Annotated in this window: 401 protein-coding genes, 3 tRNA genes, 1 other RNA gene and 2 pseudogenes (1 of these 407 cut by a window edge); 223 read left to right on the forward strand and 184 right to left on the reverse strand. The window is 36.4% G+C overall.

Annotation, left to right across the window (positions count from 1 at the left end):
• The 3 genes in view from AB1278_RS04215 to AB1278_RS04225 are tightly spaced (at most 59 nt apart) and all read right to left on the reverse strand, a layout consistent with a single transcriptional unit that may run on beyond the window.
• Positions 1 to 187, reverse strand: partial view of a YegJ family protein gene (locus AB1278_RS04215; RefSeq protein WP_411413403.1) — the beginning only. 323 nt of this gene lie to the left of the window's left edge; only the first 187 of its 510 coding nucleotides appear in the window; it begins with the start codon at positions 185 to 187; its stop codon lies beyond the left edge, outside the window.
• A gap of 37 nt (positions 188 to 224) precedes the next feature.
• Positions 225 to 920 (reverse strand): hypothetical protein, encoded by a 696-nt coding sequence (locus AB1278_RS04220; RefSeq protein ID WP_429812632.1) that lies wholly within the window; start codon positions 918 to 920, stop codon positions 225 to 227.
• 59 nt (positions 921 to 979) lie between these two features.
• Entirely contained in the window at positions 980 to 2,155 is a 1,176-nt protein-coding gene (locus tag AB1278_RS04225; protein WP_429812635.1) for a Kelch repeat-containing protein, read from the reverse strand.
• Between the two features lie 766 nt (positions 2,156 to 2,921).
• Between AB1278_RS04225 and AB1278_RS04230 the strand changes: the two genes are divergently transcribed.
• A complete protein-coding gene (locus AB1278_RS04230) occupies positions 2,922 to 3,350 on the forward strand; it encodes a CBS domain-containing protein (RefSeq protein ID WP_227943246.1) in 429 nt (142 codons plus the stop codon).
• 159 nt (positions 3,351 to 3,509) lie between these two features.
• Here AB1278_RS04230 and AB1278_RS04235 read toward each other — a convergent pair whose 3' ends face one another.
• The 3 genes from AB1278_RS04235 to AB1278_RS04245 are packed head-to-tail and all read right to left on the reverse strand — an operon-like array spanning position 3,510 to position 4,853.
• Entirely contained in the window at positions 3,510 to 3,869 is a 360-nt protein-coding gene (locus tag AB1278_RS04235; RefSeq protein ID WP_429812638.1) for a hypothetical protein, read from the reverse strand.
• A 1-nt stretch (position 3,870) separates the two neighbouring features.
• Complete coding sequence (locus AB1278_RS04240) at positions 3,871 to 4,425, reverse strand: ADP-ribosyltransferase (protein ID WP_429812641.1); 555 nt, start codon at positions 4,423 to 4,425, stop codon at positions 3,871 to 3,873.
• Positions 4,426 to 4,445: 20 nt separating this feature from the next.
• Positions 4,446 to 4,853, reverse strand: coding sequence for a helix-turn-helix transcriptional regulator (locus tag AB1278_RS04245; RefSeq protein WP_429812644.1), 408 nt, complete (start codon positions 4,851 to 4,853; stop codon positions 4,446 to 4,448).
• A gap of 445 nt (positions 4,854 to 5,298) precedes the next feature.
• Between AB1278_RS04245 and AB1278_RS04250 the strand changes: the two genes are divergently transcribed.
• Positions 5,299 to 8,148, forward strand: coding sequence for an SIR2 family protein (locus AB1278_RS04250; protein WP_429812647.1), 2,850 nt, complete (start codon positions 5,299 to 5,301; stop codon positions 8,146 to 8,148).
• A gap of 218 nt (positions 8,149 to 8,366) precedes the next feature.
• Here AB1278_RS04250 and AB1278_RS04255 read toward each other — a convergent pair whose 3' ends face one another.
• The 7 genes from AB1278_RS04255 to AB1278_RS04285 all read right to left on the reverse strand — a co-directional run bounded on the left by AB1278_RS04255 (position 8,367) and on the right by AB1278_RS04285 (position 15,309).
• Positions 8,367 to 9,065 carry a hypothetical protein gene (locus AB1278_RS04255; protein ID WP_429812650.1) on the reverse strand — a complete coding sequence of 233 codons (699 nt, stop codon included), beginning with the start codon at positions 9,063 to 9,065 and terminating at the stop codon, positions 8,367 to 8,369.
• Positions 9,066 to 9,144: 79 nt separating this feature from the next.
• Entirely contained in the window at positions 9,145 to 10,770 is a 1,626-nt protein-coding gene (gene groL / locus AB1278_RS04260; RefSeq protein WP_062675889.1) for a chaperonin GroEL, read from the reverse strand.
• Positions 10,771 to 10,873: 103 nt separating this feature from the next.
• The gene (locus tag AB1278_RS04265; RefSeq protein WP_002976538.1) at positions 10,874 to 11,152 is read right to left on the reverse strand and encodes a co-chaperone GroES; all 279 of its coding nucleotides are present in this window, start codon (positions 11,150 to 11,152) and stop codon (positions 10,874 to 10,876) included.
• A gap of 117 nt (positions 11,153 to 11,269) precedes the next feature.
• Entirely contained in the window at positions 11,270 to 12,061 is a 792-nt protein-coding gene (locus tag AB1278_RS04270; RefSeq protein ID WP_429812654.1) for a TerC family protein, read from the reverse strand.
• Positions 12,048 to 13,259 carry a cation:dicarboxylate symporter family transporter gene (locus AB1278_RS04275; protein ID WP_429812657.1) on the reverse strand — a complete coding sequence of 404 codons (1,212 nt, stop codon included), beginning with the start codon at positions 13,257 to 13,259 and terminating at the stop codon, positions 12,048 to 12,050. The genes AB1278_RS04270 and AB1278_RS04275 overlap by 14 nt, the downstream gene beginning before the upstream one ends.
• Positions 13,260 to 13,305: 46 nt before the next feature.
• On the reverse strand, positions 13,306 to 14,592 hold the full coding sequence (locus AB1278_RS04280) for a CitMHS family transporter (RefSeq protein WP_343640730.1): 1,287 nt from the start codon (positions 14,590 to 14,592) through the stop codon (positions 13,306 to 13,308).
• Between the two features lie 24 nt (positions 14,593 to 14,616).
• Positions 14,617 to 15,309 carry a DUF2490 domain-containing protein gene (locus tag AB1278_RS04285; RefSeq protein WP_227943261.1) on the reverse strand — a complete coding sequence of 231 codons (693 nt, stop codon included), beginning with the start codon at positions 15,307 to 15,309 and terminating at the stop codon, positions 14,617 to 14,619.
• Positions 15,310 to 15,605: 296 nt separating this feature from the next.
• Between AB1278_RS04285 and AB1278_RS04290 the strand changes: the two genes are divergently transcribed.
• A complete protein-coding gene (locus AB1278_RS04290; protein ID WP_429812660.1) occupies positions 15,606 to 16,574 on the forward strand; it encodes a sensor histidine kinase in 969 nt (322 codons plus the stop codon).
• Positions 16,567 to 17,265 carry a LytR/AlgR family response regulator transcription factor gene (locus AB1278_RS04295; protein WP_343640736.1) on the forward strand — a complete coding sequence of 233 codons (699 nt, stop codon included), beginning with the start codon at positions 16,567 to 16,569 and terminating at the stop codon, positions 17,263 to 17,265. The genes AB1278_RS04290 and AB1278_RS04295 overlap by 8 nt, the downstream gene beginning before the upstream one ends.
• A gap of 55 nt (positions 17,266 to 17,320) precedes the next feature.
• Here the strand turns inward: AB1278_RS04295 and AB1278_RS04300 are convergent, their stop codons facing one another.
• The 4 genes from AB1278_RS04300 to AB1278_RS04315 form a co-directional block, all read right to left on the reverse strand.
• Entirely contained in the window at positions 17,321 to 17,455 is a 135-nt protein-coding gene (locus AB1278_RS04300) for a hypothetical protein (protein WP_262486832.1), read from the reverse strand.
• Between the two features lie 250 nt (positions 17,456 to 17,705).
• The gene (locus AB1278_RS04305) at positions 17,706 to 17,843 is read right to left on the reverse strand and encodes a hypothetical protein (protein ID WP_167348788.1); all 138 of its coding nucleotides are present in this window, start codon (positions 17,841 to 17,843) and stop codon (positions 17,706 to 17,708) included.
• 277 nt (positions 17,844 to 18,120) lie between these two features.
• Positions 18,121 to 20,508: a M1 family metallopeptidase gene (locus AB1278_RS04310; RefSeq protein ID WP_411413416.1), complete on the reverse strand. Its 2,388-nt coding sequence runs from the start codon at positions 20,506 to 20,508 to the stop codon at positions 18,121 to 18,123.
• 67 nt (positions 20,509 to 20,575) lie between these two features.
• Positions 20,576 to 21,154 (reverse strand): HupE/UreJ family protein, encoded by a 579-nt coding sequence (locus AB1278_RS04315; protein WP_227943265.1) that lies wholly within the window; start codon positions 21,152 to 21,154, stop codon positions 20,576 to 20,578.
• 151 nt (positions 21,155 to 21,305) lie between these two features.
• Here AB1278_RS04315 and AB1278_RS04320 point away from each other — a divergent pair, with 151 nt between their 5' ends.
• Positions 21,306 to 24,524 (forward strand): S8/S53 family peptidase, encoded by a 3,219-nt coding sequence (locus AB1278_RS04320; protein WP_429812664.1) that lies wholly within the window; start codon positions 21,306 to 21,308, stop codon positions 24,522 to 24,524.
• A gap of 77 nt (positions 24,525 to 24,601) precedes the next feature.
• Positions 24,602 to 25,117: a DUF6702 family protein gene (locus tag AB1278_RS04325; RefSeq protein ID WP_202841365.1), complete on the forward strand. Its 516-nt coding sequence runs from the start codon at positions 24,602 to 24,604 to the stop codon at positions 25,115 to 25,117.
• 5 nt (positions 25,118 to 25,122) lie between these two features.
• Here AB1278_RS04325 and AB1278_RS04330 read toward each other — a convergent pair whose 3' ends face one another.
• Positions 25,123 to 25,716: an ACP phosphodiesterase gene (locus tag AB1278_RS04330; RefSeq protein WP_202841363.1), complete on the reverse strand. Its 594-nt coding sequence runs from the start codon at positions 25,714 to 25,716 to the stop codon at positions 25,123 to 25,125.
• Between the two features lie 122 nt (positions 25,717 to 25,838).
• The gene (gene radA, locus AB1278_RS04335; protein ID WP_343640748.1) at positions 25,839 to 27,188 is read right to left on the reverse strand and encodes a DNA repair protein RadA; all 1,350 of its coding nucleotides are present in this window, start codon (positions 27,186 to 27,188) and stop codon (positions 25,839 to 25,841) included.
• Between the two features lie 140 nt (positions 27,189 to 27,328).
• Between radA and AB1278_RS04340 the strand changes: the two genes are divergently transcribed.
• The 3 genes from AB1278_RS04340 (at position 27,329) to yidC (ending at position 31,709) form a co-directional block, all read left to right on the forward strand.
• A complete protein-coding gene (locus tag AB1278_RS04340) occupies positions 27,329 to 27,898 on the forward strand; it encodes a YceI family protein (RefSeq protein ID WP_110008140.1) in 570 nt (189 codons plus the stop codon).
• 225 nt (positions 27,899 to 28,123) lie between these two features.
• Positions 28,124 to 29,731 carry a CTP synthase gene (locus AB1278_RS04345; protein ID WP_110008139.1) on the forward strand — a complete coding sequence of 536 codons (1,608 nt, stop codon included), beginning with the start codon at positions 28,124 to 28,126 and terminating at the stop codon, positions 29,729 to 29,731.
• Between the two features lie 178 nt (positions 29,732 to 29,909).
• Positions 29,910 to 31,709, forward strand: coding sequence for a membrane protein insertase YidC (gene yidC, locus AB1278_RS04350; RefSeq protein ID WP_227943270.1), 1,800 nt, complete (start codon positions 29,910 to 29,912; stop codon positions 31,707 to 31,709).
• 131 nt (positions 31,710 to 31,840) lie between these two features.
• Here yidC and AB1278_RS04355 read toward each other — a convergent pair whose 3' ends face one another.
• Entirely contained in the window at positions 31,841 to 32,425 is a 585-nt protein-coding gene (locus tag AB1278_RS04355) for a ribonuclease HII (RefSeq protein WP_110008137.1), read from the reverse strand.
• 489 nt (positions 32,426 to 32,914) lie between these two features.
• On the opposite strand from AB1278_RS04355, the gene AB1278_RS04360 reads away from it, so the two are divergent.
• From AB1278_RS04360 to argS, 7 genes are all read left to right on the forward strand, one after another.
• Positions 32,915 to 35,842, forward strand: a complete 2,928-nt coding sequence (locus AB1278_RS04360) for a SusC/RagA family TonB-linked outer membrane protein (protein ID WP_429812668.1) — start codon at positions 32,915 to 32,917, stop codon at positions 35,840 to 35,842.
• A 5-nt stretch (positions 35,843 to 35,847) separates the two neighbouring features.
• The gene (locus AB1278_RS04365) at positions 35,848 to 37,446 is read left to right on the forward strand and encodes a SusD/RagB family nutrient-binding outer membrane lipoprotein (RefSeq protein WP_429812671.1); all 1,599 of its coding nucleotides are present in this window, start codon (positions 35,848 to 35,850) and stop codon (positions 37,444 to 37,446) included.
• Positions 37,447 to 37,736: 290 nt separating this feature from the next.
• The gene (locus AB1278_RS04370) at positions 37,737 to 40,736 is read left to right on the forward strand and encodes a SusC/RagA family TonB-linked outer membrane protein (RefSeq protein WP_411413421.1); all 3,000 of its coding nucleotides are present in this window, start codon (positions 37,737 to 37,739) and stop codon (positions 40,734 to 40,736) included.
• 12 nt (positions 40,737 to 40,748) lie between these two features.
• A complete protein-coding gene (locus tag AB1278_RS04375; protein ID WP_429812674.1) occupies positions 40,749 to 42,173 on the forward strand; it encodes a SusD/RagB family nutrient-binding outer membrane lipoprotein in 1,425 nt (474 codons plus the stop codon).
• 365 nt (positions 42,174 to 42,538) lie between these two features.
• Complete coding sequence (locus AB1278_RS04380) at positions 42,539 to 45,457, forward strand: SusC/RagA family TonB-linked outer membrane protein (protein ID WP_343643109.1); 2,919 nt, start codon at positions 42,539 to 42,541, stop codon at positions 45,455 to 45,457.
• A 2-nt stretch (positions 45,458 to 45,459) separates the two neighbouring features.
• A complete protein-coding gene (locus AB1278_RS04385; RefSeq protein WP_343643110.1) occupies positions 45,460 to 46,824 on the forward strand; it encodes a SusD/RagB family nutrient-binding outer membrane lipoprotein in 1,365 nt (454 codons plus the stop codon).
• A 128-nt stretch (positions 46,825 to 46,952) separates the two neighbouring features.
• The gene (argS, locus tag AB1278_RS04390) at positions 46,953 to 48,713 is read left to right on the forward strand and encodes an arginine--tRNA ligase (RefSeq protein ID WP_343643111.1); all 1,761 of its coding nucleotides are present in this window, start codon (positions 46,953 to 46,955) and stop codon (positions 48,711 to 48,713) included.
• A gap of 125 nt (positions 48,714 to 48,838) precedes the next feature.
• Here argS and AB1278_RS04395 read toward each other — a convergent pair whose 3' ends face one another.
• The 5 genes from AB1278_RS04395 to ccoN form a co-directional block, all read right to left on the reverse strand.
• Positions 48,839 to 49,780: a YihY/virulence factor BrkB family protein gene (locus AB1278_RS04395; RefSeq protein ID WP_202841353.1), complete on the reverse strand. Its 942-nt coding sequence runs from the start codon at positions 49,778 to 49,780 to the stop codon at positions 48,839 to 48,841.
• A gap of 1 nt (position 49,781) precedes the next feature.
• The gene (locus AB1278_RS04400; protein WP_429812678.1) at positions 49,782 to 52,109 is read right to left on the reverse strand and encodes a BamA/TamA family outer membrane protein; all 2,328 of its coding nucleotides are present in this window, start codon (positions 52,107 to 52,109) and stop codon (positions 49,782 to 49,784) included.
• Positions 52,109 to 57,136, reverse strand: coding sequence for a translocation/assembly module TamB domain-containing protein (locus AB1278_RS04405; protein ID WP_429812681.1), 5,028 nt, complete (start codon positions 57,134 to 57,136; stop codon positions 52,109 to 52,111). The genes AB1278_RS04400 and AB1278_RS04405 overlap by 1 nt, the downstream gene beginning before the upstream one ends.
• A 290-nt stretch (positions 57,137 to 57,426) precedes the next feature.
• Positions 57,427 to 58,314 (reverse strand): cbb3-type cytochrome c oxidase N-terminal domain-containing protein, encoded by an 888-nt coding sequence (locus tag AB1278_RS04410; RefSeq protein ID WP_429812684.1) that lies wholly within the window; start codon positions 58,312 to 58,314, stop codon positions 57,427 to 57,429.
• Between the two features lie 19 nt (positions 58,315 to 58,333).
• Entirely contained in the window at positions 58,334 to 60,613 is a 2,280-nt protein-coding gene (gene ccoN / locus AB1278_RS04415; protein WP_202841345.1) for a cytochrome-c oxidase, cbb3-type subunit I, read from the reverse strand.
• 184 nt (positions 60,614 to 60,797) lie between these two features.
• On the opposite strand from ccoN, the gene AB1278_RS04420 reads away from it, so the two are divergent.
• From AB1278_RS04420 to AB1278_RS04430, 3 genes are all read left to right on the forward strand, one after another.
• Positions 60,798 to 61,091 carry a helix-turn-helix domain-containing protein gene (locus AB1278_RS04420; protein ID WP_202841343.1) on the forward strand — a complete coding sequence of 98 codons (294 nt, stop codon included), beginning with the start codon at positions 60,798 to 60,800 and terminating at the stop codon, positions 61,089 to 61,091.
• 281 nt (positions 61,092 to 61,372) lie between these two features.
• Positions 61,373 to 62,791, forward strand: coding sequence for an amino acid permease (locus AB1278_RS04425; RefSeq protein WP_110008126.1), 1,419 nt, complete (start codon positions 61,373 to 61,375; stop codon positions 62,789 to 62,791).
• 268 nt (positions 62,792 to 63,059) lie between these two features.
• Positions 63,060 to 63,692, forward strand: a complete 633-nt coding sequence (locus tag AB1278_RS04430) for an HdeD family acid-resistance protein (protein WP_202841341.1) — start codon at positions 63,060 to 63,062, stop codon at positions 63,690 to 63,692.
• A 67-nt stretch (positions 63,693 to 63,759) separates the two neighbouring features.
• Here the strand turns inward: AB1278_RS04430 and AB1278_RS04435 are convergent, their stop codons facing one another.
• The gene (locus AB1278_RS04435) at positions 63,760 to 65,181 is read right to left on the reverse strand and encodes a tetratricopeptide repeat protein (protein ID WP_343643116.1); all 1,422 of its coding nucleotides are present in this window, start codon (positions 65,179 to 65,181) and stop codon (positions 63,760 to 63,762) included.
• Positions 65,182 to 65,765: 584 nt separating this feature from the next.
• Between AB1278_RS04435 and AB1278_RS04440 the strand changes: the two genes are divergently transcribed.
• From AB1278_RS04440 to AB1278_RS04450, 3 genes are all read left to right on the forward strand, one after another.
• A complete protein-coding gene (locus tag AB1278_RS04440; protein ID WP_202841337.1) occupies positions 65,766 to 67,061 on the forward strand; it encodes a hypothetical protein in 1,296 nt (431 codons plus the stop codon).
• Between the two features lie 197 nt (positions 67,062 to 67,258).
• Positions 67,259 to 67,798: a hypothetical protein gene (locus AB1278_RS04445; RefSeq protein WP_202841336.1), complete on the forward strand. Its 540-nt coding sequence runs from the start codon at positions 67,259 to 67,261 to the stop codon at positions 67,796 to 67,798.
• Positions 67,799 to 68,052: 254 nt separating this feature from the next.
• Entirely contained in the window at positions 68,053 to 69,081 is a 1,029-nt protein-coding gene (locus AB1278_RS04450; RefSeq protein WP_429812689.1) for a hypothetical protein, read from the forward strand.
• Positions 69,082 to 69,324: 243 nt separating this feature from the next.
• On the opposite strand, the gene AB1278_RS04455 is transcribed toward AB1278_RS04450, so the two are convergent.
• Together AB1278_RS04455 and AB1278_RS04460 are read right to left on the reverse strand one after the other, a co-directional pair.
• Complete coding sequence (locus tag AB1278_RS04455) at positions 69,325 to 70,860, reverse strand: T9SS type A sorting domain-containing protein (protein WP_202841334.1); 1,536 nt, start codon at positions 70,858 to 70,860, stop codon at positions 69,325 to 69,327.
• Positions 70,861 to 70,950: 90 nt separating this feature from the next.
• A tRNA-Gln gene (locus tag AB1278_RS04460) sits at positions 70,951 to 71,021 on the reverse strand.
• Positions 71,022 to 71,121: 100 nt separating this feature from the next.
• Here AB1278_RS04460 and AB1278_RS04465 point away from each other — a divergent pair.
• From AB1278_RS04465 to AB1278_RS04485, 5 genes are all read left to right on the forward strand, one after another.
• Positions 71,122 to 72,150 carry an AMP-binding protein gene (locus AB1278_RS04465; RefSeq protein WP_429812692.1) on the forward strand — a complete coding sequence of 343 codons (1,029 nt, stop codon included), beginning with the start codon at positions 71,122 to 71,124 and terminating at the stop codon, positions 72,148 to 72,150.
• Positions 72,151 to 72,180: 30 nt separating this feature from the next.
• Positions 72,181 to 72,573: an alternative ribosome rescue aminoacyl-tRNA hydrolase ArfB gene (gene arfB, locus AB1278_RS04470; RefSeq protein WP_202841332.1), complete on the forward strand. Its 393-nt coding sequence runs from the start codon at positions 72,181 to 72,183 to the stop codon at positions 72,571 to 72,573.
• A 48-nt stretch (positions 72,574 to 72,621) separates the two neighbouring features.
• Complete coding sequence (locus AB1278_RS04475; protein ID WP_202841331.1) at positions 72,622 to 73,263, forward strand: hypothetical protein; 642 nt, start codon at positions 72,622 to 72,624, stop codon at positions 73,261 to 73,263.
• 294 nt (positions 73,264 to 73,557) lie between these two features.
• A complete protein-coding gene (locus AB1278_RS04480; RefSeq protein WP_202841330.1) occupies positions 73,558 to 73,938 on the forward strand; it encodes a GreA/GreB family elongation factor in 381 nt (126 codons plus the stop codon).
• A 438-nt stretch (positions 73,939 to 74,376) separates the two neighbouring features.
• Positions 74,377 to 75,351, forward strand: coding sequence for a deoxyhypusine synthase family protein (locus AB1278_RS04485; protein ID WP_002976594.1), 975 nt, complete (start codon positions 74,377 to 74,379; stop codon positions 75,349 to 75,351).
• A 461-nt stretch (positions 75,352 to 75,812) separates the two neighbouring features.
• Here AB1278_RS04485 and AB1278_RS04490 read toward each other — a convergent pair whose 3' ends face one another.
• The gene (locus AB1278_RS04490) at positions 75,813 to 75,959 is read right to left on the reverse strand and encodes a hypothetical protein (protein ID WP_202841328.1); all 147 of its coding nucleotides are present in this window, start codon (positions 75,957 to 75,959) and stop codon (positions 75,813 to 75,815) included.
• 88 nt (positions 75,960 to 76,047) lie between these two features.
• On the opposite strand from AB1278_RS04490, the gene AB1278_RS04495 reads away from it, so the two are divergent.
• Entirely contained in the window at positions 76,048 to 76,344 is a 297-nt protein-coding gene (locus tag AB1278_RS04495; RefSeq protein ID WP_110008117.1) for an MGMT family protein, read from the forward strand.
• Between the two features lie 284 nt (positions 76,345 to 76,628).
• Here the strand turns inward: AB1278_RS04495 and AB1278_RS04500 are convergent, their stop codons facing one another.
• Together AB1278_RS04500 and htpG are read right to left on the reverse strand one after the other, a co-directional pair.
• A complete protein-coding gene (locus tag AB1278_RS04500) occupies positions 76,629 to 77,021 on the reverse strand; it encodes a helix-turn-helix transcriptional regulator (protein ID WP_330743267.1) in 393 nt (130 codons plus the stop codon).
• Between the two features lie 291 nt (positions 77,022 to 77,312).
• Positions 77,313 to 79,205 carry a molecular chaperone HtpG gene (gene htpG / locus AB1278_RS04505; protein ID WP_429817326.1) on the reverse strand — a complete coding sequence of 631 codons (1,893 nt, stop codon included), beginning with the start codon at positions 79,203 to 79,205 and terminating at the stop codon, positions 77,313 to 77,315.
• A 152-nt stretch (positions 79,206 to 79,357) separates the two neighbouring features.
• On the opposite strand from htpG, the gene AB1278_RS04510 reads away from it, so the two are divergent.
• Together AB1278_RS04510 and AB1278_RS04515 are read left to right on the forward strand one after the other, a co-directional pair.
• Positions 79,358 to 82,252 carry an alpha/beta hydrolase family protein gene (locus tag AB1278_RS04510; protein WP_202841325.1) on the forward strand — a complete coding sequence of 965 codons (2,895 nt, stop codon included), beginning with the start codon at positions 79,358 to 79,360 and terminating at the stop codon, positions 82,250 to 82,252.
• Positions 82,253 to 82,393: 141 nt separating this feature from the next.
• On the forward strand, positions 82,394 to 83,827 hold the full coding sequence (locus AB1278_RS04515) for a hypothetical protein (RefSeq protein ID WP_343643868.1): 1,434 nt from the start codon (positions 82,394 to 82,396) through the stop codon (positions 83,825 to 83,827).
• A gap of 268 nt (positions 83,828 to 84,095) precedes the next feature.
• On the opposite strand, the gene recA is transcribed toward AB1278_RS04515, so the two are convergent.
• Positions 84,096 to 85,097, reverse strand: coding sequence for a recombinase RecA (recA, locus tag AB1278_RS04520; RefSeq protein ID WP_062676286.1), 1,002 nt, complete (start codon positions 85,095 to 85,097; stop codon positions 84,096 to 84,098).
• 470 nt (positions 85,098 to 85,567) lie between these two features.
• The gene (locus AB1278_RS04525; protein ID WP_429812698.1) at positions 85,568 to 86,758 is read right to left on the reverse strand and encodes an oxygenase MpaB family protein; all 1,191 of its coding nucleotides are present in this window, start codon (positions 86,756 to 86,758) and stop codon (positions 85,568 to 85,570) included.
• A gap of 200 nt (positions 86,759 to 86,958) precedes the next feature.
• Here AB1278_RS04525 and AB1278_RS04530 point away from each other — a divergent pair, with 200 nt between their 5' ends.
• Complete coding sequence (locus AB1278_RS04530; protein ID WP_429812701.1) at positions 86,959 to 88,368, forward strand: hypothetical protein; 1,410 nt, start codon at positions 86,959 to 86,961, stop codon at positions 88,366 to 88,368.
• Positions 88,369 to 88,489: 121 nt separating this feature from the next.
• On the opposite strand, the gene gap is transcribed toward AB1278_RS04530, so the two are convergent.
• The 4 genes from gap to AB1278_RS04550 all read right to left on the reverse strand — a co-directional run bounded on the left by gap (position 88,490) and on the right by AB1278_RS04550 (position 91,888).
• A complete protein-coding gene (gap, locus tag AB1278_RS04535) occupies positions 88,490 to 89,494 on the reverse strand; it encodes a type I glyceraldehyde-3-phosphate dehydrogenase (protein ID WP_110008110.1) in 1,005 nt (334 codons plus the stop codon).
• Positions 89,495 to 89,526: 32 nt separating this feature from the next.
• Complete coding sequence (pfkA, locus tag AB1278_RS04540; RefSeq protein ID WP_120232866.1) at positions 89,527 to 90,513, reverse strand: 6-phosphofructokinase; 987 nt, start codon at positions 90,511 to 90,513, stop codon at positions 89,527 to 89,529.
• Positions 90,514 to 90,596: 83 nt separating this feature from the next.
• Complete coding sequence (locus AB1278_RS04545; protein ID WP_429812705.1) at positions 90,597 to 91,493, reverse strand: DUF4846 domain-containing protein; 897 nt, start codon at positions 91,491 to 91,493, stop codon at positions 90,597 to 90,599.
• A 44-nt stretch (positions 91,494 to 91,537) separates the two neighbouring features.
• Positions 91,538 to 91,888 (reverse strand): winged helix-turn-helix transcriptional regulator, encoded by a 351-nt coding sequence (locus AB1278_RS04550; protein WP_411413456.1) that lies wholly within the window; start codon positions 91,886 to 91,888, stop codon positions 91,538 to 91,540.
• Between the two features lie 94 nt (positions 91,889 to 91,982).
• On the opposite strand from AB1278_RS04550, the gene AB1278_RS04555 reads away from it, so the two are divergent.
• Positions 91,983 to 92,783, forward strand: coding sequence for a DNA alkylation repair protein (locus AB1278_RS04555; protein ID WP_429812708.1), 801 nt, complete (start codon positions 91,983 to 91,985; stop codon positions 92,781 to 92,783).
• A gap of 323 nt (positions 92,784 to 93,106) precedes the next feature.
• Here AB1278_RS04555 and AB1278_RS04560 read toward each other — a convergent pair whose 3' ends face one another.
• A complete protein-coding gene (locus AB1278_RS04560) occupies positions 93,107 to 93,865 on the reverse strand; it encodes a TIGR03915 family putative DNA repair protein (RefSeq protein ID WP_429812711.1) in 759 nt (252 codons plus the stop codon).
• 171 nt (positions 93,866 to 94,036) lie between these two features.
• On the reverse strand, positions 94,037 to 95,296 hold the full coding sequence (locus AB1278_RS04565; protein ID WP_411413458.1) for a putative DNA modification/repair radical SAM protein: 1,260 nt from the start codon (positions 95,294 to 95,296) through the stop codon (positions 94,037 to 94,039).
• A gap of 156 nt (positions 95,297 to 95,452) precedes the next feature.
• Between AB1278_RS04565 and AB1278_RS04570 the strand changes: the two genes are divergently transcribed.
• The 4 genes from AB1278_RS04570 to sucC all read left to right on the forward strand — a co-directional run bounded on the left by AB1278_RS04570 (position 95,453) and on the right by sucC (position 99,823).
• A complete protein-coding gene (locus AB1278_RS04570) occupies positions 95,453 to 96,781 on the forward strand; it encodes a hydroxymethylglutaryl-CoA reductase, degradative (RefSeq protein ID WP_062676276.1) in 1,329 nt (442 codons plus the stop codon).
• Positions 96,782 to 96,947: 166 nt separating this feature from the next.
• A complete protein-coding gene (locus tag AB1278_RS04575) occupies positions 96,948 to 98,036 on the forward strand; it encodes a hypothetical protein (RefSeq protein ID WP_429812714.1) in 1,089 nt (362 codons plus the stop codon).
• Between the two features lies 1 nt (position 98,037).
• Positions 98,038 to 98,424 carry a DUF423 domain-containing protein gene (locus AB1278_RS04580; RefSeq protein ID WP_202841306.1) on the forward strand — a complete coding sequence of 129 codons (387 nt, stop codon included), beginning with the start codon at positions 98,038 to 98,040 and terminating at the stop codon, positions 98,422 to 98,424.
• Between the two features lie 208 nt (positions 98,425 to 98,632).
• On the forward strand, positions 98,633 to 99,823 hold the full coding sequence (gene sucC / locus AB1278_RS04585; RefSeq protein WP_062676270.1) for an ADP-forming succinate--CoA ligase subunit beta: 1,191 nt from the start codon (positions 98,633 to 98,635) through the stop codon (positions 99,821 to 99,823).
• A 215-nt stretch (positions 99,824 to 100,038) separates the two neighbouring features.
• On the opposite strand, the gene AB1278_RS04590 is transcribed toward sucC, so the two are convergent.
• Complete coding sequence (locus AB1278_RS04590; RefSeq protein WP_202841305.1) at positions 100,039 to 100,926, reverse strand: mechanosensitive ion channel family protein; 888 nt, start codon at positions 100,924 to 100,926, stop codon at positions 100,039 to 100,041.
• A 94-nt stretch (positions 100,927 to 101,020) separates the two neighbouring features.
• Between AB1278_RS04590 and AB1278_RS04595 the strand changes: the two genes are divergently transcribed.
• The gene (locus AB1278_RS04595) at positions 101,021 to 101,656 is read left to right on the forward strand and encodes a peroxiredoxin (protein WP_202841304.1); all 636 of its coding nucleotides are present in this window, start codon (positions 101,021 to 101,023) and stop codon (positions 101,654 to 101,656) included.
• A 98-nt stretch (positions 101,657 to 101,754) separates the two neighbouring features.
• Here the strand turns inward: AB1278_RS04595 and AB1278_RS04600 are convergent, their stop codons facing one another.
• The 3 genes from AB1278_RS04600 to AB1278_RS04610 form a co-directional block, all read right to left on the reverse strand.
• A complete protein-coding gene (locus AB1278_RS04600; protein WP_411413460.1) occupies positions 101,755 to 102,345 on the reverse strand; it encodes a hypothetical protein in 591 nt (196 codons plus the stop codon).
• A gap of 262 nt (positions 102,346 to 102,607) precedes the next feature.
• A complete protein-coding gene (locus AB1278_RS04605; protein ID WP_047435058.1) occupies positions 102,608 to 103,123 on the reverse strand; it encodes a membrane protein in 516 nt (171 codons plus the stop codon).
• A 95-nt stretch (positions 103,124 to 103,218) separates the two neighbouring features.
• Positions 103,219 to 105,504 (reverse strand): TonB-dependent siderophore receptor, encoded by a 2,286-nt coding sequence (locus AB1278_RS04610; protein ID WP_429812718.1) that lies wholly within the window; start codon positions 105,502 to 105,504, stop codon positions 103,219 to 103,221.
• Between the two features lie 183 nt (positions 105,505 to 105,687).
• Between AB1278_RS04610 and AB1278_RS04615 the strand changes: the two genes are divergently transcribed.
• On the forward strand, positions 105,688 to 106,743 hold the full coding sequence (locus tag AB1278_RS04615; protein WP_429812721.1) for a Gfo/Idh/MocA family oxidoreductase: 1,056 nt from the start codon (positions 105,688 to 105,690) through the stop codon (positions 106,741 to 106,743).
• Positions 106,744 to 106,859: 116 nt separating this feature from the next.
• Here the strand turns inward: AB1278_RS04615 and AB1278_RS04620 are convergent, their stop codons facing one another.
• Positions 106,860 to 108,752, reverse strand: a complete 1,893-nt coding sequence (locus tag AB1278_RS04620) for an ABC-F family ATP-binding cassette domain-containing protein (protein WP_110008096.1) — start codon at positions 108,750 to 108,752, stop codon at positions 106,860 to 106,862.
• Positions 108,753 to 108,966: 214 nt separating this feature from the next.
• Here AB1278_RS04620 and AB1278_RS04625 point away from each other — a divergent pair, with 214 nt between their 5' ends.
• Positions 108,967 to 109,479, forward strand: coding sequence for a 5' nucleotidase, NT5C type (locus AB1278_RS04625; RefSeq protein WP_110008314.1), 513 nt, complete (start codon positions 108,967 to 108,969; stop codon positions 109,477 to 109,479).
• Positions 109,480 to 109,620: 141 nt separating this feature from the next.
• Positions 109,621 to 110,478, forward strand: a complete 858-nt coding sequence (locus AB1278_RS04630; protein WP_429812724.1) for a carboxypeptidase-like regulatory domain-containing protein — start codon at positions 109,621 to 109,623, stop codon at positions 110,476 to 110,478.
• A 61-nt stretch (positions 110,479 to 110,539) separates the two neighbouring features.
• Here AB1278_RS04630 and AB1278_RS04635 read toward each other — a convergent pair whose 3' ends face one another.
• Entirely contained in the window at positions 110,540 to 111,403 is an 864-nt protein-coding gene (locus AB1278_RS04635; protein WP_429812727.1) for a glycoside hydrolase family 25 protein, read from the reverse strand.
• A gap of 66 nt (positions 111,404 to 111,469) precedes the next feature.
• Between AB1278_RS04635 and AB1278_RS04640 the strand changes: the two genes are divergently transcribed.
• The 5 genes from AB1278_RS04640 to deoC all read left to right on the forward strand — a co-directional run bounded on the left by AB1278_RS04640 (position 111,470) and on the right by deoC (position 115,961).
• Entirely contained in the window at positions 111,470 to 112,732 is a 1,263-nt protein-coding gene (locus tag AB1278_RS04640) for an NAD(P)/FAD-dependent oxidoreductase (RefSeq protein WP_429812729.1), read from the forward strand.
• Positions 112,729 to 113,400: a tRNA (guanosine(37)-N1)-methyltransferase TrmD gene (gene trmD / locus AB1278_RS04645; protein ID WP_110008092.1), complete on the forward strand. Its 672-nt coding sequence runs from the start codon at positions 112,729 to 112,731 to the stop codon at positions 113,398 to 113,400. The genes AB1278_RS04640 and trmD overlap by 4 nt, the downstream gene beginning before the upstream one ends.
• A gap of 379 nt (positions 113,401 to 113,779) precedes the next feature.
• Positions 113,780 to 114,715 (forward strand): endonuclease/exonuclease/phosphatase family protein, encoded by a 936-nt coding sequence (locus tag AB1278_RS04650; RefSeq protein WP_343641472.1) that lies wholly within the window; start codon positions 113,780 to 113,782, stop codon positions 114,713 to 114,715.
• Between the two features lie 27 nt (positions 114,716 to 114,742).
• A complete protein-coding gene (locus tag AB1278_RS04655) occupies positions 114,743 to 115,213 on the forward strand; it encodes an Lrp/AsnC ligand binding domain-containing protein (protein WP_002976659.1) in 471 nt (156 codons plus the stop codon).
• Positions 115,214 to 115,217: 4 nt separating this feature from the next.
• Positions 115,218 to 115,961 (forward strand): deoxyribose-phosphate aldolase, encoded by a 744-nt coding sequence (gene deoC, locus AB1278_RS04660; RefSeq protein ID WP_202841286.1) that lies wholly within the window; start codon positions 115,218 to 115,220, stop codon positions 115,959 to 115,961.
• A gap of 51 nt (positions 115,962 to 116,012) precedes the next feature.
• Here deoC and dusB read toward each other — a convergent pair whose 3' ends face one another.
• Entirely contained in the window at positions 116,013 to 117,008 is a 996-nt protein-coding gene (gene dusB, locus AB1278_RS04665) for a tRNA dihydrouridine synthase DusB (RefSeq protein ID WP_110008089.1), read from the reverse strand.
• Positions 117,009 to 117,157: 149 nt separating this feature from the next.
• Positions 117,158 to 120,385, reverse strand: coding sequence for a hypothetical protein (locus AB1278_RS04670; protein WP_202841285.1), 3,228 nt, complete (start codon positions 120,383 to 120,385; stop codon positions 117,158 to 117,160).
• Between the two features lie 153 nt (positions 120,386 to 120,538).
• On the opposite strand from AB1278_RS04670, the gene AB1278_RS04675 reads away from it, so the two are divergent.
• Positions 120,539 to 121,408: a T9SS type A sorting domain-containing protein gene (locus AB1278_RS04675; RefSeq protein ID WP_429812733.1), complete on the forward strand. Its 870-nt coding sequence runs from the start codon at positions 120,539 to 120,541 to the stop codon at positions 121,406 to 121,408.
• 154 nt (positions 121,409 to 121,562) lie between these two features.
• Entirely contained in the window at positions 121,563 to 122,372 is an 810-nt protein-coding gene (locus AB1278_RS04680) for a T9SS type A sorting domain-containing protein (RefSeq protein WP_429812736.1), read from the forward strand.
• Between the two features lie 60 nt (positions 122,373 to 122,432).
• On the opposite strand, the gene AB1278_RS04685 is transcribed toward AB1278_RS04680, so the two are convergent.
• From AB1278_RS04685 to AB1278_RS04720, 8 genes are all read right to left on the reverse strand, one after another.
• Positions 122,433 to 125,255: an aminopeptidase gene (locus AB1278_RS04685; RefSeq protein WP_429812739.1), complete on the reverse strand. Its 2,823-nt coding sequence runs from the start codon at positions 125,253 to 125,255 to the stop codon at positions 122,433 to 122,435.
• 53 nt (positions 125,256 to 125,308) lie between these two features.
• Positions 125,309 to 126,688, reverse strand: a complete 1,380-nt coding sequence (gene pyrF / locus AB1278_RS04690) for an orotidine-5'-phosphate decarboxylase (RefSeq protein WP_202841282.1) — start codon at positions 126,686 to 126,688, stop codon at positions 125,309 to 125,311.
• 121 nt (positions 126,689 to 126,809) lie between these two features.
• Positions 126,810 to 127,151 (reverse strand): YkvA family protein, encoded by a 342-nt coding sequence (locus AB1278_RS04695; RefSeq protein ID WP_110008082.1) that lies wholly within the window; start codon positions 127,149 to 127,151, stop codon positions 126,810 to 126,812.
• An 82-nt stretch (positions 127,152 to 127,233) separates the two neighbouring features.
• Complete coding sequence (locus AB1278_RS04700) at positions 127,234 to 127,773, reverse strand: TlpA family protein disulfide reductase (RefSeq protein WP_429812742.1); 540 nt, start codon at positions 127,771 to 127,773, stop codon at positions 127,234 to 127,236.
• 9 nt (positions 127,774 to 127,782) lie between these two features.
• Positions 127,783 to 128,346 carry a thioredoxin family protein gene (locus AB1278_RS04705; protein ID WP_062676249.1) on the reverse strand — a complete coding sequence of 188 codons (564 nt, stop codon included), beginning with the start codon at positions 128,344 to 128,346 and terminating at the stop codon, positions 127,783 to 127,785.
• A 17-nt stretch (positions 128,347 to 128,363) separates the two neighbouring features.
• Positions 128,364 to 129,434 (reverse strand): chorismate synthase, encoded by a 1,071-nt coding sequence (gene aroC / locus AB1278_RS04710; RefSeq protein ID WP_202841276.1) that lies wholly within the window; start codon positions 129,432 to 129,434, stop codon positions 128,364 to 128,366.
• Positions 129,435 to 129,484: 50 nt separating this feature from the next.
• On the reverse strand, positions 129,485 to 131,119 hold the full coding sequence (locus AB1278_RS04715; protein ID WP_429812745.1) for an LIC_10190 family membrane protein: 1,635 nt from the start codon (positions 131,117 to 131,119) through the stop codon (positions 129,485 to 129,487).
• A 55-nt stretch (positions 131,120 to 131,174) separates the two neighbouring features.
• Positions 131,175 to 131,723 carry a glycine zipper domain-containing protein gene (locus tag AB1278_RS04720; RefSeq protein WP_110008078.1) on the reverse strand — a complete coding sequence of 183 codons (549 nt, stop codon included), beginning with the start codon at positions 131,721 to 131,723 and terminating at the stop codon, positions 131,175 to 131,177.
• Between the two features lie 242 nt (positions 131,724 to 131,965).
• Between AB1278_RS04720 and AB1278_RS04725 the strand changes: the two genes are divergently transcribed.
• Positions 131,966 to 132,406, forward strand: coding sequence for a hypothetical protein (locus tag AB1278_RS04725; RefSeq protein WP_110008077.1), 441 nt, complete (start codon positions 131,966 to 131,968; stop codon positions 132,404 to 132,406).
• A gap of 133 nt (positions 132,407 to 132,539) precedes the next feature.
• On the opposite strand, the gene AB1278_RS04730 is transcribed toward AB1278_RS04725, so the two are convergent.
• From AB1278_RS04730 to thrA, 10 genes are all read right to left on the reverse strand, one after another.
• Entirely contained in the window at positions 132,540 to 132,662 is a 123-nt protein-coding gene (locus tag AB1278_RS04730; protein WP_262510390.1) for a hypothetical protein, read from the reverse strand.
• A 397-nt stretch (positions 132,663 to 133,059) separates the two neighbouring features.
• A complete protein-coding gene (locus tag AB1278_RS04735) occupies positions 133,060 to 133,287 on the reverse strand; it encodes a glutathione synthase (protein ID WP_137905611.1) in 228 nt (75 codons plus the stop codon).
• A 547-nt stretch (positions 133,288 to 133,834) separates the two neighbouring features.
• Entirely contained in the window at positions 133,835 to 134,278 is a 444-nt protein-coding gene (locus tag AB1278_RS04740; RefSeq protein ID WP_429812748.1) for a CPBP family intramembrane glutamic endopeptidase, read from the reverse strand.
• 90 nt (positions 134,279 to 134,368) lie between these two features.
• A tRNA-Cys gene (locus tag AB1278_RS04745) sits at positions 134,369 to 134,439 on the reverse strand.
• A 58-nt stretch (positions 134,440 to 134,497) separates the two neighbouring features.
• Positions 134,498 to 135,007: an RDD family protein gene (locus tag AB1278_RS04750; protein ID WP_343641494.1), complete on the reverse strand. Its 510-nt coding sequence runs from the start codon at positions 135,005 to 135,007 to the stop codon at positions 134,498 to 134,500.
• A gap of 42 nt (positions 135,008 to 135,049) precedes the next feature.
• Positions 135,050 to 136,414, reverse strand: coding sequence for a DUF4403 family protein (locus tag AB1278_RS04755; protein ID WP_411413472.1), 1,365 nt, complete (start codon positions 136,412 to 136,414; stop codon positions 135,050 to 135,052).
• Positions 136,415 to 136,448: 34 nt separating this feature from the next.
• Positions 136,449 to 136,817, reverse strand: coding sequence for a dihydroneopterin aldolase (folB, locus tag AB1278_RS04760; RefSeq protein ID WP_110008073.1), 369 nt, complete (start codon positions 136,815 to 136,817; stop codon positions 136,449 to 136,451).
• Between the two features lie 3 nt (positions 136,818 to 136,820).
• Positions 136,821 to 138,125 (reverse strand): threonine synthase, encoded by a 1,305-nt coding sequence (gene thrC, locus AB1278_RS04765; protein WP_343641498.1) that lies wholly within the window; start codon positions 138,123 to 138,125, stop codon positions 136,821 to 136,823.
• A 15-nt stretch (positions 138,126 to 138,140) separates the two neighbouring features.
• Complete coding sequence (locus AB1278_RS04770) at positions 138,141 to 139,067, reverse strand: homoserine kinase (RefSeq protein ID WP_429812751.1); 927 nt, start codon at positions 139,065 to 139,067, stop codon at positions 138,141 to 138,143.
• Positions 139,068 to 139,077: 10 nt separating this feature from the next.
• Positions 139,078 to 141,525 carry a bifunctional aspartate kinase/homoserine dehydrogenase I gene (gene thrA / locus AB1278_RS04775; protein ID WP_429812754.1) on the reverse strand — a complete coding sequence of 816 codons (2,448 nt, stop codon included), beginning with the start codon at positions 141,523 to 141,525 and terminating at the stop codon, positions 139,078 to 139,080.
• A gap of 335 nt (positions 141,526 to 141,860) precedes the next feature.
• On the opposite strand from thrA, the gene AB1278_RS04780 reads away from it, so the two are divergent.
• From AB1278_RS04780 to AB1278_RS04795, 4 genes are read left to right on the forward strand one after another with little or no spacing between them, the layout of a single operon-like run.
• The gene (locus tag AB1278_RS04780) at positions 141,861 to 142,055 is read left to right on the forward strand and encodes a bacteriocin-like protein (RefSeq protein ID WP_110008068.1); all 195 of its coding nucleotides are present in this window, start codon (positions 141,861 to 141,863) and stop codon (positions 142,053 to 142,055) included.
• A 46-nt stretch (positions 142,056 to 142,101) separates the two neighbouring features.
• Positions 142,102 to 142,272, forward strand: a complete 171-nt coding sequence (locus AB1278_RS04785; RefSeq protein WP_157885797.1) for a bacteriocin-like protein — start codon at positions 142,102 to 142,104, stop codon at positions 142,270 to 142,272.
• Positions 142,273 to 142,311: 39 nt separating this feature from the next.
• On the forward strand, positions 142,312 to 142,509 hold the full coding sequence (locus AB1278_RS04790) for a bacteriocin-like protein (protein ID WP_202841259.1): 198 nt from the start codon (positions 142,312 to 142,314) through the stop codon (positions 142,507 to 142,509).
• Positions 142,510 to 142,533: 24 nt separating this feature from the next.
• A complete protein-coding gene (locus AB1278_RS04795) occupies positions 142,534 to 142,743 on the forward strand; it encodes a bacteriocin-like protein (RefSeq protein ID WP_110008066.1) in 210 nt (69 codons plus the stop codon).
• Positions 142,744 to 142,799: 56 nt separating this feature from the next.
• On the opposite strand, the gene AB1278_RS04800 is transcribed toward AB1278_RS04795, so the two are convergent.
• The 4 genes from AB1278_RS04800 to AB1278_RS04815 form a co-directional block, all read right to left on the reverse strand.
• On the reverse strand, positions 142,800 to 142,961 hold the full coding sequence (locus AB1278_RS04800) for a bacteriocin-like protein (protein ID WP_157885796.1): 162 nt from the start codon (positions 142,959 to 142,961) through the stop codon (positions 142,800 to 142,802).
• Positions 142,962 to 143,012: 51 nt separating this feature from the next.
• Complete coding sequence (gene nadA / locus AB1278_RS04805) at positions 143,013 to 144,032, reverse strand: quinolinate synthase NadA (protein ID WP_002976710.1); 1,020 nt, start codon at positions 144,030 to 144,032, stop codon at positions 143,013 to 143,015.
• Between the two features lie 104 nt (positions 144,033 to 144,136).
• Positions 144,137 to 144,700 carry a guanylate kinase gene (gene gmk / locus AB1278_RS04810; protein WP_110008065.1) on the reverse strand — a complete coding sequence of 188 codons (564 nt, stop codon included), beginning with the start codon at positions 144,698 to 144,700 and terminating at the stop codon, positions 144,137 to 144,139.
• Positions 144,701 to 144,782: 82 nt separating this feature from the next.
• On the reverse strand, positions 144,783 to 145,640 hold the full coding sequence (locus AB1278_RS04815) for a YicC family protein (protein WP_082798853.1): 858 nt from the start codon (positions 145,638 to 145,640) through the stop codon (positions 144,783 to 144,785).
• Positions 145,641 to 145,931: 291 nt separating this feature from the next.
• On the opposite strand from AB1278_RS04815, the gene miaA reads away from it, so the two are divergent.
• On the forward strand, positions 145,932 to 146,852 hold the full coding sequence (miaA, locus tag AB1278_RS04820; RefSeq protein ID WP_429812758.1) for a tRNA (adenosine(37)-N6)-dimethylallyltransferase MiaA: 921 nt from the start codon (positions 145,932 to 145,934) through the stop codon (positions 146,850 to 146,852).
• 228 nt (positions 146,853 to 147,080) lie between these two features.
• On the opposite strand, the gene AB1278_RS04825 is transcribed toward miaA, so the two are convergent.
• The 4 genes from AB1278_RS04825 to AB1278_RS04840 form a co-directional block, all read right to left on the reverse strand.
• The gene (locus AB1278_RS04825; protein ID WP_062676226.1) at positions 147,081 to 148,493 is read right to left on the reverse strand and encodes an efflux transporter outer membrane subunit; all 1,413 of its coding nucleotides are present in this window, start codon (positions 148,491 to 148,493) and stop codon (positions 147,081 to 147,083) included.
• A 169-nt stretch (positions 148,494 to 148,662) separates the two neighbouring features.
• Positions 148,663 to 151,845 carry an efflux RND transporter permease subunit gene (locus tag AB1278_RS04830; protein ID WP_202841257.1) on the reverse strand — a complete coding sequence of 1,061 codons (3,183 nt, stop codon included), beginning with the start codon at positions 151,843 to 151,845 and terminating at the stop codon, positions 148,663 to 148,665.
• 40 nt (positions 151,846 to 151,885) lie between these two features.
• Positions 151,886 to 153,046 (reverse strand): efflux RND transporter periplasmic adaptor subunit, encoded by a 1,161-nt coding sequence (locus AB1278_RS04835; RefSeq protein WP_062676224.1) that lies wholly within the window; start codon positions 153,044 to 153,046, stop codon positions 151,886 to 151,888.
• A 363-nt stretch (positions 153,047 to 153,409) separates the two neighbouring features.
• A complete protein-coding gene (locus AB1278_RS04840; RefSeq protein ID WP_034694942.1) occupies positions 153,410 to 154,006 on the reverse strand; it encodes a TetR/AcrR family transcriptional regulator in 597 nt (198 codons plus the stop codon).
• Between the two features lie 309 nt (positions 154,007 to 154,315).
• Here AB1278_RS04840 and AB1278_RS04845 point away from each other — a divergent pair, with 309 nt between their 5' ends.
• Complete coding sequence (locus tag AB1278_RS04845) at positions 154,316 to 154,870, forward strand: thioredoxin family protein (protein WP_120232903.1); 555 nt, start codon at positions 154,316 to 154,318, stop codon at positions 154,868 to 154,870.
• A 544-nt stretch (positions 154,871 to 155,414) separates the two neighbouring features.
• Here the strand turns inward: AB1278_RS04845 and AB1278_RS04850 are convergent.
• Positions 155,415 to 156,320, reverse strand: coding sequence for an AraC family transcriptional regulator (locus tag AB1278_RS04850; protein ID WP_429812762.1), 906 nt, complete (start codon positions 156,318 to 156,320; stop codon positions 155,415 to 155,417).
• Positions 156,321 to 156,443: 123 nt separating this feature from the next.
• Here AB1278_RS04850 and AB1278_RS04855 point away from each other — a divergent pair, with 123 nt between their 5' ends.
• The 3 genes from AB1278_RS04855 to AB1278_RS04865 are packed head-to-tail and all read left to right on the forward strand — an operon-like array spanning position 156,444 to position 161,610.
• Positions 156,444 to 157,673, forward strand: coding sequence for an MFS transporter (locus tag AB1278_RS04855; protein WP_062676222.1), 1,230 nt, complete (start codon positions 156,444 to 156,446; stop codon positions 157,671 to 157,673).
• Positions 157,674 to 157,675: 2 nt separating this feature from the next.
• Positions 157,676 to 159,157, forward strand: a complete 1,482-nt coding sequence (locus AB1278_RS04860; protein WP_429812765.1) for a trehalase family glycosidase — start codon at positions 157,676 to 157,678, stop codon at positions 159,155 to 159,157.
• 23 nt (positions 159,158 to 159,180) lie between these two features.
• Positions 159,181 to 161,610, forward strand: coding sequence for a TonB-dependent receptor (locus AB1278_RS04865; protein WP_429812768.1), 2,430 nt, complete (start codon positions 159,181 to 159,183; stop codon positions 161,608 to 161,610).
• Between the two features lie 500 nt (positions 161,611 to 162,110).
• Here the strand turns inward: AB1278_RS04865 and AB1278_RS04870 are convergent, their stop codons facing one another.
• Positions 162,111 to 162,749, reverse strand: coding sequence for an MBL fold metallo-hydrolase (locus AB1278_RS04870; protein ID WP_343643345.1), 639 nt, complete (start codon positions 162,747 to 162,749; stop codon positions 162,111 to 162,113).
• A gap of 70 nt (positions 162,750 to 162,819) precedes the next feature.
• Between AB1278_RS04870 and AB1278_RS04875 the strand changes: the two genes are divergently transcribed.
• Together AB1278_RS04875 and AB1278_RS04880 are read left to right on the forward strand one after the other, a co-directional pair.
• Entirely contained in the window at positions 162,820 to 164,040 is a 1,221-nt protein-coding gene (locus tag AB1278_RS04875; protein ID WP_343643344.1) for a DUF5103 domain-containing protein, read from the forward strand.
• Positions 164,041 to 164,393: 353 nt separating this feature from the next.
• Positions 164,394 to 166,346: a M4 family metallopeptidase gene (locus tag AB1278_RS04880; RefSeq protein ID WP_429812771.1), complete on the forward strand. Its 1,953-nt coding sequence runs from the start codon at positions 164,394 to 164,396 to the stop codon at positions 166,344 to 166,346.
• A gap of 81 nt (positions 166,347 to 166,427) precedes the next feature.
• On the opposite strand, the gene hemH is transcribed toward AB1278_RS04880, so the two are convergent.
• The 3 genes from hemH to AB1278_RS04895 are packed head-to-tail and all read right to left on the reverse strand — an operon-like array spanning position 166,428 to position 168,894.
• Complete coding sequence (gene hemH / locus AB1278_RS04885) at positions 166,428 to 167,456, reverse strand: ferrochelatase (RefSeq protein WP_429812774.1); 1,029 nt, start codon at positions 167,454 to 167,456, stop codon at positions 166,428 to 166,430.
• A 15-nt stretch (positions 167,457 to 167,471) separates the two neighbouring features.
• Positions 167,472 to 168,005: an NADPH-dependent FMN reductase gene (locus AB1278_RS04890; protein ID WP_429812777.1), complete on the reverse strand. Its 534-nt coding sequence runs from the start codon at positions 168,003 to 168,005 to the stop codon at positions 167,472 to 167,474.
• Positions 168,006 to 168,015: 10 nt separating this feature from the next.
• On the reverse strand, positions 168,016 to 168,894 hold the full coding sequence (locus AB1278_RS04895) for a NifU family protein (protein ID WP_062676215.1): 879 nt from the start codon (positions 168,892 to 168,894) through the stop codon (positions 168,016 to 168,018).
• Positions 168,895 to 169,050: 156 nt separating this feature from the next.
• On the opposite strand from AB1278_RS04895, the gene AB1278_RS04900 reads away from it, so the two are divergent.
• Positions 169,051 to 169,587 carry a gamma carbonic anhydrase family protein gene (locus AB1278_RS04900; RefSeq protein ID WP_034694954.1) on the forward strand — a complete coding sequence of 179 codons (537 nt, stop codon included), beginning with the start codon at positions 169,051 to 169,053 and terminating at the stop codon, positions 169,585 to 169,587.
• A 267-nt stretch (positions 169,588 to 169,854) separates the two neighbouring features.
• Here AB1278_RS04900 and AB1278_RS04905 read toward each other — a convergent pair whose 3' ends face one another.
• Positions 169,855 to 170,307, reverse strand: coding sequence for a hypothetical protein (locus tag AB1278_RS04905; protein ID WP_277695490.1), 453 nt, complete (start codon positions 170,305 to 170,307; stop codon positions 169,855 to 169,857).
• 82 nt (positions 170,308 to 170,389) lie between these two features.
• Between AB1278_RS04905 and AB1278_RS04910 the strand changes: the two genes are divergently transcribed.
• Complete coding sequence (locus AB1278_RS04910) at positions 170,390 to 172,516, forward strand: helix-turn-helix domain-containing protein (protein WP_429812781.1); 2,127 nt, start codon at positions 170,390 to 170,392, stop codon at positions 172,514 to 172,516.
• Positions 172,517 to 172,552: 36 nt separating this feature from the next.
• Here AB1278_RS04910 and AB1278_RS04915 read toward each other — a convergent pair whose 3' ends face one another.
• A complete protein-coding gene (locus AB1278_RS04915) occupies positions 172,553 to 173,401 on the reverse strand; it encodes a M12 family metallopeptidase (protein WP_202841240.1) in 849 nt (282 codons plus the stop codon).
• Between the two features lie 261 nt (positions 173,402 to 173,662).
• Here AB1278_RS04915 and AB1278_RS04920 point away from each other — a divergent pair, with 261 nt between their 5' ends.
• The 3 genes from AB1278_RS04920 to AB1278_RS04930 all read left to right on the forward strand — a co-directional run bounded on the left by AB1278_RS04920 (position 173,663) and on the right by AB1278_RS04930 (position 176,541).
• Complete coding sequence (locus tag AB1278_RS04920) at positions 173,663 to 174,667, forward strand: LLM class flavin-dependent oxidoreductase (protein ID WP_062676211.1); 1,005 nt, start codon at positions 173,663 to 173,665, stop codon at positions 174,665 to 174,667.
• Between the two features lie 68 nt (positions 174,668 to 174,735).
• On the forward strand, positions 174,736 to 175,857 hold the full coding sequence (gene ribB, locus AB1278_RS04925; RefSeq protein ID WP_137905592.1) for a 3,4-dihydroxy-2-butanone-4-phosphate synthase: 1,122 nt from the start codon (positions 174,736 to 174,738) through the stop codon (positions 175,855 to 175,857).
• Between the two features lie 102 nt (positions 175,858 to 175,959).
• Positions 175,960 to 176,541 (forward strand): Crp/Fnr family transcriptional regulator, encoded by a 582-nt coding sequence (locus tag AB1278_RS04930; RefSeq protein WP_411413488.1) that lies wholly within the window; start codon positions 175,960 to 175,962, stop codon positions 176,539 to 176,541.
• Between the two features lie 80 nt (positions 176,542 to 176,621).
• On the opposite strand, the gene fmt is transcribed toward AB1278_RS04930, so the two are convergent.
• The 6 genes and pseudogenes from fmt to folK form a co-directional block, all read right to left on the reverse strand.
• Positions 176,622 to 177,569 carry a methionyl-tRNA formyltransferase gene (gene fmt, locus AB1278_RS04935; protein ID WP_202841235.1) on the reverse strand — a complete coding sequence of 316 codons (948 nt, stop codon included), beginning with the start codon at positions 177,567 to 177,569 and terminating at the stop codon, positions 176,622 to 176,624.
• A 147-nt stretch (positions 177,570 to 177,716) separates the two neighbouring features.
• A complete protein-coding gene (locus tag AB1278_RS04940; protein WP_202841233.1) occupies positions 177,717 to 179,624 on the reverse strand; it encodes a RecQ family ATP-dependent DNA helicase in 1,908 nt (635 codons plus the stop codon).
• A gap of 78 nt (positions 179,625 to 179,702) precedes the next feature.
• Positions 179,703 to 181,142, reverse strand: coding sequence for an OmpA family protein (locus AB1278_RS04945; RefSeq protein ID WP_202841231.1), 1,440 nt, complete (start codon positions 181,140 to 181,142; stop codon positions 179,703 to 179,705).
• A 209-nt stretch (positions 181,143 to 181,351) separates the two neighbouring features.
• A complete protein-coding gene (locus tag AB1278_RS04950; protein ID WP_429812786.1) occupies positions 181,352 to 182,878 on the reverse strand; it encodes an OmpA family protein in 1,527 nt (508 codons plus the stop codon).
• Between the two features lie 61 nt (positions 182,879 to 182,939).
• Positions 182,940 to 184,046 (reverse strand): annotated as a pseudogene (locus AB1278_RS04955) (OmpA family protein); the annotation flags it as partial.
• A gap of 17 nt (positions 184,047 to 184,063) precedes the next feature.
• Positions 184,064 to 184,480 (reverse strand): 2-amino-4-hydroxy-6-hydroxymethyldihydropteridine diphosphokinase, encoded by a 417-nt coding sequence (folK, locus tag AB1278_RS04960; RefSeq protein ID WP_202841227.1) that lies wholly within the window; start codon positions 184,478 to 184,480, stop codon positions 184,064 to 184,066.
• A gap of 20 nt (positions 184,481 to 184,500) precedes the next feature.
• Between folK and sppA the strand changes: the two genes are divergently transcribed.
• Positions 184,501 to 186,258 (forward strand): signal peptide peptidase SppA, encoded by a 1,758-nt coding sequence (gene sppA, locus AB1278_RS04965; RefSeq protein WP_429812789.1) that lies wholly within the window; start codon positions 184,501 to 184,503, stop codon positions 186,256 to 186,258.
• 77 nt (positions 186,259 to 186,335) lie between these two features.
• Here the strand turns inward: sppA and AB1278_RS04970 are convergent, their stop codons facing one another.
• The 7 genes from AB1278_RS04970 to rpmB all read right to left on the reverse strand — a co-directional run bounded on the left by AB1278_RS04970 (position 186,336) and on the right by rpmB (position 189,901).
• Entirely contained in the window at positions 186,336 to 186,596 is a 261-nt protein-coding gene (locus AB1278_RS04970; RefSeq protein WP_034694983.1) for a GlsB/YeaQ/YmgE family stress response membrane protein, read from the reverse strand.
• Between the two features lie 72 nt (positions 186,597 to 186,668).
• Positions 186,669 to 187,622: a signal recognition particle-docking protein FtsY gene (gene ftsY / locus AB1278_RS04975; protein WP_076595870.1), complete on the reverse strand. Its 954-nt coding sequence runs from the start codon at positions 187,620 to 187,622 to the stop codon at positions 186,669 to 186,671.
• 15 nt (positions 187,623 to 187,637) lie between these two features.
• Positions 187,638 to 188,102, reverse strand: coding sequence for a RidA family protein (locus tag AB1278_RS04980; RefSeq protein WP_202841223.1), 465 nt, complete (start codon positions 188,100 to 188,102; stop codon positions 187,638 to 187,640).
• 156 nt (positions 188,103 to 188,258) lie between these two features.
• Positions 188,259 to 189,215 carry an MBL fold metallo-hydrolase gene (locus AB1278_RS04985; protein WP_343643337.1) on the reverse strand — a complete coding sequence of 319 codons (957 nt, stop codon included), beginning with the start codon at positions 189,213 to 189,215 and terminating at the stop codon, positions 188,259 to 188,261.
• A gap of 81 nt (positions 189,216 to 189,296) precedes the next feature.
• Positions 189,297 to 189,449 carry a DUF4295 domain-containing protein gene (locus tag AB1278_RS04990; RefSeq protein WP_002976755.1) on the reverse strand — a complete coding sequence of 51 codons (153 nt, stop codon included), beginning with the start codon at positions 189,447 to 189,449 and terminating at the stop codon, positions 189,297 to 189,299.
• Positions 189,450 to 189,469: 20 nt separating this feature from the next.
• Positions 189,470 to 189,652 carry a 50S ribosomal protein L33 gene (gene rpmG, locus AB1278_RS04995; protein ID WP_002976756.1) on the reverse strand — a complete coding sequence of 61 codons (183 nt, stop codon included), beginning with the start codon at positions 189,650 to 189,652 and terminating at the stop codon, positions 189,470 to 189,472.
• Positions 189,653 to 189,658: 6 nt separating this feature from the next.
• A complete protein-coding gene (gene rpmB, locus AB1278_RS05000; protein ID WP_002976757.1) occupies positions 189,659 to 189,901 on the reverse strand; it encodes a 50S ribosomal protein L28 in 243 nt (80 codons plus the stop codon).
• A 243-nt stretch (positions 189,902 to 190,144) separates the two neighbouring features.
• Here rpmB and AB1278_RS05005 point away from each other — a divergent pair, with 243 nt between their 5' ends.
• Complete coding sequence (locus tag AB1278_RS05005) at positions 190,145 to 191,854, forward strand: T9SS type A sorting domain-containing protein (protein ID WP_429812796.1); 1,710 nt, start codon at positions 190,145 to 190,147, stop codon at positions 191,852 to 191,854.
• 62 nt (positions 191,855 to 191,916) lie between these two features.
• Here the strand turns inward: AB1278_RS05005 and AB1278_RS05010 are convergent, their stop codons facing one another.
• Entirely contained in the window at positions 191,917 to 193,134 is a 1,218-nt protein-coding gene (locus AB1278_RS05010) for a hypothetical protein (RefSeq protein WP_343641886.1), read from the reverse strand.
• A 36-nt stretch (positions 193,135 to 193,170) separates the two neighbouring features.
• On the reverse strand, positions 193,171 to 194,805 hold the full coding sequence (gene lnt / locus AB1278_RS05015) for an apolipoprotein N-acyltransferase (protein WP_202841218.1): 1,635 nt from the start codon (positions 194,803 to 194,805) through the stop codon (positions 193,171 to 193,173).
• A gap of 56 nt (positions 194,806 to 194,861) precedes the next feature.
• Here lnt and AB1278_RS05020 point away from each other — a divergent pair, with 56 nt between their 5' ends.
• Positions 194,862 to 195,275 carry a VanZ family protein gene (locus tag AB1278_RS05020; protein WP_429812799.1) on the forward strand — a complete coding sequence of 138 codons (414 nt, stop codon included), beginning with the start codon at positions 194,862 to 194,864 and terminating at the stop codon, positions 195,273 to 195,275.
• Here the strand turns inward: AB1278_RS05020 and proC are convergent.
• From proC to AB1278_RS05040, 4 genes are all read right to left on the reverse strand, one after another.
• Positions 195,265 to 196,068, reverse strand: a complete 804-nt coding sequence (gene proC, locus AB1278_RS05025; RefSeq protein ID WP_202841216.1) for a pyrroline-5-carboxylate reductase — start codon at positions 196,066 to 196,068, stop codon at positions 195,265 to 195,267. The genes AB1278_RS05020 and proC overlap by 11 nt on opposite strands.
• 357 nt (positions 196,069 to 196,425) lie before the next feature.
• Positions 196,426 to 197,439, reverse strand: a complete 1,014-nt coding sequence (gene murB / locus AB1278_RS05030) for a UDP-N-acetylmuramate dehydrogenase (RefSeq protein WP_202841215.1) — start codon at positions 197,437 to 197,439, stop codon at positions 196,426 to 196,428.
• 4 nt (positions 197,440 to 197,443) lie between these two features.
• A complete protein-coding gene (locus AB1278_RS05035) occupies positions 197,444 to 197,929 on the reverse strand; it encodes a hypothetical protein (RefSeq protein ID WP_202841214.1) in 486 nt (161 codons plus the stop codon).
• A gap of 10 nt (positions 197,930 to 197,939) precedes the next feature.
• Positions 197,940 to 199,145 (reverse strand): pyridoxal phosphate-dependent aminotransferase, encoded by a 1,206-nt coding sequence (locus AB1278_RS05040; protein ID WP_110008033.1) that lies wholly within the window; start codon positions 199,143 to 199,145, stop codon positions 197,940 to 197,942.
• A gap of 214 nt (positions 199,146 to 199,359) precedes the next feature.
• Between AB1278_RS05040 and AB1278_RS05045 the strand changes: the two genes are divergently transcribed.
• The 5 genes from AB1278_RS05045 to AB1278_RS05065 all read left to right on the forward strand — a co-directional run bounded on the left by AB1278_RS05045 (position 199,360) and on the right by AB1278_RS05065 (position 206,366).
• Positions 199,360 to 201,852 carry a GEVED domain-containing protein gene (locus tag AB1278_RS05045; protein WP_202841213.1) on the forward strand — a complete coding sequence of 831 codons (2,493 nt, stop codon included), beginning with the start codon at positions 199,360 to 199,362 and terminating at the stop codon, positions 201,850 to 201,852.
• 307 nt (positions 201,853 to 202,159) lie between these two features.
• Positions 202,160 to 203,125 carry a T9SS type A sorting domain-containing protein gene (locus AB1278_RS05050; RefSeq protein WP_429812805.1) on the forward strand — a complete coding sequence of 322 codons (966 nt, stop codon included), beginning with the start codon at positions 202,160 to 202,162 and terminating at the stop codon, positions 203,123 to 203,125.
• Between the two features lie 144 nt (positions 203,126 to 203,269).
• Positions 203,270 to 204,454 (forward strand): hypothetical protein, encoded by a 1,185-nt coding sequence (locus AB1278_RS05055; protein ID WP_429812808.1) that lies wholly within the window; start codon positions 203,270 to 203,272, stop codon positions 204,452 to 204,454.
• Positions 204,455 to 204,464: 10 nt separating this feature from the next.
• The gene (locus AB1278_RS05060) at positions 204,465 to 205,886 is read left to right on the forward strand and encodes a hypothetical protein (RefSeq protein WP_202841208.1); all 1,422 of its coding nucleotides are present in this window, start codon (positions 204,465 to 204,467) and stop codon (positions 205,884 to 205,886) included.
• A 24-nt stretch (positions 205,887 to 205,910) separates the two neighbouring features.
• Positions 205,911 to 206,366 (forward strand): DUF1801 domain-containing protein, encoded by a 456-nt coding sequence (locus tag AB1278_RS05065; RefSeq protein WP_343641868.1) that lies wholly within the window; start codon positions 205,911 to 205,913, stop codon positions 206,364 to 206,366.
• 202 nt (positions 206,367 to 206,568) lie between these two features.
• On the opposite strand, the gene AB1278_RS05070 is transcribed toward AB1278_RS05065, so the two are convergent.
• From AB1278_RS05070 to AB1278_RS05085, 4 genes are read right to left on the reverse strand one after another with little or no spacing between them, the layout of a single operon-like run.
• Positions 206,569 to 207,834 carry a TolC family protein gene (locus AB1278_RS05070; RefSeq protein ID WP_343641866.1) on the reverse strand — a complete coding sequence of 422 codons (1,266 nt, stop codon included), beginning with the start codon at positions 207,832 to 207,834 and terminating at the stop codon, positions 206,569 to 206,571.
• Positions 207,824 to 210,919: an efflux RND transporter permease subunit gene (locus AB1278_RS05075; RefSeq protein ID WP_343641864.1), complete on the reverse strand. Its 3,096-nt coding sequence runs from the start codon at positions 210,917 to 210,919 to the stop codon at positions 207,824 to 207,826. The genes AB1278_RS05070 and AB1278_RS05075 overlap by 11 nt, the downstream gene beginning before the upstream one ends.
• A 15-nt stretch (positions 210,920 to 210,934) precedes the next feature.
• Complete coding sequence (locus AB1278_RS05080) at positions 210,935 to 212,035, reverse strand: efflux RND transporter periplasmic adaptor subunit (protein WP_429812813.1); 1,101 nt, start codon at positions 212,033 to 212,035, stop codon at positions 210,935 to 210,937.
• Positions 212,036 to 212,039: 4 nt separating this feature from the next.
• Positions 212,040 to 212,522 (reverse strand): MgtC/SapB family protein, encoded by a 483-nt coding sequence (locus AB1278_RS05085; RefSeq protein WP_227942839.1) that lies wholly within the window; start codon positions 212,520 to 212,522, stop codon positions 212,040 to 212,042.
• 405 nt (positions 212,523 to 212,927) lie between these two features.
• Here AB1278_RS05085 and AB1278_RS05090 point away from each other — a divergent pair, with 405 nt between their 5' ends.
• On the forward strand, positions 212,928 to 213,779 hold the full coding sequence (locus AB1278_RS05090; protein ID WP_429812817.1) for an EamA family transporter: 852 nt from the start codon (positions 212,928 to 212,930) through the stop codon (positions 213,777 to 213,779).
• Between the two features lie 82 nt (positions 213,780 to 213,861).
• Here AB1278_RS05090 and AB1278_RS05095 read toward each other — a convergent pair whose 3' ends face one another.
• Together AB1278_RS05095 and AB1278_RS05100 are read right to left on the reverse strand one after the other, a co-directional pair.
• Positions 213,862 to 215,223: an ATP-binding protein gene (locus tag AB1278_RS05095; protein ID WP_429812820.1), complete on the reverse strand. Its 1,362-nt coding sequence runs from the start codon at positions 215,221 to 215,223 to the stop codon at positions 213,862 to 213,864.
• A 27-nt stretch (positions 215,224 to 215,250) separates the two neighbouring features.
• Positions 215,251 to 215,955: a response regulator transcription factor gene (locus AB1278_RS05100; RefSeq protein WP_429812823.1), complete on the reverse strand. Its 705-nt coding sequence runs from the start codon at positions 215,953 to 215,955 to the stop codon at positions 215,251 to 215,253.
• Positions 215,956 to 216,085: 130 nt separating this feature from the next.
• Here AB1278_RS05100 and AB1278_RS05105 point away from each other — a divergent pair, with 130 nt between their 5' ends.
• Together AB1278_RS05105 and AB1278_RS05110 are read left to right on the forward strand one after the other, a co-directional pair.
• The gene (locus AB1278_RS05105; protein WP_429812826.1) at positions 216,086 to 216,715 is read left to right on the forward strand and encodes a YiiX/YebB-like N1pC/P60 family cysteine hydrolase; all 630 of its coding nucleotides are present in this window, start codon (positions 216,086 to 216,088) and stop codon (positions 216,713 to 216,715) included.
• Between the two features lie 158 nt (positions 216,716 to 216,873).
• Positions 216,874 to 217,185: an NIL domain-containing protein gene (locus AB1278_RS05110; protein ID WP_227942834.1), complete on the forward strand. Its 312-nt coding sequence runs from the start codon at positions 216,874 to 216,876 to the stop codon at positions 217,183 to 217,185.
• Between the two features lie 384 nt (positions 217,186 to 217,569).
• Here AB1278_RS05110 and murA read toward each other — a convergent pair whose 3' ends face one another.
• The gene (gene murA, locus AB1278_RS05115) at positions 217,570 to 218,877 is read right to left on the reverse strand and encodes a UDP-N-acetylglucosamine 1-carboxyvinyltransferase (protein ID WP_110008022.1); all 1,308 of its coding nucleotides are present in this window, start codon (positions 218,875 to 218,877) and stop codon (positions 217,570 to 217,572) included.
• Positions 218,877 to 219,542: a DUF4290 domain-containing protein gene (locus AB1278_RS05120; protein WP_202841191.1), complete on the reverse strand. Its 666-nt coding sequence runs from the start codon at positions 219,540 to 219,542 to the stop codon at positions 218,877 to 218,879. Before AB1278_RS05120 ends, murA begins: the two co-directional genes overlap by 1 nt.
• Before the next feature lie 188 nt (positions 219,543 to 219,730).
• Between AB1278_RS05120 and AB1278_RS05125 the strand changes: the two genes are divergently transcribed.
• Entirely contained in the window at positions 219,731 to 221,170 is a 1,440-nt protein-coding gene (locus AB1278_RS05125) for an alpha-amylase (protein ID WP_202841189.1), read from the forward strand.
• Positions 221,171 to 221,418: 248 nt separating this feature from the next.
• On the opposite strand, the gene AB1278_RS05130 is transcribed toward AB1278_RS05125, so the two are convergent.
• Positions 221,419 to 221,829 carry a thiol-disulfide oxidoreductase DCC family protein gene (locus AB1278_RS05130; protein WP_202841187.1) on the reverse strand — a complete coding sequence of 137 codons (411 nt, stop codon included), beginning with the start codon at positions 221,827 to 221,829 and terminating at the stop codon, positions 221,419 to 221,421.
• Positions 221,830 to 221,833: 4 nt separating this feature from the next.
• Complete coding sequence (locus AB1278_RS05135) at positions 221,834 to 222,301, reverse strand: heme-binding domain-containing protein (protein WP_202841185.1); 468 nt, start codon at positions 222,299 to 222,301, stop codon at positions 221,834 to 221,836.
• 433 nt (positions 222,302 to 222,734) lie between these two features.
• Between AB1278_RS05135 and katG the strand changes: the two genes are divergently transcribed.
• The 7 genes from katG to AB1278_RS05170 all read left to right on the forward strand — a co-directional run bounded on the left by katG (position 222,735) and on the right by AB1278_RS05170 (position 236,165).
• Complete coding sequence (katG, locus tag AB1278_RS05140) at positions 222,735 to 225,011, forward strand: catalase/peroxidase HPI (protein ID WP_395974797.1); 2,277 nt, start codon at positions 222,735 to 222,737, stop codon at positions 225,009 to 225,011.
• 558 nt (positions 225,012 to 225,569) lie between these two features.
• Positions 225,570 to 227,135, forward strand: a complete 1,566-nt coding sequence (locus tag AB1278_RS05145; RefSeq protein WP_395974795.1) for a T9SS type A sorting domain-containing protein — start codon at positions 225,570 to 225,572, stop codon at positions 227,133 to 227,135.
• Between the two features lie 5 nt (positions 227,136 to 227,140).
• A complete protein-coding gene (locus AB1278_RS05150) occupies positions 227,141 to 230,359 on the forward strand; it encodes a hypothetical protein (protein ID WP_395974793.1) in 3,219 nt (1,072 codons plus the stop codon).
• Between the two features lie 5 nt (positions 230,360 to 230,364).
• Positions 230,365 to 233,952: a DUF6443 domain-containing protein gene (locus tag AB1278_RS05155; protein ID WP_395974791.1), complete on the forward strand. Its 3,588-nt coding sequence runs from the start codon at positions 230,365 to 230,367 to the stop codon at positions 233,950 to 233,952.
• A 14-nt stretch (positions 233,953 to 233,966) separates the two neighbouring features.
• Positions 233,967 to 234,512, forward strand: a complete 546-nt coding sequence (locus AB1278_RS05160) for a hypothetical protein (protein WP_395974789.1) — start codon at positions 233,967 to 233,969, stop codon at positions 234,510 to 234,512.
• A gap of 335 nt (positions 234,513 to 234,847) precedes the next feature.
• Positions 234,848 to 235,819: an RHS repeat domain-containing protein gene (locus tag AB1278_RS05165; protein ID WP_395974787.1), complete on the forward strand. Its 972-nt coding sequence runs from the start codon at positions 234,848 to 234,850 to the stop codon at positions 235,817 to 235,819.
• Position 235,820: 1 nt separating this feature from the next.
• Positions 235,821 to 236,165, forward strand: coding sequence for a hypothetical protein (locus AB1278_RS05170; protein WP_110011856.1), 345 nt, complete (start codon positions 235,821 to 235,823; stop codon positions 236,163 to 236,165).
• Positions 236,166 to 236,331: 166 nt separating this feature from the next.
• Here AB1278_RS05170 and AB1278_RS05175 read toward each other — a convergent pair whose 3' ends face one another.
• A complete protein-coding gene (locus tag AB1278_RS05175) occupies positions 236,332 to 236,700 on the reverse strand; it encodes a helix-turn-helix domain-containing protein (protein ID WP_429817328.1) in 369 nt (122 codons plus the stop codon).
• On the opposite strand from AB1278_RS05175, the gene AB1278_RS05180 reads away from it, so the two are divergent.
• The 3 genes from AB1278_RS05180 to AB1278_RS05190 are packed head-to-tail and all read left to right on the forward strand — an operon-like array spanning position 236,693 to position 238,497.
• On the forward strand, positions 236,693 to 236,938 hold the full coding sequence (locus tag AB1278_RS05180) for a hypothetical protein (RefSeq protein WP_395974785.1): 246 nt from the start codon (positions 236,693 to 236,695) through the stop codon (positions 236,936 to 236,938). The genes AB1278_RS05175 and AB1278_RS05180 overlap by 8 nt on opposite strands.
• A complete protein-coding gene (locus tag AB1278_RS05185; protein ID WP_395974783.1) occupies positions 236,931 to 237,971 on the forward strand; it encodes an RHS repeat-associated core domain-containing protein in 1,041 nt (346 codons plus the stop codon). Before AB1278_RS05180 ends, AB1278_RS05185 begins: the two co-directional genes overlap by 8 nt.
• A 4-nt stretch (positions 237,972 to 237,975) precedes the next feature.
• A complete protein-coding gene (locus AB1278_RS05190; protein ID WP_202841177.1) occupies positions 237,976 to 238,497 on the forward strand; it encodes a hypothetical protein in 522 nt (173 codons plus the stop codon).
• Between the two features lie 372 nt (positions 238,498 to 238,869).
• Here AB1278_RS05190 and AB1278_RS05195 read toward each other — a convergent pair.
• A tRNA-Gln gene (locus AB1278_RS05195) sits at positions 238,870 to 238,940 on the reverse strand.
• A 375-nt stretch (positions 238,941 to 239,315) separates the two neighbouring features.
• Between AB1278_RS05195 and der the strand changes: the two genes are divergently transcribed.
• The gene (gene der / locus AB1278_RS05200; protein ID WP_110008006.1) at positions 239,316 to 240,626 is read left to right on the forward strand and encodes a ribosome biogenesis GTPase Der; all 1,311 of its coding nucleotides are present in this window, start codon (positions 239,316 to 239,318) and stop codon (positions 240,624 to 240,626) included.
• Positions 240,627 to 240,788: 162 nt separating this feature from the next.
• The gene (gene upp, locus AB1278_RS05205) at positions 240,789 to 241,439 is read left to right on the forward strand and encodes a uracil phosphoribosyltransferase (protein WP_062676151.1); all 651 of its coding nucleotides are present in this window, start codon (positions 240,789 to 240,791) and stop codon (positions 241,437 to 241,439) included.
• Here upp and AB1278_RS05210 read toward each other — a convergent pair whose 3' ends face one another.
• From AB1278_RS05210 to AB1278_RS05220, 3 genes are all read right to left on the reverse strand, one after another.
• The gene (locus AB1278_RS05210; protein WP_137905768.1) at positions 241,440 to 242,126 is read right to left on the reverse strand and encodes an alpha/beta fold hydrolase; all 687 of its coding nucleotides are present in this window, start codon (positions 242,124 to 242,126) and stop codon (positions 241,440 to 241,442) included.
• 186 nt (positions 242,127 to 242,312) lie between these two features.
• Entirely contained in the window at positions 242,313 to 242,966 is a 654-nt protein-coding gene (locus AB1278_RS05215) for a ComF family protein (RefSeq protein ID WP_202841176.1), read from the reverse strand.
• A 313-nt stretch (positions 242,967 to 243,279) separates the two neighbouring features.
• Complete coding sequence (locus AB1278_RS05220) at positions 243,280 to 244,761, reverse strand: helix-turn-helix domain-containing protein (RefSeq protein WP_202841175.1); 1,482 nt, start codon at positions 244,759 to 244,761, stop codon at positions 243,280 to 243,282.
• A 127-nt stretch (positions 244,762 to 244,888) separates the two neighbouring features.
• Between AB1278_RS05220 and aceB the strand changes: the two genes are divergently transcribed.
• The 11 genes from aceB to AB1278_RS05275 all read left to right on the forward strand — a co-directional run bounded on the left by aceB (position 244,889) and on the right by AB1278_RS05275 (position 254,687).
• The gene (gene aceB, locus AB1278_RS05225) at positions 244,889 to 246,463 is read left to right on the forward strand and encodes a malate synthase A (protein WP_429812840.1); all 1,575 of its coding nucleotides are present in this window, start codon (positions 244,889 to 244,891) and stop codon (positions 246,461 to 246,463) included.
• 108 nt (positions 246,464 to 246,571) lie between these two features.
• Positions 246,572 to 247,852 carry an isocitrate lyase gene (gene aceA / locus AB1278_RS05230; protein WP_238349644.1) on the forward strand — a complete coding sequence of 427 codons (1,281 nt, stop codon included), beginning with the start codon at positions 246,572 to 246,574 and terminating at the stop codon, positions 247,850 to 247,852.
• A gap of 167 nt (positions 247,853 to 248,019) precedes the next feature.
• Entirely contained in the window at positions 248,020 to 248,592 is a 573-nt protein-coding gene (locus AB1278_RS05235; RefSeq protein WP_202841173.1) for an OmpH family outer membrane protein, read from the forward strand.
• 129 nt (positions 248,593 to 248,721) lie between these two features.
• A complete protein-coding gene (locus AB1278_RS05240; RefSeq protein WP_202841172.1) occupies positions 248,722 to 249,111 on the forward strand; it encodes an acyl-CoA thioesterase in 390 nt (129 codons plus the stop codon).
• Positions 249,112 to 249,340: 229 nt separating this feature from the next.
• Positions 249,341 to 249,670: a hypothetical protein gene (locus AB1278_RS05245; protein ID WP_202841171.1), complete on the forward strand. Its 330-nt coding sequence runs from the start codon at positions 249,341 to 249,343 to the stop codon at positions 249,668 to 249,670.
• Positions 249,671 to 249,758: 88 nt separating this feature from the next.
• Complete coding sequence (locus AB1278_RS05250) at positions 249,759 to 250,925, forward strand: hypothetical protein (protein ID WP_202841169.1); 1,167 nt, start codon at positions 249,759 to 249,761, stop codon at positions 250,923 to 250,925.
• Between the two features lie 32 nt (positions 250,926 to 250,957).
• Positions 250,958 to 251,350 (forward strand): hypothetical protein, encoded by a 393-nt coding sequence (locus AB1278_RS05255; RefSeq protein ID WP_202841167.1) that lies wholly within the window; start codon positions 250,958 to 250,960, stop codon positions 251,348 to 251,350.
• Between the two features lie 187 nt (positions 251,351 to 251,537).
• Positions 251,538 to 251,984, forward strand: coding sequence for a 6-pyruvoyl trahydropterin synthase family protein (locus AB1278_RS05260; protein WP_202841165.1), 447 nt, complete (start codon positions 251,538 to 251,540; stop codon positions 251,982 to 251,984).
• Between the two features lie 20 nt (positions 251,985 to 252,004).
• The gene (locus AB1278_RS05265; protein WP_202841163.1) at positions 252,005 to 252,775 is read left to right on the forward strand and encodes a UDP-2,3-diacylglucosamine diphosphatase; all 771 of its coding nucleotides are present in this window, start codon (positions 252,005 to 252,007) and stop codon (positions 252,773 to 252,775) included.
• A gap of 192 nt (positions 252,776 to 252,967) precedes the next feature.
• A complete protein-coding gene (locus tag AB1278_RS05270; protein ID WP_429812847.1) occupies positions 252,968 to 253,960 on the forward strand; it encodes an acyl transferase in 993 nt (330 codons plus the stop codon).
• A 181-nt stretch (positions 253,961 to 254,141) separates the two neighbouring features.
• Positions 254,142 to 254,687: a hypothetical protein gene (locus AB1278_RS05275; RefSeq protein WP_429812850.1), complete on the forward strand. Its 546-nt coding sequence runs from the start codon at positions 254,142 to 254,144 to the stop codon at positions 254,685 to 254,687.
• Positions 254,688 to 254,957: 270 nt separating this feature from the next.
• Here AB1278_RS05275 and aqpZ read toward each other — a convergent pair whose 3' ends face one another.
• Positions 254,958 to 255,674: an aquaporin Z gene (gene aqpZ / locus AB1278_RS05280; RefSeq protein ID WP_429817331.1), complete on the reverse strand. Its 717-nt coding sequence runs from the start codon at positions 255,672 to 255,674 to the stop codon at positions 254,958 to 254,960.
• Positions 255,675 to 255,892: 218 nt separating this feature from the next.
• On the opposite strand from aqpZ, the gene AB1278_RS05285 reads away from it, so the two are divergent.
• The 13 genes from AB1278_RS05285 to AB1278_RS05345 all read left to right on the forward strand — a co-directional run bounded on the left by AB1278_RS05285 (position 255,893) and on the right by AB1278_RS05345 (position 272,426).
• Positions 255,893 to 256,513, forward strand: coding sequence for a DUF5715 family protein (locus AB1278_RS05285; RefSeq protein WP_227943444.1), 621 nt, complete (start codon positions 255,893 to 255,895; stop codon positions 256,511 to 256,513).
• Positions 256,514 to 256,575: 62 nt separating this feature from the next.
• Positions 256,576 to 257,355, forward strand: coding sequence for a hypothetical protein (locus AB1278_RS05290; protein WP_227943443.1), 780 nt, complete (start codon positions 256,576 to 256,578; stop codon positions 257,353 to 257,355).
• 16 nt (positions 257,356 to 257,371) lie between these two features.
• On the forward strand, positions 257,372 to 257,995 hold the full coding sequence (locus AB1278_RS05295; protein WP_429812854.1) for a hypothetical protein: 624 nt from the start codon (positions 257,372 to 257,374) through the stop codon (positions 257,993 to 257,995).
• Positions 257,996 to 258,144: 149 nt separating this feature from the next.
• The gene (locus AB1278_RS05300) at positions 258,145 to 258,777 is read left to right on the forward strand and encodes a sensor histidine kinase (protein ID WP_429812857.1); all 633 of its coding nucleotides are present in this window, start codon (positions 258,145 to 258,147) and stop codon (positions 258,775 to 258,777) included.
• The gene (locus tag AB1278_RS05305) at positions 258,746 to 259,423 is read left to right on the forward strand and encodes a response regulator (RefSeq protein ID WP_429812860.1); all 678 of its coding nucleotides are present in this window, start codon (positions 258,746 to 258,748) and stop codon (positions 259,421 to 259,423) included. The genes AB1278_RS05300 and AB1278_RS05305 overlap by 32 nt, the downstream gene beginning before the upstream one ends.
• A gap of 149 nt (positions 259,424 to 259,572) precedes the next feature.
• Positions 259,573 to 260,919 carry a T6SS phospholipase effector Tle1-like catalytic domain-containing protein gene (locus tag AB1278_RS05310; RefSeq protein WP_429812862.1) on the forward strand — a complete coding sequence of 449 codons (1,347 nt, stop codon included), beginning with the start codon at positions 259,573 to 259,575 and terminating at the stop codon, positions 260,917 to 260,919.
• 200 nt (positions 260,920 to 261,119) lie between these two features.
• Positions 261,120 to 263,048 carry an ABC-F family ATP-binding cassette domain-containing protein gene (locus tag AB1278_RS05315; RefSeq protein WP_110007987.1) on the forward strand — a complete coding sequence of 643 codons (1,929 nt, stop codon included), beginning with the start codon at positions 261,120 to 261,122 and terminating at the stop codon, positions 263,046 to 263,048.
• Between the two features lie 148 nt (positions 263,049 to 263,196).
• Entirely contained in the window at positions 263,197 to 263,553 is a 357-nt protein-coding gene (locus AB1278_RS05320; protein WP_238349641.1) for a hypothetical protein, read from the forward strand.
• 257 nt (positions 263,554 to 263,810) lie between these two features.
• Positions 263,811 to 266,204 (forward strand): TonB-dependent receptor, encoded by a 2,394-nt coding sequence (locus AB1278_RS05325; RefSeq protein WP_429812866.1) that lies wholly within the window; start codon positions 263,811 to 263,813, stop codon positions 266,202 to 266,204.
• Between the two features lie 18 nt (positions 266,205 to 266,222).
• The gene (locus AB1278_RS05330; protein WP_227943435.1) at positions 266,223 to 266,810 is read left to right on the forward strand and encodes a hypothetical protein; all 588 of its coding nucleotides are present in this window, start codon (positions 266,223 to 266,225) and stop codon (positions 266,808 to 266,810) included.
• 138 nt (positions 266,811 to 266,948) lie between these two features.
• Complete coding sequence (locus AB1278_RS05335; protein ID WP_429812869.1) at positions 266,949 to 268,283, forward strand: trigger factor; 1,335 nt, start codon at positions 266,949 to 266,951, stop codon at positions 268,281 to 268,283.
• Positions 268,284 to 268,466: 183 nt separating this feature from the next.
• On the forward strand, positions 268,467 to 269,153 hold the full coding sequence (locus tag AB1278_RS05340) for a hypothetical protein (RefSeq protein ID WP_343644161.1): 687 nt from the start codon (positions 268,467 to 268,469) through the stop codon (positions 269,151 to 269,153).
• A gap of 429 nt (positions 269,154 to 269,582) precedes the next feature.
• Positions 269,583 to 272,426: a M16 family metallopeptidase gene (locus AB1278_RS05345; protein WP_429812873.1), complete on the forward strand. Its 2,844-nt coding sequence runs from the start codon at positions 269,583 to 269,585 to the stop codon at positions 272,424 to 272,426.
• Positions 272,427 to 272,503: 77 nt separating this feature from the next.
• On the opposite strand, the gene AB1278_RS05350 is transcribed toward AB1278_RS05345, so the two are convergent.
• Positions 272,504 to 273,088 carry a DUF3109 family protein gene (locus tag AB1278_RS05350; RefSeq protein WP_110007981.1) on the reverse strand — a complete coding sequence of 195 codons (585 nt, stop codon included), beginning with the start codon at positions 273,086 to 273,088 and terminating at the stop codon, positions 272,504 to 272,506.
• A gap of 6 nt (positions 273,089 to 273,094) precedes the next feature.
• The gene (locus tag AB1278_RS05355) at positions 273,095 to 274,000 is read right to left on the reverse strand and encodes a DUF6427 family protein (RefSeq protein ID WP_411413520.1); all 906 of its coding nucleotides are present in this window, start codon (positions 273,998 to 274,000) and stop codon (positions 273,095 to 273,097) included.
• Positions 274,001 to 274,042: 42 nt separating this feature from the next.
• On the opposite strand from AB1278_RS05355, the gene AB1278_RS05360 reads away from it, so the two are divergent.
• A complete protein-coding gene (locus AB1278_RS05360) occupies positions 274,043 to 274,276 on the forward strand; it encodes a DUF6341 family protein (protein ID WP_002976854.1) in 234 nt (77 codons plus the stop codon).
• An 84-nt stretch (positions 274,277 to 274,360) separates the two neighbouring features.
• Here AB1278_RS05360 and AB1278_RS05365 read toward each other — a convergent pair whose 3' ends face one another.
• The 5 genes from AB1278_RS05365 to AB1278_RS05385 all read right to left on the reverse strand — a co-directional run bounded on the left by AB1278_RS05365 (position 274,361) and on the right by AB1278_RS05385 (position 277,472).
• Entirely contained in the window at positions 274,361 to 274,798 is a 438-nt protein-coding gene (locus AB1278_RS05365; protein WP_062673831.1) for a universal stress protein, read from the reverse strand.
• Positions 274,799 to 274,857: 59 nt separating this feature from the next.
• On the reverse strand, positions 274,858 to 275,463 hold the full coding sequence (locus AB1278_RS05370; RefSeq protein ID WP_411413521.1) for a fumarylacetoacetate hydrolase family protein: 606 nt from the start codon (positions 275,461 to 275,463) through the stop codon (positions 274,858 to 274,860).
• Between the two features lie 89 nt (positions 275,464 to 275,552).
• Positions 275,553 to 275,951: a DUF2007 domain-containing protein gene (locus AB1278_RS05375; RefSeq protein WP_343644231.1), complete on the reverse strand. Its 399-nt coding sequence runs from the start codon at positions 275,949 to 275,951 to the stop codon at positions 275,553 to 275,555.
• Between the two features lie 2 nt (positions 275,952 to 275,953).
• Entirely contained in the window at positions 275,954 to 276,718 is a 765-nt protein-coding gene (locus AB1278_RS05380) for a 3'-5' exonuclease (RefSeq protein ID WP_131435691.1), read from the reverse strand.
• A 40-nt stretch (positions 276,719 to 276,758) separates the two neighbouring features.
• Positions 276,759 to 277,472, reverse strand: a complete 714-nt coding sequence (locus tag AB1278_RS05385) for a CDP-alcohol phosphatidyltransferase family protein (protein ID WP_202841138.1) — start codon at positions 277,470 to 277,472, stop codon at positions 276,759 to 276,761.
• 89 nt (positions 277,473 to 277,561) lie between these two features.
• Here AB1278_RS05385 and AB1278_RS05390 point away from each other — a divergent pair, with 89 nt between their 5' ends.
• From AB1278_RS05390 to AB1278_RS05435, 10 genes are all read left to right on the forward strand, one after another.
• Positions 277,562 to 279,490 carry an LTA synthase family protein gene (locus AB1278_RS05390; RefSeq protein WP_429812881.1) on the forward strand — a complete coding sequence of 643 codons (1,929 nt, stop codon included), beginning with the start codon at positions 277,562 to 277,564 and terminating at the stop codon, positions 279,488 to 279,490.
• Between the two features lie 206 nt (positions 279,491 to 279,696).
• Positions 279,697 to 280,116: a DUF2147 domain-containing protein gene (locus tag AB1278_RS05395; RefSeq protein ID WP_110007974.1), complete on the forward strand. Its 420-nt coding sequence runs from the start codon at positions 279,697 to 279,699 to the stop codon at positions 280,114 to 280,116.
• 54 nt (positions 280,117 to 280,170) lie between these two features.
• Entirely contained in the window at positions 280,171 to 280,320 is a 150-nt protein-coding gene (locus tag AB1278_RS05400) for a hypothetical protein (protein WP_202841134.1), read from the forward strand.
• 20 nt (positions 280,321 to 280,340) lie between these two features.
• On the forward strand, positions 280,341 to 281,321 hold the full coding sequence (locus AB1278_RS05405) for a pyruvate dehydrogenase complex E1 component subunit beta (RefSeq protein ID WP_110007971.1): 981 nt from the start codon (positions 280,341 to 280,343) through the stop codon (positions 281,319 to 281,321).
• Between the two features lie 114 nt (positions 281,322 to 281,435).
• Positions 281,436 to 283,430: a KUP/HAK/KT family potassium transporter gene (locus tag AB1278_RS05410; RefSeq protein ID WP_330747536.1), complete on the forward strand. Its 1,995-nt coding sequence runs from the start codon at positions 281,436 to 281,438 to the stop codon at positions 283,428 to 283,430.
• Positions 283,431 to 283,494: 64 nt separating this feature from the next.
• Positions 283,495 to 283,968, forward strand: a complete 474-nt coding sequence (locus tag AB1278_RS05415; RefSeq protein WP_002976876.1) for a Fur family transcriptional regulator — start codon at positions 283,495 to 283,497, stop codon at positions 283,966 to 283,968.
• Positions 283,969 to 283,971: 3 nt separating this feature from the next.
• The gene (locus tag AB1278_RS05420) at positions 283,972 to 285,711 is read left to right on the forward strand and encodes an OstA-like protein (protein ID WP_429812887.1); all 1,740 of its coding nucleotides are present in this window, start codon (positions 283,972 to 283,974) and stop codon (positions 285,709 to 285,711) included.
• Positions 285,712 to 285,807: 96 nt separating this feature from the next.
• Entirely contained in the window at positions 285,808 to 286,983 is a 1,176-nt protein-coding gene (locus AB1278_RS05425) for an aspartate aminotransferase family protein (RefSeq protein WP_202844141.1), read from the forward strand.
• Positions 286,984 to 287,171: 188 nt separating this feature from the next.
• A complete protein-coding gene (locus AB1278_RS05430; RefSeq protein WP_429812890.1) occupies positions 287,172 to 287,558 on the forward strand; it encodes an START-like domain-containing protein in 387 nt (128 codons plus the stop codon).
• Between the two features lie 78 nt (positions 287,559 to 287,636).
• Positions 287,637 to 288,452: an aminotransferase class IV gene (locus tag AB1278_RS05435; protein ID WP_343644105.1), complete on the forward strand. Its 816-nt coding sequence runs from the start codon at positions 287,637 to 287,639 to the stop codon at positions 288,450 to 288,452.
• A gap of 85 nt (positions 288,453 to 288,537) precedes the next feature.
• Here the strand turns inward: AB1278_RS05435 and AB1278_RS05440 are convergent, their stop codons facing one another.
• Entirely contained in the window at positions 288,538 to 289,122 is a 585-nt protein-coding gene (locus tag AB1278_RS05440; protein ID WP_429812893.1) for an N-acetylmuramoyl-L-alanine amidase family protein, read from the reverse strand.
• Between the two features lie 104 nt (positions 289,123 to 289,226).
• Positions 289,227 to 289,775, reverse strand: a complete 549-nt coding sequence (locus AB1278_RS05445; protein WP_110007966.1) for a YqgE/AlgH family protein — start codon at positions 289,773 to 289,775, stop codon at positions 289,227 to 289,229.
• Positions 289,776 to 289,799: 24 nt separating this feature from the next.
• Here AB1278_RS05445 and pdxH point away from each other — a divergent pair, with 24 nt between their 5' ends.
• The gene (gene pdxH / locus AB1278_RS05450) at positions 289,800 to 290,441 is read left to right on the forward strand and encodes a pyridoxamine 5'-phosphate oxidase (RefSeq protein ID WP_202841126.1); all 642 of its coding nucleotides are present in this window, start codon (positions 289,800 to 289,802) and stop codon (positions 290,439 to 290,441) included.
• A gap of 248 nt (positions 290,442 to 290,689) precedes the next feature.
• Here pdxH and AB1278_RS05455 read toward each other — a convergent pair whose 3' ends face one another.
• Positions 290,690 to 290,980 (reverse strand): HU family DNA-binding protein, encoded by a 291-nt coding sequence (locus AB1278_RS05455; protein WP_002976900.1) that lies wholly within the window; start codon positions 290,978 to 290,980, stop codon positions 290,690 to 290,692.
• A gap of 399 nt (positions 290,981 to 291,379) precedes the next feature.
• On the opposite strand from AB1278_RS05455, the gene panD reads away from it, so the two are divergent.
• The 8 genes from panD (at position 291,380) to AB1278_RS05495 (ending at position 298,795) form a co-directional block, all read left to right on the forward strand.
• The gene (gene panD / locus AB1278_RS05460) at positions 291,380 to 291,730 is read left to right on the forward strand and encodes an aspartate 1-decarboxylase (RefSeq protein WP_002976902.1); all 351 of its coding nucleotides are present in this window, start codon (positions 291,380 to 291,382) and stop codon (positions 291,728 to 291,730) included.
• A 3-nt stretch (positions 291,731 to 291,733) separates the two neighbouring features.
• Positions 291,734 to 292,762 (forward strand): lysylphosphatidylglycerol synthase transmembrane domain-containing protein, encoded by a 1,029-nt coding sequence (locus tag AB1278_RS05465; protein ID WP_429812899.1) that lies wholly within the window; start codon positions 291,734 to 291,736, stop codon positions 292,760 to 292,762.
• 170 nt (positions 292,763 to 292,932) lie between these two features.
• The gene (locus AB1278_RS05470; protein ID WP_047420681.1) at positions 292,933 to 293,508 is read left to right on the forward strand and encodes a TerD family protein; all 576 of its coding nucleotides are present in this window, start codon (positions 292,933 to 292,935) and stop codon (positions 293,506 to 293,508) included.
• A gap of 27 nt (positions 293,509 to 293,535) precedes the next feature.
• Positions 293,536 to 294,213, forward strand: coding sequence for a TerD family protein (locus tag AB1278_RS05475; protein ID WP_429812903.1), 678 nt, complete (start codon positions 293,536 to 293,538; stop codon positions 294,211 to 294,213).
• 88 nt (positions 294,214 to 294,301) lie between these two features.
• On the forward strand, positions 294,302 to 294,940 hold the full coding sequence (locus tag AB1278_RS05480; protein ID WP_429812906.1) for a vWA domain-containing protein: 639 nt from the start codon (positions 294,302 to 294,304) through the stop codon (positions 294,938 to 294,940).
• 17 nt (positions 294,941 to 294,957) lie between these two features.
• Positions 294,958 to 296,001, forward strand: coding sequence for a TerY-C metal binding domain-containing protein (locus tag AB1278_RS05485; protein WP_429812909.1), 1,044 nt, complete (start codon positions 294,958 to 294,960; stop codon positions 295,999 to 296,001).
• Positions 296,001 to 297,278, forward strand: coding sequence for a PP2C family serine/threonine-protein phosphatase (locus tag AB1278_RS05490; protein WP_202841115.1), 1,278 nt, complete (start codon positions 296,001 to 296,003; stop codon positions 297,276 to 297,278). The genes AB1278_RS05485 and AB1278_RS05490 overlap by 1 nt, the downstream gene beginning before the upstream one ends.
• Positions 297,279 to 297,283: 5 nt before the next feature.
• Complete coding sequence (locus tag AB1278_RS05495; protein WP_429812912.1) at positions 297,284 to 298,795, forward strand: helix-hairpin-helix domain-containing protein; 1,512 nt, start codon at positions 297,284 to 297,286, stop codon at positions 298,793 to 298,795.
• 170 nt (positions 298,796 to 298,965) lie between these two features.
• Here AB1278_RS05495 and AB1278_RS05500 read toward each other — a convergent pair whose 3' ends face one another.
• From AB1278_RS05500 to AB1278_RS05570, 15 genes are all read right to left on the reverse strand, one after another.
• Positions 298,966 to 299,406: a GNAT family N-acetyltransferase gene (locus tag AB1278_RS05500; protein ID WP_429812914.1), complete on the reverse strand. Its 441-nt coding sequence runs from the start codon at positions 299,404 to 299,406 to the stop codon at positions 298,966 to 298,968.
• 228 nt (positions 299,407 to 299,634) lie between these two features.
• The gene (gene tyrS, locus AB1278_RS05505) at positions 299,635 to 300,834 is read right to left on the reverse strand and encodes a tyrosine--tRNA ligase (RefSeq protein ID WP_429812917.1); all 1,200 of its coding nucleotides are present in this window, start codon (positions 300,832 to 300,834) and stop codon (positions 299,635 to 299,637) included.
• 479 nt (positions 300,835 to 301,313) lie between these two features.
• Positions 301,314 to 301,904 carry an NAD(P)H-dependent oxidoreductase gene (locus AB1278_RS05510; protein ID WP_343639619.1) on the reverse strand — a complete coding sequence of 197 codons (591 nt, stop codon included), beginning with the start codon at positions 301,902 to 301,904 and terminating at the stop codon, positions 301,314 to 301,316.
• A 75-nt stretch (positions 301,905 to 301,979) separates the two neighbouring features.
• Entirely contained in the window at positions 301,980 to 302,798 is an 819-nt protein-coding gene (locus AB1278_RS05515; protein ID WP_429812921.1) for a helix-turn-helix domain-containing protein, read from the reverse strand.
• An 11-nt stretch (positions 302,799 to 302,809) separates the two neighbouring features.
• A complete protein-coding gene (locus tag AB1278_RS05520; RefSeq protein WP_429812924.1) occupies positions 302,810 to 303,331 on the reverse strand; it encodes a GNAT family N-acetyltransferase in 522 nt (173 codons plus the stop codon).
• A 136-nt stretch (positions 303,332 to 303,467) separates the two neighbouring features.
• Positions 303,468 to 304,091: a hypothetical protein gene (locus AB1278_RS05525; RefSeq protein WP_429812927.1), complete on the reverse strand. Its 624-nt coding sequence runs from the start codon at positions 304,089 to 304,091 to the stop codon at positions 303,468 to 303,470.
• A 386-nt stretch (positions 304,092 to 304,477) separates the two neighbouring features.
• On the reverse strand, positions 304,478 to 305,209 hold the full coding sequence (locus AB1278_RS05530; protein WP_429812930.1) for a class I SAM-dependent methyltransferase: 732 nt from the start codon (positions 305,207 to 305,209) through the stop codon (positions 304,478 to 304,480).
• 192 nt (positions 305,210 to 305,401) lie between these two features.
• Positions 305,402 to 305,815, reverse strand: a complete 414-nt coding sequence (locus AB1278_RS05535; RefSeq protein WP_429812933.1) for an SRPBCC family protein — start codon at positions 305,813 to 305,815, stop codon at positions 305,402 to 305,404.
• Between the two features lie 2 nt (positions 305,816 to 305,817).
• A complete protein-coding gene (locus AB1278_RS05540) occupies positions 305,818 to 306,321 on the reverse strand; it encodes an SRPBCC family protein (RefSeq protein WP_429812936.1) in 504 nt (167 codons plus the stop codon).
• A gap of 36 nt (positions 306,322 to 306,357) precedes the next feature.
• Positions 306,358 to 306,678 (reverse strand): ArsR/SmtB family transcription factor, encoded by a 321-nt coding sequence (locus AB1278_RS05545; protein ID WP_047378845.1) that lies wholly within the window; start codon positions 306,676 to 306,678, stop codon positions 306,358 to 306,360.
• A gap of 128 nt (positions 306,679 to 306,806) precedes the next feature.
• On the reverse strand, positions 306,807 to 307,040 hold the full coding sequence (locus tag AB1278_RS05550) for a YqaE/Pmp3 family membrane protein (protein WP_429812939.1): 234 nt from the start codon (positions 307,038 to 307,040) through the stop codon (positions 306,807 to 306,809).
• Positions 307,041 to 307,069: 29 nt separating this feature from the next.
• On the reverse strand, positions 307,070 to 307,453 hold the full coding sequence (locus tag AB1278_RS05555; RefSeq protein WP_202841098.1) for a tetratricopeptide repeat protein: 384 nt from the start codon (positions 307,451 to 307,453) through the stop codon (positions 307,070 to 307,072).
• A 92-nt stretch (positions 307,454 to 307,545) separates the two neighbouring features.
• Positions 307,546 to 307,965 carry a DUF1801 domain-containing protein gene (locus tag AB1278_RS05560; RefSeq protein WP_429812942.1) on the reverse strand — a complete coding sequence of 140 codons (420 nt, stop codon included), beginning with the start codon at positions 307,963 to 307,965 and terminating at the stop codon, positions 307,546 to 307,548.
• Between the two features lie 86 nt (positions 307,966 to 308,051).
• Positions 308,052 to 308,465: a hypothetical protein gene (locus tag AB1278_RS05565; protein ID WP_429812945.1), complete on the reverse strand. Its 414-nt coding sequence runs from the start codon at positions 308,463 to 308,465 to the stop codon at positions 308,052 to 308,054.
• Positions 308,466 to 308,482: 17 nt separating this feature from the next.
• Positions 308,483 to 310,501 carry a M3 family metallopeptidase gene (locus AB1278_RS05570; RefSeq protein ID WP_429812948.1) on the reverse strand — a complete coding sequence of 673 codons (2,019 nt, stop codon included), beginning with the start codon at positions 310,499 to 310,501 and terminating at the stop codon, positions 308,483 to 308,485.
• A 213-nt stretch (positions 310,502 to 310,714) separates the two neighbouring features.
• Here AB1278_RS05570 and AB1278_RS05575 point away from each other — a divergent pair, with 213 nt between their 5' ends.
• From AB1278_RS05575 to rimM, 7 genes are all read left to right on the forward strand, one after another.
• Complete coding sequence (locus AB1278_RS05575; protein WP_411413538.1) at positions 310,715 to 311,239, forward strand: SRPBCC family protein; 525 nt, start codon at positions 310,715 to 310,717, stop codon at positions 311,237 to 311,239.
• Positions 311,240 to 311,377: 138 nt separating this feature from the next.
• Entirely contained in the window at positions 311,378 to 311,827 is a 450-nt protein-coding gene (locus tag AB1278_RS05580; protein WP_202841088.1) for a hypothetical protein, read from the forward strand.
• A gap of 108 nt (positions 311,828 to 311,935) precedes the next feature.
• Complete coding sequence (locus AB1278_RS05585; RefSeq protein ID WP_429812952.1) at positions 311,936 to 312,571, forward strand: DoxX family membrane protein; 636 nt, start codon at positions 311,936 to 311,938, stop codon at positions 312,569 to 312,571.
• Between the two features lie 44 nt (positions 312,572 to 312,615).
• Entirely contained in the window at positions 312,616 to 313,125 is a 510-nt protein-coding gene (locus tag AB1278_RS05590; protein ID WP_120232096.1) for a nitroreductase family protein, read from the forward strand.
• Positions 313,126 to 313,710 carry a hypothetical protein gene (locus AB1278_RS05595; protein WP_343639591.1) on the forward strand — a complete coding sequence of 195 codons (585 nt, stop codon included), beginning with the start codon at positions 313,126 to 313,128 and terminating at the stop codon, positions 313,708 to 313,710.
• Between the two features lie 114 nt (positions 313,711 to 313,824).
• Positions 313,825 to 314,391: a 30S ribosomal protein S16 gene (locus tag AB1278_RS05600; RefSeq protein ID WP_062673921.1), complete on the forward strand. Its 567-nt coding sequence runs from the start codon at positions 313,825 to 313,827 to the stop codon at positions 314,389 to 314,391.
• Between the two features lie 14 nt (positions 314,392 to 314,405).
• Entirely contained in the window at positions 314,406 to 314,948 is a 543-nt protein-coding gene (gene rimM / locus AB1278_RS05605; RefSeq protein ID WP_137905101.1) for a ribosome maturation factor RimM, read from the forward strand.
• Between the two features lie 77 nt (positions 314,949 to 315,025).
• Here rimM and AB1278_RS05610 read toward each other — a convergent pair whose 3' ends face one another.
• The 5 genes from AB1278_RS05610 to AB1278_RS05630 form a co-directional block, all read right to left on the reverse strand.
• Positions 315,026 to 316,678, reverse strand: coding sequence for a serine hydrolase domain-containing protein (locus AB1278_RS05610; RefSeq protein WP_429812958.1), 1,653 nt, complete (start codon positions 316,676 to 316,678; stop codon positions 315,026 to 315,028).
• Between the two features lie 96 nt (positions 316,679 to 316,774).
• Positions 316,775 to 317,689 carry a helix-turn-helix domain-containing protein gene (locus tag AB1278_RS05615; protein WP_343639585.1) on the reverse strand — a complete coding sequence of 305 codons (915 nt, stop codon included), beginning with the start codon at positions 317,687 to 317,689 and terminating at the stop codon, positions 316,775 to 316,777.
• A 166-nt stretch (positions 317,690 to 317,855) separates the two neighbouring features.
• A complete protein-coding gene (locus tag AB1278_RS05620) occupies positions 317,856 to 318,695 on the reverse strand; it encodes an SDR family NAD(P)-dependent oxidoreductase (protein ID WP_343639583.1) in 840 nt (279 codons plus the stop codon).
• 160 nt (positions 318,696 to 318,855) lie between these two features.
• Positions 318,856 to 319,662, reverse strand: a complete 807-nt coding sequence (locus AB1278_RS05625) for a helix-turn-helix transcriptional regulator (protein WP_137905098.1) — start codon at positions 319,660 to 319,662, stop codon at positions 318,856 to 318,858.
• A complete protein-coding gene (locus AB1278_RS05630; protein WP_429812962.1) occupies positions 319,659 to 320,588 on the reverse strand; it encodes a helix-turn-helix domain-containing protein in 930 nt (309 codons plus the stop codon). Before AB1278_RS05630 ends, AB1278_RS05625 begins: the two co-directional genes overlap by 4 nt.
• 298 nt (positions 320,589 to 320,886) lie before the next feature.
• Between AB1278_RS05630 and AB1278_RS05635 the strand changes: the two genes are divergently transcribed.
• From AB1278_RS05635 to rpoN, 5 genes are all read left to right on the forward strand, one after another.
• On the forward strand, positions 320,887 to 321,549 hold the full coding sequence (locus AB1278_RS05635) for a hypothetical protein (protein WP_429812965.1): 663 nt from the start codon (positions 320,887 to 320,889) through the stop codon (positions 321,547 to 321,549).
• Positions 321,550 to 321,579: 30 nt separating this feature from the next.
• Positions 321,580 to 322,209, forward strand: coding sequence for a hypothetical protein (locus tag AB1278_RS05640; protein WP_429812968.1), 630 nt, complete (start codon positions 321,580 to 321,582; stop codon positions 322,207 to 322,209).
• A 177-nt stretch (positions 322,210 to 322,386) separates the two neighbouring features.
• The gene (locus AB1278_RS05645; RefSeq protein WP_411413542.1) at positions 322,387 to 324,090 is read left to right on the forward strand and encodes a helix-turn-helix domain-containing protein; all 1,704 of its coding nucleotides are present in this window, start codon (positions 322,387 to 322,389) and stop codon (positions 324,088 to 324,090) included.
• A gap of 738 nt (positions 324,091 to 324,828) precedes the next feature.
• A complete protein-coding gene (gene asnS / locus AB1278_RS05650) occupies positions 324,829 to 326,277 on the forward strand; it encodes an asparagine--tRNA ligase (RefSeq protein ID WP_202841064.1) in 1,449 nt (482 codons plus the stop codon).
• A gap of 160 nt (positions 326,278 to 326,437) precedes the next feature.
• Positions 326,438 to 327,901 carry an RNA polymerase factor sigma-54 gene (gene rpoN / locus AB1278_RS05655; RefSeq protein ID WP_330747466.1) on the forward strand — a complete coding sequence of 488 codons (1,464 nt, stop codon included), beginning with the start codon at positions 326,438 to 326,440 and terminating at the stop codon, positions 327,899 to 327,901.
• A 49-nt stretch (positions 327,902 to 327,950) separates the two neighbouring features.
• On the opposite strand, the gene AB1278_RS05660 is transcribed toward rpoN, so the two are convergent.
• The 3 genes from AB1278_RS05660 to AB1278_RS05670 are packed head-to-tail and all read right to left on the reverse strand — an operon-like array spanning position 327,951 to position 330,793.
• Positions 327,951 to 329,576 (reverse strand): AMP-binding protein, encoded by a 1,626-nt coding sequence (locus AB1278_RS05660; protein ID WP_429812973.1) that lies wholly within the window; start codon positions 329,574 to 329,576, stop codon positions 327,951 to 327,953.
• Positions 329,577 to 329,634: 58 nt separating this feature from the next.
• Positions 329,635 to 330,309 carry a beta-carotene 15,15'-monooxygenase gene (locus tag AB1278_RS05665; protein WP_343639565.1) on the reverse strand — a complete coding sequence of 225 codons (675 nt, stop codon included), beginning with the start codon at positions 330,307 to 330,309 and terminating at the stop codon, positions 329,635 to 329,637.
• Positions 330,302 to 330,793, reverse strand: a complete 492-nt coding sequence (locus AB1278_RS05670) for an RNA polymerase sigma factor (RefSeq protein ID WP_002976998.1) — start codon at positions 330,791 to 330,793, stop codon at positions 330,302 to 330,304. Before AB1278_RS05670 ends, AB1278_RS05665 begins: the two co-directional genes overlap by 8 nt.
• Positions 330,794 to 330,981: 188 nt before the next feature.
• Here AB1278_RS05670 and rnpB point away from each other — a divergent pair.
• Positions 330,982 to 331,305: RNase P RNA component class A (rnpB, locus tag AB1278_RS05675), an RNA gene on the forward strand.
• Positions 331,306 to 331,403: 98 nt separating this feature from the next.
• Here rnpB and AB1278_RS05680 read toward each other — a convergent pair.
• Both AB1278_RS05680 and AB1278_RS05685 read right to left on the reverse strand, forming a co-directional pair.
• Positions 331,404 to 332,273, reverse strand: a complete 870-nt coding sequence (locus AB1278_RS05680; protein WP_343639563.1) for a polyphosphate kinase 2 family protein — start codon at positions 332,271 to 332,273, stop codon at positions 331,404 to 331,406.
• 244 nt (positions 332,274 to 332,517) lie between these two features.
• A complete protein-coding gene (locus AB1278_RS05685; RefSeq protein ID WP_110010053.1) occupies positions 332,518 to 332,982 on the reverse strand; it encodes a DUF1573 domain-containing protein in 465 nt (154 codons plus the stop codon).
• A gap of 128 nt (positions 332,983 to 333,110) precedes the next feature.
• Here AB1278_RS05685 and AB1278_RS05690 point away from each other — a divergent pair, with 128 nt between their 5' ends.
• From AB1278_RS05690 to AB1278_RS05710, 5 genes are all read left to right on the forward strand, one after another.
• On the forward strand, positions 333,111 to 335,726 hold the full coding sequence (locus tag AB1278_RS05690; RefSeq protein ID WP_343639560.1) for a valine--tRNA ligase: 2,616 nt from the start codon (positions 333,111 to 333,113) through the stop codon (positions 335,724 to 335,726).
• Between the two features lie 86 nt (positions 335,727 to 335,812).
• Positions 335,813 to 336,448 (forward strand): DUF4241 domain-containing protein, encoded by a 636-nt coding sequence (locus AB1278_RS05695; protein WP_343639558.1) that lies wholly within the window; start codon positions 335,813 to 335,815, stop codon positions 336,446 to 336,448.
• A 67-nt stretch (positions 336,449 to 336,515) separates the two neighbouring features.
• The gene (locus AB1278_RS05700; RefSeq protein WP_411413544.1) at positions 336,516 to 337,406 is read left to right on the forward strand and encodes a PfkB family carbohydrate kinase; all 891 of its coding nucleotides are present in this window, start codon (positions 336,516 to 336,518) and stop codon (positions 337,404 to 337,406) included.
• A 90-nt stretch (positions 337,407 to 337,496) separates the two neighbouring features.
• Entirely contained in the window at positions 337,497 to 338,342 is an 846-nt protein-coding gene (locus AB1278_RS05705; protein WP_343639554.1) for an alpha/beta hydrolase family protein, read from the forward strand.
• The gene (locus AB1278_RS05710; protein ID WP_110010048.1) at positions 338,339 to 338,983 is read left to right on the forward strand and encodes an HD domain-containing protein; all 645 of its coding nucleotides are present in this window, start codon (positions 338,339 to 338,341) and stop codon (positions 338,981 to 338,983) included. Before AB1278_RS05705 ends, AB1278_RS05710 begins: the two co-directional genes overlap by 4 nt.
• Here the strand turns inward: AB1278_RS05710 and AB1278_RS05715 are convergent.
• Positions 338,980 to 340,227 carry a hypothetical protein gene (locus tag AB1278_RS05715; protein WP_429812981.1) on the reverse strand — a complete coding sequence of 416 codons (1,248 nt, stop codon included), beginning with the start codon at positions 340,225 to 340,227 and terminating at the stop codon, positions 338,980 to 338,982. The genes AB1278_RS05710 and AB1278_RS05715 overlap by 4 nt on opposite strands.
• Positions 340,228 to 340,295: 68 nt before the next feature.
• Between AB1278_RS05715 and AB1278_RS05720 the strand changes: the two genes are divergently transcribed.
• Complete coding sequence (locus AB1278_RS05720; RefSeq protein WP_110010046.1) at positions 340,296 to 340,889, forward strand: hypothetical protein; 594 nt, start codon at positions 340,296 to 340,298, stop codon at positions 340,887 to 340,889.
• A gap of 43 nt (positions 340,890 to 340,932) precedes the next feature.
• On the opposite strand, the gene AB1278_RS05725 is transcribed toward AB1278_RS05720, so the two are convergent.
• The 5 genes from AB1278_RS05725 to AB1278_RS05745 form a co-directional block, all read right to left on the reverse strand.
• Positions 340,933 to 341,163, reverse strand: coding sequence for a hypothetical protein (locus AB1278_RS05725; RefSeq protein ID WP_137905090.1), 231 nt, complete (start codon positions 341,161 to 341,163; stop codon positions 340,933 to 340,935).
• Positions 341,164 to 341,278: 115 nt separating this feature from the next.
• Positions 341,279 to 342,169, reverse strand: a complete 891-nt coding sequence (locus AB1278_RS05730) for a DUF72 domain-containing protein (RefSeq protein ID WP_202841052.1) — start codon at positions 342,167 to 342,169, stop codon at positions 341,279 to 341,281.
• A 162-nt stretch (positions 342,170 to 342,331) separates the two neighbouring features.
• Positions 342,332 to 343,990, reverse strand: coding sequence for a ribonucleoside-diphosphate reductase subunit alpha (locus AB1278_RS05735; protein WP_062673967.1), 1,659 nt, complete (start codon positions 343,988 to 343,990; stop codon positions 342,332 to 342,334).
• A gap of 55 nt (positions 343,991 to 344,045) precedes the next feature.
• Positions 344,046 to 344,336: a hypothetical protein gene (locus AB1278_RS05740; RefSeq protein WP_202841051.1), complete on the reverse strand. Its 291-nt coding sequence runs from the start codon at positions 344,334 to 344,336 to the stop codon at positions 344,046 to 344,048.
• 108 nt (positions 344,337 to 344,444) lie between these two features.
• Positions 344,445 to 345,419: a ribonucleotide-diphosphate reductase subunit beta gene (locus AB1278_RS05745; RefSeq protein ID WP_062674779.1), complete on the reverse strand. Its 975-nt coding sequence runs from the start codon at positions 345,417 to 345,419 to the stop codon at positions 344,445 to 344,447.
• A 424-nt stretch (positions 345,420 to 345,843) separates the two neighbouring features.
• Here AB1278_RS05745 and AB1278_RS05750 point away from each other — a divergent pair, with 424 nt between their 5' ends.
• The 39 genes from AB1278_RS05750 (at position 345,844) to AB1278_RS05940 (ending at position 387,691) form a co-directional block, all read left to right on the forward strand.
• Positions 345,844 to 346,533: an ABC transporter ATP-binding protein gene (locus AB1278_RS05750; RefSeq protein ID WP_034699055.1), complete on the forward strand. Its 690-nt coding sequence runs from the start codon at positions 345,844 to 345,846 to the stop codon at positions 346,531 to 346,533.
• A gap of 91 nt (positions 346,534 to 346,624) precedes the next feature.
• Positions 346,625 to 347,854, forward strand: a complete 1,230-nt coding sequence (locus AB1278_RS05755; protein ID WP_202841049.1) for an ABC transporter permease — start codon at positions 346,625 to 346,627, stop codon at positions 347,852 to 347,854.
• Between the two features lie 71 nt (positions 347,855 to 347,925).
• Complete coding sequence (locus AB1278_RS05760; RefSeq protein WP_110010041.1) at positions 347,926 to 349,197, forward strand: ABC transporter permease; 1,272 nt, start codon at positions 347,926 to 347,928, stop codon at positions 349,195 to 349,197.
• A gap of 106 nt (positions 349,198 to 349,303) precedes the next feature.
• Positions 349,304 to 350,515: an efflux RND transporter periplasmic adaptor subunit gene (locus AB1278_RS05765; RefSeq protein ID WP_171006293.1), complete on the forward strand. Its 1,212-nt coding sequence runs from the start codon at positions 349,304 to 349,306 to the stop codon at positions 350,513 to 350,515.
• A 126-nt stretch (positions 350,516 to 350,641) separates the two neighbouring features.
• Positions 350,642 to 351,208, forward strand: a complete 567-nt coding sequence (locus AB1278_RS05770; RefSeq protein WP_202841046.1) for a hypothetical protein — start codon at positions 350,642 to 350,644, stop codon at positions 351,206 to 351,208.
• Between the two features lie 50 nt (positions 351,209 to 351,258).
• Positions 351,259 to 352,785 carry a glycosyltransferase family 39 protein gene (locus AB1278_RS05775; protein WP_411413549.1) on the forward strand — a complete coding sequence of 509 codons (1,527 nt, stop codon included), beginning with the start codon at positions 351,259 to 351,261 and terminating at the stop codon, positions 352,783 to 352,785.
• A 129-nt stretch (positions 352,786 to 352,914) separates the two neighbouring features.
• Positions 352,915 to 353,817, forward strand: coding sequence for an NAD(P)/FAD-dependent oxidoreductase (locus tag AB1278_RS05780; protein WP_411413550.1), 903 nt, complete (start codon positions 352,915 to 352,917; stop codon positions 353,815 to 353,817).
• A gap of 150 nt (positions 353,818 to 353,967) precedes the next feature.
• A complete protein-coding gene (gene glyA, locus AB1278_RS05785; protein WP_343639526.1) occupies positions 353,968 to 355,233 on the forward strand; it encodes a serine hydroxymethyltransferase in 1,266 nt (421 codons plus the stop codon).
• A gap of 57 nt (positions 355,234 to 355,290) precedes the next feature.
• Positions 355,291 to 355,749, forward strand: a complete 459-nt coding sequence (locus AB1278_RS05790) for a regulatory protein RecX (protein WP_202841043.1) — start codon at positions 355,291 to 355,293, stop codon at positions 355,747 to 355,749.
• Between the two features lie 356 nt (positions 355,750 to 356,105).
• The gene (locus tag AB1278_RS05795; RefSeq protein ID WP_202841042.1) at positions 356,106 to 358,034 is read left to right on the forward strand and encodes a polysaccharide biosynthesis protein; all 1,929 of its coding nucleotides are present in this window, start codon (positions 356,106 to 356,108) and stop codon (positions 358,032 to 358,034) included.
• Between the two features lie 40 nt (positions 358,035 to 358,074).
• The gene (locus tag AB1278_RS05800) at positions 358,075 to 358,896 is read left to right on the forward strand and encodes a polysaccharide biosynthesis/export family protein (protein WP_202841040.1); all 822 of its coding nucleotides are present in this window, start codon (positions 358,075 to 358,077) and stop codon (positions 358,894 to 358,896) included.
• A gap of 8 nt (positions 358,897 to 358,904) precedes the next feature.
• A complete protein-coding gene (locus AB1278_RS05805) occupies positions 358,905 to 361,295 on the forward strand; it encodes a GumC family protein (RefSeq protein WP_343639521.1) in 2,391 nt (796 codons plus the stop codon).
• Positions 361,295 to 362,590, forward strand: a complete 1,296-nt coding sequence (locus AB1278_RS05810) for a nucleotide sugar dehydrogenase (RefSeq protein ID WP_202841036.1) — start codon at positions 361,295 to 361,297, stop codon at positions 362,588 to 362,590. Before AB1278_RS05805 ends, AB1278_RS05810 begins: the two co-directional genes overlap by 1 nt.
• 6 nt (positions 362,591 to 362,596) lie before the next feature.
• A complete protein-coding gene (gene lhgO, locus AB1278_RS05815) occupies positions 362,597 to 363,787 on the forward strand; it encodes an L-2-hydroxyglutarate oxidase (protein WP_202841035.1) in 1,191 nt (396 codons plus the stop codon).
• A 31-nt stretch (positions 363,788 to 363,818) separates the two neighbouring features.
• Complete coding sequence (locus AB1278_RS05820) at positions 363,819 to 364,943, forward strand: DegT/DnrJ/EryC1/StrS family aminotransferase (protein WP_343639518.1); 1,125 nt, start codon at positions 363,819 to 363,821, stop codon at positions 364,941 to 364,943.
• A gap of 12 nt (positions 364,944 to 364,955) precedes the next feature.
• A complete protein-coding gene (locus AB1278_RS05825) occupies positions 364,956 to 365,528 on the forward strand; it encodes an acyltransferase (protein ID WP_202841031.1) in 573 nt (190 codons plus the stop codon).
• Between the two features lie 8 nt (positions 365,529 to 365,536).
• Positions 365,537 to 366,550, forward strand: a complete 1,014-nt coding sequence (locus AB1278_RS05830; protein WP_411413552.1) for a Gfo/Idh/MocA family protein — start codon at positions 365,537 to 365,539, stop codon at positions 366,548 to 366,550.
• A gap of 2 nt (positions 366,551 to 366,552) precedes the next feature.
• Positions 366,553 to 367,659 carry a DegT/DnrJ/EryC1/StrS family aminotransferase gene (locus AB1278_RS05835; protein ID WP_343639513.1) on the forward strand — a complete coding sequence of 369 codons (1,107 nt, stop codon included), beginning with the start codon at positions 366,553 to 366,555 and terminating at the stop codon, positions 367,657 to 367,659.
• A 32-nt stretch (positions 367,660 to 367,691) separates the two neighbouring features.
• Positions 367,692 to 368,648: an NAD-dependent epimerase/dehydratase family protein gene (locus AB1278_RS05840; protein WP_120232066.1), complete on the forward strand. Its 957-nt coding sequence runs from the start codon at positions 367,692 to 367,694 to the stop codon at positions 368,646 to 368,648.
• The gene (locus tag AB1278_RS05845) at positions 368,638 to 369,279 is read left to right on the forward strand and encodes an acetyltransferase (RefSeq protein ID WP_202841024.1); all 642 of its coding nucleotides are present in this window, start codon (positions 368,638 to 368,640) and stop codon (positions 369,277 to 369,279) included. The genes AB1278_RS05840 and AB1278_RS05845 overlap by 11 nt, the downstream gene beginning before the upstream one ends.
• 11 nt (positions 369,280 to 369,290) lie before the next feature.
• Positions 369,291 to 370,532 (forward strand): hypothetical protein, encoded by a 1,242-nt coding sequence (locus AB1278_RS05850; RefSeq protein ID WP_343639508.1) that lies wholly within the window; start codon positions 369,291 to 369,293, stop codon positions 370,530 to 370,532.
• The gene (locus AB1278_RS05855; RefSeq protein WP_343639506.1) at positions 370,525 to 371,643 is read left to right on the forward strand and encodes a glycosyltransferase family 4 protein; all 1,119 of its coding nucleotides are present in this window, start codon (positions 370,525 to 370,527) and stop codon (positions 371,641 to 371,643) included. Before AB1278_RS05850 ends, AB1278_RS05855 begins: the two co-directional genes overlap by 8 nt.
• A gap of 710 nt (positions 371,644 to 372,353) precedes the next feature.
• Positions 372,354 to 372,989, forward strand: coding sequence for a hypothetical protein (locus tag AB1278_RS05860; RefSeq protein ID WP_343639504.1), 636 nt, complete (start codon positions 372,354 to 372,356; stop codon positions 372,987 to 372,989).
• Positions 372,986 to 374,116 (forward strand): glycosyltransferase family 4 protein, encoded by a 1,131-nt coding sequence (locus tag AB1278_RS05865; protein WP_429813002.1) that lies wholly within the window; start codon positions 372,986 to 372,988, stop codon positions 374,114 to 374,116. The genes AB1278_RS05860 and AB1278_RS05865 overlap by 4 nt, the downstream gene beginning before the upstream one ends.
• Positions 374,100 to 375,134, forward strand: coding sequence for a polysaccharide biosynthesis protein (locus AB1278_RS05870; RefSeq protein ID WP_202841017.1), 1,035 nt, complete (start codon positions 374,100 to 374,102; stop codon positions 375,132 to 375,134). Before AB1278_RS05865 ends, AB1278_RS05870 begins: the two co-directional genes overlap by 17 nt.
• Before the next feature lie 3 nt (positions 375,135 to 375,137).
• Positions 375,138 to 375,560, forward strand: a complete 423-nt coding sequence (locus tag AB1278_RS05875; protein ID WP_202841016.1) for a WxcM-like domain-containing protein — start codon at positions 375,138 to 375,140, stop codon at positions 375,558 to 375,560.
• A 2-nt stretch (positions 375,561 to 375,562) separates the two neighbouring features.
• Positions 375,563 to 376,681, forward strand: a complete 1,119-nt coding sequence (locus AB1278_RS05880) for an NAD-dependent epimerase/dehydratase family protein (protein WP_202844137.1) — start codon at positions 375,563 to 375,565, stop codon at positions 376,679 to 376,681.
• A gap of 3 nt (positions 376,682 to 376,684) precedes the next feature.
• The gene (locus AB1278_RS05885) at positions 376,685 to 377,758 is read left to right on the forward strand and encodes an EpsG family protein (RefSeq protein WP_202841015.1); all 1,074 of its coding nucleotides are present in this window, start codon (positions 376,685 to 376,687) and stop codon (positions 377,756 to 377,758) included.
• 4 nt (positions 377,759 to 377,762) lie between these two features.
• Positions 377,763 to 378,899 (forward strand): non-hydrolyzing UDP-N-acetylglucosamine 2-epimerase, encoded by a 1,137-nt coding sequence (wecB, locus tag AB1278_RS05890; RefSeq protein WP_343639498.1) that lies wholly within the window; start codon positions 377,763 to 377,765, stop codon positions 378,897 to 378,899.
• Positions 378,896 to 380,101, forward strand: coding sequence for a glycosyltransferase family 4 protein (locus AB1278_RS05895; RefSeq protein WP_202841011.1), 1,206 nt, complete (start codon positions 378,896 to 378,898; stop codon positions 380,099 to 380,101). The genes wecB and AB1278_RS05895 overlap by 4 nt, the downstream gene beginning before the upstream one ends.
• A 21-nt stretch (positions 380,102 to 380,122) precedes the next feature.
• Entirely contained in the window at positions 380,123 to 380,725 is a 603-nt protein-coding gene (locus AB1278_RS05900; RefSeq protein ID WP_202841009.1) for a sugar transferase, read from the forward strand.
• 9 nt (positions 380,726 to 380,734) lie between these two features.
• A complete protein-coding gene (locus tag AB1278_RS05905) occupies positions 380,735 to 381,328 on the forward strand; it encodes an acetyltransferase (RefSeq protein ID WP_110010017.1) in 594 nt (197 codons plus the stop codon).
• 20 nt (positions 381,329 to 381,348) lie between these two features.
• Complete coding sequence (locus AB1278_RS05910; RefSeq protein WP_202841007.1) at positions 381,349 to 382,485, forward strand: DegT/DnrJ/EryC1/StrS family aminotransferase; 1,137 nt, start codon at positions 381,349 to 381,351, stop codon at positions 382,483 to 382,485.
• Positions 382,486 to 382,500: 15 nt separating this feature from the next.
• Positions 382,501 to 383,070 carry a sugar transferase gene (locus AB1278_RS05915; RefSeq protein WP_202841005.1) on the forward strand — a complete coding sequence of 190 codons (570 nt, stop codon included), beginning with the start codon at positions 382,501 to 382,503 and terminating at the stop codon, positions 383,068 to 383,070.
• 14 nt (positions 383,071 to 383,084) lie between these two features.
• Positions 383,085 to 383,630, forward strand: a complete 546-nt coding sequence (gene rfbC / locus AB1278_RS05920) for a dTDP-4-dehydrorhamnose 3,5-epimerase (protein WP_110010014.1) — start codon at positions 383,085 to 383,087, stop codon at positions 383,628 to 383,630.
• 95 nt (positions 383,631 to 383,725) lie between these two features.
• Positions 383,726 to 385,027 carry a 30S ribosomal protein S12 methylthiotransferase RimO gene (gene rimO / locus AB1278_RS05925; RefSeq protein WP_202841003.1) on the forward strand — a complete coding sequence of 434 codons (1,302 nt, stop codon included), beginning with the start codon at positions 383,726 to 383,728 and terminating at the stop codon, positions 385,025 to 385,027.
• 371 nt (positions 385,028 to 385,398) lie between these two features.
• Positions 385,399 to 386,025: a hypothetical protein gene (locus AB1278_RS05930; RefSeq protein ID WP_202841002.1), complete on the forward strand. Its 627-nt coding sequence runs from the start codon at positions 385,399 to 385,401 to the stop codon at positions 386,023 to 386,025.
• 15 nt (positions 386,026 to 386,040) lie between these two features.
• Entirely contained in the window at positions 386,041 to 386,754 is a 714-nt protein-coding gene (locus AB1278_RS05935; protein ID WP_429813013.1) for a hypothetical protein, read from the forward strand.
• A 565-nt stretch (positions 386,755 to 387,319) separates the two neighbouring features.
• Complete coding sequence (locus AB1278_RS05940) at positions 387,320 to 387,691, forward strand: septal ring lytic transglycosylase RlpA family protein (protein WP_202841000.1); 372 nt, start codon at positions 387,320 to 387,322, stop codon at positions 387,689 to 387,691.
• A gap of 65 nt (positions 387,692 to 387,756) precedes the next feature.
• Here AB1278_RS05940 and AB1278_RS05945 read toward each other — a convergent pair whose 3' ends face one another.
• From AB1278_RS05945 to AB1278_RS05960, 4 genes are all read right to left on the reverse strand, one after another.
• Entirely contained in the window at positions 387,757 to 388,521 is a 765-nt protein-coding gene (locus tag AB1278_RS05945) for an exodeoxyribonuclease III (protein WP_202840999.1), read from the reverse strand.
• Positions 388,522 to 388,609: 88 nt separating this feature from the next.
• Positions 388,610 to 388,987, reverse strand: coding sequence for an MliC family protein (locus AB1278_RS05950; protein WP_202840998.1), 378 nt, complete (start codon positions 388,985 to 388,987; stop codon positions 388,610 to 388,612).
• Between the two features lie 118 nt (positions 388,988 to 389,105).
• Positions 389,106 to 390,650, reverse strand: a complete 1,545-nt coding sequence (locus tag AB1278_RS05955; protein WP_110010007.1) for a bifunctional response regulator/alkaline phosphatase family protein — start codon at positions 390,648 to 390,650, stop codon at positions 389,106 to 389,108.
• Between the two features lie 132 nt (positions 390,651 to 390,782).
• The gene (locus AB1278_RS05960) at positions 390,783 to 392,366 is read right to left on the reverse strand and encodes a S41 family peptidase (RefSeq protein WP_429813019.1); all 1,584 of its coding nucleotides are present in this window, start codon (positions 392,364 to 392,366) and stop codon (positions 390,783 to 390,785) included.
• Positions 392,367 to 392,660: 294 nt separating this feature from the next.
• Between AB1278_RS05960 and AB1278_RS05965 the strand changes: the two genes are divergently transcribed.
• The 9 genes from AB1278_RS05965 to AB1278_RS06005 all read left to right on the forward strand — a co-directional run bounded on the left by AB1278_RS05965 (position 392,661) and on the right by AB1278_RS06005 (position 401,050).
• Complete coding sequence (locus AB1278_RS05965; protein WP_429817334.1) at positions 392,661 to 393,887, forward strand: HD domain-containing protein; 1,227 nt, start codon at positions 392,661 to 392,663, stop codon at positions 393,885 to 393,887.
• 71 nt (positions 393,888 to 393,958) lie between these two features.
• On the forward strand, positions 393,959 to 394,990 hold the full coding sequence (gene lpxD, locus AB1278_RS05970) for a UDP-3-O-(3-hydroxymyristoyl)glucosamine N-acyltransferase (RefSeq protein ID WP_343639478.1): 1,032 nt from the start codon (positions 393,959 to 393,961) through the stop codon (positions 394,988 to 394,990).
• Positions 394,983 to 396,380 (forward strand): bifunctional UDP-3-O-[3-hydroxymyristoyl] N-acetylglucosamine deacetylase/3-hydroxyacyl-ACP dehydratase, encoded by a 1,398-nt coding sequence (locus AB1278_RS05975; RefSeq protein ID WP_110010003.1) that lies wholly within the window; start codon positions 394,983 to 394,985, stop codon positions 396,378 to 396,380. The genes lpxD and AB1278_RS05975 overlap by 8 nt, the downstream gene beginning before the upstream one ends.
• The gene (lpxA, locus tag AB1278_RS05980; RefSeq protein WP_076596575.1) at positions 396,381 to 397,175 is read left to right on the forward strand and encodes an acyl-ACP--UDP-N-acetylglucosamine O-acyltransferase; all 795 of its coding nucleotides are present in this window, start codon (positions 396,381 to 396,383) and stop codon (positions 397,173 to 397,175) included. It begins immediately after the preceding gene.
• Positions 397,175 to 397,846 carry a hypothetical protein gene (locus AB1278_RS05985; protein WP_137905072.1) on the forward strand — a complete coding sequence of 224 codons (672 nt, stop codon included), beginning with the start codon at positions 397,175 to 397,177 and terminating at the stop codon, positions 397,844 to 397,846. The genes lpxA and AB1278_RS05985 overlap by 1 nt, the downstream gene beginning before the upstream one ends.
• Before the next feature lie 17 nt (positions 397,847 to 397,863).
• The gene (gene efp / locus AB1278_RS05990) at positions 397,864 to 398,430 is read left to right on the forward strand and encodes an elongation factor P (RefSeq protein ID WP_002977139.1); all 567 of its coding nucleotides are present in this window, start codon (positions 397,864 to 397,866) and stop codon (positions 398,428 to 398,430) included.
• Between the two features lie 67 nt (positions 398,431 to 398,497).
• Positions 398,498 to 399,400: a UDP-3-O-(3-hydroxymyristoyl)glucosamine N-acyltransferase gene (locus AB1278_RS05995; protein WP_202840993.1), complete on the forward strand. Its 903-nt coding sequence runs from the start codon at positions 398,498 to 398,500 to the stop codon at positions 399,398 to 399,400.
• 90 nt (positions 399,401 to 399,490) lie between these two features.
• Positions 399,491 to 400,363, forward strand: coding sequence for a succinate--CoA ligase subunit alpha (gene sucD, locus AB1278_RS06000; protein ID WP_002977143.1), 873 nt, complete (start codon positions 399,491 to 399,493; stop codon positions 400,361 to 400,363).
• A 15-nt stretch (positions 400,364 to 400,378) separates the two neighbouring features.
• The gene (locus tag AB1278_RS06005) at positions 400,379 to 401,050 is read left to right on the forward strand and encodes a porin family protein (RefSeq protein ID WP_110010001.1); all 672 of its coding nucleotides are present in this window, start codon (positions 400,379 to 400,381) and stop codon (positions 401,048 to 401,050) included.
• A 106-nt stretch (positions 401,051 to 401,156) separates the two neighbouring features.
• Here AB1278_RS06005 and AB1278_RS06010 read toward each other — a convergent pair whose 3' ends face one another.
• The 3 genes from AB1278_RS06010 to AB1278_RS06020 all read right to left on the reverse strand — a co-directional run bounded on the left by AB1278_RS06010 (position 401,157) and on the right by AB1278_RS06020 (position 403,843).
• The gene (locus AB1278_RS06010; RefSeq protein ID WP_429813028.1) at positions 401,157 to 402,467 is read right to left on the reverse strand and encodes an ABC transporter permease; all 1,311 of its coding nucleotides are present in this window, start codon (positions 402,465 to 402,467) and stop codon (positions 401,157 to 401,159) included.
• A 4-nt stretch (positions 402,468 to 402,471) separates the two neighbouring features.
• A complete protein-coding gene (locus AB1278_RS06015) occupies positions 402,472 to 403,383 on the reverse strand; it encodes an ABC transporter ATP-binding protein (protein ID WP_110009999.1) in 912 nt (303 codons plus the stop codon).
• A 109-nt stretch (positions 403,384 to 403,492) separates the two neighbouring features.
• Positions 403,493 to 403,843, reverse strand: coding sequence for a T9SS type A sorting domain-containing protein (locus tag AB1278_RS06020; RefSeq protein WP_343643214.1), 351 nt, complete (start codon positions 403,841 to 403,843; stop codon positions 403,493 to 403,495).
• 118 nt (positions 403,844 to 403,961) lie between these two features.
• On the opposite strand from AB1278_RS06020, the gene hemB reads away from it, so the two are divergent.
• Positions 403,962 to 404,951 carry a porphobilinogen synthase gene (gene hemB, locus AB1278_RS06025; protein ID WP_343643215.1) on the forward strand — a complete coding sequence of 330 codons (990 nt, stop codon included), beginning with the start codon at positions 403,962 to 403,964 and terminating at the stop codon, positions 404,949 to 404,951.
• A gap of 79 nt (positions 404,952 to 405,030) precedes the next feature.
• Here the strand turns inward: hemB and AB1278_RS06030 are convergent, their stop codons facing one another.
• On the reverse strand, positions 405,031 to 405,324 hold the full coding sequence (locus AB1278_RS06030) for a TM2 domain-containing protein (RefSeq protein WP_411413559.1): 294 nt from the start codon (positions 405,322 to 405,324) through the stop codon (positions 405,031 to 405,033).
• A gap of 152 nt (positions 405,325 to 405,476) precedes the next feature.
• Between AB1278_RS06030 and lptB the strand changes: the two are divergent.
• From lptB to AB1278_RS06045, 3 genes and pseudogenes are all read left to right on the forward strand, one after another.
• Positions 405,477 to 406,202, forward strand: a pseudogene (gene lptB, locus AB1278_RS06035) (LPS export ABC transporter ATP-binding protein); the annotation flags it as partial.
• 503 nt (positions 406,203 to 406,705) lie between these two features.
• Positions 406,706 to 408,433, forward strand: coding sequence for an ABC transporter ATP-binding protein (locus AB1278_RS06040; protein WP_395974892.1), 1,728 nt, complete (start codon positions 406,706 to 406,708; stop codon positions 408,431 to 408,433).
• Between the two features lie 62 nt (positions 408,434 to 408,495).
• The gene (locus AB1278_RS06045; protein ID WP_429813034.1) at positions 408,496 to 409,449 is read left to right on the forward strand and encodes a helix-turn-helix transcriptional regulator; all 954 of its coding nucleotides are present in this window, start codon (positions 408,496 to 408,498) and stop codon (positions 409,447 to 409,449) included.
• 158 nt (positions 409,450 to 409,607) lie between these two features.
• Here AB1278_RS06045 and AB1278_RS06050 read toward each other — a convergent pair whose 3' ends face one another.
• Positions 409,608 to 410,099 (reverse strand): DinB family protein, encoded by a 492-nt coding sequence (locus AB1278_RS06050; RefSeq protein ID WP_110009992.1) that lies wholly within the window; start codon positions 410,097 to 410,099, stop codon positions 409,608 to 409,610.
• A 173-nt stretch (positions 410,100 to 410,272) separates the two neighbouring features.
• On the opposite strand from AB1278_RS06050, the gene AB1278_RS06055 reads away from it, so the two are divergent.
• The 6 genes from AB1278_RS06055 (at position 410,273) to AB1278_RS06080 (ending at position 417,604) form a co-directional block, all read left to right on the forward strand.
• On the forward strand, positions 410,273 to 410,857 hold the full coding sequence (locus AB1278_RS06055; protein ID WP_202840980.1) for a hypothetical protein: 585 nt from the start codon (positions 410,273 to 410,275) through the stop codon (positions 410,855 to 410,857).
• A gap of 346 nt (positions 410,858 to 411,203) precedes the next feature.
• Positions 411,204 to 413,624, forward strand: a complete 2,421-nt coding sequence (locus tag AB1278_RS06060; RefSeq protein WP_429813038.1) for a TonB-dependent receptor plug domain-containing protein — start codon at positions 411,204 to 411,206, stop codon at positions 413,622 to 413,624.
• A 179-nt stretch (positions 413,625 to 413,803) separates the two neighbouring features.
• Entirely contained in the window at positions 413,804 to 414,373 is a 570-nt protein-coding gene (locus tag AB1278_RS06065) for a cob(I)yrinic acid a,c-diamide adenosyltransferase (RefSeq protein WP_041461407.1), read from the forward strand.
• On the forward strand, positions 414,363 to 415,010 hold the full coding sequence (locus AB1278_RS06070) for a thiamine diphosphokinase (RefSeq protein ID WP_411413562.1): 648 nt from the start codon (positions 414,363 to 414,365) through the stop codon (positions 415,008 to 415,010). Before AB1278_RS06065 ends, AB1278_RS06070 begins: the two co-directional genes overlap by 11 nt.
• 201 nt (positions 415,011 to 415,211) lie before the next feature.
• Complete coding sequence (locus AB1278_RS06075) at positions 415,212 to 416,087, forward strand: tyrosine-protein phosphatase (protein ID WP_429813043.1); 876 nt, start codon at positions 415,212 to 415,214, stop codon at positions 416,085 to 416,087.
• Positions 416,088 to 416,209: 122 nt separating this feature from the next.
• Complete coding sequence (locus tag AB1278_RS06080) at positions 416,210 to 417,604, forward strand: decarboxylase (RefSeq protein WP_002977177.1); 1,395 nt, start codon at positions 416,210 to 416,212, stop codon at positions 417,602 to 417,604.
• 104 nt (positions 417,605 to 417,708) lie between these two features.
• Here AB1278_RS06080 and AB1278_RS06085 read toward each other — a convergent pair whose 3' ends face one another.
• Both AB1278_RS06085 and AB1278_RS06090 read right to left on the reverse strand, forming a co-directional pair.
• Complete coding sequence (locus tag AB1278_RS06085; RefSeq protein WP_227944447.1) at positions 417,709 to 418,773, reverse strand: IS110 family transposase; 1,065 nt, start codon at positions 418,771 to 418,773, stop codon at positions 417,709 to 417,711.
• 271 nt (positions 418,774 to 419,044) lie between these two features.
• Entirely contained in the window at positions 419,045 to 419,704 is a 660-nt protein-coding gene (locus tag AB1278_RS06090; RefSeq protein WP_429813046.1) for an HAD family hydrolase, read from the reverse strand.
• 233 nt (positions 419,705 to 419,937) lie between these two features.
• Here AB1278_RS06090 and speB point away from each other — a divergent pair, with 233 nt between their 5' ends.
• The 3 genes from speB to AB1278_RS06105 all read left to right on the forward strand — a co-directional run bounded on the left by speB (position 419,938) and on the right by AB1278_RS06105 (position 422,458).
• Entirely contained in the window at positions 419,938 to 420,795 is an 858-nt protein-coding gene (gene speB / locus AB1278_RS06095; protein WP_062674087.1) for an agmatinase, read from the forward strand.
• Between the two features lie 70 nt (positions 420,796 to 420,865).
• Positions 420,866 to 421,708: a bifunctional helix-turn-helix domain-containing protein/methylated-DNA--[protein]-cysteine S-methyltransferase gene (locus AB1278_RS06100; protein ID WP_429817337.1), complete on the forward strand. Its 843-nt coding sequence runs from the start codon at positions 420,866 to 420,868 to the stop codon at positions 421,706 to 421,708.
• A gap of 141 nt (positions 421,709 to 421,849) precedes the next feature.
• Positions 421,850 to 422,458 (forward strand): alpha-ketoglutarate-dependent dioxygenase AlkB family protein, encoded by a 609-nt coding sequence (locus AB1278_RS06105; RefSeq protein WP_429817340.1) that lies wholly within the window; start codon positions 421,850 to 421,852, stop codon positions 422,456 to 422,458.
• A gap of 239 nt (positions 422,459 to 422,697) precedes the next feature.
• Here AB1278_RS06105 and AB1278_RS06110 read toward each other — a convergent pair whose 3' ends face one another.
• The 4 genes from AB1278_RS06110 to AB1278_RS06125 form a co-directional block, all read right to left on the reverse strand.
• The gene (locus AB1278_RS06110; protein WP_110009984.1) at positions 422,698 to 424,557 is read right to left on the reverse strand and encodes a CocE/NonD family hydrolase; all 1,860 of its coding nucleotides are present in this window, start codon (positions 424,555 to 424,557) and stop codon (positions 422,698 to 422,700) included.
• Positions 424,558 to 424,796: 239 nt separating this feature from the next.
• Entirely contained in the window at positions 424,797 to 427,562 is a 2,766-nt protein-coding gene (locus AB1278_RS06115; RefSeq protein ID WP_429813050.1) for an outer membrane beta-barrel protein, read from the reverse strand.
• Between the two features lie 96 nt (positions 427,563 to 427,658).
• A complete protein-coding gene (locus AB1278_RS06120) occupies positions 427,659 to 428,078 on the reverse strand; it encodes an SH3 domain-containing protein (protein WP_202838807.1) in 420 nt (139 codons plus the stop codon).
• Between the two features lie 6 nt (positions 428,079 to 428,084).
• A complete protein-coding gene (locus tag AB1278_RS06125) occupies positions 428,085 to 428,573 on the reverse strand; it encodes a BON domain-containing protein (RefSeq protein ID WP_202838808.1) in 489 nt (162 codons plus the stop codon).
• Between the two features lie 220 nt (positions 428,574 to 428,793).
• Here AB1278_RS06125 and AB1278_RS06130 point away from each other — a divergent pair, with 220 nt between their 5' ends.
• Together AB1278_RS06130 and AB1278_RS06135 are read left to right on the forward strand one after the other, a co-directional pair.
• Positions 428,794 to 430,044, forward strand: coding sequence for a dicarboxylate/amino acid:cation symporter (locus AB1278_RS06130; protein ID WP_343643224.1), 1,251 nt, complete (start codon positions 428,794 to 428,796; stop codon positions 430,042 to 430,044).
• A 6-nt stretch (positions 430,045 to 430,050) separates the two neighbouring features.
• A complete protein-coding gene (locus tag AB1278_RS06135; protein WP_202838810.1) occupies positions 430,051 to 430,773 on the forward strand; it encodes a phytanoyl-CoA dioxygenase family protein in 723 nt (240 codons plus the stop codon).
• Positions 430,774 to 430,818: 45 nt separating this feature from the next.
• Here the strand turns inward: AB1278_RS06135 and AB1278_RS06140 are convergent, their stop codons facing one another.
• The 3 genes from AB1278_RS06140 to AB1278_RS06150 all read right to left on the reverse strand — a co-directional run bounded on the left by AB1278_RS06140 (position 430,819) and on the right by AB1278_RS06150 (position 434,983).
• Positions 430,819 to 431,589, reverse strand: coding sequence for a hypothetical protein (locus AB1278_RS06140; RefSeq protein WP_202838811.1), 771 nt, complete (start codon positions 431,587 to 431,589; stop codon positions 430,819 to 430,821).
• 19 nt (positions 431,590 to 431,608) lie between these two features.
• Positions 431,609 to 434,410: a GH92 family glycosyl hydrolase gene (locus AB1278_RS06145; protein WP_429813056.1), complete on the reverse strand. Its 2,802-nt coding sequence runs from the start codon at positions 434,408 to 434,410 to the stop codon at positions 431,609 to 431,611.
• A 117-nt stretch (positions 434,411 to 434,527) separates the two neighbouring features.
• On the reverse strand, positions 434,528 to 434,983 hold the full coding sequence (locus tag AB1278_RS06150; protein ID WP_110009979.1) for a hypothetical protein: 456 nt from the start codon (positions 434,981 to 434,983) through the stop codon (positions 434,528 to 434,530).
• Positions 434,984 to 435,133: 150 nt separating this feature from the next.
• On the opposite strand from AB1278_RS06150, the gene AB1278_RS06155 reads away from it, so the two are divergent.
• Together AB1278_RS06155 and AB1278_RS06160 are read left to right on the forward strand one after the other, a co-directional pair.
• Positions 435,134 to 436,240: an Mrp/NBP35 family ATP-binding protein gene (locus tag AB1278_RS06155; protein WP_110009978.1), complete on the forward strand. Its 1,107-nt coding sequence runs from the start codon at positions 435,134 to 435,136 to the stop codon at positions 436,238 to 436,240.
• Between the two features lie 47 nt (positions 436,241 to 436,287).
• Positions 436,288 to 436,536 carry a NifU family protein gene (locus tag AB1278_RS06160; RefSeq protein ID WP_002977212.1) on the forward strand — a complete coding sequence of 83 codons (249 nt, stop codon included), beginning with the start codon at positions 436,288 to 436,290 and terminating at the stop codon, positions 436,534 to 436,536.
• 155 nt (positions 436,537 to 436,691) lie between these two features.
• Here AB1278_RS06160 and AB1278_RS06165 read toward each other — a convergent pair whose 3' ends face one another.
• The 7 genes from AB1278_RS06165 to ppk1 all read right to left on the reverse strand — a co-directional run bounded on the left by AB1278_RS06165 (position 436,692) and on the right by ppk1 (position 445,801).
• Positions 436,692 to 437,717: a hypothetical protein gene (locus AB1278_RS06165; RefSeq protein WP_137905057.1), complete on the reverse strand. Its 1,026-nt coding sequence runs from the start codon at positions 437,715 to 437,717 to the stop codon at positions 436,692 to 436,694.
• A 300-nt stretch (positions 437,718 to 438,017) separates the two neighbouring features.
• On the reverse strand, positions 438,018 to 438,410 hold the full coding sequence (locus tag AB1278_RS06170) for a DUF3060 domain-containing protein (protein WP_110009976.1): 393 nt from the start codon (positions 438,408 to 438,410) through the stop codon (positions 438,018 to 438,020).
• A gap of 177 nt (positions 438,411 to 438,587) precedes the next feature.
• Positions 438,588 to 441,626: a choice-of-anchor I family protein gene (locus AB1278_RS06175; protein WP_429813063.1), complete on the reverse strand. Its 3,039-nt coding sequence runs from the start codon at positions 441,624 to 441,626 to the stop codon at positions 438,588 to 438,590.
• 143 nt (positions 441,627 to 441,769) lie between these two features.
• Positions 441,770 to 441,919 (reverse strand): hypothetical protein, encoded by a 150-nt coding sequence (locus AB1278_RS06180; RefSeq protein ID WP_156106575.1) that lies wholly within the window; start codon positions 441,917 to 441,919, stop codon positions 441,770 to 441,772.
• Positions 441,916 to 442,569, reverse strand: a complete 654-nt coding sequence (locus AB1278_RS06185) for an NAD-dependent epimerase/dehydratase family protein (RefSeq protein ID WP_202838814.1) — start codon at positions 442,567 to 442,569, stop codon at positions 441,916 to 441,918. The genes AB1278_RS06180 and AB1278_RS06185 overlap by 4 nt, the downstream gene beginning before the upstream one ends.
• Before the next feature lie 278 nt (positions 442,570 to 442,847).
• Complete coding sequence (locus tag AB1278_RS06190) at positions 442,848 to 443,732, reverse strand: exopolyphosphatase (protein WP_202838815.1); 885 nt, start codon at positions 443,730 to 443,732, stop codon at positions 442,848 to 442,850.
• Positions 443,729 to 445,801, reverse strand: coding sequence for a polyphosphate kinase 1 (ppk1, locus tag AB1278_RS06195; protein ID WP_202838816.1), 2,073 nt, complete (start codon positions 445,799 to 445,801; stop codon positions 443,729 to 443,731). Before ppk1 ends, AB1278_RS06190 begins: the two co-directional genes overlap by 4 nt.
• A 241-nt stretch (positions 445,802 to 446,042) precedes the next feature.
• On the opposite strand from ppk1, the gene AB1278_RS06200 reads away from it, so the two are divergent.
• Together AB1278_RS06200 and dnaK are read left to right on the forward strand one after the other, a co-directional pair.
• Positions 446,043 to 446,747, forward strand: a complete 705-nt coding sequence (locus AB1278_RS06200) for a hypothetical protein (RefSeq protein ID WP_343642282.1) — start codon at positions 446,043 to 446,045, stop codon at positions 446,745 to 446,747.
• Between the two features lie 202 nt (positions 446,748 to 446,949).
• Complete coding sequence (gene dnaK, locus AB1278_RS06205) at positions 446,950 to 448,848, forward strand: molecular chaperone DnaK (protein WP_202838817.1); 1,899 nt, start codon at positions 446,950 to 446,952, stop codon at positions 448,846 to 448,848.
• Positions 448,849 to 448,962: 114 nt separating this feature from the next.
• Here dnaK and AB1278_RS06210 read toward each other — a convergent pair whose 3' ends face one another.
• Positions 448,963 to 449,325 (reverse strand): winged helix-turn-helix transcriptional regulator, encoded by a 363-nt coding sequence (locus AB1278_RS06210; protein ID WP_202838818.1) that lies wholly within the window; start codon positions 449,323 to 449,325, stop codon positions 448,963 to 448,965.
• Positions 449,326 to 449,418: 93 nt separating this feature from the next.
• Here AB1278_RS06210 and AB1278_RS06215 point away from each other — a divergent pair, with 93 nt between their 5' ends.
• On the forward strand, positions 449,419 to 449,862 hold the full coding sequence (locus AB1278_RS06215) for a DUF3291 domain-containing protein (RefSeq protein ID WP_238349589.1): 444 nt from the start codon (positions 449,419 to 449,421) through the stop codon (positions 449,860 to 449,862).
• A 78-nt stretch (positions 449,863 to 449,940) separates the two neighbouring features.
• Positions 449,941 to 451,068 carry a cytochrome-c peroxidase gene (locus AB1278_RS06220; RefSeq protein ID WP_429813071.1) on the forward strand — a complete coding sequence of 376 codons (1,128 nt, stop codon included), beginning with the start codon at positions 449,941 to 449,943 and terminating at the stop codon, positions 451,066 to 451,068.
• A gap of 147 nt (positions 451,069 to 451,215) precedes the next feature.
• Here the strand turns inward: AB1278_RS06220 and AB1278_RS06225 are convergent, their stop codons facing one another.
• Together AB1278_RS06225 and AB1278_RS06230 are read right to left on the reverse strand one after the other, a co-directional pair.
• Positions 451,216 to 453,090 (reverse strand): hypothetical protein, encoded by a 1,875-nt coding sequence (locus tag AB1278_RS06225; protein ID WP_429813074.1) that lies wholly within the window; start codon positions 453,088 to 453,090, stop codon positions 451,216 to 451,218.
• A gap of 1,158 nt (positions 453,091 to 454,248) precedes the next feature.
• A complete protein-coding gene (locus AB1278_RS06230) occupies positions 454,249 to 456,180 on the reverse strand; it encodes a hypothetical protein (protein WP_429813077.1) in 1,932 nt (643 codons plus the stop codon).
• A gap of 1,135 nt (positions 456,181 to 457,315) precedes the next feature.
• Here AB1278_RS06230 and AB1278_RS06235 point away from each other — a divergent pair.
• The 3 genes from AB1278_RS06235 to AB1278_RS06245 all read left to right on the forward strand — a co-directional run bounded on the left by AB1278_RS06235 (position 457,316) and on the right by AB1278_RS06245 (position 461,153).
• Complete coding sequence (locus AB1278_RS06235) at positions 457,316 to 458,683, forward strand: LuxR C-terminal-related transcriptional regulator (protein WP_429813080.1); 1,368 nt, start codon at positions 457,316 to 457,318, stop codon at positions 458,681 to 458,683.
• A gap of 719 nt (positions 458,684 to 459,402) precedes the next feature.
• Positions 459,403 to 460,158 (forward strand): aspartate/glutamate racemase family protein, encoded by a 756-nt coding sequence (locus tag AB1278_RS06240; protein ID WP_429813083.1) that lies wholly within the window; start codon positions 459,403 to 459,405, stop codon positions 460,156 to 460,158.
• 44 nt (positions 460,159 to 460,202) lie between these two features.
• A complete protein-coding gene (locus AB1278_RS06245) occupies positions 460,203 to 461,153 on the forward strand; it encodes a BPSS1187 family protein (RefSeq protein ID WP_429813086.1) in 951 nt (316 codons plus the stop codon).
• The last annotated feature ends 220 nt before the right edge of the window (positions 461,154 to 461,373 follow it).

Genomic DNA, 461,373 nt, shown 5'->3' on the forward strand with positions numbered 1-461,373 from the left:
TTTCTATTGCTTCTTTGAACTTATATAATGATTTTTGGGCATTTTCTATCGCAGTATTCATTTCGGTGTCTTCTCCCTGCAGAATATGAATGTCGGGCTCATTATCTCTTTTTACAACTTGATCTTTTCTTTGGCAGCTTAATACGATAAGGCTTAGAAGTAGATAGATTGGATATTTGCAGCGCATAATTTAATCTGATGATATTAATTCAAGTTTCTAATTGTCACTTATTAATCTTATAATCTTCTAATTTCTGTTTCAGTTCTTCAGAAACCAGGTTATTTTCTATCAGGTAGCGGCTCATTATTTTCAGGAAATACCTGCATTCCTTTAAGTAATCTCTATCAGGTAAAGAATGATCTTTTAAATAAGTGCTTGCTCGGTCGACAAATACTCCGGAGCCTTCAAAATCTTTGCTTATGAATAGTGTTCCAACTAAGGATATATAGGAAACAAATTCATATTCGCCATGATTTCCTTTTAAAAAGTGCGGAGGCATCTTTTTGTTCATGTCCTGAAAATAGGATATGATTCCGATGTCTTTCAGATATTTCTCCTTTTCGATAACAAACCAGTCATCTACTATTTCGCCATCAAAATCCATTTCAAGATCATAGTACCCGATGGGTTCCAGGTTTTTAAGATAGATTTCGTTTTCCACACAAAGACTTATTCTTGCCCGGATACTAGGTTCCCGGTATTGCTGTTCAATCAGATATTGGTATCCTTCAAATACAAAAGTAATTTCGTGGCGGGCAAAGCCTCCTATCAATTCTTCAGGATCTTCTGAGAGTATTTTTTGGAGCGTGTGAAATGCTTCATTTTTGAGATGAAATTTTTCAGCTCTTTCAGTGAGTAATGTCTGAAGTTCCTGAGCGTTCATAGTATGGTTATTGGTTTTCAAATCCTGTAAATCCATCAAAGCTGTTTTAATGGATTATGGTGCTAATGCAAATATCTAATAAATAGCACTTACTATCATCTTACAATTTTAATCTTCTGTAAAACCCCTTTTTCATCTTTAAAACTAAAGATATAAGTTCCGCGCTGTACTCTTGATAAGTCAATATTTCTGTTATAATAGGCAAAGCCCCTGTTGATCACTTGTCCATCTAAAGAGTAGACGGTAAATTCAAACTGATTGCTGTTATTTTTATTACTGATGATAAAACCGTCTCTGGATGCATTGGTATAGACTCTTGTTGTGGTCTCACGATCTTCATTGGCTGTATTGGAAGAAAGGGCACTTTCAGAAATATCAGCTGCTTGTGTACTTTTAATAGCTGATTTGGTTACAGACGTTGTACTTCCGCCGATGATGTATAATTTATTGTTATAAACTTCCGCTGCAGCGTGTCTTCTGGGAATCATATTGGATGACAGCTGATGGAATTTATTGGTTGTTGTATCAAAGTAAGCCAGAAAAGTCTGATTGTTATAGCCTCCCGCAATAAAAATCTTATCGCCGGATACCGCTAATGAATGTCCTGATATCCCGGCTGGCATCGTAATCTGATCGGTCCAGCGATTGGTATTGATGTCGTAGATATTGATCAGGCGGGATGAAGTACCGTTGAAACCGCCAATGACATACAATTTATCACTCACAATTTTGCCCTTTGCTTCTCTGGCGGTGGGCATATCAGGCAATGGATGCCAGGTATCTGAAGCAATATCATAATATTGGAATCTGTTGGAAAATGCAGTGGTTGCAGCGCCGTTCAGTCCGCTTCCGCCGAACACATATATTTTCCCGTTATGGATGGCAGAACCTGCATTTCCTGTATACGAACGGTTCACAGCACCCTTCGTTACTTTAAGGGTTTCAAGATCTACAATTTCAAGATGGCTGTTTCCCCAACCGTTAAAAATATACATTTTATTATTATACGTCTCCGCATTAGCAAACTTTTTGGGAGTGATAGTTGCATTGAGAACACTCCATTTGTTGTCTGTAATATTGTATTTTTCAATATAATTGGCCATACCTCCGCTTTCCTGATATCCGTTGCTCACATAGATATTATCATCTACAATGACACTGGATATAGCTCCTCTTCCTGCAGACATATTGGCGAGCGTTTTAAATTGAAGTGTTTGTGCATGGGCGAGCAGTGAGCCCAAAAATGAAAGGAATAATAATTTTGTTTTCAATGGTATGAGGTTTAGTGTGTTTGTTTTATCTGATTTTCTTTATTGAAGTCCGGATTTATTTTAGTATTGGACTTTAAGAGAATAATCATGGTTTAAAGATAGGAAAAAGTTGAAGAGAATTTTAAAATTACTTTATTCAGATAAGCATGAGGTTCTATTTCTAAAAAATGGTCGATTTCAATCACACTTTATATTTCTGCAGGTACAGTTACCCCCTTGGGTAAGGGAGTAGAGGGGGTTCATGAAGGGAGTATAGCCCCTTATCCAAGGGGGTAAAGGGACTTATGGAAGGGGGGAGAGGGGCTTTATGAAGTGGTTATAGGGGGTTGCATAAGGGGGTAAAGGCCGTTATGAAGGGGAGATACCTCCTTACCCAAGGGGCTGTAAGGACTTATGGAAGGGGCTGGAGATACTTCATGAAGTGGCTGGAGGACCTGTAATAGAGGCTGAAGGATTTATAGAAGAGGGTAGAGGTGCTTTATTTTTTACGCAAAGTCGGGAGACTTTGCGGAGCGGGATACGAAGAACCGATTGTTTTTTTTGGGGGTAAAGTCCTGAAAATTATGTATTAAATTTAAAAAAATCTTTAAAAATTTCCCAAAATGAACCCATGATATTTTACATATCATACAGAGGGGAAAATTGATAAATATCAGCTGCAATGGTATGATGAGGCAGATGTTTCTTCGCTAACTTTGAGTATGAAAAAGGGATTTAAGGTTCGTTTTTCATTGTAAATTTTCACAATAATCTAAACAAAAATGCTATGAAACAAAGAGTTCCAATTTCCCAAATTATGACTAAAGACCTGATTACACTCAATCTTACACAATCATTGTATGAGGCTGAAAATTTATTTAAAAAAAATAAAATCAGGCATATTCCGGTTGTAGAAAATCAAAAGTTATTAGGCGTATTAAGTTATAGTGATTTATTAAAAATCAGCTATGCGGATGTAGAACAATCGGATGATGCGGAAGATATTCCAGTGTCAGCAGTGGTATACGACGTATTTACTATTTCGCAGGTGATGACAAAAGCTCCTCTCACTGTAAATCCTGAGACCACCATAAAAGAAGTGGCAGAGATTTTATCCGAACATAGTTTTCATTCTGTTCCAGTGGTAGAAAATGGTGACCTAAAAGGTATTGTGACTACTACAGATATTTTAAAGTATTTATTGCAGCAGTATTAAATGAACCAGTATTCATTTTAAATGTCCACTTACACTGAGTTCCTTACATTTTCCAAATTCAGAGTAATTGGAGATTATATACGTTATAAGAAACCCGAAGTACAGACTTCGGGTTTCTTTATTTTTTTGCACAGAGTTGGAGACTTTTTTCAGTACACATTAATGTTTACTCTTATCTACTGATGACATAAACTTAGCTCCTAATCTCTCAGAAATTTCAGCATTATTATTGTTGTTTTTCTCTTTAATTAATTCCAAAAATTCATTTCTAAGATCCATTTCTGAAATCAAATTAATAGCAGCAACTTTTTCTCTTTTGTTGGTTAATAAATCTTTTGATAATAAACTTTTAAGAAAATCTATTAGGTGTAAATTGATTAACTCTTTATGGTTGATAAAATCATTGTTTTTATATTCAGATTTAATATTTCCGAACATAAAAATGTTTTCCAAATTCTCAAAAAAATCAGAGTCATTTTTGAAATTTGTATTTTTATAGTATTCTTTTATTAAATCCATTTTATACCTCTTCTAACGTTATCGTAATTTTATTTTCTGCTTCCTTAATGTCTAATACTTTAAATCTTGAACCCGATTTAAATACAATTTCTTTTTCATTTTGTCCGCTATCTATTCCAAATTTAGCGATTTTTTCAATATCTTTTCCTCTTTTTGATAAAATTATGAATACGGGGCTGTCACTGAATTGAAGTGCCAATAGTCTTGATTTACTGCAAGATAAAAAAGATTTCTCAATAATAATGCCATTGTTCTTGAATGCTGAATAATATCTTTCAAGATCTCTTTTTGGACACCGAATGGTACGGTAGCAAAGATCTTGGTAATCGGGTAATTTATCTAAGCTATAATTTAAAAAAAGTCCAAAATCATTGATATCTTGTCCATTTCTTAATCGTTCATTTAAAGAGTCATATCCTGAATCTGTGTAGTGATAAATAATGGCTTTTTCATGAATAGTTAACCCATTCTCATATCCTGCACGTTTTGATGTTGAGATTTCTCGCAATTCTGCGGACAAATTTTCGCTGACATATTTAATGAGGGCACTGTCCATATCTTAATAGGGAGCATTTTTTATTTCTGAATCAGCTGCTCCAGTCTGGCCATCATTTCATCTTTTTCTTTCAGCATTCTTTCGTACAGCGCAATTTTTTCTTCGTGCACTTTGATTAATTGATCTACAGGGTTAATTGTAGAATTATAGAAAATAGAAGCTGGTTGCTGACAGTTATCAAAAGTATTAGAAATAATATTGATAGCCTGTTCCTCATCAAAGTTCTGGAAAGCTTCCACAGGAATTTTCAATACCTCAGAAATTTTTTTCAACAAAGGATCTTCAATAGTTTCTTTCTGTTCCAAAAGCGAAATTTTCTTCTGGTTCCAGTCTTCACCAAGATCAAAAGCCAAAGCCTCCTGCTTGATGCCCAACATCTCCCGAAAACGCTTGATATTTCTCCCCTGATGTATTTTTTTGTTTTGCATATTTGTGTACGTTATAGAAACAAATATAAGTAAAAGTTGGGGGATAGGAAATGGGGAGTGGGGTATTTTATCCTGAGATAAAAGAGTTATGTTGTTGTTTGATACCGAAGCCTTTTGTTATGGTACGAACATGATGCTCGCACTAGCGGGGCGAGTGGGGTATTTTAGATGAGGTGAGGATATAAAGAATCCGAAGTGGGAGACTTCGGATTTTGGTTTATGATCTAAAAGCTTATGCCACACGATGCAATCGTGCGGTAGCGGGGAAGTCTCCTGACTATGGTTTATTTATTTTTTAAACACAAAGTCGGGAGACTTTGCGCAACGGGGTCTTTTGTTTATGGTACGAGCATGATGCTCGCACCAGCGGGAGAAATACAAAGATATATTATTTATTATAGGTAAAATCATTACTTTTGCTAAAATGTGAATAATTTTATAACTAATGATTGATGAAAATTTAAAGAAAGCTATTAGAGATAATAAGCTTGTTCTCTTTATTGGTGCAGGAGCTTCAATACCTTTGAACTGCCCATCTTGGAAAAATTTGGTTTTAGGAATTTTAGATAATTTAAATTCAGAGTTTGCTGCAATCTCATATTTAAACTTCAATAATTTAAAGGACTCTTTATCAAGTGATAAAAAAAGTCCATTAGATATTTTAAATATACTTGAAAATGATTTGCAAAATGGGACTACTTATAAAAAAAGAGCTAAGGAATATATTCATAACGTTTTAAATGAAATTAATACTAACTATCCTTTAGACTCAGATATACATAAATTAATTTGGGAACTTTCTTCAAAAATTATCACAACTAATTATGATCAAATCATAGAGAGCAATAAGCCAGAAGATCCACAAATTGATATTTTCGGAAATGAAAATCCATTCATGGCATTAAAGGCTCAAAAAAATGATTCTAAGTTTTTATATAAAATTCATGGAGACTTTAAGAATCCAGAAAAAATAATATTATTTGAAAGTGATTATAAATTAATCTATTCAAATAATAATGCAAATAATGATGCGCTTGGTGATTTTTTTAAAAATAAAACTTTTCTTTTTCTAGGATTTAGTCTATCAGATCCTTTTGTTAACAATTTATTTACTAAAATTAAAAGTTTATACGATAATTATTCTGTTGGGAATCACTTTATCTTCTCTACCTCCCATGATAATGATTTTTCTGGATTTGATGTTAAACAGATTAAAATTGATAACTGGGATGAGTCCCTGAAAGACTATTTAAAAATTTTAATAGAGGAAAAAAAAACTACAGAAATTGGACTCTTTAGAGAGTCTTTTGAGAAGGAAGAACAGATCTCAGAAGATGATGTTGATAGCTTGTTTATGCTAATTAAAAGCAAAACAGAAGAAATTAAAAAAGATCCAAGTAATAGAGCATTAGCTTCCGAAATGCATGATCTAAAATCAAAAATTGATCAATTAATTTATAAAGACCTAGATTATCTTAAAACTTTTGATAAAGAATATAAGAATAATCATATAAAAATGCTTTTTGATACAATATATGGCAGTGAGAAGTTAAATCAAGAAACAATAAATGAAATTAATAGGATAAGAACGGATTATGATAATCATCAATGGTTTGAAAGGTGCCAATTAGTAAGTGCTCTTACTTGTAGTTTATTTATATTTAATAAGGCTGACGAAAAAAAAATTTCATTATTGGTTGATTTTATAAACGATAATGAAGATAAAACATGGGAGAGAACAATTACCTATTTAGTAATGATTTTAAATCATTTAGGTAACAAATGGTTGAGATTTGATGCTCTTAAGAAAAAAATTAAATCTTTGACTTTGAATGCTCAAATACAGAATGCTTGTCAAGAAATAGTAGAATATATTCTTGTTATTGGTATTGGTAGGTATAATTTCACAGAAAAGGTTTTTGAAAATCCATATTTTAGGGATAATCCATATAATTACTTTTTACCCTTTTTTAAAGAAAATAATCCGTTGTTTGAAAATGTGTATGATAATTACAACGGAGAAAATATTGAAAGATTTATCGAAGCTTTGGATAGGTCTCCCTATCCAGACTCTTTTAAATATATAATGTGTAATACGAAATCTCCAATAGTTGACACGGAACGGGGCAATAATGATTCTCATTTTATAAAAAGACATTTTAACATTAATGGTGCTTATTTTCCTTATGCGGGATATATTCAAGAGTTTGTAAGCTTTATAAATGGCTTTCCAACATTACAAAACGAAAAACTTATTGATACACAATTGAAAATAACATCAACTCCTTTAAAAGATTATCTTTTAAGTGAAAAAGAAAAATTTCGAATTTTAGGAATTCATTTTCATAAAGATAAAAATTGGGGGCAAGCAATAGTTAATTTTGAAAAATATATTTATCTACAACCTGATGATTTAACGGTTTTAGATAATTTAGCAAATTGTTATCTAAATAATAAGAGTGAGTTGAAAGCTAAGGAAACCTCAATTCGTATTTTTGAAATGTTTCCAAAACAAAAGCATAATTTACTTCGTTTAGCAGGAATTTACTCTTCTGAAAATAATACTAAATTGGCATTAGACATGCTTGAAAATTATATTTCCTTAGATTCAAACAATTCCTTCGTACATTTCCAAAAGACTCTTGTCTTGTTAGATTTAGAAAAATATGAAGAGGCATTAAGTTCAATTCAAAAAGTTGATGATTCATTTGAAGAGAAGGCTGATTTACATGATGTTTATGGTACAATATACAGATGGTTAGGAAGATATGATGAATCTATAAAGTCATTTGATACAGCTATTTCTTTGGATAAGAAAAGAGTAATATTTTACTATCATAAAGCTGAATTGTATAATGATATGGCTGATTACGAAACAGCTATTGAATTTATTAATAAAGCCCTATCTATGGAATCTTCAGATGACTATTATTATAGTAAATTCTATATTTTATTAAATTGTAATAGAGTCGATGAGGCTTATTCTGTTTTATCTAGAATAAAGGATAGGAATGAAGAGTATTCTAATGCACTTGCAAATTATTATAGGTTGATTGGCAATTATGAAGCGGCATTAATAACGATTGATAAAATTATATCTGCTGATAAAAGATTTGTAGGTACAAAAGCAGCTATTTATGCGTCAATGGAAGATCATGATAATTTTTATAAATTTTTAGAAGAAATATTGTTTGAGGGAGTAAATCCTAAAATGTTTATGCCTGATGTGAAACATAAATACAGAAAAGAAGAAAAATTTATTGAAATTTTAGAAAAGTATAATCAAGTACTATAAATATTTTGTAATCAATTATTATATATAAACCGTTCTATCTTTATAGAGCGGTTTATATATTAATTTGCCTCGGTCGCTGACCGCTACATCATTCCTGGCATTCCACCACCCATTGGCATAGCTGGTTCAGCGCTCTTTACTTCAGTGATAACACATTCAGTAGTAAGAAGCATTCCGGAAACAGAAGCTGCGTTTTCAAGGGCAGCACTTGTTAATGCTTAGTTTGTATTTGTTTTTTCTTTTAAGGTTTGAAGTAATTTTTTGAAAAAAATTTCAATTTGGTCAATTAGTATTGAACAGAATGATTGATCTATTTCGTAGATGTAGTACTTATCATCAGACTCTATAGTCATAATATTTTCAATATGCTTGAACGTGTCATATTGTTTTTTTTCTGCAATACTATCCTGATGATTTAATACATTCCGAACAATGTATTTATTATAAATAGGAGTATAATATTTCTCTGTTTGGTTTGAGCCTTCTTCAAGAAAATTTTGCAATGTTTTCCAGTAATATGGTATATAAGGCGATTTTTTTTCAGGTAATTGAAAATTATAATCTCTATTTAATTTGTCACAGATCATTTTTAATTTATTTTCAAAAATGCTAAAAACAGCATTAATTTGATTTGCAACTTGTATCTTTCTTAATTCGGCAACAATGCTTTCTTCAATCCCATGCAAATGACTAACATATTGTTCAACTTCTTCTTCGGTTTTAAAACCACTTGTTCTACGAGTTGTTTTAATCTTTCTAAATAATTGTTCATCTAGATCATAATAGGAGTTGTTTTGTAGATCGATCATTTTTTTTAAGGCTTCAATTGAAGTGTCAATATCATATTGAATCCAAAATATTTCCGGCCATGAAGTAGGATTGTTTAGAGTAATTCCAAATTTTCTAGAGTTTTCCATAATTAATATAGTTTTAATTAAAAACCGCCCTACAAAAAGCAGGACGGTTAGTATATTAAATTGTCTTAGCGACTCGCTACTACATCATTCCTGGCATTCCACCACCCATTGGCATAGCTGGCTCTGCGCTCTTCACTTCAGTGATCACACATTCTGTTGTTAGAAGCATTCCAGAAACAGAAGCTGCGTTTTCAAGGGCAACTCTTGTTACTTTAGTTGGGTCAATAATACCTGCTTCAAGCATGTGAACATACTCGTCAGTTTTCGCGTTGTATCCGAAGTCTCCTGATCCTTCTGCTACTTTAGCAACGATTACAGAACCTTCACCACCTGCGTTGGCAACGATTTGTCTTAATGGCTCTTCGATAGCTCTCTTAACGATTTTGATCCCTGTAGTTTCGTCAGCGTTAGATCCTGAAAGATTGTCAAGTGCAGAGATGGCTCTTACCAAAGCAACACCACCACCAGCAACGATACCTTCTTCTACAGCAGCTCTTGTAGCGTGTAGGGCATCATCTACTCTGTCTTTTTTCTCTTTCATTTCTACTTCAGAAGCAGCACCTACGTAAAGTACAGCAACACCACCAGCTAACTTAGCTAATCTTTCCTGAAGTTTCTCTCTGTCGTAGTCAGAAGTTGTAGTTTCCATCTGAGCTTTGATCTGAGCTACTCTTCCTTTGATTTTCGCTTCGTCACCACCACCGTTTACAACTGTAGTGTTGTCTTTGTCGATCGTTACTTTTTCAGCAGTTCCAAGCATGTCTAAAGAGATGTTTTCCATTGTGAAACCTTGCTCTTCAGAGATCACCTGTCCACCTGTAAGGATTGCGATATCTTCTAACATTGCTTTTCTTCTGTCTCCGAATCCTGGAGCTTTTACAGCAGCAATTTTAAGAGAACCTCTTAATTTGTTTACTACCAAAGTAGCTAAAGCTTCCCCTTCAACTTCTTCAGAGATGATTAATAAAGACTTACCACCTTGTGCAATTGGCTCAAGAACCGGTAACAATTCTTTCATTGAAGAAATTTTCTTTTCTACTAAAAGGATGTATGGGTTTTCTAGTTCAGCTAACATTTTCTCAGGGTTAGTCACGAAGTAAGGTGACTGGTATCCTCTGTCGAACTGCATACCTTCTACAACGTCTACGGTTGTATCAGTACCTTTAGCTTCTTCTACAGTGATTACTCCTTCTTTACCTACTTTTCCGAACGCTTCAGCGATTAAAGAACCGATGGTATCATCGTTGTTGGCAGAGATAGAAGCAACCTGCTTGATTTTTTCTGAAGAATCTCCAACCTCCTGAGATTGAGATTTAAGGTTTTCCACAACAGCCGTTACTGCTTTGTCGATTCCTCTTTTAAGATCCATAGGGTTAGCACCAGCCGCTACGTTCTTAAGACCTTCTCTTACGATAGCTTGCGCCAATACAGTAGCGGTAGTAGTACCGTCTCCTGCGATATCGTTGGTTTTGGAAGCTACTTCTTTTACCATCTGAGCTCCCATGTTTTCTACCTTATCTTCAAGTTCGATTTCTTTTGCTACAGAAACACCGTCCTTAGTTACGTGTGGAGCACCGAAAGATTTTTCGATTACTACGTTTCTCCCTTTAGGACCTAAAGTTACTTTTACTGCATTTGCTAATGCATCAACCCCTCTTTTTAGAGCGTCTCTTGATTCAATATCGAATTTTATTTCTTTTGCCATGTTTGATTAGATATTAGATGTTAGATGTCAGATATTAGACAACTAACAAAAGTTTTTTTAATTTGATTTTTAATCTGAAATCTGATGTCTGTGATCTGAAATCTTAGCCAATAATTCCCAATAAATCAGCTTCTCTTACGATCAAATAATCTTTACCTTCCAACTTCAATTCAGAACCTGAATATTTACCATAAAGTACTTTGTCACCTACCTGAACCGTTGTAGGCTCGTCTTTTTTACCAGGACCTACTGCTACTACAGTACCTTCTTGCGGCTTTTCCTTTGCAGTGTCCGGGATAATGATTCCTGAAGCTGTTTTAGTTTCTGCTGCGATTGGCTCTACCAGAACTCTGTCTGCCAATGGTTTAAAGTTTACTGACATAATATATTTAATTTTTTTAATTATTTCTGTGTTGTAATTCTCTAAATGTATGCCATGAGACGCTGATGGCTGAAATGGCAGATTTTTATTTCCGAATGTGAAAATTTGGCAGAAAAATTATTTTTTGCGGGCCGGAAATCCCAAAAGATAACTGGTTGTTACCGGTACTACAAACAACAGAACGGTAATGGCGGAAACTAAAATTTCCATGGTATGGCTGCCTAAGAAATGAGCGAATGCCGTAGCAGGGTAGAAGTGCTCGTATAGGGACAGACTTAATTTAATTCCTAAAATAGCTATGACAATAAAAGCTGCCGTTTCCAGGAAAGGAAATACCTGCATCAAACGGACAAACCACTGCGCAATAAATCTCATGGCTAAAATTCCTATAAAAACACCCAGTGTAATTAAAAGTAAATTGTCTGAAAACGCTACGGCAGCAAAGACATTATCAATAGAAAAGGCAAGATCCATTACTTCTACAATAGCAACCGTTGCCCAGAACTGGCCCAGCAATCCAATTGAATTTTTATACAGCCAGCTGGATTCTTTGTTGGGGGTTTCCTCCGGATTTTCTTCATCATTTGTGTTTTTTATTTTTTTGACAAACCAGTCAAAGGAAATATAGATCAGGTACAATCCTCCCAGTGGTTTCAGCCACCAGACGGAAATGAGTACGGAGGCGAAAATAAGAGCCAGTCCACGAAATACATAAGCACCAAGGATTCCGTATTTCAGGGCTTTTTTTCTTTGATGTTCTGGCAGGTCCATGACGATGGTTGCCAATACGGCAGCATTGTCTACGGAGAGAAGGCTTTCGATAAGGATCAGATTGCCGATAATGGCTATCGATTTTGCAGGGGTTTCTAATATGTCATTGAAAAGGTGTGTAAAATCAGGAAACATCATTTTTTAAGGAAATAGAATTTTGATTAAGTTTTGAAATAATGGCAGCGGAAACTGAAATGCCGATGAAATTGGTCACAGATCTGGCTTCGTTCATAAAGCGGTCTACACTGTACAACAGTGCAAGATCTGTGGTGGGAATTTTTCCAAACCTGCTTAGGGTAAACATCAGCGCAAGAAAGCCTGATCCTGGTACTCCCGAAGCTGTTTTGGAAGCAATGGAAATCGTGATAAAAAGCCAGAAATAATCCATTGGCGTAAGGGAAATATTGTAAAGCTGAACCAGAAAAATACATGAAATAGAAAGATAAATACAAGCTCCTGCCAGATTAAAATTGTACCCGAGAGGAATAATAAGACGAAGGATTTTCCGGTCATAGCCTTGGGATTCCATTTTGTCAAAGATCATTGGGAAGGCCGTTTTTGAAGAGGAAGTGGCCACTACAAGAATGATTTCTTCTTTGATACTGATCAGAAAGTCCCAAAGATTAATTTTAAAGTAAGCCGTTATAACCCCTAATATCCCGAAAATAAAAAATACACTGGTAAGATACACTGTGGCCACAATTTTACTTAAAGGCAGCAAAGTATTGATTCCATATACCGAAATGCCATAAGCGATGTTACAGAAAATGACTATTGGCAGAAACAGATACACATATTTGATGAGCCTGAAAAACAAATTTCTTCCTGCGTCTAAAGCTTTAAAGATGTTATTTCTCTTCTTCGAAATACCAATGACGATTCCCGCAGATATGGATATGAAAAGAAAAAGTACATAGTTGCTGATATGCAGTGGGTTGCTGGCCGTTGTTAAAAATCTTTCCGGAAGTGCCTTGTGCGAAGAAATAATAATTCCCGTGTTGGCTCCCGGCTTTAAAAGAAGACCGGACCCGATTCCCAATACAATGCTTATGGAAGTGATGATTAAAAAATACAGAACCATCTGGATTACAATTTTAAAAGCATTTTTAGTGCTGAAAATATAGCTTACGCCATAAGTCACCGCAATGAAAATAACAGGAATGATCAACACTTCAAGAAGCATAAAAAAGTAACTGCTTACCTTTTCCAGCTGTTTACCGACTTCCGGAAAATAATAACCCGTTAATGCGCCACAGATAATAGCCGTGAAAACATACAGGGTAAGGTTTCTTAAATAGGAGTCTGTAAATGTTTTTTGCTTAACAGTTTTCATCATTCACTTTTTTATAGATAATAAGATTACGAAATTCAAAGATATAACCTTATATAATACCAAGAATCAATGCACTCAGCAACATGATGACTGATGATCCTAAGGCCCACTTTAACGTATATTTCAAATGATCTGAAAACTCCACACCCGCCAGTGATACCAACAGATAAGTGGACGGAACCAATGGACTGAGAAGGTGAGAACCCTGCCCGATAAGACTTGCTCTTCCCAATATTTCCGGTGAAATTCCCAATTGGTGACCGGTAGCAACTATAATGGGCAATATTCCAAAGTAGTAGGCATCATTGGACAGGAAAAAAGTAAACGGTATACTGAATAAGGCTGTCACAATATTCATATAACCGCCCCAGCTCTTAGGAACTATTTCTATCATACTGTTTCCCATTGCCTGCATAATACCCGATCCGTTCAGAATTCCCGTAAAAATTCCGGCTCCAAAGATCATTCCGGCCACTGATAGGGCATTTCCTGCATGTTTGGAAATGATTTTCTGCTGGTCCTTTAATTTTGGATAATTGATGATGGAAGCGATACAGAAAGCAATCATAAAGGCAATCCCTAAAGGAACAATATCAAGAATCATGACTACCAAAAGGGTAATGGTAAGAGCAAGATTGATCAGAATCAGTTTCGGGCGGCGGAGTGAAGGATCTGCTTCACCAATAATATCATTGCTGTTGTAGTTTGTAAACTTACCATGTTTTGCAATTCGTATTTTTTCTCTTCTGCCCAAAATATAGGCAACAAATATAACCCACAGAATCCCTATTGCCATAATAGGAATCATAGGCACAAATATTTCAGTGTGGCCAAGCTTCAGGGAACTCATTACCCTTGCTGTTGGTCCTCCCCAGGGAAGAATATTCATAATCTGCCCGGCAAGCATAATAATACAGGTAAGAATCAGCGGATTCATCCCTTGTTTTTTATACAACGGAAGCATAGCAGCCACGACAATTAAATAGGTGGATGAACCATCACCATCCAATGAAACCAATGCCGTAAGAACAGCAGTTCCTATGGTTGTTTTGATGGGATTGTCTCCAACTGCTTTTAAAATTATATTCACTAACGGTTCAAAAAGTCCCGTGTCTATCATTAAACTGAAATAAAGGATCGCAAAGATCAGCATAACACCGGTCAGAGCTATTTCTTTGACACCGTTTTTCATCATGTCTCCCAACTGAGGACCAAAGCCTGCAAAAAGGGCTATAGTTACCGGCACAATGACCAAAGCCGTAAGCGGGGTCATCTTTTTGTTCATGATCAGGATCATGAAGATGAAAATCATTAAAAAACCAAGAAATGTAAGCATAGTTATCTATAAATATTAATGAGGTTATTGTTGTTTCTTTTTTCTCCAGTCAAAACTGTTTCTGAAGCCTATAAATCCGTAATTGCTTGTTTTTCCGGTTTCCATCTGATTGATAAAGGCCAGTTCCAGAGCAGAATTTTTTCCCACTTTTATTCCAAGGCCTGCGGTAATACGATTGCTGTCGAAAGGTTCTGCTTTATCCATATTCATTCTTATTTCATTTTTAAGAATACCGTAGAGTTTTTCTTTTTCTCCTTTTTTGTTGAAAGGAATGCGGACAGAGATCAGATACCGGAGTCTTACCTCAAATTCATCGGGGTTGCTGAGAAAACGCTCTTCCACTCTGAGACGGTTGGAGATGGAGGTTCTGCCGATGAAATACTCCGCAGTTACCTGTTGGAAAGGTCTTTTTTCATATCGTATTTTTTTAGAATCGTCGGCATTGTAAGATTCGAGGATCAGAAACATAGCTCCTGCTGCAGGTCTTATATTTTCAGCTACTTCATAATCTACATAAGCATTTACCAGAAAAAGTCTTGTGTCATAAGCCAGATCGAAGGAACGGTACTGGGTAAGTGCAGTTAAAGTACTTTTATCGGTAAGCTTTGCCGACATCAGGTACTGAAACCACATATTGTAATTATCTTTACTCTGGCTATAAAGTCCGTTGAATAAACATAATGATAAAATAAGGGTTAATTTTATATTGATTTTCATATAATATTGGGTTAATATTGTACTTTTTCAAATATATTTATTAGAAAGAGCGGCTCTGGAATTTTTCAATCAATGACAGTTTTTCTCAACGAACTGCATTTTGAGGCAAAAAGATATTTATATTTGAGGCGTTTCAAAATAAGGTATGGACTATGTTTTTAATCATTAATTTTATTATTATATTATTGATTATCAGAATTTTATTTAGTGGTAAGATTCTGGAAAGTCTTATGAAATACCGTTGGAAATTTTTGTTGAGGTTTCAGCACATTTTTTTCCTTTTTATCTTCATTTTGATGACTTATTTCACCGAAAACTACTTCCTGGACTCAACTCAGTTGGTAATAAGCATTATTTTGAACACCATTTTCAATGTGGGAATTTACTATCTGGTGTACTATTATCTGGTTCCCCGGTTCTATTTGTCCAATAAATACCCGGAGTTTATCCTCTATGCTTTGATCCTCTTTTTAGTCTCCAGTCTTTTCAGGATTCTTTGGGAACCTGCCGTTTTTCAGATGGACTTCAGTGGTAAAGGCTACCACGTCGGGTTTTTGTATAACGTGTACATCTCACAGGGAATCATCATTCTGGTAGGCTCTTTTTTAGGAATTACCAAAGACAAATTTTTGATAGAACAGGATGTGATCAGCCTTGGAGAAGAAAAAGACCAGCTTTATCTTGATTTGCTGAAGTCTAAACTGAACCCTCATTTTTTGCTGAATACCCTTAATAATATCTATGCCAACAGTGTGACCCATTCGGAGAAGACATCGGATTCTATTTTGCAGTTGAGCAAGCTTTTGAAATATATTATTTATGACAGCGGAAAAGAAAAAGTAACCGTTTCTCAGGAATTTTCTTCCCTGAAGGCACTTGCCGCTTTGTATCAGCTTAAATATAATGATCAGCTGGATATTGTCATGGATATCGAAGATCAGGAAGAATTTGACATTGCTGAAATTCCGTCTGCAATACTCCTTACATTATTTGAAAATGCTTTAAAACATTCAGCAATAGGGGAAGATGATCACGCTTTTATAAAATTATTCTGTCATATTGAGCGCTCTGAACTGTATTTTGAAATTATAAATTCTGTCGGGAAAGATAGAACTCTTGTCGCTGAATCTGATTATCACGGGTTGGGAAATGAAGCCATTATTCATATATTGGAAAAATTTTATCCTGATCAGTATGAATTTTATTCCGGCCCGAAAGAAAATGATCAGTATAAAATTGCTTTAACAATTATTATCAATGGCTAACCTGACTATCGTAAATGTAGATGATGAATATCCTGCATTACAGCTTGTAAAACAATATTGTGATCAGCTTGAAGGAGTGGATCTGCTGGCTTCATTTCAGAAACCGGAGGAAGCGCTTGCATTTCTGAAGGCCCATAAAGCAGATCTGGTTGTTTTTGATATCAATATGCCTGGAATCAATGGAGTAGAGCTTTTGCAGCAGCTTCCTGATCCGCCGTTGTGTATTTTTCTTACCCTGGAAACAAAGTATGCCGTGAAAGCCTTTGAGCTGGATGTCGTTCATTATCTTATCAAGCCTGTGGATTTTGATACCTTTAAAAAAGCAGTCCATAAAGCAAGGGATTTTGTTCAGTTTAAAAGTTCGGCCGGCAGCCGGCAGCAGGAAGATTTTATTATGTTCAAATCCAATTATGTGATGAACAAGGTTTTCCTTAAAGATATTCTGTGGATACAGGGATTCGGTGAATATATTGTTTTGATGACGCCTTTGAAAAAATATATGATTCTGGAGAGAATGTCCAATTTTGAAGAGAAATTTCAGCATTTGGGATTTATCCGGATCCATAAGTCTTATATTGTATTGTCCGAACATATTAATTCGTATAATTCCAGTCATGTTTTTCTGAAAAATGGTAACGAACTTCCCTTGGGGAGAACCTATAAAAAGAATGTAAAAGAACATTTAAGTTAAAAAAGTAAAGCCGGAAATTTCCGGCTTTATCTTCAATTGTTATCAGGTAACGGGTTTACGGACAATACTGCCCCGGACCGATCCACAGGATACATTGTCCTTTGTAATTGTACTCACAGCAAATACGTCCTGCTGCTCCGCCATTGACTGATTTCTGAGCATCTCTGCTTAATAATTTAGCGTTTTTCATAGTTAATAATATTTTGTTTTGTATATCCCTGAACATTTAAAGTCAATCAGGATTTTGACATTTGGTGTAAAAGAAGTGAATCAAAGATACTATTTTTCCTTATAATGTGATATATTTTTGTTTATAATTTTTATAATAAAATTTTGATTATCAGTTATTAATGGTTTTTATCCGAAATCAGGAGCTTGAGAATATAAAACAGAAAAGCCGGAAAACTCCGGCTTTATTTTAATTGTTATCAGGTTACAGATTAAGGACAATTTTGTCCCGGTCCGATCCATAAAGTACATTTTCCGTTGTCGTCGCGTTCGCAGCATACGAGTCTGGCAGCAAGCCCGCCATTGATGGTTTTCTGAGCATCTCTGCTTAGTAATTTGGCATTTTTCATAAGTAATATTTTGTTTTTTTAATCCTGAGCATTTATTGTCAATCAGGTTTTTGACATTTGGTGTTATGGTGATTCAAATATAAAACTTTTTAAGTCAGGTTGTTATATTTTTTTATAGACGGAAAACAGGTGTTGGTATTTGCAGGAGTTCAATTGATTACTGAACTTTTGGATAGGCAGATTTAAGCAAAAAAAACACTACTTTATATTAAAAAAAGAATTATTCTTTTTAATACGAAGTAGTGCTGTATTTGTTAAAGTTTACAACTTCTTGGTTTTAACTTTTTCCTGCAGCCTGCATTGGATTAACCTTTCCGGTTGAGCCTCCTCTTACATTTCCGCCTTCCTGTTTTTGTTTGAAAAGCTGGAATTTAGAAGTTTCAGTACCCGCTCCGGTACTGCTCCAGAAATTATTGGTGGTATCAATATCAGCAGTTTCTCTCATGGGATCAAGCTGAATAGATTTCACTTTCTTATCAAAATAATAAGTCTTGGAAACTTTTTGTTCATTCAGCCTCCAGATCTGTGCAGCAGATTTATCATACACTTTTGAACCGTCTTCAAACGTGAACTCAAGAATGATAGGCATTACCAATCCGCCCTTGTTGACAAAATCGATCTGATATCCTGTAATATTTTTGAATTTCTCTTTATCCTTAGCATCTAAAGGAAGACCAGCTTCGGTTTTGATGCTATATTGCTTATTATTATCTACCTTTTCCTGGCCTCTGTCATATTTGTAATAGAAATCCTGAACATCCTTATCGCCGTCTACATAGAATTTAATATTCTTATCTTCTCTGTTTCTGATTTTTGAAAGATCTTCAAAATTGTTGACCAATGGTTTTTCTACCTGATATTTCACTTCAGCAGCAGCTTTAGGATTCGTCTCAAGATCAGGAACGGCTACCGTTACTTTATCAATAGCGATGTCTACAGGATCTGTACCGTAAAACCATCCTCTCCAGAACCAGTCCAGGTCTTCACCACTGGCATCTTCCATGGTACGGAATAAATCAGCAGGTTCAGGATGTTTGAAAGCCCATCTTTTGGCATACGTTTTAAAAGCTTTGTCGAAAAGCTCTCTTCCCATGATCGTTTCACGAAGAATATTCAGTCCTGTAGCAGGTTTTGAATAGGCGTTCGGCCCATACTGAACAATATTTTCAGAGTTGCTCATGATAGGCTCCAGCTGATCTTTCGGGAGTTTCATATAATCTACGATCGTCCATGCCGGTCCTCTTTTGGATGGGAATTTATTATCCCACTTTTCTTCTGTAAGGTATTCTGTAAAAGTATTCAGACCTTCGTCCATCCATGCCCATTGTCTTTCATCAGAATTGATGATCATAGGGAAGAAGTTGTGCCCAACTTCGTGGATGATAACTCCGATCATTCCGTTTTTGGTCCCTTCAGAATAGGTTCCGTCCTTTTCGGTTCTTCCGAAGTTGAAACAGATCATCGGATATTCCATTCCGTTGGCCGCTTCTACAGATTGGGCTACAGGGTATGGATAAGGAATGGTAAATTCCGAATAGGTTTTAATGGTATGAGCAACCGCTTTTGTGGAAAAATTTCTGTAAAGACCATAAGATTCCTTTGGATAAAAGCTCATTGCCATTACTTTATTATTGTTTTCAGGAATGGTTACACGCATTCCGTCCCATACAAATTTTCGGGAAGAAGTCCAGGCAAAGTCACGAACATCCTTCGCTTCAAAAACCCATGTTTTTCTTTGTTTTGAATGATTTTTTTCCGCTTTCTTGGCTTCATCCAAAGTTACAATTTCAATAGGTTCAGAAGCATTTTCAGCTTTTCTGTATCTTGACAGCTGATCAGACGTTAATACCTGGTCATAATTTTTACACTCTCCGGTTCCGCCAACAATATGATCGGAAGGAACATTCATTGAAACTTTAAAGTCTCCGAAAACTAGCGCAAATTCACCTCTTCCGGTAAACTGGTGGTTCTGCCAGCCCTGGAAATCACTATACACACACATTCTCGGATACCATTGTGCCATGGTATACAGATCGTTGCCGTCTTCAGGGAAATTTTCATAACCGCCGCGGCCGCCCATTTTGATTCTATTGGGAATATTGTAGTTCCAGTCTACTTTGAAAACGAATTTCTCACCCTTTTTCAAAACCTTGGGAAGATCAATACGCATCATAGTCTTGTTGACTGTATATTTCAAAGGACTACCTGAAACATCAGTCACTTTCTCAAGACTTACACCATACCCGTTATCCTTAACAGGAAGTTCTGTTACTTTAAGTTGCTGGTCTGTTGTTGAAGGGTGAAGAACAGATGAAGTATCATACCCGGCATTTCTAATGCTGGAATGTTCATTTTCATCAAGCTGAAGCCAGATATAATCCAGATCATCAGGCGAATTGTTGTAATAAGTTACCGTTTCTGAACCTTTCAGGTTTCTTTTATCCTCATCCAGATAAGCGGTGATGTTGTAGTCGGCCCTGTTCTGCCAGTATCCGTGACCGGGAGCTCCTGATGCCGTTCTGTAAATGTTGGGTGTTGGCAGAATAGTTCCCAGCTGCTCAAACTTGTTGCCATGATTGCTGCCAGGGTTATTCTGAATATTTTGTGCGGTGAAACCTGTATATGCAAATACAGAAAGTGAAAGTATAACAACTTTTAGTTTCATAACCGAAATGATTTTTTGATGATCAAAGATAGTAATTACCTGTTGAATTAATATGAATATTTAAATTTTAAAAAGGAATTCTTTCCAAAGTCATTTTTAGGGATAAAGCAAATACGCCTGAAGAGACAAATAAAATCCAGTCTTTTTTATTCACTTTAAAAAGATTGAGCAGAATGAAAAGGACGATCAAAATAGCAAAAACAATTACAATCTGGCCAAGCTCCAGTCCGATATTGAAGCCAAGCAGAGGTAAGGCTATACTCTGGCTTTTGGCAATCATTACTCTTGCGGTGTTGGCAAATCCCATCCCATGAACAAGGCCGAAGATCAGTGCAAGATAATAGTTGGCCCGCATCAGAGTTTGTTTCTGGTTTTTCATGATAATATTATCCAGAGAGGTCAGAACAATGGTTAAAGGAATTAAAAATTCCACCCAGTCGGAAGGAACTCTGAAAATATCCAGAATACTCAGTGCTAATGTAATGGAATGTCCAATGGTGAATGCCGTAACAAGAATCAGAATTTTTTTCCAGTCACTGTAAGAATAAACAGCAATTAAAGCCAGAACAAAAAGCTGATGATCAAGGGCATCCAGTGAAATAATGTGTTCCCATCCAAGGTTTAAATAAAAAAGAAAATCCTGCATTTTGGTTAAAAAATTTTATATTTTGAATATATTGTTAAAATATGATTGATTTTATTATTTGGTTTAATTTTTAAGCTTGATTGTTGTTAATATCTTGGCTTATTGATATGTTGAATAAAAATTGTATAATTGTATTGCTTAAAAATGAATTATGGATATTAAAAAATTATTTTCTACAAATGTAAACATTTCACCCGGAGGAGCGAAGCTTCTCAGAAATGCTGCAGCAGCGTTTTTAGGATTATATTCCTATGCATTTTACGGACAGGTACAAAAACTGGACTCCCGGTTTGATATTTTATTGAAAAATAAGGAAAATATAGCCAATGGAAGATCTGTTAGGGATTTGGAACGTCCTGATATGAAACTTGATAAGCATCTGGTAGTGACTTCAAAGGGAGCACAAACCATGTATTCATGTATTATTTATACCAAAGAACCGGAAAAACTGAAAGCAGACGGTTTTATTATTCAGAGCCAGCTGCCGGCTTTCTCCACAGCTTTGGTTACCATTGAAGATATTGAAAGACTGATGCAGCTTCCTTATGTAACCTCTGTAATGGCGCCGGAATTTGATGAGCTTCATAATGATGTGAGCAGAGCTCAGTCCGGAGCAAGCCTTTTGCAGGATGGAGTTTTCAATAACACCGCTTATAACGGAACAGGTGTTTTGGTAGGAATTTATGACAGCGGAATAGACTGGAAGCATCCTGATTTCAGAAAAGCCGATGATCAGACCAAAAGCAGAATTGTTTCCATTTGGGATCAGACATTAACTGCACAGGCGGGAGAAACTGCTCCGGTAGGGTTTTCTACTGGTGTAGAATATACCCGAGCACAGATTGAAGATGAACTGGACGGAACACCAACAGGTTTTGTTCGTGAAAATGATATTAATGGTCACGGAACCCACGTTTCAGGTACAGCAGCCGGGAATGGTGCAGCCTTTGCCGATAAAAGACATAAGGGATTCTCATCTGATGCAGATATTGTTTTTGTAAAAGGTGGCAACGGGTCTTTTCCCACAACCAATACCATTAATGCTTTAACGTATTTCAAGAACGTGGCAACGGCTCTTAATAAGCCCATTGTCGTTAATATGAGTATCGGTGGTCAGAGCAGTGCCCACGACGGAACCTCCAGCCATGAAGTAGCAGTGAATAGTTTTACCACTTCAGGAGCGGGAAGAGTTGTTGTGATTTCTGCAGGAAATGATTATGGAGCTAATCTTCACAGAAAAGTAGATATTGCAGCCGGTGCGGCACAGACCTATAACTTTACCGTAGCAAGCAACACTTCCGCAGCTTCAGTATTCTCATTCATTATGTATGCCAATGACAATACTCCCGTTACTGCAAAATTAACCACTCCGGACGGACAGCAGTATACACAGAATATCAGTACAAACACCGCTCACACTATATTGGGAGGAGGTCTTACCGCAACTATGTACAACTATTGGAGTAACGACAACAATAAAAGGTATGTGCAGTTGGTAGTGACCAGAACCTCCGGAACCACCAATGTTCAGGGAAATTATTCATTGGAAATTACCAACAACGGAACCCAGCAGATCACAGCCCACGGCTGGCTGTATAGTCAGGGAGTGCAAACCACCTTACAAAACGGGGATAATGAATATATTGTAGGATCACCGGGAAATGCTTCCAACGCCATCACGGTAGCTTCCTATATGGGAAGAGCCAGTTGGTACAGTGGAGCAAGCGGCTACTTTACACTTACTCCGCAAGAATCCATCTCTTCATTCAGTGCACAGGGACCAAGAGTAGATGGTGTCCAGAAACCGGATATTGCAGGCTCAGGACAGAACGTGATTTCTGCCCGATCAGCCGATTCTGCTCCTGGCTCAACAGATATTATTGCAGGAACCAATTATTATGTAAAAAACCAGGGAACAAGTATGTCTTCACCGGGGGTAGCAGGAGCTGTCGGCTTACTGCTTCAGGCTAATCCTTCATTAACGGCAGCCCAGGTGAAAGCACGTCTTACTTCCAATGCAAGAATGGATGGGGCAACAGGAACTGTTCCCAATATGAGATGGGGATATGGGAAATTAGATATTTACAAAGCTGTTACGGATGAATTAGGTTGTGTAAAATCTAATTTTGAAACTGTAGGATACGATGAACCTTATATTATTGCCAATACAGAATCTAATTATTACTTTGATAATATTGCCCTGGCAGTAAGATATACGCCGACATTGACAGGAAAACTGGGCGGTTTTTCATTCTTAACAGGTACTTCTCTTCCTTCGGATATTCCGGTTGATATTCAAATCAGAAAAGTGGATGCCAATGGAAACCCCGGAGATATTATTGCGACTAAAACCATTACTTCATGGCTTAATAACGTTCAAAGATTTACCTGGAATTATGTGAGCCTTTCAGATCTGAATATTCAAATGGTAACCGGAAAAGAATTTTATATTGTCGTAAACGGATTAGGAGGAAGGATTGCCATGAAAGCTGAAAATGCAGTAGTGAATAACAGATCTAAGACTTCTACAGACGGTACTACCTGGACTTCAAGAACATTTGATCTTAAAATGAGAGCCGTGGTCTACGAAAATGTTGCTGAAGTAAAGAATTTAGCAACTTCCAACCAGACGAAAGCCGGTACGGTGACAAATGGTTACAATTATTTTACAAATTCCTGCCAGCTTATCTCAAGAATAGAAAAAGAAACAGCCAGTACCGTAACAGGAAATGTAACATCCAAAGTGTGGATTGATAATGCACAGCCCAACTATGTGGCAAGAAGATATGAAATCAATTCGGATGCAAACACAACCACAGCAACCGGTAAAGTAACCTTATATTTCAAACAGAGTGATTTCGATGCCTATAATCTGAGCAATGCAGTGAAATTACCTACTTCACCTACTGATGTTGCAAATAAAGCAAATCTTCTTATTGAAAAATATACAGGAACAAGTACTACAGGTACCGTAGCTTCTTTTGGAGGAACTGCCACAATTATTACCCCGAATATTGCAGATATTATCTGGAATGATACTTACCAATATTGGGAAGTGAGCTTCCAGACGGCAGGCTTTGGCGGATATTTTGTAAAAACAGGAACAACATTGGGAACAGCAGATGTTAAAATAAATTCAGAAGTGAACATCACCCCGAATCCTGCAAAAGATTTTGTAAATGTATCGTTAGGCAGATATTCTAAAGGGACAGTAACTATTTATGATGCTTCAGGAAAATTGGTTAAAACGGTCAATGTAGATAAAAATTCCGGTAAAATTGATGTTTCAGAACTGGTAAGAGGAACGTATCTGTTTACCATTGCATTGGATGATAACACAAAAATTACGAAAAAAGTAATGAAGCAATAAATTCATCAATCCATTATAATCAAAAGCAGCGGTTGTATAACTGCTGCTTTTTTTATATTTGCTGTAAAATAAAATTCATGCCGGGTAAGTTTTTTTGGGGATTTCTTTTTTTGATGACAATTGTTTTTCAGAGCTTTGTGAGCAGTGATGCGGTTCATCCATACCATGTAGGATCTGTTGAAATTAATTATAATTCAAAATCCAGAACCTTTGAAGTAACCGGAAGATTCTTTCTTGATGACATGGAAAATGGGCTGGGGAAAAAATATGGAAGTGCTTTCCATTTTAATGACGAAAAATATAAGGCGAAACTGAATGATGCCCTGCAAAAATATTGTTCAGAATATTTCAGGTTAAAGGCTGATAACAAATTTTTAAAAGTAAATTATATTGGTTATGAAGAAGATCAGGAATCTGTAGATATCTTTCTTGAGTCAGAACCGGTGCCCGTTCCGAAAAAAGTAGAAGCTGCTGTCAGTTTTTTATATAACCTTTTTGATGATCAGATCAATATTGTTCATATCATTGTAAACGGGCAAAGAAACAGTGAAAAACTTACCTATCCCAACCGTTATCTCTATAAACAGTTTTAAGAATATCAGTTTTCCAGCTGAAGCAATGTATTGATTCCTTTGGCGTGAGCCAGCAGATCAGGAAAAAAATCATCATAACACTGTTGAAGAAGATCTTTATTTTTTAAAAAAGCTTCAAAAACAGGAATATCTTTATCCAGATATTTGGCTTTATTCAGTACATTCTGAATACTGAATTTAATTCCCCAGTCTTCACGGTAATTATAAAGCCAGTCATCCTGTTCCATTTTAACCAGCATCTTTTTAAAATTTTCAGGGAGCCACTGTTCATGGGCATTCAAAACACTGTAAACATGAAGTGAATGTGCTTTCCATTCTGCCAGGGAATTCAGGGAAAGATCTCTGGCTACAAAATGGTCCATTGAAACATCAACAAATGCACCGGCGTACAGTCTTACCAAAGGAGCAAATACTTTTTTGGCTTCGTGAATAGCAGGATGAGAATCTGTAAATGTATCAATCGCTCTGTGCAGGGTAATTCCGTCCTGAATTTCCTTCGGGAAAGAAAAACGATCTCTGTTGCGGATGAAATCTTCGAGAAATTGCCCCACGATCTGCCCGTCGGTAAAAGAAAGAAAAGAATGAGCCAGATAATTCATAATTTAAAGGTATGAATTAAATGTGGATAGTGAAAGGTGAAAAGTGAATTCGCTTCGCTTGTGAATTTTTTATCGTGATATTAATTGACCATTGACTTGCGAAGCAAAATTGACCATTCACTCTAGAACAGTCTCTCGTGAAAATCCTCAATTTTACTCACTTCTTCAATCTTGATTCCAAATTTTCTTTTCGGGATTTTATTAAGGTTGGAAACAAATATTTTTTCATAACCCAGTTTTTCTGCTTCAGTAATTCTCTGCTCAATCTGGGCTACCGGACGGATTTCACCACTCAGACCAATTTCTCCGGCAAAGCAGTAATGTTCGGAAATAGCAATATCTTCGTTGGATGAAAGAACAGAAGCGATCACCGCCAGATCCAGTGCCGGATCGTCTGTCTTTATTCCTCCGGTAATATTAAGGAAAACGTCTTTTGCCCCCAATTGAAAACCAGCTCTTTTTTCCAGTACGGCTAAAAGCATATTCAACCTTTTGGAATCAAAACCGGTGCTGCTTCTTTGAGGAGTACCATAAACGGCGGTACTTACCAGTGCCTGTATTTCAAGAAGCATAGGTCTGTTTCCTTCCAGAGTTACTGCAACGGAGTTCCCTGAAAGTTCCTCAAACTTCTTGGTAATCAATATTTCCGAAGGGTTTTTAATCTCTTTCAATCCCTGTGAGATCATTTCATAAATTCCGATTTCTGAAGTGGACCCGAAACGGTTTTTATTGGCTCTTAGTAATCTGAACAGGTGATTCCTGTCTCCATCAAAATTCAGAACAACATCCACCATGTGCTCAAGAACCTTTGGCCCGGCAATCTGTCCGTCTTTGGTGATGTGGCCTACAAGAAATACCGGAGTATTGTTTTCTTTGGCATATTTGATGATCTCATTGGAGCATTCCCGGATTTGGGATACGGTTCCCGGAGAACTTTCTATCAATTGAGACTGCAGCGTCTGGATAGAATCGATGATCATGAAATCCGGCTCCAGTTTTTTGGCCTCATGAAGGATTTTTTCCAGTGAAGTTTCAGTAAAAAGAAAACAGTTCGGATTCTGAATATCCGTAAGCCTGTCTGCTCTCATTTTGATCTGAGAAGCACTTTCTTCCCCGGAAACATAGAAGATTTTTTTCTTCATTTTTAAAGCAAGCTGAAGCAGAAGGGTAGATTTCCCGATTCCCGGTTCACCACCAATCAGGGTCACAGAACCCAAAACGATGCCGCCTCCTAAAACACGGTTCAGCTCTTCGGAAGGTGTTTTTATTCTAGGTTCTTCGCTGGTTTCTACTTCAACAATATTGATAACATGCTGTTTGGTTTTCGAAAAGGGAGGTGTTTTGTGAGAAGGTTTTTCCACAATCTCTTCCACTAATGTATTCCACTCTCCACAGTTTTTACATTGCCCCAGCCATTGAGGGTACTGGGTTCCGCAGTTTTGACAGAAATATGCTGTTTTCAGTTTTGCCATACTGCGAAGTTATAAAAAAGCATTTTTTTTTCAGAATGTAAATGGGTTTAATATAAAAAAACTAATACGTCTGTGATAGGAATATCTTTCATATCTTAGCTTTATTCAATTAAAATATATTAATGTAAAATATCATTACAATGAAAAAAGTATTTTTATCTTTCGTATTTACGCTTGTAAGTATTGTTGCTTTTGCACAGGGAAGCTGGCAGGTAGACCAGATGCATTCATCAATCAATTTTAATATCAAGCACATGGGAATCAGTTTTGTGCAGGGAAGGTTTGATAAATTTGACGGAAAAGCAGCCACTGGTGGTGCTAATCTGGATAATGCCGATTTGAGTTTTTCTATCAGTGTCCCTTCCATTAATACAGGAGTGGACATGAGAGACAGACATCTTATCAGCGAAGAGTTTTTCGATGTTGCCAAATATCCTACGATTGAATTTAAGAGTTCTTCCGTTACAAAAGATAAGAACAATAATTACATCGTAAAAGGGAAACTGACGATGAAGGGCGTGGAAAAAGAAATTACTGCTCCGGTTACGTTTGGAGGAATTACAAAAAATAAGGACGGAAAAGAGATTATGGGAATTCAGACCAAATTTACCGTGAATCGTCTGGATTATGGAATCAAATATGACCCGTCAGGAGCCGGAATCGCGAAAGATGTTGAAGTAACAGCTTACTTTGAACTGACTAAGCAATAATATTCAGAATATAAAATATAAAAAGGTTTTCCGCTCAAATGGAAAACCTTTTTTGCTGATAGGCGACAATCCTTTGGGTTGTAGCTTTGTTTCATTTGTTTAGATCAATATTAATAAAAATTTTTATCTGGTTTTATAGTTGTTTGAGGGGTGTTTTATCATTTTCAAAATGTAAAAGATTGCTTTGTATTTCTTTTTCCCCTAACTTTGCACAAACCTAATCTAATGAGTAAAAAGAATACAAAGTACATCTTTGTGACAGGAGGTGTAACTTCATCTTTGGGAAAGGGAATCGTTTCTGCTTCTCTGGGACTTCTACTAAAATCACGCGGCTTTAATGTAACGATCCAAAAATTAGATCCTTATATCAATATCGACCCAGGAACTTTGAATCCTTATGAGCACGGAGAGTGTTATGTGACTGAAGATGGTGCAGAGACGGATCTGGATTTAGGCCACTACGAGCGTTACCTTGATGCTCCTACATCCCAAAACAACAACGTTACTACAGGAAAAATCTACCAGACTGTAATTGAAAAAGAAAGAAAAGGAGACTTCCTTGGAAAAACAGTTCAGGTAATTCCTCATATTACTAACGAAATCAAACGTAGAATTAAAATCCTTTCAAAACAGAACTACGATATCATTATTACTGAGATCGGAGGAACTGTAGGGGATATCGAATCTTTACCATACATTGAAACTGTTCGCCAGTTGAAGTGGGAATTGGGAGAGAGTAATTCTATGGTGATTCACCTTACTTTACTGCCTTATCTGGCTTCAAGTGGAGAATTAAAAACAAAACCATCCCAGCATTCCGTTCGTCAGCTGATGGAAAGCGGAATTATGGCTGATGTTTTGGTGTGCAGAACAGAACATAAAATTCCTAAAGATCAGAGAGCAAAATTGGCTCAGTTCTGTAACGTTCCTTTAGATAATGTTATTGAATGTAAAGATCTTGAAACCATTTATGAAGTTCCGATGTACCTTCAGAAGCAGAACTTTGATGATGTAGTTTTGAAAGAACTGGATCTGAAAAGTGATAAAGATGCTGATCTTAAAGACTGGAAGAGTTTCCTTAAAAAATTCCAGAATCCTAAGAAAACCGTTGAAATTGCTTTGGTTGGAAAATATGTTTCCCTTCAGGATTCGTACATTTCAATTGCTGAGGCTTTCAAACATGCCGGAGCTGACCTTGAAACTGAAGTCAAAGTTAGATGGGTATACAGTGGGGATATTACGGAAGAAAATATCAAAGATACACTGAAAGGTGTGAATGGTATTCTTGTAGCTCCAGGTTTCGGAGACAGAGGAATTGAAGGAAAAGTTCTTACCGCAAAATATGCAAGAGAAAATAAAATTCCAATGTTGGGAATCTGTTTAGGAATGCAGATTATGACGATTGAATTTGCAAGAAATGTTTTAGGACATACCAAAGCAAACTCCATGGAATTTGATACCGCTACTCCTGATCCTGTAATTTCTTTGATGGAAGAACAGAAAAATGTAGTAGATAAAGGAGGAACAATGCGTCTTGGAGCATGGAAGTGCTCATTGAAAAACGGTTCTAAATTATACGATATCTACGGAAACAAAAATATCTCTGAAAGACACCGTCACCGTTATGAATTCAACAGTGATTATCTTCAGGAATTTGAAAAGAATGGTTTCCTTGCTACAGGTACTAACCCTGAAACAGGTTTGGTAGAAGCGCTTGAACTTCCTGATCACCCGTTCTATGTAGGGGTTCAGTATCACCCGGAATATAAGAGTACGGTAGCAACACCGCATCCTTTATTCAGAGCTTTCATCAAAGCTTGCGAAAAGAAATAAGGTAAAATTTTATCATAAACGTCTACATATAAACTCAGGCTGAGAATAATCAGCCTGAGTTTATTATATAGTAACAACGTAAAGCATAGAGTTTTGATAAAAAAACAGTATTTTTGTCAGCTCAAATTATGTACACCCGTACGTACATTTTAAATTTAAAATTTTAATATAAAATAAAATGCAACAAAACAACGGAATCGATAAGAAGCAAATGATTAGTTTCGCGGTTTTATGCCTTGTTCTCTTCGGTTTTATGTTCTATTTTCAGAACAAACAAACGAAAGAAGCGGAGTTGAAAGCTCAGGAGCAGAAAACGGAACAGGCAAAAAATGCCGTAAAGCAAACTCAGGCAAGCAATATCAATCCAAATGTAACTCCTAACGCCATTCAGACAGCAAGTCTTGGAAATAATGAATTGAAACTTGAATTTTCAAGCTTAGGAGGACAGGTTTCCAAAGTAGAACTTTTAAAATATAAAGCCTACAACCACAAAACAGATAATGCAGATCAGCCGCTTTATCTTATCACTAAGAATAACTCAAACTACGGTTTTCAGTTTAAAGATAAAACAGGGAAAATCGTTAATACTAAAGATTTAGTTTTCTCACCAGCTGTTAATGGAAATGCTGTAACCTTAACTGCAGATTATAATGGTGCTGTCATTCAATTCATTTACACACTATTACCAAAATATACCCTTGATTTTAAAGTAAGAACTCAGGGGCTTTCTAAAATTACTTCTGATAACAAAGCAGATTTTATCTGGGATTATAACGTAAGAAACCTTGAAAAAGGTAGAGCTCAGGAACAGTCTCACTCAGAATTTTCTTATGCCTTCAATAATTATAAAGACTATGATTATGATGGAAGAACTACCATGGAGGAAGAAAAAGAAACCCTTAACTGGATTGGTGTAAAGCAGCAGTTTTTCTCTTCAGTCATTGAAGCTAAAAACGGATTTACACAAAGTAAAGGTAATCAGGAGAATGTTGAAGAAGGAGAGTATCTGAAGAAATTCAATTACGAAGGTTTTGTTCAGATGACCGGAAGCGAGCTGAACCAGGATTTCACATGGTATTTTATGCCATTGGATTTGCCATTGCTTAAATCTTACGATAAGAATTTTGATGAAATCCTTCCGTTAGGCTGGTCATTCATCGGGGCAATGAACCGTTATTTCTTCATGTGGTTATACAGTATTATTGCTGCGTGGGGATTGTCAGCAGGTTGGGTGATTTTTGTAATGACGATCATTGTAAAGCTGATCCTGTCGCCAATTATGTATAAGCAGCACAAACTAAGTGCAATGATGAAGGTGATCCGTCCGGAAATTGACGAGGTAAATGCGAAGTTCAAGGATGCAGATCCGATGAAGAAACAGCAGGCTACGATGGAAGTGTACAGAAAAGCAGGAGTAAATCAGATGGCGGGATGTTTACCGGCATTAGTTCAGATTCCTATCTTCTATGCTTTATTCCGTTTCTTCCCGAACTTTATTGATCTTAGAGGTCAAGGGTTCTGGTTTGCCAAAGATTTGACAGCGTATGATGATTTGATCAAGCTTCCGTTTAAAGTTCCTTTCCTTGGAGACCATTTAAGTATTTTCGCTTTAGCCTGTACAGTTGTTATTTTGATCTATACTGTTATGACTTCAGGAAATATGCAGCAGCCTCAACAGGAAGGAATGCCAAACATGAAGGTATTAATGTATATCTTCCCGATTACATTCCTGTTCTTCCTTAATACTTCGGCTTCAGGTCTTTCATGGTATTATTTTGTATCGAATGCGATTAATATTCTGATTATCCTTGTTATTAAGTATTTGATCCTGGATGAAAAGAAAATCCATGCCCAGATTCAGTCTAATAAGGAAAAACCGAAAGCGGAAGGTAAATTCCAGAAGAGAATGAGAGAAATGATGGAGAAGGCTCAGGAGCAGCAAAAAGCTCAGGAACAACAAAGAAATAAAAAGAAATAAATTCTTAATAATACGTTAAAAAAGAGAAGCAATTGAACAATTGCTTCTCTTTTTTTATCTGTAATTTATTTAGAATGATTTTAAATTTTCAATCAGTGAATGAAAATTTAATAATTGAAAATCAGTTACTTTTAATCATATTTCAGTCTGAAAGACTGTCTGTGATATCGGGTCGGTCCATGTTTAATAAGCGCATCCTGATGTTTTTTAGTAGCATAGCCAAAATTGGTATCCCACCCATATTCAGGATGTTCTTCATGAAGCTGAATCATTAACTTGTCTCTATAATTTTTGGCAAGAATAGACGCTGCAGCAATCGATAATACTTTAGAATCTCCCTTGATAATACATTGATGAGGGATGTAGTTATAAGGATGAAATTTATTCCCGTCCACCAGAATAAGTTCAGGAGTTATCGTTAGTCTGTCCAGCGCACGATGCATTGCATGGATACTTGCATTGAGAATATTATGCTCATCAATAAAGGATGGAGGTAGTTCTGCGATGGCGTAGTTTTTCACATTATCTTTAATGTAGCTATCCAGTTCCATACGTGTTTTAAACGTTAGCTTTTTTGAATCATTAACCAGATTTTGTTCAAAATCATCATCCAAAATTACCGCTGCCGCTACCACCGGCCCACTTAAGCACCCTCTTCCTACTTCATCACATCCTGCTTCGATGTAAAGGTTTGACCAGTTTTTTATTAGCTCCATGAATTGTTATATACTGCAAAAATATAAAATTTTACAGGAAAGTATTTTATAGGATTTATTATTGTCATTATTTCAGTTATTATTTATTTCTATTCGGATTCTGGTAATTTAAATATATTTTTTTCACTATTTGTGGGTAATTGATTCCTTTTTCAGGGTGAAAATATCATATGCATTGCATTGTATTTTGATTTTTATAGAGTTTTTTATCTTTTATAAGTGACTTATTTTATTGTTAATCAGTTGGTTTGATGTACTTTTTGTGCATTTTTTCTATAGATAATATAAATATTTATTATTGTTAATATTTCTTAAAAAAATATAATGTCTTAATGGTTTATTTTTGTTAAATATGTGTTTTTTAACAAAAAATAGTATAATTTCATTAGTTTTTTTTATATAATGTTGAAATATTGTTATTTTTTTTGTTTTTTTCTTTGTGTTATTAAGAAAGTTTTACAAATTTGTAGCGTACAAAATTAATTTGATATGAAGAAAATAACAATGAGTCTTCTTGTTGTTGTATTATCTTCTTCCGTTGCAATTGTAAATGCTCAGCAGAAGAAAAATGATACAGCTACTCAGACAAAGGAGATTGAAGGTGTAGTGGTAACTGCACTTGGGATTAAAAGAGAAAAAAAAGCTCTTGGATATGCCTCTCAAGAAATTAAAGGGGATATTATTTCTGAAGCAGGACAAACAAATGCATTAAGTGCATTGTCTGGAAACGTTGCGGGGGTACAAGTTACTGCGCCAAGTACAATGGGTGGATCTACTAGAATTACTATGAGGGGGATTAGCTCTATTACTGGTGAAAACAGACCTCTAATTATTGTAGACGGAGTACCATTAGACAACTCAAATGTTAACAGTGAAGATACTCAGAGAGGAGCAGGGGGTAGAGACTATGGCGATGCTTCATTTGATATTAACCCAGATGATATTGAGAGTGTAACTGTATTAAAAGGAGGCCCTGCTGCTGCTCTATATGGTTCTAGAGCAGGAAATGGTGCTATCTTGTATACAACTAAGTCTGCTAAAAAGGGTAGAACTGATATTCAGCTAAATACTGGAGTGTCTTTTGAAAGTATCTATATTCGACCTAGATTACAAAATCAATATGGGGGTGGGTATTCTGATACATTGCCAACAGCAAATATAAATGGACAAACCTACAATATACAAGAATACGAAACAGATGCTTCATGGGGACCAAAATATGATCCTAATTTAATGTATCTTCCATGGTATGCATTTGATCCTGAATTTTCTAATGATTATTTGAAACCAGTTCCTTGGATAGCTCCTAAAAAGGATGTAGATTCTTTTTTTGATACTGGGGTAACTTATACTAATAACCTATCTGTATCTAAATCTTTTGGGGATACAAACGTAAGACTTTCATATACAAATACAAATATTGGTGGTATCATTCCAACGTCTAAGATTAAAAAAGATAACTTTAATATTAATGTTAATTCTAAATTATCTGATAATCTAAAGGCGGAGGCTATCTTTAATTATGTTCATACAAATGGTTTTAATCGACCTGAAGTAGGGTACGGAGACAATTCTGTAGCTCAGAAATTTTATCAGTTTGGCCAAAGAAATCTAGATTTTACTAAGCTAAAAGATTATAAGCTTTCTAACGGAGCTCAAAGAACATGGAATAGAACAGGTTGGGATAACCCTACACCATTATATTCAGACAATCCTTACTGGACTATTAATGAAAATACATCAGAAGACTCAAGACACCGTTTTTTTGGTAATGCAGGTTTAACCTATAATTTTAACAAGAACTTTTACATTGTAGGTAAGGTGTATGGAGATGTATATTCTCAAAATATCAGCTCAAGAGTTGCAGTAGGCTCACAGGCTGTTTCAGAATATACCTTACAGAAAAGAAATGTATCAGAATTTAATTATGAAGGTAGAGCTCATTATAATAATAATTTCGGAGACTTTAGTTTAAATACATTTGCAGGATTTAATATTAGAGATAACAAAATGAGTTGGTTAAACGGTACCACAGTGGGTGGATTGATTATCCCTAATTTATATAATTTAAATAATGGTAAAGAAAATTCCTTAGCAAGTAATTATTCAGAGCATTCATCTATAAAAAGTTTATTTGCTTCGGTTTCTCTAGGGTACAAAGATATGTTGTTCTTGGAAGCTACTGGAAGAAACGACTGGTTCTCTATGCTAAATAAGGATGAGTTTTATCCATCTGTAACAGGAAGTTTTGTGTTTTCTAAAGTACTTAAAGCAGACTGGCTATCGTTTGGTAAGATTAGAGCGGGTTGGTCCAGTATAGCAGCAGGAACTGCTCCTTATAGCAGACTTACTTATACAGTAATCGGACTTCCTTTTAATGGGGCTCCTCAATATTCAAATCCTAATACATCTAATGACCCTAACATTAAACCTGAGTTAAAAATTACTCAAGAAGTTGGTCTTGAAGCAAGTTTCTTCAAAAATAGATTAAGTGTTGATTTTACATATTACGAAACAAAATCCAAAGATCTTATTATTGCTCTTCCTGTTGACCCTGCTACTGGATTCTTATTTAAGAGAATTAATGCTGGAGAGATGACTAATAAAGGTATTGAGGCAATGGTGAATATCACACCTGTAAGAAACGATAATTTTTCATGGGATTTAACATGGAATTTTGCAAGAAACAGAAACAAACTGGTAAATTTATATCAGGATTTACAGAATTATGTTCTTACCAATGCACCATTTAGAGCTCAATTAACAGCACAGGTAGGCCAGGCCTATGGCACGATCTGGGGTACAGACTATGTGTACGATGCCAATGGGAATAGAGTAGTGGATGAAAATGGTTTCTATAAAGCATCTGAAATTAAATCTTTAGGATCAATTCTTCCTGATTACAATATGGGCTTTAGAAACACCCTTCGATATAAATCACTAAGCTTATCGTTCCTGATTGATATTCAGCAAGGAGGTAAATATTTTTCAACAACACATATGTGGGGAATGTACTCCGGAATGCTAGAGGAAACCGCTTTGGGCGGGAACAGAGAAGCAGGTGTGATTCTTGATGGTGTTAAAGAAGATGGAACTAGAAATGATATTCTGTTAGATGCACCTACATGGGGAGGTACTTATTATAATACGGTTGATGCACAAAATGTTTTTGACGCAAGCTATATAAAATTAAGAGATGTAACTTTAGGTTATGATCTGCCAAAATCACTTATTGGAAACGTATTTCAGGGTATTAGGATTTCAGCTTTTGCTAGAAATTTATTTGCATGGAATTTAGCTAACAAAGGAATTGATCCAGAAAACACCTCTTATGGTTCGGGTAATATCCAAGGTATGGAAGGTGGATCTTTGCCATCAACGAGAACTTACGGGTTCAATGTTAATTTTAAATTTTAATTAAAATGAAAAAAATAATTTTAATATTATCTGTTTTAGCAGTAACATTTGTTTCAAATAGTTGCGCAGATAAATTTGATGAGATAGATGTTAATCCCAATTCAACTAATAAGCCATTAAGTTACGGTATATTTAACAGTGCTAATAAAGAATTGATGGATAATACAAGAGATGAGTGGCAATCTGGAAGAATTGTATTACCTTGGGTGCAATATTCTGCTCAGCGAGCCTATACAGAGGAGGATAGATATCAATACAGATTGTCAACCGGGGTCTCCTTGTGGAGCTTTTCTTATAGAGTAGCACAAGATTATAAGCAGATTATAGATCTTAATACTGATCCAACTACAAGTGCACAGATGGCAGTGTATGGTCCAAATAAAAATCAAATTGCGGCAGCACGAGTAATGTTGTCTTATGTATTTCTTAATTTAGCAGATTCATTTGGAGATATCCCATATTGGTCTTATGGTAATAAAGATGCAGATTTTCAGGCACTAAATATAGACATGACTTTACAGCCAAAATTTGCTAGCCAACAAAAAGTATATGCGGATATCATGAAAGAGTTGAAAGAATCTGCAGAAATGATTGATGTAAACAGTGCTGTTTTTACGCAGGGTGATGTTCTTTTTGGATCTGGAGAAAAACTTAAAAAGTTTGCCAATTCTTTAAGGCTAAGAGTGGCTACAAGAGTAAAAGGCATAGTTCCTGGTGCCGATGCACATATTGCTGATGCTATTGCTTCCGGAGTAATGACGTCAAATGCTGATAATGTGGGATTAAAATATGAAAACAATCTTGTTAATCCTTCTCCATTATATGATAATTTTAGGACCAGATCAGATTTTGCTGTTTCTAAAACTTTTGTGGATCTTTTGAAAGGTAATAGTGGAAATTTTGGTTTAGATCCAAGATTATTTAAATATGCAACCAAATCAAAATTGAGTGCAGCAGAACTGGCAGATGGGACTAATAAATCACTTAAAGATAGAATTCTTGATGGTTCAATTACTGAATCTACAGATCCTAACGATTATAAAGGTATGCCATATGGAATTCCTAGTTCTTTAGCACCAAGCCAGGCTGCAAGTTCAAACTTTTTTAGCAAGAATATTTTAAAACCAGACTACACTGAAATTTTAATGGAGTATTCTGAAGTTGAATTTTTGTTAAGCGAGGCGAATGGTTGGTCACAATCTAATTACGCAAAAGGAGTGAGGGCATCTATGGAAAGATGGGGAGTAGATGCAGCAACAATAAATACTTTTGTTTCTGCCTTACCGGCAGCTTCTAAAGCAAATGTTTTAACTCAGAAATATATTTCGTTGTTTATGCAGCCATATGAAGCATGGGCAGAGTATAGAAGAACAGGATATCCAAACACACTATTGTTGCCAGGGCAGACTGGTACACTTAATGTAGCTTCTGGAGGTAGTACGACTTATACTTTCACATCTTTAATTGCAGGACTGACTGATTTGCCTACTAGATTATTTTATCCAACAACTGTACAGACATTAAACACAGCGAATTATCAGGCTGCATCTAATGCTATTGGTGGAGATAAAATGGACACTAAATTGATTTGGGATAAAAATTAAAACGTATTAACAACATTCATATTATACCGCCTTCGGGCGGTTTTTTTTATTTAATAATATCATTGTTTTGGCTGTCGAATTGTATGATGTAAATAAGTTAATTTAATTATTTATTATAATTTTTCAAAATAATAGTATTTTATTTACATATGAGGCTTATTTGATTTATATTTTTTGTTAATTATCAGTTTTTATTGTTTGTTTATGATAAATCTTTATTTTTTTTAACATTTTTATTTGAATTATTGAATATATTTGACAAATTTGTGCGGATATAAAAAATAATTGATATGAAGAAACTAACAACAAGCCTTCTTGTTTTGGTATTGACTTCCTCTATGGCAATTGTAAGTGCTCAGGAGAAGAAAGATACGATTAAAGCAAAAGAAATTGAAGGAGTGGTAGTCACTGCACTAGGTATTAAAAGAGAAAAAAAATCTTTAGGGTATGCGTCGCAGGAAATTAAAGCAAGTGCGTTGTCTGATGGAACAACAAATACCGGAAATATCGCAGCGCAATTATCAGGTAAGGTGGCCGGTCTTAATGTTACTACAAATAACAACTTTGGAGGATCTTCCAATTTGGTTATAAGAGGGGTGAAGTCGCTTGCGGGCGGAAATCCGTTAATTGTTATTGATGGATCACCTGTTAACAACACCAGTACCCGGGAAAACTCAATTGATTACGGTAATGCTCTTTCTGATATCAACCAGGAAGATATTGAATCCATAAACGTATTAAAAGGAGCAGCGGCCTCAGCCCTTTACGGTGAAAGAGGGTTAAATGGAGTAATTGTTATTACAACTAAAAATGGAAAAGGAAAAGATGATGGTTCTTGGGGTGTGACGTTTTCCTCAGCAGTACAGGTAGGATTTATTGATAAGTCTACTTTTCCTGAATATCAGACAAGATATGGTGCCGGTTATTCTCAAAAATTCGGTACACAGGCTTCTGATGGTTTGAATAATGCGAATTTTGGAGCAGATGCTTCATGGGGCCCTAAATTTGATCCTAATTTATTGGTATATCAGTGGGATTCATTTAATCCTTTATCCCCCAATTATCAAAAAGCAACTCCTTGGGTGGCCGCTAAGAATGGACCGATTAAATTTTTCGAAAATCCAGCCTCATATATTAACAGCGTAACTTTAGAAAAAGGGCAAAAAGGAAAAAATATTAGTTTTACCTATGAAAATATGATGTCCGATGGGTTAATACCTAACTCTCATCTTAATAAAAATAATTTCTCTTTAAAGATTAATTATGATCTAACGCCTAAATTGCATTCGTCTTTCTATTCAACAATAACTTTACAGGATACTAAAGGTAGGAGTATTACGGGTTATTCAAACAATATAGCTACCGGTTTCAGACAATGGTGGCAGACTAACGTAGATATTGATGCTCTGCAAAACTTATATTTTGCAAATGTAGATCCAAATGTAGCCAATGCATCCAATAACTTTGGTAATGTTACCTGGAACAGAAAGTCTGCAGCAAATGGAGCACCTGCATATTGGAACAATCCATATTTTCAGGCCTATCAGAATTATTCTTCAGACAAAAGATACAGGAATTTCACTTATGGCCTGGTAACATATGATCTGTTTGATAATATTTCTGTTACCGGAAAAGTTTCATATGACAGATCAAATCTTATAGCAGAAACTAGATTGGCAGTTGGTTCTTTGCCTCAGGCTTTTGGACAATCAAATAACACCATTGGTTCTGGATATGGAAGACGAGACATACTGCAGACAGAGACCAACTATGACTTAATGGTGAATTACAAATTTGATATCACGGATAATATTAACCTTTCCGGAGTTGTAGGAGGAAATATACGTCGAAATTATTATAATTCAGTCTATGCATCAACAGAAGGAGGACTAATTGTACCTGGGATTTATGCCCTATCCAACTCTAAAAAGGCACCACTAGCTGCAGATGAAACTGAGTATACAATACAAACTAACTCATGGTACGCAACAGCTTCCTTTGATTTTTATAAAAAATTCTATTTAGATGCAACATTCAGAATAGAAGAAACATCAACCCTTTTAAAAGGTAATAATGTTTTTAACTACCCTTCTATTACAGGATCGTTAATTATGTCCGAAATTCTAGATACTAAAAGATGGATGAATTTCTGGAAAATAAGAGCAAATTATGCTCAGGTTGGAGGATCTGCTGCTTCTTATCAATTATTTAATAATTATAGACCTGCTGGAATTTTATCTAATCAAGGAATTTATAACTCTATTTTAAATCAACCTTACCCAGGTCTGCAACCGCAAAAGGCCAATGAATTTGAAGTCGGAACTGAAGCACATTTCTTAAAAGACAGAATAACGGTTGATTTCGCCTATTATAAAACAAGAACTACTCCTCAGATACTTTCTCCACTTCCTACTTCTGCAGCTATAGGATATACAGGTAAAATATTCAACGCTGGTAGAATTGATAATAGCGGGGTTGAAGTACAGCTAGGATTGGTACCAATAAAGACAAAAGATTTTACTTGGAATATTGACGCCAACTGGTCAAAAAATCAAAATAAAGTAGTAGAATTATATCCGGGAATTAATAACTATCTATTAAATAGTTTTCAGGGTGGGGTATCTTTAAACGCCAGAGTTGGTGAAGCTTGGGGAACATTGATTGGTGCTGATTATACCTATTTAAATGGACAAAAAGTTATCGATCCTAAGACAGGAAAATATTTACAAAACCCAAATCAGGTGATAGGTAATACTACCCCGGACTGGATTGGAGGTATTAGAAATAGCTTTAGCTATAAAGGTTTCTCTTTAAGCTTTTTAATTGATATGCGTAAAGGAGGGGATATATTCTCAACAGATATGTATTATGGATTGTCATCCGGTCTGTACAAAGAAACAGCTGAAGGAGATTTTAGGGATAAACCTATTGTTTTACCTGGTGTTCTTCCTGACGGTACTCCAAATAATATTGGATTATCACCGGTTGATAATAATGGTTCTCCCGGATACAAAACCCGACCAGCAAGCGAATTTGTTTATGATGGATCTTTTATTAAGCTTAGAGAAGCAAGTATTGGGTATATGCTTCCAAAATCTTTACTGGCAGGTACCAAGATTTATGATGCCAAGATTTCAATTGTAGGTAGAAATCTGTGGATAATTCATAAAAATTTACCATATGCTGATCCTGAAGCCATGGTAGGAGGCGGGCTTAGCTCTTATGGATGGTCAATTGGTTCCATGCCTACGACAAGAGATTTGGGTATCAATGTTACATTTAAATTCTAAATTACTTTAAAAATGAAAAATATTATAAAAATAAGTTTGGTGTCTGCATGCATTGGGTTGGCTTTAAGTTCATGCCAAAGTGATTTGACTTCTCTTAACGATGACCCTAAACATCCATCAATCCTTCCGTCTGACAATTTATTAGCTACTGCCTTATATCAGTCATCTTATTATATGGATAACCCCAGTGTGAATTTTAATAATTACAGATTCTTTACACAACAATGGGCAGAAACTCAATATCCGGACGAAACTCAATATAATTTAGTAACCCGTAATCAGCCTCGTAATCATTTTAACAGAATGTATGTTTACAGTATTAATAATCTGAAACAAGCAAAGGTTAACCTGGTAAAAGAAGTAGAACCAGATGAAAATGTTAGAATCAATAAATTGGCTACTTTAGAAATTGAAGAAATATTTATTTGGGAAAATATCGTGGATACTTATGGAGATGTTCCTTATTCTGAGGCTTTCAAACCTGATGAAATATTAACCCCTAAATATGATGATGCCAAGACTATTTATCTTGACTTGATCAAAAGAATCGATGCTGTTACGGCTACTATAAAACCTGCAGCTACCGGTTATGGAGATCTGGTTTATGGAGGTAATATGACCAAATGGAAGAAATTTGCAAATTCTATTAAATTAAGATTAGGAATAAATTTAGCAGATGTTGATCCTGCATTGTCAAAAACTACCGTTGAATCTGCAATAGCCAGTGGGGTTATTTCTTCTGACGACGACGCTTACAAATTTAAATATGACGGCGGAACTTTCTCAAATCCGGTATTTGATAATTTAGTAGCATCAAATAGAAATGATTTTTTGCCTAGTGAATTAACAATCAATACTATGAGTTCTCTTTCCGATCCAAGAATGGATGTGTGGTTTACCAAAGTAGGAGGAGTATATAAAGGAGGAGTTTTTGGAGAGCTGAATGATCCATACACTAACTTCTCTCAATTAAGCTCTTATTTCAGAAGTGCTACTGCAGCATCCAACCTTTTTAGTTATGCGGAAGTAGCCTTCTTAAAAGCAGAGGCTGCTGCAAGAGGTTATTCAGCAGGAGGTACAGCAGCAGAGCTTTATGCAATTGCAGTGAATGAATCTATGAGGGAGAATGGTGTAAGCGCTACTATTGCAGATGCATATGTGCTTGCACATCCTTATAATCCGGCAAACTGGAAACAGTCTATAGGTGTACAAGCTTGGATTGCTATGTTTAACAAAGGATTTGCAAGTTGGAATTTTACCAGACGTTTAGACTATCCGATTCTTGTGAATCCTCCGAAGTCAAATTTATCTTCTGTACCCTATAGAATGCCTTATTCTGATCAGGAGTATGTGCTAAACGGAGATAATGTAAAAGCTGCGGGTACTAAAATTGGCGGAGATAAGGCTACAACAAAACTTTTCTGGGATAAAAATTAACACATATTTTATTAACATTCATATTAAATTAAACCGCCTTCGGGTGGTTTTTTATTTGTGCAAATAATGTTTTTTTAAATTTAATATCATTTAGAAATGGATTTATTTAGAAAATAAAAAACGTATTTTGTGTATTCTATGTATAAACGTCAGATTTATATGGTATTATGTCTGGATCTATGTTAATAGTATCAATCGAAATATTGATGTTATTTTTTTTATTAATTTTCTTAATTTTTATGTAATTTTTTAATTTTTTTAATTGTTTTTACTTTCTTTTATTGGTTTATTTGTTATTTTTTAATTTTTTTCTTGCTGAATTGTTAATTAAAATACAATTTTACTGGCTAAAAATTAATTTTGATATGAAGAAACTAACAATGAGTCTGCTTGTTGTAGTATTAACTTCTTCTGTTGCTATTGTAAATGCCCAGCAGAAGAAAAAAGATACTATTACACAGACAAAAGAGATTGAAGGTGTTGTGGTAACCGCACTCGGGATTAAAAAGGAGAAAAAGACAATAGGGTATGCTACATCACAAGTAAACGGAGATGATTTAAAAAAATCAGGAGAGGCAAATATTATTCAAGGCTTAGCAGGAAAAGCAGCCGGGATTCAGGTTACAGGTTCATCTGGTACTCCGGGAGCATCAAGTAAAATTCTGATCAGAGGTCAAAAGTCAATTAATCTTTCAAGTCAGCCTATTATTGTCTTAGATGGCCAGATCATTGATAACTCTGTCAATAATAATGCGGGGCAGGGCAGTAATCTGGCTGGAGTAGATGACTCAAACAGAGCTATTGATATAAACCCTGATGATATTGAGAGTGTATCAATTTTGAAAGGAGGTGCAGCAGCGGCACTATATGGAGAAAATGCCAGAAATGGTGTAATTATTTATACAAGCAAGAAAGGGAGAAAAAGAAAAGGAATTGGGATTGATTTCTCCACAGCTGTATCTTTTGATATGATTACCCGCTTGCCGAAACTTCAAAATACTTATGCCGCCGGAACTAATGGAGTTAATTATATTGCACCTGCTCAATATGGCTCTGATGGTATTCCTGTCACAGGGGGAACCAATCAAAGTTGGGGACCCTTAATTTCAAGTGTATCTGGTTTGAAGGCCTATGATAATGCTAAAAACTTTTTTGAGACTGGTACTGCACAAAATTATAACCTGGCATTTTCAGGAGGCGGGGATTATGGTAATTTCAGAGCTTCATTTGGACATATTGATCAAACCGGGATTATTCCAAATACTTCGCTTAAAAAAACAAGTTTTGGTGTAAATTCTGAATTTAAATTAACCGATAAGCTAAAAGCTGGAGCTGATGTAAAGTTCTCCAATACAAATGGGGTAAGAGCTCAGAAAGGGAGTAATATTGCTGGAGTAATGTTGTCTTTACTGAGAACACCAGCAACTTATGACCTTAGAGATTATCAGACTGTACAAGGATATAATAAAAATTATTTTGCAGCATATGACAATCCATATTATACAGTATACAATAATCCATATAAAGATGAGACAAATAGATCCATTATCAGTGGTTATTTAACATATAATTATAATAAAGCTTTGAATGTATTGTTGAGAGCGGGAGTAGATACATATACAACCCATGCTCAACAGAATTATTCATTCTCAAGTAATGGTAATTCAACAGCTGACCGAACAGGCCAGGTCGTTGTAGACATTTATACACAAAGTCAATACAATTTAGATTTGATCTTTAGTGGATTAATTAACTTTACTGATAACATTAATTTGAATTATAGTTTTGGGGGGCAGATAATTTCTAAATTTGGAAATGATCAATATACTCAAGGATCTACAATGTTGGAACCTAATCAATTCAACCTTTCTAATTTTACGACTTTTGTATCCAATAATACAGATTTTAAACAAATTAAAAGAGGGATATTGGCTTCGGCAGAATTAGGATTTTATGACCAATTTTATTTAACATTAACAGGAAGAAATGATTGGAGCAGTACACTGCCTAAACAAAATAGTTCCTATTTCTATCCTTCTTTTTCAGGATCTTGGCTGTTTAATAAGACATTAAATTTACCAAACTGGGTTAATTTAGGAAAAGTAAGAGTAGCTTATGCGAAAACTTTTGCATCTGCTAATCCTTACAATATTGTTAACACTTATGGAACTCCAACTTATTTTGATACATTTGGTCCGCAATTAACTTCTCCATATATGGGAGTTGGTGCCTATGGACTGACTACCATTGCGAAAAATCCAAATTTAAAGCCTGAGCGAAATGACGAATTTGAAGTAGGTTTAGAATTAGAATTATTTAAAAGGTTACGCTTAAATGCGAGTGCTTACAAATCAACCAACTATGACCTACTTATCCAAGCTCCAGTTGCACCGTCTTCGGGATTTCAGAATTATTTTACCAACGGTCCTACAGTTGAAAATAAAGGTATAGAAGTAGAATTAGGGTATGATATTCTTAAAAATCAAAACTTTAACTGGAGTGTAAATCTTAATTGGGCTAAAAACGTAAATAAAGTTGTTGAAATACAAGACAATTTAAATTTTTCTAGTGAAGGAGGTGATTTCTTTTCTGGAAATGTTGTTCCTGCCATCATTAAAGGTGAACCTTTGGGAGTATTTTATGGTACGGCTTGGAAAAGAGATTCGGCTGGGAACTTAATTATAGGATCTGATGGTTTACCATTAGTTTCAGCAGAATCTCAAATTATTGGAAACCCTAATCCGGACTGGTTAGGAGGAATCAGAAATAATTTCAGTTATAAAAACTTGTCTTTAAGTTTTTTACTGGATATTCGTAAAGGTGGTGATATCTGGAACGGAACATTAGCGAGATTGCATAGATTAGGAATGACCCAGACTTCTGCTGATGATAGGTCAGCAATGTATACCATACCTGGTGTTACTGAAACTGGTGCTCCTAATACGAAAGCAATTAATAACAAACTATATTATTCAAGCTTTTTAGGAGATGGATCTGGTAGTGCGAATGAACAACAGATAGAAAGAGATATAAATTGGCTTAGGCTAAGAGATGTAAGTTTATCATACAATTTTGGTAAAATGTTATCTAATACTCAAACTCTATCTTTTATAAGAGAGGCTCAGGTTACTTTTTCCGCTAGAAACTTATTTTTAATTACTAACTACAAAGGTGTAGATCCGGAAACATCAATTGCGGGTGCAAGTTCAAATACTAATGGATTTGATTATTTCAATAATCCCGGGACGAGAAGTTATACACTATCCTTTAAATTTACTTTCTAATTATGAAAAAAATAATATACATACCTATAATTATTGCTGGATTATTTCTAAATTCTTGTCAGCATGAGCTAGATACATTTAATGAAAATCCCAATAGTCCTACGCAAGTTACATCTCCTAAAACTTTATTTACAGGTGCAGCAGTAGGAACAATTAATAATTCAACAGGTAATTTGACAAGACAAATAAGTTTGTTGACTCAGCATACCAATGGTAATCTGTTTCAGTCATTAGATTATACTAATTATTTTTTAACAGAACTGGATAATGAAACAGATTGGTCTAATATTTATAAGACTGGAGTAAATCTTCATCAGATTATCACTCAGTTTGGGGATAAATATCCTTATTATTCAGGGATGGCTAAGATTTTATTAGCCTTAAATATGGGGTATGCTACTGATACATGGGGTGATGTACCTTTTTCAGAAGCGTTTCAAGGAGTCAATAATTTCTCTCCAAAGTATGATTCTCAGCAAAATGTCATTTCTCAGATTCAAAGTTATTTGGATAGTGCAATAATAGATTTATCAAAACCCGAAAATGCTAATTTAGGGTTACCGGCAGGTGATGATATCTTTTATGCAGGAAATATAGATAAATGGAAAAAATTAGCCTATGCCATTAAAGCAAGATATGCATTAAGATTAACTCAAAGAGAAGGAAGTACTGTAGCAGCTCAGAAGGCTTTAAACTACTTGCAAAACTCGTTTACTTCCAGTTCAGATAACTTGGTGGCTCGGTTTGATGGAGGAAATAATCAAAATCTTTGGTTTGCATTTAATAATCAAAGATCAGGTTATATGTCTATGGGAAAATATTTTATAGATCTTTTAAAGAATAGTAGTGATCCAAGGCTACCTCATTATGCAGGATTAGATGCATCCGGGGGATATTCTGGGTCAGCTCCAGAAGATAGCAACACAGATGCTTCTCCTTTTGGGAGTTACTTTGCAGGAAGTGCAAGTACATCGAATATAATATTTAGCTATAGTGAAATTAAATTCATAGAAGCAGAAGCACAATTCAGACTGGGAAATACTGTAGGTGCTCAAGCTGCCCTGAAAACTGCTGTAAGTGCATCTTTGATAGATGTTACTGGTACTGATAATCCTGTCTTTGCTACTACAGCTTCAGCTGCAGTAACATTACAGAATATTATTACTCAAAAATATTCTTCCCTGTTTACTACAATGGAGCCTTATAATGATTGGAGACGTACAGGCTTCCCTGTATTAACGCCTAATCAGAATAGCCAATCTAAAAAGATACCTTTGAGATTAATAACTCCTAAAGCTGAAAGAACATTAAATAATAACGCAGCAGTCGTGAGTGATGTAAGTATACCCGTTTGGTGGGATAACTAGGACCATTTAAATTTTTAAACCGCCTTCGGGCGGTTTTTTTATTTCCGTATATTTGTAACTCAGATTTTGAGCTGAAACAGACTGTAAAAATGTTTCAGCGATAAGCATTAAAAAGAGAATTTAGAAACATGAATATTAAAGATATTATAGAACAAAAACTTTCAGAGGTTATTTTAAATGTGTATCAGTTAAAAGACATCAAGCTGGAAGTTCAGGAGAATAAAACGGAATTTGAGGGTGATTTTACTATTGTTACTTTCCCGTTGGTCAAACAATTGAAAAAAAATCCTGAGAGTATCGGGGTTGAATTAGGTGAAGCGTTAACAGAACAGACGGAACTTTTCGAAAGCTTTAATGTAGTGAAAGGTTTCCTGAATGTTAAAGTGAAAAACCAGCTGTTTGTGGACAACTTCAGATCTGTAAGCAAGAATTTTTCCACTATAGAAAAGAAAAATGCTACGGTAATGGTAGAATATTCTTCACCGAATACCAACAAACCATTGCACTTAGGGCATATCAGAAATAATTTATTAGGATTCTCAGTTGCTCAGATTTTAAAAGAGGCTGGATATGATGTAATCAAAACCCAGATTATCAATGACAGAGGTATTCATATCTGTAAATCTATGCTGGCATGGGAGAAATTCGGGAACGGAGCAACTCCTGAAACAACCGATACCAAAGGAGACAAATTTGTTGGAAACTATTATGTAGAATTTGACAAAAATTATAAAAAAGAAATTGCAGAGCTTGTAGAACAAGGGGTAGGAGAAGAGCAGGCTAAAAAAGATGCTCCGGTAATGAAGGAAGCTCAGAAGATGTTGTTGGATTGGGAAAGTGGAGATGAAACAGTGAGAGCGCTTTGGGCAGAAATGAACTCATGGGTTTACAAAGGATTCAATGAAACGTATAAGAGATTAGGTGTTGATTTTGACCAGGTTCAGTATGAAAGCAATACCTATATTTTAGGAAAAGATCTTATTCAGGCAGGATTGGATAAAGGCGTTTTGTATCAGAAAGAAGACGGTTCTGTTTGGTGTGACCTTACCGATGAAGGGCTTGATCAGAAGCTGTTACTTCGTTCAGACGGTACTTCAGTCTATATGACTCAGGATCTTGGAACGGCAGTGGAGCGTTTTAAGCAAAATAATATCCAAAAATTAATCTATACTGTAGGAAACGAACAGGATTATCACTTCCAGGTTTTATTTAAGATTCTTAAAAGACTGGGGTATGAGTGGGCAAATCAGTTATTCCACCTTTCTTATGGTATGGTTGAACTTCCTGAAGGCAAAATGAAATCCCGTGAAGGAACCGTTGTAGATGCAGACGACCTGATGGCAGAAATGCATGAAACGGCAAAATTAAAAGCTATAGAACAGGGAAAACTTGAAGGTCTTTCAGAAGAAGCAAAAGTAGCTTCTTATGAAATCATTGGAATGGGAGCACTCAAATATTTCATGCTGAAAGTGGATCCTAAGAAAAAGATGTTGTTCAATCCGGCAGAAAGTATTGAATTTAATGGAAATACAGGACCGTTTATTCAATATACCTACGCTCGTACGCAGTCTTTGCTGGCAAAAGCAGATTACCAGTATAAAGAAATATCGGATGTAACTTTAAACCAGTATGAAAAAGAACTGATTATGCTTTTGACCAGTTACAAAACAATTGTTGAAAGAGCAGCAGATGCATTGAGCCCGGCCCTGATTGCCAATTATGTTTATGATCTGGCTAAATCTTATAATTCGTTCTATCAAAGTAATATTATTCTGAAACTGGAAGATGAGAATTTAAAACAATTCCGTTTAAATATATCAGATCTCACAGCAAAGACGATTAAAAAATCGTTGGAACTCTTGGGAATCGGAACCGTAAACAGAATGTAAAAATAGAAAGAAAGCCTCCTGAAATTTTTCAGGAGGCTTTCTTTCTATTTTTTATATATCAATAATCTCGCATCAGAAATATCCCGGATCTCAAAATCTCGCAACCCGAACCTCGCAACCCAAATTTACATTTTATCACTACTTTCACCCTGCATCTGTTTCAGACTATCCGCGTACAACTTAGCAGGAGTCCATCGTGCATGTTTGGAAAGAACTACTTTATATCCCTTTTTATAAGTATAAACTTTAGTAAATTCTGCGCCGAAGAATATCAGCATACAGGAATAATTGATCCACATCATAATCAGAATGACTGTTCCTGCAGCGCCAAAGGCTGAAGTAGGTTTTACCTGGTTAAAATAAAGACTTAATAAAAACTTTCCTAGGGTAAATAAAACAGTCGTCAGAAATGCTCCTTTCCATACCGGTTTCCAGCTGACTAAAACATCGGGCAGTACTTTAAACATCAAAGCAAATAACAGCATCACAAGACCAAAGCCGACGCCGAAGTTGACAAACTCTACCAGCATATACGTTTCAAAACCAAAATATTGCGTGATAATCGTATTAAAAAGGCTGATCAGAGAAGATAAAATCATGGTGATCATCAGAAGAAATCCCAGAATAAGGATCATTCCCAAAGAATTCGCCCTGTCCAGTAAAAATTTGACTAATGCCTTTTTGGGAGCAGCTTCTACTTCCCAAAGTGTATTTAATGAATGCTGAAGCTGAAAAAAAAGGGTCGTAGAACCGAAAACCAATGATCCGACCCCTACTGCCTTCATAAAAATATTTTTTTTGTCAATCAAAGCACCAGCGAGCATATCTTCAATACTTTTCGCTACATCCGGGCCCATTATACCACTGATCTGTGTGCTGATCTGCCCGCGAATGGCTTCTTCCCCAAAGAAATTTCCAAGTACCCAGATAATAATGATCAATAATCCCGGGATAGAAAAGATGGCATAATACGCAAGACTTGCTGAATCTTTTGATGCGGAAGAATTGTTCCATTCTGTAAAGGTGTCTTTCAGAACTTCCCAGAAAAATTTGGCAGTTTTAATCATATTAAAATGGATATCCGATGGCAATATTTAAAACAAGATTGTCTTTTCTCCAACTTGAGTCTCCGAAATTGATTTTATCGAAGGCCCATCTGTCTCCTTTCTGATAGTAAGGAACTCTCAGTGGCATGGCAAGATCCAGTCTTAGAATCAGGATTGAAAAATCCAGTCTCAGACCTACTCCGGCTCCCACCGCAATTTCATTTAAAAAATCTTTTGAAAACTTAGCCCCGGGTCTGATTTCATCATCGTGAAGCAGCCAGATGTTTCCGGCATCTACAAAAACGGCAGCATTTAAGAACTTATAAAGATTGGCACGGTACTCTGCATTTAATTCCAGTTTGATATCCCCGGACTGGTCAAAATAAGCCCCCGGTTCTATCGTTCTCGGATCAAAACTTCCCGGCCCTAATGTTCTTGCACGGAATGCTCTGATACTGTTGCTTCCTCCTGAGAAAAATTGTTTGGAGAAAGGGACAAATTCTGAATTTCCGTATGGATAGGCAATTCCTCCGATAAATCTCGTAGCCAGTGAAGACTTTTCACTGAACTTATGATAGAATCTGAAATCGTTTTCAATCTTTACATATTGGCTGAAAGGAATTCCAAATATTTTCTTTTCCTTATCTTTTTTTACATCAGCTCCGGTAACCAGTCCCGTAATATTTCCTGCCAGATCCAGCGTTCCTTTATAATAGACGGTATTGGTCTTTGGCAGCATGGTATTGGTATAGGTATAAGAATAGGTAGGTCCAAAAATAAGCTGCTTTGCTACAACTCTTGCCATAGCTGGATTCTTCTTTGATATTGAATCATATTCTGCGGTAACATTTGCCGGGGATACCAAAGTAATATCAATCACTTTCAGATCATGTTCTTTCCTTGCATTTTCTTTCCACATATATCCGAATGATCCGGTGAAATTATTTAGGGTATAATATTGTGTTCTGTTCTGGAATTCATATCCCAATGTGATATTCGTTCTGGGAACAAATTCACTGGAAGAATGAAAACGGAATGGTGCTACAATTCTCGGAATCGAAAGCTGTACATTTGTTCCTGCACGGAAAATATTATTGGCATTCTGGGCACCTCCCATCTGGAAATCAAAAGCTCCGTAGATGGCTGCTTTAAATTGTTCCGCACCCCTGAAGAAATTTCGATGGGTCCAGTTCAGGTTCAACTCACTACCCGCATAGTTGGCGGAATTGGTTCTTCCCAAAGCTTCCAGACGGAGTGATTGGACTTGTCTTGGAGTTAATAAATAATAGGCATCAAATTTATGGTCTAAAGAATCAGATACGATGAATTCATTTTTTACAAATTTGAATACTCCCAGACTGATCAATCGGTTCAGGGTAAGATTGTGGTTGGAACGGTTGTAAAGATCTCCTTTTTTGAAATATAAGGCCCTGTCAAAAATCTTCGGTTTGAATTTATGCTGAGGATCAATGACGTAAATGTCATCGAAGCGATATTTGGAAAGAGAATCTTTATCCATCGGGATGCTGTATTTACCATCTTTCACATCCTGGATATTGTAATTGGGAAATACAATAACATTATCAATACTGAACTGCTGCGTTGCCAAATCAGGCGTTTTATCCTTCAGTTTTACATTAAGCTCAACTTTATGATTCTTACTCACCGTACTGTCGGCCTGCACGATAATATTATCAGGATGAAAATAATAAAAACCTCTTTCCTTTAACCTGTTGTCAATTCTTTCTCTTTCTGCTTTGATGACATCCAGATCAAACGGTTTTCCGTTTTTAAGAAGAGTTTTATCCGTAAGGTTTTGAATTTCCTGATTAACCAGTGTAGAATCTTTCTGGAATTTTACACCGTCTATCAGATATCTTGAGCCAGGTCTTACTGTATAAATAACCTGAGCTTTTTTATTCTTTGAAACCGTATCATAAGTTGCTCTGGCATTAAAATATCCTTTGTTTTCAGAATAATTTTCAATGATATCTTTATTGAACTCACGATCTACATCTCCCAATAATACTGGTTTTTCACCCACTTTGTACTTAAGCCAGTAATTAAAACCTTTGTCTTTTTTAGGCTCCTTGGCTATGTTATAGAAATACAGCTTTGGGCGCAATCCCAGAAATGTAGAATTAGGCTTTGGGGTGAGGTTTGCTTCCAGTGCAGACTCAAGATCTTTTTTTTCTTTCTTGGAAATCGTATCATTTTCAATCTTTACTTTGGCTCCCGTATAGAGCATCTGGCCTTCTTTCAAAAACCTGGTGTTGCTGCACGAGATTACCGTGGATGCCATTCCGGAAACCAACAGATACTTACAATATATATGGAACTTACTATTCATTATTTAAATTCTACCACTTGGTTATTTTGATTTTTTTTCGGCTTCTTCTCTTTGGATTTCTGGAAAATCTCCCGGAATTTGTCATAATCCAATGTAATAATGAATCCAACTCCGGTTTCTATGATCTGGCCCTGAAGAGCTACCTGATATTCATCCTTACGATACGCCCGTAACATATATCTTCCATCTTTGGAAAGACTGTAATCTACAGAAACGTTACCGGCAATATTGGTCATATTTTCATTCTGGCGGGCCTGGCCTTCCAATCCGAAATTACTTCCTACCGTTACTTTCAGTCGGTCATTCAACAGTTTTTTACTAATATCGACGTTAAGATCAGTTCGGGTATTTTTTTCTCCGGTGGAATAATCTTCTGAAGAATCAAGACCAAAATTAAGATCTACTCCTTTAATCAGCCCTGCTGCAAGATTATTCAGCTGCTGGGAAAGGATTTTACTCACACTTTGTCTTGCCATGGTCTCCGCAGACATTCCGGCACCGCTTTCAAATGGATTTTCTCCGATAAAACGGTTCAGAAGCAATAAGGCAAATACCTGTTTGTTCAGCTCAGACTCCTGGGTTCTGATCTGGGCAAGCTTCTGATCAACAACATCTTTTACATTCGTAGATACAGAATTATTTTTCTCATCTGTAGTAATATCGAAAGTAAGCTGAGGTTTCAATAATTCCCCTTTCATTTTTAACAAGGCATTAAAAGGAACCCTCTGCTTAAACTGATTCATCGTTGAGGCACTCTCTCCACTGATCTGCTGCTCCACAAGGTCAATAGGCGGAGCTTCTGTTTTATATACGGCGGTAATATCCATTTGAGCCATAGTAGGTTCACCTGTCCATGTAATGGTACTGCCTTTCTGGATGTCAAATTTACGCTTCAGGAAACTTACCGAAAGATCATAGCTTCCTTTTTCCACTTCATATACACCTACCAATGTGGTTTTTCCTGACGGATCTATTCCTCCGGTTAATTCTGCTTCACCCTGAAGCTGTACAAAATCACCATTAGCTTTATCAATGATTAATGATAGTTTTGCCTCTTTGCTGACTTCAATATTAACACTTACATCCATTCCTTTGATACGGCTCTGGGCATTAAGAGAATCGGCTTTGATCGTTTTGTTTAAAACCACCTGATCCTGATCCACAAATTCTACAATACCATCTCTCTCCTGCAAAGAAGGGCTGGATTGAGGAAGAACAAAAGTGAAATCGGTGTTGTCTGCCACGCTTAACCTTCCGTCTACCTTTGGAAGATCAAGGTTCCCGCGGATATGAAGTCCGGCATCAATGGCCAGAATACCATACATGATCGCATCATTGGATTTCTCCGAATTAACTACTTTAAAATCTTTTGCATTTACATTAAGGTTAAAAGCAAAATCCCTGTATGTCTGTGTCAGAACCTGCCCGTCCACTACAAGGGCATTTCCGTCTTTATCTTTGATTTTAAATTGATCAAACTCTATTCCCTGACTGGTAAAGTCTATTTCATCACTCAGATGTCTGAAATCACTTCCCGTTTTGGCAATTTCCAATCCGGCATCATTGAATTTTACTTTTCCTGAAATATTAGGTTTGTCACTCGTTCCGGTAATCTTTAAGTTTCCTGAAAGATAACCTTCCGTATTGGTAATGGCATTCATGGAGAATCCCTGAATACTCTTCATCTGAAGCTGATTAATCGCCATATTCAGGTCGAAAGTACTGGAAGAGGTATTGTAATCTCCAAGGATTTTTACGTCATTGTTATTTCCGGAAAGGGCAATATCTGCATTTAAAACTTTCGGTGAAGCATTGTTTACTTTTACAGCAAGATTTCCGACAGGACTTCCATAGACAATCAGGTCAGAAATATTCAGATCGGAAGTGAAGGTCATATTTTTAGTAATATCCCGAAGCTGTGCTGTCCCGTTAATGGTTCCTCTAGCCAGAACTGTATCTTTTTTGATAAGTTCCGTAATGGTTTCAATCTTGAAATCTTTCAATGAAATGTTCAAAGGGCTGCCTGGGCTGCTGCTTTCAGATTGAACAGCGATTTCACTGCTGCCATTGGAAAGAATGAAATTATCCGCCAGAATTCCTTTGTTGCTGATCTGAATTTTATTGTTTTCTGCAACATTCCAATCGGTATAGTTGAGTTTCAATCCATTCGGGTTAAGAGAAACTTCTGTAATATCATTCAACGATTTTGCATTTCCTGCAATCAGGAACTGAGTGGCATCTTTCTCGTCTTTTGTAGTAACGTTGTACCGGATGGTATTGTCCGCAACATCTCCGTCAATATTGATTTTATTTAAAGAAAAACTTGAGCTTTTCAAGGCAGCAACATTCATGCTGTATTGTAATGCCTGATTTTCATTCGTTACTTTTAAAGCCCCTTTTTCAATGGTATTTTCACCATATAATAATCGTGGAATTTGTCCGTCAATTTCAATTTTCTGAGAATCTGCATCATAATTCCCGACAAGATTAATGGTTTCAAAATCTTTCAGATCCGGAACAAATTTTCTGATCAGATCGTCATTTTTAATCTTTGCAGTAAAGTTAAAATGCTGCCCCGGATCAATTTTTTGACTTTTATCCGGCTTCTGGAACTGATAATACTGATTGACAGTTTGCGTTAAAGCTCCAAAAATCTGGGTAAGCTTATATTTACCTTTCAGTTCCACATCTGCAATCTGAGAATTGAAAACAATTTGTGTGGAATCCTGTGTAGAGGACGCTTTCAGATTGACTTCCTGTACAGGATACACTTCTTTTGTATCCGAGAATGCGAAATCCTTAAGGTTGAGATATCCATTCAGATTATTCGGATCTAAACTAGTGAAATCTCCATCAATTTTTCCGGCAATGATCATCGGTTTTTCATAGAAGCCAAGTTTGTTGACATCAAGCTTAATAACTTCCCCGTTTACTTTTACCGTAGGATTTTTTTCATCATAAACTCCGGAAGCGGTCAGCTGCAAACTGGCATTCGGGTCTTTTGAATCCAAAATCACATGATAAGCTCCTTTTTTGATCTTTCCGGTAAGGTTCATGTTTTGGTAACGATATCCTTTGTAGACTGCGGAAGCAACATGGCCTTTTAAGTCGGCATTGGCATTTTTGAAATCAAAACTTTCTCCTTTGGCGGCAATTTGTGCTGTAACAGGACCAATATCTTTATTCTGAATGATTTTCCCAACCTGTATACCCTGAAGATTGGCTTTCACATCATACAATTCATGATTCTTTCTGCGCATGTCTACCTGAGCGATGATGGCAGCGTTCCCCAAAGTAGAGTAGAGGTTAAGATCTGTATTCACCACTTTCGTTGTTCCTTTTGCATTTCCTTTGATGCTGAAATGGGAAGGAAGCGAAATATTCGAAGGAATTGTATTTTTAGGGACAAGATTGAATATTGTTTTGGCATTGGATGAAAACTCTCCGATTCTCAGATCATAATATAACTGATCCGGATTCATCACATTTTTGATTTTTCCGGAGGCCATTACTCTCAGTTGATCCAAACCTGAAACTTTCAGATCCTGAATTAAAAGATCGTTAACGCTTCCTTTTACATTGGCGTTTACATTCAGGATAGCATTCGGGTATTTATTGAATGGAACCGTATTTCTCAATGTCGGAACCAGATTCAGAATATCGGAAAACCCTATTTTTGAATCTTTGATATTGGCTGAAATTTTTACGGCGCCTAAGTTTGAGCTTAGCTGGTCAATGGAATTATAGTTTAAAATAACCTCATCACGCAATAGTGTTTTTGGAGTCTGCAGATAAAGATCTTTAAGATAAGCTTCCTTTTCAGCATACACAAAATCCGTATTGAACTTCTGAATATCCAGTCCTCTGCCTTCTTTGATTTCCGCCGAATTCACTGTTCCGGCAAAGGTGTTGTTCTCCATCTTGAAACTTCTCACCTCTACGTTCATCTTTGAAAAATTAAGGTGATTGAAGTCCATTCCCTGTTTAGTGGGAGCGATAGCGGTATTGTTATAATTGACCTTCACATCATTCAGAACAAGTTTTCCTAAAAGCAGTTTCATGGCTTTATCCTGATCGGAAACTTTTGAAATTTCAGGTTCTTTGGTCTTTTTTGGGTTGGCATTCTGAGCGGGAAGATAAAGGTTGGCATTAATGTCTGCCCCCGAAAGAAATACATTCGCTACGTTGAAAGCGTTGTTTTCAATATCCAGTTTATTAACCTTTGTACTCAGTTCTTTGAAGATAACTTTTGCGAATGTCTTTGTATTTTCATCGCCGTAATCAATGTCGAAATGAGTAAGTTTTATTCCTCTTAAGCCAATATTCATAGGCTTTTTTTCATTAAGAGAATCTACTTTTTTCTCCACCTTGTTGGCAACTTCTTCTACAAGTCCCTGCTTTAACTTTAATTTTAAACCGTCGAGATTGATATCATTAACAGCATAGTTGTTTTTGTTAAGATCAAAAGTTTTAACTCTGGTATCGAATGACTTAAAATAGAGCTGAATATCATTCTTCGATTGCTGGTCGTTAAATGTTACCCCAACATCTTTTAAATTGATTTTATCAAGGGAAATAATAAAGGGTTTGGAGGGACTTTCTTCTTTATCACTGGAAGCAAAAGCATCAATGATATAATCAAAATTGAATTTGCCATCCGGTTTCCTCACTACATTGGCACGTGCTCCTTCCATTTCAACAGAAGTAATATCTGCCGTAGAATTAAGAAGCTTCAGCATATGTAAACCTACATCCAGTTTCTTCACTGCCAGAAGAGTATCTACATCCTGCCCTTTGAGATAAAGGTTCTCCATGACAAGGCTGTTCGGGAATCCTATATAGACTCTTTCCAGGCTTACGGGAGTTTTGATTTTTTTCTCAAGGTAAACAATGAGTTTGTCTTTGATGAAATTTTGAACGGCTGGAAGCTTTAAGCTTAGTATCAACAGGGTAAGAAGAACCAATATTGAAATAAAGGTTATTACAATACGCCTTAAGAGTTTTGTGGTGTTGATTTTCAGTTTCAAATGCGATGAGGTTTCTAACAAAGATAACAATACTATTTTACTTGGTCTTTGTTGTGGTACCCTTTGCGAATGCAAAAATCCTGCCTTGGCTGTCTTATTATGGAATTTTTAGTTTGTAGTTGTCAAGTGAATAGTTGAGTAAGACGAGTCAAGGCAGGGATTATTATGTTTAAAAAACGCCCCCTTTTATCATTTTTTAATGTTGAAAAGGTTAGTTAGCAAAAATGAAATTCAAATGTTAGTAGTTGTGAAGGGGGCGTGGCATGGTTTATTGATAGATAATAATAATTTTAGTTGTTTCCGTTCTCCCATTTCACTTCTTCTCCCTGAGGAGCTGCACCACCTTGTGCCGTTGTGATAGGAGCGGTTTCCTGATTGATGTGATAAATATAAGCGGCAATTTTCTCTGCATCTCTTCCGGTAATAGTTCCTTCTTTAATGAAAGGTCTCATGGTAGGATTGTTCGGAGAGCCGTTTTCAAGCATCCAGAATACATTTTTAAATAAGCTTTTTTCTTTAATATTGATCCAGTGGGTATCGGTAAGGTTCGGACCTATACCTCCTTTTCCGCCGTCTCCGTGGCAGGTCACACAATTCGTTTTAAAAAGTTCCTGTCCTTCGGCAATGTTATCAGCACTGTATTTTGCAGATTCCAGATTGATCTGTGGCGCCGTTTTCTCATACTCTTCTATGGAAGCCAGCATGGTTTTTGTTTCCTTCGTATATTCTGCATCCGGATGGGCATAATCTGTAAAAGAGAAGGCTACCAGATATATGGCACAGAAAATACATTCGAACCAGAATAAGCCAATCCACCATTTCGGAAGGGAGTTGTCAAGCTCTGTAATTCCGTCAAAACCATGGTCGATAAGAATATCTTTTTCTTCTGTAGCGCTTTGTTTTTTGAACGCAGAGTTCCATAATTTCTGGTAATAAGGAATCTTTTTTTCTTCCAGATATTGTTTTTTTTCTTCCTCGGATAATCTGTTGAAACTTTCATTTTCTACCAGGTCACCAATCGAATTCATGATCAGCAGCAGGATAATGGCAATTAGTATCAGCGCCCAGAAAAAAGGAGAAGAAAAATATCCTGAATCTCCGGCAAACATTTCAAAGGCCATGATCGTTAAACCTATCGTTGTTGCGATATATATTGAAATGGGGGTTCTCGTTTTCATTGCAGTTTAATTTTAAATATTATTCTACGCTAGCAGTCTGTACCTGTGTTGTTTTGATGTCTGTACCTAATCTCTGCAGGTAAGCAATCATGGCTACAATTTCTCTGTGTTCAAGCGGTACATAGGCAGATCCTTTTGCTGTTTTTTCTTTAGTCATCTGATCTTTTACATCCGTTGCTTCAGAATAAATTCTCTGTACAATTGCTTTGGACTGGTTGTCCGCCCATTGGCTGGCAGAATCTATCTGAGCTTTTGTATAAGGAACATCGAAGACATTTTTCATCAGTTTCATTTTATCCACCATTTGTGTTCTGTCCAGTTTATTACTGATTAACCATGGGAAACGTGGCATAATGGAACCGGCAGAAGTAATTCTTGGGTTATACATATGTTTAAAATGCCATGAATCCGGGTTTCTTCCTCCTTCTCTGTGAAGATCAGGACCTGTTCTTTTAGATCCCCATAGGAATGGTCTGTCGTATACGAATTCTCCTGCTTTGGAGTACTGTCCGTTTTTCCCTTCAAATCTTACCACTTCATCACGGAAAGGTCTGATCATTTGCGAGTGGCATGAGTTACATCCTTCACGGATATATAAGTCTCTACCTTCCAGTTCCAGTGGCGTGTATGGTTTTACAGCAGTAATTGTCGGAACACTTTGCTTCAGTGACAGTGTAGGAACAATCTCCACCAATCCACCAATTGCTACTGTAATGAAAGCTAATACAGAAAGAAGAGTAGGCGTTCTTTCCAGCCAAAGGTGTAAGCCTTCACCTTCTTTTCTTGAACTTCCGATATTGGCTAAGGCAGGAGCTTCTGCAGGAACTTCTTTCTGGAATGAACCGGCTTTGATTGTTTTAATAACATTTACAACCATCAGGATAGCTCCTGAAAGATAAAATAGTCCTCCTAAGAATCTCATTTTATAGTAAGGAATGACAGCTGTTACAGTATCCAGCCAGTTTTTCCATAATAAGGTTCCGTCCGGGTTGAACTGTTTCCACATCAATCCTTGTGTAAATCCAGAAATATACATTGGAACTGCATAGAAGATGATTCCTAAAGTTCCCAGCCAGAAGTGCCAGTTGGCCAGTTTTTTAGACCAAAGAGATGTTCTCCACATAATTGGAACCAGGTAATAAACAATTCCGAATGCCATAAAACCATTCCATCCGAGTGCACCAATGTGTACGTGTCCGATAACCCAGTCTGTATAGTGACCAATTTTATTTAATGATTTTGTAGCGAGTAAAGGTCCTTCGAAAGTAGCCATACCATAGCATGTAACCGCTACTACAAAGAATTTAAGAATCGGATTTTCTCTTACTTTATCCCAGGCTCCTCTTAAGGTAAGAAGGCCATTAAGCATTCCTCCCCATGACGGAGCAATAAGCATAATAGAGAACCCTGTTCCTACCGCCTGAGCCCATGCCGGTAAAGCTGTATATTGCAGGTGGTGAGGCCCGGCCCAAAGATATACGAAGATCAGCGACCAGAAGTGAATAATGGATAGTTTGTATGAGAATACCGGTCGCTGAGCTGCTTTTGGCATAAAATAATACATAAGACCTAATACAGGGGTGGTTAATACGAATGCAACCGCATTGTGCCCATACCACCATTGCACTAATGCATCTTTTACACCTGCATATACAGAATAAGATTTCCAGCTTGTGAAAGATAACGGAACTTCCAGGTTATTGAAGATGTGAAGCATTGCTACAGCAAGCCAGGTTGCCATATAGAACCAGATGGCTACGTACAAATGTCTTACTCTTCTTTTGGCAATAGTTCCGAACATATTGATTCCGAAAATGATCCATGAGAATGCAATTAAGATATCGATGGGCCATTCATGTTCGGCATATTCTTTAGAAGTATTGATTCCCATAAGGAACGTAATAACCACACTGACGATCATCAGCTGCCATGACCAGAAATGAATCCATGAAAGGGTGTCACTGTACATTCTGGTTTTAAGAAGCCTCTGCATACTGTAATAAGCACCGCAGAAAAAGGAATTACATACAAAAGCAAAAATTACAGCACTGGTATGAAGCATTCTGATCCTTCCGAAGCCCATGGCTCCCTGTGTATTGATCAGCCCCTGAATATTACCTGAAGCCAAGCTTTTAATAGTTGTATCATCCGTACCGAATAAAAATTCAGGCAATTCAGGATAAAAAAGCATCAATGCAGCTGTAAGCCCCAGCAGAAATCCTACAAGTCCGAATGCGATAGTCGCATAGAGGAATGCTCTGACAATATTATTGTCATAATTAAATTTTTGCGTCTCCATAAATTCCAATAGTGTTTACCGAAGTGATATTTTCTCTGAAAAAAGGCGTATTTTTAAACCTTTTCTATGTTGAAAATAAATATCATGTAACGTGTGTAATGTTTTGCCAAAGGTATTTATTAACTTTGTTAGAGGCTAATAGATAATCTTCTAAAATATACCGAAAACTACTAAAACAAAAACGATGAAAGTATGTGGACAAAATATCAGGAAAATACGTAGGAGCAAAGATCTTACGCAGGAATACATGGCCTTTGAAATGGGGATTTCCCAAAAGGCATATTCCGATATTGAGAATTCCAAGGTGAAGATCAACCTGGAGATACTGACTAAAATATCTGATATTTTAGAAATCAAGCCATCTGACATCTGCAGTATTTCGCATAAGTGCGGAAACGATGAATATGAAGATAAATACCAAAGTCTGTTGGAATACATGAAAAAGAATAATATTTCCGTTCCGAAAGAATTTTTATAAACCTTAATTGCTTAGATAATTTCTTAAGAATGATCTCTTTTCAAAAAATAGAAAGAGATCATTTTTTTTGATCTGAATGAGATGTTAAATATTAATGTTGACGGGCTAAAATAGAATCTTAACTACAATCGTTAAAACTATTTTTGTAACTGCATTCCGAACTTTATCTAGAATGATGTAAAAAGAAAATATACGGATGAGACCGAATTCTCAATTTACCCCTGAGAATGTGAATTTCTCTGAAAAGTTTTTATATATTTAGCGACCGAATAATTCATTTAATGAGCAACGAAAATAAAACAGGACAAAACGAGACTTTAGTTAGAGGATTAACAAATCGACATATACAATTAATTGCCCTTGGTGGAGCCATCGGAACAGGGTTATTTCTGGGAATCGGACCGGCAGCAGTACTGGCTGGACCGTCCGTAATTTTAGGCTATGCTTTAGCAGGTATTATTGCCTTTTTTATTATGCGTCAGCTGGGTGAAATGGTCGTTCAGGAACCCGTTTCGGGAAGTTTTAGCTACTTTGCCTACAAATATTGGGGGAATTTTCCGGGATTTGCTTCCGGATGGAACTACTGGATTCTCTATATTCTGGTGAGTATGGCAGAACTTACGGCAATCGGACATTACATCCATTTTTGGTGGCCGGAAATACCACTCTGGGTTTCCAGTTTATTCTTCTTTGTGGTAATCAATGCGCTTAATCTGGCATCCGTAAAAGTTTACGGAGAAACAGAATTTTGGTTTTCCATTATCAAAGTGGTGGCTATTATTGCGATGATTATTTTCGGAGTCTATCTTTTGATAAGTGGGACAGGAGGAGAAAAAGCGACAATTACCAATCTGTGGAATGACGGAGGTTTTTTTCCAAAAGGATTATTTAACAAAACAGAAAACGGATATTCAGGACTATTTGCAGCCATGGCAATGATCATGTTCTCATTCGGAGGACTTGAGCTTATCGGAATTACCGCGGCAGAGGCTAAAAATCCGGAGAAAACGATTCCACAGGCAACCAATCAGGTGATCTACAGAATCCTTATTTTCTATGTAGGAGCGTTGGTTATTTTATTTTCTTTAAGTCCCTGGAGAGATATTACAGAAGGATCCAGCCCGTTTGTAATGGTATTTCAAAATCTGAATGGTCTCGAATTCAGCCTTTTTGGGAAAGTGATTCAGTTCAATACATTAATAGCGAATGTTCTTAACCTGATCGTTCTGACAGCAGCGTTGTCAGTGTACAACAGCAGTGTTTACAGCAACAGCAGAATGCTTTTCGGATTGGCTCAGCAGGGAAATGCTCCGAAATTCCTGAAAAAACTGAACAAAAACTCAGTTCCCACCAATGCGATCATTATATCTTCATGCTTCGCAGGAATCTGTATTATAATCAATAAACTGGTACCGGAGAAAGCCTTTGAATATTTGATGGCTTTAGTTGTATCTACACTGATCATCAACTGGCTGATGATATGCTACACCCATTTAAAGTTCAAAAAATCAATAAATGCAGAAGGAATACATTCAAAATTCCCATCTATATTTTATCCGGTATCCAACTATATCTGTATTGCATTTTTAATTCTGATTTTAGGGTTAATGAGTATTACAGGTATGGAAATTCAGGTAATTCTGATCCCGATATGGATTGGCTTTTTGTTCGTGATGTATAAATTATATAAACCGAATTAAATAGTAAAGACATTTAAAAATATGTTTTTGGAAAGGTGAAAATTACAAGATTTTCACCTTTTTTGTTTCTGAAAATTTTTAGCGATACTTTCTAAGTGAAGGAGAAATGCAACATTCATTGAGTGAGTACTTCGTATTTTCGCTTATTTTTCATATATTAGTAAGACGTTATATTTCAAATTCAGGTGAAAATTATAATCTGTTTGTGATATCTGCGGAGAAGCCGAAAACCGTTACAAAAAAGTAGGCATGACCAAAAAACACTCTTATGGCCAATTTATTTCAAACTTTTACCAATACCGTAAAGCACTGGTACATCCCGTTAATCTTCGGAATTCTTTTCCTTATTTGTGGTTTTTATGTATTCAGTGTGCCGCTGGCAACGTATGTTACACTCTCCATCTTTTTCAGTGTTTCATTCTTATTTTCAGGAATTACAGAAATATTTTTTTCCTTACAGAACAGCAAATCCCTACAGGGTTGGGGCTGGTTTCTAGTGAGTGGATTATTAACCACTGCAATAGGAATTTATCTTATCGCAAATCCTCAGATTTCTATGGCAGTACTTCCTTTTGTCATCGGATTTACTTTGCTGTTCCGTTCATTTCAATTACTGGGTTTTGCATTTGATCTGAAAAGCATGAGGATAATGAGCTGGGGAAATGTTGCTCTTGCCAGTGTGGGGGGCATTATATTTTCCCTGCTGCTGATTTTCAATCCGGTATTTACGGGAATTTCATTAGTTACCCTTACCGGTGTTTCCTTTATTTTTATGGGAATAGCTTCCATTATGCTGGCTTTAGACTTAAGAAAAGTCAAAAAAATTCCAGGGAAAGTAAGCCAGGAATTAAGGGATAGAATCAAATCGATACAGGAAGAAATTGATGAGCTCAAAAAATAATACATATTTACATGATAAACAAAAGAAGACCTCAAATAGAGGTCTTTTTTTAATCAAGCAAAATATCTTAAAGCTCCAGAATCCACTTCTGAAGTTCAGTGTTTGAGGGTAGCTTCAGTTTTTTCTTAAGTCTGTATCTTTTTGTTTCTATTCCCCGCAAACTAATGTTTTCATATTGGCAGATTTCTTTATTCGTAAGATTTAATCTGATATATGCACTGAATTTTACATCATGCTCTGTAAGTTCGGGGGTATGGGTAATTAATTTTTCATAAAATTCAGGATACACTTCTTTAAAACGCATCAGAAACAAGGGACTTCTGTTCTCCATCAGCTGTATAATTTCATCAAATGAATCATTTACTTTCGATTTAAGAACATCCGTTTCAAGAATCTTCTTTTCAATAATTTTATCTTTTTTAAGTTCTTTTTGAATATAGATTTTTCGGATAAAATAGAATACTATTAAAAATATGACGATAATAACCAGAGCTATTGCATAAAATGTCTTTCTATCTTTTTCTTTTTCTTCTTTATTTAATTCTACCAATGTATTCACAGCAAGATTTACAGCTTCTTTTTCATTGTTGTTGAGACTGTCGTTAAGAGCTGTGTATTGCCTTAAATAGTCATTTGATTTTTCAATTTCATTGAGGGATTTGTAGACACTGGAAATGGTGTCATAAACGGTAAGTAATGCCGTTTTGTTTTTTGTTTGTTTGAAGAAATCAATGGTTTTTAAATAATATTCTAATGCTTTCTTTTGATCACCTTTTACATTATAAAGATCTCCATAACTAAATAAAGCGATCCCTTTTTCAGTTCTTCTTGCAGTACTGAAGCTGTGCATGGCCTTATTCATATAGAATTCTGCTGAATCCAGGTGTTTTTTTTTGGCTATAAAGCCATCAGCGATCCTCGTATAAGTAAGTATTCCGGGGTTAACAGCCAGCATTTTTTTCTCTATATGCTGTAAAGAATCCTGATTTTTCATCCTTACAAAATTCGCACGCTTCCAAGAATAATTATAAAACAGAATGGCTTTTCTCTGACGTTCGTCAGTGAGCTTTTTAATATAATATTCCGCTTTGTTGAATGCAGCATTAGATTGTTCTAGTAATCCCAGTTGAGTATAATTTTTACCATACTCATTATATAAATTTCCTATCAGAAGAGGAGAACTGATATTTTTAAGTTCCTTTTTAGCTTTGTCAAGATATTCCAGACTTTCTTTATATCTGCTGAAATTGCATAATATGCCGCCAATATTCGTGTATACCATAATGATTCCTTTGGTGTCACCATTCGCTTCATATTGGGTAAGAGCCTTGGTATTATATTTTAAAGCACCTTCGAAATCACCTTTACTTTTATATTCCCATGTTGTTTTTATAGGTTCAGGCTGAAAAGAATAGTCTTGAGCATCAAAAAATGCAGAGAAAGAAAAGAAAATCAGGTATAATGTTTTAATTCTAAAATTGGGGAACATATTTTTTAAAATTATTAAAACAAAAATAACTTTTTTATGAATATGTTTTAAAAAATTAAGCAATAACAAAAATTTTTACCTGGAATATTCATAAAAGATACACTTCAAAAATACTCCATTGAATATATAAAATGTTGTTTTTTAATTCATTGAGTTGTGAAGTATTTTTGAAGTAATAATCAGGGTACATAATATTGATACATTTACTACGAAAATTTTTTTCATTCTTAAGTGTTTGTGTTTTGGGCGGGGATAGTAATGTCCCTGCCTTTTAAGGATAAAGCCATTGAAGTTACAGAGCTTTATAATTTCCTTCTTTATCTCTGAATTTTGTTCATGAAGAGCTAATAATTCACTTTTTTTACTTGCTTCAAAGTTACTTCATGTTGATTGTAATTTGTTGTTTTTAAGTTAGTTGTGTTTTGACGTGTCTTTGATGTAGAATTTTTTTTATTTGCAGGCAGTAAGTTTGCATCATCTAATTCGAACGTTGGAAAATTTCAGACCGGTCATATTTTTCAGTACGATTCTAAATGCACACAAGAAAAAAAATTAACATCAAACCTTTTTTAAAACGTAAACAAATGAAAAAAATAATCATTTCATCAGGAATGCTTTTCTCAAATTTATTCTTCTCTCAGGTAGGGATAAATACTCCAAATCCTCAAGGCTCTTTTCATGTGGATGGTGGCAAAGATAATGTTTCAACAGGAGTTCCAACTACAGCTCAGCAGGCTAATGATTTTACAGTGCTCAGTAACGGAAATGTCGGAGTAGGAACAGTAAACCCTACCAATAAATTGGATATCCGCTCTACAGCCAATGGAGCTCTAAAAATTGTCGATGGAACACAGGGAAATGCCAAAGTTTTAACATCAGACGCGAATGGTGTTGCAACATGGAAGGACCTTCCTGCAAATACTAATATTTACAATTCAAACGGAACACTTACAGGATCCCGTACAGTAGCTCAGGGAACCAGTTCTTTAGCCTTTACAAGTACTGCTACCGCAGGAACCAATCACTTTTCAGTGGATGGAAGTACATTTTCGGTAGATGCAGTTACCAACAGAGTGGGTATAGGAACAACAACTCCTAAGAATATGTTGGATTTGGGAAGCGGTAACGGAAAAAAACTGGCATTATGGAACAGTGCCGCAGGAGATGATTTTTATGGATTGGGAAATGCTGCTAATGTATTACAGTTGTTTGCAGGAGCTCCGGCTGCAGGAGACCCGTTAATGACTTTGAATAAAAATGGCAGAGTAGGTATTGGTACAACGGCGCCCACAAATGTGCTGGATGTTCGTTCCTCAACGAATGGTGCATTGAAAATTGTAGATGGTACACAAGGGGCCAATAAAATATTAACTTCTGATGCCAATGGAGTGGCAACATGGCAGAGAGCTGCATCAAATGTTGCTGTAGGAACATTGGGTGGAGGGTATGATGTACCATTTTCTCAATTTTCTGATTTTAGATATACAGGTTCTTCCATTACTTTACCTCCGGGAAGATGGATGGTTACCATTTCATTATTATTAATACCGCAGGGAACAATTACAGCAAGTGACTGGATGTTTGTAAGAAGTACTTTCTCAGAAGCAAATCTTACAACCATTGGACAAACAGGCACTCAGTCAGCAGATGTCATAAGACCTACTTTAATGAGTTTTCAATTGGAAGGACCATTTAATGGTGGACAAAAATATAGTGTTGCTACGGGTACAGTACAAATTAATAATACATCCGGGACAACCAAAACGTATAGATATATTGTAGGGAATACTCAGGCTAGTGGTACTGTGACAGGGGCCGGATTGGGTAAAGTGGGAGGAGTATGGTCTGAAAATGCGATTTATGCTGTTGCAGTAAATTAATATAAAAGGATATCAGGTTCAGGATATTTTATATTTATCAGATGGTATAAAGTGCAATTAATGCCTTAAACTACTTTTTTTCAAGGTGTTTTGGGAAAAAGTAGTTTTTATTGTTTTACTATTTTTCCTGACAGATACAAAGAATATACCCGTGTACAAAACAGAATATTAGAAATATTAACAATAAGAGCTTTAGAGTGAAAAGAAACACTGGATTGTCAGATATAATACTTTGCGTTAATACCGTTGCAATGTTTGTATTTTTAGTCCCTCTGGTGGCAGCAATATTTTTTAATGCCAGCGAATTTTTGCTTTGTATTTCGATTTTTTTAATCCTTATTGAAATTGAATTTCTTATTCTCGGCTTTATTCCGATCTGGAAACTGTTGTTTATTTTAAAGAGAAATATCACGAATCAGCAGATTAAACATTCTAGTTTCTTAATCTCTCTTCCTTTTATTCTTATAGGTGTGTATATGACAGTTTGTTCTGCATCAATTTTTTACCAGGAAATAGGTGCAGTGTTCAAGGATTATAGGGCTGGAATCTTTACCTATCAGGGAGAACTCCTGATTTGGATGACGTACAACAAAGATACTAACCCTGCAGAATTTACAGCCGAAATTATTTTGAGGTGTTTTATCGCGGGTTTATGGGGACTATTATTAGAAGTTGGAATATTGATTATAACGGTAACCTCTGTTTTTATAATAAGACCCGATTTTCGAAAAAATTAAAACAATACACTATGGACTTCCCAAAATATAAAATACTACCTCTTGAGATCTGGAGTTGCTATAGCGTAGGTCTATTGTAAATTATAATTGTTGCGTTGTGAATATTATTTATATCGCAAGTTGTTTATGTTAATTTAATATTATAAATGCTTAAAAAGTGTAAATTTGGTTTTAATATATGTTTATTTGAATAAAAAGAATAAATAAATGTATTGAATTAAATACTCAAATTACACCATTTTAAATCTTAAAAAATGAAAAAAAATTTAATCTCTTTGGCAATGATATTGTTTTCTGTCATTGCGTTTTCACAGGTAGGGATAAATACATCAAACCCTCAAGGTATGCTCCATGTAGATGGGGCAAAAGACAATCCTGCAACCGGTGTTCCAACTGACGTCCAGCAAGCCAATGACTTCACAGTAACTTCTGAAGGAAATGTAGGTATCGGTAATCTAACACCATTATCGAATCTCCATATAAAAAATAGGGGAACAGCCACAGGTATTGGAGGAGGTGAAGCTACCAATACGGGATTACTGATAGAAAATCCTATTACCAATAACTCCATATTATCGATCTTAAGAACTACGGGAACTACGGGAGTGAAACAGGCAGTAATGGGTATAAATCCTAATTTCAACGGGAATAACGGGGTATTTATTATTTCCCGTATTCCTGGTGGAAGTGATTGGGCAATGGATCTAACCCTGGGTAATATAGGTGTCGCTACCAATACTCCTACCAATACCTTGGATGTAGCCGGCAGTACCAGAGTAAGAACCATGGATGTAGCTGCAGGCGCTACCCTTATTACGCCGGTATATTCAGACGCAAATGGTGTCCTGAATAAAGCTGTTGATAATATTTATGGAACGGTTATTAATAACACCGTTACCATAGCACCAGGTGCTACAAATACTTTGATTGCAGGACTTGCCAATAATGCGGTATATAAAGCTGTGGTCAATGTCAGCAATACTTGTGGGCGTATTGGTATTGCAGAGTATTACGTCACTAATAATGCTCTTAACAATTCTTTCTCTATTAAAGGAATGGATGGAAGTTTAAACACTGACACCACCGATAAAGCGCCTGCTTTTACTGAAGTAAACAGATATACAACATCAGTTGTTTGGTCAGGCATTCCAAATTGTGCTGCAGGAGGTACTAACATTGCATTTAATTATACATTAACAATGCCCACAGCCGGAACAATAGATCTTACTAACAATGGAGATGCAAGCTTACAGTATAAAGTGATCCTTACAAGACTTTTTTAGTTTTTACAGAATATAAAAGTACAGCATGCTATTATAAAAAAAGACCTCAATGAAAGGTCTTTTTTATGCGATCTGATATAATGCTTTTGTAAAAGAAGTAAATGCTTGATTTTGAGATGTATTGTCTTTCTTTAGAAGAATAGAAAACTCCCGTTAAAAGATGGGAGCTTTTATTATTAAAAATAGAGTAAAGGTCCAGAATCCACTTCCAAAATTCGTACTAAGTAAGGCAAACATCTGCTTTTATTTCTTTATTAATTTTAACGATTGTCTGTCTCTTTTTTTAGTCTCAAACTGAATAATGTAATTCCCTTTTTCTAATTTCTGAATATTGATTTGTTCATTGAATATTGAAGAACCGCTCTGAATTTTTTTCCCGGACATATCAACAATACTGTACTCAAAACTTTTATTACCCTCTTTTTTATATTGTATGGTAATATGATCCCTGGCCGGATTAGGATGAAGGGTAAAAGTATTATGATCTTTTGCAGAAATATCATCCACCCCAAGGAAACCACTGTTAAACTTTGTCAGAAAAGATTTGGAGCCATGTGTTACACTGCCGCCGGAATAAGCAAGAACAAGTGAGCCGTCATTTAAATTAAATAACTTTTTAATATAGTCAGCTCTTAGCGATGTAGTCGGAGGTGCGGCCATAAAATATTGAAAGCCCGCAGTTGATGTAGTATAATCTACAGTTCCGTTAGCATTCAGTCTTGTTACAAATAATTGTGCAATAAGATTCGGGGTACCATTATACATATTCGTTATACCTCCTGTCACTATTATTTTTGAATTGGGCAATACGGTAATCTGGCCCAATGACAATTGCTTTGCAGTGGTAAAGCTATAATCAGGTGTTCTTCCATTATTGGAAAATCCGGAAACAGAGGCGCCATCTGAAATTTGAATTTTAGATAAAAAGAAAGTCCCCCCATATATCGTATTTTTACTATGCAGTAATAAAATAGAATTATCAGTATAATTATATTCAAAATTTCTGGCAACAGAACCTTGCGTATTAGGAATAAAAACAGAACCATTAGTACCAAATGTAGAATCGTACGTGCCGTCAGGCAGTCTTCTTTCGATATAAGAATCTTCTGTGTAGGTTAATGTATTGGTTTTGGTTCCCGCCATTACCAGTTTCCCATCATTCTGAATATAAAACTTTTTGGGATAAAATGTATTAAGCAATAATTTTCCATTGGTTCCGAAATTGTTATCAATGACTCCGTTGGAATCTACTTTTACCATATAAGAACCCATGTTGGAAATAAGAAGGTAACTGTTTCCATTCTGATCTACTGCAAAATCATCTGCTGTACCGTTTTGACTTACAGATTGAGTGGTAAAACCATTGGTGCCAAAGCTGGTGTCCAGAGATCCGTCCAGGTTAATTCTGGTTAAAAACCAATCATATAAGCTGTGGGTTGGAGTAGCATTTACCCTTCCATAAATCAATATTTTATTATTATTTAAAATAATTTTTTTGATAGATTCGCTTTTATCCAATGAATTGCTGCCCATATCATAATCCTTTTCTCCGAAGGAGCTATCAAGAATTCCGCTTTGGTTTACCTTTCTTATGGTGATAGAGCCTGTGGAAGTTGCAGTAATGAATTGGCCATCCGGAAGTATCACCACATCTGATGTTTCTCTGAAATTATCATACATGCAATATCCGCCATTTCCAAAAGTAGTGTCCAAACTGAAGCTTTGCGCATTCAAAAAAATGGTGAAAATAGAAAATAATAAGAAATAGTGTTTTTTCATAGCTATAGTTTTAAATTGTTTATTCTGATTTCACTCAGAAATAAAAGATGATAATAAAAACAAAAACCATCCTTAAAAAAGGATGGTTTGTAGACTCACAGGGATTCGAACCCCAGATGACTGAACCAAAATCAGTAGTGTTACCGCTACACCATGAGTCTCTGTTTGTTTTAGTGGTGCAAATTTACAGCTTTTTTCTTTATATACAAGAACTTTTTGAATTTTTTTTTAAATTTACTGTAGAATTTATTTACGGAAAACATGCTGATAGACTTCAATAATCTCAATATTAATCAATTATCATTCTCTACAGAATTTGAAAAGAAAGTAAAAGATTTTCTGGAAGAATGGTTTTCAAAAAAAACAGGAGTAAATGTCCAGACTTCGGGTTCTACCGGAGTACCCAAAATCTTTGAAATTGAAAAAAAGAAAATGGTCAATTCAGCAGTGATGACCTGTAATTTTTTAGGATTAAAAGAAGGCGATACGGCATTACTTTGCCTGCCTGTAGAATACATTTCCGGAAAAATGATGGTTGTCCGTTCTATAGAAAGAAAATTACAATTAAAAGTTACTGATCCTTTTTTAAAGCCTCTTGAAAATCTGAATGAAGAAGTAGATTTTTGTGCCATGACGCCTCTTCAGGTAGAAAACTCACTGGAAAAGCTTCATCTGATTAAAAACCTGATCATTGGTGGTGCTGCCGTTTCAGAAAGTCTGAAAAATAAAATCCGGCATATGAACCTTAGTCCTTCAAACCGTATTTTTGAAACCTATGGAATGTCTGAGACCCTTTCTCATATCGGATTGAAACAATTAATGCCGGAACAGGAAGAGTATTTTACCGTTTTTGAAAATGTGTCCATTTCTTTAGATGACAGAGGTTGTCTGAAGATCTTTGCTCCCAATGTAAATGCTTCAGAGTTGCAAACTAATGATTTAGTTGAGATTAAGAGTAAAAAACAGTTTAAATTCCTTGGAAGAATTGATAATGTGATTAATTCCGGAGGAGCAAAAATTTTTCCTGAAGCCCTGGAAGCCCTGGTAAAAAAAGAACTCCCAAATGAGGCCATATTTGCAGGGTTGCCGGATGAAAGTTTGGGCCAGAAATTGATATTGATTATAGAAGGAAATGAATCTGATGAGGTAAAAAGGAAAGTTTCAGAAATACCATTTGAAAAAAAATTCCACAGGCCGAAAGACATTATTTTCATCAGAGAAATTCCGAGAACTCCCAACGGGAAGGTAAACAGATTGGAATTGTATAAAAATTTAACTGGAGATCTCTAGTTGATTCCGGTATCTCAAAATCTTAAAAAAATGAAAGATTTTTCAAAAGAACTCAGTTTCAAAACTTCCCGCAGCAGCGGTGCAGGAGGACAAAACGTCAATAAAGTGGAGACTGCCGTTACCGTACTTTGGAAAGTAGATGCATCAGAATTTTTTAATGAAGACGAAAAAGTATTGATTCAGCTTAAACTGAAAAACAGGATCAATGCGGACGGTTTTTTATTCCTCTCAGTTTCTGAAAGCAGAACACAACTGATGAATAAAAATAAAGCCATTGAAAAAATAATTGAAATGGTAAACAAAGCACTCATTGTTCCGAAAAAAAGAACAGCAACCAAGCCTTCAAAAGGTCAGAAACAAACAAGACTGGATAATAAGAAAAAGCTTTCAGATAAAAAAGAAAGCAGACGTTTCAGGTTTTAATAGGTTTCTCCGGTAGAAAATTTTATTTTTGCCGGAAATTTTAAAACCATGATAAAAAAAATAATCGTAGCTGGAGTGTTCTCAATCTCCATCATGTCTTTCGCTCAGAAATTTTCTATCAGACCTTCCATAGGATATGCATGGAGAACTGCAAAGACAATTCCCGGCCTTAGCAAAGAAGAAAAAGAATATGTAAAAGACCTGAAAAATGGAATGAACTTTGATATTGCAGCCCATTATGAAGTGAAAAATGGTCTAGGATTCGGAGTGAAATATTCCAACTACAGTGCATCTAGCGACGGATTTCTGCTTGGTTATGTAAATGGAATGCCAGTATCTGTTCCTGTAACGACAAAGGATCATATTACATTTTTCGGTTTCTCCGGACTTATTTCAAATAATCATCTGGATACAAGACATAAGGTATTTGCAGATGTGGCGTTGGGAGTACTATCTTATACTACAAAAACAGGATCTGTAAAAGGTACAGGAAGTACTTTCGGGGCAGAAGTTGATCTTGGATATCAATATCAGGTAAGCAAGAATTTTATGATAGGGCCAAAAGTAGGATTAAGTGGCGGAACCCTGAATAAAATGAAGTATAACGGGGTGACTTATAAATTTGATGATGATCAAAAAGAAGGTTTGCACAGAGTTTCTTTAAGTGCAGCCGCTACATTCCGTTTTTAAGCCGTATATTTGTTAGAATTAATAATAATTGATAATGACAGCAACAATTTTTTTATCTGCAGAACACCGCCGGTCAGGATTGCTGCTGTCTTTACTTTATCTTCATACAGATTCTTTTCTGAAAAGTTCCAAGGACTTCATTATCTAAGCCCTGTCAGGATCCAAGGCAGGGACTCATTTAGAACTTTATGTATTGTTTTTTGCAGTTTTCTATAGAAGAAGGCTGTTGTACGCCTGGCTTCTACATTGGATCGTCAGAGAACAACTGTATTTTAAATTAAAAAATTGAAGAAAATGTCTAATCATATTATTGTAACCACCGGAATTTATGATGCCATAAAAGATACACTGAGAAGAAAAAAAGTAAGCATCGAAGAAGAAAAAAGATTGACCGAAGAGCTCAGAAAAGCAAAACAGGTCCTGAGAAGAGATCTTCCTGCTGATATTGTCACAGTTGATAGAAAAGTAACATTAAAAGACCATACCCTTGGTTTTGAACATGAATACATTTTCGTACCCTCCACAAAACAAAAGCTTAAAAAGAACAAACACTCCATTCTGTCTGATATTGCTCTTGCAGTAGTAGGGTATAAGGTAGGAGATGTTATCAGCTGGCCTTTCAGAGACGGAGAAAGAAAAATCGAAATTCTGAAAGTGGAAACCTGGGAAGGATAAATTTCTGCTAAATATTATTTAAGTTGATTGTTAATGAAAGCGTGGCTCATTTTGGGTCGCGCTTTTTTATAAACTTTTAATGTTGGAAAACGCAAAGCCGCAAATTTTTTGACATGGCTCCTACTTTAAAGCGCAAGGATCTTCGATAAAATTTTTACTGTACAATTTATTTTTTATCACATGCTGATTTTTCGGATAATATAAAATAAAAATCTGTGCAATTTGTGCAAAAATGATGCTTTCCCTTGCTGAAAATCTTCGATTTTCTTGCGCCTTAAAATATTCATAAAGCTTTAAAATCTTTTGTACCCTTGCGTTTTCAACAACTGAGACTCTTCTATTTAACAAATGATAAAAAAAGACGCCTCTCTTATACTTTCTTCAAGTGCTTTCGCTGCATTCCGTTTTTAAGTTTTATCTTTGCAAAAATTAAAAAAAATGAGCAAACCGATAACTGAATTCATAGAAAAGTATTACCTGCACTTCAACGCAGCTGCATTGGTGGATGCTTCTAAAGGATATGTTGCACATCTTAAAGATGGCGGAAAAATGATGATTACTTTGGCGGGAGCAATGTCTACTGCTGAATTAGGGAAGATTCTTGCTGAAATGATCCGTCAGGGAAAAGTAGATTTTATCTCTTGTACAGGGGCTAACCTTGAAGAAGATTTAATGAACCTTGTAGCACACTCTCACTATGAAAGAGTTCCTCATTATAGAGATTTAACGGCTCAGGATGAGTGGGATCTTTTGGAAAGAGGTCTGAACAGAGTTACAGATACTTGTATCCCTGAAGAAGAAGCTTTCAGAAGATTACAAAAACATATCGTAGAGATCTGGAAAGACGCAGAAGCTAAAGGAGAAAGATATTTCCCTCACGAATTCATGTACAAAATGATCCTTTCAGGAGTATTGGAACAGTATTATGAAATTCCTAGAGAAAATTCCTGGATGATTGCTGCTGCAGAAGCTAACCTACCAATCGTAGTTCCGGGATGGGAAGATTCTACAATGGGTAACATCTTCGCTTCTTACTGCATCAAAGGAGAGCTTAAGCCTACTACAATGAAATCTGGAATCGAATATATGACTTACCTTGCTGACTGGTATACTAAAAACTCAGGAGGAAAAGGAGTTGGGTTCTTCCAGATTGGTGGAGGTATCGCAGGAGATTTCCCTATTTGTGTAGTACCGATGTTATATCAGGATATGGAAATGCATGACATTCCTTTCTGGTCTTATTTCTGCCAGATTTCTGACTCTACTACATCTTACGGGTCATATTCGGGAGCAGTTCCAAATGAGAAGATCACTTGGGGTAAACTGGATATCACTACACCGAAATTTATCGTTGAAAGTGATGCGACGATCTGTGCGCCATTGATGTTCTCTTATATCTTAGAAAACGCTTAAGAAAAACATCTCATCGGAGATTATAATATCAGCGCTTCAATTGATTTGAAGCGCTTTTTGTTTTAGGATGTAAAAATAGAATTGTTTTGAAAACTAAAAATAATTTGAACCATTAAGATTATTTAAGTTTTAAAGGGCATTAAGAGAAATAGCTAAAGCTATTTTATTTATCCGCATGCTTTACTTTTCATCAAAGATGAAACTAATTATTCTTCCCATCTTCATTTTTCTTAATGGCTAAAAAATAGTATAAAGTATTCCCACAGATTACACGAATTGAACAGATTTTTACGATCTGCAAAATCTGCGGGAGATAAAACTATGTCGTATGAAATTTTATCGGAGATAAAATCCTCGCGCCTTACAACACATAGTATTAAAATAATTTTGCGCCTTTGCGTTTTCCCAAAAATATACATAAACATTTGTGAAAATCTGCGCGATCTGCAGGAAAATAAAAATCAATCCAAAGAATTCACCAGCACAAAATAACGATACGCCAGAATTCCCTTTTCTATCTTAGTAAGATGATTAGGATCTTTCTTACTCAACTTCGGAAGTATTTTTTTATTAATGGCATTCAACAGCCTGAAAAATGATTTTTTCATATCTTTATCTTTTAATGAAACATCATTGAGATGAAAAGAGTTCAAAAATGATGCAAAAAGAGAACCGACTTAAAATAATCATTTTGATATGGACGAAATTTTCAAACAACAGGTATACGAAGTGGCAAGACTTATTCCCAAAGGAAGAGTATCTACTTACGGCGCCATAGCAAAAGCTGTTGGTTATCCTAATCATTCCAGACATGTAGGAAAAGCGATGGGAGGATGTCCGAAAGATGTTCCTGCACACCGCGTGATTTCAAGCTCAGGAGTATTATCTGTCCCCGAATTTCAGCCAAAGCTGGAAGCAGAAGGAATCATTGTTGAAAACCTCAGAATAAAGAATTTCAAAAAACTGTTCTGGGATCCGTTGGAGGAATTGTAAATTTCAAAGAATTCTTTTAATGCAAAGTTTCTATTTATAAACTCTAATATTTTTAAGGGAGCAAAGAAGAAATCAATTTCATTGATTCTTTCTAAGCAAACGTATCATTCATCATAAAGCTTCATCAGTGACAAAGTCGCAACTCTTCGCTTCCTGAAATAAAACATAAGGATCATCAATCCTTGGCGTTAAAAAAGCGCTCACCTCAAAAACCTCCGTAAAAAAATGTCACTCCATACATTAATATGAAGCGACATCAATATTTTTTACAGTTTCAAACCGTATTATTTTCTTCCTCTTGGGAGACCTTTCAGTTCTTCTTTCAGCCTTTCGTTTTCCTCTTTTAATAGAGCAATATAACCTTGAAGATTTTCAATAATAGCTCCCGGAATATTATCATAATTATTCTGGTTGGTAATGACTCCCGCAGAAGAAGATCTGTCATTAAATACAGGATGATCATTATTAATAACTACTGTGGCTTCATCTTCTTCATAAATGTCCTCTACCGGCACGTCGAGAAAACGGGCAAGTTTATCCCACTCATCTTTTACGATCCTTACATCACCGCTTTCTTTTCTGCTGTAATTGGATACATCCGTCGCGATAAAGTCAGCTACCTGTTGTTGGGTATAGCCTTTTTGCTTTCTGATGACGCGTAATTTTTCTTTTTGCATGACCGACATTTTATACAAAAATGGCAAAAAAGGAGAAGCTATACAATAAAAAGTAGAAAAAAGTAGGTGCTAAAGAATAAGATTAAAGATAAAATGAATCTAAACTTTAAAAACAGAAGTATTATCTGATTTAATTGTTGAAAATTTTCTTTCAGAATAATTTCTGATAAGAGAAAAGATTTAAACCTTACAGGTTTCTAAAACCTATAAAGTTTAGATGAGCTATTTACAATTTTTATACTTTTTTAAACAAAAAAAGACTGCTTCAAAATTGAAACAGTCTCTTGTAAATTACTTTTCAAGCTGCTTATAGCTTCTCTGTATAAAATCTGTCAGGTCTTTTCCTTTCAGTAAGTTTTGTGAAAGCTTGGCAAGATCAAGCGCATATTTGATTAAGCTTTCTTTTTCTTCAGTATTCTCAGTCTTTAAGATCTGACTGGAAAGCTCACTGTTGGAGTTCACCACAAGATTATACATCTCCGGGAAACCTCCCATTCCGAACATACCGCCTCCGCCTGTAGCCTGCATTTCCTTCATTCTTCTCATGAATTCAGGCTGGGTAATCGTGAACGGAGCGTCATTGCTGTCAAGATCTTCAAGCTGTACTGTAAATTTAGAATCCTTTATCGCCTCTTCTACATTCTTTTTCAAAGATTCTTTTTCGGTTTCATTCAGTTTTGAAATTACCGGTTCATCTTTTTTGATAAGGTTATTAACATGATCGGCATCTACTCTCGCAAATGAAATATTTTCTTTTGAAGTTTCCAGTTTCTGGATCACGTGTGAAATGATAGGAGAATCCAATAGCAGAACTTCATATCCTTTATCTTTTGCAGACTGGATGTAGCTGTGCTGCTCATCAGCATTGGTAGCATACAGGATAACCAGTTTGTTGTCTTTATCAGTTTGTATTGGCTTGATTTTCTCTACCAATTCATCCCACAGGAAATATTTACCGTCTGTTGTAGGATATAAAGTGAATTTGTCTGCTTTTTCAGCAAATTTTTCTTCTGTAATAATTCCATATTCGATTACAACCTTGATATCGTTCCATTTTTTCTCATAATCTTCACGGTTTTCGTTAATTAAAGAAGCCATTTTGTCGGCAACTTTTTTCGTGATATACGATGAAATTTTCTTTACAGCACCGTCTGCCTGAAGATAAGAACGGGAAACGTTCAACGGAATGTCCGGAGAATCAATTACCCCTCTTAGCAACATCAGGAAGTCAGGAACAATCCCTTTTACTTCATCCGTTACAAATACCTGGTTTTGATATAACTGAATTTTATCTTTATCAATATTCAGATTATTGCTCAATTTCGGGAAAAATAAAATTCCGGTAAGGTTGAAAGGATAATCAACATTCAGGTGGATGTTGAATAACGGTTCTTCAAACTGCATTGGGTACAGTTCATGATAGAACTTCATATAATCCTCGTTGGTCAGTTCACTTGGAGCGATGGTCCATGCCGGAACCGGATTGTTGATGATATTGTCTACCTCTTCTGTTTCAGCTACGGCATCCTCAGGAGCATCTTCCGGTAAAGGAAGTGTATGTGTTTTTGTCCCGAATTTAATCGGAACAGGCATAAATTTGTTATACTTTAATAGCAGTTCACGGATTTTTCCTTCTTCCAGAAACTCTACGGAATCTTCAGCAATATGGAGGATGATTTCCGTTCCTCTGTCTGTTTTATCAGTAGTTTCTTCAAGCGTGAATTCCGGGCTTCCGTCACAGATCCAACGTACTGCCGGCTCATCTTTATAAGATTTTGTAAGGATTTCCACCTTTTCAGCCACCATGAAAGCAGAGTAAAATCCAAGACCGAAATGTCCGATAATCCCGGAATCTTTTGCAGAATCCTTATATTTTTCCAAAAACTCTTCAGCGCCTGAAAAAGCAACCTGGTTGATATATTTTTCAACTTCTTCGCCGGTCATACCAATTCCCTGGTCGATGATGCGTAATGTTTTCTGGTCTTTATCAATTTTAACTTCAAGTTTTGGATTTCCATATTCCACTTTTGCCTCACCAATGCTTGTCAGGTGTTTTAATTTTAAAGTAGCATCCGTTGCATTGGAGATCAATTCTCTCAAGAATATTTCGTGGTCACTGTAAAGAAATTTTTTAATAAGCGGGAAAATGTTTTCCACAGATACATTAATATTTCCTTTAGTCATCATATTTTAGATTTTTAATTTAAAATTCTTTCTCAAAAAAAATACCATGCAGGAGAAAGTGACAGAATGTCATTTTTTCAAACTGAAAAGATCTTGTTATATGGATTTGTCAAAGAAATGCCTTACTTTTAAATCTTAAAATATTTTTAAAAATGAAGTTGAAATGTACAGTTTTTATGCTGCTCATCATGACCTTCTGGGTATATGGGCAGAAGAAGCCTTTAGACCATTCTGTTTACGACAGCTGGCAAAATATCGGATCAAGAAAAATCTCAAATGATGGAAAGTGGATTGCCTATTCGGTAGATGCTCAGGAAGGAAATTCTGACCTTTCTTTATATTCCGTTAAAAATAAGACAACAAAGAAGTTTGCAAGAGCGGCAAAAGTGGATTTTACCAATGATTCCAGGTTTGCTGTTTTTCAGATCCGACCGCAGTATAAAGATATAAAAGCGGTAAAAGATAAAAAACTGAAGAAAAATAAATTAACAAAAGACAGCCTTGCCATTGTTGATTTTTTTAATGATAAAACAGAGAAAATTCCGAATGTAAAATCATTTAAAATTCCCGAAAAAGCAGGTTCTTACGTTGCTTATCTTCTGGAAAATATAAAAGATAAATCTTCTGATGATGCTTCCGACAAAGAAGACGGGGAAGAAAATAAAGAGGAAGAAAAAAATGTAAAACCATTACAGCTGGTGGTGAAAAACCTTTTGGATGGAAAAAGTACAACATATGATAATGTCATACGCTACGAGTTCAGTAAAAACGGGAAGCAGCTTGTTTTTGTAACCAAGAAGCCGGATGAAAAGAAAGATAAAAAAGAAGGAAAGGATTCAACAGATGAAAAATCTTCGGATAAAAAAGATACAGACAAGTCAAAACCCAAGAAATATGCATTGCAAACTGTGCAGGTAGTTGATCTGCAAAAAGGAACCGTCAATACAATTTCTGAAATGGAGGGAGACTTTTCACAATTGTCTTTTGACGAAGAAGGAAATCAGCTGGCTTATGTAGGAACTTCTTCTGCACAGAATGATCTGGTGAAGTTGTATCAGCTATATTACTTTAATTTTAAAGGAAACAAAAAAGCAATTGTTACCAATGAGAATGCACAGATGAAGAGAAACTGGGTAATTTCCGAAAACCGGTTGCCGCTGTTCAGTAAAAATGGGAAACAGTTGTATTTCGGTGTTGCTCCGAAGCCAATTGCAAAAGATACTGCCATGATTGCAAATGATCATGCCGTTGTGGATATCTGGAATTATAAGGACGATTATCTGCAAACGGTACAGCTAAAAGAGTTGAAAAATGATCTGAAAAAATCCTACGCTGCAGTTATGCAAACGGAAAAACCGGATTTCTTCACCAATATTGACGGAGAAGATTTGGATACTTTACGACTGGTGAACGAAGGAAATGCAGAATTTGCGCTGGGAATTACCAGTATCAATAACCGGATTTCTTCACAATGGGAAGGGGCAACAAAGAAGACCTATTTTCTGATTGACAATAAAACAGGAGAGAGAACCGAAATTATTAAAAACCTCAATGGAGCAGCGGCTGTATCTCCGCTGGGAAAATTTGTTGTGATCTTTGACAGAGAAAAAGGGAAATGGCTGAGCTATAATGTGAAGACAAAACAAACCCTGCCATTGAATACAGGTCTACCTGTTTCCTTCGTTGATGAAGAATTTGATATGCCGGATTTTCCAAATTCTTACGGGATAGCATCCTGGACCGATAATGATGAATCTGTAATTATCAGAGACCGCTACGATCTTTGGGAATTTTTCCTGAACAGTGCAAAAAAGCCAAGAAATATGACCAATGGATATGGACGTAAGCATAAAATAACATTTGATACCTATGATCTGGATAAGGATATTAAAAGCTTAAACAGAAAATCAGTCATTTATTTATCCGCATTTGATAATACATCCAAGGCCAACGGAATTTTTAAAACATCTGTTCAGTCAAACGCTGATCCGGTAAAGATTCAGATGGAAAATGTATGGGGATACAGAACCCTTCAAAAAGCAAAAAAAGCTGAGGAATATATTCTGGTAAAAGAATCATACACGGATTCTCCCAATATTTTTGCAACATCAGATTTTTCAGAACAACAAAAACTGAGCAATACCAATCCTCAGCAAAATCAATATAACTGGGGAACAAACGAATTGGTAAACTGGACAACACCAAAAGGAAATACTTCTACAGGAGTGTTATACAAACCGGAAAACTTTGATCCGAATAAAAAATATCCGATGATTGTTTATTTCTACGAAAAACTGTCAGACAATTTAAACCGTTATGTTGCACCAGCTCCAACGCCTTCAAGATTAAATATTTCTTATTTTGTAAGCAACGGATATCTGGTTTTCACTCCTGATATTTCTTATACAGATGGTTTCCCGGGAGAATCTGCCATGGAATACATTAATTCCGGAGTTGAAAAGTTAAAGCAAAATGCATGGGTAGATGGTTCAAAAATAGGAATTCAGGGACAAAGCTGGGGAGGTTATCAGGTTGCTTATCTTATTGCTCATACCAATATGTATGCAGCTGCATGGAGTGGAGCACCCGTTGTCAACATGACCTCTGCCTATGGAGGAATCCGATGGACTTCAGGAATGAACAGACAGTTCCAGTATGAGAAATCACAAAGCAGATTAGGGAAAAACTTATGGGAAGCACCGGATCTTTATATTAAAAATTCACCGCTTTTTACCATTGATAAAGTACAGACTCCGGTGGTTATTATGAGTAATGATAAAGATGGAGCTGTGCCATGGTATCAGGGGATTGAAATGTTTACAGCATTACGCCGTCTTGGAAAACCGGTATGGCTTCTGAATTATAATGGTGATGACCATAACCTTATGAAACGTCAGAACAGAAAAGATATTCAAATCCGCGAACAGCAGTTTTTTGATTATTATCTTAAAGGTGCTAAAGCTCCGGTCTGGATGACAAAAGGAATCCCGGCAACCCAAAAAGGAAAGGATTGGGGATTTGAACTGACAGATGATAAACCTAATTAACAGAATTCCGGCGGAGCCAAAGGCTCCGCCGGAATTTTTCATTATAAAAGCAATAAAGAGCACACTGACACAATGGCATTTTTTTTATGATGGGTCTGTTGAGCACTTTTATTATATTTACCGCCAATTATAAATAACAGTATGGGAATCTTTGATTTTTTTAAGAAGAAAAATAACAGTCAGGAAAATGTAAGTACTCCGGTTCATGAAATGGAAATGCCGGAAGAAAAAATAGTAGAGGAAGTGGTGGAAGAAGTTGTGGAAACAATACCGGAAATCCCTTCACAGCCGGTAGAAGAACCAAAAGTAAATGAAGAATATGAAAAAATCAGGATCTATAATGATTATATCGTGTATTCTATAGCCCTTCAGCTAAGAGGTGAGTATACACCGCTTTCTGCTTTTGAAAAAGAAAATGGTGAGGTAGAGGGGTTTGCGTATATGGTTACTGAAGATGCTTATGCGCTTTCTCCACAACAGGCGATTGCACAGATGGAAGAAAAGTTTGAAAGTGAGCTTCAGGAAGGGAAGATTAAATCTTATATGATACTATATCATTCTCAGTTTGATCATAACGGTAATCACACTCCGGCTATTCAGGAAGGGGAATTTAAGGGAATTTCACTTGCTTATCACTTTGCCGGTGATGAAAAGAAGAAAACAGGATTGCCTTATATTTTCGAAAACCAAAATATTACGTATAAAGGTTTTGCAGAGTTTTCTCATGAAGAAAATAATGCGATCATGAACCATCAGTTGATTGAGGGACAAAATTATTTCCAGAATACAGTAGGGATTGCGGCTCCTGAAACCACTAATGAAGCTGGGATAATTATCAGAAAATCCAATGTTCATAATCTTGTGAATACATGGAGTGGCGTTTTTGGACATCAGAACTTTCAGACTAAAGATTACGGGCAGTATCTTAGCGCAGTTTTAATGCAGTCCACTGTTTCTGATCCGACAGGAGAGGCCAGAAATAAAACTGAATTTGAGGATGTAAGATTTAAAACCATTGTTACAGATGAATTGAGTACTATAATTCCGGAAGTAAAAACGGATTATACTCTGGATTTTGAAACCAGATCAATCAGAGAATGGGAAAATGCATTGAATTTACAGGCAATTGTAGCAGGACCTGCCAGAGATACTTTTGGTGTTTGGTTTTTTGCAACAGATTATGCTGAAAACAGAAATACCTACATGACTCAGCCTCATCTGAAGGTGAATGTCAGCGGAATTGTTTTCATCCTTGATGTTCAAACCAATACTGATTTACCGGATGGAACCAAAATGAGTGAGGATTTTACTACCTATGCACCAAGTCAGGACCTGCCTAATTATGCATGTTTCGATTTTATTGGTCAGGTAGTAGACTTTAAAGAAACAGAATTGCTTGAAGATAGAAGTGTTAAAGGATATATTTTGAAGTTGAAATTGATCACGAATGAAGAGAATGAAGATTTCTTCACCATTGATGCTTTTGTGAACAAAGAGAACATGAGAATGGAAACGCTTACAAAAGGAATGAAAGTGACCGGAGCACTTCAGCTGCAGGGTAAAATTGCTGAATAATTTTTAAAAAATATAAAATCTCAAAGAGGTTGTTCTACGGAATGACCTCTTTTTTATTTTCTGACTCTTCATTTATTTAAACGCATCGTTGATGGAGCTTTGTGGTAAATGATGCATTTGCTTAGTAAGAATCAATGAAATTGATTCAGCTCTTTGCTCCCTTAAAAATATTACAGCATACAGATGAAACCTTTGCGTTAGAAAAATCTTTACTTTAAAAACAGAAAAAGGCAATCCGAAGACTGCCTTTTCTATATTTTCTGAAAAATTATTTGTTTTTCATTTCTTCCTTAATCTTAGCTTCCAATTCTTCAGCAAGATCCGGATTATCTCTTAAAACATCTTTTACAGCATCACGTCCCTGACCCAATTTAGTCTCTTCGTAGCTGAACCATGATCCGCTTTTCTTCACAATTCCCATATCTACAGCGGTATCAAGAATTTCTCCTACTTTAGAAACACCTTCACCATACATGATGTCGAATTCTGCCTGCTTGAATGGAGGTGCTACTTTGTTTTTCACAATCTTCACTTTCACACGGCTACCGATTGCTTCATCACCTTGTTTGATAGGAGCACTTGCTTTTCTGATATCAATTCTTACAGAAGCGTAAAACTTCAGTGCATTACCTCCGGTAGTGGTTTCAGGGTTCCCGAACATGACACCGATCTTTTCTCTCAACTGGTTGATGAAAATCACGGTACATTTTGTTCTTGAAATCGTAGCGGTAAGCTTTCTTAATGCCTGAGACATTAATCTTGCATGAAGACCCATTTTGGAATCTCCCATTTCACCTTCGATTTCTGCTTTTGGAGTAAGAGCTGCCACAGAGTCAATAACAACGATATCAATAGCTCCTGAACGGATCAAATTATCTGCAATTTCTAAAGCCTGCTCACCGTTGTCCGGCTGAGAAATGATCAGGTTTTCAAGATCAATTCCTAATTTCGCAGCATACGTTCTGTCGAAAGCGTGCTCTGCATCAATGAATGCTGCAATACCACCTGCTTTTTGAGCCTCAGCAATAGCGTGAAGGGTCAACGTTGTTTTACCTGAAGATTCAGGACCATATATTTCAATGATTCTTCCTTTTGGATATCCGCCTATACCTAGGGCAATATCCAAACCTAAAGAACCGGAAGGAATTACTTCTATGGTATTGTCTATAGATTCATCACCTAAAGTCATTACCGTTCCCTTTCCATATGTTTTATCTAGCTTGTCAAGCACTAAAGCGAGTGCTTTTTTCTTATCATCAATGTTACTCATCTCTATTAAAATAATTTCTCAAAAATACATAATTTATAGATCAAAAGCTAATATTATTTGTTTCTGAAAGCTGTTTTAAGAGTTAAAAAATGATAAAATTTTATTACTGATCTCATTCATAACGAAGCAGATGCGGAATGCTGTATCTAAAGTATTTTTTTATGCTTATTACTTTATTAAGATGAGTTTTTTTTGCTGGAAATTGCAAAGGCGCCATTCTTTTAATATAGATTATGCTTTAAGGCGCAAGGATTTTATCTCCGATAAAATTGAGTAGTATATGTATTTTTTACCCCACGTGGATTTTGCAGATAACGCAGATATTAATGAAAACCTGTATCATCGTTGATTGCAAGAATTTTACTTGAAATTATATATTCCGTGCTGAAAATCTTCGATTTTCTTGCGTACTAAAAAACTTTTGCAATGTCTTGAAATTTTTGCGCCTTTGCGAGTTCCAACAATTGATTTTAATGAAAATTTGAATTTTTAGTGATGGCAAGATAATCTTCCAGTACTTTCATCTGATCTTTGTTTCCTCTTTTTATTCTGGCATTGCGGCTTATAAGGCTGTCATAAATTGTGTTGAAAAGTATTTTCGATTTTGGAAACAGATTTCTGTAAGGAACTTCCGGAATTTGTAATCTTTTACACACTTCGTCATCCAACAAAAACCAGGTACAGCAGATGTGCAGATATCTTAAATTTTTTCTCTGGAACTCAAATTTTAAAATAGGATTTTCCAATGATTCATCCAAAAGAGAATGAGCCAGAAGAACAGAATCTTTATCCGAAGGGGGCTGAACGGAAGTCCATAAATAAAAATATTCCGTTGCCTGTTTCTTATCATCAGGAAGAAGCTGTTCCGGAATTCCCAAAAGGTAACCCACGTATTTCCAAAGATGGAAAATTCCCTGTTCTTCTTCAACAGAAAAACGATTTCCCAGCTTTTTAAGACTATGAAGGAATACCAGACTAAACCCGATATACGTTGCCATCATGTCCCATGAATTGATAGGCTCTCCCCAATTTTCAGTGTTCCAGTCTTTATAATGTTTTTTAATGGAAAGCCTTGCGTAAGAATGAATCAAACGGGTTTTTATGGCAAATTCATATCCTTTTGCATGGATTTCCAATGCGTTGTACCGGGTAGCATTCACCCAAAAGTCCAATGTTTCAGAAAGCCTTTTCACAGCTCCTTTCTTCAAAGCTTCTGTAACAATTAAAGGTTTGTTGAGGTAGGCATAATCATAACCACCAATCAGACAGTAATCCCTTAATGAAATTAATGAATCAAGATTGCTTCTCATGCAGAGTTCAGCTCCGCTTTTGAGCAGGTTATAATCCAGCCAGTCCGGAACTTTTTGAGTTTGGCTGAACATTTTTTTTATACTTTCAGGAACATCATCAGTTTCTGAAACTCCATTTCTGATGTAAAGTTCAATTTCCCTGGAAGCCTCATGAAATTTTTTAGTGAAATAAATATCTTTTACCACCTCGTCACCGATCTCATCCGTATGATGAAAATAGGGAGCAAATTTTTCAAAGTTTTCAAAACTCACTTCTGCTCCGGAAAATTCTATAAGCTGCTTTCCGTTGCCATGTTCCCAAAATTTCCTGAAATGGGGAGCGTCTTTAAAACGGGGTTGTATCATGTTCATTCCTTTCCCTATAAAAATACAAGTTTTATGCTGAAATATTTTGGTGAGATTTGTCAGGAAGCGGCATCAATTAAAATTCTTTTTGATTTCGATTTTTTAAGCTTAAAAATTACCCTTTTGGGTTATTTCAGATCATAATAAGCCATTGTAGCTTTATATAAAATTAATAACTAAAGGGTTAATCTAAAAAATATATAATCATGAAAACAAAAATTGTATTACTGTTTCTGCTCGGTTGGGTGGGGATGGCTTTTGGACAAAATTGTTCGGTTTCTTCTACCGAAAAAAATGGAAATTCTCTAGAAATATTTATTAAACCGTTTAATAAGGATAATTATCCTGCTGGATTTAAATTAAAAAAAGGAAGTACTATAAAATTTGTTATTAGTAATGTTAATCCTTTAAAAGTAATAGGTAGTAATATAGAAGCTAAAGGTGAAAATTTTCAATTTGAAATTCCAAAGTCGATAAGTGATAGTTTTATAGGAAATGAAGAGAAAAGTGAAGAAAATAAGAATAAAGGAAGAAATCCTGCTTCAAGTTCTTTTAATCCTAAGGAAGATTTTATTGCTGAATATCAGGTTTTAATAGAAAAAGCATCCAATATAGAGAGAAAAGCAAATCTAAATAATATTTTGGTTGAATTACTTGGAGATAATAACTTTATAAAGAATGTTGATTCAGTTAAAGCTCTTGCAAAAAAAATATATGAAAACACATATGAAATAGATACTCCTATAGAAAAAGACATATTGGAATTACAGAAATCATATTTGGAATTGAAAAAACTTTATAAAGATGTTAATTCAAGAACCGATAATATTTCTTTGTTAGGTACAATTAGTGTTAATGGTTCTAAAGCAAAAATTAATGATGTAAAGGTAAGTTCTACTAATGTTATGTTTGAAGAAGAAATGAACTCTGCAAAAAATATTATCGATATAGTTAATGAAGAAAAGAAAAAAAATGAAATAATAAATAAAGCGTTTGTGGGGAGAAAAACATATGAAACTATAAAAAATGATGATTTCGTTACATTTACTAAGGCAACTCAATTAACAGATGATGAAATAGTGATAACTCCTGTTCTTTTAGGAAAAGATAATAAAGAGTTAGAGAAATTTGAGCCTATAAAAATTACAACATTTGGTGGAGTAAAAGTTAATTTCAGTACTGGTTATATGTTAAGTTTTATAGGAGATGATAATTATCTTTTAAAATATAGTAGTGATGGTAAAAGTAGTGGTGTTTACGAAAATGAAAAAAATAGTATTACACATGCAGTTGGAGTTTTAGCTCATGTATTTTGGGATTTTGGAAAAACGGCAATGTTTGGTATTTCATCGGGAATTAGTATTAATACGGATGCTAAACTCAATTTTTATGCTGGACCTTCTGTTGCATTTTTAGAAAAGAACAGACTTGTTTTTACAGGAGGCCTTTCTTTTGTAAATGTAAAAAAACTTAATAGAAATAATTTAGATGCTAATGATAATTTTATTAATCCTAATTATTTAGATGTTTCCTATTCTGAAATGTATAAACCAGCTATTTTCTTTGCTGTAACTTATAATTTATTTTCTAATGGCAATGACAATACAAAAAAATAAATCTCAACAAACTTTTAAACAATTGGAAAGGAAAAGTACTAAATGACAAATATAGTATTTATAAAAAAACCTTCCCATCGGGAAGGTTTTATATTACTTATTGCTTATCGCTCATTATTGATTATAAAGAAGCAGCGTGTACAAGCATATCTACTAACTTGTTAGAGTAACCCATTTCGTTGTCATACCAGGAAACAAGTTTCACGAAGTTAGGAGAAAGCATGATACCAGCATCTTTGTCGAAGATAGAAGTTCTCTTATCTCCTACGAAGTCCTGAGATACTACTGCATCTTCAGTATATCCTAGGATACCTTTCAATTCACCTTCAGAAGCAGCTTTGATAACTGAACAGATTTCTTCATAAGAAGCCGCTTTTTCAATTCTCACTGTTAAATCTACTACAGAAACGTCAACAGTTGGTACTCTGAAAGACATACCTGTTAATTTTCCGTTTAGTGAAGGGATTACTTTTCCTACTGCTTTAGCAGCACCAGTAGAAGAAGGGATGATGTTATTCAGAGCAGCTCTACCACCTCTCCAGTCTTTCATTGAAGGACCGTCAACAGTTTTCTGAGTAGCTGTTGTAGCGTGTACAGTAGTCATCAAACCTTCTACGATTCCGAAGTTATCGTGGATTACTTTAGCTAAAGGAGCTAAACAGTTTGTAGTACAAGAAGCATTTGATAAGATTTTGATATCATCAGTAAGCTCTTTGTGGTTTACCCCCATTACGAACATTGGGGTGTCATCTTTAGAAGGAGCAGAAAGGATTACTTTCTTAGCACCTGCAGCAAGGTGTTTTGCAGCGCTGTCTTTATCAAGGAATAAACCGGTAGATTCTACTACGTAATCAGCACCGATTTCATTCCATTTTAGGTTACTTGGATCTTTTTCAGCAGTTACTCTGATTTTTTTCCCGTTTACTACAAGATCATTTCCTTCTACAGAAACTTCACCTGGGAAAATACCATGTACAGAGTCATATTTTAACATGTAAGCCATGTATTCTGCATTGATTAGGTCATTGATTCCTACAACTTCAATGTTGTCTCTTTCAGTCATTGCTCTGAAAACAAGACGTCCAATTCTACCAAAACCGTTGATACCTACTTTAATTGTTGACATAATAGTTTGTTTTTATTAGATTATAAAAATAATTAGATTGCTAAAATTTCTGAAATCAGTAAAAGGTCTTTATTGATTTCATTATGTTTTTTAATGGCTTCTTCAATTGGCGTATACGTCAGATCGTTGGAACGCATTCCTGCCATTACATTGGTTTGTCCTTCCATTAATCCGGTTACGGCTCCATAGCCCAGTCGGCTTGCCAAAACTCTGTCTGCACAGCTTGGAGAACCACCTCTCTGCATATGTCCCAAAATCGCTACACGAATGTCATAATCAGGGAAGGTCTGTTTGGTTTTTTCTGCAAGTTCATACACATTGGCTAGTTTTTCACCTTCTGCAACCACCACAATGCTTGATGCCTTTCCGGTTTTTTCCGCATCCCTGAATTTCGTGAAAAGCTCATCAATACTGTCTTTTTTCTCAGGAATTAAAATATCCAAAGCTCCTGTTGCCAATCCACTGTTTAAAGCAATAAAACCAGCATCACGACCCATTACTTCCACAAAGAAAACCCTGTTGTGGGAAGTTGCCGTGTCACGGATTTTGTCAATGGCATCCATTGCCGTATTCAATGCAGTGTCGTATCCGATCGTATTATCAGTTCCGAAAATATCGTTGTCGATCGTTCCCGGGATACCGATTACTCTGATTCCGAACTCTTCATTAAAGATTTTGGCACCGGTAAATGTTCCGTCACCTCCGATACATACCAATCCGTCAATTCCCAGCTTTATACAGTTGTCGTAAGCTTTCTGACGGCCTTCTTTAGTTCTGAACTCAGCAGATCTGGCAGATTTTAGAATGGTTCCACCCTGGTTGATTATATTTTTTACGGAACGGGCTCCCATTTTCAGGAAATCATTATTGATAAGGCCGTTGTAACCTTCCCTCACTCCGTAGCATTCGATATTATAGTAATTGGCGGTTCTTACTACCGCTCTTAACGCCGCATTCATACCCGGAGAGTCACCTCCTGAAGTAAGAACTGCAATTTTTTTTACAGCACTCTCTTTCATCAAGTAAAAAATTTCGAAAACAAATTTACAAAAACAAGTTCAGATTATCGTAGTAAGTTTCCAATAGTTTTGAATATAAATTATTAAAAGCTTCTGAAGTTTGTAGGTTTAAAAAAATATCGTGCAGTTTTGGTCTCCTCAGCATGGATGTCAAGGTCATACCAGGGCGTAAAATAGGGATTAAACGGATTTGAAAGTACATGAACTGATTGCGCCGGGGTGAATCCTTCACTTAATAAGAATAATCTTTTTCCTTCCTTATTCCGGCAGACACCGGAAATAAAAACAATGTGTCCGGGACTTCCCGGTGTGATTAAAATATCTCCTGTTTTCAGATCTGAATTTTTATTGACCGGTTTTGTTTCTTTATTTAATGAAATCGTTCCTGAATAATTAAAAATGACATCCAGATAATTTCTGAAACTTTGATAAGAATCATCAAAAGACGCAGCTCTTCTGAAGTTGACAGAATTTCCGCTGACAAAAGCTCTCGTTCCGTTTTTATAATCATTCCAGCTGAAAAGATCACCGCTTGTAAAATGAAATTTAATTTCGTTAAATTTTTTTGCCTTATAAAGATATTCAGCTCTCATTCGGATGACTGCATCAGCACATTGCTGAAGATCCTTATTTCCGGTATCAATATCAAAAACCGCTTCATGAAGATGCTGGGTAGAAATAGGTGTCCCGTCATATTTTACAATCTGGCTGCCGTATGGTTTGAGTTTGAAATTCTCAATGAAATGCCCGAAAGAGCCAGGTTTTTCTTCCATCCACTCATACCCTTCCGGAGGTGAAAATCTTTGCCTGATGGTATTTTTACCTTTATTGATTTTTAAAGCATTTTCAGCAATTAAATGCTCATTTTTATCTGGTTCAGGTAATAAACGGTCTGATATTTTTTCTTTTGTACAGCCTATGTAAATGAGAATAACAATGATTCCTGTGATAACTTTTTTTATGCGTTTTAGTGAACACAAATATCATTTTTTTTCACCTATCCGCCAATATCTTATTTGAAAATTTATCGGTTCAACGACTCCTCTTTTCCAGGAATCAACAATTTACCCCAATCATTCAGCTGCCAGAGGATCTTCACAAGTTTTTCCCCAAGTTCTGTCAAGGTATATTCAACCCTTGGAGGTAGTTCATTAAAGGATTGTTTTGTTAAAATGCCATCATCTACCATTTCAGTCAGCTGCTGATTCAAAACCCTGCGGTCCACTTTTGCAATCCCGCGTAAAAACTCACTGGGACGTTTTTTGCCTTCATTAATCTGCCAGACAATGGGAATTTTCCATTTTCCACTGATAGTATTGACAGCAACTTCCAACGGACATATTTTATTTTCTTCAGCTCTTCCCTTTGTTTCCATAAAATTGACTTTTTTATCCCTATGTGGTAAAAATGTGCGGTATTGTTTTTCTCCGCCCACTTTCAGACTTTTGTAAAGGTAATCATTAAATAGTATGACAGAAAAACGAAAAGGAGCCCGCTCCATCAAAGATATTCCAGCGGATATTCTGGATCAGCTGAACAGAGGAGAAATTGAAACCGCCAATCTTACGGAATGGCTGGCTGTAGATCAAAGATTGCTGTTGGAAAATCTGCTTTTACAGAATGATCGTAAGGAATATTTGACACCCGTTTTAGAAAATGTAAACCAGCTGAAAAAGCAAACTGTCAATACCATTAATGAAGCAATTGGTGTTGGGCTTCTTAATCTGGCTTTGAAAAATAAGGATGACGAATTTCTTTTTAAATTGTCAGTTCATCCCGCAGATTTGGTACGGTGCTGGGCAGCTTATACGATTGGAAGAAACAACGATTTAAAACTCAGAGAAAAATTAGAAAAAATTCAGCCTTTCGCTTTTGACTCTCATTTTGGGGTAAGGGAAATCTGCTGGATGACAGTGCGTCCGGATATTTCCAGAAACCTGGAAGAAAGTGTATCCATATTATCAACGTGGACCATACATGACAATGAGAACGTAAGACGTTTTGCCAGTGAATCTACAAGACCGAGAGGGGTATGGTGTGAACATATCGATGCTTTAAAACAAAATCCGGGACTCGGACTGGAAATTCTGGAACCTTTACGATCAGATTCCTCCAGATATGTACAGGACAGCGTAGGCAACTGGCTGAATGATGCCAGCAAATCACAACCCGAATTTGTAGTGGAAATCTGTGATGAATGGCTTCGGGAAAGTCCGACAAAAGAAACGCAGTATATTGTAAAAAAAGCGTTACGGACCATCAGAAAGTGAGAGTTATCCACAAACTGGAAATGTTGATTTAGTTTTTGAATCTTTAGGTCACAGATTTACATGGGTTTATAATATATTTTTATATTCCTTTACTTCCTGGAACTGGCTTTATTTCCTCCATTTTTATAAGAAAATTGATGTTGAACTATTTTCAATGTTAACGGTATGTTAACTCAAAAAAGTTATCCACAATATGGGTTTTCTATTAATGTGGATTCTATCTTCCGTAAAATGAAGAGATTAAAAAATATGGGTCAAAAAATAATTTGAAATCGCAGCTTTTATCATCCAAATAAAAAGTTATCCACAATATGGAATTACGGCTACCATTTTTCAGTCAGATATTTCCAGTATCTTTTGGGAACATGCTGAATATGGAGTTTCATGTTTTTTCTTTCCACGATATTGGTTTTTGTGAAATATCGCTGCCAGAGTATCTGATAATTGTTTTCTTCATCATGAAATTTCTGCTGATAATTATGGAGATTAATTTTTTCATCAGGATAGAAAAACTCACAATCGTTCAGATCATACAGAAGTCCATAGTTTCTCCGGAGATCGTAGATCATCCATTTCTGATCCTGGTATCGGTCGTGAAAATGTTTTCTGATTAAAGGAAGAACATTGAAGTCAGGATCTATTTTGGAGAAAAAAACACCATCCTGCATTTTTTCGAATCGGACAAAAGCCGTCATTCTGTGTCTTTCCCGGTCTACTGATTTACAGATTTTTGAAATTTTTAAAACATCATTATCGGCAAAGTTTTCAAGAATATTATTTTCTGGATTCTTCACTGACTGTCTTACCGCAGATAAAATAAGGCTTTCCAGCTCCGGATCTTCCGATAAAAAAACTTTTAAAAGTTTGTAAACGCCCTGTTTTCCAATATTCTGTTCTAATTTATTCAAAACCCTTTCAGATTTATCTGTTTGGGTAATGACTTCGTGAATCTCAGCAAAAATATTTTGCTGATGAAACCTTTCCCTGCTTATAATTTCTACATCTTTATAACGATATTCGAAAACTTCAAATACTGCTGTGAAAAGACCGTCAAAACTTCCATCGTAGAGTAGGGTTGTCATGTGTTGAGTGTAAAAATTTAAAGTTTAGTTGGGGTGTCATTCTGAACGAAATAAAATGAAGTGAAGAATCTAGAGATTCTTCCATCGTCAGAATGACAATAATGCTGCTATGTTTTTGCATAATAAATTAGTGCCCATTTGTGAAAATATTGGTGTCATTTGTGTTTAAAATCAAAACAAAGTCAGCTGTTGCGAAAACTGGTTATGGAATTTGGATGAACTTCCGCCTATCAGCAGTTTCCTGAAGTTTTTATCCGTTAAGTATTTCAGGTAGGCATTCCCAGCATTAAAATCGATAAAGTATTTTGCCCGGTTGACAGCCGCTCCGAGTTTTTTCAAATGATCCATCGTTAAAATCTGAAAACGTCTTGCACTTACAATTTTCTGAGCTGTTTTAACACCAATTCCAGGAATTCTTAAAATCGTCCGGTATTCGGCAGTCTGGAGATTCACCGGAAACTGATCCAGATTCCGTAATGCCCAGCTTAATTTCGGATCCATTTCCAGGTCGAGAAAAGGAACATTCGGATCTAAAATTTCTTCCGCTTTAAAACCATAAAATCTCATCAGCCAGTCCGACTGATACAATCGGTTTTCACGAAGCATAGGAACTTCTGTGGTTAAAGAGGGTAATCTCTGGTCTTCCAGAACCGGAACATACCCGGAATAATAAACTCTTTTCAGATTAAAGTTTTTATAAAAATGATCGGCCACTTTAATGATTTGTAAATCGTTTTCATTGGTTGCTCCTACGATCATCTGTGTAGATTGTCCGGCAGGCGCAAACTTGGGTACTTTTTTCAGAATTTTCTTTTCATCCTTATATTGAATAATTCCTTTTTGGATATACCGCATTGGACTGATCATATCCTGCCTGTTTTTTTCAGGGGCCAGCAATTTTAATCCGCTTTCTGTAGGAATTTCAATATTGACGGATAAACGGTCTGCATACAACGCAGCTTCCTGCATCAGATCATCACTTGCCCCGGGAATAGATTTTAAATGAATATATCCGTTAAAATTTTCTTCCAGACGCAGCTTTTTAGCTACTCTTACAAGCCTTTCCATTGTGGTATCAGCATTTTTAAAAATTCCTGAGCTTAGAAACAAACCTTCAATATAATTCCTGCGGTAAAAATTGATGGTAAGATCTACCACTTCTTCTACTGTAAAAGCAGCTCTTTTGATATCATTGGAACTTCTGGAAACGCAGTAAGCACAATCATAAATACAGTGGTTGGTCAACAGAACTTTAAGCAGAGAAACACATCTTCCGTCTTCTGTATAGGTATGACAGATCCCGCTTGCAGAACTATCTCCCAATGCTCCTTTTTTATTTTTTCTTGTACCTCCGCTTGATGAACAGGAAACATCATATTTCGCAGCATCAGCAAGGATTTCAAGCTTTTCTTTAAGACGGTCAAAATTCATGTTTAAAATGATTTGATATGTTTTGTATCTTAATTGTAATTTAATATTGTTCAAATTTAGTTCCAAAATTGATAAAAGTCAATCTTTTTTCATAGAAGTTATCAACAAAAAAGAGTCTCAAAATCATTATATTTACGGCTCATTAAAGTTTATATCATGAATCATAAACCAATCGAAGGTTTTTCCAAGCTTCCAAAGCAGGGGAAAATTGAATGGCTCGTAAACGAATATCTTGAAGGAAACCAGGAATATCAAAATATATTAAAACAATACTGGAATGATGATGCAGATCTTCAGAAGCTTCACGAAGAATTTTCTGAAAATACCATCTCCAATTTCTATATGCCGTACGGAATTGCTCCGAACTTTTTAATCGACGGAAAACTGTTGGCGCTTCCAATGGCAGTTGAAGAAAGTTCAGTAGTAGCGGCTGCTTCCAAAGCTGCCAAATTCTGGATCGATAAAGGAGGTTTTAAAACAACGATTATCAATACTGAAAAACTGGGGCATACCCACTTTATTTTTAATGTAGAACCTCACAAATTATTACATTTCTTTAATTTCAGCCTGAAGAAAAAATTATTTGAAGCTACAGAAGATATCACGGCGAATATGAGAAAACGCGGCGGAGGTATTTTAAATATCAGCCTGGTGGATAAAACAGCAGAAATGCCGAATTACTACCAGTTGAAAGCAAGCTTTGATACTGTGGATTCAATGGGAGCGAACTTTATCAACTCATGTCTTGAGCAGTTTGGAAAAACATTGAGACAGGAAGTGGCTACCAGCGAAGATTTTACTCAGGAAGAAAAGAATTCACTACAGATTGTGATGAATATTCTTTCCAACTTTACTCCTGACTGTATCGTGAGAGCTGAGGTTTCGTGCAAAATGGAAGATTTAAAAGATGACAGTGGAATTTCTCCTGAAGAATTTGCTTCTAAATTCAAACAGGCCGTTACCATTGCAGAAATAGAACCTTACCGTGCGACTACTCATAATAAAGGAGTAATGAATGGAGTAGATGCCGTTGTAATCGCTACCGGAAATGATTTCAGAGCTACGGAAGCCTGTGCGCATGCGTATGCTGCAAGAGACGGACAATACAGATCTTTGACTCACTGTACAACAGATAACGGAATTTTCAGATTCTGGATTGATCTTCCTATTTCCGTTGGAGTTGTGGGAGGACTTACCAATCTTCACCCTCTGGTAAAATTCTCTTTAGCGCTACTGGGTAAACCTTCAGCACAGGAACTGATGAGCATCCTGGCAGTTTCAGGTCTTGCTCAGAATTTTGGAGCATTGCGCTCTTTGGTAACCACAGGAATCCAGAAAGGACATATGAAAATGCACTTATTGAATATTCTGAACCAATTGGGCGCTACTGAAGAAGAAAAACAGCACTTTGTAACGTATTTTAAAGATAAGACGGTGAGCCACCATGAGGTGATCAATGAATTTAACAGAATGAGAGGAAACTAATGCTACAGATCATTTTGCCTATCGTATTCCTTCTTTTTGGATTCTTTCTGAAGAAAACAAACAATGAAGGTTTCAGAAGTTCCAAAAAATTCGCCAATATGTTTATCATACTGGGGATTTCTACACTGGTTGCCAAGTTCATTTTAATGTACTTAAAATCAAAATAGTGAAAAAGGGTATTGTATTTTTCTTACTGATTTCCGGGTTAAGTTTTTCACAGCAGCAAAAAGTGAAAATCACTAATCTGCAGCCTAAAACTGAAGATACCGTTTTTCCGGTTGTTTCTTATCCTGAAAATCCGCGGGTCGAAAATAAAATCAATACATTTCTGCAGGTAGATCAGCTGGAATATGTTCCCGGATCTGGCGGAAACCCTTTTAAACTGGCTTCTACAGCAACCAATTCCTATTCCAACTATCTTTATTTTTATAGTTGGGATAAAATTGAAACTCCTGAAAATATCCTGAGCATTGCCATAGACGGCGAAGCTTCAGGTGCTTATCCAGAAGGGTTTTTAATCTGGAAAAATTTTGATCTGAGAACAGGAAATTTTATCAATGCTGAAGATTTATTTCAACCCAATTCAGTTAAAATGGTTGAAAGTATCATTCAGAAAAGAGTAAAGAAAAGAATTGCCGACTTTCTGGTCAAGCTGAAAGCAGAAAAAAATCCATCTGAGGAAACTGAAGATCAGATCGCTATGTATGAGGACTGTTTTACAGAACATACTTTAGAAGACATCAGATATTTTTTCGGAAAAGATAAACTGACTTTTGTTGCCGGAAGATGCTCCAACCATGCTATGAGAGCTCTGGATGACCTCGACAGTCACGAAATAAAGTTTTCCTACAAAGAACTGGAAAAATATTGGAGTCCTTATGCAAGAAATTTAATTTCCGGTTCTGAAAAAATAGGTGCCACCAGTTTTAGAAATAAGTTGTACAAAGGAAAAATAGATGGCAAATATCCTGTCACTGTTTTTATCAGCCGCTTATATAAAGGAGAAAGTGAAAATGATACAAGTTCCTTTACTGCATTGTATTGGTATGATAAAAATAAAAAACTGATCCCATGGGACGGTAAAATGAAAGGAAATCATATTTCCATTACTGAGAATGATCATTATGATGAAGCTGCGGGCAAATGGATCCCAAGAGCTTTTGTAGAAGCAGATATGAATGGAAATACAATTTCAGGAACCTGGCAGGATGATAAAACAAAAAAATATTTAACCCTAGAATTAGAAGAGTTATAAAATGAAAACAATCACATTAATTTTTGGAGCAGTTTACGGAATGGTTTCTGTAATCCTGGGTGCTTTCGGAGCACACGCTTTAAAGAAAATATTAGCTGTGGAAAGACTGGAAAGTTTTGAAACAGGAGTAAGATATCAGATGTATGCAGCTTTTTTCCTGTTGATCATCGGGTATATCTTAAAATTCGAAACATCTGCTGAAAAATGGACTTCCATTTTAATGATTGCAGGAACATTTTTATTCTCAGTAAGCATCTATTTCTTAAGTATGCAGGATTATTGGGGAATGAATCTTAAATTCTTAGGCCCTATCACTCCGCTTGGAGGTCTGATGATGATCTTGAGCTGGGGAATGCTGATCTTATATTTTGCCAAAAACAGAATTTAGGAAATAAAAATTAACAGAAGAAGACGGCTCATACGAACATTCAACCTGTTCAATCTGAGAAATTAGCGAAAGAATAAGGGAAAACAGGAAGATATGTTAAAAATCAAGTCAGCCAGACTTTAATTTTTAAGTCAATAAACTTGAACTTCCGTGTCTTTTTAGTAAATTTGTCAACCTTTAAATATTAAAATAAAATAATAAAAATAATATGAATCTTCACGAGTATCAATCAAAAGAGATTTTATCAAAGTATGGAGTAGCTATCCAACGTGGTTTCGTTGCAAACAATGTAGATGAAGCTGTAGCTGCTGCTGAAAAACTAACTGCTGAAACTGGCGCTCAAGGGTGGGTAGTAAAAGCTCAGATCCACGCAGGTGGTCGTGGTAAAGGCGGTGGTGTAAAGTTCTCTCCAAACATGGATAAGCTTAAAGAAAACGCTCAGAACATCATCGGAATGCAGTTGATTACTCCACAAACTTCTGCTGAAGGTAAAAAAGTAAATTCTGTTTTGGTTGCAGAGGATGTATATTATCCAGGTGAGTCAGAAACTAAAGAATTTTATGTTTCTATTCTATTAGACAGAGCTGAAGGTAAAAATACAATCGTATATTCTACTGAAGGTGGTATGGATATTGAGCACGTTGCTGAAGTAACTCCTCATTTGATCCACAAAGAAATCATTGATCCTGCTTTAGGTCTTCAGGGATTCCAGGCTAGAAAAATTGCTTTCAACCTAGGTCTTGAAGGAAATGCTTTCAAAGAATTTGTAAAATTCATCGGTTCTCTTTATAATGCTTACACAGGTATTGATGCATCTCTTTTCGAAATCAACCCTGTATTAAAAACTTCTGATAACAAAATTATCGCTGTAGATGCTAAAGTAACTTTAGATGACAACTCATTGTTCCGTCACAAAGACTTAGCTGAACTTAGAGATACAAGAGAAGAAGATCCAATGGATGTAGAAGCTGGTGAAGCTGGTCTTAACTTCGTAAAACTGGATGGTAACGTTGCTTGTATGGTAAACGGAGCTGGTCTTGCAATGGCAACTATGGATATCATCAAATTATCTGGTGGTAACCCTGCAAACTTCCTTGACGTAGGTGGTACTGCAGATGCTCAGAGAGTACAGACTGCTTTCGGAATCATCTTAAGAGATCCAAACGTAAAAGCTATTTTGATCAACATCTTCGGAGGTATCGTAAGATGTGACAGAGTTGCTCAGGGTGTTGTAGATGCTTACAAAGCTATGGGTAGCCTTCCTGTTCCATTGATCGTAAGATTACAGGGAACTAACGCTGTAGAAGCTAAAAAATTAATTGACGAGTCTGGTCTTCCGGTACACTCTGCAATTACTTTAGAAGAAGCTGCAAACAAAGTAAAAGAAGTTTTAGCATAAGCTGAAATTTTTAAATAAAATAGAAAACCGTTCCAATTTTGGAACGTTTTTTTTGTTGGAACGTGAAGGGCACAGTTTTGTAATAACTTCAGCGGAAATGTACTACTGTAAACCTAACAGGTTTCTAAAACCTGTTAGGTTTAAATATCTCCAATCAATCATCATAAAAAAGACCATTTCAATACTCGAAATGGTCTTTTATTTTATAAATAATTTTACTTATCCTGATGACTTTCCGGCAAGTTAGTCTCTCCACTTGTAATGCTGATGCTCGTTGGCGTTACCAGCTGAATTTTATCCGTATCAAAGCGTTCTTTAATCCCTAAATAAGCCTGGCTTCTTACCTGCGCAAGATTAGCCCCTACTTTTATCCAGAATTTTACCTGCAGATTAAATGCACCTTGCTTCAAGTCTGTAAAAATTACTTCTACGGTGTCCAGCTTATCCACATTATCAAGATTTTTAACCACATCAAGAATTCCTTTCTGAGCTTTAGTGATATCTTCATCAGCCGGAATTTCAAAGTTTAAAATTATCCTTCGCTGTGGAGAGGCTGTAATATTGTAAAACGGAGCATTGAAAACAACCTGATTAGGGATATAAGCTTTCTTTCCGTCATCAGTAAGAATTTTTGTAGTGAGAAACCCGATTTCCTGTACTGTTCCTGAGTGGGTTCCGATCGTAATATAATCTCCTACCTTGTAAGCTTTGTCAATTCCAATAAGCATTCCTGAGAAAATACTGGATACCAGGTCTTTCAGAGCAACCCCGGCAATAACCCCGGCAACTCCTAAGCTTCCGATAAACTTCCAAAGAAAGCCGCTGAAACCCATTATTTCAAGAGCAATAAAGGTTCCCATCAGCATGATCAAAAATCTGAATACACTGATTAAGGTGACTAATGAACTCTCTTTGCGACTTTTAGGAAAAAATTTATGGAATAATTTTACCGCTGCCTGGCTTAAATATTTGCTGGTAACCAGAAAAAAGGTAAATACTAAAATTCCAACAATCAGCTTGGGGGTAAGTTCAGCGAAGGTGATGTACCAATTTTCCAATACCTTGTAAACAAGATCTACATACCTGAGTCCGGTTTTCTCCATGAATAAAATTTTAATTAAAGATATAAATTTTCATCAAAAAATTTGCCAGTTCCAAAAAGTCTACTAAATTTGTAGACTATAAAGAAAGAATATTATGTCAATCAAACTAGGAGATACAGCACCCAACTTTCAGGCAGAATCATCGGTCGGCGATATCAATTTTTATAATTATCTGGGAGATTCCTGGGGAATTCTGTTTTCGCATCCTGCAGATTATACACCGGTATGCACAACGGAGTTGGGATATACCGCAAAACTTCAGTCTGAGTTTGATGCCAGAGATACAAAAGTAATTGCCCTGAGTGTAGATGGGGTAGAAGATCATCAAAACTGGGTAAAAGATATTAATGAAACTCAGAATACCAATGTAAAGTTTCCTATTATCGCAGATAAAGACAAAAAGGTTTCAGAACTGTATGATTTTATTCATCCCAATGCTTCGGCTACCGCTACAGTACGTTCTCTTCTGATTATTGATCCTTCCAAAAAAGTAAGACTGATTATTACCTATCCGGCCTCTACAGGAAGGAATTTTGACGAGATCCTCAGAGTGCTGGATTCTTTACAGCTGGTAGACAATTACCGTGTGGCTACGCCTGTGAATTGGGAAGTTGGAGAAGATGTTATTGTACCTCCAACCATTTCTACAGAAGATGCCCGGAAAATATTCCCGAAAGGGGTAACGGAAATAAAGCCCTATCTGAGATACACCCCTCAACCTAATACATGATTTATTTGATTTTTTATAGTTTAGTTTTAATTTGTACGAAAAGCGCCCCGGAAATAAATTTCGGGGCGCTTTCATTTTTTTTATAAGTATTTCAGTGATTACTTAACGTCGTTGATGATTTGTTTCGCTTTAGACGTTGGAAGATAAATCTGGAATCCTAAACCAAAAGTAATTTTGTTAGTGTATCCACCGCTTCCGAATCCTGCATTTGCATCATATTTCACTAAACCTTCCAATCCGATGTTTGGTGTGATGAAGTAAGAATAACCAGGTCCGAATCCGAAGTTAAGACCGTTAGAAGAAGAACCTCCTTTAGAGATAGACATTCCTCCAACACCTACATTACCTTCGAAGAACCATCTTCCGTGGTGTAGTAAGTTGTTTACTCCCTGCTCTCCCGGATTAAGATAGTAACGTCCTAATGCTCCTACATTATATGTAAAAGTAGTGGGTGCATCTTTAGCTCCTTTAAAGCCTAAATCTACGTATCCCCCAACTGCGATATTATCTTCGATGAAATAGGCTCCTTTAGGCTGAATTGCAAAGTTATATCCTGCTCCTTCATTTAACCCAAAATTTGCACCTACAAGGTTACCCCCTACCATCCAATTACCTTTTTGAATCTGAGCGTTGGCAGTTGCTGTTAAGCCTGCTATGGCTAATATCCCTGTTAAAATAAGTCTTTTCATAATTTATTATTTTAATAATTAAATGTTTATTATTCACGAATTATAGAAAAAACAATAAATGTGCCAGACTCTTAATTTTACGTAATTTTTCTAAACAAACGTTAAGATTTTCAACGAGATATAGTTTATTTTTTTCACCTGTCGGCTCTATATGTTATGATAATAAAGAAAATAAAATGGTTGTTTTAAGAAAAAAATGATAAAAGTAGATAATATATCATTAATTATATAAAACACTTATTTTTCTTTGCCCATTCGGAATTTAAATAAATAAAAGGATCACCGAAATGATCAGACCTGCAATTGTAAATTTGATTCCACGTTTGAATGCTTTGGTCTTGGGATTAAACATCCAGAAACTTGAGATGACGAAAAAGAAAAGAGAAACTCCGAAAAATACGCTTAGAGGAGATATAGCATCTTTCGATTGTGATTTGTGAAGCGAAACCATTTTGTCCAATACGAAAGGAAGTTCCTTTTTGGTATATTTGGCTTTTCCGGTTGCACTGTCATAAGTTCCCTGTTTAAAATAAAGAACACTTCCTTCTGTTTTTTCCACTTCAAGGCCTTTCATCTTAAGCTCTTTTTTCAGCTCTTTTTCTGAAAGATTGGCTGCGATATTCTTTTCGTATTTCTTTTCACTTTTCAGGAAATCTGTGTCTCTGTACACCAGAAGAATTCCACTTAACGAATACACAGCCATAATTCCGGCAAGGAAATATCCCAGGTAACGGTGCGTAATTCTCATGAAACTTCTTGTGTCTTTAATCTTATCCATATTTTATTTTTTTGTTTTTGTTTAAAAATTTCAAAAGTGGAAACTGCAAAAATGCAATTTCCACTTTTAGTGAAAGAATTATTATATAAAGAATTCTAGAGTCTGTATGTCAATGTGAAATAGTAATTTCTAGGCGTAATCGGATTCACTGAATAATTCTCGTGAACATTGTAATTTACGACATCAAACAGGTTGCCCACTTTCCCTTGGATAGAGAATTTTTTCCACTCGTAGCCTACTGACACGGAAACAGTCGTATAATCTTTCAGATCAAACATTCTGCTCACGTTATTTCTACTTGTGTTTGTAGATTTTGTATCATTCCATCCGGCAATTCTATCCCCGATGTAATAAATTCCAGCTCCGATTTTCAACCCTTTTACGTAGTTTGTAAATTTATAGAAAACAGAAGCATTTGCTGTTGTAGCCGGTGTTCTTACCAGTCTTTGGTTTTCAATATATCCTTTTTCAGGAGTGTCGGTATAAACCGAATTGTTATAAGAAAAACCTCCGATTATAGATAAGTTTTCTGTAGGATTTCCTGTAATGTCCAGTTCCACACCACGGCTTCTCATATTTCCTGCAAATTCTTTAAGATTGGTGTCTGTGGAATTTACCGGTGCCCCGTTTGAAGCAGAAGCAAACCAGTAGGTTTGGTAATAATTATTGTACATAATCTGGTAAGCCGTTAAGTTAACAGCTAAAGCATTGTTCCAGAAATTCTTTTTAATACCGATTTCATATTGATCAACTGTTGAAGGTTTTATACTTTGTCTAGATAAAGTATTTAATTGATTTTGAACATCTGTAACAGGCTGATTGGTATTTACCGTGCCAAATTGATCTGAAGTATACCCTGCATTTGCTGCAAAAGAATTCGTATAAGTTGCGAATACTGAAAGGTTTTCATTTGGAGCATATACCAAACCTACTTTCGGAGAAAATGCATTGTCAGACGTTGACGAATTAGCGACTTCAATTTTATCATTTAATGTAAAGCGGGTAGTCAGCGTAGGCATGTTTTCTATATAAGACCATCTTAAACCTGCAATTACTTTTAATTGTTTTGTTAAGCTGATAAAATCCTGTGCATAGATCCCGATTCTTCTTGTATTGATTCTGTTTCTCGTACTAAGAGTAGAATTGGGCATATCAATACTTCCCCACGTTGACGGATCATCTAAATACAGAAGATTTCTTGGAGCCGCAACAGTATAAGCATAAGCATCTGCCTGACCGTAATCAGCATCTGCCCCAATTAAAACTTTGTGGTTGATTTTTCCAGTATTGAACTCACCATTGATGTTTACCTGTGCTGAAGTATAATTTTGTTCGTTATAAGTTCTGCCAAAAGGTCTTTTCCATGATAATCTGTTAGGATCTACAGTGGTATCTTTGGTGTCATAGATCCATTGCACTCTTTCAGAAGAAAAATAATCTTTCGTATAGTTTTGGTAAGAAGCAATCGCATTTAGAGACCATCTTTCATTGAACTGATGATTAAAAGTTATATTCGTAGAAGCTTGCTGTACATTTTGATATTGCCAGTTAGTTCCGTAGAAAGTGTTTCTGGAAACAGTATCATTTAATCTGTAGCTTTGGTCTTTTTCCGTAATAGAACCAAGCCCGAAATCAGGAGTAAAATTAGTTTTAAGATAATCCGCTTCCACAATCAATTGTGATTTTGGGCTTAAATTGAAAAGGAATGATGGATTGAAATAATATTTCTCTGATTCTACAACATCTCTGAAACTTTCAGCATGCTCATAGGCTCCGTTTACTCTGAAAGCAATATTTTTAGATAAAGGACCATAAATATCAACTGTTGGTTTATAGGAATTCCAGCTTCCGCCGTTTAACCCGATACTTCCACCAAAATTGAACTTAGGTTTTTTTGTAATCATATTGATAACACCACCAGCTGCTGTATTTCCAAAAAGCATGGCATTGGCTCCCTTTAAAACCTCTACTCTTTCCAGACCACTTACTTCAGGGAAAACACCACTGTTTACTCTTGAACCATTTTTAAAAATATTATCATTTCCTAAAATGAAACCACGTCCACCAAAACTATCCTGAGAATTTCCTCTGGATGAAGTGATATACAATCCGTTTACGTTCTGAAGAACATCACTCAGTTGCTTTGCCTGCTGCTGCTCAATGATTTCGTGAGTAACAATAGCAATGGGCTGGGGAGTTTCCATTACCGTCAGATTTGACTTTGTTGATAATGGTCTTGCCTGGTTAGGATTTCCCGTTTTATGAAGGTTGATATCCTCAATAGTTTGAGTTCTGATAGTATCTACTTCAGTATTTTTCATCTGTGAACTTGCCGAAGCGGCGATAAACAGAAGGCCTAAAGAAAGTAATTGTCTTTTCATTTTATTTTTATGTAGAACAGTTTTAAATAAGGCGCAAATGTAAGTATTTGTTTAGAATAGATAAAAATAATTTTATGATTTAAATCATATTTTTATGAGTCGACGAGATGGATTATTTCTATAGCTCCTTTACACTAAGGGATAGAGAATTTTTTATGAATATATTTGTTAAAAAATTATAATATGCAATTGGTAAAAGCAGGGCTTTGTGCCTTTGGAATGAGTGGGAAAGTGTTCCATGCTCCCTTTTTAAAGGAGCATCCGGGATTTTTTATCTCTGCTGTGGTGGAAAGAAGCAAGGAAGAATCGAAGGTGAAATATCCTGAGGCAACGATCTATCGTTCCGTGGAAGAAATGCTTCAGCAGGCAGATGTAGAATTGGTGATCATCAATACTCCGGTTCAGACCCATTATGAGTACGCCAAAAAAGCACTGGAAGCGGGAAAAAATATTATTGTGGAAAAACCTTTTACAGTAAATGTTTCTGAAGCAGAAGAACTGGTGCAACTGGCTGAAGAAAAAGGTTTGTTTTTGAGTGTATACCAAAACCGAAGATTCGACCGTGACTTTCTGCAGGTTCAAAAAATTCTGAATGATAAGAAAATAGGGAATATTAAAGAAGTGGAAATACGTTTTGACAGATTCCGTACCACGGCCAGTGGAAAGCAGCATAAAGAAAGTCCTGATCAGCAGGGATCAGGATCACTTCATGATCTGGGAGCACATCTTGTAGATCAGGCGGTGCAGTACTTTGGGTATCCGGAAAAACTTTTTGCCGATGTATTTTCTATGAAAGGAGCCGAATTCGCTAACGATTATTTTGAAATTCTTTTATTCTATAAAGATAATCTGAGAGTAAGACTGAAATCATCTGTTTTCAGTAAAGAGGGGCATTATGCGTACACAATTCATGGAGACAGAGGAACTTTCCTGCAGGAAAGAACCGATAATCAGGAAAATGAACTGGTAGCAGGTGCCGTTCCTGAATATGGTAAAGAATGGACGCAGCCTTTGACTGCACCGGACGGAATTTTAAACTTCCTGAATGATCATTCTGAAACAGAACGAATTCTTACCTCCAGCGAAGCCGGAAACTATATGAATTATTACCAGCAGATTTATGAACACATCGTTTTTGGATATGCCTTACCATCTCCGGGAAAAGAAATTATTCAGAATATGAAAATCATTGATGCTTCTCTTGAAAGTGCAAAAGAAGAAAGAATAGTAAAATTATAAATTAGAAATGAGTTCAAAGTTCAAGGTTTAAAGTTCAAGGTTGATACCAGTCGGGATTAGAAATTTCCAACCCGTCTACAATCCAACTCTGCGACACTTTGAACTCATTCCTATTATTAAAGGAGCTCCTGAAGCTCCAGCCATCTCATTTCGTGGTTCTCCAGTTTTTCTGAAACCGTTTCCAGCTCGGAAGAAAGAGTGGCTATCTTTTCATAATCAGCTTCGTTGTTGAGCTTATCCAGAATTTTTGCACGCTGTTCCTCCAGTTCAGGCATTTCTTTTTCAATCGTCTCCAGCTCCCTTTGTTCTTTAAAAGTGAGTTTTCTTTTAGAATTGGAAGACTGGCTACTTTCTGTTGAAGAAACAATTTCTTTTACAGGCTCAGGTTTTACCACTGCATTTTTTTCTAACGCTTCTTCACGGCTTCTGGCTTCTCTGTATTCTGAGAAGTTTCCTACAAAATCCCTGATTTTCCCGTTGCCTTCAAAAGCCAGAACATGGTCTACAATTCTGTCCATGAAATACCTGTCGTGGGAAACGATAATCAAAGATCCCTGGAATTGCTGAAGGAAGTTTTCAAGAACTGTTAACGTTGGAAGGTCAAGATCATTCGTAGGCTCATCAAAAATCAGGAAGTTAGGATTCTGATACAAAATATACATCAGGTGAAGTCGTCTTTTTTCACCTCCGGAAAGTTTGGAAATAGGAGAATACTGTGTCTGATCGTCAAATAAAAATAATCTTAAGAACTGTGATGCGGATAAACTTTTACCATTCGCTAAAGGATAAAATTCTGCAATTTCTTTAATGAAATCAATCACACGTTCATCCTCTTTATAGGTAAGACCTTTTTGTGAGAAGTAACCGAAAGAAATAGTTTCTCCTGTTTCAATTTCTCCTTTATCGGCTTTTTCAAAACCTTGAATAATGTTAAGCAGGGTAGATTTTCCCGCTCCGTTCTTTCCGATGATTCCCACCTTTTCTCCACGTTGAAACTGGTAGCTGAAATCTTTTAACAGAACTTTTGGCCCAAAGCTTTTATCAATATGTTTGAGTTCAAGAATTTTATTTCCCAGACGTTTCATTTCAAAATCAAGTTCCAGTCCGTCTTTTCTGGTGTCGGTTTTGGCCACTTTTTCCGTTTCGTAGAAAGCATCAATTCTGCTTTTTGATTTTGTGGTTCTGGCTTTTGGCTGTCTTCTCATCCATTCCAGTTCCTTTCTGTAAAGGTTATTGGCTTTATCAATTGTAGCATTAAGATTCTCCTCACGAATCATCTTGTTCTCAAGATAAGTAGCATACGAACCATTGTGAACATACAGATTCTGATCCTCCATTTCCCAGATGATATCACAAACACTGTCAAGGAAATATCGGTCGTGGGTTACCAGAAGTAACGTGATTTTTGCTTTGTTCAGATAGTTTTCAAGCCATTCTACCATGTCCACATCAAGGTGGTTGGTAGGTTCGTCCATGATAAGAAGGGTATGTCTGTGCTCGGCTCTTGTTTCTGTTAAAAGTTTAGCCAGCGCGACACGTTTGATCTGTCCTCCGGAAAGGGTTCCCATTTTAGCTTCAAGATCTGTAATTTTAAGCTGGGAAAGAATCTGCTTCATTTCATTTTCCAGATCCCAGGCTTTATGAACTTCCATATCAGCCAGTGCTTTCTCAATAAAATCATTATCTGTAGAATGAAGTGAACGATGATAGTTTTTAAGCGCCAGGATAGGCTCGGAATCCAGGGTCATCATAAATTCTTCAATGCTCAGCTTAGGATCATAATCAATCTCCTGATCAAATAATACCACCTGGATATCTTTATTGATGATCGCAGTTCCGCTGTCTGCAATTTCCTTACCCATTAGTATTTTAAGAAGTGTAGATTTTCCACTTCCGTTTTTGGCAACAATCGCTATTTTATCTCCTTCATTGATGTGGAAAGAAATATTTTTAAACAAAACTTTGATGCCGTAAGATTTGGTAAGATTTTCTGCAGAAACGTAATTCATTGGGAATTAATAGTTTGATTTTAAATTTCAATTGAACCGCAAAAATACGAAAATGTAGCCTAAAACTTCCCGGAACCTCTTTTATAAAAATGAATATTTATAATTTTTTAATAAACTGTGCCCCTTATCTGAAAAAACTAATCAGTAAATTTGATCAACTACAATGAAATGTACATTGTAAAAGTAATACATAATACAAAATCTGATTGAAGTAATGAAAAAAGTTATCGTCGACATGGATGGAGTAATGGCGGATGTATATCATCAGCTGGCGCAATTTGAAAAAAGGGATACAGGAAGAGAAATTGAAATCAGTGATTTGGCTGGTAAGCCTGAAATAGAGTCTTTTCCCAACGGAAAAAAGCATGTGAATGAAGTAGGCTTTTTCAGAACCTTACCGGTAATGAAAGGAAGCCGTGAGGCCATAGAATACCTTAATAATAAATATGAACTTTATATTGTATCTGCCGGAATGGAATTTCCGAACAGTCTACGGGAAAAATATGACTGGCTGGCAGAACATTTTCCTTTTATCACATGGGAACAGATTGTTCTTTGCGGAAGTAAAAGAGTAGTGTCCGGAGATGTCATGATTGATGATTATCCTAAAAATCTGGATCACTTTTCAGGACAAAGACTGATATTTACCCAGCCTCATAATGAACTGATAGAAAATGATACCTATGAAAGAGTTCATTCCTGGGAAGAGGTTATGAATATCCTATAATTCTGAGTTTAAATTCTTGATAAAGCTATGAGGGAATTCCGGAAATTTTTTAAATAATTTTAACTAAAGGGAGAATAAATTTAATAAAATGTTGGGAAGCCGGCATATTGAAAATAGATATGTTTGCATCAAACTTTTAACATGAAAATATATTCTACTTTATTCTTCCTTGTGGCAGCCTCAGCCTTCCATGCGCAGGTTGTTTCCGGAACTATTGTTTCTAAAAACGAAAATCAGCCTATTCCTTATGTGAAAATCGGGATTGAGAAGAAATCGACAGGTACAATTTCAGATGAACAAGGAAAATTTTCAATTGATCTTTCCAATACAGATCCCCAACAGAAAATAAAAATAGAAGTCCCGGGATACAATCTTTATCAGGAAACAATACAGAATTTTAAAAAGTATGACCAGCAAAAAATATTTTTAACAGAGAAAACTAAAAATATTAAAGAGATTACAATTAAGCCTAAAAAGCTGGTAGATAAAAACTGGGGGGTCAATACCAAGACAAAAAGTGTTATTTATTCTGTTAACCCGGAATTTGACAAAAAGAGTTTTCTTGGAGAAACAGCTTTAGAATTCAACGCTAAGAAAAGATCAAAGCTTAAAAATATCAATCTGAATATAGCCAGCTATGTTTCTACCGAGCCGGTTTTAATGAGATATAGCATTTACAGTGAAAAAAATGGCTTCCCGGATAAAAATATCCTTGAAGAAGAGATTACCGTAGAGCTCACTGAAGATATGATTAAAGACGGAACGTATACACTGGATGTCAGCGACCGTAATATCTGGCTGCAGGGAAAATTTTTTATCGGCATACAGTTTTTAAAAGATTTTGACGGCAGGATTAAAATCAGCGCTGCATTGTTCAGAACGGGATTTATAAGGGAGTTTTATGGTGATTGGCAGAAAATGACCATTGCCGCACCAGCCATTAATATTGACGTGAAAATGGATAAAAACGGAAGCAATAATACGAATGAAAATGATTAATGTATGATGCATGATGTGTCTGACAAGCTGAACAATCAACAGGTCTATACACTTCCATTTTCTAATCCAGTGTCAGTCTTTTTAACGACCATGAACTGCCATTGTAGATATCAAGATCCACTTTTGCATTGATGCCGTGAACAATACCGTTTTCTGTGAACTGCCAGAACTCCCACTCGTCATCGGGAGAAGGTGAGGGAACATCGTTGTAATTGGCAAGCCATAAAGGGTAGCCTTCAAACTCGCCTTTCAGAAAATCTTTATAGTAATGGTAGTACGTGTAGATGATAGGCTTTTCACCATAGGCTTCCTCTACAATTTTACACCATACTTTCAGGTCTTCAACCAGTTTTTTGTTGGTTTTACGCTTTGGGATTTTTTCAATATCAAGAATCGGAGGAAGATCTCCGCTTTCAAGTTTCACGTTGTCTAAAAAATTATTGGCCTGGATCACGGGATCTTCATCGGCTCTGTAAAAGTGATAGGCACCACGGATAAGCTCATGCCTTTTGGCACTTTCCCAAAATTCATCAAAATGCTTGTCGGCACTCCGGTTTCCCATCGTTGCACGCATCACGACAAATTCCAGCGGAATCGTTTTATTTCCGATACTGAGACTATCCCATCTGATATCTTCCCGGTTCTGATAATGGGAAACATCAAAACCATAGGTTTTATCAAGGTTGCTAGCTAATATTCTCTGAATTCTTGCTGCCTCCTTTTCACTGTTATGAAGCTTTTTATGCTTAAATTTATTAAAGTACAATGCATAGTAATAACTGACGGACTGCTTTAAGTAAAGTCCTGTTCCTACTAGTGCCGTTATTAAAATTGCCAGTATGACCCATCGCCGGAAAAAATACTTCTTCCGTCTCGATTTATGGACTTGTTTGGCAGTTTTTTTGGTGTACTTTTTTGGTGTCATAAAGTTTTGCAAAACTAACTTTTTTCACTGCGAAATGCTAAAATAAAATCAGTAAATTTGTGTATTATGGAAACACGCGAAAAAATCATCATTATTGGAGGAGGATTTGCGGGGCTGCAGCTTGCAAAAACATTGAATAACAAGAACAAAAAGGTGATTGTTCTCGACCGGATGAACCACCATATGTTTCAGCCGCTTTTTTATCAGGTAGCCTCGGGAAGGATAGAACCTTCCAACATTTCTTTTCCCTTCAGAAAGATTTTTCAGCAATCCAGAAACACACAGTTCCGTATGACTGAGGTGAAAGAAATAGATCCTGCCAACCATAAAGTGATTACGGATGAAGCAGAATTTACTTATGATAAACTCATCATAGCAACGGGCTGTAAAACAAATTTTTTCGGGAACAAAGAACTGGAAGGAAAAGCTTTCGGGATGAAAAATACCCAGGAAGCCATCAGTATCAGGAATCATGTTCTGATGACCTTTGAAAAACTGATTATTGAAAAAAGCAGGAGCGATGACGGAAACTGGAATATTGTGATCGTTGGAAGCGGGCCTACCGGAGTAGAACTGGCTGGAGCTTTTGCTGAAATGAAAAAGGACATCCTTCCAAGAGATTACCCTTACATGAATTTCGACCATCTGAAGATTATTCTGGTAAGTTCCACAGAAAAACCCCTTGCTGTCATGAGCAGTGAAGCTCAGGAAAAATCTGAGAAATATCTGAAAGATCTTGGTGTTACTTTTTTGAGCGGGGAAGTGGTAACAGACTATGATGGTGACAAAGTACATCTCAGAAGCGGGAAAGAAATACCATCCAATAATGTGATCTGGGCCGCAGGAGTTACAGGAAATGTTGTAGGAGGTTTTCCGGAAGAAAAATTAGTGAGAAACAGATATATTGTAGATCGATATAATAAAATACAGGGTTACGATAATATTTATGCTATCGGAGATATTGCCTATATGGAAACACCGAAATATCCGCAGGGGCATCCCCAGGTAGCCAACGTAGCCATTAATCAGGCCAAAAATTTAGGTAAAAATCTTTTAAAGAAAAGTCAGGGAGAATGGAAAGAATACGAGTATGATGACAAAGGCTCATTAGCGACTATTGGGAAGCACAGAGCAGTGGTTGATCTGCCGTTTATAAAATTCCAGGGATTTCTGGCGTGGTATTTCTGGATGTTTCTCCATTTAATGCTAATTTTGAGCGTTCGTAATAAGCTGGCCATATTCTTCAACTGGATGTGGAGCTATATCAACAAAGATTCTTCTTTAAGATTAATTATTATACCTACTAAGAAAAACGGAACATTACAATGAGAATTGATATAATAAGCGTACTTCCGGAATTGATGGAAAGTCCTTTCAAAACTTCTATTTTGAAAAGAGCGATGGATAAAGGACTGGTAGAAGTACATTTTCACCATTTAAGAGACTGGGCAGTCAATAAGCACAGACAAATTGATGATGAGCCTTATGGAGGCGGAGCAGGAATGGTAATGATGGTTGAGCCGCTGGATAAATGTATTTCAGAGCTTAAATCTCAAAGAAACTATGATGAGGTGATCTACCTGACACCGGATGGAGTTACTTTGAATCAGAAAATTGCCAATTCACTTTCTATCAAAGAAAATCTGATCTTTCTCTGTGGGCACTACAAAGGAATAGACCAAAGAGTAAGAGACCTTCATATTACAAAAGAAATTTCAATTGGAGACTACGTCCTTACAGGAGGAGAACTCGCAGCCTGTGTTTTGGCAGACTCAATTATCAGATTGCTTCCCGGAGTTTTGAATGATGAGCAAAGCGCTTTAACAGATAGTTTTCAGGATGATCTTCTTTCACCACCCATCTATACAAGGCCTGAAAGTTATAAAGGTTTAGATGTTCCCAAAATCCTATTGAGCGGAAACTTCGGAAAGATTGAAGAATGGCGTCACGATGAAGCAGTAAGAATCACAAAAGAAAAACGTCCCGATTTACTGTAAACAAGAATTGCCAAACGAATATAATTCTTGCTTTCACTTTTATTCCATTTATTATAGGTAAATGGAATAATATTTGTTGTTATTTAAAAAAGCATGAAAAATATTAATGATAGCGATTTTAAATTGAAAATTTATTCCGATTATTCCGTGTTTTTTATATTGTCTCAATTTTGATTAATATATCGAAACTATCGAATGATTAAAAAATTAATTTATAATGGTTTATTTCGTTAGTATTTTTTACTATATTTGAATTGTTTTTTATTGGAAATTGATTTACAGTTTTGGAGGTAAATCACGAAAATTTGAAAAAAAATAATAAATTTACATCTTAAAGTAAAAAGAACATAATAAATTAAAAGTATAGAAATTAGTGTAGATGGAGCTGTTCTCTTTTTATAATGTTGAAAATTTATTTTTGCCCGATCCGAAACCTGTCCACAAATTAGATCCTACCCGGTCAGGATTAAGGAATTGGGATGAAAAGAGATATAGAAACAAGCTTTTTAAAATCTCGCACGTATTTCAGCTGATGAAGGAGGAGAATGATGTATTACCATTTTTAATAGGATTATCAGAAGTTTCCGGAAGGAAAGTCTTGGAAAATCTTGTGGAGATGGAACCCTTTAATTCAGAATATGGAATTGTACATTATAATTCCATGGATGAAAGAAAAGTGGATGTAGCCATGTTATATGATAAAAATAAAGTAGAGGTAATCGATTCAGAAACCATTACTTTCTTTTTTGAAATAGTAAATAAAAACACAGAAAATTACGACACAACCAGAGACGTACTTTTTTCAAAAGTCAGATATAAAGGGGAACTTATTAATGTCTTTATCGCGCATCTTCCCTCTAAACGCGAAAAAGATATCAATAAACCAAAAAGAACCTTTATATTGAATGAAGTCCGGGAACGGATTATGAAAATTGTAAATGCTGACAAAGAGCATGTTATCTTGTGTGGTGATTTTAACGAAAACCCGGATGATGAAAATTTAGTACAGATTCTCTATGACAATGACCGTGAGAAGGTTTTAATGAACCCTTTTCAACAATTGTTTTCTACAAGAAATTATTCTACTTTTCATTATAAATCTGGATTGCTGTATGATCAGATCATTATGTCAAGATCTTTACTTGATAATAAGACGCTGGCTTTTCAGGATGCCCATATTTTTAATTCTGAAAAAATCCGCAGCAGAACCAGAAATTTTGAAGGACGGCCTTTCCGAACTTATGCTGGTACGAGGTATTTAGGAGGATATAGCGATCACTTTCCGGTTTTTGTAAAATTTAAAAATTTACATTAAAAAACATAAATAATAAAAAAGTAGAAAATGAAAAATTCGAGCAACACAAGCTATCATTTAGATTCTATTGACAAAGAAATCATCTACATGTTGATGGACAATGCTAAAACTTCTTTAGCCCACATTTCAAAAAATGTCGGAATTTCCACCACTGCAGTGCATCAAAGAATCAAAAAACTCGAACATGCAGGAGTTATTGAAAATTCAATATCATTTCTTAATCCTAAGAAAATTGGATACAAAGTAATTTCCTACATTGGTGTATTTTTAGATCAGCCAAGCCATTATCCTGAGGTGGTAAAGTCTTTGCATGATATCAACGAAGTAGTGGAAGCCCACTATACGACAGGAAACTATACTATTTTTCTGAAGGTTCTTTGTAAAGACAATGATCACTTAATGCAGATCCTTAGCAAGCTTCAAAAGCTGAAGGGTGTAACCAGAACAGAAACTTTTATATCTTTGGAACAAGGTATTTACAGACAATTGAAAGTATAACGACATGAACATAGCCCAATATTTGGATTCAACTTACCTGAAAACCCCAGAACAATCAGGTATTTCCCACGAAGAAACACTTCAAAAAGATAAAGAACTTGCTCAGGAAGCAATAGATAATGGTATTTTTGCCGTGATGATTCGTCCGGATTATGTATCGGAGGTGAAGAAATATATTCAGGAAAGAAATTCAAATGTTGTAGTAGGAACTGTAATAGGTTTCCACGAAGGAACGTATTCTATTGATGAAAAGCTTGCAGAAGCTTCAAAAGCAATAGAAGAAGGAGCAGATGAACTGGATTTTGTTATTAATTATACCGCTTATCTACAGGGAAATATAGAACTGGTAAGAGAAGAATTTGTAAAATGTACCCAATTATCACTTGAGCATCATAAAATTGCAAAATGGATTATTGAAATTGCAGCCTTAACGGATGCACAAATTGCAGATCTTACCAAAAAGATTTCTACCTGGGCAGAAGAAAATTTCTCTGAAAATGAATTGTCGAAAATTTTTGTCAAATCATCAACAGGATTTTATAAAACTGCCGAAGGAAAACCTAACGGAGCAACCTTTGAAGGAATAACAATTATGCTGAGCAATGCCGGCAAACTTCCCGTAAAAGCAGCAGGAGGAGTAAGAACTCCCGAAGATGCTGAGAAAATGATCAAAATGGGAGTTAAAAGAATTGGAACTTCTTCAGCTCTGGGATTAATTAAAAACGAATCTTCATCAGAAGGATATTAATATCAGATTCTCAATATAAAAAAACCATCAGTTTTGCTGATGGTTTTTATTTTATAGCTGTGCCTGATATTCTTCATAGAACTGTTGGGTTTCTTTGATCAGGCTGTCCATTTCTTCCATAGTGAAAACTTCCAGGAATTTTTTTCTGAACTCCTTGAAATGAGGAATTCCTCTGAAATAGTTGCTGTAATGCTGTCTCATTTCAACCAGGCCTAGCCTTTCTCCTTTCCATTCAGCACTCCATTCTGCGTGCTGACGTACCGCCAGTAAACGGTCTGAAATGGTTGGCTCAGGTAAATGCTCTCCTGTTTTAAAGAAATGCTTGATCTCATTAAAAATCCATGGATATCCAATAGCAGCACGCCCGATCATAATACCGTCACAGGCATACTTTTGCTTATATTCTAATGCTTTTTCCGCAGAATCTATATCACCATTTCCAAAAATCGGGATCTCAATATTTGGATTTTGTTTAATTCTTGAAATATGTTCCCAGTCTGCTTCACCCTTATACATTTGAGCACGGGTTCTTGCATGTATCGTAAGGGCTTTAATTCCTGTTTCCTGAAGGCGTTCTGCTACTTCATCAATATTAATGCTGGTACTGTCCCATCCTAAACGGGTTTTTACAGTAACTGGAAGATGGGTAGAGCTTACAACAGCTTTTGTAAGACGTACCATAAGGTCGATATCTTTCAAAACCCCAGCACCTGCTCCCTTGCAGACAACTTTTTTTACCGGACATCCGAAATTAATGTCTACCAGATCCGGATTTACCGTTTCAACAATTCTTGCAGACATGGCCATAGCTTCTTCGTCACCACCAAAAATCTGTATCCCAACGGGTCTTTCATAATCGAAAATATCCAGCTTTTTACGACTCTTGATAGCGTCACGAATCAACCCTTCGGAAGAAATAAATTCCGAATACATTAAATCTGCACCATGCATTTTACACAAACGTCTGAACGGAGGATCACTTACGTCTTCCATCGGAGCCAGCAAAAGCGGAAATTCCGGCAGTTCTATGTTGCCTATTTTTATCATGGTGCAAATTTACAAAATTCTGAACATTCATAAATATGATATTATCTATCAGCATAAATGATTGTTTTGTTTGGAAATTGGAGGATAGAAAAAGACTTTAAATAGTGAATATAAGAGTTGATTGACTGCTCACTTCCAGTTGTCCATAGTTAGAAGCTTGCTTTTACCTGCATACTTCCGATATGAATGGTACGGTCGCCTGAATTTCTTCCTTCGTAATTAAGGTTCAGCTGGATGAATGAGTTGATAGCCTGTTGGATAAATACACTCCACACCTGGTTTTTTCCGGGTTTAAGCCCATCCAGCATCTGGTTTCCTACAATACTGAAATTGTTTCCTGTAAAATCGTTATTGATAAATGAGAAGTTTCCACGGATAGACGTTTTTCTTCGCTCCCACTGGATGGTTCCTGTAACATCAAAAGCCTTAAGAAGTTCTTCGCCATCCAATCTTTGTTTCTGACGGAAAGCAGAAGATAATTCAGCCTGAATAGCATCGGTGAATTTATACGTTGCTTTAGGCTTGGTTTCAAAATTATTCAGACGATAATCTCTTGTTTTAAATAACTGTGAAGAGTTTTGGATATCATGAACCGAGTTTTCCCAATCCACTCTGAATTCTTTATTGAACCAATATCCTATGTTCAGAAAATGAGAAGTCTGCTCACGTTCTTCATTACTGAAATTGGCATTGATGAGATTGTCATTGGTGATGAACCGGTAATTTCCGTTCCAGCCTGATTTATCGGTTGGATTAAACTGTACGGAAGCCAGAATATTCTGATTTTTAAGAATCTGGTCACTGTTCTTTTCAAAAGGATTCAGCACAAGTACCTTTTCCTTTTTGTAGAATGAGTTTTGAGAATTTAATGAAATATTGAAATTCCAACGTTTTAAAAATCCATTCTCAGAGTTGAAAACAATGGCCGGATTGACAAACAAAGCCAATTGCAATTTATTTTTATTGGAAGGAATATAGCGTACAGAATTTGTATAGACACGGATGTATTGGGCCAGATCGGAATATTCGGCAATTTCAAATTCATCCAGCTGCTGAACGCCGTCTCCGTTATAATCCGTCCATTTATAAACACCTTGTCCGTCTGTTACTTTGATGTACTGGAATTCCCTCTGGGCTTCCTGCCCGTTCCCCAGCTCATAGAAAGCCTGAAGACGCATCCCGTTTCTGAATAGCTGCTGGTTGTATAAGATGTTTCCAACAACGAAATCATTATTACGGGTTACTTCACCTTCCGCCCCTGCGTAGAAGAATTTTCGGTAATGAATTAGAGCATTTAAACTGGTTCTTTCGGTTTTGATAATCTGACTTTCAGCCATGATCCCCAGAATATTGTTCATATTCTGAAGCCTGTTATCACGTACAGAGTCGTTATCCCTCATATATACTTTTGCCAATAATTTGGTTCTTGTGCTGTCACCGATTTTCTTTTGTAAAAAGATTTCTTTCCAGCTGAAACTCGTGACATCCATAAGCTGGGTATCGTTGTACTTCTTCTCATTATGTTCCATACTTCCACCAATGGCCCAGCTTCCTTTTTTACCGGTAAACTCTGTTGAAACTCCACCACGGATGAATTTTGTATCCTGAAGAGTAGCATTGGTGCTCAGATAAGATAAGTTACCTTTAGTAAAGAATTTTCCCGTTAGCCAGCCAAAGTCAAGGTCGTTTTTAATCCCTTTGTAAGAATCCTGTTCATCCAGATAATTGATGCGGTAATTCAACGTAGACTTATTATTCCATTTATTCAGGAAACTGAAGATAAATCTGTTTTGGGTCTTTTTATTGAATTCCTGGGTAAGGTTGAAATCTCTGGAGAATTCTACATCGTTGATACGGTCAAGGATATGAAACTGTCTGTCTATATATTGATATTCAAAGCTTGGCGTTCCTTTCCATGTGTTTTTTGTAAAGCTCTTATTTCCAAAAATACGCCATGCATAGCCGATATTCTGATCAGAATCTTTTGATGAAAATAAATTGACATCATAATTACTCAAAGAAATATCTGCACCTATTTTTCCCTCATTTAAAAGGTACTCAGAGTTCAGAGAGTATACCTGGGATTTCTGAGGAGAAGGAAGTTTTCTTACCGCTCTGTAATCTCCGCCATTTGGGCCTACATATTCAAAAACACGCCCGTTGTTGGTGGTCTGTGCAATTTTATAATCTCCCTGATTAGCTCCGAAATAAGTAAAAGAAACCTGATAAAGTGTTAAACTCGAATCCGTAGAATATTCATAGAAATTACCTGCGGGACTTAGTTTGTATAAAATTTTATTGACATCATATTCGGTTACAACTCCTGAAGGGGCATACATCAGATCAGGATTATTTCCAGCATCAGCCAGAATCTGCTCATCTTCTTTAGACAGATTTAAAGAAAGAGGTGCGTTCTTATTGTCATTTTCCATGAACCAGTTGAATCCCACCTTGAATTTTTCTCTCTGATGCTCAAGCTTTCCTGTAAACAGATACCTTGAATAATTCCTGTTGGCATAGTTATAAGAAATCGTGATGAAATTCTGTTGGAAAATAGGACGGAAACTGGTAAAGGTAACTTCACCGGTGTTGTAATTGATGATATAATCCTGGTTTTCACCGCGCTTCATTAAAATTCCATCAATAAAGACCTGTTCAGAACCGGAGATCAGTGTAATAAACTGTTCACCGTTCTTACCTGTCAGACGGTAAGGTCCCTGGTTACCTTCAACCCCCTGAAAACGGATTCTGTGGAATTCACTTCGTGCAACCCCTGCAGAGATATCTAGGAATGTCTTGTTTTCCTTCCCGAATTCTGTCTGGAATTGAAGTCCCATACTTCTCCTCTGGTATTTGGCAAAATAATTTTTAGCTTCCACAAGGTCAAGATGCCCTGCTCTGAGGATAGATTTATCCTTGATATTAAGCTGCATATAGATTTTGTCAAACTCCTCCAAAGTCTGGGTATAACCATCAGCCTGAATCGGCAGGTTATGATCTGAAATACTTGCTAAAATAGTAACATCTTTGGATAACCGCCCAGATATCTGAAGATCCATGGAACTTTGTACAGACTGCCCCTGGTTGTTACCAAAAGTAATCCCACGGATAATAGATCCTTTTGAGTTAAGCTCTCCTAAAAATCTCTTTTTATCATTTTTTGCCAGTACGGCTTCATCAATAATGATCTTATTGTGCGTTCTTATAAAATCCAGAGTGTCCTTTGCAAAGATGTCCTGCTCCAGCTTTGCCGCAAGAATACTGTCCCTTTTTATGCTGTCTTCAGGCACGTTGGGATTTTTCCATGAAAATACCTGAGCATTTCCTGAAAATATGCCTACGAAGAACAAAACGAATAGAATGACAAAATTCCGCAACTTTTAAAAATAATTCGTAAAAATAATTAAAAAATGTTAACATTAAGAGGTCAACTATTATTAACAAAAACTTAACCTCTTTATTGTCCCTGAAAAAAAAATAGAATGTAGTTTTGTTAGAGAAAGAAAATTATTAACAACAAAAAATAAATCATGAAAAAACTTTATTCTCTTTTTGCAACAGTTGCACTGAGCGCAGTGGTTTTTGCGCAAACAACTTACCTTTGGGATGGTAGTTCTGTAAATCCTATTTCCGGTACCAATGCTACTATTTCAAATGTGGCTTTTGCAGCAACTCAGGGAAATAATAATGGTACTACCAATTTAATAACTGCTTCATCTGTATCTACAGGATATGCAGGAGCAAGCGGATCCAGTAATTTTGGTGCTGCTGCTTTTAAAGAACCACTTTCAACTGCAACAAGCACCTATTTTAGTGTTACTGTTACTCCTGTTGCTGGTAACAAAGTAACTTTGAATTCTCTAAATTTCGGGTCGAGAGGGACATCTACCGGTCCCGGAAAGATTACCGTATATTCAAGCATCGATAATTATGCAGCAGCGATAGGAACTGTAAACGTTAACAATAACAGTACATGGACCTTGAATAATATTATTTTTTCAGGGAGTAATTTAGTAGGTGCAGAATCAGCTCCGGTTACACTAAGAATCTATGGAAGCGACAGCCCTGGTACAGGAACTCCATCTTTGGGTACTGCCAATTGGAGAATAGATGATATTTCTTTAACGGTTACTGCATCTAACGCCACTTTAGCTGTTATCGATTCTAAAAACATAAAGTCAGGAAACTTTGTAAAGAACTCTTTTGTTAAAAATAATGAAATTGTTTTCGGATCTGATGTAAAAGATGTGAAGATTTTCAATAGCTTCGGACAGCTTGTAAAAGAAGCTTCTGTAAGACAAAATGAAACGGTAAGCGTTGCTGAATTAGCAAAAGGAAACTATATCGTTACGGGTACAGTAAACAACCAGCCGGTTTCTCAGAAAGTTCTTAAAGACTAATCCCTTTTCAATAAAAATATAAACAGCTGCTTCAATGAAGCGGCTGTTTTTGTGATTATTTCCTGATGTTTAGCTTTTTGTATCTTATATATTTCATAATTTGGTGGTATTATTTTTGATGTTTTATGATCAATCCATTTCTAAAATTAATACGATGAAAAAAATCTTTACTCTTGCTGGACTTACATTATTAACTTCTTTTTCAAATGCTCAGATTGTGATCAATGAGATCTATGGCGGGAATGCCAATTCAGGAGCTGTATTAAAGAATAATTATATCGTCCTTAAAAATATCGGAACTACTTTGGTTTCTTTGACGGGAGCAAGTATTCAATATGCTCCGGCGATAGGAGCTTTTACAGAATATCATACGCTTCCGGATTTGACATTAGGACCTGAAGAAACCTATTTGATTCAGGAATCAGCGATTGAAGGTGGTGTCGAAAATCTGCCAACACCGGATTTTATTGCAACAACAATCGTAAATTTTGATGGGACTCCCAATAAATCTTCCGGATTAAAAATTTCCAACGTATCAGGAAAAGTTGCATTAGCGGGAAATATAGTGCAGGTCACAGGACCTTCTGCATCCAATGTCCTGGATTTTGTAGGGTACGGATCCAATGCAGATCAGTTTAAAGGAGACGGGCCGGCTCCATCTCCCACTACAACCACGGCTATCAGAAGAAATTTAGCAGGAAGTAATGATAATATGGCAGACTTTTCCCTAGAAGGCAGCGTGAAGTCAGGCTTTGTACAGAATCCATTTATAAAAGACAGTAAAGTAGTGTTCGGAACTGAGGTGAAAGATGTGAAAGTTTATGATACATTCAGACAGGTCGTTAAAAAATCACCTACTAAGCTGGCCTCAACTCTTGATATTGCAGAGCTTCCAAAAGGAACTTATATTGTGACGGGAACCATTAACAATATTCCGATCTCACAGAAAATAATAAAAGATTAGTTTTAAATAAGAAAGGACAACCGATAACAGGTTGTCCTTATTTTTTTATTTTTCAGAATCTTAATACCAACCTCTTCTAGCTGCATTAATAATGGATCCGAGATTAAGAATTAAAGTGTATCTGATACGCTTCCCATAATCTTTGAATGAAGGTTCAAATCCTAAAGACGACTGTATCGGGAAATACACTTCCAGAAAATCAGGGATGATTCTTACTTTAACTCCGGTGTCCCAGATGAATTTGGCGGGAAGATCTTTGTTTTTATACACTCCCGCATCCGCATATACATGGAAGATTTTCCATACACTTGAATCCACGTTGGCAGAAGTGATCCATTGATTGACTGTTCCCGGAAGAAAAGATTTAAAACCACCATCAGCTAATATAAACTGCTGGGAAAGAAGCCCGCTGCTGGCACTTTCTCCCAAAAGCGTATAAGAGAATGAATAGTTGGAAACCCTGGAAATTCCATAGTCGAAGAGGTTATTTCTGGTGTTGTTTCTTAAGAAATATCCGGCAAATAAACGTAAGCTCAGCTTTTGTTTTGGAGCAAATTCCCATCTGTAAAAGCCTTCAGCCGTTATTTTATTGAAATCTTCCATTCCCTGGGTGCTCAGGCTGAAACTTTTTTCATGGATCATCTGGCTGTCACTATAACCATATCCGATACTCCAGAGGTTATATTTGCTGTAATCATTATTGGCGATCATCTTAGGACTCAGATCCCTTTCAAAATAATTATAGGATACGCCGAGACTTCTGCTAACGGTACTTCTCGGGTTTTTTCTGAAGTTAATAGAAGAAGATATAGAAGTCTTTCTGTAGGCAAGATCATAATCATAATGAAAATAAGAACCGGAAACCCCGAATGTAAGACTTCTGATAATGCTTTCTGCAGGCAGAATAGAATAGGAGACAGCTCCTGAACCGGTCAGTTTACCTGTTCCGGTACTATAGGTTGGAGTCACCGAATACAGGAACTTCTGGTCAAAGAAAGATTGATTTTTAAAATTGGCTCCCAGAAGAAATTTATCATACGTATTGTTGAAACGCACCCTTGGGCTGATGTAAATTTCATTGTATTCCGGGTTGGGAATATCTTTTATTAGTTTAAGTTTAATTTTTTTTGCATTGGAAAATAAACCTTTCGCATACAGGAAGTTGTCTCTGTAATTGGATTCAGGAAATATATAGCCACTGTTTAAGGTGGTTTTGTAAATATTCTCTGATGCAGGAAGCGACAGGCTGGTAGTACGTTCATTTTCCTCCGTGTCTATCCAATACGCTTTCTTTTCTCCTTCTCTGGTTTCTGTTTCCAGCTTTACAGGAATAGAAATATCTGTATTTCTTACAATTTTTATTTGCAGGGAGTCATTATCTTTTCTAATGTTTTTTAATTTAAAATCAACCCTGTTCTTTTGTTTGAAAAAGTTGGACAGATAGGCTGTTGATGTATTGTTTTCAGAAAGAGATGACAGGAATTCTTCAGGATTAATTTTTTTTCCGGAATTTTTAGAAATATAATTTTTTACAATCCCATCGAATTGTTCATATCCCATTTTGTCTGCCGAGTAGTTGAAAAGGCTTCCTGTTTCAAAGCTGCTGATGGCCATATCATTGAAATTACTCAGAACAGGGAAATGTTCATCGATTTTCTGATCAAGGTTCTGCAGCATAATATACTGATAGGAAAGTCCGTAGCGGTCCAGAAGTTTTACTTTGGAGGCGTGGAATAACTTTAATGGTTTAAGTCCAAAGATTCTGGTCTCTGGAAGTGTCCCTAGAAGTTTCGTATCAGCGTAGAATTTTTTGAGGTACTGAATTTCAAGATAAGATTTTAAACCATTTTTAAACCAATGGTCTTTTTCTTTATCTGCAATAACGCCTTCGTCAAGTATTTTCTTGGCAATGATCCCGAAATAATCCATATCGGTTTTTTCGGTCTCGGTAAACAGGCGGAATCTGAATTTCCAGAAAGTAATATCATTATTCCCGAAAAAGTCTTCTTTGGCTCTGAATTTATCTGAGATAAAAATACTTTTCGGAAGATATCCGATGCGTTCCTTTATAAATTTTAATTGTAAAGGAAGATAAAACTCCAGGTTTTGTTTTTCATCCGGTTTCAGATTATATCCAAATTTGATTTCGATTTCCTCTCCGTCAACATTGGTTTTTATGGATTGAAATGCTGTCGGAGAAATTAAAAACTCAGGATCCGAATCGAGATAGCCCTTAAATGAGTTCATCTGAACCTGAGGAAGGTTACCTTCAACAAAACTGTTCACAGGGATATCAAAATTGACGGTCCAGAAAGTATTAAAGCTTACCTGTTCCTCAATATCGTGATAATTTCTTCTGAAAATATTGTCCGGATCAAAATGATCCGGAACAATAAAGAAATATTTTAATACAGTATTCTGAACGGATGTTCCGTATCCCGTAAAAGTTTTATCGGGAAGCTGCATCCTGTATTGCAACTGTAGAGTGACGCTTTCGCCGGGTTTTAATATATTTTTCAGAGGAATAAAAAGATTTTCATCTGAGAGGGTATTGACAGGAAGGACTTCATTTTCAGAATTTTTAATGTTCAGTTCCAGAAGTTTTCCCAATTGGTCTTTTTTTGCAAAATGCAAATCATTATTCCGGTCTTCCAGTTTTCTGTAGACTAAAGAAGTTCCCCGTTTATTGTACGCGGCAACCCAATTCAGGAGTTTTACGGTCTGCAGGTCTTTCCCGGATTGATTATAATAAACAATTTCCTGGCGGACCTCAAGGTTTTTTTTGTCAGGAGACAGTTTTGTTTCAATGTATATACTGTCTGTCTGTGCAGAAACCTGTACAACTCCCCATAACAAAATAAGGCAAATGCTGATCTTTTTCAAATATTCGTGATAAAGCCCAAATATAACTTATTTTGTATATACTTTATAGCATTTTAACCTTGAATTGCTTTTTTTTCCAAAGAATTAATATAAGCATTCCATCCTTCTGTCTTATAAGTGATGGCAGATGCTTCAGGATCATTGGATTTGTAGATTCCTCTTCCTACGATGATAAAATCTGTGTGCAGTGTTTTGAAAACATGTTCCGGTGTGTTGTACTGCTGCCCTTTACCATCTCCTGAATCCGCAAGGTTTACCCCAGGAGTGAACAATAGCAGATCCTCAGGAATTTTATTCTGAGATACACCACCAATGACATTAGGATGAGATAAAGCCACTTTTAAAGCTTCCTCACGATAGCTTGCAGTTGTTAAAGCTCCTTTGGAAGACATTCCAACAATGGCTACCACTCCTACATTTTTGAAACAGTCTAATGATTCAAAACCTCCGATTACCTGAGAAGTTACGAAATCTGCCCAATCCGTAATTTTGAAAACCCCGCTTGTGAACTGAAGTTCCTGTGTATTTCCGATATCAGCAAATTTTCTGTCTTCCATCAGTAGAAACTGGTGTTTTGCAGCAATAGCTTTTAAAGGAGTAATTGTTTTTTCGTATTCAAAATCAGAAATAATATCGATATGCGTTTTTAAAGCAATAATATGCGGACCTACTTTTTCAGCAAGCTCCAACAGCTCCTGAGTTGTAGTAACATCTGCAGAGGCAATAAGGTTTGATTTTTTTGCCAAAGCTGTTTCCAGTAATTTTTTTGAAACGGAATGCTGTGTTACCTGAAGTTTTTGTTCATAAGAAGATCTTATTTCCTCTTCAAACTGAATATGGTTCCCTTGAAGGAAGTCTTGGATTCTTTTTACTTCTTCATCAGACAATTCACCAGTTTCCTGAAGAATATTGCATACTTCCGAAATGTTGAAAAGGGTGTGCACTCTGTATCCTTTGCTTTCCAATAATTGTTTTCCTCCCTGCTCTCTGTCAAGTACCACCACAATGTCTGAAACTTTAAGATCTTCCTGTTCTATTTCAGGAATAGTTTCCAGCAAAGATTTTCCTGAAGTGATCACATCCTCTACCAAAAGGCAGTTTTGCCCCTTCTGGTAAATTCCCTCAATCAGCTTCTTGGTACCGTAGCTTTTTGCTTCTTTTCTTTTAATAATTAATGGAATATAGCTTTCCAGAGACATTGCTGTAGCCATAGGAAGAGCAGCATAAGGAACTCCACAGATTAAATCAAAATTATCTAACGGAAGCATTTCCAATAAATAATTAGCAAGATTTTTTAAAATTTTAGGATCTGAAGCCAAAGGTCTCAGGTCTACATAAAAAGGACTTTCAATACCGCTTTTCAGGGTAAACCTGCCGAATTTGATGATGCCTAGTTTGTAACACTCTAAGAAGAATTCTTTTTTACTTTCCATTATTTTTTATTAGATATTGCAAATTTAAGGAATTGAAATAAGGCTTAAAAATTTATCGCCCATTTGTCAATAAAAAACCATCCCGGATTGGCCGGGATGGTGTTAAAAATATAATAAACTATTATTTTACGATTTCAGCATCAATGACTTGGGTACCGCTATATTTCTGCTGGGCTTCCCATAACAAAAATTTGTCAACCTCTTTGATGAGTTTAGGAATGGTAAGCGACAATACTGCCAGGTCATCCATGACTCCAAGAACCGGTATTACAAATTCAGGAAGCAGATCAATAGGAGAGAGTACATATAAAATTCCAAGTAAAGGAAGAATAATGTCTATGGATTTCATTGGATAAATTCCTTTTCTCCACATTTTGACCATTCTGAAAATATCAGGGATCTTTTTGATAAAGCCCTTATGATTGATGGCTTCTTTTGCAAGATTTAATTTTGAATATTTCATTTTGTGTTTGGATTAATAAATTTTTCAACGCTATAAAATTCGCAAATCCTGTACCAACAAATTATAAAATTTAGTTAAAATATTATTTGATAATATTGTCAATGAACTGATGCACAGTCTCTGTGTTCCAGTCTTTTGTAGCATCCTCTTTAATAAGGATTCTTCCGTTTTTATCCAGCAGAAAAGTGGTAGGAAATACCTTTGGAAGAATTTTCTCAGAAATAGGACTTTGAGCAATATATACCGGAACAGTATAGTTGTTTTCTTTCAAAAATTTCCTTACATCCTCTTCTTTATCATTCATGGCAATTAAAACAAAATCAACATGATCTTTTCTTGTATCGTAAAGTTTCTGAATAGAAGGCCATTCTTTTCTGCAAGGCGGGCACCATGTTCCCCAGAAGTTCAGAAAAACCCCTTTATCTTTAAAATTCTTAAGATTGGTGCTTGGTGCATTAATGCCTTTAAGTTCTATATCATAATCCTCTTCACTGATGTGAACAGCATTTTCAATAGTGGCTACCGGAAAAAAAGTATCCTTAAGGAAATTTTTTATTCCCGGTACAAATGCAACAACGCCAATGATTGCTATGATTACAATATAAATGATACTTTTTTTCATATCTATTGTTTATAGAAGGTCCAAAATTTCCTGAACAGCATCTTTTCCTCTGTTTTTGGCATAATAAATCTGCAGATCATTATAGAAAGTATCTTTTGGATAGGCTTCAGGATCGGCTTTATATTTCATCAGAAGTTCATAACCATATTTAGGACGTGGACCCCATGAATTTTTCACATTCAGGTCTTTGTCAAGGATAAGTACTTTCGGAATGGATTCTGTACCGTTCGTTAAAAATTGGTTGATTAAACTTTTATCACTGTCTCTCAGGAAAACTCTTACTTCATTGTGTCCTTCAAAAAATCTGAAAAGAGCAGGTACTGTTGCACTAGCATCTCCGCACCATGCTTCAGAAATGATTAAAATCTTTCCGTCAAAGTTTTTGGCAGCCAGTTCTTTCAGCTGATCTTCATCCGGAACGTACTTTTTTACCGTTCTGTCCATTCTCTGAAGACCCAGCTCGTAATATTGTTTATAGTCAGCCTCCTGTTGGTTGGCAGGATTTTCTAATCTTTCTTTTGCAATCTGAAGATATTCTTCAAACGAAATTCCTTTATCCCAGTAATTTTTCATTACCAAAAATATTTATGTTAAAAATTATTGATGTTTCTTGTTTTGTTAATCAAAAACAGGTCTGCCAGTACAAATGCCGCAAGACTTTCCACTACAGGAACTGCTCTTGGAACTACACAAGGATCGTGACGTCCTTTTCCTTCTACAATGACTGGATTTCCGTCTTTATCAATACTGTCCTGAGGTCTCAGAATAGTAGCTACAGGTTTGAAAGCCACACGGAAATAGATATCCATTCCGTTGGAAATTCCACCCTGAATACCTCCGGAAAGGTTAGACTTTGTGGTGAAATCCGTATTGAAGGCATCATTATGTTCTTTTCCTGTCATTTTAGCACCACAGAAACCACTTCCATATTCAAATCCTTTGCAGGCATTGATGTTCAGCATTGCTTTTGCCAGTTCAGCCTGAAGCTTTGAAAATATAGGTTCACCTATTCCTACAGGAACATTTTTAATCACACAGGTGATGGTTCCTCCGATTGTGTTTCCTTCTTTTTTGATCTCCTTGATTTTTGCAATCATCTTTTCTGCCGTCTCAGTATCCGGACAACGAACATCATTGCTCTCTGTTTGGGAGAAGTCTAAAGCCTGATAAGGCTTTTCACAGAAAATATCACCTACGGAAGAAACGTAAGCATTGATCTCAATGTTGGGTAAAAGTTGTTTGGCAAGGGCTCCTGCCACTACCCAATTCATTGTTTCTCTTGCAGAAGATTTTCCGCCACCACGATGATCCCTGAAACCAAATTTCTGGTCATAAGTAAAATCAGCATGGCTTGGACGATATGCGCCAGCAATGTGATCATAATCTTTCGATTTCTGATTTTCGTTTTCAATGATAAAACCGATGGGCGTACCTGTTGTTTTGCCATCAAAGATTCCTGAAAGAAACTTTACCGTGTCGCTTTCCTTTCTTTGTGTAACGATTGCCGACTGGCCAGGTTTTCTTCGGTTCAGTTCATACTGAACTTTATCGAGATCTACCGTTAAACCTGCCGGAAAATTATTAATGATACCGCCATAAGCCACTCCGTGACTTTCTCCAAATGTTGTAAGACTAAGAAGATTACCTAATGTGTTGAACATGATACAAAATTACCTTTTTTTCTTCAGATAATAAAGTTTCTGGATTTGTTCTATTTATCATTGTTTTTGATAGTATTGATAACCTTTTGGACTTCCTCTTTTTCTTCTGAGGTCATCTTTTTCCAGATAAATCCTTTTTTGATATCATTTTTATCCGAGAGCTGTGGAAAAATACCCGCCTTCACGTTATCGAAAAAATAAGCCGGAGTGATGGCCGGAAGCGGTGTGTCAAAACTATAAGGATAATGGTGAACCATATTAAATTTAAAATTTCCTACCTTAAATGTATGAAACTGCTGATATTCATACGTTGCAGGCTTGTATATCTGTTCTTTTTCAAATCCTCTCATGAAGTTTCCGGCTCTGAAACTTGGAAGATATCTCTGGATAAATTCCGGGAAAGATAAAATGGAAATAAAAAATACGCTTAAAATTGAGAAAACAATAACAGCTTTTTTCTGATCAAAATATTCATGGAAAATAACAAAGAATATCACGAAAAAGACATCTGTGAAAAATCTGTACTGGGCTGAAAAAGCAAGAACTAATATACTCTTTATCAATAATGAAAGACAGATCAGGGTGGTGAGCTTTTTCTTTTTTACTAAGGTAAAGACAGTGAAAATGACTAAGCTCAAAACAAAAAGAATGTTGATTTTGGATTTGATTCCTTCCAGAGAAAACCAGTTTCTGATATAATCTGCAGTTGAAAATTTCTGGATTTCCTCATACGTGTACTGCATATCATACGTTTTCATAATGGCAAATTGTGAGGAGATTTTTAAAACCTCCGGATCAGGCTTCCAGGCTACTCCTATATCGCCTATTGCTATCGGAAAAACGGGGTATCCAAATGTCCAGATATTTTTAATGAAGAAAAGCAGTAAAATGATTATTCCTGAAAAGAAGGATCTGAAATGGGTTTTAAAAATAAAAACTGAACTTAGGAATGTCAATACAGGCAGCCATATCATGGTTGGTTTTATGGCAAAAACAAATACTGAAAATGTAAAAAGGAAAGTGGAATTTCTGTTCCCTGTCATGATCTCATTTAAAATAATCAATGAAAAAATAATAACAGGAAGATCAGGGCTTGGAGACTGTGAAAACAGCAGTAATACCGGTAGGAAACATAGATGTATCCAGTTTTTCTTTTCAATACTATAAATACTGTAGATGATAAGCAGCACCGTATTGATTCTTAAGAAAGGGTCAGAGAAATTAGAGAACCCAGCCTGAAAGGTATGCCAGACAGACATTTGCCCTAAGGTGAGATCTACATTAGAAATTCCCTTTACCAGACCATATTCTGTGAGCCATTTCAACGTAGGAATATAATATCCGAAATGATCCAATATATAAGGATAAAAAGAACCTGCGAATATAATAACCAGAGAACTTACACTTAATACTTTAAAATCTTTTTTTGTAAGCTTATAGAAATTCTGATAAAGTTTGTTTTTAAAGAAAAAGAATAACCCTGAGAATATGGAAGGTATTTCTATATTGATATTCAAGGGAGTGAAAAATGAGATAACTGTCCATATCAGACTTAATCCCAGGATTCCGGATAAAATTTTCCCTGAAATTCCCTGAAACAGAACTCCCCATATATTTTCCATGATCTTTCCCCAGCCCATCAGGACAGGAATCATGAAAATGGATGAAAACAGAATCAGTATCATAAAAAAAGATTGCTTAAAAGTAAGCAATCTTTGTATTTTATCATTAAAATATTTATTAACGTGGTTGTACTCGTCCGTCTTTTCTATCCTGTGATCTACCAATAGTATATCCTGTAGCACCTCCTACAACACCACCTATGACAGCACCAAGGCCTCTGTTTTTCTTAGCCACTATCGCTCCGACAGCTGCTCCACCTACGGTACCAATAACAGTTCCTTTGGCAGCCTTACTCCATCCTTTTTTCTGTGTGGTTCCCTGTGAAGTACCACTTCCGTTATCTGCATAGCTTCCGTTGCTGCCTGAACCAGAGTTTGAGCTTCTGTCTCTATATACTGTTCGTGTTTCTCTGATCACCTGTGGTTTTGAATTATTTTCAGCAGCAGCTCTTGATTTTTTGCTTTCTGATATACTGTCTGCTTTTTTCTGGGCTTCGTACACCATTTTTTCTTTTTCAATAGCCAGTTTTTGTTTTTCTATTTCAAGTTGTCTGGCCTGAAACTCAAGTTTCTGTGCTTCCAGCGACTTTTCTGCAACACGGTCATCTTTCTTGCAGGCCGTCATTAAAAAGACGGATAAAAAACCTGCTAATACTATCTTTCTCATAATTCAAATTTTAATACAATAAAGTCAATTGACTTTTAATTTTAGTTGTATTTTCAATTATAGAGCCAAATTTTAGTTAACGAGTGTTAAAATTAATAGTTAAAAGGAAAATGATTTTGAATAATGATGAATTTTATATTGTTAATGCAGGGTTTCAGGAATATTTGTAAATTTTATTTCATTAATAGTTTTTATTAAATTCATATAAGTTGAGTATTTTTGAATACCAAATTCGTTTTAATATGAAAAAATCAATCTTTACAGTATCAGCAGTGATTACATTGCTTACTGTTGCCACATCGTTTTCCTCCAGAGAAATAGCCCAGCCCTATAAAGGTAGTTCAGGAATAACCGGTGAAACGCCAAAAACTCAGACCTATAAGATCCGGTACGGTCTTCTCTCAAAAAACGGAACCAAAATTCTTTCTGGAAATTATGATGTAGGAAGTTTTCTTGCTGAGAATATAGCTACAGGAGAAGTGTATGATACCTATTACGGTGGCGGATTTCAATCTGTTCCACAATATTATGATGGCCTTCCTGCAGGAACCTATAATTTTTCTGCTACGCAGGGCCAGGGAGGCTGGGTAGGTTATGGAACTGTCGTTGCAACGGTTTCTGATGCCCATGTAGATGCTGATGGATATGTTACAGTGTATATTCCAATCATTTGGGAGGAATAGTCTTGTGAGCAAATAAATATTTAACTAAATTTACCCGTTCCACAGATGAAGATCTTTTAGTTTACTAAATAATTTCACCCTGTTTTGGTGTTTAATTGATCTTCAGATGCAGTTTGATTCTTATAGAAAGTATTCATTCTTCTGTTCCAGTATTGTATAGTGTTTTCTGCTTAGAAAATGTAACAATATAATGACCATTTTTGAATGATTCCACAATATTCTGTTTGGATTTTTCTAAATAGATTTTTTTCATCATTTGTGTTTTTTAGGCCTCCTTGCGGAGGCCGTTTCTTTTTATGCTTTATATGACTTAGCGAATATGATAATTGTGCAAAACATGATATTTTTATGATGCATTTTCATCTAAAGAAATGCTGTTCTCCCAGTTATAAGAAAACAGAGTATTACAGATTTTAATTATTGTCTCTTTTTGAGAAATATTTGAAAGGCTCGGAAAAATCCCTACTTAAAAGAATTAAAAATTTTATGAGTATAATCATAAAATAAAAAAAAAGAGTGGTATATCTTTGACTAAGAATTAATAGATAAAATAATTTTTATCTCTGATATAAAATTTTTTTTCATCATTTGTGTTTTTTGAGGCCTCCATTTCTGGGGGCTTTTTCTATATGATGAACATGTCTGAATTGCCCTTATACATCAAATAGAATTCTACCGTCGAACGGACTGTCCCAAATGATTGATATTTTGTCATTTGATTTTCGTAACTGAGGCTGAATCATTTCATAGTTTCCATTTTCTGTCATTCTTTCCACGATAAGATCTGCCCCTTCACCTATTTCACTTATTGTATACTCCAACTGATATTCCCCATCTTTGATTTTTGTGAAATCTTCTTTATTAAAATTTTTTTGTGACATGACATTTAAATTTTACTGGGTTGGTTTATATAAAGAATAAAGTATGCCAATTTGTGACAAAAAATATTTTTATGGCCGATTAAGTTATTTTAATTTTTTTTATGTCATGAATGTAAATTTTATTTTATTAAAATGTAAATTATTTTTTTTTTAATACTTTTGCCGGACCGTTATATTTATCTGAAATTATTAGAAGTAATTATGAAGTGGTTTTTAAAGTATCAGTAAAATCGGTTTAAAATGCTGAATTGGTTAAAATGGTGCTGTAGTAAGAAATTAACTTTTTTTCTCAAAATTGTTATTCTTGGCACGATTTTTCAATATAGAAATGTAACTCATGTTTAATTTGAGTTTTCATGGTTATTAGTTTTTATCCTCGGAATTTCCGGGGATTTTTTTTTGATATGATATGACGCTGCTCATAAACCCAGGTTGATTTATCCCTTTATCTTTGAAAAAGATAATTTTTTATCCATCATTACTTTTTGCATTATTTACCAAGCTCTTCTTTGATCAGGAAGAGCTTGTTTTTTTTAATAAAGGAAAGTTACATGATAAACAAAAACCCATAAAGATTGAACAACATGTGGAAGAGTACTGTTAGAATAAAACTGTAGTGAGGAATCTGCTTGTGATAATAAATATAAAAGTTATTTAAAATAATTCCGCCAAAAAATGTCATAGTAATATAGAACCAGTTATAATAATGCATTGATGCGAAAATAATACTCATAATGATAATGCAAAATGCTTTATTATTGAGCCTTATCCATTTGCTTAAAATCAGGTAGGGGAGATACTGAAATATAAAAGTTTCAATAAAAGGGGCAACGAATACGGCAATAAAGTTTAATTCATTTTTTGAGATATTTTGAGACTTATTGTAATCGACATCAAAATGTAAATAGGTATCATTAATATAATTAAAGAAATATCCGTTTAAAACTGCTAGGACAAATGAGATCAGAAAGAAGATCATCAACTTTTTCATAATAATATTGTTGAGAAGAAAGAATGGAATTCGAAAAACGTAAAAATATAAAAACAAAAAAACCTCTAAATAACTTAGAGGTTTTTTCTGAGGTACCTAGCGGATTCGAACCGCTGTAGATGGTGTTGCAGACCACTGCCTAGCCGCTCGGCCAAAGTACCATTTTTACCATTTTTGAGGTGTGCAAATATAGTAAAATTTCTTTATGAACAAAAGTTTTTAAGCAATTTCTTTCTTTCCAAGATCCTCAATTTCGCTTTTTGCTTGAATTTCAGCCTGATAATTTTTGATGTTTATTACTCTTGTTTCACTCCATTTATCATGCCAGCCATTTTCACCTAAGAAGGAAAATGTATCAAAAGGAACAATTCTCGAAATATTGCGAACCAAATAATCATTGAAAGTAGGTTCTGTTCCATCAATACAAATGACTTTTGTTCCGGTAATATACTTGCCGATCGATCTTCCTTTGGTAAAATATTCTATCAGAAAAGTGTACATAAAGTAGATAAGAGAGGTTATCAGTATATCAAGAAACCTATTGATTTCTGACATCTTATAAATAATCTTGATCAGAAAGTCAATATTGGCTAGGTTATACAGTAAGGAAGCAGTAAAGCCCAAAGCAAGAAAAAAAACTGAGATGACAAGTCTGTCAATAAAAAAATTAGCAAATCTGGTCAGCTTTTCAGCTTTGTTTCGATCTACAACTAGTAAATATTTTCTCATGGTCGGTTGTTAGTTTTTGGTTTAGTTTTTGAGTTTAAAATTTTAGAATCCGTTCACAATCAATTTTAACGAAGCATTTGTATCAATAACGGCGGTAATTCCTGTACTGCTAAGTAGAATTTTACTGGGCTTAAGATTGAAAACTCTTCCGTTCATTTTTAATCCTTTATAATACTCTTTATTAAAAGCTTCTTCAATACTTTTCCTTGAAGTTTCCTCCAGCTCCTGAGTGGGGATACCATATTCTTCCTCAATCATTTTTACAATTTTTCCCTGGAACAGAAGGGAAGCCGTTTTCTGCAGAATATTGGTCGTTTTCAGCTTGAATTTGGTTTGTGACAAAACAATTTTCCTTTTCGTTTCGTCATATACTGGAACCCCTGAAATAATGGAAGTCCCTTTTATATAACCATCAGTCTGCGCTTCAATAACGACTCTGTCATCAACACCGTACACTCTGATGTCGGTTACTTTTACTTTAGAATCACGCACATCAAACTCCTTATTCAGGAAAGTTTTTCTTGCCATACTACTTGCCTCAGTAAAAGGAATATTAGCAGTGGTCTGCAAAATAAATCGATCTGCAACTGCCGGTGTTGTATTAAAATTGGCAACGCTGGTCACCGGTGAAGAAGCTGCAGGTTTATTTCCTGTGAAAGTTTCCGAAAAGATATCAACACCAAGAGTAGCGTTGATCTGATTTCCATAGAACTTCAAAGGAGTGATATTAACTCCCACCGGACTTACTTTCAGCCAGGTATTATATTCCTCAGAAATATTGAAGGGCTGCAGAAAAGTATTCCAGGCCATTAAGGCATATTGCTGGAAATTCAACTGTGCAGCCATTTGCTGATCAATTGTTTTACAAAATTTTTCCTGTTGTTCTTTTAAGCTTTTTTCAACAAAGGAGGTAATAGGAATCTGTATTCTTCCATAATCCAGAACAGGTTTTGTAACCCATCTGAAACCGTTCGGACGGGTGTTCGTTGTGATGGTCCAGTTATTTTTAAAAGTAACGGTGGTATTGAAAGACATTACCGTTTCGAAGGTTGTATTCTGATAGGTATAAACTCCCAATGTACCAATTCCTTTTTCTGCCCATATTTTTAAAGGAACTTCAATCAGCAGGTTCTGACTGGTTCCACCTACAAGGCGGATAGGTCTTGTTTTCCAAACTTTTACCTTGAACTGGTCATTATTATTGTCTGTATAAGAATCATCCTGATAAACGAGATCTTTCACAGAAGCATTGATCATATTGCTAAGTTCCGAAAGAGGAATGGTCACAGGCATTGTAATACTGGATTTTATCTTCGGAAAGTTATAGGCTGCCAGCTGATTATCAACGGTGGTCTGGCCAAAAACGCTGATTCCTGCTGCTAAAAATAATATTGTAACGAATTTCAATTTGAATGTTTTTTTATCAACGAAAATATGAATTTTAATTTTCCGGCTTAAAGCTTTTTTCAAGCTCAATGCTGGCGCCTTTCATTTCTCCCTGCATTGGAGGAGCTGTTTTGGTGATTTTTAATTTAATATAATCAATCTGTGGAAAGCTGTTGTGAATTTTTGTAATCATTCTCCCGGCAACATGTTCCAGTAATCTGGATTTTATTTTCATCTCACCATGAAGAATATCATTGATGTCTGCATAGCTTATTGTGTCATGCAAATCATCAGATTCTGCAGCTTTCCACAGATCGGTATGAAGTTCTACGTTCAGAATATAATAGGTACCGATGATATTTTCTTCGGGAAGTACACCGTGGTAGGCATATATTCTTACATCTTCAAGATATATTTTGCTCATTGCTTAGATTTTATGAAGCAAAAATCGTCTTAATTCTTCAAAATCTGAATTTATTTCTACAGTTTTTTTATCCTTTTCCATAAGTTCTTTCAAAGGTTCAGGAATTTCAATCTGCGTATGAATGGCTTTTTCCACCGCATCAGGGAATTTTACAGGATGTGCAGTCCCCAGAATAAATCCTTTCTGTTCAGGATTTTCTTGCAGATATTGTTCCATTGCGGCCAATGCAACAGCGCTGTGAGGCTCCAGAACATATCCGTATTTCTCATAAACTTCCGAGATAGTATTCATCGTTTGCTCATCATCAATGGAATAAGCTGAAATTTTATTTTTTACCAATTCAAACTGATTCCCAAAAAGCTCCAGAATTCGTACAAAATTACTTGGGTTTCCCACATCCATAGCATTGGATAGAGTGGTAATGGCTTTTTGTGGCTGGTAATTCTGAGTTTTAAAATAATCAGGAACTACCTGGTTGGCATTACAGGCGGCAATAAAATGGCTGACAGGCAAACCTCTGACATGAGCCAGAAGCCCGGCACAGATATTTCCGAAATTTCCGCTGGGTACACAGATTACAGGTTGTTCCTTATGCTCCTGTATCCATTGTTTTAAAGCGATTAAATAATAAATCTGCTGAGGAAGCCATCTTGCAACGTTGATAGAATTGGCAGAGGTCAAAAATAACTGACTATTGATTTCTTCATCTGAAAAAGCCTGTTTAACAAGATTCTGACAATCATCAAAACTTCCGTTGACTTCCAGCGCTGAAATATTTTCGCCTAATGCGGTCAATTGTTTTTCCTGAACCGGACTGACTCTGTTTTTAGGATACAGAATGACTACATTAATTTGCGGTACTTTATAAAATCCATGGGCTACAGCGCCTCCCGTATCTCCAGAAGTTGCCACCAGAACAGTGACTTTTTTATTCCGGTCTTTCAAAAAGTAGGAAAGGCAGCGGCTCATGAATCTGGCTCCGATATCTTTAAAAGCCAGGGTGGGACCATGAAATAATTCCAATATAGAGATTTGTTCATTGATCTTAACCAAAGGGATATCAAAACTGACTGTTTCAGTAACAATTTCCTTTAAGATTTCAGAAGGAATTTCATCACCCACAAAATCTTTCATACACTGGTACGCAATTTCTTCATTGGAATACTGATGAAGATTTTGAATAAATTCCTGATCAAATTGCGGAATGTTTTCCGGAAAAAATAATCCTTTTTCTTTTCCCTGACCTTTTATTGTTGCTTCTCTGAAATCAATTTTTTCCAGATGGTCTTTTAAATTATAATATTTCATTTCTGTTTTTTAAGGTTAATTTTCTTCAACAATCTTAATTCCTGCCGGATTTATTTTTGAGACGTATACAAAACTTTTTATATCAATTTCATCATAGACTGATTTCATCATCTGAGCAATTTTTTCTGCCGTTTCTTTTTGTTCTGACAGCATGAAAATGGAAGGTCCTGATCCGGAAATTCCTCCTCCCAAAGATCCTATCTGTAAGCTTTTTTTTTTGATTTCGTCAAACTTCGGAATCAGGATACTGCGGACAGGTTCTATGATGACGTCGTTAAGACTTCTTCCAATTAACGGGAAATCATTTTTCTCAATTCCAGCTACCAGCCCTGCGATATTTCCCCATTGCTCCACAGCGCTTTTCAAACTGATGTTTTTCTTTAAAATCTGTCTGGCATCCGAAGTTTTAACTTCTACCTGCGGATGTACTGCTGTTACAAACAAATCCGGGCTGTTCAGCGGAATAATATCAATCGGATCAGTAGATTTTACCAGTGTAATCCCACCATAGATGCATGGCGCGATATTGTCTGCATGGCGTACTCCCGAAGCCAGTTCTTCTCCAAACATGGCAAAATGAACCATTTCTTCTTTTGACAATTTGTTTCCTAATAATATATTGGCTCCGAAGGCGGCTCCGGCGGCACTTGCCGCACTGGAGCCGAGCCCGCTTCCAGGCTTTATATGTTTATGAATAATCACTTCAAAACCATTTTTCAGATTAAAATGTTCCTGAATTTTCAACAAGACGATGCCTGCAACATTTTTGGACGGTTCTTCAGGCAGCCCGAAAGAGTCTGTATGTTGTATAATAATATCAGGAGTTTCCAATAATCTGAATTCCATTTCATCATAAGGATCATGAACTGCCATTCCTAAAATATCGAATCCGCAAACCAGGTTGGCAACAGTGGCAGGTACTTTTAATTTTACTTTTTTCATATTTGTATTTTTAAATAGAACGGATAATATCTGCAAAAACTCCACTCGCTGTTACATCCGCTCCGGCACCGGCTCCTTTTACCACCAAAGGCTGTTCGGAATATCTCAGCGTTTTAAAAATGACAATATTGTCTTTGCCATACAGATGAAACAGATCGCTGTCCGGAGCAATATGCTGTAAACCTACTCTGGCTTTTCCGTCTTCAAATTCTGCTACGTATTTTAATATTTTGCCTTCGTCTTTAGCATTGTTTAATAAGTTTTTAAAATGGTCTTCATATACTGTGAGTTTCTCATAAAAGTTTTCAACGCTTCCTTCCATGCATTCTTCAGGCAGAAAACCTATATTTTCAATGTCTTCAAACTGAAGCAGATATCCTGCCTCTCTGGCCAGAATTAAAATTTTTCTTGCTACATCTGTTCCCGAAAGATCAAGCCTTGGATCCGGCTCTGTGTATCCTTCCTTCTGAGCCTGGGCTACCACTTCGGAAAAAGTCCTGTTTCCGTCATACTCATTAAATACAAAATTCAATGTTCCACTCAGTACAGCTTTAATGGATTGAATCTGGTCTCCGCTTTTAATGAGGTCGTTGATAGTTCCTATTACCGGAAGCCCTGCCCCTACATTGGTTTCAAAATAAAAACTGCAGTTGTGGTTTCTGGCGGTATTTTTTAAGGTTTTATACTTTTTAAAATCAGAAGAAGCTGCAATTTTATTACAGGCAACAATATCCACACTTCTTTTTAATAAGCTTTCATACACTTCAGGAACCTCAGGACTTGCAGTTACATCAACGAAAACAGAATTTCTAAGGTTTCTGTGGATAATTTCATCAGCAAATTCCCTGGCAGAGGCTTTTTCACCCTGCTGATTCCAGTTAAAATAATTTTCCTGTGATATTCCCTGATCTGAAAACATCATATGCCGGCTGTTGGAGATTCCTGCAATTCTCAGGTTGATCAGAAAGTTTTCTTTTAGATAATCATTTTGGTCATAAATCTGCTGGATCAGTTTTGAACCTACATTTCCTGTTCCACAGATGTAAAGATGAATTTGTTTTATTTCAGATTCGAAAAAATCTTCGTGAAGTACATTTACCGCTTTTTTACTGTCTTTTTCTGAAATCACAATACTGATATTTCTTTCCGAAGACCCTTGTGCTATGGCTCTAATATTAACTCCGTTATTTCCCAGACATCCGAACATTTTTGCACTTACACCGCTTCTGCTTTTCATACTTTCTCCAACCAGAGCTACAATAGAAAGTCCGGTCTCAATTTTCACCGCGTACACTCTTTTCAGATTAATATCATCCGCAAAAGAAGAGTTGATTGCATGCTCGGCACATAAAGCTTCTTTTTCTTCAATCGCAATAGTGATGGAATGCTCTGAAGAACCTTGTGTTATAAGGATTACATTGATCTTTTCATGGCTTAAACACTGAAATAATTTAGCTGAAATTCCGGGTATTCCTACCATTCCGCTGCCTTCCAGTGTAAGCAGGGCAATACTGTTCATATTGGAGATTCCTACTGCAATCTGTTTTTCATCTTCTGAAGATTGTAGTTGATGAGAAATCAGAGTTCCCTCTGCATCGGGATCAAAAGTATTTTTGATAAGCAGGTTTATATTTTTTACCATGACAGGCTGAATGGAAGGCGGGTAGAGCACTTTAGCCCCAAAATGTGACAGTTCCATCGCTTCATGATAAGATATTTCTGAAATAGGTTTAGCATTGGAGACCAGACGGGGATCAGCAGTCATCATTCCGCTTACATCGGTCCAGATCTGGAGTTCTTCTGCATCAATAGCCGCTGCAATAATAGATGCGGTGTAATCTGATCCGCCTCTCCCTAATGTGGTGGCGTTATTTTTCTCGTCCTTCGCTATAAAACCTGGTCCTACGATAATGGGGTTCTGATTTTCATTCAGAAAACGGGCAATATTATGATCGGTGGATTTAAAATCTACTTTTGCATGGGTAAAATTACTGTCTGTTCTGATCAGTTCTGCAGAGTTCATCCAGACGCAGTCTAATCCTTCATGTTGTAATCTTGCAGCTATAATTTTTGAGGAAAGGAATTCTCCGTAAGAAGCAATTTTATCTTTAATTCTATCTGTCAATTCACCAAGAACAGCAATTCCATTGCAGAGATCTTCGATATCGTTGAAATGTTTTTTTACAAAACTCAGCCATGAGCTTTGTTCTGTGATTGGGAAAAGTTCTTTCACCAGACTGATATGTTTTTCTTCAAGGTTCTGAACGGCCTGACTGTAATTTTCATCTTTTACAGAAGCCTGTTCTGCTGCTTTGATCAATTGATCTGTAACTCCGTGAAGAGCTGATACAATAACAACAACTTTACTTTTTAAAGATTCTCTTTTTACGATTTTTTCCATCAGTAAGATATTCTGAGAATGGGCGACTGATGTTCCGCCGAATTTTAAAACTTTCATCAATTATTTTTTTGAAGTTGGATAAAAAGAAGTGGTTACTCTTTGAAAAAAAGAGTACGGGTACCGGGAATAATATGTGAAAATCTACCCCGTTATGGGGTAATTGTTGTAGTGCCAAATGTAGAAACAGAAGATACGCCTGAAATAAGTGACTTCAGAGCAGAAATATCAGATATGTTTCTTAAAAAATTCATTGTAACGGAACAAATGTACAAATTATTTTGAAACAGACAAGTTTTTAACATAATAAAATATATTTCCTTTTTATGAGATATATTTTGGTGTAATTGATTAAAAATGTTACATTTATGATATTAACTAATAACGAAATAACTATGAAAAATTTAAAGAAATTAAACCGTTTGAATCTGAAGTCAATCAGTGGAGGAAATGTGAATAACTGTTTTGAGAATTGTCCTGCCGGCCCATACGGACCAGGCGAGCCAAGGTCATGTGCCGATTATCATGCTTTACCGGAATGCTGTAAAGGAAGAGTTCTGGTAAGCTTTGAATGCTTCGGACCTTACTGATTCAAATGATCAATTTATTGTTACAGAATACCAAAATTATTACCATATGAAAACAATTAAAAAATTATCAAGAGAAGACAAGAAGAACATCAAAGGTGGTTTCACTGATATTCAGATTGAAGCCTGTGGAGGCGAGCAGTTTGTTTGTTTCCGCGGAGGCGGGAATTGGGGATGCTGGCTGAAGCCGGGAGGAACCTGCTATGCACCAATGCTTTAGTATTGAATAGACTAAACTCAATTTAAAAATTAAAATACTATGAAAAATTCAAAAAAATTAAACAGAGAAAGCTTAAGATCTATTATCGGAGGTACAGGAGACAGCTGTGCAGTTGACCTCGATTGCGGACCAAAAGGGTGTGCAGTATGCACAGATCTTAAAGGGCGTAAAGTTTGTCTTTATCTTTTCCCTTATGATCCGTCAATTCCGGGAAGTTGTCTTATTTCAGAATCTTAAAACGTATTAAAAATTAAAACAACTATGAAAAATTTAAAGAAATTAAACAGAAAAGAACTTGAAAAATTAAATGGGGCAGCTGGTCCGTCCAGATGTGCAGGGTGTCCTCAGAATGCTACGTTCGGAGATGGTCCAGAATATCAGTATCCATGTTCTGCTTATCAGGGACTGCCTGATTATTGTAAGATGTGTGTTCTGGTAAGTATGGAATGCGTAGACGGAGGTGTTTCTTAGCACAAGACCTGTTTCAGAACAATAAAAAAGCACTGTTTTTACAGTGCTTTATTTTTTTAACAGTTATCCGGAATATACATTCCTCTGGGTACGCAGATCAATTCTCCATTGCATCCTGCTCCGCAGGTTTCATGTATTTCGCAGTTTAAGTTACATATGTTACTTCCTCCGTTTACATTTTTAAGACTTCTTCTGTCTAATTTTTTTAGATTTTTCATATTTATTATTAGTTTAAGTTTTAAATATAATAAATATTCGTGATAAAAAAATTATTTTATGCTTTTGGAAAGATCAAGCATCGCTTCAATAGGCTTTAATGCTTTTAATCTTAATTCTTCGTCGATAAGAATTTCCGGAAGTTCATATTTCATACATAGATACAATTTTTCCATTGTATTACGCTTCATATAAAAACATTCTGAACAGTTACAGCTTTCGTCGAAAACCAATGCAGGAATCAGTTCTTTGTGAGGTGCACGTTTTTTCATTTCATGAAGAATACCTTCCTCAGTAGCGATGATGAATTTCTGGCAGTCATCTTTTTCTACATAATTTAAAAGAGCAGAAGTAGAGCCGATGAAATGAGCTAATTTCAATACCGCTTCTTCGCTTTCAGGGTGTGCAATCAGTTTTGCATCCGGGTTGTCTGCCAATTGCTGGGCAATTCTTTCCATTGAAAATGCTTCGTGTACTACACAGCTTCCGTCCCAAAGGATCATATCACGACCTGTTTTCTTAGAAAGGTATCTTCCCAGGTTTTTATCCGGTGCAAAGATGATCGGTCTGTCTTTCGGAAGTGCTTCAATCACTGTTTCAGCGTTTGAACTTGTAACGATAATATCACTTTCAGCTTTAGTTTCAGCATTACAGTTGATGTAAGTAGCAATTAAAGCATTCGGGTGCTGCTCTCGCATTTTTCTCAGTCCTTCTCCTGAACATCCATCTGCCAGAGAGCATCCGGCCATGGTATCAGGAAGAACTACTTTTTTAGTTGGGTTCAGAATTTTAGCGGCTTCTGCCATGAAATGTACTCCACAGAATACAATCATGTCAGCATTGGTATCTTTAGCCTGTCTTGCCAACTGTAAAGAATCTCCAAGGAAATCTGCGATGTCCTGAATTTCTCCGGGCTGGTAATAATGGGCAAGAATAACCGCATTTTTTTCTTCTTTCAGTTTGAGAATGGCCTTCACCAATTCTTCACCCTGAGGAATAGCAATATCTTTTATATCCAGAAATCCTCTGACAGGAATTGCAGATTTAGCTTTTTCTAATGTTTCGGTACTCATATCAACCTCAATTTTTTATGATCAGAAGCTAGAGGTTAGAAATTAGAAGTTAGATTTTGAGTGTAGTATTTTACTCCCATCCTCCTTCTTCCATCTTCCAGCCATTAATTACTGATAAAACTTTTTATTAAACTTTCTATTTCTTTTTTAGCTGCATCAAGATCTTCATTAATCACGATCTTGTCAAACCCGCTGGCGTAGGTCATTTCTTCTTCTGCCTTTGCGACACGGGTTTTTATGGTTTCTGCATCATCTGTGTTTCTGGAGATCAATCTTCGTTCCAATTCTTCAATGGAAGGCGGTTCTATAAAAATAGACAACGCTTTTTCACCGAAGTATTTTTTTAATGAAATGCCTCCTTTTACATCTACATCAAAAATAACAACTTTTCCCTGATTCCAGATTTTTTCTACTTCAGATTTTAAAGTACCGTAATATTTGTCAGTATAAACTTCTTCATATTCTACAAAAGCATCTTCGGAAATTTTCTGTCTGAACTCCTCCGGTGTCAGAAAATGATAATCTACGGCATGTACTTCACTTCCTCTTGGCTGTCTTGTAGTACATGAGATTGAAAATGCCAGTTCAGGAAATGTCTCCAGTGAATGCTTTACCAATGTAGTTTTTCCGCTCCCTGATGGTGCTGAAAATATAATTACTTTATCCATTTTTTTGGGTTTCGGGTTACGGGTTTCGAGTTTGGTGATCTATTCTTAGAACAACCACGCATCTCGTACCCCGTATCTATCATTACAATACGTTTAACGTTTGTTCTTTAATTTTTTCAAGGTCGTCTTTCATCATCACCACCAGTTTCTGGATTTCTGCGTGATTGGCTTTAGAACCCAGTGTATTGATTTCTCTTCCGATTTCCTGAGAAATAAATCCCAGTTTTTTTCCGTTGAAAGACTCATTGTCCATTACTTCTTTATAATATTTCAGGTGCTGGGCAAGTCTTACCTTTTCTTCAGAAATATCAAGTTTTTCAGTGAAATAGGCCATTTCCTGATAGAAACGTGTTTCATCAACATTTTCAAATTCTTTCAAAGATTTCTGATAACGTTCTTTCACGCTTACAATTCTTTCTTCTTCAAAAGGAATCACTTCGCTAAGATATTTGTCGATATTCTGAATATTTCTGTTGAGTTCTTCGTGTAAGATACCACCCTCAGTTCTTCTGAATTCTTCGAATCTGTCTACGGCATTATTGACAATCTTAGCCAGAGCTTCCCATTCACCTTCCGTTAATTCGTCAGGTCTTGAAGTGATGGCATCAGGAAGTCTTACTGCCATTTTAAGGTATTCGAAATTGGGACCGTCAGAAGCTATGTTTTTAAGTTCGTTAATATAAGAGTCAATTAAGTTTTTATTGATTTTTACATCGTTGGACTCTTCAAGATTCTCAATATTAACGTAGCAGTCTACTTTTCCACGGATAATTCTATCGTTAAGAATTTTTCTGATTTCAAATTCTTTTTCTTTATAACGTAAAGGAATTTTAATATTTAAATCAAAGCTCTTGCTGTTCAGAGATTTAATATCAATAGTAATTTTTTTTCCTTCAAAAACATCTTCGGCTCTACCGAATCCGGTCATTGATAAAATCATAGTTTTTTATTGTTCTACAAAGATAAACAATTAAGTGTATAATGTGATACAATGAAATTCCAACGTATACAATCTGATCATTCAATTTTAAATAACCATTAAAATTTTAATGAAGATGTTAAGAATATTAAGATGAGCTTCGCTTTTAGCATAGTGCTTAAAAGAAATCTATTTGATTTTTTCTTAATTAAACTTAACAACTTAAATATTCTTAATGGTTCAAAACAATCCGTAGCTTTTTTGTGTTTAAAAATAAAAATTCAAATGAGCTCGTTTTCGTAAATTAGCGCTGTGAAAAAGAAAAATTTAATTTCTGTAGTAGGACCCACCGGAATAGGAAAGACAAGATTGGCAATTGATTTGGCGAAACATTTCAATACGGAGATTATTTCCTGTGATTCCCGCCAGTTTTTTAAAGAAATGAAAATAGGAACGGCAGCCCCTTCGGAAGAAGAACTGGCGCAGGCACCTCATCATTTTATCGGAAATCTTTCAGTGGAAGAGTATTATTCTATCGGGCAGTATGAAGAAGATGCGCTTCAAAAACTTAATGACCTTTTTGCTGCTCATGACACGGTAATTCTTGTTGGAGGAAGCATGATGTATGAAAAAGCTGTGATAGAAGGTCTCCACGATCTTCCGGAAGCCAATGTTGAAAACCAGGAGAAGCTTCAAAATATGATGGAGCAGGAGGGAATTGAAAAACTTCAGGAGATTTTAAAAGAACTGGATCCTGAATATTTCAGTGTGGTGGATATTCACAATCACCGCAGGCTGTTGAGAGCTATTGATATTATCTGGCAAACGGATAAAAAATATTCTGAACATATTTCAGTGTCTCAGAATGGAAGAGATTTTAATGTAATCAGAATCGGGATAGAAGCTCCAAGGGAAGAATTATATGACAGAATTAACCGCAGAGTGGATATCATGATGGAAAACGGACTGCTGGATGAGGTGAAAAGCCTTGAGAAATTCAAAGGATTGACGGCTTTGAATACTGTAGGTTACGCTGAACTTTTCAAGTATTTTGATGGAGAATGGGATCTTGATTTTGCGGTTTCGGAAATTAAAAAGAACAGCCGCAGGTATGCGAAACGCCAGCTGACATGGTACAGAAAAGGGGATGATATTCATTATTTACAGTTGGGATATTCTCAGGAAGACTTTGAGGCTCTGTTAAAATGGATTGCTGAGCAATTTCAGGAATAAATTAAGCACTTAGTTTGTCATTCTGACGAAGGAAGAATCTCATCGATTGTTTTTAAAGATTCTTCATTCCACTTTGTTCCATTCAGAATGACAAACCGGACGCTTTATTTATCCATACACTATGCCATTCCGTAGGAATCTAAGTTTATATTCATTGTAATAAACAGAAACAATACAAAAAATGCGGCTCTGAAAAGAACCGCACTTCAACAAATATAATTTAATTTACTACTTCCAACCGCCGCCTAAAGCTCTGTATAAATCTACAATGCTGCTTAATCTCTGTCTTTTAATGGAAGCCAGATTCAACTCTGCCTGTAGGGAATTCCCCTGTGCTGTAATCACTTCCAGGTAATTGGCTGAACCTCCTTTGTAAAGAAGTTGTGCGCTTTTAATTCCATCTTTTAGTGTAGTTGCCTGTTCTGTGGCTTTTTGTTCCTGAACTTTTAAGTTTTCATTGGAAACCAAGGCATCAGAAATTTCTCCCACAGCATTTAATACTGATTGACGGAATGCAAGAACATTTTTTTCTCTTTGAATTTTGGCTACTTCCAGATCTGTTTTCAATTGTCTTTTCTGGAAAATAGGCTGGGTAATTCCCCCTAAAACCGATCCGAATAACGAAGCCGGAATCTGGAACCAGTTGTCAAACTTGAATGAATTTACTCCACCATTAGCAGTAATTTTCAATGCCGGATACATATTCGCCTGAGCAATTCCTACCATCGCATTGGATTCTAATAAAACCAGTTCCTGCTGACGAACGTCCGGTCTTCTGCTTACCATAGCTGCCGGAAGTCCTGCCGTAATGTTTTGAGGCAGTGAAGTATCAGACATTTCAATGGTTCTGTCGACTTTATTGGGAAGTTCTCCAACCAGAATACTCAGTGCATTTTCCTGGATGGCAATATTCTGTTCCAGCTGGGCAATCAGAAGCTCTGTAGCCTGTTTCTGTGCAGCGGCCTGCTGTACTCCCAAAGAAGTATTATCACCACTTTCCCACATTTTCTGGGTCATTAAAAGGGTATTGCTGGTCAGTTCCAGGTTGGATTTTGCGATCGCCAGTTGTCTGTCAAGCATCAACAGGTTATAATACCCTTGTGCAATAGCTGCTACTACCTGAGTCTGAACTGCTTTTGAACCTTCATAGGTCTGAAGGTACTGCATTCTTGAAACTTCCTGCTGGTTTTTGATTTTTCCCCAGATATCTGCTTCCCATGAAAGATTGAAGGCTGCGTTATAATCCTCAACATGGCTCGAGCCTAAAAATAAATTTAAGCTTTGCCCGTTCATGCTGTTTTTGGATGGTCTTGAAATCTGTCCGCTTACTCCGAACCCAACATCCGGATACTGCATATATTTTGCCTGTTTCAGTTTTTCCTGTGAAGCAGCCACCTGCTTTAAGGCAATCTGAAGATCATAATTATTTTTAATTCCTTTTTCAATCAGTCCCTGTAAAATAGGATCACTGAAAAACTGTTTCCACTCCAGGTTAGCTATACTGGCTGTGTCTGCAGTGGCCGTGTACTGGAACTTTTCCGGAAGTGGAAGCTCAGGCTCCGTGTAGGCCAGTTTAGACACACACGAAACAGAGCCGATGGCCAGCACAAATGTTAGAATAATATTTTTTACTCGTTTCATAGTTTTTAAACTTTTAATTGAAGACAAAACTTAGAGAGGTTTCTGTTGATGCAAAAATTTCTTTAGTAGGAGAAAATAGTTAGTTTTTTAAACCATTAAGAACAGGCAGGTAAATAGGTAAACCTATGATCTTAAAATTTTCTCTAAGTTTTTGTCATTCATTTTTTTATTAGTGACTAGCAGCTAAAAGTTCTTCCTCCATTTGTTTTTTCAGAAGTCTTTTCTTTTTTCTGCTTGGCATTTTTTCATGCAGGTACTGGAACACTACATACATTACCGGAATGATAAAGATCCCGAAGATTACCCCTGTAAGCATTCCTCCTACGGTACTGTAACCGATAGAGTGGTTTCCTTTTGAAGAAGCACCTTGCGTCCATACCAATGGAAGCATTCCCACGATGAAGGCAAAAGAGGTCATTAAGATCGGTCTTAAACGTAATCTCGATGCCTGAAGGGCAGATTCAATCAATGTTTTACCTGCCTTTCTTCTCTGTACGGCAAATTCCACAATCAGGATGGCATTCTTCGCTAATAGTCCTACAAGCATGATCAATCCTACCTGAACGTAAATATTGTTATCAATTCCAGCTAGTCCTGTGAAGGCAAATACTCCGAAAATCCCTGTTGGAATGGTAAGAATAATCGCAAACGGAAGGATATAACTTTCATACTGAGCTGCCAGTAAGAAGTAAACGAATAGAATACTTAAGAAGAAAATAAAGGCAGTTTGTCCGCTTGTTTTAATTTCTTCACGGGTAATCCCTGTCCACTCATATCCGTATCCTCTCGGAAGTGACTGCTGGGCAACTTCTTCTACCGCTTTGATGGCATCTCCGGTACTGTATCCAGGTTTCGGGGTTCCGTTAATCGTAACAGCATTGAAAAGGTTGTTTCTTGTTACCGTTTCAGGACCGAAAGATCTTTTTAACGTTACCAGAGTTTTGGCAGGAACCATTTCTCCTGATTTATTTTTAACATAGATTCCTTCTAATGAATTAACATCCGTACGGTAAGGAATATCGGCCTGAGCCATTACTCTGTAATACTTCCCGAATCTGTTGAAATCCGATACAAAGCTACTTCCGAAATAAATCTGCATGGTCTGCATCAGTTCTGTTACAGAAACGCCCAGCTGGTTAGCTTTATCAGTATCCACATCAATAGTATACTGAGGGTTTCCTGCCGCATATGTTGTAAAGGCGAAAGCAATTTCAGGTCTTTTCATAAGCTCTCCGATAAACTGCTGTGTGGTTGTTCCCAACTGTTCAAAAGAACCATTCGTTTTGTCCTGAAGCATGAATTCAAATCCGGAAACGTTACCGAAACCTTGTACAGTAGGGAAGTTGAAGAAGAATGCGTTGGCATCTTTCACCTGGCTTACCTTACCTGTCAACGTTGCTGCAATCTGATCGGGATCTTTCATTTCACCACGCTTGTCATAATCTTTAAGCTTGATGAAACCTGCAGAATAGGGAGATGCGTTGGCATTACTGATGAAGTTCATCCCGTCCGCTACCCAAAGGTGGTTGGTTGCTTTTTCACCATTGATGATTTGATCAATTTGAGCCGTAGCTCTGTGGGTTCTTTCCAGTGAACTTCCCGGAGGAGTATTCACTGCATATAATACGAATCCCTGGTCTTCCGTAGGAATGAATCCTGACGGCGCTTTCTTGATTAAAAATACACTTGCTGCTGTGATGATAACAAGACCTCCTATCGCAACCCATTTGTTTTTAATTAAAAACTTAAGGCTATAGATGTATTTTCTGGTCATGCTGTTGAAGCTCGCATTGAAAGCATTGAAGAATCTTGCTCCAAAACCTTTTTTATGACCGTGCTCTCCATGTTCTCCCTGAGGATCATTTAAGAACATCGCACATAATGCCGGACTTAATGTCAATGCATTCACCGCTGAAATTAAAATCGCAATCGCCAATGTGAAAGCAAACTGTCTGTAGAAAACTCCTGCAGGTCCCTGCATAAATCCAACCGGAATAAACACGGCACACATTACCAATGTAATGGAAATAATAGCTCCTGAAATTTCACTCATCGAGTGCATCGTAGCATGCTCTACAGGCATTCCCGTCTGTTCCATTTTAGAATGGACGGCTTCTACCACTACAATGGCATCATCCACTACAATACCAATGGCGAGTACCAATGCAAATAAGGTAAGCATGTTGATACTGAAACCAAATAACTGCAGGAAGAAGAAGGTTCCGATAATTGCAACCGGCACGGCAATAGCAGGAATTAAGGTAGATCTGAAATCCTGAAGGAAAATAAATACTACAATAAATACCAAGATGAAAGCGATAACAAGTGTTTCCACAACCTGATGAATAGAAGCATCCAGGAAGTCTTTAGAGTTGTACATGATGATTGGCTTCACTCCTTTTGGAAGAGTGGTTTCCATTAATTTCACCTGCTTTTCAATTTCCGTAAGGATTTCGTTGGCATTGGATCCGGCTGTCTGCAGGATAGCAAATCCGGCAACCGGTTTTCCGTCTACCCTGTTGGTGGCAGTATACGTATAAGAACCGAATTCTACTCTTGCAACATCTTTTAATCTTAAGAAAGATCCATCACTGTTTGCTTTGATGGCGATGTTTTCATAGTCTTCACCCTTATTCAGTTTTCCTTTATATTTAAGGATATACTCGTAGGTTTCCTTACTTCCCTGTCCAAGACGGCCCGGAGCAGCTTCAAGGTTGTGGTCTTTAATGGCTCCCAAAACTTCCTGTGGAGAAAGATTATTAGCCGCCAGACGATCCGGTTTCAGCCAGATTCTCATGGAATAATCCCTTGTCCCGAATACCTGAGCCTGTGCTACCCCCGGAATACGCTGTATCTGTGGAATAACATTGATCTTCAGATAGTTTTGAAGGAATAATTCATCATATTGTTTTGCATCTTCACTGGTCAGTCCCATGAACATAATCATACTGTTCTGAACCTTCTGGGTTGAGATCCCGGCCTGTACCACTTCCTGAGGCAGCTGGCTCATCGCTTTCGATACACGGTTCTGTACGTTTACTGCTGCATTGTCTGCATCGGCACCCTGTTTGAAGAAAACACTCAGGGTCATGGTACCGTCGTTACTGGAGTTTGAGGTCATATAAGTCATGTTCTCAACTCCGTTTACCGCTTCCTCAATAGGAGTAGCTACCGAACGGGCTACGACCTCAGCATTGGCTCCAGGGTAGAATGCCGTTACCTGAACGCTTGGTGGAGCGATGTCCGGGAAAAGGGCAATCGGTAAATTAAAGAGAGACAAAGCTCCCAATAATAAGAGTATTATGGAGATGACCGTTGAAAGGACCGGTCTTTCTATAAATTGTTTTAACATAAGAAGTTTATTTTTTTAAGTCTTCTGTATTCGGAAAGAACTATAGAGGTTTTGCTTTTAACAAGCTGTCCGAAGAAATATTTTTCGGCTTGATGGAAGCTCCGTCTTTCAGGTTTCCAATTCCCGTGAATACAATTTTTTCTCCAGGCTTAAGCCCTTCAGAAATAAAATAATAGCTATCCGTTTTTCCTGATATTTTGATCGGTCTCCCGGTTACCTTCTGGTCTTTACCCATTACATAAACATAGGTTTTATCCTGAATTTCGAAGGTTGATTCCTGAGGAATTACGACTGCATTAGAAATCAGCTGTGGCATACGCACTCTTCCTGTATTTCCGGTTCTTAAAGTTCCGTTGGCGTTAGGGAAAACGGCACGTACACTGATAGCTCCCGTAGTTTTGTCAAACTGTCCATCTACAATGCTTAATCTTCCTTTTTCAGGGTAAGTACTGTTGTCAGCAATCACAAGATCTACCATCGGCATATTTTTCAGTTTTTCTTCTAAGCTTGCTCCCGGATATTTATTCTGGAAAGCAATGAAATCAAGTTCGCTTAAAGAGAAATACGCATAGATTTCACTGATATCAGATAGTAATGTCAATGGATTCACATCTGTTCTGGAGATCAGACTTCCTTTTTTATAAGGAATTCTTCCGATATAGCCGCTTACAGGAGCTGTAATGGTTGTAAATCCTACGTTGATTCTGGCGCTTCCTACAGAGGCTCTCGCTTGTGCAGCTGCTGCTACAGCCGCTTCATAATTGGCTTTTGCGGTTTTAAGCTGTACATCAGAAACTACTTTTGCAGCAACCAGCGGCTGAAGTCTGTCTACTTCCACTCTTGCTTTTTGAATATTGGCATTGGCCGCCTGAAGATTAGCCTGAGCCATATTCATCTGTTCGCCATAGCTTCTTGAATCTATTTTAAATAACGGTTGTCCTGCTCTTACATATGCTCCTTCTTCTACATAGATTCTGTCCAGGTATCCATCTACCTGAGATCTGATTTCTACGTTGTTTTTCCCTTCCAATGCAGTTGGGAATTCCTGATATGTAGTAGCGGGTGAAGTGATAACGGTATAAACCGGAAGTTCTGGAGCTGGAGGTGCGGCATTGGTTCCTTCTGCGGCTTTTGTGCAGCTCTGTAAAAGAATTATACTTGCTATAAGTACAATAAACCTTGTTTTTCCAGGTAATTTCATTGTTGGTTTAATTTTTTTAATGAAGTGTTAGAGGTAAGTAAAAAATGTTTTGATAAATGCTGTATTTTTTCCTAACAGTGTTAATAATTTGTTCAAAAAAAATTACAGAATTTTTAATGTCCGATGAGGTCGATTGTTTCCATAATTGAAATTTTTTTAATGTATTGAAGTGTATAATGATGGTGTAAGGTGTGTTAATTTTACTAACAGTGTTAATTTGTAAGCAAAAAATGATTACTTTTAACAGCTGAATCTTATATATTGCTTCATAAGTGATTTCATTTTTTAATCAGGAATAACAGAATAATCTATTAATTCAGTGTTAATTTTCCTAACGGTGTTAATTTTTAATTCAAAAAAAATCTATAAAGACTTAATAAAAGCCGAAACAGTTTCGTCCAAAGTCGTTTTATTCATTGTTGAAGGGATATCAGCTGTACGCATCATCATAATAGAGATCATACCGTGAACGGCAGAAAACAGAGCGTGGGACATATGACAGGCATTGTCTGGATTAGATCCGTTTTTCTTTATAATCTCATAAGTACATTCATAAATAAGTTCCTGAAATGATGAGAATTCTTTTTTCATCTGCCCTTTTCCACAACATTGCATTCCAAGACCAAACATCAGCTGGTAATATTCCTTATTTTTAAAAGCAAAGTTCCAGTACGCATCCACAATGGCAACAAGCTGCTCTTCCGGAGTATCGTGTTTCTGCTGAGCTTTTAATAATTCTATATGTAACTTATGAAAGCCATCTAAAGAAATTTCAAATAGAATAGCTTCTTTATTTTCAAAATAATCATATACAACGGGAGCACTATACTCAATAGCATCTGCTATCTTGCGCATAGAAAGCGAACCCCAGCCTTCAGTTTTCGCCAACGTAAAAGCAGCCTGCAAAATATTTGCACGGATGGATTCTTTTTCTCGTTGACGGCGTTCATGTAGACCCATGATTTTTATTTACTAACAGCGTTAGCAAAACTACAAACTTTTTAATATAACTTCCAAGGGATATTGTAAGTTTTATAGGTTTGTCTGCTTTTTAAAGAAGATTAATTAAAGGTTGGAAGCTGGAAGAATGGGTGCTGGAAGTTATTTTGAAGGTAAATAATATAATAATAGAATTTGACTATAACTATTTTTGAGGGTTAACAATCTTCATCCTCCAGATTCCAGCTTCCTTACTTAATTAAAAATGAAAATGTCTTCTTCCTAATTAACAAAAGAAATAATTATCTTTGCCGGTAAAGAAATAAGGATATGAATACTCCCTCAAATATGCTGGCATTAGGAACAAAAGCTCCGTTTTTTGAACTTCCTAACCCGTCAAAAACGAATGAACTTCAGTCTTTGGAAGAACTGAAAGGAGAAAAAGGTACTTTGGTAATCTTTATGTGCAACCACTGTCCGTTTGTTCTTCATGTGATTGATAAGATCAATGAATTATATGAAGACTACAACGAACGAGGAATTGAATTCATCGCCATCAATGCGAATGATATTGAAAAATATCCGGCAGATTCTCCGGAAAAAATGATCGAATTTCAAATTGAAAGAAGATTTGATTTCCCTTATCTGTTTGATGAAAGCCAGGCAGTAGCAAAAGCTTACGATGCAGCTTGCACACCGGATTTTTATTTCTTTGATGATAAGCTTGATCTTGTATACAGAGGTCAGATGGATGATTCAAGACCGGGAAATAATAAAGATGTTACAGGTGAGGATTTGATTATTGCTTTTGAGAATCTTTTGGCTGGAGAAGCTCAGGAAGAAATTCAGAGACCTAGCATGGGTTGCAATATTAAATGGAAATAATTGCTGGTTTATTTAGTTACTGGTTTTTACTCAATAATACAAAGCTGCTCTTTTGGAGTGGCTTTTTTGTTGCTTGCAGGGTTATTTTCTCTCGCAGATTTTGCAGATGAAGCAGATTTTTAATACACAGTAGATTTCTTCACTCACTTTGTCACTCCGTAGGAGTCTCAACACATTTTGTATTCTTTTTATTATTACTTCTGAAAAGTAAGTCTGGATTACTACGGAATGGACAAAAACAACGTTTAGTATAACCATACGAATTGTCACTCCTTAGGAGCCTCAGTATCGTATGCCTTTTTTAATAAACCTCTATAAATTTTCTATAAGTAAGTCTAGATTCCTACGGAATGGACAAAAACAACGTTTAGTATAACCATACGAATTGTCACTCCGTAGGAGTCTCGGCACAACTGATCTTTTTATTATAAGTACCTGCAAAATTTTCATAAGTAAGTATGGATTCCTACGGAATGACAAATACGAAAGCATTGTCTATTCATTCACTTTGTCACTTCATAGTAGTCTCAGCGTAGTTTTTCTACTAAAAACTTACTTTAGCTTTAGTCTCCTTTTCAGTCTTTATATCTACATTAACATTGCTATGAGAATAATTCCTGATAAATTCCGAAGGAGTCTTGCCCGTATATTTTTTGAACATCCTGTTAAAATAGGTCACATTATTAAAGCCACACTGGTAGCTGCATTCTGAAATAGATCTGTCCTGCGCCATCAGCAGACAGGCTTTATTAATTCTATAGCGGTTCACAAACTCTGTAAACGTAATCTTGGTTGCTTTTTTAAAGAAATTACAGAAAGCAGGTAAAGTTAGGTTAGCTAGTTTTGCTACTTCTTCAATATCAATTTCCTTATCGTAATGATGTTCTACATAGGTGAAGATGTTTTCAAGGCGGGTTTTATTTTTTGAAATAATGGTGTAGGGCATGATTTCCTTATTTAAAAGATCATAATCTTCACATTTTGAAAGTTCAAAAAGAATTTCAAGCAATAATAAATATCTTTTATACCCTTCAGATTCCAGCATCAGCTTCAGTTTGGGAAGCATTATTTTTTTTACTTTTTGATGAAAATGAATCCCGTATTTTGAAAGTTCCAAAAGATTTTTGATAGATCTTGCTTCCACTTCCTGCTGGGGAAACTGAAGAATTTCTTCTTTGAACTGAAGTACAATTTCTTCATGCGGATCAATAGAATTCAGACCGAATCCGGAATGGGGAATATTGGACCCGATTAATACCAGATCTCCGTTCGTATAATTACTTTTATGATAACCCACGTGACGGGTTCCATTCCCGGAAATAACACATACCAGCTCAATTTCGGGATGATAATGATACTCCCATTTGAATTCTGAAATGGGAGAATTATTATGAATGGTGCGGAATGAGCTCTTTTCATTAGGGATTACCCTTTCAAAAGTAACTTTCATCTAATTAATCATATTTATTCACTAAAAATACTAAATATATTAATATAGTTCAAATATTGATTTACTGTGTTAAATTATCGTTAACAGAAATGCTTCTATCTTAGCCAACAAGAAATCACCTGAATGAAAAATCTTAACATCAAGGCCGTTTTATTTTTAAACTATTTTGTCTTTGCCATTCTTCTGAATTCTGTAGGAACAGTCATTCTACAGGTACAGCAGAATTTTGGGATTTCAAAATCTTCGGCAAGCGTTCTGGAAGGCTTCAAAGATCTTCCAATCGCCATATGTTCTTTCATTCTGGCTTCATTTCTTCCGAAGATAGGAATCAAAAAATCAATGCTGATCGCTTTATTGCTGGTAAGCTGCATGTGTTTTGTAATGCCTTTTACCAATGACTTCTGGGTATTCAAATTATTATTCGCAACCGTAGGAGTTTCTTTTGCATTGATCAAAATATCAGTTTTTACTTCTATTGGGTTGGTAACGGAAACAGATAAAGAACATTCCAGTTTTATGGGATTTCTGGAAGGGTTTTTCATGATCGGAGTACTGGCTGGAAATGTTTTATTCAGTTTATATATAGATGATCATAATCCGAAATCTACTGAATGGCTGAATGTGTATTGGGTGCTGGGAGGACTTTCAAGTTTGTCTTTTTTATTTTTATTCTTTTCAAAACTGAACGAACAGGAAGCTAAAAGTGATAAAACAGATCTCTTGGGAGATTTAAAAAATAGTGTAAGCTTATTCAGCTATAAAAAAGTATTATGTTTTTTATTATGCGCTTTCCTTTTTGTATTGGTAGAGCAGAGCTTTCAAACGTGGACGCCCACATTTTATAAAGAGATTTTAAAAGTGCCTACCTCTATGAGTATTCAGGCGGGAGCGGTTTTAGCGGGAGCTTTTGCTTTGGGAAGATTTTTATCGGGATTCTTCTCTAAAAAATTCAGCTGGATCTATGTAGTTTCTTTCTGTGTGGTAGGTTTTGCTATCAGTTTATTGCTGGTTTTGCCCTTGACCCATAATATTCATATTGATACAAATACAAACTGGTTGAATGCTCCTTTGGTTGTGTATTTATTTCCTTTGATGGGAGGTTTGCTGGCACCAATTTATCCAAGTATTAATTCTGTGATTCTGGCATCAATCCCTAAATATCTGCACAGTGCGATGTCAGGATTGATCGTTGTTTTCTCAGCAATCGGGGGAACGATAGGTTCTATCATTACCGGTTTTGTATTTCAGGAGTTCAGCGGGCAGCGGGCATTTTACCTTTCCCTGATTCCGCTTTCATTACTGATAACTTCGGCAGTGTTCATGAATAAATTAAAAATTAATCCTAAAAAGTAACAATGAGTAATCAACTTTATATAAACGAAATTCAAAGTCTGTTTGATAATGTACAGAGATCTGAAATTTTTGAGGATCAGAAAATGATGACGGATGCAGTTCCTCTTTTTCCCATTGCAAAGATCAATGAGGATTATGAACAATCCAAAAATACGGAAGGTTTTGATCTGAAAGATTTTGTGATGACTCATTTTGACTTTTTAGGAGCAAGAGTTTCTGTTCAGAGACAAGATCAGCTTCCCATTGGTGAGCATATTGAAAAACTATGGGATGAGTTAACCCGTACAGCGTATGAAGAAAAAGGAACCCTTTTAAAATTACCAAAACCCTATATCGTTCCGGGTGGCCGTTTCAATGAGTTTTTCTATTGGGACAGCTACTTTATTATGCTTGGATTGCAGGTTTCCGGAAGAGTAGAAATGATGAAAAATATTATTGAAAACTGTTCTTATCTGATCCAAAATATAGGATTTGTTCCGAATGCAAGCAGAACTCACTTCCTGAGCAGATCGCAGCCTCCTTACTTTTCATTAATGCTGGATCTTCTTTTCGAAACGACAGGAGACAAGGAGATTTATGTGAAATACCACGAAACACTGGAGAAAGAATATGCTTTCTGGATGAATGGGGAAGAAGGACTTGAAAACGGGTCCAGTGTAAAAAGAGTGGTAAAAACAATAGATGGAGATATCCTGAACCGTTATTACGATGCAGAAAATACACCGCGGCCCGAAAGTTATCTGATCGATATTGAAGATCATGAGAAAGCTTCAGGTGATGAATTTTACAGAAATATAAGAAGCGCCTGTGAATCAGGTTGGGATTTTTCCAGCCGATGGTTTGCAGACGGAGAAAATATACAGACAATAGAAACGCTGAATCTTGCCCAGGTTGATTTGAACTGTCTTTTGTGGCATTTGGAAATGACTTTGGCGAAATCTTCAGCACTTCAGAATCTGAGTGAAAAAGAAAATTATTTTTCAGAAAGAGCAGCAAGCCGAAGACAGATGATCAATAACTATTTCTGGGATGGAAATACTAACAATTATAAAGATTATCATACTAAAAAAAACACAAAAACACCGTCTGAACATATTGCTGCTCTTTACCCTTTATTCCTTGAAATTGCAGATCAGGAGCAGGCTGAGGCAGTTGCTAAAGCTGTTGCTGAAAAGTTTCTTTACCAGGGTGGTCTTGTTACTACAACTAAAAACTCGGGTCAGCAGTGGGATCTTCCCAATGCGTGGGCTCCTTATCAATGGTTAGGATTTAAAGCAATGAAAAATTACGGCTTTGATGAGCTGGCAGAAAAAATTAAAAACAACTGGTGTTCCAATGTAGAAAGGGTCTACAAAAACACCGGAAAGCTGATGGAAAAATACAATGCATTAGACACAGAAACAATAGCAGGCGGCGGGGAATACCCCAATCAGGACGGATTCGGTTGGACCAATGGAGTGTATTTACAATTACAACAAAACTGAACTAACAATAAAAGAATATGGCTATGAAAAAAAAATCAATCTTTTTAATCGCCGCAACAGCTACGTTATATTTTAATAATGCTTATGCCCAGGAAACCACGCAGGATTCTGCAAAAGTTTCTTCCATCGATCAGATTGTCATCACAGGAAACTCAAATCCAAAGAAAAAAATAGAATCCAGTACAGCGATTTCTACGTTTAGCTCCAGAGAAATCCAGAAGCAGAACCCGATCAGTGCCGCGGCTTTACTACAGAGAGTTCCGGGATTTGCCGTGGAAACTTCAGGAGGAGAAGTAGGAAACAACCTTTTTGCAAGAGGGATTCCTTCCGCAGGAGCATATGAATTTGTACAGGTCCAGGAAGACGGTCTTCCGGTTTTTGAAGATGGAGCGCTTCAGTTTGCCAATGCAGATAACTTTTTCCGTGTAGACAATTCGGTCAACCGTATGGAAGCTTTGAGAGGAGGTTCCGGATCTATTTATGCAACGAATTCTCCAGGTGGTCTGATCAACTTTATTACCAGAGAAGGAACCAATGATTTCAGAGGTACGGCGAAACTTGAAACCAGTACCTACGGATTGATGCGTACCGATGTGAATGTAGGAGGTGCATTGGTTCAGGATAAATTGTTTTTCAATGTCGGTGGTTTTTATAGAACAGATGACGGGATCAGGAAGACGGGTTTTAAAGCCAATAACGGCGGGCAGATTAGAATGAACCTGAAATATGTTTTTGATAAAGGGTATGTAAAAGTATATTACAAAAAACTGGATGATAGAAATACATTCTTCCTTCCGATTCCTTTGGTACAAAACGGAAACAAGCTAAAAGGATTTCAAGGTTTTGATCCCAACTATGGAACATATAGCTATAGAGCCATCAGCCAGCTGAACATTCCACAGGCCGGAGGTGGGTTTTTCAACAGAAACCTTGAAGACGGGATCCATCCGAAAGTAGATGCCGTGGGTGCTGAGTTTAAATATGATCTTGGAAATAATTTCACAGTTTTAAACAAAACCAGATACACCAATATCAATATGAACTATACGGGGATTTTCCCGGCAGGAGGCCCGCAAACGGCAGCCGATTTTGCAAAGAGCAACGGAATTGCCGGAAATAACTATCAGTACTCATTGGTAGGTAGTGGAGGAGTGGTTGATCCTCAATATGTACAAAAGCTTGGCTTCTGGGCAATCGATAAGCAGATGAATAATCTTGTGAACGATTTACAGTTCAACTATAAATTTGATAAAGGAAATGTTACCGCAGGTTTTTATAAATCCAACTGGAAATCACACCAATACTGGAACTGGAGTAATATTCTGACTACAGCAACGGACAGACCTGAATTACTGAATCTGGTAGATACTTCTTTAAGTCCGTCAGATATTGGGTATTCCAAAACATATAACGGGGTTACCAATATGACATTTTTGCAGAGGGATACCCAGACTCAGGGAAGTTTGAATGATCTGTATGTAAACCTGGATTATAATATTACCGATGCCTTAAGTGTAAACGGAGGTCTTCGTTACAGCCACGATTATTACAAAGGAAATTTTGCCAATACAACAAGTGCGAATTTAAATAATTCAGGGTTAACCATTGATGGGACTCATGGTTTCAACACGACTACTGCTGATGATAATATGAGTGTATTGGGAAATAAATATACCTACTGGAACTATAATGTGGATAAAGTATCTTTTACATTAGCAGCGAATTATAAAATCAATAGAGAAAATGCAGTATACGCCCGTTTCTCCAATGGTTTCAGATCTCCGAATGAAGAAGCGTACTACAATTATTTCTCCAATCCAACTCCTGATAAACCTTTAAAATCAGTGACAACAAACCAATTGGAGGTTGGGTATAAATATTACTCGCGTACTTTTGATGTTGCAGTGATTCCGTTCTATTCTACCTTGAAGAACCTGTCATTTACGGATGTTTTCTCTGATGGAAAATCTGAAAATACCTTTGCCAATACACAAAACTATGGAGTTGAAGTGGAAGGTTTCGCCCGTTTATTCAATAATATTGTAGAAGTAACATTCAACGGAACCATTCAGAGTCCAAAATATAAAAACCTTGAGGCCGGAAGTGTTCTTGAAGGAAATGTAGTAAGAAGGATGCCTAAATTTTTCTTCAATATTTCACCGGCTGTGAATATTACCAAATCATGGAGAGCCTATGTAAGTATGAATTATTATGGAAAACGCTTCCAGGATGAGAAGAATGTACAGACTTTGCCTTCTTTCACAGAATTTGGAGCGGGAATGTCTTACCAGTTAGGAAGAATACGCTTTGCAGTGGATGGAACCAATATCTTTAACACCATCGGGATTACAGAAGGAGATCCAAGAGCAGGATCGCCCAATGGAGACGGAATCATCATGGCCAGACCTATCATGGGAGCTGCTGCCAGAGCATCCATCACATTGGATTTCTAAATTCTATTTCTTTATAACAGCAAAACCGTCAGAATTTTCTGACGGTTTTGTATTTTTTATCATAACTGTCCGATAAAAAGTCTAAATACATTGGAAATATCAATATTTATGGCATGGATTAACAGGTCGCTCCTCCGGAGCTCTAATGTTAAAACATATACGTCTATTAACAGTTAGCTCCTACTGGAGCTGGATTTGATCCCATCGGGATCAACTGTTAATAGAAAAATAATAAGATCACCGTAAAATAAAGCTCCGTAGGAGCGACCTGTTAATGAAGATTAAATTTTATTTTTTGAAACAAAAAGGTTTATCATTAAGCATTTGAGAGTATTAAGATAAGCAGCGCTTTATGCTTAAAAATCAGAATGATTCATCTTAACTATTCTTTATTACTTAAATCCTTCTTAATGATTAGCTATATGAGTATTTTTTAATAAACTTAAATCATTTCATCTCGAAGGAATCTGCATTATCTGCATGAGGTTTAAATAGATTGTTTACTTCAAAAAAGGATTATACTGTTTCTCAAAACCAATAGATGTAGGATTTCCATGTCCTGAGAAAACCTGAGTATCATTATCTAAAATAAAAAGTTTCGATTTAATACCCTCAATCAGCTGATCATAATTTCCTTTATATAAATCGGTTCTTCCGATACTGCCTTCAAAAAGAACATCACCGGAGATCATGAATTTTTGTGCTTCGTTATGATAGACAACGCTTCCCGGAGAATGTCCAGGAACGTGATATATTTTGAACTTTTCTCCATCCAGATCAAGTTCATCACCTTCCTTAATATATTCTACATCCACTTTTACCGGATTAATCTGCATTCCGAATCTCATACCACTCGCCTGAAGCATATCCAGTACTTCCTGGTCTTCCTGATGCATATGTACCGGTACCTTGAATTTGTCAAAAGCCCACTGAAGTCCCAATATATGATCAATATGAGCATGGGTTAAAAGAATTTTCTGAATCTTCAGTCCTTTTTCAGTAATAAAATTATCTATAGCCTGAGTCTCCTGAGCATTCATATTTCCCGGATCGATTAACCAGGCATTTTTATTTTCGTTATAGACGATGTAAGTATTTTCACTCGCAAAGTTGAATACGAAACCTTGAATCTGAAGCATATCTGAATATTTTTTATTCAAAAATACGATATTATTAAGAAAATGGCTATTTTTCGTTATCTTCGTCATAATGAAAACTTTGCGAATACTCTTACTTTCTTTGGGCGGACTGGTTTTTGGACAAAATATCCAAAGTATTCAGCTGTTCAACCCTCAGACCAATGATGAAACCCCTGTCATTAAAATTGGGGAACAATTGGTTTTAGGTTTTGATGATCTTACCAACGGCAGTCAGATCTACAGGTATACCTTCAAACACTATGACAGAAACTGGAATGAAGATAACCTGTTTTTTACAGAATTTGCTACCGGAAGTATGAATGCTCTTCTGGATCAGTTTCAATATTCTTTCAATACATTACAGGCTTATACCCACTATAAACTTGTTTTCCCGAATGATAAAATCCAGCTGAAAGTCTCAGGGAATTATGAACTGATTGTCTACAAAGATTCGGCAGACCAGCCTCTGTTCAAAAAGAGATTTTATCTGGTAGAAGATGTAACGTCTGTGGGGTTAAATATTTCAAGATTTGCAGATGCGAAAAATCCCAACGTTAACCAGAGGGTAGAAGTGAATGTTTCTCCGAAAGGCGGAGATATTTCTTCCAACGTCAATTCAATCACGATGAATGTGATGCAGAATAACAACCCGAATATGGTGATATCCAATCTTAAACCGAGCAGTGTTTTAGGAAATCAGGTTTTGTTCCAGCAGATGAATCTTGTTTTTCCTGGGGATAATGAGTTTTATTATTTTGATAATAAAAATATGAATATGGCCGCAGATATGGTGCGTGCTACCGAAATAAAAGATGATGTGAACCAGACGTATCTTCATCCGGTATGGGCGTTCCCTTTAAATTATCAGTATCAGCCGGATGTGAATGGAGCCTGGTACTACAGAAGGAACGATTTGGGAAGAGAGAGAGATGCTGAAAGAGAAGCTGACTATTCTTGGGTTCACTTCTATCTGGATTCGGATCCTGTGGATAAAGAGATTTACGTACTGGGAGGATTTAATAATTTTAAGCCCAGCAAGGAAAATCAAATGCAGTATGACGCATCTACCAAACAGTATGTCGCGAAAATATTCCTGAAACAAGGTTTTTATAACTACGTATTGGCAACAAAAGAAGGAAACGGTTCTCTGAACTTTGGAGAAATAAACGGTAATTTCTGGCAGACAGAAAATCTCTATCAGGCTTTTCTTTATTATGCACCATTCGGAAGAAATTATGATGGTTTGATGGGATATGGAGAATTCAGAACACCCATTGCGAATAAACGTTAAGTTATTATACTTTAAAATATACATATAAAATAGGGCTGTCTCTTAAGATAGTCCTATTTTTTTGCTCATATTGAAAAGAATTAATCACTTAGATCTTAGATTACTATTAATTTTCTATAATATAATGCACTGCATAGTGAAAAATAATAATTCACAAAAAAATGATTTTAGTTAAATTTTTTAACATAAAATTCATATTGCAGAAAAATTATATTTAAATAATTTTCTTTGTTTTAAAATCATCATTGTGTTTTATTTACTGATTTATAATATCAATTGAATTTTATTCATTGATAGTGTTGTTTTATTGTGAAAAGTTTATAAATTCGTCACCACAATCAACCATTATTAATATGAAAACGAAATTTATCTTAGTAGCAAGCGTTGCTGCATGCTCTTTTGTCTTTGGGCAAAACACACCATCAAAATTAGTTCCGGGAAAAAGTGGATTACATGCTGAATTTATGAGATTTGAAAAAAATGCACCTTCCTATCAGGGAGCCCCTGTTTTATTTGACGAAGCTTCTCAGAGACTTTCTCCGGGGCAGGCTCGTAAACTAGGGTTAGAAAAAGATGCATTAGGTTTTGAAACTCAAAGATTTCAACAGACCGTTAATGATATTCCTGTAGAATATGGAATGATGGCGGTACAGACAAAAGACGGTAAAATTGTAGGACAATCAGGAAAATGGGTTATTAAAATTCCGAAAGGTCTTGACAAAACGGCCAGCCTTGCTGAAAATACTGCTTTACAGAGCGCTTTGTCATTTGTAGGAGCAGAATCCTATAAATGGAAAAATAAAGAAGAAGAAGATTTTCTTAAAAAAGAAACCGGTGATCCCAATGCAAGCTATGCTCCAAAAGGTGAATTGGTTTATTATTCAAATCCTGATGATGACAAGCTGAATGATTTAAGGCTAGCCTATAAATTCGATATCTATGCAGAAAAACCATTAAGCAGACAATATGTTTTTGTAGATGCTAAAAATGGAAAAGTGCTGGGAGTAGATGCCATTATTCACGAAGTAAACACACCGGGAACAGCCGTTACAGGATATAGCGGAACCCGCAGCATCACTACAGACTCTTATAACGGAAGCTACAGATTAAGAGAAACAGGAAGAAACGGAGGAACTTCAGTAGAAACTTATAACCTGAAAAAAGGAACAAGCTATGCTTCTGCAGTAGACTTTACAGATACGGACAACAACTGGAATAATGTCAATACCAATAAAGATCAATATGCTACAGATGCCCATTGGGGAGCAGAAATGACAGTGGATTACTTCTATACAAAATACGGACGTAAGAGTATTGATAATAATAACTTTGCTATTAAATCCTATGTTCACTATTCTACCAACTATTTTAATGCATTTTGGGATGGTTCCAGAATGACCTATGGAGATGGTAGTTCCACTACAAACGGAGGAAAACCATTAACAGCACTTGATGTTTGCGGCCATGAAATTACGCATGGATTAACATCCAAAACAGCTAACCTTGCGTATCAAAGAGAATCAGGAGCATTAAATGAAGGCTTCTCAGATATATTTGGAAACACCATTGAACGTTGGGCAAGACCTACACAGGCAAGCTGGACACTGGGAGAAGATTTCAATTATGTAATCAGGAATATGGCTAACCCTAACGCATACAGCCAGCCGGATACCTATATGGGAACCTACTGGAAAACTACCACCACTTCAGGTTGCGTTACTCCAAGCCAGTCTAATGATTATTGTGGGGTTCATACCAATTCAGGTGTACTTAACTTCTGGTATTATCTGTTAGTAACAGGAGGTTCCGGTACGAATGACAAAGGTTTTGCTTACAATGTTTCCGCAATAGGACTTGATAAGGCTGGAGCCATTGCATACAGAACATTGACAACTTATCTGACCTCTTCTTCAACATATGCCAATGCAAGAACCTATTCTATTCAGGCAGCTACTGATTTATACGGAGCAACCAGCAATGAAGTGACTCAGGTTAAAAATGCATGGAATGCTGTAGGTGTAGGAGGTGGAACTTCTCCGGCAGGAAAAATGGCAACAGCAGATACAGCACTGTACACGATAAGCCCGAATCCTGCAACAGACAGATTTACCATCAACTTTGAAGGAAAATCAGGAAAAGGAATTGTAGAACTGGTAAGCCTTACAGGTAAAAAAGAAATTTCAGAAAAAGTTGAAATTACTGATGGGACAAATAAACTGAACATTCAGCTTCCTTCTAATATTCTTCCGGGAGTATACATTGTATTGGTCAACGGAGAAAAAGCAGGAAACCTGATTAAAAAATAACCAAATCAAATCTTTAATATATTCAATGAAAAGGCCGCAAGTTAATTCTTGTGGCCTTTTGTATATTTTTAGCAAAAAAAATTATACTAAATAGAAATCATTAAGTTTTTCTTCACAAAGTGTTTTTACCACTTCAATCCATCGGTCTTCATCATTCAGACATGGGATATAATGGAAATTTTCTCCACCACCATGCATGAACTGTTCTTTTCCTTCCACAGAAATTTCTTCCAGGGTTTCAAGACAGTCAGAAACGAAAGCCGGACATACAATGGCCAGGTTTTTGATCCCTTTTTTACCAATTGTTTCCAATGTTTCGTCGGTATATGGCTCAATCCATTTATCTTTTCCTAATCTTGACTGGAAAGAAACAATCGTTTTTTCTTTAGGTAAATTCAGTTTGTCAATAACAAGCTGCGTTGTTTTATAACATTGGTGACGGTAGCAGAACTGATGACTTGGATTATCATCTCTGGAACAACAGTCATTAAGGTTACAGGTCTTTGTAGGATCTGTTTTATAAATATGTCTTTCCGGAACACCATGGTAAGAAAACTGCAATACATCGAAATTTTCAGGAAGCTTCTCTTTAATACTTTCCGCAAGACAGTTGATATAAATATCTCTGTTATAGAAAGGCTGAATATAATTAATTTTTATACCGGGAAACTTCTTTTTTCTTACCTCTTCGGCCTTTTCAATAACCGTTTCCGTGGTGCTCATCGCATATTGAGGATATAATGGAAAAAGAACAATCTCAGTGATTCCCTGATCAACCAGTTTCTGAATTCCGGTTTCAATACTCGGCTCAGCATACCTCATTCCGATTTCCACAGGAACATCTACTACTTTCTGAAGCTTTTTCTGAATTTGTTCAGTAATAACGATCAGTGGAGAACCTTTATCGGTCCAGACTGTTTTATAGGCTTCAGCAGATTTTGCAGGTCTGGTTTTCAGAATGATTCCCTGTACAAGCAGTGCACGAAAGATCCAACGGTAATCAATCACCCTTTCATCCATCAGAAATTCATCAAGATATTCCTTTACGTCGTTTACAGCTGTTGATCTCGGTGATCCGAGGTTGACTAGTAAAATTCCTTTCTTATTCAATATTCTAAATTTTAATTATGAAACAGAGGTTCTAAAATCTGTTACTAATTTTGATACTTTGGCAAAGGTATTACTTTCCAGTAAGCCATTGCCGTCAAATTTACCTTTTATCCCTTTTATTAATGCCTGATGTTTATCATCTGTTATAGCTCCAAGAGTCTTTAAAATTAATAATAACTCTTCGTGACCTCTTTCTCCACTGGCAGAAGCGGTAATCACAGCAACAGGTTTTTCAGAAAATACCGTTGTGGAAACACACCACTCCAACAGATTTTTTACTCTTCCCGGGATACTGAAAATATATTCCGGTGTAGAAAATATCACCCCTGCTGAACGGTTAATATCCTCTCTGATCTTCAGAACTTCTTCAGGAGTATGATCATCAGTTAATGCGGTATCAAAATGCGGAAGAACAGAAAGGTCAGCATACAACTGAAAATCTGTATTTGCGTTGTCTGTTTTTTCCAGCACCTGTTCCATCAGTTTCTGATTGCTGGAATTTGCCGAAGCACTTCCAATAATCACGACAATTTTTTTTCCGGGAGGCATTTCGGCAGTTTTATCCGTTTACAGCTTCCACTCTTTCTACTAAGTCCGGAACGAATTGTTTTAAGATATTTTCAATTCCGTTTTTCAAAGTAGCAGTAGAGCTTGGGCAGCCGGAGCACGCACCCTGTAGAAGCATTTTTGCTGTTTTATTTTCCTGATCGTATTCCATCAGAGAAATTTTTCCACCATCATTTTCTACGGCAGGAGCTACATATTCATTTAAAATGTCAGAAATTTTCTGCTCATCCTCTGTATAATCTCTGTTGATAATTTTCTCAACTGGGTTTTCGTGTTTCTGAGGTTCGATTTTTGAAATTTCACCTCCGTTCTGAAGATATTCGGCAATAAGTGCACGAACAGTCATCATCACCTGGTGCCATTCTACAGAATTATCTCTCGTAACAGCTACAAAGTTGTCTGAAATGAAAACTTCCGTTGCAAAATCAAACTCTTTAAAGATAGCCTGTGCTAAAGGAACTTCTTCAGCCGCTTCTTTCGATTTTACTTCCACAAAACCATCCATCAGTAGTTTGCTCGAAACAAACTTCATTACATTTGGATTCGGAGTCATTTCAGCATAGATCTGATACATTTCTTTTTTCTTTTGAAGATAAATTCTAGGGTTAGCCAGTAATTCATCCTCAATTACATTTTTCAGACTTTCAGCGACATGTTCCCATTCTATGGTATCCTGTTTTGCTACTGCTACAAAATTAGCGGTAATGAAAACTCTTTCCACAAAAGGATAATTGAAAAGTTCCTGTGCCAGAGGAATTTCCGAAATATCTGAATTTCTGTCCAGTTCTAAAGACCCTGGGATGAGGTTGTAATCTGCTACAAATTTCATCACTTTTGGGTTTTCAGTTGGTTCTATAAGTACGGTACGCATTTTTTCGTTAAATTTGAGATACAAAAATACGCATTAGAAGTTAGAAGCTGAAAATTGAGAGTTAGATTTTTGCTATCACTGTAATTTAGAAGTTAGATATCAGAAAAGATAGTGTAATTTTCAATTGGGCACATTTTTACATTTCAAATAAATATTATGGCACTAATAAAACAGCTTTTAGGAAAAGCACCACAGATCGGAGAGAATACTTTCTTAGCAGAAACAGCAACTATTATTGGCGATGTTACAATGGGAAAAGACTGCAGTGTCTGGTATAATGCAGTGATCAGAGGTGATGTTCACTATATCAAAATGGGAGACAAGGTAAATGTTCAGGATAATGCAATGCTGCACTGTACGTATCAGAAATATCCTTTGAATATCGGGAACAATGTTTCCATAGGACATAACGCGATTGTTCATGGATGTACCATTAAAGATAATGTATTGATCGGAATGGGAGCTATTGTGATGGATGATTGTCTGGTAGAAGAAAACTCCATTGTAGGAGCAGGTTCTGTAGTGACTCAGGGAACGCACATTAAATCCGGAGAAGTCTGGGGAGGAGTTCCTGCAAGAAAAATAAAAGATATCAATGCTCAGTTACTGGAAGGAGAAGTGAACAGAATTGCAGATAACTATGTGAAATATTCATCATGGTATAAGGAAAATGTGAAGGATCATCAATTTTAGAATGTCAAGTGAATAGTGAATAATGAATAGTCAATTCGCTGTGCTTGTCAATTTTTGCGATCAGAATTCACCATTCACTTGCGAAGCAAAATTCACTTATTGACTATAAAATAGTGAAAGGTCAATGGTCAATTCGCTGTGCTTGTCAATTATTTTTGGCATCCATTTGCGAAGCAAAATTCACCATTGATCTATTTAAAAATAAATATAAAAGCTCTGTTCTGAAACAGAGCTTTTTCGATTTGATATAGAACCTTTGCTTTATTGTTAATTATTATCCGGTGTAATAAGTCTGATCTTGCCATTGACACATTTGAGTGATGTAGGTGGCTCGATCATCATACAGTCAGACGTAATATTATACTTTTCATTAAAAGCTTTCACTTTATCCGTATACTCATTCACCCTTGGTAAGAAAGTCGCTTCTATTTTCTTAGGGTAGGCAATGTATTGCTGAGGTCCACCGCAGGCTTTTGATCCCATAGGAGCAAATGCCCATTGGCTGGCATCCGTACATTTTTCTCCTGATACTTCAGATTCAATAGAAGCTTTTAATCTATCCAGCTGTGCCTGTTCATATTTCTGACTTTCCTCGTCAGCAGGTCTGTCAGCAATATCAATAGGAAGATTGGTATTGGCACTCTTTGATGTATTACACGAAACTAAAGTTAATGTAGTACACAATACTATTGCCGGGATATGAAAGAATAATTTTTTCACAATAAACTTTTTTCTTTTTAAGAATTTTCAAAACTTATGCCAAGGTAAGAAATTCAAATTCATTTCCGTATTTTTGACGAAGATGAATAATCATTTTTTTGACTTAATAGAATATACGAACAGAAGCGTTTTTTTAACCGGGAAAGCCGGAACAGGAAAGACGACATTTCTTAATGATTTTGTAAGGCGTACAAAGAAAAAGCATATTGTAGTGGCTCCCACGGGAATTGCTGCCATTAATGCTGGAGGAGTAACCATCCATTCCATGTTTGGGCTGCCGTTGAGAACCTTTCTTCCTACTACAGAAAGGATAGATACCAGTTTGGCCAATAATATTGCCGATCTGATGCCTCATTTCAAATACCGTAAAGATAAGCTGAAGCTTCTGAGAGAGGTTGAAATCATTATTATTGATGAGGTTTCAATGTTGAGGGCTGATGTTCTGGATATGATGGATTTTTCTTTGAGATTTATCAGAAGGAATAATCAGAGATTTGGAGGGGTACAGATGCTTTTTATCGGGGATTTGTTTCAGCTTCCTCCGGTGGTAAGGGATGAGCATATCCTGAAAATGTATTACAATTCACCCTTCTTTTTTGACAGCCATGCCATTAAGGAAATTCCTATTGTTACAATTGAACTGACGAAAGTATACAGACAATCTGACGAAGAGTTTCTGGAAATTCTGAATGCAATCCGTGACGGCGATGTGGATAATATAGACTTTGATCATCTCAATGAAAGGTATGATCCTGACTTTGATATGGGAAAAGAATCCTATGTATATCTGTGTTCTCACAACAAAATGGCAGATGAAATCAATCAGGAAAAACTGGCAGAAATAAAAGTTGATCCTCAGGTGTATGAAGCTAAGCTGGTAGGGGATTTTAAAGAAAATCAATTTCCGAACGAACAGTTTTTAGAACTGAAAACAGGAGCTCAGATCATGTTTATCCGAAATGATATTTCCGGTGAGAAGAAATATTTTAACGGAAAGCTGGGCGAGATCATCGGATTGGATGAAAATGAAATCCGTGTTGTACTGGATGAAAGTGAAAGAGAAATTGTTGTCAAAAGAGAAACCTGGGAACAGAAAAAATATTTTCTTGATACTGATAAAAATATCCAGGAAGAAGTGTTGGGAAGTTTCGAGCAGTTTCCTATCAAATTAGCATGGGCGGTTACGATTCATAAAAGTCAGGGATTAACGTTTGATAAAGTGATTATTGATGCAGGAAAGAGTTTTACTGCCGGTCAGGTCTATGTAGCTTTATCCCGCTGCAGAACTTTGGAAGGAATTGTTTTAAAATCAAAAATTACCCCTGAAGTTATTTTCAAGGATAACAGAATTTTGCATTTCCACACAGATACGATTGCCAATGACCATGTAGAAGCTATTTTAAATCAGGAAAAATATGATTACAGCATCAGAAAAGTATTGCGTACGTTAGATTGTACATGGTTTTTAAAGGAAGTGGAGGAGTGGAATAACCTTTCCATTGTCACCAAGAATATAGACCACGTCAAAACCAAACAGCTTTATCTTCAGTTAAAACATGAAGCAGTAAATCTTGGAAAAATCTTTGAGAAACTGGAACGTATTATTTTTCAGAAAGTCAATAGTTTTATTGAACAGAAAGAAGAATGGTCCGAGATTGAAAGCAAATCAAAAGGTGCGGTTAATTTCTTTTTTACAGAAACCAGAAATAAGATTTTCGATCCTTTGAAAGAATTTTATGCTGAAATAAAAGGAGCGAAAGGTTTAAAACAATATAATGAAGAATTTAAAAGCTGGCTGGAAGACATTGAAGAATATCTGAACAGTCTGAAAGATATTCACTTACTTGAAACTAAACTTTTAGATGAAAAGAATGATAAGGAAATCAATCTGAAAATTGCTAAAGTTCCGTCACAGGTTTTAACTTTCCAGCTGTTTGAGCAGGGAAAAACGATCGGAGAAATTGCCTTGGAAAGAGGGCTGGTGAAAGAAACCGTTATTGGGCATCTTGCCAAATTTGCCGAACAAGGCTTGCTGGATATTTCCCGAGTCATTACTTCGGATAAAATTAAGGCTTTTGAAGATGAATTCTATAAAAATCCACATGAAACATTAACCGAGTGGAAGAATGCACTGCCAAGCCATTTTGAATTTAACGAAATCAGGATTTTAATCAATCATTATAATTATAAAAAAGAAAAGAACTCATAAGAGTTCTTTTTTTATGGAGAGACGATTCTTAAAAATTTAAGGATACATCGCATTGATGGTATTGATATCTCCGGTAGTAAATCCGGTTCTGGTATAAGTAAAATTGCTGTTGTCAGCTCTGGTAATCGTAGGCAGCCCGTTTCTGGAATATGAGGTCGGCCAATACATCATCACAGAATTAATATTAAACGGGCCTATATCTGTTCCGGAATTATAGATGTTGAAATTATAAGATTGTCCATTTTGAATATTGTTCCACAGAATCTTTACATATTGATCTCTGTCTTTACGCGTATGTTCATGATAAAGTCCTACCGTATGCCCCATTTCATGAATCACTGAACCTACAGAAATGTACTGATCCAAAGAAATGGTTTGTTTTCCACCCTGATATCCGATATGAGCCCAGCCATCAGATCCTGATGAGCTTCCGAAAATAAATTCCACATAATTAGCCTGGTTGGTACGGTAGATCCACTGTGTATTCGTTTTATTATTGTACTCGCTGATGGCAGAGTTGATTTTGTTAACATTGATGGAACCCATATTGCCGGCAATAGTATAATAAATTTTACCATTCGGCCATCTTGAATAGCTTGCACCGCCTTTATTAACTTCATTACCTTCTGATAATTGTTTGTCGGTAAGAACAATATCTCCCTGGAAAAAATTCATTCCGTTTTTTCTTTCATAGGTAATTTCCTGGCCGTTCAATTGTCCTTTTTTTACATTGTCTGCGTTGAAGGCATTGGTTTGAGCTTCAGAAGTAATTTCTTCATTGTTTTTGCTACAAGACGAAAATATTGCAGCAATAAGAAAACTCATAAAGACAGTTTTTCCTGTCAACATCTGCTTATAAAACAGGCTGTTTGTTTTTTTGTTCATATTAAAATTTTTAAAAATTTGGTATACGAATATAATAAATATATCTCTTTTTGTTGAATTATTTTTGTTAAAATATGTTTTTTAATATGATTATTTAATTTTAAGATCACATAGGTAAAACGATGTAAGCAAAATTTTCATTCCAATAGTTTTTCCCTGAACTGAGCAATTGTTTTTATTAATTACAAAAAGTAACTAATGCAGTTTTTATGTTTTAAATTTGCCTTGTTTTTCAGATTAAAGAAAAATTAACATCATAACATGAAAAATTTTGAAATTTCTGTTTTAGATCTTGCCCCGGTAAAGCAAGGTAAAAGCATTCATGATACTTTTCAGGACAGCTTATCACTAGCTAATCACGCTGAAAATTTAAATTATAAAAGATTCTGGCTGGCAGAACACCACAATATGGAAAGTATTGCAAGCTCTGCAACTTCTGTTTTAATTGGTTTCATTGCCAATGGAACGAAAACAATCAGAGTAGGTTCAGGAGGAATTATGCTTCCTAACCACAGTTCTCTGATCATTGCAGAACAATTTGGTACTCTGGAATCTCTGTTTCCGGGAAGGATTGACCTTGGATTAGGAAGAGCTCCGGGAACAGATGGCTTGACAGCACAAGCGTTGGGAAGGAATCCAGCCATCATCAATGAACAGTTTCCAAGACAGATCCTCGAACTTCAAAGATATTTTTCAAAAGAAAATTCAGAGGCGATGGTTCGTGCCATTCCGGGAGAAGGATTGGATATTCCACTATATATTCTGGGGTCAAGTACAGACAGTGCATGGCTGGCTGCAGAACTAGGGCTGCCTTATGCATTTGCGGGACATTTTGCACCTGAGCAGATGGAAATGGCTTTTAAAATATACAGAGAACATTTCGAACCGTCAAAATATCTGGATAAACCTTATATCATTGCGTGTGTAAATGGGGTAGCGGCTGAAACTTCTGAGGAAGCTCATAAAATTTCCACCACTTTATTCCAGGCATTCATCAATATTGTAAGAAACGACAGAAAACCTTTTGCTCCACCGGTGGATGATATGGATGAAATCTGGTCGCCAATGGAAAAATCTATGGTTTTACAGAAACTGAGATATACTTTTATCGGAGATAAGGCTGAAGTTCAGGAAAAGCTTAAAGATTTCCAGGAAAGATTCCAGGTGGATGAACTGATGATCAATTCACATATCTACGATCATCAGAAAAGATTGAGATCTTACGAGATTTTCAGAGAGGCTGCAGACTCTTTATCCAAAGCGTAATAAACCATACATAATTAATTGGCAGATGCTTATTTTTATGAGTATCTTTGCACAAATAAAAAGTAAAAATGTCCGATATTAAATTAAATACTATTCCAGAGGCTATCGAAGACCTTAGAAATGGTAAAATAATCATAGTAGTAGATGATGAAGACAGAGAAAATGAAGGTGATTTTCTTTGCGCGGCAGAACTGACAACGCCGGAAATTATCAATTTTATGGCTCTTCACGGAAGAGGGCTGATCTGTATGCCGCTTCCTGAAAAAAGATGTGATGAACTTGGACTTGAAGTGATGGTAAGCAGAAGCAGCGATCCTAAGGAAACTGCTTTCACCGTATCAGTTGACCTTCTGGGTAACGGAACATCTACCGGAATTTCTGCAAGTGACAGAGCAAAAACAATTTTGGCACTGATGGATGAAAAATCCAAGCCTACAGACTTTATGAGACCTGGCCACATTTTCCCGCTTCGCGCAAGAAAAGGCGGGGTATTGAAAAGAGCCGGACATACTGAAGCTGCTATCGATCTCACCAATTTAGCAGGGTTGAAAGAAGGAGGAGTGATCTGCGAGATCATGAATGAAGATGGTACAATGTCCCGTCTGCCGGAACTTCACGCTTTTGCGCAAAAACACGATATGAAAATCGTTTCTATCGAAGACCTGATCCATTATCAGCTTAAAAAAGGAAATCTTGTAGAAAGACTTGAAGAGAAAAAAGTAAAAACACATTACGGTGATTTTGATTTTTATGCTTTCAGAGAAACTTCCAATGACCAGATCCACTTTGCGCTGACAAAAGGATCATGGACAGTAGATGAGCCTGTTTTGGTAAGAGTACAGTCTTCAGATTCTTATTTCGATGTATTGACAAGATTAAATAATGGGGAGAAACCCCTTTTGGAAAAAGTAACCAATATGGTTAATGAGGCTGGAAAAGGAGCTATTATTTTCATCAACAATGTTTCTAATTCTGAAAATACATTGAGAAAACTTCAGCAGTTCCTGAACTATCAGGACGGTCAGGAGCAGCATCCTACACTGGCCTACAACTACAGAGATTATGGAATCGGAACGCAGATCCTTAAGAATTTAGGAATCAACAAGTTTAAAGTAATCACTCAAAACCCTAATATCAAACCTCAGGTTGGAGGATATGATGTAGAGGTTACGGAGATGGTACAACTATAAAAAATGAATGGTCAATAGTGAATTGTTTTCACATTAATTGACTGTTTGTAATATAAAATATAAGGTTTAGGATTTTTCTAAACCTTTTTTATTTTTTAAACCATGACTGAATCTTTAAAAAAACATATCCGGGGCTATATTGAAATTTCAGATGAAAAGCTGGAGAAATACTGCAGTGCTTTCAGTTTAAGGAAAATCAAGAAAAAAGAATTCCTCTTAAAAGAAGGTGAAATTTGCGAATTTGAAGGGTTTGTCGTTAGCGGATGTTTTAAAGTTTTTCATACCCATCATAATGCAGCCGAACAGATATTGTATTTTGGAATTGAAAACTGGTGGATCTCCGATATTGATAGTTTTGTAAACCGTATTCCCTCAAAACTCAATATTCAGGCGCTTGAGGATAGTGAAATCCTTCTTATTCCCAAAAAAGACAAAGAAAAACTGTATACTGAAATGCCGGAGATTGAAAGATTAATGAGGCTTAAATTTCAAAAATCAATTATTGCACTACAGCGTAGAATTATTGATAATCTAAGCAAGCCTTCTGATGAACGTTATGTTGAGTTTTTAAAAGATTATCCACAGACAGCCAACCGTTTAACGAATATTCAGATTGCAGCATATCTGGGAGTAACTCCGGAATTTATAAGCAGAATCCGAAAGAAAATTGTCAGTAAAAGCTGATGACCGAAAAAAATAAAAAGTCCCGAAAGTTTATTGGTACATGTTTTCGGGACTTTTTCTATGTTTGATAATAGTCTATTTTAGCTTAATGTAATTCCGTCAAAGTTTCGGAAGCCATTCAGAAAATCTTTTACCATCATTCTTTTTTTACCTTCCAGTTGAAGTTCAAGAGGGTAGTAGATCCCGTCCTGAGTGTAAATTTTAAATTCATTTTTTGAAATATCCAGCGTTCCGGCTGGTTTTCCGTGATCAGAAAGTTCAAATTTACCCCCGAATATTTTTAATCCTTTTTCTTCGTTGTCAATCTTTAAAGTAGTGAAGGCTGCAGGATAAGGAGACATTCCCAGAATAAACTGATGAATAGTTTTTGAAGGCTGTTCCCAATTAATCCTCGTATCTTCCTTGAAAATTTTATAAGCATTTTTAGGATGTTCTACATGGGGCTGAGGTTTTTCTTCAATAGCATTTTCGGCAAGACCATCCAATGTCTTAACCACAAGGCCTGAGCCCATTTCCATGAGTCGGTCATGAAGGCTTCCTGCATTTTCATCCGGTAAAATTTCCATTTCCTGCTGAAGAAGAATATTTCCTTCGTCAATTTTTTCATTAATAAAGAATGTAGTTGCTCCGGTTTTTTCTTCTCCGTTGATTACAGCATAATTGATGGGTGCAGCACCTCTGTAATCAGGAAGCAGTGAAGCATGAAGATTGAAAGTTCCCATTTTAGGCATCTCAAAAAGCACTTTAGGCATCATTCTGAAGGCAACCACTACAAAAACATCAGCATCCAGTTTCCTAAGTTCTTCCAGGAATTCAGGGTTTCTCAACTTTTCTGGCTGAAAAACAGGAATATTATTTTCTTCTGCATAGATTTTTACCGGTGACTGGTGAATTTTCTGTCCGCGTCCGCTTGCCTTATCAGCTACAGTTACAACACCTACTACCTGATGGTGAGATTGGTGGATGGCCTCCAAAGAGGTTTTTGCAAACTCAGGAGTTCCTAAAAAAACGACTTTCAATGATTTCATAATGCAAAGATAAGTTTTTGATCTGAGAGTCGGAAAATATCAGGGTTTGAAGGTAGGAGAGTTTTAGAGTATGAGCTTTGAGATTTAGGCAGGTTGAGGGTCATAATATTTATCAATCATTGCTCATTGCTCATTGCATATTACTCATTACTCATGATTCAGCGCATACGTTCTGAAATTCAGCATTCTTACCTTTCCTGAATCCAAAAGAAAAATCAGATTCTCCAGTATATTTTCTTTGGAATGATAGCTGAGCTGGATAGACAGTTCTTCAATAGTAGCCGATTTTTTAGCTAATAAATTAATGATCTGCTGGGAAATATTTTTCCCAAAGATAGACTGCTTATTTTTTTCGCAGACAGAGCACTGTCCACAGTTTTTTGAATTTTTTTCACCAAAGTAAGCAAGAATTAGTTTCATTTTACAGTAGTCGTTATTTTCTACGTAAAACTTCATCTCTTCCCATTTCTGGATTTTATTCCTCTGAATATGTTCAAATAATTTCCAGTAAGCGCTGTTCACAGCTCTTTCATCACGGGGTTTGAGGAATTTAATACTGGCTAATGCTCCGTCAATATATTCAAGGTAATTCTTTTGCTGCAGCTCTTTCAGACGTTCCTTGATTAAAGGAACACTGATATTGATTTTGTTGCTGACCTGCTGTTCGCTGAACATAACTTTGTGCGTAGTAATTCCTGATATGGTACGGAAAAGGAGTTCTATGAAATGGCCATCTTTTTGTGGCAACTGGTCAATCTCATCAGCTTTAATAAAAAGTTCGAGCGAAGACAGACTTTTGTTATCATTGTAGTAAACAATTTCCTGATTGTGCAGAAAATTGAGTACATTGTTGATCTTGGCCTTCGATAGTTTTGTAAAATTCTGTATACTGAGATGATTCAGTTGAAATGTCTTTTCCGGAAGTTCAAATTCAGCTACCTGAAAAATAGAGTAGAGATAACTAACGATTTTCAAAAACTCAGCTTTGTTGGGAGTCTGGTTTTTTAAAACCTGATCAAAATTCAATAGTTCCTGTTTGTTCCAGAGCATGAAGGCAAAACTGTCTTTGCCATCTCTTCCGGCTCTTCCGATTTCCTGATAATAGTTTTCAAGGGATGCAGCGGGAGAATAATGAATGACAAAACGGACATTATCTTTGTCAATACCCATTCCAAAGGCATTGGTAGAAATAAGAACGTGATTGTCACTGTTATTCCAAAGATTCTGTCTTGCATTCTTTTCTTTGGTTGTGAGACCGGCATGAAAATAATCTACATTTTTCAGTTGATTTTTCTTTAGAAATTCTGCCAGCAGTTCAGCTTCTTTTCTTGTTCTTACGTAAACAATTCCGGAATCATTGCTGTATTTTAGAATATCAAAAACACGTTGAAATTTATCAGATACTTCATCTGTAAAGATTTTAATATTCTCTCTTTTGAAACTCTTTTGAAAAACAAAAGGATTTTTCAGTTCCAGTTTATTTTTAATTTCTTCCAGCACTTTCGGAGTTGCAGTTGCAGTCAAGGCAAGGCAGGGAATCTCCGGGTTATTATTTCTGAATCCTTTTATATTCTGGTAGCTGGGCCTGAAATCCTGTCCCCATTCTGAAATACAGTGTGCTTCATCAACGGCAATGAAGGATAGCTGTATTTCTTCCATATTTTGAATAAACTGAGTATTGGTAAGCCTTTCAGGAGAAACATAGAGCAGCTTGGTAAGTCCTTCTTTACAGCGGTCATAAATGGCTTCAGCATCATATTCATCCAATTCGGAGGAAAGATATTCTGCTTCTATACCACGCGCTTTAAGCTGATTAACCTGGTCTTTCATCAATGCCAGCAAAGGAGAAACAACAAGGCAGGTTCCTTCTTTCAGTAAGGCTGGTAATTGATAACATAAAGACTTTCCTGCTCCTGTAGGTAAGAGAACCAGGGTGTCTTTTTCATTGATTACAGCATTGATAATTTCTTCCTGAGAATCTCTGAAGTCGGTATAACCCCAGAAATACTTAAGAGTATCATATTTTAGCTTTTGAAAATCCTGCGGAGAAATCATGTTGTAAAAATAAGGAAAGAATTAGGACAAAAAAAGTCACGCAGGGCGTGACTTTCATATAATGTATCAATATGTTTATTATTTAGCTTCGAAGTATACTCTTCTGTTGGCTCTGTTTTTCCATTCAGGGCACTTCGTTGCCGGTTCACATTCAGGATATTTAAGGTCTTTTTCACCTTTTCCTATAGCCTGTAGTTTACCTGTCTGAACACCATTTTTGATCAGATAGTTCTTAACGTTGTTTGCTCTTCTTTCAGATAGTTTCTGGTTGTAAGCATCAGTACCTCTTGTATCTGTAGCTCCGATTACATTGTAAGAACCATTTGAAGAATTAATATAGTTTACTGCATTATTTAAAATTGGAGTATTTGAAGGTAAAATTCTGTCAGAATTCAAATCAAACTCAATTCCTTCCAATTTAGTTTCTGTTTCTACTACAGGTCCTGTTGTTGCTACAGGGCATCCGTTGTTTTCAACAGGTCCCGGAACAGTTACACACTTATCGTAAAGGTCAATTACACCGTCTAAGTCAGTGTCAAGCGCAACTCCGGCACCATCCACTCTTGCTCCTGCAGGAGTATCAAGCTGTCTGTCCCAATCGTCGCATACCCCGTCGTTATCAGCATCTCCTTTTTTACATACTTCAATATCCTGGTTTTTGTTAGCCAGCACATCAAGTTTATAATAGATTTCCTGAAGCGGGTCATGCCACATTAAGTGAGATTCATGTTTTCCAAGTTTAACAGAAAGACCTAAAGTAGCATTGAAGAAGTTGTCTGAAACCTGCTCTGAACGCTTGTTGATAGCGCTGTATTTATCACCTCCTCCATCAAATTCATCATCACCGGTTACCACATACATTAATCTACCTTCAATATCGATTCTTCTGTTCACTTTGAACTTCAGACCTGTACCAGCCTGCATAAACATAGAACCTAATTCGAAAGGTTTGATTTCAGTCATCAATCTCTGTCTGTTGCTTCCGTCTTTCTGATATGCTCTGTACGCAATAGTACCGATACCAGCATATCCGTGAAGTGCCCATCTGTAAGGAGAATGGTTGTCAACTCTTCTTAACAGGTTTGAGAAGTTAATATCTCCTAAGATAGAGATCGCATCATACTGAGTTCTTGCTCCTACTGCTGTTGCATCCGGTGCTGAATTTTTAGTATTGAACCATCCTTGTCTGGTTTCACCTCTGTCATACTGTAAATTGATCCCAAAAGCATGGGTAATCGCTTTATCAATACTTACATACGCTGAATATCCAAAAAGGTTTTTACCGTTACCATTTTTGATAGAGGTTAAATCCGCAGACTGAAGAAGTGGAACACCCACCCCGGCAGAAATAGACCAATCGTTAAATCTTTTAGATTGATTGGTGAATGGGGAAACATTAGCAGATCCCGAAGAAAATGTATTAGGATATTCTCCTTTTGAAACTGCCGTTGAGTCTTGTGCATACGTGGCAGAAGGAATTGCCAAAGCTAATGCAACAATTGCTAAACTTAATTTCATAGTGTTATTTTTTTAAGTTAAGTTATTTTAAATGATTTTTTACGCTAAAAAGTGATATTGTGTTAATTTTTTTCAAAACAAACGTACTGATTACTAATGTGTTTGTACAATTGTCCTGAAAATAATGATAAAGGTATGTAAAAAAATTCGTAGTAGAAAAAAAATAAACCGAAAAGAACAATTCTTTTCGGTTTATGAAGTATTTGAAATTATTTCTTCTTTTTCTTAGCGGGAGCTTTTTTGACTGTTTTTTTTACAGGAGCATTTTCATAGTCTTTCTTTTTGATAGAATCCCATTCTGAACTTTCTATAAATCTTACAGTAACTTTTCTGTCCGCCATTCTTTCAGCATCTGAAGCTGATGCAGGGATAGTAGCTTCAGCAGAACCTACTCCTCTTGATTTCAGCACATTTTCATTGATGCCTCTGTTTTCCAGAGCTCCAACTACAGCTGCTGCTCTTTCTTTAGACAATCTAAGGTTGTATGCTGCATTTCCTTTGATATCGGTATGTCCTGTTAACAGGTAATTACCTCCGTTTTCTTTGATAATTGAAGCAGCCAGATCCAGTTTCTCATTAGATTCAGGTCTGATGGTTGCTTTATTAAAGTTGAAATAAATATCTTTAAGGGTTTTCTCTACTTCTACAGCAGTTTGCTTATTATCTTTAACAACAGGACATCCGTTGTTTTCAACAGGTCCTGGAACCGTTACACACTTATCGTAAAGGTCAATTACACCGTCTAAGTCAGTGTCAAGCGCAACTCCGGCACCATCTACTCTTGCTCCTGCAGGAGTATCAAGCTGTCTGTCCCAATCGTCGCATACACCATCATTATCAGCATCTCCTTTTTTACATACTTCAATATCCTGGTTTTTGTTAGCCAGTACATCAAGTTTATAATAGATTTCCTGAAGCGGGTCATGCCACATTACGTGAGACTCGTGCTTACCTAGTTTGAAAGAAAGACCTAAAGTAGCGTTGAAGAAGTTGTCTGAAACCTGCTCAGAACGCTTGTTGATAGTGCTGTAAGCATCACCTCCACCGTCAAATTCATCATCACCGGTTACCACATACATTAATCTACCTTCAATATCGATTCTTCTGTTCACTTTGAACTTCAGACCTGTACCAGCCTGAAAGAACATAGAACCTAATTCGAAAGGTTTGATTTCTGTCATCAATCTCTGTCTGTTGCTTCCGTCTTTCTGATATGCTCTGTATGCAATAGTACCGATACCTGCATATCCGTGAAGTGCCCATCTGTAAGGAGAATGGTTGTCAACTCTTCTTAACAGGTTTGAGAAGTTGATATCTCCTAAGATAGAGATCGCGTCATACTGAGTTCTTGCCCCTACTGCTGTTGCATCCGGTGCTGCATTTTTAGTATTGAACCATCCTTGTCTGGTTTCACCTCTGTCATACTGTAAATTGATCCCAAAAGCATGGGTAATCGCTTTATCAATACTTACATACGCTGAATAGCCAAAAAGGTTTTTACCATTACCATTTTTGATAGAGGTTAAATCTGCTGACTGCAGAAGCGGAACACCTGCTCCTACTGAAACAGACCAATCATTAAATCTCTTGGATTGGTTGGTAAATGGTGTAACATTGGCAGATCCTGAGGAAAATGTATTGGGATATTTTCCATTCGAAACTGCTGTTGAGTCTTGTGCATAAGCGGCAGAAGGAATTGCCAAAGCTAATGCAACAATTGCTAAACTTAATTTCATCGTGTATTATTATTTGATTTCTTTTTGTAAAAGAATTGTAAGACTGTTTTAATTATTTAATCGGGCATCCGTTATTTTCAACAGGTCCTGGTACAGTTACGCACTTATCGTAAAGGTCAATAACTCCATCAAGATCCATATCCAAAGCAACTCCGGCTCCATCTACTCTTGCTCCTGCAGGAGTATCAAGCTGTCTGTCCCAGTCATCGCATACTCCGTCATTGTCTGCATCTCCTTTTTCGCAGACAACAAGGTCAGTACTTGCATTTTCGAGAACGCTGGTTCTGTAATAAGCTTCCTGAAGCGGATCATGCCATGCCAGATGAGATTCGTGCTTTCCTAGTTTGAAAGATACTCCTAAACTTACTGTCCAGGCGTTATCAGATCTTCTGGAATTTAACATGTTATATTTTGAACCTGGAGTGGAAGGATCATAATCATTAGGATCTGCCCATCCGCCGCCATCGAATTCATCATCACCACTGATAATGTACATGGTTCTTGCCTCAACGTCAATAAGTTTTGAAACATTGTACTTGATTCCCACACCTCCCTGATAGAAGATAGAGTTGATATCAATGTCCTGTTTAATGAATAAAGGAGTTCTTCTTGGAGAATTGCTCCATCTGAATTCGTCATTATCATGCAGTGACGTTCTGAATCCCTGAAGACCGATACCCATATATCCGTGGAAAGCCCATCTGTATGGAGAGTGGTTGTCTACTCTTCTGAATAAGTTCGAGAAGTTGATATCCCCCAATAAAGAGATGTTGTCAAACTGTGTTGTTGCAGTAGCTATTCCTGATTTTACACCTTCAGCACCAGGAAGCTGGGCTGTCTGTTTTGTTTCTCCTCTCATATACATAAGGCTTAGCCCGAATGCATGTGTGATTTGTTTGTCCACGCTTACGTAAGCATTGTATCCCCAATTAGTCTTATCCTTGCGGATAGATTTTAAATCGGAGTGTACCATAAATGCAGGACCTCCTCCAACAGAAATAGACCAGTCTCTGAAACGTCTGGATTTGTTGTCAAAGGGTTTTACATTAGCGGAACCTGAGGAGAATGTATTAGGGTACTCTGTGGAAGAGTTTACTGTTGTGCCGCTGTTCTGTGCGAAAGCTGCAATTGGCAATGACGTAGCCAATAATAATAAACCTAATTTCATACAATATGTTTTATGTTTTAAATAAAATCTTTTAATAATATCCTGGAAAAATCCCTTTCAAAAAGATGTTTTTTATGAGGGATTTCTAATCTTTCTGATTTAAAATTCAACTCATTATACTTAATGATATCAATATCAATTATCCTGTCTGTGTAACCACCGGATACTTTTGAATCATTAATTCTTCCCATCTCAACTTCTATATTCTTAATACAATCAAGCAGTTGAATGGGTGAAAGATGTGTGAATATTATTGCTGCAATATTACAAAAAATATTGGAACTGGCAAACTCTACAGGCTCAGACATTAAAAATTCGCTGGTTTGTGAAATGTAATTTCCGGCTTCACTGATTTTTTTTAATGCAAGCTCTACATTTTTTTTTTGCTCTCCTAAGTTACTTCCCAGTAACAAAACGACCTTATGCTGCGACATATTAGAAAATTGATTGATTTATGAGAAGTTTCTTCAAAAATGTTTTGGCAAATATAGTCGCAATTATCATACTTTGCGCTCTATTTTTCATCTTTTTCATCATGATGCTTGTGTTCAGTGCAATGGGGAATGATAAGTCGGTGGCGGTGAAAAAGAACTCAGTTCTTACGATTAATTTAAAGACCAGTATCATCGATAGTCCTACCGAAGAAGAGATGGGATTATTCGGGATAGGCGCCCAAAATAAAAGTATTCTTATATATGATGCATTAGAGGCTATCAACAAAGCAAAAACTGATGATAATATTAAAGGAATCAGTATAGAAGCTGATGACTTGTCTGCAGGCCTTACACAGATTGATGATCTTAGAAATGCTATTGAGGATTTCAAGAAAAGCGGAAAGTTTGTATACGCTTATGGAAACGGAGTATCACAGTCTGCTTATTATTTAGGATCTGTTGCTGATCAATATTACCTGCATCCGGCAGGAATGATCGAATTAAAAGGTCTTTCTACTGAGGTTACTTTCTTCAAAGATTTTGCAGATAAATACGGAATCGGAATCGAAGTAATCCGTCACGGTAAATTCAAGTCTGCGGTAGAACCCTTTTTAAGAAATGATATTTCTCCTGAAAATAAAGAACAGTTAAGTACTCTTTTGAATGATCTTTGGAAAAATACATCCAATAAAATGGCTGCTTCAAGAAAAATTGATACTGCTCAGTTCAGAACAATTACAGACAGCTTATACGGAATGATTCCTGAGCAGAGTTTACAGTATAAACTTGCGGATAAGCTGATCCAGAAATCCGAATATGAAGATCTTCTGAAAGCGAAGCTTAATGTAAAAGATAAAGAAAAGCTGAACAAGATTTCTTTGACAAGCTATATCAATTCTTATGCGGATGAAGATAAATCCGGTGAAAAGATCGCTGTACTTTATGCTTCGGGATCTATTAATAACGGAGATGAATACAATGATATTCATTCCGAGAAATATGTGAAGTACATCAAAAAACTTCAGGAGGATGATAAAGTGAAAGCGGTTGTGTTCAGAATCAACTCTCCGGGAGGAAGTGCCAATGCTTCAGATGAAATTTTATTTGAATTACAGCAGCTGAAAAAGAAAAAGCCACTGATCGTTTCTTTTGGAGACTATGCAGCATCAGGAGGATATTATGTAGCAATGGCTGCAGATAAAATTTATTCAGAGCCTAATACACTTACCGGTTCTATCGGAGTGTTCGGGGTGATGCCTTACTATAAAGATATTGCTGCTAAAAACGGGATTCGTGCGGATATTGTTTCTACCAATGCCAACTCTATGTATTATTCAGGATTAAACGGAGTGACCCCTTATGGAGTCAATATGATGACAAGAAGTGTGGAAGGTACCTATAAGAGATTTGTACATTTTGTAACTCAGAACAGAAAGAAAACTTTTGAGCAGATTGATAATGTAGGAGGCGGTAGAGTATGGAGTGGTGTTCGTGCCAAGCAAATTGGATTGGTGGATGAATTGGGTACTTTAGCTGATGCTGTGAAATTTGCCGCTCAGAAAGCAGGAATGAAATCTTACCACGTAGAGGCTTTCCCTAAGAGAATGACCCCGTTCGAACAAATCTTTAAAGACCTGAATGAGGAAGATGTTTCGGCAAGAATTATTAAAAATAAGATAGGGAAGTCCAACTATGAGATTTTACAGCAGATCACAAACAAAAAACTACAGTCTGAGGTGAAAATGGAAATGCCTTATCAGATCAGAATCAACAACTAACTAAATTTTATATTGTATACAAAAATCCCGGACCTGAAATTTCAGATCCGGGATTTTATTTTTTATCAGCGTTACTATCAGCTTTTCTTTGTGGCCATTCCATAAATCCAGAGAATGATTAAAGCGCCTCCGATTGAGAGAATCCAGCTTCTCGGATTCCAGAATGAAGTGACATCACCCCAGTGTAAAACGTAAACTCCTATAGCTCCTCCTACAAATGCTCCCAGAATTCCCAGGATGATAGTGATAAGCCATCCTCCTCCCTGAGTTCCAGGCATGATCATTTTAGCGATAGCACCTGCAATAAGACCGAATAAGATCCATGTAATAATTCCCATAGTTGCAAATTTTTTTATTGTTAATATTTTAAAAATGATTTGTTACTAATATAAGGGAAAACATGATATAAATCATCTTTTCTTGAAGAATGAGTCTACAAATTCCGTACCATTAAAAAGTTGTAAATCCTGCATTTTTTCGCCTACACCGATATACTTCACCGGAATCTGGAACTGATCGGAGATACCGATAACAACACCTCCTTTGGCTGTTCCGTCCAGTTTTGTTACTGCCAACGCGTTTACTTCCGTTGCTGCTGTAAATTGTTTTGCCTGTTCGAAAGCATTCTGCCCTGTAGAGCCGTCAAGCACCAATAAAATTTCATGAGGTGCATCAGGAATTACTTTCTGCATCACTCTTTTGATCTTGGAAAGCTCGTTCATCAGGTTGATCTTGTTGTGAAGTCTTCCTGCAGTATCGATGATGACAACATCTGCATTTTGAGCTACAGCACTTTGTACCGTATCAAAAGCTACAGATGCAGGATCCGATCCCATTTCCTGTTTTATAATGGGAACACCCACTCTTTCGCTCCAGATAACAAGCTGGTCAACGGCAGCCGCTCTAAAGGTATCAGCCGCTCCAAGAACTACTTTTTTACCTTCCGATTTGAACTGATGAGCCAGTTTTCCGATGGTTGTTGTTTTTCCCACTCCATTTACTCCTACTACCATAATGACATATGGTTTTTTTGAAGTGTCTATATTTCCCGTACCGGCATGTGGATTTTCAAGCAATAATCCCGAAATTTCTTCACGGAGAATTTTGTCAAGTTCGTTGACGCCTACATATTTATCTCTGGCAACACGTTCTTCAATTCTTTCAATAATTTTGATAGTGGTAGAGGCACCTACATCGGAAGCAATCAGTACTTCCTCCAGATCATCCAGAACTTCATCATCTACTTTGCTTTTACCGACTACGGCTTTCGTCATTTTTTCAAAGAATCCCTGGCTGGATTTTTCCAATCCTTTATCTAAGGTTTCCTTTTCTTCCTTTTTGAAAATATTTTTAAACCAACTCATAGTTTTAGTTTATTCTTATTTATTTTTAATCACTGCTGTGGCTTCTACTTCTATCAACACATCATCTCTGAAAAGCCTGCTCACTTCTACAAGGCTGCTTACGGGAGGATTCTGAAGATTGACATACAAATCCCTTACTTTTCTGAAATCAGGTGTTTTTTTGATGTCTGTGGTGTAGATGACCAGTTTGATAATATCTTTTCCTGTACCTTCATATTCTTTCAGGATGTTTTCAATATTTTTGAAAACCTGCTGGGTCTGCTCTTCAATCGTATTTCCCACAAGATTGCCTTCCGTGTCCAGAGGAACCTGTCCGGATAGCAAAATCATTCTGGAATTTCCGCAATCAATACTTACCGATTGAGATAATCCTTTTATGCTGAAAACTTTCGGCGAACTTTTATATTCTAAATTCATTGTTTTCTGACTGAATGAAAATAGAAAAGTTGCTGTGCAGGCCAGAACAAGTATCTTTTTCATACTTTACTGATTAATAATCTGGTGAGCAAAGATAGCAAAAAAACTACCCAAAACAGGAGTTGTTTTTTTATATGTAAACAAAGTCTTTATTATTTTTATTTCCTGATATTCAGCAGCAGGGTTTTTATTACAGTCTGATAAAGAAACTGATTGCAATTATAAGTCAAATTCGTCTCCCAGGCGTGCTATATTAAAACCTTTTTCAATAACCTGTTTACTCTGTCTGCTATCAGGATTTAAAATTTTATTGGTATGGTTAAAATGGATAAAGAAAATTCTTTTTTTATATTCAGGCGGCAGGCTTTTAAACAGTTCCATACTCTCCACTACAAAGGGGTGCGGGATATCTTCAATATTTCTGTAGCCTATTTCTTCCGAATCATAAAATGTACCGTCCAGAAATGCATAATCTACTGTTTTTATGAGATCTGTAATATGGTATTTCCACTTATTCCATTTATCTATATCCGGAATGAATAATGCCTTTTTATGAGGACCTTTAATGATGAAACCTACTGTTTCCGAATATTCATCACGGTGAGGAACCTGTATAGGAGTAACCTCTAAATGAGAGTTCACCTTTATTGGTGTTTCATTTTGCATCTCATAGGGAATAATATTATTTAAACGGACCAGCTGGGACCATGGGCCATTGTTTTCAAAGAACTCTTTTAAACGGGGCATGGTATAGACGGGGACATCCTTGGAATTCATACCTTCTTTCCCCAAAAACATAAGACCTGTATAATGTCCGATGTGGGCATGGGTAATAAAAATACCATCAGGCACGGCTTTCTTTGGATCAGCTGAATGCTCCATCAGGAATTGCAGCTGCTGAGTGAAATCCGGGGTGGCATCGAAGATATAATTTTTCTGCAGTTCGTCGTCGATGACTCCCAGAGAAGATACTTTTCTGTCGGGCTGGGGATGTTTCCAGAGATCCACACAGCATTCTTTACGGCATCCGATCTGAGGAGAGCCGGCATCCTGTACATTCCCCAGAATAATAATTTTCACATTATCTGTAGCGCTTCTTTTATTTTGAAGGGTTTGAGAATGATAGGAAGACTCTGTGAATAGTAGGACTGAAAATAAAATAAAGAATTGCTTCATAATGTGTTTTTTATGAAACGAATATAACAAAAAAACTACTCAAAAAATGAGTAGTTTTTTATATTGTAAACAAAGTACTGATTATTTTTTTAAATAACCATCTACTTCATCAGCATTCATTACTTTTTCTTCGAAAACGTAAGCTCCTGATTTAGAAGACTTAACCATTTTCACCACTTTAGTCATCTTCTTAGACTGACCGCTTTGTAGGGTTGCTACTACTTTCTTTGCCATGGTAAGTTATTATTTATAAATTACTTAATTTCTTTGTGAATGGTAGATCTCTTAAGAACAGGATTGTATTTTTTCAATTCCAATCTTTCTGTAGTGTTCTTTTTATTTTTTGTAGAAATGTATCTTGACATTCCTGGCATACCACTTTCTTTGTGCTCTGTACATTCAAGGATTACTTGAACTCTGTTTCCTTTTTTTGCCATGATTTATTAATTCTTTTTAATCAATCCGTTTCTAGTAGCTCTTTCAATAGCTTCCTCGATTCCAATCTTGTTAATCACTCTCAATCCATGAGCTGATACTTTCAGTGTAACGTGCTTATCTTGCTCCGGAAGGTAAAACTTCTTCTCTAATAAGTTAATTTCAAAACGACGCTTCGTTTTGTTATTAGCGTGAGAAACGTTGTTACCAACCATTGCACGCTTTCCTGTTATTTGGCAAATTCTTGACATATCTCGATGTTCTTATTTGTATAATATTTGAGAGTGCAAAATAACGAAGAATTTTTTAGATAGACAAATCTTTTGGAAAATATTTGCAAATAAGTGGCTGATTAATAATATTGAATTTTTAAAATAGCAGAATCCTTGGGATGCAGCAGATAATCAGTGCTGATATATTTCATACAGCCTTTTTTTCACCCGGAAAATTTAATATTCTATCTTTGTTTTTAATTAATCTAAATAAAAACAATTATGAAAAGGATTTATATTTTATGCTCTATGCTGCCTGTCAGTATCATGGCTCAGAACTTTACTGAGATTCAGACCGGCATGAATAATTTTTATTATTCTGCAGCTGATATTGCAGATATAGATAACAACGGTACGCTGGATATTGTACTTAACGGAGCAATAGATACTGATGGCGATGGAAATGTGGACAGTACGTATAATGAAGTATATCAGAACAATGGAACAACATTGTTACCGTTTGCAGGGTTGGGAGCTGATGTAACCCATCTTGGAGATATTAAATTCATTGATTATAATAATGACGGCCTAATGGATATTGTTTCTACAGGGCTCAGCTATATGGATGTTGTTAATTATAAACAATACCGATTCAAAAATACCGGGACAGGATTTATAAAAGAAGCAGAACTGCCGGGAAAAATTTACGGATCCCTGGAAGTTTTTGATTTTAATCATGACGGAAAGCCTGATTATGCTCTTAATGGAACTCAATATGCTCATGGAGGAGGCTTCGGAAACAGTCTGGATTATTATAAAAATACAGGGACTGGTTTTGATCTTACGGAAAATTGGATAGATGGAACTCAGAGTGGAAGTTTTAAAGTAGTAGACCTTAATAACGACAACCTGCTGGATCTTGTGATTATCGGATCAGACATCAACGGAGATGCGGTATCCAAAGTATATATGAACCAGGCTGGAGTTCTGACTCCTACACAGGATCTTGCGCCTGTTGCAGTGGGAAAAATAGATTTTGCAGATTTTAATGCTGATGGCTTTCAGGATATCGTGGTAATTGGGAGAGATGCCAATGATGATGCCTATTCTGCTGTTTTAATGAATGATGGTACCGGAGCATTAACTCCTCATATAATTCAAGCAGGCGATATTTCTGATGTTGCATTAAGTGTCGGAGATTTAAATAATGACGGCTATTACGACTTTATTATTTCAGGAAATGAAAATTATAATGCTGTAGTGAAAACCTATATCTATGATGTTTCCAATCATAAATTCAATGAAGGAACTCTAAATGGTATTACTGCCCTTGGAGGGCCAGGGCTGGTGCAGCTTTTTGATTTTAATAATGATCATCATCCTGACATCTTATTGGGTGGATTCGACTGGTCTGCTTCAGATCTGCCTTCACTGACTAAAGTATTTAAAAATAATGCTGCAGAAGCAAATGCCAAACCTACAGCACCAACGCAACTGAATCTGACTAAAAACGGAAACCGTTTCAATTTTACATGGAGTGGTGCTTCTGATGATAAAACTCCGATGAGTGCATTACGTTATGAGATCTCGGTAGGAACTACGCAGGGAGCTCATGATATTGCCAAATATGTGGTAACGACACCATCATGGTTCCTTGAGCTTGATCAGGCTGTTCAGAATGTATACTGGAGCGTGAAATCAATTGATGCTGCAAAAGTATATTCTGACGCTTCTGCCCAAAGTGTTTTGGGAACAGCGGAAATCAAATCTGAAAAGCAGCTTGTTATCTATCCGAACCCTGTGTCAGATAAAGTCTATATAAAAGGAGAAAAAGTTTCAGAAGTTGAAATGTATTCGATGGACGGAAGAAAACTGAATATCAGTATCAATGGAGATCAGTCTATTGATGTTGCTCATTTACCAAAAGGAATCTATGTATTAAAACTGAAGATAAAAAACGAAATAACCACCAGGAAACTTACGATTAAGTAATTGAATCAATTCTATCTTCTATCAATGAGAAAAGCCAGACGTCCAGCTGGCTTTTCTCTTTTTTATCCATTTGTCTTTTTGAGTTTCAACAAATATAAATAGAGTTTATCATTCAAATTCTGAAATACAAAAAGGAAAAATAGCGGGAAATATAACAGGAAATATCTTGGTAACGGTGCTACAGAATAAAACAATAAATAGAAAATGAAAATAACTCCGGGAAATGCAGCATCAAATGTGAATCTTAATCTTAGCTTTTGAATAATTGTGTAAATTAAAAGCAAATTAAAAACGAGTAAAATAACAGAGTACAGATACATTATGTAAACGCTTGGGAAATTATAGTTTCCTGGATAATAATTTAAAAAATTGATTCCTATTTTTTTTAAACTGTTTTTAATAAACAGTTCCGGATGCTCCGAAATGAAATTTTTGTTGAGCTGTTGCAGATATTGATCTATTTGTTTCTCATCTGTGAAATTCTGACGGAGATATTCATCGGTTAATATCATTTTTTTTGCCGGATCATACGGCAGGTTTTCACTTGAGAAAATATCATATTTTTCATTATTCCCCTTTGCGAAATTATAATTGAGAGAAGTTGAATAATGGAATACTCCTGTTTTTTCATAGTTTCTTATACACCATGGAAGATAGGTAATGAAAATAAATACAAACACAAGCAGAAGGTTGTAATATTTTATTTTTTTATATCCGATCAGCATAATTGCTGAGCTGATCATTAAAAACAGAAATTCAAACCGGAGATACAGCCCGGCTATTGAAAATATTGAAATTAATATTATATTTTTTACATTGACCTTCTGTGATAATTTCAATACCAACGCAAAGAAAATGCTGAATACAGATAGTGTAAGAGCAAATGAACTGATTTTTGTAGCGCCTAAAAGAATAGGCGGAAAAAAAATAACACCCACAAAAGCAAAGAAATACCTGTTTTTTTTTATCGCATTTTCTTCAAAAGACACAACAAGTAATAAAACCGAGAAAAATAAAATGACAGACTGCAGAACACATGAAATCATAACCCACTTTGGTGTCTTAACAATACTTTCTATTAAAAGTAAATAATAAGGATATAAAGGCGGCATATAAGCCGAAGGTTTGCCTAGGTAATAATAATCATGATAGACGGAAAAATCTTCCATGATTACCTTCCATTCAAATACAAGACTGGCATTTTTACTTAAAAAGTATACTGCAAGACAATACACCAGAAAAATGAGAGAATATCTGTATCTGAATATTTTTTCTTTCATTTTATCTCTATCTAATAAATTTACTTAATCTTCGGATTACGCTTTCTTTGTTTTCTTTTTGAACCATTCAATCAGATAGTAGAACAATAGGAATCCTAACGCAAATATGGAAAACCTTGAAAGAAGGTCTCCTGCTCTTGTATAAAATGTCATTGTATCATACAGGTTTACCTTTGCGAATAAGGCTGTCTGGTCACCATAGAAAGTATCGGCTGTTATCTCTCCTTTAGCATTGATATGCGCTGAAATTCCGCTGTTCGCTGCACGGGCGATTTCTCTTCTTGTTTCAATAGCCCTCAGTTTAGCATAAGATAAAAGCTGTTTGTGCCCTTCGGTAACGCCCCACCATGAGTCATTGGTCATAATACCTAAAAAGTTAGCTCCTTTTTTTACATAGTCTGTTACAAATTCACCATAAATACTTTCATAGCAAATGATAGGCGCTAGTTTTCCTTTGTTGTAAGGATTTGCAAAGGCAACTCGTTCTTTGTCTGTTCCCAGAGAAGCTACAGTACCTCCAAGATTCAGCATGGCATCTCCCAATAATGGTTTCAAAACATTCATATAAGGGAATATTTCAACACCTGGCACCAGTTTTCCTTTGTGATAAGCTTGTACTTTTTGGTTAGGCACCAGTTGAATGGCAGTATTATAACTGCTCACCCAAACACCGCTGTTAATCTGGTAAGCTTCTTTAGGTAAGTCGGTAGGATTATAAAAGAATCGGTGTGAAGAAATTCCTGTAGCAAAAACAGATTCCGGGTGACCGGATAAAAATCCTTTGATATTATTAAGAAGTAAACTCTTTTCAAAACCTGTTTCGGAAATAGATCCTCTTCCCGGAAGAGCGGTTTCCGGGGCGATATAATAATCAATCTTACCGGTTGAGTTTTTTTCAGCAAGCGCTAATAAATCCTGTTCTATAGTCAGGCTATCTTTGGAGTATTTTTCAGCATAAGGATCAAGATCCGGCTGAAGCATCAGAACATTAACCTGTCCGATTGGCTTTTCATCAAAATTGTTGTATCTGATTATTGAAATAATCATCGGCAGAACAATTAAAGCAGCAACAATAGCGGAGTTTTTGATCAGGTCTTTTCTCTTTCTTCCGGCTTCCCATGTTCTTACAGTATAAAAAATCAGAACATTGATGACCAGAATCCAGAAGCTTCCTCCGGTTGCTCCCAAAGTATCATACCACTGGATCAGTTTGGGATAGTCTGAAAATACATTCCCCAGGTTCAGCCACGGCCATGTCAGTTCCCATCCTAAATGAAATTTTTCAAAACTCATCCAGATGGCAATTAAAAAGCCTAATCCCCAATACGTTCCCTGAGCATTTTTGTACCAGTGATAACATTGGAATACCAGAGAATATAAAAGAGAATTGACTAATACAGGGAATAAAACAGCCATCAGTGAGTGGCTTCCATCCGGATTCTTTGAACCATACAGCCATCCTGTAGTGACTACGTTCCAGATGACAAAGCATAGGTAAGATAATCCGAAGACCACCCAGCTTTTCCTTTTATAATCAGAAAATTTTGAAATGCCATGTTCCATCATCAGAAGAGGAACAAGAGCAAAAAATATAAAAAACGGAACCCCATAAGTTGGCCATGAAACCGACAGCAGCATTGCTGAAATAAGTGTAAGTAGAACGTATTTCATTAAATTATTTTAATACACAAATTTAATGTTTTTGAAATGAATATATTAGCAGTTCGATGTTAAAGAAAATTTATACAATCATAATTGTTCCGTATACTCTGTTTCTGCTCTATCTGATGTTTTTGGGAATGGGCAGATTTCAGTATGAGGAAAATCTCATCACCGTAGAACCAGTTTTTTCTACCATCAAATTTATCCAGGGACCCAATAAAACTATAGATATAGTAACAATTGTCTTGGGTAATATTATGATGTTTATTCCTTTTGGGTTTATGGGCTGGGTAATTCCCGGACTGAAAAAGCTGAAACCCCTGATATTTGGTTTTATTTCATGTATTGTTATTGTGGAAGCGCTTCAATATTTTACCAGAATGGGAATATTTGAGGTAGATGATATCCTCCTGAATACTTTCGGGGTATATATTGGTTGGTTGCTACGCAGATTTTTGGATAGGAAACTTAATTATTAAGTTCCTTTGCACGCTTTTCAGCGTTCAGAATTCCCTGCTTCAGAATTTCTTTGAAACTGTTTTCTTCAAATGTTTTTAAAGCAGCTTCAGTAGTTCCTCCTTTGGATGCAACATCTTTAATCAGTTCCTCAAGATTTTTTTCCGAATTATTGATCAGATGATAAGCTCCCAGCATCGTCTGTTTTACAAAAAGTTTGGAAAGGTTTTCTTCAATTCCCATTTCAATGCCGGCTTTAATCATAGCATCAATAATATAATAAAAATAGGCAGGGCCGCTTCCTGAAAGGGCAGTGACACCATCCAGAAGTTCCTCATCCTCCAGATAAACCGATCTTCCTGTGCTGTTTAATAATCTTTCAATATTGATTAACTGGCTGAAAGAAATTCCGTTGGCAGCAGTATACCCTGTGATTCCCATTCCCAGAAGGGTAGGAGAGTTCGGCATTGCTCTTACCACAAGCGGATGATTTAGCAATTTTTGGATTTTTTCAATATTAATCCCTGCCATGATGGATAAGACCATCTGGTTTTCCTTGAAAGTAAATTGAATGTTGTGGGCAACCGCCTGAAAATCCTGAGGCTTTACTGCAATGATGATTAAATCAGCATCAATATCTTTTACCTCTTCGAAAGTGGAGATTTTGGATTTGGGAAATTCGTCAGCTATTTTGGAGATTTTTTCCTGGCTTCTGATAATAAGATGCAGATGTTCAGGTTTGATCAGTTCGTATTTTAAGAATGATTTCGAAAAAGAAAGCCCCATATTTCCGGCACCAAGAATAGCTATTTTCATCACAACTAGTAATTTTTAAGCTAAAATAATGATTTTCCGGAGACTAGATATGAAATGATTCTGAATTAATTTTTGTTGGGTGAGCGCAAAGGCTTAAAGATTTTGAATAATATGCCGTTTTTAAGACGCGAGAAAATCGAGATTTTCAGCAAGGGTGAGAATGAAATAAGGTTAATCTTTTTGTAGCACAAAGATCGTACAGCATTAAATGTTATCGAAGATAAAATCCTTGCGCCTTAAAATAATAACAAAGAAAAATAAAAGATCCTTGCGACTTTGCGTTCATCCAACAGTTACAGATAATAAGTAATAAAAAAAGACTGAATTCATACAAATCAGCCTTTATATATTTTTAGATTAAATAATATTCACTTCCCGTTCAAGTTCTATCCCAAACTTTTCCTTTACAGAATTAATGATCTCTGTAGAAAAATCAAAAATTTCTTTTCCTGTAGCACTCCCGGTTGCATTGATGATCACCAGAGATTGCAGTTTGTGTGAAGCTGCATTTCCGATTTGTTTTCCTTTCCATCCGCATTGTTCAATCAGCCATCCGGCAGGAACTTTTACCCCATCTCCATTCGGGTAACCCTGAATATTTTCAAATTTTTGTTTTAATGCTTCAAACTGAGCTAAAGGAATGGTTGGGTTCTTGAAAAAACTTCCGGCATTTCCAATTTCTTTAGGATCCGGTAATTTGCTTTGACGGATATTGATCACTGCTTTTGAAACATCCTGAATGGTTGGATTTTCAATGCCAAGATTTTCGAGTTCAGATTGAATTGCTCCATATTCGGTTTTGATATGGTGATCTTTTTGAGTCAGTTTAAAAGTAACTTCCAGAATAACATATCTGCCTTTTCCTTCCTGTTTGAAAATAGAATCCCTGTATCCGAACCTGCATTGTTCGAGATTGAAAGTTCTCAATTCAAGATTCTCCAGGTCCAATACATCACAGCTTACAAAAATATCTTTAATTTCTGTTCCGTAAGCTCCGATATTCTGCATCGGAGAAGTTCCAACATTTCCCGGAATTAAAGAAAGATTTTCAAGTCCTCCATAATTTTTTTGCAGGCAGTACATTACAAATTCATGCCAGTTTTCACCTGCTTTTGCGGTTACCCATACCTCATTTTCATTGATGATTTCTTCGAAAATACCTCTTAAATTAAGTCTGATAGCAAGACCATCGAAATCTTTGGTAAGAAGAATATTGCTTCCGCCTCCCAGGAACAGAAGCTGAAGATTTTGGTTTTTCGCGAAAATAAGTGCCTCTTTTAATTCATCAATAGTATTAACTTCCGTAAAATAACGGGCTTTGGCTTCAACACCAAATGTGTTGTAAGGTCGTAGTGAAAAATTTTCCTGCATGTTTTTATTGGTATTCTTTGGGGAGAATTTTGTTTAGTTGTTCTTTAAGTTGCTGTAATTGCTTGTAATGTAAAGTATCTGCATAAGCATTCACATAGATATGTGATTTTTTGGGAGTCCGGATCTGGAAGGTTTCATCTGTTCCGTCTACAGACTGTTGGCTTGGAGAACTTTTGATATGATCAAGATCTACAATATTGATTGTTGATACCAGCTTTTTCCAGGTTTCGGAATTCATAGCAGATACCCATGATTTATGGGTTTGATTGGCTGTCATCCCTTGTTCTGCAAAAACAGAATCTTTTGTGGCCTTCACAATTCTGTAGTTTCCCAGATGTCCTCCGATGTCGGATACGCTGATGAATGTAATCTCATGTGGATTTTTTTGAGAAACAGATGGCTCTGTCTTTTTGGAATCACAGGAAAAAAATGCCGACAGCAAAAGGATCGAAAACAGGATTTTCAGATGGAGTTTTTTTGTTGTCGGCATCAATATATTTTTACAGACTGAATTCTTCTCTGTACTTCTTTAAAGCTTCTTTAAGAATTTCAGCACTTCTTTTTAAATCTTCTTCTTTCAGTACGTAGGCAATTCTTACCTGTTTCTTACCTAATTCAGGATCGCTGTAGAATCCTCCTGCAGGCGCCACCATGATGGTTTCGTTATTAAGAGAATATTTTTCAAGTAGCCACTGGGCAAATTTTTCAGTATCGTCTACCGGAAGTTCTGCAACACAGTAGAAAGCTCCTCTTGGTTTAGGGCAGATCACACCAGGAATAGCGTTTAAAAGATCTACCAGTACATTTCTTCTGTGGGTATATTCTTCTCTTACTGCTCTGATGTAGGGGCCGTCGTTCTGGTGTGCTGCCGTTGCTGCAATCTGTCCTAAAAGAACCGGGCTTAATCTTGCCTGTGCAAAAAGCATCGCCGCATTACGGATCTTGTTGGAACGTGTCACCATACATCCGATTCTTACTCCACACATAGAGTAACGCTTGGATTCAGAGTCAATAATGATACAGTTTTCAGCTAATTCAGGGAAATCGAGCATTGAGATCTGCTGCTTTCCATCGTATACGTATTCTCTGTATACTTCATCAGAAATGATGACGATATCATATTTCAAAGCGATTTCTGCCAGTTTCTGAAGTTCCTCACGGGTATAAAGATATCCGGTAGGGTTACCAGGGTTACAGATGATGATCGCTCTTGTTTTTTCTGTAATTTTTTTCTCAAATTCTTCAACAGGCGGCAAAGCAAAACCAGTATCAATTGTAGAAGGTACAGCTACTACATTCACATCAAATGTGCTGGTGAACCCATTGTAGTTGGCATAGTAAGGTTCTGGGATAATGACTTCATCACCTTCATCACATAGAGTAGAGATCGCAAAGTTAAGTGCTTCAGAACCTCCGTTGGTAACAATGAAGTTATCAGGAGTAAGATCTGAGAAGCCTAATGAATGATAATATTCAGTAAGGGCCTTTCTGTATTCTATATTACCTTCAGAAAGAGCATATTCCAATACTTTTAAATCGATGTTCTTTAAAGCATTTAAAGCTGTTTCCGGAGTTTCAATATCAGGCTGTCCGATATTAAGGTGGTATACTTTTATTCCTTTTTGTTTTGCTTGTAACGCAAAAGGAACCAGTTTTCTTACCGGCGATGGCGGCATATGCAGTGCTCTGTTTGAAATATTCGGCATTGTTCAAAAAATTTGTATGACAAAAATAGGATTTAATTTCTCAATAATAAAATTAAGAATCAATAAGAAGATGTTTCATACGTTTTATGTTGTCTTTAAAATTTGATTGTTTAATATTAAATTTTCATGTATTTAAAATAAACTTTATGATTATGTTAAAAATAATATTTTCGTGTTATTATTTTTCTTAAATTTCGCCTCAAATGTGATTAAAATGGTAATAAATTTATTTTCTAGAGTAATACCTGCTATTGCTCTGTTTTCGGCCACGGCTATGATGGCTCAGAATTATCAAACCATGCCCATTTCCTCAGGCTTTACAGCTGATGTGATTGCTAATGGCATCGGTTCTTCCACAATTACTACAAACAATGACGTAGATGGAGTTTCTTATGCTTTTGTAGCTAAAGATTTTCAGTTAACCTCCACAAGTGCAGCTATTACCTATGGTATTCCTGTTGATGGGGTTATTAATTCTGTAGTGGGAACTACTCCGGGGCTGAGTTTTCAACTGGCCGGTCTGAGTGCGAACAACTCTTTAAGACTGGCTGCAATTAATGATAACGGAACCCTGGCATTTACATCACCGAAAGCTGCAACCAAATTGTACATGCTTGCTGTAAGTGGAAGTGGTACTTCTACGGTAAATGTAGTGGTGAATTTTACCGATGGCAGTTCGCAGACGTTTTCAGGTATCAGTCTTGCTGACTGGTATAATGGACCTAGTTTTGCCATCCAGGGAATAGGAAGGATTAAAAAGCCCGGGGCTACTCCCGGTGCCAGTGATGATATCCCCTCTCCTGAGGGCGGAACCAATCCAAGATTATATCAGGCTGAACTGGCAATAGATGCTGCGAACCAGGCAAAACTAATACAGAGCGTAACGGTAACCAAAGCAAGCGGTTCAGGTATACCGAATATTTTTGCTTTTTCGGCAGATGCCTATTCGGATTGTATGCCTCCTGTATTGCAGGCCGTTTCCGGAATCACAGCCAATTCTGCTTTAGTCTCATGGACAGGCAGTGCTGCCAGTTATGATGTGTACCACAGTACTTCCAGCACAATACCGGCAAGTACGGTAACACCTACTTATCAGGGAGTAACAGGAACAAGTACAACAATAGGAAGTCTTAATTCCAATACAACCTATTATTATTGGGTGAGATCCAACTGTAATACTGTAACGGGACAGAGTGTATGGTCTTTTGCAGGAACATTTAAAACGGCATGTTCTACTTTCACGGTTCCTTATACAGAAAACTTTGATACGACAAGTACAGGTTCAAGCACCAATACCAATGCTCCAAGCTGCTGGGCATACCTGGAAACTCCTTCATTTTCGGGTTATGGCTATGTATCAACCTCCAATAGTTATTCAGCACCTAATTCTTACTACATGAATAACTCGAGTGGGACTACAGGCAGTCAGATGTTGGTTGCACCTCCAGCGGTAAACCTTTCAGACGGGACCAAACGTGTAAGATTCTATGCAAAAGCCGGAGGTAGTAATTATACTTTATTGGTGGGAACACTATCGAACCCTGCGGATCCTGCATCCTTTACACAGATAGGAGCTCCTATTTCCCTTACAACTACGCATGCACAATATACAGTGAATATTCCTGCGGGTTCTGATTTGCAACTGGCATTTAAACACGGTTTAGGAGGTTCTTCACGTTCTATTTATATTGATAATATTACCGTTCAGGATATTCCTTCCTGCCTTGAGCCGACTGCAGTTGCGGTATCCAATCTTACAGTGAACTCTGCAACAATTGGCTGGACTGCTCCTCTTTCGGTTCCTTCAAATGGATACGAAGTATACTACAGTACAACGAATACTGCACCTGATGCATCTACTGTCTTGAACGCTTCCAATTCTGTAACTTCTGCTACGACTTCTGCACCATTAAGTTCATTATCTTCTGATACCAATTATTATGTATGGGTAAGATCTGTATGCAGTGCTGCTGATAAAAGTATCTGGAGTGAGGTGCTTACATTCAGAACAGGGTATTGCTTACCTTCATCTACTTCTCAGAATTCATGGCTTTCTGACTTCAGTTCTACAGGAGGACTTGTAGATATGGCTTATTCATCCGGTTCAAGTGTTGCAGGCGGATATCAGAATTTAACAACAACCAGTAACAAAATAATCAATGCTCCGGGATCCAGTACTTCCGTATCTTTTACGGCCGGTGGTCCTACATGTGGAATTGGGGTTTGGGTAGACTGGAATAATAATTTAACTTTTGAAGCTTCAGAAAGAATGTTTGTAACCAATACTTATGTTACAAGTACGTCGGGATCTATCACAGTCCCTGCAGGAACACCTCTTGGATCTTATAGAATGAGAGTGGTGACTGATTATAACAGTACAGCCCCTTCAAACCCTTGTTCTGCTATTTCAAGAGGAGAATTTATTGATTTTAACTTTGAAGTAGCTACCTCTTTATCCACTTCAGAAACAAATCTGAAGAAAAAAGATGTGAATGTATATCCTAATCCTTTTAAAGATGTGCTTCATGTTGCAGATATCAAAAATGTAAAATCTGTAACTGTTACAGATGTAGCGGGAAGAGTAGTGAAAACTATTGACAATCCAACTAATGAACTTCAGTTAGGGGAATTGAATGCCGGTTTATACTTAGTGACGATGAACTTTAAGGATGGTTCAAAATCAACGGTAAAAGCCATTAAAAAATAAAATTTTTTGAGTTAATAATTTCTGTAGGCAGCTGCATTCGTGCGGCTGCCTTTTTGTGATCAGTTTAACTTGCTTTTTTTTAATATTCCGATTTTTAAGTGATAGATTATTTCTTTATTTAGAGATTTATTGTTGAGAATAAGTAAATAATATTCATTACTTATTTTTTTTGGTGTTAATAATTTTAGTTTTTTTGCAGCTATTTTTTAGAATTTAAGTCGATATGTTATTTATTGTTTTGGGAAATAGCTTTTTAAGTATTGGTTTTTTATTTTTGGATTAGATTCAACATAAAAAACATCTCATTATGAAAAAAAAACTATTTTTAGAAAAGCTTTCATGTATTGCTTTATTTTCTACCGTTGCCATGCAGGCTCAGAATTATCAAACCATGCCGGTTTCCTCAGGCTTTACCGCTGATGTAATAGCTAATGGTATCGGATCTGCTTCTGATTCTGTTACCAATGATATTGATGGGCAAGGTTATGCTTTTGTTGCAACAGATTTTCAAGCTGTGAGTTCTGATCCGCCGCTAACTTTTGGTGTACCTGCTAATGGTATTCTCAATTCTGTAGTAGCCTCGACTCCCGGATTAAGTTATCAGTTGGGAGCTCTGAATTCCAATAATTCGCTGAGGCTGGAAAGTACCGGGGAATATGGAACACTTGAATTTGTGACTCCATCAACAGCTTTAAAATTATATATGCTTGCTACAAGCGGAAGTGGCGGCGCTATTGTAACGGCTACTGTGACATTCACCGATAATACTTCTCAGATATTTTCCAATATAAGTATTGCTGACTGGTATGGCGGAGCCAATTATGCGGTTCAGGGGCTGGGAAGGGTTGTTGTGGGTAATGATGATCTAGAACCTGATAGTTCTAATCCCAGAATATATCAGTTTGCATTGAATATTGATACGGCGAACCAATCTAAACCTGTAAAAAGTGTAACCCTGACAAAAAGCGGAGGTAATGGTATTGTGAATCTTTTTGCCTTTTCTGCAGAAAAAAATACACAACTCAGTACCGCTGAAGTAAATGGTCTTAAAAAAGGAGATATTTATCCGAATCCTTTTAAAGATGCACTTCATATTAATAATGTAAAAAATGTTAGGGCTATAACAGTTACAGATGTAGCGGGAAGAGTAGTGAAAACTGTTGACAATCCCACTGCCGAACTTCAGTTGGGGGAATTGAATGCCGGTTTATACTTGCTGACGATAGACTTTAAAGATGGTTCAAAATCAACAGTAAAAGCCTTAAAAAAATAATAATTTTTGAGTCAATAATTTCTGTAGGCAGCTGCACTCGTGCGGTTGCCTTTTTTGTGACCAGTTTTGATAATAACTGGACAAAATATTATCAGAAAATGTCCATAAAATTATTATACATTTGCACCGAAAACTATAATATCCATGAATAAATTTAAACTGCTTTTTTTAATACCATTATTTTATTCCGAATTTTCCCAGGCTCAGCGAATTGATAAAGAAATAATCAGTTTCCAGCTTTTAAAAGAGCCGGTTTTTCCTACGGAACTTTCCAACAGAAATTATACGATTACGGTAAAGTCTCCCTACAATATTACAAAAGATGATGTCATCAGAATTTCAAAAGAAGACCACCAGAAAAAGGTAGATAATTACCAGACTAATGTTGAAAATGCCAAGTATGAGCATCAGGAAAGATTAAAAGACTATGATGCTGAAGTAAAAAAACTTCAGGAAAAATACAAACTTGAATCTGCAGAATACAGCAAATTGTCAGCTGTTGAAAAAATTGCAGCAACCAATGGAGCTCCTGTACTGAGGCTTCCTTCAAGACCTATCCTTAATATTCCTCCAATGCCGGTGTACCAGCAGCCTGATCTGAGGGATGCTTTAATTGTAGATAACAAAATTCTGGCTTCTCAAATTGATGTGACTGGTTTTTCAAAAGGTGGAAATTATCTTGATATTGTCATTGAAATGGAAAGAACAAATTTTCAGGACAATCAGGGGAAAACTTTTGCCAACCAGCCTACAAAAATCACAGCGAAGCAAGGCGGTACAGTAAAGCTCGATAAAACCTACTTCTCAGATTTTGCAGAAATAGCAAGCGTTCCGACTAATGAAATTAATCTGAATGCTCAGGAAAAAAGATTCCTGCAAAGAACGATTGACCGTACAAGAAATATTATCAATGAAAATTTTGGGTATCAGACCATCAATTCTACCGTGACCTTGGCAACTGTGAAGAACAAAGGAGAGTATGATGATCTGGAGAAAGCGTATATCTATGTGACCACCAATCTGAAAAAACTTCAGGCAAAATCGGATTATGCACCGAACAAAATTGCCATGGAGAATATGCAGAAAGGAATTGATCTCTGGAAAACAGCTTTAACAAAAGTAAATTACAACGATAAGAAAGCAGTTTACAATCAGAAGATCGGAGAATACCTTTATTTTAACCTGATCAGATTGAATATTGCTTTAGGAAACTATCAGGAAGCAGAGAAATATTTAAATGAGTTACAGGAGCATTTAGTGGATATTAAACTATCCTACGATGCTAATCTTGAACTGAAAAGATTGGAAGAAAAAATTTATAATAACTAAAGAAAACGATATGATTAAACAGATTATTGCTTCGGCATTAATTACCGCTTCTGTGTACTCTTTTGCACAGTCGAAAGTAACAGAAGGAACAAAATTCACAGTGGATGCCAATCTTGAAACGGATGATAAACTGGTACTGGCAGATGACTACAATTCTTATATGTTCAGTGCTATTAATATTGACGGATTGATGAGAAATGTTTTTCCTCACAAGAAATTACTGATGAGAAAACTGGATCAGAACGGAAGTCTTGTGGATACTTATGTGAAAGATTATGCTAACAAAACGAATGGTGTTCTTCACAATTATCTGGGGTCACAACAGATTGATGATGATAAATTTATAGCATTTACGGAAGAGTATTTCGGAAAAGAAAACAGAAAAGAAGTTTTCCAGCATGTTTTCAGCAGAAAAGAAGGTACTTTTACAACAAAGAGTATTGCAAAATACAGCATCGAGTCTACCAACAAATCAGGAACTACTTATGTCCTTTTCTCAGAAAACGGGAAATATGCAGCCATCTTCAATGACAGATATGCGAATAAAAAGACAGATAATGTCAATGATGTGCTGGTAATGGATTTGAGAACACTTTCTCCGGTCTGGAACAAAGAAATAACATTGAGTAATGATTATGTTGAAAAGTCTTTGACATTAACTAACTCGGCGAAAATCGTTCTATTACGTAAAGCAACAGGCTGGAAGGAAGCTTACAAGCTGGAACTGGTTTCCAATACGGAAGATAAAGACCTTCCGTTCGATGATAAATATATTCCTGAAAAATTATATGCATTCAGTAAAAATGATAATGATTACCTGGTAACTTTTGGAAGAAAAAATGCAGCGGTTACCATTGGAGCAAGTACTTTTGGAACGGTAATGTACTATGATATGAAGTCTGGGAAAGCAGTCATCAGCAATACCAATCTGGCTGGAAGCAAAGACATGAGTGATGTGAAAGTCATCAAAACGATTGTAAAAGGGGATGAAACTTTAATGGCTGTTCAGCAGGAGACGGTGACAAGACCGATGCCTACAGCAATGAACCGTTTCCCTGATCCTGTATATTCTCTGGATGCGGGAATGCTGATCAAATTTAATAAAGAAGGTGAAGTAAAGCAATTCGTAGCAGCAGGAACTTCTACCGGAAAAAGAATTCATGTGGTTGAAGCAGGAGATAAACTTTATATTTCCGCTTTCTATCCTAAAGGAGCATTTGGTAATACAGGATTTTCTATGAAAGTTTTTGACTTCGCCAATCTGAAACCTCAGGAAGTAAGCCTCGATTATAAAGGTAGAAATTTCTTCCAGAACTACGGTTTTGCAGATGGAAATATGATTCAGTACGTTCCGAATGTCAACAAAATGATGTTCCTTCAAAAGAGCAGCAAGGAGGTTCAGATGTTCAGTGTGTACAATTTTATAAAATAATCGTATTTTAGAAAAAATTATCACATGCAGATTCAGTCGGTTTCTATAGAAGATTATATCTCAAAAATTCCTGAAGAAAGACAGGAAGCTTTTAAAAAACTATTTGATACGGTGAACGACAACCTTCCGAAAGGTTTTGAAGACGCTTCAAATTATGGGATGATAGGCTGGGTAGTTCCTTTGACAACCTATCCTGCCGGATATCATTGTGCACCCGGGACACCGTTGCCTTTTATCAACCTTGCTTCCCAGAAGAATTTTATAGCTTTGTATCATATGGGACTATATTCCATGCCGGAACTTCTGGATTGGTTCGTAGGAGAATATCCCAAATATTCGAAGAAAAAGCTGGATATGGGTAAATCCTGTGTCCGCTTCAAAAAAACAGAAGATATTCCTTTTGAACTGATTGCCGAGCTGAGTCAGAAAATGACGCCTGATGACTGGATCGGAATTTATGAATCACAGTATAAGAAATAAAAAGAGCCCTGAAATCTATTTGATTTCAGGGCTCTTTTTTATGCTGGAAGCTGGAGGACGGGAGTAGGAAGTTATATTTGTGTTTAAAAACTATCAGTTGTTATTCCTTGATGAGCAATCTGAATATTAAAAAGTTAATTAAATGATGTGTATTTATTCATCGACATCCAGAAACTTCCATCCTCCAGCTTCCCTCTTCCAGCTAAAAATGAATATCCCAGATTCCTGCTTTTCTTTCAAGCTCAATCAGAGCGGCTGCATTATCTGCAAGAGCCTCATAATAATCTTTTCGAACGCTGTTATAGGTTCTCTGGGCATTCAATACTTCAAGGATAGAGCTTTCTCCTCTTTTGTAGCTGTAAGTGATTCCTTCAAGAATACTTTTCGCCTCAGAAAGCATTCCGTTATGAAATTGTCTGAGCTGTTTCTGAGTGGCAGTGTACTGTTGATAAGCCTGCATTACCTCAGCTTTTATTTCCTGTTCGATCTGTTTATACTCAACTTCTGCCTGCGAATGGGCCATTTCTGCTATTTTCAATCCGGCATTTCTTCTGTTGGAAAATTTTAAAGGAATACTAATACCCATTTTGACAGCATTTACAGAGGGAGAAGGGGCAATTTCATTCGTTGCTTCGGTATGCCGTTCTGCTCCGGCACTAATGCCCAAATCTATGATGCGATTAGCTTTTTCAAGGCTGATCTGGCTTTTGGTTACTTCTGTATTTTGTTTCGCAGCCAATAAATCTGCTCTTTCATTTAAAGCCTGAAGAATCAGATCATCAATATTAAAATCTCGGTTGAAAGCATTAAAATCTCCGGCAATATCTCTGCCTGTAATTTTGCCATCTCCCAGAAATACAGATAAACCGGTGAGAGCCTGCTGCTCTGCACTTTCAGCCTGATATACTTCATTGAGCAAAGAAGCTGCTTCCAGCTTACTCTGTTTGGAAGTGACCCATGTTATCGTTCCCAATTGGTAGCGGATACTGTCGGATTTTGCCAATTGCTGCATGTTTTGATAAGAATCCTGCTGTACTTCAAGCAAAGCCTTGGATTTTAAAGCCTCAATATATCCTAAACTGGCATCTGCACGAAGATTCCTGAAAAAATCCTGCAATTGTATTTTGCTCAGCTCCGATTGATTTCTTGCCAGATTTACCCTGGCCTTTCTTTTACCACCCAATTCAAGTGTCCAGCCAAGTGAGGTACCATACACATAACCCATACTTTGTCTTACTCCGTTATTGGTGGTTTCCATTTCCAGCTCAGGATCAGGAAACATATTAGCGGTCTGAATAGCTGCTTCGGACATGCTTACATTGTATTTTTGAGAAGCATAGCCTAAATTTTTATTTCCTACAAGACTCAGGTATTCTTCAAAGGGTAAAAGTTCTTTTTCCTGTGCCTTCATCCCTGTAATGCTGAGCAATACGATAGATAATATGATAAAACGAACTCTAATTTTCATCTGATTCTAAATTTTGTTTTTTGTTTCGGCGTTCAGCCATAAAATAAATAGCCGGAAGCACGAATAAGGTTAAAATGGTAGAAAACATCAGCCCGTAAACAATTACTGTTGCCAGTGGGCGCTGTACATCAGAACCGATGCCTGTGGCCAGCGATGCCGGAAATAATCCGATGACAGCAACCGTCGCGGTCATCAGTACAGGTCTGAAACGGTCTTTTGCCCCTTTGATGGCAGCCTCTTTCAGTTCATATCCCTTTTTACGCAAATCATTGATATGAGAGATCATGATCACTCCATTCTGGATGGCCACTCCAAAGAGAGCGATAAATCCTACTGCAGAAGATACATTCAGAGACATTCCGCGGATATTGAGAGCCAGCATTCCCCCAAATAAAGCCAGCGGAACGATAGACATCAGTACCAAAGCCTGCCTGAAATCTCCAAAGGCACCATACAGCAGCAGAAACATAATAGCTAATGCCAGCGGAACAATAAATGCCAGCCTTGAATATGCCCTGTTTTGATTTTCAAACTGTCCGCCCCATTTGATCTGGTATTTCTCATGATCGTATTGGATATCTTTTTCAATTGTATCCTGTGCTTTTTTCAGAAAAGAAGAAAGATCGGTGCCCCTTAAATTCAGTTTTACCGTAAGATGTCGTTTATTCATTTCTCGGGTAATGGTGCTTTCTCCGGTACTTAATTTCACTTCTGCTACCTGTGATAAAGGGATTTTGGCTCCAGAAGCTGAAGTCAGCATCAGATTTCCGATTTTATCCGGAGTATCGCGGCTGTCTTCTGTGTAACGGCATGAAATATCATATACTTTATTGCCGATAAAGATCTGGGAGATGGCTTTTCCTCCCAATGCCACTTCAATAAGGTCGGCCACATCTGCTACATTCAGTCCGTACTGAGCAATTTTATCTCTGTTGGCAATAATCTGCAGTTGAGGTAGCGGTGGCTCCTGATCAATGGCAAGGTCTGCCGAACCCGGAATTGTATGTAAAGTAGACAATACATTTTCTGCAATTCGCCTGGTTTCCTTAAAATCTTCTCCATATACTTTTACCACGAGCTCACTGTGCGCTCCGGAGATTTTGTCCATAACTCCATCAATCATAGGTTGTGAAAATCCGACGGTGAATCCCGGCATGTCCTTATAATCTGCAGCAAGTTCTTTGATGAGGTCTGCTTTTGTTTTTCCCGAAGGCCATTCGCTGTAAGGTTTTATTCCGACTGATACTTCAAAGTGGGAAGCGGTCCATGGGTCGGTACCATCATCATTACGTCCTGCCTGAACCATCATATACGTAATTTCAGGATGTTTCAGCGTGCGGGCACGTAAGGTATCACTCATTTCTTTTGATTGGGCTAAAGAAATTCCGGGTGGAAGCTGTACCTGCAGCCATATAGAGCCTTCATCCAGTTCAGGTAAGAAATCTTTTCCCACATGCCAGGAGAGAATTCCGGCAGATACCAAAACAATCATAATGGGAATGAGAACTCTTTTAGGAGTCTGCATTATTTTTTCAATGCTTTTTCCATAGGCTGTACTTAATTTCTCCAGCCATTTATTGTGATAAATCTTTTGTGGTTTTCTATAGATCACATACGCTAATCCCGGGATCAGAAGTAATGCTACAGCAAGAGCTCCCAACAGAGCATATCCAACAGTAAAAGCCATAGGGGTGAATAATTTTTTTTCAACTCTTTCAAAAGCGAACAGAGGTAGATAAGCGGTAATGATGATGATCGTGGAAAAGAAAATAGGTTTTGCCACTTCAATCACTCGTTGGATAATTGTTTTTTCTTCCAGTGTGTCTTCAGAATTTTCTTCTCTTTTCTTGAGAATGGTTTCCAGCATGACGATGGCTCCGTCTACAATGATTCCAAAATCAATCGCTCCCAGTGAAAGAAGATTAGCCGGAATATTGGTGAAATGCATTAGTATAAAAGCGAATAATAAAGAAAGCGGAATGGTAATCGCTACCAGTAATGCTCCCCGCCAGCTTCCCAGAAATACAATCAGTACAATAATAACCAGTACAATTCCTTCGGTAAGGGTATGAGAAACTGTGGTAAGCGTTGTTTTTACAAGATCTGTTCTGTCCAGAAAAGGGTGGATCTTTACTCCGGGTGGAAGTGTTTCGTTATTCAGTTCTTCAATCGCTTCATGCACACCTTCCAGTACCTCGGAAGGATTTTGTCCTCTTAGCAATAGTACAATTCCTTCCACGCTTTCAGAATAATCCCGTTTTCGGTCTGTGTAGCTAAGGACTCCTTTTCTTTCAAGGTTTCCGTATTTCAGTGTTCCAACATCATTCAGGAAAACAGGAACCCCATTCTGGGTTTTCACTACAATTTTTCCCAGATCATCCAGGTCTTTTACCAAACCAATTCCGCGGATTACATACGCAAGGTTTCCACGGGGAAGCATACTTCCTCCGGCACTGACATTGTTTTTGGATATTGTTTCGGTAACTTCTGACAGGGATAAACCGTACTGTTCAAGCTTATGCGGATTCAGCTCAATCTGGAACTGGGTGGTCATTCCTCCGAAATTGGTGACATCAGCAATTCCTGAAACCTGTTTGATTCGGGGAATAATGACAAATTTCTGTAAATCTGTCAATTCCCGCAGACTGTGGCTTTTACTTTCAATAATGTAACGATACACTTCGCCGATGGGAGAGGTAAGGGGATCTAATCCGGGCTGTGCCCCATAAGGAAGCTCCACATCCGTCAGTCTTTCCTGAATACGCTGCCTTGCCCAGTAATCATCTATACCATCATCAAATACTATCGTAATAATGGAAAGCCCAAAGGTACTTTTGCTTCGCATCACATGCATTCCGGGAAGTCCGTTCAAAGATCTTTCCAAAGGAATGGTAATTTGCTGTTCTACTTCTTCGGCGGCCAGGCCCGGAACCTGCGTTACCACCTGGGAAGTGACATCGGCAATATCAGGATAGGCTTCTATGGATAATCTGGTCCAGGAATAGTATCCGAAGAATCCCAGTAAAAGGAAGAGGGCAAGCATCAGCCATCTCTTCTGTATAGAGATTGTCAATAATTTCTTCATAGTTTTTCATTTACATTATTTTGTATCAGGCATATAAATTCCGCCTTCGGTCATGATGGTTTCTCCGGGTTTTAATCCCGATATGATTCTTACAGTTTTTTCATCGGTTTCTCCCGTTGTCACAGAACGTCTGGTAAATTGGCTTTTTCCTGTTTTTATCCATACATATTGTGAACTGTCCTCCTGCATTAAGGCCGTTACAGGAATCATCACCGTCTTTTCAGGGGTTGTTGAGAAGTTTACGGTGGCGTACATTCCCGGTTTTAATTTTCTGTCCGGATTATCACATTCGATAAGAACTTTGATACTTCGGGTATCTTCATCCACCATTTCATTGATGTGATATACTTTTCCGGTAATATTTCTGTCGGGATAGGCACTTACCTTTACAGAAACCTGGTCGCCAATGTTGACAAAACGGATATCTTTTTCCTTTACATCACCGGAAATCCAGACCTTTGATAATTCTGCAATGATTACTACAGGATCTGCATCTCCCTTCAGGTATTGCCCGTTGACAATTTTGTTGGAAATAATTTCTCCGCCAATGGGAGCCCTTACAACAAGCGGACTTCCTATGCCTCCTCCTTTGCTGTTATAAACCTTCAAGGCAGAAGAGGCATTGGAAAGGGATGTTTTTTTATTTTTAAAATCAGTTTCCGCTTCGTCCAGCTCTTTCTGTACTCCGACTCCATGTTTAACGAGATCCTGCTGACGTCTGTAATTTTTTTCTGACAGCTGTACATCATTTAAAGCATCCGTATAATCTTTCTGAACTGAAAAATAATCTGATGAGAGGATTTCAAAAAGTGGATTTCCGGCAGAAACATTCTGTCCAAGCTGAATAAAAGATTTTGTAATTCTTCCGGAAAAAGGACTGGCAATTTCCGCGTAGTGATTGGGAATTGCCTGGATTGTTCCCGCTGAAATTACACCATCACTGTGTTCCTGTTTGGTTACCATCTGTGTTTTAATTTTTTTGAAAACCGGATGGGTTTCCGGAATGGTGATCTGGTTACCTTTTGTTATGATTTCCGGTTCTCTGCTTTGCTGAGGTGCATTGTCTTTACAAGAGACTGCAAAGAGAATAATACTACTTAAGATTATTTTTTTCATGATCTTAATACAATTGAGTGCTGTTGCTGATTTTTACTTTTTCTTTATTATTTTTCCTGGTACTGAACCATTTTTTGCTTCTGGCTTCTTTCTGTGAGGATAGAGTAGGCCTCAGGAATATATTGGTAGATACAATGAAGAGAACTGTGATAAAGGCTTCCAGAGGATATCCCAAAGCGCATAATGCGCCTATGGCTGCTGAACACCATAATGTGGCTGCTGTATTTAATCCTCTTACGGTGAGGCCGTCTTTCATGATAACACCGCCGCCAAGGAAACCTATTCCACTGACGATGTAAGAAGTGATTCGGCCGGCTGCATCGCCGCCAATTCTGATGGCAATCAGTACGAATGCCGCAGAACCGATACATACCAGAGTGTTGGTGCGGAGACCTGCATTTTTTTTGCGCCACTGTCTTTCGAAGCCAATACCGGCTCCCAAACAAAATGCGGTAAGGAGACGAAGGGTAAATTCGAATGTATTCATAACTTTTCCTGTTTTTGTAAGCTTTTCAGCTGTACGGGAAAAGTGAGTACAACTAAAGCTTTTAAGATTGATAATTACTGTAAGGATCTGAGTCCATATTGCTTTATTTTTTACTGTGCAAAAGTAAAACTGACTGCCCTTTTTTGCCGTTAGAAAAGCTTTAGAATGTGATTAGAAAATCATTAGAGAAAGTTCCTTCCTGTTTTTTTGATGATTCTGCAGGAAACAGTTGTTTATTATATCCTTTTAATATGTGTAAACTGTACCCATGATAAGCGATAAAATTTCAATACATTTGGAGGCTGATTTTTTGTAGGATGAATTTGACAATTTATCCTATAAAATAAGCGCTTGTTTAATCCCGGAGACTTCTTTCCATTATCTTTTGAATTATATATTGTAGAAATGAAAAAATCAAACTTAGCAATACCGGCTACGCTTTTAGCGATTATCTGTGTGCAGGGAGGAGCCTCCATTGCAAAACAGCTTTTTCCTGTAATCGGAGCTATTGGTACGGTTACTTTAAGAATTGTACTTTCTGCTGTTTTGCTTACTTTGATTAACCGTCCTAAGTTTTTACAATTTAACAGCCAGAAATGGAAATACTGTGCAATCTATGGAGTTGGATTGGCTGCAATGAATCTTATTTTCTATATGGCGATTCAAAGGATTCCGCTGGGATTGGCTGTTACTGTGGAATTTGCCGGGCCATTATTTCTCGCATTGGCATTGTCCCGTAAACTCTTGGATGTCGTGTGGGCATTACTGGCCTGTGTGGGAATTCTGTTAATTGTTCCGTGGAAAAATGATCATGTCGATTTGTTAGGACTTGGATTGGCCTTTCTGGCAGGGATGTTCTGGGCCCTGTATATTGTAATGGGTGGAAAGGTCTCCAAAATAATGGATGGAAAAGATGCGGTTACCACCGGGATGATATTTGCCAGCCTTGTCATTATTCCTTTTACCATCTGGGATGGAGCAGTTTTCAATCTTACTCCTTCTATTTTTATAAAAGGACTTGGTGTGGCTGTTCTTTCGAGTGCTTTGCCCTTTTCACTGGAAATGATGGCTCTGAAAAAGCTTCCTGCAAAGACTTTCAGTATTCTGATGAGTCTGGAACCGGCATTTGCAGGACTTTCAGGATTGGTTTTTCTTGCTGAGGAATTATCTTTTTTGCAATGGATTTCTATTGCCTGTGTAATTACAGCGAGTATAGGAACGACCGTTTTCAATAAAAAATCTCTTTCTCATGATTGATGAAATTTTTTTAACCATTAAGTAAATGAAGGTTGTAAGGAAAGTTAAGATTCAAATACATTTGAATGAAGTTTCTGATCAATTACTGGGTGATAAACTCTACCTTAAAAGTAGTTTTATTCTGTTCTGATACAACTTTGATTTTTGCATTGTGAAGGTGAATAATTTTCTCAGTGAGAAATAATCCTATTCCATGACCTTTTTCAAGTTTGGAGTTTTCGCTTCTGTAAAAAGGTTCGAAAATATGCTGTAAATCTTTTTCATGAATACTATTTCCGGTATTGGTAAAACTGATTGTAAGAATTTTTGAATCCATACTTACATCAATCTGGCAGGTATGTTCCGGAGAATATTTACAGGCATTGTCGATAAGATTGTTGAAGGCCACCTGAAGAAGATATTCATTTCCCTGAATGATTAGCTGGTGTTCTTCTATCGAATCTTCTATGTTCAGAGAAACTTTATATCCTGAATTTTCTTTGGTGATTTTGGTATAAGATTCCAAAAGAACTTCGTCAAGACGTACCTCAGAAAAACTGATCTCATTGGGATCATAGCTTGCTTTGGCGAGATCCATTAAGCTATTGGACAGTTTTACCATATTCCGGGCATCATCCAGCGCGAATTGAATGGTTTCCTGATATTCTTCCCTGGTTTTATCTTTTACAGAAGCCAGTTCCAGCTCGGTGATGATGGCTGATAAAGGCGTTCTCAGTTCGTGTGAAATATTGGATACAAAATGTTTTTGCGAATCAAAGGAATTTTCAAGCCGTTCCAGCATTCCATTGAAGTTTTCAGCAAGCTCATTAAGTTCGTCTTTTTCTTTGGTTGTTTTCAGGCGTAATTGTAATTTCCCGGCGGTTATTTTTTTTATCTGAATAACCATGTCCGTCAGCGGACTCAATGCTTTTTTAGAAAGAAATATTCCGGCCAGATAGATCAAGATCAGAATAATGAAAAACGAGATAATACTGATGGTAAGAAGATGTGTAAGATAATCATATCCGTACTGATCATAAGCTGCCGCAGTTACCGCATACGTTTTTCCTTCATACTGATACACGATTCCGATGACCTGCAGATCATTGAGAAAGAAATTAATTTTCTTTTTTTGAAATATCTGAGAAAGCATTTCCGGAGTTTCCTTTACATAATCTACTTTGGCGTCATCATGATAAACCAGCTCCTTATTACTGTCATAAATCGCTACCTGAACTTCGTTAAGCGTTCTGGTATTATTTTTATAAAGCTTGTGCATTTCCTGCTCGGGGAGTGAGCTTCGGAAAAATAAATCGGCCTTGGCAATCGCTTCATTTTGAAGTTCGCTGTAAAAAGATTGCTCTCTGGCTTCTTTGGATGAATAATAGATCGAAATGCTGTAAATACCTAAAAGCATTGCAGTGATTAAGGTGAAAAGCAGCGTTAGTCGGGTTCTTATTTTCATCCGGATATTTTTAGTTTATCTTAATGCTTACTGTACAGTGCCTGTTTCGTAGTCTTTTTTCAGAATAAATCCCATACCGGCTTTGGTATGGATCAGTTTGGTTTCAAAATCTTTATCTATTTTTTTCCGGAGATAATTGATATAGACATCAATAAAGTTGGTCCCCGTATCAAAATGGGTTTCCCACACTTTTTCCGCAATTTCACTTCTGGAAAGCACTCTTTCTGAATTTTCCATCATGAATTTTAAGAGATTAAATTCTTTCGGGGTCAATTTTATAGGCGTATGATCACGGCTCACGGTTTTTTGTTCCAGATTCATTTCAATACCTTCATATGTAAGAACAGAAATCTTTTGGTGGGGCTGTTGTGAAAATCTTTTCAGAAGTACTTTAATCCTTGCCACCAGTTCACGCATTTCAAAAGGTTTGGTGAGATAATCATCAGCTCCGGCATCAAATCCTTCCAGCTTATCATCCGTAGTTCCCAGTGCAGTAAGCATCATAACAGGAAGATTGGGTTTTAAAGCTTTGATTTCATTACAGAATTCAAGACCATCTTTTTTGGGTAATACAATATCTGTCACTACCAGATCAAAATGGGTCTGTAAAGCCAGCTTCAGACCGGTATTTCCATCATAAGCTGCAGTGACTTCAAACTCTGCTTCCTGAAATCCCTTTGTAATCAATTTTGAAAGTCTGTCGTCGTCTTCAATTAATAAAATATGGGGCATAAAATTCCTGAAGTGTTTGGGTTGGGGTGAAGAATAGATCAATATTCCCACAAATGTAATGAATTCTATTTTGTAATTTTGGTTCCGAAAATATAATCGAATGTTTGAATTTAGATTAAAAAAGAGGTCTGTGGCTGGACTTTTATACGGTCTGATGTTATTATTGGTACAGTGTAATAATAATGTTTCGGTAAGTACTATAGATCTCAAAAACGGAGACCTGCTTTTTGTAACTGCAAAAGAAACAGGGCTTTCCGGAGCGATTAATAATGTAACTCAAAAACAAAAAACAGCTTCATTTGATCATATAGGAATTCTGCAAAAAGAGGGCCTCAAAATGTTTGTTCTGCATGCTGCACCAAAAGGCGGTTCTCAGAGACAAGCTTTAAAAGACTTTATTAAAGATCAGAAAGAAGAAGGTCAGGATGTGATTGTTTACCGGTTAAAACCGGAATTTCGGAAAGCAATTCCTGAAGCGGTTAAAAAAGCGAATTCCATGCTGGGAAAACCTTACAATTTCAATTATATCCTTGATGAAAATTCCTATTATTGTTCAGATTTTGTGGAAAGAGCTTTTCGGGACGAACATATTTTCAAACTGGAGCCGATGACGTTTATTGATCCCAAAACAGGAAAAACGAATACATTCTGGGAAGAATTTTATACTAAGAAAAATCTCAAAGTCCCTGAAGGAGAGCCAGGTTGTAACCCAAACGGATTGGCTGGTTCTGATAAATTGGAAAGAATAGGGAACTATTAAAACGTACGAGAAGCTCAACAGGCTTCTTTTTTATGTTAAATTTTTAAAAATATTAGTCTACTAATTTGGTAGACTAATATTTTTTTATATTTTTGTCACAGATTTAAAAGCAAAAGTGTCATATGATCTGACAGAGTTTAACCCAAAAATGTTTAGCAATGATTACACCTAATCCCGGCCTGCAGGTTTTACAAAATAAAATTAACCTGCCTAAAAAAGAATTGTTATTGGAAATAGAGTTGAATGGCAAAATGAAATTTGAACATTTGATGAATACGATCTACAATCAATTTGGCATTTATCATAGAGTGTTATCTGCTAACGTAGAGTATGTGAACGGGTACAGTTTCGGTTCAGTACAGTTATATATTAATGTCAATTCAGAAGATTTTCAGCAGCTTGAAGTGTATCTGAATAAAAATAAACTTATCAATACGACGGTAGAATATACCTGCAGAACATATTTTTAAGTGAGATTCATATAGTTTTAATTACTCAAAGCGTCCGGTTTTACCGGGCGCTTTTTATTTTACATGAAAAGTAGATTAAAAAGATCAACCATTAACCGGGACAAAATTCCCCTCGTCCGGAGGGGTGTCAAAAATTCAAAGAATTTTTGACGGGGTGGTAAAACAAAAAACGCTCAGAATATTCTGAACGTTTTTAAATAAAATTCTTGGCTTATCCCTTTAGTTAATATTAATACTCGGGATTAATAATTAACAAAGGTTTTCTTATTGATAACCCTTCGACAAGCTCAGGGTGAAAGCCCTAATACCAACCGAAATTTTTAAGCGTTGTCAGGCTGAGCCTGTCGAAGCCATTATTTAAAGGATTAGCTCAATAAAATAATTTTAGATTCTTTCAATGTCAGCACCAATAGCTCTCAGTCTTCCATCAATATTTTCATATCCTCTGTCGATCTGCTCAATATTGTGGATAATAGATTTTCCTTCCGCAGAAAGTGCTGCAATAAGAAGGGCATTTCCGGCTCTGATATCCGGGGAAACCATTGTTGTCCCTCTTAACGGAGCTTCCTGGTTCAATCCGATTACCGTAGCTCTGTGCGGATCACATAAAATGATCTGAGCACCCATATCAATTAATTTATCCACAAAGAATAATCTGGATTCAAACATTTTCTGATGAACCAGAATACTTCCTTTGGCCTGAGTAGCCACTACTAAAATAATAGATAATAAATCAGGCGTAAATCCAGGCCATGGCGCATCCGAAATCGTAAGGATAGAACCGTCAATAAATTTCTGGATTTTATAATGCTCCTGTGCCGGAATATAGATATCATCACCGCTTTGTTCAAGCTGAATTCCCAGTTTTCTGAAGGTATTCGGAATTACCCCAAGCTGGTTCCAGTTTACATTTTTGATGGTAATTTCAGATTTTGTCATGGCTGCAAGACCAATCCATGAGCCGATCTCTACCATATCCGGAAGCATGGTGTGCTCAGTACCTCTCAGATATTCAACCCCTTCAATAGTAAGAAGGTTGGATCCGATTCCTGAGATATTGGCTCCCATTCTGTTCAGCATTTTACATAATTGCTGAAGATAAGGTTCGCAGGCAGCATTGTAGATTCTTGTTTTTCCTTTAGCCAATGCGGCTGCCATTACAATATTGGCCGTTCCGGTTACAGAAGCTTCTTCCAATAGGATGAATTTTCCTCTCAGTTCCTTAGCTTTTAAAGAATAGAAATATTCCTCTTCATCATAATTGAATTCAGCACCTAATTCAACAAGTCCCTGAAAGTGAGTATCCAATCTTCTTCTCCCGATTTTGTCACCTCCGGGAGTAGGCATATAAGCCTCTCCATAACGGGCAAGCATTGGTCCCATCAGCATAATGGATCCGCGAAGTTTGGCTCCGTCTTTTTTAAACTCGTTAGATTTAATATAATCAAAATTAACCTGATCTGCTTTGAAAGTATAATCTCCCTGTCCATTTTTGGTAATTTTTACTCCAAAATCCCCAAGAATTTCAATCAGTCGGTTCACATCATGGATATCAGGAATATTTTTGATTCTTACTTCTTCGTCTGTCAGAAGAACAGCACATAAAATTTGTAGAGCCTCATTTTTGGCTCCTTGTGGAGTTATTTCACCCTGCAGTCTTTTTCCTCCTCTTATTTGAAATGTTCCACTCATTATTTTCTGTTTTTATGATTGTTATTATGCCTTCTTTTGTTGGGCTGGTTATTATTTTTATTGTTGCTGTTGTTCCTGTTGTTGTTATTATTGTTCCTGTTGTTATTATTGCTGGTGTAATAGATTTTACTCTTTTCAAGAGAATCTATTCCGGTAAGATCCAGCCTGTTTTCAGACAGTTCTTTCAGGTGGCGGAAAATAACATCATCCGTCACATGTTCTTTATTATAGACATTATAAGACTTCTTCATATTGTTGGCAATCACCTCGATAAGGGCTTCTTTTTCATCACCTGTTTCCAGTTCGATTGCTTTTTCTATCAATTGAAGAATACTTTTTCCGTAGAACTTAAAGTCACCTTGAAGTTTTGGGTATTCCATTCTTTTAGGTTTTTCCGCCAGCTGTTCCATTGTAGGGAACGGATAAGGAGAATCTACATCCAGATCATAATTGGCAAGAATAAAAAGATGGTCCCAAAGTTTATGTTTATAATTTTCCTCGTCGCGAAGTTGCGGGTTTCTCTGACCCATAAAATCGATGATTGCCATAGCCATTTCATTCCTTTCGTCTTTGGAAGGAAGTTCTTTGCAGCGCTCAACCAACTGTTGTATAATTCTGCCATATTCCGGCATATGAAGCTGAGTTTTTTGGGTGTTGTATTCCATAGTATGCAAATATATGCATTAAAAGAAAAATTGTCTCGGGAATCTGAAAAATTTATGATTTTTTAATGAAAAAAATTGAATGCCTTTCATCTTGATTTATTAGGTGAAATGAAAATATTTCCCGTTTATTTGATTTTGTTTTTAATAAAATTGTATCTTGTTTAATAGATTGATAATTAATTACAGCGATGAAAAAAACAAACTTTTTCCTTTCACTACTGGCTTTAGCATTAATAAGCTCATGCCGTACAAGTGATGAATTAATGACAGAACCTACCAAGCAGGAAGAGGTTCATAACAAAACAGTGAATGTGACCCATCATGATGGCCGGCCTTTCAGTACAGGAAGCGGTTCAGGTTCCACACAAAGTAAATTCGTAGCCGGACCGGGTGGCGGAGTTCTTATGCAGGGCTTTTACTGGGATGTTCCGGAAGGTGGTAACTGGTGGAATACCGTTAAAGACAAAATAACAGCGTGGTCCAATGCCGGAATTGGTGCGGTATGGCTGCCGCCGGCATCAAAAGCACAGAACGGTGCATATTCTATGGGATACGATCCTACAGATTATTATGATTTTGGAAATTTTAATCAGAATGGAAGCACAGAAACCCGTTTCGGATCCAGAGCCGAACTGGAAGCATTGATTACGAAAGCGCATGCTGAAAACATGCAGGTGTATGCAGACATTGTAATCAATCACAACAGTGGCGGGCAGTCTGAAGCCAATCCTTTTACAGGAACTAATACCTGGACCAATTTTTCTGGTGTGGCTTCCGGAAAATTCCAGAGAAACTATAATGACTTTTACAAAAATGCTTACGGGAATAATGATGAAGGGGCTTTTGGTGGCTTTCCGGATTTGTGCCACGCGAATCCTCATGTGCAGGACTGGCTTTGGGGAAGAGATGATTCCGTAGCAAAATATTATAAAAATGTGATGAAATTTGATGGCTGGAGGTTTGATTACGTTAAGGGGTTCGGACCATGGGTTGTTAACACCTGGAATTCTAACGTAGGTGGATTTTCTGTCGGGGAATTATGGGATTCAAATGTCAACACATTGGAATGGTGGGCCAATAATGCCAACAGTTCCGTATTTGATTTTGCGGCCTATTATAAAATGGATGAAGCCTTTGATAATGGTAATTTAAATGCTTTGAATGATGATATGATGTGGAAAAGAAATCCATACAAAGCAGTCACCTTTGTTGCCAATCATGATACCGATATCATCTACAATAAAATGCCGGCATATGCCTATATCTTAACCCATGAAGGTTATCCTACCATTTTTTACAGAGATTATGAAGAATGGTTAAATAAGGAACGACTGAACAATCTGATCTGGATTCACAATAACAAAGCCACCGGAACAACTTCCATTCTCTACACCGATAATGATGAATATATTGCAAGACGTAACGGTTATAATGGTAATCCGGGACTTGTAGTTTACATCAATACGTCTTCAAACTGGCAGGAAAGATGGATAGAAACCAACTGGAGCAGCCAGCAGATCAAAGATTTTACAGGGAACTCAAGCTGGTACCCAACAACTCAGGGAGATAAATGGGTGAAAATCCAGTGTCCGCCGAATTCTTATTCTGTGTGGTCACTGAATTTATGAGTAATGAGCAATGGGTAATGAGTAATTATTGATAATTGATAATTGATAATTGATAATTGATTAAGCTGGTAAGAGGCTGCTCTTCAGTTTAATTTCTATTAAACATTAAACATTAAACATTAAACTAGCAAAACTATACGTCTTAGTTGTCATTCCGTAGGAATATCTATACAAAGCATTAATATTGTAGGAAATTCTTACGGAATGATCTTTTTATAAGTTAAATGAAACGGTGTAAGAATCATTAATTACACCTGAATAAATTTTTTCTTCTGATGAAGGTCCGGTAAATAACATTTCTGGTTGGCCAGTTTCATCCTGTTTCTGGAAATAAGATCATAGGCCTTGTCCCTTAAAAATGCCGGAACGATTTTTCCGATAAACGAAAGTTTATATATGCCTCCCAACAAGTTAGCTATTTCCAGTACTGCCCTTGACTTGATCAGATAAAACCGTCCGGGTTTCCACAGATACATAGTATTGAATACATTGGTTTCCAGCCCTCTTTCAGATAAAAACTGCTGTCCGAAATCAGATTGAAGAGAAGCAAACATGAACTGGTCTTTATTGTCCCGTTCCAAAATCCACTGTACCCAGAAATTGCAGACTCCGCAATCTCCGTCAAAAAATACAATATGCTTATTTTCCCAATTTTCCATGACGTTATTTATTAAATAGGATTCCCCTTTCCGTGTCTTCTTTTACTTTTTTGAAATAATGGATAAGATCTGCACGCTGCTCATCAGAAAGTTTAGCATTCTGATGGCCTAAATAATAGGATTCAAGCGGCATCTCTTTTTTTTCAACCATTTCTATACATTCCTCAAGTTTATGAAGCTGTCTTTTAGGTTCATACACTGCAAAGGTAGAAAAATTAAGATGATTCCTGCCCTCGTCAATATGATTTTTTACCCACCATGACATCGGGGAGATATTGCTGTACCATGGATACTTTGTTTCATTGGAATGACAATCATAACATGATGTTCTGATTGTATGCGCTATCTTTTCAGGAGTATTTTTAATTTTCAGAAAATCCATACCGGGAGTTGGCGGCGGATTCGTTTTATCGATAGGAAAAAATTGTATGATGATAAATACAACGAGAACGACAACAATTATTTTTTTCATAGCGGATGTTCATGTTTTATAAATATAAAGATAGTTAATTTATTTTTAGTGAAAGAAAGTTAGAAGCTGGAAGAAGGAACAGCTTCCAGAAAATGTTGTAATAGTGTATTTTTTAGCAATTAATATGTTATTTTCATGGTGACGCCAAACATCCTCCTTTCAACTTCCTTCTCCCTTTACATTCTTACGTTGAGTAATTCTAAATTGGAAGGTATACTGTTGTTTTTATTTAAGTTAATCTTAAAAATGACTAACTTAATACCACAATTCTGACCAGATATTGTGCCGTTGAAAATATTTATTTATAGTTTTTAACTATCATTGAGATAAAAATTAATAGATTGTATTTATTGAGCAAACGTTGTAGGTTTGTGATGTTCTTAGAACACAATTGGAAACTGTATTAATCAACATAAAAAATAAATAAACGACAATGGAAAAAGATTTGAATGACATCAGTAAATGCCCGTTTCACAACGGAACAATGAAGAAGAATGTAGCAGGAGGAGGAACTCAGAATTCTGACTGGTGGCCTGATCAGCTTAGAGTAGATCTTCTGCGCCAGCATTCTTCACTTTCAGATCCTATGGATAAGGATTTTGACTATGCCAAAGCATTTGAAAGCCTTGATCTGGAGGCTGTAAAAAAAGACCTTCATGCATTGATGACAGATTCTCAGGATTGGTGGCCGGCCGACTTTGGTCATTATGGCCCTCTGTTTATCCGTATGGCATGGCACAGCGCCGGAACGTATCGTGTAGGTGACGGAAGAGGTGGAGCAGGAGCTGGGCAACAGCGTTTCGCACCGTTGAACAGCTGGCCTGATAACGTAAGTCTTGATAAAGCACGAAGATTATTGTGGCCCATCAAACAAAAATATGGAAGAAACATCTCATGGGCAGACCTTCTGATCCTTACGGGGAATATCGCTCTTGAATCCATGGGCTTTAAAACATTTGGGTTTGCGGGAGGACGTGCAGATGTCTGGGAACCGGATTCCGATGTCTATTGGGGATCTGAGAAGACATGGCTTGGAGGTGATTTACGGTATGCTCACGGTTCGGAGGGAGTAGCAGAAGGACATTCGGCGGTTCTTCCTACTGATGATAATGCAGACGGAGATATTCATTCAAGAAACCTTGAAAATCCGTTGGCTGCTGTACAAATGGGGCTTATTTATGTAAACCCTGAAGGTCCGGACGGAAATCCTGACCCTATTGCTGCTGCTAAAGACATCCGTGATACTTTCGGACGTATGGCGATGAACGATGAAGAAACCGTTGCTTTGATTGCCGGAGGACATACTTTCGGTAAAACCCATGGAGCAGGTCCGGCAGATCATGTAGGAAAAGAACCTGAAGGAGCCGGAATTGAACAGCAGGGATTAGGATGGGCAAGCACGTATAAGTCTGGTAGCGGAAGAGACGCGATTTCCAGCGGACTGGAAGTAACCTGGACAGAAACTCCTACCCAATGGAGTAATTACTTCTTTAAAAATCTTTTTGAAAATGAGTGGGAATTAACAAAAAGCCCTGCAGGAGCTCACCAATGGGTAGCCAAAGACGGTGCTGAAATCATTCCTGATGCATTTGATGCTGACAAAAAACATAAACCAACCATGCTTACCACAGACCTTTCGTTAAGAATGGATCCTGTATACGAAAAAATTTCAAGACACTTCTACGAAAATCCTGATGCGTTTGCCGATGCGTTTGCCAGAGCATGGTTTAAATTAACACACAGAGATATGGGACCACGCGCCCGTTATCTGGGACCGGATGTACCGCAGGAAGAACTGATCTGGCAGGATCCTATTCCGGAAGTCAACCACGAACTGGTCGATGAAAATGATGTGGAGGCATTGAAATCAAAAGTTTTAAATTCAGGACTAAGCAATACAGAACTGATATCTACAGCCTGGGCTTCCGCTTCTACTTTCAGAGGAAGTGATAAACGTGGTGGTGCCAACGGAGCAAGAATCAGACTGGAGCCTCAAAGGAACTGGGAAGTCAACAATCCTTCTCAATTGAATAAAGTATTAAATGTTCTGGAAGGAATTCAGAAAGAATTCAACGATTCTCAAAACGGAGGTAAAAAAATATCATTGGCAGACTTAATTGTACTAGCAGGAAATGCTGCTGTTGAAGTGGCTGCCAGAAATGCGGGTCAGGACGTAAAAGTTCCTTTTGCCCCGGGAAGAATGGATGCTTCTCAGGAACAGACGGATGTAGAATCTATGGGTTACCTTGAGCCTGCTGCTGATGGATTCCGAAATTATCTGAAAAGAAAATATACGGTGTCTACAGAATCTTTACTGATTGATAAAGCACAATTATTAACCCTTACCGCTCCGGAACTAACCGTATTGGTCGGAGGAATGCGTGCTTTGGATACGAACTTTGACGGTTCAAAACATGGTGTATTCACCAGCCGTCCGGGCGTTCTTACCAATGATTTCTTTGTAAATCTTCTGGATATGGGAACTCAGTGGAAAGCAATGTCAGATGACAGAGAATTGTATATCGGAACTGATCGGAAAACCGGCCAGCCAAAATGGACCGCTACGCGTGCGGATCTTGTTTTCGGCTCCAATTCTGAATTGAGAGCCGTGGCTGAGGTATATGGAAGTGCCGATGCACAAAGCAAATTTGTAAAAGATTTTGTGGCGGCGTGGACGAAGGTGATGAATCTGGATAGGTTTGATATATAAAAAGTAATTTTTTAGATAATAGAATCGGCTGCCCGGAAGGGCAGCCGATTTTGGTTTATCAATAGTAAAAATATTAAACTATTCATAATCAGTTTTAATGTAAACGTTAATCACAATGTTTAGATGGAAAAATATTATAGAGTATTTATTCAATGGAGAATAAATTAAATTTACAAGTGGTTAAAAATTAGATATTTAACCGATATAAAAAAATCATAACAAAAAAATTGTAGTTGATCAATAACTATTTTACTTTCGTAATGGTAATCAGATATAAAAAACTTATCAGGAAATATCATTGGAGAGTATTGTTTACAAATTCAATATATTACTTTAAAGTTTTTATAAATATAATACGACAAGTTTTGTCGCCTTGCAGGTATATCTTTGCTTTATTAAAGAAAGTTAATCAATTTTATTTGGGATAAACTTTAAAAATTTTAATTTTGTAAGTATTAAAAAACATGACCATGAAACAATAATTACACCTCGATAATTTGTGTATTTCTATATACACAATACATCAATCAATATTTACTTAACATTAATAACACAAGTATGAAAAAACTCTACATGTGTGCATTGTCTTTATGCACTATTACGGACATATTTGCCCAAGAGGTACTTTGGCAGAAAGATATAAAGTCCTCAGCTCAGGATTTTTTAAGCCAGATTACTACAACAATTGACGGACAGTATCTGATCATGGGAAGCAGTATTCAGACCGATAAGCTTAGGCAGAACAGCAAGCAGAACAACGGTTACGACTTTCACCTGATTAAATTAAACCAGCAGGGAGAACAGGTTTTTGAAAAGTATTTTTCTGGAAACAATCACGACTATTTATCTTCAACGGTTACTACTCAGGACGGTGGTTTTCTGATCACAGGTTCATCATATTCAGGAAAAGGACTTGATAAAAAGGAAGATTCTAAAGGTGGCTCAGACATTTGGTTAATTAGAATCAATGAATTTGGTGATGAATTATGGCAGAAAACTTTAGGAAGCTCATCAGATGAAGAAGCAAGAGCTGTGATTCAGACTACAGATCAGGGATTCTTTGTTGCTGGAAGTGTACAAAACTCATCTAAAGGTCATGGCTCAAAAGATGTCCTGATCATTAGGTTAGATAAGGACGGAAAGATTCTGTCTGAGCAAACATTGGGGGGACGTGGACTTGATGAAGTAGAGAAGATGATCCCTACTCGTGATGGAGGAGCGCTACTTGGAATATATTCCAGAAGTTCTATAAGTGGGACAAAGAAAACAGAAAACTTTGGCGAAGGTGATTACTGGATTGTAAAGCTGGATAAAAATGGGAAAGTAGAATGGGAAAAGAATTTCGGAGGAAAAGGCGATGATCATTTGAGGACGCTGGCCTTAACTTCGACGGGTTTTATCATTGGCGGAGAATCCAGATCAGAAAGGTCAGGAAACAAAACGGTAGGATTAGAAGAAGGTACGGATCTTTGGTTGATTTCCTTGAATGAAAGAGGAGATGAACAGTGGCAGAAGTCTTACAATTTTAAAAACAGAGATATCCTGATGGGAATGAGTGTTCTACATTCAGCTGATGATAAATATTCGAAAGGAATTTTATTGGGTGGTTATACTCAGGCAGAAGGAAGAATAGAAACTGATGATGAAACCTTTTGGATGCTCTATCTTGATCCAAATGGAAATGAACAGTGGAGAAAACACGTCAAAGGAGAATCCAGAAAGAAGGAAGAAAGACTTTCGGATTTAAAGCTGAACAGAGACGGTTCTATTGTTCTGGCCGGAACCAGTGCAGAAGAGCTGGGTAAAGAAAACTGGAAGATTGTAAAACTTGGAGACAAGCAGGTTGATCAGCTGATTGAAAAATATGATATCAAGATCTATCCGAATCCTGTTTCAGATTATGCTTACGTAGAAATAGGTTTTGATCCTTCGACAGGCTCAGGACAGAGTTTTAAGGATGCAGATATTCTGTTGTATGATATGAGTGGAAGACAGCTTCAGAGTATAAAAACTAAGAACAGAGTCACTAAGATCAATACCCAGGCTTTGGTGCAGGGAGCTTATCTGGTGACGGTAAAAACGGATAACAATAAAACGGCGAATGCCAAATTAATCAAAAAATAAACACAATGAAAAAAACTTTAACATTGGCAGGGATTATTCTTTCTGCTTTGATGTATAGCCAGAGTAATACTCCACAGGATTATACTGCCAATACTAATGATGCAGGTAAGCACATTCCTAAGATATCTCCGACGAGTCCTGAATCATTTAAATTTAGCCAGTATGGAAATGTTCCTATAGGAATGTTTACAGGTGCTCCTAATATTAATATTCCCATTACAGAACTTTCAGTTGATGGGACCAATATTCCCATTTCTCTAAATTATGCTTCTAACGGTATTAATGTGGATGAGATGAATGGCTCAGTTGGATTAGGCTGGACATTTATTTCAGGTGGAGTAATCACCAGAACCATAAGGGATAAGCCTGATGAACAAAGTAATTTTGTTGGTGGAGAGGTTCCATTAATAGAAAATTTCTCTACTCAATTAACAGAATACCTAAAACTCTGTGAGAATGATGATTTTGATTCTGAACCTGATTTGTATTCTGCCAACTTTGGTGGCTATAATATGAAATTTATGATCAATAAAGCTGGTAATATCACTATGTTAGATCAGAAAGATTATCAAATTAAAAAAAATGATAATGGAAATTTATTTTCAATTATTCTGGATAATGGAGTACGATATAATTTTAATGCTGTAGAAAATGTGCTAAACAGAACCCTGAATGTTGGCGGGCATCAGATTCCTTCACAATATCCGCAGTCATGGTATCTTACCTCTGTAGTCGCAGCAAACGGCCAAACACTCACTCTTGAGTACCAGGATGTAAGCTATACCAGTACTTTATCACAATCTCAAACTATGACCTACACCACAGGACCACAACAGAAATATGGAGATATAGGATCAGGCCCAAATGGTGGAAACTCCTGCCCTATGGTAGATTATGCATTACCGCCAAATAATATCGGCCTTATTGCCGAATCAGAACAGGAGGTATCAGGAAAACAGATCAAAAAAATATATGACTCAAACAATAACTCAATTGTTTTTACCTATTCAGTACAAAATGGAGATTATTCAAAACTGACTGGGATTAAAAAATATCATAACGATCAAGTAATAGATGATGTTACTTTTAATTATCTTAATACAAGTGTTTCAAGGTTGTTTCTGAGTGAAATCCGTAATAACAAAAGCAATTCTTCATATAAATTTTCCTATAATAATCCAGAAAGTTTTCCTTCAAGATTAAGTTTTTCCAGAGATATGTGGGGATATTATAATGGTAAGAGTAATAGTACTCTTATTCCCCAAATTTTTGATAGCAGTAATACTTCTGCCCCACAATATAATGGGGCTGATCAGAGTATTGTGCCCAATCTTGGACAATATGGACTGCTAAAAACCATAACTTATCCAACAGGTGGAAATACTTTATTAAACTATGAGAACCACAAAAAGAAAGATAATGTTTTGGTTCCTGCTACGAAGGCCAATATAGGAATTTCAACATTTAATCCTTTAGGTACATACGAGACAAATAAAGAAACCATTGTAATTCCACAAAAAACAGGACTTGTTCAAATTGGATTATCAAGTTACCTCTACTCATATGGTACTTGTAAAAATAGTCCTGCTTTACAAACAGGTAAGCAAAAAGCCAGTTTAGAAGTATTTGATCAGACAGGTAACCTTTTAACTTTATTGGAGTACAGCCCACTATATAATACTTATTTTCCTCTTGGAACCTCAACTGAAGCATCATTGAACACAAATAAAAAAGTTTTCGTGAATGTTAATAAAAATCAGCCTGTTAAAATAGTTTTAACAGCATTGTTTGCTTGTGCAGATGCATATGCTTCAACAACTTACTATGATAAAGATGATGAGTATGTTTTGCAGGATGTATTGTTAGGAGGATACAGGGTTTCATCAACTGTTGAGACTCCTATTGATGGGCTTCCTATTACAAGAAAATATAACTATGTAAATGATAATGGAGAATATTCTATTCATCAGACGCGAGAGCCTTTATTTAAAGAAAACAGAACTGCCGGTTCTGTATGTGTAGGAGGAGCTTTGACATCAACTACGCCTATTATTCTAAATTATACAGCGATAACTTCATCAAATATCGGGAGATTATTTTCATTTAATCCTAATATATTTTATGACACTGTTGAAGAAAAAATAGAAGAAAAAGGTAAAACCATTCATTATTTTAGCTCAAATACAGATTATTGGGGAGATCCAATTAAGGGGAGCTCAATTATATCGGCCCCATGGACTAATTCTGGATGGGACAATGGAAAAGAAATCCTGACAGTTTATAAAGACAATGCCAACGTAATTCTTAAAAAGGTTGAATTTAATTTCTCAGAAGATACTTCAAGAACATCTTATATGGGAGCAATTACCAGACGAAAAATATTTGAACCTGTTCTGAATGACGGAAATTGGAATAATTTTGAAAATTTAGATGCGGTATACTATAAAAATATTAGCCGTTTCACTTATCTGAAATCCCAAAAAACGACGGATTATTTTAATGGTAATCCTGTTGAAACTAAGATTGAGTATTTTTATGATAATCCTTCCCACCATCAATTAAAAAAACAGAAATACACTACGGCTGACGGGGTGATTAATGCTACGGAGTATAATTATGCTCACGAAAAAGGAAATCAAAAGCTAATTAATGCCAATATGATTGGTATCCCTTTAGAAACAGAAGTAAAGAAAAACTTGAATACTGTCTCTAAAACAGAAACGAAGTATGATAACCCATTGACTTTACTTCCAAGCTCTGTTGTGTCTACCGATTTGCAAAATACCCAAACCACAGAAGTTACTTACAATCAATACGATCCCAAAGGAAATTTGCAGCAATATACCGCAAAAAATGGTCTTTCAACAGTAATCATCTGGGGTTACAACCAAACTCAGCCTATTGCCAAAATAGAAGGAGCTAAATTATCAGATATCCAGCAGTCTTTAATGGATTCCATTATTAATGCTTCCAATACAGATGCCGCTGCTGCTGCTAATAATGATGAAACTTCATTTTTGTCTGTACTGAATACCTTCAGAAACAGTCTGCCAAACTATCAGATTACCACCTATACCTATGATCCTTTAATTGGGGTAAGAAGCATCACGCCACCATCCGGAATCAGAGAAAGCTATGTTTATGATTCCGCAAACAGGCTTCAGAAAGTGATCGATGTGAATGGCAAAGTGTTGAAGGAAATGAAATACAATTATAAAAACTAAAACTGATGAGAAAATTGATACTACCAATAGGAGCTCTGCTCTTATCCAATATAACTTATGCGCAGCTTTCTACGATTTCAAGCAATGAAAACTATATCCAGTCCAAAACGTATCTGGATTATAATGGAACATCTGCTACCAAATCCTCAGAAACCGTACAGTATTTTGACGGGTTGGGAAGACCAAAACAGGTAGTGAATGTCAAAGCATCACCACTGGGACGTGATGTAGTTACTCATATTGAATATGATCCTTTCGGAAGACAGGTTAAAGGTTATTTGCCTGTTCCCCAGCTTTCTACCAGCAATGGAAACTATTATTCAGATCCATTAGGTGTTTATCCTAACACCTACGGAAATGAAAAGATCTATTCTGAAAAAGTGCTGGAAAACTCTCCTTTGGACAGGATTCTGGAGCAGAAACAGGTAGGTAATGACTGGAACGGAAAATCTGTAAAGTTCAGTTATGATACCAACGGATTTAATGAAGTCTATCAGTTTACCACAACCACAAGCTGGGTAGATGGAGCTACTAAAAGTGTACTGAGCTTATCCTCTGCCACGGTTTATGCCCCAAACCAGCTTTATAAAAACTCTGTCAAAGACGAGGATGATAATGAAACCATAGAGTTTAAAAACGGTAAAGGTCAGGTTCTATTAGTTCGAAAAGTAAAGAGTTCTGCAGAACATATCGATACCTATTATGTTTACAATGAATATGACCAGCTGGCTTTTGTTATTCCTCCTCTGGCTGTTCATAAGCCTATTACGGATGATCTTCTCAATACCTTATGCTATCAGTACCGTTATGATGGCAGGGGAAGGCTGGTGGAAAAAAAGCTTCCTGGCAAAGGCTGGGAGTATATGGTGTATGATAAAGCTGATCAGCTTATCCTGTCCCAGGATACAGTTCTTAAAGGAAAAGGACAATGGCTTTTTACTAAATATGATCAGTTTGGAAGAATCGTTTATACCGGAATCACCAATAATGCTGCCAGCAGGGCATCAATGCAAAATAGTGTCAATGCCAATACTAATTTATATGAAACCAGAACTACTACACCTGGATTTACCTTAAATGGCATACCTGTAAATTATACCAAGCTTTCGACTCCCACCAGTGTTGCCCAGGTGTTAACTGTTAATTATTATGATACCTATCCTGCCTACAGTTTTAATCCTGCATTTCCTTCGACAATTCAGGGAGAGCCGGTATTGACTGAAACTCCTACAGCTGACGGAAGAAGTACCAAAGGACTACCTGTAATGAGTTTTGTAAAGAATATTGAAGATAATAACTGGACAAAGAACTATACCTATTACGATCAGAAAGGAAGAGCTATTGGAAGTCACTCCACTAATCATCTGGGAGGATATACCCACACAGAATCCAAACTGGATTTTGCAGGTCTTGCTTTGCAAACCATTACCTCGCATTTACGAAAGGCAGGTGAAACAGGAATCACTGTAAAAGAACGCTTTGTATATGATAATGGAAACAGACTAAAGGAACATTATCACCAGGTAGATAATAATCCAGAAGAGCTATTGGCTAAAAATAGTTATAATGAACTCTCTCAATTGGTCAACAAGGAGGTAGGAAACAATCTTCAGAGTATTGATTATGCCTACAATATCAGAGGATGGATGACTGATATTAACAAAGCCCAGATGAGTCTTACGGATTTAGGAGGCAAGCTTTTTTCTTATAAAATCAAGTATACTCAGAAAGAAGGTGTTACCAATGCTGACCCTGCACTATTTTCAGGTAAAGATGTACTTCCAAGATACAACGGCAATATCGCAGAAGTAGACTGGAGATCTGTTGAAACATTGGGCGTAAATCCTTCGTTAACCCCAAAGAGATACGGTTATGCTTACGATAAACTCAACAGGCTGACGGCAGGATACTATCAGAATCCCAACAACCCATACAGCAAAGAAAATACAGAATCTCTGCAGTATGATGTAAATGGTAATATTACCGCCCTTTACAGGACTTCTGTGATGGAGAATGGAAGCAATACCGCTACGGTAATTGACAATCTTGCATATGATTATATGGGAAACCAGGCTGTTAAAATTAAAGATAACAGCGGTAATAATACAGGATATGAAGGTACCGCTGGATTACCTATCGGATATGATGTCAATGGAAATATGATTTCAATGCCCGATAAGCAAATCTTAGACATCAAATACAATCATTTGAATCTTCCTCAGGAAATGAGTATAGATTTCGGTACTGCTGGCACTGTTATCAATAACATGTATAGAGCAGATGGTACTAAGCTGGAAAAAACCTCTGTAACCAGTGTTTCAGGATATTATACCGTTACTACTACTACAGAAAAGACAGAGTATCTGGATGGTTTTCAGTATTTTAAAAGAGATGTCGTTACTTCAGGAGGAGGTGGGGAAATTGAATTGATGACAGCAAGAGCAATGGAACCTCAGGCTTTTTCATTGGAAAATACTACCGTTTCTCTCCCATCAGCCAAAACTCCGGATTTACAGTTTTTCCCTACTTCTGAAGGGTTTTATGATTATCAGAAAAATCAGTATATTTACCAATACAAGGATCACTTAGGAAATGTAAGAGTGAGCTTTGGGAAAAACAGCACAGGTGTTCTTGAAATCGTGGACAGTAATGATTATTATCCATTTGGGATGAACCATCTGAAAACCGGTAATGCTTATTTTGGACAGGATAGTTTTAAAAAGTACAAGTACAATGGCAAGGAATTACAGGAAACTGGTATGTATGATTATGAAGCAAGAATGTATATGCCGGACATTGGAAGATGGGGGGTGGTGGATCCGTTGGCGGAAACTTCCAGACGTTGGAGTACTTATGCATATGCTTACAATAATCCGATTAGGTTTATTGACCCGGATGGAATGCAGGCAGAAGATAAGATTAAGATCTTTAACAATGGTAACATAGAAAGAACAAAAGACAATAATGCTTATGATACTATTACAAACGAAGATGAGTCTAAGTCTATCCAAATCGCTCGTACCAATGTTTCTGAAACAAATCCTACAGGAGACTCACAAATAGGCGAGTTGAAGAATGAAAAGGTTTCAATTGCAGGAGTTGGACCTGATTTCGGTTATTTCCAAATAAATGATTATAATACAGCTACACAAGTTTTCGAATTTATAGCAGATAATACTTCTGTAGAATTTGGGCAGGATAAATTTGATTTTTCTGACGGATTTTCTACAAATGTAATAAGCACAAATTACAATGAGACTAAGCATGCAAGTGCTGCTGATGTTTTGGCTAATCATAATCTGACTATGGGGTCTGGTACAATGCATATAACAAAAGATGGGGTGTATTCTGAAGCTGTTCATTCCCATCCCGGATTTGAATATAATCCTTCTGGATTTAGTGAAGGAAATTGGAACAAAGGAAATCCAACATTTGGCGTAGCATATAAAGATGGTGGTGATAAGGGACGTTCAAAAAGCAATAATGCAATATCTAAGTATGTTTATAATACATGGCTAAAAAATAACGGTGCAAATGGTGGGTATGTAAAATATAATTACAATGAAGCAGTATATACAGGAAAGAAAAAATAAATCAATCTAAATCTATGAAAAAAATACTTTTAATTACTCTTGTTTTCTTTTTTACATTTAATAAAAGTGCTATTAAAAAACAAGATTTACATAATATTATCAAAGGATATATAGAATATATTTCTAAAAAACGAAAAGTTGATAATAGGAATGAAATATTAGCAGTGAGTTTTCACGACCAAACAAAAGAGAAAAGTGAATATTCAATTGATGTAGCTTTTTTCAAACCTGAATTTATGGAAGGTATTCAATATAAGAATGTTTATATATTTGAAGGTTATAAACTTATACTACCTGATAATGAGTGTAAAAGCATAGAGAAAATGTTTAAAAAAACCAAATATGAAAATTTCAATCAAAAGAAAACAATGATTAATGATGATTTTGAAAATTGGCATATTGTTTTAAACAAAAAAAATGAAATAACTTTTTTATCACCAGTTCCGATTTCGGGGTGTATGAAGTCAATTTTAATGAATAGAAAATTAAAATTCTCTGATACATACGAAGATGTTACATTTTCTAATCCTTCTGCTGATTGCTCGACGCTTACACATTAATACTCTATACAATTATAACCCCCCCCGCTGGCGCGAGCGTCTCGCTCGTGTCCAAAAGTAAAACAGAACCTCTGCAACAGTGGAGGTTTTTTTATACTATAAGCTGTTTCAGTCGATTATATACCTTCATCTAATATAATTATCTAAATTTATCACGAAAGATTACCCAGAACTCTAAGGTAACGGATTATATTTACAGAGCAGACGGAGTGAAACAAAAAAAGGTTTTCGGAACATAAACAATCGATTATCTGGACGGCTTTCAGTATACCAATTCGATATTAAAGTTTTTCCCAACGGCGGAAGGATATTTTAATGTTGAAACCGGAAAGTATGTGTATAATTATACAGACCACCTTGGAAATACAAGATTAAGCTATGCTAAAAATGGAGCAGGGACAGAGATCATTGAAGAAAGCAATTATTATCCGTTCGGATTGAAGCATGAGGGGTATAATGTATTGATGGGAAATCCTTCGTATAAGTACAAGTACAATGGGAAGGAGCTTCAGGAGTCTGGAATGTATGATTATGGCGCAAGATTCTATATGCCGGATATTGGACGATGGGGAGTAATTGACAACAAGGCTGAAAAATATTCACCGATGTCCCCATATATCTATGCAGGAAATAATCCTATTGCATTTATAGATCCTGACGGAAATGAATTAATTCTTTCATTTGCAACTGCAACTGCAAGACAATCTTATGAAAACTTAGTAAATTCTTCACTTGGGGGGAAATATGAAGCTGTTTATACTCAAATACAAGGGACAAATACATATAAAGTTACTCTTAATATGATTAATAAAGATGCTACCTTAACCAAAGAACAACAGGCTTTCTATGATAACTATAATGAGGTCATTACAGCAAAAGAAATTGTTAGTCAAGATTTAGTAGAAAATGACAAATCAGTTGTGGTTGGAAGTTTTCAAACAGGTGAGATTGATATGGCAGATGTTTTAGAATTTGATAAAGTTGGAAAAGGAGGTACAAGTAGTGCAGGAGCTATAACTCATGAGCATATTGAGCAGCTGGAAAAAGCTAAAATGGGACTCAAAAAAGGCGACATAGGAAAAACAGAAACAGATGCTGCCGGAAATACCACATATCCCGATTTTAATAAGGCTCATGCAAAAGCTTTTAAGAAAGAGGGTAAAGTAAATGGAAATGAAAGAATAGAAACTGAAGGTCCGATGAGTATCAATGTATTCCAAGAGAAAGACAAAACCAAAACTAATCAAGCTATTTGGAAAAACGATACTACTGGAGGAATAACGGTTAAAAAAACAACATTACCATAATATGAAAAATATATTTTTTATTTTAGTATTATTACTGTTGGTGAATTGTACCAACTCTGTAAAGAAAAGTAATAATGTGTATGTCGATGGAGACTGTATTGAAAATTTAGATTTCAAAAAGGAGTATTTTTCTAATATCAAGATTATTGATAGTCTAATAAATAAAAATGAAGGCAGTCAATTTAATAAATCCCTTGTATTTATTTCAAAGTATTCCCATGTTTCTTTTGAAAGTAGACTTAATTATGCTGGTCTGTATCCATCTGGAGTTTATGAGAAAGACCGAAAAGGTTGGATAGACTGGTATGAGAAAAATAAGTGTAATAATATACAGTTTAAGAAATAATATTTTAAGGCTCCCTCTCATGAAATAGGTACTGAGATAAAAGTTGTCAAAAGTATTATGGGGACTCATTATGAGGGGTGAAATTGTAAGTTATTCCCCCCGCTGCCGCGCGATTGTATCGTGTGGCAGATAATAAAAAACCCTCGCAATTTGCGAGGGTTTTGTTTTATAGAGCAGCAATATTTTTCTGCAGATAATCTTTAAAACGTTTTTTAGAGACGAAAGTTTCAATAAGTTTTAGGAGAATATTTTTTTCTTCGGTGTCGAGTTCGTTGATGAGTTTTAGTTGTTCCAGAACTGCGGTATCTTCCATAGAAACTTCGTTGGGAACATTATTTTTTTCATTGAAGAAAATAATATCATCGACAGAAATCCCGAAATGTTTAGCGACAAAAACCAACTTGTCAACAAGAATATTCTGTTGGTTGTTTTCCATTTTAGAATATCCGGTTCTATGCGTGTGCATCAAATCACCCATATCCTGCTGTGTTAAACCTTTACTCCTGTGCTGGCGCGCACGCTCGCTCGTGTCTATACCCCAGAAGGTAAAAAAAGTTTTCGGAACAGAAACAACCGATTATCTGGATGGTTTTCAGTATTTTAAAAGAGATATTGTTACTTCAGGAGGGGATCCGGGAGGAGAAATTGAATTGATGACAGCAAAAGCAATGGAACCTCAGGCTTTTTCATTGGAAAATACTACCGTTTCTATCACGTCAGCTAAAACTCTTGATTTACAGTTTTTTTCTACTTCTGAAGGATTTTATGATTAAGAAAAATCATTACATTTACCAATACAAGGATCACTTAGGAAATATAAGAGTGAGCTTTGGGAAAAACAGCACAGGTGTTTTTGAAATCGTAGACAGTAATGATTATTATCCTTTTGGAATGAACCATCTGAAAACCGGTAATGCTTATTTTGGACAGAATAGTTTCAAAAAGTATAAGTACAACGGAAAGGAGTTGCAAGAGACGGGGATGTATGATTATGGAGCGAGATTCTATATGCCGGATATTGGGAGATGGGGTGTGGTTGACCCTCTTGCTGAAACTTCAAGAAGATTTTCTCCATATAACTATGCTTTTAATAATCCGATAAGATTTATCGATCCTGATGGAATGCAGGCAGAAGATAAGATTAAGATATTTAATGATGGTACTATAGAAAGAACAAAAGACAATAATGCTTATGATACAATTACTAATGAAGATGAATCCAAGTCTATACAAATTGCAAGAATAAACGTATCAGAATCAAATCCAACAGGAGATTCGCAGATAGGAGATGCTAAGACAGAAAACATTAAAACACAAGGTCATGATGGAGAAGCAGGATCATCTAGATATACCTACTTGCAAATACAAAATTATGATGTTGCAACCCAGTTTTTTGAATTTGCTGCTAGTAATACAAAAGTCGAATTTGGACAGGATAGATTAGGTTTTTCAGATGGTTTTTCTACAAATATTATAACTACCAATCATACAGCTAATTCGAGTTCTAGTATAGCTAAGACAATTGGTTATGTTAATGTAAGTCTACCAGGGTCAAGCTCTTCTCATTTTATAAATATGGCAACTATTCAAGAAAGGGTTCACTCTCATATACCAGGTTCAGAACCTGGTCCATCAGGATTTACTTCTTTTCTTAGAAATGGAACATGGGTAAGTGAATTATCACTACCTTTAGGTGATCGTGTAAAGTATGATAATATTAAAAATTCATATCAATATACGCCTAATGTAGGCTATTTTAGATATAGTAATGAAGCATCTGTATATACAGGTAGAACAAAAAAATAAAAATATGAAAAGATTTTTCTTACTAATGTGCATTATAATTCTTTGTAGTTGTAAAAATAATTTTAACAGCCAAAAGAAAAATAACTTATATCAAAATATAGTTAAAACATATATTGAATATAGAAACTCAGAAAAGATTCTAAGTAAAGAGGAAAACATATTATTAATTGGAGCTAATACCAGTAAATATTATGAAAATAGCTATTGGGTGGATGTTACTTTTGTAAGTCCAATGTTATTGCAAGATGCAAAATACACTAAAGTCTATCAAATAGATGGTTATAAATTAGTTATAGATGAATCATCTAAAAAGTCAAATATTTTAAAAAACTCTTTTAAAGAAACTAAATATAAAAATTTCAATTTAGCAAAAGAGCTAATAGATTACAATGTAAAAAATTGGCATATTATATTTAATTCTAAAAATGAAATTATTCGCATAACATCTCCATATCAAAAATCAAAAGAAATAAAAGAATTGCTTATGAGAAAAGGAATAAAATTTTCAAAGGACTACGAAGAGTAAAATTATATAGTAAATATGAGAGACTACCTTTGAGGCAGTCTCTCTTTATAGTAAGCTGTAAGTGCTACAAATATAATAGTAAAGAGTCGCAGTGAGACAGGTGCGAAACTTCACATGGTAGATATTGGTAGGTGGGTAGTAAAAGCCCCTGCTGTCGCGAGCGTCTCGCTCGTGTCCACGAATAACAAATAGCCCCAAGTTACCGCACGAATCCTTTCGTCTGGTGAAATAATAATAACCACTGCTATTTTTGCGGTAGTTTTTTGTTTATAAACAGGTTCAAATAATGCCGGCAACCCGAGAATAAGGTTTAACGCTTAATGGGATTGTAAAAGAAAAAACAAAAAACCACCCTTGAAAAAGGATGGTTTGTAGACCCACAGGGATTCGAACCCCAGATGACTGAACCAAAATCAGTAGTGTTACCGCTACACCATGGGTCTGTTTCTATGCCGCGAAATTATAGAAATTATTTTAAATATGAAAATCTAAATTAAAGATTAATTAACATAATTAGTAAGAAGACAGCTTTATGTATTGATATCCAAAGAATTATTTTTCATTAAAATTTTTAAAAAAAGTCTTCTTCTATCCATAAACATTAGATTTGTGGATATTACTTGCTCATTTTGATGAGTAGGGTTTACATTAATTTATTCGAGGAATAATAACTTCCCGCTTCCTTCTTCCAGCTCCCATCCTTCAAAATTCAGTTAAATAATAAAACCTTATCTTTGCAAAAAATTGGGCTCCAAAAGTTGGAGTAACCCATTAATAACATATCCTGAGCAAAGCAAAAGGATTATTAAACATTTTTTATGTCAAATATTGTCGCAATCGTTGGACGTCCCAACGTAGGAAAATCCACGCTTTTTAATCGTTTATTAGAAAGAAGAGAAGCTATTGTAGATTCTACAGCTGGTGTTACAAGAGACCGTCACTACGGAAAATCAGACTGGAACGGAGTAGACTTTACCGTAATTGATACCGGAGGTTATGATGTAGGTACAGATGATATCTTCGAAGAAGAAATCCGTAAGCAGGTACAATTAGCGGTGGATGAAGCCACTTCTATTATCTTTATGATGAACGTGGAAGAAGGGCTTACTGATACAGACCACGAAATTTACAGACTTCTCAGAAGATCCAACAAACCTATTTATATTGTTATCAATAAAGTAGATTCTTCCAAGGAAGAACTTCCTGCAACAGAATTCTATCAGTTAGGAATTGATAAATATTATACACTTTCTTCTGCTACAGGTTCAGGAACAGGGGATTTGTTAGATGATATCGTTAAAGATTTCCCTACTACAGAATATAAAGATCCATTTGAAGGATTGCCTAAAATTACGATTGCAGGCCGTCCAAACGTAGGAAAGTCTACCATGACCAATGCTTTATTGGATGTCGAAAGAAATATCGTAACCGATATTGCAGGAACTACGAGAGACAGTATCCAGACTTTATATAACAAATTCGGACACGAATTTGTGTTGGTAGATACTGCAGGAATGAGAAGAAAGTCTAAGGTAAACGAAGACCTTGAATTCTACTCTGTAATGAGATCGATCCGTTCTATCGAATATTCTGACGTCGTGATCATCATGGTTGATGCTACACAAGGATGGGAATCTCAGGATATGAATATCTTCGGACTGGCTCAGAAAAACAGAAAAGGAATCGTAATCCTAGTGAATAAGTGGGATTTGATCGAGGACAAGCAGACCAATACGATGCGTGATTTTGAAAAATCAATCAAAGATAAAATCGGTCAGTTCCAGGATATTCCAATCTTATTCGTTTCAGCGTTAACGAAACAAAGAATTTTAAAAGCTGTAGAAGTAGCTATGCAGGTTTATGAAGACCGTAAGAAGAAAATTAAAACTTCAAAACTGAATGAAGTAATGCTTCCGATCTTCGAAAATACACCACCGCCGGCATTGAAAGGAAAATATATCAAAATCAAATATTGTGTTCAGCTTCCTACACCGTCACCACAGTTTGTGTTTTTCTGCAACCTTCCACAGTATGTGAAAGAACCATATAAAAGATTTACTGAAAATCAGCTGAGAAAAGAATTCGGATTTACCGGAGTTCCGATTGAAGTGTATTTCAGACAAAAATAATAGAACAAATGTTCATCGGAAATCTCCGGCAAGCGAAGCTTGCCGGAGATTTTTATATCACCCAACCAGACTTTCTCTTCCAGCCCGATCTTTCAATTCGTTTTTTAGTTGTAATTTTGCGGCAATTAATATCAATTAACTGAAATTAAAAATAAAATTTTCATGCTTACTATTTTATCGCAACACTTTTCTCTTGTCAACGAATGGATTAACGAACTTAGAAACGTTACAATCCAGCATGACCGAATGAGATTCAGAAGAAATATGGAAAGAATCGGGGAGATTGCCGCTTTTGAAATCAGTAAAGGACTGGAGTACAGAGAAGTTGAAATTCAAACTCCTTTAGATACAATAAAAAGCAGGGAAATAGCCGTGCAGCCGGTTATTACAACCATCTTAAGAGCAGGTGTTCCGTTATTCGAAGGAATCCTGAACTATTTAGACAGAGCAGACTGCGGTTTTGTGGCAGCTTACAGAAAACATGATGCCAACGATTATTTCTCAATCAAACAGGATTATCTTACGTGCCCAAGCATTGAAGGCAGACCCCTTATTGTAGCTGATCCTATGCTTGCAACTGGTGCTTCTCTTATTGAAGCCATCAAAGATTTGCTGACCAACGGAAATCCAACCCAGCTTCATATTGTTGCAGCCATTGCATCGAAACAGGGAGTTGAAACTGTTCAGAATGCATATCCTGAAGCTCATATCTGGGTAGGAGCAATTGATGAACACTTAACTTCAAAAGGGTATATCACACCAGGATTGGGAGATGCCGGAGATTTGAGCTACGGAGAAAAACTTCAGCGATAATTAAGAAAGATTCCAGAAATCTTTTATTAAGTTCAATAATAAATCAGGTCGTACTTTATCCATAGGATGCTTTGTATCCGGAAGTACGGCCAGTTTTGCATTTGGAAGGCTTCTGTAAACCCTTGAACTCTCTTCCAGCGTTACCATATTATCTTTATCACCCACCATGATTTGAACGGGAGTGGTAATCGTAGCAAAATTATTTTCCAGAGGCGGATTTTTACCTAAATCAATCATTAAATCAGCAATACCAGGAAGAAGCTGTTTCCACTTTGTTCCGTGCTGTGATTCTAAAAGCTGGGCATACTGCGGAATTTTTTCAAGAATAACATCCGGATTAAGCATCTTACTTTCTTTTAAAGCCTGTTCTTCAGTCCAGTCGAACTTTGTGCCCAGTGTTATAACAGAATTTACATTGTCAGGATTTTCCATTGCGTAGCAAAGTGCGACATAACCACCCATACTGTGCCCGAAAATAGATACGTCTGTCAGATGGTTCACTTTACAATACTCGGATAATTCCTCGACATACTTTTTAATATTGAGGCCGTCTTCAGGAAGTTTCAGGTCTCCATGTCCTGAAAAAAGAGGAGTATGAACTGTAAAATAGGATGACAGGACATTCAGGTAAGGTTTAAAAATGTCGCTGTGACCTAAAGCTCCGTGCAGTAAAATCAGATTGGGCATAGTTGTATAGTTTTCTGAAAATTAGGAAAAAGAATTGAATCGTGAAAATGGATGAGGCGGAAGTGTAAGAGTGTCTGAGAGTTTTCGGATTTAAAAATATTTTGATTATTTCTCCGTACAGAAAATCCCGAATCCCGAATCCCGAATCCCGAAACCCGCACCCCGAAACTCGCATCCGTTCCCATATCAAACATCCTCAGCCATCACCAAAACACTTACTTTATTATCTCCTGCATTTAAAATCTCCCACGCCACTGATGAAACCGTATTTCCTGTCGTGAAAACATCATCAATCAAAAGAATATGTTTTCCGGTAACAGGCTTGGTTGTGGAGAATGTATTGACAGTTTCCAGTCTGTGTTTCTTGTCTTTTAAGGCCTGTGCTTTAGAATAATGATTTCGTTTAATTAAATTATGATCAAAAGGAATGTTATAAAACGAAGATAAAGTTTCAGTAAATAAATGCAGCTGGTTATATCCCCTTTTCTTCAGTTTCTTTGGATGAAGCGGTACACTTACTAAAAGGTCAGGGAAATTATCTTTGAAATCAAGTCGTTCTGCTGTCCAATCGGCTAAGATTTTTCCTGCTTTTTCCCTGCTTCTATATTTCAGATCGTGAATAATCTGACGGCTTAAACCTTCCTTTTCAAACTGTATTAAAGCGAATGCGTTTTCAACCGGAAAAAATAAACTGCATTTTTCCTTAATCGGATTATTTTCAAAATAATTGTAATGGGTAAAGTGAATCTGACTGAAACAAAGATCACAAACCAAAAGTTCAGGATCAATGATTCTGCTGCAGTGGATGCAGCGGTTAGGAAACAATATATCTAATATCATAGTGTGTTTTTACTAAGATATGAAAATAATTGTCAATTTTTGCTTCGCAATGTCAATAGTGAATTATTATTGTTCGCGAATTTTATGAGCTAATGATTTCATTTATCAAAAGGAATTTTTTCGTTGTTGAGTGGAATGCCATAGCGGCCGAAAAGCTATTAAATAGTATAAAAAACTTTGTGAACTCCACATTTAGAAAAATAACTTACCCGTGAATTTCAACAGCAAATCTATTATTCACAAACCTGATCCAGCACCCCGAACCGTATAAAAATTCACAAGCGAAGCGCATTGATAATTCACGATTCACTTTTTAAATATCATCAAACGTCTTCCTGATCTTCTCAACAGCATTCTTCATACTCATATTAAAATGCTCCTTTTCCAGTCTTACCGGTGGAGCCTGTCTCACTTCACAGTCAGGAATACTGCAGGATTCGCATGTAACCCCTACATTAATGGTTTTTAAGGAAGGAGACTTGATAAAACCAATTTTTTTAATCGTTTGGGAATTCAGTAAAATCCCTAGGCAATAACTTCTGTTACTTCCATCTGAGAATGGATTTTTTTGTGAAGTAGAAATTACCAGATAACTTATTCCCTGATCTTTATAATGAGAAACCTGAGCATCCGTCAGGGTTTCATTTTCTTTTAAATCACCAAGATTTTTTACCGCAATCCATCTTCTGCAGTAATGCTCGTTCATTGCATTGGCATGAGGAGCCTGCTGGTGATTAAGATGAAGCTCTTTTAAAATCTGAATTTTATCCGAATTTTTCTTTTTTACCAGACATAAATAAAAAAGATCTTTAATTCCCATTTCAGCCGAGAGGATGTTGGTCAGCCGGTAATAAAATGTTTCAGGCGAGTGGGTGAAACTGCTGATAAGACTCTCAAAATTTTTAGGTTCCCATGTATTTTGCTGGAAAAATTCTGAGGTTTTTTCAATGACAGGTTCTTTTGAAATGAGCAATGCTCCTGCGAAATAAGAGGCGTAAAAGTTATTCAGAATTTCTTCAAAGCTTCCGAAATCAAGCCACGAATAGGTATTGGGACGGTTTTTTAATTCCAGTACATTGAAGCCGATTTCTTTAGCCAGAATGAATGTTTTCTGATCCTTTTCCAGTTTTTGATTCAGCAGTAATAATTTTTTTTCAGGAATGAAAAGAGAGCGGAGGTTATCCAGAGTTCCATATTTTTCAAAATCTTCAGACTGAATGGTGTAACTGAATTTTTCTGCAAGAATTGCCTCCAGGATGTCAGACTTTAGATCTTTTCCGGGCTGTAACTGATTTTCCCGGGTAAACAGATCAACCTTTTCTTCAATTTCCGGAAAATAGTTATCATATAATTCCTGAAATGACCTTAAGACGGCAAAATAAAATCTTTCCTTACCAAGATTATAATTCTGAGAAATTTCGATCAGGGCATTAATAAAAGCCGTTACTTTTTTCGGTGCATCGCTGATAATGCTGATGAGGTTGTTTTTATTAATTCCGAATAACTCCAGAGGAACTTCTTTAAAGAAATCAGACTGCAGGATTTCATTGAAAGGGGAAAGGCTTTTATCAAGTTTGGTAGAAACCAGATCGTCAAAAGTACAGCTCAGTGCTTCAGAAAGCTGAATGATTTTATCGTGCTTGGGATACTTTTTCCCGTTTTCAATTTCGTTGAGGTAAGATTTTGATAATCCTGTCTTTACAGCAAGATCCTGCAGAGACCAGTTTTTCTTTTGTCTCTGCTGTTTCAGTTTTAGCCCGAAAACTGTTTTGATAAAGTCGCTTTCTGAATTCATTACTTCAAATATAAATAATTAGATGCGATTATTCGCATAATAATTTTTAAATAAATTTAGCGAACGTTCGCTATTTGTGAAAATTTTTATTTATGTTTGTAATATCAAATCACAAAATCAATAGGTTATGGAAACAAAGACTCAATTAGAAATAAAGGCACAGAAGCGGTTTGAGGAAGTATTTACTCCCGATTTGGCAGATTTTCTGATTTCGCTTCATCAGAACTTTAATCATAAAAGACTTGAACTTTTAGAAGAAAGAAAAATTACTCAGCAAAATTTTGATAAAGGAAATCTTCCTGAGTTCTTGAAAGAAACAGCAGACATCCGGAATGGAAATTGGGTATGTGCTCCGCTTCCTGACGATATGCTGGATAGAAGAGTAGAAATTACCGGTCCTGTTGACCGCAAGATGATTATCAATGCCTTGAATTCCGGTGCTTCTACATTTATGGCCGACTTTGAAGATAGCAGCTCGCCAGTGTGGGAAAACTGTATTCAGGGACAGATTAATCTTTCTGATGCCATTAACCGGACTATTGATTTTGTGAACGAAAAAGGAAAGGCATACACCCTTAATGAAAAAACGGCTGTTTTACAGGTTCGTCCACGCGGCCTGCACCTTCCTGAAAAACATATTGAAATCAATGGAGAAAAAGCTTCCGGATCACTGACTGATTTTGGAATATATTTCTTCAGAAATGCAAAACAGCTTTTGGAAAATGGCAGCGGTCCTTACTTCTATCTTCCAAAACTGGAACATTATAAAGAAGCACGCTGGTGGAATGAAGTTTTTGTTTTTGCGCAAAACTATCTCGGAATTCCGGAGGGAACCATTAAAGCGACTGTTTTAATAGAAACGATTACCGCTTCGTTTCAGATTGATGAAATTTTATTTGAATTAAAAGAACACAGCGCAGGATTGAATTGCGGAAGATGGGATTATATTTTCTCATACATTAAAAAATTCAGAAACCTTACCGAATTTATTGTTCCGGACAGAGATCAGGTAACCATGACATCTCCCTTTATGAGTGCTTATTCAAAAAGGGTGATTGAAATCTGCCATAAAAGAAATGTACATGCAATAGGCGGAATGGCTGCCCAGATTCCTGTAAAAGATGATGACGAAGCCAATACTATTGCTTTTGAAAAAGTAAGAAATGATAAAGAAAGGGAAGTAAAAAACGGTCACGACGGAACCTGGGTAGCACATCCCGCATTGGTAGCTGTCGCAAAAGAAATTTTTGACCAGTTTATGCCTTCCCAAAATCAGATCGATAAAAAATTTGAATACCATATAACAGAAAGCCAGCTGCTGGAAATTCCCAAAGGAGAAATCACAGAAAAAGGAGTCCGTAAAAATATCAATGTAGGAATTCTTTATCTTGAAAGCTGGCTGATGGGAACCGGTGCTGCCGCTATTTATAATCTGATGGAAGATGCCGCTACTGCAGAAATTTCAAGAACACAAATCTGGCAATGGCTGAAAAATGAAGCAGTTCTGAGTGACGACAGAACATTAACCCGAAGCATGGTACTGCAGTGGGAAAAAGAAGAAATGGATCATATTGAAAAATATGTAGGTGAAACCCTATTCAAAAGCGGAAAATTCAACCTCGCCAAAGAACTTTTCAATGAATTGATTTTCTGCGAAAATTTTGAAGAATTTCTAACCCTTAAAGCATACCCTTTTATCTAATTGGAGAGTGAGAGAGTAGAAGTGTCCGAAAGTTTGAGAATTATATCTCGTACCTCCGAACCTCGTAACCCGAACCCCAAAAATCTAATCAAACAAAATCCAAATATTATGAAAACAAGACAAGAACAAATCCAGGCTATTGAGCAAGATTGGCTGACAAATCCACGTTGGCACGGTGTAAAAAGACCTTATACGGCAGAAGAAGTTCTTAAACTTCGCGGTTCTTATACCATTGAATACACTATTGCGACAGAAATGTCCAAAAAATTCTGGGATAAATTAAATACCCAGGATTATGTGGCGGGACTGGGTGCACTGACAGGTAATCAGGCGGTGCAGGAAGTGGATGCCGGCCTGGAAGCAATTTATCTTTCAGGATGGCAGGTGGCTGCAGATGCTAACCTGTCAGGGGAGATGTATCCGGATCAGTCATTGTATCCGGCCAATTCAGTGCCTTCTGTGGTAAAGAAAATTAATAATGCCTTACTAAGAGCGGATCAGGTGCAGTCTGTAAGCGGAACAGGAAATAAAGAATATCTGGTGCCTATTATTGCCGATGCAGAAGCAGGTTTTGGAGGTAATCTGAATGCTTTTGAACTGATGAAACAAATGATTGAAGCCGGAGCGGCTGCCGTACATTTTGAAGATCAGCTTTCTTCCGCTAAAAAATGTGGCCACTTGGGCGGGAAAGTATTGGTGCCTACTCAGGAAGCGGTCAATAAGTTGATAGCAGCGCGTCTGGCTGCCGATGTATTGGGCGTTCCAAGTCTTATCATTGCAAGAACGGATGCGGATGCAGCAGATTTACTGACTTCTGATATTGATGACAGAGATAAGAAATTCGTAACCGGAGAAAGAACTTCTGAAGGTTTTTACGTGGTAAGAAACGGAGTTGAGCAGGGAATCGACAGAGGACTGTCTTATGCGCCATATGCTGATCTGATCTGGATGGAAACCTCCAATCCTGACCTGGAGCAGGCCAGAAGATTTGCAGATGGAATTCATGCAAAATTCCCTGGAAAAATGCTTGCTTATAACTGTTCACCTTCATTCAACTGGGCTGCAAAACTGAGTGTGGAAGAAATGTCTACTTTCAGAGAAGAGCTGGCTAAAATGGGGTACAAATTCCAGTTTATTACCCTTGCAGGATTCCATGCTTTGAATACAGCCATGTTTGAGCTGGCACTGGCTTATAAAGAAAGAGGAATGGCAGGATATTCTGAACTTCAGGAGCGCGAATTTGCACTACAGCAGAAAGGATTCAGAGCGGTGAAGCATCAATCTTTTGTAGGAACAGGATATTTTGATGAAGTGCAGAATATTGTTACCAACGGTTCCTCAGCTACTGTAGCAATGAAAGATTCTACAGAAACAGCACAGTTCCATTAGTCATTTTTCCATATTTTTTGATGTTAAACCTTCTCTTTGAGGAGGTTTTTCTTTGTCTGAAGTTGTTTAAACCTGTTTTTTACACCATGTAATTTCAAATTAATAATTACATGATAAGTAATTGAAATTTGAGTTATATTTGGGAGCGAAAAAAAATATTATTACAAATGAATTTAATTAAGACAATTTTTATTGCGTTAGGATTAACACTTACTGCAAATATTGTACATGCTCAACAGAAGATTGGAAGTGTAAATACAGAGGACATTTTTGCAAGTTTATCTGAAGTAAAAACTATAGGAACTACTATTGATAACCTGACTAAGACCAGGCAGACTGAAATTGAGAAGCTTATCGGTGATTATCAGACTAAATTGAAAGCGGCACAGGATAAAGAAAAAACGTTAAGCGAAGCCAATAAAGAAGCTGTGACCAAAGAACTGATTGCAGCACAAACAGAATTACAGGCTTTAGGTAAGAAGATAGAGGAAACCAGAACACAGGCTGCTAAAGATATTTCTGCCAAACAAAACGAATTGTTTAGTCCTTTACAGAAGAAAGTAAAAGATGCTATTTATGCTGTAGCAAAAGAAAGAAACCTGAATTTTGTATTTGATGTAGCATCACAGGAATCTAATAACCTTCTTTACACAGACGGAAGCGAAGATATCACTGCTACTGTGAAAACCAAATTAGGGGCTACGGCAACAACTGCCAAGCCAGCCGGGAAATCTAAATAAGAATTTTCAATATACTGAATATTGTAACGGAATCAGAACGATGATTCCGTTTTTTTATGGACAAAAGTGAGTGGCTGGATGAAGAAAGTTTTATTTTAAAATGATACATTTGAGTAAACTTTCAGGAGAATGAATTTGATGTACGAAAAACAGATCAAAGTAACAGAAGAGCATATTGATCAGAACAACCATGTGAATAATGTACAATATGTACACTGGGTGGAAGAAGTGGCAGCAGAGCACTGGGATCTTCTGAAACAGCAAACAGAATATGTAAACGACGCCTGGATGCTTCTGGATCATCATATCCGATATAAAAAACAGGTTTATCTGGATGATATCATTACGGTAAGAACTTATCCTCTGACTCCCGAAGGAGCCAAACAGCCAAGAAAAGTTGAGTTCTATTGCAATGAAGAACTTGTGGTAGACTCAAGTACGCTTTGGATTCTGTTTGATCCTGAAACCAAAAAAATAAAACGTCTGGAAAACGACTGGCTGGAGAAGTTTTTTAATTAGAACAAGGTGTAGAGTAAAACAATTTTAACTTGTTAAAATGGAATTTGAGTATAAAAAGAATAAAATTGTAGGCAATTTGATATTGGGGTATTTTTATCTGTGTTTTACTGTTTTTATTTCTGGTGCCATTGTACGTAAAATGATTCTGAACTGGAATGAACTTTCATTATCAAAGATATTTTCATTTGCTGTTCCGGTTTTACTGTTTTCTTTTCTTACTTATCTCTTTTTGGGAACAGCAATAATCAGAAAAAAATATTATTTGCGAAATTTAAGGGAAGAAGCTAAAATTGATCCTTTAGAAAAGCAAATCATAGTATTGGATAAACAGAGCCAAAAAGAGAGAAAAATAGATTTTGATAAAATTAAAGCCGTTGAATTGTATTATTCATGGAATTCAAATGCCTTTTCATCAGATCTGGGATATTCTAAAATTGTAATTGAGGATAATGCTGAACCTATTTTGATTACTCAGAATAATATCAACCAATACTATATTTATAAAGCTTTTAAGAATAAAGTAACTGTAAATAAATCAAAATTTGCAAATAACTTATAAAGAAATGATTTGAGCCAGGCCTCTTGTACTGTTGGCTCTGAATTTGTAGCTTATCGGATGACAATTATCAATCAAAAACTAGATACATATGAAATTCTCTTATTCACTGACTTTACTCTTGTTAAGCATGGCGGGCTATGGCCAGGAAAATCCTTACTGGTTTACAGATGATATTAAAAAAAAGGTGGCAGACTCCACCCAAAGTCAATCCTGGAGAAGCCAGATGGCTGCAACATTTTACTCGATAAGCGGACAATATAAATCTGCATTGGAAAGTTGGGATATGACTTTTGGAAGAGTGAAAAAGCTGAGCACTGCAGATAGTTTGAAGTTTACGAAATTAATCCCCGTCAACGCAAAAGATTATATCTTAGAAAGATCCGTTAGTGAACAGATTATCATCATTAATGAAGCCCATCACAATGCCAGTCACCGAACTTTCGCATCTTCCTTACTTCAGGGATTATATGACAAAGGTTACAGATATTTGGGACTTGAAACATTAGCGGGTGACTCTGTAAACACCACAAAATTTGCTGCTCTTAACAGTGGATATTATTCCAAAGAACCGGAATTCGGAAACTTTATTTACAATGCCTTGAAAATTGGGTTCAAGCTTTTCTCATATGAAGCAGAAGGAAATAATAAACAAAGGGAAATAGGAGAGGCAAACAATATCTTCGATTTTATGCAGAAAAATAAAGAAGGCAAATATCTGATCTATTGTGGCTATCAGCATGCTTATGAAGGGGTTCATAAATCCTGGGAGAAAACAATGGCGGGGCGACTTTCCGACCTGACGGGGATCAATCCTTTTACGATTGACCAGACTCAGTTTTCAGAAAAAAGTAGCCTGAAGTATAATGAACCGCTTTTAAGATTGATAAATAATACCATCCCTGTTGTTTTGAAAGATGAAAATAAGGGAATATACAATGGAGAAGACAAGGAGTTGTATACTGATATTAAAATCATTCATCCTGTTACTAAATACATCAACGGAAGGCCGCATTGGATGTTGAGTAAAAACAGGAAGTTTTACAAAATTCCTTCTTCTAAAATTTCAAATTATCCGGCCCTGGTTTTAGCTTACAGAAAAGGTGAATTTGAAAAGGAAGGTGTTCCTGCGGATATCATTGAACTCAATACTTCCCAAGACAGTCGTTTTTTAATCCTGGATAAAGGAAATTATGATATTGTTGTAAAAGATAAAGCGTATACCATTATTAACAAGTTTGAAAAAACGATAAGATAATGTCTGAAATATCTGGGTAGAAGAACGAGGTAATGAAAAATAAGTTAAGAAAAATAACTGTCAATACTATAGAATACTTGTATTTGGTTTCTGATCAATATCACTCTGAAACTAAAACTAATACTTTGACTGTAAAAGTATTTTTAAACGGACAAAAGCAAACCCCTCTAATCATCAAATTTATGACTGTCGAGGATTATGTAATGGGGCAGCCTTTAAAATCAGGTGTGAAACTGATGAATAAAATCACAGGTTCAGAAGATGAGATAAATCTCAATAAGCCTAAATACATCAGGCAGTTAATTGTAATGGGGTTAAAAAAAGGATGGTCCGGTTTCAATTCAATGGAAATACAAAACGGACTTGATTATTTGAGAGAATTAGGCTTTCAAACCGGTCAATTAAAACCAGAATATAATGAATAATTTTTCCTGTAATGTAATAGAATAAAACGACCGCTGTTTTTACTAGGGAAACATCAAACAAACATCTCCATGAAACTTTCTATTTCAACAATATTATTTTCAGGTTTTTTCTAAAAAGAATATTTTAAAATCGTTGTAATAGAAACAGTCTTTTCTCTATTAAGCTGTTTTATCCTATCTTTGTACTATGATACGTATTACAAAAATTTTTACATTCGAAACGGCTCACGTGCTTTACAACTACGATGGGAAGTGTAAAAATATGCATGGGCACTCCTATAAACTGTTTGTAACAGTGAAAGGAAAACCGATTAATGATATTGAAAATCCTAAAAATGGAATGGTGGTAGATTTCGGAGATATCAAAAGTATCGTAAAATCTGAAATCGTAGATGTATGGGACCATGCGGTTCTTGTCAATGCGCTGTCTCCACACAAAGAACTGGGAGATGACCTTGAACAGAAAGGACATAAAGTAATCTATTGCAGCTTCCAGCCAACCTGTGAAAACATGTTGTATGCCATTGCTGCTAAAATCAAATCGAGACTTCCCGAAGGAATTTCTTTAGCCTATCTTAAACTTCATGAGACAGAAAACTCTTATGGAGAATGGGTTGCAGAAGATAATCAATAATTTTTCACAAAACTCAGAAGGTGTTAAAAACAACAATTAATTTAGAACCTGGAAAAAAAGTATATTTCGCTTCGGATCAGCATTTTGGTGCCCCTACACCAAAGGAAAGCAAGGTGCGGGAAGAGAGATTTATACGCTGGATGGATGAGATCAAGGAAGATGCGCAGGTTTTGTTTTTAATGGGTGATCTTTTTGACTTCTGGCACGAATGGAAGCATGTCATTCCCAAAGGATATGTCCGGGTGCTCGGGAAAATTGCAGAATTGAAAGACAGAGGAATTCATATTTATTTCTTTGTCGGAAATCATGATCTTTGGATGAAAGATTATCTGGAAGAAGAAATCGGGTGTACCGTATTCTATCAGAAACAATATTTTGAAATGGGAGGGAAGCAGTTTCTGCTGGCCCATGGAGATGGTTTGGGACCTGGAGATAAAGGCTATAAAAGAATGAAAAAATTATTCACAAACCCTGTGGCACAATGGTTTTTCAAATGGCTTCATCCCGATATTGCGATGAAAGTAGCATTGTATCTTTCCCAAAAAAATAAAATGATCTCAGGAGAAGAGGACAAGGCTTTTCTGGGAGAAGATAAAGAGTTTCTCATCATTTATTCCAAAGAAAAGCTGAAAACCCAGAAGATTGATTATTTTATCTATGGACACAGACATCTGCCTATGGTACTGGATCTGGAACAGAATGCAAAATATATCAACCTTGGAGACTGGATTTCCTATTTCACTTACGGGGTTTTTGAAAAAGATTTTGAACTGGAAACTTTTGAAAAATAAAGCAAAAAAAATTACCTCTAAAAAGAGGTAACTTTCGAACGGGTGGAAAACCCACTCTTGTTTTTAATCCATATTCCGGATAAGTCATTGCAATAAGTCTACCAAAATAGGTTTTATGCATTAAAAAATTATTAAAAAAATATTCTATCTCTATAATTGCCCTGCAGCCGGGGATTAAGAAACTCAAAAATTATGGAACTGAAAAATATATTCAACATACAGACTGAACAGGATTTCCTGAATGCCTCATTGAAAACATTTCGTTATCAATATGAAAATGTTGAAATATACAGGAAATTTGTTGATTTTCTGAAGGTTAGTCCCGATGAGGTAGATAGTCTGGTGAAGATTCCGTTTCTTCCTATTGAAATGTTTAAAAATCATCAGATTCTGGATAAAAATGTGGATACGGATCTTTTCTTTCAAAGTTCAGGAACCACCCAGATGAACCTTTCCAAACATTTCATCGCAGATCCGGAACTTTATGAGGAGAGTATTTATAAAAGCTTTGAACAGTTCATCGGAAAACCGGAAGATTTTATTTTTCTGGGGCTGCTTCCAAGTTATCTTGAGAGACAGAATTCATCACTCATCTATATGGTAGATTATCTGATGAAAAAATCTGCCAAGCCGGAAAACGGATATTTCCTTTATAATCATGCTGAACTCTTTGAACTATTGAACACCTTGCAGGATAAAAAAGTGATTCTTTTCGGAGTTTCTTTTGCTTTATTAGACTTTCTTGATTACTGTCATTCTGAGCAAAGCGAAGAATTCCTGAATTTCCCTGAAAATTTAATAGTGATTGAAACCGGCGGTATGAAGGGGCGGAAGGAAGAAATGACCAAGGATGAATTGCTTAAAATATTGCAGGAAGGCCTTAAAACGGAGAAAATCTATTCAGAATATTCTATGACAGAGTTACTTTCACAGGCTTACTCCCTTGGAAATAATGAATATGAGTGTCCCAACTGGATGAGAATTATGGTTCGCAATGCAGAAGATCCCTTAACGTACCAAAAAGAAGGCCGCACAGGAGCTATTAATATTATTGATCTTGCCAATACCCATTCCTGCTCATTTATTGCCACACAGGATTTAGGAAAAATAATCGGTGATAAATTTCAGGTGTTAGGAAGAATAGACCATTCAGATATCAGAGGATGTAGTTTACTGGTTAGCTGATGATTTAAACCGAAGAAAGCAATTGTTAATTGTCAATTCGCTCCACTTGTTAATTTTTGTATCATAAAATAATTTGAAACTTTTGCTGAGTGAAACGCCCTTGCGAGCCTTTAAACACTTGGCTATTAAAAACTTTGCGGGCATTGCGTTTTATTAAAAATATCTTTACCATCATAAAAAAATGATCAAAATAGAAGAACTCATACACGCCTACATCCATTCCCATTGCGATTTTGAAAAAGAAATCGTACTGACGAATTATTTTCAGGCAGATTGGGAAGCAGACATCTTAATCATAGATTCGGAAGGTGGAAGTCATGAAATTGAAATTAAACTTTCAAAAAGTGATTTTAAAAATGATTTCAAAAAATCATACCTGAATAAAGACACCGGAGAAAAATTTCTGAAACACGATAAAATTTCCTGTGGGGATTATATGTGTAATTCTTTCAGTTTTTTGCTCCCGATGGGAATGGTAGATGCTGCTTTAATTCCGGAACATTGCGGAATCATTGAATTCTATCACAATGCGGATACCTGGGATACCGAATTTTATCTGATCCGCCAGCCTAAAAAACTCCATGAAGATTCCTACTGGAGATTGAATGACAAAGATTTTTTTATCAGGAAGATGGCTTTGAATCTTCTCCAGCGTAAAATGGAAATCAAAGGAAAGCATGAGGAACTTATTTTTAAAAATCCCTTTGAAATCAAAAAACTGAAATAAAATTAAGGAGGTCTCTTATTCTAACGCAAAGACTTATTTTTAAAGTTTAAGAAAGCAAAAAAGGAATCAATTTCATTGATTTTTATTAAGCGATCGTAAAACCTATCACTTTATCAACGACGTAGTCGTAACCACTTTGCTCCCTTAAATAAAAATTCATCTTTATAAAAACTTTGTGTTTACAAAGAATTTCAAAACAATTATTCAAAATCAGAAAATAAAAAAATCCTGCCGCCTGACAGGATTTTATCATTGAATAGTATTTTAAAATTAATCTGCAATTTCAGCAGTATCTCTCTGAAGTAAGAACTTGTAGATTAAACCTCCTACAACTCCTCCCAAAATAGGGGCAACCCAGAACAGCCAAAGCTGCGACATGGCAATTCCTCCCACAAAGACTGCCTGAGAAAGTGATCTCGCTGGGTTTACAGAAGTATTTGTAATCGGGATTGAGATCAGGTGGATCAACGTAAGAGCAAGACCGATGGCAAGACCGGCAAACTTACCGTTAGCCCACTTATCCGTGGCTCCCATGATTACAATAAGGAAAAAAGCGGTTAATAAGAACTCAGCAAGAAATGCAGCTCCCATACTGAAAGCTTTTCCGTTATAAACGGCTTCACCGTAAAAGTTGGTAGCGAAATCTCCGGGTTTTGAGAATTCTACCGCTCCGGCTCCGTTAAGAATCGTATACAGGCATCCTGCTGCTACAATTGCTCCCAGACACTGTGCTACAATGTAAGGGATAAGGTCTTTTGCAGAAAATCTTCCTCCTGCTAAAAGTCCAAAAGAAACTGCCGGATTAAAATGCCCTCCTGAGATATGCCCTACAGCGTAAGCCATGGTAAGAACAGTAAGACCGAAGGCTAAAGCAACTCCTAAAAGTCCGATGCCAATATCTGGAACACCGGCTGCAAAAACAGCGCTTCCACATCCTCCGAAAACAAGCCAAAATGTGCCGAAAAATTCAGCGAAAAGTTTTTTTATCATGTTGTTTATTGTTTAAAGTATCTCAAATGTAAAATTTAAATCTTAAAGTAAAAAGATAAATCTGAAAAATATTTCAAAAAAGAGAGAACAAAAATTACAAAATCTGTAATTTGGTGTAAAGTTTGTTTGGGATTTGTTTAGAGAGTATAATAGTCGGTTTTGAAAGATATAACATAAATGTTTTATCTTTCATTTGTAATTTAAAAGGATGGTGAATGAGAAAGTTTTTTTGTGTGGTCTTTGTACCTTTTATTTATAGTTTACATTATTCGCAGGCAGCTAAAAAAGCTTTTCCCTGCTATGATCTTGCCACTGTATTGAAGGTTGAACCTACACCGCTTTATAAATCTCATCTTGATGCCTCAAAAAGTTTTGGGGTACAGCTGCTGAAAGATTCCAAAACAGTGCAGCGATACATCAATAGCGGCAAATTCCACAAAATAAAAAAATCGGGTAAAGGATATCGCGTTCAAAAACTTGATTACAGCAGGGCTTATATGGTATCAAAGGCAAAAACTACATTGGAAAAAATAGGTTCTAAGTTCAGCAAGGATACAAAAGGCGGTACCTTTACTGTTTCATCCATTACCAGAACGCTTGAAGACCAATGCAGGCTTAGAAGAGTGAATTCCAACGCCTCACTAGGGATTAGTTCACACAATTATGGCAATTCTTTTGACATTTCTTATGTAAGATTCAACAACGTTTTAAAGTACAATCCGAAAATGGAATTGGCATTGGAGAAAGTTTTAAAGTATTATGAGAAAGCCGGTAGAATATATTTCATCAAAGAGAAACAACAGAGCTGTTATCATATTACTGTGAAAAATTATTAATTAAAATCCTCTTGCGTAGCATATTTAGTTTCTATATTTTTATAGGACTAAAAACTATGCTTATGTCAACATTAAACATTGTAGACTATATGCTGCCTGTAGAAGAATGCAGGACAGCATCAAATGAGTGGAAAGCATCTCTTTCAGACTTTTCCAGGATTCAAAAGCTTATCCCTACCAACTATGTTTTTAATATTTCCAGAGAACACCTTGAATGGATGAAAGGGTTCAGTGATTATAAAGACTTCTGTGCTGCAGTAGGAATTTACAGAGACCGGTTGATTCTTATTTTTTATCCTATGAATAACGACGGGGAAAAAATAGATGTAAAAGAATATCCATACAGCTTCCTTACCGAACTTGATAAAGATCTGAGGCTGCAGGAAATACAGGAATATACTGTCATCAGAAATGCGGTTCTTTCCAGAGATCTTGAGAGTATGGAGAAGAATGCCAATATGGGATTCCCCGTTTCCAATACACCGGTTCTTGAGCAGGACAAAGCTGTAGATGCCATTGAACGCTGGAGAAACCAGGGGATGGACTGGTTTTATAAAGAGAGCAGAGAAAATGAAGGCAGCGGAATTTTCAGAAAATTCTATGTTCCTATAGCAGACCTTTGCCTTTCAGATGAAGGGCTGGCCGGTATTACCTGTTCTTTTGGTATCAGATACAATGATATCTATGGAAAAATGCTGGTAACCCTTATTTTTATCTCTTTCCGTGAAAATCTCAGGAATGCAGAACTGGGAGCAGAAGTGATTTCCAATACTTATGACTGGGCAAAGCCGTGTCCTCCTATCTGCCGTATTCCGGATGTAGATGTAGGATGCGAATTTTAAAATGATATACTGAGGAATGGCTGGACTTTATAAGGCAATTTTATTCCTGAATTATGCACTGCTTCTATCTGTTATACTGCTGGGAGCAGCAAAATACCGCATATTAAATCATAAAGAAAAGCAATATTTTCATTGTATTGCTTTTCTTTTTTTTATTGAGCTGCTGAATCTGGCGCTGCCTTATATCTTCAGACTGAATGATACCTCATTCCTCTATCCTTTATATATCGCAGGAGAATTTTTCCTTCTGACGGGCTTATTTGTCAGAAAACTGGACTGGCCAAAAGCTGTTCTGTGGATTACAGGTACATTGGCAGCGGGTTTTATGATCTCGAAATACGGATTCGATTATCCTGCCAATGCCGATATAGCGAAAGTAGTTTCCAATATCATTATCATCTGTCTTTCCGGGTTTACGCTGATCCGTGAGATTAAGAATACCTCTTTACAGAATCGTTTTCTTCTCGTAGATGCCAGTATTTTTTTCTACTATTCCGTTTCGGTATTTATTTTTATTATCCAGCATCAGATTGCCAATCTGTCGGAAAACGATTACTATACAATTCTCAGTGCCAATAATATTCTTTCGGGTATTTTGTACTGTTCATTTTTATACACTTTTATCAGATTAAAGAAGTAACTTTAAATATCAATCTGCTGATCCTTATAATTGTTACCATAACAGTTATAGTATCCTTTATTCTGTTAGCGTACAGGGCTTTTATAACCAGAATCATTAAGGAGAAAAATGTACAGCATGAGGCGGAAGTTCTCCATCAGAAGAAATTGGTGCTGGAAAACATCAAAGCCCAGGAAGAAGAAAGAAAAAGAATTGCGGTCATGATTCACGATGATATCGGAAACCGTCTCAATATCCTTTCCTTATGGTTAAATAATCTGGATACTCAGGGCGATGAGCTGATCAAAAAAAATATCTACGGCCAGATGTCTTCCCTGATTGATGCTGCCAGAAGTATTTCCCATTCATTATACCCTGTAAACCTGGAGTCGGTAGGGCTGGTTTTATATGTTGAAGAATTAATAGCCAACCTTTCCCACAAAATCAATATCTCTTTGCAGGTGATGCAGGGATATGAAAAGAAAGATCTTTTCGTGGAAGTACAGCTGTACAGAATTATTCAGGAGTTTACTACCAATGTGATCAAACATTCGGACGCAACAGATATTTGGATTTACATGAAAGATTATCCTGAAAATATGGCTGTAGTGATTTCGGATAACGGGCAGGGCTTTGAATATGAAGAAGTGAAAAAAGGAATGGGGATAAAAAATATCGAATCCCGCATCAAATCTATGAATGCCACACACAAATGGAAAAAAACATTTTCAAACAAAGGAAGTCGTTTAATCATAAAAATTCCAAAATATCATGAGTTCCCAAATCAAACTAGCACTGATTGATGATGAACAGCTGATCCTCGAAGGGGTAAAAATGCTGCTGTCCAATGAAAAAAATATATCGGTGACCCTTACCGCAGATAATGGCCCCGATTTTATCGAAGACCTCGGAAAACTTTCAAAAGATGAATTCCCTGATATTGCTCTTGTAGATGTTCAGATGAAACCGATGAACGGTTTTGAACTGGTAGAAATCCTCAAAGAGAAATTTCCCGATCTTAAAATTATTATCCTGTCATCCCATTATAAGACCTCAATTCTCGGATATATGGTCAAGCTGGGAGTATCTGCGTTTCTGCCGAAAAATTCGAATAAGAAAACCTTTATTGATGCCATTACAATGGTAGACAAAAACGGAGTTTTTTTTACGGCTGAAGATCATCAGATGCTGTTTACTTATATGAACAGTTCTGCCAAGAAAAATTCTCTTTTTGAAACAGAAGATGAATTATCCGAAAGAGAAAAAGATGTGGTAAAACTGATCTGCCAGGAACTGACTAACAACGAAATCGGAGAAAAACTCTTTATCAGCCCGAGAACTGTAGAAAGTCACAGACAGCGTATTCTCGAAAAAATCGGAGCCAGAAATACAGTAGGAATAGTCATCTATGCTATTGTCAACAATATTTACTCTCTTGAAAAAATATAAATTGATTCCGTAGAAATACGGAATTTTTTATTTGGTACTTTTCACTCTAGCGAACCTTGTTTTTCTTCTGTTATTTTGGAATGTCTCTTTAAGGGATGTCAGTTGAAAAAAACACAACAGGATCTGTAATAAAAAATTAAAGTAGAAACATGAATGGTAACAGAGTGATTTCCGTCGGGATTTTCTTTGACGGCACAGGAAATAATGGGGGCAATATTCTTTCTCCGGATAAACCGCTGAATAATAATGAAAGCTATTACGGGACTTTCAGCAATATCTATAAATTATACAGTCTGTTCGTTGGAGATGAAAAGATATATATTGAAGGAATTGGTACTGTAACAGGTCATGAAGATAATAATTTTGCTATGGCAACCTGTGCAAACCCACCCTATGGAAGTGGTTATTCATCTGATGATAAACTTCAGAAAGCCGGGGAATTTGTGCAAAAAATAACCCATGATGACACCAAAGAATACCATTTTTATGTATACGGATTCGGCCGGGGAGGTATGTTGGCAAGAACCTTCTGTAATCAGCTTCTGACTCATTATGCTGTGGGAAATTGCAGAATAAAATTTCTGGGGCTTTTTGATACGGTAGAGTCCAAACCTTTTAATACCTATAATATGAATATGTCTGTACAGATAGAGAATGCTCTGCATTTCTGTGCAGTTAATGAGGGCAGGTTTTTCTTTCCGCTTACCGGCTTATTTGAGAATTCAAAAACAATGCAGGATCAGAAATCAGAAAAAAAATCATCAGTTTGGAAAGAAGTATTCGTTCCCGGAGATCATGCCGATATTGGAGGCGGCTATCTTGAAGGACCGCAATCTGTTTATATTTCTACAGATTTCGCAAATGTTGATGATCTGCATAGCTATGTTTCAGATATCAGAAATGCAAAAACCAGTGCTGATGGAAATAAAATCTGGGATGCATTGCTCTCAGAATATAAAGTGGAAACAGTGAATGGACTTTCGCAGGCATTTGTGTGCAGGGATAAAGTATATAACGACCTCTCAAAAGTATATGGAAAACTGATGATGGATGAGACCAATATCATATTGTCAGTGTTTAGTACAGAAAATGAAGCCTATTTCGGAACAGATTATAATAAACATTCTTTTCTTAGCAGGTATTATAGTAAAATGAAAGAATATCTGAAGGATCTTTCCGGAAACAAAAAGCCAATATATGATTTCGGAAGATTTGCAGAGTATACGCATATTTCATCAAACTTCGGATTGTACAGTAATAGTTTCCGGTACAGAACCCAGCGTGAAATTAATATTGAGCTGATCAATAACGGATTAAATGTATCAAGCAGTACCTCCGTTGATGAAACAAGCCGGACAAAAAGACTTTCCGTAGAACTTCATCTGCCGGAAGACAGCTTTGTTGCAGATTTTCTTTATGGAACAAACGTTCCCAATAATGATATCTGGCTTCGCTCTATTGTAAAAACACCGGCAGCTGTTAGAGTAAATGAATAGAAGCATTCGTGAAAATACTTCTCAGTTTTAAATTTAGGTTAGGGGACATCTCATGGTGTCTCCTTTTTTGCGGTTTAATGTTTTACCTACAGAGAAAAATTGCCAAATTCTGGCCTGTTTTTTTATTTCTCGGCTATTCATTTCTTTTTCCGTATTTTTGCACCCGAAAATTCATTATTCATTACTAATTATTAATTAAGATGCTTTCGGTTCAAAGTTTAGGATTACATCATTCAGGAAATTATTTATTTCAAAATGTCAATTTCACCATTAAAAAGGATGATAAAGTGGGTCTCGTTGGTAAAAACGGAGCAGGAAAATCCACTTTATTGAAAATGCTTTCCGGAGAAATTAATTTCTACGAGGGAGAAGTTGTCACTGAAGGAAGTGTTACCATTGGTTTCCTGAAGCAGGATCTTGATTTCGTAAAAGGAAGAACGGTCTGGGCAGAAACCATGCAGGCTTTTGAACAGATCAATGCCTGGAAGAATGAGCTTGAAGAAGTGAATCACCAGATGACTGTAAGAACAGATTACGAAAGTGATTCCTATACGGATCTGATTAATAAAATGACCGAGCTGAATGACCTTTTGATGAACCATGATGCCTACAATCTTGAGGGTGACATGGAAAAAGTGTTATTCGGTTTAGGATTTAAAGCAGATGATTTCCAGAAAATCACCGATGAATTTTCCGGAGGATGGAGAATGAGAATCGAATTGGCAAAATTACTTCTTCAGAAGAACGATATCATGCTTCTCGATGAGCCTACCAACCACCTGGATATGGAATCCATCATCTGGTTGGAGAACTTCCTTAAGGATTATCCCGGAGCTATTGTTCTGGTAAGTCACGATAAACAGTTTATGACAGCGGTTTGTAACCGTACTTTTGATATCAACAATAAAAAAGTTGACGATTACAAAGCCAACTATTCCAAGTATCTGATCATGAGAGAAGACCGCCGTGAAAAACTGATTCAGGCTAAAAAGAATCAGGATGCGGAGATCAAACAAATGGAGGATAACATTAATAAGTTCCGTGCAAGTGCTACCAAAGCTTCTTTCGCGCAGTCACTTATTAAAAAATTAGATAAGATTGAACGTATTGAAGTGGATAACGAAGACGTTTCAAAATTCAATATCCGTTTCGTACAGTCTATGGTTCCGGGAAAAGTGATCTTCGAAGCGATCAATCTTGGAAAAGCCTACGGACAGAAGCAAATTTTTGATGATGTAGACTTCATCGTTCAGAGAGGAGACAGAATTGCCCTTCTGGGGCAGAACGGTCAGGGAAAAACTACGCTGGCTAAAATCCTGGCAGGAGATATCAAAGACTATTCAGGAACCTGGAATCTTGGACATAATGTCAACATTGGATATTTCGCTCAGAATCAGGAAGAGGTTTTAACACCTAATAAAACGGTTCTGGAAGAAGCTGAAGATGCAGCAACAGAAGAAACAAGACCAAGAGTAAGAGACTTATTAGGATCTTTCCTTTTCCAGGGAGATGCCGTTACTAAGAAAACAAAAGTACTTTCCGGAGGAGAGAGAAACCGTCTGGCACTTTGTAAACTGTTGCTTCGTCCTTTCAACACGCTGATCATGGACGAACCTACCAACCACCTTGATATCCAGTCTAAGGAAATTATCAAGCTGGCACTGCAGAATTTTGAAGGAACTTTAATTGTCATCTCTCACGACAGGGAATTCCTTCAGGGACTTTGTGATAAAATCTACGAATTCCGTGATGGGAAAATGAAAGAATTCCTTGGTGATATCAACGAATATCTTGAGTACAGACAGAAAGAAACCATCAGAGAGATTTCTGCAGAAAAAGCCAAACTTCATACGGAAGTAAAGGTGGAACCTAAGAAAGTAGAGGAGAAACCTGTTGTAAGCAGCAGCCAGTCTTCAAATATTGTAAGTAAAGAACAGAAAAATATTCAGAATAAAATCAAGAAAGTGGAAGAGAAAATTTCTGAGCTTGAAACAAAAGTAGAGCAGATGGAAGCATCTTTTGCCAAAGAAAATCCTTCAGATGAAACCTTAGAAGAATATAACAAAGCTAAGGAGGAGCTGGATACAGCTTTACAGGAGTGGGAATATCTTGGAACCCAACTGGATTAAACCAAAATATAAATGCTTTATCAACTAAAATGATGAAGCATTTTTTTTTGTAACAAAACCGTATTAACTTCTACCTATTGTCAACAGTTATTAAGTAATTTAATAAAAGTTTAAGGAAACAATTAAATTATTTTCATAATTTTGAACCATGATTTTTAAAGAAAGCAGAAACCTAAAGAGTTTTATCTCCAAACTGTTGTTTGGAGTGTATTTCCTTGCGCTGCTTTCTCAAAGCTTTCACCATCATGATTCTGTAGACTATTTTAAGGCTTTTCATCTTAAAAAAGCAGAGAATACAATGACGAAAGCCGTTACTAAAGAGAAAGCTGGTGACTGTCTGGCCTGCCACTTTTTGGTTACCGGACATACATTAGCTCCTGAAGAATTCAACTTTACTTTTGAGCATTACAGCCATGAAGTAAAACAAATCATCGCCATTCAGGAGAAAATCTGGTCACAGACCAAATTCACCTTCCAGCTTCGGGGGCCGCCCGCATTTGCATAATTCATAGATTCTATAGGGTTTAAAGTTCTGTACTTTAAAATTCAATGTTTAAAGTTTAAGGTTTAGAGTTGCTGGAAAAACAACTGTTAATTTGTAATTGGTATTTAAATAATGTTCAATTACTAATTTCTAGCTTCTAACCTCTAACTTCTCATCAGACATTAGACTTTTACATTGTACATTTAAAACTAGCCCTTCTCACAAATTTTAACGAAAATGTACCCTGTTGAAAAGGGTGCGCAATCAATCTATTTACAATGAAATTGATATATTGCCTGCTGCTGGTCTTTTGTGGATCAGTATTTACAAGTGCACAAAAAACTTATACTGTAGAGGGAACCGTTCAGGATTTCCATGATAAAACATGGCTGGAAAATGCAGTGATTAAAATCGGGAACTTTACAGCTAAAACCAATAAGAAAGGTCAGTTTTCTTTTGACAAAATTCCTGCAGGAAAGTATACACTCATTGCTCAACATCCTGATTGCAATGATTATACTGAAAATATAGGAGTTGATAAGGATGTTCAGCTGGTGATTACACTGGAACACCACATTAAAGATATCGAAACTGTGACCATTCATGGAAGTCATAAGAACAATGGAAGTATGGTGGTGAAAACACTTGATAAATCAACGCTTTCAAGAAATGTTACTGAGAACTTAGGAAATTTATTAACCAATATTTCTGGTGTCAATGTTCTGAAAACAGGAAATAACATAGCCAAGCCTATTATCCACGGTCTTTATGGAAGCAGGGTTTCCATCCTTAATGATGGGGTAAAGCTTGCTGAACAAGAATGGGGAGTAGAGCACGCTCCTAACGTAGATGTCAATAATTTTGAACATATTGATGTCATTAAAGGAGCATCAGCTTTGAAATATGGAGCAGGTGCTGTAGGTGGAGTTGTTGTTTTACAGCCTCAGGTTTTGCCTAAGAAAGATACTATTATGGGAAATGTTTCTCTTTCCGGGATTTCAAACGGAAGAGGCGCTGATCTTAATGTAAAACTTGCAAAAACATGGGAGAACGGATGGGCTATAAAAACCAATGGAAGTTATAAAAAACTTGGAGATCTTGAAGCTCCGGATTATGGCCTGATGAATACAGGACTTGAGAGCTCGGGATTTAATTTTGGGGTGCAGAAAATGACATTTGAAAAAGGATTTTCTTTTGATTATTATCTGACTAAAAGTACCGTCGGGATTCTTAGAAGTTCTCATGTAGGAAACTCTGCAGATCTTCGTAATGCCCTTACATCTCCGGAACCAATATATCAGAGAGATTTTAGTTATGATATCGATAATCCGCGACAGGAAATTGAACATCATATTGCTAAAGTTTCGGCTTACAAAAGGTTTGAAAATTTTGGAAAAATAACAGCTACTTACAGCTTTCAGTACAATCATAGAAAAGAATATGATATCAGGCGTACAGAAGCATTAAGTAAAAAACCTGCTTTGGACCTTGAACTGATCACCAACGATCTGAATGTAAACCACCTGATAGAAAGAGGAAACTGGAATCTTGAAACAGGAATTAGTGCAGGATATCAAAACAATTATTCCAGTACCCAGACCGAGGCGAGACGTCTTGTTCCGAACTATGACAGATACTATGCAGGAATTTATTCCGTACTGAAATATAAAATTGCACCGGAACTGGATCTTGAACTGGGAGGCAGATACGATTATGATCATTACGAAGTAACAAAATGGTTTGATCTGAGTGACTGGAATAAAAAATATGCATCAGATTATTCAGATTTTGTAGTAAGAATCAACCAAAACAGAATTCTTACCAAGCCGTCTTTAAGTTATAATAATATTTCAGTAAACGGGGGAATTGTTTACCATCCATCCGAATATTTTAACCTGAAATTCAATTACGCCAGGGTTTCAAGATCTCCGAATATCGCAGAGCTTTTTGCAGACGGACTTCACCATTCCGCAGCGATCATTGAGAGAGGGGATATGAGAATGAAAAGTGAAACCGGAAATCAGTTTAATTTAGTGGCAGACGTAAAAGCAAATGTCCTGAAAGGATTAAATATTTCTGTAAACCCGTATTTCTTTTATACTCAGAATTTCATCAATCAGATTCCTACAGGTTATCTGAATACACAATGGGGTGGAGCTTTTGTAGAGTATAGTTATCAGCAGATCAATGCAAAAATGTATGGATTGGATATCGATGCTCAGCTTAAAATTACAGATAATCTGACATACAAAGGAAGCGGTTCCTATGTGTATGGACAGGATACTACTCATGATGTGCCGCTTATTTTAATGATGCCGCCGAATTTTAACAATTCATTGGAATTCAGTAAAAAAGAATGGAAAAACTTCTATTTCACAGTGAGTAACAATACTTATCTGAAACAGAAGAGATTTCCTGTTTATAACGTTCCGATCAGATTATTTGATTCAGACGGAAATCCTTACAATGAAGAAGTGGATATTTCTACACCTCCAAACGGATATTCCCTTTGGAACCTTCAGACAGGGGTAAATCTGTCTAAAAATTTCGGAATTGATTTTTCAGTCCGAAATATATTCAACAAATCTTACAGAGATTATCTGAACAGACTACGTTTCTTTTCCAACGAAATGGGAAGAAACTTCATTTTAACTCTTAAATATCAATTTTAATTACTTAAAATCAAAAACATGAAAAATATTTTTAAAAATACAACACTTATCTTAGGACTTTTATTCTTAGCTGTTTCTTTAAGCTTAACATCGTGTAACAGAAGCGATGATGAAGCAGATGACCTTCCTCAGGAAGAATTGTCAGATGTTCTCTTAAGAGTAACGGATGAAGCTACAGGAGTTCCCGTAGTTTATGATTATCAGGTGAACAGTACCACAAACCCTAATGTTAAACTGATCAATGGCCATACTTATAATGTAGAAGTTATTTTCAAGAATGGTGATGAAGATACTACTCAGGAAATTAAGGAAGCAAAAAATGCACATTTCCTGGTGTATAACTTTCCCAATTCTGATATCACCTTAACCCGTACAGATGATGAATCTTCCAAAAGAGATGATGGAAACCGTGTTGGGTTGAAAACAAAATGGGTAGTCAATACCGCTGTAAAAAATGCTTCTGCACCTAGTCAGCTGGTTCTTACATTGTTCCATGAGCCGGTAACAGTTTCTGAAGCTTCTGCTGTAAGTGGAAACGGAGTGATTTACGGAACTCATACAGGAGGAGAAACAGACGCGGAGGCCAATTATAATATTGTTAATTAATATACCTTTAATCTTGTTTGGGCCACCGGAATTTTCCGGTGGTTTTTTATTTAACAATATTTGGCTTTATAAGTTGATTTTAAATGAGTTTTTTTCATAAAAAATTCCTATTTTTGCAACCTAAAATTTTAATCAATAATGAAGGTTACCGCACAAAACCATGATGATGTAAGTGCATTGCTTACAGTAACATTGGAAAAATCTGACTACAAAGAAAAAGTAGAGAAGCAGTTGATTAATTATGCTAAAAATGCGCAAGTTCCTGGATTCAGAAAAGGGAAAGTGCCTTTGAGTATGGTTAAAAAACAATATGAAGCAGGTATTGCATTTGAAGAAATCAACAGACAAGTTTCTGATGCTTTAAACAACTATGTTAATGAAAACAAACTAAGATTAGTTGGTCAGCCTGTTCCTCAGCCAGTAAACGAATTCGATTACAATGCTGATCAATTAGAAGTTGCTTTCGAAGTAGGATTTGAGCCTGAATTCACTATAGATTTAGCTAAATATGAAGCTCCTCACTACAAAGTAGAAGCTTCTGACAAAGAAATCGGTAAAAGCATTGAAAACATGCAGAAGCGTTTCGCAGAGCAGGTTCCTCAAGATAAAATCACTAAAGATTCTTACATTGCTTTAGAAGTTTCTCAGGTTGTGGAAGAAGATGCTGAAGGTGAGCACCACCACCACCCAAAAAACCTTACTATTACAGCTGAAAACAAAGAAGCTTTCAAGTTGGTAAAAGGGTTGAAAATGGAGGAATCTGTAAAAGTATCTAAAGAAACTCTTACAGGTGATGAAGAATTAGCTAAAGAATTAGGATTCAGCAAAGAAGAAGTTGAGCACTTACACCACAATGAAGTAGAAGTTAAAGTGAAAGATTTCTATTCATTAAACTTAGCTGAGCTGAACCAGGATCTTTTCGACAAAGTATACGGAGAAGGAAACATCAAGTCTGAAGAAGAGCTTAAAGATAAAGTAAAAACTGAATTAGACGAGTATTTCCAGCAGAATGCTGATGTTCACTTTGTGAATAAAGTATTGGAGCAGGTAACTGAGAAAGAAGAAGTAAAACTTCCTGAATCTTTCCTTGTGAAGTGGTTGTTATTCTCTAACCAGAATATCCAGTCTGAAGAACAGGCTAAAGAAATTCTTGAAGCTGAGAAAAACCAGTTGAAATATCAGATCATCGAAGGTAAATTGATGACTGAGAACGAAATCAGCCTTGACTATGCTGATGTATTGGCTCAGGCAGAACAGTTGGTGAAAAACCAATTGGCTATCTACGGAATCCACCACTTAGGGGATGAAGAAATCCAGAAATATGCTGTTGAAATGTTGAAAGACCAGGAGCAGGTAAGACAAATTTCTTCTGAAGTAGCTATGGCTAAACTGAAAGATGTGATTCTTGAAAAAGCGACTAAAAAAGAAACTAAAATTTCTCACGACGAATTTTTAGAAGAACTTAAGAAGTAATTATACTCAGATATAAATATTTGAAAACCGTCAATTCTTTGGCGGTTTTTTTGTTGTAAATCTTTTCTAAGAATTACGTCAGATGTATCCGGTAAACTAATTGGCCGGGTTTTTGTTTTCAAAGTTACTTATTTATATGTCCGCCAATATTCCTATATTTACCCTTTAAACTTTATTATAAATATGAAAAAGATCATCATTCCATTTTTCTGCGCTGTACTTTTCTCAGTACCTGCAGCAGCTCAGAAGAAAGGGGCTGTATCTGCTAAAACAGAAGCCGTACAATCAAAACTTACACCTAAAGAGGTTATTGATAATTATTTCAAAGCACTAGGTGGAAAAGATAAACTAGACGCTGTAAAATCTACCATTACTGACAATACCGTTGCCGTGCAGGGAATGGAAATCCAAATGACAACTAAGAAATTAGGAAATAAATTCAAATCTGTACAATCTTTTATGGGAAAAGAAATGGTGCAGCTTTTTGACGGTGAGAAAGGATATTTTGATCAGATGGGAACTAAAACAGATATTCCTGCTGACAAGATTGCTGACCTGATGAAAGGAAAACCAATGGATGCTTTAGCATTTGATGCATCTAATTTCAAGACAGTATCTACAGAAAAACTTGACGGAAAAGATTATAATGTTTTGTCTTCCGATAAAGGAAAATTCTATTTCGATGCCGGAACCGGACTTTTGTATAAGACGGATGCCGGTGAAGGAAAGGCAACCATTAAAAGCTATATGGCTGTAGACGGAATACAATTCCCGGCTGAAGTGGAAGCTGAGGGTGGAGGTCAGAAAATGACCATTAAAACAACAAAAGTTTTGATCAACTCCGGAGTAACGGATGCTGATTTTAAATAATAAAATACTTTTTTAAGTCATCAAAACCGGGAATTCCCGGTTTTTTTATGGTAGAAAATATGAACCAAATGCCAATAAGTTTTCTTAATATGCTATTGCAGTGTTTCAGAAATCAGGTTTAATAACTGAATTTTTTTAATCAAAATAATATGACTGTTGTGTTTTACAACGGTTTTTTGGGTTTAAAAGAAGTATATATGGATCTGTTAACCGTAATTTCAAGAAAAATGAATCAGATGAGATTATTTTTAATTAGTCTATTTTAAATAATTAATGAATGTTTTTAATTAAAAATCAATATAAGTAATATAAAAGAAACAATTTGCTTTCATTTTATAATAATTAAATTTTTTAACTTGAATTTAACCCTCTGCTAAAGCCCGGTCACTGGGAGAATTGATATTTTTGAAAGGTCAAAAAATAATGTAGATGAAAAGAATGTTATCTTCGTTTTCAGCCATCTTCCTGATGTCTGTCAATATCTATGGACAAAACATCCCTGTGGATCCGTCCGTAAGAATCGGTACTCTTTCCAATGGAATGAAGTACTATATCAAAAAAAATGTTTTACCGGAAAAAAAAGTAGAATTCCGTCTGGCAATCAATGCCGGATCTATTCTTGAAGACGAAAATCAGAGAGGACTGGCCCACTTTATGGAGCATATGAACTTCAACGGAACCAAAAATTTTCCTGACAATAAATTAGTAGACTTTTTACAATCTATCGGGGTAAAATTCGGGCAGCACCTTAATGCTTACACCGGCTTTGACGAAACCGTCTACATGCTTCCTGTCCCGTTGGATAAACCTGGAAATCTGGATGCCGGTCTGAAAGTAATGGAAGACTGGGCATTTAACGCAACACTTTCTGATGAACAGATCAATAAAGAAAGAGGAGTGGTACTGGAAGAGCTAAGATTAGGTCTCGGACCGGATAAGAGAATGATGGATAAATACCTGCCAAAGCTTTTATACCAATCTCAGTACGCAGAAAGACTTCCTATCGGTAAAAAAGAAGTGCTGGAAAACTTCAGACCTGATCTTATCCGGAAGTTCCATCAGGATTGGTACCGTCCGGATCTGATGGCAATTGTGGTAGTAGGAGATATCAATGTGGATGAAATAGAGAAAAAGATCAGGAATAACTTCAGCCAATATAAAAATCCTTCAAAACCCAGAGAAAGAAAATCATTTGATCTTCCGAATCATAAAGAAGCACTGGTTGCTATTGAGACTGATCCTGATGCTACGGCTTCAGGAGTGCAGTTCATTATCAAAGATTCTGAAGTGTACCAGCCGGATGTAACAGTGCAGCAATATGATAGAAGTATTGTTGAAGGCCTTGTAAATATTATGCTGAACAGCAGACTGGCAGAACTGGTTAATTCTCCAAATCCTCCTTTTACTTATGGTTCAGTATACCATGGAGGAACTTACGCAAGAAACAAAGAAGCATTTCAGGGTGCCGCAGCTACAAAAGACGGCGACCAGTTGAATGCGTTGAAAGTTCTTTTGGAAGAAGTGGAAAGAGCCAAAAGATTCGGATTTACCCAATCTGAACTGGACAGGGCAAAAGCCGGGATGCTTTCCTCTTATGAATGGGCTTACAACAACAAAGACAAAAACCAAAGCGGTGAACTTATCGATGGCTACGTGAACCATTTCCTGAGACAGGAGCCAATACCTGGAATTACCTGGGGATATGAACATATTAAAGAAGTTCTTCCATCCATAGCGCTGGAACAGACCAATGAAATTATCAAAAAGCGGGTAAAGAATGACAGCAGGGTCATTATTATTACAGGTCCAAAAAAGGAAGGTATTACCATGCCAAAAGAGGCGATGGTTCTGAAGACATTTGATGCTGTAAAAGTGGCTGATCTTAAACCTTATGAAGAAAAAAAGAAAACTGAAAGCTTAGTAAAACCTTTTAAATCCGAAGGGAAAATTACTAAAACAGAAGCAGACGCCAAATTAGGAACGACCACATGGACTTTGAACAACGGTGCTAAGGTTACTTTCAAGAAAACAGATTTTAAGGATGATGAGATTGTTTTTGCAGCAATAAGCCTGGGAGGACTGTCTGTCATTCCGGATGCCGATTACAATAAAACAAAATTTGCATTTGATGCTTTACTGGAAGCCGGATTAGCAGGGCTTTCAAAGACAGATCTTGCTCACTATCTTGCAGGAAAACAGGTGAGTGTAAGCTCTTATGTCGGTGGTCTTACAGAAGGTATTTCAGGAACAAGTTCGAAAAAAGATCTGAAGACTGCCATGGAACTGATCTATGCCTGCTTTACAGACTTAAATTATAACCCGGAATCATTCAACACCTATAAAACAAAGAAATCTGCCATACTGGCGAATGTGGATTCTGATCCGGAATACTATTTCTCCAGTGAATATTCCAAATTTATCAATCAGAAGAATCCAAGATTTACCGGCCTTGAACCTACCGAAAAAGACTGGGCGAATACAGATTATAAAAAAGCATATGATATTTACAAAGATAAGTTTGCCAATGCAGGTAATTTCCACTTCTATTTTGTGGGGAATATAGATGAAGGACAGCTTAAAAGTGAGATCCTGCAGTATATTGCTTCCCTTCCTGCTACCGGAAAATCGTCTACATTTAAAGATACAGGCTACAGACCAGTGAAAGGAGGATATACAAAGGTTTATAAAAAAGGAAAAGAACCGAAGAGCCTTGTCACAATTTCTTACAGCGGAGAAGCGCCTTATAATGAGAAGGAAGCTATGGCACTTTCAGCTCTTGGAGAGGTCGCTACGATTAAAGTCCTTGAAAAACTGAGAGAAGACGAAAGTGGTATTTACGGCGGAAGCGCAAGCGGAAGCTTCAGTAAAATCCCTTACAGTGCCTATGATTTTAGCATTAATTTCCCTTGTGGCCCTGAAAATGTAGATCAGCTTACAAAAAGTGCAGTAGCCGAATTACAAAAACTGATAGACATGGGCCCTGAACAAAAAGATCTCGATAAATACAAAGAAGGAGAATACAATGAATATAAAACAAGTCTTAAAGACAATGGATTCTGGTTACAGGGAATTGCTCAAAATCAATTAGACGGAAGTGATCAATATAATATTCTGAATTACCCGGATAAAGTAAAAGGACTTACGGTAAAAGACCTTCAGGATGTTGCCAGGAAATATCTGACAAAAGAAAAAAATGTAGCCATACTTATGCCTGAAGACGGTTGGGAGAATGCTAAAAAAAATGAAACCCAAAAAGGAAGTACAACGAACTAATTCATCTTTATTGATAACAAAAATAAAAACCGCGGAGAGATCTGCGGTTTTTATTATTTCATTCGAATGTGTATCGGTTAAGAACCATACTCTTTTTTCCATTCTTCAGCAGCTTCGCTCAGAACAGTATAAAATTCCTCACCATACTTTCTCGTCAGTGGAGTTTTTAAAAACTTATACACAGGAACCTGAAGTTCTTTTCCAAGCGTACAGGCATCGCTGCATACATTCCACTCATGATAATTCAATGCGGTAAATGAAGAGTATTCCGTAACACGGATTGGGTAAAGATGGCATGAAATAGGTTTCTGCCAGTCTACTGCACCATCTTCATATGCTTTCTCAATACCACATTTAGTAATACCTTTTTCATCAAAGGTTACATAGGCACACTCGCGGTTCTCCACCATTGGAGTAACATACATTCCGTCGTGTGGATCAGTAGTCCATGTTCCCTGTTCTTCAAGGGCTTTAATACCTTCCTGAGTAAGGTAAGGTTTTATTTTGTCAAAAATACTGTCCAATATTTCAAGCTCGTCTTTATCCAACGGAGCTCCCACATCTCCTTCCACACAACATGCACCTTTACATTTCGTAAGGTTGCAAACAAATTCTTCGGAAAAAATTTCCTCAGAAATCAATTTATCGTCTATCTGAATCATAATTTTCTAAAATAAATCAAAAACTGTACCCGCTTTGAAGGTCAGTAAACTAATAATAATAAGCCATACACTGGCTTCACGCATCCAGTATTTAGGTAAAAATCTCATCATTCTGCTCAGAATAATACTTGAAGGAAATGCCAGGAGCAGCAGATATTCATAGCTTTTATTCATATATAGAATGATAGTAACGAGCTGTGCTACAGAAAAGACCAGCAGGAAAGTGTATTTATATCTGCTTATCGGACTTTTCTTGTTGTAATTTTTAAAATGGTCGTACACAGCATAAATAAGCATCAGAACCACAGGAATCAGCGGAAGAAGTTCCGTGTAATCTGTTACCGGTTTCATTTTTCCAAACGGAAAATAATCGATATTCCATGAAGTGAACTGAACGAAATACATGACAGAAAAATAACTGAATGCAATCAGAACAATTCCCAGAAGGAATCTGAAAAGATTCAACCCTATTTTGGCAGAAGTGGCAATCACGTGAATGATCACAAAAACAGCCATTGGCCAGGTGGTAGGAAGAAAAATAAAGTTCAGGGCTACAATAGATCCTACCAATACATATGATTTTTTCCTGATATCTTCATCTGCACTCGTCAGAAGCAGGATAAGGAAAGAGTTGGTAAGCAGAGAAACTGCAATTCCTATATCCAGATTTCCGGGATACAGCCCGAAAATAAAAAAGGTGTATAAAAATAAGGGCAGATGGGTCTGATAATTAAGGGCAACACTGTGAAAACAAAAATATCCCAAAGCAATTCCCAGAAAAGTTATTCCGGCAACTATGGCTTCGTAAGTATTGAAATTCAGTATGTTAAATATTATGACTACTAAAAGAAGAAAACCAATATAAACAGGAATTGAAAAAATATTGCTTTCTTTTGAAAGTAATTTAAACATTTTTTATAAATTTGTACAAAGTTAATTTAAAAAAGGAAAATAATGACGTCTTTCTTTCTATTCTTAAGCAAAGTTTTCAAATGGTCTTTCGGTTTCTTTGATGCTTTCGGTAATGTTTTAAACTGGATTCTATTTATAGTTTGCTGTGTACTATTCACTTATTGGTGCTACGTACTGGTGGTTACACTAGGTGGCGATAAAGATAAAGACTATTATTCTCCAACGGAAGGTAAGCACCCTTACTACGATCCGAATATCTATAAAAAAGAAGGTTAATTAATTGGTTATATAGTAAAAAACCGATCAAACAATAGGGTTTGATCGGTTTTTTTATTACTAACGATTAAAATTTTCTTTTTCTTAGTCGTGAATCGGAAGTACCAGAACAGGAATACTTGAACTTTTCGTTATTCCTTTGGTTAAGCTTCCCACGAATACATCATAAATTCCGCTTCTGCCGTGTGATCCCATCACAATATAATCAGCATTTTTGGCTTTTGCATGTTCCAGAATAATATCTTTTGCAAGCCCCTGTTTTAAAAGGTGTTCACAATCAATATCATGGCTGATGATTCTTTGCTCAATTTTATTAAGCTGTACCAGCTCTTCTCTGATTTCGTTGGCTTCCACTTCCGGAAAATATTGAAATCCCATGTCACCAATAGCAAAGCCGATATCTGATGGTGCTACGTGGATCAGGTAAATTCTGCCGTTAAGCTGTTTTGCAAATTTTATGGCACCGTCTACCAATTGGTCTGTCTTGTCCCCAAAATCTACGGGTAATACAATATTTATCATAACCTCTAATTTTGTTACCTAAAGATAGGAAAAATTTGTCAGACTTTAATATTAAATACTTATAATATTCGGATATCAAGGATTTTTTCCTCCTGAAGATAAGCTTCCAGAATATCATTTTCTTCTACTTTGCCAACCCCTTTTGGAGTTCCTGTGAAAATAAGATCACCTACCCTTAACGTAAAATACTGAGAAGCAAAAGCTACAATATCATCAAAATTGAACATCATATCTTTCGTATTGCCATCCTGTACTTTTTCTTTATTTTTTAATAACGAAAACTGAAGGTTTTCAAGACTGAAGTTCTCTTTTTTGAAGAAACAGCTTACCACAGCAGAGCCGTCAAAACCTTTGGCAAGCTCCCATGGAAGCCCTTTTGATTTCAGTTCGCTCTGAAGATCTCTGGCTGTAAAATCGATTCCAAGACCAATTTCTTCATAATGCTTGTGCGCTGTTTCTTTCTGAATATATTTTCCTCCCTTTGAAATTTTTAATACCACTTCAAGCTCGTAGTGAATATCATTGGAGAATTCAGGGATGTAGAAATCATTTCCCTTTAGAACTGCCGTATCCGGTTTCATAAAGATAACAGGATTCTCAGGAATTTCATTTCCCAATTCTTTCGCGTGTTCACTGTAGTTTCTTCCTATGCAGATTATTTTCATAACTCTTTTTTTATATTTTTTTTAACCCCGTCATTGCGAGGGACGAAGCAATCTTTTAGATCGTTTAAAACTATTGATTCCTGAATAAATTAGTGGGTAAACTCATTCCCGCAATAATAACATTTGAATTTGTGGCTCGTCAGAAAAGAAATTCCAAAGAAACTGGTAGCACTGTCATCTCTGTAAATATGATTGGAACCACATTTCGGGCAGACAAAATCAAACTCGGGATCTTCAATGGTATGTTCTACTTCCAGCGAGTATTGTTCATTGTCTTTATAGTCCTGCAGGATCTGCCGGGCCTTTTCCATATCATCTTCAAATACCTGAAGCTGTATGCCGCCTACCGCCTGAGACAGAAGCCAATCCGACTGGATGAGCTGCTCATTCGCAATGAAACTGTTGATACCGTTTTCAGCCAATATCTGTTTGTCCCTGTTAGCTTCAAGGGCAGTTTCATAAAATTTAAAACGAATCAGATCAGACATTTTTAAAACCTGCTTGATAATTGAATTTTTGTAAAAATCTTTTTGGTATACAACGGAAAGTCAGCGTTCTGAAGCCACCCGAAATATCCTAAGTCTTTTTGGAATACCGCTTTCACGCCTTGTCCTTTATATTTTCCAAAGTTGAAAACTTCTTCCATTTTTTCATTATATCCGATAAATCCGGCAAGGTCTGCATTTTTATTATGGAATGTAAATTCACTTAACGGTGCTATTTCATTCGGAATATCATCATATTTTCCAACCTGAGCGTCAAGAACTTCAAACGTTGCCATTACATCAGCCTCTGCAGAGTGGGCATTTTCCAATGTTTTTCCACAGTAGAACTGGTAAGCTGCACCTAAATTTCTAGGTTCTTTTTTATGGAAAATAGTCTGTGCATCGACCAGTCTGAATTTACTCAGATCAAAATCCATTCCTACTCTTAAAAGCTCTTCAGCCAAAAGCGGAACATCAAACCTGTTGGAATTGAATCCTCCCAGGTCACTTCCTGAAATCATTTCCATAATTTTAGCGGCAATATCCCTGAAAGTAGGAGCATCTTTTACATCTTCATCATAGATCCCGTGGATTTCACTGCATTCTTTTGGAATCGGCATTTCAGGATTTACACGCCATGTTTTGCTCTCTCTGGAGGCATCCGGGTTTACTTTTAAAATACATATTTCAACAATTCTGTCTTTTCCGATATTGGTTCCTGTGGTTTCCAGGTCAAAAATACAAAGCGGTTTATGGAGTTTTAAATTCATGTCAATGATTAATAATTTGAAATGTGTTTTATTTTAATAATTATTTTAGCTGTCCCTGAAAAATGAGAGATACCAGCATATAATAAATAACAAGCATAGGAATTCCTACAATCTGGAATATCGAAAGAATGGCAATTCCTCCTGCCAGTAATATAATTTTTGGATAGTTATCTTTTAATTGTTTTGATTTGAATTTCATAGCCATCATCCTGATCGGGCTGATCAGAAGCCATGAAGTAAGAAGAGTAAGCAGGATTAATAGCAATTCATGATCAAATAAAAAGCTGAAATTTCCGGTTTCTTTAAAGGCATAATAAAGACCGAACAGTAAAACGGTATTGGTAGGTGTATTCAATCCTTTGAAATAATAACGCTGCTCTTCATCCAAATTAAAAATGGCAAGCCTCAGGCAGGAAAATACTGTGACAATGAGTCCCAGATACTTGATCTCAAATGGGAAATGCATTCCCAAAAGCTCAGCTCCAAAAGGTTCAAGGGCTTTATACATCGTAAGTCCTGGGATCACTCCAAAGCTTACCATATCCGCAAGCGAGTCCAACTGAAGGCCAAGATTGGAGTTTGATTTTAAAGCTCTGGCTACAAAGCCGTCAAAAAAATCGAAAACCGAAGAGAGAATAAGGCAGATTGCCGTTGTCTGATAATCTCCTAAAATTAAATGTATTGCACCTACACAGCCTGCAAATAAATTAGCCAGGGTTAAAGCATTGGCCAGATTATTCTTTATAAAATCCATAAACACAAAATTACAGTTTTTAAAAATTCTAACTCAAAATAATATGAACTAAAAAACGCATTAAAATGATTTTGATGTAAATTTGCCCCATGAAATTTTTAAAAGGATTTAGAAAACAGGAAGTTCTGGCATTGGTTTACAGGATTTTTCTGGCCTATGTTTTTTATCAGATTGCCAGACTTTTATTCTGGTATTTCAATAAAGATCTGATTAAAGTAGACTCCGTTTCAGAATATATAAAGCTGGCTTTCCATGGTACTGCTTTTGATACCACAGCCATTTTGTATGTTAATGCACTGTTTATATTGCTTAGTTTACTGCCATTGGTCATCAACACAAAGAAAACTTTCCAGAAAGTTCTTTTTTGGCTGTATTTTATTACTAACGGGATTGCTTATGCCATGAACTTCGGAGATTTTATTTACTATAAATTTTCACAGGCAAGGCTTACTTCAGCAGTATTTCAGGTAGCTGAGCACGAATCCAATGTTTCTAAGGTACTGATGATTTCTATCGGACAACATCCTTTCGTACTGATATGGTATATGATCCTGATGATCTTATGGGTTTTCCTTTATAAAAAGGTGAAAGTAGAAGAGGTGAAACCTTTGAAATTACTACCTTATTTTATTACTTCCATTATTACTTTATGTATCACAGCGGTGCTGGTTGTGGGAGGAATCAGAGGAGATTTTAAACACAGTACCAGACCGATTAATATGGTGGATGCAACCCGTTTTGTAACCAATCCTCTGCAGGGTAATATGGTGCTCAACAGTACATTCTCCTTTTTCAGGACTTTAAATACCAATAATTTCAAGGAAGTTCATTTTGTGAGCGAAAAAGATATAGAAGAGTATGTACAGCCTTATAAAGTGTACGACAGAAAAGTAGAGAACCGTCCGAATATTGTTATTTTCATCGTAGAATCTTTCGGGAGAGAATATTCCGGGGCATTTAATAAAGATAAAAATATTAAAGATTACGTTTCTTATACTCCGTTCATGGACAGTCTGGCAACCCAGAGTCTTATTTTTCCGAATACTTTTGCAAACGGCAGACAATCAATTCATGGGATGAGCAGCGTATTGGCAGGAATTCCGAGTCTTACGGATGCATTTACGGGATCACCTTATTCCAATCAGAAAATCCAGTCTATTGTTTCTGTATGTAATGACCTTGGCTATGACACTTCGTTCTATCATGGAGCGCCAAATGGTTCTATGGGATTTCTTGGTTTCGGAAATATATTAGGATTTAAGCATTATTTCGGGAAAACAGAGTATAACCACGATGAAGATTTCGACGGGATGTGGGCGGTCTGGGATGAACCTTTCCTTCAGTATTTTGCAAAAAATGTAGGAAAGAAACAGCCTTTTATGACTACTGTGTTTACGGCTTCATCACATCACCCTTTTAAAATTCCTGAAAAATACAACGGAAAATTTAAAAAGGGAAAAATAGAAATGCATGAACCGATACAGTATACGGATTATGCAATAAAGAAATATTTTGAAACAGCTAAAAAACAGCCTTGGTTCAATAATACGATCTTTGTTTTCACGGGAGATCATACCAACCAGGTCTATTATCCGGAATATGAAAAAGCGATGAACCGTTATGCTGTTCCGTTGATTTTCTATTCTCCGAATCCTGAATACCAGCTTAAAGGAGTCAGCCAGGAAATTGCACAGCAGGCAGATATATATCCTACACTGGCTGACCTTATAGGATATAACAAGCCTATCAGAAGCTGGGGAAGAAGTCTGGTGAGCGATAAGGAATATCCTTTCATTGTTGTGAATTCTGACGGAAGTATGGAGCAGTTCATGATCGGAAATTATATTTATCGTTTTGACGGAAAAGAAATAGTAGGGGTATATGATAAATCTGATCTGGGCCTTGAAAAGAATCTGGTTAATGAGGTTAAAAATCCGGAAGTAGAGCAGGGAAAGAAAACAGCAAAAGCGTGGTATCAGGATTACATGGACAGAGTGATTAACAGGAAACTGTATTAGGGCGAAATGGCAAAAAGGTAAATCTGTAAAATTGCGAAAACATCAACAGGCCGATTGAAATTTAGCTTTTTCGCATTTTAGCGATTTTACTTTTTATATCCTCTTTATGCTTTGTATAATAAAAGTTTTTGTTCGTTGAAAATTAATTTATATTTTTATCAATACGTAGATAAGAATATTGTATTAAAATTAAAACTATAAGAAATATGAAAAAAATATTGTTAACGTTCGCACTTTCTTTATGTGGTGTACTTACATTTGCACAGATAGAAGGTAAGTGGAAGACGATAGATGATGAGACAAAACAGGCAAAATCTATTGTTGAAGTGTACAAAAAATCAGACGGAAAATACTATGGGAAAGTTTCTCAGTTATTGATAAAACCAGCTGAATCAAACTGTACGGCTTGTAAAGATGACAGAAAAGGAAAACCAATTTTAGGATTGGAAATCATCAGGGGACTGAAAAAAGACGGCGATGAATTCACAGGAGGAACCATCACTGATCCTAAAACAGGAAAAACATATAAATGTACCATTACAAGAAGCGGTGATAAACTGAACGTAAGAGGTTACTTAGGATTATCTTTATTAGGAAGAACCCAGGTTTGGGAGAAAGCTAATTAATTTAAGTTTAAATAGAATTTTAGATGACATTTCAGAAATGAGATGTCATTTTTTATGAACAAAAATTCTCAGGAAGCTGGAAAATCCACAAGAACGGGACATCAGGAAGAAAAATTTATTTTAAATACAGTTAATATTATGACTTCTCATGGAAATGAAGAGCGTTTTTATGATGTGTATAATAAAAAAACACTACTTTTGTAGTCTAAATTTTTCAAGAAAATATGGCAGAATATACTTTTCGTGAGGTAATTGCACAGGCAATGAGCGAGGAAATGCGTAAAGACGAATCCATCTACCTGATGGGGGAGGAAGTTGCAGAATATAATGGTGCATATAAGGCTTCAAAAGGAATGCTGGATGAATTTGGTCCAAAAAGAATAATTGACACACCGATTGCAGAACTTGGATTTACAGGAATCTCTGTGGGAGCTGCAATGAATGGAAACAGACCCATCGTAGAATTTATGACATTCAATTTCTCATTGGTAGGAATTGATCAGATTATCAATAACGCAGCGAAAATCCGTCAGATGAGTGGCGGACAGTGGAATTGTCCAATTGTTTTCCGTGGGCCTACTGCTTCTGCAGGACAATTAGGAGCTACTCACTCTCAGGCATTTGAAAACTGGTTTGCCAACTGCCCTGGACTTAAAGTGGTGGTACCTTCTAACCCTTATGACGCAAAAGGATTGTTAAAAACAGCGATCCAGGATAATGACCCTGTTATTTTCATGGAATCTGAGCAGATGTATGGAGATAAAATGGAAATTCCTGAAGAAGAATACTACTTACCAATAGGAAAAGCAGATATCAAGAGACAAGGTACAGACGTTACTCTGGTTTCTTTCGGAAAGATCATGAAACTGGCTTTACAGGCAGCAGAAGATATGGCTAAAGAAGGAATCTCTGTAGAAGTTATCGACCTTAGAACTGTTCGTCCTCTTGACTTCGATACAATTTTAGAATCTGTAAAGAAAACAAACAGACTGGTTATTTTAGAAGAAGCCTGGCCATTCGGATCAGTATCTTCAGAAATTACTTATATGGTACAGCAAAAAGCATTTGATTATTTGGATGCTCCTATCAAGAGAATTACTACTCCTGATGCACCTGCACCTTACTCTGCAGCATTATTTGCAGAATGGTTCCCAAAACTTGAAAAAGTAAAAGAGGAGATCAAAAAAGCGATGTACGTAAAATAGTTATAGAAAAAAACTTCCGAAAGGAAGTTTTTTCATTTATTATATTCATGAAGAAAAATTCTTGACATCATAAAATTAGTATAAATTTGCGCCTTTAAAATAAATTAAGCTGATATGGCAGAAGTTACAGAAGATGGCTACCACTTCGACATAAAGAAACTTTCCTTCATAGGAGTTTTAGTGTCTCTAGGAATTGTTTTTGGAGATATTGGTACCTCTCCGCTTTACGTAATGAAAGCAATTGTGAATGCAAGATCCCAGGGGAGCAATATGCCTTTCAATGAATACATAGAAGGAGCTCTTTCATGTATTATCTGGACCCTTACCCTGCAGACCACAATCAAATATGTGATCATTGCTTTGAGAGCAGACAACAAAGGTGAAGGAGGTATTCTTGCCTTGTTTTCACTGGTAAGAAACCTTAAAAAAGGATGGCTGTACCTCATTGCAATTATTGGTGCTGCGGCACTTATTGCAGACGGAGTAATTACCCCATCACTGACGGTAATGTCAGCTATTGAAGGTCTTGAAATTTATAATCCCCATACTCCTGTTGTTCCAATCACCATCGGAATTCTGATTGCCATTTTTGTCGTACAGCAGTTCGGGACCAGCTTTATCGGAAAGTTTTTTGGCCCGGTAATGGTGGTTTGGTTCCTTGTATTAGGAGGTCTGGGAGTAATGCATTTAAGTGAAAACTTTGAGATTTTAAGATCTTTCAATCCTTATTACGCTTATAAGCTTATTGTGAACTCTCCGAGTGCCATTGTTATTTTAGGAGCTGTTTTCCTTTGTACAACCGGAGCAGAAGCATTATATTCCGATTTAGGGCACTGTGGTGCCAAAAACATCAGAGTAAGCTGGGCATTCGTTAAAATTATGCTTATTCTTAATTATCTTGGACAGGGAGCTTGGCTTTTAACCAATTATAACAAACCAGGATTTTCTGTAGTGAATCCTTTCTTTGGAATCATGGAAGAATGGATGATCATCCCGGGAGTAATTTTAGCAACAGCCGCTGCAATTATTGCCAGCCAGGCATTGATTACAGGTTCGTTCACCATATTCTCAGAAGCAATGTCTCTTAACCTTTGGCCGAATCAGAAAATTGATTACCCTTCCGGAGTAAAAGGACAGATGTATATTCCAAGAATCAACTGGGGACTTCTTATCCTGTGTATCATTGTCGTTCTGCATTTCAAAGAATCAGGAAAAATGGAAGCCGCTTATGGACTTTCCATTACCGTAACGATGTTGATGACCACCGTTTTATTAGTATTCTGGCTGCTGAAGCATAGAGTAAGCAAGGTTCTGATTCTGGTTTTCGCAATGGTTTACATGGCTATCGAATTAGGATTCTTCAGTGCCAACATCATCAAATTTATGGAAGGTGGATGGATTACCGTTGTATTGGCAGGTTCTATCGGAGTTTCTATGTATGCATGGTACAACGGAAGACTGATCAAAACAAGATTTATCCAGTTTGTGAAAATAGAAAAATATGTGTCTATCCTTAAAGACATGAAGCTGGACGAAACCATTCCGAAATATGCTACCAATCTTGCTTACCTGAGCAGGGCAAAAAGAAATGATGAAGTGGAATCCAAAATTATCTATTCCATCATCAAAAAACAGCCGAAAAGAGCAGATCATTATTTTATCCTGAGTATTGTCAATCAGGAAGATCCCTATACTTTCAGATATACTGTAGACGAGATTCTTCCGGGAACCGTCTATAAGATCAATTTCCTTTTAGGATTTAAAGTAGACCGAAGAATCAACGATTATTTCAATATGGTTCTTAAAGACTTAATGGCGGACGGAACCATTCCTTCAAGAAGCAGCCATCCATCTTTAAGAGCTCATGATATACCGCCGGATCTTAAATATGTCATCATAGATAACACCTATATCAACGATATCCTTTTAACGGTTAAACAAAAGATTACTCTTAACATTTACAACTTTGTGAAGTATATCGGAAGTGACGACTTTAAGGCCTGGGGAGTATCTTCGCACAATGTTGAAGTGGAATCTGCACCGATCACAGAATTAACAGTTTATGACAATAAGATCGAGCAGTCCGGGTATTTCCGTCACAACTCGTAGCCACCTGTATTAACCATACTATCTATTTAAATAAAATTCAATAAATTTGTAGATAATTTTTTTAATGGATACAATACAAAAAGAAAAAAATATAGCTTTGATCAAGGATGTTTTGAGAAACTACTTATTAGAAAAAGGGTTCAGAAACACACCTGAAAGATATACGATATTGGAAGAAATTTATAATATGGATCATCACTTCAATGTTGATGATCTGTATCTTCTGATGATGCAGAAGAAATATCACGTTTCCAAAGCAACGATTTACAACACGATTGAAATTTTCCTTGATGCAGGTTTAATCCGTAAGCATCAGTTCGGAGAAAAGACATTGACTTCTTCGTCTTATGAAAAGTCTTATTTTGACAAACAGCATGATCACCTGGTGATCTACAAAAAAGACTCTGATAAAGAGATTGAGGAAATTATTGAATTCTGTGACCCAAGAATCCAAGGAATCAAAGAAGCCATTGAAGAAGCATTTGGCGTAAAAATTGATTCTCATTCGCTATATTTCTATGGCACTAAGAATGACTAATTAATGAGAATAGCCCTTTTTCTGTTACTCTTTATTTCTACGCTCAACTTTGCGCAGGATAAAACTCCTGTGAAGAGAGATCCTTATCTGCAGGCTCCTTCACCCACTCAGCCTCAACAGGTGAGACCTGAAGATAAAGTAAAGATCATCCACGCAGACGAAATCAAGAAAGATCCTGAAAAATACGACGGGAATCAATATTTTACCGGTCATGTTCAGATAGAACATCAGGGATCCATTCTTACTGCAGATGAAGTAGTTCTGTATAATGAAGAAAACTTTGTAAAAGCAATAGGTAATACAAGACTTCAAAATACAGACGGCTCTGTAATCACAGCAGGAGAAATGGAATATGATGCCAATACCCAGAAAGGTGTTGCCCGAAAAAATGTGGTCCTGACGGATCCTAAACAGACCATAAAAACAGATATTCTGTATTATGACAGGCTGGCTAATCAAGCGTATTTTAATACAGGAGGAACGATCTCGGATGGCCAGAATGTTACCTATGCTAAAGTAGGAACTTATTTTCTCAATACAAGAGTAGTTGACCTTACAGGAAATGTAAAGATTGAAACCCCTCAGTATACTATAGAAGGTCCAAATATCAAGCAGAATCAAAACACAAAAATTGCCGATTTTAATGGTCCTACAACCATTACCAGCAAAACCAATCCACGAAACAGAATCTATACGGAAAGAGGAACCTATAAAATGGATTCCAAGGAGGCGTATTTAACCAAAAACTCAAGGATATTTTACAATGAAAAAATCCTTACCGGTGCTGATATGTACTACAATCAGATTTCAGGGTTTGGTAAAGCAACAGGCAATGTAACCCTGGATGATCCTAAAGAAAGAAGATACATAAAAGGAGGATACGGAGAAATTTTTGAGAAAAAAGACTCTGCAATGATGACCAAAAGTCCGTATGCTGTAAAAGTGATGGAAAAAGACTCCATTTATTTCGCTGCAGAAAAAATTATCTCTTATCAAAGACCGGACTCACTGGATATCAAAGTGAAGAAAAGCTATCTTAGAGCCTTCAAAAAAGCCCGTATTTATAAATCCAATGCACAGGGAAGAGCAGATTCCATTGCTTTCAACGAAACAGACGGAATCATGCATATGTATACCAACCCGATTCTTTGGAGCGGTGAAAAGCAGGTAACCGGAGATAAAGTAGAAGCCTACTTCAATACCAAAACGGAAGATATTGATTCCTTAAAAGTAATTGGAAATGCCTTTGCCATCAGTAAAGTAGACTCCCTGAACCTGAAAGATGAGTTCAATCAGGTGAAAGGGAAATTCATGACGGTGTACTATGAGAAAAATGCTATTAAAGAAGCAAGAGTAGTTGGAAACGCCCAATCTATCGTCTATGTTGATGATACCGATCAGGAAACCAAAAAACCGGAAAGAATAGGGATTACCTTGTCTACCTGCGGAATTATCGGAGCATTGTTTGAAGAAAGAGCATTACAGATTATTTCCTGCAGTATCGGAGCTGTTTCCGATACCTATCCGATGAGTATGATAGAGCCGTCAAAAAGAAAGTTCCCGGATTTTAACTGGAATACCAAAGACAGGATCCGGAAATGGCAGGACATCCTTGTAGACACTCCGAATAACGAAGAAATACAATATACAGCAGATAATGAGCTCTTCGATAAAGCACAGAAAGCCATAGATGATGAAAAGGCCAAAGAAGAAGCTAAAAAACCTAAACGTACCAGAAAATAACAGAAAGACCAGTAAAGTGCTGGTCTTTTTTGTGGATTAATTTTAACGTTTAATGAATCTTTTATAGCTTTGCTGAAATTTTTGGAGACAATGGAAATGCATAAAGATTTTTTTACATATCAGGCTCAAACCACAAAATTTGCTGCAGGTTTTGAAGTAGAGAAAGCAATAGGAAGCTATATTTACGGTACAGACGGAAAAAGATATCTTGACTTTGTAGCAGGAGTTTCTGCCAATACGCTGGGACATTCACATCCTAAAGTTGTGGATGCTATCAAAGAGCAGACGGATAAATACCTACACGTAATGGTGTATGGCGAATATGCACAGGAAAAGCCTGTAGCACTATGCAGATTGCTTGCTGAAGCTACTCCTGATCCCCTGGAAGTTACATACCTTGTGAATAGCGGTGCGGAAGCCATTGACGGAAGCTTAAAATTAGCCAAAAGATACACCGGAAGAGAAGAAATTGTTTCCTTTAAAAACTCTTACCATGGAAATACCCACGGCGCTTTGAGTGTTTCAGGAAATGAAACTCACAAGAGAGAATTCCGTCCTTTATTACCGATGGTTTCTTTTATTGAATTTAACAATGAAGAAGACTTCGATAAAATTACAGAAAAGACGGCTTGTGTTATCCTTGAAACCATTCAGGGAGCAGCAGGATTTTTGGTACCGGATAACGATTACCTGATCAAACTGAAGAGAAGATGTGAAGAAGTAGGAGCGCTTTTAATTTTAGACGAAATACAGCCGGGATTTGGAAGAACAGGGAAGTTATTCTCTTTCGAGCACTTTGGTATCGTTCCTGATATTCTTGTCATGGGTAAAGGAATGGGAGGCGGTGTTCCTGTAGGAGCTTTTATGAGTTCCAGAGAAATCATGGAAACGCTTTCACATTCTCCTAAATTGGGTCACATTACTACTTTTGGAGGAAACCCGTTGATTGCGGCTGCAAGTTATGCAACATTGAAAGAAGTGCTGGAAAGCGGCTTAATGAATGAAGTAGAGGAAAAAGAGAAATTGTTCAGAGAACTTTTGGTTCATCCTAAAATCAAAAATATCAACGGTAAAGGGCTGATGCTTGCCGTGAACTTAGGAACTCCTGAATACACACTGGAAGTAGCTAAAAAATGCATGGATAAAGGGCTTATTGTTTTCTGGCAGCTGTACAGAAATGAATACCTGAGAATCTCTCCGCCTCTTACATTATCTCTGGATGAAATAAGAGAAGGGTGTCAGATTATTCTCGATATACTGAATGAAAACTAAAGATAAAATCTCTCCGGAAAGGAGAGATTTTTTTATGTCTTGCATGGTAACTTTTAGCTTTAAAACTTACCATCACAGGGATTTAAATCCAGTGATAAATATCATGCAGATTCTATAAAAAAGTAATTGTTTTTTTGCGTAATAAAAAAATTAATTTATATATTGCGGGACGATAAAACAAAGATTATATGGCGAAACATAAAGTCCATTACGAATTTCCAATGCACTGTTTATCAGAGATTTTGTATGAATATCTGGCGACTGCAGAGGGATTGTCTGAATGGTTTGCGGATGAGGTAACAGAGAAAGGCGATGATTTCTTTTTTAGCTGGGGTGGAGGTCCTGTTGAGAAGGCCACTTTGATCAGATATAAGCCTGAAGGTTTCGTGCGTTTCAGATGGGAAGAAGATGAAGGAACAAAAAATTTCTTTGAAATGACTATCACAATTGATGATATTACAGAAGATCTGGCTCTAAATATTACAGACTTCTGTGAAGAAGGTGATGAAGAGGAAAATGCAATGTATTGGGAAAATCTTATCGAAAACCTTAGAATAAAACTAGGTGCGGCATAATACCGGGCTATATGAAATGATAAAACTGATGAACGATTTATCGTTCATTATTTTTTTGTAAATAAATTACATCAAAATTTGGAAAATCAATATTTTACATCAGACGAGTTACATGTAAAGAACAGAGCTTTTCTTTGGGGAGACTCAGTAAAAGTTTCTTTCTTTCTAAGAAATGGTGGATTGATCATGGACGAAGAATGCTATTTTTTTCTAATGGCTTCCATGAGAAAGATGAGACTGAATATTCCTTTGACTTACACGCTGGAGTTTTTCCAGACCCTTTTTCAAAAAGAAATTATTGAAGGCAAAGGCATAAGCAATGGAATTATCAATTTCCAGGTGTTCAGAAATAATGATGGAATGACATTGGCCAAATCTTCTGTTTCCTATTTTTACGAGGTGACGGAAATGGCTGATGTGCTTGCTGTTCATCAAAGACCTCTGGAATTGGATTTGATTAAGGAAATTAATGTTAACAACAACCTTTTGAGCAATATCCGGGTTCACTGTCCGGAAAACATTTACGGAGTGATCTATGCGCAGGAAAATGATCTTGACGATGTGATCCTTCTGAATCCAAACAAAAGAATAGCACGTACCACTGCCGGAAATCTTCTCTTTTTAGAAGGTGATGTTATCAAAGTACCAAAGCAGACGGAAGGAGCTTACATTTCTCCTTTGATGGAAAACTTTGTTACTTTTTTACATAAAAATAATCTTGCTGATATACAGGAACACGAGATTATCGCATTTGAATCTCAGAAGGCTGAAGAAATTTTAATGATTTCTGATGAGAAAGGTATGTTTTCTGTAGGTAAGATAAGAAACAAGACTTTTGAAACTTCCCGTTTCTCCGGATGGGTAGAAAGCTGGAAGAAAAGTTTTAATTCATAAAAATTGACAAACCCGGTAAACAACAAAGTTCCAGAAGTCCTTTACCGGGTTTTATTCTGAGTAAAATCAGAAATTGTTTCTTTATTTAATATTCGTTGATAATCTCAACAAATTTTTGTGCGATTTCTTTCTGCCCTTTCTCACTGGTAATATAATTCCTGTTATCAGAATTATTGATAAAACCAAGTTCTACCAATACAGCAGGTGCTTTGGTTTCTCTTAGCATATGAAGATTTTGGCGTTCTTCAATTTTACGGGCATTGAATTTCTTATAGATTTTTCCGGCTAATTCCTTTGATATGTCAGAATTCTGAACATAAACTTCAAATCCGTTATCAGATCTTTCTCTTTGAGGAGAACTGTTAACGTGAAGAGAAATGACCATTTCAGGGTTCAGCTTATTGATCTGATCTGTTCTTTCAGCAAGGGTAGGAGAACTGTCTGCATCCCTTGTTAAAATAACCTCATACTTATCCTGGCTTTCATTGATTTTCTGGATTTCCTTAGCAATGCTTAATGCAATATTTTTTTCCAGAATTTCACCATAAGCAGCCCCAAAATCATTTCCGCCATGTCCGGCATCAATGACAATGTATTTTTTGCTGATAGGAGTAAATGATAAAAACGCTGTAGAAAATATTGATAAAGCAAGTAGTGTAATACCTTTCATATCAGTGATTTTAGTTTTTCAAATAACGGAAAAACTTTCTTTAAAATTGGTTAACAGAATCTTAAAGTTTGTTAATTATTTTTAATCATATGAAAGGGATATTGTTAATTTAATGAAATATCCTCAGGGGAGTTGGCCCAGAGAAGAAATTCTCCTCCAAGATTCTGCATAATAGATTTCCAGAGTGTCTGATCATTGGGAAGCGTATAATCAAGATTATAAACATCCACTACCGTCCACATTTTTCTTTGAACTTCAGTATCCAGCTGATGAGAAGACCATCCGGAATATCCTGAAAAGATTTTGATATGGTTGATATCCAGTTCACTGCTTAAAACCGCATTAATAATACGTTCGATATCTTCTGTAAGATAGTATTCATCAGTAATATCTGTATAGATCTCTGTAACTCTTTTGCCTTTTACAATGAAAAATACCTTGTCGTTTTCTACAGGTCCTCCATCATATACCTCAATTTTAAAGTCAAAAAAATCTTTGAATTTGCTACTCATCTGGCTGTTCTTTTTATTCAATATCAAACCAAATGCACCACTTTCATTATGTTCAATAACCAATACTACCGATCTTGAAAAAATATCGCCGGAAATGTCGGGTGTCGAGATTAATATTTTACCTTTGTATGAGTGATTCATACTCAAATTTAATAAAAAATATTTATGGAAAACCTGCACGACAGAAGAAAAGTGTACGAGAAATCCCAACTTATTGAAAGTGAGATAAAACAAAATCCAATTGAACAGTTCAGAGACTGGTTTTTGGAAGCCAATGAGAGTCCGATGATCTCAGAAGCTAATGCTATGGCGGTTTCTACAGTAGAAGAAGATGGGTGCCCAAGAACAAGAATGGTACTGCTTAAAGCATATACCCATGAAGGATTTATTTTTTATACCAATTATCACAGCAAAAAAGGAAAAGCAATAGAAAACAACCATAAAGCCTGCCTGCATTTTTTCTGGCCTAATCTTGAAAGGCAGATTATCATCAAAGCTGATCTTGAAAAGGTGGCAGAAAACCTTAGCGACGGTTATTTCCATTCCAGGCCGAAAGGAAGCCAGCTCGGCGCTGTGGTCTCTCCGCAAAGCCAGGAGATTCCCAATAGAGAATTTCTGGAAGATAAATTAAAAGAGCTGGAAAAGGAGTATGAAAATACGGAAGTCCCAAGACCAGCCCACTGGGGCGGATATCTTGCAAGACCTTATGAAATTGAATTCTGGCAGGGAAGACCCAATCGTCTTCATGACAGGATTATTTATGAGCTTGAAGATCTTGACTGGAAAATCTCGAGACTGGCTCCGTAATGGGAAGTTAGAAGTTAGAAGTGGCGGTTTTCAATAGGAGATAAGGCGCTTGAAAATATAAAATTTGTAATATCAAAATAAGCGGGCTTTAGCCCGCTTATTTTTATTAGATATGATGATCGGCTTTAGCCAAAACTTAATAATTCTAAACCACTTAAAGCTTCTTAATAGTTGAATTTCCGGTCACAATTTGACATAAAAAAAGGCTGTTTCTAAGAAACAGCCCTGAATTTTTGTAATCTGAATGATTATTTTTTCTTAGCACCTGAAACTGCATTTGATAAATCAGCTCCAGCTTTGAATTTAGCAACTTTTTTAGCAGCAATTTTGATCGGTTTTTTAGTTGCAGGGTTAATACCTTGTCTAGCCGCTCTCTCAGCTACTGAGAAAGTACCAAAACCTACTAAAGAAACTTTTCCGTCTTTTTTCTTTAATGTAGTTGTAACGTTACCAATGAAAGACTCTAGAGCAGCTTTTGCTGCAACTTTAGTGATACCTGCATCTTTTGCGATTGCGTCGATTAATTCAGACTTGTTCATAATTTTTAATATTAAAGTTAGTTCGTAATTATAGCAAATATAGTACTATTTTCTAATTGTGCAATTTTTTTATTAAAACTTGTGCAATTTTTTTGCATTTCACTGAAATCAGTTAAAATATGATAATTCCACTTTTCACAGAAAATCTACGTTACAGGTTACTAAAATCATGCCAAATGCTTATGTGTATTGACTTTAGCAAAAAGTTAATATTATTTTCCGTATTTATTAAATCCTAAATTGTGTATGAAGAATTAATTTTTTTGACCATATGATTATTAAATTTATAAGTAATTTTTATATTTCTTGTGTTTTGTTAAATTAAATACCTGTGTTTGTGGGAGTTTTAAAATGATAATAAACGCCTGTTTTATTAATTTTTATTAATAAATTTGCAACATGTTAATAGAAGTTTTCAAGTCTAAGATTCATAGGGTGAGAGTAACTGCCTCTGACCTTAATTATATAGGGAGTATAACGATCGATGAAGATCTTATAGAAGCTGCCGGTCTGGTAGTGGGAGAAAGAGTCTATATCGTGAATGTGAACAACGGAGAACGTTTTGATACCTACGTGATCAAAGGGAAAAGAAAATCAGGGGAAGTATGTCTGAATGGTCCTGCAGCAAGAAAAGTACAGAAAGATGATATCATTATCATCATTGCCTATGCTCAGATGACTCCGGAAGAAGCAAAAGACTTCCAGCCAAAAATCGTTTTCCCGGATGAAAAAACAAATCTTCTTACGTAGTACATGGAGAAAATATCAAAAAGTCCGGTAAAATCAATACTTACAATAGTAATATCGCTTGCTTTTGCAGGCTTTTTTTTATGGCTTGCCTTAAGAGGTCTGGATTTTAAAGTCATTCAAAAGTCATTGGCAAAAGCTAATTATATCTGGGTATTGTTTGCTTCCGTATTTGGTCTTCTGGCGTACTGGTTCAGAGCGATACGCTGGAATCTGATGCTGGAGCCGATGGGACACAGAATTTCCAATTCCAATGCGCTTTGGTCCATCTCATTTGGTTATCTGATGAACCTTACAATTCCCAGAAGTGGCGAAGTAGCAAGGGCAACCGCTTTATATGGGGTGGAAAAAGTACCTGTAGATAAATCTTTCGGAACTATTATTCTGGAAAGGGTAGTAGATTTGATCTGTATGCTTGGTTTCTTAGGACTGACGTTATTGTTTAAATACGAAGCCATTCTGTCATTCTATAAAAACTCAGGAGTAAATATTAATCCTAATAAAATAATATTGATCCTTTCCATTCTGGTAATTGGAACAATTGTATTTTTTGTTTTTAAAAAGAAACTTTCAGGAATTCCTTTTTTAGGAAAAGTGGTTAGCTTTATTGACGGGATTTTTCAGGGGATAACTTCCATCTTTAAATTAAAAGAAAAAGGGAAATTCATTCTTTATACATTAGGAATCTGGATTTGCTATTACTTTGCTGCATATCTGGTATGTTTTGCTCTTCCTGAAACTTCAGCATTTACCTTTGCAGACGGTTTCTTTATTATTGTAGTAGGAACATTAGGAATGATTATCCCTGCCAGTGGAGGAATCGGAGCGTATAACCTTGCCATGAAGTATGGTTTTATGGCGCTGTTTATTTCAGTTGGGAAAAGTGCAGATTTTGGCGGTGAAATGGGACTTACGTACTCCTTTATTTCTTTACCGCTGCAGATTGTGATTATGCTGGTGATGGGATTAATTTCCATTCCCATGCTGGCAAAAGCAAGAAATGCTGCTGTTTCAGATAAAGAATTTGAAAATTAATTCAATACATTTTATATAATACAAGGTTCAATTTTTTAATTGGACCTTTTTATTTTGTGGCTTAAATTCTTTTAATTGAGTTGTATAAAATATTTTTTTAATGAATAAATTTGGTCAGTTCATAAATCACTTCTATCTTAATGCAAAAAATAATCATAATATAAAACACTATGGCAATTAATCTACAGAAAGGACAAAAGATCGAGATAGGATTGACGAAAATGACGATTGGATTAGGCTGGGATCCGAATGAAGGAACCGGCTACGATTTTGACCTGGATGCTTCTGCAATCATGATTGATTCTGACAGAAAATTAGTAAGCGAAGAATACTTCGTTTTTTACAATAACTTAAATTCTCCGGATGGAGCCCTTATCCATACAGGAGATGATCCGAGTGGTAAAAACAGTGATGGTGACGATGATGAAGCGATCATTATAGACCTGGATAAAGTAGATTCAAGAGTAGAAGAGATCCTTTTTGTGGTAACCATAGAAGACTTTGAAAGAAGAAGACAGAATTTCGGACAGGTAAGAAATTCCTATATCAGAGTAGTAGATAACCATTCAAACCAGGAGATTGCAAAATACGAACTGGATGAGGATTTTTCTATTGAAACCGGTGTAGAATTCGGAAGACTGTACAAAAGAAACGGAAGCTGGAAGTTTGAAGCTTCAGGAATAGGATACAGAGCAGATCTTGGCTTCTTTCTTGAAAAATACTACAAAGGGCAAATCATCAAATAAAATATCAGATACACAAAAACTATAACTATGGCAATTAATTTACAGAAAGGACAAACGATAGATTTAAGAAAGAATGACCGCGGCGAAAGCGTGTATGATCTTTCAAAAGTAACCATCGGCTTAGGATGGGACGTAAGAAAGCAGGGAGGTGGATTTTTTGGAAAACTATTCAGTAAAGAAGCAGAATACGACCTTGATGCAGTAGCATTTCTTTTAGATGGCAACGGAAAAGTAGCCAATTTGGGAAGAACGGTACAGACCAATGACGGAAGACAGATGGGGCTTTACCAGGGAGATGTGGTTTTCTTCAACTCCATGCAGCATCCAAGCGGAAATGTATGGCTTACCGGAGACAACAGAACCGGAGCAGGAGATGGAGATGATGAACAGATCATTGTAAGATTGGATCAGCTGGATCAGAGTTATCAGAAAATTGTATTCCTGGTTACTATTTATCAAGGAAGAACCAATAATCAGCACTTCGGAATGATTGAAAATGCATTTATCCGTGCTGTAGATGCTACAGGAAAAGAAATTACAAAATACAGCCTTTCCGGTGATTCAAGTATGAACGGAATGTGTGCCATGGTTTTTGCAGAAGCATACCGACACAACGGAGATTGGAAATTCCGTGCTGTGGGAGAACCACACAATACAGATAATTTTATCGATATTCTGAGACAGCAATACGCGTATTCCAACTAGATTCTCAAATTTTTATCAAATCATAATAAAAGCCGTCGGCGGAAGTCGAAGACTTCCGCCGACGGCTTCGAATTAATACTTGTCTATAATGAGCAGGAGATTATTAGCTTATTTTTTATTAGATACTTCAGGTTCCATGAACGGAGAGCCTATTCAGGCGCTGAATAATGGTTTCAACGGCCTTATCAGTATGCTCCGTGCAGATCCGCAGGCAATGGACAGCCTGCATTTGAGTGTTATTACCTTCGATAGAGAGGTTAAAAATATGATACCCTTAACAGACCTGGCGAGCTTTTATCCCATGGAAATTACCTGTCCGGATAGTGGTCCGACGCATACAGGAGCAGCCCTGGAAATGGTTTCAGAATTGATGCAGAAGGAAATTGTAAAAGAATCTGCCGATACAAAGGGAGACTGGCAGCCGCTGCTTTTTATATTTACGGATGGAAAACCTTCGGATATTCAGAAATACAGGCAGATGATCCCGGTGATCAGAGGACTGGAATTTGGTGCTATCGTAGGATGTGCAGCAGGCCCGAAAGCTGATGAAAAGTTTCTGAAGGAACTCACAGATCATGTGGTAAAGCTTGATACTACGGATGCCATTACCCTCTCTTCCTTTTTCAAATGGGTGAGTTCTTCCATTACGCAGGGAGGACAATCTCAGAATACAGGAGAAAACATCACATTACCTCCGCCACCATCGGAGCTTACTATTATTATTTAAAAAATTGTCTTTACAGCATGAGAAGACTGCCTATTTATTTTTTAGTAGACGTCTCCGAATCTATGGTAGGAGAACCTATTGAGCAGGTACAGGAAGGGATCGCCAATATCATCAGGGAATTAAAAAAAGATCCTTATTCACTTGAAACTGTCTACATTTCCGTGATTGGTTTTGCGGGAGAAGCTGAAATCATTACGCCGATGCAGGATATTATCAGTTTTTATCCGCCTAAAATTCCGGTCGGAAGTGGTACATCACTTTCCCAGGGTTTAATTAAACTAATGGATTGTATTGACAGGGATATTGTGAAAACAACGTATGAAAGAAAAGGCGACTGGAAACCTATAGTGTTTCTTTTTACAGACGGAGTGCCCACTGATGATGCGACCAAAGCCATTGAAAGATGGACTCACAAATACAACGGAAAATCTAACACTATTGCTGTTTCTATTGGAGAAAATACCAATTATAAACTTCTCGGATCTCTGGCAGACCATGTTTTACTGTTCAATAATTCTGATGAGAATTCTTACAAAGAGTTTTTCAAATGGGTAACAGATTCTATTAAAACAACCAGCCAGAGTGTCACAGAAGCCAAAAAAGAAGGAATTAATTTGTCTAAAATAGATTCCATGATTCTGGAGAAAGTAGATCCAGAAATGGAACAGAGATTCCCGGATAATAATTTTGTAGTATTGAACGGAAAATGCCAGGAAACGGAAAAGCTTTATCTGATGAAGTTTAAAAAAGCATTCGCAGAATCAAGCATACCGGGAATGGCTACAAGATATTACAGACTGGACGGAGCATATAAAATTGATGAAAAAGCCTACTACAGACTTTCTTCCAATCAGAAAACGTATCTTAAAATCAATATAGAAGAACTGGATGGAGGTACTTCATGTCCTCATTGTGCCAATCCTATTGCATTGGCCACCTGCTCTTGCGGAGGTATACACTGTCTGAGAGGAGAAGGGTACAGCAAATGTCCGTGGTGCGGAACTTCGGATTATTACGGATTTTCCGGAGGAGGATTTGATATTAACCGAACTTTGGGCTAATGATGGGCAAATTTTTCAGGAAGTCTGCCGCAGAATCCAAGTCAAAGACGATGGAACAAGCTGTTGTTTTTAAAGAAAAAGAAGAGTTCAAAGATGCTCATTGGATATTGAAAAATGCCAGTGCAAAGCAGTTCTATGAATTCACTTTCGATATGGAAGATTTCCCGAACATAAAGATTCAGAATATTGGAAACATTGAAGAAACAGGGCTTACTTTTGAAAACAATACAATCTCAGGAATCCCGGTTACCAATAATATGTATCATCTGGATATTCAGTTTTATCATATTCACGATCAGCATCAGATGGAGACTAAGAAAATACAACTTTTCGTTAACGCAGATCCCAAAGACTTATGGAAGAATATTCCAAGCGATACAAACGCAGCTTTTTATAAACCGGAAGAAGACTCATTGAAAGGTTCTTTTTCAGACAAAAAAATTGTGGTGGCTTCCAAAAGAGGACGTTCCCATGCGCATGAAGGCAAATTTCGTGAAGACGATTTTGCTGTAAATAGGCTTTCCGATGGCTGGAATATTATTGCTGTTTCAGATGGAGCGGGCTCAGCAAAAGCTGCAAGAGAAGGTTCCAGACTGGCAACAGAAACGATCAACCGGTTTTTTAACTCAAAGGAGACTTTAAACCAGATTGAAAATAACGTCAGCATGCTGTATAACGGCCAATCTTTCGTAGAAAATGAGTCAGAATCTAAACAGAATATCATCAATATCTTATCGGAAGGTGTTTTACATGTTTATCAAACACTGGAAAAAACAGCAGTGGAAAATGATTTTTCAGTAAATGATCTGCATGCAACCCTTATTTTTATTTTGCTTAAAAAGTACAGCTTCGGATATGTTGTGCTGAGTTTTGGAGTGGGAGATTGCCCGATCAATCTTATTAACACGGATTTTTCTGAAGTTAAGCTTTTAAACCGGATGGATGTGGGAGAATTTGGTGGAGGGACACGTTTCATCACCATGAAAGAAATTTTTAATGATACAATAGCTTCCCGTTTTCAGATCACCTGTGTAGAAGATTTTTCTTATCTGGTGTTGATGACAGATGGCATTTATGATCCTAAATTTACCACCGAAAACAAACTGGAAGACACAGAAAACTGGAAAGCACTTTTTGAAGACCTTGCCGGGAATAATGATGACAGGGCGAAAGTAGATTTTATCAACGATGAAAAGATTGATGAAGAACTTTTAATCTGGAGCGATTTCTGGAGCAGAGGAAATCATGATGACCGTACATTGGCAATAATCTATTAATACGAATGAAAAAGACCATTAAGGTTGTCTCTGTTCTGGATACAGCCAAATCCTATGAATACGTAGATGAAAACCCTATCCGGGGCGGGGTGAAGGATGTTTATTTTTCGCCTGATAAAGAATATGTAGTTGCTTTTTACCGGAATCCGCTGGATGAAGGACAAAAAGAAAGAATCATGAGAATTGTTTCCACTTATCTGCAAAGTTTACAGAGTGGAAATGCTTCAGAGTACTTTCTGAACGAAATATTCAGATGGCCTTATGATATTGTTGAAAGAAATAAACTAACGGGAATTGTAGTTCCTGTTTATCACCATAAATTTTATTTTGCCAAAGGTTATATCGGTTCGGATAATATCCAGGGACAGGATAAAGTGGGGAAGTGGTTTACCGCTCCCATGTTCCGGAATCAGCAGTATCCGTTGAGACTGGATCGGTCAGAATTGGGAGATTGGCTGAGCTATTTTCAGATTGCAGTCAATATCAGCAGAGGAGTGAAAAAGCTGCATCAGATGGGACTGGCACACTCCGATTTGTCTTATAACAATATTCTGGTAGATCCCGTTACAAAATCTGCCTGTATTATCGATATTGACGGTCTTGTGGTTCCCAGACTCTTTCCACCGGAAGTCATAGGAACCGCCGACTTTATTGCGCCTGAAGTTTTAAAAACCCAACATCTGAAACTTCAGGATCCGGACAGGCATTTACCCAATCAAAAAACAGACCTGCATGCTCTTGCGGTTCTCATTTATATGTATCTGCTGAGAAGGCATCCGCTGCGTGGAGGTAAAATCTGGGATCTGGATTCTGAAAAAGATGAAATTCTGTCCATGGGAGAAAAAGCAATGTTTGTAGAACATCCGCAAAATAATTCCAACCATGTGAAGTCCGATCATCTCAGAAAATGGGATGCATTCTGGGGCGACCCTCAGAAAATTCCTTATACGGTTACAGGCCCTTATATTTCAGAATTGTTCAGAAAGACATTCGTTGATGGATTACATGATCCCATCAGACGTCCCACTGCCAATGAATGGGAAACAGCTTTGTTGAAAACCGTAGATCTGATCCAACCATGTCTTAATCCGGATTGTACAGAAAAATGGTACGTCTTTGATAATACCAGCAATCCCAAATGCCCGTTTTGCGGAACACCACATCAGGGAACATTACCCGTTTTAGACTTATATTTTAAATTTGATGATGAGGTATGGAAACCGGAAAATCACAGGCTCATGGTTTATCATAATCAGTATCTTTTCAAATGGCATGTTTCCAGGAAAGTGATCCGCAACGAGAATCTGACGATGCAGGATAAAATGCCGGTAGGATATTTTACGTTCCACCAGGGAAGATGGGTATTGGTCAACCAAAGCTTATCAGGAATGAAGGATGTCACAGAACAGAAAGAAATTCCACCAGGCTCTATGGTAGAACTCACTGATGGTAAAAAAATATTGTTATCTGCAGAAGAAGGCGGAAGATTGATTTACGTAACCATGGCAAACCAGTAAAGACTAACGGGTAATCAAGGCTTGTTTGCGGAGTGTCATTCTGAATGGAATGAAATGTAATGAAGAATCTCACAGATGATCGTGGCTATTTGTGCTCATTTATTTGTGAGATTTGTGTTTAAATCAAAGGGAAACATTCAACGGCTTTAGCTAAAATTTTTAAAAAACATTTACTGTCTTTCCGTTTCCATAAAATAAGAATACTGGTCTTCCCCCACAATTCTGAACCCAAGACTTTTATAAAGATGCTGTGCTTTATTCGTTTTTAAAACACTTAATGAAACCGTTTTCCCTGCTAAAGAAGCTTCTTCTAAAATATCTGACAAGATCTTTTTTCCAAGCCCTTTGCCCTGTTGACTGGGATCAATCTGAAGCTGCAGAACCTCAATATTGGTAAATGTTCTGTCTACTTTTAACAGCCCGATGGGCTGATCATTTAAAAAAATGATATTGGCTTTTTCAAACTGATACAGAATTCTTTGCAAAGTTGTCTCCCTGTCGGTAGAAAGCCCGGAATTTTCATAATGAGGATTCATGGTTTTCATTCTGAGATCGAGAAGAAAATCAATATCAGTATCATCAGCTTGTTGATAGCGCAGGTTAAGATTCATATTCAAAAATAAGAAATTAAGCTCTTACTTGAATGCAATTTTCAGTCCTATTTCTTCTTGCATAGGTTAAAGGTTGGAAGCTGGAAGAAGGAAGCTGGAAGTTACTATTGTGCTGTAGAGAACTTCTGCATTTTTTATTGTAACTTCTGTTTTTTTAAAAATATTCCACTCAACAAACTTCAGAAGTTTTCATGTCTGCCAGAAACTTCCAGCTTCCATCTTCCAGCCTTACACCAGCTCAAAAAAGCTCCTTCTCCCGATTTTAATTTTAATTTGAGGCATCAACTCCATCTCTTCATTTGCGTTTGTTATTTTAATGGTATTGATCTGAATTCCTCCACTCTCAATCAATCTCCTGATGGCAGATTTGCTGAGATCATTTTTAAGCTGGTGGCAAAGCTCAACAATAGAAATCCTGTTGTCGATACTTTTCAGGGAATCAATTACAACAGGTTCATACACTTTCTCTTCAAAATTTTTATTCTGAAATTGGTTGATAAAGAACTGTTCTGCATTTTCCGCTGAAGCCAAATCATGGTACTGGCTGATGATATTTTTAGCGATGATTTTTTTTATATTCATTGGGTTTTCGCCTTCGTTTAACCGGGAAAAAATCGCTGTTTTTTCTTCCATCGAAAAATCGGTAGTCAGGTTGATAAACTCTTCAATCAAAGCATCAGGAATAGACATGGTTTTTCCAAACATTTCATTAGGCTCATCCGTCAGTCCGATAATATTGTTCAGGGATTTACTCATTTTTTCCTTTCCGTCAAGACCTCTCAGCAATGGCATACACATGACAATCTGAGCAGGCATTTGATGCAGCTCCTGAAGCTGTCTTCCCATCGTACAGTTGAACAGCTGGTCTGTGCCTCCCATCTCAATATCGCACTCAATTTTTACAGAATCAAAACCCTGAAGAATCGGGTAAACCAGTTCATGCATGGCAATAGGTGTATTTTCTGTAAACCTTTTATTAAAATCATTTCGGTGCATCAGCTGTGCAACGGTAACTCTTGAAAGAAGCTGGATCACCTCAGAAAAAGTAAGGGCATCCAGCCAGTCGGAATTGAAAACAATCTTTGTCTTCTGTACATCAATTACCTTTGAAAGCTGATTGATATAAGTCTGGGCATTATGCTGTACATCTTCAGCGCTTAAAGGTTTTCTTGCTTTGTTTTTTCCTGTGGGATCGCCAATCCTTGCTGTAAAACTTCCCACAACAATAATGATCTGATGTCCCAGATCCTGAAACTGTTTCAGTTTTTTTAAGACCACAGCATGCCCCAGATGAAGATCCGGAGCCGTGGGATCAAAACCCAGTTTGATGGAAAGTTTTCTGTTTTCTTTAGAGGCCAGAGCCAGTTTTTCTTCCAGACCGTTTTCAGGCAGGATGATAGCTACATTTTCTTGTAATGGATGAATCATGTTGAATAGTTTTAAAATGAAAAAGCCCGGACAGGTAATGTCCGGGCTCTATATATACGTTAGATTATTTTATTGGATTACAGATATAGAAAGTCTTCCCGAACGATAGCCCGGAGTGTAATATTCACTGAAGAATGGAAGACGTAATATACTGTTCAGATGTTTCATTGTGATGCAAATATACAGGGAATTCCTGAGGATCCAATATTTAAACCATTAAGACGCATTGCAGGGTTATAACAAGATTTGTTTTAAAAGAAAAACTTAACCATCCATCAATCTTAATGGCTTAAAATAATGGTTCAAAACAATTTTACTTGCGATTTTTGAAGCTAATTTCATGCCATAAATCCCTTAAAAATAAAATACAGGATAAAGATGTAAAAACTGTATTTTATTATTTTCTTAGTTGCCTTGCATAAAGCTTCTGATAAAGGGTAAATCATTCATTTTTCAATAAGTTTTTTTTAAGAAAAAAATTAATAGTTAAGAACATGTTCAGAGTATAAATTTTTAATCTGACCTTTCCAGATTTCCAGATTTTCGGGAGAAGCTTTATCTGCTTTATCAAAAAATAAATGCCTGATGATTTCAAGCCCTGAATAGATAAAAATGCCATTGTCAGAAGTTAGTGTCAATGCTTTATCCATTCCTGTTTTTTCATATTCTTCATGAGATTTTCCATGGGTATTGATAATCACCGTCTTTTTACCTTTCAGGAGTCCTTTCTGTATCCCCTGATCATAACGGTAGGCAAATCCATAGCTGAAAACACGGTCTATGTATCCTTTCATTATCGCAGGAAGTCCGGTCCACCAGATTGGGTAGATAAAAGTAATCTGCTCTGCCCACGAAATGTATTCCTGTTCGGTTTTTACATCATCCGAAACTTTTCCCATACGCTGTCCCTGCATATCATCCAGAGAAAGTACAGGATCAAAGTCTATGGTATAAAGATCTCTCACAACAACTTCCTCGTTACGAAACTGAAGGGTTTCAACAACTGTGTTTAAAAGATGATGATTTAAACTGTTTTCATTTGGATGCGCGTAAATGATTAAATGTCTCATTGTTTTGATTGTTAAGATTAATGAGACAAAAGTACTGCGGCGTCCTTCTCAAAAATTGTAAGAAAACGAAACGGTCTATCCGGACCTGGGATTACAGATTTCCTGCTGGAATTTTAAATATTGAGCCGGAGAAATGTTGATAAAATGCCTGAAATCATGGATGAGCTGGCTCTGGTCATAATAGCCACATTCATCAATGATCGTAAACCACCTGACAGGGCTTTGCCTTTTTGTTTCCTTTTCAATGATTTGTATAGCTTTTAAAAATCGATTGTAACGGTTAAGTTCTTTTAAAGAATAGCCAAACTGCTCTTTCTGCTTTCGCTGAATGTTTCTTTCTGTCTGCTGAGTCTGTTCTGCAATTACTTTAACGGGATTTAACAGATCATTCTCAAAACTGCTCAAAAGCTGTCCCGTAATGTCCCGATCCTGGAGATAAGGTTTACAGAATTCAAGAATGTAATCTACCTGTTTTGTGACTGAATCTAAGCTTTTAAGCTGATGCCAAAGGTCTGTAAAACAATTTTCTTCCAGTAATTCATCCGGATGTTTTACCGATTGTTCAATAGATATTTTTCCAAAAAACCTGAAGAATGCATCATCCTTAAAATTGGCAACCAAAATAGAGCACCCTGCGGGAAGTGTATATTCAAAAGCTTGCCTCACCGGCCCGAATACCATGCATGTGTCCACACTTATCATCGTTTTTTCCCGCGTAGACATTGTAGCATCTTCTCCAAAACAAAATAACAGAATTGTCTGATAAGTAGGTAAAAGCGTCTTGGTAATGGAGGATTCTGAAGTATTTTCAGCAAAATAAAAATGAGTAAATACGTTTTCAAATTCCTGAGGAACAGAAATTCTGTACTCGTTATATTCAGAATGTAATTCCATAAGCCTGAAAATTAAGCGATGAGGTATTTTATCATTGTAAAGTTGGTCAAAGGAACTCCTTTTACATAGACCGTTTTTTCCTGAACAACCTGAAAGCCTGCTTTTTCAAAAAATGGTCTGGCCGTTTTGCTTACATCTGCAGTAACCTTCGTTTCATAATTCAGCAAAACTTGTTTTTCAATCTGACGATAAAGCATGGCTGCGATACCTTGATGCTGATGATCTTTGTGTACAAAAAGCAGATCAATATAATTTCCGTGAGCAAGTGTACAAAAACCAGCGATCTTATTTTTTATGACCGCAATCAAAACATATTGATCACGGATCACTTTCATCCATCTCTCCTCATTCCCAGCCCCGGATTTCCAGGTTTCAAGCTGTTGAGTATCATAGTCTTTTTTACATACTTCATCTATGGTTGCCGTAAAAAGCTGCAACATTTCCGGAAGATCATCACTGGCTCCTTTCCTGATGATGATTTGATTATCTGATGTAAAGTTGTTCATAAAGCTTTTGCTGTTCTTTAACCTCATGTCAGAAGTTTCATAAAAAAGCAAGCAGTTCCGCATCGTAAAAGGAAACTGCCGGCTATGTTATAGTTTTTATCCTGGTTCAATACTATAAAAGACAATTATTGAATGCAGGATGTTACATAAACCGTATAATTTTCTATTCCTGTTCAAGCTTGATGATTGATCCCTTGTAAAATCTGGTCAGATCATAAAGATCGGTAAAGTAATGCTGAAGATCCGGGATAATGGCAGGATCAAAATCTTTCAAGCCACATTGGTCTTCTGCCAGAAGGTACAAAGACTGGTTATCCGGTTTCAGATATTCACAAAGGATATTATCAGAATTTTGTTTTCTGTTGATCATCTCTGTCAGAAATATTCCGAAGATCAGAAATTGATTGAAATTTTTAGCATCCACAATATAATTCATGTCCTGTTTCAGCAGTTTTTCATAATCGGAAAGGATCTGAAGGAAATTCTCGGCATGAACGGTTGTTGGAATTTCATAAAAAAGATCAATACCATTGATGAAAAGCTGTGTTTTGGTCTCTTCGTGATCTGAAGAATATACTTTGTGAAACCATTGAAAAATAAGCATAAGTTCTTCCTGAGTAAGCTCTTCAACAGAACTCTTTACTTTTTCTTTAATGGTTTCAAGGCTGTTTTTCGCTTCAGGCTGAAGAAATTTCAGAATATGTTCTTCTTCACGGCTGAGTTTATTGTACAAATTAATTTTGGCAATAGTGGGATTGGTCTTGATGAAATATAGTTCTTCCGCCATAGTTATTTACCAAATTAGATTTCAAATGGTTGTTTAAATATACAAAATATGCATCAACTGTATTAAAAAAAATAATATGCAATGAATGGTATGCTATTGTACTGTTTCATGCAGTGCAATGCTGTTACCTTCTGAGTCTTCGAACTCTGCTACAGTAAATCCCTATTTTTTATCAATTCTTTTGGGGTAAAAACAGAACCACCATGGTGAACGGCTTTCTCCAATTTTTGATCACTATTCTCTGTATGTTTTTTGTAATGATCGATATTCTTAAAGTTCCGGACGATGTTCTTCCGAATGAAAAACAGAAAATGATATTGTTTTTTTAGTATTTCTTACATCATCAGATAATAAGGGGAATGCATGCGGGAATTTCTGGTTGAAAATTATTTTTCAGCTGAAATGAGCAACATCATCGGTCTGCGGAGTTCCTCTTTCATCTCCGGAATTTCTTTCAACATCTCTTCGCCTGGTTGAGGTTCAATAACTTCTTTGATTTTAAAGCCTGCTTTTAATAATGTATTTAAATAAGAAGTTAAAGTACGGTGATATTTGATGACATTTTCTCCCAGAAAAGTAGTGTTCTTTTTTCCTTCTATAAAATAACGGTCTACCGGCCAGCAGTTTTTTTCACCATTTTTATCATATACCCAATCCTGACCACCTTCTGCAGTGAATACAGGATGTTCTACTGAAAATACAAAAGATCCGCCGGGTGTGAGCCATTTATAAATATTTTGAACAATACTATCGAAGGATTCTACATAATGTAAGGTGAGAGAACTGAGTATGATATCAAATTTTTCAGCAGGATAATCCACTTCTTCCAGAGCTATTCTTTCATATTGAATTCCAGGCAGACTATTGATTTTCACAGCTTTTGCCAGCATTCTTTCTGAAAGATCAATTCCGGTTACAGATTTTGCTCCGTGTTCTATCGCATAGCGGCAATGCCATCCGAAACCACAGCCAAGGTCAAGAACATTTTTTCCCTGAAAATCAGGCAGCATATTTTTTAAGGTGTGCCATTCTCCTGCTCCCTCTAATCCTATCTGGGAACGAAGCATTTTTTCGTATTGATCAAAAAATGAAGGATTATCGTATTTATTTTCTTTCATAGCTTCAAAAAATTGTGGTTCTAGGTTTTAAATCTTGACAAGGATTGCAGTTCTTTCTGATATTAATCTCAGATATTTCACATTTTGAAATATAAATTTACGACAATATCAGAGATGAGAGGTTTCCGATCCTTAAAAATAAAAGCTGAATGTAAAACATCCAGCTTTATACCAACTCTCAATTGAAAATTTTTAATTTGATTCCGTATATTTTTTGAAATTATCAAGAATTGCCTGCCAGCCTCCTTTCTGCATTTCTTCAGGATTCTGGCTTTCAGGATCAAAAGCTACATCTACATGGGTTTGGCCATTGTTTTCTTTAAAGTCAACATGTACCTGTCTTCCGTCCGGCATGGTATAGGTAAAGTTTTCGCCTTCTTTTATTTCATTATAAACAGCTTCAAAGTCGAAACCGAAACTTCCGTCTTTTGCTTCCATTCTTGCTGCATATTTTCCTCCGACTTTCATATCATTTGAAGCGGAAGGACATTGCCAGGAAGGATCAGCAAAGTTCCATTGGGTGATATGCTCCGGTTGGGTGTAATAATTCCATACTTTTTGTGCATCTGCATTGATGACTGCAGAAACTGTGATTTTGTGGCTCATTTTTATTGATTTAATGTTAATAATAATTCGTCGAGTTTTTCCAGTGTGGCCATCATTCCCTGTTCCATACCCATTTCGATAATGGTTTCCAGATCAGCTAAGGACTGATAGTGAACAATTGTTTCTACAAGGGTATTTTCATTTTTATCAGTGAAAGTTACTGTCCATTCTGCCTGAGGAAGATGGGTGTTGATTTCTCCTTTTTCATTACAAAAAGCATCACCTGATGTATAAGAATCTATTGGGTTTATCGTGTGGTAGCTTACCCAGCCCCAGTATTCTGTTCCATTAGGCTCTACCATTGCATAATGCCAGTGCCCGCCTTCCCGGAATTCCATTGACTTTGTTTTCGTAGTCAGCGGTTTTGGAGCAAACCAACGGTCAAGAAGTTCACTTTTTGTGTAACAGTCCCAAACCATTTGTCGGTTTGCCATAAATTCACGTCTGATCGTAAGGGTGTTCTTTTCCTTGTCTGCCAGAAAATCGAACTGAAGATGATGTTTCATAATAATATTTTTATAGTTTGGTTGTCGTATTAAACTTTATTTCTGCTGGCTTTTCAATGTTGCCAGTAAGGTATCAAGCTGCTCGAAACGGCTTTCCCAAATCTTTCTGAACTGTTCCAGCCAATGATCTATTTCTTTCATTTTATCAATTTCTAAAAAGTAATAAATTTCTCTTCCCTGGTGATTCTGGGTTACCAATTCACATTCCGTCAGAATTTTCAGATGTTTTGAAACAGCCTGTCTGGTGGTATCAAAATGCTCTGCGATGGCATTGGGTGTCATCGCCTGTACTGCAATCAGTGCAATAATAGCCCGGCGTGTGGGATCTGCTATAGCCTGAAAAATATCTCTTCTCATAAACGATGATTTTTAAATGAAACCATATGGTTGCAAATATATGTGCAACTTTTCGGTTTCGCAATTTTTTTTGATAAAAATTATAAATCAAAAACTAAGAAATAATAGATGATATCTGTTAATTGGTTTTAAAACAGGTGCTTGTAATGGGTTTGAGCAGTTTTATTTTTTATTTTCCGCATCGCTTTGATCAATCTGTCATTTCTTTTGTCAGCTCTTTCATTGTTTAAAGAAAGAACTGCCCAGATTGCCGCAGGAAGCCATCCGATAAGGGTAATTTGTAAAATCAGACAGATGATTCCGGTGAAAATTTTTCCACGGACGATAAAAGATAAAAAGGGTAGTAATATGGCCAGTAACATGATTGTAAGTTTTAATTTAAATGATTTTTTTAAAGGGATTGCGGATCAAAATGTGCTTTAAAAGTAAGAGGATCTTCCGTTTTGTCTTCAGCTTCTTCAAGATATTCAAGATACTCTTCCTGATGTTTTCCCATATAAACAAGCACAATGGAAAGATTGACAAACAGATTTTTGTCTTCAGAACCTAAATTTAATGCTGTATTTAAATATTCCAGTGCTTTTTCATTTTCTCCCATATCGGAATAAACAGCACCCATATTAATTAAAGCCGGAGTGTTTTCAGGCTCAACCAGTAAAATTTCATCCAGTTCTCTGATCAGCAGATCGTTTAAAGTATCCCAGTGATCTTCGTTTTCCCATCTTTTGGCCTGAAGTTTTTTTACGTTTTCTAATCTTTGTTTTAACGTGCTCATTATTTAAAATTACAAAATGGATACTATTCGTTTCCTGTACAAATTTAGCTTTCCTGGAAAAGATATGGTATTTTTTTACAGAAATAAAAAAGTTATTCTTTGAGTCCATCCAGTATGGCAGCTTTCAGTATTTCAATATTAATATCTTTTAAAGCTTTAAACTTAATACAATATCCTGTTACACCAGCTTTACCTATCTTTTCTCCGTATGTTTTTGAAAGGTAAGTTTTGTCACTGATATTCATAATATAAATGGAAATCCCTGTGGTATTGGCACTCATCCCAATCTGGTAAAAATCTCTGGTTTTTCCATCTGCATACTGCATGGTATATGATCCATATCCGATATTAGGATTGGAAACTGTTTTATTTTCATTGTTTTTACCATCCAGAAACCACAGCTGGCATTCCGGCATGAGTTCCACAATAATGTTGTGGAGTTCCTGCATATCATTGCGTTTCAGTTCCGGCTGACTGTTGATATAGTCCTGGATTTGTTCTTGAATGGTCATGGATCAGGAATTATTTTGAGGTTTTCGAGCGGCTAATTTAAAACAAAAAGAACAGCAAACGCTGTTCTTTTTTTGTGTTTTCTGATCTATTCAATCAGTTCTTTTATTGTTTTTTCTGTTTTCAGCAGTTCACCATCTGGAATCTGATGATGAAGATAAGTGAAAAGCAAATTGGTTACCCAGCTATTTTCAATCTGATGAATATGGTAAGAGCAGATCAAACCAAAATCATCGGAAATATAAGCGGGAAGATCTGAAGAGTCGGTGGTTTTGAAGGTGGAAATAAAAATTTCCTTCCGGATATCACTTATTTTGTCTTCTGTTTCCTCATCTAAAGATTTTTCTTCAATTGCCTGATAGGCTTTCATCCATTCATCAGAAAACTCTGCAGAATCTCTGTTGTCAAGAATTTCATCAATCTTTTCAGGAGTTATACGTTCAAAAACTGTTTTTAAAGATTGATTAAAAACAGCTTCTAACTTGTTGATTTCTTCTGTCATAATTTTCAAGGTATATCCTATCCAAATGCTCTTTTCAACAGGCTTTCCACTTTAGGCTCACTGCCTCTGAAACTTTTGTAAAGCTCCATTGGATCTTTTGTTCCGCCCGAAGAAAGCAATACTTTATATTTGGCTGCAATCTCAGGATTGAAAATTCCGTTTTCTTTGAAATACTGGAAAGCATCAGCATCCAGAACTTCCGCCCATTTGTAAGAATAATATCCTGCCGAATATCCTCCCTGGAAAATGTGAGAAAAGCTTGGGCTCATCGCTGTTTCAGAATTCGAAGGATAAAGAGTGGTTGCTTTGGTATATTTATCTTCAAACTCTTTTACACTTTCATGTTCCAGTTCTGCCACTTTAGTATGATAATTCATGTCCAGAAGTCCGAAACCTAGTTGTCTTAAAGTCTGGTAACCTTCCATGAAATTTTTGGACTGCTCGATTTTTTCAATTTTTTCGTCAGGAAGAACTTCTCCTGTTTTATAGTGTTTTGCAAAAGTTTTCAGGAACTCAGGCTCATAGCAGAAGTTTTCCAGAAACTGTGATGGAAGTTCCACAAAGTCCCATTTTACAGAAGTCCCGGAAAGAGTAGGATATTGAGTATCTGCCATCATCCCGTGAAGAGCATGCCCGAACTCGTGGAATAGAGTCGTCACTTCCTGGAAGGTCAATAAGCTAGGCGTATCTTTTGTCGGTTTGCTGAAGTTGCAGACAATTGAAATATGCGGACGGGAATTTTCGCCGTTTCGCTTATACTGGTTTTTGTAGCTGGTCATCCATGCACCGGCTCTTTTTCCTTTTCTTGGAAAATAATCAACGTATAGTAATGATTTGTAATTTCCGTTCTCTTTTACTTCATATACCTTTACATCTTCATGATATTTCGGAATATCGTTTCTTTCCTCAAAAGTCAGTCCGAAAAGTTCTCCAGCCAGTCCGAATACAGCATCCTGCACCTGGTGTAATGGAAAATAAGGTTTTAATTCTTCATCATTAAGGTCGAATTTCGCCTTACGAAGTTTTTCAGCATAGAATGCATGGTCGTAACCTTGCATTTCCTCAATTCCGTCAGCTTTTGCTAAAGATTTTAATTCTTCAATTTCTTTATCGGCATAAGGTTTTGCCTTGGTAAGAAGTTCATTTAAAAAATCGAAAACTTTCACCGGAGACTTGGCCATTCTTTCTTCAAGAACGAAATCAGCGTAGTTTTTATACCCTAAAAGTTCAGCTTTCTGTTGTTTTAAATTCAGAAGTTCTTTAATCAAATTCTGATTGTCAAATTCACCACCGTCGAAAGATTTTTTACCATTGGCCAAGGCCAGTTCTTTTCTCAGTTCACGGTTTTCAGCATAGGTCATGAACGGGATATAACTTGGATATTGTAAGGTGACCACCCAGCCGTCAAGGTTTCTTTCTTTAGCTTCTTCGGCATATTGATCCATGATGGCTTCAGGAATTCCTGCAAGATCTTCCTTATTGGTGATATGTTTAAAATAAGCATTGGTGGAAGCCAGAACATTTTGTCCGAACTGTAAAGATTTTACAGAAAGATCCATGCTGATTTTCTTTAATTTTTCTTTGTCTTCCTCATTCAGTAAAGCTCCGCTTCTTACAAAACCTTTGTAGGTCTCATTCAAAAGCATTTCCTGTTCCTCGTTGAGATTATATTTTTCCTTTTCATCATATACTTTCTTGATTTTATTGAAAAGGGCTTCGTTTTGAGAAATTTTTGAAGAATATTCCGTTAAGATCGGAGAAACCTCCTGGGCAATCTGCTGGATCTCATCGCTGGTTTCTGCAGAATTTAAGTTGAAAAAAATATTAGAAACCACATCCAGCTGTTCTCCCGAATAGGCCAAAGCTTCAATAACATTTTCGAATGTGGGAGCATCAGGATTGTTGACAATAGCATCAATTTCCGCTTCAGATTTTTGAATTAAATCTTTAAATGCAGGCAGATAATCTTCATTTTTAATACTGTCGAACGGAGCCGAATGATATGGAGTGTTAAATTTTTCTGTTAAAATATTCATTTTTTTGATCTTTTTAGATAAGGTAAATTTAATGATTCATAGGGAATCACAGCTGAAACGCTCAAAAATAATGCCTTACTGGTGTGGTATGACAAAAATACCTTATCTTTAATTAATCTTGTCATATGGAAAGAAGGAGTGATGTGGGAATATTTAATTTTGAGAACAGATTAAAAAGTCATTATTAAATAAATAACCTTAAATATAAAGACTATGAAAACACTCTTAAAAATTATCGGTATTATCATCGTACTGATTCTTATCTATGCTGTCATTGCCATGCTGGCTTTCAGTAAAGATTATCACTATGAAAAATCAATTGTCATTAATGCTCCAAAGGAAAAAGTATGGCAGCATACCAGCTCTTTACAAGCATACAATACCTGGGATCCTTTTTCTAAAGAAATCAAAAACTTTTCTGTCACTTATTCAGGTGCGGGTAACCAGCCTGGCAGCTCTTATCACTGGAAGGGTGACGGCAGTGAAGGAGAACAGTCTATCACAGAAATTATCCCGAATGAGAAACTGGGAACCCAGCTTCATTTCATACAACCTTTTGAAGGAACTGCTAAAAGTAATATCATACTGACTCCTGAGGGCAGCGGTACAAAAGTGACCTGGATGATCGATAATGAGCTGAATACCATGATGAAAATTATGAAGCCTATGATGGACAGTAATATGGATAAAATGTTTAGTCAGGGACTGGGAGATCTGAAGAGACTTGCTGAAAAATAATAGGAAGCCTTGTACAATGTACAGGGCTTTTTTATTAAATTCTTTTTACCCATCATGTTGATTGTGGAAGCGTTATTTTATGTTAAGTCATTGAAATATTATTCTAAAAATATTATCTTTATATAAAGAATAGATTGTATGGAGAAGATTGTATTTGAAAAAAGTGATATCAGAGACTTTGTGAAGACCACCATCGCAGAGAAAATTGAAAAATTGAAAAACTTTATCGAATTTACCATGGAAGCCAGCCGTGACATCAAAAAAACTCCGAAATATGACAGCATGAGAGAAGAAATGCAGGAGGAAATTTATCAGATGCAGCGGCAACTTGGCGCATTGAATGATCTTAGGAGGAATATGGCAAAGGTTCTAAATACAGCTACAGAAAGGGTACAGCTCGGTTCACTGGTGATTACCAATAAAGCCAGGTTCTACATTTCCGTGTCGCTGGGAGAGTTCTTTTTTGAGGGCGACAGATTCTACGCTATTTCTCCGGAAAGCCCCATGGCTAAAAAAATGATGGGAATGAGACCCGGAGACGAGTTTACCCTGAATAAAATCCATCAGAAGATTGTAGAGGTATTGTAAATAAGATTCTGCAGTATCATATAGTTATTCATCTTAATAAGATTAACTTCAAATTTATATTTGAAGTTTTATTTTTATTTAGTACCTTGCTATGCAAAATACTATACTATGAAATTTGAACAATTAAGAACAGGCAGAATTAATCAGTGGATCATTATTCACCTTCGTTATCTCGTAGGCTCTGCTTTTTTTCCATCAGGTTTAATAAAGCTTATGGGAGAGAGGTTTACCAGAATTTCAGCTGATAACCCAATCGGATACTTTTTTGAAGCTTTATATCAATCCGGATTGTATTGGAATTTTTTAGGACTGGCACAGGTGGCAGCCGGAATTTTACTGATGACACAGCGCTTTGCAACATTGGGAGCATTGATGTTTCTGGCTATCTTGAGTAATATCTGGGTTATTACCCTCAGCCTTTCCTTTTCGGGGACCTGGATAATCACCTCCTTAATGATGATTGCCGTACTGATATTGGTCATTTGGGATCAACATAAACTGCTTCCTGTTTTTAATTACAATAAAGCAAGTACCGTGAAGGAATATCCTGATCCCGATAACAGATGGATCATTGCCGGGGTAGTATATTCCATAAGTTTTATTGTGTTATTTATGCTGAACCCGGCAAAAGGGGAAGTCTATGAAAAATGGCTGAGTATTCTGATTGCTTTAATCATTGCAGCAACATTTATCATAAGCAATTATCAGGCGTATAAAAATCGTAAACTGGCTATACATCCTTAACATTTTAAAATGAAGATTGAATTTCATGTTGTAAATTTGCAGGTATGAGTAAAGCAACCATTTTAAAAGAAATTATAGAGGAGAGAAGAAGTATTTTCCCGAAAGATTATACAGACACAGAAATATCTCAGGAAGTTTTGGAAGAGATTGTAAATTCTGCCACGTTTGCTCCCAATCACAAACGTACTAAGCCTTGGCGTTTCAAAATATTCAAAGGAGAAGAAAAAGCACAGCTGGCAGCAGAAATGCAGGCTATCTATAAGACCGTTACTCCAGAACAACTTTTTTTAGAAAAAAAATACAACGATATCGGTTTTAAAATCAATAAAGCCAATGTTGTGGTTTCTATTGTTGTCAACTTCAGCGGAATGGTTCCTGAATGGGAAGAAATAGCAGCGACTTCAATGGCGGTTCAGAATATGTATCTTAGCTGTACAGCAAATAATATCGGGTGTTACTGGAGTTCTCCTAAAATCGTGGACGAGCTGAAAGACTCTCTGACCATTGAGGAAAACCAGAAGTGCCTTGGACTTTTCTATATGGGAACGGTGTAGATGAAGAATATTTACAGAAATTATAATGAAGAAGATCTTCATGCTGCCTATCTTCATATGACTGATCATACTGGTAAAGTCAATGATGAACTGCGGGAAGCCATCAGTCAGCAATTCAATTATGATGAATTTGTAAAAACAGCAGAATACAGGAAAGTTTTAGTCAAAGAAAAAGGGAGAATCTCATTTGAAGTACACAAAAGGGTACAAAAGGGAGAAAATATAGATGTTATCCTTGAAAATATTTCTTCAGAAATGATTAGCAGCAGCGATTTAAAGATTTTTATTCTGAATAAATTTGATCAGTTTTCAAAAGTCAAAGAAAATGATAAGATAGATGAGAAAATCATTTTTAAAAGTCTTTTAGGGCTTATCATAGCTTCTGTAACCGGGAGTCTTTTTTTTAAGGCTGTGCTTACATCTACCGGGCAGTTTTCATTTTTTCTACTGGTGCCTGCGTATATCATCAACTATTTGGTGATCTATGGGATTACAGGAAAAACAAGAGATAATTTTGTTGTTTTTATGGCAGTTTTAATTTCTGTGATTATTTCAACAGTATTCTCTTTTGCACTGATTAGTTAAAAAATAATGAATTTTATAAAACTTTTTACTTGAGGCTTTTTACTTCAAACTTTTTTACTATCTTTGCACTCTTAAATATTTAACTGGGACGAGTTCCCGTAAAATTCAAACATTATGTCAGTAAAAATCAGATTACAAAGACACGGTAAAAAAGGGAAACCTTTTTTCCACATCGTGGTTGCAGATTCTAGAGCTAGAAGAGATGGTAGATTCATCGAAAAACTAGGTACTTACAACCCAATTACTAACCCGGCAACTATCGAATTGAACGTTGATTCTGCTGTAAAGTGGTTAAACAACGGTGCTCAGCCTACTGATACTGCTAGAGCTATTTTATCTTACAAAGGTGCTCTTTACAAAAAACACTTACAAGGTGGTGTAGCTAAAGGTGCTTTTGACGAAGCTGAAGCTGAAAAAAGATTCAATGCTTGGGTAGAAGCTAAAGATGCTAAAGTACAAGGTAAAGTAGAAGGTTTAGCTACTGCTAAAGCTGATGCTAAGAAAGCTGCTTTAGAAGCTGAAGTAAAAGTAAACGAAGCTAGAGTTGCTGCTGCTGCACAAGCTGAAGCTGATGCTAAAGCTGCTGAAGAAGCTGCTAATGCACCTGCTGAAGAAGTTGTTGCTGAAGCTACAGAAGGAGAAGCTCCTGCTGCTGAAACTGAAGAAAACACTGAAGCTTAAGAACAAAACCTGTTATGCGTAAAGAAGATTGCTATTTTTTAGGAAAAATCACACGCAGACATGGACTTGCGGGTAACGTGATCCTTAAATTGGATACCGATCAACCCGAGCTTTACAATAAATTGGAATCAATATTCGTTGAAATCAACGGATTATTGGTTCCATTTTTTATTGAAAAATCATCATGGAGCAAACTGGATGCTCTGAATCTTGCATTCAAAAACTCTTCTGAAGCTATGGTAGATCAGGTGCTGGGTAAAAGTGTTTACCTTCCGCTTGCTTCACTGCCAAAACTTTCAGGAAAACAATTCTATTACCACGAAATCATCGGATTTGAAATTCTTGATCAGAATGATAGTAACTGTGGCGTAATCAGATCTGTAAACGATCAGACAGCGCAGGTGTATTTCATTACCAATCTGGATGGAAAAGAAGTGGTGATTCCTATGATCAAAGACTGGATTCTTGAGGTAGACAGAGAAGAAAGAACCATCAAAATGGAACTTCCTGAAGGTCTTATTGATGTTTTTCTGGTTCCTTCAAAGAAAGACGAATAGTTTTGCAATAAGCAATAAGCAATAAGCAATAAGCAATAAGCTATTCTTTCTCACTTTTCTACATTACTCATTACTGATTATTCATTACTCATTTTTAAGGCGGGTAAAAGATAATCCTGTACTATTTTTTCAGATTGCCGGTGTGCATAGGGCTTGTTGTAGGCTTGCGCTGTAATTACTATGACAACTGGTATCTGAGTGAAAATAATAATCTTATTTCCTCCATTTCCACTGGATTGGAAAGCTTCATAGCTTTTGTTTCCCACCTTGTAAATCTTTCGCCAGAACAGATAGCCATATCCTTCGAAATCAGGATGATCAGGAAAATAATTGGTGAAGGATTTTTTAATCCATTCCTTACTCAATATCGTTTTTCCATTCCAGTCGCCATTATTTTTATACAACTGTCCGAATTTTGCAAGATCCAGTAGTCTCATACGGAGTCCTCCCGCCAAAGAAGGCTTCTGCTGTGGTGTAAACTGCCATTTATAGCGGGTGATTCCGAGTGGCTGGAATAATGTTTTGTCTGCATAATTTTTTAAACCTTTTGGAACTGTTTTATCCAAAATATCTCCGGATAATACAACACCTGCCGTAAAATAACTCCAGTTTTTACCGGTTTTATTCCCTGTCACAGGCAGATCCAGCGTAAACTTTACCCAGTTTTCTGTCGGGTACATATTTTCTTCATTTCCCGGAGATTCAGAATCTTCATCATTTCCGTCAAATCCTGAACTCATTGTCAGTAAGCTTTTTATAGTGACATTTTCTTTTGGAGAAGAATAATTTTTAAAAAGTTTCAGATCATAAAATTCTTTCAGAGTTTGATTTTCACTTTTTAAATATCCATCCTGGATTGCAATTCCCGTTAAAGCAGAAGAAAATGATTTTCCCACAGAGCGCGTATCCTGTAATGAATCTCTTCCGGATCCGTTAAAATATTCTTCAAGGAGTAATTTTCCTTCCTTTATAACAGCTATTCCGGTGATATTTTTGAACCTGTTTTCTGCAATTTTCTTATTCAGAGTTCTGATGCTTTCCGTATTGATTCTTTCCTGTGAAATATTCCAACCGCTATTGGACTGAATAGGTTGAATGGCGATTTGCTGCTCTGTAGTGTTTTGAGCAGGAACAGTAAGATTGATTTGTCCTTCTGCAATGACTGATCCCGTTTGGATCGTAGAAGTATTGATATAAGGTCTGATTTCAATTTTTAAAATATGATTTCCTGCTGTCAGCGCATCAATTCCGTTATGAGCCATATAAAAACGCATCCATAAATACCTTCCCCAGGAATCTTCATTTTTGCTGCTGAGAAGAGGAATTCGTAAGCTGGTTTTGAATTTTTTATGGTCGGAAGTTCCCGCTCCTGTATTGAGATTTTCCTGATAAATAAGTTTTCCGTCTACATAAAATGAGAACTGATAATTTCCTTTTTTCAACAACTCATCCATAGTCCAGCCGGGTTCAAGCTGATGAAGATAATTGATCAGCGAATTATCAAAAAAAGCATGAATACCAAGATTTCCGTTTTCCTGAAATACCGCAGAAGTGAGAATATCTGAATCTTTCAGGTTGTCCAGCGGCGTATTTTGTGAAAGGAAAACAATCTTTCCACTATTTTTTTTCTGAACCGGATTCTCAATTTTTTCAGGATTGACAATATTGTTGTTTTGCCCGTGATGTAGACAAAATATAAAAATAAAGATCAATAGTAGAAATGATTTCATATCAAAGAAGTATTTAATCAAAAATAATAAACTTCTTTAGAGTGAAATAGAATGAAATTAACATTGCTATTTTATAATGATCATTTCAAAGCGGTGCTAATTGAAAAGCTTTCTGAATTCTCCTGGTGACTGATTTGTTTTTTGCTTAAAAAGTTTGCTGAAAGACTGCGGATGCTCAAAGCCCAGCTCATAAGCAATTTCACTGACAGACAAATTGGTGGTGCTTAAACGTTCTTTTGCCGCATCAATTAATTTATTCTGAATATGCTGCTGTGTATTTTGCCGGGTGTGAAGACGTAAGAGCGTTCCAAGGTAATTAGGTGAAATATTCATCTGCCCGGCAATACATTTCACTGTGGGAATTCCGTTTTCAAGGAGGTTTCCGTTTTCAAAATATTGAGAAAGAATGTCTTCAAATTTATATAACAATTCGTGACTTGATTTTTTTCTGGTGAAAAACTGCCTTTCATAAAAGCGGTCTGAATAAATCAGTAACAATTCAATCTGGGCAATAATCAGATCCTGTGTGAATTTATCAATATTGGCCATATATTCCCGTTCGATATTTTTAAATAGATCAACAAGGATTTTCTCTTCCTTATCGGAAAGGAAAAGTGCTTCTTTCACCTTATAACTAAAGAAATCGTAAGACTTTATTTTCCGGGTTAATGAAGTATTCCACAGAAAATCAGGATGAATAAGCAATAAATATCCTGTAGGTTCTGCTTCTATATCCGGATTGATTTCCAGGCTTAAATACTGTTGCGGGGAAACGAAACAGAGCACTCCGGAGTTAAAGTCGTATTGCTGCTGCCCGTAATTGAACTTTGGAGTAACATTTTTTTTCAAACCAATGGAATAAAAATTCTGGATCCATCTCAATTCTTCATTTTCTACAACATAGCGGACCTTGCTGTAATCGATCAGGCTGATCAGCGGATGCTCAGGACTCGGAAGTCCGCAGAAAGCATGAAAATCGGATATAGAATTAAAACGAACAGGTTGTTTCATATAACGAAGTTAGTTGTTTTTTCAAAATGATAACACATTGATCCAAAAAGTCTTCGGCTCCGCTAAGACTGATCTCTCTAAAGTTTTATATCGAATTCAGGAATATAAATTAAAACATTCAGTATTAGAAATGTCACCCTGAGCGGAGTCGAAGGACATGATTATATTAAATTGCAGTAGAAACAGTCAGGCTTTCCCATTTCTCAGCATCTTTCTTTAAAATATCAATTTTGTTATTCAGAAATTCCATCGTTCCTACACCCAATAATAAATGTACCGGAGGATTTTTCTCTTTACTGATCTGAATCAGGACATCCGCTGCTTTTTCAGGATCGTTAGGCTGATTTCCATTGATTTCATTAAGGTGAGCCTGTTCCGAATTTCTCGCTGCTTCATAAGCCTGGATAGGATTGGCAGGGGTTTTCACAGAATCCTTAGTTAGAAAATCGGTACGGAAATATCCCGGGTAAACCACGGTAGCATGAACTCCGAAATCTTTTACCTCTTCAGCCAGCGCTTCCGTAAATCCGGCAACCGCAAATTTTGTAGAACAGTAGATTCCCCAGCCTGGAAAATTAGCAGAATATCCTCCGACAGAAGAAATATTGAAAATGTTTCCTGACCTTTGTTTACGCAGATAAGGCATGGCGTTTCGGATCACATTTAAAGTTCCGAAAACATTCACTGCATAATTTTCTCTTGCTTCCTCATCAGTAAGTTCTTCAAGTGTTCCGATCTGGCCGTAACCTGCATTGTTGACCACTACATCAATTTGTCCGAAATGGTTTACTGTTTTTTCAATAGCAGATTTGATATCATTATTGTTTGTGATGTTTACGCTGAGCGGAAGGAAGTTTTCTGAACTTTCTCCAATGTTGGAGATCAGGGATTCAACGGTACGGCTTGTTGCAGCAACCTGAAATCCTTCTGAGAGTAATTTTTTTACCAGCTCGAATCCTAAGCCTTTTGAAGCTCCTGTCACGAACCATACTTTTTTTGTTTCCATTTTTAAATATTTTTTTGTTTAAATGATGGTACAAAGATGAAAACTTACGAAAAGGGAAATGTATCCAAATCGGGGAATGATGTATCCAAATCGTGAATGATGTTATTTAACGCGTGTCAGTCTCAATGAAATGTAATGAAGAATCTCAAACAATCAAGTTTCAATGATTTTTCAACAGATTCCTGTATTTCAAAGGAGTAATTCCGATATTTTCTTTAAAACATCGGATAAAGTGACTCTGATCTGAAAAACCGCATTCCAGAGCAATATCCGTTAAAGAAGAAGGTGAATTGAGAAGTTCCATTGATTTATTAATCTTTAATTTTCTGAGATATTCCCCCAGATTGCAATGGAAATGTTTATGAAATTCCCTACTGAGATGAACAGGATGGATGTTCAGTGTTTTGGAAAGTTCTGTAAGACTGAGATTTTCTGTAAAGCTTTCATGCAGAATTTCATTGATCCGGCCTACCCACAAAGGTTTTCTTTCTGTATTTTCCTTCTGATGAGTTAACTGGTTGAAAAGATGCAGTAATAACTGATTAATATTTAGATCAAAAGAAATATCATTGGTTTTGGTTTCTTTGAACATCTGATAAACCAATAGTTTTAAAGCAGGATTTTTGATATTAAAACTTCCTTCCACTTTATTTTTCTGAATATCAAACCGATCAAACCAGCTTTGCGAAAGCTCAATGTGAAAGCCTCTTGTGAAAATATCCGGTTTACGATTATAGTGCGGATCTTCCCAATGATGATACAATAATGTCCCTGCAGAACAGCCGTAGGTTTCTTTTCTGTTTCCTTCTGTCATGGTGCCCTGTAGAAGAAAAGTGAAATAAGCATTTTCATGATAGTGCCAGTCTACGTAAGGATGAGTATACTCCGTATCGGTGATGGTCAATCCTTCCAAATTGACCATTTGATTGGTTTCCCCGAAATATTCGCCACTACGAAGACTGTTCATGATAAATTTTGTTTTAATCTGTCGATCTGCTCATACATCTTATTAAAAAATATTTTCCTCTCTCTGTTTCCGGATTCGTTCAGTGATCTTGAGTTTTTGATCTGATGTTCAAAATAGCTCAGAGAATCTTCACACGTCATTTTATCATTGGTCATCATATATCCAAACATGCTGAAAGGCACAAAAAAGGAACACTGTTCTTTATTTTTGAATAAAATACTGTTGTTTAAAATTACTAAATCATTGACATAGATCTGAAAATTATTTTTTTCCAGTGTTTTAGTCTCCAGTTCTTCCAGTAATGTTCTTAGGTCTTCCAGAATAAGATCCACTTCATTTTTCTTTAATAATCCCATTTCATAATAGAACGAAATTTGTCTCAATACACTCATAATGGTAGTGTCATTCCATATTTCCGTTACATTTTGTTTATCATAAAGATTTTTCAGCATCTCGTTTTTTATAGAATGGTATTCCATAGTAAACTTATGGAAAGGGCTTAAGAACTTATCCTGATTCAGTAAATTCATCCATACATAAAACTTGAAACGGGATAACATTGAATCTGAAATGGTATAAAAAAACGGGATGTCTTTTGCAGAATAAAATACTTTAGAATTGTTAATGTTCTGAAAAACATTCAAAATCTTCAGAGAGTTTTCAAAATAGTTTAAAAGATCTTCTGTAGTTTTTACAGGCTGTGTTCTTTTGACAACCAATTGATTTTCCGTTCCCAGAAACTGATCCAATGAGATCTGATAGTATTTGGCGAGCTCCAGTGCTTCTTCAAAACTGAACTTGGCTTTCATAGAAGTTCTTCTGTGAGCGGCATCATAACTGATATTAAGAATGTTGGCGATCTCATCATTCAAAGATTTCTCACCGATTTTTCTTCGGATTTCCTTTAATAAAGCCTCCTGGTGCATAGTTTTGTGATTTTCACAAATGTAGTATTTTTTGTGGAAAGAGTTTTTGATTTTAGAAGGCTGGAAGCTTGAAGCTGGGAGAAGGGAAGTATCGGAGGTCGAAAGAATCAATACCAATTTAAAAGTAATTGGAATTATAATCACTATTGATCACCCAAAGTAACTTCCAGCTTTCTTCTTCCGCTTCCAACCCGCATTTTGCGATTTTCGCAAACAGGAGTTTTTTTTTAATTTTTTTTCACATTCGGAACTGGATCTTTAGCGGATAATTTTGAACTGTAATTTTAAAATAAGAGTTATGAAAACACGAATTTTATTAATAGCAGTTCTTTTATTCAGCAGTCTGGCCTATGCATCAGACAATTTAAAAGTAGATTCTTTGAAACCGAGATTGATTGCCGCTTCACCTTCAAAGAATGTCCGAAACGTCAATGGGATTTTATTCAAATATTTTGATGAAGAAGAGCATTTTAAACCTAAAAAAGTAAACGGTTTGGGAATGGGATTCAATTTTATGGGTGTTTTCCTGCCACCGTTAATGCTGTTCAATTTAAGTTTACCAAACAACGGTGATTATGTCATTGTTCCCAGAGAAAAGATGAATACAATCAACGGACTTCAGTTGTCGCTCATCAATATGGAACCTACTGTCACAAACGGACTGGAAATTAATGTATCGAGTAATATCAATACGTATGCGGTGACCAATGGAATGTCTGTTTCTCCCTTTTTTAATGTGCATCACGAGATGAAAAGTGTTTCTGTAGCGCCATTGGCCAATATCGGGCAGAAATGCAGAGGAATCCAGATCGGTTTGTATAATCAATGTAAGGATTTCCGGGGCATCCAGATTGGTGGTTGGAATGAGAACGGAAGAAGGAAGCTTCCTCTTATCAACTGGAATTTTAAGAAGCAGAAAACAAAGAAGACAGTGCAGGAGAGTCGCCAAAATAAGTTTTAACCATTACATCATCAAGCCATGAAAAATTATATGCTAATCTTATTTTTACTGATGCTGTCAATATGTGTTTTTTCACAAAATACAGTGAATGATACCTTGAAAACCCATATTGAAGAACCTTTCGATTATAAAAAATATTACGACTGTGATTTTGGAGAAGGGAATGTTTTGATTGTCATTAAAAAAGGAAAAGAATTTACAGATCTGACAGATTTAAGAAAATCAGGGAAAGGTTTTGCCATTAAAATGGAAGCCATCTACAGTATGGAATTTGAGGATGGACAAAGGTATGAATCAAGTGTGGTGAAAAGTATTACCCAGGACAGTATTTCAATCACAAATTTTTTCAATGAGAATGCTGCAAAGCTCGCAGGACAGCCCTTTAAATTAATTACCCATCCTCTGTCATCTTTGAAATATGTCCGCTTTATTGATGACAGAATGCTGTCCTTGTACAGCAGGAAAAATATTCAGAAGAATTTTGATGTCATGGTGAAGAAAATGGATAGGGCGAAAATGTGTCCTGCTGTAATTCGATTCAGAGATAGAAATAATGAAATGAAAGTCTGCCATTTCTATCTTACCTCTCAGGGCTATGATCTTCTCTATGAAGACAACGGAAGGGTATATTATATGGAAGGTAAAATAGAATGGAAATAATTTTGAGAGAGTACAGTTTTTTTAAGCTGTCTCTCTTTTGTTGATTAAATTACCATTGTTTTTAATGAAAATATGGATAAATACACGAAAAAAGCAAAAGCTGTGGTGTATCTACTGAAGAAAAATAATATTTTTGTAATATAGCCAGGATGAGTGATGAAATTAAAATATTTACTAATGTTATTGGTTATTGGGAATGTGTTTTTTCATGCACAAACCAATAATGCTGAAAAAAATATTCCCGAAAAACGGTCTTATGACAAATTGGAAAAAGAATTCTACAGCCATGTCGGGGATGTGAACAGTAAAAGCATTGCAGAAAGCTATCTTAAAAAAGCAAAATCTGAAAAAAATACGATTCAGATTGCTGAAGGATATGTTATGCTCCATTTTGGTGAAACTCTGCCCATTGCATTAAAATATCTTGACAGCTTACAACAGATCACCAGGAATTCCAAAGAAAATATATATCCGGCCAGAATTTATCTTTTAAAAGGGAATCTGTATTTCAGAAATGATAATCTTCAGGCTGCATTGAACAATTATATTTTAGGTCTGAAATATGCAAAAGAAAAAGGAAATAAAAGGCAGATTGCCATGGCACATATCAGTATTGCCTCCCTTAATAATTATATTGGTAAACACGCTGAGACAGCTAAAGTTTTAAGACATTATGCGTATGATACCGATTATATGAATGAAGATGAACAGAAATCTCTTAAGTTGAATCTGGCAGACGCCTATATAGAGATCAATAAAATGGATTCTGCTTATACATTGATACAGGAAGGCTTACTGGATTCCAGAAAAAATAAAAATCTTTACCGATATTACCAGAATCTTGGGCTGCTGGGATCTTACCATCTGCATTTGAAAAATTATCAGAAAGCAATTAACGCCTTATTGGAGTGCGAAAAATATTTCTTTACAAATACTAATGATAAAAGAGACCAGAATTACACTCTTTTATACCTGGGAAAATCCTATGCCGGACTTCAGGAAAAAGAAAAAGCAGCAGGCTTTTTCCACAGGATCGATTCTTTGGTTCTTAAAACGAATTATATTTATCCCGAGCTGAGAGATGTATATACTTACCTCATTGATCATTATAAAGAAAATAATGATATAGAAAAGCAGCTGTATTATGTGGACCGGTTTTTAAAGGTGGATCAGGTACTGTATACACAGTTCAGGTATATTTCCAGAGAGCTTCCCAGAAGATATGATACTCCGGAACTGCAGCAGGAGAAAGAGGATATTACCAATGAACTTACAAAAAGAAAAAGCCTCTTTTATATTGTGTTGAGCCTTTTGTTGATTTCGCATTTGCTGTTTATCAACGTTTATTTTAAATATAAAAAATCTGAAAAGAACTATAAAAAGATCGCTCAGGATCTTATTCAATCCGTTAATGAAAACAGGGTAGGGAGAAAAAGTGACGGGGAAATTAAAAAGGAAATTTCATCAGAACCTCTTCTCACAGAAAATACAGAAGATAAAACATCAAGAACTATTTCTGAAGATATTGCCAGGAATATTTTACATGAACTTGAGATATTTGAAAGCAAAGATCAGTTTTTGAATAAAGGAATCACGTTGGGAAGTCTGGCCAAAAAAATAAAAACAAACTCAAAATATCTGTCAGAAATTATCAATACTTACAAAGGGAAAAACTTTGCAACCTATCTCAATGATCTTCGTATTGATTATGCCATCAGCAGACTGGCCAATGACAAAAAATTCAGGTCTTATAAAATTCCTTTTATCGCCGAAGAATTAGGATATAATAATGAACAGGCTTTCACTTTAGCCTTCAAAAAAAGAACCGGAACACCACTTTCTATCTACCTGAAAGAAATTGAAAATATGTCTGTGGATTAATTTAATCGATTGATTTTCAGTTTAATATTATTTATAGATTCATGATTTTAGGTATATAAATTTATGAATCTATAAACCATTCCCTTGTATCATTATTTCACTTCCTGCATCTTTGCTTCAGGTAAAAACACAATCATTTATTTTGTATGTGCACAATACAAGATATCAGTTTCAAACTCCTGATTATTTAAAATCCAGGTCTGGAATTGTATCAGAAAAAGAATAACAAATGAGGGTAAAAACAGAAATAATAACCAGAAAATTAAATGTAAATAATGAAGTACTTGTTTAGAAATTTAGAATATAAAGTGTAGTGATTATTTAAAAATCATTAAACAGTATAAATCCGGTGAATCCGCCACAGTTTAAAAGTATAGTATAGTCTAAAAATGGATGTAAGCCCCGGTAATGACCACGAACGTATCATCTAAAAACTAATAACCATTTCAATAACTAATTCCATGAAAACTCAGAATAAAATCATATTTTATTCTTTTTAAAAGTGATCGTGTAAGTGTTCATTCCGGGTATTCCGGATTTTATTGAAGTTCAGGATAATATTGAGTGGAAATGTACCTGAAAATGCAGAAGAGTCCGAAGAAGAAAAGGTGAATTTCCTGAACTGAGAGTTTAAATACCAGTTAAATGATTTTTAAAGACAGCGCAATCATCAAGTTGCGCTGTTTTTTTGTAACTTTGCAGACATTAATTTTTATATAAAAAATTTATCATCAACAAATGAAAAAGCAAACGATCAAAGAAATCCTAAAGGATTACAAGAAAGTATTACATCATGACATTACTGTTTACGGATGGGTAAGATCCTTCCGTGCTAATCGCTTTATTGCGCTTAATGATGGTTCTACGATTAATAATTTGCAGATAGTTGTTGATTTCGAAAATTTTGATGAAGCAATCATCAAAAATATCAGTACGGCTTCTTCCCTGAAAGTGGTAGGAGAAGTGGTGGAAAGCCAGGGAGCAGGACAATCTGTGGAAATTATTGCTAAAAAGATCATTATTTTAGGAGATAACTTTACAGAAGAACTTCAGAGTACAATTCTTCAGCCTAAGAAACACAGTCTTGAGAAACTTCGTGAGCAGGCTCACTTAAGATTCAGAACAAACCTTTTCGGAGCGGTGTTCAGAGTGCGTCATGCAGTAAGTTTTGCTGTTCACTCATTCTTCAACCAGAATCAGTTTTTCTATATCAACACACCGGTAATTACAGGAGCAGATGCAGAAGGAGCAGGTGAAATGTTTGGGGTAACCAACTTTGATCTGAACAATATGCCGAAAACTGAAGAAGGTGAAATTGATTTTGCACAGGATTTCTTCGGTAAAAAAACAAACCTTACCGTTTCAGGACAGTTGGAAGGAGAAACTGCAGCTATGGGATTGGGAAGAATTTATACATTCGGACCTACTTTCCGTGCTGAAAATTCCAACACGACAAGACACCTTGCCGAGTTCTGGATGATTGAGCCGGAAGTGGCATTCAACAACCTTGAAGATAACATCGACCTTGCGGAAGATTTCTTAAAATATGTGATCCAGTATGTATTGGATAACTGCAAAGATGATCTTGAGTTCCTGGATAACCGTTTTACAGAAGAACAAAAGACAAAACCGGAAAAAGAAAGAGCAAAAGAAGGTCTTATCGAAAAACTTCAGAATGTGGTAGCGAAGCGTTTCAAGCGTGTAAGCTATACAGAAGCAATCGAAATTTTATTGAACTCTAAAGAAAATAAAAAAGGAAAATTTGTGTACCCTGTTGAAAAATGGGGAACAGACCTTCAGTCTGAGCATGAAAGATATCTTGTTGAAAAACACTTTGAAAGCCCGGTAGTATTATTTGACTATCCGAAAGAAATCAAAGCTTTCTATATGAAACTGAACGATGACAACAAAACCGTTGCTGCTATGGATGTTCTTTTCCCTGGTATCGGTGAAATCATCGGAGGATCTGAGAGAGAGGCAAGATTAGATGTCTTAAAACAGAAAATGGCAGATATGCACGTAGATGAGCATGAACTTTGGTGGTATCTTGATACCAGAAAATTCGGTTCTGTGCCGCATGCAGGCTTCGGTTTAGGATTGGAAAGATTGGTTCTTTTCGTAACAGGAATGACGAATATCAGAGACGTAATTCCTTTCCCTAGAACACCCAAAAGTGCTGAATTCTAGAACAATAAAAAAAGCCTTAATCACAAGTTAAGGCTTTTTTTATTCTTTAATAGTTTATTATATTAGGACAAGTAATGCAAAAATCATGCTAAATATGTTTTTTATCAAATAAATTTATTAAATTCGTAGAATATGTTATGTTAAAACGCCAAATAAGAATATGCTTAAACAACACTTACAACTCAAATTAGGACAGAAGCTGGCCCCTCAGCAGATTCAGTTGATGAAGCTTATTCAGCTTCATACTCTTGAATTTGAAGAGGAGTTGGAGAGGGAGTTGGAAGAAAACCCAGCTTTGGAAATTGCAAAAGAAGATTCTAAGGAAGATGACTATTCTTCCCTTGAAGACGCTTATCAGGATGAGGGTACAGACAGCATTGAGACAGATTTCGACGTCAACGAATATATCTATGACGATGAACCCAGCTATAAAACCGCATCCAGCAACTATTCTCCGGATGATGAAGAATTTGATAACGAGAGTCTTTTAACGGAAGGACAGTCCTTATATGATTATCTTACAGAACAGATTCACCTGGTGAATATCGGTGAGGAAGATCTTAAGATTGCAGAATACCTTATCGGAAATTTAGATACAGACGGATACCTGAGAAGAGAGATCAAATCAATTGTTGATGATCTTGCCTTCTCACAGGGAATCTATACCACGAAAGAAAGAGTGGAGGATATCCTTGAAAATTATGTTCAGAAACTGGATCCGCCGGGAGTAGGAGCAAGAGGTCTTCAGGAGTGTCTTTTACTGCAGATCGAAAAGAAAGTAAGCTCTGATAAAGCTGTTTCTTTGGCTGCCAATATCTTAAGACATCAGTTTGAAGCTTTAACCAATAAGCATTATAACAAGATCATTCAGAAATATGATATTGAAGAAGATGATCTGAAAGATGCGCTGGATGAAATTTCAAAATTATCTCCGAAAGTTGGAGGAAACTTTGATACCCAGACGATTACGATCAATCAGGAAATTATTCCGGATTTTGTGATTCAGGTGAAAGACGGGCAGGTAATTCCTATGCTGAACAGCAAAAATGCGCCTACTTTAAGAGTGTCTGAAGAATATAAAGATATCCTGACAACCTATTCCCATGATAAAAACTCATCGGAACACAAGCAGGCTGCTTTATTTATCAAGCAAAAACTGGATGCTGCAAAATGGTATATTGATGCGATTAATCAACGTCAGAATACCTTATTACAAACAATTACAGCGATTGTAAAGTTCCAGAAGGATTATTTCATTACAGGTGACGAAAAGTCCCTGAAACCAATGATCTTAAAAGATGTTGCTGATATTACAGGTTTTGATATCTCTACCATTTCAAGGGTGGTAAAAAGCAAGTATGCAGATACGCCTAACGGAATTGTATATCTTAAAGATCTGTTCTCCGACAGCTTAACCAATGACGATGGAGAAGAAGTTTCTACCAAGGAGATCAAAACCCATCTTCAGGAAGTGATCAGTAAAGAAAATAAAAGAAAGCCGCTTACAGATGATGCGTTGGTGGTGATCCTGAAAGAGCAGGGCTATAATATTGCCAGAAGAACGATTGCAAAATATCGTGAACAGCTCAATATTCCTGTCGCAAGATTAAGAAAAGAACTTTAAAATATAAAAAAAGCATTTCACAGTCTGAAATGCTTTTTGTTTTTTAATTTTAGCCCTGCTTTACATGTTCCAGCCCCAGCTCTCTCATTGAAATTTCCCTCATTTCCACCTTTCTTATTTTTCCGGAAATGGTCATTGGGAATTCATCTACAAATTTCCAGTATTTCGGAACTTTATAGTGGGCTATCCTTCCTTTGCAGTATTCCTGAAGTTCTTCTGCCGTGATGGTAAATCCTTTTCTCACCTTTATCCAGGCCATTACTTCTTCCCCGAATTTCTCACTCGGAACACCAATGATCTGAACATCCAGAATGTTGGTATACGTATATAAAAAGTCTTCAATTTCTTTAGGCGAAATATTTTCTCCGCCACGGATGATGAGGTCTTTTATTCTTCCAGAAATAGTAATATAACCATCTTGGTCCATTACGGCCATATCTCCGGTATGCATCCAGCGGGCATCATCTAGTACTTTCTTTGTATTTTCAGGATCATTCCAGTATTTCAGCATGACAGAATATCCTCTGGTGCAAAGTTCTCCATGCTCTCCACGTTTTAAAGTCCTTCCGTTTTCATCAATGATTTTGATCTCAAGGTGATCCTGAACGGTTCCTACAGTGCTGACCTGCTTTTCCAGCGGTGTTCCTATTAAAGTCTGAGTAGATACTGGTGAAGTTTCCGTCATCCCGTAGCAGATGCTCATTTCTTTAATATTCATAAGGCTTTCCACTTTTTTCATAATCTCCGGAGGGCATACGGAACCAGCCATAACACCGGTCCTTAAACTTGAAAAATCATAGCTGTCAAAATCTTTTACTGCCAGTTCCGCAATAAACATGGTCGGCACGCCATACAAAGAAGTGCATTTTTCGTGTGAAACAGCTTTTAAAGTAATCTCCGGATCAAAGCTGTCATTCGGAATTACCATACAGGCTCCGTGAGCTGTGCAGCACATATTTCCGATAACCATCCCAAAGCAGTGGTAAAAGGGTACCGGAATGCAGACGCGGTCTTTCTCAGTATATTTTAATCTGATCCCGATAAAATAACCGTTATTGAGAATGTTATGATGAGAAAGTGTGACCCCTTTCGGGAAACCGGTTGTTCCGGAAGTATATTGGATATTAACAGGATCGTCAAACTGTACATGTTCTTCAAAACTGTGAAGTACTTCGTCTGAAATTTCCTGGCCGTTATTCACAAAATATTCCCAGTTTTCATCAAAGAATATTTCATGCTCCAGGGTTGGACAAACTTCTTTTGCATATTCAACCATTTCTTTATAATTGCTGGTTTTAAAGCTTAAAGAAGAAAAAATAAAACGAACTTCGGACTGATTGAGTACATAGGTCAGTTCATGAGTTCTGTAAGCCGGATTGATATTCACTAAAATAGTTCCTATCCTGGCAGTGGCATACTGTAAAAGTACCCACTCATAACGGTTGGAAGACCAGATCCCGATTCTGTCACCTGCTTTTGCTCCTAAAAACAATAAAGCTTTTGCAACAGCTGTGGTCTGATTGTAAAATTCCTGATAAGTCGCTCTGTAATTCTGATGAACGCAGACAAGTGCTTCCTGATGAGGGTATTTTTCGACAGTACTTTTAAGATTGGCTCCGATGGTCTGTCCTAATAATGAAACGTCAGAAGTTCCATACACATAAGATAAGGGCATAGTTTAAGATTTGGTGGAATAAAATTAATGATTATATCCCGAACTATGCCTATGTATATTAATTTTCCTGAGAATCTATCTCTTTAAGCTGCTTCAGATTTTTATCAAGCTTTTTAATAATAGTACCATATACCAGTCTGTAATAAACCCAGATCATAGAGATTGCCAGTAGTGTGCTGACAGTAATTCCAACAATAATGATGGTGAGACTGGAGCTGGTAGGCTGTATATTCTGGGAATCTAATATATATAATATAAAAGCGATCAGCACAAAAGTGAATAGCAGCAGCAATACAATGCTGATCAGAATAAAGGCATTCACCGTTCTTTTGAACTTGATGATTCGTGTGATAAGCCCTTTCAGATTTTCCTCGATCTTTATTTTCCGGTAATTCTGATAGAATTTCAAGACGAAATAAGCTGTAATCAGCAAGCTTAAGATTTTTATAGCCAGATAGGCATGGCCGAAGTTGCTTTCTATTTCAGGAGCCTCCTGTGCACCCAATCTTGTCAGCATTTTACGAAAACTTTCCGACTCTTCTTCCTGAAAAAAGTAGAACAACCCAAATACAGAAAAGAACAGGAATTCAATAACGCTGATCCAGAAAATATACTTCACATAATTACGTGATTTTCTATTCAACATCTGAAGAATCTCCTTGTTGTCATATTTAGGCTGGACAGGTTGTTCCTGCCATGTTTTCTTAAAGCTATCTAAATCAAATTCAGGCATATTTTTCCATCTGTTCTTTAAGGGTTTTCTTTAATCTGTTCATTTTTACACGTGCATTAACTTCAGTGATTCCGAGGTTTTCTGCAATGTCCTTGTAAGGCAGATCGTCAAGATACATCATGACAATGGCTCTTTCTACATTAGGAAGAGTCTTGATTACCGTATACAAAAGTGATACCTGCTGCTGTTTTTCGTCATCATCTTCCACAAAATCTCTGTGGTTGATGTCAAGCTCATTGGTAGGAAGACTTTTGCTTTTTTTTCTAAAGAGGGTAATGGCTGTATTGAGCGCTACACGGTACATCCATGTGGAAATTTTGGAGTTTCCTTTGAAAGAATCATAACTTCTCCAGAGCTGTAACACGATTTCCTGGAAAAGATCCTCTTCATCTTCCAGAGAATTGGTATACAAACGCGATACTTTAATAATCAGTCCCTGATTATCTTTGATAAGCTGCGCAAATTCTTTTTCTCTGGAATCCATAGATATATAATGGCACGAAGATAATAATAAACTGGTAATTAGGGGAAAATTATCATGTAAAATAGTAAAAAGGTAAAAAAATGCAAGAATAGTATTGATACATCCATATCGTTTACGCAGCACTAACACCATTTAGCCATTTTACCGTTTTGCCTTTTTACCACAAAATTTGTGTACCTTTGCATCTGCGAGAAAATCGGCTTGTTGATTTCCTGTTTACAGGAGGTAGGAAAGTCCGGACACCATAGAGCAGCAAAGCGGATAACATCCGTCACCCGTGAGGGTAGGACAAGTGCAACAGAAAGCAGGTACAGTTCGGCTGTAGTGAAACCAGGTAAACTCTTTGCGGTGCAATGATAAGTATATCGGTTCTTTTCAGCAATGAAAATAGGGGCGGCTCGTCCTGAAAGCCGAGGGGTAATCAGCTCAAGTATTGCAGCAATGTAATACGTAGATAAATAACAGGCACTTCTTCGGAAGTACAGAATCCGGCTTACAGATTTTCTCGTGGTTTTTTTTAAGCTGGAAGTCATAGGCTTGAAGAATGAAGTTTCTCAAAACGTAATGATTTTAAATCTCCGTCTTCACGCTTCCATCATCCAACCCTATTTTATTCACTTTCCAATTGTCTTTTGGATTCCTGTAATTCCTGTCTGTCCTTATCGGAAAGAGTAGGATATTTGAGATTCATTTTCTCCAGGGTATCAATAATAATCTGAATAGCTGCTACTCTTGCAAACCATTTACTGTCTGCCGGGATTACATACCATGGAGCATAATCTTTTGATGTTTCATTGATGGCTTCCTCATAAGCTTCCATATATTGGCCAAACAACGCTCTTTCAGGAAGATCTCCGGCAGAGAATTTCCAGTTTTTTTCCTGTTCATCAATTCTGTCCAGAAGTCTTTGTTTCTGTTCATCCTTAGAAACATGTAAAAATATCTTCACAATAGTAGTTCCATTCTGTGAAAGGTGCTTTTCAAAATTGCGGATGCTCTCATACCTGTTTTCCCAGAATTTGCTGTCAAAATCTTTTACGGAAGACCATGTCTTTTCACTCAGATTATATTCAGGATGTACTTTACAAACCAAAACACTTTCATAATGAGAACGGTTGAAAATCCCGATCATTCCTTTCTGTGGCAGTGCAAGATAATGCCTCCATAAAAAATCATGAGAATATTCTTTCGAGCTGGGTGTTTTAAAACTGGTTACATTACATCCCTGAGGATTTACTCCTCCGAAAACATGCTCAATCATACTGTCTTTCCCTGCTGCATCCATAGCCTGTAATACCACCAGCAAGGACTGGCTTCCGTCAGCATATAATTTTTCCTGCAGCTCACGAAGTTTTTCCTTCTCCTGAATCAGCATTTGCTCTCCTTCTTCTTTAGTGAGCTTTCCATTATAAGATGTTGATGCCTTTTTTATCGAAAATTTTCCGTTTACCTTAAAGTTATCTGAGAAATCGGTGTCCATAATTTTTTTTATTTAAAGATAAAAGTAAAAAGATAAAAGTAAAGATGTTATTACAATTCAATAGGGTAGACCTTAGCCCAGCCATTTAAAAAAGACCGGAGGAGCTAAAATCTAAATCATATATATGATCAGCGTTCATACATTTACTGCCATCTATTACCTATCATCTTCCACCTAATCAAACATAAATGTAATAAAAAAACCGCCTCAATAGAGACGGTTCTTTTATTTTTTTGAGTAGAGCTTACTTTGCAGCAGTCTTTTTTGCAAGTTTTGCAGCTTTTTTCTCAGCTTTGGCAGCCTCTTTCTGCTCAGCAGGAGTCAATACTTTTGGTTCAGGAGCGTTAGCATCTACGTTACCTTTGATGTAGATTACACTTCTGTTGTTTGCAGGATCATTAGAGAAAACCTCAATCATTTTGTTGAAAGGGCCAGGGATCGCTGTATTGTATCCAACCTTGATCTTAGCAGACTTTCCAGGCATGATAGGGTCCTGGCTGAATTCAGGAGTTGTACATCCGCAAGAAGGTTTTACATTTGAAAGAATCAAAGGCTTATCCCCTGAATTCGTTACTGTAAAGAATCTTGTACCATCAGCATTAGGCTTGATAGTACCATAATCGAAAGTCGTTTTATCAAATGTAATGGTTTGTGCAGATGCCAGAGCAAATGTCCCGAATAGTGCAATTCCTGCAATTAATTTTTTCATATTCTTGAATGTTAATACGTTTGTTAGATAAATTTTGTGAAACAAAGTTAAAAATTATTTTAATTCATGCTTAAAAATTTTTTTCTTTAGACTATTTTTGCAAATTGCAAGCCAAAGAAATAGAATTTATGCAGATTTCAGAAAAGTACAATCCACAGGAAACAGAACAGAAATGGTACAATTACTGGCTGGAAAACAAATATTTCCACTCAGAACCTAACGACAAACCACCCTATACCGTGGTCATTCCTCCGCCAAACGTGACGGGAATACTACACATGGGGCATATGTTGAACAATACCCTTCAAGATGTTCTGGTCCGCCGTGCAAGAATGCGCGGGTTTAATGCTTGTTGGATTCCGGGAACAGACCATGCTTCAATTGCTACTGAAGCTAAAGTTGTTGCTAAATTGAAGTCTGAAGGAATCAATAAGTCAGATATTACCCGTGAAGAGTTTTTAGCCCACGCATGGGACTGGACTCACAAATACGGAGGAACTATCCTTGAGCAGTTGAAAAAACTGGGATGTTCATGTGACTGGGACAGAACCCGGTTCACTATGGAAGATAAACTTTCGCAGCAGGTTATCAAAAGTTTCGTAGACCTATATAATAAAGGACTCATCTACAGAGGCTATAGAATGGTGAACTGGGATCCGGAAGCGAAAACGAATATCTCTGACGAAGAAGTAATCTTTAAAGAGCAAAACGGGAAATTATATTTCCTTAAATATAAGATTGAAGGTTCAGAAGAGTTCCTTTCAGTAGCGACTACACGTCCTGAAACTATTTTTGGGGATACAGCAGTATGTATCAATCCGAATGATGAAAGATATGCACACCTGAAAGGTAAAAATGTAATCGTACCTATCGTTGACAGAGTAATCCCGATTATTGAGGATGAATATGTTGATATTGAGTTCGGAACAGGAGCTTTGAAAATTACTCCTGCACATGATATCAATGACTATGAGATAGGGCAGAAACATCAATTAAAAATGATTGATGCGCTGGATGATGACGGAAACCTTAATGAACATGGTTTACATTATGCAGGGAAAAACAGATTTGATGTAAGAAAGCAGATTGCAAAAGAACTTGAAGAAAAAGATCTTTTGCTGAAAGCTGAAGACTACGTAAATAAAGTAGGAACTTCCGAGAGAACTGGCGCGGTTATTGAACCTAAAGTTTCAGTACAATGGTTCCTAAAAATGTCTGAAATTGCTAAACCCGCTTTGGATGTAGTAATGGATGATGAGGTTAAGTTCTATCCTGAAAAGTTTAAAAATACCTACAAGCACTGGATGGAGAACATCCGTGACTGGAATATTTCCCGTCAGTTGTGGTGGGGACAGCAGATTCCTGCTTATTACTATGGAGAAGGAGAAAATGATTTCGTAGTGGCAGAAACTAAAGGTGAAGCTTTAGAACTGGCAAAACAAAAAACAGGAAATTCGGATCTGACTGCAGAAAACCTTAGACAGGACGACGATGCATTAGACACATGGTTCTCATCATGGTTATGGCCAATGTCTGTGTTTGACGGATTGCTTGATCCTGAAAACAAAGATATCAACTATTATTATCCTACTTCTGATCTGGTTACAGGTCCGGATATTATTTTCTTCTGGGTAGCCAGAATGATTATGGCCGGATTGGAATACAGAAAAGAAGTTCCGTTTAAAAATGTTTATTTTACAGGAATTGTAAGAGATAAGCAGAGAAGAAAGATGTCAAAATCTTTAGGAAACTCTCCGGACCCTCTTGAATTAATGGACAAATATGGAGCAGATGGAGTACGTGTAGGAATTCTATTGAGTTCTGCAGCTGGAAATGACCTTCTTTTTGATGAAGATTTAATGCTTCAGGGAAGAAATTTCATGACGAAAATCTGGAATGCATTCCGTCTGATCAATATGTGGAATCATGAAGATAAGCCAGCTATTGAAACCGATAATCAGGCTATTGAGTGGTTTGAAAACAAGCTTAATAAAACAATTGCTGAAATTAATGATCAATTCGAGAAATTCAGAATTTCTGATGCATTGCATTTGATCTATAAATTAATTTGGGATGATTTTTGCGGTTGGTATCTTGAAGCGATTAAACCTAACTATGGCGAAGGAATTTCTAAAGAAGTATATCATAAAACGATCTATTTCTTTGAAGAATTGATGAAGCTCCTTCATCCTTTCATGCCATTCCAGTCTGAAGAGATCTGGCAGTTGATTTCAGAAAGAAGTATTGATGATGCGCTGGTTATTGCTCAACAGAAGAATGCAGAAAGCTTTAATGAAGAAGTAATTAAAAACTTTGAAATCACAGCTGAATTGATTTCAGGAGTTAGAAACTACCGCCAGACAAAAGGAATATCACCAAGAGAAGCAGTTGAGGTTTATACCAATGCATCTGAATTTGCCAATGAAGCTGTAGTAAGAAAGCTTGCTAATGTTTCTGATATCCATTTCGGACAGAAAACTGATAAGCCGAGTTTTACCTTCCTGGTAGGAGCAACTGAAGTTTCTATTCCTTTAAGTGAAAACTTAGATTTAGGAGAGGAAAAAGCTAAAACTGAGGAAGAACTGAAATATTTGAAGGGATTCCTGGTTTCAGTAGAGAAGAAGCTTTCCAATGAAAAATTTGTTGCGAATGCAAAACCAGAAATCGTAGAAGTAGAGCGTCAAAAGCAAAAAGATGCTCAGGATAAGATTGCGATCCTTGAAGAAAAACTGAAAAGTTTATAAAGTATAGACAATAAATTTTGTCAAAATCTCAGGCTGGGTACAGATGAAAATTGTATCCAGCCTGATGGTTTAAAAGAATAAATACAATGACACATATAGAAAACATACAAAAACTATTCTCGAAAGACTTTGTAGAAAGTCCGTTACTTGAAAGTTTTGAAGTAGGAAAGATTTACCTTTCCAGCGGGAAACTGGTTGCCTGTGATCCCTTGATCACCAATGATATGCTACCTTTTACTACAGAATTTCCAAAAGGAGATTTTTCGGTAATGCTTCATAAAGAAAGAGAAAGTAACTGTGTGGCCTATGCAGAGATTATATTCAGTGATTCTGAAATTAAAGAATGGAAACTGGCAACTACAGCAGGACAGAAAATAAAAGATCTTGAAGAAGGAGAAGTGTTTGGATATCCTGTGGAAAGCGGGATGGGATGCCTGATGGATGTCGATACCCAAAACAGTCTTAACGAACTGGAACAGAGATTGTATCAGAATAAAGGAGGAGATTTTATGGGAATCTATGAAGAGTTTTTCCATGATTATTTCTTTGATGAAAACGGTGCCATAGATCAATATGCCTTTCTTAAACCGGCAAAAGAACATCCTGGAACCATCTTTGCTTTTGAAACCGGATATGGAGAAGGATTTTATGCCAGCTATATCGCTTATGATAAAGATCAACAACCCGTGAAAATAATTACTGAATTTATTGAGATAAGTTAATTTTAAATTAGTTATTTTTGAGACACAATTTTGTCAGTTATAAATTTTAAAGCTAATACAAAACACAATGAATTTCTCATCAGAACAGCCTCGTATTATTGTTGTGGGCAGCTCATCGATAGATTTGGTTCTTGAAACCGAAAAACTCCCTTTGCCTAACGAAACCGTCTTAGCTGTCAAATCAGATAGTTATTTTGGAGGCAAAGGTGCTAATCAATCAGTAGGTACAGCCAGGTTGGGAGCAAGTGTATACTTTATCGGATGCGTTGGGATGGACCCTCTTGGACAGCAGATCATGAGGAATCTGGTAAGCGAAAATGTAAATGTAGGATTTGTTCATGAAACAGATAAAGAAGCTACGGGAACTGCCTATGTGACGACTTCTCACGGAAATGCGGCAATTGTTGTAGTACCTGCAGCCAATAAATATCTCAGCAAATCGCATATAGACGAAGCAGAGAAATATTTCAACACCACCGATCTTGTGCTTGTACAGCTTGAAGTCTCCATGGATGTCGTAGAGCATACCGTTAAGAAAGCTAAGAAATACGGGAAAAAAGTAGGATTATATGCCTCACCTGCCATGAGAGTCAGTCAAGAGATCTTAGAAATGGTCGACTTTATTGTGGCTAAGAGTAATGAACTGTATGTTATTTTTGGGGAAGAAAAAAGAGAAGAAGTTCTTAAAAAATATTTCAATAAGGTATTTGTAAGGGATGACACCAATTCAACCATTTACTTTGATGGTACAGAAATGAAATATTACAGAAACGATAAAGACGAAAAAGTATATAAAATGGGAATGGGGGATGCATTTACATCAGGATTTGCCATTGCATTATGCCATGGGAATTCTATTGAAGATTGTGTGAAATTCGGGAATGAAGTTTCATCAAGGGTTTCCGGAGGTAAAGGCTCTCAGACAGGATTGCCAAGAATCTCAGATTTCTTTTCATAAAGCTATTTACGACATATCAAAAGTCTGAAACTTAACATAAAAATATAAGTAAAATGTCCACTTTTATAGTGGATTTTTTCTTTTTATACTATGGAAAAACTAATATTAACCACAGAAGACCATGTCACACTAACTGCCCATTTGTTTAAACCGGAAAGAGACCATGGAAAATTATTACTGATCAATTCGGCGACAGGGGTAAAGCAGCAGATCTATTTTTCTTTTGCCAGCTACTTTTGTGAACAGGGATTTACTGTCATTACCTACGACTATAGGGGAATTGGACTTTCCAAACCGAAAAATATGAGAGGATTCCATGGCTCAATGAGACTTTGGGGGTCAAAAGATTATAAAACGGTAACTCAATATATCAAATCAGAATTTAAAGACTATAAAAAGTACTGTTTGGGGCATTCTGTAGGTGCATTGATTCTGGGAATGAATGAGGATTCCAACATCTTTGAAGAATTTGTTTTTGTAGGAACTCAAAATGCCTTTGTAGGAAACCTTAAAGGGAGAACAAAAGTTGAAGCGTATTTAGGCTTTGGAATTGCGCAGCCTTTAACTACTTCACTGTTAGGATATTTTCCGGCGCATTGGTTTGGATTGGGAGAAAGTCTTCCAAAAAATTGTGCATATGACTGGAGAACCTTAATTTTAAACAAGAAATCAACCAACAAGCTGTTGGAAAAAATTGATGATTTTTCTAAAAATTTAACTCAGAAAGTATTTGTAATCCGGGCTGAAGATGATGTATGGTTAACGGAAAAAGGAGTATTAAGTTTATTAAATAATACCTATTCAAATCTTAAACCTACGTACAGACTGGTGGCTGCTTCAGAATCTGATAAAAAAGAAATCGGACATATTAATTTTTTTAGAAGTTACAACAGCAAACTCTGGGATATTATTTTAAATGAACTGACAGATAAATGAAAAGTACGATTGATAACACTGTAGCATTTGTAAAAGAAAAATTAGAAGGAGCAGAAGCCGGACATGATTGGTTCCACATTGAAAGGGTGTGGAAACTGGCTGCTCAGATAGCAGAAACAGAAGACTGTGACAAAGAAGTTGTAGAGTTGTCTGCCCTTCTTCATGATATTGCTGATCCTAAATTTCATAACGGAGATGAAACTATTGCTCCGAAAATATCGAGAGCATTTCTCGAAGGGCAGAATGTACCTGAAGAAACCATTCAGAAGGTTTTATTTGTGATCGAAAATATTTCGTTCAAAAACAGAGATCAGGCGCCTGTAAACCCACCCATTGAACTTCAGATTGTACAGGATGCAGACCGTATTGATGCCATAGGCGCTATTGGAATTGCCAGGACATTCAATTTTGGAGGTTTTAAAAATAACCTGATGTATCATCCGGATATGAAACCCAAACTGGGAATGTCAAAAGAAGAATATAAAAAATCTAACGGGACAACTATTAATCATTTCTATGAAAAGTTACTGCTTCTGAAAGATATGATGAATACTGAAAAAGGAAAAAAAATGGCCGAAGAAAGACATAATTATATGCTGAATTTCCTCGACCAGTTTTATAAAGAATGGAATGTAGATTAGAAAATGTTATATCCCAGAATTAAGGAAACAGATTTAAGATCTGCATGAGGAAGATCCTTATACAGAATGTTGGTACGGTTATTAAATCTTGCTTCTATACTGAATTTATTATTGTAAGTAAATCCAGCACCAAGTGAAGAACCTCTGAAACTTTGATTAGAAGCTAGGGCTATATTATCAAATACTTTTCCATCATAATCTACATCTATAGAAGATGGGGAACTTGTTTTTATGTTGAATATGTTGATGGCAGCATTAACAAATATTTTTGATTTATCATTCAAAAACATAGAATACCTTATCCCTACCGGAATATTAATAGAAGAATAACTATCCATGGTAATATTATAGAGATTGTCCTCTGTTCGGATAGTTGTTTTTTTATTAGTATATTGTGAGTACGTAGGTTCAAGAATGATAGACCACTTATTTTTGTTGAACGGTAAAACCAATTCAGCTTCTAGCCCTACTCTGAAATTCGATCTTGAAGAAAAGCCAGGGTTGTTGTAAGAATCCTCTAATTTTAACGGTGCATAAAAATTAATTCCCGGTCTGATAGCAAGATTGAATTTTGTCTGCTTTTTATTTTCTGTAAAATTCTGATCATTGATTTGATTAGTTGTTGAACCATCAGAATTTTTACTATTATAAGCCTTAAATATTTTTGTTAAACTAGACGCTGTATATTGTGTTCTGTTTACTAGTGTCTGGACATCACTGTTATCAGAAAAAATAGTTTTTAACTGATCAAGATATTGATCATTGGTAGCAACCTGGGAACTATTCCCATTAAAAAAATATTTCTTATAAATTAATGGATGGATGATCGCATCCGATTCAGAATAGAAATATCTTGTGATATGACCTTTATAAATATATAGTTTTTTATTTCCGGTAACGAGTTCTTTCAGGAATACTGAACTCTTTACAAGCTTTGGCTCTTTGGTATGGGAAAAACTGGAAATATCGTCTGATGAGTAGTCAATGTCACCATTATAAGTAACATATTTAACATCATTATATATCCCGAATTCCTTAATTGTAGTGGTTGTACCTTTATCTTCAGAAGAGTTTTCATCTGTTTTAAAAACAAAGCTGTCGGGATTGCTTACCCACCCTTTATTTTTGATCAGAACCTCTTTTTTTGTATTATTTTGGTCTATAATATACCCTTTTTCAAACTTCACTTGTGCATAAAATGAAGCTATGCTAAAGAAAATAAGGCCAGAAAGTGTTTTTTTCATGGTTATCTAAAGTTAAAATATGGGCGCAAATATAGATAAAATAGAGATAAGAAGTATCTTTGTAAAATATGACACTCATTATTTTCATAATATTTTTAGCTTCTGTTCTTTCCTTGGTTCTCTTTAAGGTTAAATCAGGAAGCGTGGCCAGATGGGCAAAGCTGTTTCGTATTGTAACGGTGGTTTTTTCAATTTCTGTTTTTACGTATTGGTTTATCAAGAAAAGTGCTGTGGCATTCGTGGATAATTCTGTGGGGCTGCAGGTGATTAATAAGCTTCCACAGGCATTAGACTTTTATTTAATCAAAGTAAATAAAACAGATCAGAACACTACTCTTGAACCTAAACATATCGGAAAAATACGCCCCGAGTACTACAGAATAGAGTACCTCAAAATGGATAAGTCTGATGAATATTGGATTGCAGGCTATCTTGGAAAGAAAAACCTTGTGTACTTTTCTCAACACTCTGTACCCAATAAAAATATCGACCAGATTGTAGAAGTGCAGAACTACATCAATCAAAGTATGAAGCTTTCTGATGCTGCCAAAAAACAGGTGGATGCTTATAATTATGAGAATACAAAGCTAGGTATCTGGATTACATTAGACTTCCTGCTCCTGTTTCTCAATCTCGTATTGCTTCTTAGAAAAAATAAATAAAAAAGGTAATGAGTTTCAAATACTCATTACCTTTTTGTTTCTATTAAGGATAATCCAGAATTTGCATAATCCGCTCTTTAAACTCTTCAGGACAGGCTTTAATCAATCTATCCTTATTTTGTTTACTGATTTCTTTGGGCTCAAGCCATTCAATCTTGTTGAAATTCAGACTGTGATTATCATATACTCTTTTTATCGTATGGTTTTCATAAAAAATATAGTCATCACCAAGCCAGTTGGTAGCAATACTAATTGTACAAATTTCCTTTTCCATGATTTATGTTTTAAAGTATAATGTCGAGTGAAATACATTATACTCTAATATATGAATTTTTTCGTTATGTAAAGGAATAAGCTACAGTCTATCTCCACATTGACTTTATATCATATTAAAAGAGGGTTCCGGTGCTTTCTGCTGCCATTTGCGGAATATGAATATCCGTTTTCCATTCCTCATTCACTTTTTTGATAAAATAAGCAGATAATAGAGGAGATGCTTTTTCAATATTCTGGTGTACAAAGAAGTAAAGGTTCTGAAGACCTTCTTTCTTCCATTTGGTAAGGTGCTTCAGCCAGTCATCCAGTCTTTCGTAGTCACTTTCTGCATTGGCTCCCACATAACGGATAAATGCGTTGGGTGTGGTAAGACGCATGTGAAGCATATCTCTTCTTCCTGCAGTATCTACAATGATATTGGTAATATTATGAGCTTCAAAGAGTTCGCATGTTGTATTAAGTATTTCTTCATCGGTAAACCATTCCGTATTTCGGAGTTCTATGGCTAACGGAACTTCTTTTGGCCATTCCTTTACAAACTTTTCCAGTCTGTCATAATCCTTAGGTTTAAAATTATCATGAAGCTGAAGGAAAGCCATTCCCAGTTTTTCATCAAAATTAATAACAGCGGAAGCAAAATGAGTCACAGGATCCGTCACATCAATCAGCCTTCTGAAATGGGAAACGGTATTTGTGATTTTAGGAAAGAATTTAAAATTTTCCGGTGTTTTTTCTTTCCAGGTTTTTACCTGATCCGGAGTGGGCATTCCATAGAAAGTAGCATTCAATTCGATAGAATTAAACTGAGTGGCATAATAGGTGAGTTCATCCTTGGTTCCTTTAGGATAGAATCCTTTGAGATCTGTTTTATTCCATTTTGCACACCCGATAGAAATATTTTCCAGGCCTTTTTTATTAAGGGCCAGTATTTCTTTCGTTCTGGGATGATCTTTAGGTAATGTGAAATCTATTTTTGATGGGTCTTCTACTTGTCCGAATTTCATATCTGTAGTTTTGGTATTAAACAATGAACACAAATATAAACCAAAAATCTCAGAGCATTCTATGATTTCTATGGAAAGTAATCAGACAGAATCAGTATTGAAAACGACAAAAGCACACCTTTCGGTATGCTTTTGTAAATATAGCGTGTTTATTACTTGGTCCTATGCCTCGCAGCTTGAACATGATACGAAGTTAACCATCATTTCTTTTGAAACAGATGAACTTCTTTGGTAGTAAAGTGTTTTAACTCCTTTTTTCCAGGCTTCAATATAAAGGTAGTTGACATCTTTTACAGGCATTGTAGAAGGAATCTGAAGATTCAGAGACTGTGCCTGATCAATATATTGCTGTCTCTGCGCTGCCTGAGAAATAATCTCCATTGGAGAAATTTCTTTGAACGTTTTGAATACTGCCTTTTCTTCAGGAGTAAGCTCGTTCAGGTGCTGTACCGATCCGTGGTTCAGCATGATTGTTCTCCATGTTTCTTCGTTATCCAGTCCTTTTTCTTTCAATAGTTGTGCAAGGTATTTATTCTTACGCATAAAGTTTCCTTTCGCAAGACCTGCTTTATAATAGTTGGAAGAGAAAGGCTCGATTCCCGGAGAAGTCTGTCCTAAGATGGCAGAACTTGAAGTGGTAGGAGCAATAGCCATTGTTGTGGTATTTCTTAATCCGTATCCCTTCAATACTTCTGGTTCTCCATAGATGTTGGCAAGTTCTCTTGAAGCCTGCTCAGCCTGCTCTTTGATATGTCTGAATGCTCTCGCATTGAACTGAGTCGCTTCAAAACTTTCAAACGGAATCATGTTTTTCTGTAAATAAGAGTGGTATCCTAAAACTCCTAATCCAAGAGCTCTGTGACGCATCGCGAAGTTTCTTGCACCCTGTAGGTAATAGTTTCCTTCAGTTTTATCAATAAATTCTGATAATACAGCATCAAGGAAGTATACTGCCAGTTTTACAGCGTCTGTATCTTTCCATTCATCATACAATTCCAGGTTCATGGAAGACAGACAGCAGATGAAAGATTCTTCCATAGTAGACGGAAGCATGATTTCAGAACAAAGGTTACTTGCATTCACGGTCATTCCCAGGTCTTTATAAACCTGAGGTTTATTTCTGTTGACGTTATCTGTAAAGAAAATATACGGAAGCCCTTTTTGCTGGCGGCTTTCCAATACTCTTGCCCAAACTTTACGTTTTTCCATATCACCATCGATCATATCCTGCATCCAGTAATCCGGTACACATACTCCGGTAAACAGGTTCTGAATCGGGCTGCCGATATCTTTAATGGATAAAAATTCTTCAATATCCCCGTGGTCAATATCTAAGTAAGCAGCAAAGGCACCTCTTCTTACTCCTCCCTGAGAAACAACATCCATAGCCGTGTCGAAAAGCTTCATGAATGAAACAGCTCCTGAAGATTTTCCGTTATCCGTTACAGCGGTTCCTCTGTTTCTCAACTCTCCAAAATATCCTGAAGTTCCACCTCCGATTTTAGTCTGCATGATAACTTCACCCATTTTGTGGGTAATTCCTTCAATGCTGTCCGGAATGTGAACGTTAAAACATGAAATAGGAAGACCTCTTTCTGTTCCCATATTAGCCCATACAGGAGAAGAGAAGCTGATCCATCCCTTCGTGATCATCTCTTTGAAAGCCGGCTGAAGTTCAGGTTTATATAACCTTTTTGCAGCGGCAGTGGTAATTCTGTCGATAGCGCCGTCTACCGTTTCACCTTTCAACAGATATCCTCTGTTCAGCATCTGCTCAGACTCTTCATTGAGCCACCATATATTTGAATTTTGCTCTTCCATAGATGTTATATTTTCGAATTCCGGAATGAGAGAATCACTCCGGAATTTTGTTTTTTTATATTATTGATTGTAAAATTTCTACTTTGTGGGAACCGTTCAGCCCGCTTTCATCTCTTAATCTCTGAAATTCTTTAAAAGACGGAACATTCAAAACCTCATGCTGAACTTCTTCATTGATGTAGTTTGAATAATGTACAAAAGTAACACCATCTTCCTTTACAAAAACCTTATATTCAAAAGTGGAAGCATCTAAATTCTTGAAGTCTACCAGAAATTTTTGGATATTGGTTTTATTGTTTGGAACAAATTCGGGGTTTACCGTATAGGTTACTATTACATTAATCATTTCTTTTGTATTTGTGCTTTACTGATGAACAACAATTTCACTTATTAATCAGAAAAGGGTAGTCCTGATACTGACCGCTTTGACGCTCGCTTCGCTCGCGCCCCAATATTAGAACAAATCGTTTGCTGTAATACTCTTATCGTGTTTTGTATAGTCAACAGGTCTTTTTGCAAAGAAATCATCTAATGAATTGGCGAAAACTTCTTCCTCGAACCATACCATTGGTCTGTATTGTTCAGGAGTAATGTTGTATTTTGTTTTCATGTTGATTTTCTTCAAGCTGTCATCCACACGGTATTTCATGAAGTTTAACAGATCTTCTTTAGAAACGTTGTCGATTTCTCCCAGTTCAAAGATCCAGCTAAGAATGTCTCCTTCTCTTGCGATAGATTCATCCACCAAAGTGTAAATGTCTTCGATATCGCTGTCTGTTAACAAGTCAGGCTGTTCCTCACGGATTTTGTTGATCAGATAAATTCCTGCGTTAGCGTGAATTTGCTCATCTACGGAAGTCCATGCAATGATATTGGAAACATTTTTCATAAACCCTTTGAATCTTGTGAAAGAAAGGATGATGGCAAACTGCGAGAAAAGAGAAACGTTTTCCACTAAAATACTGAATAATAATAAAGCGGAAACATACTCTTTAGGTGTTGCAGAGTTAGCATGTTTTAAAGCATTTCCCAGAAACTCTATTCTTCCTTTTACAGCAGGAATTTCGATAACATTAAGGAACTCATCATTATATCCTAATACCTCTAATAAACGGGAATATGCTTCAGAATGGCGGAATTCGCATTCTGCAAAAGTAGATCCTAATCCATTGAATTCCGGTTTGGGTAGGTGGTTGTATAAATTTCCCCAGAATGTCTTTACAGACACCTCGATCTGTGCAATGGCTAACAGCGCATTTTTCACAGCATGCTTCTCATGTGGTTCCAACTGCGAATGAAAATCCTGAACATCTGCAGTAAAGTCCACTTCCGAATGCACCCAGAACGATTTGTTGATGGCTTCTACAAATTGAAGAACCTCCGGGTATTCAAATGGCTTATAACTTACTCTTTTATCAAAAATTCCCATATTAAATATCTTTATAATTAAATAATTTAGATCCTTGTGGATAACGTTCCGGAAATACTTAACTTTTTGTTTATCTGGAAGTTGTGAATTAAAGTTATTCACTTCCCCAAATTCATATTTCTTGTAAAGAACTAATAGCAAAGTTCGAAAAAAAGAACTGATTTTGAAAGAGGTAAATACTAATAGGCTGACTTTTAGCCTGAAAAGTTTTCCACATTTACATGAAACTGGCTCGGATAATAGGCTGGACAGCAATCTTGAGGATAAATAGATATAAATTGGGAGTTACAGTTAAACAATATTTTGTAAAGTATTATTAATAAAGGATTAATGTATTAAACAAAAAAATATTTGAATAAATTTTTATTCTTGTAACAATTTGAAAATATCATCTACTTATTGGGTATAAAACATACATCACTTAATGTTAGTAATTCAGGATTTAAATAAGTCATACGATACAGGGAAAAGCAAGCTTCATGTTCTCAAAGGAATTAATCTGAATATTTCTGAAGGGGAGTTTGTTTCCATTATGGGAAGTTCCGGTTCCGGAAAATCTACCCTTCTTAATATTATTGGAATTCTGGATGAAAAAGATTCCGGAACCTATGAGTTGGATGGAGTTCCTATTGAACATTTATCCGAGGTAAAGGCTGCGGAATACAGAAGTAGATTCCTGGGATTTATTTTCCAGTCTTTTAACCTTATCAATTATAAAACAGCTTTGGAAAATGTTGCCCTGCCTTTGTATTATCAGAATGTACCAAGAAAAGAGCGAAATCAGAAAGCTATGGAATATCTGGAAAAAGTAGGATTGGCACAATGGGCCAACCACCTTCCAAGTGAACTTTCAGGAGGGCAGAAGCAGAGAGTAGCCATTGCAAGAGCTTTGATTACAGATCCTAAAGTAGTACTGGCAGATGAGCCAACCGGAGCATTAGACTCCAAAACCACTCATGATATTATGAAACTTCTTCAGGATATCAATAATGAAGGAAAAACAATCATCGTTGTAACCCACGAGCCTGATGTAGCTGCACAGACCAAAAGAAATGTAGTACTGAAAGATGGGATTATTGAAAGTGATGAGTTTATTAAGCAGATTGTGCTTTAGGATTTTGATAATTTGAAAATGAGATAATTTGAAAATTTAATGATTCTGTTTTTTAATCTTTAAATTTTTCAATCTTTAAATACCGATAAAAATGTTTGACCTAGATCGTTGGCAGGAAATATTCAGTTCTATCCGGAGTAATGTACTTCGGACAGTGCTTTCAGGGTTTACAGTAGCTTTGGGACTGTTTATTTTCATCGTACTTTTTGGAATTGGAACAGGTCTTCAGAATGCTTTTTCTGAAGGATTCTCAGGTGATGCCAAAAACCTGATCACCATTACTACCGGAAAAACGACATTGGCCTATAAAGGACTGCAGTCAGACCGAACCGTTACACTGAATAATGGTGACTATGATTTTCTTATTAACGCTGAGAAAAAAAATGTAGGAGCTTCCAGCCCGAGATACAATGCCAGTTTAATGGTGAAATATGGTAAAGAAAGCGGAATCTATCAGATCCATGGAGCAGAACCCGGAGAGCAGGTGATTGAGAACCGGAAAATGATAGACGGCAGATATATTTCTCCAAGAGATCTGGAAGGAAAGCAAAATGTGGCAGTCATTGGAAGAATGGTACAGCGGGATTTGATCAAGAACGGAAGTCCTGTAGGAAAAGAACTGGATATCAATGGAACTATGTTTAAAGTGGTGGGCGTATTTTCAGATGATGGTGGAGACTGGGATGAAAGACATATCACGGTGCCGATTACCACTTTGCAGCAGATGAAAAAAGGTTCCGATACGGTGAATATTGCCTATATCTCATACAGTGATAAACTGACTCCTCAGGAAGCCATTAAATACGGAGATGAACTTAAAGATAAGCTGAAATCAAGGAAAAATGTTTCTCCTGATGATGAAAACGGTGTCCGTGTCTGGAATAATGCTAAAAATATGAACGACACATTCATGTTTATGGCGGTACTTACAGCAATTGTAGGGTTTATCGGATTAGGAACATTGCTTGCCGGAATCATTGGGATCAGTAACATTATGGTGTATATCGTAAAAGAAAGAACCAAAGAAATCGGAGTACGAAAAGCTATTGGCGCAAAACCAAGCGGAATTGTAGGGCTGATTGTTCAGGAAAGTGTTGTGATTACAGTGGTGTCCGGACTTGTTGGAGTAGGAATAGGTGTTTTGACCTTAAACCTTATCGGGAACAGCCTTGAAGAGTTTTTTATTAAAAACCCAAGTGTAGGCTGGGGATCCATCATTATGGCATTCATTGCACTGATTTTCTCAGGACTGATCGCAGGATTTGTACCCGCATACAGAGCTTCCAGAATCAAACCGATTGAAGCGCTGAGAACGGAATAATATAAACAAAAGGCAAAAATGCAGATTGATGGAATTCATAACTCATAATGTATAACTCATAATTCAACAAGGTGAATATCATATTTAAAAAAGATACTTGGCAGGAAATTTATTATTCATTGAGGAATAATAAACTCCGGACATTTCTTACCATGATCGGTGTAGGATGGGGAATGTTTTTGTATGTAAGCCTTCTTGGAGCAGCAAAAGGAATGGAGAATGGTTTTGATAAATTATTTTCCGGTTTTGCCACCAATTCAATCTTCCTGTGGGCACAAAAAACATCAATTCCATATGAAGGATTTCCTAAAGGAAGAGAAGTTCATCTGAACTTAAACGATATGGAAATGCTGAAAAGAAAAGTAACAGCCATAGATTATATCTCGCCGCAAAATGCGAGAGGAAGCTTTACAGGAACTCCCGGGGAAGCAATGTCCAGAAACGGTAAGAACGGAACCTATTCGCTTACCGGAGATTATTCTGTGGGAAATAAAATTTCAGAAAAGAAACTGATCTTCGGACGTTATATCAATGATGCCGATGTTTCCGGGAATAAAAATGTAGTTGTTATTGGAGAAGAGATTTACAAAAACTTCTTTGATTCCAAGAAAAAAGAGAATCCAATAGGAAAATCAATCAATATTAAAGGGTTGTTCTTCAATGTTATCGGCGTTTTCCGGGTAAAAAAAGGAGGAGGATTTGAAAATGATCAAACGGCTTTCATTCCACTTTCCACTTATACGAAAATGTATAATGCAGGAGATCAGATAGACATGTTTGCCATTGTTAGTAAGCCGAATGCCAATGTCAATTCCGTAGAAGAAGATGTAAAACAGGTTTTAAAAAGCAAAAATAAAGTGTCCCCTGAAGATACCAATGCTTTCGGAAGTTTCAACCTTGGAAAAGAATTTAAAAAGCTCACAGGTTTCCTTACGGGAATGCAGCTGTTAACAATCATTGTAGGTACACTGACTATCCTTGCGGGAGTTATCGCGATTTCAAATATCCTTTTGATTACAGTAAAAGAAAGAACCAAAGAAATCGGGATCAGAAGAGCGTTGGGAGCAAAACCTGCGGAAGTAAGAAATCAGATTCTCCTGGAAAGTGTTGTTATTACACTCTCTTCGGGATTAATAGGTTTCATGTTTGGAATCTTTGTATTAATGATTCTCAATGCGGTTACCCAGGGGCAGGATTCATTTCCTTTCTATAATCCGACAGTGAACTACGGAAACGTATTTGCTGCGATGGCTGTCATGGTGATTCTGGGATTAATAATCGGGATGATTCCGGCACAGAGAGCCGTAAAGATCAGGCCTATTGAAGCATTAAGAACAGAGTAATTAATTTGAAAATAAAACAATTTTAAGATTTAGAAAAAGGACTATAGAGAATCAATCTTTAAATTTTAAATCTTTCAATCTATTGAATAAAAAATAAACTATACATATGAAAAAGAAATTCACCTGGAAAAAAGCCATTTATATAGTATTAGGGCTTTTATTTGCAGTGGCATTGTTCTCAGGGCTTGGCTATCTTATCAAATCAAACTCTAAAGAAGGAGAAGCTTTCCTTACCCGTAAGCCTACCGTTCAGAATATGGATGATAAAGTAATGGCAACAGGAAAAATTGTTCCCAAAGAAGAAATTGAAATCAAGCCCAACATTGCAGGGATTATAGATAAAATTTTAGTAAAAGAAGGAGATAAGGTAGAAGTAGGGCAGTTAATTGCTACCGTAAAAATTGTTCCGAGTATCTCAGAAGTAAATGCCGCTCAGCAGGAAGTTCAGAATGCACAGATCCAGATCAGTAATGCCCAGATGAATGTAGGAAACATGCAGAAGCAGTTTGATATGCAGGATAAGCTTTACAAGCAGGGAGTCGCTTCTAAGCAGGAGTATCTGAACGCTCAGCAGCAGTTGTATTCTCAGCAGCAGACTTTGAAAAATGCCCAGCAGCAGTTGAATACCGCTCAAAAAAGATTGCAGATCGCTAAAACAGGGGCAACTCCTGAACTTAAAGGACAAGGTTTGGCCACTACAGAAATCCGTTCCAAAGCATCAGGTACTGTACTTGAAGTTCCTGTAAAAGCAGGAAGCCAGGTGATTGAAGCCAATAACTTTAACGCCGGAACTACCATCTGTTCAGTGGCAGATCTGAATGTTCTGATCTTTAAAGGTGAAATTGATGAAGCGCAGGCCGGAAAGCTAAGTGAAGGTATGGATATGAACATCGTGATCGGTGCTCTTCAGAATAAAACATTCCCCGGAAAACTAACCATGATTGCTCCAAAAGGCAAGGATAATGCAGGAACTATTAAATTTCCGGTAGAAGGTAATGTAACTAATCCTAATAATGAGTATATTAGAGCTGGTTTTTCTGCCAACGGTGAAATTGTTTTAAGTTCTCAGAAAAATGCATTATTATTGGATGAGTCTTTAATTCAGTATGAAAAGAAACAAGGAAAAGATGTTCCTTTCGTGGAAGTGAAACAAAAAGACGGGAAATTCAAAAAAGTATATGTAAAACTGGGAGCAAGTGATGGGATCAATGTTCAGATTCTTCCGGGATCCAATATTACAAAAGACACCGAAATTAAAGTGTGGAATCCATCTGATAAAGACAAAGAAGAGCTTAAAGAAAAAGCGAATAAAAAATAATAAACTACACTATACACTTTTAAACTGTGAATCCCTGAGGAATTTTTTTCTCGGGGATTCTTTTTTACGTCAAAATCTTTTGCAGGTGTAAATTCCTATATTTGAATTATATAAATCCATCAAAAAATGTGTCGCTACGCCCAGAAAACTTATAAATCACATTATGTCTGTTTCAAATGCCGGAAATCATTTAAACAGCCGGATGCTTATGATATTATAAAAAGGATCGAAAAAGAAAAAGTATACCATGAACCAGGGAAGTCAGTCCGTAATGTAGGATATGCTTTTACAAAGGCAGGAACACAAGAGCTGGAAAAAATTGTTTCAGAGATTGAAAACCGGACTATAAAATGTCCTGAATGCAGCAGTATGATGGCTGATATGGGGAAAGATTTTAAAGCCCCTAAAAAAACAGCTCTCAAAGAATGGAAGATTATAGAAAGCCTTTTTAAAACAGGGAAATGCTTTCACTCATGTGGCTGTGATGGAATAGGGTATATTCCTGGAAATCCTAAAGACTATGAAACGTATCTGAATAATATATTGAAAACATATCAGGAATATTTAGCTGCCTGCCAGAAGCTTCCTATAGAAAAATGTCCTGAGAAGAATGACGAAATAAAGTATTGGTCTGACAATATCCAGAAGATAAAAACTGAAATTATTGATAACAGATTTGAAATAATATTGTAACGGAAAAGAGGTTGAAACTGTCTTATCTTTAAAATTCCAAACTATATCCCATGAAAAAAGACTATTGGATTCTGTTTCTTTTTATCGTTGCAAAGTTTGCCCTTCAATACTCTCTGATAAGCCCTGAGTATGAACTTCACCGGGATGAATACCTGCATCTTGATCAGGCGAATCATCCTGCATGGGGATATCTTTCGGTTCCGCCTGCCAATTCCTGGATAGCCTGGATCATTAAAATGTTGGGGAATTCCATATTTTGGGTTAAATTTTTTCCAGCTCTGTTTGGAACTTTGACGATTGTCCTTACATGGAAAGTTGTGGAAGAACTCAAGGGAAGCCTGTTTGCTAAAATACTGGCTTCTACAGGAATATTATTTTCAGTACTTCTTCGGGTCAATATGCTGTTCCAGCCGACATCTCTGGAGATCTTTCTCTGGCTTTTCCTTTATTACAGCCTGATCAAATATTTCAATTCCCAAGAAGTAAAGTGGCTTTACACAGGAGCCGTCATTGTCGGAATCGGATTATTAAATAAATACAATATTGCCTTTTCATTATTAGGGCTTATTCCTGCCTTATTACTGACGGAGCAAAGGAAGGTTTTTATGCAGCCTCATATATATTGGGCAGCTGTTTTGGCTTTAATTATTATTTTTCCTAATCTCCTCTGGCAGTATCAGAATCAGTTCCCGGTTGTCCATCATATGAAAGAACTTTCTGAACGGCAGCTTGTACATGTAGATAGAATGGATTTTATGAAATCCCAGATTTTATTTTTTGCCGGAGTTATTTTTGTGATTATTGCTGGCTGGGGAGCATTGCTGTTATACAAACCTTTTGAAAAATACAGGTTTTTCTTTTGGAGCTATATCATCACAATTACTGTGTTTTTGTTCTTTAAAGCAAAAGATTACTACGCGATAGGGCTCTATCCTGTTTATATTGCTTTTGGTGCTGTTTTTCTCGGAAATGTATTTGAAAAAGGCTGGAAAAGATTTTTAAAACCGGTTAGCATACTTATTCCAATACTTTTATTCCTGCCTTTGTATAATGTGGCTTTTCCAAATAAAAGTCCTGAATATATCGTATCCCACCAAAGCCAGTATAAAAAATTAGGACTGCTTCGCTGGGAAGATGGAAAAGATCATCCGCTGCCACAGGATTTTGCTGATATGCAGGGTTGGAAAGAGCTGGCTCAAAAAGTAGATAAAGAGTATTCCAGATTGTCAAAAACCGGAAATACCATGGTACTATGTGATAATTACGGACAGACCGGAGCTATTAATTATTACTCAAAAGCCGGGGTCGTGGCGGTGTCATTTAATGCAGATTATATCAATTGGATAGATGTAAGCAAAAAATATAAAAATGTAATCAGGGTTAAAGAGGCATCTGAAGCAGGAAAAGAACTTAAAGAATCCGGTTCCTTTTTCGAAGTTGCAACATTAAAAGATTCCATTACCAATCCTTACGCGAGAGAAAGAGGAACTGCAATTTTCAGTTTGCAGGGAGCGAAAGTAGATATTAACAAGAGAATTCAGGACGAAATTATCGAAGTTAAAAATGGGTGGAAATAATTTTAATAAAGTTGTAAATGACAATTTGCAGATAGGATAAAGCTAATAGATAAATATTATTGCAACTTTATTGCGTTAATTGATTTTAGGTTAACTTTGCATTTTCAATTATCAATTATCAACTAAACTATGGAAAACAAAAACTTTGATGTCATCATAACAGGAGGAAGTTATTCAGGATTATCTGCAGCAATGGCTTTAGGAAGATCTTTAAGAAATGTCCTGATTATTGATAACGGAAAACCTTGCAACAGACAAACTCCGCATTCTCATAACTTTGTCACTCACGATGGGAAAACACCATCAGAAATTGCACAGCTTGCCAGAAAAGATGTAGAAAAATACAATACAGTGCATTTTTACAACGGAACTGTAGCGAAAACAGAAAAAGCGATCGGAGGTTTTGAGGTTGAAATTTCCTCCGGTGAAAAATTTAAGGCTAAAAAACTGATTCTGGCTTCAGGCGTAAAAGATACAATGCCGGATATTCCCGGGTTTGCAGAATGCTGGGGGATTTCTGTGATACATTGCCCATACTGTCATGGTTATGAAGTGAAAAACGAGGTTACGGGAATTCTTTCCAACGGAGATATGGGCTACGAATTTTCGAAACTGATTTTTAATCTGACTAAAAATCTCACGCTGTTTACAAATGGAAAAGCAGCTTTTACCGAAGAACAGCTTGAAAAACTTAAGCAGAATAAAATCATTCTTAACGAAGATGAAATTGCAGGTATAGAACATACGAACGGCTTCATTCAAAGAATTATTTTCAAAAATGGAAAGGAAATTCCTTTACAGGCTTTGTATGCGAAAATTCCTTTTGAGCAAAATATTAATGTTGATGATCTGGGCTGTGAAATAACAGAACAGGGATTTATTAAAGTAGATATGATGCAGAAAACAAGCATTCCCGGAGTTTATGCCTGTGGAGATAATGTAACCATGATGCGCTCCGTAGCCAATGCCGTTGCACAGGGTAATTTTGCAGGAGCCATAGTGAATAAGGAACTGTCAGATGAAGAATTTTAGAGGCTTTTTAGTACAATAAAGACAATCATAATACAGGATTTATTCATAGGTCTTTTCTTTTTTTAGTGTTTAAAAATCATTTTTTCAATAGGGAAATCTCGATGAAAATTCCGTACATTTGGGGTGAAAATTTCAAAAACTAAAAGTAAAATGGATATTATTTTCGACCTGATTGAAAAGGAAAGACAAAGACAAACCCATGGTTTAGAGCTTATTGCATCAGAAAATTTTGTTTCTGAAAATGTAATGAAAGCAATGGGAAGTGTACTGACAAATAAATATGCTGAAGGATATCCCGGAAAAAGATATTACGGAGGATGTGAAGTAGTAGATGAGGTTGAAACTTTAGCGATCAACAGAGCTAAAGAACTTTTCGGAGTTGACTACGTGAATGTTCAGCCACATTCCGGTTCTCAGGCGAATGCAGCCATTTATCTTGCCGTTTTGAAACCAGGTGATAAAATCATGGGGATGGACCTTTCAATGGGAGGACACCTTACTCACGGTTCTGCGGTGAACTTCTCAGGAATTCAATATAATGTAGTTTCTTACGGAGTTCAGCAGGAAACAGGTCTTATTGATTATGACCAAATGAGAGAAGTAGCGTTGAGAGAAAAACCAAAAATGCTTATCGCAGGTTTCTCAGCGTATTCCAGAGATTTAGATTATGCTAAATTCAGAGAAGTAGCAGACGAAGTTGGGGCTACCCTTTGGGCAGATATCGCTCACCCGGCTGGTTTAGTAGCAAAAGGATTATTAAACTCACCATTCGAACACTGTCATGTTGTAACTACTACTACTCACAAAACGCTGAGAGGACCAAGAGGAGGTATGATCATGATGGGAAAAGACTTTGAAAATACATACGGTCACAAAACTCCAAAAGGAGAAATCAAAATGATGAGCCAGGTGCTGGACGGAGCTGTATTCCCGGGTATTCAGGGAGGACCTCTTGAGCACGTGATTGCTGGTAAGGCTGTAGCTTTCGGGGAAGCTTTGGATGTACAGTTCGAAAATTATGCAAAACAGGTTAAATCTAATGCTCAGGCATTATCAAAAGCAATGATCGACAGAGGTTTTGATATCGTAAGCGGTGGTACAGATAATCACCTGATGCTGGTAGATCTCAGAAATAAAGGAGTAAACGGTAAAGAAACCGAAAAAGCATTGGTACTTGCTGATATTACATGTAACAAAAATATGGTTCCATTTGATGATAAATCACCATTTACAACATCTGGTATCAGATTGGGAACTGCTGCGATTACAACAAGAGGATTGAAAGAAAACGATATGGATACTATTGCAGGATTGATTTCTGAAGTGGTAGACAATATCAAAAATGAAGAGGTTCTTGGATCTGTAAGAAAGAAAGTGAACGAATTAATGGAAGGTAAAGCTCTGTTCAATTACTAACAGACATTCCAATATCATATAAAGAATGGGCGGATTGCTCATTCTTTTTTTATTCAAATGGAAAAGAAATCGTATACCTTCGATGAAATTAAGCAGAAACTGGTTAATTACTGTGTTTACCAGGATCGCTGTCATGCCGAAGTGGAACAGAAGATGAGGGAGTTTTTGCTTATTGATGAAGCGAAAGAAGAAATTATTTTATTTCTTCTGAAAGAAAATTATCTCAACGAAGAAAGGTTTACCCGAAGCTATATCCGGGGGAAATTTTACATCAAACATTGGGGGAAAACCAAAATTAAAATCAATCTGAAACAAAAACAGATTTCTGAGAAGTTGATAAACTCATGTTTTGATGAAATTGATGATGTTGATTATGAAAAAACAATCAGAAAAATTTATGATAATTATTACACCAAACAAACAGGCTTGAAAGAATATCAAAAAAAAACCAAAACTATAAAACATTTGATGAGTAAAGGTTTTGAATATGAGAAAATAATCGATATTTTTGGCTAAATATTAATAAATTTAAAAAAAAACTTGAAGTATGACTTATAGAAAAAAAACAATCAGTTCATGGAAATATGTTGATATATAAACATTTAATAATTATTTTAAAGAAAAACAGCTGATAACAAGAATTTATACAGGTAAATATTATCTTCATAAAGAGTTTATATGGTATGATTTTTGTCTCTGGATTTAGCTGTATCGAAATGAAATTGTTAGATTTTATAAATATAACATCAAATTTATTTTTGATTTCAACATATTGAAATAAATTTATTTATTTTTGCATGATTGTATCAAAATTATCTTTGATTGGATAATCAGATATTATACCTAATTAAATATGAACACCAATACAGACAATGTACAATTCTCTTAGAAAAACAATATTTGGAGGGGATAATGTTGTCAATCTCTCAGACGTAAGATATCTTCCTAGATGGATAATTCTTGTAATAGACATTATTATTCTTGTAATATCTTTATTTCTTTCCACTTACATTATCGCAAAGATTACCAAGCAGGAATTTATATATCATGATGATAAAAGCCTGATTTTCGCTTTTATTATCCTTGTGAATGCTGCTTTTATGTATGTCTTCAAGACTTATGCCGGGATTATCCGTCACTCCACATTTATAGACTTATTTAAGCTTCTGATATCCTGTTTTTGCACAATGCTGGCTATCGGAACAATAAACATCTGCTATTTCTGGATCACAGGAAGTAAGTTTATCCTTACTCCTTATCTGATGCTTTATTTCGTAATTTCATTTATGGGATTATTTCTTTTCAGACTCTATGTGAAGGAATTTTTCCATATTGTGAGGGAATACAGAAGAAGCGCACTGAAAAAAAGAATTTTAGTATTGGGAATTGATGAGCAGTCTATTGCTATTGCACGTGCAATTCTTGATAACCCGAGTTTACCTTATCAGGTAGTAGGTTTCTTGACACAAAGAACAGATTCTAAAAGAGCGTCCCTGTTGGGAAAGCCCATTTATGAAAAAGAAAAAATAGAAGAAAATACCAAAGAAGATCTTATTATTGACGGCGTTCTTATTGTTAAAGAAATGATGGCCAGAGATGAGATGAATTCATGGGTGAATCTATTTTTAGAGAAAGATCTTAATGTCTTTAAAGCACCATCAGTACAAAAACTGAGAGACAGTGATCTGGGTGGATCTATTAGAAATCTTCAGATTGAAGATTTGTTAAATAGAAAACCTATCAAAATTCAGAACGAAAAAGTTAAAAGCAGACATTTTGATAGAACAGTATTAGTAACCGGTGGAGCAGGATCCATAGGAAGTGAGATCGTAAGACAGGTTGCTCTTTTCAATCCTTCATTGATTGTCGTTTTAGATCAGGCAGAAACTCCACTTTATGAAATTGAACTTGAAATGAGAGAAAAGTTCCCTCATATCGCTTTCAAATTTGTCTTGGGAGATGTATCCAATCATCACAGGATGGAATCTCTTTTCCAGACCTATAATTTCTCAATGGTATATCATGCGGCTGCTTATAAACATGTACCTTTAGTAGAGGAAAACCCTCATGAAGCGATCTTTGTTAATATATTAGGTTCTAAGATTGTTGCAAAACTATCCAGCAAGTATAAAGTAAACAGGTTCGTAATGGTATCTACAGATAAAGCTGTAAATCCAACCAATGTAATGGGAGCTTCAAAGCGTGCTGCTGAACTTTTTGTACAATCGCTTCAGAATGTTGAAGGTAACGTTACCAAATTTATTACAACAAGATTTGGAAATGTATTAGGATCCAACGGTTCTGTAATTCCTCATTTTAAAAAGCAGATTGAAGCCGGAGGGCCGGTAACAATTACTCATCCGGAAATTGTAAGATATTTCATGACAATTCCTGAGGCATGTGAACTGGTACTTCAGGCCGGAACAATGGGAGAAGGAGGTGAGATCTTTGTTTTTGATATGGGTGAGCCTGTAAAAATTATTGATCTTGCGAAAAGAATGATAAAGTTATCAGGATTCGAACCTAATATAGATATCAAGATCATCTATACGGGATTGAGACCGGGAGAAAAACTGTATGAAGAACTTCTGAGTGATGATGCAAAAACACTTCCTACTCATAACGACAAAATTATGATTTCTAAAGATCCTTCAATGGGATTTGAAGATATAGACAGGCTTACTAAAGAAATTACCAAGGCTTCCCTGCGAAGGGATAAAGTGGAGGTTGTAAGGATTCTTAAAACAATAGTGCCGGAATTCCGAAGCAATAATTCAATTTATGAAGCTTTGGATAAATAGGAAAAAATATAAATGTATATTTGCACAATTTAACAAGATAATGAAAGGAAAAATATTAACATTAGTATTGGTGTCCTCTTTGGTGATTTCCTGCAAAGTGAACCCCAATGCTAAGAATGATTTAAATTATATGCAGAATATAGAACAGGTCGCAATTAATGCATCTGCGAAAAATTCAGCAAACACAATCCAGGTGGGAGATCAGTTGGTTATTCTGATCACTGCAAAAGATATGGATGTTGTAAAGCCTTTTAATCAGAATTATTCTTCCTCAGAACTTATCCAGACAAATGCAATGGCCGGCGGAAATACTCCTAATCAGGGATCAACAGTAATTTCAGGACCAACTTATATTGTAGATGCAAATGGAGATATCGACTTCCCTATATTAGGTAAACTGAATACATCGGATAAAAGTCTGACCGCTTTTAAAGACGAACTTAGAGAAAAAATGACGAGATATGTTATTAACCCAACAATTAATATCAGGCTCTCAAATTTTAAAGTTACAGTACTTGGAGAAGTCAGCAGACAGGGAGACTATACTATAGCAAGCGGGCAGGCAACTATTTTAAATGCATTAGGTATGGCTGGTGACCTGACGCAATATGGGAAAAGAGAAGACATATTGGTAATCAGAACAGAAAATGGTGTTGTTTCTCATGGCCGTATTAATATTCGGGATGCCAATCTCATTAATTCTCCTTATTACAACCTGAAGCAAGGGGATGCCATTATTGTTTCCTCAAGTAATACCAAAGATGTTTTAGCAAAACAGAATCCCAATACAACTCTTTACCTTACGGCAGCTTCTATAGCTATCACAGCAATAGCAGTAGTAATAAGTTTATTTAAGAAATAAAAAAATTAATGAACACCCAACAGTCTTCAGCACCTTTAGAAGTAGAAAATAGTTCAAGGAATATTGATATTAATGAAATAGTAAAGCCCTATTTAAGAAAATGGCCGTGGTTTGCTCTGAGTGCCTTTATTGCTTTGGTAATTGGCTATATTGCATTGAAGTTTATGACTCCTGTTTACAATGTACAGACAACAGTACTTGTAAAAGATGCTAAAAACTCCTCGTCTCCCATAAATAATGATTTGGGTGTTTTACCAGACTTTTCGAATTTAGGTGGTCTGAAAACAAACAGTATTGCTAATGAAATTGAGATGCTGAAGTCAAAAAGACTAATGAAAGAAGTAGTCATTAATAAAAACCTTCAGACCGATATTTTTGCAAAGTCTAAACTTAGAAAAATTGAACTCTATAAAGATACCTCACCGATTGAAGTAAGGGTAATTAATGAAAAACCGGGGGGGATTTCTACTCCTGTTCTGCTAAAAATAGAGGGGGAAAAACTAATAGTAAGTACAGACGAACCTCAAAAAGAAATTATTACCGGTTATGGTAAGACAATAGGTCTTCCCTTTGCCAATATTATTATCACTAAAAATGATAAATATAATCCGGCTGCTTTAAAAAAAGTAAATCTGAATGATCTTGAACTTTACATTTCAACAGTAGATGCAAAAGTAGACATGCTGCAAAGCATGCTTGCGGTTAGCTTAATTAATAAGGATGCTACTGTATTAAAATTGGATATGAGCTATCCACAAATTACAAAAGCGGAAGATGTACTTAATGCTTTGGTTGTAGCATATAACAATGACGCTATTTTAGATAAGAATTCTGAATCTAAAAAGACATTGGACTTTATTGAAGACAGAATTAAAAGACTTACTGGAGAACTTGGGGATGTAGAAAGTCAAAAAGAAATATTTAAATCCAAAAATAACCTTACAGATCTTGAAACAGAAGCAAAAATAAGCCTGGAAAGTTCTGCCGCAGCAAGAGAAAAACAGCTTGATGTAGATGCGCAGCTGGAACTTACTAATGCTTTGATCAGTTTTGTAAATAAACAGGGCCAGTATCAGGCTTTACCTTCCAATGTAGGACTGAAAAACCCTGAAGCTATTGCAGGAATTGCTACTTACAACCAGCTTGTTCTTCAGAGAAACAGGTTTTTAGAGTCTGCAACTGTAGAAAACCCAACAGTGGTAGATATTACCAAACAGATCAACACAATGCGTCAATCTATTGAGCAGAGTTTGCAGAGAAACAAAACAGGTCTTGAGCTGGCAAGAAATGAATATCTTGGTGAGCAGAATAAAGTTTCAGATAAAATATCTAAACTTCCTTCTATTGAAAAAATGTTCAGAAGTATTGAAAGACAGCAGCAGATTAAGGAGAATTTATACTTGTTATTACTTCAAAAGAGAGAAGAAACAGCAATTGCTGAATCTATTACTGCACCTAAAGCAAGAATAATAGATAAAGCATACGCGTCATCAAGCCCTATTGCACCTAACAGAAAGATTGTCCTTATTTCATCATTGTTTTTGGGACTGTTAATTCCATTTTTGATTATTTATTTATCTACTATTTTCAACAATAAGGTTGTTACAAAACACGATCTTGAAAAGCTGGTACATGCACCTATTATTGCAGAACTGCCAAGTCTTGAAAAAGGAGACTCTGAGATTGTTAAAATGAATGATATTACTCCTATGGCGGAAGCATTCAGAATTCTTATTACCAATATGAATTTCATGCTTTCAAAAGAGAAAAAAGGAAAAATAGTATTTGTTACTTCAACGGTAAAAGGAGAAGGGAAAACATTCACATCTGTAAACTTGGCTTTAACATTAGCCAATCCTAAGAAAAAAGCAATTATCATAGGGTCTGATATCAGAAACCCGCAGCTTCAGAGATATAATCCTGCCAGAAAAGGACTTGCCGGGCTTACGGAGTATCTTTACAATGACGATACTAAACTTGAAGACATTATTCATGTATCATCTTTTAATCCTTATCTGGATGTAATTTATTCAGGAATGATTCCACCGAACCCGACAGAATTGCTATCTAACGGCCGTTATGAAATTCTTCTGACGGAATTGAAAGAAAAATATGAATATATTATTCTCGATACTGCACCATTGCTTCTTGTAACAGATACTTTCCTTATTGCTGAACTTTCCGATGTAACCATTTATGTTTCCAGATCTAAATACACAGAAAAGGCATTATTGGAATTTGCCAACCGAAATATTGATCAGAGAAAAATCAGAAATGTAGGATTTGTTCTTAATGATGTAAGCAGAGAAAATTTAGGATATAGTAACAAATACGGTTATGGCTATAACCAGCATACAGAACAATCTTGGTTTCAAAAAATAAAAAATAAATTTAGTTAATGGCAACAACATATAAAATAGCGGTTATAGGCCAGGGTTATGTAGGTCTTCCTTTATCTCTTGAATTTGCAGATCATTATCCTGTCTTTGGATTTGATATCAATACACAGCGTGTTGATCAGCTTAATAACGGAAAGGATATAACGCTTGAAGCTGATGTTGATAAATTAAATAACGGACTGAAAAAATACAGGGAATCTAATGGCTCTTTAGGTTATAAAGCAACAAGCCAGTTATCTGATATTGCTGAAGCTAATGTTTTCATTGTAACAGTTCCTACCCCTATTGATAAATATAATGCTCCCGATCTTAATCCATTGATTTCGGCCTCAAAAATGTTGGGAGAAATTATTAAAAAAGATGATATTGTTATTTATGAATCTACAGTTTTTCCTGGGTGTACAGAAGAAGAATGTGTGCCGGTTCTTGAAAAATATTCAGGACTTAAGTTTAATGAAGACTTTTTTGTAGGCTACTCTCCGGAAAGAATTAATCCGGGAGATAAGGTAAATACGCTTACCAGTGTTAAAAAAGTAACTTCAGGTTCTACAGAAAAGATTGCCGAAGAAGTAGATAATCTATATAAGAAAATCATTACAGCCGGAACTCATAAAGCACCTAGTATTAAAGTTGCAGAAGCTTCAAAAGCTATTGAAAATGCACAGAGAGATGTTAATATTTCTTTTGTTAACGAATTAGCATTAATCTTTGATAGGGTAGGTATCGATACGAATGATGTATTGGAAGCTGCAGGAACAAAATATAATTTCCTTAAGTATAAACCAGGATTGGTGGGAGGACACTGTATTTCCGTAGATCCTTATTATCTTGCACACAAAGCGGAACAGCTGGGATATCATCCAGATGTGATCTTATCTGGAAGACGAGTAAACGATTCTATTGCAAAGTTTGTGGCTGCTAAAGTAGTGAAGCTTCTGATTGCAAAAGGAGGAGTGATCAAAAATTCGAATGCGCTGATTTTAGGAGTTACATTCAAAGAAAACTGTCCGGATGTCAGAAATACTAAAGTTGTAGATATCTATAGAGAACTTGCTGATTTCGGAGTAAATGTTGATATTTATGATCCGTGGGCAAGCAAAGAAGAAGTAAAGCACGAATATGGAATTGATATTCTTGACGTTCTTCAGGAAGGTAAAAAGTATGATTCTTTAGTGATTGCAGTATCTCATAATGAGTTCCTGGAAATGGATCTGGATCTGCTTAAAAAAGAAAATGCAGTGGTTTTTGATACCAAAGCATGTTTAGACAGAAATCTGGTTGATGCAAGATTATAAAAGATCATGAGCTATGATATTATAATCATTGGTGCAGGTCTGGTAGGATTGGCTACAGCCTATCAGACTAAGCTGAAAAATCCTGATTCTAAGATTCTCATTTTGGAAAAAGAAAACGATGTGGCATTGCACCAATCGGGACATAACAGTGGAGTAATCCATAGCGGGATTTATTACAAACCGGGAAGCCTTAAAGCTAAAAACTGTATCGAAGGGTATAATTCCGTTATTAACTTTGCTGAGAAATACGGCATACGATATGATCTTTGCGGAAAAATAATTGTAGCTACTTCACAGGAAGAATTACCCCTTTTAGATAATATATATAAAAGAGGAGTTGAAAACGGACTTCAGGATTTAAAATATCTTTCCAGAGAAGAATTTCGCGAAATTGAACCCCACTGTGAAGGCGTAAAAGCAATTAAAGTTCCACAAACCGGAATTATCGACTATCCTGGAATCGCAAAAAAAATAAAAGAACTTTTTGAAGAATCAGGAGGTGAAGTAAGATTTAATAATGAAGTAAAAAACATTATTGATAAAGGATCTGAAATTATTGTCAGCACTAATATTTCCGAGTTTAAGACCAAAAAACTTATTTCCTGTGCAGGATTATATTCTGATAAGATAACCAAAATGACCAATGAAAAAAATGATGTGGTCATTATTCCTTTCAGGGGAGAATATTATAAAATCAAGGATGAAAAAAAATACCTGGTAAAACATCTTATTTACCCGGTACCTGACCCCAGTTTTCCATTTCTCGGTGTTCACTTTACCAGAATGATTGACGGTAATATTGAAGCCGGCCCTAATGCTGTTCTGGCCTTCAAAAAAGAAGGATACCATTTTTTCGATTTCAATTTCAATGAAACCATGCAAACCATGCTATGGCCAGGATTTAGAAAAATTGTAGCAAAATATGGTAAAACGGGAATGGGAGAAATGTACCGTTCACTTTCCAAATCTGCATTTACAAAAGCACTTCAGAAACTTCTACCGGAAATACAGGAGAATGATCTTTTATCAGGAGGTTCAGGAGTTAGAGCACAGGCTTGTGACAGAAATGGAGGATTGATTGATGATTTTGACATCGTGAAAAACGGAAATATTATTCATGTTAGAAATGCTCCTTCTCCGGCGGCTACATCTTGCCTTTCTATAGGAAATAAAATTAGTGAACTTATTATAAGTTAAAACACTTTATATCCACTCAAAAAACTAAAATATGAAAATTCAAATGGTTGACCTTAAAGGTCAGTACCTGAAAATAAAACAAGAGGTAGATATTAGTATTCAAGAATGTATTGATAATACTGCATTTATTAATGGTCCTGCTGTAAAAGAATTTCAACAGGATTTTGAAAAATATCTGGGAGTAAAACATGTGATTCCATGTGCTAACGGAACAGATGCTCTTCAGATTGCCATGATGGCCTTTAATCTGCAGCCTGGAGATGAAATAATCTGCCCTGCTTTCACCTACGTAGCGACTGCTGAAGTTATTGGTCTTTTAGGATTAAAACCTGTAATGGTAGATGTAAATGAAGATACTTTTGATATACAGCTGGAAGGTCTTGAAAAATATCTTACCCCCAATACCAAAGCGATTGTTCCTGTTCATTTATATGGCCAAAGTGCTGATATGGAACAAATTCTTAAATTTGCAGAAAAACACAACCTTTTTGTTATAGAAGATAACGCTCAGGCAATAGGCTCTGATTATACATTTTCAGATGGAACTGTAAAAAAAACGGGAACTATCGGACATATCGGATGTACTTCGTTTTTTCCATCAAAAAACCTTGGATGTTATGGCGATGGAGGTGCATTGATGACGAATGATGATGAACTGGCTTTCAAAATCAGAATGATTGCCAATCACGGTCAGGAAAAGAAATACTATCATAAAGTTTTAGGCTGTAACTCAAGATTGGATACCATTCAGGCTGCAGTATTGAAAATTAAGCTTAAACATTTGGATGAGTATTCAGCTTCCAGAAACAGAATGGCGGATTATTATGATGCCAATCTTGCTGGTATATCAGAAATTCAAACTCCTAAAAGAGCTGCGAATTCTACCCATGTATTTCATCAGTATACCCTTAGAGTGAAAAATGGAAAAAGAGATGGATTACAAAAATATCTGGCAGAAAAGAATATTCCAAGTATGATATATTATCCTTTGCCTCTTTACAAACAGGAAGCTTTTCTTCAATATGTGAAAGAAGGTTTTAGTCTTCCGGTTACAGAGAAGCTTTGCAAAGAAGTAATCTCTCTTCCTGTACATACAGAATTTGATCAGGAAGTACTGGATATTATTATTACAGAAATTAAGAATTATTTTAATTAATATAAAGCAGATATGTCGGATTTTTTTGCACACGAAACGGCCGTTATTGACGATGGATGTCAAATAGGAAACGGAACCAAAATTTGGCACTTTTCACATCTGATGACAGGTTGCATTTTGGGCGAAAAATGCAATATTGGACAGAATGTTGTCATTTCACCTAAAGTCGTTTTGGGGAAAAATGTAAAAGTTCAGAATAATGTTTCCATCTATGAAGGAGTAACATGTGATGATGACGTTTTCTTAGGTCCTTCAATGGTTTTTACCAATGTGATAAATCCCAGAAGTGCAGTAAACAGAAAAAATGAATATCTGAAGACTCATGTTGGAAAAGGTGCCTCCATCGGTGCTAATGCAACTATCGTTTGCGGGCACAATATAGGTCAGTACGCTTTTATCGGTGCAGGAGCTGTGGTTACAAAAGAAGTTCCGGATTATGCATTGGTAGTGGGAAACCCAGCCAGACAAATGGGTTGGATGAGCGAATTCGGGCATAAACTTCAGTTTGATGCAGATAATATTGCCGTTTGTGAAGAAAGTGGAGAAAAATATAAATTAGAAAATAATAAAGTTTCAAAAATTTAAATATGCAAATGAGTGAAAAAATAAAATTTGCAGTAGTGGGCTGCGGACATATTGGCAAGAGACATGCCGAGATGATCACAAGAAATTCAGAATGTGAGCTTGTAGCTCTTATAGACATAAAGGATAAAGCTGCTTTAGGAATTGAAAGCTATGATGTTCCTTTCTTTGCATCGTTAGATGAATTTTTGAAATCAGGGATAGAAGCAGATGTTATCAATATCGCTTCTCCCAACGGATTCCACTTTGAACAATCTTATAAAGCCATTGATGCCGGAAAGCATATTGTAGTGGAAAAACCAATGACTTTGAACAAGCAGGATGCGGAAAAACTTATTTTCCAGGCTTTGCACAAACACAAACAGGTTTTTGCGGTAATGCAAAACCGTTACTCTCCACCTTCTGCTTGGGTGAAAGGTATGGTAGAAAACGGAAAATTGGGTGAAATATACATGGTTCAGCTTAATTGCTACTGGAATCGTGATGACAGATATTATAAGCCGGAGTCATGGCACGGAAAGAAAAATCTGGATGGAGGAACATTATTTACACAGTTTTCTCATTTTATCGATATTATGTATTGGCTTTTCGGTGATATTACCAATATACAGGCAAAATTTGCAGATTTTAATCATCAGACTCTTACAGATTTTGAAGACTCAGGATTTATTAGTTTCGATTTCGTAAACGGTGGGATGGGAGCATTAAACTATTCTACTTCAGTATGGAATCAAAACCTTGAAAGTTCAATGACAATTATTGCAGAGAACGGTGCTATAAAAATTGGCGGCCAATATATGGATAAAGTGGAGGTATGCAATGTGAAAGATTATGTAATGCCAGAATTACCACCTACAAACCCTGGAAATGATTATGGCGCATACAAAGGCTCTGCAGCCAACCATCACTACATTATTGAAAATGTAGTAGACGTGTTAAAAGGACGAAATACTATTACAACAAATGCTTTGGAAGGGTTGAAAGTAGTAGATATTATTGAAAGGATTTATCAATTAAAAAAATAATTATGTTGTCAAATTTTGTTCCGCTGGCAAGCCCGGATATTAATGAAACAGATATTAACCGTGTTGTGGATGTTTTAAAATCAGGAATGCTGGTGCAGGGAGAGAATGTTGGTTTATTAGAAACCTTCTTCTCTGATTATTTGGGAGCAGAATATGCTTCAGCTCTGAGTAACGGAACTTCTACTTTGCACCTGGCATTAATTACATTAGGAATTGGTGCTGGTGATGAAGTCATTGTTCCTGCATTCAGTTATGTGGCTACAGCTAATGTAGTGGAACTGGTAGGCGCAAAATGTATTTTTGTAGATATTGATGAAAATACATTTAATATTGATGTCAATAAAATAAAAGAAGTTATTACTCCGAATACAAAAGCTATTATCCCTGTTCATGAGTTTGGTTTAGCCTGCGACATAGAAAGTGTAATGGATATTGCCCGCGAGCATAATCTGTATGTTATTGAAGATGCTGCATGTGCTTTGGGAGCAACTCAGAATAACAAAAAAGTAGGGACATTTGGTGATTTCGGTTCATTCTCATTACATCCACGTAAAAGTATTACCAGCGGTGAAGGAGGAATTCTGACAACGAATAATCCCGGGTATTCAGCTAAGGTAAGAATACTTAGAAATCATGGTATTGAAATGCAGGATGGCAGAATGGAATTTGTAGAAGCAGGATACAACTATAGAATGACGGACTTTCAGGCAGCACTGGCTCACAGCCAGATCCAGAGACTGGATAATATCCTTACGATGAAACAAACTTTGGCAGAGGTGTATCTATCGGAAATTAATAACCCAAAGATCACATTACCTGTAGTGCCTGAAGGAAGAAACCATACATGGCAGACTTTTCACGTCTTAATCGACGACAGTTTACAGCAAAATGAAGTGCTTGAATTTTTAAGAAGTAATAAAATTGGGGCAAACTACGGAGCTCAATGTATTCCTGCTATGAAATACTATGCAGACAAATACAATCTGGATTATAGAGAAAAGTTCCCGAATGCTTACAGGGCATATTCTAAGGGAATTGCCTTACCATTGTATGAAAAACTGACAGAAGATACAGTCTTCAAAATCTCGCAAATAGTCAACAAAATATAACGATATAACGAATCAAAAAAAATTTATTTAAAATGATAACTAACAAAACGATTTTTATCACCGGAGGTGCAGGATTTATTGCCAATACTCTGATTAAACATTACATAGAGAATAATAAAATTGTGGTGTATGATAACTTTCACAGAGATACATTAAGTTCAAGCGGGTTAGCAAATCACCAGAATTTGACGGTCATCAAAGGAGATGTTTTAGACTTAGCATTTTTAACAGAAAGCATGAAAGGTGCTGACGTTGTTGTTCACGCAGCAGGTATTGCAGGTATTGATACTGTAATCAAAGATCCGGTAAGAACAATGAGCGTAAACATGATCGGAACTGCGAATGCGTTGGAAGCAGCAAAAATAAATGGAATAAAAGACAGATTTGTAGACTTCAGTACTTCTGAAATTTTTGGTAGCCACGCTTTCAAAAGTAGAGAAGAAGACACTGCGGTTGCAGGAAGCGTAGGAGAAGCAAGATGGGTATATGCAGTAAGTAAGCTTGCCGGAGAACATTTGGCTCACGCGTATTACAAGCAGCATAAACTTCCGGTGGTTACTGTAAGACCTTTCAACGTATATGGTCCTGGACAAACCGGGGAAGGTGCTTTACAGATTTTCATCAAAAAAGCGCTTAAAAATGAAGATATCTATATCTATGGAGACGGTACGGCAATCAGAGCCTGGTGCTTTGTTGATGATTTTGTAGACTGCCTGATCAGATGTATTGAAGATCCGAAAGCTATCGGAGAAAGCTTTAACCTAGGTAACCAGAGAACGGTTATTACAACATTAGGTTTAGCTGAATCTGTATGCAGAGTACTGAAGAGCAACAGTAAAATCATCTTCAAAGATGCTCTTAGTGCTGACATTGAAATGAGAATCCCAAGTGTAGCAAAATCAAAAGAAATTTTAGGCTTTGAAGCAAAAGTAGATCTTGAAGAAGGTATTTTAAGAACAGCTGAATACTTTAAATCTATTGAAAACTAAAGAAGAAATATTAATATTTCCTTATAGCGGGACTGGTATTGAGGCATTAGACTGTCTGTCTGAAGAGCAGTGTTGTATAGGTTTTATTTCTGATAATCCTTCGATGATCGGAACGGAACAGTATGGCATTAAAATTTATAGCAGAGAGGCATTTCAGGAATTTCCTGAAGCTAAAGTCCTGGCTGTCAATGGCAGTCCTGATTCTTATAAAAAAAGAAAGCAAATAATTGATGGGCTTGAAATAGAGACTGACAGATTTACAACACTTATCCATCCTAAAGCTGTTATCGGAAGGAATGTAAAGGTAGGAAAAAACGTCCTTATTATGGCCGGAGTTGTAGCTACTGCAAACGCAGAAATAGGAAATCATATTTGTATTCTCCCTAATACTGTTGTTCATCATGATTCTAAAATCGGGGATTATACCTTGGTTGCAGCGAATAATACTATTTGTGGAGATGTCATCATCGGAGAGAACTGCTATTTGGGAGCTTCTTCAAATTTCAGAAATGGAGTAAAGATAGGCAATGGAAGTCTTATTGGTATAGGAAGCAATGTGGTTGGTAACATTGGAGATAATAAAATGGTAAAAGGTAATCCTGCAAAGGAATATTCTGAGAAATCAGACTAAATAGGAGATTTATGAAACATAAAATTAGAGCTTTCAAAAATATGCTGTTGATGTCTGCACCGGAGTATATTGCCGGATTTTCAGTTTTTGTTATCCTGATCTCTTTTTCCAAGAAAGCATCTCTAGCAGAAATTGGAGAACTTACATTTGCTAATACTGTGGGGCAGTTGGTTTCCAGTGTTTTAGCTGTTGCCTTGTTAACAACTATGCGGCGTGATTTTGTACTGAAGACAGCACTTAGGGATAAATATGCCATATCTTTATATATCATTAGAATCCTGATTTCATTATCTATATTTATTATTTCATTTGTACTATTGGAACTAAACCTTTTCAGCGAAATAGTACTGCTAATGATAGTTTCCAGAGGAATCGATTCTTTGTCTGAAACTTATTATTATACATTGCTTTCTAAGGAGGAAATTTTAAAATTTTCAATATTAAAAAGCATGCACTATATAAGCCTTATATCCTTTGTCATTCTTGGGATTTATAAGGGGTTTGATCTCCATCAGATCAGCTATATATTTTTATTCAACAGTATAATCTGGTGTTTGGTCAATTTTATTCTTCTTTTTTTTGAAAAGGGAATTGTTAAAAAAATCATATTTCTTGATACTTATCAGACTGATCTTTTTAAAAGAACATTGCCCCTGTTAATGAGCAGCACCATATACTTATTATCTGCAAGGCTGAATTTATTTATTGTAAAAAAGATATGCAGCCCAGAGGATTTTGGTCTGTTTAGTATAATTATTACTATTCTGGGGATATTTTCTATTTTTACAAGTGCAATCAGTAGTTTTTTGATTAATAAACAGGTAGAATGGTATAAAGTGTCACTTCAAAGGCTAAAAATAAATTCAATAAAACTTGCAATTCCATTATTTGCTGCAGGACTTATTATTTTATTGATTTCTTATTTTGTTTCAGACTACATCAATTATCTCTTCAAGAATTTTGATATGAACCACTTGTGGTTATTGAAACTATCTTTAATTTCAATTTTGGTTTATTTCATCCAGATACCTTACAATTACCTATTTACAGTGATGGATAAAAATAAAGTGGCCTTGTATTTTTCAGTCTTTATGATTGTTGTTGCAGCATTATTATATTATCCGTTTACGTTTTATTTTGGTCTTACGGGGTCTGTAATTGCTTTTTTAGGATATAATATACTTTGGTGTGGTAGCTTATTTGGTATTTCTATGTATATTATTAACAAACAAATTTTAAAAGGAAATGAATAACATATTGATTGTTTCTAATACACTGTGTTTTGGGGGGGCAGAAAGTTTTTCTGCACAGTTATTCGAAAATTTGGAGCAGCAGTATGATAATCTGCATTATGCTGTTTTTTCATGCAATATGGATTTACTGGAACGTTTCCCTGCTATTGATAGAAAAAAAATACATCAGTTTGATGATTCTGATAGAACCAATACTTTTAAAATGCTTTCAAAGATTTTTAAAGTAAAAAAATACCTTAAGGATCATAATATTGATACAATATACTGTAGCCAGCCTGATTCTGCACTGATTTTTTGGTTATTAAAAATTTTTAATAAAAAAATTAAAATCATATATATAACCATGCATGTATATGAAAATGCTGATGCCAAAGAAAAATTTATCTGGAAAACTAACCTGCCTAATAGAAGTACGGACATTTTTATCGGACTGAGTGAATACCTATCTTTACAGCTAAAGCAAAAAAATAAGGTAGATCCTTCGAAAGTAATAATCAACAGGCTCCCTGTAGATATTAATAAATTTAATGTTGCCGATAAAAAAGAGAGAGAGCAGTTTAATTTACCTCTAAATAAGAGGATTGTTGGAATATGTTGCAGACTCTATCCTATAAAAAGGGTTGATCTTTTTGTAGAAGCCTTCAGACATATTGAGGATGAAGATACAATAGGTGTTATCTATGGAGAAGGTCCTGAAAAAGAAAGACTACTGGGTATGATAAAAGATTTTCAATTATCGGATAAAGTCTTTTTGCGACCATTTATAGATAATGTTAATGAAGTTATTCCAATGTTTGATCTTTACTTACAAACTGTGGACGGTCCCAATTTAGGACTGGTAACACTTGAAGCTTTCAGTTCAGGAGTCCCAGTCATTATGCTTGCTGATAATGAGGAAGAAAGATTTATGATCCTTGATACCTATTGTAACGAAAATGTAGGTGGAATATCTACTACAGATCCTAAAAATATAGCTTTAAAAGTGTTGGAAATATTAAATATTTCTGAAAAGGATGGAATGCCTGCAAGATGTAGAAAACTGGCAGAAGAAAAATATTCATGGCCCGCATTTCTTTCTATCAATGAGAAAATTCTAAAACAGTTTAGATGACTTTTTTTATAATATTATATATAATATTTCTTACTCTGGTATTTTTCTTTTTTAGGAAGAATTACAGACTTTTTGGGTATGAAAAGTATGATTTTCTTTTACCCATAAATATTATATTGTTTTTTTCGGTATTGGCTACTCCCTATATGTTCTATATAGTGAAACATCCTGATATTATCTATACACCTGTTGATCCTGATAATTTAAATAACTTGCTGTTCAAGTATATTCTTTTGCATGTAGGCTGTATTATTTTTTTTATTGTAGGGACTGTATCTTTTCTGAAAAAAATGTTAAGTTCTTTGATTAGTAAGCTGGATATTATTACGGTGGGACAAAGTAAGAATTTGTTATTTTTATTAAGTATTATATTTTACTTACTTTCTGTTTATAACTTTAAATCCTTACAGCTTGACAATCTTTTTCAAATTTTTATCAATAGAAATGAAAATATAAGTAAACTGGGATATATCTATTTCACTCAACAAATTATCGGATATTATATATTATATCTCTATCTTTTAAGAGACCGGTTAAACTTGGTACAAAAGATCAACCTGGGAGTGTTTTTTATTACCTTCCTGTTATCTTCCCTGCTTACCGGCGGACGTACTCAGATATTGTACATGCTTATATTCTGTTTTATTGTTATACAAATAAAAAAGCCAGCATCTATTAAACAATTCTTTAAGCCCAAGTACATCTTATTGATGGCACTTTTCTTCGGAGTAATGTATATCATCCCAAAATTCAGAGGAACGGCAGCATGGAATAATGAAGGATTGGTATCTGTGATGACAACTAAAGATGAAAACTCTTATCAGTCTTATCAGTTGCTTTCTGATATGAGTGGACTGGATAGGTATTTATTTATCATAGATATGTTTGACAGACATGGCTTCTGGTATGGAGAAGGATATGTAGATGTAGTAAAAATTTTACTGCATCCCATTATAAGAAGCGATGTAAGTAAGCTACCAAAAGGAGATGATGGCCTTTACCTGGCAGTAATGTCAAACGAAAAACGGTTTATTGATAAACCTTACCGTGTAGATGATGATTATATGACTTCCTTTCCTGTAGGTAATTATGCAGCCTATATGAACTTTGGAATTATAGGACTGTTATTGGCTTACTTTCTTCTTGGAGGAATTGCCAATACTCTCTATCAGGGATGTAAGAAAGGACGATTTAAATATATTTATTTTTATACACTCTTTATTTCGGGATCTGTTGCCTTTTCGAATATTGGTCTCCTTAATATTATTATTAACTCTATTACCCTGGTAATTGTATTTGTTATTATCAGAATTTTTAGCCCGGGTAATATAAAACTACAAAGATGAAATTTGTTTTAATGGGAGTAAAATCCTCCCCTAAAAATATAAGTGGTCAGTCTATATGTTTTGATATGCTTTTGGACGAACTGAAAAAGCAAATGATTCCGTTCAAGTATATCACAGTAAGCGTAGATACCGACAGTAATTTTCAGAAGATACTGGAATATCTTACAGCGTGCATCAAACTGATTTACTTTTATATAACGACAATAGGTAAGTCAAAGATGATCTACATTGCAGTAGCACAGTCCAGACTGGGCTTTTGCAGAGATTTTATGTTTGTCTGGATTTCTGCATTATTCGGAAAGAAAATCGTAGCCCACCTGCATGGAGGCAATTTTAAAACATTCTATCTTGAACAGTCTCCTTTCCTTCAGAAAATAATCAAAAAAACATACGACCAATGTGACTGTATTATTGTTTTGTCCAGAGTATATACTGATCTTTTTGATTTTGTAGATAACTATAAAGAAAAAGTAAAGGTAGTTCCTAATGGAATTCCGGAATTTGATAACGACGAGTCAATAGAAAAAAAATATAATCCGACCAGACCGGTGATCCTGTATCTTTCTAATCTTATTGAGAGTAAAGGCTATCTGGATGTTTTGCATTCGTCCCTGATTCTTAAAGAAAAATATAATATTTCTCCACAAGTTTATTTCTGTGGAAACTTTTTAAGTAACTCGGATGATGTGACTTTTGACAGCGTTGAAAAAGCAAAAGATTACTTTCATAATTTTGTGAAAGAAAATAAGCTGGAAGACAATGTTGTCTATAAAGGGTTGGTTCAGGGTGAAGCCAAAGATCAGCTTTTAAAGAATGCTGACTTTTTGATTTTACCCACCAACTATAATGCAGAAGGTCAGCCTATATCTCTGATAGAAGGATTAAAGAATGGCTGTGTGCTGATTACAACCCAATACAGAGACATTCAGTATATGAATCTGGATAAAGAAACAGGTTTTTTTGTAAATTATAACGATCCTGAGGCTATTGCAGAAATGATCAGTAACGTGAATGAACAAGACTTTAAAAGAATGAGTCTGAATGCTCAGAAACATTTTAAGAACAGCTATTCTTTTATCAGTCATTATAATAATATAATAAAAATTTTCCATGAATATTCAAAATAAAGTATTACTAATTACTGGAGGAACAGGTTCTTTCGGAACAGCCGTTCTAAGAAAATTTATCAATACCGATCATTTTAAAGAAATCCGTATTTTTTCCCGTGATGAGAAGAAGCAGGATGATATGAGAAATCAATTTAAAAATGATAAACTGAAATTTTATATCGGAGATGTAAGAGATTACAGAAGTATTGAACAGGCTATGAGAGGAGTAGACTATGTTTTTCATGCTGCAGCCTTGAAGCAGGTACCTTCGTGTGAGTTTTTCCCGATGCAGGCATTAAAAACCAATGTAGAAGGAACACAGAACGTAATTGATGCAGCTGAAGCAAATCATGTTCAGAAAATGATTTGTTTGAGTACGGATAAGGCAGCTTATCCTATCAATGCTATGGGTATTTCCAAAGCAATGATGGAAAAAGTAGTAGTAGCAGCTTCCAGAAATTTGAAAAATACAACAGTTTGTCTTACGAGGTACGGAAACGTTATGGCATCCAGAGGTTCTGTGATTCCATTATTTGTTAAACAGATTAAAAACGGTGAACCTATTACTATTACAGATCCAAAGATGACGAGATTTTTAATGTCATTGGAGGAAGCTGTCGAACTTGTTTTATTTGCTTTTGAAAATGGAAATACTGGAGACCTATTTGTCAATAAAGCACCGGCAGGAACTATCGGTGATCTGGCTCAGGCTCTTAAAGAATTGTTTAAAGCAGGCAGTCCGATAAAAGTAATTGGAACAAGACATGGGGAAAAGCTTTATGAAACTCTTTGTACACGTGAAGAAATGCTGAAGGCAGAAGATATGGGAGATTTCTACAGAATTCCTGCAGATAACAGAGATCTTAATTATGATAAGTATTTTTCAGAAGGTATGAAAGACATTTCAAAAATAGAAGATTATCATTCTCATAATACGAAGCAGCAGGATGTTGAAGGAATGAAAAAACTTCTTTTGAAGCTTCCTTTGATCAGAAAAGAAGTATTAGGAGAAGATGTAATGCAATATCCGGACTAAAAAATGAATAATCCGGAAATTATTGAGGGTGGAAAATATGCTGATGAAAGAGGAAATCTGTTTTTCAATAATAATTATAATGCTTCTGCAATAAAAAGAATATATTGCATTGAGAATAGTAATATCGATTATATAAGAGGATGGGCCGGACATAAGACAGAACAACGTTGGTTTACAGCCATCCAGGGAGCTTTTATGATTAAATTGGTAAAAATTGATCACTGGGGTGAACCCTCAAAAGATCTTCAGATTCTTACTTTTGAGTTGAATGACGAAAAATTGGATGTACTTCATATGCCGGCAGGGTATGCCTCTGCAATTCAGGCAAAAGAAAAGGGATCGAAACTTTTAGTAATGGTAAATTATTCTTTAGGTGAAATTGATGATGACCATCGTTTCCCTCTGGATTATTTTGAAAATATGTAATGATGATAAAAATAGGAATAACCGGACAAAACGGTTTTGTAGGATCACATCTGTACAATACACTGGGGCTAAAGCCTGAGCGGTATAAAAGGATTGAGTTTGACAGATCTTTTTTTGATCATCCGGATCAGCTGGATGCATTTGCAAAACAATGTGATGTCATTGTACATCTTGCAGCAATGAATCGTCATCCGGATCCTGAAGTGATTTTCAGTAACAATATTGAACTCGTAAGGAAATTAATAGATTCTTTGGAACGAACAGAATCAAAGGCTCATGTTTTATTTTCATCATCTTCTCAGGAAGAAAGAGATAATCTATATGGAAAATCGAAAAAAGAAGGAAGAATGCTTTTGGCAGACTGGGCAAAAAAAGCTGGCGGAAAATTTACAGGAATGATTATTCCTAATGTTTTCGGACCTTTTGGAAAGCCAAACTATAACTCTTTCGTTGCCACCTTCTGTTACAAGCTTACACATGGTGAAACCCCTGTTATTGATAATGACGGCGAAGTGAAGCTAATCTACGTAGGAGAGCTCGTACAGGAAATCATCGGCCAGATAGAAGCGTCAGATTCCAAAGAGTTTTACGAAGTAGAGCATACTTCAGTAAATAAAGTCTCTGAAGTATTGTTAAAACTTGAAAATTATAAAAAATTATATTTTGATAATGGTGAGGTTCCACAGCTTACATCAGCTTTTGATCTGAACTTGTTTAATACTTTCCGTTGTTATTTTGATATTAAAAACCATTATCCTGTCAAATTCACACAACATACAGATCCGAGAGGAGCTTTTGTAGAGGTGATCAGACTTGGAATAGGCGGTCAGTGTTCATTCTCTACAACAGTTCCCGGAATTACGAGAGGAGACCATTTTCATACCAGAAAAATTGAAAGGTTCGCAGTAATAAAAGGAGAAGCACTTATCCAGTTGCGAAAAATTGATACTGATGAAATTTTCGATTTTTATCTGAAAGGGGATGAGCCCGCTTATGTAGATATGCCTATCTGGTATACCCATAATATTAAGAATATAGGAAATGAAGATCTTTATACCATTTTTTGGATTAACGAAGCATTCAACCCGGAAGATCCTGATACATATTTCGTAAAAGTATAATCAATGTATACACCGGTTGCTTTTTCAATTGTATTCTATCTGTTTACATCATTGCTGGTCACAGCAGTTGTGATAGATAGTTATTCAAAAAAACGGTTACTCAGTATAGATGGAAATACAGGCTATTTCTATCTTATTCCTCTGTTTTTAGTTATCCTTATTGGTTTCAGACCCGTAGGTATCACTGGTTTCACAGACTCCGAAATGTATAGGGAATTCTTTGATATAGCACGTGTAGAAGGTATTTCGCCCATGCCGAATAAGGATTTGTTTTTCGGGTATTTTATTTTGTTTACCTCTTATATTACCAATGAGAGAGGTTTTTTTATCTTATGTGGTTTAGTATCGGTAGCACTGTTGGTATTGGTATCAAAACATATTTCTAAAAAGCACTGGATATTATTTTTTATCTGTCATACAGCTTCCCTTTATTACTGGAATTATAATGTATATGGTATCAGACAGGGGATGGCATCCGTCATGTTTTTATATGGGGTTTTTATTAAAAACAAATGGTGGAAGTCTTTACTCATGTTACTAGCATTTGGATCTCATTTTTCTTTGGGACTTCCGGTATTGGTATATATCTTCTCAGGACTGATAAGCAAAGTTGATAGAAAATTCTATTGGATTTGGGGATTGGCAATTCCTGCTTCTTATTTTTTTGGAATTGAAATTGAACATACTGTTGCCAACTTAATCCCGGATGAAAGAGCACAATATTTTATAGAAAATATTGATGAGCAGGTATTCCGTTGGGATCTGATTGCCTATAGTTCGGTTATCATGGCAATTTCTTATTATTTTATATTCATTGAAAAGATAAAAGATGTCACTTATCATAGGATAGTGAATGTTTTTATTTTTACAAATACTATATTTTTATTTTTGGTAAGAGTAAATCACGCTCATAGATTTGCCTATTTATCCTGGTTTTTAGCTTCATTAATCATTTTTTATCCGTTTTTTATTAATAACGATGAAAAATTGAGAAACAAATACAGGTTGTTCTCGCAAACTTTACTCGCGTTTTTTACCTTTGTAGTTCTCCATTTTATAAGAATAACTTTTTTATAACCATATGATGAAATTAAAAGTAATGACAGTCGTGGGCACACGGCCGGAAATCATTAGATTATCAAGAGTGTTAACCGCTTTAGATACTTCTGAAGCAGTAGAACACATTGTAGTCCATACAGGACAAAATTACGACTATGAACTTAACCAGATCTTTTTCGACGATTTAGGTTTAAGAAAACCTGACCATTTCCTGGAAGCAGCAGGAAAAACAGCTGCAGAAACAATTGGAAATATTTTGGTTAAAATTGATCCGCTTCTCGAGGAAGTGAAGCCAGATGCGTTTTTAGTACTCGGAGATACAAACTCATGTTTATGTGCTATTCCTGCCAAAAAAAGACAGATTCCGATTTTCCACATGGAAGCCGGAAACAGGTGTTTTGATCAAAGAGTTCCCGAAGAAACCAACAGGAAAATTGTAGACCACATTTCAGATATCAATTTAACATACTCTGATATTGCCAGAGAATACCTTTTGCGAGAAGGACTTCCTGCTGACAGAATCATTAAGACGGGATCCCCGATGTACGAGGTTCTGAATCATTATCTTCCCAGAATTAAAAATTCCGATGTTCTTACTAGATTAAATCTTGAAGAAGGAAAGTATTTTGTAGTATCATCCCATAGAGAAGAAAATATTAATTCAGATAAAAATTTCAGAGGACTCATCAACAGCCTTAATGCAATTGCAGAAGAATATCAATATCCAATCATTTTTTCAACTCATCCCAGAACAAGAAATATGATTGATAAAATGCAGGTGCAGGTGAGATCTGAAATTCAGTTTCTAAAACCCCTTGGGTTCCATGATTACAATGCTCTTCAAATGAGAAGTTATGCTGTACTGTCGGATTCCGGTACTATTTCAGAAGAATCCTCAATCCTTAATTTCAGAGCGCTTAACATCAGAGAAGCACATGAAAGACCTGAAGCTATGGAAGAAGCTTCTGTTATGATGGTGGGATTATCTCCTGAGAGAATTTTGCAGGGATTGGTACAGCTTAAGCAGCAGCAGACAGGAGAAAATAGAAACTACAGACTTGTGGCAGATTATTCTATGCCCAATGTGTCAGAAAAAACGGTTAGAATTATTGTAAGCTATACCGATTACGTTAACAGAGTAGTCTGGAGTAAATTATGAATATAATGTTTCTTACCTTAGTGAAGATAAATACCTTAAAAGAACGTGGTATTTATCAAGATTTAATGCGGGAATTTTCCCAGCATGGGCATTACCTGTATATAGTTTCCCCTGTTGAAAGATGCGAAAATCAAAAAACTAATGTGAAAAAAGAAGGGAATACTGTTTTTCTGAATGTAAAGACACTTAATATCCAGAAAACGAACTTTATTGAAAAGGGAATTTCTACCTTAACAATCGATAAACTATTTCTGAGAGCCATCAATAAACACTTGCCAGAAGTAAAATTTGATCTGATTATTTATGCCACGCCTCCTATTACTTTTACAAACCTTATTAAATATATCAAAAAAAGAGATCAGGCTAAAACATATCTGCTCCTAAAGGATATCTTCCCCCAGAATGCTGTTGATATGCAGCTGATGTCTAAGAAAGGATTACTATACAACTACTTTAGAAATAAAGAAAAAGAATTATATTTGATTTCAGATAAAATTGGGTGTATGTCTGATGCCAATCTAAAATTTGTGATGGAGCATAATCCTTTTATTCCCAAAGAAAAACTGGAGGTAAATCCAAATGCTATTGAGCTCTTACCTATAAATAAAGAAATGAGTTACCAATATAAAGAAATTCATGCTAAGTATGGCATCCCTGAAAATAGGAAAATCTTTATTTATGGTGGGAATTTGGGAAAACCTCAGGGAATTGATTTTGTGATAGAAACCTTAAAAACTAAATCAGAAGATGACAGATTATTTTTTGTGATAGTGGGCTCAGGAACAGAATTTGGCAAAATGAGGAAGTGGTTTGATACTTTCCGCCCCAAAAATGCTTTGCTTTTGTCTGCTATTCCAAAAACTGAGTATGACCTGCTGGTACAGTCCTGTGATGTCGGGTTGATCTTTCTGCATAAAGATTTCACCATCCCGAATTATCCATCTCGTTTACTCTCATATCTTGAGTTCAGATTGCCGGTCCTTACAGCTACAGACTCTTCTACAGATATCGGAACAGATGTAGTTAAGAATAATTGTGGCATAGCCGTGCATTCGGCAAATCTTCAGGAGATGATAAAAGCAATAGATAAATTTGTAGAAATGGACAGTAATGATTTTGAAGAAATGAGAGAAAACAGCAGAAAATTCCTGGAAAGAGAATTTTTGGTACAACAATCTTATGATAAAATTATTAACGCTTAAAAATAAAGAGAAAAGAAAAAGATGTATCGTGTTTTTGTAAAAAGAGTTTTTGATTTTATATTAGCCTTAACCGGTTTGCTTATAATAAGTCCTGTGTTTATTGTTTTTTTTATTGCTTTGGCCATCGCAAATGAATGGAAACCTTTTTTCTTTCAGAAAAGACCTGGCAAAAACGGTAAAATTTTTACCATTATAAAATTCAAAACAATGAATGACAAAACAGACTCTGAAGGTAATCTATTGCCAGATGCAGAGAGACTTACGGCAGTGGGATCGTTTGTCCGTAAAACATCTATAGATGAAATTCCTCAACTGATTAATGTTTTGAAAGGAGATATGGCATTAATAGGGCCAAGACCGTTACTGGTACAATATCTGCCGCTTTATAATGATCATCAGGCAAGAAGACATGAAGTAAGACCGGGAATTACCGGCTGGGCACAGATTAACGGTAGAAATGCTATTTCTTGGGAAGAAAAGTTTAATTTAGATGTCTGGTATGTGGATCATGTATCCTTTATCCTGGATCTGAAAATAATATTTCTTACTATAAAGAAAGTTTTTATAAAAGAAGGTATTTCAGCCGATGGACACGTTACCATAGAACCATTTCAAGGAAATTAATTAATAGCTATGTATTTATTTGGAGCAAGCGGACATGGAAAGGTAATTGCAGATATTGCTGCTGCTAATGACATAAAAATTAAGGCATTTATAGATCAGGATGTCACTAAAAAGGAATGCTATGGATCTCCGGTTTTGAATAATTTACCGGATGATAAAGAAAAACTGATTATTTCAATTGGCAACAATCTGATCCGTAAGAAAATCGCAGAACAGATTAATCATAAAATTGGCACTTTAATACATCCCAAAACAATCATTTCAGGTTCTGTGAAAATAGAAGAAGGAACAGTAATCATGGGAGGCGTGGTAATTAATGCAGATACGGCCATTGGAAAACATTGTATCATCAATACCAATGCATCTGTAGATCATGATTGTGTGATTGAAGATTTTGTTCATATTTCTCCCAACTCAGCACTTGCCGGAGGAGTGGAAGTAGGTGAAGGCTCTCAGATTGGAATAGGAGCTTCTGTAATCCAGGGAATCAAAATAGGAAAATGGTGTGTAATTGGTGCCGGTGCAGTCATCATTACCGATGTTCCCGATTACTCAGTTATTGTGGGAAATCCGGGGAGAATTATCAAGAAAAATATTATATAAACAAGTTACTAATCAAAAATATGAATACTAAAATCTGGCTGTCCTCACCGCATATGGGAGGGAATGAACAAAAATACATCAACGAAGCATTTGAAGAAAACTGGGTAGCTCCGTTGGGACCTAATGTTAACGGATTTGAAGGTGATCTGGAGCAGTTTTTAGGTGGAAGTGTAAAAGTGGCTGCGCTGTCTGCAGGTACTGCAGCATTACACCTTGCTCTTATCGAATGCGGAATTGTACATGGCGATGAGGTGATCTGTCAATCCATGACTTTCTCTGCTTCAGCCAATCCAATTGCGTATTGTGGGGCAATTCCTGTTTTTGTTGATAGTGAACCGGTTACATGGAATATGTGCCCTAAAGCACTGAGAGAAGCCATCGAAGACAGAATCCAAAAAGGAACAAAACCTAAAGCAATCATTGTAGTACATCTGTATGGTATGCCGGCAAAAATGGACGAAATTACTGCCATTGCTCAGGAATTCCAGATCCCTTTGATAGAAGATGCTGCTGAAGCCCTGGGCTCAACTTATAAAGGACAGGCTTGCGGTACATTCGGCCGTTTTGGAATTTTAAGTTTTAACGGAAATAAAATTATTACCACTTCAGGAGGTGGAGCTTTGGTTTGTCATACTCAGGAAGATAAAGATAAAACCGTTTTCCTTTCTACACAGGCCAGAGATAATGCTCCCCACTATCAGCACTCACACATCGGTTTCAACTACAGAATGAGCAATATTGTAGCAGGAATAGGAAGAGGACAGATGGAAGTGCTTAAGGACAGGGTTGCTGCCCGTAGAGCAATGCACAATTTCTATGTTGACCTTTTCCGCAATATTGAAGGGGTAACTGTACTCTCAGAGTCGAATGATGATTTTTATTCCAACCACTGGTTATCTGCAGTGATTGTTGATCCGGAAATGACAGGAAAAAACAGAGAAGGTTTAAGACTTGCATTTTTAGAAGATAATATAGAATCAAGACCGCTTTGGAAACCTATGCATTTGCAGCCGGTTTTTGAAACTTCTCCTTATTATGGCGGGAATGTTTCTGAAAAACTTTTTGATAACGGATTATGCCTTCCTTCAGGCTCTAATCTGTCAGAGGATGACAAAGAAAGAATAGCAAAGGTTGTTCATTCTTACTTTGGACTTTAATATTATTTGAACTTAATGAATCAGTATAAATATTGGAAAAAAGTTTTTGATTTTGTCTTATCGGCAATATTGATCCTTTTTCTTATGCCTGTACTGATTATTTTATTTGTGATTGCAAGTCTGGATACATCTTCCAACGGAATCTTTTTTCAGACCCGGATAGGGCAGTATGGAAAGCCTTTTACCATTTTTAAGATTAAAACAATTCATGAACAGAAGAGAACATGCTCAAAAATAGGGCAGACTCTCAGAAAATTTAAGCTCGATGAATTTCCGCAATTGTTTAATATTGTAAAAGGTGATATGAGTTTTGTAGGTCCCAGGCCTGATATTGAAGGATATTACGATAAACTTGTCGGAGAAGACAGGAAAGTTCTGGAGCTGAAACCCGGGCTTACCTGTGAAGCAAGTATTAAATATAGAGACGAAGAATACCTTCTGAAAAACCAGGAAGATCCTTTAGCTTACAATGATGAAGTGTTATTTCCGAACAAAGTAAAAATGAATCTGGACTATTTTGAAAAGATGTCTTTCAAAAACGATATAAAGATCTTGTTTAAAACATTAATAACCACATTGAAATAGAGTTTTTAACTATTATGAAAATTAAAGAAACCCCGCTTAAAGACTGCTACATCATAGAGCCTACCATATTTGAAGATGAAAGAGGCTACTTCTTTGAAAAGTTTAATGAAAAAAAATTCGAAGAACTTACCGGAATGAACGGGCACTTTGTGCAGGATAATATTTCCAGATCTTCCTACGGAGTATTAAGAGGCCTGCATCTTCAGAAAGGAGAACATGCCCAGGCAAAACTGGTTTCCTGTCTTGAAGGAAGCGTTTGGGATGTGGCTGTAGATCTTAGGGAAGATTCTCCTACATTCGGAAAATGGTTCGGAATAGAACTTACTGCTGAAAACAAATTACAGCTTTATGTGCCGAGAGGTTTCGGACATGGTTTTTCTGTATTAAGTACCCATGCTGTATTTTCGTATAAATGTGATAATTTTTACAATAAAGAGTCAGAAGGCAGTGTAAAATTCAATGATCCTGATCTTAATATCGATTGGAAGGTAGATGAAAAAGATGCCATACTTTCCGAAAAAGATCAGAACGCTCCTGGATTTAAAGAAAAAAACTTTTAAAGCATATCCCTGAAAACCACTTTTATAAAGTGGTTTTTATTTTTTAATCCTAACTCTCCAATATTTTGTATCTTTGCAGACTCAAAATCAAAACGATGCGTACAAAATCTGTAGGGAAGAAGAAAATCAATGTAGTCACTCTTGGATGTTCCAAGAATGTATATGATTCTGAAGTATTAATGAGCCAGCTGAAAGCCAATGGCAAAGAAGTGGTTCACGAAGACCGTGGGGACATTGTGGTCATCAATACCTGCGGATTTATTGATAATGCCAAAGAAGAATCTATCAATACGATCCTCGATTACGTTGACGCTAAAAACAGAGGCGAGGTGGAAAAAGTATTCGTTACAGGATGTCTGTCTGAAAGATATAAACCGGATCTGATCAAAGAAATCCCGGATGTAGATCAATATTTCGGAACAAGAGATCTTCCGGTACTTTTAAAACATCTGGGAGCAGATTATAAACATGAACTGGTAGGAGAAAGATTAACAACAACTCCAAAACATTACGCATACCTTAAAATTTCTGAGGGTTGTGACCGGCCATGCTCTTTCTGCGCCATCCCTTTGATGAGAGGAGGGCATATTTCAACACCCATCGAAAAACTGGTTTTGGAAGCTCAGAAACTGGCAAAAAAAGGGACAAAAGAATTAATTCTTATTGCCCAGGATCTTACCTATTATGGGTTGGATCTGTATAAAAAAAGAGCATTAGGTGATCTTTTAAAAGAGTTGGTAAAAGTAGAAGGAGTAGAATGGATTCGTCTTCACTATGCTTTCCCAAGCGGTTTCCCTGAAGATGTTCTTGATATTATCCGCGAAGAACCTAAAATCTGTAATTATATAGATATTCCTCTTCAGCACATCAATTCAGACTTGTTGAAATCTATGAAAAGAGGAACTACGCATGAGAAAACAGATGCCCTTTTAGGAAAATTCAGAGAGAAAGTTCCTGATATGGCAATCAGAACAACGCTTATTGTTGGATATCCCGGTGAAACAGAAGAAAGATTCCAGGAACTTAAAGAATGGGTAAGAGAGCAGAAGTTTGACCGATTAGGATGTTTTACCTATTCGCATGAAGAGAATACTACAGCTTATGTTTTGGAAGATGATATTCCACAGGAAGTAAAAGAGGCAAGAGTAGAAGAAATTATGGAATTGCAGTCTCAGATTTCATGGGAAAAAAATCAGGAAAAAATCGGTAAAGTATTCAGATGTATTTTTGACCGTAAAGAAGGTAATTATTTCATCGGAAGAACTGAGTACGATTCACCGGATGTAGATAATACGGTTTTGGTTTCAGCCGAAGATACTTATATTTCTATTGGTGAATTTGCAGACGTGAAAATTACTTCTGCCGAAGAGTTTGACTTATACGGAGAGTTAGTTTAGCTAAAGGCTTACTAATCAAGTCAAAATAGTATTTCCAAAATCAAATTATTAATGAAAATTAACATAGAATTTTCTCGGTAATATATTTTTATTTTATTGATAATCATATAATTAGAGTTTTTTGTGTAATTAAGAATTTTTAATTTTCTTTTATAATGTAATTAAAATCGAAAATTATCCTTAAATTTGCGCAAGAAGCAATATTTTTAAATCATGTGCTTTCAGCAAGTTAATCATTAAATAAGCTAAAAGTCAATTGAAATAGTTATTGTATTACTTTGGCTTTGTTTTAATGTTCACAAGTTGAGATGTATCATCTCTTTTTGGAAATATTGATGAAAAAAAATGTAATTAAAAATCTTTAAAAACTTATGAAAAAATTTTTATTAACAGCAATTATGCTTGTTGGCCTTTCGGCTGTTTCTAAAGCTCAACAGGGGCGAGTGGGGATTAACACAACCACACCTGCCGCGACTTTAGATGTAGTAGCAAACACTACGGATAATGCAAGACCTGACGCCTTATTAGTCCCTCGTATGACAGCAGCCGAATTATCCGCTAAGGATGATACTAGTGGAACATATGCTGCGCCTCAAAATGGAGCCATTGTTTACATTACTTCAGGAACCGGTACAGGAGCTAGAAAAGCTAAAATTACTGGCCCTGGTTTCTATTATTTTGATAATACGGTTCCAGAATGGAAGCCTTTTGGGGGTGGTGCAGCTCCTTCAGGAATGACTGTAAGAGCACAAACAGCTTCTACAATCTCAGATGCAGACTTGAATAATGCAATCCTGGTTACTTCAAATGTTACATTTAACTTAGCTACATTAACGAAAACCAACGGTAAAACTATTACATTTATAGATGCAACCAATGGAGCCTTCTTTAGTGTATCGGGAGCTCATAGTACTGCTTCAACGACACCTCTTCAATCAGGTGGATCTTTGTCTTATATTTGTGATGGGACAAACTGGTATAGCTATAGTTCATTCTAATAACAAAACACAATTATGAAAGTATATTTAACATCAGCATTGTTTGCCATTGTTGCGGCATCAAGCACTTTTTTCGCTCAATTGAGATCAAATGGTACTGTCAGTGCTACAGTAGCTACACAATCCGTATTCTTAGATGCTTCTGCAAACGGCTTTACAACATCAACTAGTAATGGTAAAGGATTAGCATTTCCTAGAACAAATTTAACTACGTTCACTTTTGTAACACCAGTAACTAGTGCACTTAATTTCCCTACAGCATATGATGGGATGATTGTATATAACTCCACTGCTGGTACTACTCCTGCTACAGGATCAGGTATCGGAAACCAAACGGTAGGTGTAGGTTTTTACTATTTCAGCAACCCTACTCCAACACCAGCATTCTCTTCAGCTTCAGGGCAATGGTTACCATTAGGGTCTGCTCCGAAAGAAAATATTCTTACTACTGAAACTGTTACAAACAGACAAGTAAATAATGCGCAGATTTATGGTATCAAAGGAACTTTTACTGCAAATGGAACTACTACTGCAGTAACAATCCCAGCGCCAGGTGGAATTACAGCATTGTACGGAATTACTATTTATAAAGCAGGTACTAATAATGTATATTCCAGAGAATTGTATTCATATGATATATCTACTGGAGCTGCTGTTACAGGTTCTCCTAGTATGTCTGTAGTATATCCAAGCGGAACATATGACTATGTTTTAGAATATTTAAAATAGTATAATACTTAATTATATAATAAAAAACCAATGAGAAATCATTGGTTTTTTGCTTTTTTACAGAGAAGGATGTTCTTTTATTTTTTCGGGTAATACATCGTGATTGAATCACTTTTTGAACAATTGAAATCAAATATGGGCTGATGAATCAGACTTTACATTTTAACAAAATAAAAAGGTGTTAAAAATCAATTGCATAATCTCAACAGATGAAGCTAAAGAGCTTCTGAGAAAAGTTTTTTCCTAAAGTTGAATTTTAAGACTTTAAAATTTTAACAAGTAGTTTTGAAATTTTATTTTAACTTTATGATTTTTGTAAAATATTGATTATCAATATATTTTAGATTTGTTATTTTTAAATTATGCATGAATTAGTTAATTACGTTAACTTTTTAGATCTTTTTTTAACATTTTTTAACAGTGTAACTTAAAAGCCCTATTTATAGTGCTTTGCAAGGATTGTTAACTTTTTATTAGTGTTTTGTTAACTGATTTTAACATATGGAGTAGGGTTTTCTGAAGATTCCTGATACTTTTGTCCCGTCAAAACCAATAAAAGTTCAAAATGATGAAAAGATTCATTCTCGTAATCATAATGATGATTTCAACCCTAGGTGTTTACTCATTTACAAGTAATACCTTAGATGCGAAAAAAACAAGTTATGCATCGTACTACCACGATAGATTTAACGGTAGAAAAACCGCTAGCGGAGAAATCTTTGATAATTCAAAGTTTACTGCAGCAAACAGAACGCTTCCATTTGGAACAAATGTTAAGGTAACCAACCTTAAAAATGGTAAAGAGGTAATAGTGAGAATTAATGACAGAGGGCCTTACCATTCATCAAGATCTTTAGATATGTCTAAAGCTGCGTTCGATGAGATTGGAGATATCAGTCATGGTACTATTCCAGTCGAATATGAAATTGTCGATTAATTTTATGATTTAAATTAAAAAAAAGCCAGCTGATTCAGCTGGCTTTTTGTATGGATATCTGTTTTTTATACATCTAGTTCGACTAAAGCAGGACAATGGTCGGAATGTACCGCTTCCTTTAAAATGACAGCCCTGCTGAGCTTATCCTTTAAACTATAGGAAGTGAAATTATAATCCAGTCTCCAGCCTTTATTTCTTTCCCTTGAGTTTTGTCTGTAGCTCCACCATGTATAATTGTCAGGTTCATTGTTAAAGAACCTGAAACTGTCAATCAGTTCGCATTCATTGATAAAATTGGTCATCCATTCTCTTTCCATAGGAAGAAACCCTGAAACATTCTTTAAACCGACAGGATTGTGAATATCGATAGCCTCGTGGCAGATATTAAAGTCTCCGGAGATAATAAGATTAGGAATTTCTTTTTTTAAATTTTTAATATACCCAAGAAAGTCATGGCAGAACTGCATTTTAAAATCTAACCTCTCAATATTAGATGCAGAAGGAACATATACCGAAATCGCGGAAAATCCGTCAAAATCTGCACGGATGATTCTTCCTTCATTATCATAGCTTTCGATACCACAACCATACTCTACATGGTTGGGTTTTATTTTTGAGGCAATTCCGACCCCGCTGTAGCCTTTTCTTACCGCTGAGTGCCAATAACTGTGATATCCCAATTTTTCAAGGCTTTCGATGTCTATCTGATCGTTTCCGGCCTTACTCTCCTGAATACAGATGATATCCGGATCGGCAGTCTTCAGCCAGCCCAGAAAATCTTTCGTAAAAGCCGCCCTGATTCCATTAACATTGTAGGTGATTAATCTCATAAACAAAATAAATTTTTTCAAATGTAGGGAAATAAAAAAAGCCGGTTCTGAATTTCAAACCCGACTTTTATATACTGAGTAAGTGATTTTAATTTTTAAAAACTGTTTTACCGTCTTTTGTCAGTTCTATTTCCTCGCCTTTTCCTCTCAGTTCATAATGGTCATTCTTGTACCATATTCCTGATGCAGGTTTTTGTCCCTGAAGCTCAATGGTTTCATTGTTGAATACTAAAGTAGCCGTATTTTTGGTATTGTTGAAAGTCATATCCAGGGTTTTCCCGTTCTTGTCTTTCGAAGTACTTTTTACAATTTCATCCTGAGTACCTGAAACAGCTGCTGAATCAGATGGCTTGGATGCAACACTGTCTACAGAAGCGGGAGTAGAATCTGTTGTTGTCTTTTCTTTATTACATGAGGTTAAAAATAATGCTGAGAATGCTGCTGCAATAAAAATGTGTTTTTTCATAAATATATATTTAAGGTTGTCTGTTGATATGCAAAATAAGTGCCTTAAAAAAGAGGCGGAAAAAATCGCAAGATTTTTTCCGCCTTTAAACCCAAAATTAAATAAACTATGAAAAAAACTACTTGGGTTCTAAAATACTGATAGGAATAATACACTCTTCAAGTGAAATTCCACCATGCTGGTAAGTTTCTTTATAGTAATTAACAAAATGATTGTAATTTTTAGGATACGCCAGGAATATATTGTTTTTAGCAAAAATATATTTCGAACTTAAATTTCCTTTGGGCAGGAAAAGCTTTTCCGGATTGGTAATAGCCCATACGTCACTGTCATCATACGTTAAGCTTTTGCCTGTTTTATATCTGATATTCGTAGAAGTTTCTCTGTCTCCTACCACTTTACTTGGCTTTTTAACATATACAGTACCGTGATCTGTTGTGATCACCAGTTTATATCCGTTTTCTGCAGCTGCCTTAATGATCTTCAATAAAGAAGAGTTTTCAAACCAGTTGAAGGTAAGGGAACGGAAAGTCTTATCATCACGAATCAGCTGGTCTACAATATGATTGTCTGTTTTTGCATGCGACAGGATATCAATAAAGTTGTACACAATAACCAGCAGGTCATTATTTTTATGCTGGTTGAAATCGTCATAGATCTTTCTTTCAAAATCAGCGTTCAGTACTTTAAGATACTTCATAGACTTTGAACCAAGACCGATTCTCTTCATCTGATCTTCCAGGAAGTCACGCTCAAACTCATTTTTATTTCCTTCTTCGTTATCATTAAACCATTTATCAGGGAAGCGTTTTTCTATCTCAGACGGCATTAATCCTGCAAAGAAAGAATTCCTTGCATATTGTGTTGCTGTCGGAAGAATACTATAATAATAATCTTCCGATATTTTATTGTAGTATTTTGTAAATAAAGGTTCGATTACTTTCCACTGATCATACCGAAGATTATCCACCATCAGTAAAAGAACTTTCTCTTTTTCCACTTCAGGCTTCACTTTTTCCTTGAAAAGCGTGTGGCTCATCATCGGTTTGTCTGAATCTGTAAGCCAGTTTTCATAATTTTTCTCAATGAATTTGGCAAACTGAATATTGGCTTCTTCCTTCTGAGACTGCAGAAGATCGGCAAATTCATTGTCTGCTACCTTATCAAATTTGATTTCCCAGCTAAGAATCTTTTTATAATACTCAGCCCATTCCTGATACGTTCTCAAATAAGAAAGTTCCATGGAAAGGTTTCTGAATTCCTGCTGGTATTGTAAAATTGTTTTTTGTTCCACAAGATTATCCTGCTGAAGGTTTTTCTTTAAAGACAGTAATATCTGATTGGGATTTACAGGCTTTAATATATAATCGGCAATCTGGGAACCGATCGCTTCTTCCATAATGTGTTCTTCTTCGCTTTTGGTTACCATGACGATTTTTAAGGCATTATCTTTTTCCTTAATCATAGGAATTGCCTCCAGACCGGAAATACCCGGCATATTTTCATCAATTAGCGTTAAAGCAAATTTCTCTGAATCCATAAGCTCCAAAGCCTCATTGACATTGTTAACAGGGGTTACCTGATAACCTTTCTTTTCTAAAAATACGATATGAGGTTTAAGTAAATCTATTTCATCATCTATCCATAATATCTTTTCTGACATAATTTATTTTTTACATGGTTATTCTATCAAAATGTTGACCAAATCCTTTTAAAATCTCACAAATTCAAAAGATTAAAAGTTAAATATAAGTTAAATGAAAATGGCGTAGGATAATTCACATTTTCACTTCACTTAATTAGTGGTTTTTATATACTCCAAAGCCTTTTCCAGCACTTCATCTTTTCCGTTTTTTATCCCTTCAATACTTGGTTTTACCAGAATATCGGGAATGATTCCTATTCTTTGGGTTTCCCTGCCATCAGGATAATAAGCACCTAGGCCTGTAAACCGTGTATTGAGATCAGCAATTTTAAACATAATGACATCTCCGTTGGCTCCTGAAGTATTACTACCAATAATTTTAGCTTTCGGATGCTGTTTGAACATCATTGTCGTGGTTTCTGCCTGGCTTTGTGTATTCTCATCTACTAAAACGATGACATTTCCTTTATAGTATTCAGGATTTTTCCTGCCGATGACATTTTTTCTGCTGTAGAATTTGCCGGGATAGCTGGTATCAGGAAAAGTAAACTGATAATAGATTACCGGGTTGGGAAGAAGAAGAAAGCTTAAGGGTACAATCGTTTGTTTTGGATAATTCCTGAGATCAAAGATAATGGATTTTGTGGATTTTAAACTGCTGTACATCTCATCAAGATCATCCTTTTCAATCATCCCCATATTAACATATCCGGTTGTCTTTTCATCATCCATCAATTTCCACTTTTTTACAACAGGTTTCTTTTCACGAATAATATTCTTACTAAGATATGTTCTGGTTTTTATTTCTATATTTTGTCCTTCTCTTTCAATCTTTAAAGAAACAGAATCATTGCTAGTGAAAAGCAGCTTGTCTTTTATTTTGCTGACCTTGCCCCATGAATTGGAGGCAGGTACATACTTTCCCAAACTGTTGATCATCTGTGGAATAGTTTTTCCTTCAATATCATAAATAACATCTCCGGTATGCAGTGGGCCTTGATGTTCAGGCCGTGTGTCATTAACTTTTGTAATCACTAGTTTTCCTTCAGCATAAATATATTCTACAGGAACTTTTCGTTGACCATACAGATGAAGCTGAATCTCCTTTGAAGAAAGATAAGCGTGTGAATCATCCGTTTTAGCCACTAGTTCTGCTAATGTTAAGTGAAAATTTTCATCATTATCAACCAATAGAAATTTGGGAATCATTTCTGTAAGTACATCATTCCAGTTCTGATCGGTTTCATATTTATAAGGAAAGAAATATTCCACGTAATTCCAGTATCTGAATAGCTCCAGTAAACTAATGGCTGTGGAAGTGAATTGAGAACCATAGGATTTTTCATTCCTGAAATATATTTTTCTTCCCCCTTTTCCCACATAGTGATTGTCTCCAAGATTTCTGTTTTTTTCGATGTAACGAAGCTTTTGAGATACATCATCAGAGAAAATTTGTGAATTGTCCATCCAGCGTAGATCAAAATTTTTAAGGAAATACACCTTCTGATCTTTAACTGAACATTCTTTACATGGCGGAACTTCTCCCAGGCTCTCAATCCATTCAGAATAAAAATTATTGAGAGACTGCTTATCATTAATATTTTCAAGTTCATTGATTTTTTGAAAAAGCTGCTTATCCCAGTTAAGATTTCCTTTTGCCACACGGGGATGGTAATATTTTAAAAATCCCCAAATCCTGCAAAGAGATTCCAGCTTTTGGGTCTCAGTGATCATTTGTGCGGAAAAGTTCAAACTTAAAAGTAAAAAGAGGAAAAGCGGGAAGCGTCTCATTAAAGGTTGCCGTGTTTTCTCTCAAAGATAATCCTTTAATATAACAGACGCAAAAGGTTTTCAAAAAATCTCGAATTGATAATAAATAGATATTTAGGAATTTCTGAAGTTGATATGAAGATGTTTTTGATGAAAAATATTTGGTGTATAATTATGTTATCCCAAAATCTTAATAGTAATTTAATAAAAGGCTAAATTTTAAAATGCCTAACTTTGTTTACTAATACTGAAGTTTCAATGCAGAATAAGCTAAAAATCATCAACGATCCTGTTCACGGGTTTATCAAAATTCCACACGAAATTTTATTTGATATCATTGAGCATCCTTACTTTCAGAGATTGAGAAGAATCGGGCAGACCGGACTTCTGAACCTGATATTTCCCGGTGCTACCCATACAAGATTTCATCATGCTCTTGGAGCGATGCATTTGATGTTTACAGCTTTAGAAACATTGAAGCAGAAAGGAGTGAAAATTTCTGAGGAAGAAGAAAAAGGGGCGATGCTGGCCATTTTGATGCATGATATTGGTCATGGTCCGTTTTCACACGCATTGGAAAGTATGCTGATGGATGACTGGCATCATGAAAATCTTTCTTTGCTGCTGATGAATAAGCTTAATGAGGAATTTGAAGGCCAACTATCCATGGCTATTGAAATGTTTCAGGGGAAGTATCACAGAAAGTTTTTTAACCAGCTGATCTCTTCCCAACTGGATGTTGACCGTTTGGATTATCTTAAAAGAGACAGTTTTTTTACAGGTGTTTCCGAAGGAAATATTAATACTCAGAGAATTATCTCTATGATGAATGTCTGCGAAGAAGGCGAACTGGTGATTGATGCAAAAGGAATTTATTCCATTGAAAATTTCCTTACTGCCAGAATGTTTATGTATTGGCAGGTGTATTATCATAAAACTTCAGCCTTGGCAGAGTTTCTTTTGGTTAAAATTCTTGAAAGGGCAAAATATCTGATTTCCCAGGGTGTAGAACTTCCGGCAACAGACAATCTGAAATATTTTTTATACCGTGAAAAGAGCGGTGCCACAGATGAAGATATTGAAAGATTTACTCAGCTTGATGATAATGATGTAATTCAGGCCATGAAAGAATGGCAGAATTCAGAAGATTTTGTATTGTCATACTGGTGTAAATGTGTAATTCAGAGAAATTTGCCTAAAACAATTATTTCATCACATCCGTTTGATGAGAAAATAATTGATGAAAAAATAAAAAAGAGCAATGAATTTTTCGGAATCGATAATGGTAACGAATTGGTTCATGAAATTAAAAGAAAATTATTGCCTTATCACGCAGAGAAACAGCCAATCTATTTACTGCATAAAAACGGAAAAAGAACCAGGCTGCATGAGTCGGAAGATCAGCTTTTATCAGGATTAATCGTAAATAAGACGACCCGCTATATCCTTATGTTTCCAAGAGATATCTCCAGACTGGACTCTTAAAGAATATTAAAATTTACGATCTGAAACTAAAACATGTTTGCAAATTATAGAATTTCTTATCTTTGCAGAATATGGAATTTACAGCTTCGCAAATTGCAAGTTTTATTGACGGAAAAATAATAGGTGACGAGAATGCACTTATTACGGGAGTTTCACCAATTGAAAATGGGGAATCGGGACATCTTTCTTTTATAGCACAAGATCGGTTTTCTCATTTTTTGGATAGCTCAAAATGCTCTGTTATCATCGTTTCGGAAAAACTTCTGGAGAAAAATCATTATAACCCTACCTTAATCGTTGTAAAAGATGCCTATCTTTCTTTTCAGATTCTGATGAATTTATATCAGGAAATGCAGGGAAGAAAAGAAGGTATTGAGAACGGTTCATCTATTCATGATACCGCTATCATAGGAGATAAAGCGTATATCGGGGCATTTACTTATGTTTCCGAGAAAGCTAAGATCGGGGAAGGATCACAGATCTATCCACATGTATATATAGGGAAAGGAGTGAAAATTGGTAAAAACTGTAAGATAGACAGTGGTGCCAGAATTTACGACTACTGTATTATTGGAGATAACTGTGTGATTCATTCCAACACGGTAATCGGAGGAGACGGTTTTGGTTTCCAGCCAACGGCTGAAGGCTTCAAGAAAATTCCGCAGCTTGGAAATGTAATCATTGAAGACGATGTAGAAATTGGTTCAAACTGTAGTATCGACAGAGCTACAATAGGCTCTACAATAATAGGAAAAGGAACTAAGATTGATAACCTGATTCAGATTGCCCACAACGTGAAAATTGGTCAGAACAACGTAATTGCTGCACAGGCAGGAATTGCAGGTTCCACTACTATCGGAGACTGGAATCAGATTGGTGGCCAGGTAGGTGTCGTAGGACATATCAAAATAGGAAACCAGGTGAAAATTCAGGCTCAGAGTGGCGTGAATTCCAGTGTTAATGACAGAGAAACTTTGTACGGTTCACCAGCAATCAGTTACAATGACTATTTAAGGAGTTATGTTCATTTCAGGAACTTGCCTGGAATTGTAAATAGAATAAATAATCTTGAGAATAACTCAAAAGATAATACTAATGAGTGATATGCAAAAAACACTTCAGCAAGAGGTAACTCTTTCTGGAATTGGCCTTCATACTGGTAAAGAAGTAAAACTTACCATTAAACCTGCTAAAGAAAATACAGGTTTTGTATTTGTAAGAACAGACTTGGAGGGACATCCTCAGGTAGAAGCTGATGTAAATTATGTGGTAGCAACCGAAAGAGGAACTACATTAGAAAAATTAGGGGTAAAAATTACCACTTGCGAACATCTTCTGGCAGCCCTTGTTGGCTGTGATATTGATAACGCAATTTTAGAAATGGATGCCTCTGAACCACCAATTTTGGATGGATCCTCAAAATACTTTGTGGAAGCTATCGAAAGTGTGGGAGTAGCAGAACAAGCCATTGCAAGAGAATATCTTGTTGTAAAAGAGGTTCTTACCTACAGTGATCCGGCTACTGGTTCGGAAATCACAATCATTCCTTCGGATACTTACGAGGTAACTACTATGGTAGATTTTGGGACTAAAGTATTAGGTACTCAGAATGCTACTCTTAAAAATATTTCAGAATTTAAAGACGAAATCTCATCAGCAAGAACATTCAGCTTCCTGCATGAATTGGAAATGCTTTTAGATCATGGTTTGATCAAAGGTGGAGATATTTCCAATGCCATTGTATATGTAGATAAAGATCTTACTCCTGAAACTACAGAAAAATTAAAGAAAGCCTTTGGGAAAGATAATGTATCGATAAGACCCAACGGTATTCTTGACAATCTTAACTTAAACTATCCTAACGAAGCGGCGAGACACAAATTACTGGATGTAATCGGTGACCTTGCTTTGGCAGGAGTAAAAATAAAAGGTAAAGTTATTGCTAACAAACCGGGACACTTTGTGAATACTCAGTTTGCGAAAAAACTAAACCGCCAGTGGAAATTGCAGAAAAAGAAAAACGTTCCGGATTTTGACCTGACAAAAGAACCAGTATTCGATATCAACGGAATTATGAAGCTTATGCCTCACAGACCTCCGTTCTTATTGATCGATAAAGTTCTTGAACTTTCAGACTCTCACGTAGTAGGTTTGAAAAACGTAACCATGAACGAACCTTTCTTCGTGGGACACTTCCCTAAAGAACCTGTAATGCCTGGAGTTCTTCAGGTAGAAGCATTGGCACAGACAGGAGGAATTCTTGTATTGGCCAGCGTTCCGGATCCTGAAAACTATTCTACTTATTTCATCAAAATTGATAAGGTGAAATTCAAGAGAAAAGTAATTCCGGGAGATACACTTATATTCAAAATTGAATTGATAGAGCCTATCAGAAGAGGAATTGTTCATATGCAGGGGTATGGATATGTAGGAGACACTGTAGCAGTAGAAGCAGAGCTTATGGCTCAAGTTGCAAAAAATAAAGTTGATTAAATGATTCATCAATTAGCAGCCGTAGATAAACGTGCGAAAATCAGCAAAAATGTAATCGTAGAACCTTTCACTACCATTGCAGGGGATGTAGAAATTGGAGAAGGAACATGGATTGGTCCTAATGTAACCATTATGGATGGCGCAAGAATAGGAAAAAACTGTAGGATTTTTCCGGGTACTGTAATCTCTGCAATTCCTCAGGACCTGAAATTTGATGGTGAAGATACCCAGGTAATTATCGGTGATGATACAACAATCAGAGAGTGTGTTACCGTAAACAGAGGGACAAAGGCTTTGGGATATACTAAAATAGGAGCGAACTGCCTTATTATGGCTACTTCGCATATTGCCCATGATTGTGTTATCGGAGATCACGTTATCATTGTAAACGGTTGTGGTATTGCAGGACATGTGGAGATTGGAGATTATACTGTAATGGGAGGTTTATCAGCAGTTCACCAATTCGGTAAAATCGGAAAACATGTCATGATTTCCGGAGGTACTCTGGTAAGAAAAGATATTCCGCCTTACGTAAAAGTTGCAAGAGAGCCTATGTCTTATGCCGGTATCAATTCTGTGGGTTTAAGAAGAAGAGGATTTACCAATGAGAAAATCTTTGAAATCCAGAAAATCTACAGAGCCATCTTCCAGATGAAGATGAACGTTTCACAGGCTATTTCCCATATTGAAAAAGAAATGCTTCCAACGGCTGAGAGAGATGAGATCTTACAGTTTATTCAAAACTCACCAAGAGGTATCGTAAAAGGATACGGAACCGGTAAAGAGAGTAACTGATGAAAAAATTGTCTTTCCTTTTTGTACTGGCGATTTCCCATTTTTATCTGTCCCAGAACCAGAGAATAACAGGTATGGAGTTCTATTACGGCTTCTCGGACTATAAAAAAGACAGCCTTGCTAAGCCCAGTGTTTATGCAGAAGTAAAAAGTCAGAATGAAGATTACATCAAAATATCTCCATTCAGATATACAGATACGGATAAAAAAGCAAAGAAGGAGAATAGAGCATGGCTGATGAAATATCAGGATAATCTGTATTTTAGTATGACCTATGCAGCGTATATCTATTCTTTTGATACATTTGCAAGAGTCAATGTAATTGGGAAGAAATATTTTCTGGTCTATCTTGATGAAGTAAAAGATAAAAAAGCAATTTCATACAATAATCCTTATGGAGGAGGTTTGCTGGGAGGTGCTTTAAATGCAGGGCTGACTCCTAAGTTTGCATGGAAGGATAAAAAAGGAAATTCTTACAAGGTTCTTTTGATTGATATTGAAAAATCAAATAATACCTCTGATAAAAGAGATGTCAGCTTCGGATTGGTAGTAGATACAAAACTTATTGTGAAGCTCACAGATAATGATCCTGAAGTCATTTCAAAACTAAAGACCAATCAGTATTACTTAGAGGATATAATTGATTTGGTGAACAAAGAGAATAATAAATAAAAGAATATAATATATTAATGGCAACAAGTAACGATATCAGAAAAGGGCTATGCATCGAATATAGCAATGATATTTATAAAGTAATCGAGTTCCTTCACGTAAAACCGGGAAAAGGACCTGCTTTCGTAAGAACAAAATTAAAGTCAGTGACGAACGGTAAAGTAATTGATAATACTTTCTCTGCAGGACACAAAATTGATGAAGTAAAAGTAATCACCAGAAAATTCCAGTATCTGTATGATGATGAGAACGGATTCCACTTCATGAACAATGATGATTTCTCTCAGTTATACATCAACAAAGAAATGATTGAGAACTCTCAGTTTATGAAAGCGGGTGAAGAAGTGACTATCATTTTGAAAGAAGCTGATGAAACTCCACTTTCTGCTGAACTTCCACAATCCGTATACCTTGATGTTATCGAAGCTGATCCGGGTGTAAAAGGAAATACAGCAACCAATGCTCTTAAAAACGCAATCGTTGAAACAGGAGCAAGAGTAATGGTTCCTTTGTTCATTGAACCGGGAGACAGAATTAAAGTAAGCACTGAAGACGGCAGCTACTTAGAAAGAGTAAAAGAATAAATAAAATTTACATAAATTCGGTTTGCATCAGCACTCCGAATTTTGTTTTATAAGAAAATCTATTGTTATGAGATTCCATTCTCCGCAAAAGCTTAAAACCATTGCAGATTTAATAGGTTCAGCATTTGTAGGGCCTGAAGATTTCGAAGTATTGGGGACCAATGAAATTCACATGGTAAAACCAGGTGATATTGTTTTTGTGAATCACCCTAAATATTACGACAAGGCATTAAACTCTGCAGCTACTATTATTTTAATTGATAAAGAAGTAGATTGCCCGGAAGGCAAAGCACTTTTGGTTTCTGATGATCCTTTCAGAGACTTTAATAAAATCAATACCCATTTTACCAGAATCTATAATTTCACGGAAGAACTACACGATGTTGAAATAGGAGAGGGAACAAAAATCCATTCTTCGGCAGTAATCGGGAACAACGTGAAAATCGGGAAAAATACCTTAATCTTTCCTAATGTTGTCATTGGTGATCGTACGGAAATCGGAGATAACGTAATTATTCAGTCCAACACCGTTTTAGGAGGTGATGCATTTTATTACAGAAAATTAAACGGAAATTTTGACCGTCTGATTTCTGTTGGAAATGTTGTTATTGAAAACAATGTGGAGATTGGAAACGGCTGTACCATTGACAGAGGAGTTACAGACTCTACCATCATTGGGGAAGGCTCCGTTTTGGATAACCAGATTCAGATCGGACATGATACCATTATCGGAAAAAAATGTCTGATTGCTTCTCAGGTTGGAATTGCAGGATGTTGTATCATCGGTGATGAAGTGACATTATGGGGACAGGTAGGAATCGCTTCCGGAAACAAAATTGAGTCGGGATCTGTACTTTTGGGAAAAACCGGCGTCAACAGAGATCTTGAAAAAGGAACCTATATCGGGATGTTTGCAGAAGATTTTAAAACTTATCTGAAAAAAGAAGTAAAACTGAGAAATCTCAAATAAACAATTCCAAAGGTTTTATCCAAAATCAAAGAAATTTGAGTAAATTTGTGAGCATTAATAAAATAATAAATAAATTAAAACAACAATAAAATGTCAATTTTAGTAAACAAAGATTCTAAAGTAATTGTACAAGGATTTACAGGGAACGAAGGAACTTTCCACGCTGGTCAGATGATTGAATACGGAACAAACGTAGTAGGTGGTGTTACTCCGGGAAAAGGAGGTAGCGAGCACTTAGGAAAGCCGGTATTTAATACAGTAGCTGACGCTGTTGAAAAAGCAGGAGCAAACGTAAGTATCATTTTCGTACCACCGGCATTCGCAGCAGACGCTATCATGGAAGCTGCTGAAGCAGGAATCAAAGTAATTGTATGTATTACTGAAGGTATTCCTGTAGCTGATATGGTAAAAGTAAAATCTTACATCGCTGACAGAGACTGCAGATTAATCGGACCAAACTGCCCTGGAATCATTACTTCTGAAGAAGCTAAAATTGGTATTATGCCAGGTTTCGTTTTCAAAAAAGGAAAAGTAGGTATCGTTTCAAAATCAGGAACGCTTACTTATGAAGCTGCTGACCAGGTAGTAAGAGCAGGTTACGGTATCTCTACTGCAATCGGTATCGGAGGTGACCCAATCATCGGAACAACTACAAGAGAAGCATTAGAGCTATTCATCAACGATCCTGAAACTGAAGCTGTTGTAATGATCGGTGAAATCGGTGGAGGTCTTGAAGCTGAAGCTGCAAGATGGTACAAAGCTAGCGGATCTACTAAACCGGTTGTAGGTTTCATCGCAGGACAGACTGCTCCAAAAGGAAGAACAATGGGACACGCAGGTGCTATCGTAGGTGGTGCTGAAGATACAGCTCAGGCTAAAATGGAAATCATGAGAGAAAACGGTATCAACGTTGTTGATTCTCCTGCTGATATTGGTGCTACTGTAGCTAAGATTCTAGGATAATATAAAACCCAGCATATGAAAAAACTTTTATTAGCCTCAGCTTTAATGTTTTCTGCTTTATCATTTGCACAAGTGCAGTGGAAAAGCACAAGATTTGGAGTGACAGGAGGTTTAAACTACTCCAGAGTATCTAACGCCCATAATCCTTCAGGCCCAAGATATACTTTCCAGGCTGGAGCTTTGGCATTGATTCCCGTAGGAAAGGCAAACCAATTCTTTATTCAACCTGAAGTTCTGTACTATGGTGCAGGAGAAACAGGAAAAGATAAAGATGCTAAAGGGGTAAGTGGTTATGACGCATTATATGCTAATAACTACCTGAGTGTGCCTCTTTATTTCAAAGGATATTTTTCTGAAGCAGAATCAGAATTCTTTGGATTGATAGGACCTAGATTTAACTTCTTGCTGAGCCAGAACGTTAAAGACGCTCCAGTAAGCAGACCTTATTATGATCCCGATGTTACTGATCCTAACCAGCCGGCAGGCGTAAACGGTAAGGCCAACAGTTTTAACTGGGGACTTGGTCTGGGCGTAGGATATAGCTACAAAAGACAACTTGAAGTAGCGGTAAAATATGACTTAGGTCTAAGCGATACTTATCCTGGTCTTGCTAAAGAAACCAAAGGTACTGATAAGAAAAAATCAGAACAGGTAATTGCACTTACTTTAAGCTATATATTCAAATAGAATATTTCAGAATATAAAAAATCCCGGAAACGCAGCTTCCGGGATTTTTTTTTTTTTATCTGTTGGCAAATCAATCAGCGTTTTCAGCTTTTCCGTTATTTAGCCATTACCCTTTAATCCACTTCCAAAGCTCTTTTAACGTAGCTTTATTTCCATACATTAAAATTCCTACACGATAGATTTTTCCGGCAAGGAAGATCATGAAAATAGTAGTTACCAGCAATAATGTAATAGACAATGCAATCTGCCATGCAGGAACTCCAAACGGAATTCGGGCAATCATAGCAACCGGTGAAGTAAACGGGATGATGGATAGCCAGAAGCCTAAAGGACCTTCCGGATTGTTCATCAATGTGAAGCTTCCATACATTCCTAATGTCAGCGGTAAAATAGCAAATAAAGTAAACTGCTGGGTTTCTGTTTCGTTATCCACTGCAGAACCAATAGCTGCATAAATAGAACTATAGAAGATATACCCTAAAAGGAAAAATACGATGAATACAAAGATGATGAGCGGGAAGTTCAACTCCAGTAAACTGTGAGAAATCTGGGTAGCAAGCTGTCCCATATCCAGTTTACTTGCCATCTCCTCATTTCCCCCCGGAATATTCTTTTGAAGAGGAGAGAACCCTGTATTGAGTACCAATGCACCAATAACAGACATGGTAATCCAGATCAGAAACTGGGTCAGTGCAACCATGGTTACTCCCAGAATTTTACCCATCATCAGTTCAAAAGGTTTTACAGAAGAAATAATGATCTCCACAACACGGTTATTTTTTTCTTCAAGTACACTTCTCATCACCCTTACTCCGTAAATAATGATGAACATAAAAGTAACATACATCAGTACCATGCTCAATCCGGATTTCACCCCGAAAACAAGATCCGAGTCCTCTTTATTATTATCCGTAACGTTGATGGTTTTTAAGGTAAAGTTTTTATCAAGATCATTTAATTGAGTTTCCTGAATACCCAGCTGCTTGATCTTTTCTTTTCGGACAACATTGCTGATATCAGATACAATTCTCTGTTTTGTGTCAAACCCGATTTTACTGTTGATAATCAGTCTGGTTTCCTTTTCAAGCTCATCAAAATTCTGGTTTTTCAGCTGCGGAAGAATCAGGATGCCATCGAGAGATTCATTCCCTTTTAGATTGTTAATCTTGGACTTTTCATCCGCTGCAGAAACAAAAACATAGCTTAATTTATCATTTGATTGAAGCTGATTGGTAAACAAGCCGCTCTTGTCAACCACTTCTATGATACTATGTGATTCATTCGCCTTAAACATTAGCCCTACCACTGCTCCGAAAGCAATAATCAGGACAGGGGCAAGCAGAGTCAATATGATGAAAGACTTTTTCTTAACCTGGGTAAGAAACTCTCTCTTGGTAATTAAAAAAATATTATTCATAAAATTAAGAATGGTTACTTACAGCATTAATAAACACTTCATTCATACTTGGTATTCTTTCGTCGAATGATCTCACTTTACCTACCTGTACAAGATCAAGAAGAACATTATTCTGGCTCTCCTCATTTTTCAGGTCAAAAGAAACAAGATTGTTTTCATTGGATAAATTGAAGATCTCATATTTGTTTCTGAAATTTTCAAACTGATCATTGCTTACTTCAGAAAGCGTAATCCCAAAAATATTTTTCTTGAATTTTTCCCTTACGTCAAAAACCCTTCCGTCAATAATCTTCTTTGAATTGTTGATCAACGCAACATAATCACACATTTCCTCCACACTTTCCATTCTGTGGGTAGAAAGAATGATGGTCGTTCCGTTATTTTTAAGATCAATGATCTGATCTTTGATTAAATTGGCATTCACAGGATCGAAACCTGAAAAAGGTTCATCAAGAATCAATAAATGGGGCCTGTGAAGAACAGTAACTACAAACTGGATTTTTTGAGCCATTCCTTTGGAAAGTTCGGAAAGCTTTTTCTTCCACCATTGGTCGATGTTTAGTTTTTCAAACCATTTTTTGGCTTCGTTCAGAGCATCACTTTTGCTCATTCCCTTCAGTTCCCCGAAATAGAGAATCTGGTCACCAACCGTCATGTTTTTGTACAGTCCTCTTTCTTCAGGCATATAGCCAATATCTTTAATATGACCTGGATTAAGCTTTTGGCCATTGATATGGATTTCTCCAGAGTCTGCCTGAGTAATTTGGTTAATGATGCGGATAAAAGAAGTTTTTCCGGCTCCGTTGGGACCTAAAAGGCCATAAATACTGCCTTTCGGGACATGGATGCTGAAATCATCCAGGGCGACCTTTTTTCCGGCATTATAGGTCTTTTTAATATGTTCAGCTTTTAGCATTAAATCGTTTCTTTTTACTATTAGTATGAAAAAGTCCCGAAAGTTACGGAAATATTAAAACAGAATTAATGTAAAAAGAAAAAATCCTGATGATTATCAGGATTTTAATTTATTGTTTCACGATTTGAGTAACTTTCTGTGTGTTGTCACTTAAAATATATCGGATCATATATTTTCCGGGCTTCAATTTTTCAATATTAATCTCTCCGGAATTCATATTTACCGTATAACTAGCGACCTGCATACCCAAAATTGAATAAAAAGTCACGCTTTTGATTCTTAAAGAAGAATCTTTTGCCTTAATAATAAGGAAATCCTTTGCAGGATTTGGATAGGCAAGCAATACACCGTCATCCGCCTTTTGAGTGGTGGAACCCGGCTCTCTAAGCTGAGCTTTGAAATTGTTGGAAAATCCAACAAAAGTGCCTACAAATAGAAATAAAAGTAAAAGTTTTTTCATCAAATTTATAATTTCTCGAATATATATAACAAATGTAATACATTCTGCAATTTCGTACAATAGTTTTTTGCAGAACTTATATTAAATTTGTAGAAACTTATTCAAAAAGTATTCCAAAATGATACATTCAAGAAATAGAAGACTTAGAGTTAATGAATCTATCAGAGGTTTGGTAAGAGAAAATGTGCTTACAACTGATGATTTTGTAATGCCGATCTTCGTAATGGAGGGCGAAAACAAGCAGGAGGCAATCCCGTCTATGCCGGGAATTTTCAGGCGCAGTATAGATTTAACAGTGAAGGAATGTAAGGAATTATTTTCTTTGGGGGTAAAAGCTGTCAATTTGTACATGAAAGTGTCAGAACATCTGAAAGACAATACAGGAAAAGAAGCCTGGAACAAAGACGGATTGATGCAGAACACCATCAAAGCCATCAAAGATGCCGTTCCGGGAATGATTGTAATGCCGGATGTAGCTTTAGATCCTTATTCAATCTACGGACACGATGGAATTATTGAAAACGGAAAAGTTGTAAATGATGCTACCAATGATGCACTGGCAAGAATGTCGGTATCTCATGCAGAAGCAGGAGCTGATCTTGTAGCACCAAGTGATATGATGGATGGCAGAGTAATGGTCATTCGTGAAGCTTTGGAAGAAAGCGGATTTACAGATGTAGGAATTGTAAGTTATGCTGCCAAATATGCAAGTTCTTTCTACGGCCCTTTCAGAAGTGCTTTAGACAGTGCTCCGAAAGATGATATGGAAATTCCGAAAGATAAAAAAACATATCAGATGGATTTCCACAACTCACGCGAAGCCCTGAATGAGGTATTTAAAGATATAGATGAAGGAGCTGATGTAATTATGATTAAACCAGGACTTCCGTACCTGGATATCGTTTCCAAAGTACGTGAAGCCATCGATCTTCCGATTGCAGTATACAATGTAAGTGGAGAATATGCCATGGTAAAAGCAGCGGCTCAAAACGGCTGGCTGGATAACGACAAAACAATCATTGAAAGTTTGACTTGTTTTAAAAGAGCTGGTGCAGATATGATCTTTACTTATTTTGCAAAAGAAGCAGCTATTCTTTTAAATAAATAATGATTAAATTCATTCCAATAAAAAAGAGACTACTCAATCGGTAGTCTCTTTTTATTTCTAATGAGGTGATGATAATTTTTTACAACCATCCTTTTTTTCCATAGACATACGTATCATCGAATTGTTTATCGCTCATAAAAAGATATAAAATACCTTCGATAAAAGGAATAACAGAGGCAGCACCAAAAGTAACGATATTCAGAAGCAGCTGAATAATTCCCTCCTTCGTATATCCAAGATAAAATTTATTTAAAGCCAGCCATCCCACAAGAATTCCCAATATAGCGGCAGGGATTTTCTTTTCTGAACGGTAAGGAACATTGCTTTGCTGGTTGTGCACATTTTCTGTTTTTGTATACCCGTAGTTTTCCATTTCTTACTATTTATAATTGATTGATGTTTTACGATAAGTAGATTAAAGTAGTGAAAAGTTACAATAGGTTGTAAATGAACAAGTTTAGATTTAACGTAAACAAGTTTAGATTAACCTATAAGTGAAGTTTATATTTTTGATATATTTGCCCTATGATTTTACGAGGAGAAAACTTAATCAAGGAATACGGTCCTAAAAAAGTTGTAAAAGGCGTTTCTGTACAGGTTCAACAGGGAGAAATTGTTGGTTTGCTGGGTCCGAACGGGGCAGGAAAAACCACATCGTTTTATATGATTGTAGGGTTGGTTAAGCCTACTTCAGGAAAAATTTTTCTGGATAAGCAGGAGATTACTACCGATGCCATGTACCGAAGAGCCCAGAAGGGAATCGGATATCTGGCTCAGGAAGCTTCGGTTTTCAGAAAACTGTCTGTAGAGGAAAATATCATGGGCGTATTACAGCTGACCAAACTTTCAAAACGTGAGCAGCAGATCAAATGTGATGAACTGATTGAAGAGTTTTCTTTACAGCACGTTCGTAAAAACAGAGGTGATCTTCTTTCCGGGGGAGAAAGACGTAGAACCGAGATTGCACGCTGTCTTGCCACAAGCCCGAACTTCATTCTTCTGGATGAGCCTTTCGCAGGGGTAGACCCGATTGCCGTAGAAGATATTCAGAAAATTGTAAGAAGTCTTGTTGATAAAAATATCGGAATTCTGATTACCGACCACAACGTACAGCAAACCCTGGCGATTACCAATAAAACCTATATTATGTTTGAAGGAAAGATCCTTAAAGAAGGACTTCCGGAAGATCTTGCCAATGATCCGCAGGTAAGAGAAGCCTATCTGGGTGAAAACTTCGTGTATCAGAGTATTTTAGATAAGCCTAAAAAGAAGAAATACGCTTACAATATCTGGGCTGGTAATTTTGATTCAAAATCACAGCTGCAAGGATTTGTGAATGAAAATTTCAGTCAGTTTGATGATCTTAGATTGTTACATGGCTTTGAAGAAGTCAGCTTTGCAACCTTAGCGAACTCTGAAATTGAACATATTTTTAATGATGTAGTGGATAAAAATGCCAACAACTCATTTGTTTTGCAGAAAAAAGAAATCAATTCCCAATATTCTCTGGAACAGGCAGAAGCAGAGTCTAAAGAAGCCAGCAGAAAAGAGCTGCACTACCTTACAACTTATGTATTTGAAGGATAAAATATAAGCATTCACTTGCTGAACATGATAATAAAACGTACCTTTTTCTCTTGAAAGCGGTACGTTTTTCATTTAAAATGATTTCTATGGCTAAACCTTTTAACAGAACTGTCACCTTATTCGGAATCTATAAACAGCTTGTCCCGTTCATCAGACCTTACAGACCTATGATTTACGGAACCTTGTTTCTTACTTTTCTGGGTGCTCTGGCAGCACAGGTGAACCCGATTGTTCTGAAATACACGGTGGATGAAGTCACTAAACTTACGCATCTTCCGCATCCGATGTCGGAGGGAATTCATATTCTCATTATTATTTCCATTATTTTACTGGGGAAAGAATTGTTGAACATCTTTATCAACTTCGGACAGAAATTTTATGGCGAAAAAATTAGGATCAATGTGAGCTCAGTGCTGGCACAATCAGCCATTGATAAGATTTTAACCTATAGAGTTGCTTATTTTAATGATGAAAACCATGAATCCGGAAAATTACAGATCAGAATAGACCGCGGAATAGAAAGTCTTACCAGATTGGTTCAGAACTTTTTTATTGATATCCTGCCTCTTTTTTCCAATGCCATTATTGCCCTCATCATTATGTATATGCAGAATGTGTATGTGGGACTGGTTTCTACGATTATTGTACCGATCTATTTCTACATCAGCTCCCTGCAGGCCAAAAAACTGGGCGGAGTGAGGCGTCAGCTTAGGAATCAGAGAGAAAAAAAGACCTCCGGACTTTTGAACCTGATCAATTCTATTATGGTCATTAAAAGTTTTGTCCGGGAAAAATTTGAAGGGAAAAAACAATATGACCTTCAGATGGAGCTGATGGAAAGCCAGATGATCACAAGAAGAACCAATTTTATTTATGATGGTTTAAAAACTTTTATTGAGCAGTTCGGTGTTGTTTTGATCATTCTTTTAACCGTTTATCTTGTGCTTGACCAGCAAATGACCATTGGAGCAATTATGCTTCATATTATGCTTTTCAACAATGTTTCGGCACCGATCCGGCAGCTTCACAGGATTTATGATGATATGAACGATGCCATGATCTATGCCGAAGGATATTTCGATATTTTAAATGCAGATAGTGAGACAGAATCAAACGGTACTTTTGTAGAAAAAGAAATCAAAGGAACTTTTGAATTGAAAAATGTTGATTTTACTTACCCTAACGGTACGAAAGCTTTACACAATGTTTCCATGAAAATTGAAAACGGAAAAACGACTGCTTTGGTAGGATTGAGCGGTGCAGGAAAGTCAACGGTTATCAATCTTTTGTGTAAATTCTATCTTCCGGATTCCGGGGAGATTCTTTTGGATGGAGTCAACCTTAATGAATATGAAAATACTTTCCTGAGAAGTGATCTGGGGCTGGTACTTCAGAAAAATCATATCTTTCAGGGAAGCATAGAAGATAATATCCGCTACGGAGATATGAATGCCGGTTTTGAAAAAATTCAGGAGGCTGCAAAAAAAGCTTATCTGCACGATCAGATCATGGATCTTCCTGAAAAATATCAGCATGATGCTACTCAGCTTTCAGGAGGACAGCAGCAGAGAATTGCCATTGCCAGACTGTTCCTTAAAAATCCACCGATTATTTTTCTGGATGAACCAACAGCCAGCCTTGATGCCATTGCTACAGAACAGATCAAGAATTCTCTGGATGCCATTAAAGAAGGACGAACGGTGATCATCATTTCCCATTCTCTTTCACAGATTCTGGATTCAGATACGATTTATGTGATGAAAAAAGGTAGAGTTGTTGAAAATGGAACTCATGATGAATTATACAATAAAGAAGGAACATACCGTGAGATTTTTGATGCCTCAGCCCGCAGTCTTAATCTCGATAAACTGGTGAATACTTTTAAAGAAAATTAAAGTCAAAAAGCCATCTCATTTATAAGTCATACCTCAAAAAAGAATTTTAGCTTTGTTCCATCATGAACGATCACTATTTAAAAAAGCTCGATAGGGTAACGGCTATCCTTACCCAGTTGCAGTCGAAACCTGTTGTACGCGCTCAGGATCTGGCTGAAAAGTTTGATGTAAGTATCAGAACTATTTACCGTGATGTAAAAACCCTGGAAAATGCGGGTATTCCTATTGTTGGAGAAGCGGGAAACGGCTATTCTTTAATGGAAGGCTATAAGCTTCCTCCGATTATGTTTACCAAAGAAGAAGTGTTAAGTTTCATTACTGCTGAAAAACTGATGCAGAAATTTTCCCACCAAAGCCTGGGAAATCACTATCAGGCAGCTATGGAAAAAGTGCGTTCGGTACTGAAATATTCTGATAAAAATCTGATTAAAAATATCGAGAAGCAAATAGATGTTTTCAGTTTTCATACAGATTCCGGAGATTCTCTTAAAAACGTAATTCCTATTATTCTCGAAAGTATTGCGGAGAAAACCCAGCTCAATATCAGGTATAAAACCGTAGATGAAAGAGTAAACAACAGAACGATTGAAACAGTCGGGATGTTTTTCGAATTTAATTTCTGGTATATCATGGCCTACTGTACCTTGAGAAAAGATTTCAGGCAGTTTCGTATCGACAGAATTCTGGAAATCTCAAAAACACAGAATCCGTTTTTACAGGAATACGGACAAGTGAATGATTACCGTAAAAAAGCAAACGGAAATAAGGTTAAAGCCAAACTGCTGGTTGATAAAAAGATCATGAATCATCTTGTAAATTCTAAAAAATATTACGGATTGATAGAAGAAGTAGAAACCGAACAAGGGATGGAACTCACCTTTGAAACAGAATGGATCAGTGATGGATTTCCCCGCTGGCTCATTACTTTTGCAGATTATGCTACCGTTCTGGAGCCGGAAAGTCTTCGTGTCCGTTTGAATGAACTGCTTGTAAAAATGGTTGAAAGACATCAATAATAAAACCCCAACAAGACTGTTGAGGTTTAAAGACTTAATTGAGGCAATAAATGAAATGGTTTAAGGAAAAGGCAAAATTGCAAATAAGAAAATTTGTTGTGTCGCAAAAAAGATATAAGTTTTGTTTACCCTTTCTGCAATCTTACCTTCCCATTGTATTAAAATCTCTCCCAGAAGAAAGGTGGTTCAATCCCTAAAGCTCTTAAATAAACATATCCCTGCCCACGGTGGTGGATTTCGTTATCAATAAAATACAGGATATTTTCATACACCGGGAATTCATATTGTCCGAACAGGTTGAATACTTCCTGGAAACGTTCTTCAGAAATTTGATTGAAATAGTGGTTGATTACTTCTGTTTCTTCATCCCACTTTTTTAATAACTCTTCTTTAGTTGAAGGATTGAAGCCTTCTTCATTATAACCTTCCATATTCCCTTCAATGATTCCTTTCAAAGCAGGACCTGCAATGCTGATCATCTCTGTGGCAAGTTTGGCAAAAGGTCTCATTCCTCCAACGGAAAATTCAAATAATTCTTTTTCAGGAAAAGCTTCAATCACTCTTCTTGTAAGATTTCTGTGTCCCTGCCAGTCTTTTAATAACTGATCTGTAGTCATGAATTGTTTAGTGGCTGTTGCTGTAGTTGTCATAATGTTTTGTTTTTTTTGTTTGTTGTTGATACAAAGGTAAGAGAGGGTTATGACAACAGTTTGTCAGCAGGATTTTTCATATTGAAAAAATATTTTTTCTTTGCTAAAATATCCTGGCCCGTTTTTACGTTAGAAAAGAGGATATTAATAAAAAAAACGCTATTATTAGAATTATGAAGAAGTATATTTTGCCTGTTATTACTGGTTTTTTATTAGTATCATGCAATAAGATTGAGGAAAAAATTGACCAGACTGTCCAGAAAACAACCGAAGCAGTACAACAAAAAACACAGCAGGCTGTAGAAGAAACAGTAAAGAAAACAGTCAATGAATCTATAAATTCTTTAACCAACGCCGAAGACGTAAAGTTTAATACCGTTTTCCCTGGTACAGGGGCTTCCATTGTTTCTGAAGAAAAAGGAAAGAAAATTAAAATTCCGGGAAGACCAGAAGGATATATCTTTAAATATAAAGCCGACATTGCAGTGTTGCTGCCATTTTTGGAAAGTCAGCCAACGTCTGATGAAAATAAATCTGATAAAACTACCAGAAAGATTGATGGCCAGAACATTATTGACAAAATAAGCTTTTTATCAAAATTTCTTCCTGATAATACATTTGACACCAGTATTCTCGAAGATATTAAATCCGATAAAAATATTCAGTATTATAAGCTGAAAAGATTTCCGAACAGTAGTACCATTATCTACAACCCAAAAAATCAGACCATCATACAATACGTAGAGGTAAATAAATAATTTGGATATGGCCGGTTTCTCCCGGCCATTTTTTTATTTCCATTCATTTTCCGGTCATTGCGAGCCAAAGCGAACCCATCTTAACTCATTGAAAATTACCTTTCAGAACGAATAAAATCATGTTTATTTGTGATGTTAACTAATTAATTTTTTTATACAAATATGATGTTGTTGATTTATATTTTTTCATGTTATTAATAATTCACTTTACGTTTCGAGTATTAATTTCTATTTTTATTAAATGGCATAGTTTTCGCAATTATGAAATAGAATTGTTATTATATTTTTTATTTTAATGTTTAATGTTAATTTTTTTACTAGTTTTATTGAATAATTAACAATCGACATGAAGGAAAATTTATTGAATAGAAAAATCTATGTCTTAGTATTAAGCGGAGCTGGTGTTATGGGATATGCTCAGGACAGCATAAAACAAAATAAAATAGACGAAGTGGTGGTGACCACGGGGAGAACTAAGCCCAGAACCATCATTACCTCAGCAATTCCTATAGACAATATTTCAGCAGCGCAGCTAAAATCTACAGGACAGGTTACTTTTGAGAAAGCTTTAACCTATGCTGTTCCCTCTTTTAATTCATCACAACAAACTGTTTCTGATGCCACGGCCCATTTTGATCCGGCAGACTTAAGGGGTTTGGGGCCTTCCAGAACATTAGTTTTAGTTAATAATAAAAGAAAAAATCAAAGTGCTCTCATTTACGTAAATGATACACCGGGAAAAGGTGAAGTAGGTACAGACCTGAAAAGTATTCCTTCAGCAGCCTTACAAAACGTAGAGGTCCTGAGGGATGGAGCATCTGCACAATACGGATCTGATGCTATTGCAGGAGTGATCAATATTATCCTTAAGAATGGTGTTGGGAAAAGCACAGTGAATCTCTTTTCCGGAATTACTTCAAAAGGAGACGGTTTTAATATCGGTGCAGATTTTAATACAGGAATCAGGGTTGCAAAAACAGGAAGCCTGAATATTACCTTAGGATTTTCTTCCCAAAATAAAACGAACCGCGCAGGTTCTGTTACAAAAGATGAACTTTTTGGTGTAGATAATGCCTGGACTCAGGCCAATCCCGGTTTAGGAATGATCATCGGGCAACCGGAGACCAAAGTGGGCAATATGTTTGTAAATTTTGAATTGCCAACAGGTGAGACGGGTAAATTTTATGCTTTTGGGGGTACAACTTATAGAAATGGGACCAGTTTCGCTTTGTATAGAACACCCTATTGGGTACCGTCAGATTTTGGTTTATTAACTCCAAAAGGGCAGGTTTACAATGGATTTCAGCCGGAATTTAAAACAGATGTTTATGATTATAATTTAACCTCCGGATGGAAAGGAATGTTTGGAAAATGGAGTTTTGACGGGAGTGCCACCTTTGGCTCTAATGCAGTAGATTATGTAGTAGGAAATACCATTAATACATCTTTGGGTGCAAAGTCACCAACAAGTTTTAAGGCAGGTGGTCATCAGTTCAGTAATATTATAGGAAACATAGATGTCAGCCGGGATTTTGGTGCGCTTGTTTTAGGAGCCGGAGTTGAGGTGCGCAATGAAAACTATCAGGCTAGGGCAGGAGAAGAAGCCTCTTATATGGGAAGTGGCGCAGAATCATTTCCGGGACTGCAGCCTCAAAATGAAGTCAATAAAAACCGTCAGAATATCGGAGCCTATTTCAATGCTGAATGGGATGTTACAAAAAACTTATTAGTTGGAGGAACGGTGAGATATGAAAACTTCAGTGATTTCGGAAATAATGTTTCCTGGAAAGGAAATGCAAGATATAAATTGCTGGATGATAAATTGGTTTTCCGTGGATCTGTTTCTACAGGATTCCGTGCACCTTCCTTACACCAGATATATTATTCCAATGTTCAGACCAAAATTACAGGGAATACGGTAGCCAATCAAGGTACCTTTAATAATGACTCTCAAATTGTAAGATCTGATCTTGGTGTTCCAAAATTAAATGCTGAAAAAGCCTTTAACATTACCGGGGGATTGGCCGTAAAACCTTTTAAAAACCTTACTATTACAGCAGATTATTACAGAATAAAAATTGAAGACCGTGTACTTTTTTCAGGAGATATTGGATACAAAACCGGAGCTCCCGGAAGTCCGGACCTGTCAAACCCTGTGGAAGTCATATTAAACAATAATAAAATAACTTCCCTGAAGTTTTTCACCAATGCTGTCAATACAGTTACTCAGGGAGTAGACTTTGTCGCGAATTATTATACTTCTGCTATTGGAAAAGGAAGATTAGGCGTTATTGCTGCCTTCAATTATAACGAGACTAAAATAGTAGATAATATTGCCGTTCCGTCTATTTTGGCGCAAAATGGCTATTCAGAAAACTTTTTTGACAGAAAGGAACAATCCAGAATTACTTCTGCAAGGCCAAAAACAAAAACAATCCTTAGTCTGTCTTATGACATTACAAAGTTTAATTTTAACCTTAATAATACTTACTTTGGTTCTGTTACATGGCAGCATGCCACTGATCCTGCCAAAGATCAGACATTTTCCGGTAAGGTGGTTACAGATATAGTTTTAACCTATAAAATTACGAATGACCTTAAAGTTTCCGGAGTTGTAAATAATTTATTTAATGTTTACCCGGACGTCATAGACAGCAAAGGAGATGTAGTGACAGATCTTGGAGGAAGATTCAAATATCCGTGGGAGGTCAACCAGTTTGGATTTAACGGAACCACTTTTCAGCTTAATGTCAATTATACTTTTTAATGTATAAATAAATAATTAGTGCTTTAATATAGGGAAAGTAACCCCAAAAGATATAAAAGCCATCTACGCAATATTAACTGACATTAATTTCTAATGTCAGTTTTATTTTTTAAGATAGAACAGGAAGTTATTACTACATTTTACTTTTTACATTGTATAAAAAAAGGTATTTTAGTACTATGAAAATTTATACAAAGACAGGAGATAAAGGTCAGACTGCATTGTATGGCGGAACAAGAGTTTCCAAAGCCAGTGCAAGAGTAGACAGTTATGGAAATATAGATGAGCTGAATTCATTCATCGGAATTGCAAAAAGTCATATCGAAGATGAAGAAGTGCTGAGACAGCTGAAGAAAATACAGTTTGATTTATTCACTGTAGGTTCAGAGGCGGCAACACCTGTGGATAAGCTGATGCTTGCCAATGGGAAATCCCGTCTTCCGATCATTATTTCAGAAACAGAAATTGAGGAACTGGAACAGTGGATGGATGCTTTTGATGAAAAACTGGAGCCGCTTCAGTATTTTATTCTGCCTGGAGGAGGTAAACCGGCAACCTTTTTACACGCAGCAAGAACCATCTGCAGAAGAGCAGAACGTTCACTGGTATTTCTGAATGAATCAGAAGAAGTACGTCCCGAATTAATTAAATATTTAAACAGGCTTTCAGATTATCTTTTTGTATTGGCCAGATACATATCAAAACTGAACAACGAACCGGAAGAATACTGGAATCCGAATGAAAGATAAAGCAGTACTTTTCATCAACGGAGATGCTCCAAAATCATTACCCAGCCCTGAAAATTATGAATTGATTGCCTGCACAGACGGTGCCTTTCATTATTTAAAAAGAATGGGATTTCCTTTGGATAAGCTGGATTTTATATCCGGCGATTTTGATTCGCACTCCGGATCAGATGAAGATATGTATGAGGAAAAATTTATCCTTACATTAGATCAGGAAAAAACAGACTTTCATAAGGCTCTGGAAATTATTCAGGAAAAAGGTTTTTCAGCAGTTGATGTTTTTGGAGGAAGCGGTGGTGAGCAGGATCATTTTCTTGGAAATCTTACCGTTGCTTTTGCATTCAAAGACCTGATGAATATTAAATTTTATGATGAGTTTTCAGAATATTATTTTATTCCCAATCATTTTACATTGAGAGGAGTGAAAAACAGGATGATTTCTCTTTATCCGTTTCCATCAGTGAATAATATCACGACAAAAGGTCTCAATTGGCCTTTGACTAATGAAAGCCTTAGCATTACTTCAAGAATAGGAACCCGGAATTTTGCCGTTGAAGATGAGGTTTCTATAGAGTATGAATCAGGAGATGTCTTGTTTTTTGTAGGGATCAAGGAGATTGAATATCCGGCAATTTATTAGAGTGATTATTATCAATAGAAATGGACCTTACCTATTGTAAAAAAAGACTGTCATTAAACACAAATTACACCAATGTTTTTCACAAGTGGCACGAATTTTTACATCAATAGAAACGGGCAATAATCCTGAGCTTAGACGAAGGAAGCTCGTTTAATAAAATACAAGAATCCATTGGCTTCAGCCAAAACTTATTAAAAACCATTGAATAAACTAATCAGAATATCAGTTTTCACCATTTCATTATGCTGTATTTTCTCATGTAAAACACAGCATTTTGAAACACCTGAATATGGTAAAAATGAAACTGAAAAAGTGATCCCGATCAGGAAAGTAACCAATTTCCGTACGGTAGGAAATATCAAAAATGCAGATGGAAGAACTTTAAAAGAAGGGAAATTTTACCGGAGTGCCCATCTTCATAAGCTTAAAAGGAAATCTTTCGACGATTTTGAAAAACTGGGAATCAAAGAAATTATTGATCTCAGAAACTCCAGGGAAATTGCTCAAAAGCCCGATCAGCTGCCTTCGGAAAATGTTTACAAAAACTTCTCAGCATTTGAAGATGAAGGAGATCAGCTGGCTCAGGCCAAAAAACTTGTTCTTAAAGGTAAAGTAAATGCTTCCGATGCTGATAAAAGAATGATCGATTTCTACCGTGAGTATGTTACTAAAAATCCGGAAATGATAAAAAGGATTATTACGGAAATACTGGAATCCAAAGATCCTATCCTTTACCATTGCACCGCAGGAAAAGACAGAACCGGAATTACCACCGCATTAATTCTTACCATTCTGAAGTTTGATAAAGAGACTGTTTATAATGAATATCTTTTATCCAATAACTACAGAAAAAATCTTGTTCAAAAAAGATTACGCCTTGCCCATACTTTACATTTCCTCTATCCGAAGATGGATTTACAGGTGCTGGAAAAACTCAGCTGGGTAGAAAAAAGATATCTTGATGCAGCTTTTGAGGAGATCAATAAAAAGTATGGCTCTACAGATGTCTATATTCAGCAGGTATTAGGGATTTCAGATGCCAAAAGAAAAGAATACATTCAGAAGTTTACGTATTGATTATCAGAGATAAATTTTTCTGGGATTCAATATTGGGTGTTTATTTAAAATTATAATAATTTTAACACCTAAAAATGAAAGTTTTTTAGCAATTTTGCATTTCTTAATTCACTTGTTTAGAAATGAAAATAAAGTACTCGGAACTTATTGATCAGACATTATATTTTCCTACGGAGGAATTTAATGTTTCTGAGAACAATTTGTTGTTTCACGATATTCCGTTAATGGATGTTGTTGAACAATTTGGCACCCCGCTAAAGATTAGCTACCTGCCGAGAATTTCTCAAAATATTCAGAAAGCGAAAGGCTGGTTTAAAGAAGCTTTTGAGAAAACCGAATATAAAAAGAATTATACCTACTGCTATTGTACAAAATCCAGTCATTTTAATTTTGTATTGGAAGAAGCTCTGAAGAATGATATTTCAATAGAAACATCTTCAGCTTATGATATGGATATCGTAAAATCTCTTTATGAGAAGGGTAAGGTAGATAAGAATATCGAAGTGATCTGTAATGGTTTTAAAACCGATGATTATCTGGCAAAGATTTCAGATATGATCAATAGCGGATTTGAAAATATTACCCCGATTCTTGATAATTACAGAGAGCTGGATAAGCTTACTGAAAGTATTGATTCCACTTTTGATATCGGAATCAGAATTGCATCAGAGGAAGAACCGAAGTTCGAATTTTATACCTCAAGATTAGGAATCGGATATAAAGATATTATTCCTTATTACAGCCAGAAGATCGCGGAACATCCGAACGCAAGACTGAAAATGCTTCATTTCTTTATCAATACAGGGATTAAGGATACAGCATATTACTGGAATGAATTGTATAAATGTCTTCGTGTATATGCACGTCTGAAAAAAATCGCTCCGGAGGTGGATTCACTGAACATAGGAGGTGGTTTCCCAATTAAAACTTCTTTGAATTTTGATTATGATTATCAGTACATGGTGGAAGAAATCGTTTCTCAGATCAAAAAATTCTGTGAAGAGGAAGGAGTAGAAGAACCTAATATCTATACCGAGTTCGGAAGCTTTACCGTAGGGGAAAGTGGGGCCAATCTTTATAAAATCATTTCTCAGAAACGTCAGAACGACAGAGAAAAATGGAATATGATTGATTCTTCTTTCATGACCACTCTTCCTGATACATGGGCCATTTCAAGACACTTTATCATGCTTCCGCTTAACCGTTGGGAAGATACATATGAAAGAGTATTCTTAGGAGGACTGACTTGTGATTCGGATGACTATTATAACTCTGAACAGCATACCAATGCCATTTATTTACCTGTTTTCAGTGATACAAAACCTTTGTATATCGGATTCTTCCATACCGGAGCTTACCAGGAAACAATCGGAGGATATGGCGGAGTACACCACTGTCTGATGCCTCAGCCGAGACACGTCCTGATTCAGAAAGATGAAAACGGCGAATTACAATATGAGATTTTCCGCGAAAAGCAGGAACCTGAAGATGTATTGAAACTTCTTGGGTATAAATAATTTATATCAATAGTAACGGGCTTTAGCCCGTTTACAATCAATAGAAAAATCAATTTGGCTTTAGATTCTGTGTTAACTTCCAAATATTTTTTATACATTTATATTTATAAAAGCGACCTTGAGTTAGCTTGCGTAGGGTGAACGTCTTTGATTTTTACCCTACTTTCTTCAAAATCTATCTGGTAAAAAGTTTTATTTTTAAATAAAATATACATCAGTTCCAAGAGTTTTCTTTGTACAGCAACCAATCCCTTCATTTTAATTCCTGTTTTTTCTGTAATTCTTTGAAACAAATCCTGATGGTTTTTATTCATTTTGACGGCTGTCATGGCAGGAAAATGTAATGTTTTTCGAATATTTTTATTTCCTTTCTTACTAATTCTTGGCTTACCTTTTATTGATGTTCCGGACTGTTTCTCGCGGATATCTAATCCTGCATAACTTACCAGTTGTTTTTTATTTCTGATTAGCTCAAAACCATTGGTTTCAGCTAAAACAGCAATTGCCGTTGATTTTCCAATACCCGGAATACTGCTCAACAGATTAACTCCCCTGGTAGCCTCAGGACTTTTCTTTACCTGTGCAAGCATATCCTCATTAATTTCTTTCTCCTGTTTTTTCAATAGCGAAATACGCTCGGTCAGCCGTTTTATGGTTCTTGAATTCGGAAGAGCTTGAGTCTTTTCAGCATGCAGCTGATTCATACACCTTACCCTTTCCTGAATAACCTGGTTTTTCTCGCGGCTTAGCTGCTGAAGTTCTTTATACACAAGGTTTGCGGGTTGCCATAATTCTAGTTTTCTGCTTAAACCAAACTGTGTAATAGCTATGGAACAGCTTTTATCGGTAATGGTTTTGATATCCAGAGTCCTGATGAAATTACTGATCTTATTAGGCAGCACAATGACTGTTTTTTCTTCCTTTGCATAAAGAAAATGAGCAAATCTTTCATGATACACCCCTGTAGCCTCCATGACAAAAATAACCTCTATATTAAGTGTCTTTTTGCTGTACACCCATTTAAGAAGTGATTCAAAGCCTTTTTCGCTGTTGCTAAAAACTTTATAATCTTTGATTTCTGTACTTAGATCTTCCATTAATTTGCCAAAACTTGCCACCAGTTCATCTTTGGCTACATCTATTCCTACAACCTGTTTTAATGCACTCATATTTTTATCTTTAAATAAAAGCAAGTCTTCCTTCGTTTTGTCTCCTGATTATTATCCAAGATATCTTTTTCGATTCTTTAAATTCTGTTCAAACTCTAAAAGGAATAAAGAAGTGAGGACATTTCTAAAGCACAATATACTTCCTGAGTTATTTAGCCAAAACTGTTCTCTCACCCCTTTTGCTTTGTATGTAAATTTATTCTTTTGCAAACATAGGAGCCAAAACTTATAGAAAACAAAAGCTCTCAGTTTTTCTGAGAGCTTTTTTATTTTAAAAATATTTTGAAATTTTATCCAGTTCCAGATCTTCATAATCAGAAACTACAGTGTCTGCCAACGTGTAATCCTGATTTTTAGAATGAGGACTTCTGTATGCGGCACAGAAAATTTTTGCTCTGTGGGCTGCCAGAATTCCGTTGGTAGAGTCCTCAATCACCATACAGTTTTCAACAGGTTCTCCTGCCATTTCTGCGGCCAGTAAAAAAACTTCAGGATGAGGTTTTGATTCTTTTAAATCCGCACCACTAATCTTTCCGCTGAAATATTGCTCCAGTCCGAATTTTTCAAAAACCATATTGATGGTTACCATTGTTGCAGAAGAAGCCAGAATCAGCTTGACTCCGTTTTCGTGATAATGCTCGATCAGTTTTCTTACTCCCGGAATTAAATCAAACTCATCATCATTGTAAAAATAATCCTTGAAATGAGATCTTTTGATTCCAGCAATGGCTTCATAAGTCTGATCTAAATTAAATTCATTAATCAATGTTTCAGAGACTCTTTTGGTGGAAGCACCAGTAAAAGAAGTGTACAGCTTCTCGGAAACTACGATTTTCAGTTCGTCAAAAGTTTTGAAATAAGCTTTTCTATGTAATGGTTCCGTATCTACAATAACACCATCCATATCGAAAAGTACAGCTTTTAAAGGCATATAATGAGTTTTATACAAAAATAGTTATTTGAGTTGAGAGTGGAAAGGGAAGAGGTAACAGATAATAGATGATAGATGATAGATGATAGGTTTTAGGTAGCAGGTAATAGACTGCGAGTGGTAAATTCTGATCCTCATAAACTCTCCTACACTCTTACTCTCCAACTCATAAACTCTTTGTATCTTTGTGGTCAATATTTCAATTTTAAAACATTAAAATTTTTAAATAAAGCATGAGAACATACGCAGGAATTCCCGAAGAAAACGCAACGTTAGAGAATTCGAAAGTAATGTTGGTAACTGTTCCTTATGACGGAACTTCAACATGGGGGAAAGGAGCTGATAAAGGTCCGGAATTATTCTTAAACGCTTCTGAAAACATGGAGCTTTATGATATTGAAACGCAAACAGAACCATACCTTCAGGGAGTTTACTTAGCAGGAGAAGTGTCTGAAAACTCTAGTCCGGAAGCAATGACGGAAGCTGTTTATCAGAAAACAAAAGAGCTTTTGAACAATGACGGTAAATTATTTACTCTTTTCGGTGGAGAGCACTCTGTTTCTATCGGTTCTATCCGTGCAGTAGGAGAAAAATTTGAAAATTTAACGGTACTTCAATTAGACGCTCATACAGATTTACGTCCAGAGTTTCACGGTTCTACTTCCAACCACGCTTGTGCTGTTTTTGAAGCCAATCAAAAGCATAACCTGGTGCAGGTGGGAATCCGTTCTATGGATATTGAAGAAGCGCAATATTTACCTGAGGGAAGAGTATTCTTTGCTCACGAAATTGCCAACAACGAAAACTGGATCAACGATGTACTGGAGAAAGTATCAGGAAATGTGTATATCACGATTGATTTAGATGCTTTTGATCCTTCTATTGCCCCATCTACAGGAACTCCTGAGCCGGGTGGATTACAATGGTATCCAACGTTGGAATTATTAAGAAAAGTATTTGAAAAATGTAACGTTGTAGCATTTGACATTGTAGAATTAATGGATTCACCAATGGCTAAGCCAACAGCTTTCCTGTCTGCAAAGTTATATTACAAAATGCTTGCTTACTACGATATTTATAACAACAACTAATATTCCGCAAGAATCGGATTTTTTCTGCCGTATATTCTTTGGAAATTTGTGAGGTAAAAACAATAATATGATGTCCACACAAAGTCAGATAGATTATAACAGAATTGCCAAGGCGATAGAATATATCCGGAGCAATTTCAGGCTTCAGCCAAGTTTGGAGGAAGTGGCAGAGAATATTCACTTAAGTCCGGCTCATTTCCAGAAAATCTTTACAGATTGGGCAGGAACAAGTCCGAAAAAATTTTTACAGTTCATCAGTCTTGAACATGCTAAAAATTTATTGAAGGAAGAAAAAGCAAGTTTGTTTGATACAGCTTATGAGACAGGACTTTCCAGTACAAGCAGGCTTCATGACCTGTTTGTAAAGATTGAAGGAATGTCTCCGGCAGAATATAAAAACGGAGGAAAAAGCCTTACTATTCATTACAGTTTTTCCGGAAGTCCTTTCGGAAATATCTTAGTAGCTTCTACAGAAAAAGGAATCTGCTATATGGCTTTTGAAGACGATAAAGAAAAAGCATTCGGGGAATTGAAACAAAAATTCCCCAATGCTTCTTTTATTGAAAAACAGGATGCCCTTCAAAAGAACGCACTGTCCATATTTGATAAAGACTGGACAAAACTCAACACAATAAAATTACACTTAAAAGGAACCGATTTTCAGTTGAAAGTGTGGGAAAGTCTGCTGACCATTCCAATGGGAAAATTGTCTACTTATGGCAGCCTGGCAGAAAAAATTGGGAATCCTAAAGCCTCCAGAGCAGTGGGAACGGCTATTGGAAGTAATCCGGTTGCATTTCTTATCCCATGCCACCGTGTCATTCAGTCTTCAGGACATCTCGGTGGATATCGCTGGGGAAGTGACAGGAAACAGTTGATAGTAGGCTGGGAAGGATCACAGGTGTACTCGTAGCGTATTTTTACGACAAAAGATTTTATAAAGGGCCATATTAATAAAACGGACTAAAGTCCATTCCTATTGATATAAAAATTCGTGTTATTTGTGAAAAATATTAGTGTAATTAGTGTTTAATTAAAAAAAATTAAAACGATGATGAGTCTTTTCGAAGAAATATCAGATTATCCACTGAATATCCTTCCACACGATGGAACCGTTCACTACTACGGAAAAGTTTTCTCCAAAGAACAATCAGATTTTTACTATAAATATCTGCTTAATCAGATTCCGTGGGAGAATGATGAGGCGGTAATCTTTGGAAAACTGATTTTAACCAAAAGAAAAGTGGCCTGGTTTGGAGAAAAAGCATTTGAATACACTTATTCAAAAAGAACAAAATATGCCCAATTCTGGACTCCCGAATTACTGGAACTGAAGAAAAAATGTGAAGAAGTGTCGGGAGAAACCTACAATTCCTGTCTGCTTAATTTGTACCACGACGGAAGTGAAGGAATGGCCTACCATAGCGATGGCGAGACAGATCTGAAAAAACATGGAGCCATTGCTTCTCTGACCTTCGGAGCCGAAAGAAAATTTTTATTTAAACATAAAGTAACCAAAGAAAAAGTTGAGATATTCCTCGAAAACGGAAGTTTATTAATTATGAAAGGAACTACCCAAGACAACTGGCTTCACAGGCTTCCACCCACTACAAAAGTGAAAACTTCAAGAGTAAACCTGACTTTCAGAACCATTGAAGAATAGTTTTTAAGAGAAATTTTATCCATAACGTTTGTCACTCCGAAGGAGTCCTAATGATGCTTTATCTAATGGCAAGCTGTTTACGCAGACTTTAGAGAATTACGCTTATCATTTCCATCAATAGAAGTGGGCTTTAGCCCACTTAAACCAAAAGAACAAAATCATCCGGCTTTAGCCAAAACTTAAAATAAACTTCAAGCTCTAAAAACAAAAAAGCTGTTCAAACGAACAGCTTTTTCAATTTATTTTAAAATTTCAGCTTCAATGGAGCTGTCATCATACACTTTGATGAATGCTTTGGTGTAATCTTCTTTGTTGGCAAAATTCGGGTTATCCATAAATTTCTGTGGATTGATGGCGAAAAGCGGGAACCATGTGCTGCTGATCTGAATCTGGATTTTGTGTCCCTTTTTGAACGTATGAACTACATCCTGAAGTCTGAAGTTAACAGCCGTCTTCTGGTTCGGAACCAAAGCTTCTCCCTTTTCTTTGGTATTTCTGAATCTTGCAGGCATGATCTCACTTCTTACCATCTGGTGGTAGTTGCCATAGATAACGCCTTCTTTCTTTTCTGCAGGCTTAAAATCTTCAGGATAAACATCAATCAGTTTTACTGCAAAATCGGCATCTGTAGACGTGGATGCAATATTCAGTTTAGCCACAATCTCTCCTGCAAATGTAATATCATCAGTCAATACATCGGTAGTGAATGTTAATACATCTGGTCTTCCTACAGCAAATCTCTGGTCTTCCGACATATAATTTTTTGGAGTGAAACCGTTAAAGTCTTTTAAATGATCTGAGCTTAGAACAGGATTGTTAGGATCACTATAATATTCAGAATAGCCTTGTCCGGATGATTTTTTCAGGGTTTTATCAGAAAGATAGAAATTCACTTTCTGAGCATTTTTCGGTGGGTAAGAAGCGAATTCCTTCCATGCTTTAGCACCGGTGTCATACATCAGTGCTTCAGGAAGTCCTGCATCTTCTTTGGTATTGCCTTTCAGATAATGATTGAAAAACCTTGTTTCAATATTTTTCTGATAGTATGTAGCAATGCTGTCACCAAAATACGTTTCACTGTGGAAATGTTTTCCCTGCTCCTGAGACCAGCCGCCATGAGAAAAAGGTCCCATAACGATAGTATTTTTGGCTTTAGGGCTTGTTTTTTCTATGGTTTTATAAATATTCAATGGTCCTGAAAGATCTTCTGCATCAAACCATCCGCCAACAGTCATTACAGCATGGTTGATATTCTTTAAGTGAGGAAGAAGACCTCTTTTCTGCCAGAATTCATCATAGTTGGTATGATTCATAATCTCTGTCATGAAGAAATTATTCTTGTAATATTTTTCATATCCATCTTTCAGAGTACCCATATCTCTGTAGAATTTCAAACCGTCTTCAGAAGTCTGTTTGATGAAAGAATCCATATACCAGGCCTGTTTCTCCGGCTGCGTTTTTTGAACCCCAAAAACAGGGAATGTTCTGAAATAGCCGAGCATAAATCTTCCGTTGTGAAGAAAGTCGTCATTCCAGAAATCAGAAATAGGTGCCTGTGGTGAAGAAGCTACCAAAGCAGGATGCTGTGACAACGTTCCTACAGCAGTATAGAATCCCGGGTATGATGTTCCGAATTGGCCTACTTTACCATTGTTATCTTTCACATTTTTCAAAAGCCATTCGATGGTGTCATAAGTATCAGTACTTTCATCAACATCTTTTTTGGTCTTGCGTTCCACCTGCGGAGTCATATTGGTAAAAGTGCCTTCACTCATATATCTTCCGCGTACGTCCTGATACACGAAAATATACTTGTCTTTCATAAGATACGTGTTGGGACCTACCTTTGTTTTATATTCACTTTCTCCGTACGGTGCGATACTGTAACAGGTTCTCTGCATCAGGAACGGATATTTGTTTTTGTTCGATATATCTTTCGGAATATATACCGCAGTAAAAAGTTTCACGCCATCACGCATGGGAATATAAAATTCTTTCTTGGTGAAATTGTCTTTAACGAAGGTATCTTTCTGTTCCGTTTTCTGAGCTTTTCCAAGAATGAAAAAAAGAATACATAATACTGAAATATGGATTTTCATAAAAAAATTTGATGCTAATTTAAAAATAAAAACACGTTTATTCGTAAATCTTGTTTAAAAGGTTGTTGTAAAAACCACCCCGTCAAAAATTCTTTGAATTTTCGCCACCCCTCCGGAGGAGGGGAATATTACGTATTCACTTGTAATGGAGCTCAGTATTATATTTCAGGTTGTCTATAAAAATAGCCGGAAAGATCCGGCCATTATCAAAAATTATATATAAAGTATGGTGTGATGTATTACTTCTTTTTTCCTGCAAATTTATTCAGTTTCATGCTGATGGAGAACATGATATATCGTTTCAGGATGAGATCTTCACGGTCTTCAAAATAAGAATCGGTGATCGTTCTTCTTACGCTTTGATTTTGATTTAAAACATCATAAACTTTTACTTTTGCCGTAAACTGTTTTTTATAGAACGAATATCCAAGGCTGGTATTCCAGAAGTAGAAATCTTTTTTAAAGCCCGGAGCAATATTGGAATTGGTATTGTATTCAAAATCGTTTCCAAATACGAAATTGCCTTTCAGCATATAGTTGGTGAGTTCCAGTTTTAAGGATTGATTGGCTGTATTTACATTCGTTACATTATAATTGGTATAATTGGAGAAACTGTATCCAAGTCTGTAAGAAGGTTTGATGGTCATTTTATCCTTGATTTCATAGGTAAGATTAAGACCTGGGTTTAGATTGTAAGAATTGCTGGTGAAAGATTGTCCATCAATAAAACCGTTATTGTAAGCATAATTCATGGTGAGTCTTGGATTGATAATAAGTTTATTATTCTTCCATTTCAATACTTTACTGAAACCTCCGCCGGCATTGATGCTTTTATTTCCGCTTACGTTGTCATAAGTAATTACCTGTTTCCCTGCATTATCATAGGTGGAAAAATTGATGATGTCATTATTTCTGTACATAAAGCCAATATTGAAATAGTAGCTGAGGTCTTTTACTTTATTATAATTGTTGAAATACAAATAAAGATTGTTGGTCCAGGTATTTTTCAAATCAGGGTTTCCCTGATAGGTAATCAAAGGATTGGATTCATCTTTATATGGAGTCAGTTGTTCTGCGGTGGGAATGGTGAAGTTGGAATAGTTGTAAATGTTTAAGGTTTTTCCTTCACTCAGCTGGTAGTAAAGATTGACATTATATTGGGGGAGTACAAAATTTTTCTGCAGATCATATTGCTGGCCGTTATAAATAGAATTTACCTTCATATCCGAAATATCAAGATTCATGGAAGCCCAGAAATTCAGTTTCTTTTTGCTAATCTGGTAAGTCAACTCAGGAGATATCTGATTGATTCTTTGCTTCATATTGTTGGATAAAAGCTGATTGTATTTAGTGTAGTCTCCGGTTGTATTATCAAAATCATTTACATTCCTCAAGTCTCTAGTAGATCGGGTTTCATATTTCACTTCAAAACTTACACTTGAAGAATCGGAAACAGGTTCTGTATATCCGGCAGTAAAATTGAAACTGCTGTTCTGATTTTTATTTTTGGCTAACTGATCCCTGTTGTCTGTTGATATTCCATTGGATTGATAGAACGTGTTTTGAGATTGATTCAGATTATCCCTTCTGGATTCTGAAATGGAACTGTTCATATTGGCGGAAATTGAACGGCCTTTTTTTCTGAATTTTCTTGAAAAATAGAGATATGGATTAAATGAATTGCTTTCCGAATCATTACTGGAATACGCATTACTTTCATTCAGAAGACTGCCATTCCTTAAAGAAGAGGATCTTGAGTTATTGAAACTGAAACTGCTGTTTTTTGTAAATCTCGGAGAAAGGTAGATACTTGTCATAGAATCCAGCTTGATTTTAGCTGAAGTATCAAAACTGTATTGTTTGGATTCATTTTCTCCGTTACTTTCAGAATTGGTCTGAAGCGTGTAAGCAGGGAGAAGAGTAGACCTTGAGACTTTGGATTTTGTTTCCGTATTGGAATCGGAATGCATTAGGCTGAAGGAATCCAGATCGGCATCTTTTCCCAGTTTGTCACTGTAGTTTAAGCCAATGGTCGTAGACCTTTGAATTCCTTTCGTACCACCTCCCTGGTTAAAGTAAGTTACATTTCCTACCGTTGAGACAGATCCTCCCTGCATCATCCAGGCATTCCGGCCATTACCCATGCTGTCAAAAACCTCATCTCTGGAAAATCCCTGGGAATTGATATTATTGGAAGAAGCCAATAGACTTATTTTCGTATCCCCTTTAAAATAACTGGCCAATCCGCTTGCTTCATACCGTTTGTCTGATCCATAACCGACGGTAAGTCTTGTCAGTAAACCTTTATTTTTCTTTTCATCAATATTAAAATTGATGGTCGTATTCTGAGATTTGGCTGCTTTTCCGCTCAGTTCCTCCTCCTTTGTTTTGGTGGTGGTAAATTGGATATTCTTGATGATATCTGCCGGTAAGTTCTGAAGAGCGATTTTACCATCTTTATCAAAGAAAGGTTTTCCGTTGATCATAATTTGATCCACCTCTTTTCCATTCACAGTAATCTTTCCTTCATTGCTGATTTCTACACCGGGAATCTGCTTCAGAAGCTCTTCAATTTTACTGTCAGGCCGTACTTTGATAGCGGCTGCATTAAATTCAATCGTATCTTTTTTAATTTTTACCGGAGAAACCGTAATTTTTACCTCATCAATCGTATTCACAATGCCTTGTTTCTCGAGCTGAATATCCCCCAGTGATAATGACTGGTTTATTTTTTCAAATTTTTTCGAATAGGAAGATAATTTATCAGCGTCTACTTTAAGAATGGAAGGTTCTTTCATATCATCAATCTTCAGCGAGAATTTCCCTTCCCTATTGGTTGCCGTATAATTGATAATGGATGAATCTTTTTGTTTCAAAAGATAGACGGTGGCATTTTCTATCGCTTTCTTTTCGGAATCGGATATTTTTCCGTCAATGTGTAACTTTTGGGCGTGCAGAATAATGACAGTGAACATCAAAGTCAATAGCAACAGAGTTTTCTTCATTAGTTTTTTTTTCAGAGCCGTAAAAATATAAAAACATCCCAAAGTTGGGATGTTTCTAGGCTTTTTTTGTGAAAATTTATTATTTTTTAATAAAAATTATGCTCTTAAATATCTTGAGTAAGCATATCCTTCCTGGCCGTCTGCATTTTTCACTTTCCACCAGTCATCAGAAGTCTGCTCAATAAGCGTTACAGAAGAACCTTTTGCAGCTTTACCTACAACGGCGGCTTCAGTAGAAGGTTCCTGTCTGATATTAAGGTTAGATTCTTCAGTAGCCACTGTTAAAGAAGCTCCTGCAGCAAGACCTGCAACCTGTACATCAATATTGATATCTGAAGCAGAATAAGTAGAATCAATAGCTCCTAAAGCATTCCATACAGCATCTTTAGCCGCAGTATTGGAAGCATTTCCGGAAACATAAAGAATTCCGTCCTGCTCCTGAACCTGAAGATTGGAAATCCCTGCAGACTGTGCCGCTGAAACTACACTTGAATATTTATCTTGTAATTCGCTCATCTTTAATTATTTTACGATTAGGTTGTTGTTATACTTTCCGATTTTCAAAGCATCTACAGATTCTTTGATTTTTCTGGCCTGTAGAGCAGAAACATTTCCTGTAAGCGTAAGCTGTCCGTTTATAACTTCTACTTTTACAGAAGGGAAATCCTTCACTGCATCCTGAACTTTTTTCTGAACAGCAGGATCTACAGCAGATGCCGTTTCAACTGGTGCTGCAGGTGCAGGAGCTACTACGGTAGACATATCCATTACGTCTTTTACTCCGCTGATGGCTTTTAATTTAGCAATCATTGCGTCTTTAGACTGTTGATCTGCGAAAGTACCACTTAAGTGAGCTACACCTTCTTTTACTTCAACAGAAGCATTGGGATTAGAAGTTACTATAGTTGTAGCCTGAGTCTGAAGGTCGGCATCAGAAACTTTCTTTTTACAAGAAATAGCACCGAAAGATACAGCTACAGCTAATGCAGCCATTGCAATAGTTTTTTTCATATTGTATATTTATTAATGTTGTTATACACTCAAATGTAATAATAAAATTTGTACCAAAAGAATAAAAAGTCAATAAATGTTTCTTAATTTTTTTACAATATTTTCTAAACCAGGGTTTTAATTTTCAGGGATTAAAAACTTAATGCAAAATTCAACGCTATAGAAGAAAATCGTCTGCCAATTGAAAAACCATTATATTTGCGCAAATTGAACTATATATATGAAAGGACAGAATAAACTTTTTATAGCAATTATCATTGCCCTTCTTCTGGGAGTAGGAATCGGAGGTATTGTACACGTGAGCTATCCGGATAGTGCAGAACCCTTTTCTAAAAACATAAAACTGTTGGGAACGGTTTTTATCAGATTGGTACAGATGATTATTGCTCCATTGGTTTTTACGACATTAGTAGTAGGGATTGCCAAAATGAGTGATATCAAAATGATTGGAAGAGTAGGTACAAAAGCCATGCTTTGGTTTATTTCAGCTTCTCTGATTTCCCTTTTTATCGGGTTGATCCTTGTTAACTGGCTGGAGCCAGGACATGTTACCAAATTACCAATTCAGGATGTCGCTTCTGCTGACGAACTTCTTAAAAGCAGCAAAAGTTTTTCCATGGAAGATTTCGTAAAACACATGATTCCTAAAAGTTTATTTGAAGCCTTCGCTACCAACGAAGTACTGCAGATTGTTGTATTTGCGGTAATGTTTGGAGTTGCTTTGGCTAATCTGGGAGAAGAATATGCTAAACCAGTTGTGAAACTATTTGATATTATTGCGCATGCTATTCTTAAAATGGTAGGCTATATCATGTGGTTTGCTCCTCTTGGAGTACTGGGAGCTATTGCAGCCGTAGTGGCCATCAATGGTTTTGAAATTTTTAAAGTATATGCTATTTATTTAAGAGACTTCTTCTTTGCTATAGGAGTTCTTTGGCTGGTCCTTTTACTGGTAGGATATTTCATCCTAGGAAACCGTCTTTTTGACCTTTTAAAAAGAATTAAAGAACCATTACTGATTGCTTTCTCTACTACAAGTTCAGAAGCAGTATTCCCGAAATTGGTGGAAGAACTGGAGAAATTTGGGTGTAACAGTAGAGTAGTATCTTTTATTTTACCTTTAGGATATTCATTCAACCTGGACGGAAGTATGATGTACATGACATTTGCTTCAATCTTCATTGCACAGATCTACGGAATCGAAATGACCCTTGGACAGCAGATCACTATGCTTTTGGTACTAATGCTTACGTCAAAAGGGATTGCAGGAGTTCCAAGAGCTTCTCTGGTAATTATTGTGGCAACATGTTCAATGTTTGGTATCCCGCCGGAAGGTATTGCTTTGATTTTACCAATTGACCATTTCTGTGATATGGGTAGAAGTATGACGAACGTACTTGGAAATACACTGGCAACCACAGCAGTTTCAAAATGGGAAGGACAGTTAACTGAACCATTAGACAAAATTTAAATATCAATGAGTTTAAACAACTTAGAAAATCATAAAAGCCATATTGAAAAATATGGCTTTGCTGTTATCAATGATGTGTTTTCGCAGAAAGAACTGGAAGACATCAACCTTGTTCTGCAAAATATAGACACTTCAAAAGAAAATTTTAGAAAGTCTGAAGACCTTTTTGCTATCAGGCAGTTCTTAAAAGAAGTTCCGGAAATCAAAGATCTTGTGTTTAATGAAAACATCCGGAAAGTGGTGAAAGAAATCTTCGGTGAAAAATATTTTGTGGTTAAAAGTATCTATTTTGATAAGCCTGAAACCTCCAACTGGTACGTGGCCTATCATCAGGATCTTACTATTTCTGTGGATAAGAAGTTGGAACTCGCTAATTTCGGACCTTGGACCACCAAACAAAATCAGTTTGCGGTACAGCCTCCACTCAACGTTTTGGAAAATATCTATACCATCAGAATCCATCTGGATGATACCGATGAAAATAACGGAGCATTGAAAGTAGTTCCAAAATCCCACACAAAAGGCATTTACAGACCGGAAACCATCGACTGGACTGTAGAAACAGAAGAAATCTGCAACGTAGAAAAAGGGGGAATTATGCTGATGAAACCTTTAACGCTTCACGGCTCTAACAGAACAACGAACGGAAAGAAAAGAAGAGTCATACACATCGAATTTTCTGATATCGAACTTCCGGAAGTTCTGCAATGGTCGGAAAGAATGAATTGATAAATAAACCCTTCTTCACATTCTGAAGAAGGGTTTATTTTAGTATTAATCACAGGAGATGACTTCACCATAAGGCTTGTCTATATTTTCTTTATGATAGGAGAGAAATAGTAGACCTTCTTTTGGGTTGGCATTCCAGAAAGATGTCGGTGTGGAGACTTTCATCTTTGTTTTCAGTATATTTTCGATCATATTATCCTTACTTCCAAAAGTTGTAACAGGAGTAATTTCCTGAATTTTTGATGTATCATCTATTTTTATTTTATAGATAGCAAAAGGCTGCTTAGGCTTGAATCCACTGATCTTTGACAAATCAGATTTATATTCAGTTTGGAATTCATCATAGCAACGGGTAAACTGTAAGCCTATAAACCTGAATGTATTATTATTTAAATAAGTAAAGGCTTTTTCCAGATTTTTAAGCCACGATTTTTCATCTTTTGTTGGTTTATTTTCCAGTTTTGATTTTGGAGTACAGGATGAAATGGAATAGGTGTTATTGTATTGGTTTAAAAAGATCAGATATCTTTCATTGACCAGGACATCAATTTCACAAGCTCCGGAATAGGAATTTCCAATGAGTCCTCTCACATTCATTGTTTTGAATGTTTTAGCTCCCTTATATACTTTTTCAATTTCAATATCTGCTTTATAGGATCTTTGCTCAGTATTTTCGTCATATACTTTCAAAATTTTGATAATACCTACAAATTCAGAATTTTGATAATTGTGTGCTAAGGTTTCATATACACATTTACAAGCTGAAACTTTTATAATACTTAAAAGTAAAAAGAGTAGTAATGATAATTTTTTCATAGGTGTTGTTTTTGTTTTTTTACTTCACAGCAATCTCATCAATAAAGATATAAGCATCACCGCCGGCTCCCTGATGCCATTCCGGAAGTTTTCCGAAGTAGTAGGCTTTTACTTTGATATAACGTGCTTCGGTAGGAAGAATTTCTGTAGAAAAATCTTTGATCTGTACTTTTTCATCCTTAGGATCAATAGTATTGTCAACGGTCTTCAGAAGGACAAAATCTTTTCCGTTCATGGAAGCGTAATATTCCACCTTTTTAGGCATCAGAATCCATGCTTTGCTGTCCTGAAGGTACGTTGAAGATAAATATTTAATGTTTTGAGGGGATTTAAGATCAATAATAGCTTCAAAATTTTGTCCCTGATAACCATGCCATTCACCCTTTCTCCAATTAACATCTCCTCTGATTCCGTCAATAAGTGCCAAGTTTCCGGTAGCACTGTACTGCGGAGTCACTTTTGACAGAATATTAATATCCCAATAGTTTGGTCTTCTGTTGAAATGAGCGGTTGTCACAGAGCTTTTTTCGCCGTTTCTTTCAGCATAAGCCATTACCTGAGTAGTTTTGGTGATGGAAATCGGGCCTTTATAAGTAGAGAATGTTTTTCTTTTATTGCTGTCACTCTCATCCATTGTCATATAATATACTTTGTCGCTTGGGTTTAATGGAGTGATTTCAACTTTGGTAGAAAAGTCGAAGATTCTGTCGGCAGCAATTACCGGAGAGGCTGTCTGTTCAGGATATTTAAAATCTTTAGCAGGTTTTACATTTTCGAAACCTAATTTTTTGAGCTCTGCTCTGCCTGTAGTTTTTGTAATCGTTCTTGTAGTGCCGTCTTCAAGGTGAATTTTAATTTCGTCAAAATATGGAGTGGTGGTTTCCCATTCCGGTAATCCCGGGGTTACAGAATAAATTCCTATTGAGCTTAAAACATACCATGCACTCATCTGGCCGCAGTCTTCATTTCCGATCAATCCGTCAGGGGTGTTTTTATAAAAATTATCAAGAATGTATTTGATTTTCGCATCTGTTTTTTCTGGCTTGTCGACGAAATTATACAGATAGGCAATGTGGTGGCTTGGCTCATTTCCCTGGGCATATTGGCCCATCAATCCTGTGATGTCCACTTGTTCTCTTCCCGTAGTTTTATCAGGAGCAGTAAAGATAGCATCAATAAACTGTTCAAACTTTTCTTTCCCGCCATGAGCAGCAATAAGTCCCGGAATGTCCTGCTGTACAGAATATGAATAATGCCACGAGTTTCCTTCCGTATAATTGTTGTTAACTTCTCTCGGATCAAAAGGCTCATACCAATTCCCGTTTTTTCTCGGCTGCATAAAGCCTGTTTTTGGATTGTAAAGGTTTTTCCAGTTCTGAGAACGTTTCATGAACTCCTGATACTCTTCTTTTTTGCCTAAAATTTTTGCCATCTGAGCAATACACCAGTCATCATAAGCATATTCTACAGTTTTCGAAACACTTTCATGCTCGTCATCTATACTGATATAATGATTCTGTTTATAAGCATTCAATCCAAAAATATCCTGCATGGCAGAACCTTTTGCAGCCTGAAATGCCTTTTCATAATCAAACCCCTGAATTCCCTTAGCCATAGCATCTGCAATGACGGAAACAGAGTGGTAGCCAATCATACATTCTGTTTCATTGGAAGCCAGTTCCCATACCGGAAGTTTCCCTCCCTGTTCGTATTGTTTAATAAAGGTATTGATAAAATCAGCAGTTCTTTTTCTGTCGATTAAAGTCATCAGCGGATGTGCTCCTCTGAAGGTGTCCCAAAGTGAAAATACCGTATAATAATCAAAACCATTGGCGGTATAAAGCTTATTATCTCTACCTCTGTATCTTCCGTCTACATCCATATTGATGTTGGGTTGTGTGAAAACGTGATATAGAGCAGTGTAAAAAACGGTCAATTTGTTTTTATCATCAGATTTCACCTCAATTTTTGAAAGCTCTTTGTCCCAGTCAGATTGAGCTTGCTTTCTTACAGTGTCAAAATCGCCTGACTGTCCTTCTGCCAGCATATTTTTTCCTGCTCCTTCATATCCTGTAGGAGAAACAGAAACTTTTACATTGATCTTTTCTCCTTTTTTAACGGTGGCTGAAAATGCCAGGGCCAGTTTTGTTCCGGTAAAAAGATTGTTTTCCTGCTTTCCGTTAACTTCTTTTTTTGAAATTTTCATAGGCTTTGAAAACTCAATTCTGGCATAGATATACTGGTTGGTGGCCCATGCTTCACTTCTTCTGAAAACCTCAATGGTTTTATCATCAATGATCTTTACTTCTCCTTCCAGAAGTTTGTCTCTGTGGTTGAGGTCTAAGATAATATTGGCATTGCCAGCATTATTGAAGGTATATTCATGATAACCCACTCTTTTTGTCGTTGTCAGACGCACTCCAATATTATGTTTATCTAATTTTACAGAATAATATCCGGCAGCCGCCTTTTCATTTTTATGTGAAAACCTTGAAGAATAATCCTTGCTGCCCAGACCTGGGTTTCCCATCGTAGGCATCAGCATGATATCTCCATAATCGGAAACTCCCGTTCCGTTCAGATGAGTATGAGAAAAACCATAGATTACAGAATCCGAATAATGATATCCGCTGCATCCGTCCCAGCTTCCATCAATTCTTGTATCGGGAGAAAGCTGTACCATCCCGAATGGAACGATTGCCCCGGGAAAAGTGTGGCCATGCCCTCCGGTTCCTATAAACGGATTCACATATTGGGAATAGCTCTGTGCAGAAATGATCTGAGTAATAAATATAGAAAATGCAATAAGCCCTTTTTTCATGTTCTGATTTTATCAGACGAAGATATTGAAAAACAGCAAAAGTGATGCAATAAAAGATCATTACCGTTTGTCCTGTTAAAAACGATCTCATTCATAAGAAGACAGAGCGAATTTAAATTACACTTCTCCTTCAAAAAAATGATTGAGATAGGTCTCTTTATCTTTGTCTTCTCTTCCGGAGCCCAGATATTTTTTCCAGGACTGAGATTCATGATAGACAATACCCATTTCCCAGACACAATAAGTTGGGAGGTGGGTTTTGTTTCTGTCCCATATTTCAAATTGTCCGGAACCATCATAATACACGCTCTCCCATAATTCGTTTTCATTTCGCCATGTACATACCAGTAAAAGATAGTTTTTTCCGCAGCGGTGCATAATGACAAATCCGAGATCATCAATGTTTTTAAAGTTTTCTTCAGCACTTTCGATACACTTTTGGGCATTTTCAATGTCCTGTTGTGAAACTTCTGCAGGATCATTGGCCAGGTCATACCATTTGAATTTTGTTTTTCCAACAATAATAATTCCTTTTGGCTGTGCATATTTGGAAGGATAGGAGGTCGTTTTCATATCAATTGCTTTCTGGGAGAGGATGTGGTATCAGAATGAAAAAACAGAATAAGAAATTTTTAACGATCTGATTTATCACCTGATATTATAGATTTTATTGATTCTAAATTACCGAAAAAATCCGTAAATTTGTAAACAATTTATATTTATATGTTGACGAAAGAAAAGGTTCAGGAATTCCTTAAAGAAATAGAAGTAGACGATTTGGTGAATAATCTTCAGATTATGGGTAACGATGTTTATATTGATATGACTGCCCATTCGCCTGCAATGCACGAAAAGAAAAAACTGGAGGCTGCCATGAAACAGGCTTTTGCCAGTGAGTTTGGAGAAGACATTCATTTAAAACTTAAAATCGTTTCTCCGGAGCCTAGTGAAATTCAGCAAAGTCAGATCAAAGGAAAACAAATTCCGGGAATTCAAAATATTATCGCTATTGCTTCCGGTAAAGGAGGAGTAGGGAAATCTACCGTTTCTGCAAATATGGCAGTAACGTTGGCTAAAATGGGCTTTAAAGTAGGATTACTGGATGCTGATATCTACGGTCCTTCAGTTCCTACCATGTTTGATACAGAGGGACAAAAACCAATTTCTGTAGAAGTGAATGGTAAGAATCTGATGAAGCCTATCGAAAATTATGGAGTAAAAATGCTTTCAATAGGATACTTCTCAGGAGCCAATCAGGCAGTAGTATGGAGAGGTCCTATGGCTTCAAAAGCTTTGAACCAGATGATCAGAGATGCAGCATGGGGAGAACTGGATTTCCTTCTAATTGACCTTCCTCCGGGAACAGGTGACATTCACTTGTCAATTATCCAGGAAGTACCAGTAACAGGAGCGGTCATCGTAAGTACACCTCAGCATGTTGCATTGGCAGACGTAAGAAAAGGAATTGCCATGTTCCAGATGGAAAGTATTAACATTCCTGTGCTTGGTTTGATCGAAAATATGGCGTATTTTACACCGGAAGAACTTCCTGACAATAAATATTATATCTTTGGAAACCAGGGAGCACAATATTTAGCGGAAGATCTTGGAATTCCGGTATTGGGTGAAATTCCACTAATCCAGAGCATCAGAGAAGCAGGTGACGTTGGAAGACCGGCAGCACTTCAGGAAGGATCTAAAATTGAAGATATCTACACAGAAACTGCCAGAAAAATGGTAGAAAGCTTAGTGGAAAGAAATAAAAATCTTCCTCCCACTGAAGCAGTGAAGATTTCCACAATGGCAGGATGCTCGCCAAAAGCAAAATAATAATAATTTCAATAAAATTTGAAGAAACCGAATTGAACTGAAAAAATATGGAAACAAACATAACGCACGAAGATACAGTAACAAGAGTAATGGAAGCTCTGGAAAGCATCAGGCCGTTTTTGAATAAAGACGGTGGTGATATTGAGCTTATTGATGTGAAAGATAATCAGGTGTTTGTAAAACTTTTAGGTAACTGTTCCGGGTGTTCATTGAATTTTTCAACCTTAAAACTGGGTGTTGAAAATACAATCAAACAACATGCTCCGGAAATCGAAAAGGTAATCAACGTAGAGTAAATTATATCTGAGATATTTTTAAAAAGACAGGCTTTTTTTAAGGCCTGTCTTTTTATTTGCATTAATAACAATAAGTTTGGTGAACCAAACCTGACGTGTTTTTAATCCGTCAGGTTTATTAATTTCTAGGTATATTTTCACGAAATAAATGAAAATTATAATCCTGCTGGAGGTGCAGCTGCTGCTCCACTATTTAATCCTCCTAAGTTTTGAGACACTGGTGTAAGCGTTTTAAGTACACTATTATTGATAACAAGGCAGTAGATTGTCCATGTTCCATTCACTCCACCTGGAGTAGCCGTGGCTAAATAGTCAGCTGATAAACGCCATGTTCCGGCAGAAGTAAATGCAAACACATTTGCGGGAGCATAAGTAGGAGGTGTTGTTCCTGTATTAGTATTTAAAGAGGTGTTAAAACTATTTCCTACTACTGTCACAGTATAATCTGTGCTGCTTATTTTAGTGTCATAATTAGCAATCCAGTCTCCATTAACGTTAGAAATTGTATAAACAATATAATTTAGCGGTGATGTATTTCCGGTTGATGAAACAGCAATTTTCACTTCTCCTGTTGTGTTGTCTCTCACAAGGGTAGAAACATTAGTTGATGAATTGGAACTTGCAGCAGTCCCAATTCTCACATTACCATTAATATCCAATTTAGTAGTAGGTGCGGAAGTCCCGATTCCTATTCTGTCATTTTGTGTATCTACAGAAAAAGTAGTGCCGTCAATATTAAATTGATTGACACTGGGGGTACTTGCCGTAAAAGATAATGTTTTATTAGTCATGGCGACAGTACGATTTGCTTGTATCGTACCATCTGTATTATATATACTGGTATCGCTGGGAACAGAGGTAATTACTTTTTGCCAGATCGTTCCATCAAAATAATAGTAGCCGGGTGTAGTAACATTGTTTGTTTTTACTGTAAGGGTACCTGTTGTATCTAATACATATACTAAGGTACCTGTTTGCGGGGAATTATAAGCCCCGTCTTTAGCAATAAGGTCAGCTCTTGATAATCTAGGAGTGATTAATCCCTCAGCAATAGCAGGAGCTGTGGCTGTTGTTAATGCTTTTACATCAAGAGTTGCAGTGGGAGAGCTTGTGTTTATCCCTACTTGAGCAAAATATAAGCTGAAAAATAAGCTTAATGAGAACAATAGTACTTTTTTCATGATTTCTTTTGGTTTTGTGTTTTTTAACTGTAAAATGGTTTTACTGTTAAATATTAAAATGTTATTTAAATATACAAATAATATAATAAATTTGATTGAAATTTTTATTTGAAAAAGGTCATAAGGAGATACTTTATAAGCAGGAATTTTTAAGGACTGTCTTTTATTTGTATTAATAGCAAGAAGTTTGGTTCAGCTTGGTGAACCAAACCTGACGGGTTTTTAAAACCCGTCAGGTTTATTAATTAATTTATACTTTAGGTCTAGGATGAGATTTTTCAGATTCCGAAAAATGTTTTTTTATTGTTTTACAACCTTATTTCCCACTCCAGTAATAGAAACATCCGGTTTCCCTGATTTTGTTCCTGAAGTTCTGTAGTAAACGGTGTTATCACCACCTTCCATGGATATTTTGTCTACTTTATCGATGTATATTTTGTTACCTGTTCCTGAGATTGTAACTTTTTTTGCACTCCCTTTTACCGTAAGCTTGTTATCACCACCTTCTACCTCAACAACGCCTCCGCTGAGTGTATAATTGAGTGTATGTCCTACACCTTCTACATGTACCACTTTATTGCCTTCGGTTTTCTCCACACCTTTTGTAGATTCTGTTTTTCTTGATTGTGAGAAAGCAGTAGCTGTTCCCAGCAACAGGAAAGTAAGAATTCCTGCGGTTTTAATATTCTTCATGCGAATTGGTTTTTTATTCGGGATAAATATAGATATAAAATGCTTTCTTCCAAGTATTTCAAAAGTTAAATCATCTTAAATAAAGAGTCTTCATATGGCATATTGTATATTCCAATAACAAAAAAGCCCCGGAAATCCGAAGCTTTACAATGGAATGGTATGCTGTAATATATATATTTACTTTACAATAACTCTCTTGATCTGTCCTTCTGAAGTTTTTACCAGATAAACACCGGTAGAAAGCGTAGAAGTATTGATTGTTAAAGCATTCTTTTCTTTTCCGATCAATTTTCCGGACATATCGTACAATTCGTAATCCTGTTTTCTGTTGAAATAAAGTGTATTTCCTTTGTTGACAGGGTTTGGAAATACATTGAAGGTTGCCTGTTCAGATTTTATCTCACCTGTTCCAAGCGTAGCAGGCATGGCTACTTCATACATGGATAAAGTTCCGCTGATCTCATTCGCAACGATCACATACCCTTTATTGGTTGTTGTATTTTCAGGGGCAATGTAAATGATTCCTTCAGGACCATTGTCTCCTCCGTATGCTGAAGTAGAACGGGAATGTTTGTAATCTGTAAACGTAGGGTTATTAGGGTTCGTAATATTATAAACCATAACACCTCCGGTTCTTTCCAGTGTGATGAAAGCATACGTCTGTCCGTTGATGTTTCCTAAAGCAACTCCTTCCGGTTCCGGACCTTTGGCGCGGCTTCTGTTTTTAATACCGTTAGACTCATTATCAGCATTGAAAATTAAAGGATGGTAAGCTGAAATATATCTTTCAAACTGATCTCCGCTGTCGTAGACAATCTGTTTAGTATCAGCATTGAAAATAGAGAAAGAACGTGCTCCTAAAGCCGCCATTTCTTCAAACTCCGAATCTCCATCCGTATTTCCTGTAGCAGATGAAACCCTGAATCTGCTAAGATTATAAGCCGCTTTTAAAATACCTGCATTCGGAAACAATACAGGATCTAAAGTATAACTGTTAGCACCTACTGTAGTTCTTTCGCTGAATCCTGAAAGATCTTTTTCATCACCTTCATTAGCGGTTATAATATAATTGGTGTTTCCTATTTTATAATTCTGTACAGCGTCCGGAACATAGTAAGCTTTTACCGGCCAGTTGGCAATTAAAACCTCTCCATTACTATCTGAGGCATCAAAACCGTTACCCGGAATACTCATGTCTTTTTTTCCCAATCCCCAGATTCCTGTGATGGTTTTTGTAACCAGATTAATCTCAGCGATGGCATTGTTTTCCTGAAGAGTTACCCATGCTTTCTGACTGTCGGCACTGATGGTTATATATTCCGGTTCCAGATCCTGAGAAAGGGTATTATTCGTTCTTACTTTTCTTAAACCGGTAGCGGTTAATGCTGCTACCTGATTATCAAAACTATTAAAATTAAGTGTCGCTACATTACTTTGGGTAAGATTTCCGATACCTCCGGAAATATCAATGATGCTGATGGTTCCTTCAGGATCTGCCGTATAGGCATCATTAGGTTCTCCTTCATTGGCGGTAACTACTTTTGTTCCGTCAGGGGAGAATGTCACCATATCCGGTAAAGCTCCTACAGTTACCTGCTTCAGGAAATTTCCATTGATGTCAAAAAATACTACAGATCCATTTTGCTGGGGATCAGTATTGGGAGAGGCGGCTGCAATGATTCCGTTTTTCACAGCGATACTTGTGATACCGCCATAAGGAGCCATATTCACTGTTTTTATGACTGAAGGTATTGAAGGATTACTGAAATCAATAATATCAAATACATCAGTAATCGAACTGATCGTGAATAAGCGTTGTGTTGACGGATCATGAACCACAATTTCCGTAGAACTGTTATTATTTCCTGAAGGATCAAAACTTAGAAGATAATTCAGCTGAATCTGATGGGAAGGAACCGGAGCCTGCTTATCATTATCTACAATATAAACGGTTGCGGAATTGTCTCCTGAAATAGTAGCTCCAACAGGATTTTCAAGGCTTACCACAAAATATTCAGCCTGCTGTTCTGCCACTGTGTCATCAATAATCGGAATATTGACGGTGTAACTCGTTGTAGATGGACTAATGTTAATAGTCTGATTGGCTAAAGTAAAATCATTGTTGTCAGCTGTACTGAAAGGTGCGGGTTTTACAACAAGGTTTACCGCAGAAGCCGAAGGATTGGTAATATTGATTTTAAATGCAAGATTTCCCGCATTTTCATTAACCTTAATAAAATTCTTTTCTAAAGCAACTGTTGTTCCGGCAGTAGTAAAAGTAGTGGAAGTGACAGTTGTAATTCCGTTATCACTGAAATCTTCAACCACATTGGGCTTAAGCGCTAAATAATAGGTCTGCCCCGGCACAAGTCCGGAAGCAGGAATTACAGTGATGGTATTGTTAGTGAATGTTGTAGTGAAAGGAATTGGGGTACCTGAAGAATTTCCCAGACGGAAATCAATAAGGTTCTGTGCATTGGAATCGTTGATCGCAGAATTATCTGTTAGCCTTATATTTTCGTTAAAAGATAAGGTCGGATTTAAAGCCGTCGAAGCATTATTGGTATTGTGAGCAGGTAAATAAGTAACCGTTGGTGGAGTAGTATCAGGGCCTCCCGCAGGAACGGCATCTACTGTAAAGTTATCAAAACGGTTGTTCCCGCCTGTTCCTCCTCCTGTTGCCGAAAATTCTACCTTTAATTTAAAGTTAGGGTTGTTATTAGCACCCGGTACAGCAGAAAAATCGAGTGTTATCAGCTGGGGATCTGCATCCTGAGGATACACGGTCTGAAACTGTACAAAAGTAGTTCCGTCTGTTGAATAAGACCAGGTCTGTGTTCCTGCTCCCTGACCGGATCTTCTGGTGGTGAACTTAACAATGATGTTATTATAGCCCGTTGTAGGAAGATTAAACTGTAAAGCTCCTCCAATCGGATTGTTGAATCTTAAATGGGCTCCGGAGCCATCACCGTTTCTTGCATTTAAATTTTGCAGACTAAAATTCTGTCCGGTACCTCCGGCAAAATCAATAACACTCGTTCCTCCTGTTATAGGTGCAAGAGAACCATTTACCATCGTAGAATTAGGGGTCGTAATTGTGGCTGCAGAAGCATTATCATTAAAATTCCAGTAATGAATCAGTGTCTGCCCGAAAAGACCGCTCTGAAAGAAGAATGCGGCAATCACAGACCCTTTTAATAGGTAATTGTTGATCATTTTTTATTTCAATTAGATAAATACAAAAATGAACTTTATACCTTGCAATTATTTTAATGGAACTTTAAAAAATGTTTAAAAAATAGGTTTATTTCCGATAAAATACAAAAAATTATGTTGAATAAGAAACTTTAGAATGAAAATTATTTTCCTGATTTTCCCGAAAAGTTTAAAATTGTACCTGATTTATTTCCTTCCAAAGGATGTTTCTGCATATAAAAATATCCTGAAACAGCAGTCACAAGCAAGAGTACAAAAATAACCAGAACAATTCTTTTTAACATGTCTCTCATAGCGCTAAATTTTTAATATCTCTAATTTCTAAAGTAGATGTAGGGTATCCCTTTTGTGTCACATTGATCATTGCTCTACCCACTTCGTGTAAAGTTAATGATTTTGACTGAAAAAATACAGGAAAAATCCAAATAAAAGGTTTAAAAAACCATTTTACATTGATTTGACCCTCAACAGGTTTCATAAATCCCGGACGGAAATTATAAGCGCCTCTGAAATTCATTCTTTTCAGATCATTTTCTGTTTTTCCTTTTACACGGGCCCACATCATTTTTCCACTCTCTGTGCTGTCTGTACCTGCCCCGGAAACATAGTTGAACACCATTTCAGGATTTTGGTTCAAAACAGCTTTTGCAAAATGAAGGGTTGTATCATAAGTGATTTGGGTGTATTCTTCTTCGTTCATGCCTATACTGCTAATTCCTGCACAGAAAAAGCAGGCATCATAACCTTTTAGTTTTTCATCATTCAGATCGAGCGAAAGAAAGTCAGGGACGAGATATTCTTTCAGCTTAGGATACGTTTTCCCGGAGGGTTTTCTGCTTATGCTCAGGATTTCGGAAACATCCGGGTTTTCAAGACATTCCATTAAAACACCTTCGCCTACCATTCCCGTAGCTCCTGTAAGAATTATTTTGATTGGGTTCATTGCTTTGCTATTGATATTGGATATGACGGATAGGGATAGGGTTTTACTTTAAAATTTTAGATAAAAGATAAAAGATGTTGTCTTAAATGTCTGGATTCAATAATTCAATAGGGATGGGCTTTAGCCCGCCTTAAAAATGAGCCGCCTTGTACTGGATTTAGCTAAAACTTAATTATACAGATTGCTTCGTCGCTATGCTTCTCGCAATGACAATGGGGAAAACTTTTAAAATAAAAGCCAGCGCATTTTTGCGCTGGCCTTCAATATCTTTATAAGCTTTACTTTTTATGTCGCAGCTGACTGTAAATATTATGGATCAATCCGTCTGCTACGGAAATTTTAGGAACAAAGATCTTATTGATATCAGACCATGACATGACATTGTTAAAAATTCCCAGGGCATGTACCAATACATCGGCACGATCCTCTCTAAGGTTGTAGTTGGTCATTCTTTCTTCCACAGAAAGTTCATTGAATTCTTTGTAAACCTTTTTCAGATGAGACAGAGACATTGGTTTTCCATCTTTGGTCTTGCTCATAGAGAATACTTTGTTGATATTTCCACCCGAACCGATGGCAACAATTGGCTTTTTGCTGACAATATTTTTCTTGATTTCCTCCTTCATTTCTTTCCAGTTATCCATCGTAACAAGATTGTTGAGAAGACGGATTGTTCCGATGTTGAAAGATTTTTCGTAAACCATCTTGCCATTTTCGTAGAAGGTCAGTTCTGTAGAACCTCCGCCCACGTCGATATATAAATAGGCAAATTCTTTATCAAGACCTTCTGCAACATGATTTTCATAAATCAGGGTAGCTTCCTCATCACCGGAAATAATTTCAATATTGATTCCTGATGTGTCTTTTACCAGATTGATGATATCATTACCGTTGGCAGCATCACGCATGGCACTGGTAGCACAGGCTCTGTAGTGGTCTACTTTGTATATTTTCATCAGGTCACTAAAGATTTTCATGGAATCAATGACCATTTTTTCTCTTTCCGGACCTATCTTTCCGATGGTAAAAACATCCATTCCCAGTCTCAGAGGAATTCTGAGAAGGTTCAGCTTAATAAATTCAGGCTTTCTGTTATTGATCTTTACCTCATTGATAAGAAGGCGGGCTGCATTACTCCCTATGTCTATCGCTGCTATCTTCATTTCTTGCTTGTTTTAGCTTTTAAATATTTATAGGTTTCTATTTGTGATCGGCATTCTTTTTTATCATTTCTTACGTATTCATTGCTCAGTTTTTTGTCTAAAATCCTTGCTTTTACGTTATCTCTAAGCTGGATATCAAGAATATCTTTTAATTCCTTCTTAAGGTTCTTATTAGTGATTTTAGCGGCTGCTTCAATCCTGTAGTCAAGGTTTCTTGTCATCCAGTCTGCGGAAGAAATGTACATGTCTTCAGCCCCTTTATTGTAAAAATACATAACTCTGGCGTGTTCCAGGTATTCATCTACAATACTGATGGCTTTTATTTTTTCTTTGAATTCCTTTTGATTTACGGCACAATAGATACCTCTTACAATCATTCTGGTTACCACTCCGGCTTTAGCAGCTTCATATATTTTTTCAATCAGTGCGCGGTCACTCATTGAGTTTACTTTGACAATGATTTCTGCTCTTCGTCCTGCCTTAGCTTCTTCGATTTCCTTATCGATATGGTGAACAATCTTTTCACGCATAAACTGAGGGCAAACTAATAAATTTTTACAAGTTTTCAAAATGGAAATAAAATCATCTTTCGGTTTTTTCAACACATTGAAGACTTTATTGATATCTGCCATGATGCCTCGGTCTGCAGTCAGCAACAGATGATCACCATATATTCTGGCTGTTTTTTCGTTGAAATTTCCGGTACTTACGAAGCCATACTGGATTGTTTTATTGTGGGCTCTCTTCTTGATGACACAAAGTTTGGCATGTACTTTTTTATTAGGGATTCCTACAAGCACAGTAATTCCTTCCGGTTCCAGCATATCTTTCCATTCCAGGTTGGATTCTTCATCAAATCTTGCCTGAAGCTCCAGCATCACAGTCACTTCTTTACCATTTCTGGCAGCGTAAATCAGAGCATTGATAATTTTTGAACTGCTTGCCAGACGGTACGCTGTAATTTGTATGGATTTTACATCCGGATCCATAGCGGCTTCACGGAGAAGATCAATCACCGGATTGTACTTGTGATAAGGGAAGGTAAGGAGTACATCTTCTTTTAAAATGACATCTGTCACTCTTTCCCCATGCTCAAACGCCTGATGCGTAAAAGAGGTTCTTTCTACAGGTCTTTCATACTTTTCAAAAACATCGGGAAAATCCATGAAATGCTTGAAATTATGAATTTTGCCTCCCGGAATGATGCTGTCTTTCTTAGTTAAGTTAAGCTTTCTGATAAGGAGTTCCAGCAGAGCTTTATCCATATCTTTATCAAAAACAAAACGGGTAGGCTTTCCTTTTCTTCTGTTTTTGAGTCCTTTTTCTATTTTTTCTGCAAAGTTGGTTCTGATATCATTATCCAGATCCAGTTCGGCATCCTTTGTTACTTTAAATGCATTGGCTGCAAATTCATCATATCCAAAATAAGAAAATATGTGCGGAAGATTGAAGGCGATTACATCCTCCAGAAGCATTACATTTTTTTCTTCCGGATCTTCTGTTGGCAGCAATACGAATCTTCCTACAAAACGGGAAGGAATTTCAATAATGGCATAATTACTGGAATACTGCCAGTCTTTTTTTCTCATGGCTACTCCCAGATAAAGACTTTTATCACGCAAATAAGGCATAGGAGTATTTTCGTGAAGGAGAATCGGGATCACATTGGATTCTACCACTTCATCGAAATATTGTCTGACAAATTCTTTTTGGTTGGCTGTCAGGTTTTTGGCATTCTTAATAAAAACTTTATGATCAGCCATTTCGGTCTGGATTTTTTTCCAGGTTTTATCGAAATTCAGCTGTTGTCTCATCACAACTTCATTGATTCTCTGAAGGATCTTGGATGGCGGCTGATAAAAAGATTCGGCAATCACTTTTTCCTTAAAATCCATGGCGCGCTTTAATCCGGCAACACGCACTCTGAAAAATTCATCTAAATTGTTGGAGAAAATTCCGAGGAAACGTATTCTTAAATGTAAGGGAACTTTTTCATCCATAGCTTCCTGCAAAACTCTTTCATTAAAGGCAAGCCAAGTAATATCTCGGGGATTAAAGTGTATTGACATTCTAAATGTGTATATTTTATCAAAAATAATCATTCGTACAGATTCTTCCTCTATTTCTTAGGTTAAACTTTGATTAATTTTTAAAGGTTTGATGAGTTATTCTTTGTGATCTTCGATTTTCCTTATAAAGTAATTGGTTTTCAGTGGTTTTTGATATATTTATATCACGAACTATTTGCTATTAATCAGGATACATATTCATTGGAGAAAATGCTTTAAAGAATTATAAAAACTTGTAACCATGAAAAAAATTATGATTATACTTCTGCTACAGTTATTTGGTTGGGGATACAGTCAATATGTAGAGGTTTTGGAAAAAGGAAATTTGGAAAACTTGTCTCCTCAAAAATTTATGATTCCTTTACAGAATCAGGAAAACTATAAATCTGCTTTTTTAGGACGATATAAAGCTCATTATCCCGGTACCTACCTCGGACATTTGTTTACAGCTATTAGCGATGAAGCAAAGAATGCAGGAGCCAATGCCTATTATATTGTGAGTTTCAAAGAAGGAGATAAACAAAATGAGTCTGAACTGATATTGGATACTTATCATATCCGGGATTCTGATATCAAAGATCAAAGTCTGCTGATTGAAAAAAATAGAATTTATATTATTGGGGAACCCGTTTTAAATAGTGAAAATACGTCAAAGTTTAAAGTAAACGGAGCCAGAAAAGAAGTAAAAGACAATACATTTGCAACTGTAGTAATAAAGGAAAATGAAGAGGTTAAAATAGTAAAAGGAGGAATTACTGGAATGGCAGTATGGGTAAAATGGAAGCCGGAGCAGTTTAATAAATTCTACAGCTTTTCAGGCATCGGAATAGACGGTGCAGGTTTTGGAGCTAATGGAATGGGAGTTGGCATTAATACAGGAAGGATATATTCCGTAGATCCTGACCTTGGGTATTTTTTAATCCGGGTTTTAAAAGAAAGTAAATAGTATCTTTCACCTCATAGAGGAGAAGTTGACATATCTTCATACATAAAAAATGATTTTTTTTCCTGAATATAATTTCAAAACCTCGATTTTATCGGGGTTTTTATTTTTATTGTGTCATTTTGTCATATTTTTTTGAATGGTACAGATATTGAGAAATTGAGAGTGTAAATTAAAATTAAAAATAGAAAAAATATAAAATATTATGAGTAAAATAATTGGAATTGACTTAGGAACAACCAACTCTTGTGTTGCTGTAATGGAGGGGAAAGACCCTGTTGTTATTCCTAACGCAGAAGGTAAGAGAACTACTCCTTCTATCGTAGCTTTTACGGAAGACGGAGAGAGAAAAGTAGGTGATCCTGCAAAAAGACAGGCTGTAACGAATCCAACAAAAACTGTTTACTCTATCAAAAGATTTATCGGAACCCACTTTAAAGATGATGCTTCTGAAATCACAAGAGTACCTTATAAAGTAGTTGCCGGACCAAACGATACAGTAAAAGTAAAAATCGACGATAGAGAATATACTCCACAGGAAATTTCTGCAATGACTCTTCAGAAAATGAAGAAAACTGCTGAAGATTATCTTGGTCAGGAAGTAACAAGAGCAGTAATCACTGTTCCTGCATACTTCAACGATGCACAAAGACAAGCTACTAAAGAAGCTGGTGAAATTGCAGGTCTTAAAGTAGAAAGAATCATCAACGAACCTACCGCTGCAGCGTTAGCGTATGGTCTTGATAAAAACCATAAAGATCAGAAAATCGCAGTATATGACCTTGGTGGTGGTACTTTCGATATCTCTATCCTTGATTTGGGAGACGGTGTATTCGAAGTATTGTCTACAAACGGTGATACCCACTTGGGAGGTGATGACTTTGATGATGTGATCATCAACTGGATGGCTGACGAGTTCAAAGCTGAAGAAGGGGTAGACTTGAAAGCTGATGCCATTGCTCTTCAAAGATTGAAAGAAGCAGCTGAAAAAGCTAAAATTGAATTATCTTCTTCTCCTCAGACTGAAATCAACTTACCATATATCACAGCTACTGCTACAGGTCCTAAGCACTTAGTGAAGACTTTAACAAAAGCTAAATTCGAGCAATTATCTGCTGATCTTGTAAGAAGATCTATGGAGCCTGTTGCTAAAGCATTAAAAGATGCTGGTTTATCAACTTCTGATATCGACGAAGTAATCCTGGTAGGTGGTTCTACAAGAATCCCGATTATCCAGGAAGAAGTAGAAAAATTCTTCGGTAAAAAACCATCCAAAGGAGTAAACCCGGATGAGGTTGTAGCCATTGGTGCAGCTATTCAGGGAGGTGTATTGACAGGAGATGTAAAAGACGTATTACTACTTGACGTTACGCCACTTTCTTTAGGTATCGAAACAATGGGTTCTGTATTCACAAAATTAATTGAAGCGAACACTACGATCCCAACAAAAAAATCTGAAGTATTCTCTACAGCTTCTGACAACCAGCCGGCTGTAAGCATCAGAGTTGGACAGGGGGAAAGACCAATGTTCAACGATAACAAGGAAATCGGTAGATTTGACCTTACAGATATTCCACCAGCACCAAGAGGAGTTCCTCAGATTGAAGTAACATTCGATATTGATGCGAACGGTATCCTAAGCGTATCTGCTAAAGATAAAGGAACTGGTAAAGAGCAGTCTATCAAAATCCAGGCTTCTTCAGGTCTTTCTGACGAAGAAATCGAAAGAATGAAGAAAGAAGCTCAGGAAAACTCTGCGGCTGATGCTAAGAGAAAAGAAGAAGTTGAAATCTTCAACAAAGCTGACGGATTGATCTTCCAGACTGAAAAACAATTGAAAGAATTCGGTGAGAAACTTTCTGCTGACAAAAAAGCAGCTATTGAAGCAGCTCATGCAGAATTAAAAACAGCTTTCGAAGCTAAAAATGCTGATGACGTAAAAGCTAAAACTGAAGCGTTAGATGCAGCCTGGATGGCCGCTTCTGAAGAATTATACGCAGCGGGTCAACAGCCAGGTGCTGATGCAGGTGCAGGAGCTCAGAATGCTGGTGGAAACGCCGGAGCTGAAGATGTACAGGATGCAGACTTCGAAGAAGTAAAATAATAAATGTAAACACTAACATTTAATTATAAATCAACCCGGCAGCAAACAAAGTTTGCTGCCGGGTTTTATTTTACAGGAGATTTAACTTGCCCTCAGAAATAGGGTTACAGTTTTTTAAGTACCTTTTTTATCCTTCAGAATCATTTTACCCCAATCATTGATGTGATCCAATAAAGGAATAAATGACAATCCCAAATCTGAAAGACTATATACAACTTTTACCGGAGGCTTTGTTCCAAATACCGTTCGTGTTATCAGCTGATCTCTTTCCAATTGCCTCAACTGAATACTTAAAGTTGTTTCTGTAATAAAAGAAAGGTCTTTCTTGAGCTCGCCAAACCTTTTATCCCCATTTTTTAAGTGGCAGAGAATAACCCCTTTCCATCTTCCTCCAATGAGATCCATTACGAAACTTACAGCACAGGGATAAGATTTCTGATCAACATTAACGAATAAGGACTCACATTTTTTTTCCATCTTTTCTATAGTATCTAAATTGATAGTTATTTTATGATAATAGTACAGGAGCTATTTTTACACAATATTAATCAGAATAAAAGAAATAAAAAAATGTATCAGCTAGCCCAAATTAATGTTGCCCGAATGATAGGAACCAACATAGAAGATCCGGTGATGAATGAGTTTGTCAGTCATTTGGATTCAGTAAACCAATTGGCAGAGAAAAGCGACGGATTTATCTGGAGACTCAAAGATGATGAAAACAATGCTACAAGTTTTAATCCACTAAACGATGAACAGGTTATCATCAATTTATCGGTGTGGGAAAACATAGAATCCCTGGAACATTTTACTTATAAAACATTCCACGTTGATTTTCTGAGAAGAAGAAGAGAATGGTTCCAAAAATACGGAAAAGCTCACTATGCGATGTGGTGGATTAAAAATAATGAATATCCTGGTATAGATGAAGCATTGAAACGGCTAGAATATTTGCAGGAACACGGTTCCTCTTCTTATGCATTTAATTTTCAGCATGTTTTTCAGTCGCCATAGTTGCAGCGTTGAAAAACTTTTGCAATGAGCATGCTAATAAAGCTATCTTTGTACGGTTCAGTATTTTTATTGAAATAAATGAAAGAAAGATATATTGCTTTTCTGGCAGTTGCCGGAGTACTATGTTTACTAAGTTATACTTCTAATGATCCTGCAGGATATACTGTGGAAGAGCTTCGCACACTGTACAGCAGCGGGGACCAGAGTAAATGGCCGGCACCTCATTTATTTGATGAAGCTAAAGAAGGGTTTCAGGATATCGGACCGTTGCCAAAAATGAGTTTTCCTGAAGATAATCCCTATTCCGAAGATAAAACGGAACTGGGAAAAATGTTATTCTTTGATCCGAGATTGTCAGGAAGCGGACAAATTTCCTGTGCCAGCTGTCATAATCCCGAAACAGGATGGTCAGACGGAAGCAGGGTCTCTTTTGGTCATAACAGGCAGACGGGAACCAGAAATGCTCCTGCTTTGGTAAATATAGGATATGCTAAAACACTTTTCTGGGATGGCCGTTCCGCAACGTTGGAAGAGCAGGTGAAAGCCCCTATTGAAAATCCGGTAGAAATGAATCTTCATATGTCTATGGCAACAAAAAACATCAGTAAGATTAAAGAATATAAACCTTTTTTTCTGAAAGCTTTCGGAAACGAAGACGTAACAGAAGAAAAGATTGCAAAAGCGATTGCCGCATTTGAACGTTCACTGACCAGTCCGCCTTCGAGGTTTGATCAGTTTGTTACCGGAAAGAAAGATGCTTTAACGGATTCCGAAATCAATGGTCTTCATCTATTCAGAACCAAAGCTAATTGTATCAACTGCCACAATACACCTTATTTCTCTGACCGGAAATTTCACAATCTGGGGCTTACTTATTATGGAACACCATATGAAGATCTGGGAAGATATATCGTTACCCATAAAAATGAAGATGTAGGAAAATTTAAAACCCCTGCCTTGAGAGAAGTTTCTGAGAACAAACCTTATATGCATAACGGGCTTTTCCCTGAGCTGGCGAACGTTGTCATGATGTATAATGCCGGAATGCTGAAGGAAAAGATCAATGATCATAAGTTTCCTCGTAAATCAGCAATGGTAAAAAAACTGAATTTAACAGATGACGAAGTGTTTGATATCGTAGCATTTTTAAAAACACTGAGCAGTTATCAATACAAAGTACGTCCGCCGGAATTACCTAAGTCATAATAATTTATGGTAAAACTATTTTAACCAGAAAGATTTATTTTGTGTGTTTTGAGCTTGCAAAAATTAAATTCATAAAACAAAAAGGTCTCTGGAGCTGAGCTCAAGAGACCTTTTTGTAATTGATGTAATTGATGATGCTTTTACTTACTAGTTATCTTTAGTGAAAACAGTAGCAGCCATTGAAGCTTTACCCCAGTTGAAATTACTTCCTGTAGCGGACCACATATTAAACCTAACTGGATAAGAATTACTTTCAGCATACCCATTTAAAGTATAGGTTACTGTAACAGGAGAAGCACTGGTATTGTTAAAGGTATCATTAAATTTTCCGGAGACAGAAACCATTTCAGAGCCAGTAGTTCCTTCCGGAAGGGTAAATTTTCTGGAACACTCTGGTGCTTCTATACCATCTTTGAGAAAACGTATTCCAAAATAACCAGTAATAGGTACACCAGTATACTGAACTCCAGTCCCCATCGGAACGCTATAATCTACAACAATTTTAGCAGTATTGTTAGCTGGAATAGTTACCGAAACAGATAATCCCAGATCAATATTATTTACAGTAGTACCAGAAGGTAGTGCTATCTGGCCTACCGGAGCTGTTGCCGTATCCGTAAAAACTCCTAAAAGTTGATAATCAGTTGTCTGAGGGGCTAATTTATCCCACTTTGGAGCTGCCGGAGTTCCTGAATTAGTATAAAGTCCTTCTCCATAGGGAGTTAAGGCGGTGTTGGAATTATAAACCATTAACCCTTTTGCAGGAGAGGGAACAGTAGCTCCATCTGTGACTGAGGTTAATGATACTCTTGGCAGCAAAAAGCCTCTGTTGGTAGCAGTAAGATCAAGCAAAGCTGAGTTATCAGGAGCATTGGTACCCACCCCGACATTTCCGCCTACAGGATTAAGTGCTAAAGGAAGACCCGTAGTTGAAGTTTTATTCTGGCTTGAAATATAAGATCCAAAAGGGGCATTGGTATAGGTTCCGAAATCCAGAGCATGGTTCGTACTCCCATCAACTCTAAAGGTTGCATTGGTATTGGCTGTACCCAATGCAGAAGGCTGTGCATTGATTCCGGCTACCACCAGCTTATTCGTAGGGGTAGTGGTTCCAATTCCCAGACGGTCATTGGCTGCATCCACAGATAAGGTATTTCCGTCTACAGAAAATGCATTGGTCTGCGTTCCTGTAAATGCCAGGGTATTAGCGCCCTGTGTTACCGTTCTGTTTCCGGTAAGAGTACCGTCTGCAGTATAGAGATTTACCGGAGTAGCTCCTACAGATCCGCCATCTGTAGATCTCCATCCTGAATTACTGTATACATATTCCAAAGCTTTGCCATTGGGAATGGTAACCCCACCTAATGAGGCGCCAAAACCTCCTGTTGTATTATTATAAACAATGATTCGCTGACCTGCATTAGGGGCAGCAGGCGCAGTAACCGTAACGGTTGCTGTAGCAGCGCCGGTAAGTTGTACCTGGCTGACATTGGCAGGTATCGTAACAGCATTACCCGCAACAGCTAAAGCGGTTTCACGGTTGGTAATCGCTCCGTTTACATCCAAAGCTGTTCCTGGAGAATCTGTAGCAACCCCTACATTTCCTCCCACCGGATTTAATACTAATGGAAGACCTGTGGCAGCCGTTTTGTTCTGGCTTGAAATATAGGATCCATAAGGAGAGTTGGCATAGGTTCCGAAATCCAGCGCATGGCTGGTATTTCCATCAACTCTGAGTGCAGCATTGGTATTGGCTGTGCCCAATGCTGAGGGTTGGGCATTAATGCCCGTTACCACCAGTTTATTAGTGGGGGATACTGTGCCTATCCCAACATTACCGTTAGATATCACAGTAAAATCGTCAGTAGACTGAGCTGTTGAAGGCACTCCCGTTGTTGGATTATTTTTTAATCCGTCAATGTTAAATATTCCCTGAGGATTACTTGTATTGATCCCCACTTGTGATTTTGCCACCAGAGAAAAGGTGGTGAGCAAGCCGGCTAGTAATAAATTTTTTTTCATAATATATAAGAAATTAAGATTAGAATAAATTAATATCTCTTTTTGTTGTCGGGAACTCCATCATAGCAACAGAGTCTCCTTACATTTTACTATTATATCTATATCAGATTCACATATTTTTTGTCAATCTTTCATTTCAATTGTTGAAATGAAATAAAAAAGATTGTGCTGTATAGTATTGTTTTTTTGATCTTCAATTTATTTCATGATTTCCTTAGTAAAAATAAGATTTATTAAGGTGGTCGCATGTTTTTGATATACAACACACATACATCACATGTACATCATTTGATGAAATCAATGTATTTTATACTTTGTATTATCATTGTTGTGTGAAATAATTAATCTATAATGTGTTTTATCTTTTTATATTTAAACCTTAGCAATACGGTGTTCCGGTATTCTGCAGCTCTTTTGTAAAGGCTCTTTTGATTTTGATTAAAAAAGAAATTACTTGTAGCTGTAAAAGATATAAGCTCATACATCATCTGGTATTGATGGTATCATAAATGGTATTTTTGAATGAAATACAGATTGTAAAAAGGCTTAATGTAATTACTGCATATTTTAAGTGTAAAAATATAAAGCCTGGATGAGCAGGTATCTCACGGTACTAATAATCATCCAGGTTTAATAAAATTATTGACTTGTCTCTTTTATGAATACCCGGGATTAATAATTAACAAAAGGTCTTCATATGGATAGTCCTTCGGCAGGCTCAGGGTGACAACCCGGATACCAACTGGAATTTTTAAACGTTGTCAGGATGAGCCTGTCAAAGCTAATATTAAAGTTGTTTACACTTTACAAAACCACAAAAATCACAAAAGATTTCATTTAAAAACATTTGAGTTTACTTAAGTAAGTTTAAAATGAGACTGCACAAAAGCTCACATAAGAGATGAACATTTCAACTTCGCTCAACAGGCAAAGATTTTCACAAAGCTTAAGTGGGCTATTATATATAAGGTCTGACTCTAAAAAAATGGAGTGTTTAAAACTTTTGGGTCTTTTGTATTTAAAAATAATGAATATAAAAGTGTAAACAGCTTCATTACTAAAAAAGGACAGGGCAATAAATAAAAATACCCTTCAAAATTTTTTTTGAAGAGTATTTGAAGCTGGATATGTTCCAGATGACTTAGTTATTGGTTACTGCTATGGAACGGGAGAAGCAGTTGCCGCTCCGACGCTGCTGCCTCCAAGATTATAAGTGCCAGTACTCAGATTCGACATTTGTTCATTGGAAATAATCAGTACTCTGATTCCCCACACAAATGAACTGCCTGATGTAGTATTTGCATTAGGGACATCTGCATAAATCCTCCAGGTTCCGTTTTGCTGAAAAGTATAGATATCTGGTGCCTGAAAATCAAAAACGGTTGAACCATTACCTTTAAAGCCTGCATTGATATCACTGTGATTATTGGTGTCAAATCCCACTACAATGGCAGTATATGAAGAAACAGGTATTTTGGTATCGAAGTTAGAGATGAAATCTCCGTTCGGGTTTGTAAAAGTATAATATTTAAAATACATTTTTGAAACAGGTCCTATTTTACCCCAGTTCGGTGATGCGCTTGTTCCTCCGTTATAGTAAATTCCTTCTCCCTGAGGTGACATGGCTGTATTGTTGTTATACACCAGAAGGCCTTTTGCAGGTGCGGGAACAGTACTGGCATCTGATGGAGATGACAGGGATACTCTTGGCAGTAAAAGTCCTTTATTGGCAGCATTAAGATCCAGCAATGCTGAATTATCCGGACTATTGATTCCTACCCCTACATTCCCGGAAGGAGTAACTACCACTTTTGCACTATTATTAGCCATCAGGTTCAGATTATTTGAAGTAGTAGTCCCCACATAACCTGCTCCTGCTCCGATATATGTTTTCAGATTCACTGTACCATTGGTATGGTTTAAACCAAAACTATTATCAGGGGTGCTGATGGTCAGTTTGGTGTCAGGCGTTGCAGTACCAAGACCTACACGGTCATTGGCAGCATCTACAGATAAGGTAGTTCCATCCACAGAAAATGCATTGGTCTGTGTTCCTGTAAAGGCAAGGGTATTGGCTCCCTGGGTAACAGTACGGTTTCCTGTCAGAGACCCATCCGTGTTATAGATATTGGCAGATGCAGGTGCTGCCGGTAGAGCTTTCCATGTTGCTACTCCGCTGGCATCGGATGTTAACACCTTATCTGTCCCTTGCGTTCCGTCTACAATTTTCAAAGCCCCGCTTGTTCCTGATTCAATCTGAAGCTTACTAGTAGGATTTGTTGTCCCGATACCAATGTTTCCGGAAGATTTGATGGTCAGTCTCGGCGCATAATCTGTAGCATTTCTGGTTGAAAATTGTAATCCTGCATAGCTGTTGGCTGCATCACGGTCGATTCCTGTAATGCTTGCTCCTGATAGTCCTGTTTCAGATGTTGATGGAATGAACCCCAGCTCTGCAAACTGCCCGCCGGTGCTATTTAAATTATAGAGGGTAATATTTCTTGAAACTCCTTGTGAACACGGAGCCCCGCAATTTTCAATTCCTGCAGAAATGGTATTGGCTGTAGCTCCCGCACTGTTTTGAACAGACAGGGCAGAAGCAGGAGCGATGGTACCGATTCCCACTCTGCTGTTTGCAGCATCCACGGAGAAATTTTTCCCATTGACAGAAAAAGCATTGGTTTTTGTCCCTGTGAATGCCAGGGTATTGGCTCCCTGCGTTACTGTTCTGTTACCGGTAAGGGTGCCATCTGCATTGTAAATATTAACGGGAGTGCTCAGCTTTGTCCATACAGTACCATTGTAATAATAGTAGCCAACGGTATCAATATTCAAAGCGGTACCTGCAGCGGTACCCGTAGCGATATTGTTGACATAGATAAGGGTTGATACCGGAACCCCGGTCATACTCTGAGCTTTTTGTCTGTCTACTCTTGGAATAAGTAATCCTTCTACTGTTGTACCGGTACCAGTACTGTTTTTAGCGGTCACATCAAGTGTTGCAGCGGGGGTTGGGGTATTAATCCCCACCTGTGATTTTGCCAATGAAAAGGTAGCAAGCAATCCTACTACGAATAAATTTTTTTTCATAATATGTGTTAATTAATAATTTTCCTATATCAACAGTTATAATAGCAGTGAAAATATTACTGAACTTTATCTACGTGCTTTACTTACTGTGATTGGTTGCAAAGGTAATGCTTGGTGAAGTTTTAAAGTATATTATACGCTTATCATAGATACAACATGGGTATATCATAGGTACATCATTAGTGTATTTTTATTGAAAAAATATATGATATAAGGAAAAAATGTTAATAAATTAAACCACATTATAGTGAATTAAAGAGGGAAATACTATCTTTGCTTTTTGCCCTGGTTGCTTTTATCAGCTTACTATAAGAGGTTGTAAATAAAGATTGGTTTACCAATATAATTTTAAATCATGATTTATAGAGGAGAAATCAAGATAAGGAGGGTGTTATTGATTTAAATTAATAAAGAGACAGCTAATGTTATAATAATTTTTACATCTGTTTTATACATCTGTTGATTCTGGTTAGAATTTTTTTTTGCTGTCAGGTGGAAATAGGGTGCATTTTCAAGTGGGTGTAGTAAGGATGTATGATTTTTTTGAATCCTTTGTTTATAGGGATTTGAGAAGATGATGTATGTACGATGTATGTTATTATTGTGCATTTTTTATCACTTTTTTTTAACCTTGTGAAAAATAAGATAGATATGTATATAAGAAAAGTGAATCGCTGATCTCTTTGTGAGATTCCAGACATCCGGAACCAATAATAAGGTTGAATCATTTCTTTAAAGCAAAAAAGAAAAAAATTGAATTTATTACCGGTAGCAGGTGAAAACGGGAGACAACATATATTTTGATGTGATTCTCAATCTTGTTATTCGTGTAAATAAAAACAGAGAAAAGATAACATTCAAAAAAGGAGTAATTATACTTTACAGAACAGTAAATTATGATGGATAGGAAACTTTTGCCTTGTTTCTTGTTTTCTGAATTGGAGAATATTAATCTGATGTACTTATCATAATAATTTTATTTGGTCATGATAAGTATTTTTTTATCTTTAATCAATAACTCGTTATTATGTTTTTTTAAAAAAAAATAAATAAAATAATTTTATTTTCTTTCATAATATGTTATTCGCAACTATTTTCACAACGATATACAGAAAGGAATATTGATACTTTACTGATGAAAACAAATGAAGTACTCCGGACAAGAATATCTGACGATGATCTTATCCGTTGGAACAAAGGAATTATAAAGGAAGCAATCCGGATTGGCTACCGCGAAGGAGAAGCAATGGGATATGCCAATATTGCCAACCGATATGTATTTGGGGGTAATTTAAAGAAAGGGTTAGAATATTTAAACAAGGCTGAAGATATATCCGGGAAAAGCAATGATAATTTTCTTTTCGGTAAAATTAATCAGGAGTATGCCCAGGTTTATAGTAAAATGGATGTGAGTAAGCTGGCTTTGGAATACAATTCAAAAGCTGTGAATTATGCTTTGAAGCTGAGAAAAGATAACCGTGACTGCCGTCTGTTTTTACACTATGCCTATTCAACCAGATCTTTTTACATGTACAATGTTGACCGGCCTGACTCTGCTCTTATTTACCTGCATAAAGCTATAAAAATAGAAGCAAATCCTCTCGATATATCTAATGTTGCAAGGTACTTTACCATATTTGAGGTGAAACCTGATTCTGCCAGGTATTACTTTCAAAAGGCTTTTATGCTTTTAGAAACCAGGAATTTTAAACATGACAAATTCCAGAGAGCTGTTGTTTTACAGAATTATGGAATATTTCTGAACAGTCAGGGAAAAAGCAGTGAGGCTATCAACGCAATTAAGGAGTCAATTGAATTGGCTAAGCAGGTCAACAGACCTAAACTTCTTCTTAACAATTATAAGGAACTGTCTGGACTTTATAAAAATGAAGGAGATGCTGAAAAAGAAAATGAATATCTGAAAAAGGCAATTTCATTGCAGGACAGCCTTAATGCCAACCAGAATCAGGCTGTAAACCTCTCCATCAACAGACTGAATAAAGATAGAGAAAACGAAAAAGTTCAGTTTAAAAAACAAAATAATACCACGCTGTGGTATAGTGGTATCGCAATGCTGTTGGTTACTTTAATCACCGTTTACTTTTATTTACATGTAAGAAAAAAGAAAAAAAAGCTGGCGGAAAGTCAACAAATAATTTTTGAAATAGGGGAAGAAACAAAAGACCTGAAAAGAAAACTCAGTGAAAATTATGAGAATATCATTCAGCTTGCCAGAGAAAAAAAAGCTGATTTTTTTCCTAAATTCCAGGAAGCCTATCCGGAATTATTCAGGGAGTTGCTGAAAATAAATCCTAATCTTTCCAAATCGGATTTAACTTTTTGTGCCATGATATGGCTTGGCTTTTCGTCAAAGGAAATTGCTCAGAGTGTCTCTATGGAGCACAGATCTGTACAGACAAAAAAGTACAGAATACGGAAAAAACTGAATCTGGAAAGCGAGACAAATCTGTATCTTTTTTTCAGATCTATATTGGAGCCATAGCAGGTTTGAAAAGAATATCCATGTATCGGCTAATTTGAATAGATAATACAGAACCGGAACAAATCTTTTTGTTTCGGTTTCTTTGTTAATTTTTATCCTGAAAAGCTATAGAACATCAGAATTTATGATCTGAATTTTATAATCCGTAGTTTTTAGCTAAGGTTTTATATACATCATATGTGCATTTTCATTTGTTTATAAAATACATGATTTTAAAAAATGCCAATGTATTACATCCATTATAGTGAATTAAATAATAAAATATGATGTTTTCTTTTGTTGTTGCTGTAAAAAATATTGACTATACATAATGAGTTTATAATTGCTGTTTTGGATAATAAATGAAGGAATGCATGTCAGTTGGGGCTATCCATTTTCCTGTATTTCAATACAATAATTTTAACGATAAGAATCATTAATCCAAAAATTGGTTTTGAACCTATTACATAATGGATCGATTAGTAATTCGCCTTATTGTGTGTTTTCAAAAAACAAAAAAAGGCACTATGTGTGAGTAGTTTTTGTGGGTATACCTACAAAGTGGCGTATATATGTTGTAGGGTATTATTATGCTTCTCTCTGTTTTTTTCTTAATCTTGGTAAAAAATAGAAAATGTACTTCCCTATAAATTGCATACGATTATTTTGTAAAGAAGAGGGTGAGATTTCCGGCTTTGCAGTACAAGTACCGGCTGCAGAGAACTGCAAACAAAACTGTCATGAATAATTATAATCAAAGTTCTTCAGGTTATCCTCTGCACCATCCCACCTTACGGAAATTAGGTCTTGTCGGAGGTCTTTCCTGGCATTCAACGCTGGAATATTACATGTACCTGAACCAAACCATCAATGATTATTTCGGTAATAATACAAATCCTCCTCTTGTATTAGTAAATCTTGATCAGTATTCTATGCATCAGTTGCAAAAGTCGGATCATTGGGATATAATTGCAGCAATGCTGATTGAAGCCTGCGATCAATTATATAAAGCCGGAGCCACTGCAGCCATGTTTTGTGCTAATACCCCTCACAAAGTATATCATGATGTGCAGGCCCATAGCAGGATTCCTATACTGCATATCGGAGATGCAACAGGAGCTGCCATTAGAAAGAAAAGTCTTCGAAAGGTTGGGCTTATCGGAACAATATTTACGATGGAGGAGCCATTTATTGCAAAAATTCTTAAGGATCACTACGATATTGAAGTCATAGTACCTGACACAAAGGAAGACAGAAAAAATCTTCACATGATCATACAAAAAGAACTGTCTCTTGGTATTTTAAAGCCTGAAACAAAAAAATATATACTGGATCAGATTGTAATCCTGGAAACGATGGGTGCTGAAGGTATCATATTGGGATGTACAGAATTTCCGATTATTATCGGGGAAAATGATCTGGAGATTCCGGTATTCAACACCACATTGCTGCACGCCCAAATGGGAGTAGATTTTATTCTGAGAACTGATTTTTAACACTTGTTATAGTGCTTTAATTGTCTAATTTAATTTTAAATACTATGGAAAAAAAGACCTCATTATCCACCATGATACTGTTTATTGTGTTATTTTTGGCAAGTTTGTCCGCAAATCTGAAAGCACAAAAGGTAAATCCTGCTATTGATTTTTCCGGATATAAAAAGATTCAGGTGAAACCCAGTGAAGCTGATCCTTCGGTAAAGAACTGGGACAGTGCACATATTGTATTTTATGATAAGGCCATTAAGAATAATAAAGTACTGCTATGGCTCACAGGGACTAAAGGATCAACTGTTCATGTTCCCCAAAGTTTTTTAAAAACAGCATTGGAGCAGGGATATAGGGTTATAGCACTTTCTTTTATAAGTACCCCTGGAGTTTCGCAGGTGTGTAAAGGAGATTATTTGAATCAAAATATTGACTGTGCTGCAGAATTCCGTAGAAAACGTATTTATGGTGATAATACTTTCCTGCCTATTCCGGATCAGTATCAGGATGCCATAATACCTCGCCTGACAGAACTTTTACAGTATTTGTCAAAAAATGATAAAGAGGGTGTATGGTCTCAGTATCTTGATCACAACACAGGTAAACCTGTCTGGAGCAAAATCGCTATAGCCGGTCAGTCTCAGGGGGGAGGAATGGCTGAATTTATTGCCCAGCATGAGTCTGTAGCCAGGATCATCAGCTTTTCAGGGGGGTGGGATTACAGTAATTCCAAAACGAAAAAAATCGCAGGGTGGTACTCCCAAAAATTAGTAACATCACCTCAAAATGTTTTTGCAACTTATCATGTAAAAGAGGTTGCTTCAACAGAGCTAGCGGAAATTTGTAAAACACTCCATATCCCAGCAGAGAATGTTTTTGCATTAGATCAGTCTATTGTTCAAAACACAAATATGCGTACTCCTCCTAATCCCTATCATGTGGAAGGAATTAAAAATCCTGTGTATCAACCTATCTGGATAAAAATGCTTGGTTCGGGGCTATGATTTCTAAAAGATCATTTGCTATGATTTAAAGCTATAAGTTTAGATATGATAAAAACTCTTCCTGCTGGAAGAGTTTTTTTATTTAAAGACATAGAATATTAAACTTTCATTGTCTGACGATTCAAGGAAAATTACATACTTGAGTGTTGAAAATATTATTGTAATTATACTGGAGTAAATGTTTAAGTATTACTATTTTATGAAAATTGATTCATGAATT

This window comes from Chryseobacterium sp. NRRL B-14798 (assembly GCF_050470705.1).
GTDB classification, from domain to species: domain Bacteria; phylum Bacteroidota; class Bacteroidia; order Flavobacteriales; family Weeksellaceae; genus Chryseobacterium; species Chryseobacterium cupriresistens.

Bases quoted from the DNA above. Each gene is read 5' to 3' on its own strand.
- AB1278_RS04420 (WP_202841343.1), top strand. From the start codon at position 60,798: ATGAAAGTATGTGGACAAAATATCAGGAAAATACGTAGGAGCAAAGAT.
- AB1278_RS05190 (WP_202841177.1), top strand. From the start codon at position 237,976: ATGAAAAGATTTTTCTTACTAATGTGCATTATAATTCTTTGTAGTTGT.
- AB1278_RS04410 (WP_429812684.1), bottom strand. From the start codon at position 58,314: ATGAAAACGAGAACCCCCATTTCAATATATATCGCAACAACGATAGGT.
- AB1278_RS04595 (WP_202841304.1), top strand. From the start codon at position 101,021: ATGTCAATCAAACTAGGAGATACAGCACCCAACTTTCAGGCAGAATCA.
- AB1278_RS06080 (WP_002977177.1), top strand. From the start codon at position 416,210: ATGAAAATAAAGTACTCGGAACTTATTGATCAGACATTATATTTTCCT.
- AB1278_RS04525 (WP_429812698.1), bottom strand. From the start codon at position 86,758: ATGAACATGATACAACCCCGTTTTAAAGACGCTCCCCATTTCAGGAAA.
- AB1278_RS05155 (WP_395974791.1), top strand. From the start codon at position 230,365: ATGAGAAAATTGATACTACCAATAGGAGCTCTGCTCTTATCCAATATA.
- AB1278_RS04550 (WP_411413456.1), bottom strand. From the start codon at position 91,888: ATGGAAACAAAGGGAAGAGCTGAAGAAAATAAAATATGTCCGTTGGAA.
- sucC (WP_062676270.1), top strand. From the start codon at position 98,633: ATGAATCTTCACGAGTATCAATCAAAAGAGATTTTATCAAAGTATGGA.
- AB1278_RS04465 (WP_429812692.1), top strand. From the start codon at position 71,122: ATGCTGATAGACTTCAATAATCTCAATATTAATCAATTATCATTCTCT.
- AB1278_RS05430 (WP_429812890.1), top strand. From the start codon at position 287,172: ATGGCGAAACATAAAGTCCATTACGAATTTCCAATGCACTGTTTATCA.
- AB1278_RS05935 (WP_429813013.1), top strand. From the start codon at position 386,041: ATGAAAGTATATTTAACATCAGCATTGTTTGCCATTGTTGCGGCATCA.
- AB1278_RS05555 (WP_202841098.1), bottom strand. From the start codon at position 307,453: ATGAGCACGTTAAAACAAAGATTAGAAAACGTAAAAAAACTTCAGGCC.
- AB1278_RS04860 (WP_429812765.1), top strand. From the start codon at position 157,676: ATGAGTAATCAACTTTATATAAACGAAATTCAAAGTCTGTTTGATAAT.
- AB1278_RS05365 (WP_062673831.1), bottom strand. From the start codon at position 274,798: ATGATAAATATTGTATTACCCGTAGATTTTGGGGACAAGACAGACCAA.
- AB1278_RS04380 (WP_343643109.1), top strand. From the start codon at position 42,539: ATGAAGAAACTAACAATGAGTCTGCTTGTTGTAGTATTAACTTCTTCT.
- AB1278_RS05830 (WP_411413552.1), top strand. From the start codon at position 365,537: ATGAGTGAAAAAATAAAATTTGCAGTAGTGGGCTGCGGACATATTGGC.
- AB1278_RS05540 (WP_429812936.1), bottom strand. From the start codon at position 306,321: ATGAAACATCATCTTCAGTTCGATTTTCTGGCAGACAAGGAAAAGAAC.
- AB1278_RS04230 (WP_227943246.1), top strand. From the start codon at position 2,922: ATGAAACAAAGAGTTCCAATTTCCCAAATTATGACTAAAGACCTGATT.
- AB1278_RS05860 (WP_343639504.1), top strand. From the start codon at position 372,354: ATGGCACTTTTCTTCGGAGTAATGTATATCATCCCAAAATTCAGAGGA.
- AB1278_RS05130 (WP_202841187.1), bottom strand. From the start codon at position 221,829: ATGGAAAATTGGGAAAATAAGCATATTGTATTTTTTGACGGAGATTGC.
- AB1278_RS04425 (WP_110008126.1), top strand. From the start codon at position 61,373: ATGAGCAACGAAAATAAAACAGGACAAAACGAGACTTTAGTTAGAGGA.
- AB1278_RS05730 (WP_202841052.1), bottom strand. From the start codon at position 342,169: ATGAAATTCGGACAAGTAGAAGACCCATCAAAAATAGATTTCACATTA.
- AB1278_RS04355 (WP_110008137.1), bottom strand. From the start codon at position 32,425: ATGGAGCTAATAAAAAACTGGTCAAACCTTTACATCGAAGCAGGATGT.
- AB1278_RS05080 (WP_429812813.1), bottom strand. From the start codon at position 212,035: ATGAAAAAAATAATCTTAAGTAGTATTATTCTCTTTGCAGTCTCTTGT.
- AB1278_RS06060 (WP_429813038.1), top strand. From the start codon at position 411,204: ATGAAGGAAAATTTATTGAATAGAAAAATCTATGTCTTAGTATTAAGC.
- AB1278_RS05275 (WP_429812850.1), top strand. From the start codon at position 254,142: ATGATCAAAATAGAAGAACTCATACACGCCTACATCCATTCCCATTGC.
- AB1278_RS04245 (WP_429812644.1), bottom strand. From the start codon at position 4,853: ATGCAAAACAAAAAAATACATCAGGGGAGAAATATCAAGCGTTTTCGG.
- AB1278_RS05060 (WP_202841208.1), top strand. From the start codon at position 204,465: ATGATTAAACAGATTATTGCTTCGGCATTAATTACCGCTTCTGTGTAC.
- AB1278_RS05235 (WP_202841173.1), top strand. From the start codon at position 248,020: ATGAATTTAATTAAGACAATTTTTATTGCGTTAGGATTAACACTTACT.
- efp (WP_002977139.1), top strand. From the start codon at position 397,864: ATGGCAACAAGTAACGATATCAGAAAAGGGCTATGCATCGAATATAGC.
- AB1278_RS05940 (WP_202841000.1), top strand. From the start codon at position 387,320: ATGATGAAAAGATTCATTCTCGTAATCATAATGATGATTTCAACCCTA.
- AB1278_RS04840 (WP_034694942.1), bottom strand. From the start codon at position 154,006: ATGGGTCTACATGAACGCCGTCAACGAGAAAAAGAATCCATCCGTGCA.
- speB (WP_062674087.1), top strand. From the start codon at position 419,938: ATGAGAACATACGCAGGAATTCCCGAAGAAAACGCAACGTTAGAGAAT.
- AB1278_RS04845 (WP_120232903.1), top strand. From the start codon at position 154,316: ATGAATACTCCCTCAAATATGCTGGCATTAGGAACAAAAGCTCCGTTT.
- AB1278_RS05595 (WP_343639591.1), top strand. From the start codon at position 313,126: ATGAAGAATATTTACAGAAATTATAATGAAGAAGATCTTCATGCTGCC.
- AB1278_RS05765 (WP_171006293.1), top strand. From the start codon at position 349,304: ATGAAAAAGAAATTCACCTGGAAAAAAGCCATTTATATAGTATTAGGG.
- AB1278_RS06130 (WP_343643224.1), top strand. From the start codon at position 428,794: ATGAAAGGACAGAATAAACTTTTTATAGCAATTATCATTGCCCTTCTT.
- AB1278_RS04365 (WP_429812671.1), top strand. From the start codon at position 35,848: ATGAAAAAAATAATTTTAATATTATCTGTTTTAGCAGTAACATTTGTT.
- pdxH (WP_202841126.1), top strand. From the start codon at position 289,800: ATGGAAAACCTGCACGACAGAAGAAAAGTGTACGAGAAATCCCAACTT.
- gap (WP_110008110.1), bottom strand. From the start codon at position 89,494: ATGTCAACAATTAAAGTAGGTATCAACGGTTTTGGTAGAATTGGACGT.
- AB1278_RS05950 (WP_202840998.1), bottom strand. From the start codon at position 388,987: ATGAAAAAACACATTTTTATTGCAGCAGCATTCTCAGCATTATTTTTA.
- AB1278_RS04790 (WP_202841259.1), top strand. From the start codon at position 142,312: ATGAAAAATTCAAAAAAATTAAACAGAGAAAGCTTAAGATCTATTATC.
- AB1278_RS05465 (WP_429812899.1), top strand. From the start codon at position 291,734: ATGGAGAAAATATCAAAAAGTCCGGTAAAATCAATACTTACAATAGTA.
- AB1278_RS05560 (WP_429812942.1), bottom strand. From the start codon at position 307,965: ATGACCATTCAAGAACAAATCCAGGACTATATCAACAGTCAGCCGGAA.
- AB1278_RS04440 (WP_202841337.1), top strand. From the start codon at position 65,766: ATGAAAAAAATAATCATTTCATCAGGAATGCTTTTCTCAAATTTATTC.
- AB1278_RS06065 (WP_041461407.1), top strand. From the start codon at position 413,804: ATGAAAATTTATACAAAGACAGGAGATAAAGGTCAGACTGCATTGTAT.
- AB1278_RS04880 (WP_429812771.1), top strand. From the start codon at position 164,394: ATGAAAACGAAATTTATCTTAGTAGCAAGCGTTGCTGCATGCTCTTTT.
- AB1278_RS05305 (WP_429812860.1), top strand. From the start codon at position 258,746: ATGAGTTCCCAAATCAAACTAGCACTGATTGATGATGAACAGCTGATC.
- AB1278_RS05485 (WP_429812909.1), top strand. From the start codon at position 294,958: ATGAGAAGACTGCCTATTTATTTTTTAGTAGACGTCTCCGAATCTATG.
- AB1278_RS04590 (WP_202841305.1), bottom strand. From the start codon at position 100,926: ATGGAGAAAACCGGACTCAGGTATGTAGATCTTGTTTACAAGGTATTG.
- AB1278_RS04515 (WP_343643868.1), top strand. From the start codon at position 82,394: ATGGGAATCTTTGATTTTTTTAAGAAGAAAAATAACAGTCAGGAAAAT.
- AB1278_RS05840 (WP_120232066.1), top strand. From the start codon at position 367,692: ATGATAACTAACAAAACGATTTTTATCACCGGAGGTGCAGGATTTATT.
- AB1278_RS05755 (WP_202841049.1), top strand. From the start codon at position 346,625: ATGTTTGACCTAGATCGTTGGCAGGAAATATTCAGTTCTATCCGGAGT.
- arfB (WP_202841332.1), top strand. From the start codon at position 72,181: ATGAAAGATTTTTCAAAAGAACTCAGTTTCAAAACTTCCCGCAGCAGC.
- recA (WP_062676286.1), bottom strand. From the start codon at position 85,097: ATGAGTAACATTGATGATAAGAAAAAAGCACTCGCTTTAGTGCTTGAC.
- AB1278_RS05855 (WP_343639506.1), top strand. From the start codon at position 370,525: ATGAATAACATATTGATTGTTTCTAATACACTGTGTTTTGGGGGGGCA.
- AB1278_RS05545 (WP_047378845.1), bottom strand. From the start codon at position 306,678: ATGAGAAGAGATATTTTTCAGGCTATAGCAGATCCCACACGCCGGGCT.
- AB1278_RS04675 (WP_429812733.1), top strand. From the start codon at position 120,539: ATGAAAAAACTTTATTCTCTTTTTGCAACAGTTGCACTGAGCGCAGTG.
- katG (WP_395974797.1), top strand. From the start codon at position 222,735: ATGGAAAAAGATTTGAATGACATCAGTAAATGCCCGTTTCACAACGGA.
- AB1278_RS04715 (WP_429812745.1), bottom strand. From the start codon at position 131,119: ATGATACTGATTCTGTTTTCATCCATTTTCATGATTCCTGTCCTGATG.
- AB1278_RS05045 (WP_202841213.1), top strand. From the start codon at position 199,360: ATGGTAATAAATTTATTTTCTAGAGTAATACCTGCTATTGCTCTGTTT.
- AB1278_RS04855 (WP_062676222.1), top strand. From the start codon at position 156,444: ATGAAAAATCTTAACATCAAGGCCGTTTTATTTTTAAACTATTTTGTC.
- sucD (WP_002977143.1), top strand. From the start codon at position 399,491: ATGTCAATTTTAGTAAACAAAGATTCTAAAGTAATTGTACAAGGATTT.
- AB1278_RS05720 (WP_110010046.1), top strand. From the start codon at position 340,296: ATGACACTCATTATTTTCATAATATTTTTAGCTTCTGTTCTTTCCTTG.
- AB1278_RS04945 (WP_202841231.1), bottom strand. From the start codon at position 181,142: ATGAAATTAAGTTTAGCAATTGTTGCATTAGCTTTGGCAATTCCTTCT.
- AB1278_RS05250 (WP_202841169.1), top strand. From the start codon at position 249,759: ATGAAATTCTCTTATTCACTGACTTTACTCTTGTTAAGCATGGCGGGC.
- AB1278_RS04680 (WP_429812736.1), top strand. From the start codon at position 121,563: ATGAAAAAAATCTTTACTCTTGCTGGACTTACATTATTAACTTCTTTT.
- rfbC (WP_110010014.1), top strand. From the start codon at position 383,085: ATGAAAATTAAAGAAACCCCGCTTAAAGACTGCTACATCATAGAGCCT.
- trmD (WP_110008092.1), top strand. From the start codon at position 112,729: ATGAGAATTGATATAATAAGCGTACTTCCGGAATTGATGGAAAGTCCT.
- AB1278_RS04650 (WP_343641472.1), top strand. From the start codon at position 113,780: ATGGAGCTGTTCTCTTTTTATAATGTTGAAAATTTATTTTTGCCCGAT.
- AB1278_RS05110 (WP_227942834.1), top strand. From the start codon at position 216,874: ATGATTACACCTAATCCCGGCCTGCAGGTTTTACAAAATAAAATTAAC.
- AB1278_RS05425 (WP_202844141.1), top strand. From the start codon at position 285,808: ATGCATAAAGATTTTTTTACATATCAGGCTCAAACCACAAAATTTGCT.
- AB1278_RS06125 (WP_202838808.1), bottom strand. From the start codon at position 428,573: ATGAAAAAAACTATTGCAATGGCTGCATTAGCTGTAGCTGTATCTTTC.
- AB1278_RS05520 (WP_429812924.1), bottom strand. From the start codon at position 303,331: ATGAGGTTAAAGAACAGCAAAAGCTTTATGAACAACTTTACATCAGAT.
- AB1278_RS05220 (WP_202841175.1), bottom strand. From the start codon at position 244,761: ATGAATTCAGAAAGCGACTTTATCAAAACAGTTTTCGGGCTAAAACTG.
- argS (WP_343643111.1), top strand. From the start codon at position 46,953: ATGAATATTAAAGATATTATAGAACAAAAACTTTCAGAGGTTATTTTA.
- AB1278_RS05215 (WP_202841176.1), bottom strand. From the start codon at position 242,966: ATGATATTAGATATATTGTTTCCTAACCGCTGCATCCACTGCAGCAGA.
- AB1278_RS05510 (WP_343639619.1), bottom strand. From the start codon at position 301,904: ATGAGACATTTAATCATTTACGCGCATCCAAATGAAAACAGTTTAAAT.
- AB1278_RS04320 (WP_429812664.1), top strand. From the start codon at position 21,306: ATGGATATTAAAAAATTATTTTCTACAAATGTAAACATTTCACCCGGA.
- AB1278_RS04500 (WP_330743267.1), bottom strand. From the start codon at position 77,021: ATGCAAAAAGAAAAATTACGCGTCATCAGAAAGCAAAAAGGCTATACC.
- AB1278_RS04635 (WP_429812727.1), bottom strand. From the start codon at position 111,403: ATGACACCAAAAAAGTACACCAAAAAAACTGCCAAACAAGTCCATAAA.
- AB1278_RS04980 (WP_202841223.1), bottom strand. From the start codon at position 188,102: ATGAAAAAGATACTTGTTCTGGCCTGCACAGCAACTTTTCTATTTTCA.
- fmt (WP_202841235.1), bottom strand. From the start codon at position 177,569: ATGAAATCATTGAAAGTCGTTTTTTTAGGAACTCCTGAGTTTGCAAAA.
- rpmB (WP_002976757.1), bottom strand. From the start codon at position 189,901: ATGTCAAGAATTTGCCAAATAACAGGAAAGCGTGCAATGGTTGGTAAC.
- upp (WP_062676151.1), top strand. From the start codon at position 240,789: ATGCTTACTATTTTATCGCAACACTTTTCTCTTGTCAACGAATGGATT.
- AB1278_RS05040 (WP_110008033.1), bottom strand. From the start codon at position 199,145: ATGCCGAATATTTCAAACAGAGCACTGCATATGCCGCCATCGCCGGTA.
- dusB (WP_110008089.1), bottom strand. From the start codon at position 117,008: ATGATAAAAATAGGCAACATAGAACTGCCGGAATTTCCGCTTTTGCTG.
- AB1278_RS05945 (WP_202840999.1), bottom strand. From the start codon at position 388,521: ATGAGATTAATCACCTACAATGTTAATGGAATCAGGGCGGCTTTTACG.
- rimM (WP_137905101.1), top strand. From the start codon at position 314,406: ATGCGTAAAGAAGATTGCTATTTTTTAGGAAAAATCACACGCAGACAT.
- AB1278_RS04915 (WP_202841240.1), bottom strand. From the start codon at position 173,401: ATGAACAAAAAAACAAACAGCCTGTTTTATAAGCAGATGTTGACAGGA.
- AB1278_RS04900 (WP_034694954.1), top strand. From the start codon at position 169,051: ATGGCACTAATAAAACAGCTTTTAGGAAAAGCACCACAGATCGGAGAG.
- aceA (WP_238349644.1), top strand. From the start codon at position 246,572: ATGAAAACAAGACAAGAACAAATCCAGGCTATTGAGCAAGATTGGCTG.
- AB1278_RS05090 (WP_429812817.1), top strand. From the start codon at position 212,928: ATGAAAAAATCAAACTTAGCAATACCGGCTACGCTTTTAGCGATTATC.
- rpmG (WP_002976756.1), bottom strand. From the start codon at position 189,652: ATGGCAAAAAAAGGAAACAGAGTTCAAGTAATCCTTGAATGTACAGAG.
- AB1278_RS04850 (WP_429812762.1), bottom strand. From the start codon at position 156,320: ATGAAAGTTACTTTTGAAAGGGTAATCCCTAATGAAAAGAGCTCATTC.
- folB (WP_110008073.1), bottom strand. From the start codon at position 136,817: ATGAGCAAAATATATCTTGAAGATGTAAGAATATATGCCTACCACGGT.
- AB1278_RS05095 (WP_429812820.1), bottom strand. From the start codon at position 215,223: ATGAAAATAAGAACCCGACTAACGCTGCTTTTCACCTTAATCACTGCA.
- rimO (WP_202841003.1), top strand. From the start codon at position 383,726: ATGCGTACAAAATCTGTAGGGAAGAAGAAAATCAATGTAGTCACTCTT.
- AB1278_RS05100 (WP_429812823.1), bottom strand. From the start codon at position 215,955: ATGCCCCATATTTTATTAATTGAAGACGACGACAGACTTTCAAAATTG.
- AB1278_RS05355 (WP_411413520.1), bottom strand. From the start codon at position 274,000: ATGTTTAAATTACTTTCAAAAGAAAGCAATATTTTTTCAATTCCTGTT.
- AB1278_RS05455 (WP_002976900.1), bottom strand. From the start codon at position 290,980: ATGAACAAGTCTGAATTAATCGACGCAATCGCAAAAGATGCAGGTATC.
- AB1278_RS04725 (WP_110008077.1), top strand. From the start codon at position 131,966: ATGAAAAAATCAATCTTTACAGTATCAGCAGTGATTACATTGCTTACT.
- AB1278_RS05645 (WP_411413542.1), top strand. From the start codon at position 322,387: ATGTTATTGGTTATTGGGAATGTGTTTTTTCATGCACAAACCAATAAT.
- AB1278_RS05740 (WP_202841051.1), bottom strand. From the start codon at position 344,336: ATGATTAATGTAATAGTAACCTATACGGTAAACCCCGAATTTGTTCCA.
- AB1278_RS05135 (WP_202841185.1), bottom strand. From the start codon at position 222,301: ATGAAAAAAATAATTGTTGTCGTTCTCGTTGTATTTATCATCATACAA.
- AB1278_RS05825 (WP_202841031.1), top strand. From the start codon at position 364,956: ATGTCGGATTTTTTTGCACACGAAACGGCCGTTATTGACGATGGATGT.
- AB1278_RS04695 (WP_110008082.1), bottom strand. From the start codon at position 127,151: ATGAAATATTCAAAATTAAATCTTGCAAAAGAAGCCATCAATCATAAG.
- thrA (WP_429812754.1), bottom strand. From the start codon at position 141,525: ATGAAAGTTTTAAAATTCGGCGGAACATCAGTCGCCCATTCTCAGAAT.
- AB1278_RS05870 (WP_202841017.1), top strand. From the start codon at position 374,100: ATGAATATTCAAAATAAAGTATTACTAATTACTGGAGGAACAGGTTCT.
- AB1278_RS06245 (WP_429813086.1), top strand. From the start codon at position 460,203: ATGGAAAAAAAGACCTCATTATCCACCATGATACTGTTTATTGTGTTA.
- AB1278_RS04580 (WP_202841306.1), top strand. From the start codon at position 98,038: ATGAAAACAATCACATTAATTTTTGGAGCAGTTTACGGAATGGTTTCT.
- AB1278_RS05515 (WP_429812921.1), bottom strand. From the start codon at position 302,798: ATGGAATTACATTCTGAATATAACGAGTACAGAATTTCTGTTCCTCAG.
- AB1278_RS05930 (WP_202841002.1), top strand. From the start codon at position 385,399: ATGAAAAAATTTTTATTAACAGCAATTATGCTTGTTGGCCTTTCGGCT.
- AB1278_RS04910 (WP_429812781.1), top strand. From the start codon at position 170,390: ATGAATAATCATTTTTTTGACTTAATAGAATATACGAACAGAAGCGTT.
- AB1278_RS06230 (WP_429813077.1), bottom strand. From the start codon at position 456,180: ATGAAAAAAAATTTATTCGTAGTAGGATTGCTTGCTACCTTTTCATTG.
- AB1278_RS05770 (WP_202841046.1), top strand. From the start codon at position 350,642: ATGTGTCGCTACGCCCAGAAAACTTATAAATCACATTATGTCTGTTTC.
- AB1278_RS05610 (WP_429812958.1), bottom strand. From the start codon at position 316,678: ATGAAATCATTTCTACTATTGATCTTTATTTTTATATTTTGTCTACAT.
- AB1278_RS04315 (WP_227943265.1), bottom strand. From the start codon at position 21,154: ATGCAGGATTTTCTTTTTTATTTAAACCTTGGATGGGAACACATTATT.
- AB1278_RS05725 (WP_137905090.1), bottom strand. From the start codon at position 341,163: ATGGAAAAGGAAATTTGTACAATTAGTATTGCTACCAACTGGCTTGGT.
- AB1278_RS04730 (WP_262510390.1), bottom strand. From the start codon at position 132,662: ATGATGAAAAAAATCTATTTAGAAAAATCCAAACAGAATATTGTGGAA.
- AB1278_RS06100 (WP_429817337.1), top strand. From the start codon at position 420,866: ATGTCCACACAAAGTCAGATAGATTATAACAGAATTGCCAAGGCGATA.
- AB1278_RS04830 (WP_202841257.1), bottom strand. From the start codon at position 151,845: ATGTTAAAACAATTTATAGAAAGACCGGTCCTTTCAACGGTCATCTCC.
- AB1278_RS05895 (WP_202841011.1), top strand. From the start codon at position 378,896: ATGAATATAATGTTTCTTACCTTAGTGAAGATAAATACCTTAAAAGAA.
- AB1278_RS04700 (WP_429812742.1), bottom strand. From the start codon at position 127,773: ATGAAAAAAAGTATCATTTATATTGTAATCATAGCAATCATTGGCGTT.
- AB1278_RS05315 (WP_110007987.1), top strand. From the start codon at position 261,120: ATGCTTTCGGTTCAAAGTTTAGGATTACATCATTCAGGAAATTATTTA.
- AB1278_RS05635 (WP_429812965.1), top strand. From the start codon at position 320,887: ATGAAAACACGAATTTTATTAATAGCAGTTCTTTTATTCAGCAGTCTG.
- murB (WP_202841215.1), bottom strand. From the start codon at position 197,439: ATGCAGGAAAATTTTTCACTACGACCTTACAACACATTTGGTGTTGAA.
- AB1278_RS04740 (WP_429812748.1), bottom strand. From the start codon at position 134,278: ATGAAAAAGTTGATGATCTTCTTTCTGATCTCATTTGTCCTAGCAGTT.
- AB1278_RS05240 (WP_202841172.1), top strand. From the start codon at position 248,722: ATGAATTTGATGTACGAAAAACAGATCAAAGTAACAGAAGAGCATATT.
- AB1278_RS06155 (WP_110009978.1), top strand. From the start codon at position 435,134: ATGTTGACGAAAGAAAAGGTTCAGGAATTCCTTAAAGAAATAGAAGTA.
- AB1278_RS05285 (WP_227943444.1), top strand. From the start codon at position 255,893: ATGAGAAAGTTTTTTTGTGTGGTCTTTGTACCTTTTATTTATAGTTTA.
- AB1278_RS04800 (WP_157885796.1), bottom strand. From the start codon at position 142,961: ATGAAAAATCTAAAAAAATTAGACAGAAGAAGTCTTAAAAATGTAAAC.
- AB1278_RS04865 (WP_429812768.1), top strand. From the start codon at position 159,181: ATGAAAAAAAAATCAATCTTTTTAATCGCCGCAACAGCTACGTTATAT.
- AB1278_RS04455 (WP_202841334.1), bottom strand. From the start codon at position 70,860: ATGAAAAAACACTATTTCTTATTATTTTCTATTTTCACCATTTTTTTG.
- sppA (WP_429812789.1), top strand. From the start codon at position 184,501: ATGAGAAGTTTCTTCAAAAATGTTTTGGCAAATATAGTCGCAATTATC.
- AB1278_RS06120 (WP_202838807.1), bottom strand. From the start codon at position 428,078: ATGAGCGAATTACAAGATAAATATTCAAGTGTAGTTTCAGCGGCACAG.
- AB1278_RS04490 (WP_202841328.1), bottom strand. From the start codon at position 75,959: ATGAAAAAATCATTTTTCAGGCTGTTGAATGCCATTAATAAAAAAATA.
- AB1278_RS06030 (WP_411413559.1), bottom strand. From the start codon at position 405,324: ATGGAAAACTACGGGTATACAAAAACAGAAAATGTGCACAACCAGCAA.
- AB1278_RS06070 (WP_411413562.1), top strand. From the start codon at position 414,363: ATGAAAGATAAAGCAGTACTTTTCATCAACGGAGATGCTCCAAAATCA.
- AB1278_RS05835 (WP_343639513.1), top strand. From the start codon at position 366,553: ATGTTGTCAAATTTTGTTCCGCTGGCAAGCCCGGATATTAATGAAACA.
- AB1278_RS05010 (WP_343641886.1), bottom strand. From the start codon at position 193,134: ATGAAAGAAAAAATATTCAGATACAGATATTCTCTCATTTTTCTGGTG.
- AB1278_RS06140 (WP_202838811.1), bottom strand. From the start codon at position 431,589: ATGAAAAAATTATCATTACTACTCTTTTTACTTTTAAGTATTATAAAA.
- AB1278_RS05550 (WP_429812939.1), bottom strand. From the start codon at position 307,040: ATGTTACTGGCCATATTACTACCCTTTTTATCTTTTATCGTCCGTGGA.
- AB1278_RS06020 (WP_343643214.1), bottom strand. From the start codon at position 403,843: ATGAAAAAACTTTTACTTTTATTTCTATTTGTAGGCACTTTTGTTGGA.
- AB1278_RS05310 (WP_429812862.1), top strand. From the start codon at position 259,573: ATGAATGGTAACAGAGTGATTTCCGTCGGGATTTTCTTTGACGGCACA.
- AB1278_RS06010 (WP_429813028.1), bottom strand. From the start codon at position 402,467: ATGAATAATATTTTTTTAATTACCAAGAGAGAGTTTCTTACCCAGGTT.
- AB1278_RS04560 (WP_429812711.1), bottom strand. From the start codon at position 93,865: ATGACAACCCTACTCTACGATGGAAGTTTTGACGGTCTTTTCACAGCA.
- AB1278_RS05695 (WP_343639558.1), top strand. From the start codon at position 335,813: ATGACACATATAGAAAACATACAAAAACTATTCTCGAAAGACTTTGTA.
- AB1278_RS04985 (WP_343643337.1), bottom strand. From the start codon at position 189,215: ATGAAGCAATTCTTTATTTTATTTTCAGTCCTACTATTCACAGAGTCT.
- AB1278_RS05745 (WP_062674779.1), bottom strand. From the start codon at position 345,419: ATGGGAATTTTTGATAAAAGAGTAAGTTATAAGCCATTTGAATACCCG.
- AB1278_RS06135 (WP_202838810.1), top strand. From the start codon at position 430,051: ATGAGTTTAAACAACTTAGAAAATCATAAAAGCCATATTGAAAAATAT.
- folK (WP_202841227.1), bottom strand. From the start codon at position 184,480: ATGTCGCAGCATAAGGTCGTTTTGTTACTGGGAAGTAACTTAGGAGAG.
- AB1278_RS04270 (WP_429812654.1), bottom strand. From the start codon at position 12,061: ATGATGTTTCCTGATTTTACACACCTTTTCAATGACATATTAGAAACC.
- AB1278_RS06240 (WP_429813083.1), top strand. From the start codon at position 459,403: ATGAATAATTATAATCAAAGTTCTTCAGGTTATCCTCTGCACCATCCC.
- AB1278_RS04555 (WP_429812708.1), top strand. From the start codon at position 91,983: ATGACAGAAAAACGAAAAGGAGCCCGCTCCATCAAAGATATTCCAGCG.
- AB1278_RS05255 (WP_202841167.1), top strand. From the start codon at position 250,958: ATGAAAAATAAGTTAAGAAAAATAACTGTCAATACTATAGAATACTTG.
- AB1278_RS06180 (WP_156106575.1), bottom strand. From the start codon at position 441,919: ATGAGAGACATGTTAAAAAGAATTGTTCTGGTTATTTTTGTACTCTTG.
- thrC (WP_343641498.1), bottom strand. From the start codon at position 138,125: ATGAAATATTATAATTTAAAAGACCATCTGGAAAAAATTGATTTCAGA.
- AB1278_RS05685 (WP_110010053.1), bottom strand. From the start codon at position 332,982: ATGAAAAAATTAATTGCAGGAATTGCACTATTCGGGACATTTGCTCTG.
- AB1278_RS06210 (WP_202838818.1), bottom strand. From the start codon at position 449,325: ATGGAAAAAAAATGTGAGTCCTTATTCGTTAATGTTGATCAGAAATCT.
- AB1278_RS06045 (WP_429813034.1), top strand. From the start codon at position 408,496: ATGAACGATCACTATTTAAAAAAGCTCGATAGGGTAACGGCTATCCTT.
- htpG (WP_429817326.1), bottom strand. From the start codon at position 79,205: ATGACTAAAGGAAATATTAATGTATCTGTGGAAAACATTTTCCCGCTT.
- AB1278_RS05185 (WP_395974783.1), top strand. From the start codon at position 236,931: ATGATTAAGAAAAATCATTACATTTACCAATACAAGGATCACTTAGGA.
- AB1278_RS05320 (WP_238349641.1), top strand. From the start codon at position 263,197: ATGATTTTTAAAGAAAGCAGAAACCTAAAGAGTTTTATCTCCAAACTG.
- AB1278_RS05525 (WP_429812927.1), bottom strand. From the start codon at position 304,091: ATGGCGGAAGAACTATATTTCATCAAGACCAATCCCACTATTGCCAAA.
- ccoN (WP_202841345.1), bottom strand. From the start codon at position 60,613: ATGGAGACGCAAAAATTTAATTATGACAATAATATTGTCAGAGCATTC.
- AB1278_RS05420 (WP_429812887.1), top strand. From the start codon at position 283,972: ATGAGAATAGCCCTTTTTCTGTTACTCTTTATTTCTACGCTCAACTTT.
- AB1278_RS05885 (WP_202841015.1), top strand. From the start codon at position 376,685: ATGTATACACCGGTTGCTTTTTCAATTGTATTCTATCTGTTTACATCA.
- AB1278_RS04220 (WP_429812632.1), bottom strand. From the start codon at position 920: ATGGATTTACAGGATTTGAAAACCAATAACCATACTATGAACGCTCAG.
- aroC (WP_202841276.1), bottom strand. From the start codon at position 129,434: ATGTTCAACACATTAGGTAATCTTCTTAGTCTTACAACATTTGGAGAA.
- wecB (WP_343639498.1), top strand. From the start codon at position 377,763: ATGATGAAATTAAAAGTAATGACAGTCGTGGGCACACGGCCGGAAATC.
- AB1278_RS05960 (WP_429813019.1), bottom strand. From the start codon at position 392,366: ATGATCACTGAGACCCAAAAGCTGGAATCTCTTTGCAGGATTTGGGGA.
- AB1278_RS04480 (WP_202841330.1), top strand. From the start codon at position 73,558: ATGTCTAATCATATTATTGTAACCACCGGAATTTATGATGCCATAAAA.
- AB1278_RS05690 (WP_343639560.1), top strand. From the start codon at position 333,111: ATGCAGATTTCAGAAAAGTACAATCCACAGGAAACAGAACAGAAATGG.
- AB1278_RS04360 (WP_429812668.1), top strand. From the start codon at position 32,915: ATGAAGAAAATAACAATGAGTCTTCTTGTTGTTGTATTATCTTCTTCC.
- AB1278_RS04655 (WP_002976659.1), top strand. From the start codon at position 114,743: ATGAAAAATTCGAGCAACACAAGCTATCATTTAGATTCTATTGACAAA.
- AB1278_RS05145 (WP_395974795.1), top strand. From the start codon at position 225,570: ATGAAAAAACTCTACATGTGTGCATTGTCTTTATGCACTATTACGGAC.
- AB1278_RS04795 (WP_110008066.1), top strand. From the start codon at position 142,534: ATGAAAAATTTAAAGAAATTAAACAGAAAAGAACTTGAAAAATTAAAT.
- AB1278_RS04950 (WP_429812786.1), bottom strand. From the start codon at position 182,878: ATGAAATTAAGTTTAGCAATTGTTGCATTAGCTTTGGCAATTCCTTCT.
- AB1278_RS06050 (WP_110009992.1), bottom strand. From the start codon at position 410,099: ATGACAACTACAGCAACAGCCACTAAACAATTCATGACTACAGATCAG.
- AB1278_RS05670 (WP_002976998.1), bottom strand. From the start codon at position 330,793: ATGGATTCCAGAGAAAAAGAATTTGCGCAGCTTATCAAAGATAATCAG.
- AB1278_RS04345 (WP_110008139.1), top strand. From the start codon at position 28,124: ATGAGTAAAAAGAATACAAAGTACATCTTTGTGACAGGAGGTGTAACT.
- AB1278_RS04295 (WP_343640736.1), top strand. From the start codon at position 16,567: ATGGCTAACCTGACTATCGTAAATGTAGATGATGAATATCCTGCATTA.
- AB1278_RS06220 (WP_429813071.1), top strand. From the start codon at position 449,941: ATGAAAGAAAGATATATTGCTTTTCTGGCAGTTGCCGGAGTACTATGT.
- AB1278_RS05295 (WP_429812854.1), top strand. From the start codon at position 257,372: ATGGCTGGACTTTATAAGGCAATTTTATTCCTGAATTATGCACTGCTT.
- AB1278_RS05270 (WP_429812847.1), top strand. From the start codon at position 252,968: ATGGAACTGAAAAATATATTCAACATACAGACTGAACAGGATTTCCTG.
- AB1278_RS04340 (WP_110008140.1), top strand. From the start codon at position 27,329: ATGAAAAAAGTATTTTTATCTTTCGTATTTACGCTTGTAAGTATTGTT.
- lpxA (WP_076596575.1), top strand. From the start codon at position 396,381: ATGATTCATCAATTAGCAGCCGTAGATAAACGTGCGAAAATCAGCAAA.
- AB1278_RS05490 (WP_202841115.1), top strand. From the start codon at position 296,001: ATGATGGGCAAATTTTTCAGGAAGTCTGCCGCAGAATCCAAGTCAAAG.
- AB1278_RS05620 (WP_343639583.1), bottom strand. From the start codon at position 318,695: ATGGAAACAAAAAAAGTATGGTTCGTGACAGGAGCTTCAAAAGGCTTA.
- AB1278_RS05705 (WP_343639554.1), top strand. From the start codon at position 337,497: ATGGAAAAACTAATATTAACCACAGAAGACCATGTCACACTAACTGCC.
- AB1278_RS05325 (WP_429812866.1), top strand. From the start codon at position 263,811: ATGAAATTGATATATTGCCTGCTGCTGGTCTTTTGTGGATCAGTATTT.
- AB1278_RS05125 (WP_202841189.1), top strand. From the start codon at position 219,731: ATGAAAAAAACAAACTTTTTCCTTTCACTACTGGCTTTAGCATTAATA.
- AB1278_RS05615 (WP_343639585.1), bottom strand. From the start codon at position 317,689: ATGAAACAACCTGTTCGTTTTAATTCTATATCCGATTTTCATGCTTTC.
- AB1278_RS04240 (WP_429812641.1), bottom strand. From the start codon at position 4,425: ATGGACAGTGCCCTCATTAAATATGTCAGCGAAAATTTGTCCGCAGAA.
- AB1278_RS05820 (WP_343639518.1), top strand. From the start codon at position 363,819: ATGAAAATTCAAATGGTTGACCTTAAAGGTCAGTACCTGAAAATAAAA.
- AB1278_RS04600 (WP_411413460.1), bottom strand. From the start codon at position 102,345: ATGAAAAGACTTATTTTAACAGGGATATTAGCCATAGCAGGCTTAACA.
- AB1278_RS05780 (WP_411413550.1), top strand. From the start codon at position 352,915: ATGGAAAACAAAAACTTTGATGTCATCATAACAGGAGGAAGTTATTCA.
- AB1278_RS05480 (WP_429812906.1), top strand. From the start codon at position 294,302: ATGAGCAGGAGATTATTAGCTTATTTTTTATTAGATACTTCAGGTTCC.
- AB1278_RS04385 (WP_343643110.1), top strand. From the start codon at position 45,460: ATGAAAAAAATAATATACATACCTATAATTATTGCTGGATTATTTCTA.
- AB1278_RS05850 (WP_343639508.1), top strand. From the start codon at position 369,291: ATGAAACATAAAATTAGAGCTTTCAAAAATATGCTGTTGATGTCTGCA.
- AB1278_RS05625 (WP_137905098.1), bottom strand. From the start codon at position 319,662: ATGAACAGTCTTCGTAGTGGCGAATATTTCGGGGAAACCAATCAAATG.
- deoC (WP_202841286.1), top strand. From the start codon at position 115,218: ATGAACATAGCCCAATATTTGGATTCAACTTACCTGAAAACCCCAGAA.
- tyrS (WP_429812917.1), bottom strand. From the start codon at position 300,834: ATGATTCATCCATTACAAGAAAATGTAGCTATCATCCTGCCTGAAAAC.
- AB1278_RS06085 (WP_227944447.1), bottom strand. From the start codon at position 418,773: ATGAGTGCATTAAAACAGGTTGTAGGAATAGATGTAGCCAAAGATGAA.
- AB1278_RS04485 (WP_002976594.1), top strand. From the start codon at position 74,377: ATGAGCAAACCGATAACTGAATTCATAGAAAAGTATTACCTGCACTTC.
- aceB (WP_429812840.1), top strand. From the start codon at position 244,889: ATGGAAACAAAGACTCAATTAGAAATAAAGGCACAGAAGCGGTTTGAG.
- AB1278_RS05350 (WP_110007981.1), bottom strand. From the start codon at position 273,088: ATGATTCAGATAGACGATAAATTGATTTCTGAGGAAATTTTTTCCGAA.
- AB1278_RS05565 (WP_429812945.1), bottom strand. From the start codon at position 308,465: ATGACAGAAGAAATCAACAAGTTAGAAGCTGTTTTTAATCAATCTTTA.
- radA (WP_343640748.1), bottom strand. From the start codon at position 27,188: ATGGCAAAACTGAAAACAGCATATTTCTGTCAAAACTGCGGAACCCAG.
- AB1278_RS06225 (WP_429813074.1), bottom strand. From the start codon at position 453,090: ATGAAAAAAAATTTATTACTAGCCGGCTTGCTCACCACCTTTTCTCTG.
- AB1278_RS05790 (WP_202841043.1), top strand. From the start codon at position 355,291: ATGGAAAAGAAATCGTATACCTTCGATGAAATTAAGCAGAAACTGGTT.
- AB1278_RS04495 (WP_110008117.1), top strand. From the start codon at position 76,048: ATGGACGAAATTTTCAAACAACAGGTATACGAAGTGGCAAGACTTATT.
- AB1278_RS05335 (WP_429812869.1), top strand. From the start codon at position 266,949: ATGAAGGTTACCGCACAAAACCATGATGATGTAAGTGCATTGCTTACA.
- AB1278_RS05070 (WP_343641866.1), bottom strand. From the start codon at position 207,834: ATGAAAATTAGAGTTCGTTTTATCATATTATCTATCGTATTGCTCAGC.
- AB1278_RS04250 (WP_429812647.1), top strand. From the start codon at position 5,299: ATGATTGATGAAAATTTAAAGAAAGCTATTAGAGATAATAAGCTTGTT.
- AB1278_RS04570 (WP_062676276.1), top strand. From the start codon at position 95,453: ATGAATCATAAACCAATCGAAGGTTTTTCCAAGCTTCCAAAGCAGGGG.
- AB1278_RS04375 (WP_429812674.1), top strand. From the start codon at position 40,749: ATGAAAAATATTATAAAAATAAGTTTGGTGTCTGCATGCATTGGGTTG.
- AB1278_RS04285 (WP_227943261.1), bottom strand. From the start codon at position 15,309: ATGAAAATCAATATAAAATTAACCCTTATTTTATCATTATGTTTATTC.
- AB1278_RS06235 (WP_429813080.1), top strand. From the start codon at position 457,316: ATGAAAACAAATGAAGTACTCCGGACAAGAATATCTGACGATGATCTT.
- AB1278_RS05290 (WP_227943443.1), top strand. From the start codon at position 256,576: ATGTCAACATTAAACATTGTAGACTATATGCTGCCTGTAGAAGAATGC.
- lpxD (WP_343639478.1), top strand. From the start codon at position 393,959: ATGGAATTTACAGCTTCGCAAATTGCAAGTTTTATTGACGGAAAAATA.
- AB1278_RS05575 (WP_411413538.1), top strand. From the start codon at position 310,715: ATGAAAACACTCTTAAAAATTATCGGTATTATCATCGTACTGATTCTT.
- AB1278_RS05170 (WP_110011856.1), top strand. From the start codon at position 235,821: ATGAAAAATATATTTTTTATTTTAGTATTATTACTGTTGGTGAATTGT.
- AB1278_RS05035 (WP_202841214.1), bottom strand. From the start codon at position 197,929: ATGCCGACAACAAAAAAACTCCATCTGAAAATCCTGTTTTCGATCCTT.
- AB1278_RS05630 (WP_429812962.1), bottom strand. From the start codon at position 320,588: ATGCACCAGGAGGCTTTATTAAAGGAAATCCGAAGAAAAATCGGTGAG.
- AB1278_RS05360 (WP_002976854.1), top strand. From the start codon at position 274,043: ATGACGTCTTTCTTTCTATTCTTAAGCAAAGTTTTCAAATGGTCTTTC.
- AB1278_RS06190 (WP_202838815.1), bottom strand. From the start codon at position 443,732: ATGAAGATAGCAGCGATAGACATAGGGAGTAATGCAGCCCGCCTTCTT.
- AB1278_RS04395 (WP_202841353.1), bottom strand. From the start codon at position 49,780: ATGATTAAAACTGCCAAATTTTTCTGGGAAGTTCTGAAAGACACCTTT.
- AB1278_RS05710 (WP_110010048.1), top strand. From the start codon at position 338,339: ATGAAAAGTACGATTGATAACACTGTAGCATTTGTAAAAGAAAAATTA.
- AB1278_RS04275 (WP_429812657.1), bottom strand. From the start codon at position 13,259: ATGATGAAAACTGTTAAGCAAAAAACATTTACAGACTCCTATTTAAGA.
- AB1278_RS04825 (WP_062676226.1), bottom strand. From the start codon at position 148,493: ATGAAACGAGTAAAAAATATTATTCTAACATTTGTGCTGGCCATCGGC.
- AB1278_RS05805 (WP_343639521.1), top strand. From the start codon at position 358,905: ATGAACACCCAACAGTCTTCAGCACCTTTAGAAGTAGAAAATAGTTCA.
- AB1278_RS06170 (WP_110009976.1), bottom strand. From the start codon at position 438,410: ATGAAGAATATTAAAACCGCAGGAATTCTTACTTTCCTGTTGCTGGGA.
- lnt (WP_202841218.1), bottom strand. From the start codon at position 194,805: ATGAAATACGTTCTACTTACACTTATTTCAGCAATGCTGCTGTCGGTT.
- AB1278_RS05120 (WP_202841191.1), bottom strand. From the start codon at position 219,542: ATGGAATACAACACCCAAAAAACTCAGCTTCATATGCCGGAATATGGC.
- AB1278_RS04300 (WP_262486832.1), bottom strand. From the start codon at position 17,455: ATGAAAAACGCTAAATTATTAAGCAGAGATGCTCAGAAATCAGTCAAT.
- AB1278_RS05965 (WP_429817334.1), top strand. From the start codon at position 392,661: ATGCAGAATAAGCTAAAAATCATCAACGATCCTGTTCACGGGTTTATC.
- AB1278_RS05370 (WP_411413521.1), bottom strand. From the start codon at position 275,463: ATGAAAATAATCTGCATAGGAAGAAACTACAGTGAACACGCGAAAGAA.
- nadA (WP_002976710.1), bottom strand. From the start codon at position 144,032: ATGAGTACCGAAACATTAGAAAAAGCTAAATCTGCAATTCCTGTCAGA.
- AB1278_RS04875 (WP_343643344.1), top strand. From the start codon at position 162,820: ATGAAAACTTTGCGAATACTCTTACTTTCTTTGGGCGGACTGGTTTTT.
- AB1278_RS06055 (WP_202840980.1), top strand. From the start codon at position 410,273: ATGAAGAAGTATATTTTGCCTGTTATTACTGGTTTTTTATTAGTATCA.
- AB1278_RS05580 (WP_202841088.1), top strand. From the start codon at position 311,378: ATGGAGAAGATTGTATTTGAAAAAAGTGATATCAGAGACTTTGTGAAG.
- AB1278_RS04305 (WP_167348788.1), bottom strand. From the start codon at position 17,843: ATGAAAAATGCCAAATTACTAAGCAGAGATGCTCAGAAAACCATCAAT.
- AB1278_RS05600 (WP_062673921.1), top strand. From the start codon at position 313,825: ATGTCAGTAAAAATCAGATTACAAAGACACGGTAAAAAAGGGAAACCT.
- AB1278_RS05345 (WP_429812873.1), top strand. From the start codon at position 269,583: ATGAAAAGAATGTTATCTTCGTTTTCAGCCATCTTCCTGATGTCTGTC.
- AB1278_RS05955 (WP_110010007.1), bottom strand. From the start codon at position 390,650: ATGTCAGAAAAGATATTATGGATAGATGATGAAATAGATTTACTTAAA.
- AB1278_RS05700 (WP_411413544.1), top strand. From the start codon at position 336,516: ATGAATTTCTCATCAGAACAGCCTCGTATTATTGTTGTGGGCAGCTCA.
- AB1278_RS06215 (WP_238349589.1), top strand. From the start codon at position 449,419: ATGTATCAGCTAGCCCAAATTAATGTTGCCCGAATGATAGGAACCAAC.
- AB1278_RS04370 (WP_411413421.1), top strand. From the start codon at position 37,737: ATGAAGAAACTAACAACAAGCCTTCTTGTTTTGGTATTGACTTCCTCT.
- AB1278_RS05385 (WP_202841138.1), bottom strand. From the start codon at position 277,472: ATGGATTTTATAAAGAATAATCTGGCCAATGCTTTAACCCTGGCTAAT.
- ftsY (WP_076595870.1), bottom strand. From the start codon at position 187,622: ATGAGTTGGTTTAAAAATATTTTCAAAAAGGAAGAAAAGGAAACCTTA.
- asnS (WP_202841064.1), top strand. From the start codon at position 324,829: ATGAAAAAGCAAACGATCAAAGAAATCCTAAAGGATTACAAGAAAGTA.
- AB1278_RS05055 (WP_429812808.1), top strand. From the start codon at position 203,270: ATGAATAAATTTAAACTGCTTTTTTTAATACCATTATTTTATTCCGAA.
- AB1278_RS04475 (WP_202841331.1), top strand. From the start codon at position 72,622: ATGATAAAAAAAATAATCGTAGCTGGAGTGTTCTCAATCTCCATCATG.
- AB1278_RS05660 (WP_429812973.1), bottom strand. From the start codon at position 329,576: ATGCCCTTATCTTATGTGTATGGAACTTCTGACGTTTCATTATTAGGA.
- groL (WP_062675889.1), bottom strand. From the start codon at position 10,770: ATGGCAAAAGAAATAAAATTCGATATTGAATCAAGAGACGCTCTAAAA.
- AB1278_RS05535 (WP_429812933.1), bottom strand. From the start codon at position 305,815: ATGAGCCACAAAATCACAGTTTCTGCAGTCATCAATGCAGATGCACAA.
- AB1278_RS05475 (WP_429812903.1), top strand. From the start codon at position 293,536: ATGGCAATTAATTTACAGAAAGGACAAACGATAGATTTAAGAAAGAAT.
- AB1278_RS05445 (WP_110007966.1), bottom strand. From the start codon at position 289,775: ATGAATCACTCATACAAAGGTAAAATATTAATCTCGACACCCGACATT.
- AB1278_RS05005 (WP_429812796.1), top strand. From the start codon at position 190,145: ATGAAAAGGATTTATATTTTATGCTCTATGCTGCCTGTCAGTATCATG.
- AB1278_RS04615 (WP_429812721.1), top strand. From the start codon at position 105,688: ATGCAATTGGTAAAAGCAGGGCTTTGTGCCTTTGGAATGAGTGGGAAA.
- ppk1 (WP_202838816.1), bottom strand. From the start codon at position 445,801: ATGTCAATACACTTTAATCCCCGAGATATTACTTGGCTTGCCTTTAAT.
- AB1278_RS04630 (WP_429812724.1), top strand. From the start codon at position 109,621: ATGAAAATATATTCTACTTTATTCTTCCTTGTGGCAGCCTCAGCCTTC.
- AB1278_RS06105 (WP_429817340.1), top strand. From the start codon at position 421,850: ATGAGTCTTTTCGAAGAAATATCAGATTATCCACTGAATATCCTTCCA.
- AB1278_RS05405 (WP_110007971.1), top strand. From the start codon at position 280,341: ATGGCAGAATATACTTTTCGTGAGGTAATTGCACAGGCAATGAGCGAG.
- AB1278_RS05400 (WP_202841134.1), top strand. From the start codon at position 280,171: ATGAACAAAAATTCTCAGGAAGCTGGAAAATCCACAAGAACGGGACAT.
- panD (WP_002976902.1), top strand. From the start codon at position 291,380: ATGTTAATAGAAGTTTTCAAGTCTAAGATTCATAGGGTGAGAGTAACT.
- AB1278_RS05050 (WP_429812805.1), top strand. From the start codon at position 202,160: ATGAAAAAAAAACTATTTTTAGAAAAGCTTTCATGTATTGCTTTATTT.
- AB1278_RS05020 (WP_429812799.1), top strand. From the start codon at position 194,862: ATGTTAAAGAAAATTTATACAATCATAATTGTTCCGTATACTCTGTTT.
- ribB (WP_137905592.1), top strand. From the start codon at position 174,736: ATGTCCGATATTAAATTAAATACTATTCCAGAGGCTATCGAAGACCTT.
- AB1278_RS04290 (WP_429812660.1), top strand. From the start codon at position 15,606: ATGACTTATTTCACCGAAAACTACTTCCTGGACTCAACTCAGTTGGTA.
- AB1278_RS05380 (WP_131435691.1), bottom strand. From the start codon at position 276,718: ATGAATTTAAAACTCCATAAACCGCTTTGTATTTTTGACCTGGAAACC.
- AB1278_RS05260 (WP_202841165.1), top strand. From the start codon at position 251,538: ATGATACGTATTACAAAAATTTTTACATTCGAAACGGCTCACGTGCTT.
- AB1278_RS04605 (WP_047435058.1), bottom strand. From the start codon at position 103,123: ATGGATAAGATTAAAGACACAAGAAGTTTCATGAGAATTACGCACCGT.
- pyrF (WP_202841282.1), bottom strand. From the start codon at position 126,688: ATGGAAAGTAAAAAAGAATTCTTCTTAGAGTGTTACAAACTAGGCATC.
- AB1278_RS04565 (WP_411413458.1), bottom strand. From the start codon at position 95,296: ATGAATTTTGACCGTCTTAAAGAAAAGCTTGAAATCCTTGCTGATGCT.
- lhgO (WP_202841035.1), top strand. From the start codon at position 362,597: ATGAGCTATGATATTATAATCATTGGTGCAGGTCTGGTAGGATTGGCT.
- AB1278_RS04330 (WP_202841363.1), bottom strand. From the start codon at position 25,716: ATGAATTATCTGGCTCATTCTTTTCTTTCTTTTACCGACGGGCAGATC.
- AB1278_RS06110 (WP_110009984.1), bottom strand. From the start codon at position 424,557: ATGAAAATCCATATTTCAGTATTATGTATTCTTTTTTTCATTCTTGGA.
- AB1278_RS04265 (WP_002976538.1), bottom strand. From the start codon at position 11,152: ATGTCAGTAAACTTTAAACCATTGGCAGACAGAGTTCTGGTAGAGCCA.
- AB1278_RS04705 (WP_062676249.1), bottom strand. From the start codon at position 128,346: ATGAAAAATTACTGGGATAAAGGAATTTCGTTTGAAGAATATCTTCAG.
- AB1278_RS04435 (WP_343643116.1), bottom strand. From the start codon at position 65,181: ATGTTCCCCAATTTTAGAATTAAAACATTATACCTGATTTTCTTTTCT.
- AB1278_RS04940 (WP_202841233.1), bottom strand. From the start codon at position 179,624: ATGATTTCTCCGCAGGATTTTCAAAAGCTAAAATATGATACTCTTAAG.
- hemB (WP_343643215.1), top strand. From the start codon at position 403,962: ATGATACATTCAAGAAATAGAAGACTTAGAGTTAATGAATCTATCAGA.
- AB1278_RS06185 (WP_202838814.1), bottom strand. From the start codon at position 442,569: ATGAACCCAATCAAAATAATTCTTACAGGAGCTACGGGAATGGTAGGC.
- AB1278_RS05395 (WP_110007974.1), top strand. From the start codon at position 279,697: ATGAAAAAAATATTGTTAACGTTCGCACTTTCTTTATGTGGTGTACTT.
- der (WP_110008006.1), top strand. From the start codon at position 239,316: ATGTCAAATATTGTCGCAATCGTTGGACGTCCCAACGTAGGAAAATCC.
- glyA (WP_343639526.1), top strand. From the start codon at position 353,968: ATGGATATTATTTTCGACCTGATTGAAAAGGAAAGACAAAGACAAACC.
- AB1278_RS05585 (WP_429812952.1), top strand. From the start codon at position 311,936: ATGAAATTTGAACAATTAAGAACAGGCAGAATTAATCAGTGGATCATT.
- pfkA (WP_120232866.1), bottom strand. From the start codon at position 90,513: ATGAAAGAGAGTGCTGTAAAAAAAATTGCAGTTCTTACTTCAGGAGGT.
- AB1278_RS04930 (WP_411413488.1), top strand. From the start codon at position 175,960: ATGACTGAATCTTTAAAAAAACATATCCGGGGCTATATTGAAATTTCA.
- rpoN (WP_330747466.1), top strand. From the start codon at position 326,438: ATGCTTAAACAACACTTACAACTCAAATTAGGACAGAAGCTGGCCCCT.
- AB1278_RS04785 (WP_157885797.1), top strand. From the start codon at position 142,102: ATGAAAACAATTAAAAAATTATCAAGAGAAGACAAGAAGAACATCAAA.
- AB1278_RS04895 (WP_062676215.1), bottom strand. From the start codon at position 168,894: ATGCGTACCGTACTTATAGAACCAACTGAAAACCCAAAAGTGATGAAA.
- gmk (WP_110008065.1), bottom strand. From the start codon at position 144,700: ATGGATAAAGTAATTATATTTTCAGCACCATCAGGGAGCGGAAAAACT.
- AB1278_RS04510 (WP_202841325.1), top strand. From the start codon at position 79,358: ATGAAGTTGAAATGTACAGTTTTTATGCTGCTCATCATGACCTTCTGG.
- AB1278_RS05910 (WP_202841007.1), top strand. From the start codon at position 381,349: ATGAATACTAAAATCTGGCTGTCCTCACCGCATATGGGAGGGAATGAA.
- AB1278_RS05330 (WP_227943435.1), top strand. From the start codon at position 266,223: ATGAAAAATATTTTTAAAAATACAACACTTATCTTAGGACTTTTATTC.
- AB1278_RS05150 (WP_395974793.1), top strand. From the start codon at position 227,141: ATGAAAAAAACTTTAACATTGGCAGGGATTATTCTTTCTGCTTTGATG.
- AB1278_RS05905 (WP_110010017.1), top strand. From the start codon at position 380,735: ATGTATTTATTTGGAGCAAGCGGACATGGAAAGGTAATTGCAGATATT.
- AB1278_RS06165 (WP_137905057.1), bottom strand. From the start codon at position 437,717: ATGAAAAAAGTACTATTGTTCTCATTAAGCTTATTTTTCAGCTTATAT.
- AB1278_RS05735 (WP_062673967.1), bottom strand. From the start codon at position 343,990: ATGGAAGAGCAAAATTCAAATATATGGTGGCTCAATGAAGAGTCTGAG.
- AB1278_RS05715 (WP_429812981.1), bottom strand. From the start codon at position 340,227: ATGAAAAAAACACTTTCTGGCCTTATTTTCTTTAGCATAGCTTCATTT.
- AB1278_RS05495 (WP_429812912.1), top strand. From the start codon at position 297,284: ATGAAAAAGACCATTAAGGTTGTCTCTGTTCTGGATACAGCCAAATCC.
- AB1278_RS05210 (WP_137905768.1), bottom strand. From the start codon at position 242,126: ATGCCCAATCTGATTTTACTGCACGGAGCTTTAGGTCACAGCGACATT.
- AB1278_RS04255 (WP_429812650.1), bottom strand. From the start codon at position 9,065: ATGGAAAACTCTAGAAAATTTGGAATTACTCTAAACAATCCTACTTCA.
- AB1278_RS05375 (WP_343644231.1), bottom strand. From the start codon at position 275,951: ATGTCTGATCTGATTCGTTTTAAATTTTATGAAACTGCCCTTGAAGCT.
- AB1278_RS05995 (WP_202840993.1), top strand. From the start codon at position 398,498: ATGAGATTCCATTCTCCGCAAAAGCTTAAAACCATTGCAGATTTAATA.
- AB1278_RS04280 (WP_343640730.1), bottom strand. From the start codon at position 14,592: ATGCTTACATTTCTTGGTTTTTTAATGATTTTCATCTTCATGATCCTG.
- AB1278_RS05340 (WP_343644161.1), top strand. From the start codon at position 268,467: ATGAAAAAGATCATCATTCCATTTTTCTGCGCTGTACTTTTCTCAGTA.
- AB1278_RS05085 (WP_227942839.1), bottom strand. From the start codon at position 212,522: ATGAATACATTCGAATTTACCCTTCGTCTCCTTACCGCATTTTGTTTG.
- AB1278_RS04325 (WP_202841365.1), top strand. From the start codon at position 24,602: ATGCCGGGTAAGTTTTTTTGGGGATTTCTTTTTTTGATGACAATTGTT.
- AB1278_RS05415 (WP_002976876.1), top strand. From the start codon at position 283,495: ATGGATACAATACAAAAAGAAAAAAATATAGCTTTGATCAAGGATGTT.
- AB1278_RS05075 (WP_343641864.1), bottom strand. From the start codon at position 210,919: ATGAAGAAATTATTGACAATCTCTATACAGAAGAGATGGCTGATGCTT.
- AB1278_RS05570 (WP_429812948.1), bottom strand. From the start codon at position 310,501: ATGAATATTTTAACAGAAAAATTTAACACTCCATATCATTCGGCTCCG.
- AB1278_RS05440 (WP_429812893.1), bottom strand. From the start codon at position 289,122: ATGAAAGGTATTACACTACTTGCTTTATCAATATTTTCTACAGCGTTT.
- AB1278_RS05865 (WP_429813002.1), top strand. From the start codon at position 372,986: ATGAAATTTGTTTTAATGGGAGTAAAATCCTCCCCTAAAAATATAAGT.
- AB1278_RS04400 (WP_429812678.1), bottom strand. From the start codon at position 52,109: ATGAATAGTAAGTTCCATATATATTGTAAGTATCTGTTGGTTTCCGGA.
- AB1278_RS05665 (WP_343639565.1), bottom strand. From the start codon at position 330,309: ATGCCTGAATTTGATTTAGATAGCTTTAAGAAAACATGGCAGGAACAA.
- AB1278_RS05800 (WP_202841040.1), top strand. From the start codon at position 358,075: ATGAAAGGAAAAATATTAACATTAGTATTGGTGTCCTCTTTGGTGATT.
- AB1278_RS05390 (WP_429812881.1), top strand. From the start codon at position 277,562: ATGAAATTTTTAAAAGGATTTAGAAAACAGGAAGTTCTGGCATTGGTT.
- AB1278_RS04920 (WP_062676211.1), top strand. From the start codon at position 173,663: ATGAAAAATTTTGAAATTTCTGTTTTAGATCTTGCCCCGGTAAAGCAA.
- AB1278_RS05985 (WP_137905072.1), top strand. From the start codon at position 397,175: ATGAAAAAATTGTCTTTCCTTTTTGTACTGGCGATTTCCCATTTTTAT.
- AB1278_RS04640 (WP_429812729.1), top strand. From the start codon at position 111,470: ATGGAAACACGCGAAAAAATCATCATTATTGGAGGAGGATTTGCGGGG.
- AB1278_RS06160 (WP_002977212.1), top strand. From the start codon at position 436,288: ATGGAAACAAACATAACGCACGAAGATACAGTAACAAGAGTAATGGAA.
- AB1278_RS06015 (WP_110009999.1), bottom strand. From the start codon at position 403,383: ATGCTAAAAGCTGAACATATTAAAAAGACCTATAATGCCGGAAAAAAG.
- AB1278_RS04990 (WP_002976755.1), bottom strand. From the start codon at position 189,449: ATGGCAAAGAAAGTAGTAGCAACCCTACAAAGCGGTCAGTCTAAGAAG.
- AB1278_RS05900 (WP_202841009.1), top strand. From the start codon at position 380,123: ATGTATCGTGTTTTTGTAAAAAGAGTTTTTGATTTTATATTAGCCTTA.
- AB1278_RS04770 (WP_429812751.1), bottom strand. From the start codon at position 139,067: ATGAAAAAAGTAAAATTAAAAGTACCTGCCACTGTTGCCAACCTGGTT.
- AB1278_RS04870 (WP_343643345.1), bottom strand. From the start codon at position 162,749: ATGCTTCAGATTCAAGGTTTCGTATTCAACTTTGCGAGTGAAAATACT.
- AB1278_RS04625 (WP_110008314.1), top strand. From the start codon at position 108,967: ATGAAAAAAGTTATCGTCGACATGGATGGAGTAATGGCGGATGTATAT.
- AB1278_RS05065 (WP_343641868.1), top strand. From the start codon at position 205,911: ATGCAGATTCAGTCGGTTTCTATAGAAGATTATATCTCAAAAATTCCT.
- AB1278_RS06145 (WP_429813056.1), bottom strand. From the start codon at position 434,410: ATGAAAAAAGGGCTTATTGCATTTTCTATATTTATTACTCAGATCATT.
- AB1278_RS05750 (WP_034699055.1), top strand. From the start codon at position 345,844: ATGTTAGTAATTCAGGATTTAAATAAGTCATACGATACAGGGAAAAGC.
- AB1278_RS06040 (WP_395974892.1), top strand. From the start codon at position 406,706: ATGATTTACGGAACCTTGTTTCTTACTTTTCTGGGTGCTCTGGCAGCA.
- AB1278_RS04970 (WP_034694983.1), bottom strand. From the start codon at position 186,596: ATGGGAATTATTACATGGATCTTATTCGGTCTTATTGCAGGTGCTATC.
- AB1278_RS05875 (WP_202841016.1), top strand. From the start codon at position 375,138: ATGAATAATCCGGAAATTATTGAGGGTGGAAAATATGCTGATGAAAGA.
- AB1278_RS04610 (WP_429812718.1), bottom strand. From the start codon at position 105,504: ATGAAAAGACAATTACTTTCTTTAGGCCTTCTGTTTATCGCCGCTTCG.
- AB1278_RS04235 (WP_429812638.1), bottom strand. From the start codon at position 3,869: ATGGATTTAATAAAAGAATACTATAAAAATACAAATTTCAAAAATGAC.
- AB1278_RS04780 (WP_110008068.1), top strand. From the start codon at position 141,861: ATGAAAAATTTAAAGAAATTAAACCGTTTGAATCTGAAGTCAATCAGT.
- AB1278_RS04835 (WP_062676224.1), bottom strand. From the start codon at position 153,046: ATGAAATTACCTGGAAAAACAAGGTTTATTGTACTTATAGCAAGTATA.
- AB1278_RS04310 (WP_411413416.1), bottom strand. From the start codon at position 20,508: ATGAAACTAAAAGTTGTTATACTTTCACTTTCTGTATTTGCATATACA.
- AB1278_RS05775 (WP_411413549.1), top strand. From the start codon at position 351,259: ATGAAAAAAGACTATTGGATTCTGTTTCTTTTTATCGTTGCAAAGTTT.
- AB1278_RS05640 (WP_429812968.1), top strand. From the start codon at position 321,580: ATGCTAATCTTATTTTTACTGATGCTGTCAATATGTGTTTTTTCACAA.
- AB1278_RS05530 (WP_429812930.1), bottom strand. From the start codon at position 305,209: ATGAAAGAAAATAAATACGATAATCCTTCATTTTTTGATCAATACGAA.
- AB1278_RS05470 (WP_047420681.1), top strand. From the start codon at position 292,933: ATGGCAATTAATCTACAGAAAGGACAAAAGATCGAGATAGGATTGACG.
- AB1278_RS06150 (WP_110009979.1), bottom strand. From the start codon at position 434,983: ATGAAAACGACCTCCTATCCTTCCAAATATGCACAGCCAAAAGGAATT.
- AB1278_RS05410 (WP_330747536.1), top strand. From the start codon at position 281,436: ATGGCAGAAGTTACAGAAGATGGCTACCACTTCGACATAAAGAAACTT.
- proC (WP_202841216.1), bottom strand. From the start codon at position 196,068: ATGAAAATAGCTATTCTTGGTGCCGGAAATATGGGGCTTTCTTTTTCG.
- AB1278_RS06115 (WP_429813050.1), bottom strand. From the start codon at position 427,562: ATGAAGAAAACTCTGTTGCTATTGACTTTGATGTTCACTGTCATTATT.
- AB1278_RS04815 (WP_082798853.1), bottom strand. From the start codon at position 145,640: ATGATTTTATCAATGACCGGATTCGGTAGAGCCGAAGATGTTTTTGAA.
- AB1278_RS05915 (WP_202841005.1), top strand. From the start codon at position 382,501: ATGAATCAGTATAAATATTGGAAAAAAGTTTTTGATTTTGTCTTATCG.
- AB1278_RS05975 (WP_110010003.1), top strand. From the start codon at position 394,983: ATGAGTGATATGCAAAAAACACTTCAGCAAGAGGTAACTCTTTCTGGA.
- AB1278_RS04720 (WP_110008078.1), bottom strand. From the start codon at position 131,723: ATGAGAAAGATAGTATTAGCAGGTTTTTTATCCGTCTTTTTAATGACG.
- AB1278_RS04530 (WP_429812701.1), top strand. From the start codon at position 86,959: ATGAAAACAAAAATTGTATTACTGTTTCTGCTCGGTTGGGTGGGGATG.
- AB1278_RS06005 (WP_110010001.1), top strand. From the start codon at position 400,379: ATGAAAAAACTTTTATTAGCCTCAGCTTTAATGTTTTCTGCTTTATCA.
- AB1278_RS04890 (WP_429812777.1), bottom strand. From the start codon at position 168,005: ATGCCTCCCGGAAAAAAAATTGTCGTGATTATTGGAAGTGCTTCGGCA.
- AB1278_RS05590 (WP_120232096.1), top strand. From the start codon at position 312,616: ATGAGTAAAGCAACCATTTTAAAAGAAATTATAGAGGAGAGAAGAAGT.
- AB1278_RS05810 (WP_202841036.1), top strand. From the start codon at position 361,295: ATGGCAACAACATATAAAATAGCGGTTATAGGCCAGGGTTATGTAGGT.
- yidC (WP_227943270.1), top strand. From the start codon at position 29,910: ATGCAACAAAACAACGGAATCGATAAGAAGCAAATGATTAGTTTCGCG.
- murA (WP_110008022.1), bottom strand. From the start codon at position 218,877: ATGAGTGGAACATTTCAAATAAGAGGAGGAAAAAGACTGCAGGGTGAA.
- AB1278_RS06090 (WP_429813046.1), bottom strand. From the start codon at position 419,704: ATGCCTTTAAAAGCTGTACTTTTCGATATGGATGGTGTTATTGTAGAT.
- AB1278_RS06200 (WP_343642282.1), top strand. From the start codon at position 446,043: ATGAAAAAAATTATGATTATACTTCTGCTACAGTTATTTGGTTGGGGA.
- AB1278_RS05680 (WP_343639563.1), bottom strand. From the start codon at position 332,273: ATGGACACCGATTTCTCAGATAACTTTAAGGTAAACGGAAAATTTTCG.
- AB1278_RS04430 (WP_202841341.1), top strand. From the start codon at position 63,060: ATGGCCAATTTATTTCAAACTTTTACCAATACCGTAAAGCACTGGTAC.
- AB1278_RS04450 (WP_429812689.1), top strand. From the start codon at position 68,053: ATGAAAAAAAATTTAATCTCTTTGGCAATGATATTGTTTTCTGTCATT.
- AB1278_RS04750 (WP_343641494.1), bottom strand. From the start codon at position 135,007: ATGAGAAAATATTTACTAGTTGTAGATCGAAACAAAGCTGAAAAGCTG.
- AB1278_RS05500 (WP_429812914.1), bottom strand. From the start codon at position 299,406: ATGAATCTTAACCTGCGCTATCAACAAGCTGATGATACTGATATTGAT.
- dnaK (WP_202838817.1), top strand. From the start codon at position 446,950: ATGAGTAAAATAATTGGAATTGACTTAGGAACAACCAACTCTTGTGTT.
- AB1278_RS05795 (WP_202841042.1), top strand. From the start codon at position 356,106: ATGTACAATTCTCTTAGAAAAACAATATTTGGAGGGGATAATGTTGTC.
- AB1278_RS05880 (WP_202844137.1), top strand. From the start codon at position 375,563: ATGATAAAAATAGGAATAACCGGACAAAACGGTTTTGTAGGATCACAT.
- AB1278_RS04735 (WP_137905611.1), bottom strand. From the start codon at position 133,287: ATGTCACAAAAAAATTTTAATAAAGAAGATTTCACAAAAATCAAAGAT.
- AB1278_RS04620 (WP_110008096.1), bottom strand. From the start codon at position 108,752: ATGAATTACGTTTCTGCAGAAAATCTTACCAAATCTTACGGCATCAAA.
- AB1278_RS06175 (WP_429813063.1), bottom strand. From the start codon at position 441,626: ATGATCAACAATTACCTATTAAAAGGGTCTGTGATTGCCGCATTCTTC.
- AB1278_RS05160 (WP_395974789.1), top strand. From the start codon at position 233,967: ATGAAAAAAATACTTTTAATTACTCTTGTTTTCTTTTTTACATTTAAT.